Source organism: Streptosporangium album (genome assembly GCF_014203795.1).
GTDB classification, from domain to species: Bacteria; Actinomycetota; Actinomycetes; order Streptosporangiales; family Streptosporangiaceae; genus Streptosporangium; species Streptosporangium album.
In genome coordinates, this window is sequence record NZ_JACHJU010000003.1 from 111,197 (window position 1) to 572,569 (window position 461,373).

At 69.5% G+C, this 461,373-nt stretch carries 410 protein-coding genes, 3 rRNA genes, 7 pseudogenes and 1 riboswitch (3 of these 421 cut by a window edge); of the genes and pseudogenes, 152 read left to right on the plus strand and 268 right to left on the minus strand.

The genetic code is table 11. The features are described 5' to 3' along the window. The 4 genes and pseudogenes from FHR32_RS46830 to FHR32_RS30425 all read left to right on the plus strand — a co-directional run. On the plus strand, positions 1–294 hold the final stretch of the coding sequence (locus FHR32_RS46830) for a reverse transcriptase domain-containing protein (RefSeq protein ID WP_184753220.1). Its footprint begins 600 nt before the window's first position; only the last 294 of its 894 coding nucleotides appear in the window; its start codon lies beyond the left edge, outside the window; it ends in the stop codon at positions 292–294. A 564-nt stretch (positions 295–858) separates the two neighbouring features. Continuing rightward, the gene (ltrA, locus tag FHR32_RS30415; RefSeq protein WP_184753221.1) at positions 859–2,142 is read left to right on the plus strand and encodes a group II intron reverse transcriptase/maturase; all 1,284 of its coding nucleotides are present in this window, start codon (positions 859–861) and stop codon (positions 2,140–2,142) included. A gap of 38 nt (positions 2,143–2,180) precedes the next feature. Beyond that, positions 2,181–2,777 carry a group II intron maturase-specific domain-containing protein gene (locus FHR32_RS44910; RefSeq protein WP_184753222.1) on the plus strand — a complete coding sequence of 199 codons (597 nt, stop codon included), beginning with the start codon at positions 2,181–2,183 and terminating at the stop codon, positions 2,775–2,777. 93 nt (positions 2,778–2,870) lie between these two features. Continuing rightward, a pseudogene (locus FHR32_RS30425) lies at positions 2,871–4,096 on the plus strand (IS110 family RNA-guided transposase). 21 nt (positions 4,097–4,117) lie between these two features. Here the strand turns inward: FHR32_RS30425 and FHR32_RS30430 are convergent. Then, positions 4,118–5,110 (minus strand): LysR family transcriptional regulator, encoded by a 993-nt coding sequence (locus FHR32_RS30430; protein WP_184757992.1) that lies wholly within the window; start codon positions 5,108–5,110, stop codon positions 4,118–4,120. 100 nt (positions 5,111–5,210) lie between these two features. On the opposite strand from FHR32_RS30430, the gene dnaE (FHR32_RS30435) reads away from it, so the two are divergent. Then, a complete protein-coding gene (dnaE, locus tag FHR32_RS30435) occupies positions 5,211–8,756 on the plus strand; it encodes a DNA polymerase III subunit alpha (RefSeq protein WP_184758614.1) in 3,546 nt (1,181 codons plus the stop codon). Between the two features lie 561 nt (positions 8,757–9,317). Here the strand turns inward: dnaE (FHR32_RS30435) and FHR32_RS30440 are convergent. The 5 genes from FHR32_RS30440 to FHR32_RS30460 form a co-directional block, all read right to left on the minus strand. Next, a complete protein-coding gene (locus FHR32_RS30440) occupies positions 9,318–9,560 on the minus strand; it encodes a hypothetical protein (protein ID WP_184757993.1) in 243 nt (80 codons plus the stop codon). Continuing rightward, the gene (locus FHR32_RS30445; protein WP_184757994.1) at positions 9,557–9,796 is read right to left on the minus strand and encodes a hypothetical protein; all 240 of its coding nucleotides are present in this window, start codon (positions 9,794–9,796) and stop codon (positions 9,557–9,559) included. The genes FHR32_RS30440 and FHR32_RS30445 overlap by 4 nt, the downstream gene beginning before the upstream one ends. Positions 9,797–9,964: 168 nt before the next feature. After that, entirely contained in the window at positions 9,965–10,306 is a 342-nt protein-coding gene (locus tag FHR32_RS30450; RefSeq protein WP_184757995.1) for a hypothetical protein, read from the minus strand. 144 nt (positions 10,307–10,450) lie between these two features. Then, the gene (locus FHR32_RS30455; protein ID WP_184757996.1) at positions 10,451–10,597 is read right to left on the minus strand and encodes a hypothetical protein; all 147 of its coding nucleotides are present in this window, start codon (positions 10,595–10,597) and stop codon (positions 10,451–10,453) included. A 24-nt stretch (positions 10,598–10,621) separates the two neighbouring features. Next, positions 10,622–11,437, minus strand: coding sequence for an HARBI1 family protein (locus FHR32_RS30460; protein WP_184757841.1), 816 nt, complete (start codon positions 11,435–11,437; stop codon positions 10,622–10,624). Positions 11,438–11,636: 199 nt separating this feature from the next. On the opposite strand from FHR32_RS30460, the gene FHR32_RS30465 reads away from it, so the two are divergent. Genes FHR32_RS30465 through FHR32_RS30485 form a run of 5 tightly spaced genes read left to right on the plus strand, consistent with a single transcriptional unit; the run spans position 11,637 to position 14,421 of the window. Then, positions 11,637–12,287, plus strand: a complete 651-nt coding sequence (locus tag FHR32_RS30465) for a class I SAM-dependent methyltransferase (RefSeq protein WP_184757997.1) — start codon at positions 11,637–11,639, stop codon at positions 12,285–12,287. After that, entirely contained in the window at positions 12,284–13,021 is a 738-nt protein-coding gene (locus FHR32_RS30470) for an aKG-HExxH-type peptide beta-hydroxylase (protein WP_184757998.1), read from the plus strand. Before FHR32_RS30465 ends, FHR32_RS30470 begins: the two co-directional genes overlap by 4 nt. Then, positions 13,018–13,656, plus strand: a complete 639-nt coding sequence (locus tag FHR32_RS30475; RefSeq protein WP_184757999.1) for a TIGR02466 family protein — start codon at positions 13,018–13,020, stop codon at positions 13,654–13,656. The genes FHR32_RS30470 and FHR32_RS30475 overlap by 4 nt, the downstream gene beginning before the upstream one ends. After that, a complete protein-coding gene (locus tag FHR32_RS30480) occupies positions 13,653–14,198 on the plus strand; it encodes a hypothetical protein (protein ID WP_184758000.1) in 546 nt (181 codons plus the stop codon). Before FHR32_RS30475 ends, FHR32_RS30480 begins: the two co-directional genes overlap by 4 nt. Positions 14,199–14,229: 31 nt before the next feature. Continuing rightward, positions 14,230–14,421 carry a hypothetical protein gene (locus FHR32_RS30485; RefSeq protein ID WP_184758001.1) on the plus strand — a complete coding sequence of 64 codons (192 nt, stop codon included), beginning with the start codon at positions 14,230–14,232 and terminating at the stop codon, positions 14,419–14,421. A gap of 64 nt (positions 14,422–14,485) precedes the next feature. Here the strand turns inward: FHR32_RS30485 and FHR32_RS30490 are convergent, their stop codons facing one another. The 6 genes from FHR32_RS30490 to FHR32_RS46835 form a co-directional block, all read right to left on the minus strand. Then, positions 14,486–14,836 carry a DUF6300 family protein gene (locus tag FHR32_RS30490; protein ID WP_221466463.1) on the minus strand — a complete coding sequence of 117 codons (351 nt, stop codon included), beginning with the start codon at positions 14,834–14,836 and terminating at the stop codon, positions 14,486–14,488. After that, positions 14,833–18,381 (minus strand): DNA polymerase III subunit alpha, encoded by a 3,549-nt coding sequence (gene dnaE / locus FHR32_RS30495; protein WP_184758003.1) that lies wholly within the window; start codon positions 18,379–18,381, stop codon positions 14,833–14,835. The genes FHR32_RS30490 and dnaE (FHR32_RS30495) overlap by 4 nt, the downstream gene beginning before the upstream one ends. Positions 18,382–18,848: 467 nt before the next feature. Beyond that, positions 18,849–20,084 (minus strand): IS701 family transposase, encoded by a 1,236-nt coding sequence (locus tag FHR32_RS30500; protein ID WP_184758004.1) that lies wholly within the window; start codon positions 20,082–20,084, stop codon positions 18,849–18,851. 137 nt (positions 20,085–20,221) lie between these two features. Beyond that, positions 20,222–20,920 carry a hypothetical protein gene (locus FHR32_RS43210; protein ID WP_221466464.1) on the minus strand — a complete coding sequence of 233 codons (699 nt, stop codon included), beginning with the start codon at positions 20,918–20,920 and terminating at the stop codon, positions 20,222–20,224. Continuing rightward, positions 20,874–21,395 carry a transposase gene (locus FHR32_RS43215; protein ID WP_221466465.1) on the minus strand — a complete coding sequence of 174 codons (522 nt, stop codon included), beginning with the start codon at positions 21,393–21,395 and terminating at the stop codon, positions 20,874–20,876. Before FHR32_RS43215 ends, FHR32_RS43210 begins: the two co-directional genes overlap by 47 nt. Next, positions 21,364–21,630, minus strand: coding sequence for a hypothetical protein (locus FHR32_RS46835; protein ID WP_221465275.1), 267 nt, complete (start codon positions 21,628–21,630; stop codon positions 21,364–21,366). Before FHR32_RS46835 ends, FHR32_RS43215 begins: the two co-directional genes overlap by 32 nt. Here FHR32_RS46835 and FHR32_RS43225 point away from each other — a divergent pair. The 5 genes from FHR32_RS43225 to FHR32_RS30535 all read left to right on the plus strand — a co-directional run bounded on the left by FHR32_RS43225 (position 21,564) and on the right by FHR32_RS30535 (position 25,173). Then, positions 21,564–22,604: a GNAT family N-acetyltransferase gene (locus tag FHR32_RS43225; RefSeq protein WP_312882772.1), complete on the plus strand. Its 1,041-nt coding sequence runs from the start codon at positions 21,564–21,566 to the stop codon at positions 22,602–22,604. The genes FHR32_RS46835 and FHR32_RS43225 overlap by 67 nt on opposite strands. 304 nt (positions 22,605–22,908) lie before the next feature. Beyond that, a complete protein-coding gene (locus FHR32_RS30520) occupies positions 22,909–23,214 on the plus strand; it encodes an arsenate reductase/protein-tyrosine-phosphatase family protein (protein ID WP_184758005.1) in 306 nt (101 codons plus the stop codon). 59 nt (positions 23,215–23,273) lie between these two features. After that, positions 23,274–23,645, plus strand: coding sequence for an ArsR/SmtB family transcription factor (locus tag FHR32_RS30525; RefSeq protein ID WP_246467979.1), 372 nt, complete (start codon positions 23,274–23,276; stop codon positions 23,643–23,645). A gap of 30 nt (positions 23,646–23,675) precedes the next feature. Further along, a complete protein-coding gene (arsB, locus tag FHR32_RS30530; RefSeq protein ID WP_221466467.1) occupies positions 23,676–24,776 on the plus strand; it encodes an ACR3 family arsenite efflux transporter in 1,101 nt (366 codons plus the stop codon). Then, positions 24,769–25,173: an arsenate reductase ArsC gene (locus FHR32_RS30535; RefSeq protein WP_184758006.1), complete on the plus strand. Its 405-nt coding sequence runs from the start codon at positions 24,769–24,771 to the stop codon at positions 25,171–25,173. Before arsB ends, FHR32_RS30535 begins: the two co-directional genes overlap by 8 nt. Positions 25,174–25,232: 59 nt before the next feature. Here FHR32_RS30535 and FHR32_RS30540 read toward each other — a convergent pair whose 3' ends face one another. From FHR32_RS30540 to FHR32_RS30565, 6 genes are all read right to left on the minus strand, one after another. Then, positions 25,233–26,027 carry a zinc-binding metallopeptidase family protein gene (locus FHR32_RS30540; RefSeq protein ID WP_246467989.1) on the minus strand — a complete coding sequence of 265 codons (795 nt, stop codon included), beginning with the start codon at positions 26,025–26,027 and terminating at the stop codon, positions 25,233–25,235. Beyond that, a complete protein-coding gene (locus FHR32_RS44915) occupies positions 26,024–26,281 on the minus strand; it encodes a hypothetical protein (RefSeq protein ID WP_184758008.1) in 258 nt (85 codons plus the stop codon). The genes FHR32_RS30540 and FHR32_RS44915 overlap by 4 nt, the downstream gene beginning before the upstream one ends. 448 nt (positions 26,282–26,729) lie before the next feature. Further along, entirely contained in the window at positions 26,730–27,920 is a 1,191-nt protein-coding gene (locus FHR32_RS30550) for a cytochrome P450 (RefSeq protein ID WP_184758009.1), read from the minus strand. Between the two features lie 154 nt (positions 27,921–28,074). Then, complete coding sequence (locus tag FHR32_RS30555; protein WP_184758010.1) at positions 28,075–29,283, minus strand: Dyp-type peroxidase; 1,209 nt, start codon at positions 29,281–29,283, stop codon at positions 28,075–28,077. Beyond that, on the minus strand, positions 29,283–29,822 hold the full coding sequence (locus tag FHR32_RS30560; protein WP_312882773.1) for a copper chaperone PCu(A)C domain-containing protein: 540 nt from the start codon (positions 29,820–29,822) through the stop codon (positions 29,283–29,285). Before FHR32_RS30560 ends, FHR32_RS30555 begins: the two co-directional genes overlap by 1 nt. 187 nt (positions 29,823–30,009) lie before the next feature. Beyond that, on the minus strand, positions 30,010–30,495 hold the full coding sequence (locus tag FHR32_RS30565) for an MFS transporter (protein ID WP_184758011.1): 486 nt from the start codon (positions 30,493–30,495) through the stop codon (positions 30,010–30,012). Positions 30,496–30,670: 175 nt separating this feature from the next. Between FHR32_RS30565 and FHR32_RS44920 the strand changes: the two are divergent. Beyond that, positions 30,671–31,033: pseudogene (locus FHR32_RS44920) on the plus strand (MFS transporter); the annotation flags it as partial. Here the strand turns inward: FHR32_RS44920 and FHR32_RS30570 are convergent. The 5 genes from FHR32_RS30570 to FHR32_RS30590 form a co-directional block, all read right to left on the minus strand. Next, the gene (locus FHR32_RS30570) at positions 30,928–31,344 is read right to left on the minus strand and encodes an epoxide hydrolase N-terminal domain-containing protein (RefSeq protein WP_184758012.1); all 417 of its coding nucleotides are present in this window, start codon (positions 31,342–31,344) and stop codon (positions 30,928–30,930) included. The pseudogene FHR32_RS44920 and the gene FHR32_RS30570 overlap by 106 nt on opposite strands. Positions 31,345–31,385: 41 nt before the next feature. Continuing rightward, positions 31,386–31,832, minus strand: a complete 447-nt coding sequence (locus tag FHR32_RS30575; RefSeq protein ID WP_184758013.1) for a MarR family winged helix-turn-helix transcriptional regulator — start codon at positions 31,830–31,832, stop codon at positions 31,386–31,388. 121 nt (positions 31,833–31,953) lie between these two features. Next, positions 31,954–32,748 carry an ABC transporter permease gene (locus FHR32_RS30580; protein WP_184758014.1) on the minus strand — a complete coding sequence of 265 codons (795 nt, stop codon included), beginning with the start codon at positions 32,746–32,748 and terminating at the stop codon, positions 31,954–31,956. Further along, a complete protein-coding gene (locus FHR32_RS30585) occupies positions 32,745–33,632 on the minus strand; it encodes an ABC transporter ATP-binding protein (RefSeq protein ID WP_184758015.1) in 888 nt (295 codons plus the stop codon). Before FHR32_RS30585 ends, FHR32_RS30580 begins: the two co-directional genes overlap by 4 nt. Next, the gene (locus FHR32_RS30590; protein ID WP_184758016.1) at positions 33,632–33,985 is read right to left on the minus strand and encodes a hypothetical protein; all 354 of its coding nucleotides are present in this window, start codon (positions 33,983–33,985) and stop codon (positions 33,632–33,634) included. The genes FHR32_RS30585 and FHR32_RS30590 overlap by 1 nt, the downstream gene beginning before the upstream one ends. A 49-nt stretch (positions 33,986–34,034) precedes the next feature. Here FHR32_RS30590 and FHR32_RS30595 point away from each other — a divergent pair, with 49 nt between their 5' ends. Further along, the gene (locus tag FHR32_RS30595) at positions 34,035–34,430 is read left to right on the plus strand and encodes a GntR family transcriptional regulator (protein WP_221466468.1); all 396 of its coding nucleotides are present in this window, start codon (positions 34,035–34,037) and stop codon (positions 34,428–34,430) included. Then, positions 34,427–35,569 (plus strand): DUF1648 domain-containing protein, encoded by a 1,143-nt coding sequence (locus FHR32_RS30600; RefSeq protein ID WP_184758017.1) that lies wholly within the window; start codon positions 34,427–34,429, stop codon positions 35,567–35,569. Before FHR32_RS30595 ends, FHR32_RS30600 begins: the two co-directional genes overlap by 4 nt. A 361-nt stretch (positions 35,570–35,930) precedes the next feature. Here FHR32_RS30600 and FHR32_RS30605 read toward each other — a convergent pair whose 3' ends face one another. Together FHR32_RS30605 and murQ are read right to left on the minus strand one after the other, a co-directional pair. Continuing rightward, positions 35,931–37,133: a serine hydrolase domain-containing protein gene (locus FHR32_RS30605; protein ID WP_184758018.1), complete on the minus strand. Its 1,203-nt coding sequence runs from the start codon at positions 37,131–37,133 to the stop codon at positions 35,931–35,933. Beyond that, positions 37,126–38,043, minus strand: coding sequence for an N-acetylmuramic acid 6-phosphate etherase (murQ, locus tag FHR32_RS30610; protein WP_184758019.1), 918 nt, complete (start codon positions 38,041–38,043; stop codon positions 37,126–37,128). Before murQ ends, FHR32_RS30605 begins: the two co-directional genes overlap by 8 nt. A gap of 76 nt (positions 38,044–38,119) precedes the next feature. Here murQ and FHR32_RS30615 point away from each other — a divergent pair, with 76 nt between their 5' ends. Then, on the plus strand, positions 38,120–39,256 hold the full coding sequence (locus tag FHR32_RS30615; protein ID WP_246467991.1) for an exo-beta-N-acetylmuramidase NamZ family protein: 1,137 nt from the start codon (positions 38,120–38,122) through the stop codon (positions 39,254–39,256). A 10-nt stretch (positions 39,257–39,266) separates the two neighbouring features. Here the strand turns inward: FHR32_RS30615 and FHR32_RS30620 are convergent, their stop codons facing one another. From FHR32_RS30620 to FHR32_RS30645, 6 genes are read right to left on the minus strand one after another with little or no spacing between them, the layout of a single operon-like run. Beyond that, on the minus strand, positions 39,267–40,214 hold the full coding sequence (locus tag FHR32_RS30620; RefSeq protein WP_312882774.1) for a GNAT family N-acetyltransferase: 948 nt from the start codon (positions 40,212–40,214) through the stop codon (positions 39,267–39,269). A 5-nt stretch (positions 40,215–40,219) separates the two neighbouring features. Then, entirely contained in the window at positions 40,220–41,230 is a 1,011-nt protein-coding gene (locus FHR32_RS30625) for an ABC transporter ATP-binding protein (protein WP_184758022.1), read from the minus strand. Then, positions 41,227–42,384 (minus strand): ABC transporter ATP-binding protein, encoded by a 1,158-nt coding sequence (locus FHR32_RS30630; RefSeq protein ID WP_184758023.1) that lies wholly within the window; start codon positions 42,382–42,384, stop codon positions 41,227–41,229. The genes FHR32_RS30625 and FHR32_RS30630 overlap by 4 nt, the downstream gene beginning before the upstream one ends. 3 nt (positions 42,385–42,387) lie before the next feature. Beyond that, positions 42,388–43,290, minus strand: coding sequence for an ABC transporter permease (locus FHR32_RS30635; RefSeq protein ID WP_184758024.1), 903 nt, complete (start codon positions 43,288–43,290; stop codon positions 42,388–42,390). Further along, positions 43,287–44,294: an ABC transporter permease gene (locus FHR32_RS30640; protein WP_184758025.1), complete on the minus strand. Its 1,008-nt coding sequence runs from the start codon at positions 44,292–44,294 to the stop codon at positions 43,287–43,289. Before FHR32_RS30640 ends, FHR32_RS30635 begins: the two co-directional genes overlap by 4 nt. Before the next feature lie 6 nt (positions 44,295–44,300). Further along, complete coding sequence (locus FHR32_RS30645; RefSeq protein WP_184758026.1) at positions 44,301–46,118, minus strand: ABC transporter substrate-binding protein; 1,818 nt, start codon at positions 46,116–46,118, stop codon at positions 44,301–44,303. Positions 46,119–46,684: 566 nt separating this feature from the next. On the opposite strand from FHR32_RS30645, the gene FHR32_RS44925 reads away from it, so the two are divergent. Further along, complete coding sequence (locus tag FHR32_RS44925) at positions 46,685–47,695, plus strand: hypothetical protein (protein WP_246467993.1); 1,011 nt, start codon at positions 46,685–46,687, stop codon at positions 47,693–47,695. Between the two features lie 245 nt (positions 47,696–47,940). Here FHR32_RS44925 and FHR32_RS30660 read toward each other — a convergent pair whose 3' ends face one another. Beyond that, on the minus strand, positions 47,941–48,573 hold the full coding sequence (locus tag FHR32_RS30660) for a TetR/AcrR family transcriptional regulator (RefSeq protein ID WP_184758027.1): 633 nt from the start codon (positions 48,571–48,573) through the stop codon (positions 47,941–47,943). A gap of 60 nt (positions 48,574–48,633) precedes the next feature. On the opposite strand from FHR32_RS30660, the gene FHR32_RS30665 reads away from it, so the two are divergent. The 5 genes from FHR32_RS30665 to FHR32_RS30685 are packed head-to-tail and all read left to right on the plus strand — an operon-like array spanning position 48,634 to position 51,789. Further along, a complete protein-coding gene (locus FHR32_RS30665) occupies positions 48,634–48,924 on the plus strand; it encodes an antibiotic biosynthesis monooxygenase (protein WP_184758028.1) in 291 nt (96 codons plus the stop codon). A gap of 57 nt (positions 48,925–48,981) precedes the next feature. Then, positions 48,982–49,896, plus strand: a complete 915-nt coding sequence (locus FHR32_RS30670; RefSeq protein ID WP_184758029.1) for an ABC transporter ATP-binding protein — start codon at positions 48,982–48,984, stop codon at positions 49,894–49,896. Then, positions 49,889–50,653, plus strand: a complete 765-nt coding sequence (locus FHR32_RS30675) for an ABC transporter permease (protein WP_184758030.1) — start codon at positions 49,889–49,891, stop codon at positions 50,651–50,653. Before FHR32_RS30670 ends, FHR32_RS30675 begins: the two co-directional genes overlap by 8 nt. Then, positions 50,650–51,450, plus strand: coding sequence for an ABC transporter permease (locus tag FHR32_RS30680; RefSeq protein ID WP_246467995.1), 801 nt, complete (start codon positions 50,650–50,652; stop codon positions 51,448–51,450). The genes FHR32_RS30675 and FHR32_RS30680 overlap by 4 nt, the downstream gene beginning before the upstream one ends. 15 nt (positions 51,451–51,465) lie before the next feature. After that, positions 51,466–51,789 (plus strand): TrmO family methyltransferase domain-containing protein, encoded by a 324-nt coding sequence (locus FHR32_RS30685; protein ID WP_184758031.1) that lies wholly within the window; start codon positions 51,466–51,468, stop codon positions 51,787–51,789. Here the strand turns inward: FHR32_RS30685 and clpX are convergent. After that, positions 51,722–53,020, minus strand: a complete 1,299-nt coding sequence (clpX, locus tag FHR32_RS30690; RefSeq protein WP_184758032.1) for an ATP-dependent Clp protease ATP-binding subunit ClpX — start codon at positions 53,018–53,020, stop codon at positions 51,722–51,724. The genes FHR32_RS30685 and clpX overlap by 68 nt on opposite strands. Positions 53,021–53,084: 64 nt before the next feature. Then, the gene (locus tag FHR32_RS30695; RefSeq protein WP_184758033.1) at positions 53,085–54,296 is read right to left on the minus strand and encodes a cytochrome P450 family protein; all 1,212 of its coding nucleotides are present in this window, start codon (positions 54,294–54,296) and stop codon (positions 53,085–53,087) included. Between the two features lie 104 nt (positions 54,297–54,400). Here FHR32_RS30695 and FHR32_RS30700 point away from each other — a divergent pair, with 104 nt between their 5' ends. Together FHR32_RS30700 and FHR32_RS30710 are read left to right on the plus strand one after the other, a co-directional pair. Continuing rightward, on the plus strand, positions 54,401–55,525 hold the full coding sequence (locus FHR32_RS30700) for a TetR/AcrR family transcriptional regulator (protein WP_184758034.1): 1,125 nt from the start codon (positions 54,401–54,403) through the stop codon (positions 55,523–55,525). Positions 55,526–55,893: 368 nt separating this feature from the next. Further along, complete coding sequence (locus FHR32_RS30710) at positions 55,894–56,370, plus strand: low molecular weight protein-tyrosine-phosphatase (protein ID WP_184758035.1); 477 nt, start codon at positions 55,894–55,896, stop codon at positions 56,368–56,370. Positions 56,371–56,433: 63 nt separating this feature from the next. Here the strand turns inward: FHR32_RS30710 and FHR32_RS46840 are convergent, their stop codons facing one another. Next, positions 56,434–57,078, minus strand: a complete 645-nt coding sequence (locus FHR32_RS46840; RefSeq protein ID WP_312882776.1) for a type I glutamate--ammonia ligase — start codon at positions 57,076–57,078, stop codon at positions 56,434–56,436. Positions 57,079–57,605: 527 nt separating this feature from the next. Between FHR32_RS46840 and FHR32_RS30720 the strand changes: the two genes are divergently transcribed. The 6 genes from FHR32_RS30720 to FHR32_RS30745 all read left to right on the plus strand — a co-directional run bounded on the left by FHR32_RS30720 (position 57,606) and on the right by FHR32_RS30745 (position 64,994). Next, the gene (locus FHR32_RS30720; RefSeq protein WP_221466470.1) at positions 57,606–59,237 is read left to right on the plus strand and encodes a PHP domain-containing protein; all 1,632 of its coding nucleotides are present in this window, start codon (positions 57,606–57,608) and stop codon (positions 59,235–59,237) included. Beyond that, entirely contained in the window at positions 59,234–59,782 is a 549-nt protein-coding gene (locus tag FHR32_RS30725; protein ID WP_184758037.1) for a hypothetical protein, read from the plus strand. Before FHR32_RS30720 ends, FHR32_RS30725 begins: the two co-directional genes overlap by 4 nt. 153 nt (positions 59,783–59,935) lie before the next feature. Further along, the gene (locus FHR32_RS30730) at positions 59,936–61,933 is read left to right on the plus strand and encodes a hypothetical protein (RefSeq protein WP_184758038.1); all 1,998 of its coding nucleotides are present in this window, start codon (positions 59,936–59,938) and stop codon (positions 61,931–61,933) included. 154 nt (positions 61,934–62,087) lie between these two features. Beyond that, the gene (locus tag FHR32_RS30735; RefSeq protein ID WP_184758039.1) at positions 62,088–62,447 is read left to right on the plus strand and encodes a hypothetical protein; all 360 of its coding nucleotides are present in this window, start codon (positions 62,088–62,090) and stop codon (positions 62,445–62,447) included. Further along, positions 62,387–62,761: a hypothetical protein gene (locus FHR32_RS30740; protein WP_184758040.1), complete on the plus strand. Its 375-nt coding sequence runs from the start codon at positions 62,387–62,389 to the stop codon at positions 62,759–62,761. Before FHR32_RS30735 ends, FHR32_RS30740 begins: the two co-directional genes overlap by 61 nt. A gap of 223 nt (positions 62,762–62,984) precedes the next feature. Beyond that, complete coding sequence (locus FHR32_RS30745) at positions 62,985–64,994, plus strand: family 10 glycosylhydrolase (RefSeq protein WP_184758041.1); 2,010 nt, start codon at positions 62,985–62,987, stop codon at positions 64,992–64,994. A 212-nt stretch (positions 64,995–65,206) separates the two neighbouring features. Here FHR32_RS30745 and FHR32_RS30750 read toward each other — a convergent pair whose 3' ends face one another. From FHR32_RS30750 to FHR32_RS30785, 8 genes are all read right to left on the minus strand, one after another. Beyond that, a complete protein-coding gene (locus FHR32_RS30750) occupies positions 65,207–66,757 on the minus strand; it encodes a serine/threonine-protein kinase (RefSeq protein ID WP_184758042.1) in 1,551 nt (516 codons plus the stop codon). Between the two features lie 38 nt (positions 66,758–66,795). Further along, positions 66,796–68,736: an HsdM family class I SAM-dependent methyltransferase gene (locus tag FHR32_RS30755; RefSeq protein ID WP_246468003.1), complete on the minus strand. Its 1,941-nt coding sequence runs from the start codon at positions 68,734–68,736 to the stop codon at positions 66,796–66,798. Then, positions 68,733–69,440, minus strand: a complete 708-nt coding sequence (locus FHR32_RS30760) for a M48 family metallopeptidase (protein WP_221466471.1) — start codon at positions 69,438–69,440, stop codon at positions 68,733–68,735. Before FHR32_RS30760 ends, FHR32_RS30755 begins: the two co-directional genes overlap by 4 nt. A gap of 19 nt (positions 69,441–69,459) precedes the next feature. After that, entirely contained in the window at positions 69,460–72,711 is a 3,252-nt protein-coding gene (locus tag FHR32_RS30765; RefSeq protein WP_184758044.1) for a type I restriction endonuclease subunit R, read from the minus strand. A 97-nt stretch (positions 72,712–72,808) separates the two neighbouring features. Then, positions 72,809–74,062 (minus strand): restriction endonuclease subunit S, encoded by a 1,254-nt coding sequence (locus tag FHR32_RS30770; RefSeq protein ID WP_184758045.1) that lies wholly within the window; start codon positions 74,060–74,062, stop codon positions 72,809–72,811. After that, complete coding sequence (locus tag FHR32_RS30775; RefSeq protein ID WP_184758046.1) at positions 74,055–76,496, minus strand: type I restriction-modification system subunit M; 2,442 nt, start codon at positions 76,494–76,496, stop codon at positions 74,055–74,057. The genes FHR32_RS30770 and FHR32_RS30775 overlap by 8 nt, the downstream gene beginning before the upstream one ends. 235 nt (positions 76,497–76,731) lie before the next feature. Further along, positions 76,732–78,045, minus strand: a complete 1,314-nt coding sequence (locus tag FHR32_RS30780; RefSeq protein WP_184758047.1) for an NsdA family TPR-like regulatory protein — start codon at positions 78,043–78,045, stop codon at positions 76,732–76,734. A gap of 198 nt (positions 78,046–78,243) precedes the next feature. Continuing rightward, positions 78,244–78,528 (minus strand): DUF1540 domain-containing protein, encoded by a 285-nt coding sequence (locus FHR32_RS30785; RefSeq protein WP_184758048.1) that lies wholly within the window; start codon positions 78,526–78,528, stop codon positions 78,244–78,246. A 401-nt stretch (positions 78,529–78,929) separates the two neighbouring features. Here FHR32_RS30785 and FHR32_RS30790 point away from each other — a divergent pair, with 401 nt between their 5' ends. Both FHR32_RS30790 and FHR32_RS30795 read left to right on the plus strand, forming a co-directional pair. Beyond that, entirely contained in the window at positions 78,930–79,439 is a 510-nt protein-coding gene (locus FHR32_RS30790) for an ATP-binding protein (RefSeq protein ID WP_184758049.1), read from the plus strand. A gap of 250 nt (positions 79,440–79,689) precedes the next feature. Beyond that, a complete protein-coding gene (locus FHR32_RS30795) occupies positions 79,690–80,844 on the plus strand; it encodes a helix-turn-helix domain-containing protein (protein WP_184758050.1) in 1,155 nt (384 codons plus the stop codon). On the opposite strand, the gene FHR32_RS30800 is transcribed toward FHR32_RS30795, so the two are convergent. From FHR32_RS30800 to FHR32_RS30815, 4 genes are all read right to left on the minus strand, one after another. Next, positions 80,737–81,138: a transcriptional regulator gene (locus tag FHR32_RS30800; RefSeq protein WP_184758051.1), complete on the minus strand. Its 402-nt coding sequence runs from the start codon at positions 81,136–81,138 to the stop codon at positions 80,737–80,739. The genes FHR32_RS30795 and FHR32_RS30800 overlap by 108 nt on opposite strands. Beyond that, positions 81,135–81,383, minus strand: coding sequence for a hypothetical protein (locus tag FHR32_RS30805; RefSeq protein ID WP_184758052.1), 249 nt, complete (start codon positions 81,381–81,383; stop codon positions 81,135–81,137). The genes FHR32_RS30800 and FHR32_RS30805 overlap by 4 nt, the downstream gene beginning before the upstream one ends. Positions 81,384–81,518: 135 nt before the next feature. Beyond that, a complete protein-coding gene (locus tag FHR32_RS30810; protein WP_184758053.1) occupies positions 81,519–83,573 on the minus strand; it encodes an MBL fold metallo-hydrolase in 2,055 nt (684 codons plus the stop codon). Beyond that, a complete protein-coding gene (locus tag FHR32_RS30815) occupies positions 83,570–89,569 on the minus strand; it encodes a hypothetical protein (RefSeq protein WP_184758054.1) in 6,000 nt (1,999 codons plus the stop codon). Before FHR32_RS30815 ends, FHR32_RS30810 begins: the two co-directional genes overlap by 4 nt. Positions 89,570–90,114: 545 nt before the next feature. On the opposite strand from FHR32_RS30815, the gene FHR32_RS30820 reads away from it, so the two are divergent. Next, positions 90,115–90,462, plus strand: a complete 348-nt coding sequence (locus tag FHR32_RS30820) for an avidin-fold protein (RefSeq protein ID WP_184758055.1) — start codon at positions 90,115–90,117, stop codon at positions 90,460–90,462. A gap of 111 nt (positions 90,463–90,573) precedes the next feature. On the opposite strand, the gene FHR32_RS30825 is transcribed toward FHR32_RS30820, so the two are convergent. Continuing rightward, positions 90,574–91,266, minus strand: coding sequence for an Lrp/AsnC family transcriptional regulator (locus FHR32_RS30825; protein WP_184758056.1), 693 nt, complete (start codon positions 91,264–91,266; stop codon positions 90,574–90,576). A gap of 119 nt (positions 91,267–91,385) precedes the next feature. Here FHR32_RS30825 and FHR32_RS30830 point away from each other — a divergent pair, with 119 nt between their 5' ends. Genes FHR32_RS30830 through FHR32_RS30855 form a run of 6 tightly spaced genes read left to right on the plus strand, consistent with a single transcriptional unit; the run spans position 91,386 to position 97,603 of the window. Continuing rightward, on the plus strand, positions 91,386–92,990 hold the full coding sequence (locus FHR32_RS30830; RefSeq protein ID WP_184758057.1) for an ABC transporter substrate-binding protein: 1,605 nt from the start codon (positions 91,386–91,388) through the stop codon (positions 92,988–92,990). Between the two features lie 9 nt (positions 92,991–92,999). Further along, positions 93,000–94,118, plus strand: a complete 1,119-nt coding sequence (locus FHR32_RS30835) for an ABC transporter permease (RefSeq protein ID WP_312882777.1) — start codon at positions 93,000–93,002, stop codon at positions 94,116–94,118. Beyond that, positions 94,115–94,954, plus strand: coding sequence for an ABC transporter permease (locus tag FHR32_RS30840; protein ID WP_184758058.1), 840 nt, complete (start codon positions 94,115–94,117; stop codon positions 94,952–94,954). Before FHR32_RS30835 ends, FHR32_RS30840 begins: the two co-directional genes overlap by 4 nt. Beyond that, positions 94,951–95,721 carry an ABC transporter ATP-binding protein gene (locus FHR32_RS30845; protein WP_184758059.1) on the plus strand — a complete coding sequence of 257 codons (771 nt, stop codon included), beginning with the start codon at positions 94,951–94,953 and terminating at the stop codon, positions 95,719–95,721. The genes FHR32_RS30840 and FHR32_RS30845 overlap by 4 nt, the downstream gene beginning before the upstream one ends. Further along, complete coding sequence (locus tag FHR32_RS30850) at positions 95,718–96,632, plus strand: ABC transporter ATP-binding protein (RefSeq protein WP_184758060.1); 915 nt, start codon at positions 95,718–95,720, stop codon at positions 96,630–96,632. Before FHR32_RS30845 ends, FHR32_RS30850 begins: the two co-directional genes overlap by 4 nt. Beyond that, entirely contained in the window at positions 96,629–97,603 is a 975-nt protein-coding gene (locus tag FHR32_RS30855) for a M24 family metallopeptidase (protein ID WP_184758061.1), read from the plus strand. Before FHR32_RS30850 ends, FHR32_RS30855 begins: the two co-directional genes overlap by 4 nt. A 258-nt stretch (positions 97,604–97,861) precedes the next feature. Here the strand turns inward: FHR32_RS30855 and FHR32_RS30860 are convergent, their stop codons facing one another. Beyond that, the gene (locus tag FHR32_RS30860; protein WP_184758062.1) at positions 97,862–100,840 is read right to left on the minus strand and encodes an AfsR/SARP family transcriptional regulator; all 2,979 of its coding nucleotides are present in this window, start codon (positions 100,838–100,840) and stop codon (positions 97,862–97,864) included. A 209-nt stretch (positions 100,841–101,049) separates the two neighbouring features. Here FHR32_RS30860 and FHR32_RS30865 point away from each other — a divergent pair, with 209 nt between their 5' ends. Continuing rightward, positions 101,050–102,045: a M23 family metallopeptidase gene (locus FHR32_RS30865; RefSeq protein ID WP_221466472.1), complete on the plus strand. Its 996-nt coding sequence runs from the start codon at positions 101,050–101,052 to the stop codon at positions 102,043–102,045. A gap of 71 nt (positions 102,046–102,116) precedes the next feature. Further along, positions 102,117–103,556, plus strand: coding sequence for an N-acetylmuramoyl-L-alanine amidase (locus FHR32_RS30870; protein ID WP_184758063.1), 1,440 nt, complete (start codon positions 102,117–102,119; stop codon positions 103,554–103,556). 173 nt (positions 103,557–103,729) lie between these two features. Here the strand turns inward: FHR32_RS30870 and FHR32_RS30875 are convergent, their stop codons facing one another. Beyond that, positions 103,730–104,404 carry a ThuA domain-containing protein gene (locus FHR32_RS30875; RefSeq protein WP_184758064.1) on the minus strand — a complete coding sequence of 225 codons (675 nt, stop codon included), beginning with the start codon at positions 104,402–104,404 and terminating at the stop codon, positions 103,730–103,732. Between the two features lie 618 nt (positions 104,405–105,022). Here FHR32_RS30875 and fusA point away from each other — a divergent pair. Then, the gene (gene fusA, locus FHR32_RS30880) at positions 105,023–107,134 is read left to right on the plus strand and encodes an elongation factor G (RefSeq protein WP_184758065.1); all 2,112 of its coding nucleotides are present in this window, start codon (positions 105,023–105,025) and stop codon (positions 107,132–107,134) included. A gap of 47 nt (positions 107,135–107,181) precedes the next feature. Here the strand turns inward: fusA and FHR32_RS44940 are convergent, their stop codons facing one another. Then, complete coding sequence (locus FHR32_RS44940) at positions 107,182–107,571, minus strand: hypothetical protein (protein ID WP_246468007.1); 390 nt, start codon at positions 107,569–107,571, stop codon at positions 107,182–107,184. Then, the gene (locus FHR32_RS30885; protein WP_312882778.1) at positions 107,568–110,582 is read right to left on the minus strand and encodes a phosphodiester glycosidase family protein; all 3,015 of its coding nucleotides are present in this window, start codon (positions 110,580–110,582) and stop codon (positions 107,568–107,570) included. The genes FHR32_RS44940 and FHR32_RS30885 overlap by 4 nt, the downstream gene beginning before the upstream one ends. Before the next feature lie 496 nt (positions 110,583–111,078). Here FHR32_RS30885 and FHR32_RS30890 point away from each other — a divergent pair, with 496 nt between their 5' ends. The 9 genes from FHR32_RS30890 (at position 111,079) to FHR32_RS46195 (ending at position 123,106) form a co-directional block, all read left to right on the plus strand. Then, positions 111,079–113,490, plus strand: coding sequence for a M4 family metallopeptidase (locus tag FHR32_RS30890; protein ID WP_312882779.1), 2,412 nt, complete (start codon positions 111,079–111,081; stop codon positions 113,488–113,490). Between the two features lie 368 nt (positions 113,491–113,858). After that, positions 113,859–114,872, plus strand: coding sequence for a zinc-dependent alcohol dehydrogenase (locus FHR32_RS30895; protein ID WP_312882780.1), 1,014 nt, complete (start codon positions 113,859–113,861; stop codon positions 114,870–114,872). A 441-nt stretch (positions 114,873–115,313) separates the two neighbouring features. After that, complete coding sequence (locus tag FHR32_RS30900; protein ID WP_312882781.1) at positions 115,314–117,359, plus strand: glycosyl hydrolase family 28-related protein; 2,046 nt, start codon at positions 115,314–115,316, stop codon at positions 117,357–117,359. A 61-nt stretch (positions 117,360–117,420) separates the two neighbouring features. Next, a complete protein-coding gene (locus FHR32_RS30905; protein ID WP_312882782.1) occupies positions 117,421–118,548 on the plus strand; it encodes a sporulation protein in 1,128 nt (375 codons plus the stop codon). Positions 118,549–118,811: 263 nt separating this feature from the next. After that, positions 118,812–119,900, plus strand: a complete 1,089-nt coding sequence (locus tag FHR32_RS30910) for a transposase (protein ID WP_281391106.1) — start codon at positions 118,812–118,814, stop codon at positions 119,898–119,900. Positions 119,901–119,921: 21 nt separating this feature from the next. Then, positions 119,922–120,392, plus strand: coding sequence for a hypothetical protein (locus FHR32_RS30915; RefSeq protein ID WP_184754836.1), 471 nt, complete (start codon positions 119,922–119,924; stop codon positions 120,390–120,392). After that, a complete protein-coding gene (locus tag FHR32_RS30920; protein WP_281390987.1) occupies positions 120,389–121,429 on the plus strand; it encodes an IS3 family transposase in 1,041 nt (346 codons plus the stop codon). The genes FHR32_RS30915 and FHR32_RS30920 overlap by 4 nt, the downstream gene beginning before the upstream one ends. A 36-nt stretch (positions 121,430–121,465) precedes the next feature. Continuing rightward, positions 121,466–121,873 (plus strand): hypothetical protein, encoded by a 408-nt coding sequence (locus tag FHR32_RS30925; protein WP_184758069.1) that lies wholly within the window; start codon positions 121,466–121,468, stop codon positions 121,871–121,873. Positions 121,874–121,981: 108 nt separating this feature from the next. Beyond that, positions 121,982–123,106 carry a S1 family peptidase gene (locus FHR32_RS46195; protein ID WP_184758070.1) on the plus strand — a complete coding sequence of 375 codons (1,125 nt, stop codon included), beginning with the start codon at positions 121,982–121,984 and terminating at the stop codon, positions 123,104–123,106. 315 nt (positions 123,107–123,421) lie between these two features. On the opposite strand, the gene FHR32_RS30935 is transcribed toward FHR32_RS46195, so the two are convergent. Further along, positions 123,422–123,919: a GNAT family N-acetyltransferase gene (locus tag FHR32_RS30935; protein WP_184758071.1), complete on the minus strand. Its 498-nt coding sequence runs from the start codon at positions 123,917–123,919 to the stop codon at positions 123,422–123,424. Positions 123,920–124,141: 222 nt separating this feature from the next. Between FHR32_RS30935 and FHR32_RS30940 the strand changes: the two genes are divergently transcribed. After that, entirely contained in the window at positions 124,142–125,569 is a 1,428-nt protein-coding gene (locus tag FHR32_RS30940) for an MFS transporter (protein ID WP_184758072.1), read from the plus strand. A gap of 204 nt (positions 125,570–125,773) precedes the next feature. Continuing rightward, positions 125,774–126,655: an NmrA family NAD(P)-binding protein gene (locus FHR32_RS30945; protein ID WP_184758073.1), complete on the plus strand. Its 882-nt coding sequence runs from the start codon at positions 125,774–125,776 to the stop codon at positions 126,653–126,655. Here FHR32_RS30945 and FHR32_RS30950 read toward each other — a convergent pair. From FHR32_RS30950 to FHR32_RS30980, 7 genes are all read right to left on the minus strand, one after another. Further along, positions 126,640–126,987 carry a hypothetical protein gene (locus FHR32_RS30950; RefSeq protein WP_221466473.1) on the minus strand — a complete coding sequence of 116 codons (348 nt, stop codon included), beginning with the start codon at positions 126,985–126,987 and terminating at the stop codon, positions 126,640–126,642. The two genes, FHR32_RS30945 and FHR32_RS30950, sit on opposite strands and share 16 nt — an antisense overlap. Before the next feature lie 418 nt (positions 126,988–127,405). After that, a complete protein-coding gene (locus FHR32_RS30955; protein ID WP_184758074.1) occupies positions 127,406–127,546 on the minus strand; it encodes a putative ATP-grasp target RiPP in 141 nt (46 codons plus the stop codon). 199 nt (positions 127,547–127,745) lie between these two features. Further along, positions 127,746–128,489 (minus strand): SDR family oxidoreductase, encoded by a 744-nt coding sequence (locus FHR32_RS30960; protein ID WP_184758075.1) that lies wholly within the window; start codon positions 128,487–128,489, stop codon positions 127,746–127,748. Between the two features lie 206 nt (positions 128,490–128,695). Beyond that, positions 128,696–129,244, minus strand: a complete 549-nt coding sequence (locus FHR32_RS30965) for an FxsA family protein (protein WP_246468009.1) — start codon at positions 129,242–129,244, stop codon at positions 128,696–128,698. Positions 129,245–129,313: 69 nt separating this feature from the next. After that, a complete protein-coding gene (locus FHR32_RS30970; protein WP_184758076.1) occupies positions 129,314–130,057 on the minus strand; it encodes a polyprenol monophosphomannose synthase in 744 nt (247 codons plus the stop codon). After that, positions 130,057–131,700: an apolipoprotein N-acyltransferase gene (lnt, locus tag FHR32_RS30975; protein WP_184758077.1), complete on the minus strand. Its 1,644-nt coding sequence runs from the start codon at positions 131,698–131,700 to the stop codon at positions 130,057–130,059. Before lnt ends, FHR32_RS30970 begins: the two co-directional genes overlap by 1 nt. A gap of 584 nt (positions 131,701–132,284) precedes the next feature. Beyond that, positions 132,285–134,585, minus strand: coding sequence for a HelD family protein (locus FHR32_RS30980; RefSeq protein ID WP_184758627.1), 2,301 nt, complete (start codon positions 134,583–134,585; stop codon positions 132,285–132,287). Between the two features lie 225 nt (positions 134,586–134,810). On the opposite strand from FHR32_RS30980, the gene FHR32_RS30985 reads away from it, so the two are divergent. The 6 genes from FHR32_RS30985 to FHR32_RS31010 are packed head-to-tail and all read left to right on the plus strand — an operon-like array spanning position 134,811 to position 141,478. Beyond that, entirely contained in the window at positions 134,811–136,007 is a 1,197-nt protein-coding gene (locus FHR32_RS30985; protein ID WP_184758078.1) for an ROK family transcriptional regulator, read from the plus strand. A 59-nt stretch (positions 136,008–136,066) separates the two neighbouring features. Further along, positions 136,067–137,410 carry an ABC transporter substrate-binding protein gene (locus FHR32_RS30990; protein ID WP_184758079.1) on the plus strand — a complete coding sequence of 448 codons (1,344 nt, stop codon included), beginning with the start codon at positions 136,067–136,069 and terminating at the stop codon, positions 137,408–137,410. A 6-nt stretch (positions 137,411–137,416) separates the two neighbouring features. Beyond that, positions 137,417–138,367, plus strand: coding sequence for a carbohydrate ABC transporter permease (locus FHR32_RS30995; RefSeq protein WP_184758080.1), 951 nt, complete (start codon positions 137,417–137,419; stop codon positions 138,365–138,367). After that, a complete protein-coding gene (locus tag FHR32_RS31000) occupies positions 138,364–139,257 on the plus strand; it encodes a carbohydrate ABC transporter permease (protein ID WP_184758081.1) in 894 nt (297 codons plus the stop codon). The genes FHR32_RS30995 and FHR32_RS31000 overlap by 4 nt, the downstream gene beginning before the upstream one ends. Then, complete coding sequence (locus FHR32_RS46845) at positions 139,254–140,513, plus strand: 6-phospho-beta-glucosidase (RefSeq protein WP_184758082.1); 1,260 nt, start codon at positions 139,254–139,256, stop codon at positions 140,511–140,513. The genes FHR32_RS31000 and FHR32_RS46845 overlap by 4 nt, the downstream gene beginning before the upstream one ends. Continuing rightward, positions 140,510–141,478 (plus strand): N-acetylglucosamine kinase, encoded by a 969-nt coding sequence (locus tag FHR32_RS31010; protein ID WP_184758083.1) that lies wholly within the window; start codon positions 140,510–140,512, stop codon positions 141,476–141,478. The genes FHR32_RS46845 and FHR32_RS31010 overlap by 4 nt, the downstream gene beginning before the upstream one ends. A 118-nt stretch (positions 141,479–141,596) precedes the next feature. Here FHR32_RS31010 and FHR32_RS31015 read toward each other — a convergent pair whose 3' ends face one another. Then, the gene (locus FHR32_RS31015) at positions 141,597–142,073 is read right to left on the minus strand and encodes an Lrp/AsnC family transcriptional regulator (RefSeq protein ID WP_184758084.1); all 477 of its coding nucleotides are present in this window, start codon (positions 142,071–142,073) and stop codon (positions 141,597–141,599) included. 428 nt (positions 142,074–142,501) lie between these two features. On the opposite strand from FHR32_RS31015, the gene FHR32_RS31020 reads away from it, so the two are divergent. From FHR32_RS31020 to FHR32_RS31030, 3 genes and pseudogenes are all read left to right on the plus strand, one after another. Next, positions 142,502–143,914, plus strand: coding sequence for a dihydrolipoyl dehydrogenase family protein (locus tag FHR32_RS31020; RefSeq protein ID WP_312882783.1), 1,413 nt, complete (start codon positions 142,502–142,504; stop codon positions 143,912–143,914). Positions 143,915–144,085: 171 nt separating this feature from the next. Continuing rightward, the gene (locus tag FHR32_RS31025; protein ID WP_184758085.1) at positions 144,086–145,036 is read left to right on the plus strand and encodes an ADP-ribosylglycohydrolase family protein; all 951 of its coding nucleotides are present in this window, start codon (positions 144,086–144,088) and stop codon (positions 145,034–145,036) included. Positions 145,037–145,088: 52 nt separating this feature from the next. After that, positions 145,089–145,328: pseudogene (locus tag FHR32_RS31030) on the plus strand (DUF4291 family protein); the annotation flags it as partial. Positions 145,329–145,386: 58 nt separating this feature from the next. Here FHR32_RS31030 and FHR32_RS31035 read toward each other — a convergent pair. After that, positions 145,387–145,797, minus strand: coding sequence for a RidA family protein (locus FHR32_RS31035; RefSeq protein WP_184758086.1), 411 nt, complete (start codon positions 145,795–145,797; stop codon positions 145,387–145,389). Positions 145,798–145,952: 155 nt separating this feature from the next. Between FHR32_RS31035 and FHR32_RS31040 the strand changes: the two genes are divergently transcribed. Further along, positions 145,953–146,177, plus strand: a complete 225-nt coding sequence (locus FHR32_RS31040; protein ID WP_345003422.1) for a GNAT family N-acetyltransferase — start codon at positions 145,953–145,955, stop codon at positions 146,175–146,177. A gap of 121 nt (positions 146,178–146,298) precedes the next feature. Here the strand turns inward: FHR32_RS31040 and FHR32_RS31045 are convergent, their stop codons facing one another. Both FHR32_RS31045 and FHR32_RS31050 read right to left on the minus strand, forming a co-directional pair. Further along, positions 146,299–147,444: an acyl-CoA dehydrogenase family protein gene (locus FHR32_RS31045; protein WP_281391107.1), complete on the minus strand. Its 1,146-nt coding sequence runs from the start codon at positions 147,442–147,444 to the stop codon at positions 146,299–146,301. A 78-nt stretch (positions 147,445–147,522) separates the two neighbouring features. Then, on the minus strand, positions 147,523–148,632 hold the full coding sequence (locus FHR32_RS31050) for a M24 family metallopeptidase (protein WP_184758630.1): 1,110 nt from the start codon (positions 148,630–148,632) through the stop codon (positions 147,523–147,525). Between the two features lie 231 nt (positions 148,633–148,863). On the opposite strand from FHR32_RS31050, the gene FHR32_RS31055 reads away from it, so the two are divergent. From FHR32_RS31055 to FHR32_RS31065, 3 genes are all read left to right on the plus strand, one after another. Next, positions 148,864–150,084, plus strand: coding sequence for a PP2C family protein-serine/threonine phosphatase (locus FHR32_RS31055; RefSeq protein ID WP_312882784.1), 1,221 nt, complete (start codon positions 148,864–148,866; stop codon positions 150,082–150,084). Positions 150,085–150,099: 15 nt separating this feature from the next. Beyond that, positions 150,100–151,020, plus strand: a complete 921-nt coding sequence (locus FHR32_RS31060) for a 5'-3' exonuclease (protein WP_221466474.1) — start codon at positions 150,100–150,102, stop codon at positions 151,018–151,020. Between the two features lie 107 nt (positions 151,021–151,127). Beyond that, positions 151,128–152,555 carry an RNB domain-containing ribonuclease gene (locus FHR32_RS31065; protein WP_312882785.1) on the plus strand — a complete coding sequence of 476 codons (1,428 nt, stop codon included), beginning with the start codon at positions 151,128–151,130 and terminating at the stop codon, positions 152,553–152,555. A 125-nt stretch (positions 152,556–152,680) separates the two neighbouring features. On the opposite strand, the gene FHR32_RS31070 is transcribed toward FHR32_RS31065, so the two are convergent. The 8 genes from FHR32_RS31070 to FHR32_RS44955 all read right to left on the minus strand — a co-directional run bounded on the left by FHR32_RS31070 (position 152,681) and on the right by FHR32_RS44955 (position 160,291). Further along, positions 152,681–152,848 carry a hypothetical protein gene (locus FHR32_RS31070; RefSeq protein ID WP_184758089.1) on the minus strand — a complete coding sequence of 56 codons (168 nt, stop codon included), beginning with the start codon at positions 152,846–152,848 and terminating at the stop codon, positions 152,681–152,683. A 178-nt stretch (positions 152,849–153,026) separates the two neighbouring features. Beyond that, positions 153,027–155,756: a DEAD/DEAH box helicase gene (locus FHR32_RS31075; protein ID WP_184758090.1), complete on the minus strand. Its 2,730-nt coding sequence runs from the start codon at positions 155,754–155,756 to the stop codon at positions 153,027–153,029. An 82-nt stretch (positions 155,757–155,838) separates the two neighbouring features. After that, a complete protein-coding gene (locus tag FHR32_RS31080) occupies positions 155,839–156,714 on the minus strand; it encodes a diacylglycerol kinase (protein WP_184758091.1) in 876 nt (291 codons plus the stop codon). Between the two features lie 17 nt (positions 156,715–156,731). Then, positions 156,732–157,550 carry a twin-arginine translocase subunit TatC gene (tatC, locus tag FHR32_RS31085; RefSeq protein ID WP_246468025.1) on the minus strand — a complete coding sequence of 273 codons (819 nt, stop codon included), beginning with the start codon at positions 157,548–157,550 and terminating at the stop codon, positions 156,732–156,734. Between the two features lie 126 nt (positions 157,551–157,676). Next, on the minus strand, positions 157,677–157,994 hold the full coding sequence (gene tatA, locus FHR32_RS31090) for a Sec-independent protein translocase subunit TatA (protein WP_184758093.1): 318 nt from the start codon (positions 157,992–157,994) through the stop codon (positions 157,677–157,679). Between the two features lie 66 nt (positions 157,995–158,060). Further along, positions 158,061–158,249, minus strand: coding sequence for a hypothetical protein (locus FHR32_RS31095; RefSeq protein ID WP_184758094.1), 189 nt, complete (start codon positions 158,247–158,249; stop codon positions 158,061–158,063). A 50-nt stretch (positions 158,250–158,299) separates the two neighbouring features. Then, positions 158,300–159,256: a helix-turn-helix transcriptional regulator gene (locus tag FHR32_RS44950; protein WP_246468027.1), complete on the minus strand. Its 957-nt coding sequence runs from the start codon at positions 159,254–159,256 to the stop codon at positions 158,300–158,302. Positions 159,257–159,331: 75 nt separating this feature from the next. Beyond that, positions 159,332–160,291 (minus strand): helix-turn-helix transcriptional regulator, encoded by a 960-nt coding sequence (locus FHR32_RS44955; protein ID WP_246468036.1) that lies wholly within the window; start codon positions 160,289–160,291, stop codon positions 159,332–159,334. Between the two features lie 57 nt (positions 160,292–160,348). Here FHR32_RS44955 and FHR32_RS31105 point away from each other — a divergent pair, with 57 nt between their 5' ends. Next, positions 160,349–161,455 carry a DUF3866 family protein gene (locus tag FHR32_RS31105; RefSeq protein WP_184758095.1) on the plus strand — a complete coding sequence of 369 codons (1,107 nt, stop codon included), beginning with the start codon at positions 160,349–160,351 and terminating at the stop codon, positions 161,453–161,455. Here the strand turns inward: FHR32_RS31105 and FHR32_RS31110 are convergent. From FHR32_RS31110 to prcB, 7 genes are all read right to left on the minus strand, one after another. Continuing rightward, on the minus strand, positions 161,401–161,883 hold the full coding sequence (locus tag FHR32_RS31110; protein ID WP_221466476.1) for a DUF3291 domain-containing protein: 483 nt from the start codon (positions 161,881–161,883) through the stop codon (positions 161,401–161,403). The genes FHR32_RS31105 and FHR32_RS31110 overlap by 55 nt on opposite strands. A 63-nt stretch (positions 161,884–161,946) precedes the next feature. Further along, positions 161,947–162,585 carry a helix-turn-helix transcriptional regulator gene (locus tag FHR32_RS31115; protein WP_184758096.1) on the minus strand — a complete coding sequence of 213 codons (639 nt, stop codon included), beginning with the start codon at positions 162,583–162,585 and terminating at the stop codon, positions 161,947–161,949. Between the two features lie 35 nt (positions 162,586–162,620). Next, positions 162,621–163,580: an FKBP-type peptidyl-prolyl cis-trans isomerase gene (locus FHR32_RS31120; protein WP_184758097.1), complete on the minus strand. Its 960-nt coding sequence runs from the start codon at positions 163,578–163,580 to the stop codon at positions 162,621–162,623. A 95-nt stretch (positions 163,581–163,675) separates the two neighbouring features. Next, positions 163,676–165,034 carry a Pup--protein ligase gene (gene pafA, locus FHR32_RS31125; protein ID WP_184758098.1) on the minus strand — a complete coding sequence of 453 codons (1,359 nt, stop codon included), beginning with the start codon at positions 165,032–165,034 and terminating at the stop codon, positions 163,676–163,678. 288 nt (positions 165,035–165,322) lie between these two features. Beyond that, a complete protein-coding gene (locus FHR32_RS31130; protein ID WP_184758099.1) occupies positions 165,323–165,832 on the minus strand; it encodes a hypothetical protein in 510 nt (169 codons plus the stop codon). Between the two features lie 113 nt (positions 165,833–165,945). After that, the gene (prcA, locus tag FHR32_RS31135) at positions 165,946–166,716 is read right to left on the minus strand and encodes a proteasome subunit alpha (RefSeq protein ID WP_184758634.1); all 771 of its coding nucleotides are present in this window, start codon (positions 166,714–166,716) and stop codon (positions 165,946–165,948) included. Between the two features lie 25 nt (positions 166,717–166,741). Continuing rightward, positions 166,742–167,590, minus strand: a complete 849-nt coding sequence (gene prcB / locus FHR32_RS31140) for a proteasome subunit beta (protein WP_376773416.1) — start codon at positions 167,588–167,590, stop codon at positions 166,742–166,744. A 185-nt stretch (positions 167,591–167,775) separates the two neighbouring features. On the opposite strand from prcB, the gene FHR32_RS31145 reads away from it, so the two are divergent. The 7 genes from FHR32_RS31145 to FHR32_RS46210 all read left to right on the plus strand — a co-directional run bounded on the left by FHR32_RS31145 (position 167,776) and on the right by FHR32_RS46210 (position 177,117). Next, a complete protein-coding gene (locus FHR32_RS31145; protein ID WP_312882786.1) occupies positions 167,776–169,158 on the plus strand; it encodes an extracellular solute-binding protein in 1,383 nt (460 codons plus the stop codon). Between the two features lie 252 nt (positions 169,159–169,410). Further along, positions 169,411–170,295, plus strand: coding sequence for a carbohydrate ABC transporter permease (locus FHR32_RS31150; RefSeq protein ID WP_184758101.1), 885 nt, complete (start codon positions 169,411–169,413; stop codon positions 170,293–170,295). Beyond that, a complete protein-coding gene (locus FHR32_RS31155) occupies positions 170,292–171,116 on the plus strand; it encodes a carbohydrate ABC transporter permease (RefSeq protein WP_184758102.1) in 825 nt (274 codons plus the stop codon). Before FHR32_RS31150 ends, FHR32_RS31155 begins: the two co-directional genes overlap by 4 nt. A gap of 5 nt (positions 171,117–171,121) precedes the next feature. After that, positions 171,122–172,168 carry an ABC transporter ATP-binding protein gene (locus FHR32_RS31160; RefSeq protein ID WP_312882827.1) on the plus strand — a complete coding sequence of 349 codons (1,047 nt, stop codon included), beginning with the start codon at positions 171,122–171,124 and terminating at the stop codon, positions 172,166–172,168. Continuing rightward, on the plus strand, positions 172,165–173,370 hold the full coding sequence (locus FHR32_RS31165) for a CehA/McbA family metallohydrolase (protein WP_184758104.1): 1,206 nt from the start codon (positions 172,165–172,167) through the stop codon (positions 173,368–173,370). Before FHR32_RS31160 ends, FHR32_RS31165 begins: the two co-directional genes overlap by 4 nt. Continuing rightward, positions 173,361–174,431, plus strand: coding sequence for a Gfo/Idh/MocA family protein (locus FHR32_RS31170; RefSeq protein WP_312882787.1), 1,071 nt, complete (start codon positions 173,361–173,363; stop codon positions 174,429–174,431). The genes FHR32_RS31165 and FHR32_RS31170 overlap by 10 nt, the downstream gene beginning before the upstream one ends. Continuing rightward, positions 174,421–177,117, plus strand: coding sequence for a glycoside hydrolase family 38 N-terminal domain-containing protein (locus FHR32_RS46210; RefSeq protein ID WP_184758105.1), 2,697 nt, complete (start codon positions 174,421–174,423; stop codon positions 177,115–177,117). Before FHR32_RS31170 ends, FHR32_RS46210 begins: the two co-directional genes overlap by 11 nt. A gap of 97 nt (positions 177,118–177,214) precedes the next feature. On the opposite strand, the gene FHR32_RS31180 is transcribed toward FHR32_RS46210, so the two are convergent. Both FHR32_RS31180 and FHR32_RS31185 read right to left on the minus strand, forming a co-directional pair. Further along, positions 177,215–177,424 (minus strand): ubiquitin-like protein Pup, encoded by a 210-nt coding sequence (locus tag FHR32_RS31180; RefSeq protein ID WP_184758106.1) that lies wholly within the window; start codon positions 177,422–177,424, stop codon positions 177,215–177,217. Positions 177,425–177,655: 231 nt separating this feature from the next. Next, complete coding sequence (locus tag FHR32_RS31185; protein ID WP_184758107.1) at positions 177,656–177,817, minus strand: hypothetical protein; 162 nt, start codon at positions 177,815–177,817, stop codon at positions 177,656–177,658. A 113-nt stretch (positions 177,818–177,930) separates the two neighbouring features. On the opposite strand from FHR32_RS31185, the gene FHR32_RS31190 reads away from it, so the two are divergent. Then, positions 177,931–178,725 (plus strand): serine/threonine-protein kinase, encoded by a 795-nt coding sequence (locus FHR32_RS31190; protein WP_184758108.1) that lies wholly within the window; start codon positions 177,931–177,933, stop codon positions 178,723–178,725. 14 nt (positions 178,726–178,739) lie between these two features. Here FHR32_RS31190 and FHR32_RS31195 read toward each other — a convergent pair whose 3' ends face one another. From FHR32_RS31195 to FHR32_RS31255, 13 genes are all read right to left on the minus strand, one after another. After that, positions 178,740–179,195: a group II truncated hemoglobin gene (locus FHR32_RS31195; RefSeq protein WP_184758109.1), complete on the minus strand. Its 456-nt coding sequence runs from the start codon at positions 179,193–179,195 to the stop codon at positions 178,740–178,742. A 96-nt stretch (positions 179,196–179,291) separates the two neighbouring features. Next, complete coding sequence (locus FHR32_RS31200; RefSeq protein ID WP_184758110.1) at positions 179,292–180,671, minus strand: cobyrinic acid a,c-diamide synthase CobB; 1,380 nt, start codon at positions 180,669–180,671, stop codon at positions 179,292–179,294. After that, complete coding sequence (gene cobO, locus FHR32_RS31205) at positions 180,665–181,267, minus strand: cob(I)yrinic acid a,c-diamide adenosyltransferase (RefSeq protein WP_184758111.1); 603 nt, start codon at positions 181,265–181,267, stop codon at positions 180,665–180,667. The genes FHR32_RS31200 and cobO overlap by 7 nt, the downstream gene beginning before the upstream one ends. A 20-nt stretch (positions 181,268–181,287) precedes the next feature. Beyond that, on the minus strand, positions 181,288–183,393 hold the full coding sequence (locus FHR32_RS31210; protein ID WP_425584200.1) for a magnesium chelatase subunit D family protein: 2,106 nt from the start codon (positions 183,391–183,393) through the stop codon (positions 181,288–181,290). Further along, a complete protein-coding gene (locus FHR32_RS31215; RefSeq protein ID WP_184758113.1) occupies positions 183,377–183,973 on the minus strand; it encodes a histidine phosphatase family protein in 597 nt (198 codons plus the stop codon). The genes FHR32_RS31210 and FHR32_RS31215 overlap by 17 nt, the downstream gene beginning before the upstream one ends. After that, on the minus strand, positions 183,970–184,716 hold the full coding sequence (locus tag FHR32_RS31220; protein WP_184758114.1) for a CbtA family protein: 747 nt from the start codon (positions 184,714–184,716) through the stop codon (positions 183,970–183,972). Before FHR32_RS31220 ends, FHR32_RS31215 begins: the two co-directional genes overlap by 4 nt. A 10-nt stretch (positions 184,717–184,726) precedes the next feature. Continuing rightward, positions 184,727–184,921 carry a CbtB domain-containing protein gene (locus FHR32_RS31225; RefSeq protein ID WP_184758115.1) on the minus strand — a complete coding sequence of 65 codons (195 nt, stop codon included), beginning with the start codon at positions 184,919–184,921 and terminating at the stop codon, positions 184,727–184,729. 42 nt (positions 184,922–184,963) lie between these two features. After that, a riboswitch (adenosylcobalamin (AdoCbl) riboswitch) is annotated at positions 184,964–185,057 on the minus strand. A gap of 140 nt (positions 185,058–185,197) precedes the next feature. Next, on the minus strand, positions 185,198–186,712 hold the full coding sequence (gene dop, locus FHR32_RS31230) for a depupylase/deamidase Dop (RefSeq protein ID WP_184758116.1): 1,515 nt from the start codon (positions 186,710–186,712) through the stop codon (positions 185,198–185,200). 85 nt (positions 186,713–186,797) lie between these two features. Further along, positions 186,798–187,940, minus strand: a complete 1,143-nt coding sequence (locus tag FHR32_RS31235) for an acyltransferase family protein (RefSeq protein WP_184758117.1) — start codon at positions 187,938–187,940, stop codon at positions 186,798–186,800. 161 nt (positions 187,941–188,101) lie between these two features. Beyond that, positions 188,102–189,865: a proteasome ATPase gene (arc, locus tag FHR32_RS31240; RefSeq protein WP_184758118.1), complete on the minus strand. Its 1,764-nt coding sequence runs from the start codon at positions 189,863–189,865 to the stop codon at positions 188,102–188,104. Positions 189,866–190,070: 205 nt separating this feature from the next. Continuing rightward, positions 190,071–190,940, minus strand: coding sequence for a tRNA (adenine-N1)-methyltransferase (locus FHR32_RS31245; RefSeq protein ID WP_184758119.1), 870 nt, complete (start codon positions 190,938–190,940; stop codon positions 190,071–190,073). 273 nt (positions 190,941–191,213) lie between these two features. Then, on the minus strand, positions 191,214–192,437 hold the full coding sequence (locus FHR32_RS31250) for an aminotransferase class III-fold pyridoxal phosphate-dependent enzyme (protein WP_184758120.1): 1,224 nt from the start codon (positions 192,435–192,437) through the stop codon (positions 191,214–191,216). Between the two features lie 64 nt (positions 192,438–192,501). Continuing rightward, the gene (locus tag FHR32_RS31255) at positions 192,502–193,416 is read right to left on the minus strand and encodes a carbohydrate kinase family protein (protein ID WP_184758121.1); all 915 of its coding nucleotides are present in this window, start codon (positions 193,414–193,416) and stop codon (positions 192,502–192,504) included. Between the two features lie 82 nt (positions 193,417–193,498). On the opposite strand from FHR32_RS31255, the gene FHR32_RS31260 reads away from it, so the two are divergent. After that, positions 193,499–194,098, plus strand: coding sequence for a TetR/AcrR family transcriptional regulator (locus FHR32_RS31260; protein WP_184758122.1), 600 nt, complete (start codon positions 193,499–193,501; stop codon positions 194,096–194,098). Here FHR32_RS31260 and FHR32_RS31265 read toward each other — a convergent pair. Next, complete coding sequence (locus tag FHR32_RS31265) at positions 194,080–194,868, minus strand: serine/threonine-protein kinase (protein WP_184758123.1); 789 nt, start codon at positions 194,866–194,868, stop codon at positions 194,080–194,082. The two genes, FHR32_RS31260 and FHR32_RS31265, sit on opposite strands and share 19 nt — an antisense overlap. A 112-nt stretch (positions 194,869–194,980) precedes the next feature. Between FHR32_RS31265 and FHR32_RS31270 the strand changes: the two genes are divergently transcribed. Next, on the plus strand, positions 194,981–196,996 hold the full coding sequence (locus FHR32_RS31270; RefSeq protein ID WP_184758124.1) for a cation:proton antiporter domain-containing protein: 2,016 nt from the start codon (positions 194,981–194,983) through the stop codon (positions 196,994–196,996). Positions 196,997–197,098: 102 nt separating this feature from the next. Here FHR32_RS31270 and FHR32_RS31275 read toward each other — a convergent pair whose 3' ends face one another. From FHR32_RS31275 to FHR32_RS31290, 4 genes are all read right to left on the minus strand, one after another. After that, complete coding sequence (locus FHR32_RS31275) at positions 197,099–198,496, minus strand: FHA domain-containing protein (protein ID WP_184758125.1); 1,398 nt, start codon at positions 198,494–198,496, stop codon at positions 197,099–197,101. Between the two features lie 22 nt (positions 198,497–198,518). Continuing rightward, entirely contained in the window at positions 198,519–198,956 is a 438-nt protein-coding gene (locus FHR32_RS31280; RefSeq protein WP_184758126.1) for a hypothetical protein, read from the minus strand. Between the two features lie 13 nt (positions 198,957–198,969). Further along, complete coding sequence (locus tag FHR32_RS31285) at positions 198,970–200,505, minus strand: hypothetical protein (RefSeq protein WP_184758127.1); 1,536 nt, start codon at positions 200,503–200,505, stop codon at positions 198,970–198,972. A 162-nt stretch (positions 200,506–200,667) separates the two neighbouring features. Further along, positions 200,668–201,759 carry a site-2 protease family protein gene (locus FHR32_RS31290; RefSeq protein ID WP_184758637.1) on the minus strand — a complete coding sequence of 364 codons (1,092 nt, stop codon included), beginning with the start codon at positions 201,757–201,759 and terminating at the stop codon, positions 200,668–200,670. Between the two features lie 168 nt (positions 201,760–201,927). On the opposite strand from FHR32_RS31290, the gene FHR32_RS31295 reads away from it, so the two are divergent. The 3 genes from FHR32_RS31295 to FHR32_RS31305 all read left to right on the plus strand — a co-directional run bounded on the left by FHR32_RS31295 (position 201,928) and on the right by FHR32_RS31305 (position 204,767). Continuing rightward, on the plus strand, positions 201,928–202,797 hold the full coding sequence (locus FHR32_RS31295) for a RecB family exonuclease (RefSeq protein ID WP_184758128.1): 870 nt from the start codon (positions 201,928–201,930) through the stop codon (positions 202,795–202,797). A 93-nt stretch (positions 202,798–202,890) separates the two neighbouring features. Then, positions 202,891–204,087, plus strand: coding sequence for a sensor histidine kinase (locus FHR32_RS31300; RefSeq protein WP_184758129.1), 1,197 nt, complete (start codon positions 202,891–202,893; stop codon positions 204,085–204,087). After that, the gene (locus FHR32_RS31305; protein ID WP_184758130.1) at positions 204,084–204,767 is read left to right on the plus strand and encodes a response regulator; all 684 of its coding nucleotides are present in this window, start codon (positions 204,084–204,086) and stop codon (positions 204,765–204,767) included. Before FHR32_RS31300 ends, FHR32_RS31305 begins: the two co-directional genes overlap by 4 nt. 129 nt (positions 204,768–204,896) lie before the next feature. Here FHR32_RS31305 and FHR32_RS31310 read toward each other — a convergent pair whose 3' ends face one another. After that, positions 204,897–205,751, minus strand: coding sequence for a LysR family transcriptional regulator (locus FHR32_RS31310; protein WP_184758131.1), 855 nt, complete (start codon positions 205,749–205,751; stop codon positions 204,897–204,899). Positions 205,752–206,009: 258 nt separating this feature from the next. Between FHR32_RS31310 and FHR32_RS31315 the strand changes: the two genes are divergently transcribed. Further along, positions 206,010–206,210: a hypothetical protein gene (locus tag FHR32_RS31315; RefSeq protein WP_184758132.1), complete on the plus strand. Its 201-nt coding sequence runs from the start codon at positions 206,010–206,012 to the stop codon at positions 206,208–206,210. 202 nt (positions 206,211–206,412) lie between these two features. Then, positions 206,413–207,219 carry a GNAT family N-acetyltransferase gene (locus tag FHR32_RS31320; protein WP_184758133.1) on the plus strand — a complete coding sequence of 269 codons (807 nt, stop codon included), beginning with the start codon at positions 206,413–206,415 and terminating at the stop codon, positions 207,217–207,219. On the opposite strand, the gene FHR32_RS31325 is transcribed toward FHR32_RS31320, so the two are convergent. The 13 genes from FHR32_RS31325 to metH form a co-directional block, all read right to left on the minus strand. After that, positions 207,200–208,267, minus strand: a complete 1,068-nt coding sequence (locus FHR32_RS31325) for an ABC transporter ATP-binding protein (RefSeq protein ID WP_184758134.1) — start codon at positions 208,265–208,267, stop codon at positions 207,200–207,202. The genes FHR32_RS31320 and FHR32_RS31325 overlap by 20 nt on opposite strands. Continuing rightward, positions 208,264–209,244 (minus strand): ABC transporter ATP-binding protein, encoded by a 981-nt coding sequence (locus FHR32_RS31330; RefSeq protein ID WP_184758135.1) that lies wholly within the window; start codon positions 209,242–209,244, stop codon positions 208,264–208,266. The genes FHR32_RS31325 and FHR32_RS31330 overlap by 4 nt, the downstream gene beginning before the upstream one ends. A gap of 3 nt (positions 209,245–209,247) precedes the next feature. Further along, a complete protein-coding gene (locus tag FHR32_RS31335) occupies positions 209,248–210,147 on the minus strand; it encodes an ABC transporter permease (protein ID WP_184758136.1) in 900 nt (299 codons plus the stop codon). 31 nt (positions 210,148–210,178) lie between these two features. Then, positions 210,179–211,183 (minus strand): ABC transporter permease, encoded by a 1,005-nt coding sequence (locus tag FHR32_RS31340; RefSeq protein WP_184758137.1) that lies wholly within the window; start codon positions 211,181–211,183, stop codon positions 210,179–210,181. Between the two features lie 3 nt (positions 211,184–211,186). Further along, on the minus strand, positions 211,187–212,866 hold the full coding sequence (locus FHR32_RS31345; RefSeq protein ID WP_184758138.1) for an ABC transporter substrate-binding protein: 1,680 nt from the start codon (positions 212,864–212,866) through the stop codon (positions 211,187–211,189). Between the two features lie 215 nt (positions 212,867–213,081). Beyond that, on the minus strand, positions 213,082–214,137 hold the full coding sequence (locus FHR32_RS31350; protein WP_312882788.1) for an ABC transporter ATP-binding protein: 1,056 nt from the start codon (positions 214,135–214,137) through the stop codon (positions 213,082–213,084). Continuing rightward, on the minus strand, positions 214,134–215,174 hold the full coding sequence (locus FHR32_RS31355; protein WP_184758140.1) for an ABC transporter ATP-binding protein: 1,041 nt from the start codon (positions 215,172–215,174) through the stop codon (positions 214,134–214,136). The genes FHR32_RS31350 and FHR32_RS31355 overlap by 4 nt, the downstream gene beginning before the upstream one ends. Then, positions 215,171–216,184, minus strand: a complete 1,014-nt coding sequence (locus FHR32_RS31360; protein ID WP_184758141.1) for an ABC transporter permease — start codon at positions 216,182–216,184, stop codon at positions 215,171–215,173. The genes FHR32_RS31355 and FHR32_RS31360 overlap by 4 nt, the downstream gene beginning before the upstream one ends. A 78-nt stretch (positions 216,185–216,262) precedes the next feature. Next, positions 216,263–218,041: an ABC transporter substrate-binding protein gene (locus tag FHR32_RS31365; RefSeq protein ID WP_184758142.1), complete on the minus strand. Its 1,779-nt coding sequence runs from the start codon at positions 218,039–218,041 to the stop codon at positions 216,263–216,265. A gap of 57 nt (positions 218,042–218,098) precedes the next feature. Continuing rightward, positions 218,099–219,109 carry an ABC transporter permease gene (locus tag FHR32_RS31370; RefSeq protein WP_184758143.1) on the minus strand — a complete coding sequence of 337 codons (1,011 nt, stop codon included), beginning with the start codon at positions 219,107–219,109 and terminating at the stop codon, positions 218,099–218,101. Between the two features lie 266 nt (positions 219,110–219,375). After that, positions 219,376–219,915 carry a cellulose synthase gene (locus FHR32_RS31375; protein WP_184758144.1) on the minus strand — a complete coding sequence of 180 codons (540 nt, stop codon included), beginning with the start codon at positions 219,913–219,915 and terminating at the stop codon, positions 219,376–219,378. A gap of 146 nt (positions 219,916–220,061) precedes the next feature. Then, complete coding sequence (locus tag FHR32_RS31380; RefSeq protein ID WP_184758145.1) at positions 220,062–220,712, minus strand: HAD family hydrolase; 651 nt, start codon at positions 220,710–220,712, stop codon at positions 220,062–220,064. 20 nt (positions 220,713–220,732) lie between these two features. Further along, positions 220,733–224,197, minus strand: coding sequence for a methionine synthase (metH, locus tag FHR32_RS31385; protein WP_184758146.1), 3,465 nt, complete (start codon positions 224,195–224,197; stop codon positions 220,733–220,735). 209 nt (positions 224,198–224,406) lie between these two features. Here metH and FHR32_RS31390 point away from each other — a divergent pair, with 209 nt between their 5' ends. Both FHR32_RS31390 and FHR32_RS31395 read left to right on the plus strand, forming a co-directional pair. After that, the gene (locus FHR32_RS31390) at positions 224,407–225,261 is read left to right on the plus strand and encodes a PAC2 family protein (protein ID WP_184758147.1); all 855 of its coding nucleotides are present in this window, start codon (positions 224,407–224,409) and stop codon (positions 225,259–225,261) included. A gap of 179 nt (positions 225,262–225,440) precedes the next feature. After that, complete coding sequence (locus FHR32_RS31395) at positions 225,441–226,061, plus strand: hypothetical protein (RefSeq protein ID WP_184758148.1); 621 nt, start codon at positions 225,441–225,443, stop codon at positions 226,059–226,061. Positions 226,062–226,142: 81 nt separating this feature from the next. Here the strand turns inward: FHR32_RS31395 and FHR32_RS31400 are convergent, their stop codons facing one another. The 5 genes and pseudogenes from FHR32_RS31400 to FHR32_RS31415 all read right to left on the minus strand — a co-directional run bounded on the left by FHR32_RS31400 (position 226,143) and on the right by FHR32_RS31415 (position 229,409). After that, positions 226,143–227,312: a uroporphyrinogen-III synthase gene (locus FHR32_RS31400; protein WP_184758149.1), complete on the minus strand. Its 1,170-nt coding sequence runs from the start codon at positions 227,310–227,312 to the stop codon at positions 226,143–226,145. A 46-nt stretch (positions 227,313–227,358) separates the two neighbouring features. Then, positions 227,359–227,775, minus strand: coding sequence for a nitrite reductase small subunit NirD (nirD, locus tag FHR32_RS31405; protein WP_376773417.1), 417 nt, complete (start codon positions 227,773–227,775; stop codon positions 227,359–227,361). Then, positions 227,772–228,533 (minus strand): annotated as a pseudogene (locus FHR32_RS31410) (nitrite reductase (NAD(P)H)); the annotation flags it as partial. The gene nirD and the pseudogene FHR32_RS31410, both read right to left, overlap by 4 nt. Positions 228,534–228,614: 81 nt before the next feature. Further along, a pseudogene (locus FHR32_RS47390) lies at positions 228,615–228,779 on the minus strand (hypothetical protein); the annotation flags it as partial. A 435-nt stretch (positions 228,780–229,214) separates the two neighbouring features. Next, the gene (locus FHR32_RS31415) at positions 229,215–229,409 is read right to left on the minus strand and encodes a hypothetical protein (RefSeq protein ID WP_184758151.1); all 195 of its coding nucleotides are present in this window, start codon (positions 229,407–229,409) and stop codon (positions 229,215–229,217) included. Positions 229,410–229,645: 236 nt separating this feature from the next. Between FHR32_RS31415 and FHR32_RS31420 the strand changes: the two genes are divergently transcribed. Both FHR32_RS31420 and FHR32_RS31425 read left to right on the plus strand, forming a co-directional pair. Next, positions 229,646–230,155, plus strand: a complete 510-nt coding sequence (locus FHR32_RS31420) for a peptide deformylase (protein ID WP_184758152.1) — start codon at positions 229,646–229,648, stop codon at positions 230,153–230,155. Positions 230,156–230,512: 357 nt separating this feature from the next. Then, positions 230,513–230,716 carry a cold-shock protein gene (locus FHR32_RS31425; RefSeq protein ID WP_012892399.1) on the plus strand — a complete coding sequence of 68 codons (204 nt, stop codon included), beginning with the start codon at positions 230,513–230,515 and terminating at the stop codon, positions 230,714–230,716. A 458-nt stretch (positions 230,717–231,174) separates the two neighbouring features. On the opposite strand, the gene mshC is transcribed toward FHR32_RS31425, so the two are convergent. The 5 genes from mshC to FHR32_RS31450 form a co-directional block, all read right to left on the minus strand. Beyond that, positions 231,175–232,401: a cysteine--1-D-myo-inosityl 2-amino-2-deoxy-alpha-D-glucopyranoside ligase gene (gene mshC / locus FHR32_RS31430; protein WP_184758154.1), complete on the minus strand. Its 1,227-nt coding sequence runs from the start codon at positions 232,399–232,401 to the stop codon at positions 231,175–231,177. Between the two features lie 90 nt (positions 232,402–232,491). Further along, a complete protein-coding gene (locus FHR32_RS31435; RefSeq protein ID WP_184758155.1) occupies positions 232,492–233,208 on the minus strand; it encodes an NRDE family protein in 717 nt (238 codons plus the stop codon). Between the two features lie 33 nt (positions 233,209–233,241). Continuing rightward, positions 233,242–234,003 carry an Rv2133c family protein gene (locus FHR32_RS31440; protein ID WP_184758156.1) on the minus strand — a complete coding sequence of 254 codons (762 nt, stop codon included), beginning with the start codon at positions 234,001–234,003 and terminating at the stop codon, positions 233,242–233,244. Next, complete coding sequence (locus FHR32_RS31445; RefSeq protein WP_184758157.1) at positions 234,000–234,575, minus strand: Rv2134c family protein; 576 nt, start codon at positions 234,573–234,575, stop codon at positions 234,000–234,002. The genes FHR32_RS31440 and FHR32_RS31445 overlap by 4 nt, the downstream gene beginning before the upstream one ends. Before the next feature lie 9 nt (positions 234,576–234,584). Continuing rightward, positions 234,585–235,283: a histidine phosphatase family protein gene (locus tag FHR32_RS31450; protein WP_184758158.1), complete on the minus strand. Its 699-nt coding sequence runs from the start codon at positions 235,281–235,283 to the stop codon at positions 234,585–234,587. A gap of 65 nt (positions 235,284–235,348) precedes the next feature. Between FHR32_RS31450 and FHR32_RS31455 the strand changes: the two genes are divergently transcribed. After that, positions 235,349–236,293 (plus strand): aldo/keto reductase, encoded by a 945-nt coding sequence (locus FHR32_RS31455; protein ID WP_184758159.1) that lies wholly within the window; start codon positions 235,349–235,351, stop codon positions 236,291–236,293. Between the two features lie 185 nt (positions 236,294–236,478). Next, positions 236,479–237,354 (plus strand): hypothetical protein, encoded by an 876-nt coding sequence (locus FHR32_RS31460; protein WP_184758160.1) that lies wholly within the window; start codon positions 236,479–236,481, stop codon positions 237,352–237,354. Between the two features lie 33 nt (positions 237,355–237,387). On the opposite strand, the gene fabI is transcribed toward FHR32_RS31460, so the two are convergent. Beyond that, on the minus strand, positions 237,388–238,152 hold the full coding sequence (gene fabI, locus FHR32_RS31465; RefSeq protein ID WP_184758161.1) for an enoyl-ACP reductase FabI: 765 nt from the start codon (positions 238,150–238,152) through the stop codon (positions 237,388–237,390). A 1-nt stretch (position 238,153) separates the two neighbouring features. After that, positions 238,154–238,858, minus strand: a complete 705-nt coding sequence (locus FHR32_RS31470) for a beta-ketoacyl-ACP reductase (protein WP_184758162.1) — start codon at positions 238,856–238,858, stop codon at positions 238,154–238,156. Positions 238,859–238,935: 77 nt separating this feature from the next. On the opposite strand from FHR32_RS31470, the gene FHR32_RS31475 reads away from it, so the two are divergent. Both FHR32_RS31475 and FHR32_RS31480 read left to right on the plus strand, forming a co-directional pair. Next, positions 238,936–240,435: a TldD/PmbA family protein gene (locus FHR32_RS31475; protein ID WP_184758163.1), complete on the plus strand. Its 1,500-nt coding sequence runs from the start codon at positions 238,936–238,938 to the stop codon at positions 240,433–240,435. A gap of 53 nt (positions 240,436–240,488) precedes the next feature. After that, complete coding sequence (locus tag FHR32_RS31480; RefSeq protein ID WP_184758164.1) at positions 240,489–241,856, plus strand: metallopeptidase TldD-related protein; 1,368 nt, start codon at positions 240,489–240,491, stop codon at positions 241,854–241,856. Here FHR32_RS31480 and FHR32_RS31485 read toward each other — a convergent pair. After that, on the minus strand, positions 241,853–242,899 hold the full coding sequence (locus FHR32_RS31485) for a carcinine hydrolase/isopenicillin-N N-acyltransferase family protein (RefSeq protein ID WP_184758165.1): 1,047 nt from the start codon (positions 242,897–242,899) through the stop codon (positions 241,853–241,855). The two genes, FHR32_RS31480 and FHR32_RS31485, sit on opposite strands and share 4 nt — an antisense overlap. Before the next feature lie 38 nt (positions 242,900–242,937). Beyond that, positions 242,938–243,150: a dodecin gene (locus tag FHR32_RS31490; RefSeq protein WP_184758166.1), complete on the minus strand. Its 213-nt coding sequence runs from the start codon at positions 243,148–243,150 to the stop codon at positions 242,938–242,940. A 94-nt stretch (positions 243,151–243,244) separates the two neighbouring features. Between FHR32_RS31490 and FHR32_RS31495 the strand changes: the two genes are divergently transcribed. Continuing rightward, positions 243,245–243,556, plus strand: a complete 312-nt coding sequence (locus FHR32_RS31495; RefSeq protein WP_184758167.1) for a DUF3099 domain-containing protein — start codon at positions 243,245–243,247, stop codon at positions 243,554–243,556. A gap of 167 nt (positions 243,557–243,723) precedes the next feature. Here the strand turns inward: FHR32_RS31495 and FHR32_RS31500 are convergent, their stop codons facing one another. The 6 genes from FHR32_RS31500 to FHR32_RS31525 all read right to left on the minus strand — a co-directional run bounded on the left by FHR32_RS31500 (position 243,724) and on the right by FHR32_RS31525 (position 248,167). Beyond that, positions 243,724–243,975 carry a DUF6457 domain-containing protein gene (locus tag FHR32_RS31500; protein ID WP_312882828.1) on the minus strand — a complete coding sequence of 84 codons (252 nt, stop codon included), beginning with the start codon at positions 243,973–243,975 and terminating at the stop codon, positions 243,724–243,726. 52 nt (positions 243,976–244,027) lie between these two features. Then, on the minus strand, positions 244,028–244,630 hold the full coding sequence (mobA, locus tag FHR32_RS31505; protein WP_184758169.1) for a molybdenum cofactor guanylyltransferase: 603 nt from the start codon (positions 244,628–244,630) through the stop codon (positions 244,028–244,030). Beyond that, complete coding sequence (moaA, locus tag FHR32_RS31510) at positions 244,627–245,616, minus strand: GTP 3',8-cyclase MoaA (RefSeq protein WP_184758170.1); 990 nt, start codon at positions 245,614–245,616, stop codon at positions 244,627–244,629. The genes mobA and moaA overlap by 4 nt, the downstream gene beginning before the upstream one ends. A gap of 132 nt (positions 245,617–245,748) precedes the next feature. Beyond that, the gene (locus tag FHR32_RS31515; protein ID WP_184758171.1) at positions 245,749–246,936 is read right to left on the minus strand and encodes an RtcB family protein; all 1,188 of its coding nucleotides are present in this window, start codon (positions 246,934–246,936) and stop codon (positions 245,749–245,751) included. Positions 246,937–247,198: 262 nt separating this feature from the next. Beyond that, on the minus strand, positions 247,199–247,393 hold the full coding sequence (locus FHR32_RS31520) for a hypothetical protein (protein WP_184758172.1): 195 nt from the start codon (positions 247,391–247,393) through the stop codon (positions 247,199–247,201). A 12-nt stretch (positions 247,394–247,405) separates the two neighbouring features. Then, positions 247,406–248,167, minus strand: a complete 762-nt coding sequence (locus tag FHR32_RS31525) for an AfsR/SARP family transcriptional regulator (protein ID WP_184758173.1) — start codon at positions 248,165–248,167, stop codon at positions 247,406–247,408. Positions 248,168–248,293: 126 nt separating this feature from the next. Here FHR32_RS31525 and FHR32_RS31530 point away from each other — a divergent pair, with 126 nt between their 5' ends. Next, complete coding sequence (locus FHR32_RS31530) at positions 248,294–249,157, plus strand: AfsR/SARP family transcriptional regulator (protein WP_184758174.1); 864 nt, start codon at positions 248,294–248,296, stop codon at positions 249,155–249,157. On the opposite strand, the gene FHR32_RS31535 is transcribed toward FHR32_RS31530, so the two are convergent. From FHR32_RS31535 to FHR32_RS31540, 3 genes are all read right to left on the minus strand, one after another. Beyond that, positions 249,135–250,298, minus strand: coding sequence for a hypothetical protein (locus FHR32_RS31535; protein ID WP_184758175.1), 1,164 nt, complete (start codon positions 250,296–250,298; stop codon positions 249,135–249,137). The two genes, FHR32_RS31530 and FHR32_RS31535, sit on opposite strands and share 23 nt — an antisense overlap. 71 nt (positions 250,299–250,369) lie before the next feature. After that, positions 250,370–250,495 (minus strand): hypothetical protein, encoded by a 126-nt coding sequence (locus FHR32_RS46220; protein WP_281391108.1) that lies wholly within the window; start codon positions 250,493–250,495, stop codon positions 250,370–250,372. Positions 250,496–250,685: 190 nt separating this feature from the next. Next, the gene (locus FHR32_RS31540; protein ID WP_312882790.1) at positions 250,686–251,573 is read right to left on the minus strand and encodes a UbiA family prenyltransferase; all 888 of its coding nucleotides are present in this window, start codon (positions 251,571–251,573) and stop codon (positions 250,686–250,688) included. A 117-nt stretch (positions 251,574–251,690) separates the two neighbouring features. Here FHR32_RS31540 and FHR32_RS31545 point away from each other — a divergent pair, with 117 nt between their 5' ends. Genes FHR32_RS31545 through FHR32_RS31555 form a run of 3 tightly spaced genes read left to right on the plus strand, consistent with a single transcriptional unit; the run spans position 251,691 to position 254,310 of the window. After that, entirely contained in the window at positions 251,691–252,749 is a 1,059-nt protein-coding gene (locus FHR32_RS31545) for a type III polyketide synthase (RefSeq protein WP_184758176.1), read from the plus strand. Between the two features lie 8 nt (positions 252,750–252,757). Continuing rightward, complete coding sequence (locus FHR32_RS31550) at positions 252,758–253,300, plus strand: isoprenylcysteine carboxyl methyltransferase family protein (protein WP_184758177.1); 543 nt, start codon at positions 252,758–252,760, stop codon at positions 253,298–253,300. After that, complete coding sequence (locus tag FHR32_RS31555) at positions 253,297–254,310, plus strand: NAD(P)/FAD-dependent oxidoreductase (protein ID WP_184758178.1); 1,014 nt, start codon at positions 253,297–253,299, stop codon at positions 254,308–254,310. Before FHR32_RS31550 ends, FHR32_RS31555 begins: the two co-directional genes overlap by 4 nt. Positions 254,311–254,382: 72 nt before the next feature. On the opposite strand, the gene FHR32_RS31560 is transcribed toward FHR32_RS31555, so the two are convergent. Further along, on the minus strand, positions 254,383–255,234 hold the full coding sequence (locus FHR32_RS31560) for a hypothetical protein (protein ID WP_184758179.1): 852 nt from the start codon (positions 255,232–255,234) through the stop codon (positions 254,383–254,385). Between the two features lie 113 nt (positions 255,235–255,347). Next, complete coding sequence (locus tag FHR32_RS31565) at positions 255,348–257,183, minus strand: AMP-dependent synthetase/ligase (RefSeq protein WP_184758180.1); 1,836 nt, start codon at positions 257,181–257,183, stop codon at positions 255,348–255,350. Between the two features lie 177 nt (positions 257,184–257,360). Between FHR32_RS31565 and FHR32_RS31570 the strand changes: the two genes are divergently transcribed. Both FHR32_RS31570 and FHR32_RS31575 read left to right on the plus strand, forming a co-directional pair. Further along, positions 257,361–258,869, plus strand: coding sequence for a peptide MFS transporter (locus FHR32_RS31570; RefSeq protein WP_184758181.1), 1,509 nt, complete (start codon positions 257,361–257,363; stop codon positions 258,867–258,869). Positions 258,870–258,907: 38 nt separating this feature from the next. Next, entirely contained in the window at positions 258,908–259,519 is a 612-nt protein-coding gene (locus FHR32_RS31575) for a trimeric intracellular cation channel family protein (protein ID WP_184758182.1), read from the plus strand. Positions 259,520–259,526: 7 nt separating this feature from the next. On the opposite strand, the gene yczR is transcribed toward FHR32_RS31575, so the two are convergent. The 5 genes from yczR to FHR32_RS31600 form a co-directional block, all read right to left on the minus strand. After that, positions 259,527–260,960: a MocR-like transcription factor YczR gene (gene yczR / locus FHR32_RS31580; protein ID WP_184758183.1), complete on the minus strand. Its 1,434-nt coding sequence runs from the start codon at positions 260,958–260,960 to the stop codon at positions 259,527–259,529. A 75-nt stretch (positions 260,961–261,035) separates the two neighbouring features. Beyond that, positions 261,036–261,821: an ABC transporter permease gene (locus FHR32_RS31585; RefSeq protein WP_184758688.1), complete on the minus strand. Its 786-nt coding sequence runs from the start codon at positions 261,819–261,821 to the stop codon at positions 261,036–261,038. Then, on the minus strand, positions 261,818–262,582 hold the full coding sequence (locus tag FHR32_RS31590; protein WP_184758184.1) for an ABC transporter permease: 765 nt from the start codon (positions 262,580–262,582) through the stop codon (positions 261,818–261,820). The genes FHR32_RS31585 and FHR32_RS31590 overlap by 4 nt, the downstream gene beginning before the upstream one ends. Further along, positions 262,582–263,349, minus strand: a complete 768-nt coding sequence (locus tag FHR32_RS31595; RefSeq protein ID WP_184758185.1) for an ABC transporter ATP-binding protein — start codon at positions 263,347–263,349, stop codon at positions 262,582–262,584. The genes FHR32_RS31590 and FHR32_RS31595 overlap by 1 nt, the downstream gene beginning before the upstream one ends. Beyond that, on the minus strand, positions 263,346–264,401 hold the full coding sequence (locus FHR32_RS31600) for an ABC transporter substrate-binding protein (protein ID WP_184758186.1): 1,056 nt from the start codon (positions 264,399–264,401) through the stop codon (positions 263,346–263,348). Before FHR32_RS31600 ends, FHR32_RS31595 begins: the two co-directional genes overlap by 4 nt. A 318-nt stretch (positions 264,402–264,719) precedes the next feature. On the opposite strand from FHR32_RS31600, the gene FHR32_RS31605 reads away from it, so the two are divergent. Next, positions 264,720–265,898, plus strand: coding sequence for a metal-dependent hydrolase family protein (locus FHR32_RS31605; RefSeq protein WP_184758187.1), 1,179 nt, complete (start codon positions 264,720–264,722; stop codon positions 265,896–265,898). Here FHR32_RS31605 and FHR32_RS31610 read toward each other — a convergent pair. Continuing rightward, on the minus strand, positions 265,863–267,014 hold the full coding sequence (locus FHR32_RS31610; RefSeq protein WP_184758188.1) for a PucR family transcriptional regulator: 1,152 nt from the start codon (positions 267,012–267,014) through the stop codon (positions 265,863–265,865). The genes FHR32_RS31605 and FHR32_RS31610 overlap by 36 nt on opposite strands. Before the next feature lie 109 nt (positions 267,015–267,123). Between FHR32_RS31610 and FHR32_RS31615 the strand changes: the two genes are divergently transcribed. The 3 genes from FHR32_RS31615 (at position 267,124) to FHR32_RS31625 (ending at position 270,583) form a co-directional block, all read left to right on the plus strand. Further along, entirely contained in the window at positions 267,124–268,047 is a 924-nt protein-coding gene (locus tag FHR32_RS31615) for an adenosine deaminase (protein WP_184758189.1), read from the plus strand. Positions 268,048–268,184: 137 nt separating this feature from the next. After that, complete coding sequence (gene yczE, locus FHR32_RS31620) at positions 268,185–268,790, plus strand: membrane protein YczE (RefSeq protein WP_184758190.1); 606 nt, start codon at positions 268,185–268,187, stop codon at positions 268,788–268,790. Positions 268,791–268,822: 32 nt separating this feature from the next. Continuing rightward, positions 268,823–270,583: a glycoside hydrolase family 15 protein gene (locus tag FHR32_RS31625; RefSeq protein WP_184758191.1), complete on the plus strand. Its 1,761-nt coding sequence runs from the start codon at positions 268,823–268,825 to the stop codon at positions 270,581–270,583. 157 nt (positions 270,584–270,740) lie between these two features. Here the strand turns inward: FHR32_RS31625 and FHR32_RS31630 are convergent, their stop codons facing one another. Continuing rightward, on the minus strand, positions 270,741–271,697 hold the full coding sequence (locus FHR32_RS31630; protein WP_184758192.1) for a hypothetical protein: 957 nt from the start codon (positions 271,695–271,697) through the stop codon (positions 270,741–270,743). Between the two features lie 39 nt (positions 271,698–271,736). Further along, positions 271,737–272,684, minus strand: a complete 948-nt coding sequence (locus FHR32_RS31635) for a S66 peptidase family protein (RefSeq protein WP_312882791.1) — start codon at positions 272,682–272,684, stop codon at positions 271,737–271,739. A gap of 30 nt (positions 272,685–272,714) precedes the next feature. On the opposite strand from FHR32_RS31635, the gene FHR32_RS31640 reads away from it, so the two are divergent. Then, positions 272,715–273,596: a sulfotransferase gene (locus tag FHR32_RS31640; RefSeq protein ID WP_184758193.1), complete on the plus strand. Its 882-nt coding sequence runs from the start codon at positions 272,715–272,717 to the stop codon at positions 273,594–273,596. A 9-nt stretch (positions 273,597–273,605) separates the two neighbouring features. Here the strand turns inward: FHR32_RS31640 and FHR32_RS31645 are convergent, their stop codons facing one another. The 5 genes from FHR32_RS31645 to FHR32_RS31665 all read right to left on the minus strand — a co-directional run bounded on the left by FHR32_RS31645 (position 273,606) and on the right by FHR32_RS31665 (position 279,227). Continuing rightward, complete coding sequence (locus FHR32_RS31645; protein ID WP_184758194.1) at positions 273,606–275,477, minus strand: ABC transporter ATP-binding protein; 1,872 nt, start codon at positions 275,475–275,477, stop codon at positions 273,606–273,608. A 51-nt stretch (positions 275,478–275,528) separates the two neighbouring features. Beyond that, positions 275,529–276,338, minus strand: a complete 810-nt coding sequence (locus FHR32_RS31650; RefSeq protein WP_184758195.1) for an enoyl-CoA hydratase/isomerase family protein — start codon at positions 276,336–276,338, stop codon at positions 275,529–275,531. Between the two features lie 129 nt (positions 276,339–276,467). Further along, a complete protein-coding gene (locus FHR32_RS31655) occupies positions 276,468–276,683 on the minus strand; it encodes a helix-turn-helix domain-containing protein (RefSeq protein ID WP_012892441.1) in 216 nt (71 codons plus the stop codon). A 114-nt stretch (positions 276,684–276,797) separates the two neighbouring features. Then, positions 276,798–278,396, minus strand: coding sequence for an ABC-F family ATP-binding cassette domain-containing protein (locus FHR32_RS31660; protein WP_184758196.1), 1,599 nt, complete (start codon positions 278,394–278,396; stop codon positions 276,798–276,800). A 174-nt stretch (positions 278,397–278,570) separates the two neighbouring features. Then, entirely contained in the window at positions 278,571–279,227 is a 657-nt protein-coding gene (locus FHR32_RS31665) for an acVLRF1 family peptidyl-tRNA hydrolase (protein ID WP_184758197.1), read from the minus strand. A 119-nt stretch (positions 279,228–279,346) separates the two neighbouring features. Between FHR32_RS31665 and FHR32_RS31670 the strand changes: the two genes are divergently transcribed. Then, complete coding sequence (locus FHR32_RS31670; RefSeq protein WP_312882792.1) at positions 279,347–280,441, plus strand: EAL domain-containing protein; 1,095 nt, start codon at positions 279,347–279,349, stop codon at positions 280,439–280,441. Positions 280,442–280,593: 152 nt separating this feature from the next. After that, a complete protein-coding gene (locus tag FHR32_RS31675; protein ID WP_184758198.1) occupies positions 280,594–281,436 on the plus strand; it encodes a siderophore-interacting protein in 843 nt (280 codons plus the stop codon). 7 nt (positions 281,437–281,443) lie between these two features. On the opposite strand, the gene FHR32_RS31680 is transcribed toward FHR32_RS31675, so the two are convergent. Then, a complete protein-coding gene (locus FHR32_RS31680; RefSeq protein WP_184758199.1) occupies positions 281,444–281,590 on the minus strand; it encodes a hypothetical protein in 147 nt (48 codons plus the stop codon). Positions 281,591–281,874: 284 nt separating this feature from the next. Between FHR32_RS31680 and FHR32_RS31685 the strand changes: the two genes are divergently transcribed. Further along, positions 281,875–282,234: an ArsR/SmtB family transcription factor gene (locus FHR32_RS31685; RefSeq protein ID WP_184758200.1), complete on the plus strand. Its 360-nt coding sequence runs from the start codon at positions 281,875–281,877 to the stop codon at positions 282,232–282,234. 44 nt (positions 282,235–282,278) lie between these two features. Here the strand turns inward: FHR32_RS31685 and FHR32_RS31690 are convergent, their stop codons facing one another. From FHR32_RS31690 to FHR32_RS31700, 3 genes are all read right to left on the minus strand, one after another. Continuing rightward, positions 282,279–282,467, minus strand: coding sequence for a hypothetical protein (locus FHR32_RS31690; protein ID WP_184758201.1), 189 nt, complete (start codon positions 282,465–282,467; stop codon positions 282,279–282,281). Between the two features lie 62 nt (positions 282,468–282,529). Continuing rightward, entirely contained in the window at positions 282,530–282,865 is a 336-nt protein-coding gene (locus FHR32_RS31695; protein ID WP_184758202.1) for an ArsR/SmtB family transcription factor, read from the minus strand. Between the two features lies 1 nt (position 282,866). Continuing rightward, positions 282,867–283,070 carry a hypothetical protein gene (locus FHR32_RS31700; RefSeq protein WP_184758203.1) on the minus strand — a complete coding sequence of 68 codons (204 nt, stop codon included), beginning with the start codon at positions 283,068–283,070 and terminating at the stop codon, positions 282,867–282,869. Positions 283,071–283,503: 433 nt separating this feature from the next. Between FHR32_RS31700 and FHR32_RS31705 the strand changes: the two genes are divergently transcribed. After that, on the plus strand, positions 283,504–283,671 hold the full coding sequence (locus FHR32_RS31705) for a DUF3073 family protein (RefSeq protein ID WP_184758204.1): 168 nt from the start codon (positions 283,504–283,506) through the stop codon (positions 283,669–283,671). Between the two features lie 60 nt (positions 283,672–283,731). Here the strand turns inward: FHR32_RS31705 and hisG are convergent, their stop codons facing one another. From hisG to FHR32_RS31765, 12 genes are all read right to left on the minus strand, one after another. Next, the gene (hisG, locus tag FHR32_RS31710; RefSeq protein WP_184758205.1) at positions 283,732–284,577 is read right to left on the minus strand and encodes an ATP phosphoribosyltransferase; all 846 of its coding nucleotides are present in this window, start codon (positions 284,575–284,577) and stop codon (positions 283,732–283,734) included. A 60-nt stretch (positions 284,578–284,637) separates the two neighbouring features. Continuing rightward, entirely contained in the window at positions 284,638–284,901 is a 264-nt protein-coding gene (locus FHR32_RS31715; protein WP_184758206.1) for a phosphoribosyl-ATP diphosphatase, read from the minus strand. A 327-nt stretch (positions 284,902–285,228) separates the two neighbouring features. Beyond that, on the minus strand, positions 285,229–286,920 hold the full coding sequence (locus FHR32_RS31720; protein WP_184758642.1) for a DEAD/DEAH box helicase: 1,692 nt from the start codon (positions 286,918–286,920) through the stop codon (positions 285,229–285,231). A gap of 365 nt (positions 286,921–287,285) precedes the next feature. Further along, a complete protein-coding gene (locus FHR32_RS31725) occupies positions 287,286–287,651 on the minus strand; it encodes a metal-sulfur cluster assembly factor (RefSeq protein WP_012892450.1) in 366 nt (121 codons plus the stop codon). Further along, a complete protein-coding gene (gene sufU, locus FHR32_RS31730) occupies positions 287,648–288,085 on the minus strand; it encodes a Fe-S cluster assembly sulfur transfer protein SufU (RefSeq protein ID WP_184758207.1) in 438 nt (145 codons plus the stop codon). Before sufU ends, FHR32_RS31725 begins: the two co-directional genes overlap by 4 nt. Before the next feature lie 19 nt (positions 288,086–288,104). Next, positions 288,105–289,364: a cysteine desulfurase gene (locus tag FHR32_RS31735; RefSeq protein WP_184758208.1), complete on the minus strand. Its 1,260-nt coding sequence runs from the start codon at positions 289,362–289,364 to the stop codon at positions 288,105–288,107. Next, positions 289,364–290,137, minus strand: a complete 774-nt coding sequence (gene sufC, locus FHR32_RS31740) for a Fe-S cluster assembly ATPase SufC (RefSeq protein WP_184758209.1) — start codon at positions 290,135–290,137, stop codon at positions 289,364–289,366. Before sufC ends, FHR32_RS31735 begins: the two co-directional genes overlap by 1 nt. Positions 290,138–290,139: 2 nt before the next feature. Beyond that, entirely contained in the window at positions 290,140–290,457 is a 318-nt protein-coding gene (locus FHR32_RS31745; protein ID WP_184758210.1) for a Rieske (2Fe-2S) protein, read from the minus strand. Next, a complete protein-coding gene (gene sufD / locus FHR32_RS31750) occupies positions 290,454–291,572 on the minus strand; it encodes a Fe-S cluster assembly protein SufD (RefSeq protein ID WP_184758211.1) in 1,119 nt (372 codons plus the stop codon). The genes FHR32_RS31745 and sufD overlap by 4 nt, the downstream gene beginning before the upstream one ends. Beyond that, the gene (sufB, locus tag FHR32_RS31755) at positions 291,572–292,984 is read right to left on the minus strand and encodes a Fe-S cluster assembly protein SufB (RefSeq protein WP_184758212.1); all 1,413 of its coding nucleotides are present in this window, start codon (positions 292,982–292,984) and stop codon (positions 291,572–291,574) included. The genes sufD and sufB overlap by 1 nt, the downstream gene beginning before the upstream one ends. Continuing rightward, positions 292,981–293,775 (minus strand): helix-turn-helix transcriptional regulator, encoded by a 795-nt coding sequence (locus tag FHR32_RS31760; RefSeq protein WP_184758643.1) that lies wholly within the window; start codon positions 293,773–293,775, stop codon positions 292,981–292,983. Before FHR32_RS31760 ends, sufB begins: the two co-directional genes overlap by 4 nt. 105 nt (positions 293,776–293,880) lie before the next feature. Next, on the minus strand, positions 293,881–295,116 hold the full coding sequence (locus FHR32_RS31765) for a multidrug effflux MFS transporter (RefSeq protein ID WP_184758213.1): 1,236 nt from the start codon (positions 295,114–295,116) through the stop codon (positions 293,881–293,883). Positions 295,117–295,617: 501 nt separating this feature from the next. On the opposite strand from FHR32_RS31765, the gene FHR32_RS31770 reads away from it, so the two are divergent. The 4 genes from FHR32_RS31770 (at position 295,618) to FHR32_RS31785 (ending at position 299,880) form a co-directional block, all read left to right on the plus strand. Then, complete coding sequence (locus tag FHR32_RS31770; RefSeq protein ID WP_184758214.1) at positions 295,618–296,526, plus strand: ABC transporter ATP-binding protein; 909 nt, start codon at positions 295,618–295,620, stop codon at positions 296,524–296,526. Positions 296,527–296,569: 43 nt separating this feature from the next. Next, the gene (locus FHR32_RS31775) at positions 296,570–297,337 is read left to right on the plus strand and encodes an ABC transporter permease (protein ID WP_184758215.1); all 768 of its coding nucleotides are present in this window, start codon (positions 296,570–296,572) and stop codon (positions 297,335–297,337) included. A 200-nt stretch (positions 297,338–297,537) separates the two neighbouring features. After that, positions 297,538–298,911, plus strand: a complete 1,374-nt coding sequence (locus tag FHR32_RS31780) for a glycosyltransferase family 39 protein (protein WP_184758216.1) — start codon at positions 297,538–297,540, stop codon at positions 298,909–298,911. Between the two features lie 42 nt (positions 298,912–298,953). Continuing rightward, positions 298,954–299,880 (plus strand): EamA family transporter, encoded by a 927-nt coding sequence (locus FHR32_RS31785; RefSeq protein ID WP_184758217.1) that lies wholly within the window; start codon positions 298,954–298,956, stop codon positions 299,878–299,880. A 39-nt stretch (positions 299,881–299,919) separates the two neighbouring features. Here FHR32_RS31785 and FHR32_RS31790 read toward each other — a convergent pair whose 3' ends face one another. The 14 genes from FHR32_RS31790 to FHR32_RS31855 all read right to left on the minus strand — a co-directional run bounded on the left by FHR32_RS31790 (position 299,920) and on the right by FHR32_RS31855 (position 313,538). Continuing rightward, a complete protein-coding gene (locus tag FHR32_RS31790) occupies positions 299,920–300,600 on the minus strand; it encodes a GntR family transcriptional regulator (protein ID WP_184758218.1) in 681 nt (226 codons plus the stop codon). 11 nt (positions 300,601–300,611) lie between these two features. Beyond that, positions 300,612–301,538 (minus strand): ornithine cyclodeaminase family protein, encoded by a 927-nt coding sequence (locus FHR32_RS31795; protein WP_184758219.1) that lies wholly within the window; start codon positions 301,536–301,538, stop codon positions 300,612–300,614. Then, positions 301,535–302,605, minus strand: coding sequence for a proline racemase family protein (locus FHR32_RS31800; RefSeq protein WP_246468043.1), 1,071 nt, complete (start codon positions 302,603–302,605; stop codon positions 301,535–301,537). Before FHR32_RS31800 ends, FHR32_RS31795 begins: the two co-directional genes overlap by 4 nt. Positions 302,606–302,622: 17 nt before the next feature. Further along, on the minus strand, positions 302,623–303,330 hold the full coding sequence (locus FHR32_RS31805; RefSeq protein WP_184758220.1) for an ATP-binding cassette domain-containing protein: 708 nt from the start codon (positions 303,328–303,330) through the stop codon (positions 302,623–302,625). Next, positions 303,323–304,090 (minus strand): ABC transporter ATP-binding protein, encoded by a 768-nt coding sequence (locus FHR32_RS31810; protein WP_184758221.1) that lies wholly within the window; start codon positions 304,088–304,090, stop codon positions 303,323–303,325. The genes FHR32_RS31805 and FHR32_RS31810 overlap by 8 nt, the downstream gene beginning before the upstream one ends. Next, positions 304,087–305,052 carry a branched-chain amino acid ABC transporter permease gene (locus tag FHR32_RS31815; protein ID WP_184758222.1) on the minus strand — a complete coding sequence of 322 codons (966 nt, stop codon included), beginning with the start codon at positions 305,050–305,052 and terminating at the stop codon, positions 304,087–304,089. The genes FHR32_RS31810 and FHR32_RS31815 overlap by 4 nt, the downstream gene beginning before the upstream one ends. Next, on the minus strand, positions 305,049–305,942 hold the full coding sequence (locus tag FHR32_RS31820; RefSeq protein ID WP_184758223.1) for a branched-chain amino acid ABC transporter permease: 894 nt from the start codon (positions 305,940–305,942) through the stop codon (positions 305,049–305,051). The genes FHR32_RS31815 and FHR32_RS31820 overlap by 4 nt, the downstream gene beginning before the upstream one ends. Further along, entirely contained in the window at positions 305,939–307,108 is a 1,170-nt protein-coding gene (locus FHR32_RS31825; protein WP_184758224.1) for a branched-chain amino acid ABC transporter substrate-binding protein, read from the minus strand. The genes FHR32_RS31820 and FHR32_RS31825 overlap by 4 nt, the downstream gene beginning before the upstream one ends. A gap of 170 nt (positions 307,109–307,278) precedes the next feature. Then, complete coding sequence (locus FHR32_RS31830; RefSeq protein ID WP_312882829.1) at positions 307,279–308,664, minus strand: aldehyde dehydrogenase family protein; 1,386 nt, start codon at positions 308,662–308,664, stop codon at positions 307,279–307,281. Between the two features lie 5 nt (positions 308,665–308,669). Further along, positions 308,670–309,671: a proline racemase family protein gene (locus FHR32_RS31835; protein ID WP_184758226.1), complete on the minus strand. Its 1,002-nt coding sequence runs from the start codon at positions 309,669–309,671 to the stop codon at positions 308,670–308,672. Positions 309,672–309,767: 96 nt separating this feature from the next. Continuing rightward, positions 309,768–310,661, minus strand: coding sequence for a dihydrodipicolinate synthase family protein (locus tag FHR32_RS31840; RefSeq protein ID WP_184758227.1), 894 nt, complete (start codon positions 310,659–310,661; stop codon positions 309,768–309,770). A 5-nt stretch (positions 310,662–310,666) separates the two neighbouring features. Further along, complete coding sequence (locus tag FHR32_RS46850; protein WP_184758228.1) at positions 310,667–312,040, minus strand: FAD/NAD(P)-dependent oxidoreductase; 1,374 nt, start codon at positions 312,038–312,040, stop codon at positions 310,667–310,669. Continuing rightward, a complete protein-coding gene (locus FHR32_RS31850) occupies positions 312,037–312,399 on the minus strand; it encodes a (2Fe-2S)-binding protein (protein ID WP_184758229.1) in 363 nt (120 codons plus the stop codon). Before FHR32_RS31850 ends, FHR32_RS46850 begins: the two co-directional genes overlap by 4 nt. Continuing rightward, positions 312,396–313,538, minus strand: coding sequence for an NAD(P)/FAD-dependent oxidoreductase (locus FHR32_RS31855; RefSeq protein WP_184758230.1), 1,143 nt, complete (start codon positions 313,536–313,538; stop codon positions 312,396–312,398). Before FHR32_RS31855 ends, FHR32_RS31850 begins: the two co-directional genes overlap by 4 nt. A gap of 206 nt (positions 313,539–313,744) precedes the next feature. Between FHR32_RS31855 and FHR32_RS31860 the strand changes: the two genes are divergently transcribed. Continuing rightward, positions 313,745–314,734: a COX15/CtaA family protein gene (locus FHR32_RS31860; RefSeq protein ID WP_184758231.1), complete on the plus strand. Its 990-nt coding sequence runs from the start codon at positions 313,745–313,747 to the stop codon at positions 314,732–314,734. A gap of 135 nt (positions 314,735–314,869) precedes the next feature. Here FHR32_RS31860 and FHR32_RS31865 read toward each other — a convergent pair whose 3' ends face one another. The 3 genes from FHR32_RS31865 to FHR32_RS31875 form a co-directional block, all read right to left on the minus strand. Further along, entirely contained in the window at positions 314,870–315,073 is a 204-nt protein-coding gene (locus FHR32_RS31865; protein ID WP_184758232.1) for a hypothetical protein, read from the minus strand. A gap of 6 nt (positions 315,074–315,079) precedes the next feature. After that, positions 315,080–316,231, minus strand: a complete 1,152-nt coding sequence (locus FHR32_RS31870; protein WP_184758233.1) for a PrsW family intramembrane metalloprotease — start codon at positions 316,229–316,231, stop codon at positions 315,080–315,082. A gap of 143 nt (positions 316,232–316,374) precedes the next feature. Further along, on the minus strand, positions 316,375–317,328 hold the full coding sequence (locus FHR32_RS31875; RefSeq protein WP_184758234.1) for a heme o synthase: 954 nt from the start codon (positions 317,326–317,328) through the stop codon (positions 316,375–316,377). Between the two features lie 381 nt (positions 317,329–317,709). On the opposite strand from FHR32_RS31875, the gene tkt reads away from it, so the two are divergent. The 6 genes from tkt to pgl all read left to right on the plus strand — a co-directional run bounded on the left by tkt (position 317,710) and on the right by pgl (position 325,880). After that, positions 317,710–319,743 carry a transketolase gene (gene tkt / locus FHR32_RS31880; protein WP_246468131.1) on the plus strand — a complete coding sequence of 678 codons (2,034 nt, stop codon included), beginning with the start codon at positions 317,710–317,712 and terminating at the stop codon, positions 319,741–319,743. A gap of 2 nt (positions 319,744–319,745) precedes the next feature. Continuing rightward, positions 319,746–320,849 (plus strand): transaldolase, encoded by a 1,104-nt coding sequence (gene tal / locus FHR32_RS31885; protein WP_184758236.1) that lies wholly within the window; start codon positions 319,746–319,748, stop codon positions 320,847–320,849. A gap of 5 nt (positions 320,850–320,854) precedes the next feature. Beyond that, a complete protein-coding gene (locus FHR32_RS31890) occupies positions 320,855–322,483 on the plus strand; it encodes a phosphoglucose isomerase-related protein (RefSeq protein ID WP_184758237.1) in 1,629 nt (542 codons plus the stop codon). Next, positions 322,484–324,127, plus strand: a complete 1,644-nt coding sequence (gene zwf / locus FHR32_RS31895) for a glucose-6-phosphate dehydrogenase (RefSeq protein WP_246468045.1) — start codon at positions 322,484–322,486, stop codon at positions 324,125–324,127. Continuing rightward, complete coding sequence (locus FHR32_RS31900) at positions 324,128–325,039, plus strand: glucose-6-phosphate dehydrogenase assembly protein OpcA (RefSeq protein ID WP_184758238.1); 912 nt, start codon at positions 324,128–324,130, stop codon at positions 325,037–325,039. 67 nt (positions 325,040–325,106) lie between these two features. After that, a complete protein-coding gene (pgl, locus tag FHR32_RS31905) occupies positions 325,107–325,880 on the plus strand; it encodes a 6-phosphogluconolactonase (protein WP_184758239.1) in 774 nt (257 codons plus the stop codon). Between the two features lie 51 nt (positions 325,881–325,931). Here the strand turns inward: pgl and add are convergent, their stop codons facing one another. Beyond that, positions 325,932–326,960 carry an adenosine deaminase gene (gene add, locus FHR32_RS31910; protein ID WP_184758240.1) on the minus strand — a complete coding sequence of 343 codons (1,029 nt, stop codon included), beginning with the start codon at positions 326,958–326,960 and terminating at the stop codon, positions 325,932–325,934. 254 nt (positions 326,961–327,214) lie between these two features. Between add and FHR32_RS31915 the strand changes: the two are divergent. Next, positions 327,215–327,670 (plus strand): annotated as a pseudogene (locus tag FHR32_RS31915) (Clp protease N-terminal domain-containing protein); the annotation flags it as partial. A gap of 220 nt (positions 327,671–327,890) precedes the next feature. On the opposite strand, the gene FHR32_RS31920 reads toward FHR32_RS31915, so the two are convergent. Continuing rightward, the gene (locus FHR32_RS31920) at positions 327,891–328,898 is read right to left on the minus strand and encodes a GNAT family N-acetyltransferase (protein WP_312882797.1); all 1,008 of its coding nucleotides are present in this window, start codon (positions 328,896–328,898) and stop codon (positions 327,891–327,893) included. Between the two features lie 193 nt (positions 328,899–329,091). On the opposite strand from FHR32_RS31920, the gene FHR32_RS31925 reads away from it, so the two are divergent. From FHR32_RS31925 to FHR32_RS47725, 3 genes are all read left to right on the plus strand, one after another. After that, the gene (locus FHR32_RS31925) at positions 329,092–330,492 is read left to right on the plus strand and encodes an NAD(P)/FAD-dependent oxidoreductase (protein ID WP_184758243.1); all 1,401 of its coding nucleotides are present in this window, start codon (positions 329,092–329,094) and stop codon (positions 330,490–330,492) included. Between the two features lie 45 nt (positions 330,493–330,537). Beyond that, positions 330,538–332,151, plus strand: coding sequence for an amidohydrolase (locus tag FHR32_RS31930; protein WP_184758244.1), 1,614 nt, complete (start codon positions 330,538–330,540; stop codon positions 332,149–332,151). A 194-nt stretch (positions 332,152–332,345) separates the two neighbouring features. Beyond that, positions 332,346–333,421 (plus strand): IS630 family transposase gene (locus tag FHR32_RS47725; protein ID WP_425584274.1). Its coding sequence is split into 2 segments (ribosomal slippage): positions 332,346–332,889 and positions 332,889–333,421, totalling 1,077 coding nucleotides; the frame shifts between segments, so codons are not numbered across the junction. A 376-nt stretch (positions 333,422–333,797) separates the two neighbouring features. Here FHR32_RS47725 and FHR32_RS31945 read toward each other — a convergent pair. From FHR32_RS31945 to FHR32_RS31985, 9 genes are all read right to left on the minus strand, one after another. Then, the gene (locus FHR32_RS31945) at positions 333,798–335,924 is read right to left on the minus strand and encodes an AIPR family protein (protein ID WP_184758245.1); all 2,127 of its coding nucleotides are present in this window, start codon (positions 335,922–335,924) and stop codon (positions 333,798–333,800) included. 108 nt (positions 335,925–336,032) lie between these two features. Continuing rightward, positions 336,033–341,426 (minus strand): methylation-associated defense system ATP-binding protein MAD8, encoded by a 5,394-nt coding sequence (gene mads8, locus FHR32_RS31950; RefSeq protein WP_184758246.1) that lies wholly within the window; start codon positions 341,424–341,426, stop codon positions 336,033–336,035. Between the two features lie 10 nt (positions 341,427–341,436). Then, positions 341,437–343,029, minus strand: coding sequence for a methylation-associated defense system protein MAD7 (gene mads7, locus FHR32_RS31955; RefSeq protein ID WP_184758247.1), 1,593 nt, complete (start codon positions 343,027–343,029; stop codon positions 341,437–341,439). Beyond that, a complete protein-coding gene (gene mads6, locus FHR32_RS31960; RefSeq protein WP_184758248.1) occupies positions 343,026–347,090 on the minus strand; it encodes a methylation-associated defense system protein kinase MAD6 in 4,065 nt (1,354 codons plus the stop codon). The genes mads7 and mads6 overlap by 4 nt, the downstream gene beginning before the upstream one ends. A 3-nt stretch (positions 347,091–347,093) precedes the next feature. Further along, positions 347,094–348,506, minus strand: coding sequence for a methylation-associated defense system restriction endonuclease subunit S MAD5 (gene mads5, locus FHR32_RS31965; RefSeq protein WP_184758249.1), 1,413 nt, complete (start codon positions 348,504–348,506; stop codon positions 347,094–347,096). After that, the gene (gene mads4, locus FHR32_RS31970; protein ID WP_184758250.1) at positions 348,503–349,126 is read right to left on the minus strand and encodes a methylation-associated defense system protein MAD4; all 624 of its coding nucleotides are present in this window, start codon (positions 349,124–349,126) and stop codon (positions 348,503–348,505) included. The genes mads5 and mads4 overlap by 4 nt, the downstream gene beginning before the upstream one ends. Next, positions 349,123–350,415, minus strand: a complete 1,293-nt coding sequence (mads3, locus tag FHR32_RS31975) for a methylation-associated defense system AAA family ATPase MAD3 (RefSeq protein WP_184758251.1) — start codon at positions 350,413–350,415, stop codon at positions 349,123–349,125. The genes mads4 and mads3 overlap by 4 nt, the downstream gene beginning before the upstream one ends. After that, complete coding sequence (gene mads2, locus FHR32_RS31980) at positions 350,412–352,499, minus strand: methylation-associated defense system DNA methyltransferase MAD2 (RefSeq protein ID WP_184758252.1); 2,088 nt, start codon at positions 352,497–352,499, stop codon at positions 350,412–350,414. Before mads2 ends, mads3 begins: the two co-directional genes overlap by 4 nt. 228 nt (positions 352,500–352,727) lie before the next feature. After that, the gene (locus FHR32_RS31985; protein WP_184758253.1) at positions 352,728–354,104 is read right to left on the minus strand and encodes a helix-turn-helix domain-containing protein; all 1,377 of its coding nucleotides are present in this window, start codon (positions 354,102–354,104) and stop codon (positions 352,728–352,730) included. A 249-nt stretch (positions 354,105–354,353) separates the two neighbouring features. Here FHR32_RS31985 and FHR32_RS31990 point away from each other — a divergent pair, with 249 nt between their 5' ends. The 5 genes from FHR32_RS31990 to FHR32_RS44980 all read left to right on the plus strand — a co-directional run bounded on the left by FHR32_RS31990 (position 354,354) and on the right by FHR32_RS44980 (position 357,575). Next, positions 354,354–354,968, plus strand: coding sequence for an ATP-binding protein (locus FHR32_RS31990; RefSeq protein WP_184758254.1), 615 nt, complete (start codon positions 354,354–354,356; stop codon positions 354,966–354,968). A 59-nt stretch (positions 354,969–355,027) separates the two neighbouring features. After that, positions 355,028–355,396 carry a DUF488 domain-containing protein gene (locus FHR32_RS31995; protein WP_184758255.1) on the plus strand — a complete coding sequence of 123 codons (369 nt, stop codon included), beginning with the start codon at positions 355,028–355,030 and terminating at the stop codon, positions 355,394–355,396. Beyond that, on the plus strand, positions 355,393–356,211 hold the full coding sequence (locus FHR32_RS32000) for an MBL fold metallo-hydrolase (protein WP_184758256.1): 819 nt from the start codon (positions 355,393–355,395) through the stop codon (positions 356,209–356,211). Before FHR32_RS31995 ends, FHR32_RS32000 begins: the two co-directional genes overlap by 4 nt. Positions 356,212–356,604: 393 nt before the next feature. After that, complete coding sequence (locus tag FHR32_RS32005; protein ID WP_221466478.1) at positions 356,605–356,886, plus strand: serine hydrolase family protein; 282 nt, start codon at positions 356,605–356,607, stop codon at positions 356,884–356,886. 71 nt (positions 356,887–356,957) lie between these two features. After that, positions 356,958–357,575, plus strand: coding sequence for an MDR/zinc-dependent alcohol dehydrogenase-like family protein (locus FHR32_RS44980; RefSeq protein ID WP_246468047.1), 618 nt, complete (start codon positions 356,958–356,960; stop codon positions 357,573–357,575). Between the two features lie 118 nt (positions 357,576–357,693). Here the strand turns inward: FHR32_RS44980 and FHR32_RS32015 are convergent, their stop codons facing one another. The 5 genes from FHR32_RS32015 to FHR32_RS46855 all read right to left on the minus strand — a co-directional run bounded on the left by FHR32_RS32015 (position 357,694) and on the right by FHR32_RS46855 (position 366,490). Beyond that, on the minus strand, positions 357,694–361,668 hold the full coding sequence (locus tag FHR32_RS32015; protein ID WP_312882798.1) for a S8 family peptidase: 3,975 nt from the start codon (positions 361,666–361,668) through the stop codon (positions 357,694–357,696). Positions 361,669–361,890: 222 nt separating this feature from the next. Continuing rightward, positions 361,891–364,776, minus strand: a complete 2,886-nt coding sequence (locus FHR32_RS32020) for a helix-turn-helix transcriptional regulator (RefSeq protein ID WP_184758258.1) — start codon at positions 364,774–364,776, stop codon at positions 361,891–361,893. A gap of 137 nt (positions 364,777–364,913) precedes the next feature. Then, on the minus strand, positions 364,914–365,525 hold the full coding sequence (locus FHR32_RS44985; protein ID WP_246468049.1) for an MBL fold metallo-hydrolase: 612 nt from the start codon (positions 365,523–365,525) through the stop codon (positions 364,914–364,916). Next, positions 365,522–365,734 carry a hypothetical protein gene (locus tag FHR32_RS32030; protein WP_184758259.1) on the minus strand — a complete coding sequence of 71 codons (213 nt, stop codon included), beginning with the start codon at positions 365,732–365,734 and terminating at the stop codon, positions 365,522–365,524. The genes FHR32_RS44985 and FHR32_RS32030 overlap by 4 nt, the downstream gene beginning before the upstream one ends. A gap of 96 nt (positions 365,735–365,830) precedes the next feature. After that, positions 365,831–366,490 carry a universal stress protein gene (locus FHR32_RS46855; RefSeq protein ID WP_312882799.1) on the minus strand — a complete coding sequence of 220 codons (660 nt, stop codon included), beginning with the start codon at positions 366,488–366,490 and terminating at the stop codon, positions 365,831–365,833. Between the two features lie 37 nt (positions 366,491–366,527). Between FHR32_RS46855 and FHR32_RS32040 the strand changes: the two are divergent. Together FHR32_RS32040 and FHR32_RS32045 are read left to right on the plus strand one after the other, a co-directional pair. Next, positions 366,528–367,493: pseudogene (locus FHR32_RS32040) on the plus strand (ISL3 family transposase); the annotation flags it as partial. A gap of 230 nt (positions 367,494–367,723) precedes the next feature. Continuing rightward, complete coding sequence (locus FHR32_RS32045) at positions 367,724–367,969, plus strand: hypothetical protein (protein WP_184758260.1); 246 nt, start codon at positions 367,724–367,726, stop codon at positions 367,967–367,969. 163 nt (positions 367,970–368,132) lie between these two features. Here the strand turns inward: FHR32_RS32045 and FHR32_RS32050 are convergent, their stop codons facing one another. After that, on the minus strand, positions 368,133–369,407 hold the full coding sequence (locus FHR32_RS32050; protein WP_312882800.1) for a serine hydrolase domain-containing protein: 1,275 nt from the start codon (positions 369,405–369,407) through the stop codon (positions 368,133–368,135). A gap of 42 nt (positions 369,408–369,449) precedes the next feature. Beyond that, positions 369,450–369,740: a hypothetical protein gene (locus FHR32_RS32055; protein WP_184758262.1), complete on the minus strand. Its 291-nt coding sequence runs from the start codon at positions 369,738–369,740 to the stop codon at positions 369,450–369,452. An 87-nt stretch (positions 369,741–369,827) separates the two neighbouring features. On the opposite strand from FHR32_RS32055, the gene FHR32_RS32060 reads away from it, so the two are divergent. Genes FHR32_RS32060 through FHR32_RS32070 form a run of 3 tightly spaced genes read left to right on the plus strand, consistent with a single transcriptional unit; the run spans position 369,828 to position 372,117 of the window. Further along, positions 369,828–371,315 (plus strand): MFS transporter, encoded by a 1,488-nt coding sequence (locus FHR32_RS32060; protein ID WP_184758263.1) that lies wholly within the window; start codon positions 369,828–369,830, stop codon positions 371,313–371,315. Continuing rightward, entirely contained in the window at positions 371,312–371,908 is a 597-nt protein-coding gene (locus FHR32_RS32065; RefSeq protein WP_221466479.1) for a TetR/AcrR family transcriptional regulator, read from the plus strand. Before FHR32_RS32060 ends, FHR32_RS32065 begins: the two co-directional genes overlap by 4 nt. 26 nt (positions 371,909–371,934) lie before the next feature. Then, positions 371,935–372,117 carry a hypothetical protein gene (locus tag FHR32_RS32070; protein ID WP_184758264.1) on the plus strand — a complete coding sequence of 61 codons (183 nt, stop codon included), beginning with the start codon at positions 371,935–371,937 and terminating at the stop codon, positions 372,115–372,117. A 112-nt stretch (positions 372,118–372,229) separates the two neighbouring features. On the opposite strand, the gene murG is transcribed toward FHR32_RS32070, so the two are convergent. After that, a complete protein-coding gene (murG, locus tag FHR32_RS32075; RefSeq protein ID WP_184758265.1) occupies positions 372,230–373,399 on the minus strand; it encodes an undecaprenyldiphospho-muramoylpentapeptide beta-N-acetylglucosaminyltransferase in 1,170 nt (389 codons plus the stop codon). 550 nt (positions 373,400–373,949) lie between these two features. Here murG and FHR32_RS44990 point away from each other — a divergent pair. Together FHR32_RS44990 and FHR32_RS44995 are read left to right on the plus strand one after the other, a co-directional pair. After that, positions 373,950–374,702: a histidine kinase gene (locus FHR32_RS44990; protein WP_312882801.1), complete on the plus strand. Its 753-nt coding sequence runs from the start codon at positions 373,950–373,952 to the stop codon at positions 374,700–374,702. Positions 374,703–374,731: 29 nt separating this feature from the next. Further along, positions 374,732–374,890, plus strand: coding sequence for a response regulator transcription factor (locus FHR32_RS44995; RefSeq protein WP_312882830.1), 159 nt, complete (start codon positions 374,732–374,734; stop codon positions 374,888–374,890). A gap of 214 nt (positions 374,891–375,104) precedes the next feature. Here FHR32_RS44995 and FHR32_RS32085 read toward each other — a convergent pair whose 3' ends face one another. The 12 genes from FHR32_RS32085 to uvrA form a co-directional block, all read right to left on the minus strand. Beyond that, a complete protein-coding gene (locus FHR32_RS32085) occupies positions 375,105–375,452 on the minus strand; it encodes an RNA polymerase-binding protein RbpA (RefSeq protein ID WP_012892502.1) in 348 nt (115 codons plus the stop codon). Positions 375,453–375,547: 95 nt separating this feature from the next. Beyond that, positions 375,548–375,778 carry a preprotein translocase subunit SecG gene (secG, locus tag FHR32_RS32090; protein ID WP_184758266.1) on the minus strand — a complete coding sequence of 77 codons (231 nt, stop codon included), beginning with the start codon at positions 375,776–375,778 and terminating at the stop codon, positions 375,548–375,550. A 133-nt stretch (positions 375,779–375,911) separates the two neighbouring features. After that, positions 375,912–376,673 (minus strand): triose-phosphate isomerase, encoded by a 762-nt coding sequence (gene tpiA / locus FHR32_RS32095; RefSeq protein ID WP_221466575.1) that lies wholly within the window; start codon positions 376,671–376,673, stop codon positions 375,912–375,914. A 130-nt stretch (positions 376,674–376,803) separates the two neighbouring features. Next, positions 376,804–377,991, minus strand: coding sequence for a phosphoglycerate kinase (locus FHR32_RS32100; RefSeq protein WP_184758268.1), 1,188 nt, complete (start codon positions 377,989–377,991; stop codon positions 376,804–376,806). Then, positions 377,991–378,995, minus strand: a complete 1,005-nt coding sequence (gene gap, locus FHR32_RS32105; RefSeq protein WP_184758651.1) for a type I glyceraldehyde-3-phosphate dehydrogenase — start codon at positions 378,993–378,995, stop codon at positions 377,991–377,993. The genes FHR32_RS32100 and gap overlap by 1 nt, the downstream gene beginning before the upstream one ends. Before the next feature lie 366 nt (positions 378,996–379,361). Next, positions 379,362–380,342 carry a DNA-binding protein WhiA gene (gene whiA / locus FHR32_RS32110; protein ID WP_184758269.1) on the minus strand — a complete coding sequence of 327 codons (981 nt, stop codon included), beginning with the start codon at positions 380,340–380,342 and terminating at the stop codon, positions 379,362–379,364. A 93-nt stretch (positions 380,343–380,435) separates the two neighbouring features. After that, a complete protein-coding gene (locus FHR32_RS32115) occupies positions 380,436–381,371 on the minus strand; it encodes a gluconeogenesis factor YvcK family protein (protein WP_184758270.1) in 936 nt (311 codons plus the stop codon). Beyond that, positions 381,368–382,240 carry an RNase adapter RapZ gene (gene rapZ, locus FHR32_RS32120; protein WP_184758271.1) on the minus strand — a complete coding sequence of 291 codons (873 nt, stop codon included), beginning with the start codon at positions 382,238–382,240 and terminating at the stop codon, positions 381,368–381,370. Before rapZ ends, FHR32_RS32115 begins: the two co-directional genes overlap by 4 nt. Then, a complete protein-coding gene (uvrC, locus tag FHR32_RS32125) occupies positions 382,240–384,243 on the minus strand; it encodes an excinuclease ABC subunit UvrC (RefSeq protein ID WP_184758272.1) in 2,004 nt (667 codons plus the stop codon). The genes rapZ and uvrC overlap by 1 nt, the downstream gene beginning before the upstream one ends. A gap of 190 nt (positions 384,244–384,433) precedes the next feature. Further along, positions 384,434–384,910: a Rieske (2Fe-2S) protein gene (locus tag FHR32_RS32130; protein WP_184758273.1), complete on the minus strand. Its 477-nt coding sequence runs from the start codon at positions 384,908–384,910 to the stop codon at positions 384,434–384,436. A 139-nt stretch (positions 384,911–385,049) separates the two neighbouring features. After that, the gene (locus FHR32_RS32135) at positions 385,050–385,451 is read right to left on the minus strand and encodes a Rieske (2Fe-2S) protein (protein WP_246468062.1); all 402 of its coding nucleotides are present in this window, start codon (positions 385,449–385,451) and stop codon (positions 385,050–385,052) included. A gap of 109 nt (positions 385,452–385,560) precedes the next feature. Further along, the gene (gene uvrA / locus FHR32_RS32140) at positions 385,561–388,401 is read right to left on the minus strand and encodes an excinuclease ABC subunit UvrA (RefSeq protein WP_184758275.1); all 2,841 of its coding nucleotides are present in this window, start codon (positions 388,399–388,401) and stop codon (positions 385,561–385,563) included. Between the two features lie 280 nt (positions 388,402–388,681). Between uvrA and FHR32_RS32145 the strand changes: the two genes are divergently transcribed. Both FHR32_RS32145 and FHR32_RS32150 read left to right on the plus strand, forming a co-directional pair. Further along, on the plus strand, positions 388,682–389,494 hold the full coding sequence (locus FHR32_RS32145) for a maleylpyruvate isomerase family mycothiol-dependent enzyme (protein ID WP_184758276.1): 813 nt from the start codon (positions 388,682–388,684) through the stop codon (positions 389,492–389,494). Then, the gene (locus FHR32_RS32150; protein WP_184758277.1) at positions 389,491–390,132 is read left to right on the plus strand and encodes an MBL fold metallo-hydrolase; all 642 of its coding nucleotides are present in this window, start codon (positions 389,491–389,493) and stop codon (positions 390,130–390,132) included. Before FHR32_RS32145 ends, FHR32_RS32150 begins: the two co-directional genes overlap by 4 nt. A gap of 120 nt (positions 390,133–390,252) precedes the next feature. On the opposite strand, the gene pssA is transcribed toward FHR32_RS32150, so the two are convergent. The 12 genes from pssA to FHR32_RS32210 all read right to left on the minus strand — a co-directional run bounded on the left by pssA (position 390,253) and on the right by FHR32_RS32210 (position 402,716). Beyond that, a complete protein-coding gene (gene pssA, locus FHR32_RS32155; RefSeq protein ID WP_184758278.1) occupies positions 390,253–391,083 on the minus strand; it encodes a CDP-diacylglycerol--serine O-phosphatidyltransferase in 831 nt (276 codons plus the stop codon). After that, a complete protein-coding gene (locus FHR32_RS32160) occupies positions 391,070–391,717 on the minus strand; it encodes a phosphatidylserine decarboxylase (RefSeq protein WP_184758279.1) in 648 nt (215 codons plus the stop codon). The genes pssA and FHR32_RS32160 overlap by 14 nt, the downstream gene beginning before the upstream one ends. Positions 391,718–391,846: 129 nt before the next feature. Continuing rightward, on the minus strand, positions 391,847–392,845 hold the full coding sequence (locus tag FHR32_RS32165; RefSeq protein WP_184758652.1) for a TerC family protein: 999 nt from the start codon (positions 392,843–392,845) through the stop codon (positions 391,847–391,849). Between the two features lie 231 nt (positions 392,846–393,076). Further along, the gene (locus tag FHR32_RS32170; RefSeq protein ID WP_184758280.1) at positions 393,077–394,189 is read right to left on the minus strand and encodes a glycosyltransferase; all 1,113 of its coding nucleotides are present in this window, start codon (positions 394,187–394,189) and stop codon (positions 393,077–393,079) included. Between the two features lie 2 nt (positions 394,190–394,191). Then, positions 394,192–395,835 carry a murein biosynthesis integral membrane protein MurJ gene (murJ, locus tag FHR32_RS32175; RefSeq protein WP_184758281.1) on the minus strand — a complete coding sequence of 548 codons (1,644 nt, stop codon included), beginning with the start codon at positions 395,833–395,835 and terminating at the stop codon, positions 394,192–394,194. Next, positions 395,835–396,698 carry a hypothetical protein gene (locus FHR32_RS32180; protein ID WP_184758282.1) on the minus strand — a complete coding sequence of 288 codons (864 nt, stop codon included), beginning with the start codon at positions 396,696–396,698 and terminating at the stop codon, positions 395,835–395,837. The genes murJ and FHR32_RS32180 overlap by 1 nt, the downstream gene beginning before the upstream one ends. Before the next feature lie 4 nt (positions 396,699–396,702). Continuing rightward, positions 396,703–397,668, minus strand: a complete 966-nt coding sequence (locus FHR32_RS32185; RefSeq protein WP_184758283.1) for a copper transporter — start codon at positions 397,666–397,668, stop codon at positions 396,703–396,705. Beyond that, positions 397,665–398,876, minus strand: a complete 1,212-nt coding sequence (gene steA / locus FHR32_RS32190; protein ID WP_184758284.1) for a putative cytokinetic ring protein SteA — start codon at positions 398,874–398,876, stop codon at positions 397,665–397,667. Before steA ends, FHR32_RS32185 begins: the two co-directional genes overlap by 4 nt. Positions 398,877–398,994: 118 nt before the next feature. Continuing rightward, entirely contained in the window at positions 398,995–400,707 is a 1,713-nt protein-coding gene (recN, locus tag FHR32_RS32195; protein ID WP_184758285.1) for a DNA repair protein RecN, read from the minus strand. A 90-nt stretch (positions 400,708–400,797) separates the two neighbouring features. Next, on the minus strand, positions 400,798–401,703 hold the full coding sequence (locus tag FHR32_RS32200) for an NAD kinase (protein ID WP_184758286.1): 906 nt from the start codon (positions 401,701–401,703) through the stop codon (positions 400,798–400,800). A 24-nt stretch (positions 401,704–401,727) separates the two neighbouring features. Next, a complete protein-coding gene (locus FHR32_RS32205) occupies positions 401,728–402,546 on the minus strand; it encodes a TlyA family RNA methyltransferase (RefSeq protein ID WP_184758287.1) in 819 nt (272 codons plus the stop codon). Beyond that, entirely contained in the window at positions 402,543–402,716 is a 174-nt protein-coding gene (locus FHR32_RS32210) for a hypothetical protein (RefSeq protein ID WP_184758288.1), read from the minus strand. Before FHR32_RS32210 ends, FHR32_RS32205 begins: the two co-directional genes overlap by 4 nt. Positions 402,717–403,104: 388 nt before the next feature. Here FHR32_RS32210 and FHR32_RS32215 point away from each other — a divergent pair, with 388 nt between their 5' ends. After that, positions 403,105–403,452, plus strand: a complete 348-nt coding sequence (locus FHR32_RS32215; protein WP_184758289.1) for an SCP2 sterol-binding domain-containing protein — start codon at positions 403,105–403,107, stop codon at positions 403,450–403,452. Between the two features lie 134 nt (positions 403,453–403,586). Here the strand turns inward: FHR32_RS32215 and FHR32_RS32220 are convergent, their stop codons facing one another. Beyond that, positions 403,587–404,603 carry an HAD-IIA family hydrolase gene (locus tag FHR32_RS32220; protein ID WP_184758290.1) on the minus strand — a complete coding sequence of 339 codons (1,017 nt, stop codon included), beginning with the start codon at positions 404,601–404,603 and terminating at the stop codon, positions 403,587–403,589. 25 nt (positions 404,604–404,628) lie between these two features. Then, on the minus strand, positions 404,629–404,970 hold the full coding sequence (locus FHR32_RS32225) for a tetratricopeptide repeat protein (RefSeq protein WP_246468068.1): 342 nt from the start codon (positions 404,968–404,970) through the stop codon (positions 404,629–404,631). A 209-nt stretch (positions 404,971–405,179) separates the two neighbouring features. On the opposite strand from FHR32_RS32225, the gene FHR32_RS32230 reads away from it, so the two are divergent. Next, entirely contained in the window at positions 405,180–406,493 is a 1,314-nt protein-coding gene (locus tag FHR32_RS32230; RefSeq protein WP_246468069.1) for a DUF1015 family protein, read from the plus strand. 83 nt (positions 406,494–406,576) lie between these two features. Here the strand turns inward: FHR32_RS32230 and FHR32_RS47395 are convergent, their stop codons facing one another. Beyond that, on the minus strand, positions 406,577–407,095 hold the full coding sequence (locus tag FHR32_RS47395) for a single-stranded DNA-binding protein (protein ID WP_184758293.1): 519 nt from the start codon (positions 407,093–407,095) through the stop codon (positions 406,577–406,579). A gap of 110 nt (positions 407,096–407,205) precedes the next feature. On the opposite strand from FHR32_RS47395, the gene FHR32_RS32240 reads away from it, so the two are divergent. After that, the gene (locus tag FHR32_RS32240) at positions 407,206–408,132 is read left to right on the plus strand and encodes an MBL fold metallo-hydrolase (protein WP_184758294.1); all 927 of its coding nucleotides are present in this window, start codon (positions 407,206–407,208) and stop codon (positions 408,130–408,132) included. Positions 408,133–408,181: 49 nt separating this feature from the next. On the opposite strand, the gene FHR32_RS32245 is transcribed toward FHR32_RS32240, so the two are convergent. From FHR32_RS32245 to argC, 15 genes are all read right to left on the minus strand, one after another. Beyond that, a complete protein-coding gene (locus FHR32_RS32245) occupies positions 408,182–408,955 on the minus strand; it encodes a hypothetical protein (RefSeq protein ID WP_246468070.1) in 774 nt (257 codons plus the stop codon). A 188-nt stretch (positions 408,956–409,143) separates the two neighbouring features. Then, on the minus strand, positions 409,144–410,796 hold the full coding sequence (locus FHR32_RS32250) for a hypothetical protein (protein WP_184758689.1): 1,653 nt from the start codon (positions 410,794–410,796) through the stop codon (positions 409,144–409,146). Between the two features lie 377 nt (positions 410,797–411,173). Beyond that, positions 411,174–411,290 (minus strand): 5S ribosomal RNA (gene rrf, locus FHR32_RS32255). Positions 411,291–411,427: 137 nt separating this feature from the next. Then, positions 411,428–414,557: ribosomal RNA gene (locus FHR32_RS32260) — 23S ribosomal RNA — on the minus strand. A 378-nt stretch (positions 414,558–414,935) separates the two neighbouring features. Then, positions 414,936–416,457 (minus strand): 16S ribosomal RNA (locus FHR32_RS32265). Together the 16S, 23S and 5S rRNA genes form the textbook arrangement of a ribosomal RNA operon. A 659-nt stretch (positions 416,458–417,116) precedes the next feature. Further along, positions 417,117–418,385 (minus strand): tyrosine--tRNA ligase, encoded by a 1,269-nt coding sequence (gene tyrS, locus FHR32_RS32270; protein ID WP_184758295.1) that lies wholly within the window; start codon positions 418,383–418,385, stop codon positions 417,117–417,119. A 131-nt stretch (positions 418,386–418,516) separates the two neighbouring features. Then, a complete protein-coding gene (locus FHR32_RS32275; protein ID WP_184758296.1) occupies positions 418,517–419,167 on the minus strand; it encodes a DNA-3-methyladenine glycosylase in 651 nt (216 codons plus the stop codon). Then, entirely contained in the window at positions 419,167–420,585 is a 1,419-nt protein-coding gene (argH, locus tag FHR32_RS32280) for an argininosuccinate lyase (RefSeq protein WP_312882803.1), read from the minus strand. The genes FHR32_RS32275 and argH overlap by 1 nt, the downstream gene beginning before the upstream one ends. A gap of 41 nt (positions 420,586–420,626) precedes the next feature. Next, the gene (locus tag FHR32_RS32285; protein WP_184758297.1) at positions 420,627–421,826 is read right to left on the minus strand and encodes an argininosuccinate synthase; all 1,200 of its coding nucleotides are present in this window, start codon (positions 421,824–421,826) and stop codon (positions 420,627–420,629) included. Between the two features lie 68 nt (positions 421,827–421,894). Continuing rightward, on the minus strand, positions 421,895–422,398 hold the full coding sequence (locus FHR32_RS32290) for an arginine repressor (protein ID WP_184758298.1): 504 nt from the start codon (positions 422,396–422,398) through the stop codon (positions 421,895–421,897). Then, complete coding sequence (gene argF, locus FHR32_RS32295; protein WP_184758299.1) at positions 422,395–423,408, minus strand: ornithine carbamoyltransferase; 1,014 nt, start codon at positions 423,406–423,408, stop codon at positions 422,395–422,397. Before argF ends, FHR32_RS32290 begins: the two co-directional genes overlap by 4 nt. Further along, complete coding sequence (locus tag FHR32_RS32300) at positions 423,401–424,603, minus strand: acetylornithine transaminase (protein ID WP_184758300.1); 1,203 nt, start codon at positions 424,601–424,603, stop codon at positions 423,401–423,403. The genes argF and FHR32_RS32300 overlap by 8 nt, the downstream gene beginning before the upstream one ends. Beyond that, positions 424,603–425,583, minus strand: a complete 981-nt coding sequence (argB, locus tag FHR32_RS32305; protein ID WP_184758301.1) for an acetylglutamate kinase — start codon at positions 425,581–425,583, stop codon at positions 424,603–424,605. Before argB ends, FHR32_RS32300 begins: the two co-directional genes overlap by 1 nt. Continuing rightward, positions 425,580–426,734 (minus strand): bifunctional glutamate N-acetyltransferase/amino-acid acetyltransferase ArgJ, encoded by a 1,155-nt coding sequence (gene argJ / locus FHR32_RS32310; protein WP_184758302.1) that lies wholly within the window; start codon positions 426,732–426,734, stop codon positions 425,580–425,582. The genes argB and argJ overlap by 4 nt, the downstream gene beginning before the upstream one ends. Next, positions 426,731–427,753, minus strand: coding sequence for an N-acetyl-gamma-glutamyl-phosphate reductase (argC, locus tag FHR32_RS32315; RefSeq protein ID WP_184758303.1), 1,023 nt, complete (start codon positions 427,751–427,753; stop codon positions 426,731–426,733). Before argC ends, argJ begins: the two co-directional genes overlap by 4 nt. 266 nt (positions 427,754–428,019) lie before the next feature. Between argC and FHR32_RS32320 the strand changes: the two genes are divergently transcribed. Further along, complete coding sequence (locus tag FHR32_RS32320; RefSeq protein WP_184758304.1) at positions 428,020–429,681, plus strand: class I adenylate-forming enzyme family protein; 1,662 nt, start codon at positions 428,020–428,022, stop codon at positions 429,679–429,681. Between the two features lie 120 nt (positions 429,682–429,801). Further along, positions 429,802–431,055, plus strand: coding sequence for an MFS transporter (locus FHR32_RS32325; protein WP_184758305.1), 1,254 nt, complete (start codon positions 429,802–429,804; stop codon positions 431,053–431,055). A gap of 260 nt (positions 431,056–431,315) precedes the next feature. Here the strand turns inward: FHR32_RS32325 and pheT are convergent, their stop codons facing one another. The 7 genes from pheT to infC form a co-directional block, all read right to left on the minus strand. After that, the gene (gene pheT, locus FHR32_RS32330; protein WP_184758306.1) at positions 431,316–433,832 is read right to left on the minus strand and encodes a phenylalanine--tRNA ligase subunit beta; all 2,517 of its coding nucleotides are present in this window, start codon (positions 433,830–433,832) and stop codon (positions 431,316–431,318) included. Next, positions 433,832–434,881 carry a phenylalanine--tRNA ligase subunit alpha gene (pheS, locus tag FHR32_RS32335; RefSeq protein WP_184758655.1) on the minus strand — a complete coding sequence of 350 codons (1,050 nt, stop codon included), beginning with the start codon at positions 434,879–434,881 and terminating at the stop codon, positions 433,832–433,834. Before pheS ends, pheT begins: the two co-directional genes overlap by 1 nt. Before the next feature lie 121 nt (positions 434,882–435,002). Further along, a complete protein-coding gene (locus FHR32_RS32340; RefSeq protein WP_184758307.1) occupies positions 435,003–436,085 on the minus strand; it encodes a sensor histidine kinase in 1,083 nt (360 codons plus the stop codon). 51 nt (positions 436,086–436,136) lie between these two features. Then, entirely contained in the window at positions 436,137–436,967 is an 831-nt protein-coding gene (locus FHR32_RS32345; protein WP_184758308.1) for a TrmH family RNA methyltransferase, read from the minus strand. A gap of 73 nt (positions 436,968–437,040) precedes the next feature. Then, positions 437,041–437,424 (minus strand): 50S ribosomal protein L20, encoded by a 384-nt coding sequence (rplT, locus tag FHR32_RS32350; protein ID WP_012892552.1) that lies wholly within the window; start codon positions 437,422–437,424, stop codon positions 437,041–437,043. Between the two features lie 23 nt (positions 437,425–437,447). Beyond that, entirely contained in the window at positions 437,448–437,642 is a 195-nt protein-coding gene (gene rpmI, locus FHR32_RS32355; protein WP_012892553.1) for a 50S ribosomal protein L35, read from the minus strand. 131 nt (positions 437,643–437,773) lie between these two features. Beyond that, positions 437,774–438,442, minus strand: a complete 669-nt coding sequence (infC, locus tag FHR32_RS32360; RefSeq protein ID WP_184758309.1) for a translation initiation factor IF-3 — start codon at positions 438,440–438,442, stop codon at positions 437,774–437,776. Between the two features lie 339 nt (positions 438,443–438,781). Here infC and FHR32_RS32365 point away from each other — a divergent pair, with 339 nt between their 5' ends. Beyond that, positions 438,782–439,150 (plus strand): PadR family transcriptional regulator, encoded by a 369-nt coding sequence (locus FHR32_RS32365; RefSeq protein WP_246468071.1) that lies wholly within the window; start codon positions 438,782–438,784, stop codon positions 439,148–439,150. After that, positions 439,147–440,115 (plus strand): hypothetical protein, encoded by a 969-nt coding sequence (locus FHR32_RS32370; protein WP_184758310.1) that lies wholly within the window; start codon positions 439,147–439,149, stop codon positions 440,113–440,115. Before FHR32_RS32365 ends, FHR32_RS32370 begins: the two co-directional genes overlap by 4 nt. Here FHR32_RS32370 and FHR32_RS32375 read toward each other — a convergent pair. The 7 genes from FHR32_RS32375 to FHR32_RS32405 all read right to left on the minus strand — a co-directional run bounded on the left by FHR32_RS32375 (position 440,090) and on the right by FHR32_RS32405 (position 447,133). Further along, the gene (locus FHR32_RS32375; protein WP_184758657.1) at positions 440,090–440,914 is read right to left on the minus strand and encodes a shikimate dehydrogenase; all 825 of its coding nucleotides are present in this window, start codon (positions 440,912–440,914) and stop codon (positions 440,090–440,092) included. The genes FHR32_RS32370 and FHR32_RS32375 overlap by 26 nt on opposite strands. Further along, on the minus strand, positions 440,914–442,080 hold the full coding sequence (gene mltG / locus FHR32_RS32380; RefSeq protein ID WP_184758311.1) for an endolytic transglycosylase MltG: 1,167 nt from the start codon (positions 442,078–442,080) through the stop codon (positions 440,914–440,916). The genes FHR32_RS32375 and mltG (FHR32_RS32380) overlap by 1 nt, the downstream gene beginning before the upstream one ends. Positions 442,081–442,243: 163 nt before the next feature. Beyond that, the gene (gene mltG, locus FHR32_RS32385) at positions 442,244–443,281 is read right to left on the minus strand and encodes an endolytic transglycosylase MltG (RefSeq protein ID WP_312882804.1); all 1,038 of its coding nucleotides are present in this window, start codon (positions 443,279–443,281) and stop codon (positions 442,244–442,246) included. Next, complete coding sequence (ruvX, locus tag FHR32_RS32390) at positions 443,278–443,775, minus strand: Holliday junction resolvase RuvX (RefSeq protein ID WP_184758659.1); 498 nt, start codon at positions 443,773–443,775, stop codon at positions 443,278–443,280. The genes mltG (FHR32_RS32385) and ruvX overlap by 4 nt, the downstream gene beginning before the upstream one ends. Before the next feature lie 46 nt (positions 443,776–443,821). After that, positions 443,822–446,494, minus strand: coding sequence for an alanine--tRNA ligase (gene alaS, locus FHR32_RS32395; protein ID WP_184758660.1), 2,673 nt, complete (start codon positions 446,492–446,494; stop codon positions 443,822–443,824). 1 nt (position 446,495) lies between these two features. Beyond that, the gene (locus tag FHR32_RS32400; protein WP_184758312.1) at positions 446,496–446,750 is read right to left on the minus strand and encodes a hypothetical protein; all 255 of its coding nucleotides are present in this window, start codon (positions 446,748–446,750) and stop codon (positions 446,496–446,498) included. Then, entirely contained in the window at positions 446,747–447,133 is a 387-nt protein-coding gene (locus FHR32_RS32405) for a DUF948 domain-containing protein (protein WP_184758313.1), read from the minus strand. The genes FHR32_RS32400 and FHR32_RS32405 overlap by 4 nt, the downstream gene beginning before the upstream one ends. A 79-nt stretch (positions 447,134–447,212) precedes the next feature. Here FHR32_RS32405 and FHR32_RS32410 point away from each other — a divergent pair, with 79 nt between their 5' ends. Next, a complete protein-coding gene (locus tag FHR32_RS32410) occupies positions 447,213–447,728 on the plus strand; it encodes a hypothetical protein (RefSeq protein WP_246468072.1) in 516 nt (171 codons plus the stop codon). Here FHR32_RS32410 and FHR32_RS32415 read toward each other — a convergent pair whose 3' ends face one another. From FHR32_RS32415 to FHR32_RS32425, 3 genes are read right to left on the minus strand one after another with little or no spacing between them, the layout of a single operon-like run. Continuing rightward, positions 447,729–449,039: a replication-associated recombination protein A gene (locus tag FHR32_RS32415; protein ID WP_184758314.1), complete on the minus strand. Its 1,311-nt coding sequence runs from the start codon at positions 449,037–449,039 to the stop codon at positions 447,729–447,731. A gap of 15 nt (positions 449,040–449,054) precedes the next feature. Further along, the gene (locus FHR32_RS32420; RefSeq protein WP_184758315.1) at positions 449,055–449,357 is read right to left on the minus strand and encodes a hypothetical protein; all 303 of its coding nucleotides are present in this window, start codon (positions 449,355–449,357) and stop codon (positions 449,055–449,057) included. Between the two features lie 27 nt (positions 449,358–449,384). Next, positions 449,385–449,846 (minus strand): hypothetical protein, encoded by a 462-nt coding sequence (locus FHR32_RS32425; RefSeq protein WP_184758316.1) that lies wholly within the window; start codon positions 449,844–449,846, stop codon positions 449,385–449,387. Between the two features lie 218 nt (positions 449,847–450,064). Between FHR32_RS32425 and FHR32_RS32430 the strand changes: the two genes are divergently transcribed. Further along, entirely contained in the window at positions 450,065–450,952 is an 888-nt protein-coding gene (locus FHR32_RS32430; protein WP_184758317.1) for a peptidylprolyl isomerase, read from the plus strand. 186 nt (positions 450,953–451,138) lie between these two features. Then, on the plus strand, positions 451,139–452,347 hold the full coding sequence (locus tag FHR32_RS32435) for a cytochrome P450 family protein (RefSeq protein WP_184758318.1): 1,209 nt from the start codon (positions 451,139–451,141) through the stop codon (positions 452,345–452,347). A gap of 99 nt (positions 452,348–452,446) precedes the next feature. Here the strand turns inward: FHR32_RS32435 and aspS are convergent, their stop codons facing one another. From aspS to FHR32_RS32450, 3 genes are read right to left on the minus strand one after another with little or no spacing between them, the layout of a single operon-like run. After that, the gene (aspS, locus tag FHR32_RS32440) at positions 452,447–454,183 is read right to left on the minus strand and encodes an aspartate--tRNA ligase (protein WP_184758319.1); all 1,737 of its coding nucleotides are present in this window, start codon (positions 454,181–454,183) and stop codon (positions 452,447–452,449) included. Continuing rightward, complete coding sequence (gene hisS, locus FHR32_RS32445; protein ID WP_184758320.1) at positions 454,180–455,445, minus strand: histidine--tRNA ligase; 1,266 nt, start codon at positions 455,443–455,445, stop codon at positions 454,180–454,182. Before hisS ends, aspS begins: the two co-directional genes overlap by 4 nt. Before the next feature lie 3 nt (positions 455,446–455,448). Next, positions 455,449–456,144: an MBL fold metallo-hydrolase gene (locus FHR32_RS32450; RefSeq protein ID WP_184758321.1), complete on the minus strand. Its 696-nt coding sequence runs from the start codon at positions 456,142–456,144 to the stop codon at positions 455,449–455,451. Between the two features lie 148 nt (positions 456,145–456,292). On the opposite strand from FHR32_RS32450, the gene FHR32_RS32455 reads away from it, so the two are divergent. The 4 genes from FHR32_RS32455 to FHR32_RS32470 all read left to right on the plus strand — a co-directional run bounded on the left by FHR32_RS32455 (position 456,293) and on the right by FHR32_RS32470 (position 459,700). Next, complete coding sequence (locus FHR32_RS32455) at positions 456,293–457,156, plus strand: peptidylprolyl isomerase (RefSeq protein ID WP_184758322.1); 864 nt, start codon at positions 456,293–456,295, stop codon at positions 457,154–457,156. Between the two features lie 38 nt (positions 457,157–457,194). Then, positions 457,195–458,445 (plus strand): DUF349 domain-containing protein, encoded by a 1,251-nt coding sequence (locus FHR32_RS32460; RefSeq protein WP_184758323.1) that lies wholly within the window; start codon positions 457,195–457,197, stop codon positions 458,443–458,445. Between the two features lie 500 nt (positions 458,446–458,945). Beyond that, a complete protein-coding gene (locus FHR32_RS32465) occupies positions 458,946–459,392 on the plus strand; it encodes a hypothetical protein (protein WP_184758324.1) in 447 nt (148 codons plus the stop codon). Next, positions 459,389–459,700, plus strand: a complete 312-nt coding sequence (locus FHR32_RS32470; protein WP_184758325.1) for a transcriptional regulator — start codon at positions 459,389–459,391, stop codon at positions 459,698–459,700. Before FHR32_RS32465 ends, FHR32_RS32470 begins: the two co-directional genes overlap by 4 nt. A gap of 451 nt (positions 459,701–460,151) precedes the next feature. Here the strand turns inward: FHR32_RS32470 and FHR32_RS32475 are convergent, their stop codons facing one another. Further along, a complete protein-coding gene (locus FHR32_RS32475) occupies positions 460,152–460,523 on the minus strand; it encodes a zinc finger domain-containing protein (RefSeq protein ID WP_221466480.1) in 372 nt (123 codons plus the stop codon). A 212-nt stretch (positions 460,524–460,735) separates the two neighbouring features. After that, positions 460,736–461,373 carry the 3' portion of a response regulator transcription factor gene (locus FHR32_RS32480; protein ID WP_184758326.1) on the minus strand. 10 nt of this gene lie beyond the right edge of the window, so the window shows 638 of its 648 coding nt (coding positions 11–648); its start codon lies off the right edge, out of view; its stop codon occupies positions 460,736–460,738. Further along, positions 461,368–461,373, minus strand: the 3' end of a protein-coding gene (locus FHR32_RS32485) for a sensor histidine kinase (RefSeq protein WP_184758327.1). It continues 1,245 nt past the right edge of the window; 6 of the gene's 1,251 nt are visible here — the last part of the coding sequence; its start codon lies off the right edge, out of view; the stop codon is at positions 461,368–461,370. The genes FHR32_RS32480 and FHR32_RS32485 overlap by 16 nt, the downstream gene beginning before the upstream one ends.

Sequence of the window (461,373 nt, forward strand, 5' to 3'; positions counted from 1 at the left end):
GGGGACAAGCGCGTGCTCGCGCTGGTAAAGGCGTTTCTGAAGGCGGGCATCCTCACCGAGGTCGGCACGTCCAAGGAGACCGTCACCGGCACCCCGCAAGGAGGGATCTTGTCTCCGCTGCTGGCCAACGTGGCTCTCTCGGTTTTGGACGAGCACTTCGTCCAGGCACCGGGCGGAGCGCGTTCGACCACGAAACAGCGCTGGACCCGCCGCCAGAAGGGGCTGCCCAACTACCGGTTGATCCGGTACGCGGACGACTGTGCGCCACGAACGCTGATGGAGGTTGTGATGTAGAAGATCGCGAGCTTCGGATGCGGTGCTGTGCTGGTGATGGAGGTAGGTCCTCCGGGATCGCTCACGCAGGGGGAGGTCCCAAACCACCGCGAGTTGCTGCGGCTCAATGGCCGTGGTGGTGAGCGTCGCGGAAAAGGCGCACGAGATGCGTCAGGTGTGAGCCGAGAAGGCGAACGAGAGTGAACCACTGATGAAACGTCGAAAGCGTAGCGGCGTCATCGAAACCGGGGTCCAGTTGTTGCCCCGGGATGAGCCTGGCGGGTGCCTGCTTGCTGGCCAGGTGGTGACCGGCGTCAAGGTGGCGCGAGTTCGGCTTGGGCGCCAGTACGGAACGTGGGAACCTGCCGTCTCAGCGGTGTCGGGCGCGTGTTGGAGCGTCCGGCCGAAGGGAGTACCCCAAGCAGCGGACACTGCAAGGGGCCGAGTACCGGGGCGAGGCGGAGGGACGGACCGGCTCGTAGTAGTGCAGAAGCGCCGTAATGGGCGTGGAGCGAAGGGGCCGGGTCGCCCGGAGTCGCTTGGTGGTCAACCGGCTGGTCATCCGATCGGGCCGGGAGGAGCCAGGTGAGCGAACTCAGGCAGCAGGACAAGCCGTTTCAGATCGACAAGTGGAAGGTCTGGGAAGCGTTTCAGAGAGTCAAGGCCAACAAGGGGGCGGCGGGGGTCGATGAGGAGTCGATCGCGCAGTTCGAGGCCGATCGGGACCGGAATCTGTATCGGATCTGGAACCGGTTGTCCTCAGGCTCGTACTTCCCGCCGCCGGTGAAAGCGGTGGAGATCCCCAAGCCGCAAGGGCGAGGGGTGCGGGTGCTGGGCGTGCCGACCGTGGCCGACCGGGTGGCCCAGACGGTGGTGCGGATGTATCTGGAGCCGAAGGTCGAACCGATCTTCCATCCGGATTCCTACGGCTATCGGCCGGGCAAGTCGGCGCTGGATGCGGTTGGGGCGTGCCGGGTGCGGTGCTGGCGGAAGGATTGGGTGATCGACATGGACATCCGGGCCTTCTTCGACACCGTGCCGCATGACCTGGTGCTCAAGGCCGTCGCCAAGCACCTTTCACCGGATCAGCGGTGGATCCTGTTGTATGTCCAGCGGTGGTTGACCGCTCCGATGCAACGGCAGGATGGCACCCTGGTCGCCCGAGATCGCGGGACCCCGCAGGGGTCGGCGATTTCACCTTTGCTGGCTAACCTGTTCATGCATTACGCGTTCGACGCCTGGCTGGCCCGGGAATTTCCGGCGCTTGGGTTCGAGCGTTACTGCGATGACGCGGTGGTGCACTGCGGCAGCCGCCGGCAGGCCGAATACGTGCGAGACGCGATTGCAATGCGTCTGGCGCAGGTCGGCCTGGAGTTGCATCCGGACAAGACATGCATCATCTACTGCAAGGACGCCGACCGGACGGGCTCGCACGAGCACACCCGGTTCACGTTCTTGGGCTATGAGTTCCGGCCCCGGCTGGCCAAGAACAAGCACGGCAAGCACTTCGTGTCGTTCTTGCCCGCGGTCAGCACGCAGGCGATGAAGGCGATGGGAGCGGTGATCCGCTCCTGGCATCTGTCCCGGCGCAGTGACAAGTCTCTGGACGACCTTGCCCGCATGTTCAACAGCATCGTGCAGGGGTGGATCAACTATTACGGGCGCTTCTACCGGTCCCGGTTGCTCTCCTTCCTCCGGCATCTCAACAAGCTCCTGGTGGGCTGGGCGTGCCGGAAATACAAACGGCTCAAACGCCGGGAACGGCGCGCGATGGCCTGGCTGGCCGAGATCGCCCGGCGATCTCCCCGCCTGTTCGCGCACTGGCGTCTCGGCGCTCGTCCTGACGGCTGGGCGATGGGAGCCGGATAAGCCGAGAGGTTTAAGTCCGGTTCTGCGAGAGGCCGGGGGTGCGATTCCCCCGGCCTACTCTCCTCGTCATTCTGGTCTCGGGCACTCGGGAACACACCGAGGCACTGCTCCCCGAAGTAGCGGAAGTCCTCGCCACCGTTGGGCTGCGGCTCTCGGAGGAGAAGACCCTGATCACTCACATCGACGAGGGCCTCGACTTCCTCGGCTGGCGCATCCAGCGCCACCACAAGCGAGGCACCGACCAGCAGTTCGTCTATAACTACCCGGCCAAGAAGGCACTTCGGTCCATCAAGGCCAAGACCAAGGCGATCTGCCGGATGAACGTCAGCCTGCCGCTGGCAGTCCTGCTGCATAAGCTCAACAACGTGCTGCGGGGCTGGACCGCCTACTTCCGGCCAGGGGTCTCCGCCCGCGCCTTCCAATACCTCCGCATGATCGTCTGGCGACAGGTGTTCGGATGGCTGCGACGCAAACACCTCAACGCGGGCTGGAAGGAACTGCGCCGCCGCTTCTGCGACGGCGGATGGTGGCCACGCGATGGAGAAGTCGTCCTGTTCAACCCCGGCTCGGTGGCCACCACGCGCTACCTCCCCCGAGGGACAAAGATCCCATCGCCCTGGCCCAGCACACGCTGAGGACACCAACAGTCCAAAGGGACTTGTGGAGAGCCGGATGCGGGGCCAACTCGCACGTCCGGTTCGGGAGGGCGGCATGGAGAAACGGACCGGGTGAAACCCCGGCACCGCGCTCCATGCCGACCCCACCACGACGTGGAGGTGCAGGACGAGCACGGCCGGATGCTGCGGGCAGTCCGGTTGCCCGAGGGCATGGATGGGATGACTCGTTTTCACGAGCTGGTGGCCGCGTTCCTGCCCGAAGCCGCCGATCCGGCCCAGGTGTTGGTGTGTATCGAGACTGATCAGGGCCCGTGGGTGAGGGCTCTGGTCGCGGCCGGCTACCAGGTCTACGGGGTCAACCCCAAGCAGGCCGCCCGACATCGCGAGCTGGTATCGCTGTCAGGCGCCAAGAGCGACAAGGCCGACGCGCACACTCTGGCCGACATGGTCCGGACCCGCCGTCACCACCTTCGCCAGGTCGCCGCCGACTCCGATCTCGCCGAGGCGATCCGGGTCGTGTCACGAGCCCACCAGACTCTGATCTGGGAACGAACCCGCCACATGCTGCGGCTTCGTCACGCGCTACGCGACTTCTTTCCCGCCGCATTGGAGGCATACAGAGACCTGACCCTCATCGGTGCCGACACTCTGGAACTGCTCGCCAAGGCCCCCGATCCGGTCAGCGCAGCCAAACTGACGGTCGCCCAGGTTTCGGCGCCGCTCAAGCGTGCTCGTCGTAAAGGCGTTGACGCTAAGGCCGCCGCTATCCGCGATGCGCTGCGGACCCAACACCTGGGGCAGAGCGCGGTCGTGAACACCGCCTACGCGGCCACCATCCGCGCCCTGGTGGCGATCCTTCAGACCCTCAACAGCCAGATCAAAATTATGGAGGGCCAGGTCGGGGCTCATTTTGGCCAGCACCCGGACACTGAGATCTACCTATCCCAGCCAGGGATCGGTACCGTCCTCGGCGCCCGGGTGCTGGCAGAATTCGGCGACGCTGCCGGGCGCTACGCCAGCGCCAAGGCCCGGAAGAACTACGCGGCGACCTCGCCGATCACCCGCCAGTCCGGAAAGTCCAAGACAGTCCAGGCCAGATTCGTCCACAACGACCGACTGGTGACGCGCTGCACATGCAAGCCGGGGCAGCGGTCCTGCACGATCCCGGTGCCCGCGCCTACTACGACGAACTCCGAGCACGCGAGATCGGACACAACGCCGCACTCCGCCAACTCGGCAACCGCCTCGTCGGTATCATCCACGGATGCCTCAAGACCGGTACTCCCTACAACCCAGAAACCGCCTGGTCCCACCGCTACCAACACCTCGCAGCTTGACCCGCTTAGCTCCTGGGGTGTCTAACGCCACTGGCCGATTGGTTGCTGCTCAAGGCCCGGATCCGCGGTGAAGGCGGCGCGGTCGGGCTCCGGGAGCCACTGGTGTTGAGGGTTGAACGGCCGGTAGTTGCTCGCTACGTAGTGGGTGAGCAGGCCCAACGCTGGGTGTTGGTTCTGGTGGTGGCGAAGCAACGACCATGGATACATCGGTGTGGGGTCGACGAGCGGGACCTGGACGGTGCCCGGATGCCAGGGCACCCGCGTCCTCTCGCCTACGAAACCCACTCGCTCACCGGAGCCGATCTCCTGCACGAAGTGCTCGTAGCCGAAGTTGGGTCCTGAGGCGTCGATCTGGATGTCGAACGCGGCGCCGAGGAAACGGTAGTACTCGGCCCATTCACTGCCTGCGGCGTTGCCCGGCATCCACACGGTGGATCCGGACAGTCGTCCCATCTCCACTTGCTGCCGGCCAGCGAGCGGGTGGTGGCGGCCGAGCAGCAGGTGCACCGGTTCCAGGTAGGCCGGTACGCATCGAAGCTCCTCCTCCAGCGTGCCGCTGACGCGGCCGAAGGCCACGTCGATGGATCCTCGGGCGAGTGCGGCGCGAGCGGATCTGAATCCGTCTGAGGTGATGATGTCGATGTCCACATCCTCGATGGCCTGGTGGAACGCGCGGATCAGATCGATGGATGCCAGCCTGGTGTCCAGTACGTCGACCCGGAGTGCGCAGCGCCGGCCGCGCAGCACCTCGAGCGCCTGGTCGGCGATGCCGACCAGAGCGCGCGCGTGAGGGAGGAACGCTCTGCCGTCTTCGGTGAGGTCGGCCCCGTTGCGTGAGCGGAAGAACAGCCTCAGGCCGAGGTCGGACTCCAGCTTTGCGACCCGTTTGGAGATGGCCTGCTGGCTGATCCCCAGCCGGGCTGCGGCCTCGCTGAAGTATCGGTCCTCAGTGATAGCGACGAAGGCGCGGACCGTGCCGAGATCCAGATCCGCTGCGGCCTTCTTAACAACCAATGGTTGTGGTGAATCGGTGTGTCGATTGTTGGACAACCATGCCTACTCTCGGGTCGAATGCTCGGGTCGCACTTGACTCTACAATCAGGAGGTGTGGTTCCTGGTGGGATCCTTCGCGCACCTGCACGTGCACACCGAGTACAGCATGCTCGACGGCGCCGCCAAGGTCGGACTGCTGATGGATGAGGTGTCCCGGCAGGGAATGCCGGCCGTGGCGATGAGCGATCACGGCAACGTGCACGGGGCGTACGAGTTCTACCGGACGGCACGCAAGGCGGGTATCAAGCCGATCATCGGGATCGAGAGCTATGTCGCCCCCGCCTCCCGGCACCACCGGCAGCCGGTGTACTACAGCGACAACCTGGCGCTGCGCCGTTCCAACGACGACACCGGAGAGGGCGGAGACGTCTCCGGGCGCGGCCTGTACACGCACATGACGATGTGGGCGGCCGACGCCCAGGGCCTGCGGAACCTGTTCCGGCTCCAGTCCCGGGCATGGCTGGAAGGACATGTCCAGAAATATCCACGCATGGACGATGAACTGTTCGCCGAGCACGGCCAGGGCATCATCGCCACGACCGGCTGCCCGTCCGGAGAGGTGCAGACCAGGCTACGGCTCGGCCAGTACGACCAGGCCATCGAGGCCGCCGCCCGATATCGCGACATCTTCGGTAAGGACAACTACTTCCTGGAGTTGATGGATCACGGCCTCGCGATCGAACGCCGGGTCCGCGACGAGCTCATGAAGCTCGGCAAGGAACTCGGTCTGCCACCCCTGGCCACCAATGACTCCCACTACGTCACCGAGAGCCAGGCCCAGGCGCACGACGCGCTGCTGTGCGTCGGTACCGGCAAGCGGCTGGCCGACGCCGACCGCTTCCGGTTCAGCGGCAGCGGCTACTACATCAAGTCCGCGGCGGAGATGCGCGCGCTGTGGGACGCCGAGGTGCCGGGCGCCTGCGACAACACGCTGCTGATCGCCGAGCGGGTCGGCGACTACGGCGAGGTGTTCGCCCACCGGGACCTGACGCCGCGCTTCCCCGTCCCCGAGGGCGAGAGCGAGTCCAGTTGGCTGCGCAAGGAGACCCTCGACGGCGCGTGCCGCCGCTACGGCGGCCACCCGCCGCAGGGGGTGCTGGACCGCATCGACTACGAGTTGTCAGTCATCGACGCCATGGGCTTTCCCGGCTACTTCCTGGTGGTCGCCGACATCTGCCGCTACGCCCGGCAGAACGGCATCGGCCTGGGCCCCGGCCGCGGCTCGGCCACCGGCTCGATCGTCGCCTACTGCACGGGTATCACCCAGCTCGACCCGATCGAGCACAAGCTCATCTTCGAACGCTTCCTCAATCCCGAGCGCGTCACCATGCCGGACGTCGATCTCGACTTCGACGACCGGCGGCGCGACGAGATGATCGACTACGTCACCCGTACATACGGCGAGGACCGGGTCTGCCAGATCGTCACGTTCGGCACCATCAAGGCCAAGGCCGCTATCAAAGACTCCTGCCGCGTGCTGGGCCTGCCATACGCCCTGGGCGACCGCATCACCAAGGCATTCCCGGCGGCGGTCGGCGGCAAGGAGATCCCGCTGGCCGCTATCCACGACACCCGGCACCCTCGCCATGGCGAGGCGGCCGAGCTGCGCACCATGTATGAGCAGGACCCCGACGTGAAACGGGTGGTCGACACCGCGGCCGGTATCGAGGGGCTCACCCGGGGCACCGGCATCCACGCCGCCGGCGTGATCCTCTCCAGCGAGCCCCTGATCGACGTGATCCCGCTGGTCAGGCCCAAGGCCGGCGGCCCGGTCGTGACCGGTTTCCCGTTCACCCAGGCCGAGGACATGGGCCTGCTGAAGATGGACTTCCTCGGCCTGCGCAACCTCACCGTCATCGGGGACGCGATCGCGAACGTCCGCGTCAACAAGGACGTCGACATCGACATCCTCGACGTCCCGTTCGACGACGCCAGGACGTACGAACTGCTGGCGCGCGGCGACACGCTCGGGGTCTTCCAGCTGGACGGCGGCGGCATGCGGACCTTGCTGAAACTGATGCGGCCCACGGAGTTCACCGACATCGCCGCCGTGTCCGCGCTGTATCGGCCCGGCCCGATGGAGATGAACGCCCACACCAACTACGCGCTGCGCAAGACCGGCAAACAGCGGGTCGAGCCGATCCACCCCGAGTTGGAGGAGGCGCTGGAGCCCATCCTGGGCGACACCTACCACCTGGTCGTTTTCCAGGAGCAGGTCATGGCCATCGCCCAGCAACTGGCCGGGTACTCCCTCGGCGCCGCCGACATGCTGCGCCGGGCCATGGGCAAGAAGAAGAAAGAGGTCCTGGACGCCGAATGGGACAGATTCTCCGCGGGAATGCGCGGCCGCGGCTTCTCCGATGAGGCGATCAAAGCGGTCTGGGACGTCCTGGTGCCCTTCAGCGGCTACGGCTTCAACAAGTCGCACACCGCCGGGTACGGCCTGGTCTCGTACTGGACCGCCTACCTCAAGGCCAACCACCCCTGCGAGTACCTGGCCGCGCTGCTCACCTCCGTAGGCGACGACAAGGACAGGATGGCCGTCTACCTGTCCGACTGTCGGCGGCTGGGCATCAAGGTGCTGCCCCCCGACGTCAACGCCAGCCAGCTGGACTTCGCCGCGATCGGCTCCGACATCCGCTTCGGCCTGGGCGCCGTACGCAACGTCGGGGCCAACGTCGTGGACGCGATCGTCACCACGCGGGACGCCAAAGGCCGCTACACCGATTTCAATGACTTCCTCACCAAGGTCCCGTCCGTCGTCTGCAACAAGCGCGTCATCGAGTCACTGGCCAAGGCCGGCGCGTTCGACAGCCTCGGGCATCACCGCGCGTCCCTGGTCGCCGTCCACGAGCAGGCCGTCGACGCGGTCATCGACGTCAAGCGCAATGAGGCCCACGGTCAGGACTCGCTGTTCGGCGAGCCGGATCAGACCGGCGCCTTCTCGGTCGCGATCTCGGAGGGGGAGTGGGACAAGGCCACCCTGCTCGCCTTCGAACGCGAGATGCTCGGCCTGTACGTCTCCAGCCACCCGCTCGACGGCGCCGAACGCGTCCTGAACGCCAACCGCGACACCACAATCGCCGACCTGCTGGCCTCCGGGCGCCAGGACGGTGCAACCCGGGTGAGTGGCATCATCTCCGGTCTGCAACGCAAGGTCACCAAGCAGGGCAGCCCGTGGGCGATCGTCACCCTCGAAGACCACGACGCCGCGGTGGAGTGCCTGATCTTCCCTAAGACCTACATCCTGTACGGCGAAGCGCTGGCCGAGGACCGCGTGATCTGCGTGCGTGGACGGATCAACATACGCGATGAGACGACCAGCATCTACGGCGAGGAGATCACCCTCCTCAACGTCTCCGAGGCGAACACCGAGTCGCCCGTGGTGATCTCGATCCAGGAAATCCAGTTGAACCTGCGACTCGTCCAGGAGCTGAAACACATCCTGACCACCCATCCGGGCCAGGCGCCCGTACACGTGCGCTTGCACCGCCGCGGCGACAAGAGCGTGCTGTTGAACCTCGAACCCTTCCGTGTCACTGCGGAGCCGGCGTTCTACGGCGACATCAAGGCACTGCTGGGAGCCAACTCGATCGGCGGAGCATGAGCCGCGACTGGGCGTGCCCTCGGTATGGGGTCCCGGTAGTAATCGCCGAAGATCTAACGGATATCGCTGACCAGCATCGACGTGGAGCGCCCAGGCAAGGTCAGCGGCATCCTCGGACTGGTCCACGCGCCCACCAACCGGCGCACCAGTTCTGCGACGTTCTTACCTCAGAGCAGGTCAGGGGCATATCCGTTGGATTTTCCGCGAGTACCACCGGGACCCCGTGCCGCAGCGGCGTCGTCAACCGCAGGAGCCGCTGCAACGGCACTCCGCCGGTGGCCCAGCGCTCCAAGTCGGCCTCCTCCTCCCGAGCGTGGCCCCAGTCGCCAACTAGCGACGGGGTCCTGTTATCGGAAGTACCGAGCTGAGGTTTCGCCTCTCAACCGTGCATGTTCTCGGAAATCCGATGACCTGCGCAGATCGGCTCACCTTGGGGCTGGGGCCACGCTCGGGAGGAGGACGCCGATACGCACCGTCGCTCGCGGGAGTTTGGAACCGCGACGGCACGGGAGGGTGGCCACTGTGCCGTGCCGTCGCGGGCTTATGACGCCGTAACGCTGCTTATGGGGTGGTGAAAATATGGGTGGCACGTAGCCGGTGAGCCAGCTCGATTTGCGCGCTCAGTGCCGATGCGAGCGCTTCGGGGGATAGCCGGGTGATGACGTACTCCATGTTGGCGTCGTTCTCCCTCTCCGAGAGCGACGCCCGCCGGATGGCCGTCCAAGTACCCGGGACCTCATCGTGGTTGATGCGGTAGCCGGGGAAGGTCTGCTCCAGGGCAGCGAGTTGCTTCTGCGCGGTCATGCGGCCCCCTGGCGGTGCTGTGTGGCCCACAGCTCCATGTCTGTTTGCGCCATCTTGTTCCACAGTTCGACGCCGCTGCGGCCGTCCACGATACGGCAGCGCACAGGGTCGCTGCATTCCCACGCTTCGAGCCGTCGCCGGCAACGGTTCCAACGGACCATCCAGGTGGGCGCGTACGTCTGGACCTGCGCAGCGACCAGCGCCGCGGTGGTGTCTGCTGCGTCGCGGTGGGGCATGTCGGCGGCTCCTTTCCTACCGGTGGGTGTGGCCCCGGAACGACTCAGCGCGCCTCCAGGCGATCGAGCTGGGGCGTTCCGGGGCCACTGGGAGCGGCAAGCCCTGTGGTGACCCCGCGGGCTGGGTATGGGGCGGGGCCACCTGGGGGCGTTCAGGGCTTGCCGAGGTCATCGGGGTGTCGCGTCGCGCTTCCGGAGGGCGTCATCGAGGAAGGCATCAGCAAGGAGAGGTCCGCCAAGGATCGTGGTGTGCACGGGTTGGTCTCGTAGCTGGCGGTAATGCTCGGCGAGCCGGGCCGCGGCGTTGTCCGGCTCGCGTGCCCATGTCCACAGTGGTTTCCCGCGTCGGCGTTCCGTACCGGGGATGATCCACCTGATGCGTCGCTCGTTGGTGCGGACGAGCAGGCCGAGCCAGACGGAGACCAGGGCCTCGCCATCTGCTGAGCGGTAGGGCTGTATGTCGGCGGGGACGCCGTGATGAGACAGCGCTGCGGTGAGGCGCAGAGCCATCCATTCAGCTGAGCTCTGGGCCTGCGCTCCTGTCGTTACTTGGAGTGAGAGGACCACAGAGCGACCGTAAAGTGTCTGCAACAGCACGTCACTGGCACTTTCTACGAGCCATTTCCGAAAGTGCCAGTGACGGTTATGTGTGCGTCAGTACGGCAGCCGGATAGCGTCCGCCAAGTCGCGCACCTCGGGGGTGAGGGAACGGCGTCGCTCGATGACCGCCGTGAGAATGTCACGGGCGTACCGCTGCGTCAGAATCCATTCGGGGGCGCGCTGGCGCACGTCCTGCAGCACCTGGATGCCTTCACTGAGTCATTGTCAGCAACCGGCGTTCACGCTGGGTGACAGCTGCTTGTGAGCTTGCTCCCGGTGGAAGAGGACGAGCGCCGCGGCGACGATACCGCCGATCTTCCAAGGGCACTTGCTGACGTTCCGCAGTGCCTTGAACCGCATCTTGAGCTGGGCGTTCGCTCGTTCGGCGAGGGCTCGGAGCGCACCGTGGACCTTGTTGTACTGGATCTGATCGTCGGTGAGTGTGCCACCCCGAGACCTCTTGTACGGCAGGCGAAACCCCATACCCGCATCGACGTAGCCGAGGTCGGCCAACGTGATCAGCCCGTCCTCGGCGGCCTTGGCCAGCGGGTCGAGGAGGCCGTGCAGGCGGGCACAGGTGAGATCGTGTTCACGGCCGGGCCGTACCTCAGAAGTCCACAGCGGGTCGCCGCCGGGGCTGGACAGGACCTGAATGTTGCCGCCGTGCTGCTTGTGTTTTCCACTCCACCACAGGTCGGCGCCGTTCGGGCCCAGGGCGCGGCAGCGGTCGGTTTCGATCAGCGTGCCATCCAGATGCAGGTGGGTGTAGCCGGCGGCCTTCGCCGCCGTGAGCGCCTCCTGTAGCGTCGGCGCCTGGGCCTTCAATACGGTGACCCCTTCTTCGACGTACCGATCACAGGTCGCGTGCGAGATGGCGTTATCGGCGGCCGGCCGGGCGATCCGAGCGCCGTCCACCAGCCAGCGGATGATCAGAACGGCCTGCTTGAACTCGCCCAGCGCCCGAGTGCCCGCGCGGGTGCGGCGCCGTACCCGCTCGGCGCGCAACAGCCCGGCCAGAAACAGCACAACCTCGCGCGGCATGTCCAACTCGGCTGTGTAGGTGATACTGGAGGTCACGTGAAGCCCTTGTGTGCGGTGCGGTGGATCCTTCGACAAGACCCACCCCTACCAGGGGCTTCACGCTTTTCTCTACTTGATCACTCCCACGCCCGCCGTGATCGGCTACACACGGTCATCGACCGTTGCTGACAGCGTCTCAGTGTTCTACCGCGTCCCCCGGATGGGTGTTGAGCGCCTGGCTGATGATGGCGGCCCGTTCGGGTTCGACATCACCACCGCGCTGGCCGTCGATGACCTGATCACTCTGTATGGCTGTGACGCGGTCGTTGAGACCGGCTGTCACCTCGGCGACACCACGCACTACCTGGCCCGCCGCTACCCCAGCCTGCCGGTCTACTCCTGCGACCTCGACCCTGCGTACGCGGCCTTCACTCGACACCGCGTTGCCGGGCACCGCAACGCGCGTGTCGAGCATGTGGATTCGCCCGCGCTGGTGGCGGCCGCCGCGGGTATCCATGAGCGGCCGTTGTTCTTCCTGGACGCCCATTGGGGCCCGGACTGGCCGCTGGCACGCGAGCTCGCCGCCGTCGCCGCTGGCGTTGTGGTCATTCACGACTTCGACATCGGTCACCCGCGGTTCGCCTTCGATGTCTACGGCGACCTGGTGTGCGGGCCGGCCATGTTGGCCGCGATGTCCCGGCCGCCGGAGGTGTACTTCACCCCGGACCCGGCGGCGGACTGGCCGTTGCCGTGCCTGCAGACGCGGCGTCGCGCCGGCGTCGGCATCCTCACGGTCGGTCTCGACACCGCGCCGCTGCAGAAGCATCCCCACCTGACCACCCGATACCTGGAGAGGGCAGTGACGCCATGAGTACGGCACTCGCGGACCCGATGACGGAGCTGGGCGGCATGCCGTTCCTGGATGACTCCTTCGCTCCCGGGCGGCTCCTGGCGCTCGTCCTGGCGTTGCGCCACCACGAAGCAGCCCAGCGCGGCTTGAGCGCTGACAGCGCGGCCGGGCCGCGGGCGTGGCTGAACCCCGGACGGGCGATCCTGCTGAACCCGGACCGGCCGCCCGTGCAGGAGACAGAGCTGACGGCCGCCCAGCAGGAAGACGTCGTCGCGGTCCTGGACGCGCTGCCCCGCGCGGTTCCTGCGTGGGCGCCGCTGCTGCAGTTGCCCGTCCGGTACCTGCTACACCCGCCGACCGGCGCCTATTCGGCGTCGATCCGGGCGTGGCCGCAGCACATCTTCCTCGCTGAGCGGGCTTTCACCGCGCCCGACCAGATCCGCTCACAGGTGCTGCATGAGATGTGCCATCAATGGATGAACCTCATCCAGGAGGCATGGCCGCTGCAGACCCGCGAGGACCGCGACCTGACGATGCCGTCCGGGACGACCGGCCGGTCCCTGGCCGAGGTCCTGGGCGGCGTGCACGTCGCCATGGCGTTGATCCGCCTCTACCGGGCCCGGGGCGGCGAGCGGGACCGCATCGAGGATCTGAGCCGCTACCGCTCCGGCTGCCTACAGATCATCGAGGAACGCAGCGCAGACCTGACCGACGCGGGGCGCAGCCTCGCCGCACGTTTGAAGGAGGATGCGTGACGACGGCAACCCACCCCCGGCCGACCGTCAGCCCCATCTGGCCTGTCCCCATCTACCAGGCGGACTTCCCCGAAGCCGCCGCCTACAACGTGGCCTTGGCCGAGCTGATTCTCCTCCAGCAGGCCGCCCAGGAGCAGCCGGTGATCCTGCCGGGCGGGCTGGACGCCCGCAAGTCCAGCGAGGACATCCTGACGTGGGAGCACCCGGCGGTCACGTGGCTGCGGGGCCACATCATGGGCGCGGTCACTGCGATGGCCACCGACATGCTCGGCGACGCCGCGCAGCACATCACGGCCAGGCCTATCGCTGAAGGGTGGGCTGTGACCTACGCCGAAGGTGCGAGCCTGCTGCCGCACACCCACCACTCGACGTCGATCGCCGGCGTCTACTACATCGATCCCGGCACCACCGACAGCGGACAGGATCCCGGGTTCCTGCAACTGCTCGACCCGCGTCCTGGAGCGGTCGCCCGTGACTCCTCCTCGGGCGTCATCCGTATCCAGCCCGTCGCGGGCCGGATGGTCGCCTTCCCCGGTTGGCTGAACCACCAGGTCCGGGCGACCGCTTCCAAAGAGCGGCTGCGGATCTGCGTCGCGTTCAACGTCAGCTTCACCGCGCCGGGAGGAATGGCATGACCGAGACGGTGAGCAGGCACTGGCCGACCAATCTGGTGCTCGACGAGGTCGACCTGCGCGGGATCGTGCACGACGACCTTCCCGCCCTGCTGAGCGGCGCCGCTGCGGGCGGCGACACGTTCGAGGTCATCGAGGCCAAGCGGGTGCTGGCCGACGAAGCCGCTCTCCAGGCGCACCTGGCGGCGTCGATGGAGGCGCTGGCTGACGCGGACGGCCGCCCCCGGCCGGGCGGGCTCCGCCTGGAGGTCCAGATATGGCGGGGAGGCTACGACCTGCCCGCGACTGCCTCGCCTGCGGATTACGTGGCCTGGTGTGTCCTGGCCGCCACCTCATCCATCCATCAGCAGTCCGGAGCGGTCGCCGTGGCCGACCCGCGGGCCGGCTGCGCGCTCGTACCGATGCCCGGCCTCCCGTGGGGCCGTGCGGCGATGATCGCCGCACGGCCCGGCGCGCACCTGGCCGTCCCTGGCTGGCTGACCCATTTCGTCATCCCTGTAGAGATGGCCCAGGCCGTGATCGTCGCGGTCGCCATCTCCACTTGAAATATCCATCCCCGATGAAAGGAACACCGTCATGTCCCAGTTGATCGGGCCGCTGAGCCTGCGCATGGACACCGCCCCTGGAACCGGCCTCGGCCTCGATGAGAGCGCCGTCGACCGCTACATGGAGCTGGCCGGCAAGGGCCTCATCGTCCCGCCCGGATGCAACTCTCCGGCGGTTCAGGACGACTTCGCCCTGGACCCGTCCCGGAGCGTCGAGCTGTAACCGGTAGGCAGTGATCCGGCCTCGGCGCCTCTTCCCCACGGGAGGTGCCGGGGCCGGCGTCATGTCACAGTTCGCCGCGCCGCCAGGCGGTGATCTCTTCCTCCAAGGTGGCCTCGTCCAGCGTCGCCACCCGGACGTTCTTGGCCCATTCGGTCAGTAGTGCCAAAAACGCCGCGTCGTTGTCGGCGTCGACGCTGCCGTGCACGTGAAACCACGTGATCAGGGGGGCCGCGTGCGGGGCGTCGGCGTCACAGTCGGCGCACAACACGACCGTGACCCAGCCGCGTACGTCGGCGCCGCTGGCGTTGGTCCATCCGTGGGAGACCAGCGCCGACAAGATGCCGTCTTTCCCGCAGCGGGGGCACGGGGGTGGCTCTGGGACGGAGTGGAGCTCAACGAGGTCAACACCGGTCACAGGCTGATCGATTCTGGGCCGATGAGGGCTTTCACGTCGGCGGAGAAGGATGATTCGGCGCTGACGGAGAAGTCGGGCAATGCCACGATCACGGTTTTCCCGGTGCGCCTGCGCAGGTTGATCCGCACCGGCACCTTGCCCTGGTGGGTTTTGAGGACGTTGCGGAGTTCCTCGACCAGCATCGACGTGACGCGTTCCTCCCGCAGGGTGATCGTGACGGGATGCCCGGAGTCACTGGTGACACCGGAGACGTCGATCGGCGTCAGGTCGTTGGCGAAGATAGAGATGGCGCCGTCGCGGCTGCTGACCATTCCGCTGACCGACACGACGGCGTCTTCGCGCAGCTCCGGCGCGTACAGCTCGTAGTTCTTAGGAAAGAACAGGCACTCGACGGCACTGTCCATGTCCTCGACGACGATGATGGCCCAGACTTTCCCGGCCTTGTTGACCCTCTTGTCGACCTTGGTGATAAGCCCGCACACCTTGGCATCGGTGCGGTCTTGGCCGTTTTCGAGAAGGTCGACGATCGTGGTGCTCCGGTTGCGTGCCAGGAGCCGTTCGGTGCCGGCCAGCGGATGGTCGGACACGTACAGGCCGAGCATTTCCCGCTCGAAGGCGAGCCGAGTCTTTTTGTCCCATTCCCCTTCGGGGATCGAGATGGCGAAGGTCTCGTCAAGGCCACTTTCGTCGTCGCCGAACAGCGAGTCCTGGCCGTGGGCTTCTGAGCGTTTGATCGGGATGATGCTGTCGACGGCCTGCTCGTGGATCAGCATCAGCGCTTTGCGCTGGTGGCCGAGCGAGTCGAACGATCCTGCCTTGATCAGCGACTCGATGAGCCGCTTGTTGCAGACCTGCAGGGGGACCTTCGTCAGGAAGTCATTGAAGTCGGTGAACGGCGCGTTTTCCTTGCGGGCAGCGATGACGGCCTCCACCCGGTCCGCACCGACGTTACGGACCGCGCCGAGACCGAACCGGATCGCGTCGTCGCCGACGGGGGCGAAGTGCAGGGAGGATTCGTTGACGTCGGGCGGCAGCACCTGAATGCCCATCTTGCGGCACTCGGCGAGGTAGACGGCGGCCTTGTCCTTGTCGTCGCCTACGGAGGTGAGAAGCGCCGACATGTAGTCCGCCGGGTAGTTCGTCTTCAGGTAGGCGGTCCAGTACGCCACCAGGCCGTATCCGGCGGTGTGGGACTTGTTGAACGCATAACCGGAGAACGGCAGCATCACGTCCCACAAGGCTTTGATGGCCTCGTCGGAGTAGCCGTTGTCCTTCATGCCCTTCTCGAAGAACTCGTACTGCTTGTCCAGCTCCGACTTCTTCTTCTTGCCCATCGCCCGGCGCAGCAGGTCAGCGCCGCCGAGGCTGTAGCCGGCCAGTTCCCGGCCGATGGCCATGACCTGCTCCTGGTAGACCAGCAGGTGGAAGGTGTCGCCGAGGATCGGGTCGAGAGCGTCTTTGAGCTCCGGGTGGATCGGGGTGATCTCTTGGCGGTTGTTCTTGCGGTCGGCGTAGTTGATGTGGGCGTTGGCGGCCATGGGGCCGGGCCGATACAGCGCCAGCACCGCGGCGATGTCCTCGAATCGGGTGGGCGCCATCAGCCGCAGCAGGGAACGCATGGGGCCGCCGTCGAGCTGGAACACGCCCAGGGTGTCGCCGCGGGCCATCAGCTCATAGGTCTTGGCGTCGTCCAGGGGGATGTTCTCGGTGGAGATCTCCACCCCGCGGTGTTCCCGGATGATCTGGATGGCGTGATCGATGATGCCCAGGTTCCGCAGACCCAGGAAGTCCATCTTGATCAGGCCCATGTCCTCGCATTGAGGATAGGAGAACCCGGTGATGATGACGCCGTCTTTGTCGCGGCGGTGCAGCGGGATCAGGTCCAGCAGGGGAGCAGAAGACAGGATGACCGCGGCGGCGTGGACGCCCGTGCCGCGGATCAGTCCTTCGATGCCCATGCCGGTGTCGATGACTTTTTTGACATCCGGGTCGGTGTCATACATCGACCGGATCTCGGTGGCTTCGGAGTAGCGGGGGTGGTTTTCGTCGAAGAGACCTTCAAGGGGGACGCCCTTGCCCATCACGTCCGGCGGCATGGCCTTGGTGATTCGCTCACCCATCTGGAAGGGGTAGCCGAGGATGCGGGAGGAGTCCTTGACGGCGGCCTTGGCCTTGATCGTGCCGAACGTGTTGACCTGCGCGGTGTAGGCCTCGCCGTATTTGTCGGTGACGTAGCGGACCATCTGGTCGCGCCGGCGGTCGTCGAAGTCGAGGTCAACGTCGGGCGGGCTGATGCGCTCGGGGTTGAGGAACCGCTCGAACAGCAGGCCGTGCTCAAGGGGGTCCAGCTCGGTGATGCGGGTCAGGTAGGCGACGATGGAGCCCGTCGCGGAGCCACGCCCGGGGCCCACGGGGATGCCGTTGTCGCGGGCGTAGCGGCAGATGTCGGCGACCACGAGGAAGTAGGAGTCGAATCCCAGGGGGGAGATGACGCCGAGCTCGATCTCCAGCCGGTCGAGGACTTCCTGACTGGGGTTGTCGCCGTAGCGCTCTCGGAGGCCACGCTCACATTCCTTACGCAGCCACGATGCCTGCGTTTCGCCTTCGGGCACGTCGAACTGCGGCATCCGGTCGACGTAGGTGAAGACCTCGCTGTAGTCGCCCACCATCTCAGCGACCAGCAGCGTGTTGTCACAGGCTTCGGGCAGGTCGCGGAACAGTTCCCGCATCTCCGCCGCGGACTTGACGTAGTAGCCGGAGCCGTTGAACCGGAACCGGTTCGGGTCATCCTTGTTCTTGCCGACGCCGATGCACAGCAGGTTGTCGTGCGCGTCGGCATGCTCCTCGCGCACGTAGTGCGAGTCGTTGGTGGCCAGCAGCGGGATGCCCAGGTCTTTGGCGACTTGGAGAAGCCCGTCTCGGACCTGGCGCTCAATGTCGATGCCGTGGTCCATCAGCTCCAGGAAGTAGTTCTCCTTGCCGAAGATCTCCTGATAGGCCGCTGCGGCCTTGACGGCTTCGTCGTACTGGCCGAGCCGAAGCCGCGTCTGGACTTCCCCGGATGGGCATCCGGTGGTCGCGATGATCCCCTGGGCGTGCTCGGCGATGAGCTCCTGGTCCATGCGGGGCTTGCTGTAGTAGCCCTCGATCGATGCCCGGGAGGAGAGCCTGAACAGGTTACGCAGCCCCTGAGCGTCTTTGGCCCACATGGTCATGTGGGTGAACCGGCCACCGCCGGAGACGTCCTTGCTGCCTTCACCGTCGTCGCTGACAGCGCGCTGCCCGCCCGGCCCCCAGAAGATCGGTTTCTTCACGAACCGGGATGCGGGGGCAACGTACGCCTCAATCCCGATGATCGGCTTCACGGGGAACTTGGTGGCTACCTGCTGGAACTCGTAGGCGCCGAACATGTTGCCGTGGTCGCTCATCGCGACGGCGGGCATGCCGAGCCGTTCTGCTTCAGCGAACAGGCCCTCAACCTTCGCCGCACCATCGAGCATCGAATACTCAGTGTGCACGTGCAGATGCGCGAACGATTCGGTCACCTGTTCCCCTTTTCTACAGCCCGGCCGCCGGTTTCCGGCCCCCGAGCTTACGCCCTCCGGCCCGGCGTCTCATCAGCCTCACAGATGGGCAGGAGTCGCACAACGGCCCTTGGCACATTCACCAGAGTAAGCTTGCGAGAGAGGCGTTGTAACCTTCTGACCTGCATCTATGTTGCATCGCCCCTGCTGGGGCAGGGGGTTTGGCCGAGCGGGAACGGCCTTGGTTCGCACTGCGTCCTGAGGGCTTAAGACTGTGGGATGCATCTCTGGCAGGGCCTGCAGCGTGGGCATCCGTAGCGATCCCGACACGGCAGATGATCCCGAAGCAGCAGTCCCGGCTGAGCTAGTAGGGCTTGGTTAGGTGGGGACGGGCTGGGCATGTCTGGGTAACGCGCGGCGGCAGGTGGGGCAGATACCGGCCCAGCAGGCCAGAAGCAGCTGCAACTCGGCGATGACCCGGTAGGTGCTCAAGCCGCAGCCGGCGCTTTTGGGTTGAGCCTTTCAAGGGTGCAGAACGCGTGAGCGACCGAGACCAGGGTGACGTGATGATGCCAACCGCTCCACGTGCGACCCTCGAAGTGGTCCAGGCCCAGGCCGGTCTTCAGCTCACGGTAGTCGTGCTCGATGCGCCAGCGGATCTTCGCCAGACCCACCAGACGCCGCAATGGAACATCGGCCTCCAGCGTGGACAACCAGTACTTGACCGGCTCCGGCTCACCGGGCGGCCATTCGGCCAGCAGCCAGCACACCGGCAACTCCCCGCCCGCGTAAGCGCGGCGGATCCGCACGCCCGCCGGCCGTACCCGCAGCGCGGCAAAGCGCGAGCGCAACGGACCCTTGGACCCCATCCGCCACCGCACTGTGTGCAGCGCGCGCCGCCCGCCCTCCAGCACCAACTGCCGGGCGCTGATGCGCCGCTGCCGGTAGCGGGGCACCGGCCGCCGCCCGGTCCCCGCATACGGCGCGACGCTGCGGCAGGCCTCGGCCTCCAGCAGCGCGGTATCGGAACGCACCCCCACCACGTAGGGAATATCGCGCTCGGTCAGGCCCAGGCGAAAGGCCCCGTCTTGACCGTAGCCCTCATCGGCGACCACCAACGGCGGATCCAGCCCCCAACTCTCCAGCTCGTCGATCATGTCCAGAGCCAGCTGCCACTTGGGCACATGACCGACGTCGGCGGGGATTCGGCAGCGCTGCCGGCGTGCCGCCACCGCGGCCGGATCCTCCGTGCGCGGCGAGGCCGGATCCCACTGCTCGGGCACGAACAGCCGCCAGTTCACCGGGCAGGAGGCGGCGTCGGTGACCAGATGCACGCTCGGCGCGACCTGGCAGTTCGCGGTTTTGCCCAGCGCCCCGCAATACTGCGCGGCCACGCCCGGCGACTCCTGGCCGTCCTTGACAAAGGACACATCATCGACCACCCAGGCGGCCGGGTTGATCGCCGCGTCCATCCGCCAGGCCAGCTCGGCCAAAACCAGCTGATGCGCCCAGGGGGCATCGGTGCAGAACTGCTGCAGCCCTTGGCGGTCCACGCCCAGCCGGGCCGCCATCGGCTCCATCGATTTCCGCGCTCCGTCGGTCAGCAGGCCGCGCACATACCGCTCGCCCCACCGCCGCTGATCAGTACGGGCGAAACCGGAGAACATCTCAGCGGCAAACGTCTCCAGCCGCGCCCGCACGGCCTCGAGTTCTTGAGGGGTCATCTTCCCTCACCCCCAAACAGGTGACATACCGTCCCCTACCCGAGGTAACCAAGCCCTACTAGTCGGTGGTTTGTTAAGGCGGGGCGTAGAGGTTGAGGGATCGCCCCGCGGTGACGGCTGTGACCAGGGCCTGTAGTTCAGCGGGCGGGGGCCTGCTCGACCAGTTGCGCCACCAGCGTTGCAGCAGTGCGCAGGGGGTCAGCCAACCGCGGACGTGGCGGGCGGCGCGAGGCCAGCACAGTGGCACGGGTGGCACTGTGGCGGTGGGCCCCCCTCTCTCCGCCGTCGGTGTCGGCCGGGGCGGGCGGGAGGTGTGGTGGCGGGACCGGATCGGCGGGCCGGGCATGCCGGCAGAAGGTGAACGCGCAGGCCACCAGGGCCCAGTGGCGGCGGATCGCGGCATCGGAGCGGACCTGGAAATCGGCCCACCCGAGTTCGTCCTTGACCTGCTTGTAGCCCTGTTCGATCCACGTCCGCAGGCCGTAGAGGCGCACGATCTCGGCCAGGCCGGCGGCCGGATGCGGGCTCCAGGCCGCACGGACGCTCCCAGGGCGGGGCAGGTTGGTGGCCAGATACCAGGTCGCCTTGGCCGGCAGCGTCGCCGGGTCGGCGGTCGCGACGATCAGCCGGACCGCCTGGTGCGGGCCGTAGCCGCCCAAGACCGCGTCCGCGGCCCACCACACGGTGCTACGGCCATCGCGAAACCGCCGCACGACCTTGGTCCAGGCGCCCGGCGCTTGGGGACCTCCCCAGGCAAGCTCACGGGCGGCGTCGATCGGCGTGTGCGCCTCATCCACCGGAGCCCAGGAGCCCTGGTGCGGCTTGAGCGCGAGCACGAACGGCCAATCCAGCGGCCCACAGTTCAGCGGTGAAGGCCGCATTGTCGCCGTAGGCGCAGTCGGCCACCAGCGCCCGAAACGGCACGGCGGCGGCCTGAGCCCGACCTGCCAGAGCGGCCGCGAGCTGCGGCTTGGTGCGAAATGCCGGATCGCTGCGGCCGCGAGGCAGCCGAGCGGCGGGGGTGTAGGGCACCGCGTGCAGCGGGTGGTAGACCCGCTCGTCGGCCCAGAGTGTGGTCACTGCCACGATCCCGTTCTCGATCTTCCCGACCGAGCCCAGATACTGGTGGGCGGTGTGCGCGGTGGCGGTGCCGTCCTTGCGGTCCCCGGTGTCATCGACCACCGGCACCCCGCCCGCATGCGGCGCGGTCACCGGATCGGCCCGCAGCAGCTCAAGGCGCCGGGCGTTGACTTTCTCGTGATCCCACGGCGACTCCGACTCAGAAGAACTGCAGCCGCTGCACCGCCGCATTCTGGGCCCCGACCACCGGCTCCGCACCGGCCAGGGCCGTCAGCGTCTTGTTCCGGTCCCGCGGCAACAACAGCCCGGCCAGATATTCGCGGAACCCCCGGCGCTGCGCGAGCGAGCACCACAGATCATCGAACCGGGCCGCGTACTCCTCCAACGGACCCGGCGCCGGTGGACACGGACGCCGCGCGGTCACCACCACGACCACCCCCGAACAGCACCAACTACCCCTATCCACCGGCTTACCGCGACATCGACCCCACGTCAACAAACCACCGACTAGATGCCAGCGCCGACATGGTGGAGCTGGCCCGACGCAACGCAGAGGAGGCGGGCGCGGCCAACGTCGAGTTCCTGCACGGCACGATCGAGGCCATCCCGCTGCCCGGCCACGCGGTCGACGTGGTTATCTCCAACTGTGTGATCAACCTGTCCAGCGACAAGGCGACCGCACTCGCCGAGGCCTTCCGGGTGCTGCGGCCCGGCGGACGCCTCGGAGTCAGTGACGTCGTCACCGACGGCGCCATCGACCCGCAGCGCCGCGCCGCCGCCGAGCAGCGGGTGGGCTGCGTCGCAGGCTCTCTCACCGTCGACGAGTACCGCGACCTGCTGTGGAAGACCGGGTTCGTCGGCACCGCGATCACGCTGACCGCTGACCACGGTGACGGCGTGCACTCGGCCATTGTCCAGGCGGTCAAGCCCGCGATCTCAACCGGCCTGGTCATCAGGCCGATGCGCGAGAGCGACGCCGGGCAGGTGCTGGCCATCTACCAGGCGGGTCTCGACACCGGCCAGGCCAGCTTCGAGACGCTCGCGCCCAGCTGGGAGGGCTTCACCGCGGGCAAGCTGGCCCACCCACGCTACGTGGCCGCCGACACCGAGAGCGGGGAGGTCGTCGGCTGGATCGCCGCCTCGCCGGTCTCGGCCCGCCCGGTCTACGCCGGGGTGGTCGAGCACAGCGTGTATGTGCATCCTGGTTGCCAGGCGCACGGCATCGGCCGTGCCCTGCTCGCCGCGTTCATCGCCGCTTGCGAGGACGCGGGTGTGTGGACGATCCAGTCCGGGATCTTCCCGGAGAACGCCGCCAGCTTGTCTCTGCATCAGGCGCTCGGCTTCCGCCTGGTCGGCACCCGCGAGCGCATCGGCTGTCACCACGGTTTCTGGCGGGATGTGCTGATGCTGGAGCAGCGAAGTACAGCCGTCGGACGATGAACCCGGCCCGGTCAGGTCAAGGCTGACGTGCGGGAACATTCGGCGGCCGGTGGTGGTTGTGTCCTTCGTGGCCGGTGTGCCCAGTGTCCCCGGGCCTCATCTATCGCCTTCGCGGACTACCGTTCGGCTGGAGCCGCGTTGCGCCTTTCGCCGAGAGGCGACCTGCACACCGGTACGCACACGTTGAACCGAAGGCCCCGCCGACACGGGCGGGGCCTTCGGCGTGTCCGGTGATTTCTCCCACCCGGACCGGCCGCACGCGGCAGCGTGCAGGGCCGATGCTCCCCCGCCTGAGCCTGGGCGGATGTGCACAAAAGGCGACGGGCGGCCCATCGTGCTGTTCTTGTGCACCCACAACGCCGGCCGCTCCCAGATGGCCCTGGGATGGTTCCAGCACCTGGCCGGCGAGCACGCGACCGCCTGGTCCGGAGGCGCCGAGTTCACCGCCGAGATCAACCCCTCCGCCGTGGCCTCCATGGCCGAGGCCGGCATCGACATCTCCGCCGAGTTCCCCAAGCCGTGGACCGAGGAGGTGCGCCCGATCCGCGACGAGATCGAGCGGCGGGTGCGCGCCCTGCTGGCCGACCTCGACGTGTCTGCGGCCCCATGAGAGATCCCGCGTACCGAGCATGAATAGATATATGTCAATATAGATGAGAGTCGACTTCGATGGACTTCTATATGAGGAGGGGAGACCCGGTGGAGCCCCTGGAGCTTCTGGAGTGCAGCCCGCCGCTGACACGCGAGCCGCTGAACGCCGAACAGGCCGTCGCCGTGGCGCGGGTGTTCAAGGCTCTGGGCGACCCGGTGCGGCTGCGGATCCTGTCGATCGTGGCCAGCCACGCCGGCGGCGAGGTCTGCGTGTGCGACATCACCGGCGCCTTCGAGGTGTCCCAGCCGACGATCAGCCACCACCTCAAGGTCCTCAAGGAGGTCGGACTGCTGGTCTCCGAGCGACGTGCCTCCTGGGTCTACTACCGCCTGGCCCCGGAGGCGTTGTCGGAGCTGTCGGCCCTGCTGAACATCCCGGCCACGGTCTGACCCGCACTGAAGGAAGATCAAGGAAGATCCATGTCCTCAAGTACCCGTGCTCCCGCTGCCGCGGCAGAGGCGGGCGTGATCGGTAAGCTCTCCACGCTCGATCGGTTCCTGCCGGTCTGGATCGGCGTCGCCATGGCGGCCGGGCTGCTGCTGGGCCGCCTGGTGCCCGGCCTGGGCGCCGCTCTGGACGCGGTCCGTGTCGGCGACGTCTCGCTGCCGATCGCCCTGGGCCTGCTGCTGATGATGTATCCGGTGCTGGCCAAGGTCCGCTACGACCGGCTGGACACCGTCACCGGCGACCGGCGGCTACTGATCTCCTCGCTGGTGCTCAACTGGGTCATCGGCCCCGCGCTGATGTTCGCACTGGCCTGGCTGCTCCTGCCCGACCTGCCCGAATACCGCACCGGCCTCATCATCGTGGGTCTGGCCCGCTGCATCGCCATGGTGCTCATCTGGAACGATCTGGCCTGCGGCAGCCGCGAGGCCGCCGCGGTCCTGGTCGCCGTCAACTCGATCTTCCAGGTGATCGCCTTCGGCGCGCTGGGCTGGTTCTACCTGCAGGTCCTGCCCGGCTGGCTCGGCCTGTCGCAGGCGGCACTGGAGGTCTCGGCCTGGGACATCGCCCAGTACGTGCTGATCTTCCTCGGCATCCCCCTGCTGGCCGGTTACCTGTCGCGCAAGCTGGGCGAGCGATCCAAGGGGCGCGACTGGTACGAGAGCCGTTTCCTGCCCAAGATCGGCCCCGTGGCCTTGTACGGCCTGCTGTTCACCATCGTCATCCTGTTCGCCCTCCAAGGCGAGGTCATCACCTCCCAGCCCGGCGATGTCGCCCGGATCGCCTTGCCGCTGCTGGCCTACTTCTTCCTGATGTGGGGCGGCTCCTTCCTGGCCGGGCGCGCGATCGGCCTGCCGTACGACAAAACCACGACGCTGGCCTTCACCGCGGCCGGCAACAACTTCGAGCTCGCCATCGCAGTCGCCGTCGGCGTGTTCGGTGTCACCTCCGGTCAGGCGTTGGCCGGAGTGGTCGGCCCGCTCATCGAGGTACCCGTCCTGGTCGCCCTGGTCTACGTCAGCCTGTGGGGCCGGCGCCTGTTCACCACCACACCCAAGGGGTCGGTTCATGCCTGACAAGCCCAGCGTCCTGTTCGTCTGCGTGCATAACGCCGGACGCTCCCAGATGGCCGCCGGCTGGCTCACCCAGCTGGCCGGCGACCGGATCGAGGTCCGTTCGGCGGGTTCTGCCCCCGCCGAGACGATCAACCCGGTCGCCATCGAGGCCATGGCAGAGGTCGGCATCGACATCACCGCCGCCCAGCCCAAGATCCTCACCGCCAAGGCCGTTCAGGCCTCCGACGTGGTCATCACCATGGGCTGCGGGGATGCCTGCCCGATCTTCCCGGGCAAGCGGTATGAGGACTGGAAGCTGGACGATCCGGCCGGGCAAGGCATCGAGGCCGTACGGCCGATCCGCGATGAGATCCGCGACCGGATCGAGAAGCTGATCGCCGAACTCGACGCCCGATAACCCGGCCCCAACGCACGCCTACCTGGTCAAGACGGTGCGGGTCCGGACGGCGCCGATGCTCATGAGCGTTGCGCGTGCGCGTCCGCCAGCAGCCAGACAGTGGCGATGAGCAGACGCGCCGCGGCCACCAGGGTCTCCGGCTCGACGCGGTCGGGGGTTTCAGCAGGGGTCTGATAGCCGGGCATACCCATACCGACGCCGATCGCGGCCAAGCCGTGCGCGGCGTAGCGACGGTTGTCCGAGGCCATCGCGCCGGCCCGCAACGGCACCCCGGCACGGCGCCCGGCCTGATCCAAGGCGGCCAGCAGAGCGTGGGCCGGGTCATCGCCCACCCCGTCGAAGTGCGCGCTCAGCAGCGCCCGCGGCCCGCCCGTCGCCCCCTCTTCCAGCCTGTCCAGCTCGATCGGCAGGTGGCCGGCGGGGGCCAGCACCCAGCGGTCACCCAGATCCGCCGCACTCAGGCCTGCCAGCGGCGCCGAACGCGGGTCGGGCAGCTCAGCCGAGGCCAGGTGCTCGACGAACTCCCGCCGAGGCTCCAAACTCCGGGTTATCTCGCCGGCGCTCCACTGCGGCACCGGCGTGTGATACAGCTCACGCACGCTGGAGACACCGAACGGGTCGAGCTGCACGCCGGCGCCCAGCTCTCGCAGCTGCTCAGCGAGCCATGCGGCGGCGGCCTGGCCGCCAGGGGTGCCCACCCGCCGTCCCGTGTAGCCGTCGGCGGCCAGCTCCGCAACACAGGTGAGCATCCGCTGCGCGCTCACCTGTTGCAGGGCGGCCGCCAGGCCGGGGACCTCGATCGCCTCCGGCGGCACGAGCGGCCGAGCGGGTGGGGCGGGCGGGCGGGAGTTCATCCGCAGCACCCGGCGGAGGCGTCGGTACCAGCAGCGCTCGAAGCGGCCGCCGGAGCCGGCGCCTGCCCGCAGCACCCGTCCTCGGCCGCCTGGGTCGCCTTGGCTTCGCTCCCGCAGCACGACACTGCGGTGCCGGCGGAGGTGGCGGCGTCGGGTGCGGTGGAGGCGGGGCTCCCGCAGCATCCTCCGGCCACGGGCGGGGTGAAGGCGTCCTCCAGGTTTCCGATGAATCCACCGGTGATGTCGCTTGCCATCGTGTGCTTCTTTCGGGCCCTCCACTCAGGTCCGTGCGATGAGCCCCAAAGTAGCGAGAAAGACCAGGTCAAAGCCTCCCGGTGGAACCCGTGATCGGGATGCGAAGCCATAGCGCTCCGCAGTCGTCTGGGATACCGGTCTTCTTGCGAGGCCGATGAACAGCCACAATGCGGTCCGGGCCCTCCCTCGGATGATGGGAGCTGATCACTCACAGCTACTTTGCCCCTGGTGACGCCGACCCGAGTGGAGGGCCTAGAAGTGCAGACGCAGTACCAGCGGGCGGACCGCCGCCCAGCCGGACCGTCTGGACGAGGTGGGCGCATCGGGGGTGACCTGGGCGGGCTGGGCCTCAAGGTCGGATGTCATCGGAACGTTTCTCCGTTTCACAGGGATGTGCAAGCCGACAGGCACACATCACCAGGACAGGGATCAACCGAGAGCCGAAAGTCACGGCTGGGCCCGATCCCAGGCGACGGGCAGGGAGTCGACCCCGTAGACGATCGAGATCTTCCGGAAGGCGATCTCCTCGGCCGGTACGGCCAGGCGCAGGGTGGGGAAGCGGCGCAGCAGCGCCGGGAAGGCGATGCGCATCTCCATCTGGGCCAGCGGCGCGCCGATGCACCGGTGGATGCCGTACCCGAAGGCGAGATGGGAGGCCACCTCGCGGCCGGGGACGACGCTGTCGATATCCGGGCCGAGCGCGGGGTCGCGGTTGGCTCCGGTCAGCGAGCACAGCACCATCTCGCCCTTGGCGATCGGCTGTCCGGCCAGGACGAGGTCCTCGCGGGCGAAGCGGGGGAAGGCGACCTGTACGACCGTGAGGTAACGCAGCAGTTCCTCCACCACCTGGTCGACGTGGTCGTCGGTGTCGCGGACCAGGGCGAGCTGCTGGGGGTTCTGCAGGAGCCACAGGGTGCCCAGGGCGAGCATGCTCGTGCTGGTGTCGTGCCCTCCGGTGAGCATGCCGTCGGCGAGGCTGGCCAGCTCGCGGTCGCCGATCGTGTCTCCGTGCTCGCGCAGCAGCATGCCCAGCAGACCGTCACCTGGGTCTTTCCGTTCGCGGGTGACCAGCTCCGTCAGGTAGGTCATCGAGTCGTTGACCGCCTGGAGCGAGGCCTCGGGACCGGCGGAGAGGTCGAACCGGTCGGTGCTCAGGCGCAGGAAGTCGGCGCGGTCGGCGTAGGGCACACCCAGCAGCTCACAGATCACCAGAGAGGGGATGGGCAGCGCGAAGGACTGCACCAGATCGGCCGAAGAGCCTGATCTCTCCATCGCGTCGAGATGCTCGGCCACGATGGCCTCGATACGGGGTTCCAGCCTGCGCAGCCGCCGCATGGTGAACTCCGGGGTGAGCAGCTTGCGCAGCCTGGTGTGCTCGGGCGGGTCGCGGAAGCCGAGGCCGCCGGGGTCCTCCTGAGTGGACCCGGCGGCCGTCACGTTGCCGAAGTCGTTGCTGAACCTGTCGGCGTCGCCGAGCACGGAGCGCACGTCGTCGTAGCGGGTGAGCAGCCACATCGTGGATCCACCGGGCATGTGCAGTGGGCAGACAGGCTGCTCGGCGCGGATGCGGCCGAGCTCGGCCACCGGGTCCATCCCCTCGCGCATGAACTGCATGAGGGGAAATTCTGTTTCTGACATCGATTAGATCCTCATCGTCTTACAGTCGGGCATCGTGGCGCTGGAGAGGGCCTCGGGCCGGCAAGGAGCCGGACATCCGCGTCCGACGCTCTGGTTCCAGCGAAGGGTTGACGGAAGCCGGGTGCGATATCGCGGTGAAAGGGCTTGGACGCTGTCAGGCGAGGAGGGTCTCTCCGATCCAGCCGTCGGGCGAGCATCCCGGAGGGATGGCGAACACGGCCGAGCCGATGGGGGTCGTCCACTCGTTGAGCAGGTCGGCCTCGGCCAGTCTCTTCTGGATGGGGACGAACTGCCGGTTGACGTCGGCCTGGTAGGAGGCGAACAGCAGCCCGGAGTCGGCGTGCCCTTCGGGGGCGAGGCCCTCGTCGTAGTTGTAGACCCGGCGCAGGATCCGCATGCCCGGGTCGGTGACGTGGGCCCGGCGGATGTGGGCGTATTCGGAGATGACGGGGAATCCGACCGCGTTGAGCCTGTCGAAGTCCGGCTCGTCGTGCTCGGCCTGCCCGGTCAGGGGGGCGCCGGTGTCCAGGCGGCGGCCGATGGTGAACTCCTTGGCCACCCGGTCGGCGGCGTCCCAGGTCTCCAGCTTCAGGCGGATGCGCCGCAGCACCAGCGTGGTGCCGCCACGCAGCCACGGCGGGCCGTCGTCGATCCAGACGGCCCGGTCGAAGTCCGCCGACCCCGGCTGGGGGTTGACGGTCCCGTCGAGCTGGCCCATGAGGTTGCGCTGGGTGGTGGCGGGGGACTGGGTGTGCGGGCTGCGCCGGAACCCGCGCTGGGTCCAGCGGATCCTGGCGAAGGAGCGGGCGTCCTTGACGGTCATGCGCAGGGCGTGGGCGAGGGCGACGGGGTCGTCGGCGCAGATCTGCAGCAGCAGGTCCGCACCGGTCCACCGCTTCTCCAGCTTGTCGATCACGAAGCCGGGCAGGGGCGCTATCGATTCGGGCCGCCGATCCTCCACACCGGCCGCGGCGAACAGGCCGGGGCCGAAGCCGAAGGTGACGGTCAGCCGGGCCGGGAGCGCAGCCAGCTCCGGCTCGGTGTCGGCCAGCGCGGGCCGGCCCTGGGTCAGGCGACGGGCGTCGTCGGTGAGCAGGCCCATCATCCGGACGACGGCCTCACGGCCGGTGCCCGGCAGCAGGTCCAGGCCGACGAAGACCGCGTGGGCCTGCGGGGCCGTGGCGATCCCGGCCTGATGGACGCCGTGGAAGGGTTCCACCGCCGAGCCGCCGGCGACGGGCGGAGCCGCTTTGGACGTGGTCGTGGATATGGCCTGCTGAGGGGCATATGCCACGAGGGCGCCGGCCGCCGCGGCGGCGCCCCCCGTGAGCAAGCCCCGCCGTGTCAGTCGAGGTTGCCGCATCAGCCGTGGTCCTTGCCCATGTCCATGCCGGGCTGGTAGTCCTCCTTGCCGCCGGCGAAGTCCTTGCCGACCGCGGTGAACTCCAGGGTCTCCCCATCCTTGAGGGTGAGGGTGAAGGGGATCTGCGCGCCGGGCTTCACCTCTTCGGTGACGCCCATCAGCATGAGGTGGTCACCACCGGGCTGGAGCTGGTGCGTGCCGCGCGCGGGAATCACGAACCCGCCCTCCTTGGGCCGCATGACCATCTTGCCCTTGGAGTCGACCACCTCGTGCAACTCGACCTCCGGTGACAGCGGTGAGGCACCGGAGACGACGGTCACGTCGCCGTCGGTGTTGTTGACCAGGGTGCCGAAGGCGGCGCTCATCCCCTTCTTGGTGGTCTTCACCCACGGGTCGGTGATCGCCAGGGGCGGGGCCGCGACGGGTGTCGTGGAGCTCGCGGCGGCGACCGGTGCCGCGGTGCTCTGAGAGCCGCACCCGCTGAGCGCCATCACGGTGGCGATCAGGATTCCGGCAGGGGCGATACGGCGAGGAGACACGTTGATGCCTTTCTTCTGGCTGTGCCGGCGGGCCGCGGCTTAATGCCGCCTCGATGTGGCCATGCCGGACAGACAGCCGGGATTGTCACGCTGATTCGGTCCGCCGAGCCGCCGGATGGCGGCATCGGCGCAGGCCCGCGCATGCGGGCTCGGGAACGAAGTAATGCCTCCGAGTGACCTTGGGCGGTCAGCTGGAGGTGGCGGTGACAAGCCGGGGAGGACCACGCCTGCTCACGGCGTGGCGCAGCACGGCAGAGCGGAGAACTTCCGGCTCGATCGTGCTTGGCATGAAAAACGAGGTGTATGCCGGAGTCGCGTGCACGATGAGCACACGGCACAGTCGTGCGTCGAGCCGCCGCAGCAGCGTCCACAGTGCCGCCTCGCCACGCGCCAGCCACAGTGAGGTCAGTCCCACGGCCCAGCCGTGCATGACCAGCATGCCCAGACCTGGCACCAGCCCGGAGTGAACGTGCCCGATGGCCTCGGCAGGGGACGCGGCGTGCGCGAGAGAGAACAGCACGTGCAGTCCGGCCTGCAAGCTTGCCAGCAGTGCCAAGATCGCCATCAGTGTGCGTTCGCGCCCCGACATGGCGAAAGCCGCGACGAACGCGAGCGCCAGAGCACCGGCCGTGCTCGGTGCGGAGACTGAACCTCCGGCGAAAACGTGTGCCATCACGCTCAAGCCCAAGCAGACCACGGCGAAAACGGTGGCGCGGGCGAGACGGAAGGGCAAAGTCGCGGACATCGTGCGGCAATCATCCCATGCCGCCGCAACGGTCGTGATCCGAGGGGTGGGGAGACGGTGAATCGATCAGTCACACGTCACGGCCCTGAGGTAATTGGTCAAGATCGATGCCGTCATCGCGACCGGATATTCCGCGACCGGCGTGGCTCTGTCTCTGGTCAGCCGCGACCGCTACGGCACCGAGGTGGTGCTGGCCGCGGCGACCAGCGCCTACATCGTAGGTGCGCTGATCGGTGCTTTGGTCATGACGCGCTGGCGTCCTCACGCCCAGGGCTGGGCCGCCCTCGCTGGACTGGCCTGCTACGGCTGCGCGCCTCTCAGCTTGGCGTTCCCGGTTCACCCGTCCGTGGTGGTGGCCGCCTATGTCGTCGCCGGCCTGGGGATCGAACTGTTCAACGTGCCCTGGTTCACCGCCACGCAACGCGAGGTCGAACCCGCTCTGCTGGCCCGTGTCTCCTCGCTCGACGTGTGCCAGAGGTCGGCGACCTTCCAGAAGTTCATGTCGGGGTGGTCCGGCAGCGGGGTGGAGAAGCCGAAGCCGGGCAGGGAGGGGACGATGGCGTTGATCGCAGCCTCGGCCTGGCGCCAGTCGTATTGGTTGAGCCAGTAGTCGGCGAGTTCCTGGAGGTAGCTGCGGCTGACGCCGTAGTACCAGTCGTGGTTGCCCGCGTCGTCGGGCCACCTCGTGAGCCGCAGCCGCGCCTTGAGGTCGTCCAGCACGGCGTCGGGGACGTGAATGGGCACGGGTTCCAGCTGGAAGTGCTCTGTGGCTGCCATGGGGGTTCCTTCCGAGGGAGGAGAAACGGCTGCGCCGCGGATCAGCGCTCGACGTCCATGAGCGCAGCCATCCGTGCCAGCGCGGGCAGGGCTGCGCCGATGGCGTGTCGTTCCTCGGGGGTCAGGGCTTCGGCCAGCTGCGAGAACTGGCGGACGCGGTCGCGCTGTCGGGTCTGGACGATCTGCGCACCGGCTGGGGTCACCTGGACGAGCACCGCGCGGCGGTCTTCAAGGTCCGGGCGGCGTTCCACCAGTCCGTCGCGTTCCAGCCGGCTGATGAGCTGGGTGATGGCGGGCTGGGTGATCTGCTCGGTCACTTTCAGCGCGGTCAACCGCATGGGACCTCTGTGGGCCAGCGTGTGCAGGACCGACAGCGTGGTGAAGCTGTGCTTCTCGGTTGCGGGGAGCCGGATGGACCTCCGGGTGAACTCCCCCAGCACGGTGGCTAAATCGCTGGGGTCGAGATCCTGCCGGCTCTGTGGTGCCATGACTCCAATATATCACCAATTTATTTAAATTACTTATGTAATCTACGCCTGCCGGACACCAGGGGACGGTCACGATGGTCTCGCCGGGGATGGGCGACGCCGGTGTCTCACCTGGTGCGGCTCACGCGATGTCCCGCCGCAGTGGAGCCGCGACGGCGATCGCGGACGCGATCAGGGCGTAGCCGAGGAGTACGGCGCCGCCGATCGGCGCGGGGAGGAGGGTGGTGGCCGATGCGCCGGTCTGGTCGGCGACGGCGTCGGCCAGATAGGTGAACCCGGTCAGCGCGGCAGTGGCGCCGCCAGGCAGGAAGGGGTAGATCGCTCTGACCCCGGGGATGAACATCAGCGCGGTCTCGATCATGTAGAAGTAGGCGCCGACGGCCACGAGCGCGGCGATCTGGTTGCGCAGGAGGGCGCCCACCGCCATGCCCAGCAGGGTGTAGACGGCCATGGTCAGCGCGATGCGGCCCAGCAAGGCCAGAACGGTGCTCGCGGGCAGGCCGAGGGTGACACCCTTGAGGGCCGCCACCGAGAAGAGGGCGCCTGCCGCGACCGCCGCGGCGAGCAGGCCGTAGGCGAGCCCGCCGCCGCCGTAGGTAACCAGCTTGGCGACCAGCGAGGTCCAGCGTCTGGGAGCGAACAGCGCCGTGGTGGTGGCGGTCCGGTGCCGGTATTCCGAGGCCACGCCGGCGGTGCCGAGTACGGCGGGGACGAACGTGGTGAATCCGAGCAGGCCCAGCAGCATCCGGGTGCCCTGCGCGGTATCCAGTCCCGGGAGCGGAGGGGTGAAGTTCTCCGGGCCCACAAGCGCGAGCAGACCGGTGAAGACTCCGCTGCCGAGCGCGGCCAGCAGACCCCAGAGCCACAGCCTGGTGGTGGTCAGGCGCGTCCACTCCGCCGAGATGAGCGCCGTCATCGTCGTCCTCCGGTCAGGTGCAGGAACGCCTGCTCGAGAGTCGGGCGTTCGATGGTGATCTCGTGCAGCGGGATGTCGCGGGCCGCCGCCGCGGCGGCCACCTCGGCCGTGGTCATGTCGTGGATGCGCAGGACACCCGGTTGCAGGATCTCCGCGGAAACCGTGAGGCAGGCCTTGAGCTGGTCCGCCCGCGGCGAACGGACCAGCACGGCGGCCTTGCCGTACAGCTCGGTGACCTTCGCGGTGGCGACCAGGTGGCCGTCGCGGATCACCACGACACGGTCGGCCATCTGCTCGATCTCGCCGAGCACATGGCTGGAGACCAGGACGGTGCGCCCTTCGACGGCCAGCTCGCGCAGGAATCGCCGCAGCCAGGCGATGCCCTCGGGGTCGAGGCCGTTGCTCGGCTCGTCCAGCAGCAGAACCCGCGGGTCGCCGAGCAGCGCGGTGGCCAGGTTGAGACGCTGCCGCATTCCGGTGGACAGGGTGCGTGTCTTCCGCCCCGCGAACGCGGACACCCCGGTCAGGTCGGCGACCTGCGTGACACGCGCCCTGCCGTGCCGGCCCATGCGGGCATAGACCCGCAGGTGGTCCAGGGCGGTGTGGTCGGGGTGGAAGCCCGAGCCGTCCAGTACGGCGCCGACGGTCGCGGTCGGATTGGGCAGGTCGGCGTAGCGCTTGCCGCCGATGGTGGCGGTGCCGGAGGTGGGCGCGACCAGCCCCAGCACCATCCGCATGGTGGTGGTCTTGCCGGCGCCGTTCGGGCCGAGGAAACCGGTCACCGTGCCGGGGGCGACGTCGAAGCTGAGGTCGGTGACGGCGGCCACCGGCCCGAAGGTCTTGGTCAGGCCGCGCACCGCGATGCCCCATGCGCCTTCGCTCATCACAGCGCCGCCGCCAGGTTGCGCTGGATCTCCCGGGCGTCCTGGACGCTGATGATCAGCTCGTCGTAGCCCGACGCCCTGCCCTTCAGCACGATCCGCAGGCCCGTGACGTCGCGGCGGGCGGCGACCAGCTGCCGGACGCCGCCCAGGGACCTCCACGTACCGACCTTGATGAAGCCGCTGACGAGCAGGCCGAAGTGCGTTCCCTTGACCGCCGCGAGCGGCCGGTCCAGGCAGTGCACCTCGCCGATGGCCGCCAGCGGCACGCTCACCGCACCGGTCCTGGTGAACAGCCGTGCCCACGAGTCGAAGAGCACGGTCACCATCCCGTCGTGAATCCTTACTCGGATCATGATCGCCTTTCTGTTTCATCTGTTCTATTAGTTGTATATCAGATAGCATATGAGTGTGCACCTGACCCTTGATCTCGACAGCGAGGTCCCGATCTACCAGCAGATCCGGGACAGGATCGTGGAGGCGATCGCCCGCGGACAGGCGCGGGAAGGCGATCCGCTGCCCTCGACCCGGCAGCTGGCCGGGGACTTCGGCATCAATTTCCACACCGTGAACAAGGCCTATGACCTGCTACGACAGCAGGGAGTCATCCGGATCAACCGCAAGAGCGGCGCCGTCGTGCGGCGAGATGCCACCACGGGTCCGCCCGAGGCCGGGTTCACCGACGACTGGGAGGAGCGAATGCGTGTGCTGCTGGCCGAAGCCACAGTCCACGGCCTGGACCGGGAGACCGTGACCCGGCGATGCGAGGCGATGCTGGCCGAATTCAGGGAGACACCATGACACTGCTCATCGCGGCCGATCTGGCCTCCATCGCGCTGGTCACCTGCCTCATGCTGGCGCTGCCGGTGCTGGCCAGGCCGACCATGCCGTTCGGCGTCCGCGTGACCACCGATCGGGCGGGCGACCCTGCCGTCGTCGCCCAGCGGCGCGTCTTCGCCCGCCTGACCGTCATGATGGCCGCCGTCGCCGCGACGCTCTCTGTCCCCGTCCTGCTCGCCGCCGGCCATCCAGCCGTGATCGGCACCGCTGTGACCGCCCTGGCCGCCGCCGACCTGCTGCTGTACCACCGCGCCCACCGCAAGGTCCGCGCCGCCAAGGACGTAGGGGGATGGACGGCCGAGCGGCGTCAGGGAGTCACCGTGGACACCACGTTCCGCACCGACCCGATCCGCGTGCCCTGGGCATGGAGCCTGGCCGCCCTGGCGGTCCCGCTGGTCACCGCGGGCATCGGCTGGTCACGCTACGGCGAACTGCCCGCCACGCTGCCGCTGTTCCTCGGGTACGGCATCGCCCCCGCACAACGCGAGCCCGCGACCTTGTTCAACGCCTTCGAACCGGTGGTGTATCAGACCGCGATCACCTTGTTGGTCCTCGCCCTGGTCGTGATCCTGTTGCGCGCCCGGCCCGACCTCGACGCGGCCAGGCCCAAAGGGTCGGCCCGCCGCTACCGCGTCTACCTGCGCGGCATCGCCGCGTTGTCGCTGCTGTCGGCCGCCTGCCTGAATCTGGGCCTGCTCGTCTCGGCACTGCAACTGTGGGCGATCATCACGCCTACGAGCCTGTGGCAGGCCGCCGCCTACCTGCCGCTCGCCGTACTGCTCGGCGCATGGCTGGTCTGGGAGGCGAAGGTGGGCGCGGCCGGGCACCGGCTGCCCGCCCTGCCCGGGGAAGAGAAGGAAGATTCCGGACTCGCCCAACGCGACGATGACCGGCACTGGTTCCTCGCGGGCACCGTCTATGTCAACCGCCGCGACCCCGCCCTCCTCCTCCATGCCCGGATCGGCTCCTCATGGACGCTCAACCTCGGGCATCCGATCGCCTGGCTCCTCATCGCCGTACTGGTGGTCGCCCTTGCCTCGCTCGGCCTGTCCGCTCTCTTCGGCGTCATCGACCTGCCTCAGAAGCAGAGCCTCTTCTAACGCGTCCGCCGGCCGATCTGACGAGGGTCGACGCATGTTCCGGCCGCGAGTTACAGACCGATGATCTGTACGCGGCCCTCGCACAACCTGGCCATGTCGTCGGCGTCCGAGGTCATTACGGTCTCGAAACGCTCGGTCACGCGACGCCCGTATGCCTGGTGGAACCGGTGGCACCAAAGATCTTGGCCCGAGCCCCGGACAGCTCCTCCTCGGTGAAGGCCCCGTGATCCTCCTGGTGGCGGACATGAGTCAAACATACGGCGGTATGCGCCATCTGGCGGTTGACTGACCTCATCAGGTGACCCGGGCGACGGCGAAGAGGCGCCCGTCGTCCGTCCGGCAACCATTGGATCGAGACGTCTCAGCACAGCCTCAGCGCCTCGGCGGCGACAGCGTGGCGCAGGTCGCGGATGCCCGCCCTCCCCCGGAGCGGATGGACGTTGTTGGTCAGCAGGACGACCGTCAGGGCCCGCCCGGGATCGACGACGAGCGAGGTGCCGGTGAACCCGGAGTGGCCGTAGGCGGAGGTCAGCGGGCCCACGATGGCGGGGTCTCCGATCCTCACCCCCAAGCCCTGCCGGAAGTCCGCGCCCGCGACGCCCTGGTCGCGGGTCATCTCCGCCACCGTCTCCGGACGCAGGACGGGGGCGCCTCCGGCGCGGAGCGTCTCGGCGAAACGCACCACCTCGTCGGCCGTGGAGAAGATCCCGGCGTGCCCGGCGACCCCGCCCAGGCCGTGGGCGGTCTCGTCGTGGACCTCGCCTCGCACGCATCCGGAGCCCGCGCGTTCGGGCTTGTACTCGGTGGCGGCGATCCTGGGCCGGAGCGACGGCGCGGGCCGGTATCCGGTGTCGCCCAGGCCGAGCGGCCCGGTGACCCGCAGGCGGAGCAGCTCGTCCAGGGGGGCTCCCCCGGCGATCTCCGCCACCCGGCCGGCGGTGATCATGCCGACGTCGGAGTAGAGGTGGCGCTCGCCGAGCGGGTGCAGCGGCGGTGTCGAGAGGATCCGCTCCAGGCGGGCGGCGAGCACCTCGGGCCCGTCCCCGGGGATCTCCTCGTGGGCGCGGCGGCCGGGAGGCAGGCCCGCCGCGTGGGTGAGCAGGTGCCGCAGGGTGACCCCGGTGGGCGCGCCGGGCAGCCAGACCGCGATGGGGGCGTCCAGGGCGAGGAGGCCCTCCTCGACGAGCGACAGGATGACGGCCGTCGTGTAGAGCTTGGTGAGCGAGGCGAGGTCGAAGATCGAGTCGCGGCGGACCGCCGGCCGGTCGGCCAGGAGCGTCTCGGAGTCATCCGCGTACCGTACGAGCTCCCCGTGCGCCGCGGCGGCGACCGTGCCGCCGTCCACGGCGATCACGGCGACCGCCGCCGAGCACACCCGCGGCACGGCGTCCGCCAGGAGGGCGGCGAGCCCCGCGGAGCCACCGGGCGTGCCGTACCCGCCCGCGCCGGACACGCCGGCCGGAGCGCCGGACGTGTCGTGCCCGCCCGCGCCGCCGGACACGCCGGCCCTGTCCGCCAGGCCCGGCCCGTCCTGTCCGGCGGGCCCTCCGCCGGTGTCAGGCACCCTGAGCCTCTTCCGAGGCGAGCGCCGACTCCAGGCGGTCGCCGTGCTCCCGGAGCAGGATCCGGGCGTCGTCCGGGTCGAGGCCGCGTTCGATCATCAGCACCGCGACCTTCACATGCCACCCGGCCGCCTCCAGCGCGGGGCGGGCGACGGAGAGGTCCACGCCGGTGATGTCGCCGACCATCCGGGTGGCCCGGTCGGCGAGCTTGGAGTTCGCCGCCGACACCTCGATCATCGTGTTGCCGTAGGTCCGGCCCAGCCTGACCATCGCGATCGTGGAGATCATGTTCAGGACCAGCTTCTGCGCGGTCCCGGCCTTGAGCCTGGTCGAGCCGGTCACCACCTCCGGACCGACGATCACCTCAAGCGGGTGGAGTGCCGCGGCGGAGAGCGGGGCTCCGGCGTTGCACGACAGCGCCACGGTGAGGGCGTCGCGGTGCGTCGCCTCCTTGAGTGCGCCGAGCACGAACGGCGCCCGGCCGCTGGCGGAGACGCCGACCACCGAGTCGAGCGCGCCCACCTGCCGGTCGGCGATCGCCCGGGCTCCGGCGGCGTCGTCGTCCTCCGCGCCCTCGACCGAGCGGGTCAGCGCGGGCACGCCGCCCGCGATGATGCCCTGCACCAGCTCCGGATCGGTGCCGAAGGTCGGCGGGCACTCGGAGGCGTCCAGTACGGCCAGCCGGCCCGAGGTGCCCGCGCCCACGTAGAACAGGCGTCCTCCGGATCGCATCCGGGTGACGATCGCGTCGACCGCGGCCGAGATCGCCGGTATGGCCGTGGCCACCGCCGTGGGCACCGTGGCGTCGGCCGCGTTCATCAGCCGGGCCACCTGCTCGGTCGAGAGCCGGTCGATCTGGCCGTAGCGCGGATCGCTCTGCTCGGTGGACAACTCCGCCAGTGGATCAATCATGACGCCCCATGTCGCTAATTTTCACCAGAGTCTTCTATTCTGCAAATTATCTTCCAAGAATGGAGCCATGTCACTCATGCGCACCGGAATAGAACGACTTGTCGGCGACCCCGCCCTTCTCCGAGGGGAGCGGATCGGCCTCGTCACCAACCCCACCGGCCTCCTCGCCGACCTCACCCCGGGCGCGTCCGCCCTGCTGTCGGCGGGCGTGCCGCTGACCGCGCTGTTCAGTCCCGAGCACGGAGTGCGTGGCGCGGCCCAGGACGGGTACGGCGAGCAGGCCGACACCGACCCCGCCACCGGCCTGCCGGTCTTCGACACCTACAACAGGGACGGCGCCGCCCTGGACGAGCTGGTGAAGTCGTCCAAGGTCGACACCCTCGTCTTCGACATCGCCGACATCGGCACGCGGTTCTACACCTACGTCTGGACGATGTACGACCTCATGGCGTCGGCCGCCAGGCTCGGGGTGCGCTTCGCCGTACTGGACCGGCCCAACCCCCTCGGCGGGACCGTCGCGGAGGGCCCGGTGCTCGACGTGGCGTACGCCAGCTTCGTGGGACGCGCCGCCATCCCGGTACGGCACGGGCTCACCGCGGGTGAGCTGGCGCTGCACGTCAACCGGTCCCTCGGCGCCGACCTGCAGGTGATCACCGCCGAGGGCTGGCGGCGCGACATGCCGTTCGCGGCCACCGGCCTGCCCTGGGTGATGCCCTCGGTGAACATGCCGACCCCGGAGACCGCGCTGGTGTATCCGGGCACCGGCCTGTTCGAGGGCACCAACCTGTCGGAGGGGCGCGGCACGACCCGCCCCTTCGAACTGGTCGGCGCCCCCTACCTCGACGGGCGGTTCGCCGCCGGGCTGAACGCCCTGGACCTGCCCGGCGTGCGGTTCCGCGACACGTGGTTCGCGCCGGCCTTCCGCAAGCACGCGGGCGTGACCGTCCGGGGCGTGCAGCTCCACGTGCACGACCCGGAGGCGTTCCGGCCGGTGCTGACCGGGGTGTCGATGCTGCACCTGGCGCGCTCGCTCCACCCGGAGGAGTTCGACTGGTACCGCAACGAGGACACCGGGGGTCACACCGTGGACCTGCTGTGGGGCTCGGACACGCTGCGCCGCACCCTGGACGCGGGAGACGACCCCCGCGAGCTGTGCCCGCCCCCGTGCCACCCGGAGGCCTGGACGGGCGGTGAGCCGCTGCTCTACCGCTGACATCCCGCTGTCACCGCAGGCCGCGGCGGTAGAGCCAGAAGACCCGCTCGGCGCGCGCACCGACCGCCCGGGAGTAGAAGCGGAGCGGTCCCACCCAGCCGATCTGCGCGCTCGCCTGGCCGGCGGCCCTCTGCTCGGCCAGGCAGCGGCGGAGCAGCACCCGGCCGACACCCAGTCCGCGCGCGGCCGGGGCGGTGCCCATCGGGCCGAACCAGGACGGCCTGGCACCCCACGCGGCGAAGCCGAGGATCTCCCCGCCCCGGGCGGCATAGTGGCAGCCGCCGGCCTGCTCGGCCTCCCACGCCCAGTTGTCGTTCCAGTGCTCCCGGATGAAGGCGAGCAGCGCGGGGCGGTCGTGCGGGCCGGCCGCGTGGACGCCGACGCCCGCCTCCGCCAGCCGCGCGACGTCGGCGTCGGTGGACAGGTCCACCTCGGGGGCGAGGTCGGCGGTCATGTTCCACGCCACGTCGTAGCGCTCGTAGCCGAGGCTCTCGGCCAGGGCCGCCGCCGGGGTGTAGCGCACGTCGATGCCCGGCCAGGCGTAACAGGGCGGATTGCCGGCCAGACGCGCCTCAGCCGCCCCTTCGGCCCGCAACCAGTCCTCGGCCGCGGCGACCAGCGCGCGACCGCGCCCGCCATCCTGCGCGCGGGGGTGTACGGCGAGCAGGTCGATGTGCCCGACGGACGGGTCGCGCCCCGATATCGAGGCGAACACGCAACCGGTGAGGTCGCCGGTGACCAGAACGGTCGAGCGGCGTCCTTGCGGCGGCGCGGAGAGCCTGGCCACCATGGCCGGCGCGTCCGGTGCGTCCAGGGTGAGGGCGGCCGCGGCGATCCCGGCGAGCGCCGCCGTGTCGGCCGCGGCGGCCTGGCGGATCTCCACCGGGGCCGCTCCGCCGTTCTCCCTCCCCTCTGCGTTCCGGGCGCCCCGCTCGGCGGATCCGTTGCTCTGTCCCACAGGTCTCATCCTCGACTGATCGGCATGGCGACGACGTTGCGGCGCTCGGGATGGAAGCAGGCGTGCTCCTGGGGGGTGTCGGCCGCGTGGCCGAGCACCGGCACCTCCGACTCACAGCGCTCCGTGCGGAACGGGCAGCGCCGCGCGAACAGGCAGCCCGCGTCGTGGTGGCTCTCGTCCAGTGCCTCGGTCGGCACCACCGGCTGCTCGCCCGGACGCTCCAGGCCGTGCAGCACCGGAATGGCCGACAGCAGCGACTGCGTGTAGGGATGGACGGGGTTGGCGATGATCGTCTCCACATGGCCCCGCTCGACGACCTGCCCCCGGTAGATGACGTAGAGCTCGCCGTCGTCGCCGATGTAACGCGCGGTCGCCACGTCGTGGGTGATGAACAGCACGCTCACCCCGAGCCGCTCGCGCAGGTCCTTCAGCAGCGCCAGGATGCCCAGCCGGAGCGACACGTCGATCATGGAGACGGCCTCGTCGGCGACGAGCATGTCGGGGTCCACGGTGAGCGCGCGGGCGATGACGACGCGCTGGCGCATCCCGCCGGAGAGCTGGTGGGGGTAGCGCGGCAGCACGTAGTCCGGGTCGAGCCCGACCAGCGCCAGCAGCTCGTGGGCCCGCTCGTCCACCCAGGACCGCGGGCGGCCGGTCTGCTGTGCCCGCAGGGTCAGCGGCGCGTCCAGCGTCTGGTGGATCGTGCGCGTCGGGTTGAGCGCCGAGTAGGGGTCCTGATGGATGAGCTGGATCCGGCGGAAGTACGGCTGCCGCCGGCGGGGCTTGAGCGACGACATGGGAGTGCCGTCGATGGTGATCTCACCGGAGTCATGGGTCTCCAGCCCGGCGATGATCCGGCCGAGTGTGGTCTTGCCGCAGCCGGACTCGCCGATGAACGAGGCGGCCCCGCCCTTCTCGATGGCGAAGTCGACGCCGCGCAGCGCCTTCACCTCCCGGCCGGCGAGCACGCCGCCCCGCTGCCTGAAGGTCTTCGTGATGTCCTTACCCGTGATCACGGCTGCTCCCCCCGTATGTCCTGTACCCCGGCCGGTCCCCGCGCTCCCACGGTCTCCTGCGCTTCCTCGGCCGTCTCCGGCGCACTGGCGGGGCTCTCCCCTCCCCCGGTACCGGGCTCCGGCGCCTCCGCCGCGGGAGCGTGCCCGTCCCGGTCCGCGGCCTCGACCGCGTGACAGGCCACGATCGACGTCCCGCGGACGACGACCGGCGGTTCCACCGTCTCGCAGACGTCCATGCGCAGGACGCAGCGGTCCCTGAACACGCACCCCTGGGCCGGGATCGTGCCCAGTGTCGGCGGCCGGCCGGGCAGGGCGCTGGCCTCGTCGATGTCACCCACCAGGCGCGGGATGGCCCGGATCAGGCCCTGGGTGTAGGGGTGGCGGGGCGCGCCCAGCACGTCCATGGTGGCGCCCTGCTCGACGATCTGCCCGCCGTACATGACGGCCAGCCGGTCGGCGACCTCGGCCACCACCCCGAGGTCGTGGGTGATGATCATTGTGGTGAGCCCGCGTTCGGCGTGGACCTCTCGGACGATCCGCAGGATGTTCGCCTGTGTGATCATGTCGAGCGCGGTCGTGGGCTCGTCCAGCACCACCAGGTGGGCGTTGAGCACCAGGGCCAGCATGATGCCGACCCGCTGGCGCATCCCGCCCGACAGCTCGTGCTGGTGGGAGTCGAGGACGCGCGCGCCGTCCAGGCCCATCCGGCCGAGCAGCTCTCTGGCGTCCTTGACGAGCCCGCGCAGGTCGTCCACCCCGTGCGAGCGGCCCAGGTCGAGCAGTTGCTTGCCGACCGTCTTCAGCGGGTTGAGCGAGTTCTGCGCGGCCTGGAAGACGTAACCGATGTGCCGTCCCCTCGCCTTGCGCAGGTCCTCGCCCCGCAGCTTCACGACGTCGCCGAGACCGTCGATCTCCACGCTGCCGGCGCTGATCCTGCCGGGCGGCTGGACGGCGTTGAGCAGGGACAGCGCCAGCGTGGACTTGCCGGAGCCGGACTCGCCGACCACGCCGGTGATGGTCCCGGGCGGCAGCTCCAGGTCGATCCCGCGGATCGCGGGCAGCTCTCCGGCCTGCGTCCGGTAGACGACGGTCAGGCCGCTGACGCGCACCCCCGGCGTCTTCTTACCGGGGTTCTTCTCAGGGGTCGCAGACACCCGTCACTCCTCACGCAGGCGGGGGTTGAAGATCTCGTCCATCGCGTCGACGGCGAGCACGATGCCCAGGGTGAGCAGCAGGATCGCCAGCAGCGGCGCCATCAGGTACGGCAGCGCGGCGGGCGACGACATCGCTCCTCCTCCGAACACCGCGAGGTTGAGCATCACGCCCCAGTTGTTGGCCTCGAACGGCAGAACGCCCAGGAAGAACAGGCCCACCTGCGCGTAGACCGCGCCGGTGACGGCGATGAGCATGTTCATCGCGATGAAGGGGGCCATGCTGGGCAGCAGTTCCCTGCCGATGATGTGGGTGGTGGACAGTCCCAGCCCCCGGGCCGCCTCGATGAAGCCGCGCTCGCGCAGCGACAGGGTCTGCGAGCGTACGGCCCGCGCCACGCCGCCCCAGCCCAGCAGGCCGAGCACCAGGCCCATCTCGATCGCGCTGCCGAACTTCCAGATGGTCGACAGCACCAGCAGCAGCGGCAGGCCGGGGATGGTGAGCTTCATGTCGGTGATCCGCATGAGCACCGTGTCCCAGCGCCCGCGCCGGAACCCGGCGAACAGCCCGATCCCGGTGCCGAGCACGACCGTGATGACCGCGGTGATCACCGCACTCAGCAGTACGTAGCTCGAACCGGTGACGACCAGCGCCAGCACGTCGGTGCCCTCGAAGTCGGTGCCGAACAGATGCTCCCAGCTCGGCGCCGCGTAGAGGTTGGCGGTGTCGCGGGGCAGCGGGTCGGGGTAGAACAGGGGGCCGAAGATGCCCATGAACGCGAACCCCAGCACGATGACCATGCCGGCCATCCGGCTGGGCTTGCGCTTCAGCACCCGCCAGACGCCGTGCCAGAAGTTGCGCCGCAGGGTGGCGCGGCCGTTGCCCACGGCGATCGTCGGCGCTGTCATGCGACTCCCTCCCCGCTCCGCACCCGCGGGTCGATCACGGTGTAGAACAGGTCGGCCGCGATGTTCGCGACGATGATCGCCGCCGTGATCAGCAGGAACGCGCCGCCCATCAGGGCGTAGTCACGGTTGGTGATGCTGTCGATGAGCATCAGCCCCAGGCCGGGGTAGTTGAAGATCCGCTCGATGAAGATCGCGCCACCGAACAGCATGCCCAGCGAGAGCGCCAGGATCGTGAACAGCGGCAGGATCGCGTTGCGCGCCACGTAGCGGAAGATGAAGCCGCGTTTGAGCCCGCGCAGCTCGGCGGCGAGGATGAAGTCGTCGCCGAGGACGGTGACCACGCTCGACTTCATCGCCAGGATCCAGCCTCCGTAACCGGCGAGCGCGTAGGTGAGGACCGGCAGCGTGGCGTGCTCGACGAGCGAGCCGATGTATCCGGCGTTGAAGCCCGGCTCGAACATGATGTCCGCCGTACCTCCCTGGGGCAGGATCGGCCACAGGGTGGTGAAGACGGCGCCCAGCAGCAGCGCGAGCACGTACTGGGGGACGCCGTGCAGGAGCGATCCGGAGATCGCGAGGATGTCGCCGAGCTTTCCCGAGCGCTTGATGGCGGCGTAGACCCCCATCACGATGCCGATCAGGAAGCTCAGCAGCGTGCCCGCGAGCACCGGCAGGATGGTCCACTTGGCGGCCGAGAACAGCACGGTCGACACGCCCACGCCCGGCACGGTCAGCGACTGGCCCAGGTCGAGGCGGGCCAGGCCGGACATGTAGTCGACGTACTGCTGCCACAGGCTGCCGGTCGGTGCGAAGCCGAACAGGACCTCGACGGCCCGCTGCGCCGCCTCGGGCGACATGCCCTGCTCGACCATTTTCTCGTATCTGGCCGCCATGGGGTCACCGGGGACGCTTCTGATCACGAAGAAGCTGACCGTGGTGACAATCAAGATCATGACAAGCCCGCGGGCCAGGTGACCCGCGAGCCGTCGCGCGAACGCCGTCATGTACTACTACTTCTTCTTGACCATGCCGAGCTGGATCCACACGCCGGCGGGCTGGCGGAGCAGGTCGCTGTCGTTCTCGGGGAAGCCGGTGAAGTGGTTGGTGTTGACGAACTGGGTGTTGACGTAGTCCCAGAGCTGGACGACCGGCAGGTCCTGGTTGGCCGCCTTGGCGAGCTGGCCGACGATGGTCTTCTGCTCGTCCTCGGAGGCGGAGTTCAGCTTGGCGGTGAGCTCGCCCGGGTTGACCTTGGCGCCGTCGACCTCGATGGTCTCCGGGCCGCCCATCCAGTTGCCGTTCTTGCCGGGCGCGGAGTGCTTGACCTTGCCGCCCAGGATCGCCCAGCCGTTGGAGGCGCCGTAGAGGCGCTGGTAGATGTTGTACGGCGCGGGGCCGAGCGCGACCAGCCAGAACCCGACGTCGTACTTGCCCTCCGCGATCTCCTTCAGGTAGAGCGGGTAGTCGGCGACGGTCAGGACCTCGGCGTCGACCCCGGCGGCGGTGAGCTGGCTGGTGACGGCCTTGGCACCGGAGACCCAGTCGGAGAACGGGGTGGGGACGTTGATGGTGAACTTCCACGGTGTGCCGTCGGGCAGCGTCCACTTGCCGCCCTCCTTCTTCAGGCCGGCCTTCTTGAACTCCTCCTCGGCCTTGGCCGGGTCGAGCTTGTACGGCTCCAGCTCGCCGAGTTCGGCGCCGAGCCACTCGGCGGCGGGCTTCTGGTGGATGCCGGTGGTGGTGACGGCCGGGGTGCCGCCCTCAGGCGAGGCGATCGTGGTGACCTCCTCGCGGTTGATCAGGTAGGCCAGCCCCCGCCGTACGTGCACGTTGTCGTAGGGCTTCTTCGCCTGGTTGAACGCCAGGCCCAGCGAGACCGGTGAGAAGCCCTTGACGACGGCGTTGCCCGGCGTGCTGCTGATCCGCTTCATCACGTCGGCGGGCACCGCGGTGAACGGCGCGCTGTCGAGCTTGCCGGCGATGAGGTAGTTCCAGATCTGCTCGTTGCCGGTGGAGTTGAGCATCTTGACCTGGTCGGGCCCGACGTTCGCGGCGTTGTAGAAGTTCTTGTTCTTGACCAGCAGCGCCTCGCCGGGGTTCATCCGCTCCAGCGCGAACGGGCCCGCGGAGACGTCCTTGGGCGGCGCGAAGGCGAGGACCTTCTCCGACAGCGCGGTGATCTCGGCGCGGGCGTTCTCGGCGTCGGCCCCCTCGCCGCGGGCGGCCTTCAGCTTGTCCCAGAAGTCGGCCGGCAGCACGCTGCTCCAGACGTGCTGGGGGACGATGAAGCTGTCCATCACGCCGCGCACGAACGTGACGCTGGGGTTCTTCATGTCCTGGCTGATCTTGACGGTCTTGTCGTCGACCACCTCGACCTCGGAGGCGGCGCCGGCCGCGCCCGGGTCGATCGCGAAGGCGGTGCTGCCCTGCGTGTAGGCCAGGGCGATGGAGAACTTCACGTCCTCGGCGGTGACCGGCTTGCCGTCGGACCACTTGTTGTTCGGCTGCAGGTGCAGCGTGATCGAGGAGTTGTCCGGCGCGATCTCCCAGCTCGCCGCGATGCCCGGGTAGAACTGGTTGGGGTCGGTCAGGTGGTTCTTGGACCAGGCGATCCGCATGGCGTTGTAGCCCCAGAAGGCGTTGCCCTTGGGGCTCCATGGGTTGATCGGGCCGTTGACGTCCAGGCTCGGCTTGATGGCGTCGATCGTGGTGTAGAGACCACCACCACCGTCGCCACCGCCCGCGGCGGACTTGTCTCCGGTGTTGCCGCTGCATGCCGTGACGGTGGCAAGGCCGAGCAACGCCACTACAGCTGCTAGTCGCTTCATGAACCGCTCCGTTGGGGGTCTTTCGAGGCCGGGAAGCCGGGATTGACCGGACCCTATGGGCGGCGTACAAGCTGCGTCAATAATCTCCATACGTTGTGAGAATCCTGTAACTTTCCTTCATTGTTCACCCGCCGGACATCGGCGCCACCCCTGGACGGGATGGGCATCCAGGCAGGGCAGATGATCTTTGCCGAACGGACGAACAACCCACTCCTCTTAAGCGAATCCGACGAATTCCTGCTCCCCTGACCTGTCATACCGTCACGGTAAACATGCATCGGAGGGCTGGCACGCGTCTGTTGATCTTCACCACCGAGCGGTCGTCGGGGACGCCCACGACGACCTGCCGACGGCGGTCGCCACCCGCCCGCCACTGGCGACCGGGGCCCTGGTCGAGCGGGGCCTCCCGGAGGGCGACATCGTCAAAATCCTCGGCGGGAACATGCGACGCCTGTCCCAGGCGGAGCCGGGACGACCACGGTGAACCTCGACGCCATGCTGGAAGGCCTGGAAGAGCTCGTCACCCGCGCGTCCTTCTCCGCCGGCCCGGTCCAGGCGGTGCCGCGGTGACCGGAGTCGTGCCGCGCGAGCTCCACCTCATCAGGGAGTTCGAGGACGCCCTCCGGCTCTTCGGCGGCATCTGGCATTCCAGCCCGGGCGGCGCGCCGATCACCGTCGAGTTGATGCGGGCGCTGTCGCACACGGGCAACTACGTGGCCGGCGCCTACGACAGCGACCGCCTGGTCGGCGCGTCGATCGGCTTCCTGGCGACCCCTGCCGGGCAGACCCTGCACTCCCACGTCACCGGCGCCGTGGCCGGGAGGGGGATCGGCTTCGCGCTCAAGCTGCACCAGCGCGCCTGGGCCCCTGACCGGGGTCTGGAGCGGATCACCTGGACCTACGACCCGCTGGTGCGGCGCAACGCCCACTTCAACCTGGTCAAGCTCGGCGCCCTGCCGGAGGAGTACCTGCCGTCCTTCTACGGCGCCATGGACGACGCGATCAACACCGGCGACGAGTCCGATCGGATGCTGGCCGTCTGGCGGCTGTCCGAGCCGCAGGTGGTGGCCGCCGAGGCGCTGCGCCGCTTCCTCATTCCCGCGCTGCCCGCCCACACCGACGCCCACGGCGCGGGCCGGGCGATGGAACCGTTCAAGGGCCACCGGATGGCCAAGGCCGCCCTGGAGACCGACGTCCGGGAACGGGGAGGCCCGGCCACGACATGCGACGCGGCCGGGCTCTCCTTCCTCCTCCCGGTCGGAGCGGGAGGAGGAAGGAGAGCCCGGCCGACCGTCCGGCGACCAGGAGGGCTCGCCGGCGTGGAAGTCTCCCGAGGTGATCTGCGTGGTCTGCCCCGTCACCACCTCCACCACGGACAGGTGCGTGGTCAGACCTCGCAGCAGGCCCGTGCCGTCGGCCTTGTACTCCAGGCGGTCGGCCACGACCGGGGCGTGCGGGTCGAGATCGCCGTGCGGCGCGCCGTACGCGATCCTGGCGCCGTCGGGAGACCAGACCGCCGCGTCCGCGCCCAGCGGCGCGGCGGTGAGGACGTGAGGCTCGCCGCCGTCCATCGGTAGCAGGTGGATCTGCGGCTTTCCGTCCACAGGGCGCAGGAAGGCCAGCGAACACCCGTCGGGCGACCAGCGCGGGGAGGAGTCGTGCGGGCCGCCCGTCAGGCGCCGCGGCTCGGCGCCGGGGGCGACGAGCCAGATCTCGGATCGGTTGGTGCTGTCCTGCACGGCCGGCTAGTGGGGCTTGAGCACCTACCAGGTCATCGCCGAGTTGCAGCTGCTCCTGCGCCTACCGCGGTCCGCCGGCAGGCCTAGCCGGAGCAGAGCTGGGCGCGCAGGGTCTGGCCGACCCACTGCTCCCAGCGCTCGGACGACCATCCGCGCTCGCGCACGAACAGCAGGTAAAGCTCGGGGCTGAGCAGGCCGTACAGCAGGTCGGCCGCCTCCTCCACCGACACCTCCGCCCGTGCGCCCGGCTTGCCGACAAGCGCCTTGGCCGCCCCCTGCTGGACGAGATACCGGGGATCGACGTCGTGCGGCCACAGCGCTGCGACCTCGGGATCACTCGCGGACGCCCCCTCCAATACCCTGCCGATCGACGCGACCCGCCCCAGAACCGATGTCGTGCCCGCGACGTAAGCACGCAGCATGTCCTGGGCCGTGTCGGCGGCCAGCGCGTCCACGTACCACGGCCGGTCCATGGTGGCCACCGGCTCGTCGTCGCCCGCGATCGTCACGTCGACCAGTTCCTTCAGCAAGGTCCGCTTGTTGCCGAAGACGAAGTAGATCGTCTGCACCGCGACCCCGGCCCTGTCGGCGACGTCCTGCAGGTTCGTCGCGCCGTATCCGTCCTGCACGAACAGCTCGAGCGCCGCCTCCAGGATGCGCCGGCGCGTCTCCTGCGCCTTCTGTGCCCGCTTGCTCGTCCGTTTGACATCACTCATGGCTAGAGTCTATCTCTAGATTTAGTCGCTAGAAGTGAACTCTAGAGAACAGGTCCAGTCATGTCGCTCATCAGCATCACCCGCTTCCAGGCCGATCCCGCCGACGCAGAGCAGGTTCGGGCCCGGCACGCTGCTCTGGTCACCGCGATCAGGGCCGCGCTACCCGGCCTCACCGAGGCACGCCTCGGCCGGCTCAACGACGAGACGTGGGTCGGCGTCTGGCGCTGGGATTCGGCTGCCAGCCTGCAGGCGGCCCGTCAGGCCGTGCCCGGCACCGTCGCGGCCACCGAGGCGTTCGCGCTGGTTCGCGACGTCACCGCGGAGGACATCGAGGTCCTGGCCGAGCTCTGACCGCCTGTCCCGGCCCCGGGCTTCCGGGGCCGGGTTCCCCCTCACCAAGGAGATGCCATGATCGAGATTGACGCGTTGACCAAGGTGTACGGCTCGGCGCAGGTCCGGGCGGTCGACGAGGTGTCCCTGCACATCCCCGCCGGATCCGTCTTCGGCTTCCTCGGACCCAACGGCGCCGGCAAGACCACCACCATCAAGATGATGGCCGGGCTGCTGGCCCCCACCTCGGGCCAGGTCCGGCTGGGAGGCTTCGACGTGGCCCGGCAGCGTTCGGCGGCGATGGCGCAGTTCGGCGCCGTGCTGGAAGGCTCGCGCAACGTCTACTGGAGCCTGTCGGCCTGGCAGAACCTGATGTACTTCGGGAGGCTCAAAGGCCTGCGCAAGGCCCAGGCCGGGGAGCGCGCAGGCGAACTGCTGACCGGGCTGGGGTTGTGGGATCGGCGCCACGACAAGGTCGGCGGCTTCTCGCGCGGCATGCAGCAGAAGGTCGCCATCGCCGCCGCGCTGATCGCCGACCCGCCGATCGTGCTGCTGGACGAGCCGACGCTCGGCCTGGACGTCGAGGCGACCCGCACGGTCAAGGACTGGATCGCCGAGCTGGCCCGCGAGCTTGGCACCACCATTCTGCTCACCACCCACCAGCTGGACGTGGTCCAGGAGCTGTGTGACCGAGTGGCCGTCATGCGCCAGGGACGGCTCGTGGCCGACCTGCCCACGCGCGAGCTGCTGGCGGGCTTCCGCGAACGGGACAGGTACGAGATCCGCGTCGAAGGAGCCGCGCCACCCGGGTTCGACGGGGTCACCCGCGACGGCGTCACCACGATCAGCGTGCGGGTGAGCGATCCGCGCGAGGTGTACGACGTGGTCGAGCGCCTGCGCGTCCAAGAGGTCGTCCTGGAGTCGCTGACCCAGGTCCAGCCCGACCTCGAGGACGTGTTCCTCGCTCTGGTCAGGGAGCCGTCCCATGCTTAACGTCCTGGGCGCGGAGATCGGCAAGGGCCTGCGCGTTCAGCTGTCCCACCCGATCGGCCACATCATCACGCTGCTGATCAGCACCACCATGTACCTCGGCCTGCAGTTCGTCCTGGGCCAGGGACAACTGCGCCAGGATCTGCTGCCGCAGACCCTGGTCGCGATCGGCGGCTACTGGTTCCTGCAGTACGCCGCCCTGGTGATGGTGGCCGACCTCATCGAGGAGAAACGCGCCGGCACCTTCGCCCAGGCCCAGATGACTCCTGCGCCGCCCTGGCTGCCGATGCTCGGCCGGCTGATCACCGCCTCGGTGTTCGGCCTGGCCGTGGCCGCGGTCGCCGCCCTCGTCCCGATGCTGGTGACCGGGATCACGATCCCGGTGCGCTGGGCGGCGATCCTGCCCGTCTTGCTGCTGGGAGTCAACGTGCTGGCCTTCACCTTCCTGCTGGCCGCCCTCGCCCTGGTCTCCCCGATGATCGGCGCCCTGCAGTCGTTGTTCACCGCGCTGGTGCTGCTGCTCAACGGCTCGTTCCTGCCGCTGGTCTTCTATCCGGACTGGCTTGCCGTACCGGCCAGGCTCCTACCCACCACGCTGGGCGTCGAGGCGATCACCCAGACGCTGTTCGAAGGCCGGACCCTGGCCGAGGTCTGGAGCGGCGGCACCCTGCCCTGGCTGATCGCCCACACTCTCGTGCTCACCGCCGTCAGCGGCCTGCTGTTCGTCCGTAACCACCGCCGAGCCCTGCAGGAGTCATGATGACGTTCGCTCGCGGATTTGCCGCAGAGGTCCGTAAGGGTCTGCTCAACCTCCTCGCCGGATGGCGCGAAGTCCTCATCCAGATGATCACATTCCCGCTGTTCTACCTGCTCATCGTGCTGTTCATGGGGCGTGGGCAGCTGCGCACGGACCTCCTGCTGCCGGTGCTGCTCGGCATGGTGGCGCTGACCTTCATCCACGAGCAGGTCAACCGGGTGTTCTGGAGCTATCTGGGCGACATCCAGTCCGGTGTGCTGGAACAGACCTACCTGACCCCGCTGCCCTCGGCCGCGCTCATCCTCGGCCGCCAGGTCGCCGCCGTGATCGCGGCCCTGCCCACCGCGCTGGCCGTCCTGGCCACCGGCGCCGGCGCCGCCACCCTCCAGGGCGAACGCATGCCCTTCGACGCGCAGGTGATCGTGCCACTGGCCGCCATCGCGGTGGGCACCTGCGGGCTGGCTCTGATCCTGTGCGGGCTGACCCTGGTGTTCAAGCGCATCGAGATCATCACTCAGCTGTCGGTGGCCGTCTACGCGATCGTCGGCGGCACCCTGGTCCCCCTGGCCGCCATGCCCGACCCGATCGCCTTCCTCAGCCGGCTGGTAGTTCCCATCGCCCCCGGCATCGAGGCCATGCGCGACATCCTGCTCGGCGGCCACTCCCTGTCCACCCTCCCGACCGGCTGGGGTCTTGGATGGCTGCTCGCCCAACCGCTGCTCATCACGGCCGCCGGGGTGCTCGTGTTCAACCGGCTCGAGCGCCTCGCCAAACGCCGCGGCACGCTCGGCCGTTACTAGAAAGCGGAGATCACTATGACATTGGACACCGTGCCCCTGCGACCAGTCGGTCAGGTGGTGGGCGGTCGCAGCGAGACGGTCGAGGACGACTGGCACGACGTTCGAGCCGAGATCCGGCTGGACGGCGAGTCCTTAGACGGTCTGAACCTGCACGTCGCCGACCTGGACGCGCTGTCCGGCTCACCAATCCTGGATATCAAGCCCTACCTGGTCGAGTTCGCCCCCCGTCATCCGGTCACCCAGCCGGCCTGGGCGCCCGGAGAGGTCCGCCTCAGGCGGACCTCTCCGGGCGCTCCCACCTGCGGTCGGGCTGTTCGCGCGGCACCAAGGTCGGGTTGACGTTGTCGAGCACGGTGGCGCGGCCGACCACGACGCGGGCCACGTCGTCCCGGCTCGGCACCTCGTACATCACGTTGAGCAGGACCTCTTCCAGGATCGCGCGGGCCGCTCGGGCGCCGGTGCGGCGGAGCAGTGCCTGCTCGGCGATGGCGCCGATGGCGTCCTCACCGAACTCCAGCTCGACGCCGTCGATCGCGAAGAGCTTCTGGTACTGCTTGATCAGCGCGTTGCGCGGTTCGGTGAGGATCCGGGTCAACGCCGTCCGGTCCAGCGGCTGGAAGGTCGACACCACCGGGAGCCGGCCGACAATCTCGGGGATGAGCCCGAACTTCAGCAGGTCTTCGGGCATGACTCCGGCGAGGTCGTCATCCTTCTCCCGTTCCCCCTCGGCGCGGATCGCGGCGCCGAACCCGGCGCCGCTGCGGCCGGCCCGCTGCTCGATGATCCACTCCAGGCCGGCGAACGCACCACCGGCGATGAACAGCACGTTGCCCGTGTCGATCTGGATGAAATCCTGGTGCGGGTGCTTGCGGCCGCCCTGCGGCGGCACGCTCGCTATCGTGCCCTCCAGGATCTTCAGCAGCGCCTGCTGGACGCCCTCGCCGGAGACGTCGCGAGTGATCGACGGGTTCTCGCCCTTCCGGGCGATCTTGTCGATCTCGTCGATGTAGATGATGCCGGTCTCGGCCTTCTTGACGTCGTAGTCGGCGGCCTGGAGCAGCTTGAGCAGAATGTTCTCGACGTCCTCCCCGACGTAGCCGGCCTCGGTGAGCGCGGTGGCGTCGGCGATCGCGAACGGGACGTCGAGCATCCGGGCGAGCGTCTGGACGAGGTGGGTCTTGCCGCAGCCGGTGGGGCCGATCAGCAGGACGTTGGACTTGCCGAGCTCGACCGGCCCTTCTTCCGCGGTGTGCCGTCCGTTCCCACCGGCTCTCGGCCGGATGCGTTTGTAGTGGTTGTAGACCGCCACCGCGAGTGTCTTCTTGGCGGTCTCCTGTCCGATGACGTACTGCTCGAGGAACTCGTAGATCTCCCGTGGTTTCGGCGGCTCCTGCGGCCCGCCCTCGGAGGACTCGCCCAGCTCCTCCTCGATGAGCTCGTTACAGAGCTCGACGCACTCATCACAGATGTAGACACCCGCCGGACCTGCGATGAGCTTGCGGACCTGCTGCTGGCTTTTCCCGCAGAACGTGCACCTCAGCAGGTCACCGCGGTTACCGATGCGTGCCACTTGGAAACGTCTCCTCAACGGTTGTGCGGGCCGGAACACGGGAGGACCGGGTCAGGCCCGGGGGTCAGAGGGTCACGGGCAGTGACGCCAGGCGCCAGGTGCCCGGGTCGGGGACACGCCCCGCTGCCTGGCCGGCCAGCGCCAGGTCGGGGAAACGGCGCAGCAGTGCGATGAGCGCGATCTCGACCTGCACCCGGGCCAGCGCGGCTCCGAGACAGAAATGCGGCCCGTGGGCGTATCCCAGATGTCCCGACGGTCCCGCCGCGCGGCTGACGTCGAGCCGGTCGGGGTCGGCGAACGCGCGTGGGTCGCGGTTGGCGGAGACGATGGCGGCGGTGACGGGTTCACCCGCGCGGATCAGCACACCGCCTATCTCGACGTCTTCCCGCGGGTGGCGGGGAATGGTCAGCAGCTGCGGTCCGCACCAGCGCGTCAGCTCCTCGACGGCACGGGGCATGAGACCCGTGTCCTCACGCAGTGCGGCGAGCTGGCCGGGATGGCGGAGCAGGGTGTCGACGGCGTTGGCGATGAGGTTCGTCGGCGTCTGTCCGGCGAGGACCAGGTTCCAGACCAGGGTGACCATCTCGGTGCCGCTCAGCCGACCCTGGTCGTCGGCCTGGGTGTGGATGAGGTCCGAGATCAGGTCGTTGCCGGGCTCGGCCCTTCGGACCGCGACCGCCCTCTTGGCACCCTCCATGATGCCGGGTATGGCGTCGGCGAGCGCCGGGCCCCAGCCGGCCGCCACCGCGGCGCCGTACTCCCGCCAGCGTGGGCGGTCGGACTCGGGAATGCCGACCAGTTCGCAGATCACCTCGATCGGCAGCGGTCGCGCGAAGTGCGCCAGCAGATCCACCGAGCCGCCCTCGGCATGGTCGGCCAGGTCGTCGAGCAGGTTCTCGACGATCGGCTCGATCCGCGGCCGGAAATCGACGGCGCGGCGCGCGGTGAACGCGGGCGACACCAGCCTGCGCAGCCGCGTGTGCTCCGGGCCTTCCATCTCCTGCATCGTCCGCATGTAGACCAGGCAGTGCTCGGGGATGCCGGTGGGTCGCATGAAGCTGTCGGCGCTGAGCTCGAACCGCGGGTCGTTCAGCATCGCCCTGGCGTCCTCGTATCGCGTCAGAACCCACATCGGGCGCATGCCGGGGGCCTGCAGCCGCGCCAGCGGCGAGCGCTCCCTGACCCGTCCGTACGCGGCGGCGGGGTCGCGGAGCACCTCGATGTCGGTCAGGTCGATCTCGGGAACGCCGCTGACATCCGGTCTGACGTCGGTCATGAATGCTCCAGATTTCAGATGTTCAGATCAGATGGTCTCATCATATGCACGGTTCCGAGTATCTTTGATCGGGAAGAACGGGCAACGCCGGAACGAGGAGGACGATGGGCCGGCTCACCAGGGCGGAGATGCAGGAGCGCAACCGGGCCAAGGTGCTGGCCGCGGCCAGGGACGAGTTCACCGAGCGGGGCTTCCGCGATGCCAAGATCGACAGCATCGCCGAGCGCGCCGAGCTCACCCGCGGCGCGGTCTACTCCAACTTCCCCGGCAAACGGGCTCTCTACTTCGCCGTCCTGGCCGACCTCGCCGAGCGCGCCCCCGAGCCGCCACACCCGGAGCCGGGCCGCACCGTCCGCGAGGCGCTCAGCGCGTTCGCCCGCTCCTGGGTCGCCCGGCTCCCTCTCGCCACCGACGAGACGCACGACTCGGCCCGGCTCGGCATGGACCTGATGTCCGAGGTCCTCGCCGAGGAACGGACCCGGCGGCCGTTCACGCAGCTGATGAAGCTCGACGCGCTCCTGCTCGGACTGGCCCTGGAGCGGTTACGTCCGCCCAGGACGCCCGCCGGCCGCATGGTGGGCGTGGCCGAGGCCGCGCTCACGACCCTGCACGGCGCGAGCCAGATGGCCGCCGCCGCGCCCGGCTTCATCGAGCCCTTCAACGTCGTCAGCATCTGCGAGCAGCTCGCGGACCTCGATCTGGGCGACGTGTGGCAGCCCCCGCACATCCCCTACATTCCACAGGCGCGACCCGCCGACGAGCCATGGTCCCCGCCGCCCGCTGTGGACGTCATCCGCGGCGGACCCGCGCGGCTCGCGGGAGACGGCGTGGTGGCGATCCTCGGGCTGCACCGGCTTGAGGCCGCCGAGGAGGCGGTACGGGCCGCACCGCCCGAGGCCGCGGTCACCGCCGTCCTGGTCACCGGTTACTCCGACGAGCTGGCACCGCTGGCACGGCTGGCCATCGCCGAGCTCTACGTCTGCCTACGCCAGGCTTTCCCGCCGTCGGCATGGCCGCGCCTGCAGGTGGTGTACGACGAGTCCGGCGCCCTCGCCGCGGCGGCCGGTGTGCCCGCCGTCAGCGACGGCACCGAGGCCGCCGTCCGCATCGAGGCGGGCCGGATCGTCGCCCGAGCCGACGGCCGCGGCGCGTGCCACGCGGCTGCGTCGGCCGGTGAGACCGTACCGGCCGATCAGGCCCGGACGCCGCCGGTGAGACCTCACAGGTAGCCGGCGGGCCGCCTCGCCCCCGAGCTGCACGATGCGCTGGACGAGCCGGTCGGCGTGCTCCTGCTCCTCCCCGGCGTGCTCCAGGAACTCCGCGGCCACCGGCTCGGCGTAGATCCCGCTGGCGGTGTAGTAGTTGCCGCTTGTAGCGGAGCACGCAGACCAGCTCGGTGGCCAGCGCCTCGTTGCACACCTGGATCACCCGCTGCAGATCGGCGCCGTACGCGGAGGTGATCGGCCCCTTGTCGATCTCCTGGCGGGCACGGGCACGGATTTCCCTGCCTTCGCCGCGCAGCTGGAGGCGTGCCGCGGCGGGAGCCGAGCGGGTCCGCCGTTTTTGCGGATGATCCGGCAGACGGCATGCTTCCGACATGAGCTACCGCGTATGCGTTGTCTGCATGGGAAACATCTGCCGCTCCCCGATAGCCGAAGTCGTGCTGAGGAAGGCACTCGCCGACCACGGGCTGGACGGAGTCGTCACGGTCGACAGCGCGGGCACCGGCGGCTGGCACCAGGGCCACCCGATGGACGAGCGAGCCGCGGCGACGCTGGCCGAGAACGGCTACGACGGCTCCTCGCACCGGGCCCGGCAGTTCCTGGCCAGCTGGTTCGGACAGGTGGACCTGGTGCTGGCGATGGACGAGGAGAACCTGCGGGCCCTGCGCCGTCTGGCGCCGCCCGGATCGGACGTGCGGCTGTTCCGCTCGTTCGATCCGGACGCACCCGCCGGCGCCGAGGTGCCCGACCCCTACTACGGCGACCTCCAGGGATTCGCCGACGTTCTGGAGATGGTCAGGACCGCATCCGACGGACTGGCCAAGCACCTGTCGGAGAAGCTGTCTCGCTGAGGCCCGCCGACGTAGCCGTCCGGGGCCGGTGGTGGGTGTCACCGCCGCCGTGTGCGCCGGCCATCACAGGCGTTCGAAACCGTGGGTCCGTTCCCAGTCGGTGACGGCCGTCTCGAATGCCGCCGAGCCGTCCGTGCCGCGCAGCGACAGGTGGATGTGGCAGGAGTTGCCCTCACCCTCGTCGAACCTGGGCATGAAGGTGAGCGCGACACCTTCCTGCGCGGCGATCTGCTTGGCGCCGTTCTTGAAGAAGACGTGATTGCCGCAGGTGGTCATCGCCTCGTCGTAGCGGAAGACGATTTCGTACTGGCCGGCGTGGCACTCCCCGCGGGCGGTCTCCATGGCGAGCCCGGCGAAGGCGGTCAGCCCGCGCTCGGCCAGCCTGTCGAGCTGGGCTCGCAGCACCCGGCGCGGGGCCACGTCGACCGGTCCGCCTCCCGGCCACACGGCGTCGGCGAGAACGAGCGCGGTGCCGGGATCCCAGGGGAGGGTGCGCAACGTGGCAGGGTCGGGACGCAGAACGAAGTCACCGAAGCCGCTGTTCCACGCGTCGATGGCGTATCCGGGCCCGGTGCCCATCTCCACGTCGGAGGCGAGCAGGTAGACGCAGGCGCCGAAGCCCTGCCGGGCCGCTTCCTCCAGGAAGTACGGCACCGAGAGCCGGCTGCCCTGCAGGCGGCCCTGGATGTCCGGAACGCCGGCGATCACTTCCTCGACGCGGCCTGCCCCGGCCTCGGCCCGCAGCCGTTCGTATGTCGACGGCGTGCAGGAGCCGCTCGACCTCGGTGGGAGTGGTGTGCGGGTTGAGAAGGGTGAGCTTGAGCCGGACCCTTCCGGTGCCCTCGCCCGGCAGCTCGCCGCACCGGACGCGGCCCCGCAGGGCGTCGGCCAGTGCCTCCGGGTCCATCCTCAGCTCGTGGTCGACGGGGACGGGCACGACCGCGTCCTCACCGAGGCCCAGCAGGGCCGCTGCCCGCTGCACGGAGAAGGGTGGCCCGCCGGGCGGGATTCCAGATCGCAGGGAGATCCACGCTGGATGGCCGGTCGCCATTCACCCGAGGTTCACCTGGTCCCGCCAGGGTGCCCACGTAGCCGAGGCGAAACCGCCCGGCGGGACGGAAGGGCACGACATGGGTCACGGGCACGGCCATGGGCACGGGCACGGGCATTCTCACGAGCATCACCACGACGCGGCTCACGCGGGCGACCAGGGCGAGATGGCCCCGGTAGTGGACATGTCGGTACCCGATGGGGAACTGTCGCCGGGACAGCTGTCGCGGCGTCAGATGTTCCGGCGAGCCGGGCTGCTCGGCGCGGGCCTGAGCGCCGCCGGCGTCCTCGGCACGCCCGGTCTGGCCGCCGCGGAGAGTGCGACAACGCGGAACCAGGGCGGCCGCGAGCCGCGTGACGGGTACCTCTGGCTGGCCGGTGACCACCACATCCACACCCAGCACAGCTCGGACGGCATCTACCGGGTGATCGACCACGTGCGGCACGCCAACGCCTACGGCCTGGACTGGATGGTCATCACCGACCACGGCGGCGCCACCCACGCCAAGATCGGCGTGGACAAGGTCAACCCCGACATCGTCGCCGCCCGCGCCCTGGTCAAGGACACCCTCGTCTTCCAGGGCCTGGAGTGGAACATCCCGGCCGCCGAGCACGGCACCGTCTTCGTCGCCCCGGGACGGAACGAGGTGAGCACCCTCAAGGAGTTCGAGAACTCCTTCGACGGGTCGGTCAAGAACGCCGGCTCCAGCACTCCGCAGAACGAGGCCCTGGCCATCGCCGGCCTGAACTTCCTCGCCGACGCCGTCCGGCGCCGCCGCGTCGACGACGCGCTCTTCCTGGCCAACCACCCGGCGCGCAAGGGCCTCGACTCCCCGCACGAGATCCGGGGATGGCGCGACGCCCAGCCCTCCATCGCGGTCGGCATGGAAGGCGCCCCCGGGCACCAGGCGGCCGGCATCCCCAAGCCCCACGGACCCGGCAGCGGGCGCGGCTTCTACGACAGCACCCCCGGCGCCGACTCCTGGCCCGGCTACCCGGCCGAGAGCTACAAGACCTTCGGCGGCTTCGACTGGATGACCGCCACCGTGGGCGGCCTGTGGGACAGTCTCCTGACCGAGGGCAAGAACTGGTGGATCACCGCCAACTCCGACTCCCACTCGGTCTACGCCGACACCAGTGACCGCGGCCCGAACAGCAACTTCGACGCCAACGGCAGGTACGACGACCCGATCTACAAGGGCATCCAGAACCTGACCGCCGGCGACTTCTGGCCCGGCTACTACAGCCGCACGCATGTGGGGGCGCAGGGATACTCCTACGGCGCGGTGATGGACGCCATCCGGCAGGGCCGGGTCTGGGTCGACCACGGCGGCCTGATCAGCGGCCTGGTCGTGCGCGCCCGGACCGCCGGCAAGGGACAGCGCGGCGTCACCCTCGGCGACACCCTGCACGTACGGCAGGGCGACAAGGTCGAACTCGCCATCGAGATCACGCTGGCCAACCAGCCGAACTGGGCGCAGTTCGTCCCCACGCTGGCCCGGGTGGACGTCATCCAGGGAGATGTGACCGGTCCGGCCTCCGACAAGGATGTCTTCACCACGCCCACCACCAAGGTCGTGCAGTCCTTCGAGGTCGGCAAGAACAGCGGCACCGTCACCTTCACCTACATGCTCGGCGCCGTCGACCGTCCGGTCTACCTACGGCTGCGAGGCACCGACGGCAACCGCAGCGCACCCGGCCTGCTCGGCGCCTCCGTCGACCCGCACGGCCCGCAGATCGACGTCTTCGGCGACGCCGACCCGTGGAAGGACCTGTGGTTCTACAGCAACCCGATCTGGGTTCTGCCGCGCCGATGACGATCCTCGGTCTCGACGCGGGATCCCGCACCCTCGGTGAGGCCGAGCACCTTCTCCACCTGGTGGTGAAGGCGCTCGGCCTGCCGGGGGGCACGGTCGGCTGTACACATTTCGTGCGGACCGGACTGCCGCATGTCGCCTGCTCACTCGCCGTCGCCGGACCGGTCGAGCCGGCCGGGCTGCCCGAGGGGGTGTCGGCCGCGATCGGCGAGAGCCGTATCGGTCCGGAGGCGGAGGGCGCCGCGCTCGCGGCGGCCGAGCACGCCGCCGGGGCGAGCGGGCGGATCATCACCTACCCCGGCCAGGAGGCGCTGACCGGCACCCTCAGCGTGGGCGAGATGCTGGAGCGGTCCGCGATCGAGCGTGTGGTGGTGCTGGCCCAGCCGCAGGAGCCCGCGCACGACACGCTCATCGTGACCAACGACCATGTCAGGCCGGTCTGGCGTGACGGGCTGATAACCCTGCTGAGCATGCCTGCGGCGGGTGGACGCCTGATGCCGGCCGAAGTGCCGAACCCGACGCCCTGCTGCGCGGATCACAGCTGAACGCAGCGGTCGGCAGCCCTGTCTGCCCTCACCTCGGCCGTGTCGTCCCCGCGCCGGAGCCGGCGTGCGTGCACGGGCGTCTCTCCCCGCCACTTTCGGTACGGCTCCGGGCATTCGGCGGGCCGTACCGCACATGGCTGGATAACGTGCCTCATGCCCCCGAACATGAACCGCGTCTACCAGGCGGTCCTGCGTGACACGTCCGCGCCGATCTCTCTCCGGCTCCGCCGTACCTTCGGAGACTGGCTCGTCGCCAAAGGGCTTCCGGCGCCGGAGGTGGGCAAGCCGTCGCAGGAGTTCGAGACGGACGGTGCCAGGGTCCGCATGGATCGCAGGGCCGACTGCGGCAGATATGTCCTGGAGGAGACCCACGAGAGTGGGTTGATCCGCACACAGGTCACCTATGCGGAGTCGGTGCCCGGGATGACGGGCTGGGTGGTCGTCAGGGTCGAGGAGACCGGGGAGACGGACGCCTGGCAGGCCCCGGGCTTCGTCCAGGCATATCTGCGCACCGCACGGATCACCGACGGAGCGGTGCACCTGACGGACTCGGCGGACGCGGTCGACGAGGACGACGTCCACCGGCTGGTTCATCTGCTCTCTCATCGCGGCCGCCGGGTCCCCGTGGTCGTCGTTTCGGTGGTCCCCCACGATCCGCAGGGTGCCAGGGCGAGGGCCGGGCACCTGGCCGACGCGGTCGCCGGGGTCGGCGTGGTCGTACGCTTCGCCGATCTACGCGCCCAGGACCGCTTCAACGAGGCGATGGGCTCCCGGCTCGGCGTGTTCGGCGGGGGCGTCCGCACCTACGTGGCGTCCTTCGAGCCGGCCACCGAGAGCTACCCCGACCGGCACCGTCCGATGGGCGGGCCGACGATCCGCAAGCAGGGAGATCGGGCTCTCGCGCTGGTGGCGGGCGGCGCCGTCGGCGAGACCTGCCGGCGGCCCCTGCCCGAGGACGTCCAGCGCACCTATCGGATCGTCTCCAGAATCCTGGCGGGCAAGGCCCAGACCGGTGACATCGCCGGAGCGGTGGCGCCGAGGCCGGTACCGGCCGACTCCGGCCCGGGAGAGAGGCTGCGCCGCTGGATGCTGGCGATGAACGGGCGTTCCGTGCCCCCGCCCGCACCTGCCTCCGAACCGGCCGCGGACCCCGGGGGGAGTGCCCCCGACGGGGATGTTCACATCGCGACCGCCGTGGAAACGGAACCCGCCCTGGTCACGCAGTCCCCACAGCCCGGGGTGCCCTCCTTCGACGTGGCGGACCTCGCCCGGACGGTTGCCGAGGTCGTGGCCAGGGAACTGCGGGGGGAGTTGGAGGCGGCGCTCGACCTCGCGGCGGCGTCTGCGGGGAACGGTTCGGAGAACGGGGAGATGCTGCGCCGGATGCGCACCCTCGGCGCGCATGTCGAGGGGCTGCGCGACCTGGTCGCCGTACGGCAGGGCGGCGATCCGCTACTGGCCGAGGCCGAAGACGAGAGTGACCGGCTGGCAGGCGAGATCGACCGGCTCCGCACCGAGCACGCACTCCTCCAGGAGGAGTACGCCGAAGCCGTCGCGGGTGCGCGCAAGCTCGAAGAGCGGGTCCGCTGGCTGGAGACCAGGCTCGCCGAAGCCGGCCAGCCCGCCTTCGGGCTGTCCTCCGGCGAGCCCCCCTTCGAACCGACGAGCCTCATGGACGCCCTGAACCTGGCCAGGGAGACCCTCGTCCACGTGGAGATCGGCGACACGGACGCGGAGGCGACGAAGCTCGACCTCGCCTACCCCACGCTCGCGCGGGCCTGGGCGTCCAAGTCCTGGGACGCCCTGCGCGCACTCGACGCGTTCGCGCAGGCCAGGTCGGCGGGCGAGTTCGCCGGAGGGTTCTTCGACTGGTGCAGGAGCTCAGCCAGGCTCACCATCCCCGCGGGAATGGTCGCCATGAGCGAGTCCCGGACGGTGACCACGAACGGCAAGTACAGCGCGCGGCGGACGTTCGCGGTCCCCGAGGAGGTGCATCCTTCCGGGAAGGTGCTGATGGAGGCGCATATCAAGATCCGCAAGGGCGGGTATCCGGCGCCCCGGATCCACTTCCACGACGACTCCGGCGGCAGCACCGGCAAGATCTGGGTCGGCCACGTCGGGGACCATCTCCCCAACACCCATACCAACTGACCCGCCGTCCGAAGTCCCGCCGGCACCGAGAAGGTCGATCGATCACGCCTGTGCTCCCTCGCACGCGCCCCGCGGAGGACTCGCCGCCGGGCGGAACAGATCGGCCCCGTCCGGCCCCAGGCGACGGACCCGTCAGCTTGACGACACCGTGCCCATGCCCACGTTCATGATGAAAGGCCAGGAGGAGGTGGACCTGCCCGGCACGCTCACCTACTACCGGACGCCGGGACTGGTCTGGGACAGCGCGCTCCAGGTCGGCACGGCCCTGCTGGTCGACAGCGGTAGAGCCATGAAGCGCGGGCACGTCAGCGAGGTGTGGAACGCCGCGGTGACCGGACCCTCGTTCACCACCTCCCGGGGCAGCCGCACCGGTGACGAGCTGGCCTTCTCCGCCGGCGCGTTCTTCGCCGACGGCGTCGCCGGCAGGTGCCGTACTCCACGCTGTCCACGGCCGTGGACGCCGTCTGGACGTTCCGGTCGGCGAGTACGGCCAAGGAGCAGCCGCTGCCGCTGATGGCGGTGCGCTACGCCCCGGCCGGGCTCGACGATCTCAACCGCGCCACACCGGGCTCGCTGGCCCGGCTGCCCATCTGGATCGAGCGGAACCCCGGAGCCCCCAAGGCAGCGGTGGAGTCCGTCCGGCTGGAGACGTCCTCCGACGACGGCACGAGCTGGCACCGCGTTCCGGCTGTCCGCACCGCCTCGGGATGGACCGCCGTGGTGGCGAACCCGCGCACGCCGGGATTCGTCTCGCTGCGGGTGACGGCCACCGACACCTCCGGCGCCGGCCTCACCCAGACGATCACCCGCGCCTACGCCGTCGGGTGAGCACGTAGCCTGTCCGGCTTAACCCGGACAGGCTCCACGGTCCCGGACCATCCGGAGGTGCCCCCGGGCATCGCCCGACGCCGGGGGCAGAGATGTGAAAAGACCGTGGTTGATATCGCGCGGAAAACGTCTCCTCTCTTGGCCAAGAGAGGAGACAACGCACCGAATACGGCCATTTGAAGACTATTGCTCTTTTTGCGGAAAGATCTGAAACTTTACTGCTGTGACGACGTATCGAGCGGGCCGGAAGTGGCGGCCTGCCACCATCGGTCGTATTGCCGCAGCGGTTCTCCTCCTCGTCCTCGCGGGCGCCGTCGTGCCCACGCCGGCGGCGGGGGCGAGGGCGGTAGAGGGTCTCGCCGCCTGCTCCACCGACCCGGCGACCCCCAAGCGCCGGCTCCGCGCCATGTGGGTCGCCAGTGTGGCCAACATCGACTGGCCGAGCAAGACCGGTTTGAGTGTGTCGGCGCAGCAGGCCGAGTTCCGCTCCTGGCTGGACCTCGCGGCGCAGAAGAACATGAACGCCGTCGTCGTGCAGATCAGGCCGACGGCCGACTCGTTCTGGCCGTCGCCCTACGAGCCGTGGTCACAGTGGCTGACCGGTACCCAGGGGGTGAACCCCGGATACGACCCGCTGGCGTTCATGGTCAGCGAGGCGCACGCCCGCAACCTCGAGTTCCACGCGTGGTTCAACCCGTACCGGATCGCCAACCACGACGACCCCACCCGGCTGGCGGCCACCCATCCTGCCCGGCAGAACCCCGGCTGGCGATTCGCCTACGGCGGCAAGCTCTACTACAACCCCGGAATCCCTGCGGTCCGCGACTTCATCGAAGACGCCGTCATGGACGCGGTCACCCGTTACGACCTCGACGGCGTGCACCTTGACGACTATTTCTACCCGTATCCGGTCAGCGGCCAGACGATTCCGGACGCGTCCACCTACGCCCAGCACGGCGCCGGTTTCGGCAGCATTCACGACTGGCGCCGCAACAACGTCAACCTGCTGGTGAAAGAGCTGGACCAGCTGATTCACACGGCGAAATCATGGGTCAGCTTCGGCGTCAGCCCGTTCGGCATCTGGCGCAACTCCACCACCGACCCGCTCGGCTCGCGGACCTCCGGCATGCAGTCCTATGACGCCATCTACGCCGACACCCGGCTCTGGGCGAAACAGGGCTGGGTCGACTACATCGCGCCACAGATCTACTGGCACATCGGGTATTCCGTCGCCGACTACGAGGTGCTCACCGCCTGGTGGTCCGCCGTGGTCAAGGACACCGACGTCCAGTTGCTCATCGGACAGGCCGCCTATCGGGCCGGGGCGTCCGGCGAGGACCCGGCCTGGCAGCGACCCGGCGAGCTCACCGACCACCTCTACAGCAACCGGCAGCACCCGGAGATAACCGGCGACATCTTCTTCAGCGCCAAGGACGTCAGGGCCAACCGGATCAGCGGCGTCTCCCGGCTGGTGGCCGACCACTACTCCCGGCCCGCCCTGATACCCGTCCACGGCACCTCGGCCGCGCCCTCCAGTCCGTCGATCACCTCGGCGACCCGTGTCTCCAACGGGGTCTCGCTGTCGTGGCAACATGGCGGCTCGGACAGCCCGACCTCGTACGCGATCTACCGGGTCGACGGCACCCCGGCCATGGACCCGTGTTCCTTCGCCGACGCCCGCAACCTGCTCGAAACCACCCGGGGAACGTCCTTCACCGACACCACCGCCGCGGCCACGGGCACCTACACCTACTACGTGACGGCCCTGGAGCGGCTACAGCGCGAAAGCGCGCCGAGCACCGGCCAGGTGGTCACGGGCACCGGCCCGTTCAGCGTCGTCGTCGACAACGGCGACGCCGGTTTCACCGCCGGATCCGCCTGGGGCACGTCGAGCTTCTCGTCGCAGCGTAACGGCGCCGACTACCGGTTCGCCGACCCCGTCGCGGCAAGCGACCTGGCGTGGTTCAGAGCCGACATCCCCAGCGCCGGCAGCTACCGCGTCGAGGTCTGGTACCCGGCGAACTCCGGCTACAACAGCTCGACGCCGTTCGTCGTGGCGACCGGCGGCGGCAACCAGATCGTCAACGTCGACCAGCGGATCAACGGCGGCCAGTGGCGCGGCCTCGGCACGTTCGCCCTCCCCGCCGGCAGCCGCAACGTCGTCGGGGTGAGTCGCTGGACCTCCACCGGCGGCTACGTCATCGCCGACGCCGTACGCATCACGAAGCTCTAGAAGGATGCCCGGACGGATCCAGGTCTCACCTCAGCCCCGCAGGCCCTGCCGGATCGTGTAGGTGCGGCGCTGAACGGTCCCGGTCATCTCGTCGCCTTCCCTCATGGGCCCGGGTGCGGACTGGACATGGCAGCCCATCAAGTAACGATCTTGCCACACCGCTGATTCAGCCAAGATCACGCCGCCGGGGAACCAGAGGCCGCCCTGCCTGCTCAGGGAGCCAGGCGAGTCAGGCTGTCGCGGACTCTGACCGTCGCCGGGTGCTCCGGGCCGTACAGGCGGCTGAGGTCGTCGAGCAGCTCGGTGAGCGTACGGCCGGCGGCTTCGACGTCACCCGCGCTCTTCTCCAGCTCGCCGATCTGCCGCCGCAGCTCCAGAGTCCGTGGGTCGTCCACCGGATAGGCGTGCAACTCGTCGGCGAGCAGGCCGCTCATCAGGCGGAGCGCCAGGCCGCTGTCTCCCAGATGCGCATGGCAGACGGCCTCCTGCATACGGCACTGGAAGACCCGTTCGTCGTCGGCCTGATACCGCTTCGCCATGTCCACGGCGAGCTGGTGAAAGGCAGAGGCGGCGCGACGGTGGTCGCCGGCCTCGAAGAGCACGTTGGCGAGCTGCCCGCGGAGGTTGAGCACCTCGGGATCCTCCGCGCCGAGGACCCGGCCCGCGGGCACGGCGACGGCGGCCAGCACCTCGACGGCCTGACTGTAGCGGGAGTCCCGCGCGAGTGACATCGCCTCGCGACGTGCCCGCTCGATGTCACCCCTGCTGAAGTCGGGGTCGCCTGAGACACGAGAGATCACCGGGGCCGCGGGCACGGTCCCGGCATCGGCGACACCGGTGAGGACGCGGCTGACCGCGTGGGCGTACATGCGCAACGGGCTGGGCCCGCGCACGGTGAACCCCGGTAGCTGTCCCACACCCGTCACGTAAGGGAGCAACCGGTCGTGGACCGTGGCGGCGTCCAGCGGCCTGTCCTCGACGCGCTTGGCCAGCAACGACAGGATGATCTCATCCAGCTCGGGCGGCACGTCGGACCGGAGCCGTCGCACGGGAGGGGGCGCGGTGTGGACCTGCTGCTCGTACACGCTGAACTCGGTGGGACCGGTGAACAGTCTGCGGCCGGTGAGTAGTTCGTGCAGGACGCATCCGAGGGCGTACAGGTCGCTCTGCGGCGCGAGTGTCCCGGCGCGGACCTGCTCCGGCGGCATGTAGGACGCGGTGCCCAGGATCTGACCGGTCCGGCTGAACCGGGACAGCTCGGGGTCGTGGAGCATGGCCAGGCCGAAGTCGAGCACCTTGAGCGTGCCGTCCGGGCATAGCGTGATGTTGGAGGGCTTCAGATCCCGGTGGAGGATCGACCGTCTGTGGGCGGCGCTCAGCACCGCCGCGACCTGGGCCCCGATCGCGGCGACCCAGCCGATGGGGAGAGGACCCTGCTCGTCGATGAGGTAGTCGAGCGTGGCGCCCTCGACGAACTGCATCACCATGAACAGCCGCTGCCCGCGCCGGGGATCGTCGAACGTCCCCGCGTCGTGGATCGCGGGCGCTCCCGGATGATCCAGCTGTGCCATGATCATCGCTTCGTGCAGGAATCTCCGCTCCAGCTCAGGGTCGGGGATACCGTCGGGAAACCGGATGAACTTCACGGCGACCCGCCGGTCCAGACGCTTGTCGTAACCTCCCCAGACCTCTCCCATCCCTCCCTTGCCGAGATGCACCTCGTCCAGTTCGTACCGGTCAAGGATGACGGTGCGCTCAGCCACCACGCCTCCGGGCGTCACAGGGGATCAACGGAAAGAACCTAGCCGGGTTGAAGGATGCCATCGAGGAGACCGTCGAGGCCGAGCCGTACCAGGCCCTCGCTGATCCTTCTGACCTCGTGGACGGTGTCCTCAAAGGCGAGAAGCCTCCGGAACACGTCGCCGTACGCGCGCTGTTCGTCGATGGACAGGCGCGGAAGCTGAGCCCTCCGGGGGTCCATCCTGGCCAAGGACCCCAGGCGCGTGCTCGCCTCCCCCGTGACCCTGAGACAACCGGCGAGGAAGTGGGGGTCGAGTCGCTCGGGATCCACCCGGAACAGCAGAAGCTGGGGACCGAGTACGGCGCCGGCCTCCCCCATCACCCGGACGGCCGTGTCACCGCGAGGAATGAGCGGGGCGACGACGTCTCCGGCCTCGATGACGACCAGCTCCGGTCCGTCCTCGGCGCGACCGCTGGGAGCGCGGTTGAGCAGCAGGTCCTTGGCAGTCAGGACGGGGAGGGCGCCCTCTTCGATGGTCATCTTGAGCGGCCCCTGGTGGACGGTCACCACTCCGGCTCTGGCCAGTTCCCCAACGCTGGTCATCGGCAGGTCCCGCCGCTGCGCCAACGGGGTCAACGCGGGGATGTCCAGCCCGGCGAGAGCCGTCATCGCACGCTTCCGGACCCCGGTGAACGCCGACGGCTCCGACTGGCTCACGATGCTCACCCGCTGCGAAGGGGTGAGAGCGATCTCTTCGTCGAGCAGGTCGATGATCCGCATGGTCCGGCCGACGTCGGGCAGCTCCGCACCCTCGGTGTAGGCCCGCCACGCGGTTTCGGCGATCGCGAGATCCTCACCCGCGTTGACCATCAGCACGTCGGAGGGGGGCTGCTCATCAGGGGCGGGACGACGGAGCACCCACAGGTCGGGCGCACCGCTGGACGCGGGCGCGGCACCCGCGGAGAGCGTCACGATAGCCCGTAACGCCCCGGCGCGGAGCAGGTTGCCGCGGACCCGCCGTCCGGCCCGGCGGCTGGCCGCGACGCCCGGCATCATGATGACGACGAGCCCACCGGGCCGGACGTGGGCGAGACAGTGCTGGAGCCAGGCCAGCTCGGACTCACCGCGTGGCGGCAGCCCGTACTCCCAGCGTGGATCGCTGGTCAGCTCCTCGTATCCCCAGCTCCGGTCGTTGAACGGCGGGTTGCACACGACCGCGTCCACCCGCTCCCCGGGGAAGGCGTCGGCTCTCATCGAGTCGCCCGTCCGGATGACGGCCTCGATACCGTGCAACAGCAGCCGGACCGCGGTCAGCCGGGCCGCCGTTCCGTTGACATCCTGGCCGAAGGCCCGGACGGCGCCCGACGCCAGCAGCAGCGTGCCGATGCCGCATGACGGGTCCATGACGGTCGCGCCGGCCGTTCCGGCGAGCCTGACCATCAGCTCGGCCACCTTCTGCGGGGTGACGAGCAGCCGCCGCGAGTGCACGTCGACGTAGCGGTCGCAGATCTCGTCGAAGGTCTCAGCAGGCCCCTGCTCCGCTCCGACGTCCGCGATCGCGCGGATCAGCGCGGGGCCGATCTCCAGCTCACGTGGTAGCCCGCCGGGCAGATCCGTCACCACCCGGGAGACGGCGGCCGGTAGCTGCCTGAGCAGGTCGTCGTCGCCGAGACGGGACAGCTTCTTCCAGCCTGAGGCGTCCCGCTGGAGGTAGAGGAGGAACGCACCCGTGTAGCCGACGACCTCACCGAGACGGAGGTCGTCGCCCACGGCCCGGAGCCACTGCCAGAGCCGCTCCAGTGGCGACACCTCGACGTATCTGTCGTGGCGGCGCAGCCACTGCTCGACCTGGACCAGGGAGAACGCCGGGCTGCTGGCCGTACCGCCCACCGGGGACGGGAAGTCGTCGAAACGCTTACGCCAGTTGCTCACCGCGGCGCGGCCCACGTCCGCGAGCCGGGCGATGTCGGCGGCGTTGACCGTGACGTCGTCGCGCATCATCGTCCTTCCGCCGGAAGCCACAGGTCCGGGCCGAGACGGCGCAGACGCTCGCGGCAGTCCTCGTAGTCGGGCATCGCCCGCTCGACCAGCCGCCAGAACTCCGCGCTGTGATCGTGACGCAGCAGATGAGCCAGCTCATGGACCAGGACGTAGTCGATCAGTGTGGGCGGCAGCTGCATCGTCGCCCAGTGAATGTTGACCGCTCCCGAGGGGGAGCACGACCCCCAGCGATACCCCAGCTGCAGGACCCGCAGGTCGGCCACGTCGACTCCGAGGCGCAGGGCCCACGGCTTGATCCGCCGTCTCAGCCACGCCTCGCCGACCCTGCTGTACCACCGGACCAGCTCACGGGCCCCACCGCCCCGGCCGAGCTCCAGACGCCCGCGGACGAGCCGGACCTCGGCCGGCGGATCGACGATCCGCAGCCGGTAGGACCTGCCGAGGTAGCAGAAGCCCTCACCGGAGACATACTGCCGGTCCGACCGAAACTCCCCCAGCTCGCGCCGTTCGGCGAGCTTGCCGTACAGCCAGGACCGCTTCGCCTCGACCATCTTGACCAGCTCGTCGCGGGATACCTGAGGTGGAACGATCGCGCTGATCGAGGCGTCCCGTTCGACGGTGAGCCGCACGCTCCTGCGGCGTGGGCTCACCGACACGTTGACGTCGAGATCACCGACATTTAGGACACCCGGAAAATCACTCACGGTCACCAGCATGCCAGGCTCAGTCCCTGGGGATGTACTGCCGGTTGCTCTTGATCACGTCGAAGAGCAAGCTCGCGAGCTTGGGGAGCTGGTCGAACGCACCGACCCGCTCATCGTCCAGGACGCGGAAGATGTGCCGGCGGAAGTCCTCCTGGTCCACCTGCTTGCCCGTGCTCCAGAAGTCGGTGCGGTGGATGGTCGCGGCCGCGATCCGGTGCAGGGTCCTGGCGACGTCCGCGAGATGCTTGTTCTGCGCGTCGTCGGCGGAGGTGGCGGTCTCGGCGAGGATCGTCCCGTACAGCGCGCTCTCCACCTTGCTGAGCCCGAACGGGTTCTTCGGCTGCTCGTCCGTCATCTGGGTCATCAGCTCCTGCAGCGCAAGGACCTGCTCTTCCCAGTCGGTGACGAGCTGCCCCAGGATCTCCTCCAGACGCCGGCTCAGCAGCTGGTAGCGGGTCGGATCCTCGGCGCGGTGGACGGTGATGTGGTGCCGGATGGCGTGCTCCATCTCCGACGCCCTGGCACGGGGACCGGGCAGCGCCTCCACCTTCTCCGCGAAGTCGGGGGCGGTGAGCGCGATCGGCGGGAGCTTCTGCTCGATGCCGAGCGACGTGACGTGCTCGTCGATCAGCGCGCGGATCTTCGCGCCGTACGCGGCCGGGTCGAACTCGCCGCCGTCCTCGCGGTAACGGCGCGTCGCCGTGATCTTGATCACCGTGAACCGCTTGGCGTCCGCGAGGTACGGCTTGGCCGCCGGGTCCGGCAGGACGGCGTTGACGGTCTTGAGGAATCGGGCGAGCGCGACGTTGAACCTGCCCCGCAGTTCGGCGTCCTCCAGCCGCTGTACACAGCCCTCGATGTCCTCGGGGCCGCCGAACATCATGCGCAGCCGGTCCCGCTGCGGATCCAGCTTGTCGATCTCCGACCGGGGGTCCTTCATCGCGTTCTCGACGTCCTCGGTGTCGTCGGCGTCGAAGTCGTCGCGGGCGTAGATCCGCAGCGCCTCAAGGAGGTTCTTGGCCACGCCCCGGTAGTCGACCACATAGCCGAAGTCCTTGCCGTCGGAGGTCCGGTTGACCCGGGCGACGGCCTGCAGCAGCTCAGCCTCCCGCAGGTTGCGGTCCAGGTACATGACCTGCTCGATCGGCGCGTCGAACCCGGTCAGCAGCATCGACTTCACGATGACGAACCCGATGGGAGACTCGTCGTAGGACCGGGTGAAGCCTTCGATCCGCGCGGCCTGCTTCTCCGGGTCGGTCCACTCGGTGTAGCGGCTCTCGTCGTGGGCGTCGCCGACGGAGATGACCGGAACGAACTCCATCCGCTTGAGCAGGTCGAGCCGGGCGGCGGCGTTCACCAGGTAGGCCTGACGCGGCTTGAGCTCGTCGGACGGGGTCTGGAGGATCTTCTCCGGCAGCCGTTCGATCTCCTGGACCAGCTCGTCCCTGGCGGCGATGAGCGCCTCCCGGTAGCGGACGGTCGCCTCCCGGTCGGCGGCGACGACCTGCGCTTTGAAGCCCTCGGGCAGGATCTTGCCGACGTAGTGCCGCAGCATGTGCTTGGCCTTCGCCGCGATGAGCTGCTCGGCCACCGACACCTGGCCCTTGGTGGCGTAGCGCCGCTGGAGCTGCTCCCGCTCCTCTTCCGTCAGTTCGTCCAGGTCCTCCTCGAAGATCTCGTCGAGGTCCCGGCCGGCGCGGACCGCGCCCTTGACCGTGTGCCCCTCGTAGAGGATCGGCACGATCACGCCGTCCTCCTCGGCCTCCTTGAGCCGGTATTTGTCGATGAAGGCGCCGAACAGCTCCACGCTGGTCTTCCGCAGGCCCTTCCTCGTCATGATGGGCGTGCCGGTGAAACCGATCCTGGCCGCGTTGGGCAACGCCTCCCGCAGGTTGGCGCCGAGCGCCGCGGTGTGCGACCGGTGCGCCTCGTCGATCAGCACGACGATCGACTCGTCGGCGTTCACCTCGCCCAGCGGGGTTCCCGCCGCCAGCCCCGCACCGCCCCGGCCGCCACCGTCCTGGTTCTTCTGGATCATCACGAAGACCACGCCGGGCCCGTGCTTGCCGAGGATCGTCCTGGCCCTGGCCGCGCTCCTGGCGACGTCGACCTGCTCGCCGCTGAGGTTCATGGTCTCGCTGAGCTGTCCCTGGAGCTGGGTGCGGTCGGTGACCACGACCACCTTGACGTTCTTCAGGTCGCCGGTGGAGCGGAGCTTGCGGACCAGGAACGTCATGGTGAGGCTCTTGCCGGAGCCCTGGGTGTGCCAGATGATCCCGCCGCGCCGGTCGTGCACGCCGTCCCTAGCCCGGGTCCTGCCGGTCCGCAGCCGCCTGACCGCCCGGTCCACCGCCCGGAACTGCTGGTATCGCGGGGCAGCCTTGATCATCTTTCCCTGGTCGGTGGGCATGAACGTCACGTAGTTGTGCACGATGTCGAGCAGCCTGCCGGGGTTGAGCACGGCCGCCGTCAGGATCTCCTGCCTGCTGAGCTGGGCGGGGGTCTTGCCGCGCTCCTCGGCGAGCTGCTCTTTCGTCAGCGGGTACGGATCACGCCAGGGCACGTAGTGCTCCAGCCTGGCGGTGATCGTGCCCAGCTTGGCCTCCTCGCCGCTGGTCACCACCGTGAGCTGCACGGTGTGGAAGAGCCGCTGGTTGCCGGTGCGGTCGCCCACGCTGCCGTCGCCCCGGCGCTGCTCGGCGTAGTCGAGGATCTGGTCGACGGCCTTGCCCAGGCTGCTGGTCCGGGGCTCCTTGCACTCCACGACGACGAGCGGGATGCCGTTCACGAACAGCACCAGGTCGGGGATGATCGGCCTGCCCTGTGTGCCGGGGATGTCCAGCCGGAACTGGTTGACGACCGTGAACTCGTTGTTCTGCGGTGTCTTCCAGTCGATGAAGTGGACCGGCCGCCCCTTGCCGCCCTCCCAGTCCTGCACGCCGTCCACGACCGTGCCGTTGATCAGCAGCTCGGTGGCCTTCTGGTTGGCTTCGAGGAGGCTGCTGGAGGGGATGCGGGTGAGCGCGTTGACCGCGCTGTCGATCCGGGCCGGGTCCAGCCACCGCTTACCGTCGGGGTCGAGGTTGATCCGGTCGAGGGCGTCCCGCAGCCGGTCTTCGAGGATTACCTCGTCGAAGTCGTTACGCCCGGAGGCGTAGGAGTTCGTCGGAATGACCGCGCCGTGCTCAGCGCCTTCCAGGTGCTTCCAGCCCATCGCGGTGAGCTGCCTGATGAGGGGCAGCTCCACCAGGTCGTATTCCAGGTCGGACATGAGACTCCCGCTCCCGTTGTCATCTCATCGTTGTGAAATCGCCCCCCGACGAATTACTTTCCGGTCAGGGCAGGCCATCGGCCTGCCCCTGCCGGTCTTACAGGCCTTCCAGTACGGCTTCCGCCTCCGGGACCCGGACGCGTCCCGTCAACAAGTCCTCCATGAGTCCCTGCTTGAGGAGTTCCAGATGCTTCGCTCGCTCGCGTTCTGCCGTCATTCGCTCAGATAGTGAGTGCAACGAACGCACCATTCGACGCTCCTCGTCCTCTGGAGGCACGGGGAAGCTCATCCGCGCGAAGCGGTCCGCACCCAAGTGAGCGATACTCGTGGTCTGCTTGGCGATTTTTGTGAACTCACCTGTTCTAAGCCAGTATCGGAACACCGCCTGGGCATATTCCGGCGATACAAGATTAGATCGAAATCGTACGAGTGTGTTCTGAAAGCATATCCCTGCAGGGCCGTTGAAGATCGCACTTCGACCCACGAGTTCAAGGCTCTGGCCCTCATTCAAGAGGATGTCGCCACGCCGGAGTCCGTAGATCTCTTGTTCCCTCGGAGTGAAGTTCATCTCCAGGACATCGCTATAGTCGATGTATCCATTGAACACGTTCGCTACGCGAAGATACGGCCTCATGTGACGACCCGACTCATGCTGCGGAGAACGCTGTCGCCCCAGTTTGACTTCGCCGACGTTCGCCACTGGAGTCCACCTCCACGCCATTCCTGACGAAGCGGCACGCATACCTCTTGAAAGAGCATCGTGCAGCATCCCTCGCTCAACACTGGAAAGTTTGTCGATCAGAGCCCAAGCGTTTGAAAGATGGGCATCAAGGATGTCGAGGATCTCTGCGATCCGCCGCTGCTCTGCTAATGACGGCATCGGAACCGAAGTGCAGTCCAGTTCCTTACGCGAAAGCTCTACCTGATTAGTGGATCCGGTATAGCAATGAGACTCCAAGTACTTTTGACCCCATTGGGAACGTAGCAAGGAATTTATCCAGCGAGGATCCGTGCTCGACGGTTCGACGCGAAGGACGGTGACATGTCCGTCCACCATGAAATCGCCCGAATCGTTGAATATGCAGCTACGGCCGATGGTTCCGGTACCGGTGGAGTTCAGAAGCACATCGCCTAACTGCGCCCGTAGTACTCTGATAGCACGTTTATCATGCAGGCGAGCAGAGCTGGCGTCGAAACCTGAATTCTGCACACACCGTTGACCGATAGCCCTGATCGGGCTGTGCTCGACGTAGGCCGGAGCCGTACCCCGCGAAATAGTGATACAGATCTCCTGAAGCGCCTGCTCATCCCACCCAGCAAAATTGGGGACCTTCATCGAGTGCTTACTCATAGCCGAGCTCCTTCAGGTAGCGCTCCAGTCGGTTGGTGGCGGCATCGCGTTCGGATTCAAGCTCACGGAGGGTTACCGCGTACTTGGCCGCCCACGTTCGGAAGGCACCTTCCAGCGCTCGACGGGCAATAGCTGTACGGGAGGTGAGACGGATGGTGAGGGCAGTGTGGAAGACGTTGAGGACGAGGTCGCGGCGGGTGTCGTCAGTGAGAGCGTTGGCGGCCTCGAAGAGGCGGCGGATGAAGGCGGCCTCAAGGTCTCCGGCCGTGCGGCGGGCGGCGGTCACGTCAGCCTTTAGCTGCTTCAGCTCGGCCGCACTGAGCTGGGTCTCCGGCTCGTCCGCTTCCTCGTCCTCCTCGCTGGGCTTCGCGGTCGCCGTCTTGTATTGAGCGTTCAGCTCCGTGTAATGGGCCTCGGCCTCTTCCAGCTCGGTCAGATACTCGGGAATGAGCGCCGGAACCACTCGGTGGTCACGGGCCTTGCGCTTCTCGGTGGCGATCTTCTGCTTGTCCCAGTACTCCGCCTCCTCCTCGTCGAGCGCGAAGGCACTCTCGATGGTGGTGAGCCAGCCCTCGACGACGCCCTCGAAGCCGTTCAGCGCCAGAGCCTTGATGTCGTACTGCGTCTCTCCCCACCACGCGGCCACGGTCCCCGCCAGCTCGAACCGGTCCAGCAGCCCGAGTGGCTTGAACTCCGCAACGAACGAGTCCAGCAGTTCGGCCCGGATCTCCATTACTTTGCGGCTCTCGGGCAGCTCCACCAACCGCTTGCTGTATCGCCCCCACCAGTCGGAGAATGCCTCGCGGAGCCGTACCTCAGCGGGCTTGGCCAGCAGCGGAAGACGCTCCGCCGTACGCTCCCAGCCCTCGGGCAGGAAGTCGTAGTAGTCGGCGTCCCGCTCGGCGAACAGGGTGGCCGGGTCGATGTCGAAGGCGGCGAACAGGTGGGCCTTGTCACGGACCTCGGCTTTGGGGACGCCGCCGTGCAGGTGGGCGCGGACGTCCTGAGGCTCGGGCGGCGGGGTGTTGTCGACGTAGCGGCGGATGTTGAGGTTGAAGTCGTTCTCCGCCAGTTCCTCGACGTCCACCACGCGGGCGAAGCCGGGGATGTCCCGATACTCCTCGAAGGCGGCAACCACCTTCTCCGCGTGCTGCGGGTCCAGGTGGTTCTGGGCACGGCCGGAGGCGTACTCGCGGTCGGCGTTGATGAACAGCACCTTGCCACGCTGCTCCTCGGGCCGCTGGGCCGTGCCGCGCAGGACCAGGACGCAGGCGGGGATGCCGGTGCCGTAGAACAGGTTTGAGGCCAGGCCGATGACCGCCTCCAACCGGTCGGCCTCGATGATCCCCTTACGGATCTCCTTCTCCTTGCCGCCCCGGAAGAGCACGCCGTGCGGCAGGACGGTCGCGCCGACACCGTCGGGCATGAGCACGGCCAGCACGTGCTGGGCGAACATCAGGTCCGCCTTCTTGCCGGTCTCCGGGGCGAAGCCGTACGTGAACCGCTCGGGGTGCTCCAGGCCGTCGCGCGTGTAGTTCAGCGAGAACGGCGGGTTGGTGAGCACCCGGTGGAAGCGGGTCAGCTCGCCGCCCTGGGTGTGCTGCGGGTTGGCGAGGGTGTCGTCGTTGCGCAGGTCGGCGTTGAGCACGCCGTGCAGGATCATGTTCATCTTGGAGATGGCCCAGGTGCCGCCGTTGTACTCCTGGCCGCAGAGGGTCAGGTCGCGGAAGTCCTGGCCGTGCTCCTCGACGTATTCCTTGGCGTGAATGAGCATGCCGCCCGAGCCGGCGCACGGGTCGTAGACGCGCATGTTCGGGCCGGGCTTGACCAGGCGGACCATCATGCGGACGACGCCACGCGGGGTGTAGAACTCGCCGCCCTTCTTGCCCGCCGAGTCGGCGAACTCGCCGATCAGATACTCATAGGCGGCCCCGAGCAGGTCGGGGAACTCGAAGTCGGCGTTGCGCAGCCGGTAGCGGCCGAAGTGGTCGATGAGCTGCTGGAGCCGCTTGTCCGGGATCGTGGACTGGCCGACCTTCCTGGTGAAGTCGATGTGCTCCAGCACACCTTCGAGCGCCCTGGAATTGGCCAGCTCCAGCTCGCTGAGCGCCTTGTTCAGCAGGCTGCCGACGCCCTTTCCTCGGGAGGCGTCCCTGATGTGCGGCCACCGGGCCTCTTCGGGGACGAAGAAGCTGCTGCTCTCGTAGAACATCGGATTGTCGGCCGCCTGCTCGGCCTCTTCCCGGCTCCGGCCGCCGCTTTCCAGTTTGGTGATCAACTCGCTCCGGATCACCTCGAACTGGTCGGAGCAGCGCTTCAGGAAGAGCATCCCGAAGATGTATTCCTTGAATTCCGAGGCATCCATCTTGCCCCGCAGAATGTCCGCCGCTCCGAACAGATGCCGCTCCAACTGCGGCAACGTCAGCTTCGCCACGTGGCGCCCTTCTCCTCGACCGCCTGAGCACAGTTGTCCCGTCGGGTACGGGACCAGCCGAGTGCCCAAATCAGCAGAAGTGGAGCATACATCGAATATCTCGTGAATGCCATTCACAAGATATTTAATGCCACGCTGCTATTCATAATCCTGTTTATGTGTCGATGTGCCGATTTGATATCAATGTCTGGTGAGAGCTGCACGCCTGCTTCGACCGGCTCCGGCCCACGCGCGGTCAGGCAATCAGCTCGCTGGTCAGGTGATCGCGGAACTCACGGACCACCACGGTGTCGCCGTACGGCTCAAGCTGACCGGAGAACCGCTGGAGAAGGTCGACGGAACGGGCCGAGGTCAACGCCTTGGTCACCGGTATGGCAGCTCGCGCGGTGTCGAGCGCTTGCTCCAGCTCGCCCATTTCCAGGTATGCCTCAGCGGCGTGCACCTGGTTGAACTGGACGGACCGAGGAAGGCGTTCGTTGAACTCGGTCACAGCCACTTCCGCACAATCCGCCGCTCGCTGGTGCTCCCCGAGCAGGCGCCAGCAGACGCCCACCTCGGCGTTCAATTCCGCCGCCTCGAACCTGCTAGTCCACTCCGGATCACGGTCAGTGGTTCCCTTGGCGTAGGCGCGTTCAGCCGCGGTGAGCAGGCGTTCGACCTGCTTAGCACTGTGCCCATCCCGAATCTCCGCAGGCTTGGCCTGCAGAGCTGTCGCCCAAGCCTCCTTGATCAGGATCAACGACATGACGCGCGGGGGTGCCTCAGCTCGGCGGGCGGTGTCAGCCGCGGCTCGCGCAAGCCATACCGCCCAGGTGCCCTGCTCCAGATGGATCGCCTGCCGGGTCAGCGCCGCCAGCGCCCAGACTCCGGTCAGCGGGTCGTCGCCCGTCTTGGCCAGCCTGAGCGCCTGGCCGAAGTGCTGCTGTGCCTGACCGTGGCGGTTCAGGTCGAAGGCCGTCCAGCCCGCCATCCAAGTCATCCCGGCGGCGGCCGTCATCAGCTCGGAGCCCACCCGGTCGTCGTAGTGGCCCCGCAGCAACGGCGCCACGGTCCCGTTCAGGTATTCCACGACCACCGGACGGACCAGCCCGGCCCCGAACCGCTGGTCCATCTGACCGAACGCCTTCCGTGCCTCGTTGATCCGCGCGACGTCGGCGAGCCCCACCACGCGCCCGGCTCCCCGCCGGGCGGCCGACGCGGCCGGGGTGCCGTAGTTCCAGGAGACCAGCCACTCACCCAGCGCCGAGGGCACGAACGGCAACGAGGCCAGCAGGTGACGCCGGGACGGGTCCATCTCCAACCTCCACAGAAGTGCGGCCGACTTCACGGTAGCCGCCGGCGAGCTGTCTCCTAAGTCCGTGGTCGGCCACGATGATGTCTCCCCGTGGCTCCAGCCCTCTATCCACCGTTCGACCTCCACCGCCGACGCCCCGAAGATGGCGGCGATCCGAGGCCGGCAGGAGGCCCGAACCCCCTGTTCCCCGCGCTCCCAGCGGGCCCAGGTCGTCGGTGTCACCCCGAGCGCCTCCGCCGCCGACTCCTGGCTCATGCCCCGCCGAACCGCGCCCTGACCAGCTCGGGACGCCCCCCACGGCTCCGTGGCCCACCCATGGCCGCCCCCCTTTGGTAGTCACTTGACTACCCATTGTGCTTTTGGAGAGCCGCCGCACACCACCCCATGGAAGGAAACGACCGGAAAACGACCATCCGGAGTGGCACTCCACCCCGGATACCGGCACACCCGTCGCTAGGCGGGCGCGTATGTGAGGCAGTCGACGTCGCTCTGCGTGTAGCCGACGACGATGCCCGGCGCCTGGCATTCGAACTGCACGTTGTGATGGCAGTTGGCCATCCTGCAGGCGCCGACGTGGCCGCTGGCGGTCGGGTCACCGCCCTTCGTCTCGACCTTGAAGAAGGTCTCGCACTCCGCGTGAGAGCTGTTGCCGATCGTGATGGCCAGCGCGTGGCAGGTGTGTTCTGTGTTGTACGCGCACGCATCGACTCGACACTCGTTGATTACGGGCATGTCCATGGCTGAAGTCTCCTCATGCTCGGGCCGGTCCCAGACGCGACGCTCCGTTCCCGGGGCCTGCCGACCAATGGTCTGTTCGGTATCACCGCAGGGCAGTGTCGACGCGTCCGGTTGGCACTGGGGCTGTCGAGCCCGCCTCGCACATCGAGTCCGCCTCGCACATCGAGTCCGCCTCGCACATCGTGTCCTCATCGCGATCTTCGATGCTCGCGGTCAGACATGACGCAGCCGTGTGCCCGCGTGCGGCACACGGTCTCCCCGTCTCATACCGCGCCTGGATCACCCGCACGCTCATGCCGGGCTCAAAGCTTCTCCAAGAGCGGCCGTGGCGAAGCGGAACGCCCAGATCGACATCACCCGCCAGGAAGTCCACGCCCCGGTTGGGAAAAGTGAAGAGGAGCTTGGCGACCCCGCCATGGGCGCCGGCGCGCCACCCGGGTTCGGCCTCACGCCGCGCCCGCGCCGTCGTCCGGGAGACGCTCCAGCGGGCCGGGGTGGGCGACGACGACATCGCCGACGCGGAGGTGATCGTGGCGGAACTGGCCGCCAACGCGGAGAAACACGCCCGCCCGCCGTACGAACTGCGGATCTTCCGCCTGGACGGCGTCCCCGCCTGGTGCGAGGTCGCGGACGGAGACCCCGACCTCTACGAGATCGGCATCATCCTCAACCTACTCCGCTCGGTGAAGGAGATCAGCCTGCCCCTACTCGCCGAGAACGGCCGCGGCCTGCTCCTGACCCACCGGCTCTCCAACGGGCACTGCCGTGTCCACCCCGCCACGATCCTCACCTCGGGCACAGCCGGCACCCCTGGCAAGGCCGTCGCCTTCGCGCTGCCCACCCGCTCGGGGACCCGCCTGACCTTCCCCTGTCTCCCGGCGGATCACTCGCCCACCCCCGAGAAGCCGTGATGCCTGAGCCGGTCGACCCGCTCGGCTATGACAACGAACCGGACATTACGCATTCAGGGCACCCGAGCCACCGTTCCGGGTGTAGAAAGTGCCTCACAGCGCGAAAGCAGTTGTGACCAGACCGCAGGAGCCCATAAGGGTGCGACCGGAAACCCGGTCACCTGCACAGATGAAGACGGCCCTGAGCCGGTGCAGTCAACACCGACCCAAGGCCTTGATCAATCAGCCTGCTACCACAGGAGAAGGATCCATGCCCAAGGCTATCGGTGCGCCCGCGCCCATTTCAAACACCCCCTCTGACCAGGTGCTCAGTACCCGCCGTCGACCCCGTCCCCCGGTTTCGGAGCGCGGACGGAGCGTCCGGCGCGCGACATCCCCTACCAGCCGGTTCAGCAAGATCGCCCACCGGTGGTCTCGCGACGAACGGCTGTCGTGGAAGGCTCGCGGGCTCCTGGCCTGGCTGAACTCCCACGCGCCCGGGTTCCGGATCTCGGAGAAGCGCATCGTCTGCGCCGCCCCCGACGGCCGCGACGCGACCCGCACCGCCATCAGGGAGCTGGAGTCCCACGGCTACCTCGTGCGCGAACGCGAACGAGGTAGCGACGGCAGGCTCGGCGGCGTCGACTACATCCTGTGCGAGCCCTGGGCACCCCCGCCCGCCCCCGAAGCGACCGCCCCCACCCAGGCACCCCTCCCGCCCTCACCTACGACGGAAAACCCGCCGCTGGCCGCGACCAGCACGAACACCGTAAACCCGCAGGTCACCACCTACGACGGGAAAACCAACGTTGGGAAACCCACCCCCATAAGAAGAACAGACAAACAAGAAGACCAGCACCCCGAGAAGACCAGAAAAGCCCTTCCCCTTCTCGCCGCAGGCGAGCGTGCGGACCGTAACGCGCGAGACGCCGCCACGACGCCTGCGGCGAAGCCCGAAGAACTCACCCGGATGGCCGCCACCGTCCTCGGCCTGCTACCCGGCCACTACCGCGACACCCCGTCCTGGCTGCGCTCCCGGCTACTGAAAAGGATCTCCGAGGCCCTGGTCCACCACACCCCGGCGGCCATCGCCGACTACTGCGCCAAGTTCACCGCCGACCCGGCGTTCGGGCACTACGAGCACCTGCGCCGTTTCGACGACACGCTCCGGAAGCTGGCCGCCGACATCGCCGACGGCACCGCCTGCCCCGGCTGCGGGCGCGACCCCCGCCATCCGTTCTGCGACGCCCGCATCAAAGCGGCCTGCGATGAGCATGTGCATGACAGCCGGACATACGACGTGCAGACCGGATCGGATCTAACCGGCGAGGAGCTTACTGACCGCCTGATGGGAGACCCCGAGCAATGCACCGATGTCCCGATGGGGAAGCCCCTGCTCATGAAGCCGGCGTGCGGCCTCGCGTGAATGACTGACCGCGTCGTCACGCAAGCGGTCCGCCTCCCGGCGGATCTCCCTGGTCCGCGCGACCTCCGCGGCGAGTTCCTCTCCCAGGACGGGAACCACCGTGATCTGCCAGGCAGTCGCAGGCCGATCGTCGACGTCGGCGTCGAAGCGGACGGCCAGCAGATCGCGCACCGTCTCCTCGGCCTGATCAAGCCGCCGCGCCTGCGTATGCGCCGGACGACGCAACCCCGGCCCCTCGATCTCCAACGCCCACCAGCCGCCGGACCGCTGGGCCGTGACCCGGAACTCGTTCACTCGCCCTCCTCCTCGTCATCCTGGCTCATGTCCTGTTGCGCTTCGGCGAGCAGTGCGCCCCACTCCTTGAGAATGCCCCTGGCCGTCAACTCGTTGACTTCAGCGTGGCGCGGCACGATGACCGCGTCTCCCCGGACATACCACTTGTCATGGCCACCGCCATGCACATCGGGCGTCTTCGAGAACTCGAAGCCGTATTGCTTGGCCAGGCGCGCCATCCGGCCAAGCAGCTCGTTCCGTTTCATTCAGCATAGTCAATGCGGTTGCCAGCATCAAGGCAACCAGCTTGCCTATACATCCAGATGGATCCTATTTGCGGCTATCTCACCCACGCATACGGCAAAGCGGGCGGTGGCGGCCACAGCACGAGGTGTCCGGTGTCAGATCGCTCTCCAGACCCCCGTGGCCATCGTGGTGTGCCGCCGCAGCCGGAGGACTTCGCGGAACTCGTTCTGGCGCCGGGCCACGCCGTGAACCAGCATCACTTCGCGTGCCGACACCTCGTCGGCGATCTCCAGCAGTCCCCGCTTGTCGGCGTGCGCGGACAGCCTCATCAGATCCACCCGCGCCTTGATCGGGATCTTCTTCTCCTCGCCCATGTCGTTGACACTCAGATGAGGCGCGCTGCTGTCCTTGGCGGAGGCCAGCAGCCGCCTGCCCGGCGACTCCTCGTCCTGGTAGCCGGAGAGGAACAGGGCGCTTTTCGGGTCCGGGAGGATCCTGGCCGCCCACCGTACGGCGGGGCCGCCAGAAAGCATTCCGGAGGTGCTGATCACCACTCCGCGGGCGAACGCGTCCAGGTCTCCGGGCCTTGCGCGGCTCACGTTGTCGCCGAAGATCGACAGTCGCCGGGGACCGTTGGCGGTCACGGTCTCGAACGACCTGCTGATGTCCGCGGCCATGCCGTCGACGAGGACCGGCACATGCGGAAGATGACCTCTCATGATGAGGGCCAGTTCCTGCGCACGACCGAGGGCGAACGCTGGAATGAGCACCCGGCCACCCTCGGCGTACACCCCCTCCACTGCTCTGACGAGCTCCCCCACCATGCCGTCGCGAGTGCGGTGGTCCTCCGCGCAGCAGGTGGACTCCATGACGAGCAGGTCGGCATATCGAGCCGAGTCCGGAATGGTGTAGCCGTCGACGCTTTCCTGCCGGAACCCGGAGATGTCTCCGGTGACGACGACACGGGAGTCTCCGGCCCGCACCACGACTCCGGCGGCCCCCAGGATGTGACCGGCCGGGAACAGCTCCACCGTCAGGTCGCCGACCCGGCGGGGAACGCCGAAGGCCAGCTCCTCGCAGCGCTGCGTCGCCCTGGTGATCGCCTCGCGGGGGTAGAGCGGCTCCGCGTCCGTCCCCCAGGCGCTCGCCAGCCGCTGCCGCTGACCCATGATCTTTACCGAGTCGAACCACATGGCCGGCATGAGCTGTGTGGTCTCCGGCGTGGCGATGATTCGAAGGTCCGGCAATCGGTCGGCCAACGCCGGAACATACCCACAGTGATCGTTGTGGGCATGCGTCACCACAACGGCGTGCAGGGGGCCGTCCAGCGCGCGCTCGATCTCCGGAGGCGGTTCGGACGGGTCTCCCGGGATGAGCCCCGCGTCAACGAGAATGCGGGTGCCTCCCGCCTCGATCAGCAGACACGAACCGCCGATCTTCGTGCCGCCGCCCAGCGGTATGACCTTCAGGTCACGCTCCTGGGAGACGGCGACCGTGGCTGTGAGCGGTGGCCTGGGCGGCTCGATCAGCGCCTGGAGCGCGGTGACGAGCGCCTCCGCACTGATCCCGGCGGCCTGCGCCGCTGTTTCCAGCGGGGAGGGCCGGGGGTCTACCGGCACCTTCGGCTGCCGGTGCGGATCGCGGCTCCCCGCATCGCCCTCGGGCTCCGGCGGTTCCTCTTGCAGCAGCGCAAGAAGTGCCGACGTCATGGACTTGAGGTCGCGGAGCCGTCGCCGCATCGCCGAGAGCTCGGTGTCGAGCCGGTCGGCCCGCTCCACCGCCTCACGTGCCGTCTCACGGTGCTTCTCCGCATCGGCCAGGGCGTTGTCGTGCCGTCCGGTGGCCGTCCGCAGTTTCTCCTGTAACTGCCTGTTCTTGTCGTGCAGACGGCGAAGCCTGCGATCCGCCACCGCGTCGGAGGACCTTCGCGCGGCCGATTCCGCGATCCTGGCCACGGCGGCCCGCACTGCCGGATCGGAGTGCAGGAAGAGGTCGGCGAAATCCCGCTCGGCCTGCTGCGAGCGAGGAATTCGCAGCCGCTCCCGGCTGAGCCGCCGCAGTTCAGCCGATTCGGCCAGCATGACGAGCAGCCCGGTCCTGTGATCAGCGGCGAATCTTTCGGCACCGTCCCTGTAGCCGGCCATCGCGGGGCGGGTGAGGATGATCTCCGCTGCCGCGCGCAGCAGCGGAGACAGCGGGTCGGCTGTCATCCGCGAGCCTCCAGCCACTCGCTCGCCGCGGCCAGGACCGGCTCACAGGCGAAGGTGCCGTCAGCCCTCGGCTCCAGCGCGCCGAGCAACCGGAGGACTTCGATCAGGGCGACCCAGGATGGGTATCCGTTGGCGCGGAGACGGTCTCGGTGCAGCGGATCGGTGGCCTCGCCGCCGGCCATCTCCTCCAGGTATTCGGCGAGCTCATCCGGTCTCGCCGGGCCCACATCGATCACCTGCTTCCAGGCCTGCCGGAGCGTGGCGTCCTTGAGCACGCCCGTCGATCTGACGAACTCCTCGGCATTGGCCCGGACCCAGTCGCGGCAGCGCTCAAGCGCCTGGTCGCGGTCGGCGGGACGGCCCGCGACGACCTTGCTGATCAGGAACGGCCATCCGCCGGTGTGCTTCAGCAGTGCTTCCTGACTGGCCGGATCGCGATAGCCGAGATCGGCGTCATTCATCCACTGGCGTACGTCCGGCTCTTCGTAGCGCCGGAGCTCCATGACCCAGGCGAGACGCGAGAGTTCACCCGCGTCCGTGCTCGCGGCCAGCCAGAGAGGGATCAGCTCGGGCGGTGCCACCAGTGCCACCGCAAGCGTTCCGGGGCCTCCGGAGGAAACGGTGCTTGCCGCGGTCTTGAGAACCCCAACCGCTTGCTCGAATGAGCGCCCCGTAAGCTCCACGACTACGACACCGTGCCCGGCACTGTCTCTGGTCCGCTGGACGGCACCTTCAAAGGTGCATCCCTTCCCCACCCGCCATACCTGGGCGACGTGCTGTCGTCCTGCCTCGTCCTCCAGCGCCGCCCCAAGGCGATCAATGTGGAGCGCCCGTGAGCCCGTGATCAGGTGAACGCTGTCACGGGGGCTCAGCAAGCGAGTCACCTGGCTTCCGGTGAGCGGGGAACGATCGGGGCCGTTCAGGTAAAGAGCCCGGTAGGAGTGTGCGTCGAAGGAATCGGGCCGCTCGAATTCCTCGGCCTTGGTGAGAACGGTGTAGACCTCGTCCGCTCCTCCCAGGAGGGTGAGAACGTGCGGCGTGCGAAGACGATATCCGCCGACGTCGGAGGAGAGCACGCCGAGATTGACGCATTCCTCCAGCAGACCGCGGAAGCCGTCGCCGGAGCACTTCTCGAAACCGGCGGGCCACCAGGTGAGGCACTCCTCCCGCAGCTTCTGCACGCTGATGGTCGCGTCCATGCCGTTCGACAGCGCGTGGAACGCGACCGTGTAAGCGATCACCTTGTAGCGCTTGTCCAGGTCCAGGGTCCACTCGAACCGGTCTCGGAACCCGACCGCGAGTGCCTTGTCCCGCCAGACCGTGTCCACGTCCTCGCGCGTGATCTCGTACGGCAGGCCGCCGCCGTGGATCGGCATCCGGCGCAGCCTCCGCAGCAGGGCTTCGGCGAAGAGTTGGATGTGCGCGGGGGCGTTGTTCGCCTCGGCGATGACACGTGCCGCCAAAGTGGCCGGAAAGCGGAAACCCAAGGCCATGAGCGGACGCGTAAGCAGGTCGAAGGCGTCCTGCGGGTCCAATGGGCCGATCGGAATCGGTGTCCCCAGGTGCGGCAGGGGCTGGTTGGAGAGACTCTGGAACCTGGCGGTCTGGTGAAGGCCGGCGAAAACCACTTTGACTCGCCGGTCCGTGTCCTGCATGAGGTCGCGGAGAGCCTCCACGTTCGTGAACTTGGCGTTGGCTGCGTCCTGGTTGAGGAAGGCGTCCGCCTCATCGAGCAGGATCAACACCTGCCGGGTCGGGTCCTGCTCCGCCCAGTGTCTGACCCCCCGGCAGACGTCCGCGCGGTCCTTCAGCACAGCCCCCGACTGGGGAAGCACCCCGGCTTCGGCGAGCCTGCCCGCCAGGCGCGGCCACAGCGCGCTCTCCGGAATGATCTTTCCTATCTCCTGGATGGTCTCCAGGATCACAACGCGGTCGGGGTCGCTTCTGCGGAGGCTCCGTTCGGCCTCGCGCAGCAACGCCGACTTGCCGAGCTGGCGCCCGCCGTACACGATCGACGAACCTGAACTGCTGGTCACGCTCTCCAACTGGGCGTCGCGGCCGTAGAACATCTCCATCGGCACGTCCCCGGTGGGGGCGTAGGGGTTCGCTGCGCTGAACGGCGCGAGGATGTTGACCGTGGCAGTCCAGCTCGCCTCGGGCAGAGCGGCGAGATAGCTGACTGCGGCGTCGTCCACCACGGCGACGACCGGCCGGGGACGCCTGCGCGCGGCCGTGGTCAGCTGCTCACGCTGGCTCGGAGACAGCACTCCGAAGTAGAACACCAGGACGGTCCGCTCCTGAGGCTCGTCCTTGAGCCACTCGATCAACTGCTGGGGCCCAGGTCTGCGCCAGACGAACAGCAGCCGCAGGCTGCCTCCCGACGGGCTCATCTTCGACCCGAACTCCGGGAGCAACGCGTCGCCGAAGCGGACGTCGTTCAGGGTCACCCACAGCCGGTTCTGTGCCTCGTCACCGGGCTCCTGGCTGCCTTCCAGCCCGATCATCCGTAGTACGGCTTTGATCGCGCTTTCCAGGTTGCCCGGGGACTTGCGCCCCTGAGCCATGAACTTCCACAGTCGCAGCCCTTCTTTGGACTCCTCACGCCGACCGGGAGGCAGCGCCTGGATGTCGAGCTGGGCCTCGGAGACGGCGCGGTGGAGGTCCGGGTCAGTGACGTCACGACCGACCTGGATGGCCTCCATAAGGCTTTTGACCCATTCGTCGCTCTCCTGTTTCCGCGCCCGCCCGCCCGAGGAGAGGATGGACATGTTCTCGAACGCCTGGGGAAAGCTCGGGAAGAAGCGACCGAAGTGATCAAAGGACTCCCGGTCCGCGGGGAGCGGTTTGCCGGCCTCGGCCTGAGCCAGATATTCACGTGCGGTCGTCAGGTCGCCTCTGGCGATGTGCTCCCTGATCCGGGGGGCGACTGCTCGCACATCAGGGTGATCGTTGCTCTTCTCATCCAGCCGCGCCTCTTCGGCGGAGATCTGGGCGGCACGAATGGCCTTGGCCTCGGATTCCATTGCCGCGATGTTCTCCGTGATGATGCCGAAGTCCTCCCTGCCGGACTCGGCCAGTGCCTGAAGCCGGCCCGCGATCCTCGTCGCCTCCGTCTCGGCGATGACTCCATCCCTGCGCCAGTCGGCGAGCCGGTCCCTGACTGCCTCCACTCGCTGGTCACGGAGCGTCCGTGCTTCCGTGACCAGCGTCTCCCTCCGCTGCCGCAGTTCCGCCGCGAGGTCCGGGTCCTGGCGTGCGACCACCGTCACCACGGCGCGCGTTCCCTCGTGGTCGTTCCGCGCGGCCCTGGCGTCGAAAGCACTACGCCAGTCGAGCGTGTCCGCTGTCGCGATCCGGGCCAGCGTCTCCAGCGCCGGAGTCTCGCGAGGCCGCAGACTCTCCGGATCGAGCACCACCTCGGAAACGAAGAGGAGATCTTGGTTGAGCACGGCGGCCACTGACGGTTCCGTCTCGCTCAGCGCCATACCGTCAAGCAGGTGGAGCGTGTCCGTGATCAGATAAGCCACTCCCGGCGCGGCTGCGGCCAGCACCGGCTCCCCGGCTTTGGCAAGAATGTCGAGCTCCGCGTGGAGGTCCGCCCGATGAAGACCGATCGACTGCCGAAGTTTCGCCAGCCCCTGGGACAGCCATTCGTTCGACCCGTCCGTATGCCGGATCTGAACTCCCTGCACAGCGGTCGCCCAGGTGGCGACGTGTTCCAGGGCCTCATCGATCATTTCGATCAGCTTGGATCGCGCTCCTGCGATGATCTTCGTGTTGCGAGACCCTGACGCACGCTTTGCTTCACGGTCGATCAGCCGGTCGATCACGTTCGCAGCGCGAAGGTCGTCGAGCTTCTTGACGGTCTCTTTCAGCAGCTTGATGTCGTTGCGGGCCGCGACACTGACCAGCCCACCAACGATCCCTTCCGGTTGGATGAGCGATTTCCACACTTCGGTGGCCAGGGCAAATTTGATCTTTCGGTGCGGCCCCTCTTCGAGAAGACGCACACAGGCGACGGTCGCGCGATCCTGGTCACGCTCGGCCGCAACGGAGTCACGCATCTGGTTAGAGAGCCCCGGCACCAGATAGACGCCGGAGCGCAGTGCCTGGCTGAAAGCCTCTCCGCACGCCGTCATGGCCGGATATCCCAGGACCGTGGAGGCCAGCTCCTCCACCAGGTGGGCGGACTCGGGAGTGGGATGGACCAGTCCCGCGCGGATCGACGCCGCCCAGGCCAGAAAGCGGCCCGCGGGGTCGTCGCCGAGGTCGTCGACCACGATCTGCCGGGCCGTTTCGCTGAACGCCGCGGAGAGCCTTCCGGCGAACGCACTCATGTCGACGGCCAGCGCGGCACACCGCCGTACGGCCACCTCGGAGTCCGGACGTCCCGCCGCGGCCCGGATCCACGCCGCGAGTCCGAAACGTTGCGCGCGAAGCGCCGCCGCCTCCTCCTGTCCGAACATCCCGAGGGACGGCTCTCCGGGGACGGCGGCCAGGTCGGCATGGAGAGGAGTCTGTTCCTCCGTCGTCGAGACCTTCGGCACAACGGATGCCTTCGGCCGTACGTCACGCGGTTGGGCCGGACGCACCTCGGGTTGAGATCCGAACCTGTTCTCCAGTATTCGGTCCAGATCCGTCAGGTCCGGCGTCTCCTCTGCACTGTTCGGATCGGTGACGGCCTCTCCCGTCGGCGGCCCGGTATCGGGAGCGGAAGACGGAGGTGTCGTTCCCCCTTCGTCGTCCTCTCCCGGCCTCTCCTCCCCGCTGTCTTCTTCCGGTGCTTCCTCCTCGGTGAGGGCCTCGGCGGAGACGTCGTCGGTGACCGGCGGCTCCAGGCTGAGACGTCCGCTCACAGCGGCCCGGATCACCGGCTGCCACCGCGAGGGCAGCTCCTTTCTCGCGGATTCCTCAAGATCGTCTGCCAGGAGGATCGCATCCTCGTCAGCGGAAAGTTCAATCAAGCCGGCAAGGGCGTCGAGCCCCGCCATGGCGCCTTCCGCAGCCGCCTCACGGACTTCGGCGAGCAGTTCTTCGAGAAGTGACGGCCCTCGGACATATGCCAGTGTCCCTACCCGGTCGGCACGAGCCTGTACGGCCTCGACTTGATCAAGGGCGCGCTCCAGTTCGTCCACCGCACCCGTCGTCACCTCGACCACGCCGATGTACCGGATCTGATCCCGGACCTTGTCGAACTCCTCCAATGCCCGGGCGATTACGTCGACATCCGGATCGGAGGGGCGCAGCCCATTGGAGAGCGCTCCATGAACCCGTCCAGCCGCACCGGCCGCCGCTCCGAAAGACTCCTTGAGCTGCTCCAAGGAGTGCCGGAGGTTCTGATCGGGCGGGTCAGGCCGACGACCCTCGGACATTGTCGCCGCCTCCTCTTCGAGGGCCGTGGTGTCGTCGTGGATCGCTTGCGAGACCGTCAGGGCGACCGCGCCCAGGGAGTCGACTCCAGCAGGCGCCTCCGGCAGGCCCGGTGAGTTACCCCGGACCTGCTGCCAGAGCTCTTCCACGATGTCTCCCGCCTCGGCATCCAACCTGTGAGTTGCCCCGGCGAGCATGCCCAGGGCCACGGGAGCGAGAGGAAGATCGCGCAGCAGAAGATCCGCGAGAACGAGGTTGGTCAAACTGCCGGGCAACAGCGCCATGTTGCGCAGTGCCACCCCGAGACCGCCGGCCTCTCGCAGCACCTTCTCTGCGGTTTCCTCACTCAGCAGGAGGCCGCAGTCCTCGGCGGACAGCTCGTCGACGTTGTCGAACGCCCAGCTGACCAGAGTGCTCAAGCTGCCGATGAGCCATGATCGTTTATTGTCCGATCCCTGTAGCACGCGGACCAGATTCGCGGCGACCGACGGGGTTATCGTCTTCTGGTTGGGCAACCCCACCTGGTAAAAGATCGCCTGCCGCCCTTGCGGGGGGTAGTGCCTGACGGCGGCGAGGAAGTCGTCGGCGCTTACACCGGCCGCGGCGCTGGCAAGCACGTGATCCAACCGCTGAAAGGCATCGAACTTCGAGAGCGACCCTAACGGCGCATGACGTTCGGGTCCGCTCTCTCTGTGACGGCTCCGTTTCACGATCGAGGCCACCTCCATCTCCAGCGGAACACGCCGGAGGTCGGTTGAGAGGAGCGGAATCTTCTCATCGGAGCCGATCTCATGTGACTGAGTGATATGAATGCCTCACACCATGACATCGACCCTTGTGTACCGGAAAGATACACAGATTAGACAATAACGGCAACACCCAACTACAAGACAGTGAATGAAATTCACAGCTTGATCACACATATCCCGTGCACGGTCAATCTGCGCGGACGATGGGGAGCCCCTGAGTTCAGGCCGGAGTTACGAGGCTCAGAGGTAATGGTGTCGAGCCGCTTCGGCGAGGCTCACCGGCGCCGCCGAAGGGCGTGCGGATCTCGTCCGCTCCCTCCGGACCGGCACCCGACTGGACAGATCATCGTTCCCGAATGTCATGGTGAACAGAACGTCCAGCCTCGGTTGCGGATGCCCGGCGGAGCGGCACGATGCGAGTCGTGAACGACAACGACCTTCTCAACGACCGCAGGTTCGTCATGGTCAGCTCGACGGCGAGCTCGGTGGATCCGGACGGGCCGACCGAGTTCGCCTACCGGGAGTCCGGCGGGATCATCTGGGGCGACTACACCGGCGACACGGTGGTCCACGGACGCTTCGTCGGCACCAGGGACGGCGACCGGCTGGAGATCACCTATGTGCACCTGCTCAAGAGCGGAGAGCGCGCCGGCGGGCAGAGCGGCAGCAGTATCGAGACCCTCCCCGACGGCCGGCTGAAGCTGGTCGAGGAGTTCCAGTTCGCCGGGGACGACACGGTGCACGTGAGCGTGTGCACCGAGGTGGCCTGACCGGCGTCCTCCGCTCTGATCGCCTGCCGGGGGGCGCACGTCCCGGAGCACGCGTGGCCGTGCGCCTCCCGGCAGACGATCTTTAGTGGGAAGGCCGCCCTACCGGACGGTTCAGGCGTCCCGCTGAAGCTGGGCGCGGCCCTCGGCCGCACCCACGAAACGCATCATGCCCAGCGGCACCTCTCCCCCGGAACTCCTGGCTCCGCCGGAGCCCCCCGCAGGCCCTCCGGACCCCGGGGAATCGGCGGGGTCGTGAGCCGGGCGGCGGGCGGACCGGCCGGGACCCCGGTCGCTCGGCAGCACGTAGGGCCGCCTGAGCACCTCGTCCAGGATGAAGACGGTCTCCGTGGCCTTGACCGCGGGAATGTTCGCCAGCCGGTCGGTCACCATCGTGTGCACGGCGGCGACGTCGGTCACCCGGACCTGGATCATCGCGTCGTGCTGGCCCGTTGTGATCGCGCAGTACTCCACCTCGGGCATCGCCGCGAGCTGGGCGCGGAACTGGCGCCACATCTGCTGCCGGACGGTCACGAAGATCAACGCGGTGATGCCGAGGCCTGCGCGGACGTGGTCGATCTCCGCGGTGAACCGCTTGATCGCGCCGTCGGCACGCAGCGCCTCGAACCGCGTGTAGGCGTTCGCCCGGGAGATGCCGACCCGCTCGGCCAGAGCCGCGACAGAGATCCTGCCGTTCTCGCGCAGCACCTCAAGGATCTTCAGGTGCGTCGCGTCGAGCTCCAGGCCGATGCCGATCCGTCCAGGTTGACCGCCCTCATGAGCCGAGTTTCTTGATGTTTCGGTCACCGCCGAACCCCTTAAGTCAGATTTGTCTCAGCTTAGCCCCATGAGCTGGACTTTCTGCCGGACAATCCTCGACCATCGGCGACCAAACGTCCACATGGACCATTTTCGGAGGACACAGAATGGCGATCCGTTCACGGCGCCCCGGAGCGAAGGCAGCTCTGCTGCCGGTGCTGCTCACCGGCGCCCTCGCCCTTGCCGCCTGCTCCAGCGGCGGTTCGTCCACCTCGTCCCAGGGCGGTGGCACCGCCGCCAAGACCCTTGTGATCGACACCTCCTTCGATCTCAAGACGGCCGACCCCGGGCGCACCTACGAGCCGACCGGCCTGATCATCGGCAAGGCGGCCTACGAGACCCTGCTGACGTTCGAGGGTTCCGACGTCACCAAGCCGGTGCCGGACCTCGCCGAGTCGTTCGAGCTGTCCGGTGACGGCAAGGTGCTGACGCTCAAGCTCCGCAAGGGCGCCACGTTCGCCGACGGCTCGCCGGTCACCGCCGACGACGTCGTCTTCTCGCTGGAGCGCGTGCGCGACATGAAGGGCACGCCGTCGTTCCTGCTCGACGGGGTGGAGGTGGCCAAGTCCGGCTCGGACACGATCACGCTGACGTCGAAGAACGCCAACCCGGCGCTGCCGTACATCCTGCCCAACCCCGCGCTGGGCATCCTCAACTCCAAGGTGGCCAAGGAGCACGGCGCCACCGCCGACACCGGCGACAAGGCCGAGCAGTACCTCAACTCCGCCTCGGCGGGCTCGGGTCCGTACACGATCGAGTCGTTCAACGTCAGCAGCCAGGTCGTGCTCAAGGCCAACGCCAAGTACTGGGGCGCGGCCAAGCCGGTCTACGACAAGGTCGTGATCCGCAACGTCGAGGCCGCCACGCAGAAGCTCAACATCTCGCGTGGCGACAGCCAGGTCGCGCTGAACCTCTCCGGCGACCAGGTCGCCGGGATCACGGGCAACCTGCAGGTCAAGAAGACGCCGTCGGCCAACGTGATCTTCCTGCTGGCCAACCAGGACTCCTCGGTCAGCAAGGTCACCTCCAACCCGAAGTTCGCCGAGGCCGTACGTAAGGGCGTCGACTACGCGGGACTGCTGGAGCTGGCCGGCGAGGGCTCGGTGCAGGCGCCCGGGATCATCCCCTCGATGCTCCTGGGCGCGCTCCCGCCGGAGCAGGCGGTCAAGCGTGACGTCGAGGGCGCGAAGGCGGCGCTCAAGGAGAGCGGCGTGACCGACCCGACGGTCAAGCTGGAGTACCCCAGCGAGCTGACCGTCAACGGCCTGTCCTTCCAGCCGCTCGCCGAGCGGGTCCAGGCCAACCTCAAGGAGGTCGGAATCACGGTGGAGCTCGCTCCCGCGCCGGTCACCACGGCCCTGGACAACTACCGCAACGGCAAGGAGGAGCTGGGCCTGTGGTACTGGGGCCCCGACTACCCCGACCCCAGCGACTACCTGTCGTTCCTGCCGGGCAAGCTCGTGGGCCTGCGGGCCGGGTGGAAGGCCGGGGCCGACAAGGCGCTGGAGGCGGCCGGCGACAAGACTGCCGCCACGATCGGCGACGACGCGCGCAAGCAGGCCTACATCGATCTCCAGACGGGATTGAACGCCTCGGGCCCGTTCGTCCCGCTCATCCAGCCCAGCCAGAACATCGTGACGGCCGCGTCCGTCACCGGTCTGGAGTATCACCCGGTGTGGACCATCGACGTCGCCGGCCTCGGCGCCAAGTAGGGACCACCCGTGCCGAGTAAGAACCCGCAGGTTCCGGGCGACACCCCGCCGGTTCCGGGCGCCGACCCCGGAGCGGTCAGGAACCGGCCGGGCCGCTCCGGCGGCCGGAGTCCGCTGGTCCGCTTCCTGACCCGCAGGGTGCTCACGGCACTCCTGCTGGCCGTGGGCATCACCCTGGTGACCTTCGTCCTGACCAACCTGGTCCCCGGCGACCCCGTCTCGGCCAACCTCGGCCAGCGGGCGCTCGGCGACCCGGCGATCGTCGCGCAGTGGCGGTCCGAGCACGGCCTGGACAAGCCGCTGCCCCAGCAGTATCTTCTGCACCTCCAGGGGGTGATCCAGGGCGACCTCGGCACGAGCCAGCAGAGCCACCGCCCGGTCCTCGACGACCTGGCCGAATCCGTGCCCGCCACACTCGAACTGGCCGGCGCCGCGATCCTGATCTCCCTTGTGGCGGGCGTGGCGTTCGGCGTGGTGGCGGCGCTCCGCCGTGACCGGCTGTCGGACCACCTGCTCCGGATCCTCAGCCTGATCGGTATCTCGGTGCCGACGTTCTGGCTGGCGCTGATGGCGTTCTACGTCTTCTTCTACCGGTTGCAGGTCACTCCGGGCAGCGGTCGCATCGACCCGGGCATGAGCCCGCCCCCGCAGGTCACCGGGCTGTACACGGTCGACTCCGCGCTGGCGGGGCAGTGGGACGTGTTCTCCTCGGCGGTCGGCCACCTGATCACCCCCGCGCTGGTACTGGCCCTCTACACGATCGGCCTGCTCACCCGGTTCACCCGGTCGGCGGTGCTGGAGGTGCTGGGCCAGGACTACGTGCGCGCCGCGCGGGCGAAGGGCCTGCCCTCCCGGGTGATCCTGTTCCGCTACGTGCTGCGGTCGGCCCTGGTGCCGATCATCACGGTCGCGGGCCTGGCCTTCGGCAGCCTGCTGTCCGGCACGGTGCTCGTCGAGGCGATCTTCGCCTGGCCGGGCGTCGGGCAGTACGCCTACAAGAGCGCGACCACCCTCGACCTGCCCGCCGTGATGGGCGTCGGTCTGGTGGTCGGCGGCGTCTACCTCGTCATCAACCTGATCGTCGACGTGCTGTACGGCGTCATCGACCCCAGAGTGAGACTCCAGTGAAACTCCCCCACGCCTGGCGGCAGCCGCTGGCGATCGTCGGCGGGGTGGTCGCGCTCGCCTGGATCGTGATCGCGCTGGCCGCCCCGCTACTGGCGCCGCACGACCCGCTCGCCCAGGACCTGCCCCGGCTGGCCTCGCCCGGACCGGGTCACTGGTTCGGCACCGACCAGCTCGGCCGCGACATCCTGAGCAGGGTGATGTACGGCGCGCGGCTGTCGATCCCGCTGACGCTGCTGCTGGTGGTGCTCTCGGTGCTGATCGGCGGCCTGCTCGGCGCCTGCGCCGGATATTTCGGTAAATGGGTTGATGAGACGATCATGCGGTTCGCCGACCTCGTCTTCGCCTTCCCCACCGTCATCCTGGCCATGGTCGTCGCCGCCGCGCTCGGCGCGAGCCTCACCAACGCCGTGCTCGCCGTACTCGTCGTCGCCTGGCCCGCCTACGCCCGCGTCACCCGCGGTCTGGTGCTGGGCGTGCGCGAGCGCGAGTTCGTGGTGAGCGGGCGGCTGCTCGGCTTCTCCGCCTGGCGCTCGCTCCGGGTGGACGTGCTGCCGAACGTCACCGGGCCGATCCTGGTGCTCGCGACCCTCGACATCGGCACCGCGCTGCTGCTGCTGTCGGGCCTGTCCTTCCTCGGGCTCGGCGCGAAACCACCGTCCCCCGAGTGGGGCGCGATGGTCGCCTCGGGGGTGGAGGTCTTCGACAGCTGGTGGGTGGCGACCTTCCCCGGCCTGGCCATCCTGACCGTCGTCCTGGCCTTCAACTTCCTCGGCGACACGCTGCGCGACGCCCTCGACCCACGCACGGCCCGTGCCATCAAGGAGCGTGCGCTGTGACCCTCACCATCTCCGACCTGAAGGTCGCCATCGGCGGCAAGGAGATCCTGCGCGGCGTCGACCTCGACCTCCAGGCCGGCCGCGTGCACGGCCTGGCCGGCGAGAGCGGCTCGGGCAAGACGATGACCGGCCTGGCCGTACTCGGGCTGCTCCCGCACGGCGCCCGCGTCAGCGGCCGGATCGGCCTGGGAGAGCGCGACCTGCTCACCCTGCCGCCCAAGGAGCTCAACGCGGTGCGCGGCGGCGAGGTCGCCATGGTCTTCCAGGACCCGGCGACCAGCCTGCACCCGATGCTCTCGGTCGGCCGCCAGCTCACCGAGCACATGCGCCACCACCTCGGCCTGGACCGGAAGCAGGCGCGGGCCAGAGCCCTCGAACTGCTGGGCCAGGTCCGCATCCCCGGCCCGGAGGCGGCGATCGACCGCTACCCGCACCAGTTCTCCGGGGGGATGCGCCAGCGCATCGCGATCGCGATCGCGCTGGCCTGCTCGCCGAAGGTGCTCATCGCCGACGAGCCCACGACCGCACTGGACGTGACCGTCCAGGCCGGGGTGCTGCGGCTGCTGCGCGGCCTCTGCGACGACCTGGGTCTGGCCGTGCTGCTCGTCACCCACGACCTCGGCGTGATGTCGGCGGTCGCCGACGAGGTGAGCGTGATGCGGGAGGGCCTCGTCGTGGAGACGGGGCCGCGTGGCCAGGTGCTGCGCGAGCCGCGCCATCCCTACACCCGCACCCTGCTGGAGTCGTTGCCCGGGGAGACCGCATGACACTGCTGACCGTGGACGACCTCGTCGTCGAGCACCGCACCCCCGGCCGCCCCCTGGTGCGCGCCGTGGCCGGAGCCAGCCTGACCGTCGCGGCGGGCGAGGTCGTCGGCCTCGTCGGCGAGTCCGGGTGCGGAAAGTCGACGCTGGCCCGCGCGGTGTGCGGGCTCAACCCGGCCGCGGCCGGGACGATCACCTTCGACGGGCACCCGGTGACCCCGCTGGGCCTGCGCCGCAGGGCCCGGTCGCTGGCCGGGATCCAGATGGTCTTCCAGGATCCCTATGCCTCGCTCAACCCCCGGCGCCGGGTGGGCTCGCAGATCGCCGACGGGTTGCGTACGGCGGGCGACACCACGACCACCCCCGCCGACCTGCTGGAGCGGGTCGGGCTGCCCCGCGACTTCGCCGGCCGTCACCCGCACGAGTTCTCCGGCGGCCAGCGGCAGCGGATCGCGATCGCCAGGGCGCTCGCCGCCCGGCCGACCCTGCTGATCGGCGACGAGCCCATCTCCGCGCTCGACGCGTCCGCCCAGGCTCAGGTGGCCAGGCTGATGCGGGACCTCGCGGTCTCCTCGGGTGCCGGGCTGCTGTTCATCAGCCACGACCTGTCGGTGGTGCGGCTGATCGCCGACCGGATCGCGGTGATGTATCTCGGGAAGATCGTGGAGGTGGGCCGTACCGACGAGGTGTGGGCCGATCCCCGCCATCCGTACACCCGGGCGCTGCTGGGCGCGATCCCGGCCCCCGACGGTGCCGGGGTGCTGCCCGCGGAACTACCCGGGGACGTGCCCGATCCGGCCGACCCGCCGGCCGGCTGCCGGTTCCATCCGCGCTGCCCGGTGGCGATGGACGTCTGCCGGGAGCGCGAGCCCGCCTTCGGTCCCGTCGCGTGCTGGCTGCACGAGCCTGCATGATCGACGAGGTTCGGCGCAGGATGGCCGAGGAGGGGATCGAGGCCCTGGTGCTGCGCCCCTCCCCCGACTTCCGCTACCTGGGCGGCCGGGGAGACGGATATCTCGTGGTGACCCCCGACCGGCCGCCCACCGCGGCGAGCGGTCCGCTGGAGGCGGCGGCGCTCATCCCCGCGGCCGCCCGCCGCGTCGGGGTGGACCCCGAGATGCGGGCCGTGGAGCTGTTCTCGCTGCGGGTGGAGGCCGAACTGGTGCTCGCCTCGGCCGTGCTCGCCCCGCTCCGGCTGAGCAAGGGGCCCGCGGAGGTCGCGGCGGCGGGACGGGCGGCCTCGGCGGCGGACGCGGTCCTGCTCCTGGCCCGTGAGCTGGCGTGGTTCGGCGCCACCGAGCGCGCGATGGCCCGCCGGCTGCGGGCCATGATGGCCGAGACGGGGTGCGAGGAGGTGCTGTCGGTGCTCGTGGCGGCCGGCGAGCACAGTGCCGTCGTCCGGCACCCGCCGGGCGACCGTGTGATCAATCCGGGCGACGCGCTCCTGGTCGCGGTGTGCGGGAGGTGGGACGGCTACTGCGCCGAGGTCGCCCGTGTCTTCGCGGTGGCCGAGCCGCCCGAGGACTTCGAGGCGATGTACTCGGTCGTCCTGGCCGCGCAGCGCGCCGCCCTCGACCTGCTGCGGCCCGGTGTGGCGGCGGCCGAGGCCGGGCGGGCGGCGCGGGAGGTGATCGAGGGGAGCGGTTACGGCCACTACGCCGCGGAGCGGCCGGGACGGGGCGTCGGGCTGGGCCACGACGAGGGCCCGTGGCTCGTCCCCGGCGACACGACCGTGCTCGCTCCCGGCATGACGGTGTGCGTCGAACCGGCGATCTACCTGCCGGAACTGTTCGGCGCGCGGGTGGCCGACGTCGTGGTGTGCACCCCTGCGGGGGCGGAGCGGCTCAGCGCGAGCTCGCAGGCCCTGCACGTCATCGACCACTGAGCAACGTCACCAACGCCGTGATCCCAGCGTCCACCCCGACCACTGCGGCCGTCGGGTGACGCGTCCCGATCGGCGTGACGGGCAGGTTCGAGCTACGTGACGGGCTGATGACCTCTCGTTCACTTTGACCGAAAGCGAGCGGATTTGAAAGGGTCCGATTAAATCGGAGACACATTCCGTACGATTAGTGTCTTTTGTTGATCGGATATGGGACAGGTCGACATGTTCGAGCCCATCGGCGTCAGCGCCGGAGAGCGGTCACTCCACGGTGTTCCCGTCGAGGATGAGCCCGAGCGGTGATCCCATCGCCTCCAGACCCCGCCACCCGTCGCCGGAAAGGGCCTGAGGATCGGCGCTCCCGGCCAGGACGGCGCCTCCCCGCAGCTCGCGGCGGAGAGTGAGGGCGTGGTGGAGGTAGTTCTGCGCCAGGTGGGTGCGGCCCGCCGACCGGTGCAGCTCGCCGAGTGTCTGGACGGTGGCCGCCTCGCCGCTCCGGTCGCCGAGCCGCTGAAAGATCAGCAGAGACCGCTCCAGCTGGTCGGAGGCGTGCGACTGGTCACCCCGGACCACCTGGAGCCCGCCCAGCCCCTGCATGGCGTAGGCCCCGCAGTGGAGGTCGCCGAGGCTTTCGAAGATGTCCAGCGCGTGTCCCTGGAAACGCATCGCCTGATCGGGGTCCGCCACCAGGTCGTGCAGTCGCCCGAACTGCATGGACACGCAGCCTTCCCGGTGGGAGTCACCGAGTTCCCTGGCCAGTCGCAGCGCCTCGCCCAGCCACTTCGAGGCCTGCTGCACGTTGCCCGAGGCCAGGCAGACCCGCCCGATGGCCTGCCGCGCGTAGGCCTCACCGCTCTGGTCACCCATGGCGAGGAACATGGCCAGCGCCTGCCGGAAGTACGAGAGCGCCCTGAGATGCTCACCGCAGAACTGGTTGACCGCCCCCAGCCCGCAGATCGAGGTCGCCTCCCCCCGTACGTCTCCCAGCTCATGGAAGATCGTGAGGGATCGCCGGAACATCTCCCTCGCCTCGGCGTAGCGGTCCTGGTAAAGACCCACCTGGGCCAGTCCCCGGAGCATGGCCGCCTCACCGTGACGGTCCTCCGCCAGGCGCGCGGCGCCCAGGGCGACCCGGTGGGTGGAACGCCACTCGTCGAAGTGACAGCGCAGGTCGAAGTAGGGGACCAGCGCCGCGGCGAGCCCCCACGCCGATTCGGCGAGCCCGGCGTCGGCGGCCAGCCGCACCGCTCCCACCAGCGCGTCGTGTTCGGCGTCGAACCACGACAGCGGGTCGGCGGTCAGGCGCCCGAGGGTGTCCTCGGTCAGGTTCCAGCGGGTGGCTTTGACCGACGTCAGGCTGAAGAGCGTGGTCGGCAGCCGCGCCGTGGCGCTCTCGGCGGTGGCCATCCACGCGCCGAGCACCCGGATGAGGGCATGCCGCTCCGGGGCGCCGCCGGCCTTCTCCCTGGCGTTGCAGCGGACCAGGTCGTGCAGCCGGTAGCGTGGCTGGCCGATCGGGTCGGTCCCGACCAGCTGGAGCAGGTTCACGTCGACCAGGACATCCGTAACGTCGTCGGCCCGCTGCCGGTCCAGCGCCGCGTCGACCACCCAGCCGGGCAGGGACTGCGGGCCCAGGAGGCCGAGTGCCCGGAAGGCCCGTGCCGCGTCGTCGGGCAGCAGCCGGTAGCTCCGGTCGAGGCTGACCCGCACTTCCAGGTCTCCGGCGCGCAGTTCGCTCAGGCGATTCGACTCGTCCTTCAGCCGCTCCCGCAGCACTCCGAGCGACCAGCTGGGCCGCCCCGCCAGCCGCGCTCCGGCGATCCTGACGGCCAGCGGCAGGTAGCCACAGGCGCTCAGGATCGCAGAGGCGGCCTCTCTCTCGGCTTCCAGCCGCTCGGAGCCCACGATCCTGCCCAGGAACTCCTCGGCCTCCGCGGGCGTCAGGACATCCAGTTCGAGTTGGAGCGCCCCGGGCAGTTCGGTGATCCGCCGACGGCTCGTCACGAGCACCGCGCAGCCGCTGCCGGGCAGCAGCGGCCGCACCTGGGCGGCGTCGGCGGCGTCGTCGAGGAAGACGAGCATCGGGCGTTCGGCCAGCAGGGACCGGTACAGCGCGGAGCGCTCGTGCACCGTGCACGGCAGGTCTGCCTCACCGATTCCCAGCGCCCGCAATGCCTCGGCCAGCAGCTCGCCCGGGTCGGCCGGCGTGTGCTCGGTCCCGCCGAGATCCAGGTAGAGCTGTCCACCCGGATAACCGGCCCTTACGGCATGCGCGCAGTGCGCGGCCAGCACCGACTTGCCCACGCCCGGCGCCCCCGCCACCACCACGATCGAGGGCGGCCCGTCCGACCGGCGCTCGCCGGGTGACAGCGCCCGCGTGAGAGCGGCGACGGCCTCGGCCCTGCCGGTGAAGTCCGGCACGTCCGGGGGGAGCTGGTGAGGCGTGGAGGCGGCCGTGCCGCCGGGCGGGACGGGGGACGCGGCCGTCGCGGCGGGCGGGGGCTCCCCCGCCAGAACGGCCGCGTGCACCCGGCGCAGATCCGCGCCGGGTTCGATCCCGAGCTCGGTGACGAGCTGCCGCCTGACCGTGGTGTAGGTGTGCAGCGCCTCGGCCTGCCGGCCGCTCCAGTGCAGGGCGAGCATCAGCTGCTGCCAGAGGTCCTCGTGGAAGGGATGCTCCTTCAAGAGCCCGCGCAGCTCGCCGATCGCTTCGACATACTGACCTCGGGCCATCCTCAGGGCGATCAGCTCCTCGGCGGCGCCGAGCCGTACCTCCGCCAGCGACTGCAGCCGCCTGTCCCAGAGCGGGCTTCCCGGCAGCTCTGCCAGCGGGGTGCCGCGCCACAGGGTGAACGCCCGGCTGAGCCGGTCGAACGCCTCCTCCGTACGGCCCGCCGCCCGCGCCGTGGCGATCAGGTCTTCGAAGAGGAGCATGTCGAGCTGGTCGGGGGACAGCTCGATCACGTAGCCGGGCGGACGGGCCTGGATCCGGGCGCCGGCCGTCTCCAGCACACCACGGAGCGAACTCACGTAGGTGCGCAGGTTCGCGTGGGCGGACCGGGGCCGGTGCCGGGGCCACAGCACCTCGACGAGGAGGTCCGCGCCGACCACCCGGTTCGCGTGGAGCAACAGCGATGCCAGCAGGATTCGGGGCTTCGTGCCGGCGATGCGGAGAGGTCGTCCCGAGGTCCGGACGTCCAAGGTGCCGAGCACGCTGAATGTGGGCTGATCAACCACCATGACCGCACTTACTCCTCTTATGGAGGCGCTGCAACCATTCGTTGGGTTGTTGTCCTACGAGCCGGATAGGCCTTTATATCGATTTTGGATGATTTCTGTACGCCTAATCCAGACCCTGGACCCCAGCAAGAGCCTTTCGGAGAGATCCAACAGACAGTGCACGGTGCCGGTCAGGGCTTCGCCCACCGGACCTGCGGGAAAGGATCCGCATGAGACTCAACGGGGTACTCACAGCGGGGTTCGCCCTGCTGCTCGCCCTCGCGGGCGGCGCCGCCATGGCACCGAACGCCGGCGCCGCGGCGGGCCTGACGGGCGTCGCGGCCGGAAACCCGATGACCGACCCGACGCCGGACCCGGCCAACAACCCTGCGGACGATCCGGCCGCGGAGCCGCCGACGATCCTGGCGACGAACTTCCAGATGCCCTTCCCCTGCGGACAGTCCTGGACGGGCAACTCCAGCGGGAGCAGCGCGCACCAGTCGTGGGAGATCGACTTCAACCGGGGCAGCACGGCGGACGCCGACCTGGGAGACCCCGTCGTCGCCGCGGCGGCGGGCACCGTGGCCATCTCGGCCCACCAGGGATCGACCAACGGCTACGGCAACCTGGTCAAGATCGACCACGGCGGAGGATGGTCCACCTACTACGCGCACCTGAACTCACGCACGGTGAGCGCGGGCGCCACGGTCTCCCAGGGCCAGAAGATCGGCACGGTCGGCAACACCAGCAAGCCGGGCAACAACATCTCCCCGCATCTGCACTACGAGGTCCGCCTGGGCAGCAGCTACCCGTCCAACATCCAGAAGGCCGTCTTCAACGGGACCACGTTCGGCTACCCGGTCCAGACGGTGACCTCCAAGAACTGCGGCGGCTCCACCAACCCCTACACCCCGCAGGAGGTCTGCGGTGCCGGCTACGACGTGATCGACAGCGCGGCCCTGGGCACTTCCGGCACCGCCTACCTGCTCTACAACAACTCCAACGGCTACAACTGCGTGACCACCATCAAGAAGACCTCCCTCGGCACGGCCACCGCCACCAGCGCCTACCTGGAGGTGCAGGGCAATACCCGCATCACCGACTCCGGCAACTTCGGCTACTACGCCGGTCCGGTGCGCGCCTCCGGAGCCGGCACGTGCGTCAAGTGGGGAGGCAAGGCGGGTTCGTCCACCTACGACAGCCCCTTCGAACACTGCGGCAGCTGATCTACCGAGGGGCCGCCTCCGCTCACAGGAGGCGGCCCCTCGTCGCCCCCCCTTTTTTCTGAGGAGAACCCGTGAAGGCCCGACTCCGCCGTTCAGCCGCGCTGCTGGCCGGCTCGCTCATCCCCCTGGTGTGCCTGATGGGCCGGCCGGCGAGCGCCGCTCCCGCCGATCCCCTGGCCGACTCCTTCGCCCAAGCGGCCGCGACCTACGAGGTGCCCCGCGATCTGTTGATCACGCTCGGCTATGCCGAGACCCATCTCGACGGGCACAAGGGCGAGCCGAGCGCGAGCGGCGGCTACGGGGTGATGCACCTCGTCAGCAACCCGACCGTCCACGCCCTGGAGCAGGCCGCCAAGCTCACCGGGCAGCCGGTCTCGGCGCTGAAGGCCGACGACGCGGCCAACATCGCGGGCGGCGCCGCGGTGCTGCGCGCCTACGCCGACGAGCTCGGGCTGGACGCCACCGCCCGGAAAGACGCCGGCAAGTGGTACTCGGCCGTGGCCAGGTACGGCAACGCCTCCTCCCCCGAGGTGGCCCGGCTGTACGCCGACACCGTCTACGACCTGCTCGCCAAGGGCGTCAAGGCGGCGACCCCCAGCGGCGCCGTGACCGTCGCACCGCAGGCCATAGCGCCCGACCGAGGCGCGTACGCCAAGGCACGGGATCTGGACAACACCCTCGCCGCCGCGGCCGTGGACTACCCGGGCGCTCACTGGGCGGCCGCCAGCTCGTCCAACTACGCCGTCTCCAACCGGCCCACCAGCAACGTGATCGACCGCATCGTCATCCACGTGACCCAGGGCTCCTACGCCGGCACCATCTCCTGGTTCCAGAACCCCGCCGCCCAGGTCTCCGCGCACTACGTGGTCCGCTCCTCCGACGGCGACATCACCCAGATGGTCCGTGAGAAGGACCGGGCCTGGCACGCGGGGAACTACAACAGCCGCTCCGTCGGCATCGAGCACGAGGGCTACGTCGACAACGCCTCCTGGTTCACCGACGCGATGTACCGCGCCTCGGCCGCGCTGACCCGCAACATCGCCGACCGCTACGGCATCCCCAAGGACCGCGCCCACATCGTCGGGCACGTCGAGGTGCCGGGCGCCGACCACACCGACCCGGGGCCCAACTGGAACTGGACCACGTACATGCAGTACGTCGGCGGCAGCAGCGGTGGCGGCACCAACCCGTACACCCCGCAGGAGGTCTGCGGCGCCGGCTACGACGTGATCGACAGCGCGGCCCTGGGCACTTCCGGCACCGCCTACCTGCTCTACAACAACTCCAACGGCTACAACTGCGTGACCACCATCAAGAAGACCTCCCTCGGCACGGCCACCGCCACCAGCGCCTACCTGGAGGTGCAGGGCAATACCCGCATCACCGACTCCGGCAACTTCGCCTACTACGCCGGTCCGGTGCGCGCCTCCGGAGCCGGCACGTGCGTCAAGTGGGGAGGCAAGGCGGGTTCGTCCGTCTACGACAGCCCCTTCGAACACTGCGGCAGCTAGAGCCTCGCCCACTCCATGGCGCACGACGCCGGGGACCGGAGCGCCGGTTCCCGGCGTCGTGCGACATGGGCGAAGCTGTCCACCCGGACGGACACGACCTGGACGTTCTCCTCGGAGCAGACCGCCGACGGGACGACCTGGCGGGCCGCTGAGCGCGCCCGGACGGTCGCCTCTCACTCCCCCGCTCCCGACCCTGCGCGGCTCGCCCAGAGCAGGCCGCGCAGGGTCAGGGTGCGCACGGTGGGATGGGTCAGCTCCGCGAGGTCGTGGCCGAGCGCGGAGAAGAAGATCTTCCCCGCGCCCCACCGGCGGGTCCACACGACGGGCATGGGGACGGGTACGGCGTGCGGGCGGCCGTCGGCCGGGGCGAAGGTGGTGGTGGCGAGGGTGTCGTTGAGGGAGTCGGTGAGCATCCAGTACTGCTCGGTGCGGATGGTGAAGCCGTCCAGACCGGCGACGATCGGATGGCCCGCACGGTCCGGGTCGATGACGACGTCGTATTCGACGAAATCATCGGGATGACACAGGAACAGGCCGCCGACCATCCGGTGGTAGTCGCTATTGGCGAAGGCGGCCACCACTCCCCCGTGCCATCCCGCGAAGCCGGTGCCCGCCTCGACGGCGGAGACCAGCCCGGCGCACTGCCGTTCGGTGAGCGTGCCGCGCGTCCAGCACTGCACGACGAGGTCGGTCGCGGCCAGCAGGTCCGCGTCGGTGTAGACGTCGAGGTCGTCGGCGACGGTGACGTCGAACCCGGCCTCGGTGAGTCCGGGGATGAACAGATCCGTGGCCTCGGTGGGGACGTGCCCCTCCCAGCCTCCCCGGACGACGAGCGCGTGTCTGGTCATGCCTGCTCCCTGCCTGATCTCGTCCCCGGAACCGCTCCACCACGCGGCCGGGATCCCCTTCTTCTACCGGTATGGCCGGAGCAATCCCAGCGCCGCGACCCGATTGCCGTCAAACCGGCCTCGGCGGGTGCCGGGGGAACGTGAACACACCGTTTCCCCGGCCCTGCCAGAGCGCCGAACCGGCGACGGCCGGATACGCGAGCTCACCGGTCCGGAGCCCTGCGGTCGGACCTGGGCCGTTGCCCGCCGATAAACCGGTTCCCCCGCCCACGCTGGTTTCAGTACACTCGCCACGGATCACACGCCGCCGCGACACCGCGGCGCGCGCCTTGACGAGTGAGGGGAGCCCGGACGTGCGTTACCGCACCGCTGTGGTCGTTCCCCAGTCACGGTATGAGGTGATTCTGGTGTCTTCGTTGGTGCCCGGTGCCGGCCGCGCGGCCGGCACCACACGTCCGTGACGGACACCTGACCCCTGTCTGCCCGGTGCCGAACCGACCGGTCGGGTATGTCCCGATGCGGTGGCGCCGTATCAGGGGTCTCCGCATGGCCTGACTCCAGGCCGTTCCGTCCGGGAATCGCGCTGTCCTGTTCAGATCGTCTGAAGGGCCATGGGCCGTGCGCACCGACCTGCACCGTCATCTCACCGAACCGCTGACCGGCGTCCGCAATCTGGGCATCCTCGCCCATGTCGATGCCGGCAAGACCACCGTCACCGAACGCATCCTGTACGTCACCGGCGCCACTTACAAGCGTGGCGAGGTGCACAACGGGACGACCGTCACCGACTTCGACTCCCAGGAGCGCGATCGTGGGATCACCATCTTCGCCGCGGCGGTGAGCTGCGCCTGGGACGGCCACCGGATCAACCTGATCGACACCCCGGGCCACGTCGACTTCTCCGACGAGGTGGAGCGCTCGCTCCGGGTGCTCGACGGCGCGATCGCCGTGTTCGACGGTGTCGCGGGAGTCGAGCCGCAGAGCGAGTCGGTGTGGCGGCAGGCCGACCGGTACGGAGTGCCGCGGATCGCCTTCGTCAACAAGCTGGACCGCGCCGGCGCCGACCTCGACACGGCGGTCGAGTCGATCCGCGAGCGGTTGCGTGTGGCCCCGCTGGTGGTCCAGCTGCCGATCGGGCGCCAGGACGGGTTCACCGGGGTGGTGGATCTGCTGCGTATGCGGTCGCTGGTCTGGGCCGACGGCCGCGACACGTTCGAGGAGGGCCCGGTGCCGGACGCCCTGCGGGAAGAGGCGCACCGGCGCCGCCGGCTGCTCGAGGAGGCGGTGGCCGAGCTGCACCCGATCGCGTTGGAGGAGTTCTGCGCGGAGTCGGCGATCTCCGCGCGGACCCTTGCCGCCGCGCTGCGCGACCTGACCCGTACCGGTGAGGGCGTGGTGGTGTTGTGCGGATCGGCCTACCGCAACCGCGGGATCGAGCCGCTGCTGGACGCCGTCGTGGCCTACCTGCCCTCGCCGCTGGACGTGCCGGCGGTACGCGGCGCCCAGGACGGTGCGGTGCAGGAGCGGGTCGCCGACCCGGCGGCGCCGTTCGCCGGGCTGGTGTTCAAGGTGAATTCGACCGCCACCGGGCGGCTGACCTACCTGCGGGTGTATTCGGGAACCGTCCAGAAGGGAGACGTGGTGTTGGACGCCGGCGCGCGGCGCACCGAGCGGATCGGCCGGATCCTGCGGGTACAGGCCGATCGGCACACCGAGGTGGACCGGGCGGTGGCCGGGGACATCGTCGCGGTGGTCGGGCTGAAGACGGCCCGCACCGGGGCCACCCTGTGCGCACCCGCGGCGCCGTTGGTCCTCGAACCGCCTAATACGGCCGATCCGGTGGTCTCCGTAGCGGTCGAGGCCCGCAGGGGCACCGATACCGACCGGTTGGCGTCGGCGTTGGCACGGCTGGTCGAGGAGGATCCTTCGCTGGTGGTCCGGGCCGACCCCGAGACCGGTCAGACGGTGCTGTCGGGGATGGGCGAGCTGCATCTGGAGGTCGCGGTGGAGAAGATCCGTCGCGCCCATGGGCTGGATGTCGGCGTCGGCCGGCCGCAGGTGGCCTACCGGGAGACGGTCTCCCGCGGGGCGTCCGGGGTGTTGTACCGGCACGTCAAGCAGGACGGAGGCGCCGGCCAGTTCGCCCACGTCGTCCTGGACGTGGAGCCGCTGGAGACCGCCCCGGACACCGCCGGCGACAACGGCGGCGGCAGCGCGATGGGCTTCGTGTTCCGCTCGACCGTCGTTGGCGGGCGGGTGCCGCGGGAGTACGTCCGGGCGGTGGAGACCGGTTGCCGGGACGCCCTGGCCGAGGGCCCCCTCGGCGGCCATCCGGTGACCGGACTGCGGGTCACGCTGACCGACGGAGCCACCCATCCCAAGGACTCCTCGGAGATGGCGTTCCGGACGGCCGGCCGGTTCGCGCTGCGGGAGGCACTGCGTGCCTGCGTGACGGTGCTGCTGGAACCGGTGGTCGAGGTCACGGCCACCGTGCCCGACGACGCCGTCGGCGGGGTGCTGGGCGACCTGGCGGCACGGCGCGGCCGGGTCTCGGGCTCGACCGCGCGGGCGGGCACGGTGGTGATCACCGCGACCGTGCCGCTGGCCGAGCTGTTCGGCTACGCGACCCGGTTGCGTAGCCGGACCCAGGGCCGGGGGACCTTCACCACCCGGGCCGCAGGTTACGCCCCGGTGCCGGGCGCGGCATCCGACGGGATGCCGCCCCGGTAGAACCGCGATGGCCCCGCCCGCGTCGTGGGCGGGGCCATCTCAGGGGATCAGGCCGCCGCCCGTGCCGACAGGGCGACCGTCGCCTGCCGGGTGACGCCGTTCACGGTGACCGCGACGGTGACCTGTCCGGGACGGAGTGCCGTGAGGATCCCGGTCGCCGGGTCCAGCACCGCCACGTGCCGGGACTTGGCCCCGGCGCGGGTGCCGATGTGGAGGTTCGGCGAGCCCGACCAGTCGGCCGAGGCGGGATAGGCGACGGGCACCGTACGGCCTGCCTGCGTCAGGGTCGCGGAGACATGGCCGGGTCTGCCGACCTCCACCGAGGCGGGCGCGGTGAGGGTCAGCTCGTCGACGTGCGGGCGGACCTGCGCGCCGATCCAGGCCGGCGCGTCGACGAACCGGTTGCGCCGGACGTGCTCGGCCTCCTTCTCGGTCACCGGGTCGACCCCCCACAGGGACCAGCCGGTGAAGCCGTCGCCGGGTTCTTTCCGGAGTTGCCGTTGATGAAGTACGGCACGGCGTCGACCCGCGAGGCGTGGAAGGTCCCGACGTGGCCGCCGATGTAGGCGGCTCCCTTCCCGGTGGTGCGCTGGAAGTCCGCGAGCCAGCCCTCGACGAGTGCGGCCTCCTTGCGGTCGCCGAGCTGACTGCCCTTGCCGGGCGTCGGGTCGCGCGGCGGCACGTGGAACAGCACGGCGACCGAGCCGATCGACGGATCCTTGCCCGCCGCGTCGAGGCGGTCGCGCAACATGGCCACCTGGTCGAACCCGCCGCCCCGCAGGTTCAGCCGCGAGGTGTCGAGGGTGACGAAACGGGTGCCCTTGTGGTCGAAGCCGCCGTAGGTGGCACCGAAGACCGAGGTGAAGTTGTCGATCTTCCCACCCATGACCTCGTGGTTGCCCGGCACGTAGTGGACGGGCACCTCACCGTGGAGTTCCTCGTCCAGGATCCGCTTGGCGAGCGCGAAGTCCTCCGGGGACGCCTCGTCGACGAGGTCGCCGTTGATGACCAGGAAGTCGGGCTCGGCCGCCCTGATCTCCCGCAGGGTGCGGCGGGCGTTGGCGACGATGCCGCTGCCGGGGTCACGCGCCACGAACTGCGCGTCGGACATGACCGCGAACCGCCACGGCGCCGCCGCGACCTCGGCCCCGGTGCGGACCACCGGATCCGCCGTCTTGGGGGCGGCAGGCGTGTCCACCGAGGGCGGCACCTTGGCGACGAGCCCGTCGATCGCGATCTCACTGTTGTACTGGTGGTCGGCCGCGGTCTCCGCGACGTAGAAGCGGCGGAGCTTCAGGGGGTAGTTCACCCCCGGCGGCACCGTGAACTCGACGAACTTCCAGCCCGTCCAGGTGAGGTACGGCCCGCGGAGGATCTGCGACTGCCCCTGGGCGTCGTAGAACTCCAGGCTCGGCCACTCGCCCTTGCCGGCGGAGTTGATCCAGAGGCCGAACGCCTGGGGCTGGCCCGGCACGGTGATCTGCTGGGGCGGGCTGGCGTAGGCCGCCCGGGTGGCCGTCGACTGCGTGAAGTCGTAGGCGAGCTTCAGCCCGCCGCCGCTCTGGCCCGGGGCCGCCGACAGCGAGCCCGTGGCGCGCGCGGTGGCGAACGTCCACGACGCCGCGTCCTCGAAGTCGGCGACCGGGACGTCCTCGTATCCGACGGTCACCGGCACGGCCGTGCTGGAGGCGCCGACCTTCGCGGTCACCAGCGCCGAGCCGGTCGCCTTCTTCGCCTTCACCGTGAAGAAGCCGTGCTCGGAGGGGGTGACGTCGAGCAGGTCCCTGTCGTAGTCGAGGCGCACGTCGGAGGGTTCGACGGGGGCGGAGTTGCCGTTGCGGTCGTAGCCGACCAGACCGAACGTGCCCGTGGCGTCCGCGCCCGCCAGGCCGACCCGGTCGGTGGTCGCGCCCAGGCTCGCGAGGGGCTGCAGGACGGTGAGGGCGATCTCGCCCTTGGCGTTCCCGCGTGAGGCGGTGACGGTCGTCTGGCCGGGCCGCAGGCCGCGGAAGGTTCCGTCGCGGCCGACGATCCCGTGCGCCGCCTGGCTGGACCGCCATGACGGGTCGCCCGCCGCGGGGCCGTAGGTCTCGTCGTAGCCGGCCGCCGTGAGCTTGCGGGTGAGGCCGGGGAACACCCGGTCGGGGCGTCCGCCGGCCACCGGGCCGGTGCCCGGTGCCTTCGCCGGGTCGCTGGCCGTCTCCAGCCAGAAGCCCTTGAGCTTTCCGCTGCCGGCGGGCGCGTAGAGCGCGAGGCCGTTGGGGACGTGCCGCTCCTCGCCGTCGGAGGGGCTGTTCTCCACCTGGACGTCGGCGGAGCCGGGCTCACGGGCGAGCATCGTCGAGGAACCGCCGCCGTCGAGGTTCAGCGCGTTGTGCGCGCCGAGCTCGGCCATCATCGCTGCCAGCTCGGTGAGCGTGACGCCCCTGCTGTCGGTCTGCCGGCCGTCGACGGTCAGCAGGTACATCTTGCGGCCGTCGGCGGAGAAGCCGACGCCGGTGCGCGGGGCGGCGGTGTTGTCGGCCGAGGTCCGCGCGACGCCGTCCTTGACGAGGATCTGGTTTCCGCCGACGGCCGCCTTGACCGCGCCCCCGCCGTTGGATTTCGGCTGGTACTTCACCTCGACGCGGTCGCCGGGCTTCAGCGCGGCCAGCGCGGCCGCTCCGGCGTCCCGGCCGAGCATGATCGTCGTGTCCGCCGGGATGGGGCCGCTGCCCGCGGCGGTGCGCACCTCGGTGACGGCACCGTCCCGGAGCACGACCTCGGTGACCGCGGTCGCGCCCGCGACCGCGCGCCCGCGGTCGTAGGAGCCCCACAGCGGGGTGAACAGCCCGACGCCACCCGCCTGGATGAGCTGGTTGAACTGGGTCAGCGTGATCGGGGTGCCGCCGGCGGGTGTCGCGGTGCCGTCGAAGTACATCTGCAGCACGTGTCCGACCCCGTCGGCGGTGACCGCGACGGCGTTGTTGTGACCCGCGATCGGGGCCTGGACGAGGTCGCCGCTGCGGATGCCGATGCCCTGCGCCGCACCGGAGTTGTTGATGTCGAAGAAGTCGCCGTTGACGGCGGCGACGGCCCGGGACCGTTTCGCCGGTCCGGACAGCGGCTCGGTCTTCGACACCTCGCCGGAGTAGACGTAGTCCACGCTCGCGCCGGCCGTGAGGTCGGCGGCGATCGCGTCGGCACGCAGCCAGCCCGCGCTGTCATAGCGGTCGAAGGAGGTGAGGGTGACTCCCGGCGCGACGGGCCGGGTCTTCTTGGCCGTCTCCAGCTGCCGCGCGCCGGGGGCGACGAGCAGTGTGGAGGGGGCCAGGTAGGACGACGCCTGCGGCGCGTCCTCTACGAGGGTCTGCTGTGGCCTCGCCGGTGCGGGGGACGGCGACGGATCGGCCTGGGCGGGCGCCGCCGCGCTGAACGCGAGCAGCGGGGCGAGCAGGGCCGTGGCCACGATGTGAGATCGGTGACTTGGGGGCACCCGCGAACTCAATCGTGCAATGGTTACAAGTTTCAAGACTTCGAGGTGTCCTAAAAGAAAACTTCATCCCCCTGAGACCACGTTGCGGCAGCGATCTCCCTCCTCGAAACGATCTTCGGACGCCATGCCCGCCCGGGCGGGCATAGCCCGTTCCAGAACCGCACGGCATCGCCCTCCTCCCTTCACCCGACGGCAACAGCCGTACTGAACAGGCATTGTCCGTAAATCCCGTAATTCACAGCAAACTGTGAATTTCACACTATTGACGAATATATTGACTACCTCGCCTGTATGGCGTCAAATGCCTTTCAGTCCCACTATTACCAGCGAGTCTCTCCGCCCGGCATTTCACCATCGCAGGCGCGCGGCGTGCGTGAACGTGCTGATGAGTCTCGCGTCCAGGCAGTTCGACGGACCACGATCACCCCCCAAAGAACTCGTGGCCGTCGCTCATCAGAAGGAGTACCGCGTGAAACGCTCTGTCGCGTTTGCGCTAGTGACCACGGCGACAAGCATGCTCGTGGCACTGTCAACCGCATCGGCGGGAGCCTCCGGGCTGACCGTCCTCGCCCCGTCGATCGCACCCCCCGACTCCCCCGCGCAGTCCGCCGACCGCCTGGTCGAAGCCGAACCGGCCGTCCTCCGGGCCTCGGCCAAGGACCAGTTCCTGCGTCACAGCACCATCGCGGGCAAGGGAGGGCTCACCTACGTCTCCTACACCCGCACCTACTCCGGTCTGCCGGTCTACGGCGGCGACTTCGTCGTCGTCACCAACCCCAGTGGCGGCGTGCTGAGCACGTCGATCGCCCAGACCGACACCCTGAACGTCGCGACCACCCCGAAGATCGAGGCGCAGAGGGCCGCGGAGATCGCCAAGGCCGAGATCACCGACGCCGCCGAGGTGTCCGAGCCGAAGCTGTCGGTGATGGCCGAGGGCTCCGGACGGCTCGCCTACGAGGTCGTCGTGAGCGGCACGGACAAGGGCCACGAGAGCAAGCTCCACGTCTTCGTCGACGCGCTGACCGGCGGGATCGCCGAGAAGTCCGACGAGGTCAAGGAGGGCCAGGGGTCGAGCTACTACAACGGCCCGGTCACCGTCGGCACCACCCAGTCCGGTTCGACGTACTCCATGACCGACCCGGCCCGCTCGGGCCTGCGCTGCGGCGGTCAGGGCGGCACCGCCTACACCGGGTCCGACGACAGCTGGGGCAACGCCACGGGCACCGACCTGGAGACCGCCTGCGTCGACGCGCTCTACGCGGTGGGCAAGGAATGGGACATGCTGAGCGCGTGGCTCGGCCGCAACGGCATCAACGGCACCGGCGGCGGCTTCCCCGCCCGAGTCGGCCTCAGTGACGTCAACGCCTACTGGAACGGCAGCTACACCAACTTCGGCCACTCGCAGGACAACCAGCGTCAGGCGACCCCGATCGACGTGGTGGCCCACGAGTTCGGTCACGCCATCTTCCAGACGACGCCCGGCGGCTCGACCGGCAGCAACGAGAAGGGCGGGCTCAACGAGTCCACCGGCGACATCTTCGGAGCGCTGACCGAGTTCTACGCCAACGAGCCGGCCCAGTACGACCCGCCGGACCTCAGCGTGGGCGAGGAGGTCAACCTGGTGGGCAGCGGGCCGATCCGCTACATGCACAAGCCGTCGCAGATCTCCGGCCACCCCGACTGCTACTCCTCCTCGGTGCCGAACCTGGAGGTGCACGCGGGAGCCGGTGTCCAGAACCACTGGTTCTACCTGCTCTCCCAGGGCACGAACCCCACCAACGGCCAGCCGGTCAGCCCGACCTGCAACAGCTCCACCGTCACCGGGGTCGGCATCCAGAAGGCCGGTCAGATCTTCATGGGCGCGCTGCAGCGCAAGACCACGACCTGGACCCACCAACTCGTCCGCAAGGCGTCGCTGGAGGCCGCGATCCAGCTCTTCCCCGGCTCCTGCACCGAGTTCGAAACGACCAAGGCGGCATGGACGGCGGTCAACGTCCCCGCGGCGACGGGTGAGCCCACCTCGTGCTCGGCGGGCAACGACTTCTCCCTGACGCTCAACCCGACGTCGGCGAACGTGCAGCCCGGTCAGCAGGCGACCACGACGGTCGGCACGCAGACCACTTCGGGCAGCGCGCAGAGCGTGACGTTCTCGGCGTCCGGCCTGCCCTCGGGCGCCACCGCCTCCTTCAGCCCGGCCTCGGTGACCTCCGGCGCCTCCTCCACCCTGACGGTCTCGGTCCCTGCGGGCACGGCGTCCGCCACGTACAACGTGATCGTCACAGGTGACGGGACCAGCGTCGACAGGACGGCCACCTTCGCCCTCACCGTCGGCCCCACGAGCGACGTCGTCTTCAACGACACGTTCGAGACCAGCCTCGGCTGGACCACGAACGCGAGCGGCACCGACACCGCCACCATCGGCGCGTGGGAGCGCGGTGACCCCGCCGCGACCACCTCCGCCGGGACGGGCCTGCAGCTCGGCACCACCGTCAGCGGGACCAACGACCTGGTCACCGGCCGCCTGGCGGGCACCGCCGCGGGCGACTACGACGTCGACGGCGGCCTGACGAGCATCCGCTCGCCGGAGATCGCGCTTCCCACCGGCACGCTGACGCTGTCGCTCTCCTGGTACCTCGCCCATCTCAACAACGCCAGCAGCAGCGACTACTTCCGGGTCCGTGTGGTGTCCGGCACGACGAGCACCGTGGTGTTCCAGCAGCTCGGCGCCGCCTCCAACCGGGTCGGAGCCTGGCAGACCGCCACGGTCAACCTGTCCGGCTACGCCGGGCAGACCATCCGCCTGCTGATCGAGGCCGCCGACGCCTCGACGGCGAGCCTCATCGAGGCCGGAGTCGACGACGTGAAGATCACTAAGTCCTGACCCCCGGTCCACCCGCGGCCCCGGCTCCCACCAGGAGCCGGGGCCGCGGCGTGATCAGCCGCTCGCGCGACACCTCTGTGGCTTCCTGCCTCACCGGCCTGAGCCACCGAGATGGTCTTACCGGGTCTCCGGCTTTCGAGTCCTCAAGAACTCCGTTCCCGCCCGCACACCCGGTCCGGCGGTGACACGGGACCGGCCGGGCGCGTCGCCCCGGACCGTCCTGCGCAAACCCCTGTTCCCCCTTCCTCCGAACGCTGCTCTAGTGTTCTGAATCATCCGTCCGCAACGGTGTCGCGACATCCAGGCGGACGGGACCCGGCATGGGCACACCGGCCTGCTGTGCCCCGTGTCCCCCTGGAGGGCTGGACGTGAGAGCGTTTGTCATCACCGGCCCGCGCCGGTCCGCGGTGCGCGAGGTCGACCCGCCGGTCCCGGGCTCCGGCCAGGTCGTCGTCGACGTGGAGCGGGCGGGGGTGTGCGGCACCGACGCCGAGTTCTTCTCCGGCGAGATGGACTACCTGCGCCGGGGCCACGCCCGCTATCCGATGCGCATCGGGCACGAGTGGTGCGGGACCGTCTCCGCCGTGGGCGACGGCGTCGACCGGAGCTGGATCGGCCGGCGGACCACGGGCGACACCATGCTCGGCTGCGGCCGATGCCGTCGCTGCCTCACCGGGCTGCAGCACGTGTGCGAGGACCGCTTCGAGATCGGTATCCGGGGCGGATGGCCCGGCGCCCTGGCCGAGCAGCTACTGGTCCCGGTCACGGCGCTGCACGCGCTGCCGGACACGGTCGACGCGGTGGCCGGTGCCCTCGTCGAGCCGGGCGGCAACGCGCTGCGGGCCGTCGAGGGCGCCGCCCTCGAGCCGGGGGCCAGGGTGCTGGTGCTCGGCCCGGGCACGATCGGCCTGCTCGCGGCCCGGTTCGCGGTCGCCCTCGGCGCGGAGGTGCACGTCCTGGGGCTCTCGGAGCCGTCGCTGGAGTTCGCCCGGGCGCTCGGGGTGCACGGGGCGTGGACCGGCGAGCGGCTTCCCTCCCTCGCCTTCGACGCCGTCATCGACGCCGCCACCTCCCCCGACCTCCCCGCCCGCGCCCTCGATCTGGTGGAGCCGGGCAAGCGGGTGGTCTACATCGGCCTGGCGGCGACTCCCAGCACCGTCGACACCCGGACCATGGTGCTCAAGGACGTCACGGCCGTCGGGGTCCTGAGCGGTTCGGCCGGCCTCGCCGGCGCGATCGAGCACTACGCCTCGGGGACGGTGGACCCCCGGCCGCTCGTGGCCGCCACCGTCGGGCTGGACGGCGTGGGCGGCGTCCTGGCGGGGTCACGTCCCACCGGTTCGGGCCCGGGCCCCAAAATCCACGTGGACCCGCGTCTGTGATCGGCTCCCGCCCGGCGCGGATGTGACAGCGAGGGCCCCGCCTGCGGGCGGGCGCCCCGAACGTGTGGATCCCCGCGTCCGGCGACGGGGATCGGGCCCGCACCGCCGGCGTGGAAAGTCTCCAACGATCTTTTCTGTCGAGCCCCGCGGTCCCGTCATCCCCGTCTCGTCTGGCGGTCGACGCTCTCGTCTGCCCCGTGCCGCAGGCAGTCGCGCGTCGCGAAACATCGCAACGACTCACGAGAGTCGCTGCAAGAAATCATGTGCTACCCGTAGCCACACAGCAAGATTACGAAACTATTTCGCAGGGCTCTTGTGGAACGGGGTATGGGGGTCCTAATGTCACCTCACCCTCATGGCGTTCGCTCCGCCTCGAGCGTCTCCAGGCGTTCACCCCCCGAGAGAAACGAGCATGCGATGGCACGGAGCATCACAGGAACTGTGGCGAGGTGGTCCGGCAGGCCACCGCAGAGGGCATCGGTGGCGGTCGCGGCGGTGATCGCGGCCTCCGTCGGTCTCGGCGTCGTGCCCGGCGCCCCGGCCCTCGCCGGCACCGGCACGGGCGGAGCCCCGGCCCCCGTGGTGACGCGCGCCGCCCTCGACCCGTCGCTCGTCGCGGGCCGGGGCGCCAACGTCGCCTTCTCCGAGCAGGAGGCGGAGAACGCCACGACGAACGGCACGGCCATCGGCCCGGACCGCACCGCGTACACGCTGGCGGGAGAGGCGTCCGGCCGTAAGGCGGTCAGGCTGACGCCGGGACAGCACGTCGAGTTCACGCTGCCGAAGACGGCCAACGCGATCACCGTGCGTTACAGCATTCCGGACGCTCCCAACGGCGGCGGCATCACCGCGCCGCTGAACGTCACGGTGAACGGCGGGGGCAAGAAGGTCATGACCCTCACGTCGCAGTACGCGTGGCTGTACAACCAGTATCCGTTCACGAACGATCCGAACGCCGACCTGCTGCACCCCGACTGGTGGATCACCGAGTGCGCCTGCGTGCCCAACGCCACGACGCCCGGCCCGACGATCACGAAGCCGTTCCGCCCGACCCACTTCTACGACGAGCAGCGTCTCCTGCTGGGCAGGACGTACCGCGCGGGTGACAAGGTGCGGCTCACGGTCCCGGCCGGGAGCAACGCGGCGTGGACGGTCATCGACCTGCTCGACTCGGAGCTCGTCGGCGCGCCGCACGTCAGGCTCCTCGCGGCGAACGTGCTGGCGTTCGGCGCAGACCCGCTCGGCCGGCGCGACTCCGCCGACGCGATCGACAGGGCGATCGCCTCCGCGAAGCGCAGCCACCTCAAGGTCTACATCCCGCCGGGCGTCTACCAGGTGAACCGTCACATCGTCGTCGACGACGTGACGATCGAGGGCGCCGGCAGCTGGTACACGACCGTCAAGGGCAAGGAGGTCGCCCTCGGCGCCCCGGCCCCCGACGGCTCGGTGCACACCGGCGTCGGCTTCTACGGCAAGGACGCGTCGGCCGGCGGCAGCAGGAACGTGCACCTGTCCGGCTTCGCGATCGAGGGTGACGTCCGCGAGCGCATCGACACCGACCAGGTGAACGGCATCGGCGGGGCGCTGAGCGACTCGACCGTCGACGGCCTCTACATCCACCGCACCAAGGTGGGCATGTGGTTCGACGGGCCGATGAAGAACCTGAAGATCACGAACAACGTCATCGTCGACCAGATCGCCGACGCCCTCAACTTCCACGGCGGCGTCACGAACTCGGTCGTGTCGAACAACTTCACCCGCAACACGGGTGACGACGGCCTCGCCATGTGGTCCGAGAAGATCGCCAACGCCGGCAACACGTTCGACCACAACACCGTGCAGACGCCGACCCTCGCGAACGGCATCGCCGTCTACGGCGGCACCGACAACACCGTCTCGAACAACCTCGTCGCCGACCCGATCCGTGAGGGCAGCGGCATCCACGTCGGGTCCCGCTTCGGCGCCGAGGCATTCGCCGGGCACCTGTGGATCACCGACAACACCACGGCCCGGGCCGGCACGTACGAGCTGAACTGGAACATCGGCCTGGGAGCCATCTGGTTCTACGCGCTCGACAAGAACATCGACGCGGACGTCCAGGTGGTCGGGAACCACTTCCTCGACAGCACCTACAACGCGATCATGCTGGTCAGCGACTGGCCGGTGAAGGACCTGTACTCGATCACGAACGTCCACTTCAAGGACATCAGGGTCGACGGTACGGGCACCTCCGTGGTCAGCGCCCGCGTGAAGGGGTCCGCGTCCTTCGAGAACGTGGACGCCCGCAATGTCGGCGCGGTCGGCGTCAACAACTGCGGGTCGTTCAACTTCCCGCCCACCGGCTCGGAGTTCTCGCTGACGGACCTCGGCGGCAACGACGGGGGCGGCACCACCGGGCCCTGGCTCGCCCCGTGGGAGCTGCCGAACACCATCACCTGCGACGACCGCCCGCCGGTCGTCGCGCCGCCGGCGCCGTCCCCGTGGTGACGCTCCGCTGGACGCCCATGGCGACCGTGACGCCGCCGGGCGACACGGTCACCGATCCGGCGTGCTCGGCACCGTCGAGTACACCGGCTCCGCTCACCCCGGAGACCGTGACCGGCTGGTCGACGAGGGAGACGTGGGAGACGTGGGCGCCGCGCCCTCGCCGGGGGAACTGGGGGCAGCCTCCGGTCGTTCGCCCTTGTGGTTACGTCACCACAACTGGAGAGAGGTATCCGTGGTCTTCAAACGGCTGCTGGGAGCCTTCGGCGTCGGAGGTCCCTCGGTGGACACCGTCCTGGCCGTGTCCCGCGTGTCACCCGGCGGGTTCCTGACCGGAGAGGTCAGGGTCAGGGGCGGCGATTTCGAGGCGGAGATCGAGCACATCAGCCTGGGACTGGTCACCAGGGTCGAGACGGAGCACGACGAGGGCGAGCACAGCGGCCTCGGGGAGTTCTTCCGCACCGAGATCTCCGGCCCGTTCACACTGGGGACCGGCGAGGAGCGCACCTTCCCGTTCCAGGTGCCGGTGCCGTGGGAGACGCCGCTCACCGAGGTCCAGGGACAGCCGTTGAACGGCATGGCCATGGGCGTGCGCACCGAGCTGGCGATCGCCAAGGCGGTCGACAAGGGCGACCTCGACCCCTTCTCCGTGGCGGCCCTGCCCTCCCAGGAGGCCGTCCTGGTGGCCTTCTCCCGGCTCGGCTTCCACTTCAGGAGCGCCGACCTGGAGACGGGCCACCTGTACGGCGTGCAGCAGCGGTTGCCGTTCTACCAGGAGATCGAGTTCTACCCGCCTCCGCAGTACGCGGGCCGGATCAACGAGGTGGAGCTGACCTTCGTGGCCGACGCCGGCACGCTGGACGTCATCCTGGAGGCCGACAAGCGTGGCGGACACGGTTCGGGCCACGACTCCTTCGGGCGCTTCCAGGTGACCCACGAGCAGGCTCTCCAGATGGACTGGGCCGCCGAGATCACCGCCTGGCTGGACAGCCTGGCCACACGCCATCACGGCACGTCCTACGACGCCTCCTACGGTGGTCACCATGACGGCCACCACGGCGGCCACCACGGCGGACCCGGCATGGGTGCGGTCGTGGCGGCCGGAGCCGTGGGCGCCGTCGGCGGGTTCGTGGCCGCCGAGATGATCGACGAGATCGGCGACTTCTTCGAGGGCGACGAAGAAGAGGGGTGACGAGCAGGGCGGGCCGCTCCGCACGGAACGGAACGGCCCGCCCGTCCACTGCCCTCGCCCCACGACAACTAAGCTTGCGATTTAAGCAGGTCCGGGTGTTGGTGCAGTCTGGGGCAGATAGCGGCCGATAGTAGGACTATTGCGACATGGCGGGATGCACCGGAATGTAACCGTCGTGGTACGGCGTGTCGCGCCCAAGAGAGCGGCCACCATCTCCATCTTCGGTGTTGTCAAGACGCCGGAGACCCGAGAGGTGGCCGCAGATGCCGACTATCGCAGCAGCGCGCGAGGTGACGGAGCACATTGGGGCATCCGGTCGGTCACATCTTCGTCCCCTGATCGATTTCCGGGCCGGCCTCCACCGGCTCTTGTGGCGCCGGGCGGACGCGTTGTTCGAGCTCACCGATGCGTTGCTGTGCGCGCAGGGGCCGGTGCGCTCGCCGGTGGAGTTGTCGATGGAGCCGGAGTTCCGCCGCGGGCACGGCTCGGTCTACGCCGCTTTGGATCAGGGCCGGATCGACGCGGGCGGGCTGCGGCGCCTGCTGCTCGGGGTGTCTGCCGCGGCCCGGCCGGGCGAGCCGTTGATGTTCGCGCTGGACGTCACGCCGGACGCGCGGCCCGACGCCGAATATGCCGACGAGCGGGTGATGGTGCAGGTACGCGGCAAGGGCGGCGACAAGTTCCTGCCCGGCTGGCCCTACAGCCTGCTGGTGGGTGTGCAGTGGGGAGACTCCTCATGGGTGGACCCGATCGAGGCGCGCCGGCTGCGGCCGAGCCAGGAGCACACCGATGTCACCATCGAGCAGATCACCGGCCTGCTGGCGGACCTGGAGTCGACCGGCCGGCTCACCGGGGGCGATCCGCCGCCGCTGATCATGCTGGACGCCGGGAACTACGCCACCGACATCTCCCACGCGCTGACCGGTCGGCACGTTCAGGTCCTGGTTCGGCTGCGCGCCACCCGCGTCTTCTACGCCGACCCCGAACCCCGACGACCTGGCGAAATGGGCGCGGGTAAGCGTCACGGCCAGGAGTTCTCCTGCTCGGATGCGGCCAAGCGGTATGCCCCGGACATCGACCTGACCGCAGGATCGGCCCGGTACGGCACCGTGAGGGTACGCGCGTGGAAGGGCCTGCATCAAAAGCTCACCCGCACCGGTCGCTGGGCCGGTCACCCCGCCGATGAGCGGCTGCCCATCGTGCGCGGTACCGTCCTGCAGATCGTCGTGGACCGGCTGCCCGACGGCCGCAAGCCCACCAAAGATCTCTGGCTGTGGCATGCCGGGCCCGTCGAGGTCGACCTCCCTCTCTGTCAGACTCTTGTGAGACATGGGATGAATGAGTCTTCATGATGTGAAACAGGGCGAGACAGGATGATCGAGACAGTGACGATGACCCTCGCAGACCAGGCCGCCATGAGGGGGCAGGATGGTCTGGTGACCGACGATCGGGTGCGCCGGCCGGTGCGCCGGACCTTCACCGCCGCCTACAAGGCGCGGATCTTGGCGGCCTATGACGCCCTGCCCGAGGGCAGCCCCGAGCGTGGCGCGCTGATGCGCACCGAGAAGCTGTATCACTCCCACATCGAGCACTGGCGAAAGCAGCAGGAGAACGGCACACTGGCCGCTTCGACGGGTAAGCCGAAAAAAAGCACGGAGTCGGAGGAGCTGGCCCGGTTGCGGGCCGAGAACAGAAAGCTCAAGGCCGACGCGGCGAAACTGGAGGCCAAAAACGAGAAGCTCAGCGGCGAACTCGGGAAGACCAGGACCGCGCTTGATATCGCGGGAAAAGCATTCGCGCTGCTTCGGGACATCTCAAGCAGCGCGGACTCCGACACGAACTGACTCGGGTCATCGACGAGCATTTCCCGGAAATGGAGGAGTTGCTCGGCACGGCCAGGGCATGTGCGATCTTGGGAAGGTCGCGGGCCACGTTGCACCGGCGCCGTAATCCCACCCCGCCCCGGCTGGGTCCACGCCGCCCATTTCATCACCCGGCCCAATTGTCGGAACACGAGCGCGAGCAGGTGCTGGCCGTGCTGGACTCGCCCCGGTTCGCCGACAAGTCACCGGGCCAGGCGTGGGCGACCCTGCTGGACGAGGGCGTCTACCTGTGCTCGCAGGCCACGATGTACCGGCTGCTGCGCCAGCGCGGCCAGTCCGGTGAGCGGCGCGTCCAGGCCGTCCATCCGGCGAAGAAGAAACCCGAACTGGAAGCCGACGGGCCGAATCAGGTGTGGTCGTGGGATATCACGAAACTAAAAGGACCGGTGCGCGGCGTCTATTACCTGCTGTATGTCATCATCGATATCTTCTCGCGGAAAGTGATCTGGTGGGAGATCTGGCCGACGGAGACGGGAACCCTTGCCAGGGAGTTCATCGAGCACGCGATCGAGGCCAACGGCGGGATCGCCCCCGGCGCGATCCACGCCGACCGTGGCACCTCGATGACCTCGAACACCGTTTCCGGGCTGCTCGCGCTGCTGGGAATCGACCAGTCCCATTCACGGCCGCGTGTGTCCAACGACAATCCGTACTCAGAAGCGCAGTTCAAAACACTCAAGTACTGTCCCGCGTTTCCTGGCACGTTCGGGTCCATCGAAGATGCCAACGTCTTTTGCGACCAGTTCTTCCGGTACTACAACAATGAGCATCGCCATTCCGGCATCGGAATGCACACCCCGGCATCGGTGCACGACGGCTCCGCGGCCGAGATCCACGCCAGGCGGGCCGCCACGCTGAACGCGGCGTTCCTGGCCCACCCCGAGCGGTTCCACGGCCGGCGGCCCTGTCCGCCGCCGCTGCCCTCACGAGTGTGGATCAACAAACCACCCACGACCCAAGAGGTCGATCCTTCACCACAAACCACACAAGTAGCCTGATGTCTCAACCGGTTTGACAGATTCCGCCTGGATCTGGTGGATCTGCTGTGGAAGGCCTACCTGCGTCGCTTCGACCAAGAGCATTTCCACCGGTTCGCCAAGGTCTACCTGGGCATGGCCCGCGCCCACCTTTCCTCCGCGCAGGCCACCGACCGCTGGATGCATCTGATCATGGCCGCCTACGCCCAACTCCGGCTGGCCAGCCCGCACGTCGATGACCTGCGCCGCCCCTGGCATCCACGCCCCGAACCGGGAAGGCCGCTCAGCCCGTACCGGGTCCGCCTCGGCTTTCGCCGTCTCCGTGCGAAATTGGGGACGCCCGCCGGCTCGCCGAAACTCACCCGACCCGGACCCGGACGCCCAAAAGGATCAAGGAACCGGCCGAAGGACAAGCGTCCGCCCTACCGAAAGACCGTAACGACCGGCAACGAACACCGAGAGTGACGTTAAATCGCAAGCTAAGGACCCATAACACCGCGATAGGGGCTTTTTGCCACATCCCTTGGAGCTGTCCGGCCAATACTTTGACAGCACCCCCCACAAGGAGTGTGCATGTTCAGTCGAGGTTCCCTCCTGGCCGGCGTCGCCACCGTGGCGCTGTTCCTGACCGCCGGCACGGCCTCCGCAAACGCCGCGCCCGCCCCCCTCGCCCCCAAACCCCCGTCCCCCTCGGTCGTCGACGCCATGCAGCGCGACCTCGGCCTCACCGCCGAACAGGCCGTCACCCGACTGGCCAACGAAGAACGTGCGATGACCACGGAGTCGGCTCTGAGCGCCACGCTCGGCGCCACGTACGCCGGCGCCTGGCTCAACGGCGACGCCTCCCAGCTCATGGTCGCCACCAGCGACGCCGCCGCCGCCGGCGCCATCAAGGCCAAGGGCGCCCAGCCCGTGATCGTCAGCCGCACCCTGGAACAGCTCAACGCGGCCAAGGACAGGCTCGACCAGGCGCCGGCCGAGGCGAAGGCGGGCGCGTCCCTCTGGTACGTCGACACCCCGACCAACACCGTCGTGATCCTGGCCGCCCAGCAGGCCGCGGCCGACGCCCTCGTCGCCGCCGCCGGGGTGGACAAGGAGGCGGTCCGCGTGGTCGCCTCCGCCGAGCGGCCCCAGACCTTCATCGACATCATCGGCGGCAGGGCCTACTACATCGGTGGATCCCGCTGCAGCGTCGGCTTCTCCGTCACCAGGGGAAGCACCCCCGGATTCGTCACCGCGGGCCACTGCGGCAGGGCCGGTTACGGCACCACCAGCCCGACCGGCACCTTCCAGGGCTCCTCGTTCCCCGGCAACGACTACGCGTGGGTCGCCGCCCCCGGCAACACCCCCCGGCCCTGGGTGCGGGGTTCCGGCGGAGCCAACGTCATCGTGCGTGGGTCCACCCAGGCCGTGGTCGGCTCCTCGATCTGCCGCTCCGGCTCCACCACCGGCTGGCACTGCGGCGTCATCCAGCAGCACAACACCAGCGTGACCTACTCCCAGGGCACGGTGACCGGCCTGACCCGTACCACCGTGTGCGCCGAGCCGGGCGACTCCGGCGGGTCGTTCATCTCCGGCAGCCAGGCCCAGGGCGTGACCTCGGGCGGCTCCGGTAACTGCTCCTCCGGCGGCACGACGTACTACCAGCCGGTCAACGAGATCCTGTCCGTCTACGGACTGACCCTGACGGTCGGCTGATCTCCCTTCTCGCCACCCCGTCTTGACGGGTCACCCCCTCGTCAAGACGGGCACCCCCCAACGGCCGAGGAACCCGGCGGAAGCGCCGGGGATCAACCGTCCCGCCCCGGCTCCCGGGAGATCCACGGCGGCGGGCCCGAGACCGCCCTGCCATGGCACCGGTGAGAGCTCCTGGGGCGTCGAGCCCCTTCCGGAAGGTCCGCACGCGGGCCCTCCGGGAGGGGCTCGACGTCTGGAGCCGGACGCGCACGGGTCCCGCGGTGCCGTCGCCGCAAGCGGGGATCCCGCCACCGCGCCCGGCACGCCGTGGGCGGCTCAGGCCAGTGACTTCTCGAAACAGCGCGATCCCTCAAGCCGCTCGTAGGGAGGGAAGAGCGGGATGGCGGCGTACCCCTCCCGCTCGTACACCCGCACGGCGTCAGGCTGGCGGTCTCCGGTCTGCAGGATGATCCGCACCCCGCCGAGCGCGCGGGCCGCGTCCTCGGCCGCCGCCAGCAGCGCGCGCGCCACGCCCGTGCCCCGGTGGGTCAGGGCCACGTACATCCGCTTGAGCTCCAGGTCGGCGCCGAGCCTGCGCAGCGCGACATGGCCGACAGGCAGGTCCGGTCCGGCGTAGGCGACCCCGGTGTAGGCGACGGACTCGGGCTCGACGTGCATGCCCCGGGGCAGGTAGTCGGGCTTCTCTGCGAACCGGTCGGCGTAGCGGGCACTCATCTCCTCCTCCATCGCATCGCGCAGCGCGACGGCCGCGGCGTCGTCCCAGCCGACGGACCTGACAACGATCACATCGGTCCGATCCGCGGATGCGGTCATGCGAAATCTCCCGTCTCCCTGTTACGGCCACCCGAGAATCCTGACAGCTCCGGGTCCGGTGGCCGGTCCCGCCCCCGGGTCCGGGGCGACCTCGCCAAGTTGACACCGGGCTGTCCCGTGCTCCACATTTAACTGCGCGACGCAACATATGTGTGACACATAATATGTGTCGCGATTGCACACGTGTGTTCACGCACACTCTCCTCCTGAAGGAACACCTCCTTGCCCGCATTCGCCCATCCGGCCACGGCGGCGCAGACGTTCTCCCCGAGAAAACGCTGGGCCGTCCTCGCCGTCATCCTCAGCGCCGACGTCCTGGACCTCCTCGACTCGACGATCACCAACATCGCCGCCCCGACCATCGCCGAGGACCTCCACGGAGGCGAGGCCCTCATCCAGTGGCTGGGGGCGGGTTACGCCCTCGCCCTCGGTGTCCTCCTCGTGGCGGGCGGACGACTCGGCGACAGGTACGGTCGCCGTCGCCTGTTCCTCATCGGGATCACCGGTTTCACCCTCGCCTCGATCGCCTGCGGGCTGGCCCCGGCCCCCGGAGCGATCATCGTCGCCCGGCTCGTCCAGGGCGCGTTCGGCGCCCTGCTGATCCCCCAGGGGTTCGGCATCCTCGGCGCGGTCTTCCCCCGCGACCAGATCGGCAAGGCCTTCAGCGCCTTCGCCCCGGTCATGGGGATCTCCGCCGTCGGGGGTCCCCTCCTGGCCGGGGTCCTCATCGACGCCGACATCCTCGGGCTCGGCTGGCGCTCCATGTTCCTGATCAACATCGTGCTCGGCGGCATCGCGATCCTCGCCGCGGCGAAGCTCCTGCCAGAAGACACCGGCGATCCGGACGTCGCCGTCGACGGCATCGGCTCCGGCCTGCTGGCCGCGGCCATGCTCGGCCTGCTCTCCGGCCTCATCACCGGGTCCACGAGCGGCTGGACGCTCGTCCCGATAGCGCTCGTCGTGGGCGGCACCGTCTTCTTCGGCCTGTTCTGCCACCGTCAGCGCACGGCGGAGAGCCCGTTGATCAAACCCTCGCTGCTGGGAAACCGGGGATTCACCTCCGGTCTCATCCTGGGCGTCGTCTTCTTCGCCGCCGTGTCCGGGATTCTCTACGCCCTGTCGCTCTTCATGCAGAACGGTCTCGGCTACCCGCCGCTGAACGCGGCACTCGGCCTGGCCCCCATCGCGGTGGGCATCGTCATCGCCTCCATCGCCTCCTACCGGCTCATCGGCAGACTCGGACGCGACCTCGTCCTCATCGGCCTGGCCATCACCCTGACCGGCACCGGCTGGCTACTCGCCCTCGTCCTCACCGCCGGGACCACGGTGGGCGCGTGGGCACTCGTCCCACCGGTACTGATCATCGGTCTGGGCATGGGCACCTGCTTCGGAACCATCTACGACGTCACCATCGGCGACATCGGACCACGGGAGGCGGGCAGCGCCAGCGGCTCGCTCAGCGCGGTCCAGCAGCTGTCCAACGCCATCGGGGCGGCCGTGGTCACCACCGTCTACTTCACGGCCCTGGCCGACGGCGGCGAAGCGCGGGCCATGACCCACAGCCTCGCCGCCGTCGCCGCCGTCACCGTCGTCTGCTGCGGCCTCGTCCGGCTCCTCCCGCGCAAGGCCCTGCCCCAGGACCACCAGTAGTGCTTTGTGGATCTTCGCCGTGACGAGGGTCGGCCCGATGGATGCACCGCAAGGCGGAGGAGGAGCTCATAACGGAGTTATGGGCGACAACACCGCGGGGCGCCATCGGGGCGACCGCAGCAGGCGGAAAGATCCACAAAACACGTCCCAGTCCCTCGGCCCCTCGAGACCGTTGTAACAACCAACATGAAAAGGAAACCCGACATGACCATCCTCGTCACCGGAAGCCGCGGACTCGTCGGCAGCACGCTTGTGGCACTTCTCCGGAGCCGCGGGCTCGACGTGCGGGCGGCGTCCAAGGACCCCGGCAAGCTCAGCCTGCCCGCAGGCGTACCGGCGGTGACCTGCGACCTCACCGATCCGGGCACCTTCCCCGCGGCGCTCGAGGACGTCGCCTCGGTCTTCCTCTACGCCGAGGCGTCACAGATCGGCCCGTTCGTCGAGCAGGCCGCCGCGGCCGGGGTCCGGCACATCGTGCTGCTGTCGACCAGCGCGGTCCTCGGGCCCGCCGCCGACGACGACCCCATCGCCGCGTCGCACCTGAAGGTCGAGGAAGCCCTGGCGGCCTCGTCCGTCGAGTCGACGTTCCTGCGTCCGGGCTCCTTCGCGAGCAACGCGCTGCAGTGGTCCTGGGCCATCAGGTCCACCGGTACGGTGAACCTCCCCTATCCCGGTTCCCACACCGACCCCATCCACGAGGCGGACATCGCCGAGGCGGCACTCGCCGTACTCACCGACCCCCGGCTGGCCGGCGGGAAGTACACCCTGACCGGGCCGGAGTCCGTCACCTTCCGGGAGCAGCTCGACCACATCTCCCACGCGACAGGCCGGCCCGTGACGGTCAACGCCGTGAGCCGCGAGGAGTGGAAGGCCGAGATGGCCGGCTACATCCCCGGGGACTTCGCGGACGCGCTCCTCGACTGGTGGCGGTCCACCGACGGTTCACCGGCCGAGATCACCCGGACCGTCGAGGAGTTGACCGGCCACCCGGCCCGCGACTTCGCCGCCTGGGCCCGGGACCACGCCGGCGACTTCACGGACCAGCCGTCACAGCGGCCCCGGGCCGCCGGTCAGCCGGCGACCTGAGCCGTGCCCGGGGTCTGGGCCGACACCAGGGCGGCGTAACGGCCTCCCCGGGCGACCAGACCCTCATGGGTGCCGCGCTCCACGATCCGCCCCTCGTCGACCACCAGGATGAGGTCGGCGTCCTTCACCGTGCTCAACCGGTGGGCGATCACGATGCGCGTCTGGGTCAGCCAGCCGAGGTTGGCCTCGATCCTCGCCTCGGTGGTGCTGTCGAGATGGCTGGTGGCCTCGTCGAGCAGCAGGATCTTCGGCCGGGAGAGCAGTGCGCGGCGGCGGCGCAGGCCGCGGAGCAGCAGCACGCCGGATTCAAGCGTCGTCGCGAGGTCACTCATGATCCATCCCTGTTGTCCGTCTCCACGAGCCAGTCGGCGATCGCGTCGCTGATGGGCAACCCCGTGCGCTGCTCCACGAAGCCCCAGGCCCCGTTGGGGTTGATCTCCAGGAACACGTACTCCCCCTCCGGGGTGAGGATGAGGCCGATGGCGCCGCAGTTTCGGCAGCACCGTGTCGTCCTGCCGGTCGCTCAGTATCAGGATCATGTCCGTCCCGTCACGGAAGAAGAGGTGGCGGAGCGGGAGAACCCGCTCCGCCACGGCAGATCAGTCAGCGACCTGCTCGGCCGGTGCGCCGGGGGGGCGAGGCGGCGGACACCGCGCGCTCCGCCGCCGCCTCGCCCGGTCCGGCGTCCGCGGACCGAGGGGGTGTCACCGGGCGGGGCTGTTCACCCGCCCGGGGACACCGTTCCGATCGTCAGCTGATGTCCCACTCGCAGGCCTGGCCCTTGCTGTTGCGCCAGGACACGGTCATCCGGCCGCCGGCGACCTCGCCCAGCTCGGCCTCGGTGAGCTCGGCCCCCTCGAACGGGATGTCATCAATGTTGATCTTGGACATGCTTGTCCCCTCCATAGAACCGGCGCGACGGCCCCTCGGACCGCCGCGACCCGGTGATCATCTGAGAGGTCACTTGTGAACCACCGGTGACCGCGGCCCCTGAGTGGCGGGACGGCCCGCGGCCGTGACGCGCCGGCTCGAAGGCGCTTCTCTCACGCGAACGATCGAGCCTGGCGAGATCCGGCGCGTAAGTTCGAGGCTAGGCGATGCCTCCCGTGGCACGGATGTTCTGGCCGGTGAGCCAGCGTCCGTCGGGACCGGCGAGGAAGGCGACCACGTCCGCCACGTCCGCCGGCTGCCCGAGGCGGCCCAACGGGGTGATCCCGGCGACCGTCCGCAGGGCCTCCTCGGAGTTGGTGCCGCGCAGGAGGTCGGTGTCCGTCGCGCCCGGGGAGACCGTGTTCACGGTGATGCCGCGCGCTCCGAGCTCCAGGGCCGCGACGGCGGTCAACTGCTCGATCGCTCCCTTGCTGGCCACGTAGGGGGCGATACCGCGCGCGGGACGGACGGTGTTGAGGGTGGAGATGTTGACGATGCGCCCATTGTCGCGCATGTGCCTGGCCGCGTACCGGACGGTCAGGAAGGCGGACTTGGCGTTGACCGCCATGACACGGTCGTACAGCTCCTCGTCGGTGTCGGCGATGGAGGTCGGGGCGAAGCCCGGCGCGGCGTTGTTCACCAGGAGGTCCAGCCCTCCGAGATGCCCGCCGGCGGCGTCCATCAGCCGCTCCGCCGCCCCCGGATCGGCGAGCTCGGCCCGGATGGCCCGGGCGTTGCCGCCCGCCTCCTTGACCGCCCGCTCGACCTCGGCCGCGGCGTCGGCGTTCTGGGCGAAGCTGAAGACCACGTCCGCCCCGTCGCGGGCGAGACGTTCCACGATCGCCCGGCCGATGCCCCGGGACCCTCCGGTGACGACGGCCGCCTTTCCCTCCAGCGCTGCCACTTCGATCTCCGTTCAAAGTCGGCTCAGAGATCGAACCTACGCCAGGACGGCCACGACCCGCCACCGTGTCCGCCGGTGCCGGTCGGCTCGGCTGGCCGCTGGTCCGGCCGGCGAACGAGGCGCTGTTCCGCCTCTCGCTCCGCCGTCTGGCCGAGCTCAGCGGCCGGTGAGATGATCAGCGGCCGGCGAGCTCGGAACCGGCCGGGTCAGCGGCCGGTGAGGTCGCGGCTGGAGTCGCGACCGGCCGGCCTGCCCGGCTCGTCCCGGATGACCTCGCCGTGGATGACCGGCCCGGAGCCGGGGTGCTGGTCACGCATGGCGTCGAAGGGGGAGCCCATTCCGCCGAACGGTGAGCCGAGGCCGGGACCGGGCGTCCTCTGTGCGAGGTTCTCGATCCGGCGGGCGAGGAACCGGGCGCCGAGCCCGCGCATCAGCGGCCGGGTGAACGGCAGGAGGAACAGCAGGCCGACGACGTCGGTGAGAAAGCCCGGCACCGCCAGCAGCACCCCGCCCGCGACGGTCATGGCGCCGCCGGGAGCGCCCGGCTCGGGCATCCGGCCGGACTGCATCGCGTCCTGGAGCTTGCGCCAGGCCTTGCGCCCTTCCCTGCGGACGACCAGGGAGCCGAGAAGACTGCCCGCGGCCAGCAGGGCGATCGCAAGCCACACGCCGATGGCCTGGCCGACCTGGACGAACACCAGGATCTCCAGGACGGGGACCGCCAGGAAGGCAAGGACCAGCAGAAGGCGCATCATTTCCCCAACTCACGCGACAGCCGTACAACCATGACAACGCCCCTGGGCGCCGCCGCGTTCCGCGTTCGCTCAACGTGGACGGCGCAGGCGCTGCGGAAGGCCGGAGAAGCCCCACACGGTGACCCGCCACGCCGCCTCCCCCACGACGCCCCGGCTCATCTTGCTGGCTCCGACGGTGCGCTCCACGAAGGTGATGGGCACCTCGACGACGCGCAGGCCGTGCCGGATGGTGCGCAGGGTCAGGTCCACCTGGAAGCAGTAGCCCTGCGACTCCACGTCGTCCAGGCCGATCTTCTCCAGGGTGGAGGCGCGGTAGGCGCGGAACCCCGCGGTGGCGTCGCGGACCGGGAGGCCGAGCATCATCCGGGTGTAGAGGTTGCTGCCGCGCGAGAGGAACTCCCGCGAGCCGGGCCAGTTGACGACCTTTCCGCCGGGCACCCACCGGGAGCCGATCGCCAGGTCGGCGCCGTCGGCCAGCGCGTCCAGCAGCTTGGGCAGCTCCTCCGGCTGGTGGGAGCCGTCGGCGTCGATCTCCACCAGGACGTCGAAGCCCTCTTCCAGACCCCAGCGGAAGGCGGCGATGTAGGCGGCGCCCAGGCCCTGCTTGCCCGGCCGGTGCAGCACCTTGATGTGGTCGTCCCCGGCCGCCAGCTCGTCGGCGATCGCGCCGGTGCCGTCGGGGCTGTTGTCGTCGGCGATCAGCAGATGCGCCTCGGGCAGCGCGGCGCGCACCCGCTCGGCGATCATCGGCAGGTTCTCCCGCTCGTTGTACGTCGGGACGATGACGAGCACCCGGCCCAGCATCCGCTCCATCACGCCTCTCCCACCTGCCGGTCGCCTTCCTGGTTCACGGAGTGCACCAGGCTACGAGGCCTGCGCCGCCATCCGGCGGCCAACGCGCCCGCACTCACAAGTATCAAAGCCCATTCGGGCAGCGCGCCCACCCGTGTGGCGACCGTCTCGGTGGTCCTGACAGGAATGTTCAGCACGTTCGATGCGGGGACGAGCTCTCCGGTGCGCCAAGCTACCGTGCCGTCGGGGGTCACGTATGCGGATATACCCGTAATAGCCGACGTTACTACTGCCCGATTGTGCTCAACGGCGCGGAGCTGGGACATGGCGAGCTGCTGCGGCGGCAGGTTGGTCAGCGCGTAGGTGGCGTTGTTGGTCTGCACCACCAGCGGGGTGGCACCCGTCCGGGCGGTGTCGCGCACGACACCGTCGAAGGCCACCTCGTAGCAGTTGATGGCGCCGACGGTCACCGGGCCCATCCTCAGGTCGCCGTCGCGGGTCCCCGGCACCGACTGCTTGCCGACCCGGCCCGCCCTCTCGAACAGGGCCAGCACGAGGTCCTTGAGCGGGGTGTACTCGCCGAACGGGACGAGCTGCTGCTTGTCGTAGTAGGCGCCGGGGCCGGTGACGGGGTCCCACACCAGGCTGCGCGTCGCGCGGTTGTTCTCCCCGACCCCGACCACCGCGCCGACCAGGACGGGCACCCCGATGTCCTTCACCGCCGCGTCGATCTCCCGGTAGGCGACGTCGCTGCGGTAGGGGTCGATGTCGGTGGAGTTCTCCGGCAGCACCACCAGGTCCGGCCGGGGCGTCCGCCCCTCCCGTACGGCACGTGCCATCTCGTGGAGCATGCGGGTGTGGTTGCGCAGGACCACGGCCGGCTCATCCCCCAGGGGGTTCATTCCCCGCCCCGGCACGTTGCCCTGGATGACGCCGACGGTCACGGTCCTGCCCTCGTCGCCGTACCGGGGGACGGCGAACGCCGCGGCCGGTACGGCGAGCACTCCGGCCAGCGGCAGGGCGATCGCCCGATCCCAGCGGGGGGCGGAGGCGAACCGGAGCGCCAGCAGCGCGATCAGGCCGCCGCACAGGGCCACCGCGAAGGTCACCAGCGGCGCCCCGCCGAGAGCCGCGTAGGGAGTGAAGACCGACTCCCCCTGGCTGAAGGCCGCCCGGGCCCAGGGGAAACCGCCGAAGGGGAACATCCCCCGCGCCCACTCCATCGCCACCCACAGCGCGGCGCTCCACAACGGCCACAGGGGCAGCCGGACGGTCAGGGCGGCACCGGCGGCCCACGCCGCGTAGAAGAGGCTCTCCATCGCCACCAGGCCCAGCCAGGCGTCCATCCCGATCGGGCTGACCCAGTGCAGTGCGGGCAGCAGGAAGGCCAGCCCCATCAGCAGGCCCAGCCACAGAGCACGGCGGGGGCGTGAGCCGTACACCGAAAGGACGGCGAGCGCCAGGCCGAACGGCGCCAGGAACCACAGCCCGAGCGGGGGGAAGGCGAGAAAGAGCAGCAGGCCGCCCGCGAGCGCGGCCGCGATCCGGCCCGGGAGCGCCCAGCGCGAGGCGGTGAGGTCCGTCCGGCCGGGTGGCGAGCCGGCGGCCGGGCCGCCCGTCTCCGCCGCTCCCTGTGCCGGGGGGGCCGTCTTCTCCTGAACCACGGGCGGGCTCCTTGCGGTGTCATGCGGACGCTCGCGCCCGGTCGTTCCAGAGCCCGGTCCGCCGGCCGGTCTCTCCGGCCCTGCTCTCTCACCCGGCTTTCTAGCCCGAACGCTACCGTCCGGCGGGGCACACTCCCAACAGGGAGGGCCACAAGCCGCGGGCGCGGCAACGGGGTGACCCCGGGGCGGATAGACGCCCTTGGGGATCACCCCGACGCTTGCGACGCTCGGCACGGGAGCGGGAAGAGGGCCCGGACAACCCTTCGGACCGGTTCCGTCCCGTCGGCGGCGAGCGCGGATTGCCGTTGTCTACTGGGTGTCCGGACCCCTCCTGGGTCCAACCCCCCGCCCGGTCGGGGTGCCCCGCCCCGACGGAACGACGGCCCTGCGCCTGGCTGTACGGACGGGGTCATCCCCCGTCACGGGCGCAGGAACCGACGATGTCAGGGACGGCCGACCGGCCAGTCCCGTGCTGGACTGGGCAGCAAACTACCGACCCCAGCGCAGATGTCAACCATGTCACTAACAGCGGAAACATCAAGTTTTCGCAGCTGGGACATGATCGACGAGAGCCGTCAATGGTCTCATGTGATCGGATGTCGCTCAAGTCGAACGAGCGCATCGGGAAGTGGACCGCTGTGCACGACGCCAAGCCGCTGCGTCGCCCGGGTCATCGCCACGTAAAGATCGCTCGCTCCACGTGGGGATTCTCGCAGGATCAGCTCCGGCTCCACCACGATGACCGCGTCGAACTCCAGCCCCTTGGCCTGGGTGGCCGTCAGGACCGCCACCGGGGCGTCCAGGGCCGCGGACCCCGGCCCCGCGACCGCGCCGCCGACCGCCCGGGTCACGATCTCGCCGAACTCGCCCACCCCGGACTCCGGTACGATCACGACCAGGTGCCCGCCCTCGACGACCTCGGCCTTGACGAGATCGGCCAGAGCCTCCACCGGTGAGGCGGCCCAGGGGACGGTGCCCGTCTCCCGGACCGAGGTGGGGGCGACGAGGTCGGGACCGACCAGCTTCAGCACGTCGGAGGCCACGGCCATCAGCTCGGCGGGAGTACGGTAGTTGACGCTGAGATGCTCCTCCCGCCAGCGTCCGGCCACATACGGGTCGAGCACCCGGCCCCAGGAACGCGCCCCCGCCGAGGAACCGGTCTGCGCCAGGTCCCCGACGATCGTCATCGACCTGGTCGGCACCCGCCGCATCACCATCCGCCAGTCCATCGCCGACAGCTCCTGCGCCTCGTCCACGATGACATGCCCGAAGGCCCAGGTGCGGTCGGCCGCCGCGCGCTCGGCGGTGGTCAGGTAGACGTCGTCGCCCAGGTGCCGGGCGGCGAACTTCTCGGCGTCCATGATGTCGGACAGCCCGGTCAGCTCCAGCACCTCCTTGGCGTAGGTGAGCTGGTGCTGGCGCTCGTCCAGGGCGGCGGCGCGCCTGGCGGCCTGCTCCTCCTCGGCCACCCACGCCCCGGCCCGCAGCACCGCCGGGTCGATGTCGCCGAGGAGCTCGGCGGCCTCGTCCAGCAGCGGCACGTCGGACTCGGCCCACCAGTTCTCCCCCTGGCGGGGAGGCTCGCGCAGCAGCAGTCCGCGCTCGGCCTCGCTGAACTCGCCCGCGGCGTAGTCCAGCCGCTCCCGGGAGGTGAACAGCCCGATGAGGAGCTGCTGGGGGGTGGCGTAGGGCCACAGCCTGTTCAGCGCGGCCTTGACGGGCCGCTCCGTGCGGAGATCCTCCCGGATGTCGGCCAGCTCGTCGTCGTCGATCATGCCCTTGCCGAGCTGGCGGGCGGCCTGCCGGGCGAGCGCGTTGAGCAGGTGACGGACGAAGATGCCGCGCGCCTCGTTGTGCGGCTTCTTGGAACGGATCGCCCGGGTGCGTGCGGCTTCCAGGACGCGGCCGTCGAGCCTGAGAGTGTATCGGTCCAACCGGATGTCGACCGGCTGGCGCGGCACCCGCTGCCGTTCCCGTACGGCCCGGGCCACCACCTCGGCCATCCGCGCGTCCCCCTTGAGCCGGGCGACCTCGGGCCGTTCCCTGACCATGGCGGTGACCCCGGGGTACAGCTCGGCGACCGTGGACAGCAGCACGTCGGTCTCGCCCAGGGAGGGCAGCACCTGCTCGATGTAGCGCAGGAAGGTCAGGTTGGGCCCGAGGATCAGCACGCCCCGGCGGGCGAGCTTGTCACGGTGGGTGTAGAGCAGGTAGGCCGCCCGGTGCAGGGCCACCACGGTCTTACCCGTGCCGGGACCGCCCTGCACGACCAGCACGCCGCCCAGGTCCGAGCGGATGATGCGGTCCTGCTCGGACTGGATGGTGGCCACGATGTCGCGCATCCGCCCGGTGCGCATGGCTCCGATCGAGGCCAGCAGGGCCGCCTCGCCGTTGAGGGTGGCCACGTCGTCGTCGGTGAGGTTGTCGAGGTCGAGCAGGTCGTCGTCGACCCCGATCACCTTGCGCCCCTTGGTCTGCAGGTGGCGGCGGCGGGTGACGCCCATCGAGGCGGCGGGGGTGGCCCCGTAGAACGGCTGGGCCACCGGAGCCCGCCAGTCGATCAGCAGCCGCCGCTGCTCGTCGTCGGCGAGACCGATGCGGCCGATGTAGAGGGAGGTCTGGTCGGCGTTGTCGAGCCGCCCGAAGCACAGGCCGTTCTCGACCGCCCACAGTCGGCCCAGCCGTTCGGCGTACATCCCGGCGAAGGTGTCGCGCTCGGAGCGGTTCTGGTGGGTGCCGCCTCCCCCGCCCTGTGCCAGCACCTCGTCCAGCTGCCGCTGGGTACGTTCGCGCAACAGGTCGAGCCGCGCGTAGAGACCGGAGACGTACTCCTGTTCCTTGGCGAGCTCGAGTTGACGGGTTGCCGTCGCTCCATTATCGTTGATAGTAATGGGATACTCCGGGCCTTTGACTGATTGTTATGACAAACCATCACCCTAGCAGGTCCGTCGAGATGTTCACCCATCCTCCGGCCATCACAGGTTGATTGCGGTTCCCCCCTCCACGCTTGACGAGATTCGCCGGCGCTCCTTAGATTCATTCCAAGTTAGGAAACTTTCCTAACTTAACCGTGTGGGCGACCGTTACGAGCGCGCGAACCCGGAGGACCCGTGACCCAGCCGACGCCCGGCACCCCCAGCCTGCTGCGCGCGATCAACGATCGCGCCGCCCTGCAGGCGCTCCTGGAGCGCGGCCCGCTGACCCGCCCGGAGATCGGCGCCCTGACCGGCCTGTCCAAGCCCACCGCCTCCCAACTGCTCGCCCGGCTCCAGGAGGCGGGGCTGGTCGTCCTGAACGGCATCCGCGAGGGGCTGCCGGGCCGTACGGCCGAGGTCTACCGGCTCAACCCGGCCGCCGCACACGTCGCCGCACTGGACGTCACCCCCGCGCACATCGACGTCAGGATCGCCGACATCACCGGCACCGTGATCGGCGAGCACCGGCTGCCCACCCCCGGCGGCACGGGCGGTGACGCCGTGGAGCAGGTCCGCGCCGCGCTGCGGGGGGCGGACGCGCCCGCCGACCTGCGGCGCGCGGTCATCGGCGTGCAGGGGGCGATCGACCCCGGCACCGGCAGGCTGGGCTACGCCACCAGCGAGGACATGCCCGGCTGGCACATCCCGAGCCTGGTGGCCACACTCAGCGGGGGACTCGGCGTCCAGGTCGCCGTCGAGAACAACGTCAACCTCGTGGCGCAGGCCGAGCAGGCACACGGCGTGGCCCGCGGCCACCAGGACTACGTGCTGCTCTGGGCCGACGCGGGTCTCGGCTCGGCGCTGGTGCTGGGAGGCAGGCTGCACCGGGGCGCCACCGGCGGCGCCGGCGAGGTCGGCTACATGCCCACTCCCGGCGCGCCGACGGCCCGCGAGACGGGGCGTTACGCCAACCACGGCTACCAGGCCCTCACCGGCGGCCCCGCCGTCCTCGAGATCCTCAGGTCGTACGGCGTGCGCGGCACGACCTCCGGGCAGGCCGTACGGAACGCGGTGCGGGCCTCGCGGTCCACCGGCAGACCCGCCGACGACGCCCGTGCCGGGCTGCGCGACATCGCCGCCCGGCTGGCGATCGGCCTGGCCTCGATCACCTCGGTCGTCGACCCCGGACTCATCGTGCTGACCGGCGGAACCCTCCTGGCCGGCGGCGAGACCCTGCGCGAACTCGTCGAACACGAACTCCACGCGCTGACCATCCCCCGCCCGCCCCTGCTGCTGTCGACCGTGGAGGGCAACCCCGTCCTGGCCGGCGCGCTCGACCTCGCCCTCGCCGCCGCCCGCGACGAGGTCTTCGGCTCCACCGTCCCCTCCTGAGACCCTCCGACCCTCACCGTCCCTCTCGTGATCCCCCCACACGTAAGGAGACAGCCGTCGTGCACCGACGTCTTCCCATTCTCGCCGCGGCCGCCCTCACGGCCGCGGCACTGACCGCCTGCACCGCGGGCAAGGAGGGCGCGCCCGCGCTCGGGGCACAGCCCCGGCCCTCGGGCTCCGCCTCCGCGACCCTCCCGGCCACCACGCTTGAGCTGTGGCACGGGTTCTCGGCGCCCGCCGAGGTGAAGGCGTTCGAGGACGCCGTCGCCGGGTTCCGTCAGAAGTTCCCGCAGATCACCGTCAAGCTGGTCAAGGGCGTCCAGGACGACCAGATCACCCAGGCGGTGCGTGGCGGGAAGGCGCCCGACGTCGCGTCCTCCTTCACCACCGACAACGTGGCGCAGTGGTGCAGAAGCGGAACGTTCCAGGACCTCACGCCGGTGATCCGGCAGGACGGCATCGACCTGTCGGTGCTGCCGGAGGCGTCGCGCGCCTACACCGAGTTCGAGGGCAGGCGCTGCGTGATGCCGCTGCTCGCCGACGCCTACGGTCTCTACTACAACAAGGCCCTGATGAAGGGCAACGCACCTCCCAAGACGCTGTCGGAGCTGACCGAGCTCGCCAAGAAGCTCACGGTCCGCGACGCGGACGGGACCATCAAGGTCGCCGGCTTCATCCCGAGCTTCCAGTACTACGAGAACGTCGCCTCGCACGTCGCCCCGATGGTCGACGCCAAGTGGTACAACCCGGACGGCACCTCGGCGATCGGCTCCGACCCCGCCTGGAAACGGCTCCTACGGTGGCAGAAGGAGCTCGTCGACTGGTACGGCTACGACAAGCTCGACAGGTTCCGCAAGAGCCTGGGACAGGAATGGTCGGCCGATCACCCGTTCTACAAGGGCAAGGTCGCCATGGTGCTCGACGGCGAGTGGCGCAACGCCATGATCGCCAGTGAGGCCGGGAACCTCGACTACGGCACCGCGCCCCTCCCGGTGGCCGACGACAGGCCCGACCTGTACGGCAGCGGCTTCACCGCCGGCACCGTGATCGGCGTGCCCAAGGGGGCGAAGAACCCGCAGGCCGCCTGGGAGCTGGTGAAGTATCTGACCACCGACACCTCCGCCCTGGTCACCCTCTCCAACGCGCTGCGCAACGTGCCGACGACGAAGGCCTCGCTGGAGTCGCCGGATCTGAAGAAGGACGACAACTTCCAGACCTTCATCGACGTCTTCGCCCACCCCAAGACGAGCACGGTGCCCTCCAGCGTCAACAGCGTCTTCAACCAGGAGGCCATGCAGGAGTTCCTCGCCCGGTGGGAGATGGGCTCGATCGAGGACCTCGACACCGGGCTCGCCGAGGTGGACAAGAGGATCAACGACAAGCTGAAGCTCTCCGGGGGCTGATCCTCGATGAGCGGCGTCACCCATGCCGCGCCGCCCCGGTGGCGGCGCGGCGAGGGCCGCAAGGCCCTCCTGTGGATGTCCCCATGGCTGGTCGGGTTCGCGGTCTTCTTCGCCTACCCCCTCGCGGCGACGGTCTACTTCTCCTTCCACCGCTACGACCTGTTCACGCTGGAGTTCATCGGCCTGGACAACTACCGCTACTTCCTCCACGACGACCGGGCGTGGGTGTCCATCAAGAACACGCTGTGGCTGGTGGTCTTCATGGTCCCGGCCCAGGTGCTCTTCGGCCTGGCCGTGGCCCAGCTGCTCACCCGCCTGAAGGCGGGCTCCGGCTTCTTCCGCACGGTGTTCTACCTGCCGTCGCTGGTGCCGCTGGTCGCCGGGACCGTCTCCTTCGTCTTCCTGATGAACCCCTCGGGTCCCCTCAACCAGATCATCGAGCTCTTCGGGATCACCGCGCCCGACTGGTTCGGTGACAAGGACTGGGCCAAGCCCGGCCTGACCCTGCTGGCCATGTGGGGCATCGGCAACACAATGATGATCTTCCTTGCCGCGCTGCTGGACGTGCCCAAACACCTGTACGAGGCCGCCGCCATCGACGGAGCGGGCGGGTGGCGGCAGTTCCGGAGCATCACGCTGCCGATGATCTCCCCCGTGCTGATGTTCTCCACGGTCACCGGGGTCATCTACGCGCTGCAGTACTTCACCCAGGCGATGATCGCCTCCCGGGTCGCGGCCGGGGTCACCGATTCGCCGGGCAGCAGCTTCGTGCCGGGCTATCCCGAGCTGTCCACGCTGACGCTGCCCCAGTGGCTGTTCCACGCGGGATTCCGCGACTTCAGCATGGGCTACGCCTGCGTGCTGGCGCTGCTGCTGTTCGCGGCTTCTGTGATCTTCACCCTCGTCCTCATCCGCCGGTTCCGCACGTTCGCCGACGGCCAAGGAGGCAACCCGTGACCACCCTGGCCACCCGGCCGCCCACCACCGCCTCCCCCGCCGGCCGCGCGGCCGCACGCGGCGGACGGGCCCGCAGGACGCTGTACTGGATCGCCACCCACACCGTCGCCGTCGCCCTGTCGATGATGTTCATCGGCCCGCTGGTGTTCGTGACGCTGACCGCGCTGATGAGCGACGACCAGGCGCTCACCGGCGACCTGTGGCCGGACACCTGGAACTGGGGCAACTTCGCCGAGGTGTTCGCCAGGTCGCAGCTCCTGCACTGGCTGGGCAACACGTTCATGTACGCCGGGCTCGGCACCCTGTTCACGCTGCTGTCGTCGATCCCGGTGGCCTATGCGATGGCCCGGTTCCGCTTCCGTGGACGCAGGCTGGCCTTCTTCGCGGTCATCATGATGATGATGCTGCCGCCGCAGGTCGTCGCCGTCCCCGTCTACCTCATCTGGGCACGTTTCGAGCTCACCGGCACGCTGTGGCCACTGATCCTGCCGATGCTGCTCGGCGACGCCTTCTCGATCTTCCTGCTGCGGCAGTTCCTGGTCACGATCCCCAGGGAGTACACCGAGGCGGCCCTCGTGGACGGCTGCTCGGACCTCAGGATCCTGGTCAGGGTGATCCTGCCGATGGCACGGCCGGGGATCGCGGCAGTGGCCCTGTTCCAGTTCTTCTACTGCTGGAACGACTACTACGGCCCGCTGCTCTACGCCCAGACCACCGAGGAGAACTGGACGCTCTCCCTCGGGCTGGCGTCCTTCCGGGCACTGCACAGCGTGCAGTGGAACCTCACCATGGCGGCGACCCTCCTCGTCATGGCCCCGGTGATCATCGTGTTCTTCTTCGCCCAGAAGGCCTTCGTCGAGGGCGTCACACTGACAGGAGTCAAAGGGTGAAACTCGCCGTTGTCGGGGGCGGCTCGACCTACACGCCGGAACTGGTCGACGGGTTCGCGCGGCTCCGGGACGAGCTCCCCCTCACCGAGATCGCGCTGATCGACCCGGACGTGCGCCGGCTGGAGACGGTCGCCGGGATGACCCGCCGGATGCTGGCGCACGCCGGCCACCCCGCCAAGGTCGTCGCGACCGCCTCCGTCGAGGAGGGCGTGGCCGGAGCCGGGACGGTCCTGCTCCAGCTACGCGTCGGCGGCCAGGCGGCGCGAGAGGTGGACGAGACGCTGCCGCTGGAGTGCGGCTGCGTCGGCCAGGAGACCACCGGAGCGGGTGGCCTGGCCAAGGCCCTGCGCACGGTCCCGGTCGTGCTGGACATCGCCGAGAAGGTCCGCCGGCACGCTCCCGACGCCTGGATCGTCGACTTCACCAACCCGGTGGGCATCGTCACCAGGGCGCTGCTGCAGGCCGGCCATCGGGCCATCGGCCTGTGCAACGTGGCCATCGGCTTCCAGCGCCGGTTCGCCGCCCACCTGGGCGTCGCGCCGGAACGGATCTCCCTCGGTCATGTCGGCCTGAACCACCTGACCTGGGAGCGGGCCGTCCACCTGGACGGGGTGGACGTGCTCCCCCGGCTGCTGGAGAGCCACGGCGAGGAGATCGCCCGGGACGTCGGCCTGCCGGCCGGGCTGGTCCACCGCCTCGGCGTGGTGCCCTCCTACTACCTGCGTTACTTCTACGAGCACGACCTCGTGGTGGAGGAGCAGCGGGCCAAGCCGTCACGCGCGGCGGAGGTCGCGGCGATGGAGGCCGCCCTGCTGGAGATGTACGCCGACCCCTCGGTGAACACCAAGCCCGGACTGCTGGGCGAACGGGGCGGGGCGTTCTACTCCGAGGCCGCGGTGGCGCTGATCGCCTCGCTGCTCGGCGACCGCGGCGACACGCAGGTGGTCAACCTGCGCAACGACGGCACGCTGCCGTTCCTGCCCGGCGACGCGGTCATCGAGGTGCCGGCCGAGATCACCGCCACGGGGGCGGCCGCGCTGCCCGTGGACCCCGTCGAGCCGCTCTTCGCCGGGCTCATCGCCCATGTCACGGCGTACGAGACGCTGGCGCTGGAGGCCGCCCTGCACGGCGGCACCGAGCGGGTCGCGGACGCGCTGCTGGCCCACCCACTGGTCGGCCGGGCCTCACTGTCACAGGAACTGGCCCGGCGCCTCGTCGACGCCAACCGCCGGCACCTGCCCTGGGCGACCGCGTGAGAACCGTTCTGGCCGTGGACGGCGGCAACAGCAAGACCGACGTCGCGCTGGTCGGCGAGGACGGCTCCGTCCTCGCCTCCGGTCGCGGCGCGGCCTTCGAGCCGCAGAGCGCGGGGGTGGGCGCCGCGGTCGACGTGATCGGCGACGCCGTACGGCGGCTCGGCCCCGGCCTGGCGCCCCCGTTCGCCGACCATGTGGCCGCCTACGTGGCCGGCGCCGACCTGCCGGTCGAGGAGGAGGCCATCCGCGAGGAGATCCTCACCCGCGGGTACGGGCGGGACGTGGTGGTCGGCAACGACACCTTCGCCCTCCTGCGTGCCGGGGCCTCCACGGCCGCGGGCGTGGCCGTGGTGTGCGGGGCGGGCGTCAACGCCGTGGGGGTCTCCCCCACCGGGCAGGTGACCAGGTATCCGGCGCTCGGCAGGCTCACCGGCGACTGGGGTGGCGGGATGACCCTGGGGGAGGAGGCACTCTGGCATGCCGTACGGGCCGAGGACGGCCGGGGTCCGGCCACCGCGCTGGAGCGCGCGGTCATCGAGCATTTCGGCACGGGCACCGTCGAGGAGGTGGCGCTGGGCATCCACTTCGGCGACCGGCCCGTGTCCGGGTTGCACGGACTGGTGCCGGTGCTGATGGCGACCGCCGCCGGCGGCGACGAGGTGGCCCGCTCGCTGGTGGTCCGGATGGCCGACGAGGTCACCGTCCTCGCGGTGGTGGCGCTGCGCCGCCTGAGCCTGCTGGACACCCCGACGGAGGTGGTCCTGGGCGGGGGTGTGCTGACCGCCCGGGACCCGCTGCTGAGTGACCTGATCGAGCGGCGCTTCGCCGAGCAGGCCCCCCACGCCAAGCTGGTCGTCGCGGACGTCCCGCCCCTCGTGGGCGCCGCCCTGCTCGGCCTGGACAGCCTGGGCGCCACCGAGGAGGCCAAGGCCCGTCTGCGCGCCCACTTCCCCGCCACGGTGTGAGCCGTACGCCACCGCGAGCCGCGGGAGAGCCGGCGGGCCTCCCGGTACTCGAAGGGACCGGGACCGCCCATGTCGCTGCCCGCATCGCCCTCACGGGGCGCGGCTGCGAGAACCCGGGTCAGGCGCTCTCGTCCGGCTTGCCGGTGTCCGAGTTCGCCGGCTCGGGGGCGCGGTGTTCGTAGGGCGTGCTCAGCACGACCGTCGTCCGGGTCGAGACGTTGGCCGAGGTGCGGATCTGGTTGAGCAGCTCCTCCAGCGCGATCGGCGAGGCGACCCGCACCTTGAGGATGTAGCTCTCGTCGCCGGCCACGCTGTGGCAGGCCTCGATGGCGCTCAGGTGGGCCAGCCGGTCGGGGGCGTCGTCGGCGGCGGCCGGGTCGATCGGCTTGATGGAGACGAAGGCGGTGAGCGAGAGCCCGATCGCGTCGTAGTCCACCAGCGCCGCGTATCCCCGCAGCACGCCGCGCTTCTCCAGCCGGCGCACCCTCTGGTGGACCGCCGACACCGACAGCCCGGTCTCCCTGGCCAGATCGGTGAAGCTCATCCGGCCGTCCTTCGCCAGCAACGTCACGATCCGGCGGTCGATCTCCTCCACCCGATCAACGGTAACGGCACCGGCGGCCACCCGCGCCTTTCCAGGGTCACGGCATGGTCCCAACACCGCTCCTTCCCGGCTCCCCCGGACGGGCCACCCCGGCGGTCACCGGGCCTCAGCGGCCTCCCCCGTCTCCGCTCCCGTCTCCGCCGGAGCCTCGGAGGACGCCGGAGCCTCGTCTCCACGGCGGCCGAGAGGTCGGCGGGCCCGCCGGTGTCGACATGGTGCTCGAAGTCACCGCCGGTGACGCGGCCCGCGGAAAACCGACAGCTGACGAAAGATACCGGAACCGGACGCCCCCGCAGTAAGTGATCACTCCCTCCGGCGGCCCTCGAGTACGTGCCGTCCGGGACAAAGATGCGAAGCTGGTGCGACGGGCGCCGCCATGACGACTGCGGCGGCCGGTCCGTTCGCTCTGGGAGGTAGTCGTGTCCGACGAGTTCGACGTGATCGTGGTAGGCGCCGGTCCCGCGGGAGAGAACGCCGCGGCCCGCGCGGCCCGTGGCGGGCTGAGCGTGGTGGTGGTGGAGGCGGAGCTGGTCGGCGGGGAATGCTCCTACTGGGCCTGCATCCCCAGCAAGGCCCTGCTGCGCCCGGTGGAGCTCGCCGCAGAGGTCGGCAGGGTGCCCGGGCTGACCCTGGGGCCGATCGACGTCGACGCCGTGCTCGCCCGGCGCGACGAGGCGGTGTCCCATCTGGACGACGGCAACCAGGTGAAATGGGTCAAGGGCATTCCGGCGGAGTTCGTGCGGGGATACGGGCGGCTGCGGGGCCCCAGGCAGGTCGAGGTGACCGCCCCCAACGGCGCCACCTACCTGCTCCGTGCCCGGCACGCCGTCGTGCTGGCCACCGGCAGCCGGCCGGTGACACCGCCGATCCCCGGCCTGGCGGAGGCCGCACCGTGGACGAGCCGCGAGGCGACCAGCGTCACGGCCGTCCCGAGGCGGCTGGCCGTACTGGGTGGTGGCGTGGTGGCCTGCGAGATGGCACAGGCCCTGCACGGGCTCGGCGCCGAGGAGGTGACCATGCTGGTGCGCGGGCACTCGCTGCTGGGCCGGGTGGAGCCGTTCGCCGGAGAGCTGCTGGCCGCCTCGCTCACCGACGCCGGCATCGAGATCCGTACCGGCGTCCAGGTCACCGGGGTCGAGCGGCCCGAGCCGGGTGGCCCGGTGACCGTCCACTTCTCCGAGGGGCCGCCGCTGGAGGCCGACGAGCTGCTGGTCGCCACCGGCCGCCGGCCCGCGACCGGCGATGTCGGGCTCGACACCGTCGGCCTGCCGGAGGCCGGACCGGTGCGGGTCGACGACAGCATGCGCGCGACCGGGGTCGCCGACGGCTGGCTGTACGCCGTGGGCGACGTCAACGGCCGCAACCTGCTCACCCACATGGGCAAGTACCAGGCCCGGGTGTGCGGCGACGTCATCGCGGCGCGGGCCAAGGGCGAGCCCGACGACCTGCCGGCGATGCGCGACATCGCCGACGGGTACGGCGCGCCGCAGGTGGTCTTCACCGACCCCCAGATCTGCGCGGTCGGCCGCGCCGAGGCGCAGGCCCGCGAGGAGGGCTTCGACATCCGCGTGATCGAGTACGACCTGGGCGCGGTCTCCGGCGCCTACCTGCTCGGCGACGGCTACCGGGGCAGGGCGAAGGCCGTCGTGGACGAGCGCAGGCGCGTCCTGCTGGGCGTGACCTTCGCCGGGCCTGACGTGGCGGAGCTGCTGCACTCGGCGACGATCGCCGTCACCGCCGAGGTGCCCTTGGACCGGCTCTGGCACGCCGTCCCGTCCTTCCCCACCGTGAGCGAGATCTGGCTGCGGCTGCTGGAGGAGTACGGGCTCTGACCCGTACGGAGCAGGGCGGGGCCACCCGGCCCCGCCGGAACAGCCGGGGGTCGCCCACCGCCCCGGCGTCTCCGGCCGAGCCGGGACCACAGGGCCGGAGCCGGCGTCATCCCCTATATCGGCTGCCTCTGGCCACCCGCGGCAGGCCCTCATGGTGAAAGATGGGAGGCGATGTCATCAGATCGTCTTGCACGCGCCACCGCCTCCCTGTACGGCCTGGCCCTGGGTGACGCGCTCGGCTCGCAGTTCTTCGTCCCCGCCAACCGCCAGGCCCTCACCGATCACACGCTGCCGCCCGCGCCGTGGCAGTGGACCGACGACACCGAGATGGCCTGCTCGATCTACCGGATCCTGGCCGACCACGGAACCATCGACCAGGACGAGCTCTCAGCGAGCTTCGCCGTCCGCCACGACTTCGACCGGGGGTACGGCCCGGCCACCAACCGGATGCTGCGCATGGTCCGCGAAGGCGGCGACTGGCGGGCGCTGGCCGCGGACCTGTTCGACGGGAAGGGCTCGTGGGGCAACGGCGCCGCCATGCGGGTCGCGCCGCTGGGCGCCTGGTTCGCCGACGACCCGGCGCACGCCGTACGGCAGGCGGAACTGTCCGCGCGGGTCACCCATACCCATCCCGAAGCCGTCGCCGGAGCGGTCGCGGTGGCCGTCGCCACGGCGATCGCCGCATCACAGCTCCGGCTCAGCCCAGGCCGGTTTCTCGACCAGGTGCTGGCGCACGTGCCCGCGGGTTCCGTTCACAACGGGATCAGGGAGGCCGGGCATCTGCTCACCATCGGCGATCCGGTCCTCGCCGCCGGGATCCTCGGCAACGGGCGCAACGTCAGCGCCCACGACACCGTCCCCTTCGCGCTGTGGGCCGCCGCCCGCAATCTCGACGACTTCGAGCGCGCCTTCTGGACCACCGCCCGGGCGGGCGGTGACATCGACACCACATGTGCGATCGTCTGCGGCGTCGTCGGCGCACGCGTCGGCTCCGGCGGCCTGCCTCCCGGCTGGATGCGGGCCTGCGAGCCGATGCCCCGCTGGGCGGCCGTACCCGGCCCGGAGCACACGGCCGCCGGACCGGTGACACCGCCCGCGGACGGCTCGAACCCGGGCCGCTGAGCGGCACGCCGACCGGGGCGCGTGGGCGGAACGGCTCAGACGGAGCCCGGTCCGGATCCAGTGGGACCCCGAACGCGACCGCCATCTGAACGCCCTGCCGTACCGGTCCCTGCAGATCGGCCTGTCCGGCGAGGCCGTGGACCGCTACACGGATGAGTGGATCACTGCCGTCACCGACGTCACGGACCTGGCCGGCGCGGTCCGAGCGGGAGAGCACGGTGCCCTCCCCGCCGAGCGGCCCTACCCGCTCCCACCGGACGTGGCGGAGATCATCGGCGCCGATCCCGGGTGATCGGCCCACACCGCACCAGGACGGGCGGCCTCTCCCCCTCCGGCACGGGCGGTTGCGATCAGCCGGCGAGGGCGGCTGTGAGGTCCAGTTCCACAAGCTGATCGGTGAAGCCCAGTTGCGCGACGCCGAGCAGCGTGCTGGCCGTGGTGAAAGCCGCCGCGAGCGCCGAACCGGTCAGACGCCGCCACACGGCGGACAACACGGCGGTGTCGTCGCTGACGACATAGATCACCGACCGGACGACCTGTCCGGGCTCCGCGTCCACGGCGGCCAGCGCGACCAGGGCGTTGGCCACGACCTGGTCGACCTGGGCATCGATGTCGCCCGTACCGACCACGACCCCCGAACGGTCCAGGGGACATTGGCCGGCGAGAAAGGCCAACCGGCCCGCCTCGACGACGGTGACGTGGCTGTATCCGGGGGTGCTGTGGAGCTGTTGGGGATTGAGACGGGTGATCGGCTGTGACATGCGTCCGATCCTTCCGGAAGCGGCCGTCTCCCCGCGACCCGTTTTCCACCTCCACGACGCGGCCCCTCAACCGGATGAAGTGATCGGCCCGGACCGCCGTGTACTCGTGACGGTCCCCTGCCAAGCGGTACCGGCCCACCTCGTCGCGCTCGCACCTGCCCGGCGTCGACGCCGGGCGTCTCACCGTCGTCGCCGACGGGCAGCCGGCCGGATGGGTGAGATGGTTCCAGAACACCTGGGGGCCGGTGCACACCTCGTGGTGCTGGGCCATCGCCATCTCCGTGTTCGCCGCCCATCGGGGCAAGGGCGTCGGCACCCACGCCCAGTGGCGCGACGGAGGCCGGCACGACCAGGTGCTGTACTCGATCCTGCGGGGCTGACGGCCCGAGACCGCTCCGGCCCGGACGGCACCGGCGGGAACCCGGTCAGGCGCAACCGGTTCCGCAGACCACCTCCGGGCGGGCGCCGGCGGTCACCGGAGCCGTCGCGCGGTGCGAACGTTCAGCCCTTGGCGAGCGCGCGGCCGATCACCACGCGCTGGACCTGGTTGGTGCCCTCGACGATCTGCAGGACCTTGGCCTCCCGCATGTAACGCTCGACCGGGAAATCCTCGACATAGCCGTAGCCGCCCAGGACCTGAACGGCGTCGGTGGTGACCTTCATGCACATGTCGGTGGCGAACAGCTTGGCCATCGCGGCCTGCGTGCCGTACGGCCGGCCCGCGTCGCGCAGGCGGGCGGCGTCCAGGTAGAGGGCGCGGGCGGCGGCGACCTGGGTGGCCATGTCGGCGAGCATGAAACCGACCCCCTGGAAATCGACGATGCGCGAGCCGAACTGGCGGCGCTCCCTGGCGTAGGCACAGGCCGCGTCGAGGGCGGCCTGGGCCACGCCGACGGCGCAGGCGGCGATGCCGAGCCTGCCGCCGTCGAGGGCGGCCATGGCGATGCGGAAGCCCTCCCCCTCGGCGCCCAGCAGCGCGTCGGGGGCGAGCCGTACCGAGTCGAAGCGCACCTGGGCGGTCGGTGAGGACTTCATCCCCATCTTCCGCTCGGGTCTGCCGAACGACAGCCCCTCGGTCCCGGCGGGAACGTGGAAGCAGGAGATGCCGCGCCCGCCGTCGTCCGCGGTGCGGGCCATCAGGGTGTAGAAGTCGGCGGCGCCCCCGTGGGTGATCCAGGCCTTGACCCCGTCCACGGTGTAGCCGTCGCTGCCGGCGACGGCGCGGGTGACCAGGGCGGCGGCGTCGGACCCGGACTGGGGCTCCGACAGGCAGTAGGCGCCCAGCGACTCGCCGCCGAGCATCGAAGGCAGCAGCGCGGCGCGCTGCTCGGGGGTGCCGTAGGCGGCGACCGGGAAGCACGACAGGGTGTGCACCGACAGGCCGAGGCCGACCGCCAGCCAGCCGGCGGCGAGCTCCTCGATCATCTGGAGATAGACCTCGTACGGCTGCGCCGCACCACCGTGCTCCTCGGGGTAGGGCAGTCCGAGCAGCCCTGCCCGGCCGAGGGTGGTGAACACCTCACGGGGGAAGCGCCCGGCGGACTCGTCGGCCGACGCCCGGGGCACCACTTCCTTGGCGATCAGATCACGGACCAGCTCCAGCAGGTCGTGAGCCTCGGCGGTCGGCAGCATGCGCTCAACGGTCAACTCTGCTCACTCCAGATCATGGATGTAAACGACAATCGGGGTGACCGGGATCACCGATCACCCCGATTGTGACACTTGTTATACGATGACGAGCTCGCGAGGCCGGTGGTTGACCCGCTCGCCTCCCTCCTCGGTACAGATGAGGATGTCCTCGATGCGGGCGCCGTGGGCTCCGTGCAGGTAGATGCCCGGCTCGACGGAGAAGGCGAAGCCCGGCGCCAGCGGCTCGGCGTTGCCCGCGACGATGTAGGGCTCCTCGTGGGTCTCCAGGCCGATGCCGTGGCCGGTGCGGTGGATGAAGTGCTCCCCGTAGCCCTCGGCGGTGATCACCTCGCGGGCGGCGGCGTCGATCGCCTCGCACGGAACGCCGGGCCGCACGGCCTCGCAGGCGGCCTCCTGGGCGCGCTGGAGCACCTCGTAGTACTTCGCGAAGTCGGAAGGGGGCTCTCCCACGGAGTAGACCCGGGTGGAGTCGGAGCAGTAGCCGCTGGGCATCTGGCCGCCGATGTCGATCACGACCGGCTCGCCCGCCTGGATGACCCGGTCGGACAGCTCGTGGTGCGGGCTGGCGCCGTTGGGCCCGGAGCCGACGATGACGAAGTCGACGGTCGAGTGCCCCGCCGCGATGATCGCCTCGGCGATGTCCCTGCCGACCTCACGCTCCGTACGGCCGGCCCGCAGGAAGCCGGGCACCTGGGCGTGCACGGCGTCGATCGCGGCGCCCGCCTCACGTAGCGCGGCCACCTCGGCCGGGCTCTTGCGCATGCGCAGCCCCCGCAGGACGGTCCCGGCGAGCACCTGCTCCGCCCCGGGGATCGCATCGCGGAAGCGCAACGACTGCATCGCCCACATGCGGTCGGCCAGGCCCACCTTGGCGACCGCGCCCAGACGCGCGCCGACCGCCGCGTAGGGGTCGTCGGTCTCGTCCCAGGGCACGAACTCGATGCCGAGCCTCGACGCCGGCGAGTGTTCGGCGGCGGCCAGCTCCAGACGGGGCACCATGAGGAAGGCGTCGCCCTCGGCCGGCAACACCAGGCAGGTGAGCCGCTCCAGCGGCAACGCCTCGTAACCGGTCACATAACGGAGGTCGGGGCTCGGCGTCAGGAGCAGCGCGCCGAGGCCGGCGGCGGCGGTCGCCTCCTGGGCGGCGGCCAGACGGGCAACGGGATACAGGTCAGAAGACTCCATTGTCACGCCAACCAATCTAATCCCGGACGCGTCACCATCACACATGGCCCCGGAGGCTGAGAGAAAGTCCAGGAAAAAGTAGCCGGACCGGCCACGACATCACTACACTCTGTCAAAGGACGATCACATTTTGTCGACAGAATGTCCGTAAGACCCCACATTTTGAGAGCGAGCTACATGGTCGGCGTAGTGGGCGGCCACCAGCCCCCCCTCCACCCACGAAACGACCACGTGACCGGTTCCGCCCCGCTGACCGCGGCAGAGATGGTGCAGCGGTTGCGCGGAGAGCTGGACGAGCACATGGCCGTGGAACGACAACTCCTCACCGCGCGGCTGGCACACGCCGAGCGACTCGGCAACCTCGGCTGGGCCGAGTGGGATCTTCAGACCGGAGAGTCCACCTGGTCCGACCAGACCTATGCCATCTTCGGGCGTGATCCCGGCGAGGGCCCCATCCGCCTGCGCGACCTGGCCGGCCGCGTCGAGGCGGCCGACCGTACGGAGCTGGACCAGCTGATCCGGACCGTGGTGCACGGCGCCGCGTCCGGACAGGCCGAGTTCCGCATCCACCGCCGGGGAGAGGTCCGCAACCTACGTGCGGCCCTCGACCTCGTGACGACCGGTGGGCACAGCGCCGTGCACGGAGTGATCCAGGACATCACCGGCCGCCGCCGCGCTGAGCGGGTCATGTCCGAGTCCCGGCGTCAGCTCCTGGAGGTGCGCGAGCAGGCGGCCGAGGACCGGCACCTCAGCGGGGCGCTGCGGGACGCGATCATGCCCGATCTCGGGGGCGCCGCCGACCTGCCCAACACGCAGATCAAAGTCCGTTACGTTCCGGCGGGCAGGCAGGGCGGCCTCGGCGGCGACTGGTATGACGCCACCGTCCTACCCGACGGCCGGGTGGTGCTGACCATCGGCGACGTGGCCGGGCACAGCCTGCCCGCCATCGCCCAGATGTCACGGCTCCGGCACGCGCTCGTCGGCCTGGCGATGACGGGTGAGTCCTCCGACAAGCTGCTGACCTGGCTCAACGTCCTGGTCATGCACCGGCTGGCGGAGACCACCGCGACCGCGCTCATCGGCCACCTCGATCCCGTCACCGGCCTGTTCACCTGGAGCCAGGCCGGTCATCCCGCACCGATCCTGATCCGGGACGGGATGGCCGTCCAGCTCGATCCGCCCAGCGGGGTGCTGCTGGGCGCCACGCTCGCGGTTCCGTACGAACCGGCCAGTGTGGAGCTGCGCGCGGGGGATCTGCTGCTGCTGTTCACCGACGGGCTGGTCGAGCGGCGGTCCCGCGACATCGACGAGGGGCTCGCGCTGGCCTTGGCCGCGGCGGCGGACATCACCGGAGACGACCTGGAGACGGGACTGGACCGGCTGATCCAGGCGGTCGGCGGCCCGAACCCCGAAGACGACACCTGCGTGCTCGCGATCGGAGTGCTTGGTTAAGGAGTGCTTGGTTAAATGGTCGGCATGCCCGGGCTGATGCTTCTCGACACCCCTTCTCTCTACTTCCGCGCCTTCTACGGCGTGCCGGAGTCGATCACCGCTCCCGACGGGATGCCGGTCAACGCGATCCGCGGTCTCATCGACATGATCGCCATGTTGGTCCGGCAGCACTCCCCCGGCGAGCTGGTGGCGTGCATGGACGCCGACTGGCGCCCGGCCTTCCGCGTCACGGCGATCCCGACCTACAAGGCGCACCGGGTCGCCTCGGGCGACGTCGAGGAGATCCCCGACACGCTCGCCCCGCAGGTGCCGGTGATCGAGCGGGTGCTCGACGCGGTGGGCATCGCCCGCGTCGGCGTGCCCGGCTACGAAGCCGACGACGTGATGGGCACGCTCGCCGTCCGGTCCAAGGGGCCGGTCGACATCGTCACCGGCGATCGGGACATGTTCCAGCTGGTGGACGACGCCCAGCCCATCCGTGTCCTCTACACGGCGAGGGGGGTCAAGAACCTCGAGCTCGTCGACGAGGCCGCCGTGGCCGCCAAGTACGGTGTTCCCGGCCGTTCCTACGCCGACTTCGCCACCCTGCGCGGCGACCCCAGCGACGGCCTGCCCGGCGTTCCGGGAGTCGGTGACAAGACCGCGGCCGCGCTGATCACCCGCTTCGGTTCACTGGAGGCTCTGCTCGGAGCCGTGGACTCCGGCGGCGACCTGACCGCCGGCCAGCGCGCCAAGCTGAGCGCGGCCCGCGACTACCTCCGGGTCGCCCCCGTTGTGGTCCAGGTCGCCCGGGACGTGCCGGTCCCGGAGTTGGATCTCGCCCTTCCCACCACGGCGCACGATCCGCAGGCCCTGGCCGCCCTGGCCGGACGCTACGGTCTGGACGGCCCCCTGGGCCGCCTGGCGGACGCGCTCTCACCGACGTCCCCGAGCTGAACCGGCGTCTCCGTCCAGACCCGGCCAGGGCCGCGGCGCCGGCCGTCACCTGCCCCTGAGAGCCGCCGGTGGGGGTCGGCAGGACGGGTGGCGGTAGGTTGATTGCCGTGTCTCCCAAGAGCATCCGGGTGTCCGGAGCGTCCCACCCCCGGCTCGACGACGGTTTCGAGCGGATCCGCCGGGAGCTGAAGCTGCCCGGCGAGTTCCCCCAGACCGTGACCGACGAGGCCGAGTGGGTCGCCCAGGTTCCCGCGCTGCCCGCACTGGACCGGACCGAGCTGCCGTTGATCACCATCGACCCGCCCGGTTCCATGGACCTGGACCAGGCCATGCACCTGGAGGAGCGCCCCGGCGGTTACCGCGTCTGGTACGCCATCGCCGACGTCGCGGCGTTCGTACGGCCGGGCGGGGCGATCGACACCGAGGCCCGTAGCCGTGGTGAGACCGTCTACATGCCCGACCATCGGGTGCCGCTGCACCCGGCGATCCTGTCGGAGGGCGCCGCCAGCCTGCTGCCGGGGGTCACCAGGCCCGCCGCGCTGTGGTGCGTCGATCTGGACGCCGAGGGTCGGATCGTGGGCGCCGACGTGGCCCGGGCTCTGGTACGCAGCCGGGAGCGGCTGGACTACGACTACGTGCAGGCGGCGGTGGACACCGGCACCGCCGATGGCACGTTGCGGCTGCTGTCCGAGATCGGCCGGCTCCGGCTCGCGCTGGAACGGGCCAGGGGCGGGGTCACCCTGCCCACGCCCGAGCAGGAGGTCGTCCCCGACTCCGGCGGCTACCGGGTGGAGCTGCGCGCCTCGCTGGAGGCCGAGACCTGGAACGCGCAGATCTCGCTGCTCACCGGCATGGCCGCCGCCTCGATGATGCTGGACGCCGAGATCGGCCTGCTGCGCGTGCTCCCGCCCGCCCCCGCCGAGCAGGTCGCTCAGATGCGCCGGGTGGCCGCCGCGCTCGGCGTGCCGTGGCCGGAGGACGCCACTTACGGCGACGTCGTGTACGGGCTCGACCCGAAGGTCCCCCAGCAGGCGGCGTTCCTGGAGGAGTCCACGGCCCTGCTGCGCGGGGCCGGGTATGTGGCCTTCAACGGCGAGCCGCCCGCCCAGGCGGACCATGCGGCGGTGGCCGCGCCGTACGCACACGTGACCGCGCCGCTGCGCCGTCTCATCGACCGCTACGCCACCGAGATCTGCCTGTCGATCGCGGCGGGTGAGCCGGTCCCCGAGGAGATCCAGAAGGCCATGGGCGAACTGCCCGGCATCATGCACACGACCGGGCTGCGCGCCGGCGCCGTCGAGCGGGCGTGTGTGGACCTCGTGGAGGCGTTCGTGCTGCGCGAGCGGGTGGGCCGGACGTTCGACGCGGTGGTGATCGACGTGGACGACAGGCACGCGTGGGGACAGGTTCAGATCACCGATCCCGCGGTGGTGGCCCGCTGTGACGGCGAGGGGCTTGAACTGGGCAAGCCGGTCCAGGTGAGGTTGACACGCGCCGACCCGGCTACCCGTGAGGTCCGATTCAGCCTGGCCTGAGGGCACCGGCCACCCGGTGGCTGCCGAACCGCAGGCCGATGCGCCGGGCCGCCCGTGCGCCTGGACAGCCCAGAGGCCGCGTCCGGGGGGCTCGGACGCGGCCTCGGCCACAGGAGAGTGGCGACTTACCTCTTCAGGCTCCACCCCGTGCCGACACCCGCCAGGTGCAACGCGACCGCGACCAGTCCCAGGAGGACGAGCGTGGCGACGGTCACGACGCTGCCGACGGCCACGCCGGCGAGCTGGAAGATCAGTGCGAGGGCGAAGAGAAGTGCGGCGACGAGAGCTAACATTCCTACCTCCTCGGGCAGGGGTCCAAAAGGGTCCGCCATGGGGATGTCCATCGCGGAGACCCCGGAAACGGCCCTCAAGGTGACGTTACGCGCACAAATCGTCACAAGGTATTGACCGGGCGGCCAGTTGGTCCCGGGCCCACGGGAACCGGGCCCGGGAAGCCGGCGGGAGCCGATCTCAGGTGAGGGAGGAGTAGGCGACCACGCCGCGCCGGAGCGCCTCCATCGCCTTGCCCGCGTTCTGCTTGACCTTGCTGTTCTTGGGGGCGGCGTCGGCGATCTGACCGAGCAGGTCGAGCAACTGCTTGACCCAGCGGACGAAGTCGCCGGCCGCCAGTTCGGATCCGTTGACCCCGTCCCTCAGCACGGCGTCCAGGTTGCCGCCCTTGGCCCAGCGGAAGGCCGGCCAGGCGAAGCCGAGGTCGGGCTCCCTGATGAAGGACAGGCCGTTGTCGCTCTCGATCGACTCCAGCTCACCCCAGAGACGGACCATGTCTCCCAGAGCCCTCTGCGCGCCGCCTGCGGGGATCCTCGGCTGGCGGGCGTCGTCGGCCTGCCTGGACTCGAAGACCAGGGAGGACACGACGGCCGCCAGTTCGGCCGGGTCCAGATCCTCCCAGAGCCCGGACCGCAGGCACTCGGCGGTGAGCAGGTCGAGCTCGGTGTAGATCTGGGCCAGGCGACGGCCCTCGGCGGTGACGCTCTCGCCGTCGAGGTAGCCGAGCTGGTCGAGGACCGCGCAGACCTTGTCGAAGGTGCGGGCGATGACGTGGGAACGGCCCTCGACCCGGCGGCGCAGCCCCTCGGTCTCGCGCAGCAGCTTGTAGTAACGCTCGGCCCAGCGGGCGTGGTCCTCGCGCTCGTCACAGCCGTGGCAGGGATGCTGGCGGATCGCCTTGCGCAGGCGGTTGATCTCCTCGTCCTCGGCGGCGTGGTCGCGCGCCCTCGCGGGCTTGCCGAAGTCACGGTCGCCGATCTTGGCGTGGACGGAGGCGATCAGATTGGCCCGTTCCTTCGGCGAGCGCGCGTTGAAGTTCTTCGGGATGCGCAGATGCTCGACCGGCTCCACCGGGACCGGGAAGTCGACCGGCGACAGCTTCTTGACCTGCTTGCCGATGGTCAGCACCAGTGGCGAGGGGCCCTCGCCCCGGGAGTTGAGTCCGGGATCGAGGACGACGGCCAGACCGGCGCGGCGGCCTCCGGGGATGCGGATGATGTCACCGGGCTTGAGCGCCTCCAGCGAGCGCAGCGCCTGTGCCCTGCGGGCCGCGCCGCGCTGGCGCGACAGCTCGGCCTCACGGTCCGACAGCGCCCTGCGCATCGCGGCGTACTCCTCGAAGTCGCCCAGGTGGCAGGTCATCGCCTCGCGGTAGCCCTCCAGGGCCTCCTCGGCGCGGCGGACCTGTTTGGCGATGCCCACCACGGCCCGGTCGGCCTGGAACTGCGCGAAAGAGGACTCCAGGAGCGTCCTGGCGCGTTCCCTGCCCACCTGCCCGACCAGGTTGACCGCCATGTTGTAGGAGGGGCGGAAGCTGGAGCGCAGCGGGTAGGTGCGGGTGCTGGCCAGACCTGCGACCTGCAGCGGGTCCATGCCCGGCTGCCACTGGACCACCGCGTGGCCCTCCACGTCGATGCCACGCCGCCCGGCCCGGCCGGTGAGCTGGGTGTATTCGCCAGGGGTGAGGTCGGCGTGGGTCTCGCCGTTCCACTTGTCGAGCTTCTCGATCACCACGGAGCGTGCGGGCATGTTGATGCCCAGCGCGAGGGTCTCGGTGGCGAACACCGCCTTGACCAGGTTGCGGGTGAACAGCTCCTCGACGACCTCCTTGAAGGCCGGGAGCATGCCCGCGTGGTGGGCCGCCAGGCCGCGCTCAAGGGCGTCGCGCCATTCGAGGTAGCCGAGGACGGCCAGGTCCTCGTCCGGCAGGTGCGCGGTGCGCTCGTCGACGATCTGGCGGATCTGGTGGCGCTCGGTGTCGGTGGTGAGGCGGATGCCGGCGTGCAGGCACTGCTCGACGGCGGCGTCGCACCCGGCACGGGAGAAGATGAAGGTGATCGCCGGCAGCAGGCCGCCGGCGTCGAGACGCTCGATGGCCACGGCCCGGTCGGGCGGGGCGGACCTGCGCGGGCGGGAGTAGCCACGCCGGCCCCTGCCGTAGGACTGACGCTCCTCGTCCCTGGCGATCCGCACCAGGTGGGGGTTGACCTGTGGCCGCTGGCCGTCCTCGTCCATCAGGAACAGGTCGTAGAGGCGGTTGCCGACGAGCATGTGCTGCCAGAGCGGGACGGGGCGGTGCTCGTCGACGATGACGCTGGTGTCGCCGCGGACCTCGCCCATCCACTCGCCGAACTCCTCGGCGTTGCTGACGGTGGCCGACAGGGCGACCAGCCGCACCGACTCGGGCAGATGGATGATCACTTCTTCCCAGACCGCGCCGCGGAACCGGTCGGCCAGGTAGTGCACCTCGTCCATGACGACGAAGCCGAGCCCCGCCAGGGTGCCTGACCCGGCGTAGAGCATGTTGCGCAGCACCTCGGTCGTCATGACGACGATCGGGGCGTCGCCGTTGATGCTGTTGTCGCCGGTGAGCAGGCCGACTTTCGCCGCGCCGTACCGTCTGACCAGGTCGTTGTACTTCTGGTTGGACAGCGCCTTGATCGGGGTGGTGTAGAAGCACTTGCGGTCCTGCTCCAGGGCCAGGTGCACCGCGAACTCGCCCACCACGGTCTTGCCCGAACCGGTCGGGGCCGCCACCAGGACTCCGTCGCCCGCCTCCAGCGCCCGGCAGGCGTCGAGCTGGAAGTCGTCCAGCTCGAAGTCGTACAGACCACGGAACGAGGTCAGCGCCGGCCCGCTGTCAGCCTGGCTCTGACGGAAGGCAGCGTAACGTTCCGCTGGGGTCGTCATAGTCTCCACCCTACCGATATCGGGATTCCGGTCCGCCCGCCGCATGCTCGACGGATCCGGGCCGGGCCCCGCGCGCCGCCTCCTATGTGAGGACGCGCAGCGAGCCGGGGACGACCTCGCAGACGAACGGGGCGGGCCCGACCCGCTCACCATCGGCGTAGGCGACCACGCCCGGGGCTTCCAGCGCGATCCGGCGGGCGCGTCTGGTCACGACGGCGGGGTGGGTGACGTGGGTGCCCCGGTAGACGCGGGGGAAGGTGCGCAGGAACTCCCCCTTGGGCACGGCGCCGAGGATCGTCACGTCCAGCAGGCCGTCGTCGGGGACGGCGGCCGGGCAGATCCGCATGCCGGCGCCGTAGGAGTGGGTGTTGCCGATCGCGACCAGCATGGCCTCCTGCTCGACGATCTCGCCGTCCAGGTCGATCCGGAAGGGGATCGGCCGGAAGGACCGGAGCTCCTCGGCCAGCGCGACCAGGTATCTGGCCATGCCGGGCGGCCAGGTCATCCGGTTGGCCCGCTCGTTGACGCGGGAGTCGAAGCCGCAGGAGACCACCCCGGCGAACCACTCGTCCTTGCCGATCCTCGCGGCGTCGACCGTGCGGGGCTCGGCCCTGAGCACGATGTCGGCGGCCTCGAGGGTGTCCTTCCTCGGCAGGCCGAGCGCACCCGCGATGTCGTTGCCGGTCCCGGCGGGGATGACGCCCAGCGGGACATCCGTGCCGGCGACCGCCTGGACCGCCAGATGGACCAGACCGTCCCCGCCGAAGGCCACCAGCGCGTCGGGGCCTTCGGCGACAGCCGTGCAGGCGCGTTCCAGTGCGTCGTCCGCGGACTCCCCGACGATCACCGAAACCTCCGCGCCGCCCTGCCGGAGCCTGTGGAGCACCGGGGCGAGCAGGCCGCGTGAGCGGCCGCCGCGGGCGGCGGGATTGACGAGGACAGCGATCTCTCCGGGCACAGACCGGAACTTATCGCCTATCTACCGGGGTCGACATCCGTCGTGCCCGAATCGAGAGGAGAAGTGTCAGCCGGGAGAGGAGAGGCCTCGTCATCGGACAGGTGGGAGAAGTCCTCGTCCTTCGGCTGACGTCTCTCCCGCAGATACATGAAGCCTTCGGCGAGAGCGAACAGGATCACCATCGGCAGGGCCAGCGCGATCATCGTGAACGGATCGCCGCCCGGGGTGGCGACCGCGGCGAAGACGAACATGAGGAAGATCACCATACGACGGTACTTGGCGACCAGCGCGTGTGGCAGGACCCCGATGATGTTCAGGAAGACCATCAGCAGCGGCAACTCGAAGGAGATGCCGAACACGATGATCATGATCAGTGCGTAGCTGAGGTATTCGTCGATCGTGAGGCTGGTGAGCGTGCCGGGCGGGGCGAACCCGAGGAGGATCGACAGGCCCGTGTCCATCACGAAGTAGGCCAGGGCCGAGCCGACGAGGAACAGCGGGACGGCCAGCACCATGAACATGACCGAGTAGCGCTTCTCGTTGCGGTACAGGCCTGGGGTGACGAAGCCCCAGATCTGCCAGAGCATGATCGGCGACGACACGACCAGGCCGAACATCGCCGCGACCTTCAGATTCACGAAGAAGGAGTCGAAGACGCCGAGGATGAGCATCGTGCACTGGCCGGGCCGTAGTTGCTGGGCCTGAGGCAGCCCGCAGTACGGCTCGGAGATGAACTTCCAGATCGGATCGAAATAGATGAATCCGATGATGATGCCAACGAGCAGCCCGAGCAGCGCGATGATCAGCCGGTTACGCAGTTCACGGAGATGATCCATGAGCGGCATACGCCCCTCAGCCGAGTCGTCTGACGGTACCGACCCGTTACGGCCCGGCTTGGGCCATTTCAGCAGCGCCATTCGCGAATCCCGGTCCGAGAGGTGAGGTGATCAGGGGACTGAAGCCTACTGGGGCTTCGGGACACCTGCCTGAGCGCGCAGCCGGGCAGCCTGCTCCTCCAGGGCGCGGGCCTGCTCCTCGGCCGACAGCGTGGGCGCCGCCGGAGTGATCGGCTGCGGAGCCGGGGCTGCGGGCTGGGGCTGCGCCTGGACGGTCGTGGCCGCCTGGGCATCGGGGTCGTCGTGGAGCTTGGAGGTCTCCGCCTTGAAAATACGCAGCGACCTGCCCAGTCCGCGAGCGGCGTCCGGCAGCTTCTTCGCACCGAACAGAAGCACCAGGATCAACCCGATGATAATCAGCTCAGTGGGTCCCAGGTTGGGCATGACACATCCTTAAGCCGAGCGACATGCAATCTCTCGTCACGATCGTACGCTGCCCGGAGCACAGACTCATCCCTTCGGGTCATGTATTGTCCCGGCCCCCCTGCCGGACAGGACCCGTGCCGGCTCCAGCCGCCTGCTCGTCCGCTCGACCTCCTTACCCAGCTCGCGGGCCGCCAGCAGCACGCGGAACCCCAGCACTCCGAGGACGAGCAGCCCCATGAAAGCCAGCGCGACGGCGGCGAAGATCCAGCCCATGTCGTGAGATCTTAACCTGGCGGCCAGGTGACCGACGCCTGAGGATCAGCTCAGGGGACCGACGCGTAACGGCTCAACGCCGAGGTCGCGGCCTCCCGCACGCTCGCGGCCAGCGAGCCGGGGGAGAGCACCCGCCCGGTGTCACCCAGGCGCAGCGCCAGCCGTACCAGCCAGCCCTGGTCGCGCGCCCGCAGCGCCACCCGCAGGCGGCCCTCGCCGAGCTCCTCCACCTGCTCGCACGGGTAGTACTCGGCGACCCAGCGACCGGCCGGGGTCAGCTCCAGCTCCACCAGCTCGTCGGTCGGCGAGGGCCGGAACACCCCCGAGGTGACCTCCTCGGACACGGCGTCGGCGGGCGGGTCGGCGGCCACGTCGAGCATCTCGACGGTGAGCATCCGGTCGAGCCGGAACAGCCGCACCGCCTCGGCCCGGTAGCACCAGCCGGACAGGTAGGAGCGGCCGTCCACCACCACCAGGCGCATCGGATCGACCTCGCGCGGCGTGATCTCGTCGCGGCCCGGCACGTAGTAGCGCAGCGACAGCCGCCTGCCGCGCCGCAGCGCCTCGTTCACCGTGGGCAGCGCGTCGGGGGTGGCGTCCACCTCGACGGCGACCTGGCTGCTGACCGCCGCCGCGCCCTCCACGGAGGCCTGCTCGAACTTGGCGATGACCCGGGCCAGCGCGTCGCGCTCGCCGAACTCGGGCATCTCGGCGAGCATCCGCAGGGCCACCAGCAGCGCGCTGGCCTCGTCCACGCCCAGCCGGAGCGGGCGGGCGATGGTGTCGGCGTTGTCGATGACGATCTCGCCGCCGTCCCACGACACGTCGATCAGGTCACCGGGGGTGTGTCCGGGCAGCCCGCACATCCACACCAGCTGCAGGTCGTCGATGAGCTGTTTCTCGCTGAGCCCGAAGATCTTCGCCACCTCGGGCACCTGGGCCCCGGGGTGCGACATCAGATAGGGAACCAGCGCCAGCAGCCGGGGCAACCGGTCGGCCGTACTCATGCTCTGCTCCACTCCGCGTCCGCGACGCGCCAGTCGCTCACTGCCCACTCCCCCGCGCCCGGCACCTGTCGTCCGTCATGCCAGCGTGCCCTTCAGGCGGCGGATCACGGCGTCGCGGGCGTCCGGCGGCCCGGCCACCTCGGCGTCGGCGGCGAAGCCGACGACCCACCCGGCCAGCCGCTCGGGGTCGCTGAAATCGACGTCCAGCTCGTCCCACCCGCCGGATCCGGGCCGTACGGCCCTGGCCACCTGGCGCAGTCCCTGGCAGGTGCCCTCGCGGACCCGGATGAGCGCGGTGCGCTCGGAGACCGCCAGGTCGTCGCGGTAGCCGACCATCGACCTGATGTCGACCCCCTCGGGCACCACCACAGTCCCGGGGCGGCCCACCGGGGTGACCTGGCCGCTGATCCGGCTGAGCCGGAACGCCCGGGCCGCGTCGCGGTCGCGGTCGTGGCCCACCACGTACCACCGGCCCCGGCGGCTGACCACGCCCCACGGCTCCACCGTGCGGGTCAGCACGCTCTCACTGGCCGCCGCCCGGTAGGCGAAGCGGACCGTCCGCCGGTCGCGCACGGCCTCCCAGAGCGCGGGGAAGGCCGGGTCCTGGGTATCGACCCGCAGCTCCAGCGCCCCGCCGAGCATCCCGCCCGCCTCGTCGGTCTCCACTCCCCCGGCACGCAGCTTCAGCAACGCTCCGCTGGCCGCCTCGGCCAGACTGGCCCGCTGCCACACCTGGGCCGCCAGACCCACCACGGCCACCTCGTCGGGCTCCAGGGTGATCTCCGGCAGCTCGTAGGCCTGCGGGACGATCCGGTAACCCGGATCCTCCTCCCACGGGTCCTTGTAGACCTCGATCGGGATGCCGATCTCACGCAGCTCGTTCTTGTCGCGCTCGAACATCCGCTGGAAGGCCTCGTCGTTGGCGGCGTCGTAGCCGGGCACCGCCTGGCGGATGTGCTCGGCGCTCAGCGGCCGCCGCGTGGCGAGCAGGCAGATCACAAGGTTCAGCAACCGCTCGGTCTTCCGGCGCGACATCCGGCCTCCCTCCCTTTCCAAGTGACTCTACGTCCGGGTGACGCTACTCTTCCCCGCGTGATCAGATGGCGCAGGGGCGAGGTCGTACGGATCCGGCGCGAGTGGCCGGGGGCGGTGGAGCTCGACGTCACCACCTCGGATGGCAGCGCGCGAGCGCTGGCCTATCCCGCCCTGGTGGGACGCCCGGAGCCCGGCGACATGGTGCTGCTCAACACGACCGCGCTCGCGATGGGCCTCGGTACGGGAGGTTACGCCATGGTGGTGGCACTTCCGGACCGTTTACCGGAAGATCCGCAAGGTCCCGGACACCTGGTGAAGGCACGGTACACCCCGTTGCAGACGACCGTGCTCGGCGCCGACGAGCAGGACTCCCCCTTCCACGAGGTGCTGCGCGAGGCCGACTCCCTGGACGGCATGCCGGTGATCGTCGCCGACCTGCACTCGGCGCTCCCGGCGATCCTGTGCGGTCTGTACGGCTCGCGCCCCCCGAGCGGGCCCGGAGAGGGGAGCCGGCGGGAGCCCGGGGTCCCCCGGGTCGCCTACGTGATGCTCGACGGCGGCGCCCTGCCCGCCTGGTTCTCCATGTCGTGCGCTCAGCTGAAGGAGGCCGGCTGGCTGTGCGGGGTGGTCACGGTGGGCCAGGCCTTCGGCGGCGACGTGGAGGCCGTGACGCCGCACACGGGCCTGCTCGCGGCCCGGCACGTCCTGGACGCCGACGTGGCGATCGTCACCCAGGGGCCGGGCAACCTGGGCACCGGCACCCGCTGGGGCTTCTCCGGCGTCTCGGCGGGAGAGGCGGTCAACGCCGCCGCCGTCCTCCAGGGACGCCCGGTCGCGGCGCTGCGGGTCAGCGAGGGCGACCGGCGCGAGCGCCACATCGGCGTCTCCCACCATTCGCTGACCGCCTACGGCCGGGTGGCCCTGGCCCCGGCCCAGGTCGTCGTGCCGGAGTTGCCGGGCGACTTCGGCAGGCGGGTGGCCGAGCAGTCGGAGCCGCTGGCCGTACGGCACGAGCTGGTCGGGGTGCCGGTGGACGGGCTCCGGGAAGCGCTCCTGGGCTCCCCGGTCCGGCTGTCGACGATGGGCAGGGGCCTGGACGAGGACCTGGCCTACTTCCTGACCTCGGCCGCCGCCGGCCGCCACGCGGCCTCGCTGCTGTCGTAGAAGTCCTTGAAGGTGAAGGCCCGCGGCGTCGGGCCGTGCGCCTTGAGCAGCTCCAGGCGGTCCATGCCCTCCCCCAGCGTCGGGGTGTGCCCTTCGGGGATCCACCACATCACCGTGTACGGCTCCGCCATGCGCAGAAACCACTCCCTGCGCCGCTGCAGGACGCCCAGGTGGGCGCTGCGGTAGACGAAGTCCCACAGCGTGTCGCGCGACTCCCACACCGAGAAGTTGATCAGCATGTGGTCGCCGTAGTCGTGTTCGACCGTGTCCTGCGGGCCGTCGCCGCCCTTGAGCCGCCACACGAAGCCGGGCGCCGCGTCGGAGAGCTGGTTGACGGGGTCGAGTGCCGCGACGAAGTCGGCGAGTTCGGGGGAGTCCTTGGGCACGCGCATGTGGGCGACGTTGAGCTGGGCCAGGTGCATGGTCATCAGCAGACCATCCCGGAACCTTCTATGTCAATAATCATTGTTTTTAGAGGTTCCCGCGGAGAATCAGGGATTCTCCGCGGAGAAGGAGACACAGCACTCCCCCGGCCTGGGGTCCAGCCGGGCCGTCGTGACCCCGTCCCCCAGCCCGGCCAGAAGCCCCTGGCAGAGCGCGAGGTTCATCGAACAGACCATGAGCGGATGCTCTTCGGCGAGCAGGCGGAACGGGCAGTTGCGCAGCCGCAGGCGGCCGTCCTCCTCATAGGGCTCGTAGCCGCGCCGCCGGAGCACCTCGCCGAGGTCCTCCCCCGGCGCGGCGAGCCTGGTCCCGGCCCGCCGCGCGGCGTGTTCGGCCTGCTCGTCGGCGCCGAGCAGCTCCACCACCTCGGCCAGCACCCGCGCCGGCGTCCGGTAGTCGCGCGCCGGGACGCTGACCTGCCACTCCCCCGGCGCGCGGCGGTAGACCTTCGCCGGACGGCCGCTGCCCGGCCCGGACCTGTCCGTCAGCCGTTTAAACCCCGACTCCAGCAGTCCGGCCTCGACCAGCTTGTCCAGGTGGAACGCGGCCAGGGTCCGCTGCACCCCCACCGCCTCGGCGGCCTCGTTGCGCCCCACCTCCCGGCCCCGAGAGGCGACGTAGTCGTAGACGACCCGCCGTACCGGGTCCTGCAGGGACGCCACCGCGCCGAGGTCATCACCGCTCACAGCCGGGATTCTAGGGCGAGACGGGGGAGGGACGGTCAGTAGGCGGCGACGACGTCGACGAGGAAGACCAGGGTGTCGGTGCCCTTGATCTTGTCGCCCGAGCCCTGCTTGCCGTAACCGAGGTCCGGCGGGATGCTCAGCAGCACCCGGCTGCCGACCGGCACGCCGACCAGGCCCTGGTCCCAGCCCTTGATGACCTTGCCGGTGCCGATCTGGAACATGATCGGCTGACCCCCGCGCGACCAGCTGCTGTCGAACTCGACGTCCGAGCCCCAGATCTTCCCGGCGTACTGGACCAGGATCGACTGGCCGGACTTGACCTCCGGCCCGGTGCCCTTGATGACCGTCTTGGCGACGAGCTTCTCGGGCGCCTTCTCCTTGGTCTTGGTGGTGAGCTTGGGCGCGGCGTCGCCGCCGGGGTTCTCCACCTTGACGCCCTTGAGGCCCGGGTCGGTCGCGGTGCCCTGGGCCGCCTTGCCCTCGGGGACGCCGACCACGTCGACCACGAAGACCTGCGACTGGCCCGCGGGCACCTGGGCCCGCTGCTCGGCGGGCACCGAGTCCTTGGCGACGACGGACAGGAACCTGCCGCCCCCCTTGGTCTCGGCGAACCCCTTGCGCAGGATCTCCGGGACCTCCTGGTTGATCGTGATGAGCTGGGGGCCGCCCTCGTCGTAGGTCGAGCCGGTCAGCTTGTTCTCCTTGCCGTCCCAGGTGTAGACGGTGAAGTTGGCGACCACGTTGCCGCCCTCCTTGGGGGCGGCGCCGACGGTGCCCGGTGTGATCACCTGGTAGGAGGAGGTCTCCACGACCTTCGCGGGGAAGACCACATTGGGCTTGGCGTTCGTCGCTCCGGTCACCTTCAGCGCCGGGGCCGAGCCGCCGGGGCTGCCGGAGGCGGTGCCGGTGGCGGCACCGGTGCTCCCTCCCGAGCCACAGGCGGCGGCGAACAACAGAGGCACTGAGGCCAGTACGGCCAGACTGCGGCGGCGCATAGATATCCCTCAAGCAGACGTCAGGTTCGCGCCACACTACCCGGCTGGACATATGGATGGGTTAAGCCCCAACCGATCTTGCCGAAGCGTGACCATCACATTCCTGCGATCAGTTTGTCCACCCTCTCGTCCACGCTGCGGAAGGGGTCCTTGCACAGGACGGTGCGCTGCGCCTGGTCGTTGAGCTTCAGGTGCACCCAGTCGACGGTGAAGTCGCGGCGCTTCTCCTGCGCCTTGCGGATGAACTCCCCGCGCAGTCGCGCCCGGGTGGTCTGCGGCGGGACCGACTTGGCCTCGAAGATCTTCAGGTCGGTGGTCACCCGTTCCACCGCGCCGCGCTTCTGCAGCAGGTAGAACAGGCCACGGCGGCGGTGCACGTCGTGGTAGGCCAGGTCGAGCTGGGCGACCCTGGGACTCGACAGAGGGAGGTCGTACTTCCTCCGGTAGCGCTCGATCAGCTGGTATTTCGTCACCCAGTCGATCTCCCGGGCGACCCGGTCCAGGTCGCCGGTGTCGACGGCGTCGAGTGTCCGCTCCCACAGCTCCAGAACCCGGTGGCTGATCTCGTCACCGCCACGGCGGTCGACGAAGTCGCGGGCCTTGGAGAGGTATTCCTGCTGGATCTCCAGCGAGGACGCCTCCCTGCCGTTGGCCAGCCGCACGCGGCGCCGCCCGGTCATGTCATGGGAGACCTCCCGGATGGCCCGGATCGGGTTCTCCAGCGACAGGTCGCGCATCACCGTGCCCGCCTCGATCATGCGCAGGACCAGGTCGGTCGCACCGACCTTGAGCAGCATGGTCGTCTCGCTCATGTTGGAGTCGCCGACGATGACGTGCAGGCGGCGGAAGCGCTCGGCGTCGGCGTGCGGCTCGTCACGGGTGTTGATGATCGGGCGCGACCGCGTGGTCGCACTGGAGACGCCCTCCCAGATGTGCTCGGCCCGCTGGGAGACGCAGTAGACCGCTCCACGGGGAGTCTGCAGCACCTTGCCGGCACCACAGATGATCTGCCGGGTCACCAGGAAGGGGATGAGCACGTCGGCCAGCCGGCCGAACTCGCCGTGCCGGCCGACCAGATAGTTCTCGTGGCAGCCGTAGGAGTTTCCGGCCGAGTCGGTGTTGTTCTTGAACAGGTAGATGTCGCCGGCGATGCCCTCCTCGCGGAGCCTCTTCTCGGCATCGACGAGGAGTCCCTCCAGGATGCGTTCCCCCGCCTTGTCATGGGTGACGAGCTCCACGACGTTGTCACACTCGGGGGTGGCGTATTCGGGGTGGCTGCCCACGTCCAGATAGAGGCGGGCACCGTTGCGCAGAAAGACGTTGCTCGATCGGCCCCAGGAGACGACCCGGCGGAATAGATAACGCGCGACCTCGTCGGGCGACAGCCGCCGCTGCCCCCTGAACGTGCAGGTGACGCCGTACTCGTTCTCAAGCCCGAAGATGCGACGATCCATTGCCTCACACTATTCGCCGAACCCCTCTTGCGGGAGGGATCAATGGGGTTTTCGGTCGTACGGCTTATGCCCCCGGCGGTGAACTGCTAAGCATGAGCACGGCTCGCGCCCCGCCCCTGTCCGCCGCGCGGGCCCGCGGGGAGACCGCCGGCACCGGAGCGGACCGACCGGCGCCCGGTCAGAAGATCTTGACGGCCTTGACGGTCCGGCCGTCCGCCGGTGCGCGGAGAGAAGGAGGGAGCGCCGCGCCGGCCGGGCACGGCGCTCCCTCCGGGGACGGCGCGAGGATCAGGGGGTGTAGATCTCCTGGAGCTTGACGATCTCACCGCGGTAGACGGTGATCAGCGAGGCACGCCGGTACTTCTTCACCCTGGTCAGCAGCGTGTCGCGGGAGCACCGTTTGGCGCCCAGCCCCTGCTTGTTCACGGTGAGGCCCATCATCTCGGCCGAGCAGCCCAGGGCGCTCAGGAAGACGACGTTCTTGGCGACGGGCGAGGCGTACGCGGTGGCGGCACCCTCCCGCGGGCCCGTGAAATGGCCCTCGGTGTATCTGCCCTTCACCCATTTGATCGGTTCGTACTCCACCTGGCCGGTGGACACGTGGGTGATCCAGCCGCGCAGGACGCCGTCCTTGCGGGAGCTGATGTGCTTGGTGAAGTCGTGGCCCGGGTCGGCCTGGAACGTCGTTCCGAAGGTCTTCGGCACGGGGAAGTCGGGGATCGCCACGGCTTCGGCCGGGACCGCGCCGGCCAGGGCGACGGAGAGCACGGCGGCGGCGGCCAGCAAGGAGCGCTTCATTCCCGATACGACGACGGCGGCGAGACTCCGGTTGGCCGGAAACCATGTGATACACGTCACAATACGGAGCGCCGTGCCCCCGGGCAGGGGCACGGCGCTCCGCCGCCACGTGATCAGGTGTCCGAGCCGGTGTCGACGTCTCCCTCGGGCGCGGTGGGCGGAACGTCCGCTTCGGGCGTGGGGGCCGGGGCGGGCGCCTCGGTGCTCTCGGCCAGCAGGCGTTCCAGCCTCGGGCCGCTGAGCCGCAGGAACTTGCGGTGCGACCGGTTGCGGTCGAGCACGGCGACCTCGAGCTGGCCGGCCGGAGGACGCTCGCCGCCCGGCTCGGTCAGCGCGAACAGCGCCGCCTCGAGCGCCTCGACCAGCGGAAGGCCCTCGCGGTAGCGCTCCTTGAGCCGGGCCGCGACCGCCTCGGCCTGGCCGCCCATCGCCACCAGACCCGTCTCGTCGAACACCGACCCGTCGAAGGTGAGGCGGTAGATGTGGTCCTCGTCGGAGGAGTCGCCGACCTCGGCCACCACGATCTCCACCTCGAACGGCTTCATCGACTCGGTGAAGATCTGACCGAGGTTCTGGGCGTAGAGGTTGGCCAGGCCACGCGCGGTGACGTCGTCCCGGGCGTAGTTGTAGCCGTTGATGTCGGCGTAGCGGATGCCGCCGAGTCTCAGCGCCTCGAACTCGTTGTAACGGCCGACCGCGGCGAAGCCGATCCTGTCGTAGATCTCGCTGATCTTGTGCAGCGCCCGGGAGGGGTTGGGGGCGACGAACAGGATGCCGTGCTCGTACTGCAGAACGACGACGCTGCGGCCCCGCGCGATCCCCTTGCGCGCATAGTCGGCCTTGTCCCGCATCTGCTGCTCGGGCGAGACATATCCAAAAGGCATGGACACCTGGGGTGGTCCTCTCGTGTTAGCGCAGCGGGGCGACAGGGCCGTCGGGGGAGCTCATCCGCTCGTCGAGGACGGTCTGGACGTGAGCGCCCACCTCCTCGTCGGACAGACGGTGGAAGCCGTCGGCGGTGATCTGCACTACGACAGGCCAGATCTTACGGGTGACGTCGGGGCCGCCGGTCGCCGAGTCGTCGTCGGCGGCGTCGTAGAGCGCGTGGATGAGCGCCAGCACGACCTCCTCCGGCGAGGCGTTCTCCCGGTAGAGCTTCTTCAGCGCGCCGCGCGCGAAGATCGAGCCGGAGCCGATCGAGTGATACTGCTGCTGCTCGTAGGGACCGCCTCCGACGTCGTATCCGAAGATGCGCCCGCCGTCGGTCTCGGGGTCGTAGGCGGCGAACAACGGCACCACGACCAGCCCCTGCATGGCCATGCCGAGGTTGCCGCGGATCATGGTGGCGAGCCGGTTGGCCTTACCCGCCACCGAGAGCGTGCGGCCCTCCATCTTCTCGTAGTGCTCAAGCTCCACCTGGTAGAGGCGGGCCATCTCGATGCCGGTGCTCGCCGCCCCGGCGATGCCCATGCACGAGTATTCGTCGGTGCGGAACACCTTCTCCATGTCTCGCTGGGAGATGATGTTGCCCGAGGTCGCCCGGCGGTCACCGGCCATCACCACGCCGCCGGCGCAGGTCGCCGCGACGATCGTGGTGGCGTGGGGAATCCGGTCGCCGACCGGGGCCGCCAGGGTCTCGTTCCGGCCGGGCAACAGATCCGGCGCGTATGACCCGACGAACTCGGTGAACGAGGAGATGCCGCTGTTCGTGAAGATGTGATTCACCATGCCGGCGGGCAGGTCCCTGTGCGATCCCACGCGACTCCCTCCAAAGGTGCGGTCCTTTAAGGCCCGACCTTACTCATCTTGCCGTGTTGCTTGCACTTCCCTGGATCAGCTCAGCGCGAACCACCTCCGAGCGGATCATTGAATCTTTACGACCGGGTAAGCACGTGTAATTGTCGAGTTGTCGTGACATGCCTCCACCACCAGAAGAGGTCACTGTGAGACTCTTCAACCGCCCTGTCCTGATTGCGACACTGACCACCGCCGTCCTCGCGTTGCCCGGCTGCGGTGCCGGCGCCCCCGCCGGAGACGACGGCACCACTTTGATCATCACCGCCAACGCCATCTCCGGCGGCAAGAACTCGGTCAGCGCCGAATGGATCAAACAGTGGGTCATCCCCCGGTTCGAGGCCGCGCAGAAGGCCGCGGGACGTGATGTCCACGTGCTGTTCCAGCCCAACGGCGTGGGCGACGAGCAGTACAAGACGAAGATGGCCCTGGACCTGAAGTCGAAGACCGGGGCCGATGTGCTCGACCTCGACGGGATCTGGGTGGGCGAGTTCGCCCAGGCCGGATACGTCAAGCCGCTCACCGAGGTGGGCGGGGCGGCCGTGGAGTCGTGGGAGGGGTGGAAACAGATCCCCCAGGCCGTGCAGGGCCTGGGCATCTTCGACGGTAAGAAGTACGGGCTGCCGCAGGGGACCGACGGCCGGGTTCTGTACTACAACAAGGAGCTGTTCAAGAAGGCCGGTCTGCCTGAGCCGTGGCAGCCGAAGAGCTGGCAGGAGATCCTCGACGCGGGTGCGGCGCTGAAGAAACTGCCCGGCGTGACGCCGATCCAGATCAACGCGGGCACCGCCATGGGCGAGGCGACCGCGATGCAGGGCGCGCTGCCCCTGTTGGCCGGCACCGGCACGGAGATCTACGCGAACGGCAAGTGGACGGGTTCCTCTCAGGGGGTCAGGGATGTCCTGGAGTTCTACCGGCAGATCTACGCGGGCGGCCTGGGTGACCCGAAACTCCAGCAGGAGGCCAAGGGCCGCGACAAGTCCTTCGCCGAGTTCGCCGACGGCAGGATCGGCATCCTGGCGGAGGGCGACTACTTCTGGCGGGCGGTGATCGACCCCAAGGCGGGTGTGGCCCCGATGGCCGACCGTGACCAGGTGGTGGGCTACGCCAAGATCCCCGCCATGCGGCCCGGCACCGGAATCCGCGGCCAGGACTTCGTCAGCATGTCCGGCGGAGGCGTGAGCGTGCTGAACCCCTTCTCCAAGCACCCCCAGCAGGCGTGGGAACTGCTGTCGTTCATGTTCTCCGCCGAGGCGGTCAAGGCCCAACTCGCCGGAGCCGCCCGCGTCACCTCCCGTTCCGACGTCAACACCGAGGTCCTCGCCGACGACCCGATGCTGAGCTTCGTCTCCGAGGAGATCCTGCCGATCACCGCCTACCGCCCCGGCCTGGCCGTCTACCCCCAGGTGTCGGCCGCCCTGCAGGAGGCGACGGCGGACGTCGTCTCCGGCAAGACCTCCGAGGAGGCCGCCACGGCCTACCGGGCCAAAGTGGAGGGACTGGTCGGTGGACCCGGCAACGTCGCCAACTGACCCCGCCCTCCGCAGCGTCGCAATGAGCCCGCGAGGGTGCGCCGGTGAACCGGACCGAGGAACGAAGGAGCGAAGCGGATGAGTGACGAGGGAAGTCACCGGTCACCAGCACCCGAGCCGCGACGCACAGCGTCGCAATGAGCCCGCGAGGGTGCGCCGGTGAACTGGACCGAGGAACGAAGGAGCGAAGCGGATGAGTGACGAGGGAAGTCACCGGTCACCAGCACCCGAGCCGCGACGCACAGCGTCGCAATGAGCATGGACGCGGCAGGGCTGGGACGGGGTCGGGCGGTCGCGTTCGCGCTGCCCGCCCTCGTGCTCATCGGGGTGTTCCTGATCTTCCCGGCGATCTGGACGATCTATCTCGGGCTCACCGACTACCGGCTGACCGGGCTGACCGCGGCGGACCCGCGGCTGGTGGGGGCCGGCAACTACATGACCGCCCTCGGCGACGGACGGTTCCGCAACTCGCTCTGGCTGACCGTGCAGTTCGTGCTCGGGTCGGCGATCATCGGGCAGGCCGGGCTGGGGTTCGCCCTCGCCTGGACCATGCGCGACCGGCGCGGGCCCGTGCGGCGGGTCGTCGAGGCCCTGGTGCTGCTGTCGTGGATCCTGCCCGGCTCGGTGGTGGCCTTCCTGTGGATCGCCCTGCTGGACCGCGACGGCGGCACGCTCAACGCCCTGCTCGGCACCCCCGGCGCGGCCTGGCTGCTCGACCACCCGATGCTGTCGATCATCGTGTTCAACACCTGGCGGGGCACCGCTTTTTCGATGATGCTCTACTCGGCGGCCCTGGAGAACGTGCCGCCGTCCCACCTGGAGACCGCCCGCCTGGCGGGGGCGTCCCCCCTGCAGCAGCTACGTGACGTGGTGCTGCCCCGGATCAAGGGGCACGTCCTGACCAACGTGCTGCTGACCAGCCTGTGGACGTTCAACGACTTCACCCCGTTCCTGCTCACCGCCGGCGGCCCCGAGGGGCGCTCGGAGGTCCTGCCCGTCTACATCTACAACGTGGCCCTGCGCGGCGGGCAGCTCGGCTTCGGCGCGGCCATCTCCTTCCTCGTCCTCCTGATCAACCTCGTCTTCGCCCTGGCCTACCTGCGCCTGCTCCGCGACCGCCGGGAGGTCCCCGGATGAACCTCGTCCGGCACGTGCTCGGCCGGATCGCCTCGGCCGTCTTCCTGGCGGTGGTCGTCGCGTTCTTCGCGCTGCCGATGCTCTGGCTGGCCTCGGCGCCGTTCGACGCGCACCCCTCCGTCACGGCGTCCCTGCCGGAGTTCACGCTGAACAACTTCCGGGCCATCCTCGACAACCCCTACGCGCTCGGCTCCATCGGCAACTCGGTCATCCAGGCGGGCGGCGCGGCGGCGCTCGTGGTCGTGCTGGCCGCGCTGGCCGCCTACGCCCTCTCCCGGGTCAGGGTGCCCGGGCGGGACGCCCTGCTGTACGTCCTGCTGCTGATGTCGTCGGTGGTCACCGGGACCGCCGCGATGGTGCCGATCTTCGAGCTGGCCTCGCGGCTGGACCTGATCGACACCCACCTCGGGGTCGTCCTCACCGTCTCCGGCGGCCTGCTCCCCGCGGCGATCTTCATCCTGAAGGACTTCATGGACGCCACCCCCACCTCCTACGAGGAGTCCGCACGGGTCTTCGGCGCCTCGCCGCTGCAGATCCTGCGGCACATCGTCATCCCGATGGTGCGGCCCGGACTGGCCACGATCGCGGTGTGGGCCGTGGCCAACGTGTGGGGCGGCTTCCTGCTCCAGTACATCCTGCTACGCGACCCGGACAAATCTCCGGGATCGGTCGTCCTCTACACCCTCTACACCGAGGGCGGCCAGCCCAACCTGTCCCTGATCTCGACGTTCTCGCTGCTCTATTCGCTGCCGGTGGTACTGATGTACCTGTTCGTCAGCAGCAAGTACGGCTTCCGCTTCCATGGAGGGATCAAGCGTTGATCTCCGTGCACGGCCTGACCAAGGTGTTCCCCGGGGGAGTCCGGGCGCTCGACTCCCTCGATCTCGACATCGGAGAGGGCGAGTTCTTCGCGCTGCTGGGCCCGTCGGGCTGCGGCAAGACCACGCTGCTGCGGAGCATCGCCGGTCTGGAGACGCCCACCTCCGGAAGGATCGGCATCGGCCAGACCGACGTGACCGCGCTGCCGCCCGGCCGCCGCGACGTCGCCATGGTCTTCCAGGACTACGCCCTCTTCCCTCACATGGACGTCACCGCCAACATCGCCTACCCCCTGAGGATCAAGAAGACACCCCGCGCCCGGCGCGAGGCCCGCGCCGCCGAGGTCGCCGCCAGGCTCAGTCTGAGCGAGCTGCTCGGCAGGCGCCCCGGGCAGCTGTCCGGCGGCCAGCAACAGCGGGTCGCGCTCGCCCGGGCCATCGCCTGCCACCCTCGGGTGTTCCTGTTCGACGAACCCCTGTCCAACCTCGACGCCCGCCTCCGGCTGGAGGCCCGCACCTTCCTCAAGCGCCTGCAGGACGAGCTCGGCGTCACCACCGTGTTCGTCACCCACGACCAGGGCGAGGCCCTCGCGCTGGCCCACCGGATCGCCGTCATGGACGCCGGGCGGATCACCCAGGTCGGCACACCGGCCGAGATCTTCCACCGGCCCGCCACCCCCTTCGTCGCCTCCTTCATCGGCTCCACCCCGATGAACCTGCTGCCCGGCGAGGTCAGCGGCGACACGCTCCGCGTGGCGGGGGCCGTACTGCCCGCCCCTGAGGGCCTGCCGGACGGCGGACCGATCGTGTACGGCCTGCGCCCCGAATACACCGACCTGTCGCCCACCGCCAGGACCGACGGATTCGCCGGCAGGGTCGCCGTGCTGGAGAACCTCGGCACCGCCAGCCTCGTCACCCTGGAAGGTGACGGTCACCTCGTCCAGGCCGTCGCCCCCGAAGGCGACGAGCCCGCCGTCGGCGCGACCGTCTGGGCCGTCCCCCGGCGGGGGCGAGCCCTCGTGTATCACGACGACCGGCTGGCCGGCCAGATATGAGGGCGCTGCGCGTCACCGGCCGGTGGACGATGGAGGACCGGCTCGCCGCTCCCGTCCACGACGTCCCCTTCGAACTGCCCGCCGGCGCCCGGGGCTTCACCGTGCGGCTCTCCTACGACCGCTCCGCGGGGGTGCTGGACCTCGGCTGCTCCGGGCCGCTGGGTTTCCGCGGCTGGTCGGGAGGGGCCCGCTCCGAGTACACGATCACCCCCGTCTGGGCCACCCCGGGCTACCTGTCCGGCGAGCCCGAACCCGGCGTGTGGCGGGTGCTCCTCGGCCTCCACCGCGTCCCGCCGGGCGGGCTGCCGTACGAGCTGAGCGTCATCCCGCACCTGTCCCCGCCCGTCACGCCCCCCGCCAGGCCCGGTCTGCGGCCCCCTCCCCCGCCCCGCGAACCGGCCGCCGTCAGACGCGCCCTGCCCTCTCTCGACGGGCTGCGCTGGCTGGCCGGAGACCTGCACGCCCATACCGTCCACTCCGACGGCTCGCTCAGCGTCTCCGAGCTCGCCTGCCTGGCGGCCGACCGAGGTCTGGACTTCCTCGCCGTCACCGACCACAACACCGTCAGCCACCATGCCGAGCTGCCCGCCGCCGCGACCTTCGCCGCCATCACCCTGGTCCCCGGCCAGGAGGTCACCACCGACCTCGGTCACGCCAACGCCTTCGGCGACATCGGCTGGATCGACTTCCGCCAGAGCCCCGACCAGTGGGCCCGCACCGTAGAGGACAGGGGCGGGGTGCTGTCGATCAACCATCCCGTCGCAGGGGACTGCGCCTGGCGCCACCCCATGACCGGGCGGCCGCCCGCCGTCGAGGTGTGGCACTGGAGCTGGTGGGACCGGACCTGGGGCGCGCCGCTGGCCTGGACGCAGACCTGGTCCGCCGGGGCGACGATGGTCGGCGGCAGCGACTACCACCGGCCCGAGGAGGGCCATCCGCCCGGCGACCCCACCACCTGGGTGCTCGCCGCAGACCCCCTGGAGGGGCTGCGCGCCGGTGCCACCGCCGTCTCCGCCACCCCCGACGGGCCGCTGCTGCTCCGCCACGGCGACGACTTCCTCATCGTCGGCGGCGACGGGCTGGTGCTGTGGGGACCGGACACGAGGCGGGCCGTCATCGGCGACAGGGTCACCGTCCCGGCCCGGCCCGGGCCCCATCGGCTGGAAACGTACCGCAACGAGGTGATGGCACTGTGCACGTGAAGATCGCGATCGCGGGGCTGGGGGTCGCCGCGCAGGTCATGTACCTGCCGCTGCTGGCCAGACGCCGGGACCTGTTCGAGGTGAGCGCCGTGTGCGACCTCGACCCCGCGCAGGCCGAGACCGTCGGGAGGCAGAGCGGGGCGCGCTGGTTCGCCGACCCCGTGGCGATGCTCGACCACGGGGGCTTCGACGCGCTCATCGTGCTCACCGCCGGATCCCACGGGGCCCTCGTCGCCGCCGCGCTGGAGCGCGGCCACGCCGTCCTGTGCGAGAAACCCCTCGCCTACAGCCAGGCCGAGGTGCGCGCGATGAAGAACGAGACGCGGCTGATGGTGGGCTACATGAAGCAGTACGACCCGGCCGTACGGCGGGCCGTCGCGCTCCTGGGCGGACGTGCCGTCCGGCACCTGGACGTCACCGTGCTCCACCCCACCGGTGAGGCACAGCTCGCCTTCGCCCGCGTCCGGCCCTCACGGCCGTCCCCCGCCGCGCTCGAACCGTGGATCAGAGCCGACGAGGACGCCCTGGACACCGCCCTGGGCACCGCGACGTCACCCCAGGTCAGGTCGCTCTACTCCGGGGTCGTGCTCGGCAGCCTCTGCCATGACCTGGCGCTGCTGCGCGCCTTCAGCGGCCCGCCCGCCACCGTCGAGCACACCGCCGTGTGGGACGGGCCCTCCCTGGAGGTCAGCGGAGCCCTCAAGGAGGGCCGGTACGGCCTGCGCTGGCACTACCTGCCCGGTCATCCCGCCTACCGGGAGACCGTCGCCGTGCACCACGAGGACGGCACGCTGGAGCTGGTCTTCCCCTCCCCCTACCTGCTGAACGCCCCCACGGTCCTGACCTCCTCCTCCCTGGACGGGACCACGGAGGTCAGGGCCGTCCACCGGGACGTGCCGGAGGCCTTCGAGCGCCAGCTGGAGGCCTTCCACGCCTTTGTCACCGAGGGCACTCCCCCGCTCACCGGCCTCGCCGGCGGCCTGGCGGACATCGTGACAGCCCAGCAGATCATCAGATCGGTCGCCGGACCGTCCATCGGAGGCGAGGCGCATGACGCCTGACATCGTGATCGTCCCGCACACCCACTGGGACCGTGAGTGGTACCTGCCCTTCCAGCGGTTCCGGCTCGGCCTGGTCCGCATGCTCGACGAGGTCCTCGACACGATGGCCGCCGACCCCGGTTACCGGTTCACCATGGACGGCCAGCTCGCCGCCCTGGAGGACTACCTGGAGATCCGCCCCGAACGGCTCGGCGAGGTCAAGGGGCTCGTCGCCGAGGGCCGCTTCGCCGCCGGGCCGTGGCTCATCCTGGCCGACGAGTTCCTCTGCGCCGGGGAGACGCTGATCCGCAACCTGGAGTACGGCATGCGCGGCGCCGCCGGGCTCGGGGGCGTCATGCGGGTCGGCTACCTGCCCGACCAGTTCGGCCACTGCGCCCAGATGCCGCAGATCCTGCGCCAGGCCGGCCTCGAACACGCCTGCGTGTGGCGCGGTGTGCCCGCCTCCGTCGACCGCGACGCCTTCGCCTGGGTCGGCGCCGACGGCACCGCGATCCGCACCCAGTATCTCCCCGGCGGGTACGGCAACGCCGTCGCCCTGTTCAGCGGCCCCGCCGAGGCGCTCCCCGACAGGCTCGCCGCCTTCACCGAGACCATGCGCCCCTGGCACCCCACCGGCCCCCTGCTGGCCATGTACGGCGCCGACCACAGCGCCCCCGCCGCCGACATCACCGCCGCCGGACTGCGCGTCGCCACCCTCCACGACTACGTCACCGCCGCCGATCCCGCCGCCGCGGGCCTGCCCGCCGTCCACGGGGAGCTGCGCTCCCACGCCCGCGCGAACATCCTGCCCGGCGTCATCTCCGCCCGCATGCCCGCCAAGCAGGTCATGGCCCGTGCCGAACGGGTCGTCACCCGCTACGCCGAACCTCTGTCGGCGCTCTGGATGCCCGGCAGCACGGCCGCCGCGAAACTGCTCGACATGGCCTGGCGCCGTCTCATCGCCTGCAGCGGTCACGACTCCATCACCGGTTGCGGCGCCGATGAGACCGCCCAGCAGGTCGCCGCCCGCATCGCCGAGGCCGAGCAGATCGGTCAGGCCGTCGTCGACATGGTCAGCGCCTCGCTCGCCGGGCGGGCCGCCCGCGACACCCTGGTGGTCGTCAACCCCTCGCCCTTCCCCCGCACCGCCCTGGTCCTGGCCGACCTGCCCGAGAGCCGGGCCGCCCTGTTCGCACCGGACGGCGGACAGGTGCCCTCACAGCGGCTGGAGCTGGCCCCCACCCTTCTCGACGAGACCGTCATGGACGACCTGACCCGGCTCCTCGGCCGGATCCACGAACGCGAGCTCTTCGGCCAGGAGATCCTCTCCTGGTCCGCCGCGGAGGACGTCTTCACCATCGTCGTCGGCCGTCACGCCACCACCGGCTACGACTACGCCGACCTCCGCTCGGCGGTCCTGGGGCACGCGGCCGCCCGCCCCGGCCCCTGGCGGGTGCGCACCTGCGCCGAACCCGTCGTCACCGTCGCCGCCCACGTCACCGTCGCGCCGCTCGGCCGCACCGTCCTGACCTCCGCACCCCCGTCCGCCAAGGCGCCGCACTCCCCCGGCTGGGCACGCCCCGACGCCGGCACGCTCGACAACGGCCTGCTCCGCGTCGCCGTCGCCGCCGACGGCACCCTGTCACTCTTCTCGGCCGGCGCCGAGGCCCACGGCGTGGGCCGCATCGTCGACGGAGGCGACGCGGGCGACACCTACAACCACGCCCCGCCCCGCGACGACGCCCTTGTCGACGCCCCCGTCCGGGTCGAGGTCGAGCACGTCTGCACCGGGCCGCTGGTGTCGGTGCTGGAGATCCGCCGCGAGTACGCCTGGCCGGCCGGGTCGACCCCGGACGCGCGCTCGGAAGCCGTCGAGCACGTCGCCGTCACCACCAGGGCCGAACTCCGGGCCGGCGAGCCCTACCTGCGGCTGGAGACGTCCTTCGACAACCGCTGCCGCGATCATCGGGTCCGCTGGCACGCGCCCCTGCCCCTCCCCGTGGCGGAGTCCTTCTCCGAGGGGCAGCTGGCGGTGGTGCGGCGCGGTCTGACCGGCGAGGGCGGCGGCGGCGAGCGTCCCCTGCCCACCTTCCCCGCCGAGGGCTTCGTCACCGCGGGCGGCCTGGCGGTCCTGCTGGACCAGGTGACCGAGTACGAGCTGACCGGTGGCGACCTGGCACTGACCCTGATCCGCTCGGTGGGGCTGCTGTCCAGCAACCGCAACGCCTACCGCGACGAGCCCGCCGGTCCCCAGCTGCCCACTCCCGCCGCCCAGTGCCCCGGGCCGGTCACGGTGCGCTTCGCCGTACTGCCCCACAGCGGCGCCTGGCACGAGGCGGGGCTGCCGCGCCTGGCCGAGGAGTATCGGCACGCGCTGCTGGCCGTACCGGGGGCGGGCCGCGCCCCTGTCCTTCCCGGCGGCGAGGGCTCCGGCGTGTCCTCCGAGGAGGCCGGCACGTCTTTTGCGGTCGAGGGTGCGGGCGTGGTGCTCGCCGCGCTGCGCGAACGGGACGGCGAGCTGGAGATCAGGCTCGTGGCCGAGCACCCGGTGGCCACCGAGGCCGTGATCCGCGGCCCGTTCGGCGCCGCCCGCCGCGCCGACCTGCTCGGCACGGCGGGCGAACGGCTGGAGGTCGCCGGCGGAGCCGTACGGCTACCGCTGCGCCCCTTCGAGATCGCGACCGTTCACCTGACGAGAGCGGGCTGATCGCGAGAAGGCCGTCCTGCCCGCGGAGCAGCCGGGGCGGGGTTTCGGACGCGCGCCCGGATCCCCCTCACCCCTGTCCCGGAATCCGGGCACGTCCCTACTGTCCGCCCTTTTGTATGTAGGACCTCACGAACTCCTCAGCGTTCTCCTCAAGGACTTCGTCGATCTCGTCGAGAATCGAGTCGACGTCGTCCGAGAGCTTCTCGTTGCGCTCCTGGACGTCGGAGGAATCGACCGTGGTGGTCTCCTCCGTCTCCCTGTCGGTCCGGCCGGTCTGCTTCTGCCCGCCGGTGTCCTTACTCGCCATCTGTGGCACCTCCGCCTGGGGGACGCTTGTGATTCATATCTTCCCCGAACCGGCGGCCGTTGCGCGCGGATCGTCACGCGATCTTTGCGAGACTCCGGCGAGGCCGCTTCGAGACCCTGCCCTGCAAGAGAACCCCCTTCTACCTTCTTGAGGCAAATTCTTCCCACTTGACCGGATAGTACTGCTATCGAATAATTGGCTAGTACCACTATCCAACAAGGGGATCCCATGTCACCGTCGTCGCTGAGCACCGCCGGGGTGCTCCTGATCACCGTGCCCGCCGTCGCCTTCGGCGGGATGTCCCTGCTGGTCGGACACCCGGCCGAACAGGCTGATCTGGCTGGTCGGCGCCGGTGGCGTGTCCCTGGGCGCCGGGACGCCGCTGCTGGGCATCGGCCTCGTCTGACCGCCCCTGTCACAGGGGTCACATATTTACACGTTTCAAATGACACGCCCAGGACCGTTCCAGTTGGCCCGCGGAGGCGCAGAACTGCGATCATTGTCGGGTGAGCACCATCGTCGCCAGCCGGTACAAACTCGTCTCCCCCGTCGGCCGCGGAGCCACGGGCGTCGTCTGGCGCGCCTACGACCTGTTGCTGGAGCGGGAGGTGGCGCTCAAGGAGATCGCCCTCCCACCCGGTCCCCAGGCGGCCGAACGGCGGCGACGGGTGGTCCGCGAGGCGCGGATGGCGGCGCGGCTGAGCCACCGGGGCATCGTCACGGTGCACAACCTGACCGAGGAGGCCGAGCGGCTCTGGATCGTCATGGAGTTCCTGGAGGCGCTGACCCTGCACGACACGCTGGTGCAGGCGGGACCGCTCCCCGCCGAGTTGGTGGCCGGGATGGGAGGCCGGCTCCTGGACGCGCTGCGGCACGCTCACGACGGCGGGGTGATCCACCGTGACATCAAGCCCGCCAACATCATGCTGACCGGCGACCGTGTGGTGCTGGCCGACTTCGGCTTCGCCGCGCCCGAAGGCACGGCGAGCACCTCGACGCGGGGCACGCCGGCGTTCCTCGCGCCGGAGGCCCTGCACGGCCGGGGCGGCACCCGCGAGGCGGACATGTGGTCGTTCGGGGCGACGCTCTACATGGCGGTGGAGGGCAGGACCCCGTTCCGCACCGTGCACTCGATGGCCGCCCTGGTGGAGGCTCTGAGAGAGCCGGCGCGCGCGCCCCGGCGGGCGGGCGCCCTGGAGCCGGTGCTGCGCGGGCTGCTGCGCAAGGACCCGAGGGCGCGGCTGAGCGCCGAGCAGACCTCGGCCATGCTGGTCAAGGCCCGCTGCTCCAGCGCGGCCTGAGCGGCCCGGCCGCACTACGAGCTGGACTGATCGGGCTCCTCCCACGTCCACAGCGGGACGTCGCGCAGCGGGTGGAGCTCCTCGTCGGTGGCCGCGCGGGAGTTCTGCTGGGCCACCCGCGAGCCGAACTCCAGGTGCTCTCGCACCGCCTGGCGGAACGGCTCGTCGTCGGGCAACCCCGCCTCGTCGAAGGACTCCATGTACAGCTCCACGAAACGCTCGCGCTGCTCGTCGGAGATGTCGAGACGGCGGTGCACCTGGATGAGGTGGTCGAAGCCCACTTCACGGGTGAAGCGGTCGGGCCCGCCGAAGGACTCGGCCGTGAACCAGGTCAGGTGGTCGACGTGGGTGGCGCGACGCTGGGGAAACAGCTGCTTGAGCAGAGGATCGTTGAGAACCTTCGCGTAGAAGATCTCTTCGAGCCTGTGCAACGCCCCGTCGCCGCCTGCGTGCGAGTACAGACTGGTCATGCATCCACATTCATGGCCACTCGCGAGAATGTCCAGTGTGTTCACCACCGAGGAACCCACCGGCCGGTAGCGGGCCGAGACGGACGTTGAGCGCGCCTATCCGGGAATCCCGCCCTCGCCCGCCCAGCGGCAGGCCTCCACGAACCGGGCGGCCAGGTGGGGGCTGCCGGCCCAGTGCAGGTGCAGGTAGGAGGCGACCACCCGGCCGTCGGCGAATCCGTCGGCACCGCCCCGCCAGCGGAACAGGGGCCGTTCCGGCGGGGGGCCGACGGCGGTGCGGTGGAACTCGTGGCCGCGGTAGCGCTCGCCGTTCACGGTCAGGGCCGAGTCCCGGACGGCCACCGCGTCCCGGTAGCCGAGGGTGAGTTTGCCGGTCATCTCGGCCTGGATGTCCAGAACCCCGCACATGGGCCTGCCGTCCAGCTCCCTGGCGAGGTAGAGCAGGCCCGCGCACTCGGCCGAGATCGGCCCGTCGAAGGCGGCGACCTCCTTGCGCAACGGCTCGTTGGCCGACAGTTCGGCCGCGTGGACCTCGGGGAAGCCGCCACCGATGACGACCCCCCTGCTCCCCTCGGGCAGGGCCTCGTCGGTGAGGGGGTCGAAGGTGACGACCTCCGCCCCGGCGGCCGTCAGGAGTTCGGTCTGCTCGGTGTATCCGAAGGTGAAGGCCGGACCACCCGCGACCGCGATCCTCGGCGCACCCGGCGCGGACCGCCCGGCCGCCCGGCCGGGTACGGCCTCCGTGCCCCGCAGGGCCTGGCCGGGGGACCACGGGCGGGTGCGCAGGGGCGGGGCCGTGCGGGCGAGCCGTAGGAGCCCCTCCAGGTCGCAGGAGCCGGCGATCAGGGTGGCGGCGGCGTCCATGTCGCGGGTGGCCTGGGCCCGGCGCTCGGCGGCCGGGACGAGACCGAGATGGCGGGAGGGGGTGGCGACGGCGTCGCTGCGGCGGATCGCGCCCAGCACCGGGACGCCGCTCTCGGCGAGGGCCGCGCGGCAGATGTCCTCGTGCCGGGCGGACCCGACCCGGTTGAGGATCACGCCGCCGAGCCTGAGCCGGGTGTCGTAGGAGGCGAACCCGTGCACGAGCGCGGCCACCGACCGGCTCTGCCCCGCCGCGTCCACGACCAGGACCACGGGGGCGTCGAGCAGCCTGGCGACGTGCGCGGTGGAGGCGAACTCACCCGTGCCCGCTCCGTCGTACAGGCCCATCACCCCCTCGACCACCGCGAGGTCGGCCCCGGCCGCGCCGTGCAGGAACAGCGGGGCGACGAGTTCCTCGCCCACCAGCCACGGATCGAGGTTGCGTCCGGGACGCCCGGTGGCCAGGGAGTGGTAGCCGGGGTCGATGTAGTCGGGCCCCACCTTGTGCGGGGAGACCGCCGTCCCCCGCCGGGTGAGCGCGGCCATCAGCCCGGTCGCCACGGTCGTCTTCCCCGCTCCCGAGGCGGGGGCCGCGATCACGAGACGGGCTACCATTCGATGCCCTTCTGGCCTTTCTGCCCGGCGTCCATGGGGTGCTTGACCTTGCCCATCTCGGTCACCAGGTCGGCGGCGTCCAGGAGGCGGGGGTCGGCGTCACGGCCGGTGATGACGACGTGCTGGCCGCCGGGCCTCGCGGCCAGCGTGGCGACCACGTCGTCGACGTCGATCCAGCCCCACTTCATGGGATAGGTGAACTCGTCGAGCACGTACAGGCGGAACGTCTCGGCCGCGAGGTCGCGTCTGATCTGCTCCCAGCCCTCACGGGCGTCGGCGGCGTGGTCCGCCTCGGTGCCGGGACGCTGGATCCAGGACCAGCCCTCCCCCATCTTGTGCCAGGACACCGCCCCTCCCTCACCGGAGTCGCCCAGCACCCGCAGGGCGCGTTCCTCGCCGATGCGCCACCTGGCGGACTTGACGAACTGGAACACCCCGATCGGCCAGCCCTGGTTCCAGGCGCGCAGCGCCAGGCCGAAGGCCGCGGTGGACTTGCCCTTGCCCGGGCCGGTGTGCACGATCAGCAGCGGCCGGTTGCGGCGCTGCCGGGTGGTCAGGCCGTCCTCGGGGACGCTGACCGGTCTGCCCTGAGGCATCGTCGTTCACCCTTTCGCTGTCATGCGGCGTCCCGCCGCTCACGGATCATCCCGGCGAGGTCGGTCAGGTCGTCGAGGCACACGGCCGCGGCACCCATCCGCCGGGCCAGGGACCTGGCCAGGCCGAGGCGGACAGGGCCGCTCTCGCAGTCCACCACCACGCTCGTCACCCCGGCCAGCAGCTCCGCGGCCCGGTGGGACTCCTCCATGGTTCCGGAGGTGGCCCGCCCGTCGGTGACCAGGACCAGGAGCGGGCGCCTGGCCGGGTCGCGCAGGCGTTCCACCCGCAGCACCTCGACGGCCCGGAGCAGCCCGGCGGCGAGGGGGGTGCGCCCGCCGGTGGGCAGCTCGCGCAGCCGGGCCGCCCCCGCCTCGACGGAGGAGGTGGGGGGCAGGACGAGGTCGGCGCGGGTGCCGCGGAAAGTGACCAGTCCGACCTTGTCACGGCGCTGGTAGGCGTCGATCAGCAGGCCCAGCACCGCTGTCTTGACGGCGCGCATGCGCCGCCGGGCGGCCATGGATCCGCTGGCGTCCACGACGAACAGCACCAGGTTGCCCTCGCGGCCCTCGCGGACCGCCTCCCGGAGGTCCGCGCGCCGCAGCAGCAGGCCCCGGCCGCTCCGCCCCCGCCCGACCTGGTACGGCGCGGCGGCGGTGATGGTCGCCTTCAGATGCAGGGGGCCGGGACGGCCCTCGGGGGTGCGGGATCCGGTGGTCCGGCCGAGAGGGGTCCTGGCTCTTGAGCGGCGTCCGGGAGCCCCCGTGCCGATCCCCGGGACGGTGAACGGCCGGGCCGGTCGCGCCGGACCGGCGTCCAAGGGCTCCTCTCGCCGGCCCGCCCCGGTCTCCGGCCGGGGCTCGGCGGACGGCCCCGCGGCGGAGGGATCGGCATCGGCCGTGCCGGAGCCGTGGCCGTGGCCGGTCCGCGTGAGGTCCGGGGCCGCGTCGCCGGGGTGCGCGGAGTGCCGGTCGCTCTCCGCGGAGTGGTCCCCGTCAGGGCCGTCCCGGTGGGAGCCCTCGCCCCCCGGCCTCCCACCGCCCGTGTCGCCGTCAGGGCGGTCAGGTCCTCCGGGGTCCGAGCCGTCGGGGTCGTCGTCGGGCTCGTCGGGGAACCCGTTGAGGAGGTCCTCCAGCTTGGCCTGGTCCAGGCCGGGAGCGTCGAAGGGGTCCCGGCGGCGGCGGTGCGGGAGGGCCAGCCTGGCGGCCTCGCGGACGTCGTCGGCGGTGACGACGGTACGGCCCCGCCAGGCGGCGTGGGCGATCGCCGCGTTCGCGGTGACCAGGTCGGCACGGAGCCCGTCCACCTCGAACGCCGCGCAGACCGTGGCGATCTGCCGGAGCGCGGAGTCCGGCAGGACCACATCCGCCACCCGTGCCCGCGCCTGCGCGACCCGCGCCGCGAGGGCCTCCTCCTCGCCGGACCACTGGGCGGCGAAGGCGGCCGGACCCGCGTCGAAGGCCAGGCGCCGCCGTACCACCTCCGCCCGCTGGGACGGCTCCCGCGACGCACGGACCTCCACGGTCAGCCCGAACCGGTCGAGGAGCTGCGGCCGGAGCTCTCCCTCCTCCGGGTTCATGGTGCCCACCAGCAGGAAGCGGGCGGCGTGCCGTACCGACACCCCTTCGCGCTCGACGTAGCAGGTGCCGAGCGCGGCGGCGTCGAGCAGCAGGTCGACCAGGTGGTCGTGGAGCAGGTTGACCTCGTCCACGTACAGGACACCCCGGTGGGCGGCTGCCAGGAGGCCGGGCTCGAAGGCCTTGACGCCCTCGGTGAGTGCGCGTTCGATGTCGAGCGAGCCGGCCAGGCGGTCCTCGGAGGCGCCGACCGGCAGTTCGACCAGGCGCGCGGGCCGGGCGGTCCCGGCTCCGGCCCCGTGCGGCCCGTCGGGGCATCCGGGGTCCGGCGCGAGGGGGGCGCAGGAGAAGCGGCAGCCGTTCACCACCTCTACGGCGGGCAGGAGCGCCGCCAGCGCACGGACGATCGTGGACTTGGCCGTGCCCTTCTCACCCCGGATCAGCACTCCGCCGACGCCGGAGGAGACGGCGTTGAGGATGAGCGCGAGTTTCAGGTCCTCCGAGCCCACGATCGCGGTGAAGGGATAACGCGGGTCACGCACCTTCGGGATCTCCTTGGATGTCGTCGTGCGGGGTGTGACTCAGCCGCCAGCGCCCGCCTCGGCCGGTGAGCGTGACGCGGGCCAGCGGCGCGACGTCGACGCGCCAGAAGGCGAGGGCGGGCGCGCCGAGGGTGTGAACGATCGCGGCGCGGATGACCGGGGGGTGGGTGATGGCGACGGTCCGGCCGGGCGGCCGGCCCGAGAGCCAGCCGGCCACCCGGCCGAGCAGACCGGTGATCGGCTCTCCCCCGTGGGGTGCGGCGGCGGGGTCGGTGAGCCAGGCGGTGAGGGCGGCGGGTTCGGCGGCCTCGACCTCGGCCGGCGTTCTCCCGCTCCACCGCCCGTAGTCGCAGTCGGCCAGCAGCGGATCGGGGTCGGCCCGCAGCCCGAGTGCCGCGGCCGTCTGCGCGCAGCGCGATTCCGGGGCGCAGACGGCTCTGCCCCGGCCGAACCGCCCGGCCAGGCGGCCTGCCTGGCGCAGGCCGCGTCCGTCGAGCGGTTCGTCGCCCGGGAACGCGGCCCGCACCGTCGCCGAGGTCGAGGCGTGGCAGATCAGCGTCAGGCGTGTGACCCCCGAAGGGGTGCTCACACCGGGCTGCGCCTGCGCGCGGCGAAGGCGAACAGCGTGCCGACACCGGCCCAGAAGACCGCCTGGGTGCCGATGGAGGCGATACGGAAGTCCCACAGGAGGCCGGCGGGGAAGCCCTGAGGCACCTCGTCGACCTCCGGCAGGAGGATCCAGGCCGCCGCCACCGGCGCCAGCACCGTGGCGCCCGTGGCCAGCCAGCGCAGCCACGGTTCGCTCCGGTCGGCGTAGCGATGGGTGGCCGCGCCCGCCGCGACGGAGAGGATCCCGATGGCCACGGCGGCCAGGTAGAGCACGGTGCGCTGGTTGATCGTCTCGGGATCGCCGACGGCAGGCGGATTGGCTGGATATTTCAGGAAAGGAATGAGGACGACGGCGGCGAACGCGGCAGCCGCGAGGGTGATCGCGAGCACCGGTTCCGAGCGGGGCCCGGCCCTGCCGCGCACGGCCGCGTAGACGAGGGCGAACAGGCCGCCGACGGCCAGGCCGTACAGGGCCAGGGCCAGGAAGAGCCCGAACCGCTGGCCGTCCCTGCTGACCAGCGCCTCGCCCTCGTCGTGGGAGTGTCCTTCGGGCCCGGCCGTCCCGTGGGAATGGGAGTCGCCGGCCGGGGAGGCGGCCGAGGCCGCCTCCTCCAGCGTGATGGCCTGGTCGATGCGCGGCTCCCCCACGATGGAGGCGAAGACGGCCGCGAGCAGGCCCGCGAGCAGCCCGACGAGCAGGCCTCGCATGATGAGTTTGGTCATCGCGCGCGGCTCAGTGGCACGGAACGCCGAGGAGATGGCGTCCGTCGTGCATGAGTTCGTGCAGGTAGTTCCCGGCCTGCGAGATCGCGCCCTGGTCGAAGGCGACCAGGTAGGCGATGAGCAGCAGCACCGGTACGGCGAGCAGCCAGCGGGTGAGCGAGGCCCATGGAACGGGCTGGATGTGCGGAGCCGAGATCTGAGTCACGGCCACCTCCTCCGGGATTGACGCGTCCCTTTTCGTAGGTCGGTGGCGGCCGAGTGACCTGGCTCCCGGCCCCGAGGGGCCGGTTACAGTGGCGCGACCGCACCGGAATTTCACCGGATTTCCCTCGCGCCGCCACAAAACACCCGGAACGTATCCCGGTTCCCTGCCGCCCGTCAATCCCGGCACCGCCGGGCCGCGCGGATGACGCGCCTCCCCGGGCAGCACGGCTCGCGGGGCGGCGGCCAGATCGGCCACCGCCCCGCGAAAGGACGGTCGCTACTCGCCGGTGAGGGCGTTCACCAGCTCGGCGGCCGTGCGGCAACGGTCGAACAGCTCGCCCACGTGGGCCTTGGTGCCGCGCAGCGGCTCCAAGGTCGGGACACGCTGCAGGGACTCGCGGCCGGGGATGTCGAAGATGACCGAGTCCCAGGAGGCGGCGGCGACCGACTCGCCGAACTGGCTCAGGCAACGGCCCCGGAAGTAGGCCCGCGTGTCGCTGGGCGGGGCCTCTACGGCCCGCTGGACCTCTTCCTCGGTGACCAGGCGCTGCATGCGGCCCCGGGCGACCAGCCGGTTGTACAGGCCCCGGTCGGGACGGATGTCGGAGTATTGGAGGTCGACGAGTTGCAGGCGCGGATGGGACCAGGGGAGGCCGTCGCGGGTGCGGTAGCCCTCCAGCAGCTCCAGCTTGGCGACCCAGTCCAGCTCCCTGGAGAGCTGCATCGGGTCCTCGGCCAGGCGGGTCAGGACCGACTCCCAGCGGTCCAGGACGTCCTTGGTGAGCTCGTCCACGCCGTTGCCGCTACGCTCCTCGGCGTACTTGCGCGCCAGCTCCAGATACTCCATCTGGAGCTGGACGGCCGTGAGCTTACGGCCGTCGCGCATCGCGATCTCGTATTTGAGCGTCGGGTCGTGGGAGACCGCGCGCAGCGCCTGGACAGGGTTCTCCACGGCGAGGTCACGGGTGAAGTAGCCGTCCTCGATCATGGCCAGGACAAGCGCGGTGGAGCCCAGCTTCAGGTAGGTCGAGATCTCCGACATGTTGGCGTCGCCGATGATGACGTGCAGCCGGCGGTATTTCTCCGGGTCGGCGTGGGGCTCGTCCCGGGTGTTGATGATCGGCCGCTTGAGCGTGGTCTCCAGGCCCACCTCGACCTCGAAGAAGTCGGCCCGCTGGCTGATCTGGAACCCCTCGCCGCGCGAGTCCTGGCCGATGCCGACCTTGCCGGCGCCGGTGACGACCTGCCGGGAGACGAAGAACGGTGTCAGGTGCCTGACGATGTCGGCGAACGGCGTGGCCCGTCGCATCAGGTAGTTCTCGTGGCAGCCGTAGGAGGCGCCCTTGTTGTCGGTGTTGTTCTTGTAGAGCTGGATCGGAGCGTTGGCGGGGATGGCGGACGCGCGGACCGCGGCGTCGTGCATCACCCGCTCCCCCGCCTTGTCCCAGAGCACCGCGGCCCGCGGATTGGTGCACTCGGGAGCGGAGTACTCCGGGTGGGCGTGGTCGACGTAGAGCCGAGCGCCGTTGGTGAGGATCACATTGGCCAGGCCCAGATCCTCGTCCGTGAGCTGGCTCTGGTCGGCCACCTCCCTGGACAGGTCGAAACCCCGGGCGTCGCGCAGTGGGTTCTCCTCCTCGAAGTCCCACCGTGCTCGCCGCGCCCTGGCCGCCGAGGCTGCCAGGTAGGCGTTGACGACCTGGGATGAGGTCACCATCGCGTTGGCTCCCGGCTGTCCGGGCACGGAGATGCCGTACTCGGTCTCGATGCCCATCACCCGCCGTACCGTCATGCGCATCCTCTGTTCATCCGGGAGTGCCTCTTCGCCGTATATATCCCCGACCCTAGACCCTTCACTATGCCCGGTGGCCAGACAGTTATGGCACCGAGGCCTTTTCACCCGCCGCGAAGGGCATCAGGGGCGGCGGGGGAGGCGGTGTGGCCGACCTGCGGCGCCTCGCCTTGACGAACTCCTGAACGGGCCGTTCGGCGATCCGATACACCAGGTAGGAGAAAGCCATCGCGGCCAGCAGGGTGACCAGGGCGGTCAGCCAGGGCGGCAGCGCGTCCCGCAGGGCGGGGACGATCAGGACCGCGGCCGTGGTGTGGAACAGGTAGAGCGGGTAGGTCAGCGCGCCCAGGACGACCAGGCCGCGCCAGCGCAGCCACCTCAGCCAGCCGAGCGCCACCATCGCCATGAGCACGTAGAAGCAGATCACCGTGGCGGCGACGGCCCACCCGGGCACGGGCATCGCGGCGTAGCCGACCAGTTCCACCCGCCCGGTGACCCGGTTGAGCGCCGCGTTGACCGCCAGACCCGCGCTGATCCCGGCCACGCACCACAGGATCAGCTTGGGCCCGTACTTGGTCATCAGGAAGAAGGCCATGCCTCCGACGAAGTACGCCGCGTACTTGGGCATCACCACGAGGTCGACCCACTTGTTCTCGCTGCCCGCGAAGAACCCCGCCGCCAGCAGCCAGACACCCATGAAGACCAGGCAGCGGTTGAACGTCACCCCGACGAGCACCAGGACCGAGATCAGCAGGTAGAAACGGAGCTCCGCCCAGAGCGACCAGTAGACGCCGTTGGCGTCGTAGACGCCGAAGGCCCGCTGGAGCATCGTGAGGTTGACCCCGTACTCCCCGAGGCTGAGCTTGGGGTCCAGGGCGGTGGCGGCGGTCAGGCCGTAGACCGCGGCGGTGACGCCGATGCTGACCCAGTAGGCGGGGAAGAGCCGCACCAGCCGGGAGAGGGCGAACGCGCCCAGTCCCCGGCCCCAGATGCTCATCAGGATGACGAAACCGCTGATCATGAAGAACAGCTCGACGCCCAGGATGCCGAGGCCCGACAGCGTGGAGATCGCGGGGAACAGCTTGGACGGGCGGTCCCCCCACACCGAGGCGAAGGCGATGAAGTAGTGGAAGGAGAGCACTGCCAGGGCGGCGACGAAACGGAGGAGGTCGAGTTCACCGAGACGGCCGCTGCCCCGAGCCGCTCCGCCGGACCCCGCGCCGGTCACCTGATGACCGGGCCGAAATGTTCATGCACGCCACTTGGACGGCTTTTCGATCAGTTGGGTTCCATGTGACACGGGTTCACTTCGGTGACGGATGGGACCGCCACGACGGACGCCGACGGCGCGGTCCCCGGTGTGGGACCGCGCCGTCGGCGTCCGTGCTGCTAGAGGTACTGGCCGGTGTTGGCCACCGTGTCGATGGAGCGGCCGGCCTCGGTGCCCTGCTTGCCCGTCACGAGCGTGCGGATGTAGACGATCCGCTCGCCCTTCTTGCCGGAGATGCGGGCCCAGTCGTCGGGGTTGGTGGTGTTGGGCAGGTCCTCGTTCTCGGAGAACTCGTCCACGCAGGCCGCCAGCAGATGCTGGATCCGCAGGCCCTTCTGCCCGGACTCGAGGAACTGCTTGATCGCCATCTTCTTGCTGCGGTCGACGATGTTCTGGATCATGGCGCCGGAGTTGAAGTCCTTGAAGTACAGGACCTCCTTGTCGCCGTTGGCGTAGGTCACCTCGAGGAAGCGGTTCTCCTCGCTCTCGGTGTACATCCGCTCGACCACCCGCTGGATCATGCCCGAGATGGTGCCCCCGCGACTGCCACTGTGCTCCGCGAGGTCCTCGGGATGGAGGGGGAGGTCTTCGATGAGGTACTTCGAGAAGATGTCCCTGGCCGCCTCGGCGTCCGGCCGCTCGATCTTGATCTTGACGTCCAGGCGGCCGGGCCGCAGGATCGCCGGGTCGATCATGTCTTCGCGGTTGGAGGCGCCGATCACGATCACGTTCTCCAGGCCCTCGACACCGTCGATCTCCGACAGGAGCTGGGGAACGATGGTGTTCTCGACGTCGGAGGAGACGCCCGAGCCTCGGGTCCGGAAGATCGAGTCCATCTCGTCGAAGAACACGATCACCGGGGTGCCCTCGGAGGCCTTCTCCCGGGCGCGCTGGAAGACCAGGCGGATGTGCCGCTCGGTCTCACCGACGTACTTGTTGAGAAGCTCGGGACCCTTGATGTTGAGGAAGAAGCTCTTACCGGACTGGCCGGTCTTCTCCGCGACCTGCTTGGCCAGGGAGTTGGCGACGGCCTTGGCGATGAGCGTCTTGCCGCAGCCGGGCGGGCCGTACAGCAGCACGCCCTTCGGGGGACGCAGCTTGTGCTCGCGGAAGAGGTCGGCGTGCAGGTAGGGAAGCTCGATCGCGTCCCTGATCTGCTCGATCTGCCGCATGAGCCCGCCGATCTCCTCGTAGGAGATGTCGGGCACCTCCTCCAGGACGAGCTCTTCGACCTCGGACTTGGGAATGCGCTCGTAGACGTAGCCCGAGCGCGGCTCCAGCAGCAGCGAGTCGCCGGCCCGGATCGGCTGGTCGAGCAGCGACTCCGCCAGCTTCACCACCCGCTCCTCGTCGGCGTGCGAGATCACCAGCGCGCGCTGGCCGTCCTCAAGGAGCTCCTTGAGCATCACGATCTCGCCGAGCTCCTCGAACCCGAGGGCCTCGACCACGTTGAGCGCCTCGTTGAGCATGACCTCCTGGCCACGCCTCAGCGAGTCGGCCTCCACCGCTGGACTGACATTCACCCGAAGTTTGCGGCCCCCGGTGAAGACCTCCACCGTGCCGTCTTCTCTGCTTTCAAGGAAAACGCCGAAGCCGGATGGCGGCTGCGCCAGCCGGTCGACCTCCTCCTTCAGGGCAACAATCTGGTCCCTGGCCTCCTTGAGGGTGGCTACCAGACGTTCGTTCTGGCCGGTGACGGCCGCGAGGTTCGCCTGTACTTCATGAAGACGCTCTTCGAGGACCCTGGCCTGCCGGGGAGACTCCGTCAACTTCCGACGTAGCGCGGTGATCTCCTCCTGCAGGAAGGAGACCTGTGTTGTGAGGTCAGCGACCTCCCGTTCGCGCTGCGCGGCTCGAGCCTCAGCATCGTCGCGAGCTGCCACGGCGTCACCTCCTTCCCAGTCGAGACCGACTACTTGAAACCCTACCCATCTGGGGGCTGTCCCTTACCTGGCCGAGCAGTGTTCGTATGGCTACATTAAGTCGGCACTGATTAATCCCTTATGGTGCGTTTAGTCCTGCGAGCAGGAGAACACGTCCATCTGTTCCCCTGTCACTAGTAAACGTATCGTTGTGGCCGAATCGTCATCATTTGGTGGAAGAACTGAGCTCTTCACCTTGTGCCCCCTTTGCCGGACGCCTGCGACGAGGTGGTGGCGTCACACCGTCCGCCATGCGGCGGGCGGTGACGAGGAAGCCGGTGTGCCCGACCATCCGGTGATCGGGCCGTACGGCCAGCCCCTCGACATGCCAGTCACGGACCAGGGTCTCCCACGCATGAGGCTCGGTGAAACTCCCGTGTTCGCGGAGAGTTTCCACGGTGCGGGACAACTGTGTCGTTGTCGCCACATAGCAACAGATGACGCCGCCTGGAGTGAGAGCCTTGGACGCGGCGTCGACGCACTCCCACGGGGCGAGCATGTCCAGGATGATCCGGTCGACGTCGCTCTCGTCGAGCGCCTCCACGAAGTCACCCACGACCAGACGCCACTGATCCATCGGGCCGCCGTAAAACTTCTCCACGTTCTTCGTGGCGACCTCGGCGAAGTCCTCACGCCGCTCGTAGGACGTGAGGCTGCCCTCGGCTCCCACGGCGCGCAGCAGGAAGCAGGTGAGCGCGCCGGAGCCGACTCCCGCCTCGATGACACGCGCGCCGGGGAAGATGTCGGCCATGGCGACGATCTGCGCCGAGTCCTTGGGATAGATGACCGCCGCGCCGCGCGGCATGGACAGCGTGTAGTCCTGGAGCAGGTGCCTGAACGCGAGATACTGGGTGCCGCCGGACGAGCGCACCACCGAGCCCTCGGGCTGGCCGATCAGCTCGCTGTGCGGGATTCCCCCCTTGTGCGTGTGAAAGACTCCGTCTTCCTTCAGCGTCACCGTGTGACGCTTGTTCTTGGGGTCGGTGAGCTGAACCTGATCCCCGGCCTGAAACGGCCCATGCCTGCGAAAACCCATGCGCGCAAGGTTATCTGCGTACGGCCGCCGCCGATTCCGGTCCGGGCGCACACGACGCGGCGGCCGCCGTGAAACCGGGCCCGGCCCGGACACGTGGTGCTGCGCCTCCTCAGCGACGACAACGGCGAGGTGGGCCACCTGATCGCGCCGTGGGCGCGGGGGTGTGATGCGCTCGGCCGAGGCACGGCGCGACGGCACCCGCGGCGACCTGGTGTCCTTCGCCGGGCACATCCAGCTCGGCTCCCCGTCCCCCGCCGGGCCGGGAACGGCGTCTCAGTCGGCGCCGAACTCCGTTCTGAGCCTGGCGAAGGCGGCGTCGGTGCCCCGCAGGGCACGGTCGATGTCGGCGTCGGTGTGGGCCGCCGACAGGAACCAGTTGTGCCAGGGGTGGAGGTAGACGCCCTCGCGCAGGCAGGCCGAGGCCCAGAACACGCCCTTGTCCAGGGTGGCGTCGCCCTCGAAGGAGAGCCACGGGATCTGCACCGGGCCGGTCTGGTTGACCACGAAGCCGTGGGAGGCGGCCTGCGCGGCGAGGCCCTCACGCAGGCGGGTGCCCGCCCGCTCGATCAGCGCGACGCCGCCGATGTCGCGCAGGGTCTCGATGGTGGCCTTGGCCGCGGCCATCGGGGCGGCGTTGAACCAGAACGAGCCGGTGGAGTAGATCGTCTGCGCCGGGCCCCGCAGGGAGTCCACGCCGGTGACGGCGGCGATGGGGTGGCCGTTGGCCATGGCCTTGCTGAAGGCGTACAGGTCGGGGCGGACGCCCAGGGTCTCCCAGGACCCGCCGAGGTCGAGCCGCCAGCCGCCTCGCACGTCGTCGATGACCAGGGCCGCGCCGATCCGGTCGGCCAGGGCCCGCAGACCCCGGGCGAACTCCACGGCGGCGGGCTCCTGGTCCTCGAAGGAGTCGTGCTTGAACGGCGTCACGATGATCGCGGCGACATCGCCCTCGGCCCTGGCCGCCGCCTCCTCGGCGCCGGCCAGGTCGTTGTAGGGGTATTCGATCAGGTCGGCGCGTTCGTTGGGCGTGGTGCCCGACAGGCTGGGCGTGCACCAGGGGTCGGCCCCGTGATAGGACCCGTGGGCCATGAGCACCTTGGTCCGGCCGGTCGCGGCACGGGCGATCATCAGCGCCTGGGTGGTCGCGTCGGTGCCGTTCTTGGAGAACATCACCCAGTCGGCCTGCGGGATGGTCTCCACCATCAACTCGGCGAGTTCCACGTAGACCGGGCCCGGACCGTTGAGGCAGTCGCCCTCGGCGAGCTGGGCGGTGACGGCGGCCTCCACGGCGGGGTGGCGGTGGCCGAGGACGACGGGGCCCCAGGAGCACATGAGGTCGATGTACTCGCGGCCGTCGGCGTCGCGCTGGCGGCAGCCCTCGCCGCCGACGAAGAACTGCGGGTAGCCGGGGCCGTGCAGGGCCGCGTCGAGGTGGCCGTACATGCCTCCGGGGACGACCTTGGCGGCCCGTTCCCGGAGGTTGGCGTCGATGGACATGTGTCGCTCCTGGGATGTCTTTCACGGTTGGAATGGGTCGGACGGCGCGGGGACCACCCGTCGGTCACTCGCTCGCCCGTAGCTCCCGCGCTCCGGCGAGACCGGCGTCCGAGCCGAGGCCGCCGGCCACCCGGGCGGCCAGCGCGGTGCCGAGCCTGGCCGCGTCGACGACCTCGCGGCCGTCGACCAGACCGGCGATGAAGCCGGCGCAGTAGGCGTCGCCGCAGCCGGTGGTGTCCACCACGGGGACGTCGAGGGCGGGGACGCGGGTGAGACCGGACGCGGTGGCGACCAGACTGCCCTCGGCGCCCAGCGTGACCAGCACGCCCCTGGGGCCCTCGCCCAGCAGCGCGAGCGCGGCCCGCTCCACACCGGCCTCGCCGCTCATCATGAGCGCCTGCTCCTCATTGGGCAGGAGATAGTCCACATACGGCAGAAAACTCCGCGTCCCCGGCATCAGATCAGGCATATTGGACAGCAGGTCCATCGTGACGATCGTGCCCGCCTCCCGCGCCTCGGCCAGGAGCGCCAGGAAGCCGGGGTCGTGCAGGCCCCAGGTCACGTCCATGCCGCCCAGGTGGACGACCCGCGCACCGATGACGCGCTCACGGTCCAGGTCGGCAGGGGACAGGGTGAGGTTGACGCCGGGCACGTGGAACGACGGGCGCCCTCCGTCAGGCCGGATGGGCAGGATCGAGGCGGCGGTCTGTCCGCCCGCCTTGCGGACGATCCCCGTGACGTCCACCCCGTGCCGCTTCATGATCATGATCAGGAAGTCGCCGAGTTCGTCGTCGCCGACCGCCCCCACCGAGGCGACCTGGACGCCGATCCCGGCCAGGCCGACGGCGGTCCCGGCGGCCGCGCCCGCCGCGGTGAGGCGGATCTGCTCCAGCAGGTGGGTGTCCTGCCCGTCCGGGATCGCCTCCACGGGCCGGGCGAGCACGTCCACGATGTGCACTCCGAGGGTGACGACGGTCATAGTGAGTCCTCCTCATGTCTCCAGCGGATAATAGACGGGCGTCCGAATACCATGTCAATGAGGAGTCAGAGGAGGGATCCGGTTGCCGAAGATCGTCGATCATGGAGAGCGCCGGGAGGAGGTCGTCGAGGCCACCCGCCGCATCATCCTGCGCGAAGGCATCGAGGCCGCCACGACCAGGGCCATCGCCAGGGAGGCGGGTTACTCCAACGGCGTGCTCACCCACTACTTCGCCGACAAGGACGACATCATGCTGTCGGCGCTGCGCTCCTCGCACCAGCGCATCGTGGAGCGGTTGCGGAGCAGGCTGGCCGGCCGCGGCGGGCTGTCCGCGCTGCGCGAACTCCTGCTCGACAACCTGCCGCTGGACGACGAACGCATCCGGGAGAGCGGGCTGGAGGTCGGTTTCTGGAGCCGGAGCCTGACCAGCCCGGCGCTGCTGGAGGCCCAGCGCGCCGAGGCCGAGGAGCTGCGCTACCTGGTGCGCAGCCTGGTCGGCGCGGCGGCCGACGCCGGGGAGATCGTCACCGAGGAGGATCTCGGTGACGTCGCCGAGCGGCTGCTCGCCCTGGTGGACGGGCTGAGCGTGCGCCGCCTGCTCTATCCCGACCGGCTCGGCGCAGAACGTCTGGAGAGGCTTCTCGGTGCCGAACTGGATCGGCTTCAGCCCACCAGCGCGTAGATGCGGTCGGCCAGTCCCCTCGCGGTGGGCCGCTTGGCCACGTCGCCGATGCAGGCGTGGACGAGCTCCGAAAGTTCGGGTTCCAGGTCGGCGTGGACCGACGGCGACGTGCTGTAGACCTTGCGCAGGGTCAGCAGCGGATCGTGGACGGGCAGCTCGCCGTACAGACCCGTACGTGCCACCGCCCAGTGCAGCGTCGCGCCGAGGGACCACACGTCTCCGGCGGGGGTGGGCGTCTCTCCCTGCAGCAGCGCCGGGTCGGTGAACTCCACCGACCCGATGCCGCCCATCCCCGTCACCGTCGCCCCCGGCGTCAGCACCTGCGACAGGCCCAGGTCGGAGAGTTTGCCCCCCAGATCGGTGAGCAGCACGTTACCGGGGCGGATGTCGCGGTGCACGATGCCCTCCTCGTGCAGCGCCTGCGTGGCGTGGGCCACGCAGGCGATCGAACGCAGCGCCTTCTCCCGCGACGGCGGCTCCGCGGGCCGGCCCAGCGAGCCGCCGGGCAGATACTCCATCGAGTAATAGAAGATCCCACCCTGCTGGCCCGCGTCATACAAGGTCACCAGGTACGGCGAGCGCACCGCGGCGAACGCCTTCAATTCCCGCGTGGCACGCCGGAACGCGTCATTTCCGGTGCCTCCGACCACTTTCACCGCGACGAATTCCGCCTCGACCGGCAACCGCTCCGGTCTCCTCGCCAGATAGAACTCACCGTGATTACCCGCTCCGAGCGAACGGACGAACTCGTAGTCGGCGATACCTTCCACCAGCGTCTCCCCTCCATTCCTCCCGCGACACTCGCGGCGGCATCCCGCACACGGTAACGTCGCCCTGGTCATTCTCGGGGCTTTTCATTACTTACGGGAAGCGTGCGCGCGAGTGCTCCACGTAGATCTGCTCCTGCTTGACCTGGTGATCGTTCTCACCGCCGCACGGCTGCTCGGCGCGGTGGCCAGACGGCTCGGCCAGCCACCCGTCATCGGTGAGATCGTGGCGGGCATCCTGCTCGGCCCCACCCTGCTCGGCCCACTGCTCGGCGACGAGCTGTTCGGCGCGGAGATGCGTCCTCCCCTGCAGGCGCTGGCCAACGTCGGACTGGTGCTGTTCATGTTCGTCGTCGGCCTGGAGCTGGACCAGAAACTGGTCAGGGGCAAGGGCCGCGTCGCGATGACCGTGGCACTCGGCTCGACCGTGGTGCCGTTCATCCTGGGCTGCGTGCTCGCGCTGGGCATCGCCGGCGACCATGTGGGCGGCGACAGGACGCTGCCGTTCGTGCTGTTCATGGGCGCGGCGATGGCCGCCACCGCGTTCCCGGTGCTGGCGCGGATCCTCACCGACCGGGGGATGCAGCGCATCTCGCTCGGCGGCCTGTCGCTGGCCGCCGCCGCGGTGATCGACGTGCTCGCCTGGACCGTGCTGGCCGTGGTGGTGGGCATCGCCGGGGCGGGAGACGCCGAGGGGCAGTGGAAGGTGCTCCTCGCCGTGCCGTACGCGCTGGTGATGTTCCTGGTGGTCCGGCCGCTGCTGGCCCGGCTGGTGCCCGCCCACGAGAAGGCGGGACGGCTGACGCCGGGCCTGCTGTCGCTGGTGCTCATCGGCCTCATCGGCTCGGCCTGGGCCACCGAGTGGATGCACGTGCACTTCATCTTCGGGGCGTTCGTGTTCGGCGCGGTGATGCCGCGCGAAGGCGCCGAGCGGCTCAACCACGAGATCCTGGAACGGCTGGAGCAGCTCGCCGTGCTGTTGCTGCTGCCCATGTTCTTCGTGGTCGCGGGGCTCAACGTCGACCTGCGCGCGCTCGACCTGTCCAGCCTCGGCACGCTGGCCGTGATCCTGGCGGTGGCGGTCGGCGGCAAGCTGTTCGGCTCCTACGCGGCGGCGCGGGCGGGGCGGCTGCCCAACCGGCAGTCCTGGGCGATGGCCATCCTGCTCAACACCCGGGGACTGACCGAGATCGTCATCCTCACCGTCGGCCTGCAGAAGGGCGTGCTCGACAACGAGCTGTACTCGCTGATGGTGGTGATGGCCCTGGTCACCACCGCGATGACCGGCCCGCTGCTGCGCAGGGTCTACCCCGACCGCCGCGTGGCCCGCGACATCGCCGAGGCCGAACGCGCCGCCCTCGGCGTGACCGCCGCCCACCGGGTGCTGACCGTCGTCCCGGGCTCCCCCACCGAGCATGCCGCGCTGGTGGACCTGACCGCCACCCTGGCCCTGGCCACGTCCCCCTCCGAGGTCGTCCTCGCCCACCTGCGGCCCTACCCGCGGGGCAGGCTGGAGGTCGGCAGCGGCCTGTCCTCCGAGCTCGCCGAGCTGGCGGAGACCCTCCACGAGCTGGAGTCCCTCGCCGCCGCGGCCCGCGCCCGCGGAACGGAGACCCGGGTGGTGAGCCGCTTCAGCGCCGACGTGGCGGCCGAACTACCCGAGCTGGTCACCGGGGCGCAGCCGGATCTGGTGGTGCTGCCTGCCGGTGTCCCCGGCTACGCCGAGATCCGTGCCGCCGCGACCTGCCGCGTGGTGACGGTGTCGTCTCCGGATCTCTCGGACTCCCCCGATCACGCGGAACCGGCCGGACCCGGGGCGGGGCCGGTCGCGGTGCGCCACGGCACCGGCGGCGACGCCACCGCTCACGTGGCACTCACCCTGGCGCTCCTGGGGGACCGCCCGCTGGTCGTCGCCGGCGGCAACCGTGCCTCCGCCCTGGCCCAGCGGCTGGCCCGGCTCGGGGTGGCGGCCACCTCCGGCGTGGTCCCGCCGGGCGCGCTGGTCGTGGCCCCCGACACCGGTGCCGCCTCCGCCGACGGGCACCTGCTGGTCCGCGCCGAGCAGGATCCCGACCCGGTGGACTGGGCGGCGGCCGTCTCGGCACTGCGCCCTCCGGTCCCCCGGCCCTGACCCCGGAAACGATCTCCGTACGCCCGGGAAGGCGTCACCGGGCCTCGGAGAGAGCGCCGGGCGCCACGGTGCGATCCGTGCCGCCCGGGGAGAGCGGACCTTCTAGCGGTTGCGGTGCGACTCGTAGCGCATGGTCCGGGAGACACCGATCCGCACGGTCGTACCGGGCAGGATCGCGACCGCCTCGTTCGGCGGGATGTCGTAGAAGTTGGGGTCGCCCGGCGGCTGGATCTGGGTGCCGTTGACCGACCCCAGGTCGACCAGGTTGACGTCCCAGCCGTCCAGTGCCACCCGCAGGTGACGACGGGACACCGAACCGTCGGGACTGGTGACCTTGGCGGGACGCACCGAGCCGTCGGCGACCTCCGGGGCCCGCTCGGGGTCACGGCCGACCAGGTAGTCGGTGTCGAGGCGGAGCGTCATGCCGTCGTCCAGGAGCAGCACGCCCAGCGGCGGACGCGGCCCCTTGTAGGGGACGAGTGTGCGCTGCACCAGCGCGATGCCGCAGACCGCGCAGTACGGCACGCGCGGGTCGTTGAAATGGTCGTTCTTGCAATCCACCCCGTAGACCAGGGGGCGCGACTCCGGCTCCGGTTCCGGTCCGGACGGCGGCGACTCGGGCGCGGCCTGCGCCCCGCCCGGGGTCAGCAGCTCGTACTCGAACGGCTGGTCACGGGCGTCGACGGGGTCGCCGCCGATACCGCTCGACCTGGCCGTCTCCATGTCCGCGTGCGAGGCGGCGGGCCGGGACACCGGCTCCCGCGGCGCGACCGGCATGGGGTCGGACTGCCATGCCTGCGGCGCGGGAATCTGCGGCTCCGACGGGTGGTGCTCGGGTGAGCCCATCGGGTAGGGCGCCGGCGGCACGTTCTCCGCCGGGGGCGCCGGCCGGTCGGCAGGGGCGGGAACCGGCGGAGGGGACGCCTCCGCCTGAGGGGCGGCGACCTGCGCGGGAGAGACCGACGGCTGGACGGCCGGCGGAGCGGCCTCCACACGGGACGCGGGCCGAGGAGCGACCGGTGGCCCTCCGGACTCGGTCAGGTCGCACCAGACGCCACCGCCGACGACCACACCACTGTCCAGCCGGGCGAGCGGATGCGCCGCGCCGGCCTCGGGCAGGCGCAGCTCCACCCCGGTCACCGGGCCGGGCACGAGCCGATCGGACCAGGTGAGCGCGTCACGCCCGGCCAGCTGGACCTCGCCCTGAGAACCGGTGACCGACGCGAAGGCCGGGCCGCTGACCAGCACGGCCACCCCTCCCGCGACGGGACCGGCGACGGCGCACGCCACGGATTCGCCCATCATGGCGGCCAGCACCTGGGCCACGCGGCGGGCCAGCGCACGGCCGTCCCCGCCGGAGGCCGCGGTCTCCCTCAGCGCCCGCAGCAGGTCCTCCACGACAGCCTCGGCCGCGTCGCACACCAGCAGCAGGCCACCGACGTGAGCGACCAGCCCGTCACCCGGGAGCGGACGCACCACTCCGAAGCCCTCGTCGGTCATGAGACCTCCCCGCTCCGCTCGGTCACAGAACTCTCCCTCCCCGAAAACGCCATCGGATGAACGGCACGCGCATCGGACCGTTCGCCACCAGCCACACGCAGAGCCAGACGACGGTGAAATGCGTCCAGAATGCGGCCGACGGAACCGGGTCAATGAAATCAATTGCACCGGACCGTAGCAAAAAGTACAGCAGAAGGCCTTCGGGTACGACCGTCAGCAAACCGAACAGGGTCGGCCAGTCCTTCTCCCACCGGAACTGCATGAGGAAGTGGTAGACCAGCTCCCAGCCGACTCCCAGCACGGCCACCGCCGCCAGGACCAGGAAGCCGGTGACGTAACGGTCGCCGAGCGCCCCGGAGGAGCCCGGCAGCACCGGCACGATCAGCAACGTGATGATCGCGCCCACGGTGGCGAGCAGGAAGAGGCGCGTCTGGATGCGCCCCGCCAGAGTCGGAACCACGGGAGAACGCTCCTTACACCGGTGAGTTGAAAGCCCATTTGAACCACTGCGAGGTCGACCGCAACGGCCCCATCCTGCGGACGAACCCCCGTCGCGCCAGGTCGTCGGCGATCTCCTGAGCCGCGATCTGCAGCCCCAGGAAGGTGTCGACGCCGGGGAAGTAACCTCCGAGCGTCGCGGAGCCGGAGGCGTAGAGGGCGCCGTCGCCGCTCGCCGTCCCCTTCACCTCGAAGTGGCGCTCCACCTCCAGCCTGCCGACCGGGTTGCGGTACGCCCCGCCGTACCGGAGCAGGTCGTCGTAGATCCGGTGCTCGGCGATGTCGGCCTCCAGGCCGGTGCAGTCGATGATGTAGTCGGCCACCGGCTCACGGACGGTGCCGTCGCCGCTGCGCACGTAACTGATCAGCCGCCCGTCGGGGGCGCGCTCCACCCGGTCCACGGTGCCCTGCACCGGGTGGTAGTAGCCGCCGCTGCGGCCCGCCCGCATCTGCTCCTGCCAGCGCCGGCGGTAGGGGGTGTTGGTGCCGCCCATCTCCTTGTACTTCGCCGCGCGCTCGGCGCCCTCCAGCTTGCGCATCTGCGCCTTGAGCTGGCCGCCCCACACCGACTTGGGGTAGTTGAAGCCCTGGTAGGCCCATCCGTCGCCGCCCTTCCGGCGCGCCCAGACGTGCGGGCCGTGGGAGCCGGCGACGAAGGTCCGGAAGATGTGCACGATCTGGGTCCGCAGCCCGAGCCTCTCCCGGTCGTCGAACAGGCGCTGCAACACGCGGGAGGCCACGATGCCTCCGCCCCGGATGACCACCGTGCCGGGGCGGGTCTTGAGGAACTCGTAGACCTGCTCGTGCGGCTCGTAGGCGTTGACCACGTGCTGGTAGTCGGCGTGCTTGGTGCGGAACTCCTGCAGGTCGGGGAGGAACTTCAGCCCCGGGTAGCCGATCGCGATGTGCACGAAGCGCGAGCGGAAGACGATCCGCTTGGTCGGCGCCGTGCCCTCCGGCGGGGTGACCACGGTGAAGTAGCCGCCGCCCGCCCGGCGCCGCACCATCCGGACCTGCCCCTTGACCAGCATGTTCCAGTAGTCGATGCGCCTGGCCTCGCGTTCGAGGCTTTCGAAGACCGTGCCGGCGCGCGGCGTCCAGTAGTCGTTCAGAATCGGCTCGGTCAGCAGCTGCCACAGGTAGGCCGGGGTCTTGTCCTTCCAGGTCTCCTGCAGGGCGTAGGAGGGGAATCCCCAGATGTTGTCGGGCCGCGAGGAGGAGTCGGAACGGATCCGCTCGGATCGGGGGATCTGCGAGCACCTGGTCAGGAACTCGTAGGTCTGCCATGGGGTGTCGATATTGGACAGCACCCGCATCTGGGAGGTGGGCACACCGTAGATCCGCAGGTAGTCCAGCGTCACGAAGGATCCCATGCCTCCGCCGACGGTCAGGAAGGGAACGTCGTATACGGGGATTCCGGCAGCGGCGACCAGTCGATCGTCCCATTCGGGCGTGCCGAGTAACTCAGGGGTGAGATCACCGGCCGAGGTCGGCGTGTTGGGGGGTGCCAATTGTGCGTCCCTTAAGCTCCATGGCCAACCGGTTCAGTTGACCAGAACACTAGCTGTGGCGCGCACCGAAAACGAGTAGGACAAAAGGGGTGATCTTCCCTCGGGCCGCCCCATCGTCTTGGCACGCATTCACTGAGACGCCCGAAGCCCTCCGGTGGTTCGCTACACCCCGCTGAACACCCGGTTCACATCCGACGTCGCCAGCACCCCGAAGATCTCGCCGCCGCGCTCCACGAGAAGGTATTCCCCGGCCGGTGCCTCGCGCATGGCGTCGATCAGGGACTCCCCCGACAGATCGGCGGCCAGCACCAGCGACGGCTCGAGGGTGCGGGCCAGCGAACCGGTCGTCACCCAGGGGCGGCGGCTCTCCGGGGTGGCCTCGACCGCGACCTCGTTGACGATCCCCGTCGGGTGACCCTCGTGGTCGACCACCACCATCGCCCCCGCCTGGGCCTCCGCGGCCCGGCGCAGGGCCTCGGCCAGCGGCAGGTCTCCGGTCACCGCGATGGCCCGCCTGGCCAGGGCGCGGGCGTTCACCTGGGGAATGCGGGCGCGCACCCGGGCGCCGCGCAGCGACTGGGTGGCGCCGAGCCAGATGAAGGAGGCCAGCAGCACCGGCCAGATGAGCGCGTCCCAGCGTGGCGTCTGCCCGCTCATCAACGCCAGCCCGACGGGCACCGTGACCAGGAGGATGGCCAGCACGCGGCCTCCCCAGGCCGCCGCGACCGTGCCCGAGGTCGGGTTGCGGGTGATCTTCCAGACGCCGGCGCGCAGCATGCGGCCGCCGTCGAGCGGCAGCCCCGGCAGGACGTTGAAGACCCCGACGATCAGGTTGGCGAACCAGAGCTGGAAGATCAGGACGCCGACGACGGAGTACGGATCTATGAACTGTGCGGCGGCGAAACCGGCGGCCGCGAGCCCCAGGGAGAGCAGCGGCCCCACGAAGGCCACCATGAACTCCCGGCCGGGCGTCTCCGGCTCCCGCTCGATCTCCGAGACCCCGCCCAGCAGGTAGAGCGTGATGCGGCGGACCGGCAGGCCGTACATCTTGGCCACCACCGAGTGCGCCAGCTCGTGCAGCAGCACCGACACGTAGAGCAGCACGGCGAAGACGAAGGAGACGAGATACGTCAGCGGGACGCTCAGATCGGGCAGCCAGTCGGCCACCTGCCCCTGGTAGCTGATCGTGATGAACGCCGCCACGATGAGCCAGGTGGGCGAGACGTACACCGGGATGCCGAACGGCCGTCCCATCCGCAGTCCCGGATTGTCCTGGCGCGGGCTCTCACTGCTCACCGCTGACTCACCACTCCTCGTCCACTTCACCTTCAGGCCTTGATGCTACGCGCCATCGCGCCACCCGCAGACGTCTCGGACCCACCTCGGGCACAAACTGTCGTCACTGTGACCTACAGTGCGGACATGTCACTGACCGAGCCCACGATCATCGGAGCGCTGTCGCCGTCCCGCGCCGGTGACTTCATGACGTGCCCGCTGCTCTATCGGTTCCGGGTGATCGACCGGCTGCCCGAGCCGCCGTCGCCCGCCGCGGTGCGCGGCACGATGGTCCACTCGGTGCTGGAACGCCTCTACGACCTCCCCGCTCCCGCGCGGACCGTCGCCGCCGCCCTGGATCTGCTGGAGCCGGAGTGGCGCAGGCTGCTGGCCGAGGATCCCGCCTACGGCGGCATGTTCGCCGACGATCGGGAGCAGGCCCAGTGGCTGGACCAGGCCCGCTCCATGCTGGAGCGCTACTTCACCCTTGAGGACCCCACCTGCCTGGAGCCCGCCGACCGGGAGCTGTATGTGGAGGCGGTGCTCGACAGCGGCCTGATGCTGCGCGGTTACATCGACCGGCTGGACGTCGCGCCCACCGGCGAGGTCCGCGTGGTCGACTACAAGACCGGCAGCGCGCCGGGGCCGGCCTTCGAGGCCAAGGCACTGTTTCAGATGAAGTTCTACGCGCTGACACTGTGGCGGCTGCACGGCTCGGTGCCCCGCCTGCTCCAGCTGATGTATCTGGGGGGCGGCGGCGAGGTGCTGCGCTATGCCCCCGACGAGGCGGACCTGCGCGCCACCGAGCGCAAGGTCCAGGCGCTGTGGACGGCCATCGCGCGGGCCATGGAGACCGGTGAGTGGCCTCCCAGACCCAGCCGCCTGTGCGACTGGTGCTCCTACAAGGAGCTGTGCCCGCAGTTCGGCGGCACTCCCCCGCCGCTGCCCGAGCGGCAACCGGGCGACACCGTGCGCAGCACCCGCCGGACCTCCAGGGCGGCCACCGACGAGCTCTGAACGGCACGGGAGCTCGCGGGTCATCCGCGGGGATGAGGGGGATATCCCCCTCCAGCAGGGTGGCTGCCGGAGCCGGACGCCTAAATTGATTGTGTGCGCAACACCCCCGGCAGCCTGCGGGCCTGGCTCCACGGACATCCCCTGATCCCCGACGTCGCCCTGGCGGTGGCGGTGGCCGCCGCGGCGGTGTCCTGGGCCCACGCCGGCCTCTTCCCCGGCGCTGCGGGCGACCTGATGGAGCCCGACGCGCTGGGCCTCGCCCTGGTCGTGGCCGGCTGCCTGTCGCCGGCGCTGCGCCGCCACATGCCCTTCACGATGCTCTTCCTGGTCAGCCTCATCGAGGTGACGCTGGCGTCGCTGAACCAGAGCGGCTCCCTGCTCTGGGTCGCCGCCCTGACGCTGGTCTACACGGTCGCCGCCCAGCGCGGCCTGGCGCTCAGCCTGTGCGCGCTGCTGGTGAGCCTGACCTGTCGTGCCCTGCTGGCGGTGGCGTCCGACGGGCTCGGCGACCGGACGGGCCAGCTGTTCATCGCCGTCCTGACCACGACCCTGTGGATCGCCGGCCGGAGCATCCGGCTGCGCCGCGCCTACCTCGCCGAGCTGCGCGACCGGGCCGAGCGGACGGAGCGGGCCCGGGAGTCCGACACCCGGGCGGCGAGAGCCGAGGAGCGCTCCCGCATCGCCCGGGAGCTGCACGACGTGGTCGCCCATCACGTGAGCGTGATGACCGTCCAGGCCTCGGCGGCACGCCGGGTGCTGGCCACCAACCCCGACGGCGCCCGGGAGGCGCTCTCGGCGATCGAGGAGATGGGCCGGACCGCGATGGCCGAGATGCGCAACATCGTGGGCGTGCTCAGGACCGACACGGCGCCGGCCGAGCGCAACCCTCAGCCGGGAGTGCAGGAGATCCCCGCGCTGGTCGACCAGATGCGGGAGGCGGGTCTGCGGACGCAGCTGTGGATGGACGGCGCGGAAGGCCCGCTGCCGCCCGGCGTCGACCTGGCCGCCTACCGGCTGGTTCAGGAGGCCCTGACCAACAGCCTGCGGCACGCGGGTCCGCAGGCCAGCGCCTGGGTCACCGTACGGCAGGGGCCGGGCGAGCTGGCCGTTCAGGTCGAGGACGACGGCCACGGCCCCGAGATCCCCCGCCCCGCCGGCGACCGGACCGGGCACGGGCTGGTCGGCATCCGCGAACGTGTCGCCCTCTATGGTGGAGTTCTGAGAATCGGCCCGCGTCCGGAGGGTGGATTCGAGGTCAATGCCCGGTTTCCCCTCAAGGACGTGCCATGACGATCAGAGTGCTACTGGTGGACGACCAGCCACTGCTGCGCACCGGTTTCCGCCTCATCCTGGAGGCCGAACCCGACATCACCGTGGTCGGCCAGGCCGGAGACGGCAAGGCCGCTCAGGAACAGTCGCGTGCGCTGATGCCCGACGTGGTGCTGATGGACGTCCGGATGCCGGGCGTGGACGGCATAGAGGCGACCCGCCGGATCGTGCGTGAGGCGTCCGGTGGGGCCCATGTGCCCAAAGTGCTGGTGCTGACGACCTTCGACCTGGACGAATACATCGTGGAGGCGCTGCGCGCCGGGGCCAGCGGCTTCCTGCTCAAGGACGTCCCACCGGACGAGCTGGTGCAGGCCATCCGGGTAATCGCGGCGGGGGACGCCATCGTCGCCCCGAGCGTCACCCGGCGGCTGCTGGACAGGTTCGGAGCGCACCTGCCCTCGGCCCATCAGCAGTCCGCCCCGGCCCGGCTGGACCGGCTCACCGAACGCGAGCTGGAGGTGCTGCGGCTGATCGCCCGCGGCATGTCGAACGCGGAGATCGCCGCAGAGTTGGTGGTGAGCGAGACGACGGTCAAGACCCACGTCGGCAACGTGCTCACCAAGCTCGGCCTGCGCGACCGCGTCCAGGCCGTGGTCCTGGCCTACGAGACCGGCCTGATCACCCCGGGCGCCATCTCCTAGCGATCCTTGGCCGCCGGCCTCCGGCGCTCCAACGGTGACCGGGCGTTCGGATGAAGCCGTCACGCGGCACGCTGGAATGCGCCGACCGCCCGCGGCGCGGCGGTGCTCGCAGGAAAGGCAGGGAACGGGTCAGAGCCCGGCGAGGATGCGGGCGAGCACCGGCCGGGTGTCGGCGCGCCGCCAGGCGACGGCGGTGGTGCAGCGGCGGTCGCCGTCGAGCAGGACGAACACCACCCCGGCGCGGGCGTAGTGCTCGTCGGTGCCCTGCGAGAGCAGGGCGATGCCCCGGCCGGCCGCGACCAGCTCCAGGGTCTCCTCGATCGCCCCGGAGCCGACCTCGCCCGCCACGTCGGTCACGCCGATGGAGCCCGGGTGGCGGAAAGCCCGCCAGAGCGGATCGGGGCTGCGGGGCACCACCCAGACACGGCCGGCCAGGTCGTCGGGGCACGCCACGGCCAATCCCGCGAGCGGATCGCCGACCGGCACGGCGACAGCCCTCCGGTCGCTGCCCAGGACGAGCACGTCCAGCGCGTCACCGGTGGTCAGGGGCGGCCACACCACGGCCAGGTCACTGGTCCCGGCCAGCAGGCCGCAGGCCGGATCGTCGAAGTCGAAGCGGCGCAGCCGTACCTCCCTGCCGGAGGCTCGGCGCACTCCTTCGAGCAGCAGGGAGGTGCGCGCGCCCGCCGCCTCGCCCATGAAACCGACCGTCAGCTCGGAGGTCTCCCCGGCCAGCAGCGCCTCAAGCTCGTCGGCGGCGGCCGTCACCGTCACCGCGTGGGTCAGCACCCGGCCGCCCAGCTCGGTCAGGCGCACGCCGTCGCGGTCGCGGATCAGCAACGGCTGTCCGGCGGTGGCCTCCAGGCGTTTCACGGCGACGCTCACGGTCGGCTGACTGATCCCGAGCGAGGCGGCCGCGCCCCGGAACGATCCGGCGCGCGCGACGGCCACGAACGCCCGGACCCCGGGCAACGTAACGTCCACCCGTTGATGATAGCCATCGGCTATCGAGATAGCCGCAAACTATTGCGCTGTCCCGGAGCCGCCGGCGGAGGATGGCACCCTTGACATCCTCCCCTCCCCGAAGGGAGGGGATTCCCACGGTCACCCGTGAGACTTCCTGCTTCACCGCCGGTCGCCCGCCCAGAAGGATCTCCGTTGAGGTCTTACACCAGCTCCACAGGCGTTTCACCTCTCCGCCAGCCCAGCGGCGAGGGTAGTGCCGATCACGCAAACAGCGGCTTGGTTATCGCCGCCGCCGAACACGTTACCGAATCGCACGCCGCCGCGCTGCTGGTCCCCCTGCTCCGCACCCGTCGCGACGTGGCCGTCGCAGCCGGGGCGGCCGTCCTGGCGCTGGTCTCATCATGGTTGGTGCCACCGGGTCTGCCGGTCCTCCTCGCCGCCCTGGCCGCGGTCCCGGCCGCGCTGAGGTCGTCGTGAACACCGCGCTGTCCGAGCCTGCCCGCGCGGACGCCGCGCCGCCCGCGGCGGCCGCGGCGGCCGCCCGGCACTCCACCTGGCCGTCGCCGCCCTCGTGGCGGGAGTAGCCGCCCGACGCCTCGGGTTCCTGCCCGCCATGCTCCTCGGCACCGCCGCCGGAGCCCTTGTCACCATTGGAGACCTTTAAGTGATCATTCGTGAGTTGACCACCGACGACCTCGGCGCCTGCCTGCGGCTCGCGGAGGACCGCCAGTGGGGACGTGAGGAGCGCAAGTGGCTGTTCCTGCTCCAGGGAGGGGAGGGCTACGGGATCCTGGGCCCCGAGGGGGAACTGGTGGCAAGCGCCGTCCTGACCCGGTACGGCACCCGTACCGCCGCGATCAGCATGGTGCTGGTGGCCTCCCGGCACGGGCGTCAGGGATTGGGCGGCCGTCTGATCCGCCATGTGCTGGACCAGACCCGCGGCGCGACCGTCTTCCTGAACGCGACCGGGGCGGGCCGCCCTCTCTATGAGAGGCTCGGCTTCCGCGTGACGAGCCCGGTCGCCATGCATCTGGGGACCTTCACCGGCGAGGCGGCCGGCGCGTCCCGCGTCGCCGTACCGGAAGATCTGAAGGCGATCACCGACCTCGACGCGGAGGTCGTCGGGGCCGACCGGTCCGCTCTCCTGGCAAGGCTGTCCGGCTTCGCCGAGCAGATCCGGGTGATCGAGGACGGGCGACGGGTCACGGGGTACGCCGGAATGTGGCGCAACGTGACCAACACGGTTGTCGGGCCGGTGATCGCCGCAGACCCGCAGGACGCCCGGAGACTGATCGCCGACCTCGCCTCCCAGGTCGGCGGCCCGGTCCGGATCGAGGTCGAGGAGTGCCGCCGGGAGCTGGCGGAGTGGCTGACCGGACACGGCATGGTCGCGGGGATGCGGACCTCCGACATGGTGGCCGGCGGCCGGGTGCTGCCCGGCGACCGGACCCGGTACTTCGCCCCGGTCATGTCGGCCCTGGGGTGACGGGGGCGCCGACCTCGGTGGCGGCGGGGTCGTGGGCGCCCGCGGCGGCCCGGATCCGGCCCGCCGCGATCTCCTCCACCCAGTGACAGGCGACCCTGCGGCCGGGGCGCGCCTCCCGGAGCCCGGGCGGCTCGTCGGCGCAGCGCGTCGGCTGCCGGAACGGGCAGCGGGTGTGGAATCGGCAGCCGGGCGGGACATCCATCGGAGACGGCAGATCGCCGGTGAGCAGGATCCGCCTCCTGCGCTCCTCGACATCGGGGTCCGGGATCGGAATCGCCGACATCAGCGCGATCGTGTAGGGATGGAGCGGCTCGGCGTACAGTTCGCTGGAGGGGGACTCCTCCACCAGCGCCCCGAGATACATCACACCGATGACGTCGCTGACATGGCGCACCACCGCCAGGTCGTGGGCGACCACGACGTAGGTGAGGCCCAGCTGCTCCTGAAGGTCCTCCAGCAGGTTGACGATCTGCGCCTGGATCGAGACGTCCAGCGCGGAGACGGGCTCGTCGGCGATGATCAACCGAGGGTTGAGGGCGATCGCCCGGGCGATGCCGATCCGCTGACGCTGGCCACCGGAGAACTCGTGGGGATAGCGGCTCGCGGACCCGGCGGGCAGTCCCACGATGTCGAGCAGCTCCCGCACCCGCCGGAGGCGGTCCCCGGTGAAGCCGTGGGTCCGGAGCGGTTCGGTGAGCACCGACTCCACGCTCTGCCGGGGGTCCAGGCTGGCGAGCGGGTCCTGGAAGACCATCTGCATGTGCCGCCGGAGCAGGCGGAGCCGTTCCGGGTCCTGTGCCCCGACGTCGACGCCGTCGAACAGGACGGTCCCGGCCGTGGGCTCGACCAGCCTCAGCACGGCCTTGCCGAGCGTGCTCTTGCCGCAGCCCGACTCCCCCACCAGCCCGTAGGTCATGCCCTGCGGCACGTCGAGGTCGACACCGTCGACGGCCCTGACCTGGCCGACGACCCGCTCCAGCAGCACGCCCTTCTTGACCGGGAAGTGCACCTTCAGCCCGCGGATCGACAGCAGCGGCTCGGAGCTCAACGGTTGCCCCCCTCGGTCTCGATCGGATTGAAGCAGCGCAGGCCGTGAGCGTCGCCACGCAGTTCCGGCGCCGCCCGGGCGCACTCGTCGACGCGATTACGGCAGCGTGGCGCGAACGCGCAGCCCCGGGACCACGGGACGGTGTCGCGCGGGGAGCCCTGGATGGGTTCCAGCCGCTCGCCACGGGGCCGGTCGAGCCGTGGCACGGAGGCGAGCAGGCCCGCGGTGTAGGGGTGACGGGGGTTGGCGAAGAGCTCGTGCCGGGGCGCCCGCTCGACGATCCGGCCGGAGTACATCACGTGGACGGTGTCGCACATCCCGGCGACCACCCCCAGGTCGTGCGTGATCAGGATCAGGGCGGTCCCGGTGTCGGCGACCAGGGCCTTGAGCAGTTCGAGGATCTGCGCCTGGATGGTGACGTCCAGCGCGGTGGTGGGTTCGTCGGCGATGAGGAGCCGGGGGCGGCAGGCCAGTGCCGTCGCGATCAGCACACGCTGGCGCATGCCGCCCGAGAGCTGGTGGGGATACTCCTTCAGCCGCCTGGCCGGGTCGGGGATGCCCACCCGGCGCAGCAGCTCGGCCGCCTCGGCCCGCGCCTCTCCCGAGGCCAGGCCGCGGTGCCGTACGAGCACCTCGGTCACCTGGACTCCGATGGGGACGACCGGGTTGAGCGAGCTCATCGGGTCCTGGAAGACGACGGCCATGTCCCGGCCGCGCAACGCGCGCAGCTTGTCGGCGGGCAGGGCGAGCAGCTCGGTCCCGTCGAAGGCGACGCTCCCCTCCACCAGCACGCCGCGTCTGGGCAGCAGTCCCATGACGGCGAGCGAGGTGACGGACTTACCGCAGCCCGACTCCCCCACCAGGCCGAGGGTCTCGCCCGGGGCCACCGAGAAACTGACGCCGTCCACGGCGCGCACGTCCTCGTGGCCTCGCCGGCGGAAGACCACGTTGAGCTCTTCGATTCTGAGCAGACTCACGCTTCACCGCCGGTATTTGGGGTCGAGAGACTCGCGCAGCGACTCCCCCAGCAGGGTGAAGCCGAGCGCGGCGAAGACGATGGCCAACCCGGGGAAGACCGCGAGCAGCGGCGCACTGGACAGATAGCGCTGGGTGTCGGCCAGCATCCGGCCCCATTCGGGGATGCTGGGGTCGTTGCTGGACAGGCCCAGGAAGGCCAGGCCGGCCGCGTCCACGATGGCGGTGGCGAGGGTGAGCGTGCCCTGCACGATGACGGGGGTCAACGAGTTGGGCAGGATGTGGCCGAGCACGATCCGCCACCGTCGAACGCCGACCGCCCTGGCCGCCAGCACGTAGTCGGACTGGCGCTGGGCCAGCATCTGGCCGCGCAGCAACCGGGCGAAGATCGGCACGTTCACCACCGCGATGGCGATCATCACGGAGTCCAGCCCCGCTCCCAGCATGGCGGCGATGCCGATGGCGAACAGCAGGCCGGGGATCGACAGCACCATGTCGACGAAACGCATCACGATGGTGTCGACCAGGCCGCCGAAGGCCCCGGCGAGCAGTCCGAGCAGCAGCCCGCCCGCCATGCCGAGCAGCAGCGAGACCACGCCGATGACCAGGGACCAGCGAGCGCCCCACAGAACGCGGGTGAGCTCGTCACGGCCCAGGTCGTCGAGGCCGAACCAGTGCTCGGCGGACGGGCCGGGGATGGAGGTGGGGGTGACCTGGCCGACCGGCTTGTCCGGGGGGAAGGGGGCCAGCCACGGAGCGAGCAGGGCCACCGCGACGAACAGGATCACCAGGACGGCACCCGTGATCGCGATCGGGTTGCGCCGCAGCCGGCGCCAGGCGTCCCTGCCGAGACTGCCACCGGCCTCGTCCGGGATGACGGCCGCTTCGGCCTGGGAGAGGCTCATGTGGTCCACCCCGTCACGACGTCGTGTCCGTTCACGCGACCCTCACCCTCGGGTCGATGAGCCCGTAGGCGATGTCGACCAGCAGGTTCACCAGGACGAAGACCACGGCGGTGAACAGGATGAAGCCCTGCAGTACCGCGTAGTCCCTGGCCATGATCGAGTCGGCGATGAACTTGCCGAAACCCGGGAACGCGAAGACGGTCTCGGTCAGCACGGCGCCGCCGAGCAGCAGTCCGACCTGGAGACCGATGATCGTGATGACCGGGAGCATGGCGTTGCGCAGCACGTGACGCCCCCGGACCGTGGCCGGTCGCAGCCCCTTGGCCTCGGCGGTGCGCACGTAGTCCTCGTGGAGCACGTCCAGCACCGAGGCGCGGGTGATGCGCACCACGATCGCCAGCGGGATGGTCCCGAGGGTGACACCGGGCAGGACCAGGTGCGCCAGCGCGTCCCAGAACGCTCCGGGGTATCCGGTGACCAGGCCGTCCAGCACGTAGAACCCGGTGGGGTGCACGGTGTCGATCAGCGGGTCCTGGCGGCCGTCGGTGGGCAGGATCCCGAATTTCTCGGCGAAGACGAACTTCAGCATGTAGCCCAGGAAGAAGACCGGGACCGTGATGCCGAAGAGCGATCCGGCGACCGAGACATGGTCGAGCCAGGTACCGTGACAGCGGGCCGCGAAGTAGCCGAGGGGGATGCCCACCCCCACCGCGAAGATCATCGCGGTGAGGGCGAGCTCCACCGTGGCCGGGAAGGTCCGGAGCAGCTCCTCCAGGACCGGATGCTGGGTCCGGCTGGACACGCCGAGGTCTCCGTGCAGGAGGTTGCCCACCCAGGTGACGTACTGCTCGTACCAGGAGCGGTCCAGGCCGTAGAGCCTCCTGACCCGCTCGACGGCCTGCGGCGTGGCCCGCTCACCGAGGAGGGCCTCGGCGGGCCCTCCCGGCAGTGCCCTGACCCACAGGAACAGCAGGATCGACAGTCCCACCAGGATCGGGACGAGCAGGAGCAGCCGTCTGACGACGAACCTCAGCATCCGTCAGGACAGCGAGATCGTGGCGAAGACGTCGTTGAGCACCGGGCTCGGCACCCAGCCTCGGACGTTCTTGGCGGCCGCGGAGAACGAGGGGCTCTGCGCGTACGGCACGCCCGGCACGAAGTCGGCGATCAGCGCGTTCGCCTGTTTGTACAGCTCCTCGCGCTTGGCCTGGTCAGGCTCCCGCTCCGCGTCGTTCAGCACCTTGAAGATCGGCTCGTTCCTGAACGACCACTGGTTGGAGAAGGACTGGAACAGGGTGCCGAGGAAGTTGTCGGGGTCGCCGAAGTCACCGTTCCAGCCGAGCATGTAGAGCGGGCAGTCACCGGCCTGGGAGATGTTCAGGTAGTCGGGGCTCCAGGGTGAGGTCTTGGGGGTGACCTTGAAGCCCGCGGCCTCCAGGTCGGCCTTCATCAGCTGGAAGTTCCCGGCCGGATCGACCATGTAGGCGCGGCTGACCCCGCTCGGGTAGCAGAACTCCAGCGTCGGGTCCGTCTCGCCGGAGGCGGCGATGAGCTGCTTGGCCTTGTCCACGTTGTAGTCGTACTTGGCGAAGTCCTCGGTGTAGCTCCAGAGACTGTCCGGCATGAACGCGTTGGCGACCTTGGCGCCCGTGGCGTACTTGGTCTTCACCACGTTCTCGCGGTTGATCGCGTGGGCGATCGCCTGGCGGATCTTCTGGTTCTGCATGATCTTGGTCTTCTGGCTGAAACCGAGGTAGCCCATGTTGAACGGCGCCCGTTCGATGACCTGGGTCCCGGCGCTCTTGAGCGACTCCAGGTCGGCCGGGTCGGCATAGTCGAAGGCATGGACCGAGCCCGCGCGCAGCGCCTGCGCCCGGTCGGCGGCCTTCTCGATGGGCCGGAAGATGATCTTGCTCAGCTTGGCCTTCTCACCCCAGTAGTCGTCGTTGCGGACCAGCTCCAGCTTGTCGCCGCGGGTCCAGGAAGAGAACTTGAACGGCCCGGTGCCCGTCGGGTGCTCGGTGCCGAAGGTCCCGGTGAACTGGGGTGACTCGGGAGTCCCGCTCACCTCGTCCGCCTTGTAGCCCTTCAGCGCCTTGGGGCTGGCGATGCCGAACGACGACAGTGTCAGCGCCGACAGCACGGCGGCGGACGGTTCGGTGAGCTTGAGCTCCACGGTGCTGTCGTCCTTGGCCGTGCACCCGCCGTACAGGCTCTTGCCGAGGCTGTCGGACTCGTTCTTGGCGAAGCCCCGGAACACGGTCACCCAGTAGTAGGAGACCGAGTCGGACTGTGCCAGCCCCGTGAAGTTGTACCAGCGCTCGAAGTTGGCGCACACGGCGGCGGCGTTGAACGCCTCACCGTCATGGAATCTCACCCCTTGGCGCAGCTTGAAGGTGTAGGTCTTGGCGTCCTTGCTGACCTCCCAGCTCTCGGCCAGTCCCGGCGCGACCTCGGTGCCCCCGACTTCGGTGGCCACCAGCGTCTCGAATATCTGGTTGGTCACCCGGGAGGACTCGCCGTCACTGTGGTAGGCCGGATCGAGGATGCTGGGGTCCGCCGAGGAGGCGAAGATGAAAGTCGAGTCCTTCGGCGCGCCGGCCGCGGTGGCCCCCGGCGCCGCCCCGCCTCCGCCACCGCACGCCGCCACCGAGATGATCAGGGCCGCGCCCAGGATCACCGCCGCCGTGCTGCGCAAGGGCATACCGTCTCGTCGCATGCTGCACCTCATAGCCGTCTCGCGGCCAGGTCATGGCCATCGTGCGGAATTCCGGTGATCGCAGGATCCATGCGACGGGCATGGCTGACCAGCCCCTGCGGAAGGCTGTGGCACAAATGTGACAGTCGGCAGTAAAGCCTGGCAATGGAACGTTTCAGAAACGAGAACGCCTGTGCTGTACGGCATGCCGCACAGCACAGGCGTCCGTCAGGCGCTCAGGCCGAGACGGTCCCCGCGGCCGCGGACTCCCCGGCGGCGGGGGCGTTCTCCGGGAAGTGGCAGGCGACCTGGTGGCCGGTCGCGAGTTCGACCAGCGGCGGCTCCACCGTCTTGCAGACCGCCTGGGCCTTCCAGCAGCGGGTGTGGAACCGGCAGGCGGGCGGCGGGTTGAGCGGGCTCGGCACGTCACCCTGGAGCCGGATGCGCTCGCGGTCCTTGCGCCGGGCCGGGTCGGGGACCGGGACCGCCGACATCAGGGCCGTGGTGTACGGGTGCATGGGCGACTCGTACAGGGCCTTGCGGTCGGCCAGCTCGACGATCTTGCCGAGGTACATCACCGCCACCCGGTCGCTGATGTGCCGGATGACCGACAGGTCGTGCGCGACGATGACGTAGGTCAGGTTGAGCTCGTTCTGCAGGTCCTCCAGGAGGTTGACCACCTGGGCCTGGATGGAGACGTCCAGAGCGGAGACCGGCTCGTCGGCGATGATGAGCTTGGGCTTGAGCGCGAGCGTGCGGGCGATGCCGATGCGCTGGCGCTGGCCGCCGGAGAACTCGTGCGGGTAGCGGTTGTAGTGCTCGGGGTTGAGCCCGACCAGCTCCAGGATCTCCTGGACCGCCTTCTTGGTGCCCTGCTCGGTCTGGACGCCCTGGATGCGGTACGGCGCGCCGACGATGGCGCCCACCGTGTGCCGGGGGTTGAGCGACGAGTAGGGGTCCTGGAAGATCATCTGTATGTCACGGCGGAGCGGCCGGATCTTGGCCTGCGACATGTGGGTGATGTCGTGGCCCTCGAAGACGATCTTCCCTGCGGTGGGCTCCAGCAGGCGGGTGATCAGGCGGCCGGTGGTGCTCTTGCCGCAGCCGGACTCGCCCACCAGGCCGAGCGTCTCGCCCTCGCGGACGGAGAAGCTGACGCCGTCGACCGCCTTGACCGCGCCGACCTGACGCTTGAGCAGGCCCTTGGTCACCGGAAAGTGCTTCTGCAGGCCCTGGACGGACAGCAGCGCCTCGGGATCGGTCACAGCCGCGCCCTTGTCATCAACCGTCACGTGCTCTCCATCATCGGTTTGATCTCGTTTTCCCAGATGGCCCGTCGCTCCGCACGCGGCAGATGGCATCGGACCAGATGCCCACCCTCGATCTCCAGGAGCTCGGGCACCTCGGTGGTGGCCTTGCCTCCGGTTCGGTCCTCGAAGGTGCACCGGGGGTGGAAGGCACAGCCGGACGGCACGTTGATCAGAGAGGGCGGAGTGCCCTTGATCGGCAGCAGCCGCTCGGTGGGCTCACGGTCCAGGCGGGGCATCGATCCCAGCAAACCCCAGGTGTAGGGGTGCTCGGGCCGGTAGAAGATGTCCTCGGCGGAGCCGTACTCGATGCACTTGCCGCCGTACATCACCAGGATGTCGTCCGACAGCTCCGCGACGACGCCCAGGTCGTGGGTGATGATGATCAACGCGGAGTTGAACTCGCGCTGCAGGTCCAGCATCAGGTCCAGGATCTGCGCCTGGACCGTCACGTCGAGGGCGGTGGTCGGCTCGTCGGCGATCAGCAGCTCGGGGTCGCACGACAGCGCCATGGCGATCATGGCGCGCTGGCGCATGCCGCCGGAGAACTCGTGCGGGTAGCTGTCGACGCGCTTGTCGGGCTGCGGGATGCCCACCCGGCCGAGCAGGTCGATCGCGTGCTTGCGGGCGACCGCCTTGCTGACGTCGTGGTGAATCCGGTAGGCCTCGACGATCTGGGCGCCGACCGTGTAGAAGGGGTGCATCGCCGACAGCGGATCCTGGAAGATCATCGCCATCTTCTTGCCGCGCAGCGTCCGCACGTGGTCGGTGCTCGCGCTGACGAGCTCCTCGCCGTCCAGCCAGATCTCGCCGGAGATCTTGGCCCGGCCGCCCTTGTGCAGACCGAGGATGCCGAGGCTGGTGACACTCTTACCGGAACCCGACTCGCCCACGATGCCCAGGGTCTTGCCCCGGTCGAGCTTGAAGGACAGGCCGTCGACGGACTTGACCAGGCCGTCCTCGGTCGGGAAGTGGATGCGCAGGTCGCGCAGTTCCAGGAAGGAGTCGGGCGCAGTCGTCATGACAGCCTCACCCTCGGGTCGACCACCGCGTACAGGACGTCCACGATGAGGTTGGCCAGGACGATGAAGAAGGCGGCGAACAGGGTCACGCCCAGCACCACCGGAAGGTCGTTGCCCCGGATCGCGTCGATGACCAGCTTGCCGATGCCGGGGATGGAGAAGGTGCTCTCGGTGAGCACCGCACCGCCCAGCAGCAGCCCGAGGTCGAGGCCGAAGATGGTGAGGATCGGGGTCAGCGTGGCGCGCAGGGCATGCTTGGTGACGACCGTGCGCTCCTTGAGACCCTTGGCGCGTGCCGTGCGGATGTAGTCCTCACCCATGGTCTCCAGCATGCCCGCCCGGGTGAGCCGGGCGTAGAGGGCGGCGTAGAGGAACGCCAGGGTGATCCAGGGCAGCACGAGTGACTGGAACCACATGAGCGGATTCTCGGTGATCCCGATGTAGCTGCCACCGCCGGGGAAGATCCCGAGGGTGTAGGCGAACACCGACAGCGAGACCAGGCCGGTGAAGTAGACCGGCAACGACACTCCGGCGAGCGCCACGGTCATGGCGGCACGGTCGAGCGCGCTGCCGCGTCTCAGCGCGGAGACGACGCCGATGCTGACCCCGACGACGAGCCAGGTGATCGCCGCGCCCGCGGCGAGCGACAGCGTCGCGGGGAGCCGGTCGAGCAGCGTCGGCCAGACCGGCTGGTTGTTGTTGAAGGAGAACCCAAAGCACGGCGCCGGACACTTGGCGGGCTTGGGGCCCAGTGAGTAATCCTGGCCGACGACGATGCCCTGGGCGAACCGGCCGTACTGCACGATGAGCGGGTCGTCCAGGTGGAGCCTCTTGACAGCGCCCTGGATCGCCTCGGGCGTGGCATCCCGTCCGACGTAGCGCGACGCCATGCCCTCAGGGGTCTGTCCCAGGGCGCGCGGGATGAGAAAGAAGATCGCGAAGGTGGCCACGCTGACGATGACGAGCATCAGCACGGCGGCGATCACGCGGCGGACGATGAAAGCGACCACGATCGTTCGGCCGGGGTGCCCGGGAGGATCGCTCCCGGGCACCGTCAGGCCTTCACCTGCCTTTGGCTTAGAGAAGGACTACTGCTTGACACCGAGCCACGTGTAGTCGTACATGCCGTAGGCCGGGTGCACGTACACGTTGGTCAGGTTGGCGGGGCGGAAGATGAGGGTCTTCTCGTAGACGAACGGCAGGAACGCCGCCGACTCCATGACCTTCTTGTCCACTTCGGACCAGATCTCGTTGCGAGCGGCGGTGTCGGTGGTCTGGATGCCCTTGTCGAGCAGCTCGTTGACCGACTTGTCGTTGAGCTCCATCATGTTGTAGTTGCCGGAGGCCTTGATGAAGCGGCCGTCGACGATCTGCGACAGGAAGCCGAACCCGGACGGCCAGTCGGAGCCCCAACCGGCGATCATGATGCCCAGGCCGTTCTTGTGCACGAAGTCCGGCTTGCCGGCGTACTGCGCGCTCCAGTCACCCGAGGGGTACTTCTTGATGGTGGCCTTGATGCCGACCCGGTCGAGCGAGGCCTGCAGGGCCTCGGCGACCTGGACTTCCTTGGTCCGGTCACCGCGGACCGCGATGTTGGTCTCGAAGCCGTTGGGCTGACCGCAGGCCGTCAGGGCCTCCTTGGCCTTGGCCAGGTCGCCCTTGTGGTCGGCACCGTTGGGGTACAGGTCGAACGGCTTGTAGCCGACCGTGGTCGGGGTCATCGCGGTGGTGCCGATATCGCCGCCGAGCGGGCCACCCCACGGCGCCTGGGTGGCGACCTTGTCGGTGGCATACTGGACGGCCTTACGGCAGTCGATGTTGTCGAACGGCTTGATCGCCGTCGAGATCATCGCGTAGCGGTTGAACGGCGTGAACGGGTTGTCCGTCGAGTCCTTCAGCTTGGGGTCGCCGACGATCTTGGCGCGGGCCGCGGTCTGGACGCCGGTGCCGGCGAGGTCGACCTGGATCTGCCCGGCGATCAGGCGCTGGTCGATGTCCTCGGCGTTCTGCTTGAACTGCACCTCGATGCGGTCCGGCATCTGCTTGCGGGTGGTGTCGGTGGCCGGGTCCCAGTTCTCGTTCTTCACGAGGTTGAACTGCTTGCCGACCTCGTGGCTCTCGATCTTGTAGGGACCGGTCGAGGCGACGGTCTTCTCGTAGTCGAGACCGGTGTCCTTGGCCTGCGGCACCGGCGCGGACTGCGGGTTGGCGACCAGGAAGTCGAACTCCGCGAACGGGTCCTTGAGCTTGAAGACGACGGTGTAGTCGTCCGGGGTCTCGACACCCTTGAAGTCGTCGAGGTTCTTGTCCTTGTACGGACCCTTGTAGTCGCCGGCGTCGAGGTACTGCGCGAAGTACTTCGGGCCGTCGGTGAGCTCGGAGGTGAAGTTGCTGCGGGCGATGGCGTACTTGACGTCCGCGGCCTTGACCTCGGTGCCGTCGTCGTACTTGATGCCCTTCTTCAGCTTGTAGGTCCAGGTCTTGCCGTCGGCGCTGGCCTCACCGGGCCCCTCGGCCAGGTCCGGGACGAGCTTCAGGCCGTTCTCGCCGGGCGAGGGGTTGTAGGTCATCAGCGGGCGGGCGTACAGACGCGAGAAGTTCCAGTTCCACGCGTAGTAGGTGTTGCCCGGGTCCATCGAGTCCGGCTCGTCCGACAGGGCGAACTTGAGCGTGCCGCCCTTGGCGTCGGAGGCGTTGACGACCTTGGTGTAGCCGTCGTTGTGCTTGGCGGTGGAGGCCGCGGCACCGGCGCCGTTGTTCCCGGAGCCCGTGTTGCCGCCTCCACCGGCCGTGCCGCCACAGGCGGCGAGACCCATGGTCAGCGCGGTACCCAGCGCGGCGAGCGCCAGAGCGTTGGTCTTCCTCATCGTGGTTGTACACCCCTTGTCATGAGTGACGGTGATATTGAGGACCGGAAGCGGTCGCTACCGGGCTCGGGGGTCGAGGGCGTCCCGGAGCCCGTCGCCCAGCAGGTTGAAGGCCATCACGGTGATGAAGATCGCGAGGCCCGGGACGATCATGAAGTGCGGGGCTATCTGGTAGTAGTCGACCGCTCGGGTGAGCATGCCGCCCCAGGACGCCTGGGGCTCGTTCACACCCACGCCGAGGAACGACAGCGCGGCCTCGAAGAGGATGTTGGTGGGGATGAGCAGCGTCGAGTAGACGAGGATCGGCGCCACGAGGTTGGGGAGCATCTCACGGAAGATGATGTAGGCGTTCCCCGCGCCCAGCGACCGTGCCGCGTCCACGAACTCCCGCTCGCGCAGCGACAGGGTCTGACCGCGCACGATGCGCGCGATGTAGGGCCAGCTGAAGAAGCCGATGATGAACACGATCACCGCGATCCGCAGGCCGTTGCCCGAGAGGCCGAGCGCGCGGTCGGGCAGTGCGCCCACGATGGCGATCGCGAACAGCAGCAGCGGGAAGGCCAGGAAGATGTCCATCAGGCGGCTGATGACCGTGTCGATCCAGCCGCCGAAGTAGCCCGCGACGACGCCCAGCAGCGAGCCGAGCACAACCGAGACCAGTGTGGCGAGGAAGGCCACCAGCAGCGAGATCTGCGCGCCGGACAGGATCCGGGCGAAGATGTCACGGCCGTTGACCGGCTCGAGGCCGAACGGGTGCTCCAGGCTGATGCCGCCCCAGGCCCCTACCGGAGCACTGGTCATCGGATCGACGAGGTCGTTGTTGGGAAGGTTCGGCGGGTCGCCGAACAGCGCGATCAGGCCGCCGAAAGGGCGCTCGGCGAAGATCGCGACCAGCGTCAGGAAGACCACGACGAAAGCGCCGATGATCGCGATCTTGTCGCGCTTGAGGCGCATCCAGGCGATCTGGCCGAGCGAACGGCCTTCGATGGCCTTTCCGCCCGCCCCTTGAAGCACGGCCTCCGGCTGGGCCTCCATGGCCTCCCCGGAGACATCGAGCGGTGCGGTCATACAGTGGCCCCCTGGATCCCAGACGACGTTGTCCGATGGACGGCGTCCCCCGGGTCGGGGTCGCGCGTCCTGTGTCTACGGGTCCGTTTCACGGTCCCGTGACGCAGAATCTATGGGCTGATCTGGGCTGACTAGTCCCCTGGAGCGCTATGTGGCCCAACTGTGATTCACGTGAAATTCATTTGTTCTGATCTTGAGGCGAATGTCCGGAACCCGTGCCGCTTCTGTCTCGGATTTGTGACATTGCACTGACAGGTAACTCAGCGTCATCCGATCCCACGACGCTTGAGAATGTCCTCGATGTCGGAGAAATCGTCGTCCGCGGCAGGCTTCGCAGCGGGCTTCGCGGCAGGCTTCGCAGCGGGCTTCGCGGCGGGCTGCGCCGCGGGCGCCGCCTTGCGCTGCGGCAACGGCTGGGTGACGCCCCCTCCGGAGGTCACCGGCCCGCCCGGTGCCGCGGGCGTCCGCACCGCGGGGGTTTCGGGCGCCGCGGACCGTGCCGTACGGCGGCCGCGCAGCCTGCCGGTGACCAGGAACAGCACCAGGGAGAGCCCGGTCACCGCCACTCCGGCCCACACCATGGGGTTGAACACCACCCCGGCGAAGAACCCGGCGATCGCCGTGCCGATCCGCCACAGAGTGGGCAGCGCACCGGTCAGGTAGGCCGCCAGCGGCAGCAGCGACCAGGCCACGCCGCGTAATCCGGCCACCGCTCCTCTGCGGCGCATCGCCAGGAAACTGAGCACCAGCCCCACACCGGTCACCCCGGCGCAGAGCGGCAACCACGCGATCTGTTCGAACGACATAGCGGACCGCCCCTCGTATCGGCTTACCCGATCCATCCTGGCACGCCGAACCCGGGGAGCTCCTCCTCCCTGGGGAGGGATCATCCCCTAAGGGGGCGGAGGGCCCGTCTCAGGGGGGCGAGGCCCCCCTCTCAGGGAGACCCCGGTCAGGAGTCGCGGGCCGCCAGCGCCCGCAGGACGTCGACGTCGATCTCCCTCAGGGACTCGACGACCAGGCGGCCGGGCGCGGCGGGAATCGGCAGCACACTCGGCACCGCCACCACCCGGCAGCCCGCCGCTGTGGCCGAGGTCACCCCGTTCGGGGAGTCCTCCAGCGCGACGCAGCGCGCCGCGGCCACGCCCAGCAGGCGGGCGGCCGTGAGGTAGGGCTCCGGGTGGGGCTTGGTCCTCATCACGTCGTCGCCGGTCACCACGTGGTCGAAGTTGTCGACGCCGATCCCCTTCAGGCACGCCTGGGCGATCGGCCGCACCGAGGAGGTGACCAGGGCGGTGCGCAGGCCCGCCCGCCGTACCGACGCCAGCAGCTCGGCGGCGCCGGGCATCATCTCCACGCCGTCGGCGAGCCTGCTCGTCATGCCCTCCAGCATCCAGGCCGCCACGTCGTCGGGATGGGCGCCGGCCCCCGAGATCTTGAGCATGTGGGTGACGGCGGCCGTCATGGAGCCGCCCACCAGATATTCCTGGTCGGCGGTCCCCCAGCGGCCGCCGAGCCGTTCCATCACCTCGCACTCGACCTGGAACCAGATCTTCTCGCTGTCCACGAGAAGGCCGTCCATATCGAAGAGAACCGCGTCCATTCCCCGAAAACCCCTTACGGTCACACGTTGAAGTAGCTGGCCTCGGGATGGTGCACGACCAACGCGGAGGTGGACTGCTCGGGGTGGAGCTGGAACTCCTCCGACAGCTTCACCCCGATCCGGGAGGGGTCGATCAGCTCCATCAGCTGGACCTGATCCTCCAGGTTGGGACAGGCGGGGTAGCCGAAGGAGTAACGGCAGCCGGTGACGTTGACCTTCAGCATGTCCTCCAGCGACTCGTCACCGCCGATCCCGAGCTCGCTGCGGACCCGCGCGTGCCAGTACTCCGCGAGCGCCTCGGTCAGCTGCACCGAGAGGCCGTGCAGCTCCAGGTAGTCGCGGTAGGCGTCCTTGGCGAACAGCTCGGCGGCGGCCTCGGAGACCCGGTTGCCCATCGTGGCGACCTGGAAGGCGACCACGTCGACCTCTCCGGAGTCCTTGGAGCGGAAGAAGTCGGACAGGCACAGGTGCCGGTCGCGGCGCTGGCGGGGGAAGGTGAACCGGGTCCGCTCGTTGCCCGCGTCGTCCAGGATGATCAGCGAGTCGCCGTCGCTGACGCACGGGAAGTAGCCGTAGGAGACGGCCGCCTCCAGCAGGCCCTCGGTCTGCATCCGCTCCAGCCACATCCGCAGGCGCGGCCGGCCCTCGGTCTCGACGAGCTCCTCGTAGGAGGGTCCGCTGCCGCCGCGCGCGGCCTTGAGGCCCCACTGGCCCATGAACGTCGCCCGCTCGTCCAGGAACGCGGCGTAGTCGGCCAGCGGGATGCCCTTGACGATCCGCTCGCCGAGGAAGGGCGCCGTGGGGACGGGGTTGTCGGCGGCCACGTCGGACCGGGCGGGGAGCTCCGCCTCCGGGGTCCGCACCAGCGTCGCGCCGCTCCGGACCCGCCGCTCACGCAGCGGCGGCAGGCTCGCGCCGCTCTCGCCCCGCTTGACCGCCATGAAGGCGTCCATCAGGCGCAGGCCCTCGAACGCGTCCCGGGCGTAGCGGACGTCGCCCTGGAACAGCTCGGCGAGGTCCTGTTCCACGTAGGCGCGGGTCAGGGCGGCCCCGCCGAGCAGGACGGGGAACTTCTGGGAGATCCCCCGGGAGTTCATCTCCTCGAGGTTCTCCCTCATGATGACCGTGGACTTCACCAGCAGCCCGGACATGCCGATGACGTCGGCGTTCTTCTCCTCGGCCGCTTCCAGGATCGTCGACACCGGCTGCTTGATGCCGAGGTTGACGACCTCGTAGCCGTTGTTGGACAGGATGATGTCGACCAGGTTCTTGCCGATGTCGTGCACGTCGCCCTTGACGGTCGCCAGCACGATGCGGCCCTTGTTCTCTCCCTCGACCCGCTCCATGTGCGGTTCCAGGTAGGCCACGGAGGTCTTCATGACCTCGGCCGACTGAAGCACGAACGGCAGCTGCATCTGGCCCGAGCCGAACAGCTCACCGACGGTCTTCATGCCGTCCAGGAGCACCTCGTTGACGATCTCCAGAGCCGGGCGCTGCGCCAGCGCCTCGTCGAGGTCGGCCTCCAGGCCCTTGCGCTCGCCGTCGACGATGCGGCGCTTGAGCCGCTCCCACAGCGGCAGGCCGAGCAGCTCCGCGGCCCGGTCGGCCTTGACCGAGGCGGCGTCCACGCCCTCGAAAAGCTCCATGAACCGCTGCAGCGGGTCGTACCCCTCCCTGCGGCGGTCGTAGACCATGTCCAGGGCCACTTGGCGCTGCTCGTCGGGGATGCGCGCCATCGGCAGGATCTTGGAGGCGTGCACGATGGCCGAGTCGAGGCCGGCGTTGACGCATTCGTTGAGGAAGACGCTGTTGAGGACGATGCGCGCGGCCGGGTTGAGCCCGAAGGAGATGTTGGACAGGCCGAGCACGGTCTGCACGCCCGGGTAGCGCCGCTTGAGCTCGGCGATGGCCTCGATGGTCTCGACGCCGTCGCGGCGGGTCTCCTCCTGGCCGGTGGCGATCGGGAAGGTGAGGGTGTCGATGAGGATGTCCTCGACCTTCATCCCCCAGTTGGCCGTCAGGTCCTCGATGATGCGGGTCGCGATCCGGAGCTTCCAGTCGGCGGTGCGGGCCTGGCCCTCCTCGTCGATGGTCAGCGCCATGACGGCCGCGCCGTGGGACCGGACCAGCTTCATGATCTTGGTGAAACGCGAGTCGGGGCCGTCGCCGTCCTCGTAGTTGACCGAGTTGATGATCGCCCTGCCGCCGATCATCTCCAGGCCGGCCTCCAGCACGGCGGGCTCCGTGGAGTCGAGCACGATCGGCAGCGTGGAGGCGGTGGCGAAGCGGAACGCCAGCTCCTTCATGTCCTTGACGCCGTCGCGACCCACGTAGTCGACGCACAGGTCGAGCATGTGCGCGCCGTCGCGGGACTGGGCCCGGGCGATCTCGACGCACTCCTCCCAGTTCTCGGCGAGCATCGCCTCGCGGAAGGCCTTGGAGCCGTTGGCGTTGGTCCGCTCGCCGATCGCCAGGTAGGAGGTGTCCTGACGGAACGGGACGTGCTGATACAGGGAGGCCGCACCGGCTTCGGGACGAGGGCGGCGGGGGTGGAGCTCGTTGCCGCGCACCCGCTCCACCACTTTGCGCAGGTGCTCGGGAGTGGTGCCGCAGCAGCCGCCGACCAGGGACAGGCCGAAGGAGCGGGTGAAGTTCTCGTGGGCGTCGGCGAGCTCGTCCGGGGTGAGCGGGTAGTGGGCGCCGTCGGAGGTCAGCTGCGGCAGGCCCGCATTGGGCATGCACGACAGCCGCACCCGGGCGTGGCGCGCCAGGTAGCGCAGGTGCTCGCTCATCTCGGTGGGGCCGGTGGCGCAGTTGAGGCCGATGACGTCGACGCCGAGCGGCTCGATGGCGGTGAGCGCGGCGCCGATCTCCGAGCCGAGCAGCATCGCGCCGTTGGTCTCCACGGTCACCTGGGCGATCACCGGCACGTCGCGCCCGGAGTCGGCGATGGCCCGCCTGGCCCCGATGACGGCGGCCTTGACTTGGAGCAGGTCCTGGCAGGTCTCGATGATCAGAGCGTCGGCGCCCCCGGCGACGAGCCCGGCCGCGTTGTCGTAGTAGGCGTCGCGCAGCACGGCGTACGGCCTGTGCCCGAGGGTGGGGAGCTTGGTGCCGGGGCCGATCGAGCCGAGCACGTAACGGGGGTGGTCAGGGGTGGACCAGTGGTCGGCCGCCTCGCGGGCGACCCGGGCACCGGCCTCCGACAGCTCGTAGGTCCGTGCCGAGATGTCGTACTCGCCGAGGGCGGCGAGGTTGGCGCCGAAGGTGTTGGTCTCGACGCAGTCGACGCCGACCTCGAAATAGGCGTCGTGCACGGCCCGCACGATGTCGGGGCGGGTGGCGTTGAGCACCTCGTTGCAGCCTTCGTGACCTTCGAAGTCGTCCAGGGTGACGTCGTGTGCCTGCAGCATCGTCCCCATGGCCCCGTCGGCGACCATGACGCGCTCGGCCAGGACATCACGGAAAGACGGTCTGCTAGTCATGAGGGGAAGCTTACTGGGAACCCTCGGAGGAGCATTGTTCTCGACCTTAACTGGACTTGTGGTCCAATTAAGCGATCGAGCGGCCGGGTCCCGCCGCAGACGGGCCGTGGTGTGCTCATCGTCCACAACGCTCCGGGAAGGTGACGTAAAGGCCCCCTCACCGCATAGGCTTAGCCGGATAGTACGGCGAGGCCAGAAGGAGGCGGCGCGTGATCGAACTCGAAGGTCTACCCGAGCTCGTCGACCCGGTGCTGATCGCCGCGTTCGAAGGGTGGAACGACGCGGGCGAGGCCTCGAGCGGAGTGATCGCGCATCTCGAGGGCGAGTGGAAGGCGACCCCGCTGGTCTCCATCGACCCGGAGGAGTATTACGACTTCCAGGTCACCCGCCCCATCGTCGAGATGGGCGAGGGGCTGACCCGCTCCATCACCTGGCCGACCACCAAACTGTCGGTGGCCAGGCCGCCGGGCGTGGACCGCGACGTGGTGCTGCTGCGCGGCATCGAGCCCAACATGCGGTGGCGCGCCTTCTGCGAGGAGATCATCGTGGTCTGCCGCGAGCTGGGAGTGGAGCTGGCGGTGCTGCTCGGCGCCCTCCTCAACGACTCCCCCCACACCCGTCCGGTGCCGATCGTGGGTTCGGCGACCGACGAGGGCCTGGCCCGGGCGATCAATCTGGAGCTGAGCCGCTACGAGGGGGCCACCGGCATCGTCGGCGTCCTCCAGCACGCGCTGGGCACCGCCGGGATCAACGCCGTCTCGCTGTGGGCGTCGGTGCCGCACTACGTCGCCCAGCCGCCCAATCCCAAGGCCACCCTGGCCCTGCTCAGCCGGATGGAGGACCTCCTCGACATCCCGATGCCGCTCGGCACCCTGGCCGAGGAGTCACGGGCCTGGGAGCACGGCGTGGACGAGCTGGCATCGCAGGACAGCGAGGTGGCCGAATACGTCAAGGAGCTGGAGGAGCGCAAGGACGCCGCCGAGCTGCCCGAGGCGAGCGGAGACGCCATCGCCGCGGAGTTCGAGCGCTACCTGCGCCGCCGCGACCGCGACGGCGACGGCTGAGAGACACCCGGCACCCGGTCTGCCCTTTTCGCACCGCTTCGGGATGACGACGGGTGCCCGCCCGGTTCCACGGAGTCCCACCGGGCATGGGCGATGTCCCACAACGATTCCACAGCCAGGAAAAACACAGCTCGGTAAACATCGGTTAAACCACCGGCGCCATGCCGCACATTGGCCATGTGACTGCGCATGTTAGGGCGACGACGTCGGCTCCACAGCTCGACCCGTACCAGAGAGCCCAGGAGACGCGACGACGCGTCCTCGAGCTGGCCGTGCACATGAAACGTGAGGACGGCGAGGGAGTCCTGTCGCACACGCACCGCCGGGGCGCCCCTCCCGGGCACGCGGTCGACATGTTCTTCGCCCTGCTCCAGGATCGGCTCCCGGTCTGGCTCCGCATCCTCGACGAGCTGATGCATCTGGTCGGCAGGGGACGGGTCAGCGACAATCTGCTGCCCGTCGCGCGAGCCGGCATCGACTACTACCACGAGGTCCAGTCGGCGGCGCTGCCCGCCTTCACCTCTCCCTCGGTCACCGTCCGTTTCCGCGAGGCGATGCGCGACACCGAGCTGGGGCCGATGGCGGAGATCATCCCGCTGACCGAGTATCTGGCGGCCGAGCAGCGGGCGGGCCGGATCTCGGCCGAGGTGGACCCCCTGGCCAGCGCCCGGCTGCTGCTGGCCGGCTGCTTCCGCCACGCCTACGACGAGACGTTCGTCGGCGCCGGCTTCCTGCCGTCACGGGACGACAGCGCCAAGGAGATCATCCGAGAGCTGCGGCTGGACTCCCCGAGGGCCTGATCGGAGCGCTCCGGTGCGGCCGGACCGTGTCCGCACCGGAGCGGCCGTGCCGTGGCCCGTGCGCCGGGCCGGAACGTCCCCTCACCTGATCTCGTGGCGGTCGCAGGCCAGGCGGTAGCCGCGTTTGACGACCGTCTCGACGATGCCCGAGGGGCCCAGGGCACGGCGCAGGCGGGTGATGGCCATCTCGACGGCGTGCTCCGCCGAGTCACGGGACGGGCCACCGGGAAGCACGGTCCGCAGCTCGGAGCGGGCCACCACATGGCCTGGCTTGCCGGCCAGGCGCTTGAGCACCGCCATCGGCGCGGGCGGCAGCGGCTTGAGCTCGCCGTCCACGGCCACGGCATGGCCGCGGATCTCCAGCCTGTGACCACCCGCGACCAGTCGGGTGACGCTGTGCTCGGGCAGATGCCGGGCGAGCGTGCGGGCCAGCGCGCCGAGGCGGGCACGTTCGGGCTGTACGGCCGGCACCCCGCGCGCCAGCAGCGGCCCCGCCGTGACCGGACCCACGCAGGCCGCGACGACCGGTCCGGCGAAGGCCGCGACCAGCGCGTCCTCCAGGCCCTCGGCACGGGCCGCGCCCAGCATGGCCAGCACCGCCGGGGCGCTGGTGAAGGCCACCGCGTCCACCCCGCCGGAGATCGCCTGGCTGATCAGGCGGCGTAGCGGCGAGGTGTCGCGGTAGGGCAGCCACCGATAGACCGGCACCTCGATGACCTCGGCTCCCGCCCCGCGCAGCGCGGCCACGAACCCGGTCAGCGGTTCCCCGTGCAACTGCACGGCGATGCGGCGGCCGCGCAGGTCCTGGGCGAGGAGATACTGCTTCACCTCCTCGCACGACTCGGTGGACGGCGTCCAGTGGTCGTTCAGTCCGGCGGCCCGGACCGCGCCGCGCGCCTTGGGCCCGCGGGTCAGCAGCCGTGCGGAGGTCAGGTGCTCCGCCAGGTCGCCCGACAGCCCCCAGCCCTCGGCCGCGGCGATCCAGCCGCGGAAACCGACCCCGGTGGTGACCACCACGTCGTCGATCGGGGCCGCCAGGCTGGCCCTGGTCGCGGCCAGCAGATCGGCGTCCTCGGCCAGCGGCACCAGCCGGATCGCCGGGGCGCGCACCACTCTGGCGCCTCGCCGTTCCAGCAGCGCGCAGAACTCCTCACGCCGCCGGGTCGCGGTCACCCCGATCGTGAACCCGGCCAGCGCGTCAGGGGCGGTCTCGGGGGACTCCGCGGGACTGTCCAGCAGGGCGATGCTCATCTGTCGTTCACCACTCCTCGTTCACCGTGTCGGGATCTGTGCGCGGTCACCTCGCGCTCACCTCCACCGTGCCGTCGGTGACACGGATCGGATAGGTCGGCACGGCTACCCTCGGGTCGTCCATGCACCTGCCGGTGACCAGTGAGAACACCTGTTTGTGCATGGGCGAGGCGACGCTTGGCTCGCCCGCCCTGGTGCCCACGATCCCCCGGGAGAGGATCTGGGCGCCGCTGAACGGGTCCTGGTTGCCGATGGCGAACAGCTCGCCGTCGAAGGTCCGGAACAGCGCGATCTGGTGAGGGCCGACGAGCGCGCAGGCACCGCGTTCGGGCAGCAGGTCGGTGTAGGCGCAGACCGGGGTCCAGCCGGTCGTCGTCGCGTACTCGCGAAGGACGGTCATCGTGGGGAGTCTCCCTTCCATGAGGGTGTCGTCGATGTCTTCGGCCGTGGGCGTCGGCTTCACGAGCGGACCACCTCCAGCGGGATGAGGACGGGCTTGATCTGGTCGCGTTCGGCGGTGAAGGAGATCGACGGGTCCGGAGTGCCCGGGGCGTTGACGGAGGAGACGAAGCGCCGCAGCTTGTCCGGATCCTCGATGGCCGTCCGCCACTCGTCGGCGTAGGTGGAGACGTGCCGTTCCATCTGGGCTTCCAGCTCGGCGCAGATCCCGAGCGAGTCCTCCAGGATCACCTGCCTGACGTAGTCCAGGCCCTGGGCCTCCAGCCAGACCGAGGTCCGCTGCAGGCGGTCCGCGGTGCGGACGTAGAACATCAGGAACCGGTCGATGACGCGGATCAGCTCCTCGGTGCTCAGGTCACCGGCGAACAGGTCGGCGTGCCGCGGGGTGAATCCGCCGTTGCCGCCGACGTAGAGGTTCCAGCCCTGCTCGGTGGCGATGACGCCGAAGTCCTTGCTCCGGGCCTCGGCGCACTCGCGCGCGCAGCCGGAGACGGCCGACTTCAGCTTGTGCGGCGAGCGGAGCCCCCGGTAACGCAGTTCCAGGGAGATGGCCAGGCCGACGGCATCCTGCACGCCGTACCGGCACCAGGTGGAGCCCGCGCAGGACTTCACCGTGCGCAGCGCCTTGCCGTAGGCGTGGCCCGACTCGAACCCGGCGTCCACCAGCCGCCTCCAGATCAGCGGGAGCTGCTCCACCCGCGCCCCGAACAGGTCGATCCGCTGACCTCCGGTGATCTTGGTGTAGAGGCCGAAGTCGAGCGCCTCGTCCCAGCCGACCGCCTCCCCGTGCAGGAGCGGGGTGGTGAGCCGGCCCTCGCCGGTCAGCAGTTCACCCGCGGTCCAGCCCTTCTGGCAGAGTCCGCCCGCGTTGGCCGGGACGTCCTTCCTCGGGGTGATCGTCACCGTCTCGTCCACGGCGACGTTCATGCCGCACTGCAGCGCGCAGTAGGGGCAGTGCGTCGCCGTCCCCGCCTTCACAGGCGCCCGGGTGGGAAGTGAGATCGGCATGGGTCCGATGGTGCTTTCAGGCGGTTTCACTGCTGGGTCCCCCCTGTTACCGATGTGCTACAAGCCGCTAACCACGTTCACATTGACGATGGGCCGGGTGTGAGCCGTTCACACCCGGGCAGCCGCGAGGCTCCGCACCGGACCCACGGTCCACAGGTAGCAGGCCCAGGTCAGAAGCGCGCACATCACGTAGAAACCGGCGAAGGCGGCCAGCGCGGGCACCCGCGCCCCCGGTCGCGGCGATGGAGCTGCCGAATCCCCGGTTGATGAAGAAGCCGCCGAACGCGCCGATCGCGGAGATGATCCCGATGGCGGCGGAGGAGTCGCGCCGCGGCGGCGAGGGCGGTGTCGTAGGCCGGCGGTCGCCGCGATCAGCAGGAACACCCAGTAGGGGATGCGCAGCGCCGAGCCGACCAGGTTGGGCAGCGAGACGATTCAGAAGAGCTGGTCGGTGGAGAACTCGTAGGCGCCGAGTTGCACGGCCACGATGCTCCACACCGTCCAGAGCGTGAAGCCGAGGTGCTCGGCGAAGATGGAGAAGACCAGGTTCCGCCGGGCGATCTTCCGTCCTCCCGCCTCCCAGAAGTCCGGGTCGTCGGGCCGCCACTCGCTGATCCAGCGCTCCGCCATCGCTCCTCCTGGTTTCCGAAAAGGGGGGTCATCGCGAAAAACATAGAGGCGGAGGATTACGCACATTAACGCTCCGTGATGGTGCACGGGTTACGTGTAACTAACGCCCGAAATGTGCAATGCACAGGCCGCACATATGTAACGGCCCGGAAATATGGCGATTCCGCCGGTCACGGTTGAGGCAAGGGGGCGAGGGGAATCGTGTGCGTGTCAGTCCGTCGCCTCGGGGAGTGTGTGTGGCCGTCCAGTCGATCCGACCGTTCACAGATCCAGCGCTACGGACCGTAGCCGAGCCCGTGACCACCTTCGACCGCGGCCTGCGCGACCTGGTCAGGTCCCTTCAGGCCACCATGCGCGCCGGCGCCCACCGTGCGGGCCTGGCCGCCCCCCAGATCGGGGTCCCGCTCCGGGTCGTCGCCTACGAGTTGGACGGCAGGTCCGGCCATCTGGTCAACCCACGCCTGGAACCGTCCGAGCGGAAGATCGTCGCCGACGAGGCCTGCCTGTCCGCCCCGGGGCTCTGGTGGCCGCTGGAACGCTCCTACATGGTCACCGCACGAGGCCGTGACATGTTCGGCAAGCCCGTCACCGTCCGCGCCCTGGGCACGTTCGCGCGGCTCCTGCAGCACGAGGTCGACCATCTCGACGGCCTTCTGTTCATCGACCGTCTCTCCGAGGACGAGCGCGAACGCTTCCTCCAGAGGCTTTCCCCTGAGTCATCCGCCGCGATGCCGAGCGCGCCCTGACGGATGCGGAGGCCCGTCGGACCATGAAACCGCCTCCCGCGAGGTGCGCGCTCCCGGCCTCGCGCCGGGCCTTCCGGCGGATGACCGGACTCCCTCCGGAGGGGGATCGGCCGTGGCGCCCGGGGCCGCCGACCCACCGTGGAGATGTTTGCCCGTCACGTCCGCCGCCTGTATACTTTAATGGTTGCAGTCGTAGTTCTCGCTGGTGCTTGTCATCTCAAGCACTCACAGGAAGACCCCGACAGCGGGCGTTACAGTTTCTCCGGATGGTTTCCGCGGATGCATGGTAGGGTCCGCAACGCAGCCCCGAGCCGTCGACCTGACGGTTTGGTGAGGCTCCCAATGAGGAGAAGTAGTTTGTCTGAGGGCACTGTTAAGTGGTTCAACGCCGAAAAGGGCTTCGGATTCATCGCGCCGGATGACGGCACCGCCGATGTCTTCGTGCACTACTCGGCTATCAACTCCGGTGGTTACCGCACCCTGGAGGAGAACCAGCGTGTCAGTTTCACCACCACGCAGGGCCAGAAGGGCCCGCAGGCCGACCAGGTTCAGGTCATCTGATCTGAGCTAAAAGGCTTCGGTCTGAGCCCGCACCGCTTCGGCGGCGCGGGCTCAGATTTTTTACGCCCTCGTGGCGGGTCCAGGATCTTCGCGCTCCGACGGGCGGATCACCACCGGCTCGGCACGGGCAACCTCCGTGACATGACAGCCGGCCGGAGCGACTCACCCGGCAGCCGTGGGTCATGTTTTCACGGGCGGGCCGTCCTCGTCCGCATCCAGTAGCGGTAGGCGTAGAACGAACCGGGCGCCTCGTGGCGAGCCTTCGATCCGCAAGGTCGCGTGATGGGCATGGGCGATGTCGCGGGCGGCGGCTCATCCCCGCCGGCACGGCGCTGACGCGTACGCCGAAACGATCCTCACACGGGCCGCGGGAAACGATCGACCCTCAGGGATGATCAACCAGGTGGGGAGCCAGACGTCCCGGCTCCCCACCTGGGGTCCCGCCCGGAGGACGGCCCTCAGAGTTCGATGCCCAGGAGCGCGTCCACCATCTCCCTGACGAGCGCGGGCGCCCCGGGGTCGGTCCCGCCCTCCCCGCCCAGCGCCCGTCCGGCCCAGGCGTCGACGACTGCGAGCGCTCCGGGAGCGTCCAGGTCGTCGGTCATGCGGGCGCGGAGGTCCGCGAGCACGCCCTCCGCCTCGGGGCCGGCCGGCAGGCCCACGGCCGAACGCCAGCGTGCCAGCCGTACCTCGGCGGAGGCCAGCTGGTCATCGGTCCACTCCCAGTCGGCACGGTAGTGGTGGGCCAGCAGAGCCAGCCGGATCGCCATGGGGTCGGCCTCCTGGCGGAGCCGGGAGACGAAGACCAGGTTGCCCTTGGACTTGGACATCTTCTCGCCGTCGAGGGCGACCATGCCCGCGTGCACGTAGGCCTTGGCGAAGGGCCACTCGCCACAGGCGACGTGTCCTTCGTGGGCGCCGCACTCGTGGTGCGGGAAGACGAGGTCGGAGCCACCCCCCAGGACGTCGAACCCGCTGCCCAGATTGGCCAGCGCGATAGCGGTGCACTCGATGTGCCAGCCGGGCCTTCCCTGGCCGAACGGCGATGGCCAGGACGGCTCGCCGGGACGCTCGGCGCGCCAGAGCAGCCAGTCGAGCGGGTGCTTCTTTCCGGACCGCCCGGGGTCACCGCCGCGCTGGGCGGACAGGTCGAGCAGCCGCTCTTCGGAGTATCCGGAGACCGCGCCGAACTTGGGCGCCGCGGCGACGTCGAAGTAGACGTCGCCGTCGAGGTCGTAGGTGGCGCCCTTGTCGCGCAGGAGCTCGATCAGCTCGACGACCTGGCCGATCACCTCGGTCACACCGACGTACTCACGCGGCGGGAGGATTCTCAGTGCCTCCATGTCCGTCCGGAACAGTTCGATCTCACGCTCGGCCAGCTCCTGCCAGTCCTGCCCGGTCTGCCAGGCACGCTCCAGGAGAGGGTCGTCCACATCGGTGGCGTTCTGAGTGAAGTGGACCGCGTGGCCGGCGTCCCGCCAGGCGCGGTTGACCAGGTCGAAGGCGAGGTAGGTGTTGGCATGGCCCATGTGGGTGGCGTCGTAGGGCGTGATGCCGCAGACATACATCCGCGCCGTAGAGCCCGGCTGGGTGGGGCCGACCTCTCCTGCGGCAGTGTCGAACAGCCGTAGCGGAGCACCAACACCGGGAAGCCGAGGGACCTTCGGCGCAGACCACGATCTCATGTATTGAGCCTATCCAGCAGACAGACCGCCCCGATCTGCTCGGGGCGGTGGACAAAAGGACACTCATCTCAACCGCCGAAACTCAGTTCATCATTCCGGCAGAACGCGGTGGAAGGCCGCGGGGTTGCGTGGATCATCGGTGAAGTCGTAGCGGACACCGCTCGTGCCCAGGCCCAGCAGGGTGACCGACAGGGAACCGAAGACCCGTCCGTCGGGCAGCTCGTGACGGACGATCAGAGAGCGGGGATCCCCCACGGGCAGGCCGGCTCCGGTGGCGAGCTCCCGCCAGCTCTCCCACGGAGCGTCGATGGCCACGGGGCGGCCGGCCTCGGCGAAGCGAGGGCGGAAGAACGCGACGCGCTCGTTGTCCTCACCCCGCTCCCAGCCGCTGTTGACGATCATGTGGGTCCCCGGGGGGATCTCCTCCTCGGCGAGCGCGTCCCCGTCCCAGTGCCACAGGCGGGCTCCCGCAGGGTCCGCCAGGATCAGGTGGAAGGGGTCGTAGCGGGCCAGCTCCAGGTCGGGCAGGCGTCCCTGAGCCGCCACCCGGAGCGGCAGGTCGCCCCGGGACCGGCGAGTCTCCTGCGGGGCGGGCACGCCATGGCCGTTGACCAGAGCACCCACCCGCCGGGCTACGGGGTCGACGGCCAGCCAGGTGCCGCCCGCCTGGAGATCACGTCCACCGATCAGCCCCGGCCAGTGTTCAGCCGGGGGGACCCGTGGCCGGTCGGTGAACTCATCGCGCACTCCGACGAGGATCAGGGGGATCTCCGCATCCGGATCGATGCTGACGACAACCGTGCACATGCCCGGCAGGGTATGCCCTCACCGGGAACGGCCTCAGATCGGGGGCCAGGGAACGGCCGGCCAGTCCTGCGAGGGGAGAGGGTGCAGGCCGGTGTCGAGAAGCCTCCGGACCCGGAGCCAGGTGGCCTCGACCTCGGCGAGGGTGAGGAGCTCGCGGAGCCGGCGGCCCAGGCGCCCTTCCTCCAGCTCGCGCTCCAGGCGGGCGAGGACGTTCGTGGCCTCCCGGGACAGCGGCTTGCCACGCCACTGCCAGAGCACGGTGCGGAGCTTGTCCTCGGCGGAGAAGGAGACGCCGTGGTCCACCCCGTGGATATGGCCGTCGACCATGGGAAGCAGGTGGCCGCCCTTACGGTCGGCGTTGTTGACGACGGCGTCGAACACGGCCATCCGCCGCAGGGCGGGCTGACGGCTGCGGATCAGCACCATCAGGTCGACCTCCGGGTCGGTGTCGATCCAGAGCTGGCACATGCCGGGCCCGAAGGGGCCGTCGCGGTAGACGGTCGGCGGGACGATCCGCCAGCCGGACGCCGCAGAGACCTCGAAGGCGGCCACCTCACGGGCCGCCAGAGTGCCGTCGGGGAAGTCCCAGAGCGGGCGTTCCCCGCGGACCGGCTTGTAGACGCAGGCCGCTGTGAGCCCGCCAAGCCGGACCGAACAGTAGAGCGTCATGTTGGTCGCCTCGACCAGCCGGCCGGCGACCTCCAGCCGGCCATCGCGGAGCAGGCGCAGAGCGGTCTCGTCGTCCAGCCCCCCTGCGGGCGCCGCGCTCAGCGTGGGCTCGCTTTCGGCACTCATTCGCCTCCTTCACCCAGTGAAGCGCTACTACCCCGGTAACCATTGAGACGCACGCAAATATGCCCCTCCGCGTCGAGCGGCTGACCACACAGCGGGCAGGGCGGACGCCCTGCCGCGACGAGGGCCGTGGCGCGCTTGGTGAAGGCCCTGGCCGCCCCGGCGCTGATGTGCACACGCAGCACGGCGGGCTCGATGAGCGGAGACGGCTCGAACTCCTCGTCCTCGGCGACGACCTCCTGGGCCTCGATCACCACCTGCGCGGCATCATCGTCCCAGGCCAGCGTCATCGTGCCGACCTTGAAGTCCTCGCTGATCGGCACGTCGAGCGGACCGTTGTCGGTCAGACCGGCCGGGGCGGCCGCCGGCACCTGGGGGGCCCCGCCGCTACGCCTCAGCACCTCGTCGAGGAGATCGTCCAAGCGGTCGGCCAACGCGGCGACCTGGAATTTCTCCAGCCCCACGGTGGTCAAACGGCCCTGTCCCCGGGCCTGCAGGAAAAAGGCTCGTGAGCCCGGCTGCCCCACGGCACCGGCCACAAACCTCTCGGGTGGGTCATAGTCGAAGACCGGCATAGCCCGACCTTACGTGGTCCCGGCTCCGCCGCCGACTGCGGCATCGCTCCCGGTGAAGTTTTCTCCCCCGTCTTTATGTTCCGAATCCTCCGGAGGCCGGAGACCTGCCACACCTCCCCCGAGGTCGTTGAGCCTGAGCACGAAGGGACGCAGGGGGGTGTAGCGGATCGCGGTGAGCGACGCGGGATCCACGGTTATCCGCTGGAACTGGTCCAGGTGGAGACCCATCGCATCCGCCACGATGGCCTTGATCACGTCTCCATGGCTGCAGACGAGATAGACCGCGTCCGGCCCCAGGCGCTCGTTCCACTCTCTGACCGCGGTCACCGCCCGGTGCTGGACGGCGGAGAGCGACTCCCCTCCGGGGAAGGTCACCGCGCTCGGATGGGTCTGCACGACCTGCCAGAGTGGATCCTTCGACAGCTCGCCGAGCGGGCGGCCCGTCCAGTCGCCGTAGTGGCATTCCCCGAACCTCTCCTCGGTCAGCACCTCGGCGGGGCGCCCGCCGGCGACCGCCTGGGCGGTCTCCTGACAGCGCTCCAGCGGGCTGGAGACGATCGCGTCCAGCTCCAGCGGCGCCAGCCGTACGGCCAGCGCGTCCGCCTGCGCCTGACCGGCCTCGCTGAGATGGACGTCGGGGGTCCAGCCGGCCAGCACCGGACCGGTGAGATGCGTAAGGCCGTGTCTGGCCAGCAACAAGGTCGTCACGTGCCCAAGTCTTGCAGGCCTCACTCCACTACTTTTAACGGCCCGACCGGTAATCTGGCCGGATCATGGAGCAGCGCTATGTGGGCCGCAGCGGCTTGTCGGTATCCCGCCTTGGACTGGGGACGATGACATGGGGGCGTGACACCGGAGCCGAGGAGGCCGCGGCGCAGCTCCGCACGTTCGCCGAAGCCGGTGGCACCCTCATCGACACCGCGGACGTCTACACGGGCGGCGAGGCCGAGAGGCTGCTCGGCCGGCTGATCCGCGACGCGGTACCACGCTCGGAGCTGGTGCTGTCCACCAAGTCGGTGCTCACCCCCACCGGCCGCCGGCCGCGCGACGCCTCCAGGAAGCACCTGATCGCCGCCATCGACGCCTCGCTGACCCGTCTCGGGGTCGACGAGGTGGAGTTGTGGCAACTCCATGCCTTCGACCCGGATGTGCCCCTGGAGGAGACCCTGGCCGCGGTGGACGCCATCGTGTCCTCGGGACGGGCGGCCTACGCCGGGGTGTGCGACTACACCGGCTGGCAGCTGGCGGTCGCCGCCGCCGGCCAGCGTGCGGTCCCCGGCCGGGTGCCGATCGTCGCGGCCCAGGTCGAATACTCCCTGCTGGCCAGGGAGGCCGAACGCGAGCTGATCCCGGCAGCCGAGCACGTCGGCGCCGGGGTGCTCGCCTGGTCGCCGCTCGGCCGGGGCGTCCTCACCGGCAAGTACCGCACCGGCATTCCCGCCGACTCCCGGGCGGCCACCCCCCACTTCGCCGACTTCGTCACGCCCTATCTGGACGAGAGGTGCCGCCGGGTCGTGGAGTCGGTGACGACCGCAGCCGAGGGGCTCGGCGTCTCGCCGCTGTCGGTCGCCCTGTCCTGGGTCCGTGACCAGCCGGGAGTGACGTCCGCCATCGTCGGCGCCCGCACCCAGGCCCAGCTGGCCGGCGTGCTCCTGGCAGAGGACCTCACCCTGCCCGTGGAGATCAGGGAGGCGCTCGACGACGTCTCGGCCGACTGAGATCGGGAAGGCCGGACGAGAGATGGAGACAGAACGAGAATCCGTCTCACTTATCACTACTCGATACCGAATCGCAACTTCGCCTGGAAAGTCCGAGCCTCCCCGTAACACTGTCGATGGAGTTGACGGGCGGGGGCGCCCGGGTCTCGGTAAGACTCCGTCGTTGATCGGCGAGGGGGGGACAGGTGCGGACCGCGATCTTTGCCGGTGTGCTGATGCTGACGTTGGGCGGCGGAATCACCGTGGTCACGGCCACTTCCGCGGCCGCCGTCACGCAGGCCGACTGTGACGGCGGCGGGCTGCTCGGCGGGATAACCAGCGGGCTCTGCAGGGCCGTGGGCACCGTCGGCGACGTCGTGAACGGGCTCACCGGCACCGGTGCGTCCCCCGGCCCCGACGGCGGCGGCCCCGGCACCGCCCAGGAGACCACCGCCGACGACGCTCGGCCCTCCTCCGCCCCGGACACCAAGGCCGCGACGGACGGAGCCGGGAACGACGGGCTACTGCCCAAGACCCTCGACGACGTCTGCCTCCCGCTGGTGGCCTCTCCCGAATGCATGGGCCCGTCGGCGATCTCCGCCCCGGAGAGGACGGAGAACGCGCAGGAGACGGAGAAAGCAGAGGAACCGGCCACGCGATCGCGTCCCCGTCCCTCGCGGACCGCCGAGCCGGAGCCGGAGCCGGACAGAGACAAGGCCGCGCCGTTGCCGACCGAGCCACTGCGCCCGCCGGAGCCCCGGACGCGCACCGCCGACATGGACGACCCGGTGGTCCCTCAGCCGTCTCCCGTGATCGACGCCGAGGCGCCCCGGGTCGATCTGCTGTGGCCGGGAACGGCCATGCAGGAGTTCCAGAGACGCATGCAGGAACTCCTGAAGGGAACGCCGCCGGGCGAGCGGGCCGTCACCCCCACCCGGTCATCGGACACGCTGGGCACCGTGCTCACCACCATCCTGCTGATCGCGGCGATCCTCGCCGTCCGCGTGTTGTACACCAGGCGGACCGGCGAGGAGTCGATACCGCTGGAACCTTTCAAGGCGGGGCGGCACCGGACGGCCTAGCCATACTCCGCCGGGCGCCGAGCCCCGCCGAGGCTAGGCGCCGATCGCGTGCATGCCACCGTCGACGTGCACGATCTCGCCCGTCGTGGCCGGGAACCAGTCAGACATCAGCGCCAGGCAGGCCTTGGCCGCGGGCACGGTGTCACCCAGGTCCCAGCCGAGGGGCGCCTTCTCCGGCCAGCTGTCCTCGAACTCCTTGAAGCCGGGGATGCTCTTGGCCGCCATGGTGCGCAGCGGCCCGGCCGCCACCAGGTTGACGCGGATCGCGTGCTTGGCGAGATCACGGGCCAGGTAGCGGGAGCACGACTCCAGGCCCGCCTTGGCCACGCCCATCCAGTCGTACACGGGCCAGGCCTTGCTGGCGTCGAAATCGAGCCCGACGACCGCGCCGCCCTCCTTCATCAGGGGCAGGCAGGCGACCGCCAGCGACTTGAACGAGTAGGTCGAGATGTGCAGGGCGGTCGCCACGTCCTCCCACGGGGTGTTCAGGAAGTTGCCGCCGAGGCAGCTCTGGGGGGCGAAGCCGATGGAGTGGACCACGCCGTCGAGGCCGTCCAGGTGCTCGCCGACGCGATCGGCCAGCGAGTCGAGGTGCTCGATGTTCTGCACGTCCAGCTCGATCACCGGCGGCGGCTCGGGGAGCCGCTTGGCGATGCGCTCGACCAGGCTGAGGCGGCCGAAACCGGTCAGCACGACCTGCGCGCCCTCTTCCTGGGCCAGCTTGGCGACGGAGAAGGCGATGGAGGCGTCGGTGAGGACGCCGGTGACCAGAATGCGCTTGCCTTCGAGGATTCCCATGTCAGTGCCCCATTCCCAGGCCGCCATCGACGGGGATGACGGCCCCGGTGATGTAGGCGGCGTCCTCGCTGGCCAGGAACCTGACCACGCGTGCGATCTCGTCGGCGCTCGCGTAGCGGCCCAGCGGGATGTTCTTGCGGATCTGCTCCTGATGGGTCTCATCCAGCGCGGCCGTCATGTCGGTCTCCACGAACCCCGGGGAGACCACGTTGACCGTGATGCCGCGCGAGCCGAGCTCCCGTGCCACGGACCGGGCGAAGCCGATCAGCCCGGCCTTGGAGGCGGCGTAGTTGCTCTGCCCCGCCGAGCCGAGCATGGCCACCACCGAGGAGACCAGCACGATCCGGCCCCGCTTGAGCCGCAGCATGCCGCGTGTGGCGCGCTTGGCCACCCGGTAGGCGCCGGTCAGGTTGGCGTCGATGACGTCGGTGAAGGTCTCCTCCTTCATCATCGGCAGCAGCGTGTCCCTGGTGATGCCAGCGTTGGCGACGAGCACCTCGACCGGGCCGTGCTCGGCCTCGACCTTCTCGAACGCCGCATCGACATCGGCCATGCTGGTCACATCGCATCGCACGCCGAACAGCCCCTCTGGGGGCTCCCCGGAGCGGTAGGTCACGGCGACCGCGTCACCGGCCTGGGCGAGCTGGCGGGCGATCGCGAGGCCGATGCCGCGATTGCCGCCGGTTACGAGAACAGATCGAGCCATGGACCTGACGCTATCGGCTACTCGGGGGTAAACCAGTTGTCCGTGAGGGACAAGATCACAGGGTTAGGATCGTCGACATGCGCCAGATCGATCCCGATTTCCTCGCTCTGCCCATGAGGCGGCTGGCGGACGCGGCCCTGCAGCGCGCCCGCGACCTCGGCGCCGAGCACGCCGACTTCCGGCTTGAACGCGTCCGCGCGGAGACCCTGCGCCTGTCCGACGCGTCGCTCGAAGGCTCCATCGACGCCGACGATCTCGGCTACGCCGTACGGGTCGTCAAGAACGGCACGTGGGGTTTCGCGTCCGGAATCGACCTCACCCCCGAGGCGGCCGTGAAGGTCGCCGAGCAGGCCGTGGAGGTGGCCGTCATCTCCGCGGCCGTCAACCGCGAGCCCATCGAGCTGGCTCCCGAACCGGTCCACTCCGACGTCACCTGGGTCTCGGCCTACGACGTCGATCCGTTCGAGGTGCCGATGCGCGACAAGGTCACCCTGCTCGCCGGCTGGTCCGACGGCCTGTTGAGAGATCCGCGCGTGGACCACGTGCAGGCCTCGCTGCAGCAGGTCAAGGAGCAGAAGTTCTATGCCGACACCGCAGGCACCTCCACCACCCAGCAACGGGTGCGCCTGTACCCCGAGCTGGAGGTGATGAAGACGGCGGACGGGCGTTTCGAGACGATGCGCACCCTGGCCCCCCCGGTCGGCCGGGGGTACGAATACCTCACCGGCACCGCCTGGGACTTCCCCGGCGAGCTCGCCCGGCTTCCCGAGCTCCTGGAGGAGAAGCTCAGGGCGCCGTCCGTCGAGGCGGGACAGTACGACCTTGTCGTCGACCCGTCCAACCTGTGGCTGACGATCCACGAGTCCATCGGGCACGCCACCGAGCTGGACCGTGCCCTCGGCTACGAGGCCGCCTACGCCGGCACCAGCTTCGCCACCTTCGACCAGCTCGACAAGCTCGTGTACGGCTCGCAGGTCATGAACGTGGTCGGCGACCGCACGACGGAGCACGGCCTGTCCACGATCGGCTACGACGACGAGGGGGTGGCGACCAGACGGTTCGACATCGTCTCCGGCGGAGTCCTGACCGGTTACCAGCTTGACCGGCGGATGGCGCGTCTGAAGGGCCTCGGCGCCTCCAACGGCTGCGCCTTCGCCGACTCACCCGGCAACATGCCGATCCAGCGCATGGCCAACGTCTCGCTGCTGCCGGCCCCCGACGGTCCCTCCACCGAGGGGCTGATCTCCGGGGTGGAGCGCGGCATCTACGTCGTGGGCGACAAGAGCTGGTCCATCGACATGCAGAGGTACAACTTCCAGTTCACCGGCCAGCGGTTCTACCGGATCGAGAACGGCCGGCTCGCCGGCCAGGTCCGCGACGTCGCCTACCAGGCCACGACCACCGACTTCTGGCGGTCCATGGCTGCCGTCGGCGGACCGCAGACCTACGTGCTGGGCGGCGCGTTCAACTGCGGCAAGGGCCAGCCCGGGCAGGTCGCCCCGGTCAGCCACGGCTGCCCGTCGGCGCTCTTCCGCAACGTGCGCATCCTCAACACGCTGCAGGAGAGTGGGAAGTGAACGGACACGGCACAGCGACGGACGCCTCGGCCGGCCGTCGCGAAGGGAGCGGGATGAGCCCTCAGGAGATGATCGAAAAGGCCCTGGACCTCTCCACGGCCGACGACGTCGTCGTGATCGTGGACGAGCGCTCCAGCGCGAACCTGCGCTTCGCGGGCAACACGCTCACCACCAACGGCGTGGGCCGCTCCGCGCAGCTCACGGTGATCTCGGTCGTGGGACGGGGGGTGGGCGTGGTGTCGCGGGCGGCGGTCCGCCCCGAGCAGCTCGCCGACATCGTCGCGGCGGCCGACCACGCCGCTGAGGACGCGCCCCCGTCCGAGGACGCCCGGCCTCTGGTCGAGGGGACCCGCTCCGCCGACTGGGACCTGCCCGCCGAGCCCACGTCCATCGGGGTGTTCGGCGCCTTCGCCCCCGCCCTGGGTGACGCCTTCGCCAGGGCCGAGGCGGGCGGGCGCAAGCTGTACGGCTTCGCCGAGCACATCGTCACCACCACCTTCGTGGGCACCTCGGCCGGGGCCCGGCTCCGGCACGCCCAGCCCACCGGCCGACTGGAGCTCAACGCCAAGTCTCCGGACATGAAGCGCTCGGCGTGGACGGGCGTGGCGACCCGCGACTTCGCGGACGTGGACGTGGCGGCACTGGACGCCTCGCTCGCCCAGCGGCTGGAGTGGGCGAAGAACCGGATCGACCTGCCCGCGGGCCGGTACGAGACGCTCCTGCCGCCGACGGCCGTGGCCGACCTGATGATCTACCTGTACTGGACCGCCGGCGCCCGGGACGCCTTGGAGGGCCGTACGGTCTTCTCCAAGCCCGGAGGCGGGACCCGCGTCGGAGAGACCCTCTCCCCGCTGCCGATCCGCCTGTACAGCGATCCGGCCGCACCGGGCGTCGCGTGCGCGCCGGCCGTGGTGGCGCACACCTCCGGCCGGCAGAGCTCGGTGTTCGACAACGCCCTGCCGCTGGCGCCCACCGACTGGATCGCCGACGGCACCCTGGCGAGCCTGATCCAGACCCGGCACTCGGCCGAGCTGACCGGGCTGCCGGTGACCCCGGCGATCGACAACCTGATCATGGAGGGGGCCGGGGACGGCCGGTCGCTGGAGGAGATGATCTCCTCCACCGAGCGCGGTCTGCTGCTCACCTGCCTGTGGTACATCCGCGAGGTCGACCCGCAGAGCCTGTTGCTCACCGGGCTGACCCGTGACGGCGTCTATCTGGTGGAGAACGGGAAGGTCGTCGGCGAGGTGAACAACTTCCGCTTCAACGAGAGTCCCGTGGACCTGCTCGGCCGTCTCACCGAGGTCGGCGCCGCGGAGCAGACCCTGCCGCGTGAGTGGAACGACTACTTCACCCGCACGGTGATGCCCGCACTCCGGGTGCCCGACTTCAACATGTCGACGGTCAGCCAGGCCAATTAGAGCTGGGAGAGCGGGATGGTGTGCACCCGCTCCCAGCGTTTGGCCGTCACCACGTGGGCGGTCGCGTCGGTGAGGTCGTAGACGACCGACCAGCGGGTGTGTCCCTGGGCCACCCGCTGGAGCAGGTCCATCCCGTCTTGCCGGCTCTTCGCCGAAGGTAGTCCCGCGGCGAGTCTGCCGTACCTGGTGTCGGCCATCCGCTGCTCGCCGGAGGTGCCGGTCATGGTGAAGTTGGTCAGGACCCGGTCCTCGATGACGTTGAGCTTGCCGCCGGCGAACTCCACGACGGCGGACTTCCCGCCGGCGTCGGCGAGCAGGTAGTGGACCTGCGGGCCGGAGCTGAAGTCGACGTTGTAGCGGCGCATGATCGCCACCGCTCCGTCCACGGTCTCGGCCTTGTCCAGCATCATCCGGATGATCCGCACGCTGCTGACCGTCGGGCGTCCGCTCATCTTGGGGGGCAACTCGCCGTAGGGCACCGCGGCCATCCCGACCGCCAGCCCTTTCTCGTTCACCCCGTCGAAAGGGGTGAGCACGGCGTGGGCCAGCCTGCGGCGGATCCCGGGGTCGGACAGGTCGGGAGTGCCGGTGCCGGCACCGGTGCCGCGGAGCATGTAGGCCAGGTCGACCATGGACACCGAGGCGTAGCCGTCGGGGGGGTCGGCGTGCACGACCATCGCCGGGTTGGGGTCCCAGTCGAAGTTCCGGCCGAACATCGGCCGGTCCCCCCGCAGGTGGAACAGCGAGCAGGCCCAGCCGTCAGCGCGTCCGGCGAGGTCCTCCTCACCGACGGAGGCCTCCCTGTCGTAGGTCCCGTGGAAGGTCATCTCGTACAGCGGCAGGTCGTCCACCTGGCGCAGGCTCCGGACCGTCCGCTGGATGTCGGCGGCGGTCTGGTCGAGCGCGACGCCGCGATTGACAGAGGGGGCGGACGGGGAGGCGGACGGGGCGGTCACCTGTCCTTCCGGCGGGGTTGAGCATCCGGTGAGCAGCAGCAGTCCGGCGGCCAGCGCGGCTCCCCTGACCCGGTGTCGATCTCTCATGCCCAAAGTCTGTGTCTCCGGAGGCCCCGGCGTACAGGTCAGGTGTCTTCCAAACGGAATCCGACTTTCATGCCGACCTGGAAGTGGCCCACCTCTCCGTCGACGATGTGCCCTCTGACCTCGGTCACCTCGAACCAGTCGAGGTGGCGTAGGGTCTGGGAGGCACGGCGGACGCCGTTGCGAATGGCCGCCTCGAGGCTCTCCTCCGAGGTGCCGACGATCTCGGTCACCCGGTATGTGCGATCCGTCATGCGTCATCCCTACCCGGAGCGCATGATCACACGCCCTCCGCGCCGGTCCGAGGGCGGAGTTGGACCCGCCCCTCCCGGCGACTAGGTTGGAATTGTGAAGGTATGGCACAAGCGCCAGGTAGTTCACCGGGTCACCGATGCCCAGCCGTCGCTGAGCGAGGACATCGGGAAGCGAGAGAAAAGCTACTTCATCAAAATGGGGATCCGGCTGGCCTGCCTGATTCTGGCTTTCGCGGTGCCCGCCCCATTGCCCGTCCGGCTGCTGCTCTTCGCCGGGGCGATCTTTTTACCATACGTTGCGGTGATCGGGGCGAACGCCCCTCCTCGAGGGAAGTCGATCGCCCCTGACGTGACGGAATCCGACCAGAGCGAGATCCCACTCCATCGACGCGAGATCGGGTCGTGACTAAGTCTTGACGCATCCCAGGGGGAGGAGGTGTACGCTTTAGCCAAGTGCCCTGGTCCCCCGTCGGGGCACTGGTGCCGGCGTTCCGGGCCCCCGTCGGAACGCCGATGAAGCGGCGCCGGGTGGTTTGCCCCCGTAACCACCCGGCGTCGCCCTTTTCCGGACCTTTACCTGTCGCCTGTCGTCTCGGCGGCGGTCCTCTCCCACTCCCGGGCCAGCGCGGTCAGCCGTTCCACCGCATCCTGCGGCGCCGAACCCGCCCCCTGGGCCAGCCCCAGCAGATACGCCGTCAGCGGCGCCGCCGGCCGTGTCACTCCGTGGGCGACCTCCTTGGTCAGGTCCAACAGCGCGTCACGGTCGACCTTCGCCGGATCGACGCCCAGCTCCCGGCAGACCAGCGCGGTCCATTCCGCCAGCACGTTCAACGAACACCTCCATCGTGGGGTCTCCCCCGGGCTCATCCGCGGGCCGTCACTCCCCGATCCTGCCCCCGGGCATGTCCACCCGGGTTCTCACCGGGGGTTCACACCTGCGTTCCCGGGCCCGGTGCAGATCCTCCGCCGTGTCGCAATCGAACCACGGTTGCCCGGCGAGATGGAGCGTGACGGGGGCCAGCGGGGCGAGCAGCCCGTGCAGCGACCGCCCCTCGTAGCGGGCGAGTGCCCCGGTGAGCTCCGCCGTACGCCAGACTCCGGCCAGCCACTGCTCCCGTCCGCCGTCGTCGACGAGCACCGCCCCGGTCTCCGCCGCGTCCAGCAGCGCCGACACGTGCCCGGCGGTCAGGAACGGCAGATCGGCCGCGAGCAGTGCCACCCACGGCGCGGTCACCTCGGCCAGTCCGGCCCGCAACGCCGGAACCGGGCCACCACCCGGTGGGTCCTCCCGCACGAAGACGGCCTTCGGCAGTCCGGGACGGCGCGCCCCGACGACGATCAGTCTCCCGGCGTCCGGTACGGCGGCCGCCACCGACTCGATCAGCGGGCGGCCGGCGACGCGCAGGCCCGGCTTGTCACGCCCGCCGAGCCGCCGGGCCAGGCCGCCCGCCAGGATGCACGCGTCGTGGCGGGCGGTCATCCGCCGATGGCGGACATCGGGCGGGACGGCTGCAGGAAGGCGGGGTCGTCGATGCCATGGCCGGCCTTCTTGCCGCGGACCGCGGCCAGCCAGCGCTCGGCGAGCTCGTCGTCGTCGGCCCCCGAGCGCATGGCGGCTCGCAGGTCGGACTCGTCGGTGGCGAACAGGCAGTTGCGGATCTGGCCGTCGGCGGTCAGCCGTACGCGGTCACAGGCACCGCAGAACGGCCGGGTGACCGAGCCGATCACCCCGACCCGGGCGGGCCCGCCCGCGACGAGGAACAGCTCGGCCGGAGCGCTGCCTCGCTCCAGCGGATTGTCGTCGGTCAACTCGAAGGCGTCCCGCAGCCGGGCGAGGATCTCGTCGGCTGTGATCATGTTCTCCCGGCGCCAGCCGTGCTGGGCGTCCAGCGGCATCTGCTCGATGAAGCGGAGTTCGTAGCCCCGCTCAAGGCAGTAGTCGAGCAGGGCTACGGCCTCGTGGTCGTTGACGTCGCGCATCAGCACCGCGTTGACCTTGACCGGACGCAGCCCGGCGGCGTCGGCCGCGGCGAGACCGTCGAGCACGTCGGCCAGCCGGTCGCGATGGGCGAGCTTCTTGAACGTCTCCCGGTCGAGGGTGTCGAGGGAGACGTTGACCCGGTGCAGGCCGGCCTCGGCGAGCGGGGCGGCCAGCCGGGCCAGTCCGATACCGTTGGTGGTGAGCGAGACGTGGGGCAGGGGGCGGAGAGCCGCGGTGCGGGCCACGACCTCCACCAACTCCCGGCGGAGCAGGGGCTCGCCGCCGGTGTAGCGGACCTCGGTGATGCCCAGGCGCTCCACCCCGATGGTGACCAGCCGGACGATCTCGTCGGCGGTCAGCAGCTCGGGCTTGGGCAGCCATTCAAGGCCCTCGGGTGGCATGCAGTAGGAACATCGCAGGTTGCAGCGGTCGGTGAGGGACACCCGCAGATCAGTCGCCACCCGGCCGAACGAGTCCTGCAACATGGGGCGTCACCTCCTCGTCTCATCCTTGACCGGACAGGAGGCCAGCCTAAGGCCGACCCCCTCCTCCGCCCAAAGTCAGGCCGTATCCGCCAACAACATCATCAAGCGATTGATTCCTTGATGATCCGCCGTTCAGCCCTTGATGCAGATGAGCTGCCGGAGGCGGGCGACCACCTCCACCAGGTCGGTCTGCGCCGCCATGACCGACTCGATGTCCTTGTAGGCGCCGGGAATCTCATCGATCACCCCGGTGTCCTTACGGCACTCGACGCCGTCGGTCTGCGCCTTGAAGTCCGTCAGGGTGAAGGTCTTCTTGGCCTTGGTCCGGCTCATCCGGCGACCGGCACCGTGTGAGGCGGAGTTGAACGCATCGGCGTTACCCCGGCCCTTCACGATGTAGGTGCCGGTCGCCATGGAGCCGGGGATGATGCCGAACTCGCCGGATCCCGCGCGGATCGCGCCCTTGCGGGTGACGAGCACATCCACGTCGTCGTACCGCTCCTCGGCCACGTAGTTGTGGTGGCAGGAGATCGGCTGCTCGAAGGTGATGCCCGAGAGGTGGCGCCGGAGCACGTCGCAGGCCAGGGCCATCATGACGGCCCGGTTGCGCCGCGCGTAGTCCTGCGCCCAGAACAGGTCACGCCGGTAGGCGTCCATCTGCGGCGTGCCCCCGACGAACACCGCGAGATTACGGTCGGGAAGATCCTGGTTGTGCGGCAGCCCCTGGGCCTGCCCGATGTGGAACTCCGCCAGCTCCTTGCCGATGTTGCGCGACCCGGAGTGCAGCACGACCCAGACCACGCCCTCGTCGTCGGCGCAGAGCTCCAGGAAGTGGTTGCCGCCGCCCAGGGTGCCCATCTGCACCTCGGCGCGCTCCCTCTTGGGGTGCACGGCCGGGGCCAGGGCGTCGAAGTCCTTCCAGAAGCCCGCCCAGTCGGCGGTCTTCAACCCGTGCAGCCGGGTCGGGTCGACCGGCCTCTTGTGGTGCCCGAACCCGACCGGGACCGCCTGCTCCAGCTTCGAACGCAGGTAGGCCAGGTTGTCGGGCAGGTTGCCGACCTTGAACGAGCTCTTCACCGCGCTCATCCCGCACCCGATGTCCACCCCCACGGCCGCCGGCGAGACCGCGTCCCGCATCGCGATGACCGATCCCACCGTCGCCCCCATCCCGTGGTGCACGTCCGGCATCACCGCGACCCCCTGCACCCACGGCAGGTTGGCCACGTTGCGCAGCTGCTGCATCACGTTGGGCTCGACCTCGGCCGGGTCGGCCCACATGCGGATTGGCGCACGGCCACCCATCACCTCGTTGTACGTCATCCCCACATCGCCTCCCTCCAGCCGATCGATCACCAACGACGACAATGACGCCAGAGAACCACCATCCCCCGCAACCGAATTAAAAATCTACGGCTCCGTTCACCGGGAAACCGGTCGTCGATCGACAGCGGCGTCACCGCGGACAGGCGCATCACCGGGATGTGCCGCGCCATGGAACCGGAGGAACCCACGGCCGGAGCCTGTTTCGTGCGTCACGAAAGCCAGGCCGAGGTCGCGATATGGGCGGAGCCCACACGGTGGATCAGCGCAGGGCGCCGCAGAAGACGTCAAGAGTGATCTCGATGACCTCCGCGGCGCTTGCGACCGCCGCCGCGTGAACGACCGGATCACTCAGCCCCGGGACGGCGGCGCCGCCGCTCCCCTGTACGGTACGCGCCACGCCCGTGCGGACCTGCTCCGGGTAACCCGCCGGATTCTGCTCGTCCGACGACCTCAAGGGTCGACGACCTCAAAGGTCAAGGCCGGGGTCGGCCGTGAGGATCCGCTGGTGGAGTCGCCGTACGGCCATGCCCGGCTCCAGCCCCTGCTCGGCGATCAGCAGCGCCCGCAGCCTGCCGTACACGGTGAGGGCCTCGCACTGTCTGCCCGACCGGTACAGGGCGAGCATGAGCAGCGCCTGCGAGAACTCGCGCAGCGGATGCGCGGCGGTGAACTCGCGTAGCGCGGGAATCACCTCCGCATGCCGCCCGAGCTCGACATCGGCCTCCAGGGCGGCCTCGCAGGCCATCAGCCGCGCCTCTTCCAGCCGGTCGGCGTACGCGCTGATCATCGGGCTGGCGGGCACGTCGGCGAGCGCGGGTCCGCGCCACAGGGCAAGTGCCGCCCCCAGCCGCCGGTGCGCCCGTGCGGGGTCGCGGGCCAGCAGCGCGCCGCGGCCGTCGGCGAGCAGTCTCTCGAACCGGGCCGCGTCGGTCTCCTGCGGAGCGCCGCGCAACTCGTAGCAGCCCCCGCGCGTGAGCAGGTCGCCGCCGATCACGCGGCGCAGCCGCCAGACATATCCCTGGAGCGTCTTGCGGGCGAACTTGGGCTCGACGCCCTGCCAGAGCTCCTCTATGATCCGCTCCACCGAGACGGGCCGCCCCGCGTTGATCGCCAGGATGGCCAGGACGGCGCGGTGCTTGGGCGCGGGGACGAGGATCTCCCCGTCGCCCCGCAAGACCTGGAGCGGGCCGAGCAGGCCGAATCGGGCCCCGTGAAACATCGCGAGCATGCCGGATCACCTTCCGAACAGGACCGGTCGGGTCTGTGTTTTCGGACGAGACCAATCTCGATCTAGACTGCCAAGATCGGCTTGCGCGGGGCTTGCGCGTCGGATGGGCGGTCCGAAAGGGGCAGGTTGGACTTCGGAATCCTGGGGAATCTGGAGATCTGGCACTACGACGCACGGGTGCCACTGACCGCGCCCAAGCAGCGGGCCCTGCTGGCGATCCTGCTCGTCCAAGCCGGCCAGGTCGTCTCGACCGCGCGCCTGGTCGACGAGCTGTGGGGGACATCGCCGCCGAGCAGCGTGGAGAGCACCCTCTACTCCCTGGTCTCCCGCCTGCGTGGCCGGTTGACGCACGGGCCTCAGCTGGTCCGGGAGCCCGGCGGCTACCGGCTGTGCCTGGAGGGCATGACGCTGGACGCGCACATCGTCGCGCTGCGCAGCGTCGGCACCGTCTTCTGGCTGCTCGGCCGGTACGGCGAGGCCCTCACCGAACTGGGTGAGGCGCTGCGCGTCAACGAGAGCACAGGCGACGACCACGCCGCCGGCGGGACGCTGAACCTGCTCGGCATCGTGTCACGCCACCTGGGCCACCTGGAGGAGGCGGTCTCCCACTACGAGCGTGCGCTGGCCGTCCACCGGCGCACGGGCGACTCCCAGGGCGAGGCCAACGCGCTCAACAACCTGGGTGTCGCCCGCGAGGAGCAGGAACGCTACGCCGAGGCCCTGGACCTCTACCAGGAGGCGCTGGCGCTACGCCGCGAGGCGGGCCTGTACCACCGCCTCGGGCGTCACGAGGAGGCGTTCGCCCACTTCGCCCGGGCGCTGCGCATCCGCACCGGCCTGGGCGACCGCCGAGGCCTCGCCGAGACCCACCGGGATCTCGGCGAGGCACACGCCGACCTGGGCGACGCCGTCAATGCCCGGCCTCACCTGCACTCCGCGGAGGAGATCTTCAGCGAGCTCGGCGTCGTCACGCGCCCGCGGGAACGATGAGCCCGGCCGACAGCAGGTCCGCCACGCCTGAGCCCAGCCGGTCGGCGTCGCCCGATCCCGCCACCTGCCGGTATCCCTCGCGCAACGACGGCAGGTCGCGGCCGTCACACAGGGCGTAGATCAGCCATGCGTGGTCGTTCAGCCACCGGAACCTCGGCGGATCCGGGGAGAGCGCCACCAGCTGCCCCTGCGCCGGGGTCGGGCATACCCGCACCGGTTGTGCCTGGCGGTATCCGCGCGCGTCCAGCTCCACCTCTTTCACGGACCTCACGGCGGCGGCCACGGCCGGAGCCCGTTCGGACAGAATTCCGGGGGCGATGGGCGCCACCGCGCCGAGCAGCCAGTCGACGAACCGCCTGCCCCGGGGGGTGAGCATCTCGCCGTACACCTGGGCGGCCTGTCGCCCGAGATAGTGACGCGCTCCAGGCCGGTGGTGAACCCACCCCCGGCGGCCGCCTGACTGCCGGGGGTGGGCACGTCCACGAACTCGGTCGCCGGCGGCTCGCCGTACCGTGCGCGAAGGCCCGGGCTCGTCGTCGCGGACGAATCCGGCCAGGGAGATGTGCGGCAGCACGCCGGCGCCCGTGTGGGGCAGCAGCTCGGCGAGGAGCGCGGCACCCTGGCCCAGCCCGGCCAGCATGCCGGCGTCGGGGGTCACCCGGCTGCCGGAGCCGTTCTCCGAGAGCGTCCCGGCCAGCAGCGTCTCCAGGCGCCGGGCCAGCACGCGCTCGGGTTCGGAGCCCGGTTCGAGATCGGTCCACACCCACGAGACGCCACGGTCGGGCCAGGGGCGTACCCGGGGGCGGGCCAGGCGCTCGCAGGGCCCGAGCCCGTCGAATGAGTCCGCGATGCCCCGCTCCAGGTACCAGACCAGCCCGTGTGACCTGTCGGCCCCGTTCTCCAGGGCGGTCATATCGTCTTCGAAGGCGTTGCGCAGCACGGGGTCGTACATCAGCGGGCGGAGTTCGGCGTCGGCCGCCCCGCACAATCGCTCCAGCCGGTCGGCGGCGCGGGGGTGGCACCCGGCCAGCACCCGCAGGCCCAGCCGATAGCGGGCGAGGTTTCTCACCTCGATCGCCTCGGCCGAGCCGAACTGCGGGTCCGAGCCGAGCATCAGATCGATGGTCGATACGGGAGTCAAAGACTGTCACCTCGATTTCACCGGCGGGGGCCGGCGGCGGGACATCCCGCCGCCGGCCCTCTCGTTCTCCGTTACCTGGCGCTGGGAGCCGCGTACGGCGGGTGCCACGCGCGCTCGTGCGGAGCGTCGGTGGTCACGCTGGGCAGGGTGTTCATCGCCGGCGGCAGCTGCGGGAGTTCCACGGTCTGAGTCGGCATGATGCTTCCTCCATTCGCCTGGGGTTGCTGAGCAATGTCGAATATAGGAAGTCGCGGTGTCGGCCCGGTGTGGCGGCGATCTCCTGCCCGGGCCACTCGGCGACGGTTCTCACCGGGCCGGATCCGGGCCGCTCCGGACGACGTGGCGCGAGGGCGGCTCCCCGAAAGATCACAGAGAGCGCGGCCGGGATCAGAGTGCGGTGATCTCGGTGCCCCGGATGAGCAGGAGCACCACGGCGACCGCCGCCACGGCGACCGCGGCCACGAAGGGAACCCTCGGCGACCGTCTTCCCAGCAGCAGCCCGGCTCCGGCCAGCGCGCAGGCTCCGGCCAGCGCGAGCCAGCCCCCCATGCCGGCCGGCCCCGGCGGCCCGAAGACGAGCAGGCCCGTCGCCAGGAGCAGCGGCAGGGGGATCAGCGCGCGGACGCGGGCGGTGCCGAGCCGTTGCGGCCAGCCGCGGACCCCGGTGGCGAGGTCTGCCGAGATGTCGGGGAGCACATTGGCCAGGTGCGCGCCGCAGCCGAGCAGTGCCGCCGCCAGGACCGCCCACCACGCGGGCCACGGATGGCCCGGCAGCCCGAGTGTCACGAACGGCGGCAGCACGCCGAACCCCACGACGTAAGGCAGCCACGACAGCGCCGTGGCCTTCAGTCCCAGGTCGTAGCCCCAGGCCGCGGCGACGCCCACGAGGTGGACGGTCCCGGCCGCAGGACCGGAGGCGAAGGAGAGGGGCACGCAGAGCACCAGGGCGGCGGCCGCGGCGGACCACACCACCCGGACGCTCACCGTGCCGTCGGCGACCGGTTTGCCGGTGCGGCCCGCTTCGATGTCCCGGCCGGCGTCCACCGCGTCGTTGCACCAGCCGATGGACAGTTGCCCGGTCAGTACGGCGGCGGCCACCAGGACGCATCCCGCCACCTCACGCCCGCTCGCCACGGCCAGCGCGGTCACCATGACGGTGACCGCCGCGGTGGGCCCGGGATGGCAGGCCCGCGCCAGCCCCAGGACGGTGGAGAGCCCGAACGGCCGCCCCCCGGCCTGGCCCCGCTCCCGGGGTGCGTGCCCGCTCGTCGTCACGGATCGATCGTAGACGGCATGGACGGCGCATCACCGTCCATGCCTGTGAGGCATGCTGCACGCGCAGGTGGGCAAAAGGCAGGTATCCGCTGTCCTTTGCCGGAGGGTAATCATCACATGACGCGAATCGCCGCCGTACGCGGCGCGCTTCCGCCTAACCGCCACTCCCAGGCCGAGATCACCGATGCGTTCGCACGCGTGTGCCTACCCGAGGACGCCAGCCGCCGCCTACTGGACCGGCTGCACGTCAGCGCGCGGGTCGAACACCGCCATCTGGCCCTGCCCCTGGACCAGTACGCCAAGCTCGACGGTTTCGGGATGGCCAACGACGTCTTCATCGGCTCGGCGGTCGAGCTGGGGGCCGAGGCGGTCGGCGGCGCGCTGGAGGCGGCCGGGTTCGCACCGCAGGACGTGGACATGATCCTCTTCACCTCGGTGACCGGTATCGCCGCCCCCTCGGTGGACGCCAGACTGGTCGGCCGCCTCGGACTGCGCCCCGACGTCAAACGGATCCCGGTGTTCGGGCTCGGCTGCGTGGCGGGAGCCGCCGGGATAGCCCGCCTGCACGACTACCTGCGCGGCTGGCCGGACCATGTGGCCGTGCTGCTCTCGGTCGAGCTGTGTTCCCTGACCCTGCAGCGCGGTGACGCCTCCCCGGCCAACCTGGTCGCCGGCGCCCTGTTCGGCGACGGGGCGACGGCCGTGGTGGCCTGCGGCGACGGACGGCGGCCCGAGACGGCGGGCCCGTCCGTGCTGGCCACCCGCAGCCACCTGTATCCCGACTCCGAGGACGTGATGGGCTGGGACGTCCGTGACACCGGCTTCCAGGTGGTGCTCGACGCGAGCGTCCCCGACGTGGTCCGCACCTATCTGGCCGACGACGTGCACGGCTTCCTCGCCGAGCACGGCCTGACGGCGCGGGACGTGACGGCCTGGGTGTGCCACCCCGGCGGCCCGAAGGTCCTGGAGGCCGTGGCCGAGACGCTCCGACTGCCGGACGGCGCACTGGACCTCACCTGGCGCTCGCTGGCCGAGGCAGGCAACATGTCCTCCTCCTCCGTGCTGCACGTCCTGCGGGACACCCTCGCCCTGCGGCCACCACCGCCGGGCACGCCGGGCCTGCTCATGGCGATGGGGCCCGGCTTCTGCTCCGAGCTCGTCCTGCTGCGCTGGTAGGGGCCACGATGTCCTGGTACGTGCTACTTGTCCTGTTGGTGGGCGTGGAACGCCTCGCCGAGCTGGTCGTCGCGCGCCGCAACGCGCAGTGGAGTCTGGCCCGTGGCGGAGTGGTGTCCGGGCGCGGCCACTACCCGTGGATGGTGGCCCTGCACACCGGCCTGCTGGCCGGGTGCCTGCTGGAGGCGGGCCTGGCCGGCCGTCCCTTCGTCCCGGCGCTCGGCTGGCCGATGCTCGCCCTGGTGGTCGCCGCGCAGGGGCTGCGCTGGTGGTGCATCACCGCGCTGGGCCACCGGTGGAACACCCAGGTGATCGTGGTGCCCGGCCTGCCTCCGGTGACGCGTGGCCCCTACCGGCTGCGCTGGCTGCGCCACCCCAACTACGTCGCGGTGGCCCTGGAGGGTGCGGCGCTGCCGCTGGTGCACGGTGCCTGGATCACCGCGCTGACCTTCACCGTGCTCAACGCCGCGCTGATGGTGGTGCGGATCCGGTGCGAGGAGGCGGCCCTCTCCTCGCTCGCCCCGGCGCCCCCCGGGCGGGTGACGACGTGATCGACGTCCTGGTCGCCGGCGGAGGACCCGCGGGCCTGGCCACCGCCATCCACGCGGCCCTGGCCGGGATGGAGGCGGTCGTCGTCGAACCCCGGTCCACGCCGGTGGACAAGGCGTGCGGCGAGGGGCTGATGCCCAGCGGGGCCGCCGCGCTGCGGTCGCTGGGCGTGCGGGTGGAAGGCCGGACGCTGCGGGGCATCCGCTACCTGGACGGGCGTCGCCAGGCGCAGGCCGCGTTCCGCGACGGCCCCGGGCTGGGCGTGCGGCGCACCGCGCTGCACGCCGCCCTGTACCGGCGGGCGGCCGAGCTGGGAGTGGAGATCGTCGCGGGCAAGGTGGACGGGGTGCGTCAGGAATCTGACGGGGTCCGGGCGGCGGGGCTGCGAGCCCGCTGGCTGGTGGCGGCGGACGGCCTGCACTCCCCGCTACGCGCCCTGCTGGGGCTGGAGCTTCCCGACAGCCGCCCACGCCGGTACGGCCTGCGGCGGCACTACCGGGTCGCGCCCTGGACGGATTTCGTCGAGGTCCACTGGGCCGCGGACGGCGAGGCGTATGTGACCCCGGTGGGCGAGGACCTCGTCGGTGTCGCCGTGCTGAGTTCCCGGCGGCGCGGCTACCTGGAGCACCTGGCGGATTTCCCCGCCCTTGTGGCGCGGCTGGAGGGACCGGCCGCGACCCCGGTGCGCGGCGCCGGGCCGCTGCGCCAGCGGGTGCGCGCCCGGGTCGCCGGCCGGGTGCTGCTGGTCGGCGACGCGGCCGGCTACACCGACGCCCTCACCGGCGAGGGGGTCTCGCTGGCGCTGCTGTCGGCGCAGACCCTGGTGCGCTGCCTGCGCGCCGGTGCGCCGCAGTCGTACGAGAGCGCCTGGCTGAGGCTGTCACGGCGCCACCGGCTGCTCACCGGGGCGCTGCTGGAGACACGCCGGCACCGGACGTCCGCACGACTGATCGTCCCGGCGGCCCGCCGGATGCCCTCCCTGTTCGGCGCGGCGGTGCACGCGCTGGCCTGACGGCGGTGCGCGCCCCACAGCCGCGCGGAGACCGGTCGAGGGACGCCCGGTCCCGAGACCGGTCCGGGTGGGCTACTGCCGGGCCGCCTTGTGGACGCGACTCCGGCCGGTGGCGTAGCGCTCTGTCTCCATGAACCGGGCTCGCCACTCGTCGTCGCGGTGCCCCGTCACGGTCCGCAGGAAGTGCCCCTGGTCGTCGGTCGTGGCCTCGGCCGATTTCGTCCATCTCTCCTGCCCCTCCTCCCGGTGCAGGATCTCGACGGTCTGGCCGGAGAACGGGGCGTAGTCCAGGTATCCCTGCGGATCGACCCGGTTCAGCACACCCCTGACCTCCACTCCCGTCCCCTTCCGGAGCGCCTGGACCGAACTGAACTTGGTGTCGCGCCTCAGTTGGAAGCCGGCATACCGGGTGACCGTGCCACCGTCCACCCCCCTGGCGGTCGCGGCGACGGCCCAGGGCCCGGCCGGATACCAGCGGCTCAGCTTCTTGTCCGGCTCGAACCGCCAGACCTCCCACTCCCCCGAGGCGGGCCAGGCGGGCCCCACCGGCCGGGCCGCCCGCGGCGGGACGATGGAGGCCACGAAGGGCGACACGGAGATCGGACCGGTCTGCGGCGCCGGGCCGGGCCTGGAGACCGGGCCGAGCTGGGCCTCGGGGCGGGCGCCCTCCAGGGGACCGGGCGGCGCGCCCGGATCGACCTGGACCGTCATCCCCGCGGAACCCGCGACCCCGCGGGCGACCACCTCGATCACCAGGTGCACCGAGCCGGTCGGACCGACGACGGGGGCACCGGGGTTCAGGGTTATGGAACGGATCACCAGATCGGAGGAGGGCGGCCAGACCTGCTCCGTACCGGCGGGCGCCCCCGCCGGTACGGCGGTGGCCCCCGCCATGAGAACGGGAAGAACGATTCTCAAGGTCATGGACAGGACGCTAGGAACCGGCCGGTAATGATCCAGGAGGCGACACACGTCTGATTGGGCAAAGCGCCGCCCGCAGGCGCCGGCCCCCGGCGGGCCGGGCGCCTGCCGCGGAGTCAGCTCCCGTACATCTCGTCGATGACCCCGGCGTACTTGGCGTGGATGACACGGCGCTTGAGCTTCAGGCTCGGCGTGAGCTCCTCGGTCTCGGCGGTCCACTCCACCGGCAGCAGACGCCAGCGCTTGACCTGCTGGACGCGGGCGAGTTTCTCGTTGGCGGCGGTGATCGCGACCTCGACGGTCTTGAGGACGTCGGGGTGCTCGGCGAGCTCGGCCAGGGTGGTGAACTCGATGCCCCGTCCCTGGGCCCAGCCGGGGGCGACCTCGCCGTCGAGGGTGAGGACCGCCACCGGGTACGGCCTGCCGTCGCCGTAGGCGAGGGCCTGCCCGATGAGGGGGTGCTCCTTGAGGTGGTTCTCGATGTTGGCCGGGGAGATGTTCTCACCGCCGGAGGTGATGATGAGCTCCTTCTTGCGGTCGACGATGCTGACGAAGCCGTCGTCGTCGATGGAGCCCACGTCGCCGGTGTGCAGCCAGCCGTCCTCGTCCAGCAGGTCGGCGGTCGCCTCGGGCCGGTTCAGGTAACCGCGGGCGTTGGCCGGGCTACGGGTGACGATCTCCCCGTCCTCGGCGATGCGGACCTCGACGCCCGGTCCGGCCTGGCCGACCGTGCCGAGCTTGTAGCGGTCGGGGGCGTTGGCGGTGAAGGCGCCCGTCGTCTCGGTCATGCCGTACACGTCGAGCACACGCATGCCCAGACCGGCGAAGAAGCGCTGGACCTCCAGCGGCATCGGCGCGGCGGCGCTGGCCAGCCAGGTCGCGTTGTCGAAGCCGATCATCGACCGGATGACCGACAGCAGCGCGCTGTCGGCCTGCTCGTAGGCGGCCCGCACCTCCGCGGCGGGCGTCCGCCCGTACTGGGTGGCCTCGACGTAGGCGAGGCCGGCGGTCATGGCGTTGCGCACGTTCTCCTGCTGCTCGGCGGACTGGGTGGACAGCAGCGCCTGCAGACGGGCCGCCATCTTCTCCCAGACACGTGGGACGCCGAAGAACAGAACCGGTCTGACCTGGCCGAGAGTGGCGCCGAGCTGGGCGAGGTCGGTGCAGAAGTAGGTGTGGGAGAACTTGAACAGCGGCAGGTAGAGGCTGAGGACCCGCTCGGCGATGTGGGCGTAGGTGAGGTAGGAGATCTGCGTGCCCCCCTCGGGCAGCGCGACCATCCGGCTGGTGGACACGACCTCGAAGAACACGTTGGTGTGGGTCAGCGGCACCCCCTTGGGGTTGCCGGTGGTCCCCGAGGTGTACAGGACGGTCAGGGGGTCGTCGGCGGTCACCGCCTGCCAGCGGGCGTCGATCGACGCGGGGTCGGAGGCCAGCCGCTCGCGCCCCAGGGCCAGGAAGTCCTCCCAGCTCAGGAAACGCTCACCGGACGGAGCGCCCTCCAGCATGACGATCCTGCGGATCTCGGGCAGCCCGTCCAGCACCGGTTCCCACCTGGCCAGCTCGGCCGGGCCGCCCAGCACCACGATCCTCGCGCCGACGTCACCGGCGACGAAGGCCACCTGGTCGGGGGCGAAGGTGGAGTAGACCGAGCACGACACGCCGCCCGCGTGCACCGCTCCCAGGTCGGCCAGGACGTGCTCGCTGCGGTTGACCATCATCAGCGCCACCGCCTCGCCCGGCTCCAGCCCGAGGGCGACGAAACCGGCGGCGATCTCCAGGACCCGCTGCCGGGCCTCGGCGTAGGTGAGGGTGACCCAGCCTCCGTCGACCGGATCGGAATAGGCGGGGGCGTCGGGATTCTGCTCCGCCGCCTCCTTCACCCGCGCGCAGACGGTACGGCCCTCGATCTCCCGCTCGATCGCCGCACGCTCTTCAAGGACACCGGCCATGACGCGCCTCCTGAAAGTGCTCACTTGCATGAGTGGCATGCATCGCACCACACGGCTTCCCTCCGAACAAGACCTCGCGAGTGAGAAGAAGGACCACGATGCGGGACCGCCCCCACCGCCCCGGCGAGAGATGTACGTAGAGTTATGAGTCGATCACAGGGCGACGGCGGGGGGCACATGACATCGGGGACAGGCGCTCGGGAGAAAACCTTCTTCGGGCATCCAAGCGGCCTCGCCACGCTGTTCGGCACCGAGATGTGGGAACGCTTCAGCTGGTACGGCCTCCGCGCCATCCTGGCCACCTTCATGGCGGCCTCCCCCGCCATGGGCGGCCTGGGCCTGACGCAGCAGACCGCCACGGCGGTCGTCGGCATCTACGGCGCCCTGATCTATCTGGTCGCCCTGCCCGGCGGCTGGGTCGCCGACCGCATCCTCGGCGCCCGCAGAGCGGTGCTGTGGGGCGGCTTCATCATCATGTGCGGCCACATCAGCATGGCCATCCCGGTCAGCACGGGCGCCTTCGTCGCCCTGGGACTGCTTCTCATCATCACCGGGAGCGGGCTGCTGAAGCCCAACATCTCCGCGATGGTCGGCAAGCTCTACCCCGAGGACGACGACGCGCGCAGGGACGCGGGCTTCTCCATCTTCTACCTCGGCATCAACATCGGCGCCTTCGTCGCCCCCCTGATCGTCGGCTGGCTGGCCGCGGGCGGCCGCTGGCACCTGGGCTTCAGCGCGGCGGCGGTCGGAATGGCCCTGGGACTGACCCAGTACGTGCTGGGCCGGCGCCACCTCAGGGGCGTGGGCGATGAGCCCGGCCACCGGCTGTCTCCTCGCGAGCGCCGGCACTTCGCCCTCGCCCTCGCCGTCGCCGTCGTCGTCGTCGGCGCCGTCCTTGCCGTCTGGGTGGCCTCCGGCACCTTCGATCTCGACACCTTCGCGCTCGCGGTGACGGTGATCATCCTCATCGTCCCGGTGGCCTACTTCGGCTACATCCTGTTCGGCAGCCACAACCTGACCCCGGGTGAGCGCTCGGGGATGAAGGCCTACATCTGGCTGTTCGTCGCCGCCGCCATCTTCTGGATGCTCTACGACCTGGCCCCGACCGTGCTGCTGTTCTTCGCCCAGGACAGAACCGACCTGACGCTGTTCGGCATCCGGATCACCGCCGCGACGACGCAGGCGTTCAACCCGCTGTTCATCGCGCTGCTGGTGCCGGTCTTCGCGGCGCTCTGGGTCAAGCTGGGCAACCGGGTGACCGCCCCTCACAAGTTCGTCTTCGCGCTGTTCATGAACGGGCTGAGCTTCGTGGTCATGGCCCTGGCCGCCCAGCTGGCCGCGCACGGCAGGATCTCCGTGTGGTGGCTGGTGCTGGTCTACCTCGTCCAGGTCTTCGGCGAGCTGGCGATGAGCCCCGTCGGGCTGTCGATCACCAGCAAGCTCGCCCCGCAGGCGTTCAAGGGGCAGATGCTCGGGGTGTGGTTCATCGCCATCTCCGTGGGCGACGCCGTGGGCGGGCAGACCGCCCGGCTGAAGAACTACATGTCGGAACCCATGTATTTCCTCACGCTCGCGGGGATCGCGATCGCGGCCGCCGTGGTCCTTTTCATGTTCGTCGGCAGGCTCGACGCCATGATCGGCGAGCATCACGAGGAGGCGGCGTCGGCCGGACCCGCCGCATCGTGACGGGAAGCACATAGAGCCGGTCATGGGATGATTTATCAGTGAATCAGCTGCTGGACCTCGTTGGGATCTTCGTCTTCGCACTCTCGGGCGCCCTCGTCGGCGTCCGCAGGCGGCTGGACGTGGTGGGCATGGCCGTACTGGCGGAGATGACGGCCCTGGGCGGCGGCATCGTGCGCGACCTGATCCTCAACGTACGGCCCGCCGCCTTCTCCAGCACCGGCTACGTGCTCGTGCCGATCGCCGCCACGGCGATCGTGTTCTTCTGGCATCCGCACGTACAGCGGGTGATGCCCGCGGTGGACGTGCTCGACGCGGCGGGTCTGGGCCTGTTCTGCGCGGTCGGCACCGAGAAGGCGATGAACTTCGGCCTCAGCCCCCTGCACGGCGCCCTGCTCGGGGTCACCACGGCGGTCGGCGGCGGCATCCTGCGTGACATCCTGGCCGGGCAGATCCCGAACCTGCTGTACGACCGCCAGCTCTACGCGGTGCCCGCCATGCTCGGCTCGGCGGTCATGGCCGTGCTCTACACCCTGGACCTGCACGGCTGGCCGGCCACGCTGGCCGCCGCCGTGCTCGCCTTCGGGCTGCGCATCGCGGCCATGCGGCTGCGGCTGCGCGCCCCGCTGGCGCGCGGCGTCACCTCGGAGTAGGCGCCCCTCACAGCGCCGGGGTGAGCGGCCGGGCGGGAGGGGCGCCGCGGGCGCCCCTGACCCTGGCCTGGGCGATGCGGTCCACCGCCTCGATGAGGACCTGCGGCGGCTGGGTGAAGGGCAGGCGCAACCGCCCCTCCAGCGTGCCGTCCACGCCGAACCAGGGGCCGGGCGCGAGCCGCACACCGTGGCAGCCCGCCGCGTCGGCCAGCGAGGTGGCCGACGGGCCCGCCAGCCGCACCCAGAGCGAGCCTCCCCCCTTGGGCACGGTGAAGCCCCAGTCGGGCATCCGTGCCCTCACCGCCGCCACCAGCGCGCCCCTGGAGGCGCGGAGCGTGTGGCGGCGCTCGGCCCTGGCCTCCTCGATGTCCTCGAACAGCCTCGTCACGACCAGTTGCTCGAAGAGGGGGCTGGCGATGTCCACACCCGCGCGGAGCACGGCCAGCCGGCGGACCATGGCGGCGGTGGTGCGGATCCAGCCGATGCGCAGCCCGCCCCACCACAGCTTGGAGGCCGACCCGATGCTGATCACCCGTCCGTCGGTGTCGAACGCGGCCAGCGGCGCGGTCTGCGGCACCTCGTCGATCGTCAGCTCGGTCCAGGTCTCGTCCACGATCAGCGTGGTGCCGTACTGCCTGGCCGCGCCGACCAGGGCCGCCCGGCCGGCGTCGTCCATCAGATGCCCGGTCGGATTCTGGAAGTCGGGGATCACGTAGGCGAGACGGGCCGCCGACTGGCGCATCGCGCAGGTGAGCAGGTCCAGGTCCCAGCCGTCGTCGGGGACGCCGACCGGGACGATCCGGGCGCCACGCGTCCTCGCCACCTCCAGCGCGTGCGGGTAGGTGGGCGACTCCAGCAGCATCGCGTCACCGGCGGAGAGCAGCATCGTGGTCAGCAGGTGCAGCGCGTGCTGGGCGCCCGCGGTCACCAGGATCTGCTCGGGGCGGGTGGCCAGCCCCCGGGCGGTGTAGCGGGCCGCGACCGCCTGGCGCAACGGCGCGATCCCGACGGGGTCGTAGCCGATGCCGAACGCGTGGCGCCGGTAGTGCTCGGTGGCGAAGGCGATCGCCGGGGGGAGCATCGGGGTCGCGAGCGGGGCGGCGGCGTGCAGCGGCAGCAGCCCGTCGTCGCCCGCGGCGAGCCACGGGTTCTCCGTACCCAGCGAGCCCGGATCGGGCAGCGCGGTCCAGCTGCCCGCGCCCTGCCTGCTCTCCAGGTAGCCCTGCTCGCGGAGGCGGTCGTAGGCGGCGGTCACGGTGGTACGGCTGACGCCCAGGGCCTCGGCCAGGTGGCGCTCGGCCGGGACGCGTATCCGCGCGGGCAGCCGCCCGTCGAGGATCAGCGACCGCACGGCCTGGGCCAGGGCGCTGTAGTACGGCCTGGTGCCGGGGTCGATCGCCACCAGCCGGGCAAGCTGGGGTCCGCTCAGATACCGGTCCATCGGCAGACGGGGGTGCGGCTCCCGAGGGCCCGGCACCCCGTTCCCCCTCCCATTGCGTGCGCTCGTATGGTGAATCTACTCCCGGGTGTCGGCGAAGCGGGTGAGGACCAGCGCTTCGACGACCCCCACGACCGCGTACGCGAGGATCGACACGGTGGTGACGGCCACGATGTCGGCCCAGACCTCGTCGTAGCGGAAGCCGCCGATCGCGCGGAGGATCTCGGCTCCGACCCCCTCGCCGGTGGCCAGCCACTCGGCGATGAGCGCGCCGATGATCGAGGAGGGCACGGAGATCCGGGCGGAGGCGAACACCGCGGGCATCGCCGTCGGCACGGCGACCTTGCGCAGGACGGTCAGGCGCCCGCCGCCGTAGGCCATGATCAGGTCGGTCGCCTGCGGAGAGGCCGACCGCAGCCCGAAGGCGATGTTGACCAGGGCGGGGAAGAAGACCACGATCCCGCCGATGACGGCGACACCGAGAAGCTCCCGCCCGAACACGAGAGTGATCAACGGCGTCATCACCACGAGCGGCACCGAGCGCAGCAGCATCGCCACCGGCATGAAGGTCTGCTCGACGGCGCTGAAGAGCACGAACATCATGGCGACGGCCATCGCCGCGATCATGCCGGTGGTGAACCCGACGGCCGCGTCCCTGACCGTGACGCCGAGGGTGGCGAGGACCGCCTCACGATGGGCTCCCGAGTCGGCCGCGGTGAACAGGTAGGCCCAGACCTGAGGGGGGCGCTTGCCGACCAGCGGGCTGATGGCGAACGCCTCCAGGAACAGCCACCACCCGGCCACGACGATGAGCACGGAGGGCAGCAGCGGGCCGACGACCCGCAGAACGGTACGGCCGATCACAGGGAGGTCCTCGTTTCCGCGCCGCCGCGCGACCAGGGGGTGACCAGCCGGGCGACGAGCGTGACGACCCCGTAGCCGAGGCCCGCGATCAGGCCCGCCACGAGCGCCAGTCCCCATGTGCGGGGGACCTGGAACTGCTGCTGGGAGATCATCAGGGAGACGCCGAGCCCCTGGTCGTTGCTGCCGAGGTACTCTCCGATGATCGCGCCGAGCAGTGCGGAGGGAGCCGAGATCTTCAGCCCGGCGAACGTGCTCGGCAGGGCCGCGATGACCTGGACGTGGCGGAGCTTGGCCAGGCGGCCCCCGCCGTACACGGTGATGAGGTCGAGGCTGGTCCGCTCGGCCGAGCGCAGGCCGAGCAGGGCGCCGATGAGCGTGGTGAAGAAGACCGAGATGGCGGCCAGGAACACCACCGTGGCCGGGCCGCCGAAGACGACCAGGATGATCGGGCCGACGGCCAGCAGCGGGATGCAGTAGCTGATCACGGCGAGCTGGGTGGCCACGGCCTCCAGCCGCGGGACGAGCAGCACGATCAGGGCGACGGCGATCGCCAGTCCGTTGCCCCAGGCGAAGCCCTGCAGGGCCGCGGTCACGGTGGCCGACACGTTGGGCCCGTAGAAGGCCCAGCCGTCCTTCTGCATCGCGGCCAGCACCGCCCACGGGGTCGGCACCGCGCCGTCGCCCGCGAAGACGGTCACCGCCAGCACCCACCACAGGCCGATCAGGACGACGACGCCGAGGAGGCCGTACACCCGCCTCATCAGCCACCCTGCCCGTGACCGAAGAGCAGGTCGCTGAGGTGGTCGTGGAGCGCGTGGAACTCCGGGGTACGCATCATCTCGGGGGTGCGCGGGCGCGGCAGGTCGATCTCCACCAGTTCGACGACGCGGCCCGGCCGCGGGCTCATGACCGCGACGACGTCGGAGAGGAAGATCGCCTCGCCTATGCCGTGGGTGACCATCAGCGTCGTCGCGGGCTTCTCGGTCCAGATCCGCAGCAGTTCCAGGTTGAGCCGCTGGCGGGTCATGTCGTCCAGGGCCCCGAACGGCTCGTCGAGCAGGAGCACGCTGGGCCTGACCACCAGGGCGCGGGCGATGGACACGCGCTGGCGCATGCCTCCGGACAGTTCCGCCGGCCTGGCCTTCTCGAAGCCCTCCAGGCCCACCAACCTGATCAGGTCCTCGATCACTCCGGGCTCGGGCTTGAGACCGGCGACCTCCAGGGGCAGCCGGATGTTGGCCGCGACGCTCCGCCAGGCCAGCAGCGCCGAGTCCTGGAAGGCGATGCCCAGGTGGTGGCTTCTCCGCAGTTCCCCGGGGGGCTCGCCGTTCACCAGGATCTCGCCCGCCGTGGGCTGTTCGAGCCCGGCCAGGATGCGCAGCACCGTCGACTTGCCGCAGCCCGAGGGTCCGAGCAGGGACAGGAAGGACCCCTGGGGGGTCTGCAGGTCCACGTTCTCGATCGCGGTCACCGTGCGCCGGCCGGTGCTGAACCGCTTGCTGAGCCCGCTGATGCTGATGCCGCTCATGAGAGCTTCAGGCTCGGGTCGGCCTTGTGGACCTCGTCGATGATCGACAGGTCGAACAGGTTCTCCGCCTTGATGGTCAGCCCTGCCTTGGCCAGGGAGGCGATGTTCTGCTCGATCAGTTCGGAGCTCATGCTGAACAGGCCGTTGGCCTTGGCGTCGGGGGTGACGACGAGCTCGTTCTGCATCTTGGCCTCCTCGGTCTGCTCGGCGACGTCGAGGTTGAGGTCCTTGCCGTAGGTCTTGGCGGCCAGCTCCGCGGACTTCGCGGGGTCGGCGATGGCGTCCTTCCAGCCCTTGATCTCAGCGGCCAGGAACGCCTTGAGCTTGTCGCGCTCGCTGTCGATGGTCTGCTGCGCCACCGTGAAGGTCTCGGCGACCAGCGGCAGTCCGTGGTCGGCGAACAGGAAATGCGCCGCGTCGACGCCCTGCATCTTCAGCCGCACCGGACCACTGGTGACAAAGCCGACATAGCCATCAAGCTGGCCGGAGGTCAGCATCGAGGGGTCGGACTGGAAAGGGACGCGCGTCACGCTCGCCGGGTCGATGTCGTTCGCCTTGAGCAGCGCGTTCCAGACCAGCTCGTTGGAGTCCTGCACCCCGATCTTCTTGCCGACCAGCGCCTTGGGGTCCTCGATGGGGTTCTTGCCCAGGGAGACGACGGCGAAGGGGTTCTTCTGGAAGGTCGCGCCGACGATCTTCAGCTGTGCGCCCTGGAGGACCGCGGGCGCGGTGATGGTCGGCGTCGACAGACCGATCCAGCAGCGGCCGGTGGCCAGGCCCGACTCGACGGAGGTGCCGGATCCCCCGCCGGACAGCAGTTCCACCTGACCGAACCCGGCGGCCTTGTAGTAGCCCTTGCTGTCGGCGAAGTACTCTCCGGCGAACTCGATGTTCTTCTTCCAGGAGAGCTGGAGCTTGACCGAGCCGAACTTCCCCTCGCCGCCTCCCCCGGCTCCGGCGGATGTGCCGTTGTCACCGCAGGCGGTCAGACCGAGCGCCAACCCGGCCAGGCCTGTCGTCCGCAGGAAAGCGCGACGGTCGAGGGTAGCCATAATTCTCCTTGGGCCGGATGAACATGCAGGTCAGGAAGGTATACGCCGATTATTACCATCTTGTGACGAAATTTCGGACATTCATGGGTGCGCGGGAGGACGCCCACCGGCAGGGGAACCGCGCACGATCGCGCAGCCATGCCGCGATCGCGGCGGTGCGCGGAGAAACCCCTGCTCCCGGCGCCCGCAGCCGCATCCGGCGACCGGCCGCGGGAGGGGACCGGCGCTCCGCGCCCCCTGTAGGTCCCTACGAGAGCGGCCGGCCAGGTCCGTAGGTCTCTCTAACCGCCGGATGGATCGGGTAGCGTCGTCGGCGAAATGAGACTTGACGGAATTCCCCTTTGGGACGGTACCGAATCTCGCGGACCGGTCGACATCAGCTGGGAGCCCGACCAGATCGGGGAGGTACGGCCCGCCGCACAACGCCACGGTGAGCTGTGCGTCATACCCGGCCTGGTCGACACGCACGTGCACCTGATCGGATACGCGGGCGAGAACCAGCCGGACTTCATGACCTGGCCGCTGGTCACCACCCGAGACGAGCAGGTGCTGCACGGCGCGGCCCACGCCCAGCGCGCCATGCGTCACGGCGTGACGACACTGCGCGACCTGGCCGGGGACGAGGCGCAGATCGCGCTGCGCCGGGCCTTCGACGCCGGGGTGCTGCCGGGGCCGCGCATCCAGGTCCACGGCGTGGTGGGAATGACCGCCGGGCACAACGACCTGTTCGTGCCGCCCGCCTTCCCGCTGCGCAAGCCCACCGCGGACGGACCCGACGAGTGCCGCAAGCTGGTCCGCACCTGGGCCCGCGCCGGCATGGACGGCATCAAGATCACTACCAGCGGCGGCGTCCTGTCCATCGGCGACAAGAACGGCTGGCGCAACTACACGCCCGAGGAGATCCGGGCCGTCGTCGACGAGGCGCACGCGCTCGGCATGCTGGTCGCCTCGCACGCCCACTCCGAGGACGGCATCCGCATCGCCGTGGAGGAGGGCGTCGACTCGATCGAGCACGGCACCCTGCTGAGCGCGGAGCTGGCGGAGAAGCTCGCGGCCCGCCGTACGCCCGTCGCCCCGACCCTGCTGATCAACGAGGCGATCGCCGAGGGCCGCGTCCCGGTGACCGGGGAGGCCATGGCCAAGGCCGCGGAGCTGGTGGCCAGGCGCAACGTGCTTCTCTCCGAGGCGGCGGCCAAGGGAGTGCGGTTCGTGCTGGGCACCGACGCCAACGGGCACCATGTCCAGTTCGGCGACCAGCTGGCCGAGGTGGTTCACATGACCAGGATCCTGGGCATGGACGCCGAGGCGGCGCTGCGGGCCGCCACCTCCGACGCCGCCGACGCGATCGGCATGCCGGTGGGACGGATCGCTCCCGGCCTCGGGGCCGACCTCATCGTGCTGCGCGGCCGCCCCTGGGAGCGCATCGAGGACCTGGCCACCGAGAACATCGTCGCCGTGGTGTCACGAGGCCACCTCGTCGCGGGGACTCTTCCCTGACCTGAGGGCGAGATAGAGGTCGGTGCGGTCCCGCATCGAGGTCATCCGCCGCCCGGTCAGCTCCTCGATCCGCTGCAGGCGGTAGCGGAGCGTGTTGACGTGCACGTACAGCTCGTCCGCCGCGCGCTGCCACGATCCGCACGTCTCCAGGAAGGCGTCGAGGGTCTTCACGAGCTCCGAGCCGTGCCGCGCGTCGTACTCCTCGACCGGACCGAGCAGGTGTTCTCTGAACGACCTCCGCACGCCCACGGGGAGCGAGGTCAGCAGCTGCTCGAAGGTGTCGATGTCGGCGGCCGACATGATGGACACCGGTCCCGCACCGGTACCGGCCGACTCCATCCCCCGCTGGGCGCTTTCGAGGGCCTCGCCGAGCTGGGACACGCTCGACGCCGGTTCGCTGACCCCCGCCGCGATCCCGATCCCCGGGTGGCCCGCCGCCAGAGCGCGGAGCTCCTCGGCCAGGCTCTTGCGCGAGGTCTTCCCGTTGACCAGGACGACCGCCTCGCCCGGCGAACCACCGACGATCAGGTGCCGGTCCTTCCTGGTCAGCGCCTGATGCAGTACGGCGGGCAGGTCGTGGTCGCCCGACCCGCCGGTCAGGCCCACCACCATGACGGTCGTCGGCAGAGCGGGATCGGCGCCGAGGAGCCGCAGATGCGCCGAGACCTCGCCGGGTGCGATCTGCTGGGCGCCCAGCAGGTCGATCAGCGTCTGCGCCCTGACCCGCTCGGCCCTGCGCTGCTCGGCGGCGAACGCCTCCGCTGCCACGGCCTCGGTGATCGCGCCGAAGGACTGGTCCAGAGCCGCCAGGATCAGTGGCACCCTGCGGCGTTCGCACGCCTCGACGAGTGCCTCGGGCAACTCGCCGAGCACGATCAGTCCCACGACCAGTCCCGCCACGTCGCTGGCCCACAGCGCGTCGGCGAAGACCTCGCAGTCGGACGGCTCGCCGTACCAGACTCCGCTGGTCAGGACGAGGTCTCCGGAACGCAGGTAACGCTGCGGATCGGGCAGGTCCGTCGGGTAGGCCCGCCGTACCTCCCGCTCCAGCGCGTCCTGACCGCTCACGGGCCTCAGCCGCAGATCATCGCGCGCGAGCAGGTCCGCCAGCCTCATGAGCCCCCTCATTCTTTGCCAGACATTTCATGTTATGCCAGGTCAAACAGCAATATTTCAGAGGTTCGCACGATACTCCCGCAGCCACCTGTCGGGTTTACTCGATCACATGCGGTCCAAAGCTGAACTCCACGTGCATATCGAGGGCACCCTCGAACCCGAACTCGTCGTCGAACTGGCCAGACGCAACCGGATCGAGCTGCCGACCTTCGACGTGGAGGCCATCCGGGCACGGTATGACTTCGCGGACCTGCAGTCCTTCCTCGACATCTACTACGAGAACACGGCCGTGCTCCGGACCGAGCAGGACTTCTACGATCTCGCCGCCGCCTACCTGGGACGGGCCCGCGCACAGGGCGTACGCCATGCCGAGATCTTCTTCGACCCGCAGGCCCATCTCAGCCGGGGGGTCTCCCTTGAGGTGGTGTTCGGCGGCCTGACCGCGGCCATGAAGGACAGCGACGTCTCCGCCGCCCTGATCCTGTGCTTCCTGCGGGACCGCGGCGCCGAGGAGGCCGAACAGGTGCTGCGGGCCGCGCTGCCCTACCGGGACCACTTCATCGGGGTCGGCCTGGACTCGGCCGAGGTGGGTCACCCGCCGTCGCTGTTCCGTCACGTGTTCGACATCGCCGCCGCGGAGGGGCTGCGCCGGGTCGCGCACGCGGGCGAGGAGGGCGGACCCGACTACGTGTGGGAGGCCCTGGACATCCTGCGGGTCGAGCGCATCGACCACGGCATCCGGGCGATGGAGGATCCCCGGCTCGTGGCCCGGCTCCGTGACGAGCGCATCCCCCTGACCGTGTGCCCGCTGTCCAACGTGCGGCTCCGCGCGGTCCCCTCCCTTCGTGACCACATCCTGCCCGCCATGCTCGACGAAGGCCTGGTCGTGACCGTGAACTCCGACGACCCCGCCTACTTCGGCGGCTATGTCGAGGACAACTACCGGGCGCTCCGCGAGGAGCTGGGCATGACCGACGCGCAATTGGACCAGATCGCGCGCAACTCCTTCGACGCGTCCTTCGTCCGCGTCTGAGCCGTTGCCCGGAATCCGCGCCGGGAGACGGCCCGGCACCGAGCCCTCCGCCCGGGACGACGCTCCTCCGACATAAGGCCACTTTTCGTGATTGGACCTTTTGAAGGGGAACGGTGGCCTGAAGGATTAAGGCCATTATGAGTGAGATTTCTCTCCCTGCCCTGGGCTCCCTGCCCAACCGGATCACACGCCTGTACGCGGGCCTCGCGCTCTACGGGATCGGCATCGGCCTGCAGATCGAGTCACACCTGGGCGGCAGCCCCTGGGACGTGTTCCACCAGGGCCTGTCCATCCACATGGGCCTGTCGATCGGCACCTGGATCATCCTGGTGGGAGCCCTGGTCATGCTGCTGTGGATCCCACTGCGGCAGAGACCGGGGATCGGCACCATCAGCAACGTCGTCTTCCTCGGCCTGTTCGCCGATGCCGCCATGTGGCTGGCCCCGACCCCGGACCCGCTGGCCGCGCGCTGGGCCTACCTGCTGCTCGGCGTCGTCGCCACCGGCGCGGCGACCGGCCTCTACATCGGCGCGGGCCTGGGCCCCGGCCCGCGCGACGGGCTGATGACCGGCCTGAACCGCCTCGGCCTGTCCATCCGCGTGGCCCGCACGGTCATCGAGGTCACGGTGCTGGCCGCCGGCTGGCTGCTCGGCGGAACCGTGGGCGTCGGCACCGTGGTGTTCGCCCTCGCGATCGGGCCCCTCACCCAGTTCTTCATGCCCCGGATGCGCCCCAAGGGCTGATCGACGGTCGGCAAAGGCATTAGCGTCAAGACATGCGGATCGAAGATTACGCCCTTGTCGGAGATATGCAGTCAGCCGCCCTGATCGGGCGGAACGGCGCCATCGACTGGCTCTGCCTCCCCCGGTTCGACTCCCCGGCGTGTTTCGCTGCGCTGCTCGGCGACAAGCACAACGGCCAGTGGTCGCTGGGGCCCGCGGACGCCGGATGGCCCACCGCCACCCGGCGGCGCTACAAGGGCGAGTCCCTGGTGCTGGAGAGCGAATGGGACACCCCGGGCGGCACCGTCCGCGTGACCGACTTCATGCCCGCCCGGCAGGCGAATCCCGACCTGGTCAGGATCGTGGAGGGAGTGTCGGGAACGGTGGAGATGGCCACCGAGATCCGCATCCGCTTCGACTACGGCCGGATCGTGCCCTGGGTGCGCCGCACCGACGGCCTGCTGCAGGCCGTCGGCGGCCCCGACTCGGTGTGGCTGCACTCCCCCGTCCCCCTGCAGGGCGGCGACTACGCGCACAAGGCGAGGTTCCGGGTCTCCGAGGGAGACCGTCTGGCCTACGTGTTCACCTGGCATCCCTCGCACGAGTCCAGGCCGGTCGAGATCGACCCGATCCACCAGCTGGCCGAGACCGAGGCGCTGTGGGCCGAGTGGGCACAGCAGTGCACCTACCAGGGGCCGTGGCGCGAGGCGGTGATCCGCTCCCTCATCACGCTCAAGGCGCTCACCTACGAGCCCACCGGCGGCATCGTCGCCGCCCCCACCACCTCGCTGCCCGAGGACCTCGGCGGGGTCCGCAACTGGGACTACCGCTTCTGCTGGCTGCGCGACGCCACCATGACGCTGGAGGCCCTCATCGGCGGCGGATACCTGGACGAGGCCCGCGCCTGGAGGGAGTGGCTGCTGCGGGCGATCGCGGGCCGCGCCCAGGACCTGCAGATCATGTACAGCGTGTCCGGGGAACGACGGCTCACCGAGCTGGAGCTCGACTGGCTGCCCGGCTACGAGGAATCCCGGCCCGTGCGGATCGGCAACGGCGCGGTCAACCAGCTCCAGCTGGACGTCTACGGGGAGGTGATGAACGCCCTGTACCTGTCCCGCGTGTCGGGCATGGAGCCGGACGACCGCGCCTGGACCATCCAGCACGAGCTCATCAAGTACGTGGAGACCCACTGGGACGGACCCGACGAGGGCCTGTGGGAGGTGCGCGGTCCCCGCCGCCACTTCACCCACTCCAAGGTGATGTGCTGGGTCGCCCTGGACCGGGCGATCAAGCAGATGGAGGGCTTCGACCGGACCGGGCCGCTGGAACGCTGGAAGGGACTGCGCGACCGCATCCACGCCGAGGTCTGCGACAAGGGTTTCGACGAGGTGCGCCAGACCTTCACCCAGTCCTACGGCTCGCACGAGCTGGACGCCGCCCTGCTGCTGATCCCCATGGTCGGATTCCTGCCGCCGGAGGACCCGCGCGTCATCGGCACGGTGGAGGCGATCCAGCGCGAGCTGATGATCGACGGCTTCGTACTGCGCTATCCGGTGGCCGCCGACAACGACGTGGACGGCCTGCCCGGCGGCGAGGGCGCGTTCCTGGCCTGCAGCTTCTGGCTGGCCGAGGCACTGGCGATGATCGGCCGCAAGGACGAGGCCGTCGAGCTGTTCGAGCGCCTGCTGACCCTGCGCAACGACGTCGGCCTGCTCGCCGAGGAGTATGACCCCCGCTACGGGCGCCTGGTGGGCAACTTCCCGCAGGCCTTCAGCCACGTGCCGCTGATCCACACGGCCCGCGCGCTGAGCTGACGGGCCTCCTCGTACCTCCAGCCGGCGGCTGCGCGGATCCGGCTCCCCCGAAGGCCGGTCCGGGACGGACCTCAAACGGCGTGTTCCTCTTCCCCGCCACCCTGCCGCCGGCAAGCAGCCCGCCGTCGCCTGACAGGCCATGCCCCGCAGGCGGCTCTCAGCCCTGGCCGGTCCCGCCCTCGGGGCGGACGGCCAGGGCGGCCAGGACGCGAGCGAACTCCGGCGGCGGGGCCACCACCAGCCGGGTCTGCCCGCCCTGGCTGGCCAGGTCGGCCCGGACCAGGGTGAGCCGGCCGCCGTGCCACCAGTAGACCTGCGGGCTGAGCGCGCCGGCACCCCGGTCGAACTCCCGCTGGGCGAACAGCCGCATCCGCTCGATCGCGCGGACCACGCCGATGCCCTCGACCGGATGGACGACCAGGGTGAAGGGGTCGGGCAGCGTGACGAGCACACCGTCGGCCGGGACGGGCAGGTAGTCCTCCAGGCGGCGCAGATGGGCGGCGGCACTCGCGGTGGAGCCGCTCAGCCGCCGGATCGCCACGCCGCCCAGATCGGTCTCGACCACCGACAGCGGCTCGTCGCCGCAGGCGTTGTCCGCGGCCAGGTCCAGCGCCTGGGCGGCGGTGACCGGCCAGCAGCCGACCTCCTCCGGGCGGACCGGCCGGCCGACGGGGCCGTCACCGACGGTGAGCACCTCGACCAGGTCGGTGCTGAGGTGGCGGCCGACCACCCGGGCCGAACCCACCTCGTCGTCGAGCTGGATCCGGGTCCGCAGCAGCGAGCGGACCTGTGCCAGGTCGCAGGCGTCGAACGGCTCGTCCACAGTGGCCAGGGCATGGGCCAGGTGCTCGGAGACGAGTATCGGCCAGTCCTCCCGCGAGCGGCGGCGCGCCTGGGCCTGCAGCCCGGCCAGCCGCACCACGATCCGGTGGGGGCCCGACAGCGTCAGCGTGCCACCGTCGGGAGCGAAGGAACAGGTGTAACCGAGGGTGTCGGCGACCAGCGAGAGCAGGGAGTCGAGATCTACTTCCTCGATCGGCCGCGGCGGCCTCTCGGCTCTCCGGTCACGACGCCGGTTGGTCTGTCGGTCACGATGCCGCCGGAACAGCCTCACGCACGCGCCCCTTCTGCCGGCTTCCTCCTAGGTCCGCACCTAGACTGCCTCCATAGGGTCAGTGATTGAACCGGTCAGAGAACACGATTCTGCATCAATAGCACCAAGTGCCCCTAATAGCACACTGAACTGTGGAGACCCGTGCCCCACCGGAAGCCCGGCGATCACCGGCACCCCAAGCGGTGCCAGCCGCTCCTCCAGCGTCGGATAGGGATCCCCGCAGTCCTCCCAGGAGCCCAGGGCGATCCCCGCGACGCCGTCCAGCGCCCCCGACCGGAGCAACTGGGTGAGCATCCGGTCGATCCGGTAGGGCTCCTCGGTGACGTCCTCCAGCAGGACGATCCGCCCACGTGCCCGCAGCGCGTACGGCGTGCCGCACAGCGCGGCCAGCAGGCTGAGGTTGCCGCCCACCACCGGGGCGACCGCCCTGCCCGCAGTGATCACCCGATCACCGGTGATCGGTGACGGCTCACCGAACAGGGCCTCGGTGAAATGCCGGAAAGAGCGCGGCTCGGGCCCCTCGGGGTCGCCGATCGTGGCGCAGGCGAGCATGGGCCCGAACCAGGAGGCGACACCCAGCTCGACGGAGAACGCCTGGTGCAGCGCGGTGACGTCACTGGAGCCGACCAGCGCCTTGGGCCCGGCGGCCCGCAGCGCGTCCCAGTCGAGCAGATCCAGGATCCGGGTGGCACCGTAACCGCCCCGGGCGCAGATCACCGCGGCCACGGCCGGATCGCACCAGGCCTCCTGCAGATCGGCGGCCCTGCCGGCGTCGGACCCGGCCAGGTAACGGTCACGGTCGAGCACATGGGCCCCGGTGACGACCTTCAGGCCCAGGCCTTCGAGGACACGGACGCCGCGCGCCAGCCGTACCGGATCGCAGGGCCCGGACGGAGCGACCACGGCCACCACGTCGCCGGGCCGCAACGGGCGCGGGACGATCATGCCTTCTGACCGGGCGGGGATGGAGGTGACCGGTTCGTTCACTCCCCAAACGGTGCCACACTGGGCTCACATATGCGACCTCCGCCTCACATCCTCGTGGTCAACGGGATCAAGGTCCGCCAGCCGGTGTTCGTGCTCGCCGCCCCTCACTCCGGCGCGGATCTGCTTGCCCGTGCCCTGAAGCGCTCTCCCGGCTTCCATCTCACCATGGGACGCCCGGCGGTGGCCCACGTCGTATACGCCTTCGCCAGGCGCCCGTCCATCGCAGGCCGGGGCATGGGTGCCACCCGCGTGCTCCGCGACGCCCTGGCAGAGGCCTGGCAGATCATTCCGGGCGCGTGCCGCGACTGCCCGGCCCCCTGCCGCGAGGCGGGAGGCGTGACCGGAGACGGCCCGTGCGCCGCGCCGGGCACGGTGGCCCGGTTCGGCGACGCCAGCCCCGATCTGCTCTACAGCGCCTCCGTGCTGCTCCAGGCCTTCCCCGACGCCCGGTTCGTCCAGCTCATCAGGGACGGGCGCGACGTGGCCGCCGACATGCTGGCCGACCCGGCCGCCCTGGCCTGGTTCAAACCGGTCATGCTGAACGACGAGACGGAGTTCCCCAACCCCTTCTTCGGCGTCAACTCGGCCGAGCACAGCGACCGCTGGAAGGCCATGCCCACGGCCGGCAAGTGCGCGCTGCGCTGGCGCAGCGCGGTCCGGCTCTCAGCCACCCTGCACAAGGAGCTCTCCCGCGAGCAGCTGCTGACCCTGCGCTACGAGGACCTGATCACCTCTCCCGCCCAGGCTCTGGACGGACTCTCGGCCTTCCTGGAGACCCGGGTCCCCAAGGTCGCCCTGTACGGCAGGAACGTGCCCAAAGTGGGCGCCTGGCGCACCCGGCTCCGGGGCCAGGACGCCGAACTGGTGGAGAAGGTCGCCCGCGAGGAGCTCACCCGTCTGGGCTACCGGTGACCGGCTGGATCACGACTGCGTGCTGAACTGGGTGCGGTAGAGCTCGGCGTAGACCGCCCCCCTGGCCAGCAGCTCCTCATGGCGGCCACGCTCCACGATCCGGCCGTCCTGCACCACCAGGATCTGGTCCGCCTCACGGATGGTCGACAACCGGTGCGCGATGACCAGCGAGGTCCGCCCGGTCAGCGCGCTCTTCAGCGCCTGCTGGACCGCCGCCTCGGACTCGGAGTCCAGGTGCGCGGTGGCCTCGTCGAGCACGACCACCCGGGGGGCCTTGAGCAGCAACCTGGCCAGGGCCAGACGCTGTTTCTCCCCGCCCGACAGCCGGTACCCCCGGTCGCCCACCACCGTCTCCAGGCCCTCGGGCAGCTCCTCGACCAGATGGGCGATCTGCGCGGCACGCAGCGCGTCCCACATCTCCTCCTCGGTGGCCTCCGGCCGGGCATAAGCGAGGTTGGCACCGATGGTGTCGTGGAACAGATGGGCGTCCTGCATGACCACGCCCACGGTGTCGCGCAGGGAGTCGAAGGTGGCCTCGCGCACGTCCAGGCCGTTGATCCGGACCGCGCCCTCGTTGACGTCGTAGAGCCGGGAGACCAGGCTCGTGATGGTCGTCTTGCCCGCACCGGAGTGACCGACCAGCGCGATCATCTCACCCGGACGGGCGGTGAAGGTGACGCCGCGCAGCACCTCCTGACCAGGCCCGGTGTCGGGCCGGGCCACCGCCTCCAACGAGGCCAGCGACACCTCCGAGGAACCGGGGTAGCGGAACCGGACGTCGTCGAACTCGACCGAGGCCGCCCCGTCCGGAACGGCCCGGGCGTCCGGCCTCTCGGCCACCATCGGCGACAGGTCGAGGACCTCGAAGACCCGGTCGAAGCTGACCAGCGCGGTCATCACGTCGACATGCACGTTGGACAGGCTGGTCAGCGGACCGTACAGCCGCATCAGGAGGGCGGCGAGGGCGACCAGGGTGCCGAGCTCGAAGACGCCGCCGACGGCCAGCAGGCCACCCGCGCCGTACACCAGGGCGGTGGCCAGCGCCGCGACCAGGCCGAGGGCGACCCGGAACACCGTCCCGTACATCCCGACGGTGACGCCGACGTCGCGCACCTGCCCGGCCCTGCCGCCGAAGGCCACGGCCTCCTCGTCGGGCCTGCCGTACAGCTTGGCCACCATGGCGCCGGCGACGTTGAACCGCTCGGTCATCATGGAGCTCATCTCCGCGTCGAGCTCCATCTGCCGGCGGGTGAGCCCGGACATCTTCCTGCCGACCCACTTGGCGGGGAAGATGAAGATCGGCAGCAGCACCAGGGCGACAAGGGTGATCTGCCAGGACAGCACCAGCATGGCGCCGAGCACCAGAACCAGCATGACCACGTTGGACACGACCGACGACAACGTGCTGGTCAGCGCCCGCTGCGCGCCGATCACATCGGTGTTCAGCCGGGAGACCAGGGCGCCGGTCTGGGTCCGCATGAAGAACGCCACCGGCATCCGCTGCACGTGGTCGAAGACCTCGGTGCGCAGGTTGTAGATCAGGCCCTCACCGACCCGCGCCGAGAACCAGCGCTGGCCCAGGGTCAGCGCCGCGTCGGCCACCGCCAGGACCGCGATGACCACCGCGAGGGTGACCACCAGCCCGGGCCTCTTCGGGGTGATCCCATTGTCGATGATCGCCTTCATCAGCAGCGGATTGGCGATCACGATGCCCGAACCGACCACGACGAGCGTCAGGAAGGCCGCGATGTGCCGCGAGAACGGCCGTGCGTATCGAGCGATGCGCCGGACCGTGCCGGGCGCCAGACGCTCCTTCGTCACCGAGCTGTCACGCCTCAGCGAGCGCATCGCCTGCGGGCCGAACCCACCACCCATTGCCATACGGCCTCCTTTCCCGGTGGCAGCGCCGGAAAAGGCACCTTCATTCCCCCGTCAGCTTCCGGCGAACAGCGATTTGACCCGCACGACCTGCTCACGCCGTTCGGCGGCGCACTGCTCCTCCAGGGTGCGCCCGGAGGCGCCCTGGAGCAGCCGCTTGGTCGCCGTCGCGGCGTCCCTGTTGGTGGCCAGCAGCGCCGCGGCCAGGTCGGCCACGGCTCCCGCCAGATCCTGCGGGGCGACGACCAGCTCCGCCAGGCCGACCCTGGCCGCCTCCTCCGCCCCCACGGTGCGGGCCGTGAGGCAGATCTCGACCGCACGGGACAGGCCCACGAGGTCGACGAGCGGTTTGGTGCCGGTCAGGTCGGGGACCAGACCCAGCGCGGGTTCCTTCATGCACAGCTTGGCGTCGTCGGCCAGAACCCGCACGTCGCAGGCGAGCGCAAGCTGGAACCCGGCACCGATCGCGTGTCCCTGCACGGCTGCGACCGAGACGATCTCGGGGCGTCGCAGCCACAGGAACCCCTGCTGGGCCTGCGCTATCCGTTGCTCGAAGGTCGAGTCGTCGAGTGTCGCCGAAGACGCGAACGAGCCCTGACCGGGAACCCCCTCGGGGGTGAACATCCGCAGGTCGATGCCTGCCGAGAAAGACGGCCCCTCACCTCTGATCACGACGACCCTTACCTGCTGCGGCAGGGTGTCACCGATCTGAGCCAGCGCCGACCAGGTCGCGAACGTCTGCGCGTTCCTTCTGCCTGGCCGGTCCAGCGTGATCGTCGCGATCTCGCCGTCCACCTCGAAGCGCAGACCGACCTCCTCGAGGGAGATCTTCCCCGCCTTCCCCCCGAACGCCACTTCCGCCATCGCCCACTCCCACGTGTCGCCCTACGTCTCGCCCGAGCCTATCGACTCTCCAGAATGAGGTTCTACAGGCTCGGGCGACACGTCTCGGCGCTGGGACGAGCGGCTGCGGACGCGCGTTCCGAGGCGGGGTCAGCGCTTCGACTTACCTCGGGTTGCGCCACCGCGCCCGCGCAGAGTCACACCGGACTCGCTCAGGATGCGGTGGATGAAGCCGTACGACCGGCCGGTCGAAGCCGCCAGCGCCCGGATGCTCTCACCCGCGCTGTAGCGTTTCTTCAGATCGGCGGCCAGTTTGTCGCGATCGGCCCCGGTCACCCGGGTGCCTTTCTTAAGAGTCTCGGCCACGAGTACCTCCTGTAGTGCCAGACTTCCGCAGCGTTACTCACGCCATGATCAGTCATTTCAGCGAGATCGGCTACCTACTCCATGGGAAAAGATCCGTACCCGCTCAAATTAAGATCAGGCAAGTGCCACAAGATCGGAAAATTCATCGCTCCACGCGTCTTCAACTCCGTCAGGCAGCAAGATCACCCTATCTGGTTGTAGAGCCTCGACAGCACCCTCATCGTGCGTGACGAGCACAATCGCCCCAGAATAGGACCTTAGCGCCGAAAGTACTTGCTCTCTACTCGCCGGATCAAGGTTGTTGGTGGGCTCGTCAAGGAGCAGGACGTTGGCCGCCGACAGCACCAGGGTGGCCAGGGCCAGCCGGGTCTTCTCCCCTCCGGAGAGCACTCCGGCCGGCTTGTCCACATCGTCCCCGGTGAACAGGAACGAGCCCAGAACCTTGCGGAGCTCGACGTCGGCGAGCGTTCCCCCCGCCGAGCGCATGTTCTCCAGAACCGTCCGGCCCGGGTCGATCGTCTCGTGCTCCTGGGCGTAGTAACCCAGCTTGAGCCCGTGGCCCGGCTTGACGGCACCGGTGTCGGGCTGCTCGATGCCCCCCAGGATGCGCAGCAGCGTGGTCTTGCCCGCACCGTTCAGGCCCAGGATGACGACCCTGGTCCCCTTGTCCACGGCCGCGTCCACATCGGTGAAGACCTCCAGCGAACCGTAGGACTTCGACAGGGCCTCCGCGGTGATCGGGGTGCGCCCACAGGGCGCGGGCTCCGGGAAGCGCAGCTTGGCCACCTTGTCACTGCGCCGCTCGACCTCCAGACCGGAGAGCAGACGCTCGGCACGACGCTGCATGTCCTGCGCCGCCTTGGCTTTGGTGGCCTTGGCCCGCATCTTGTCGGCCTGCGACATCAGCACCGAGGCCTGCTTCTCGGCGTTGGCACGCTCGCGCTTTCTACGCTTCTCGTCGGTCTCCCGCTGGGCCAGATAGGTCTTCCAGCCCACGTTGTAGGTGTCGATCGCGGCACGGTTGGCGTCCAGGTGCAGGACCCGGTTTACCGTCGCTTCAAGAAGACCGACGTCGTGGCTAATAATGATCAAGCCGCCCTGATGCGAGCGTAAAAAATCACGAAGCCACCCGATTGAGTCTGCATCGAGGTGGTTTGTCGGCTCGTCAAGAAGGAGAGTCTCCGCTCCGCTGAAAAGAATGCGTGCCAGCTCGACCCGTCTGCGCTGCCCTCCCGACAGAGTCTCCAGCGGCTGGCCCAGCACCCGGTCGGGCAACCCGAGGCTGGAGGCGATCGAAGCCGCCTCCGACTCGGCCGAATACCCGCCCAGCACATGCAGCCGATCCTCCAGCCGCCCGTAGGCGCGCACCGCGCGATCCCGCGTGCGTTCGTCCGCCGACGCCATGCCGACCTCGGCCTCACGCAGCTCCCTGAGCACCTCATCCAGCCCCCGCGCGGACAGGATGCGGTCACGGGCGAGCACCTGCAGGTCACCGGTGCGGGGGTCCTGCGGAAGGTAGCCCACGGCCCCACTGGTGGTGACGGTGCCACTGGCGGGCATGCCCTCACCCGCGAGCACCCTGGTCAGGGTGGTCTTACCGGCGCCGTTACGGCCGACGAGCCCGATCTTGTCGCCGGGATTCACCCGGAACGACGCACCCTCGATGAGCAGCCGGGCCCCGGCCCGCAGTTCGATGTCAGAAGCTACGATCATTTTTGGAGAACACTCCCAGACTGGAAATAAACAGGCTCACCTCGCTGTGGCCGAACCCACCGCGTCCTGTCTCCTGCGGCTCTCGGCTCGGCTGTCTCGCCTCATCAGGGCAGCGTCAATCGGAAGTGCGCATACCGATCAGTGTACGGCGCGCGCACAGCCGCTTTCCCCTGATTAACCGGGGTCGATCACCCTGATGTGGACCGCGCGGAACTGGGCGGGCGTGCCGGAGAGCACGGCCAGCCGGGGATCGGGCACCGCCAGGAAAGGCCCGGCCTCCAGCGCGAAGACCGCAGCGAGCCTGCGATCAGACCTCAGGGCGTCCACCGCCCGCCGGTCGCCCCCCAAGACCACCGCCTCCAACTCGGCCACGCACGGGCCGAGGACCCGCAGCGCCACCTCGGCCGCCGCCTCATGCGCCTGACCGGCCTGGTTCTCCCTACGCCGGGCGAACCGCTGCTGGGACCAGCCCCCCGCCGCACTCCGGCCGTGGACCAGCCGCGACCCCACCTTCGAGGAGACCAGCACGTCACCCTGGAAGATCCCGGCCGCATGGCCGCCAAGCCGTACCAGCAGCACGCCGACCCTGCGCTCCCTGCGCGCATGGGTGATGAGACGGGCCAGCGGCCCGCCCCCCGAAGAGGTCAGCGGCGGAAACGGCACCCGGAGTTCGGCTACGGCGCCATCGGCGCCCTGAAGCCGCACGACCTCGTCGGCGGCCGTCACATCCGGCGGACCATGCCGCTCGGCGAAGCCGTCCACCCAGCGGCCGAGGCGCTCCGGCCCCACCAGGACCCAGCGCCCCCCTCCCTTGGCAGGTCGTGAGCTCATGGCACGGGACACTACCGGCTGCTCCCCCTCCCCCGGCCGGCGCCAACGGACAGCGAAATATCGGCGAACATCACCGAACGTCGCCCATCTGATCACCGAGCGTGCCCCATCATCTGTACGTGGCGAGCCGAACGCACCTCTCCCCGGCCTCCGCGGCCGGCGCCGTGAACATCACACCGATCGTCGACCTCGACACGGGGGGCGTCATCGCCCTCCAAGCCGTCGGGGAGCACCACGGCACCATCGCCTCCCTCACCGAAACCCTCCTCCGCGCCGCCGGAAGCGAACTCCTGCTCCCGCTGGTGATCGGCCTGCCGACAGAGACGGTGATCGGCGGCCCGGCCGCGCTGGCGCCGCTCCACGAAGCGCTACGGATGTCGGGACGGCGACCCCGGGAAGTGATCCTCGTACTCCGCGGCGGCTTCTCCGGCACCGAACGGCGACCGCTGATCACCGGCCTGGACGGACTCCGCGCCATCGGCTACCTGATCGCGGTCGGCGATCTCGGAACGGGCCACATCCCGATGGACCTGCTCACCGACGCGGCCCCCTACCTGGCGGTGCTCTCCCCCGACCTCATGGCGCGGATCACCCAGGACCCGCGCCGCGCGGCGCTCGCGGAGGCACTGGCCAGGCTCGCCCGCGACGTGGGCGCCCACGTCCTGGCCCCGGGTGTGACGCAGGAGGCGCAGCTGACCGCCGTACGGAGCTGGGGAGTACGGCTGGCGCAGGGGCCGCTGCTGACCCCGGGGCCCTCCGGCCGGATCAGAGTGCCGCTCCCCTCCGTCGAGGAGGAGCCGGCCCGGATCCTTCACGGGCCTCGTGTCCAGGAGTTCCTCCTGCCCGCGGCGACCCTCCCCTACGAGGCCACCGCCGAGGAGGCCGCCGGCGCCTTCGGCGGCGAGCCCTCCATCACCAGCGTGATCCTGGTGGACGAGTACCAGCGCCCGAAGGCGAGCCTGGATCGCAGCCGCTTCCTGCTGTCCATCGCCGGCCGCTTCGGGCACGCCCTGCACGGCAAGAAGCCCGCCGCACGCCTGGCGGAGCCCGCCCGCACGGTCCCCAAGACCACTTCTGCGATCGCCGCCATGCAGGTCGCCGGGCGTGACGCCGACCGCGTATACGACGACCTGGTGGTCGTGGACGAGTTCGGCCGCTGCATGGGCATCGTCCGGATGTCCGACCTGATCCGCCAGATGGCCGTCGAGCGGTAGCGGTCGCCGGGGCCTCCGACCCCGACTCCTTTACATTGTAGATTTTTAAGGGGATGCCCGGTTCACCGGACGGCATCAGCCCTGCCGTACATTTCAAATGGCCATATGCTACGACTTAGGTTTACCTAATCCGAGATGGTCGGGAGTGGTGTATGGCAGAGGGCAAGCCTGCGCGTAAGACGACCCGCGGTGAGGTGAGGCGGGTGGAGCAGCTCACCCCGCACATGATCCGGGTGGTCCTCGGGGGCGACGGGCTCGCCGGTTTCGGAGCGGGCGAGTTCACCGACCACTATGTGAAGCTGCTGTTCCCCCCGCCCGGGGTGAGCTATCCGGTGCCGTTCGACCTGGAGGCGATCAAGCGTGATCTGCCCCACGACCAGTGGCCCACCACCCGCACCTACACCGTCCGCGCGTGGGACCCGGAGGCGGGCGAGCTGACGCTCGACTTCGTCTACCACGGCGACAACGGCCTCGCCGGACCCTGGGCGGCGCGGGTACGGCCCGGCGACGAGATCCACTTCTTCGGCCCCGGCGGTGCCTACACACCTGACCCGCAGGCCGGCTGGCACCTGCTCGTGGGTGACGAGAGCGCGCTGCCGGCCATCGCCGCCTCCCTGGAGCGCCTGCCGGCCGGCGTCCGGGCCCACGTGTTCCTGGAGGTGGCCGGCCCGCAGGAGGAGCAGCCGCTCGACTCCCCCGGCGACGCCGAAATCGTCTGGCTGCACCGGGGCGAGGCGCCGGTCGGCGAGGTGCTGGTCGCGGCCGTGCGCGAACTCGACTTCCCCGAGGGCCCCCTGCACGCCTTCGTCCACGGAGAGGCCGGCTTCGTCAAGGAGCTCCGCCGCCACCTGCGGACCGAACGCGGCATCCCCCTGTCGCAGCTGTCCATCTCCGGCTACTGGCGCCTGGGCCGTGACGACGAGGCGTGGCGCTCCTCCAAGAAGGAGTGGAACCGGCAGATCGAGGAGGAGGAGGCCGCGGCGCTGCCGGGGTGAGATCGGATCAGAGCCAGCCCTGAACCTGGGCGCGCTGGACGGCCTCGATGCGGTTGCGGGCGATCACGATGACCCGATCGGAGTTCTCGTCGGCCTCCTCGAGGTAATGGGTGGCGAACAGCACGGTCCGTCCCGCGGCCGCGTAGGCGCGCATGCCCTCCAGAACCGCAGCCGCGACTCCACGTCCATGGCGGCGGTGGGCTCGTCCAGCACCAGCAGCTTGGGCGCGCCGGCGATAAAGTTAGAAGTGCTCCCGTTTGATGGTCGGTGCCTATCGTCCGGGCTTGGTGGTGACATTTGTCAGACGCGCCGGGCGCGCGGAACCGGTCAGGGGACGGCGACCGGCTTCTTCGATCATCATGATTGCTAAGATTGGCAATTGCGTAAGCCGCTGGAATCGGGACGGACGCCGATGGTGACGACAGGGAGGGTGTCGCGGTGAGCAGGCCGCTCTACCAGTTGAAGGCCGAGTTCTTCAAGACTCTGGGGCACCCTTCGCGTATCCGGGTGCTGGAGCTGCTCAGCGAGCGCGACCACTCGGTCGCGGAGATGCTGCCCGAGGTGGGCATCGAGCCCGCGCACCTGTCACAGCAGCTGGCGGTGCTGCGCCGCGCCAACCTCGTGGTCTCGCGCAAGGAGGGCTCCGGCGTCTACTACTCGCTCACCAGCCCCGACGTGGCCGAGCTTCTCAGGATGACGCGATCGATCCTCACCGGCATGCTCTCGGGGCAGGCCGAACTCCTGGAGGATCTGCGGGCCTCGGCCCGCGGGGACGGTGCGGACACGCCGGCCAGGTGAGGTGGGCGCGGGGTCGTCGCGAGGCAGCGCTCGCACCGGATCCGCTAGCCGAGATCCAGCGCCATGACGATGCCGAGGCCGACGATGTGGATCAGCACCACGAGGGTGATGAGAAAGACGAACACGAACTTCGCGGGTCCGTGTTCGAAGTGTTTGCCGTCTTGGAGCACGGGTCTCTGCGCCTGGCGGTCCGCGATCCGCTCTTCGAGAGTCTTTCTCTTCTGGTGAGCCATGGTGGTTCCTGAGGTGGGTTGGGTGACTTGATGAAGGGGATGAGCGGCCGCACCGGGCGTCCTCACCCGTGGGCCTCGGCCCGCAACTCGGCCAGCAACTCTCCCTGACCGGCCAGCAGCTCGGCCAGGATCCATCGGGCGGTGACCATCAGTTCCGCCACATCAGGAGTGGACAAGTTATATATGACGGTGGTCCCCTCGCGCGTGGCGGCCACGATCCCCGCGCGGCGTAGCACGGCCAGCTGCTGGGAGAGGCTGGAGGCTTCGATGTCGATCGCGCTCAGGAGATCCCGTACCGGCAGGGGGCCGTCCTGCAGCAGCTCCAGCACCCGGATGCGGACCGGATGCCCAAGCGTGCGGAAGAACTCGGCCTTGGCCTGGTACAGCGGGACCGGCATGTCACGCCGCTCCGCCGGTGGGGGCGTCGACCGTGTCGGACGCGTGTCGCACGTCGACGCCGTGCTGCTCGGCGATGCGCAGCAGGTTCTCCAGGCGCCCGGACAGCACCTCGACCGAATGCTCGTCGAAAGCCTGGCGCATGAGCCGCAGCTCGGCGTCGACCTCGTCGACGCGCGCCCTGAGCTCCGCCGCGAACTCGCTCATCGAATACCTCCAACGTGGGACCGCTGGGCCCTGGCTATGGGAAGTGGATGCGGCGCGGTACCGCGCAGCGCCGGTGAGTCCGGCGCGGAGGAGCGGCCGCACGTCCCCGGCTCCGGCCGCGGGGAGGAGGAGGTCAAGCCCCGTCTCCCGTGGAGACGGATCAACTTTTCAGCACCTGGATGGCGAACACAATTACTTATGATGTGGCAAATTGCATAATTGTTCAAATCGTAAGCATCGTAGGTAGAATGCCAACGGCAGTCCGGCTCCGGATGTCGCCCGCGGCCCTGGCCGGACCAGACCGGGGGTGGGCAGGGCGTCTCCATGCACGGCTGCCGCCCGGCAGGACATGGCATATCGTGTAAAGCCTTGCCAATGCGATGAGGCACAGTGACCAGAGGCCGGAGACGGCCTGCGTGAGGGAGTACAGCCAATGGGGCGGGGTCGAGCCAAGGCTAAGCAGACGAAGGTGGCCCGTGAGCTGAAGTACGGCAGCCACGACATCGACCTGGCGCGGTTGCGCGAGGAGCTCAGCGCCGGTGACCGTCTCGCGCGAAACGACGAGGCCGACACCCCCGCTGAGGAGTCGGCCGACCGGTAGGGACCGGGCCGCCCCGGCCAGGCCGGGGCGGCGACGGGACCACTCAGGCGACGGGGCCGCTCAGAGACGGCAGGCGAAGATGGCGGTGACCAGAATGGCCTTCGCCCCCATCTCCCAGAGCTGGTCCATCACCTGCTGGTGCCCCTTGCGCGGCACCATGGCGCGGACCGCGACCCAGCCCTCCCGGTGCAGCGGGGAGACCGTGGGTCCCTCCATGCCCGGGGTGAGGGCGATGGCCTCCTCGATCCGCTCGGCCCGGATGTCGTAGTCCATCATCACGTAGTCACGTGCCACCAGCACGCCCTGCAGGCGGCGGACGAGCTGTTGCAGCCCCTGGGTCTCCACACCGCCGGCCCCCTTGATCAGCACGGCTTCGGAGCGGGTGATCGGCTCGCCGAACACCTCCAGCCCGATGTTGCGCAGTGTGGTGCCGGTCTCCACGACATCGGCCACGGCGTCGGCCACGCCCAGCCGGACGGCGGTCTCGACCGCGCCGTCCAGCTTGATCACCCGGGCCTCGACCCCCTGCTCGGTGAGGTAGGCCTCCAGCAGGCCGGCGTAGGAGGTGGCGATGCGCTTGCCCTTGAGGTCGGTGACCGAGGAGAACGCACCCGGGTCGGCGGCGAAGCGGAAGGTGGACCTGCCGAAGCCGAGGGGCAGGATCTCCTCGACCCGCGCGCCGGAGTCGTGGAGCATGTCGCGGCCGGTGATCCCGGCGTCGAGTGTGCCCTCGCCGACGTAGACGGCGATGTCCTTCGGGCGCAGGAAGAACAGCTCACAGGAGTTTTCGGGGTCGACGACCACGAGCTCCTTGCTGTCCGTGCGCGCGCGGTATCCGGCTTCCTTGAGCATCGTCTGGGCGGCCTCGGTGAGGGCGCCCTTGTTGGGAACGGCGAGACGGAGCATGACGCGGAGATTCCTTACGTGGATGGTGGTTTCTACGAGGCTGGAGCCGGGCGCACCGGCTCACAGATGCTTGTAGACCTCGTCCAGCCCGATCCCTTTGGAGATCATGAGAACCTGCACGTGGTAGAGGAGCTGGGAGATCTCCTCGGCGGCCCGCTCGTTCGACTCGTGCTCGGCCGCCATCCAGCTCTCGGCGGCCTCCTCCACGACCTTCTTGCCGATGGCATGGACCCCGGCGTCCAGCGCGGCCACGGTCCCCGAACCCTCGGGCCGGGTGCGCGCCTTGTCGGACAGCTCGGCGTACAGCTCTTCGAAGGTCTTCATGATCTCTCTCGACGTCGTCGGATGTGCCCTCCCAGCCTAACGGCCCCGCAGGTCCGCAGATGTACGCGTCCACCGCCTGGACACCGGAGTGCTTCTCCGGCGAGGACCGGGCCGTCGTGCGGGGCCGTATCCTCAGCTCGCACTCCCGGCCGGACCCTGCGGAAAGGCCGGGCTCGGCCTCCACCAGGGCCCAGAGGGCCTCTGAGGCCCGTCGGCGGCCGCGACAGGCGCGCCGTCCTCCCTGGTGGCACGCCCAAGGGGCCGGTACGGCGACTGCCGTACCGGCCCCTTGGGGTCACAGTCCGTCGGGCGGTCTACAGCCCGATGTCAGCGGCTGGGGCGACCCGCGGCGTGGTCGCCGCGACCGCCGCGGAAGCCACCGCCGCGCGAACCACCGCGGCTGTCGGGACGGCCTTCGGCGCGGAACGGCTCGCCACTGCGGAACGACTCGCGCCGCTCACCGCCGCGGTAGCCACCACCGGTGGGACGGTCGCCGCGGAACGGCTCGCGGTCGCCCGCGGGGCGGTCCCCGCGGTAGCCGGCGCCGCCGGAGCGCTCACCGCGGTAGCCGGCGCCGCCGGAACGGTCGGAGCGGTACTGGCCGCGCACGTCGCTCACGCTGCCGTTGTTGCCACCGCGGTTGTCGTCACCGTAGGACCGCTCGCGGGGCTGGCCCTCGCCGCCGCCGTGGCCGGGACGGTCACGGAACCGGCGCGGGCCGCGGCTGCCGCCGCCGCTGCCGAAGCCACGACGCTCACGCTGCTTGGCGGCCGGCGCCGAGGGCTCCCAGACCGGGATCGGCTCGCCGCTGGGCTGGCGCGCCCCGGCGATCTCCGCGAGGCGCGGGTGCGCCGGAGTGGCCTTGAGACGGAAGGGCTTGATGCCCGCCCGGCGGGTCATCGCGTCGGTGGAGCGGCGCTCGTTGGGGAGCACCAGCGTCATGACGGTGCCCTTCTCCCCGGCCCGGGCGGTACGGCCACCGCGGTGCAGGTAGCTCTTGTGGTCCTGCGGCGGGTCGACGTGCAGCACGAGGCTGATGTTGTCGACGTGGATGCCGCGGGCCGCGACGTCGGTGCAGACCAGAACGTTGATCGCACCTTCCTTGAACTCGGCCAGGATGCGGGTGCGCTGGTTCTGGCGCTTGCCGCCGTGCAGACCGCCGGCCTTGATGCCGACCTGGGCGAGCTGCTTGCACAGGCGGTCGACTCCGTGCTGGGTGCGCACGAAGATGATGGTGCGGCCCTCACGGTTGGCGACCTCGGCGGTCACCTGGAACTTGTCGTCGCGGTGCACCTCGACCACGTGGTGCTCCATGGTGTCGACCGAGGAGGCGGCCGGGGCCATGGAGTGGGTCACCGGGTTGGTGAGGAAGCGGCGGACGAGCTTGTCGACGTCGCCGTCGAGGGTGGCGGAGAACAGCAGGCGCTGGCTGTCGGCCGGAGTCTGCTGCAGGATCGCGCTGACGACCGGGAAGAAGCCGAGGTCGCACATGTGGTCGGCCTCGTCCAGGATGGTCACCTGGACCTCGTCCAGCGTGCACTCGCCCTGCTGGATCAGGTCGGTCAACCGGCCGGGGGTGGCCACGACGACCTCGACGCCACGGCGCAGCGCCTCGATCTGGCGGCCCATGGACATGCCGCCGACGACGGTCTTCATCCGCAGGGACAGGCCGCGGCCGAGCGGCTCGAGCGCGTCGGTCACCTGCATGGCCAGCTCGCGGGTCGGCACGAGGACGACGGCGAGGGGACGGCCGGGGCGGGCCTTGCTTCCGGCGATGCGGGCCATCATGGGCAGGCCGAAGGCCAGCGTCTTGCCGGAGCCGGTCTGCCCGCGGCCGAGGACGTCATGGCCGGCGAGGATGTCGGGAATCGTGGCCCGCTGGATGGGGAAGGGGCTGTCGATGCCCTGGCGGGAAAGCCCGGTCACCAGCGGCTTCGGCAGGCCGAGGAGGATGAACTCGGACGGCCCGGCGGGAACCTCGGGAAGAGCGGTGATTTCGGGCAGGGCAGCGTCAAGCATGGTCACGAAGATTCGTGCCTTTCGATAGAAGAACGGGGCACGTCACTTCTGCGAAAGGACGAGCCTGGAGCGCGTGGCGTGAGGCCACGCTGAATCGACGCCCACTTCGGGGCGGTAGTGCGGTGCAAGTCGAGGCGCACCGCACGGGGCGGGTCTAGCTTACCCGCACGCAGTCAAACCACGATCAAGCATACCCGGCGTTCGCAGTGCCAGGTCGGTCCGGGGCGTCCGGCATTACGTGGACGCTTGCCCGTTGTCGGAGCCAACGCTCCGAGCCGGGCTTTTCTTCCCGGCATCGGGCATCCTCTCACACAATTCGGTACGGCCCGCACCCCGGTAGGCGCGAACCGTACCAAAGAGGGAGGTTAGACGTTGAAGCCAAGCATGCGCAGCTGCTCACGCCCGTCATCGGTGATCTTGTCCGGACCCCACGGCGGGAGCCAGACCCAGTTGATCTTCACATCGGAGACCATGCCGTCCAGAGCGGAGTGCGCCTGGTCCTCGATGACGTCGGTCAGCGGGCAGGCCGCGCTGGTCAGCGTCATGTCGATGGTCGCGATCGGAGGGGTGCCCGCCTCCGCGGCGTCGAGGTTGACCCCGTAGATCAGACCGAGGTCGACGACGTTGATCCCGAGCTCGGGGTCCACGACGTCCTTGAGGGCCTCCATGACCTCGTCAAGGGTCGTCTCCCCGTCATACGCCGCCGTCGGCGTCTCAACAGGCTTGCTCATGTAGAACTCCTCACAACCGCGTCCTTGTAAGCCATCCAGGCCAGCAGCGCGCACTTCACCCGGGCCGGGAACTTGGAGACCCCGGCGAAGGCCACCGCGTCCCCGAGCACGTCCTCATCCGCCTCGACCTGCCCCCTGCTCTGCATGAGCCGGGTGAACTCCTCCACCACGGCGAGGGTCTCGTCCACGGTCGAGCCGGCGGTCAGTTCGTACAGCACCGAGGCGGCGGCCTGGCTGATGGAGCAGCCCTGGCCGTCGTAGGAGACGTCTTCGACCTTGCCGCCGTCCCCCAGCTTCACGCGCATGGTGATCTCATCGCCGCACGTCGGGTTCACGTGGTGGACCTCGGCGTCGTACGGGTCGCGCAGACCCCGTCCCTGAGGGTGCTTGTAGTGCTCCAGGATCAGCTCCTGGTACATGGACTCGGCGATCATCTCAACTGCTCCGGCATGGCTAGGCGAACACCTTCTGCACGTGGTGGAGGCCGCGGACCAGGGCGTCGATCTCGGCCGGTGTGGTGTAAAGGTAGAAGGACGCCCGCGTGGTGGCGGGGATCCCGAACCTCAGGTGCAGCGGGCGGGCGCAGTGATGGCCCACGCGCACTGCCACACCGAAGTTGTCATCCAGGATCTGCCCAACATCGTGCGGGTGAATCCCCTCGAGGGTGAACGACACCGTGCCGCCACGCTCATCGAGATCCGCGGGACCGATCACCCTGAGACCGGGGATCTCTCCCAGCGCGCTCAGCGCGTGCCCGGTGAGCTCGCGCTCGTGGCGGGCGATCTCGTCCATGCCGATCGCGGACAGGTAGTCCACCGCGGCGCCCAGACCGATGGCCTCGACGATCGGCGGGGTCCCCGCCTCGAACTTGTGCGGCGCGGGGGCATAGGTCGAGCGGTCCATCCAGACCGCCTCGATCATCTCTCCGCCGCCCATGAACGGGGGCATGGCCTCAAGCAGCTCCGCACGGCCCCACAGCACGCCGATCCCGGAGGGGCCGACGACCTTGTGCCCGGTGAAGGCCAGGAAGTCCACGTCGAGCGCGGCGACGTCCACCCGCTGGTGGGGCACCGACTGCGAGGCGTCCAGCATCATCAGTGCCCCGACCTGACGGGCTCTGGCGAGCACCTGCGCGACCGGGTTGACCGTGCCGAGCACGTTGGACTGGTGCACGATCGAAACGATCTTCGTCCGCTCGGTGACCAGCTCTTCGAGGTTCGACAGGTCCAGCCGGCCCTCGTCGGTGACCGAGAACCACTTCAGCGTGGCACCGGTCCGCTGCGCGAGCAGCTGCCACGGCACGATGTTGGAGTGGTGCTCCATCTCGGAGATGACGATCTCGTCACCGGGGCCCATGCGGAACCTGGGATCGTCGTTGGTGGGGTTGCCGAAGGCGTACGCCACCAGGTTGAGTCCCTCGGAGGCGTTCTTGGTGAAGACGATCTCGTCGCGGCTCGGCGCGCCGACGAAGGCCGCGATCTTGTCGCGGGCGGTCTCGTACGCCTCGGTGGACTCGGCTCCCAGCGCGTGCATGGCTCGGCCGACGTTGCTGTAGTGCATGGCCATGTGCTCGCGCATGGCCTCGACCACCTGGGTGGGCTTCTGCGCGGAGTTGGCCGAATCGAGGTAGACCAGTGGCCGTCCGCCGGACAGCTCGCGGGAGAGGACCGGGAAGTCCTTCCTGATCCTCTCCACGTCAAAGCCCGTGTTCATCAGGCCGATGCCTTCGTGTAGGCCTCGTAACCCTCGGCTTCGAGCTTGTCGGCGAGCTCGGGGCCGCCCTGCTCCACGATCCGACCGGCCGCGAAGACGTGGACGAAGTCCGGCTTCACGTAGCGCAGGATGCGGGTGTAGTGGGTGATGAGCAGGACGCCGGTGTCGCCGGAGGAGCGGAAGCGGTTGACGCCCTCGGAGACCACACGCAGCGCGTCGACGTCCAGGCCGGAGTCGGTCTCGTCGAGAACGGCGATCTTCGGCTTGAGCAGTTCGAGCTGGAGAATCTCGTGGCGCTTCTTCTCACCGCCGGAGAAGCCCTCGTTCAGGTTGCGCTGCGCGAAGGCGGCGTCGATGGACAGGGCGTCCATGCCGGACTTCAGGTCCTTGGCGAACTCACGGAGCTTGGGAGCCTCGCCGCGCACGGAGGTGACCGCCGAGCGCAGGAAGTTGGAGACGCTGACGCCGGGGACCTCGACGGGGTACTGCATGGCGAGGAACAGGCCGGCGCGGGCACGCTCGTCGACCGACAGCTCCAGCAGGTCGACGCCGTCCAGCAGGACCTGGCCGCCGGTGACGGTGTACTTCGGGTGACCGGCGATCGCGTAGGCGAGCGTGGACTTGCCCGAACCGTTGGGGCCCATGATGGCGTGGGTCTCGCCGGCCCGGACGGTCAGGTTGACGCCGCGCAGGATCTCCTTGTCCCCGACGGCGACGTGCAGGTCACGGATCTCCAGGGTGGACCCCGAGCGGACTCGGCTCGAATCAGACACTGTTATGACTCCTTCGAGAGCGAGACGAGGACGTCATCGCCGTCGATCTTGACGTGGTAAACGGGAACGGGCTTGGTGGCGGGCGGGCCGGTGGGCTTGCCGGAGCGCAGGTCGAAGCACGAGCCGTGCAGCCAGCACTCCAGCGTCTCGTCGTAGACCTCGCCCTCGCTGAGTTTCACCTCGGCGTGGGAGCAGACGTCGTGCAGGGCGAAGACCTCGGCGCCCCGGCGGACCAGAGCGACCGGAATCTCCCCCACTTCCAGGCCGATCACGCCGCCATCGGGGATGTCGGTGAGCTTGCAGACCTTCTCGAATGTCACTTTTCGAGCTCCGCCTCAACCTTGGCGAGCACCCGCTCACGCAGCTCGGGAAGCTCGATCTTCTCCAGCAACTGCGCGAAGAAGCCCCGGATGACCAGGCGGCGCGCGTCGTCGAACGGGATGCCGCGGGCCTGGAGGTAGAAGATGTGCTCGTCGTCCAGGCGGCCCGAGGCACTGGCGTGACCCGCCCCCGCGACCTCGCCGGTGAGGATCTCCAGGTTCGGCACCGAGTCGGCGCGGGCGCCGTCGGTGAGCAGGAGGTTGCGGTTGAGCTCGTAGGTGTCGGTGCCCTCGGCCTCGACCCGGATGATGACGTCGCCGATCCAGACGGCGTGGGCGTCCTGCCCCTGCAGCGCGCCCTTGTAGGCGACGTTGCTCTTGCAGTTCGGCTGGGAGTGGTCCACCAGCAGGCGGTGCTCCAGGTGCTGCCCGGCGTCCACGAAGTAGAGGCCGGTCAGTTCGGCGTCGCCGCCGGGGCCGCCGTAGGAGACCGACGGCGAGAGCCGTACCAGGTCGCCGCCGAGCGTGGCCACGAAGCTGCGGAAGGTCGCGTCCTTGCCGAGCAGGGCGTGGTGGTGGGAGACGTGCACGGCGTCGTCGGCCCAGTCCTGCAGGCTGACGACCTTGAGCGTGGCGCCCTCTCCCACGACGAACTCGACGTTGTCGGCGTAGGTCGCGCTGCCCTGGTGGTCCAGGACGAGGACGGCCTCGGCCATCGGCTCCAGCGTGACCAGGATGTGGCCGTAGGCGGCCCCCTCGCCGGAGCCGGTGAGGGTGATCACGGTCGGCTTGGAGGCGACGGCCTCACGGGGCACCGTGACGACGGTGGCCTTCTCGAAGGCGGAGTAGGCCTGGGCGCTGACCCGGTCGGCGGGCACGTAGGACCTGCCGAGCCGCTGGTCGTCGCGGCCCACGGTCTCCACGGTGACCTCGGGGGCCGCGTCGACGTGGACCAGCACACCGCCGGCCGCGACGGCGCCGTCGTGCAGGCCCTTCAGACGCGACAGGGGGGTGAACCGCCACTCCTCCTCGCGCCCGTTCGGGACCGGGAAGTCCTCCACGTTGTAGGAGGACTTCTCGTGGAGGGTCGACAGGGGCTTGGTTTCGAGACCCATCAGCCGACGGCTCCTTCCATCTGCAGTTCGATCAGGCGGTTCAGCTCCAGGGCGTACTCCATCGGGAGTTCGCGGGCGATCGGCTCGACGAAGCCGCGCACGATCATCGCCATCGCCTCGTCCTCGTTCAGACCGCGGCTCATCAGGTAGAAGAGCTGGTCGTCGGAGACCTTGGAGACGGTGGCCTCGTGTCCCATGGAGACGTCGTCCTCGCGCACGTCCACGTAGGGGTAGGTGTCGGACCGGCTGATCTGGTCGACCAGCAGGGCGTCGCACTTGACGGTGCTGGCGCTGCCGTACGCGCCCTCCTCGATCTGGACCAGACCGCGGTAGGAGGTGCGGCCGCCGCCGCGGGCGACGGACTTGGAGATCACGGTGGAGCTGGTGTTCGGCGCGAGGTGGACCATCTTCGCGCCGGCGTCCTGGTGCTGGCCCTCACCCGCGAAGGCGACGCTCAGCGTCTCGCCCTTGGCGTGCTCGCCCATGAGGTAGACGGCCGGGTACTTCATCGTGACCTTGGAGCCGATGTTGCCGTCGACCCACTCCATGGTCGCGCCCTCGTAGGCCACGGCGCGCTTGGTGACCAGGTTGTAGACGTTGTTCGACCAGTTCTGGATGGTCGTGTAGCGGCAGCGGGCGCCCTTCTTCACGATGATCTCCACGACCGCGCTGTGCAGCGAGTCGGAGGAGTAGATCGGCGCGGTGCAGCCCTCGACGTAGTGGACGTAGGAGTTCTCGTCCACGATGATCAGGGTCCGCTCGAACTGGCCCATGTTCTCGGTGTTGATCCGGAAGTAGGCCTGGAGCGGGATCTCCACGTTGACGTTCGGCGGCACGTAGATGAAGCTGCCGCCGCTCCAGGTCGCCGTGTTCAGCGCGGCGAACTTGTTGTCGCCGACCGGGATCACGGTCCCGAAGTACTCCTTGAAGATCTCCTCGTGCTCCTTGAGCGCGGTGTCGGTGTCGACGAAGATGACGCCCTTCTCCTCAAGGTCCTCACGGATCTTGTGGTAGACCACCTCGGACTCGTACTGGGCGGCGACGCCGGCGACCAGGCGCTGCTTCTCCGCCTCGGGGATGCCGAGCTTGTCGTAGGTGCTCTTGATGTCGTCGGGCAGGTCCTCCCACGAGGCGGCCTGCTTCTCGGTCGAGCGCACGAAGTACTTGATGTTGTCGAAGTCGATCCCGCTGAGGTCGGAGCCCCAGTTCGGCATGGGCTTCTTGCCGAACAGGCGCAGGCCCTTCAGGCGAAGGTCCAGCATCCACTCCGGCTCGTTCTTGAGCGCGGAGATGTTACGGACGACCTCCTCGGACAGGCCGCGACGGGCCGCCGATCCGGCAGCGTCCGAGTCGGCCCAGCCGAACTTGTAATTCCCGAGGCCTTCCAACTCCGGGCGGTCGGTGACAGTCACCTTCCGGTCTCCTTGCTCGATGCGTCATCGATCGTTTGTTGCCTTATGGATGGTCGCGCCTGCTCCGGTACCCGCTCGCTCGCCTCTCGCTCTCGCGCGTCCGGCTCGACCGCTCTGCGCGGGCTCACGTGGGTGGTGCACACTCCGTCGCCGTGGGCGATGGTCGCGAGCCGCTGCACCGGTGTGCCGAGAATCTGCGCGAACGCCTCCGTCTCGGCCTCGCAGAGCTGCGGGAACTCCGCAGCCACATGCGCCACCGGACAGTGGTGCTGGCACAGCTGCTCGCCGCCGAGGTTGGCCTTGCTCGCCGAGGCCGCGTACCCGTCGGCCGACAGGGCCTCGGCGAGGACGCGGACCCGCTGGTCGGCGGGGACCTTGCTCATCTCCGGCTGCAACCGGTCGACGAGGCCGGACACCTGCGACCGGGCGAACTCTGCCACCGCGGCCTCGCCCACGCGCTCGGCGAGGAACCGCAGCGCGTTTCCCGCGAGTCCGTCGTAGGCGTGCTCGAAGGCGCTGCGCCCGGCGTCGGTTATGGCGAACAGCTTCGCCGGCCGCCCTCTCCCCCGCTGGCCACGGGGCCGGGCCGTACGAGGCTCGATCATTCCCTCGGCCAGCAGCGCGTCCAGATGGCGGCGGACGGCGGCCGGAGTGAGGCCGAGCCGTTCGCCGAGGGCGGCGGCGGTGACGGGTCCGTGCTCCATGATGAGCCGGGCGACACGCGCACGCGTGCTGTGCTCGGCGGACACGCCGGAGAGCCGCACGACGGCGGTCTCCTCGGTGCCTGTCATCTGGGTCACGTATTTCACAACATCAGTGTGGCGTAATTCCTTCCCGGCTGACAAACCCACGACAGGGCTCGCCGGGATGCAATTTGTCACGCAGGTGAGCCTTACCTAATTCGGGGAGACACCGTCCGGGGTTCTCCGCAGGCCGACGAAGGCGGCGAAAGAGGCGAGGGTGAGCCCGGCCAGGACGGCGGCCATGGGGAGCGCCGAGCCCTCACCACCGAGCCCGACCAGCGGGGCCGCGATCGCGCCGATGGCGAACTGCAGCACACCGGTCAGCGCCGAGGCGCTCCCCGCCACCTGCTGGGGCTGGCCGGCCAGGGCGAGCGCGCCGGTGCCCGGCAGGACGAAACCGGCCCCGCACATCATCACGAACAACGCGGCGATCAGCACGGCGAGGGGCAGGCCGAGGAGCGCGGTGGACAGCAGCAGGCCCGCTCCGACCACGGAGATGGACAGGCCGATGAGGATCAGCCGTGCGGGAGCCACCCTGCGCCCGGCGAGACGGCCGCCGATCTGCGCGGTGAGGGTCAGGCCCAGCGCGTTCAGTGCGAACACCAGGGAGAAGGTCTGCGGAGAGGCTCCGTACACCTGCTGGAGCACGAACGGCGAGCCGGAGATGTAGGCGAACATGCCGCCGAAGCCGAGGCCGCCGGCGAGCGCGCTGGCCATGAAGGACCGGTTGCGCAGCAGGTGCCAGAAGGTGACGAGGGTGTGTCGCAGTCCCCCGCTCTCGCGCCGGTCGGGGGGAAGGGTCTCGCCCACCCCGAACAGGGCCGCGGCCAGCAGGAGGAGCCCGGCGACGCTCAGTGAGACGAACACGCCGCGCCAGGAGGTGTGGTTGAGAAGCTGCGCGCCCGCGATCGGGGCCAGGATCGGCGCGAGACCGCTGACGAGCATGAGGGTGGCGAAGATACGGGCGATGGCCGCTCCCTCGTACAGGTCGCGGACGACCGCGCGGACGATCACCAGCGCGGCGCCGCCCGCGATCCCCTGGAGCAGGCGGAAGCCGATCAGCCCGTAGACCGAGGGCGAGAAGGCGCACAGCAGCGAGGCCGCGGCGTAGGCGGCGATGCCGATCAGCAACGGCGTCCGCCGGCCGCGCACGTCGCTGAGCGGACCGGCGATCACCTGCCCGATGGAGACGCCGATGAGACAGGCGGTCAGGGTGAGCTGCACCTGGGCCTGGGCCGCACCCATCTCTCCGGCGATGGCGGGCAGCGCGGGCAGGTACATGTCGATCGAGAGCGGGCCGATCGCGGACAGCGCGCCCAAGATGAGCAGCAACAGCCCTCTGCGCCGCGTGACCGGCGCGGCTTCCGGTCCGGCGACTGCCGCGGTCATATCAAGATCCCCTTTACCCTCACAGGCCACAACGGGCCCGTCGGGGCCAGGGATCTCAACCCATGATCAGGTCAACCGAATTCCCGAATCCTGAAATTTTCACAAAAAAATGTTTAAGTCAGGTTTCGGCGGTTTCTCCGGGCACACCACGGCGGAGCCGCCGGTCCCGTGAACCGGTGAAAGTCCCGAGCCTGCCGGATGGCGACTCGCTAACACTCATTAGGGCGACGGCGGTGCCCGGCGGAAGGGCGGCGCCGGCCTCCGGCGGATCGCCTGGGCCCGGGGCGGGACGCCGGATCGGCCTCCGCTCCGTTCCGACACGCCGGACCTCCTCATGTCGTGATCCGCGACGCGCTCGGCGCGGTCTGGACGGCATGGGCCGCCCGGTGGCGGCCGAGGCGCCCTCGGCGGGACCCGCCCGGATCCTCCCCCGGGCACGGAGGGCTCCAAGCGGCAGGTCCACCAACGTGACCGGCCGGTACAGTCCCTAAACTCGTGGCCATGGAATCCCCAGCCGTCGAGATCGTCGACCTGGTCAAGAGATACGGCCGGACGACGGCGATCGACGGCCTCACGCTCAGTGCCGCCCGTGGCGCGGTCACCGCGCTCCTCGGGCCCAACGGCGCGGGCAAGACCTCGACCATCGAGATCTGCGAGGGATTCCGCCGGGCCGACGGCGGCACCGTGAACGTGCTCGGGCTCGCCCCCTCCCGCCCGGAGCTGCGGGCGAGGGTCGGGGTGATGCTCCAGGCGGGGGGCGTGCCCCCGGCGATGCGCTGCGGGGAGTGGCTGCGGCTGATGGCCCGCTTCCACGTCAACGCGCTGGACCCGGCGGCGCTGATGGAGCGGCTCGGGCTGAGCGAGCACGCCCGCACGCCCTACCGCAGGCTCTCCGGCGGCCAGCAGCAGCGCGTGTCACTGGCCGCGGCCGTCATCGGCCGTCCCGAGCTGGTCTTCCTCGACGAGCCGACCGCGGGCCTGGACCCCCAGGCCCGGCACGCGTGCTGGGAGCTGGTGGACGACCTGCGCTCCTGCGGGGTCTCGGTGGTGCTCACCACCCATCACATGGACGAGGCGGAGAAGCTCTCCGACCGGGTCGTGATCATCGACCACGGCACGGTGGTGGCCGAGGGCACACCGTCCTCACTCACCGGAGCCGAACGGCAGCTGCGCTTCCGCGCCCGGCCCGGACTCACCCTGGACGAGCTGCTCACCGCCCTGCCCACCGGCAGCGCGGCCAAGGAATCACCTTCGGGGCACTACATCATCGAAGGACAGGTGGGTCCCGAACTGCTGGCCACCGTGACCGCCTGGTGTGCCGCCGAGGGCGTCACCGCCGACGACCTCAGCATCGAGCGCCGCACCCTGGAAGACGTCTTCCTGGAACTGACCGGCCGGGAGCTCCGATGACCCTTCACCGAGTACGGCTCGCGCCCGACCGCAGGAGAGCACTTTGACGACCCTGGACCTCACCCCCGCCCCGGGGGCCGCGCCACTGCACCGGATGGTGCTGGCGCAGACGGGTGCGGAGATCCGGGCGATGCTCCGCAACGGCGAGCAGCTCCTGCTCACGATGATCATTCCGGTCCTGCTGCTCGTCGGGTTCTCGGCCGCGCCGCTGGTGGACGTCGGCGGCGGCTCCCGGGTGGACTTCATCACCCCCGGCGTGCTCGCGCTGGCCGTGATGTCCACGGCCTTCACCGGACAGGCCATCGCGACCGGTTTCGAACGTCGCTACGGCGTGCTGAAGCGGCTGGGCGCGACTCCGCTGTCGCGGACCGGGCTGATGCTGGCCAAGACGCTCGCGGTGATCGCCGTGGAGATCATCCAGGTGGTCGTCATCAGCGGGGTGGCGACCGCCCTGGGCTGGCGGCCGGCGGGCTCCCCCCTGGCCGCGCTCCCCCTGATCCTGCTGGGCACCGCCGCGTTCAGCGGCCTCGGCCTGCTGATGGCTGGGACCCTGCGCGCCGAAGCCACCCTGGCGGGGGCCAACCTGGTCTTTCTCGTCCTGCTCGGCTGCGGCGGTGTGATCTTCCCGCTGTCGAAGTTCCCCGGCTCGGTGCAGCCGGTGCTCGAACTGCTGCCGATCTCCGCCCTGGCCGGCGGGCTCCGTTCGGTCCTGACCGGGGGCGGCGGCCTGCCGGTGGCCCAGGCCGCGACCCTGGCGGTCTGGGCCGCGGTCTCCCTCTTCCTCACCTCTCGGACGTTCCGCTGGGAGTGACCGGAATTCTTTGGCATTCTCTGAGGAGTCGTTACCCGCGCCTTCCGCCAGAAATGATCAAGAACCCTTAGCATCCTCGGGTGATCATCACCGGAGTGCGCTCCTCGCGCGCCCCAGCGACACGACAAACGCGGCAAATCTGGCTAAACCTTGCCATGGGGCTTACCGCCACGATTGTCACCGTCGCCGGCTCATCAACGGTGTCTCAGTCTTCGGACGAGATGGCCACCCTCAGCGCGGCCCGCCGGAGCGCGACCGGGCTGTGGGAGCTGGCGCAGCACGTCGACGGGCACTTCCTGCCCTACTACGCCTTCATGCACCTGTGGCTGGAGTTCGGACAGGCCCAGTGGTGGCTCCGGCTGCCTTCGGCGATCGCCACGGGGGTGGCGGTCGCGCTCATCACCGACCTGGGACGGCGTCTGCGCTCCCTGCCCGCCGGGGTGACGGCCGCCGCCGTCTACGTTCTCCTGCCGTCGGTCTCCTATCAGGGGCAGAACGTCCGCTCCTACGCCTTCGCGGCCGCCGCCGCGGTGCTGGCCACCTGGGCGCTGCACCGTGCGACCGAGGAACCTGAGCGGCGCGGCGGCTGGTGGAGGTACGCCGCGGCCGTCGCGCTGCTCGGATGCACGCAGGTGTTCGCCCTGCTCGTGCTGACCGCCCACCTGCTCGCCGTCGCACTGCACGGCAGGGGCGTCCTGGCCAGGATGCTGGCCGCCGTGGCCGTCGGATGTGTCCCGGGAGCCGTCGGGGCCGTGGTCGGTTTCAAGGAACGGCACGCCATCAGCTGGATCGAGATGCCCGACCCCGCGGTCTTCCTGGCCCTGCCCAGAACGGTGGGGGGCACCGCGCCGGCGGGCCATGTCCTGCTGGCACTGGCACTGGCCGCTCCGCTGCTGATGCGACGGCACCGCCCCGACCGGCTCTGGGTCACGCTCCTGACCGGCTGGGCCCTCCTGCCGCCCATCCTGCTGTTCGGCCTGTCCCATCTGGCCGCTCCCGTCTACGTCGACCGCTACCTGTTCGCGACGGTGCCGGCGTACGCGCTGCTGGCCGGTCTGGCCCTCGCTGCGACGCCCCTCCCCATCGCCGCCCTCGCCCTGGTGACCGCCCTGGCCGCAGGGCTGCCCGGGCAGCTGGACCTGCGCAGGGAGGACGGGCACAACGAGAACTTCCCCCGCGCGATCCGGATCATCTCCGGAGAGGCCCTCCCCGGTGACGCGATCGTGTACGCCGGATCGTGGCTGCGGACGGGAATGCTCTACTACGGGGGGCGGGACCTGGCCGACGACGTGCTGCTCATGAGTGCCGCCCCTCGGCCGGACTCCTTCGACTACCCCGAACGCGCCGACGTCGCCGCCGCCCTCGACGGATACGAGCGGGTCTGGGTGCTCTGGCGCGGAGGCGCCAGGAAGCCCGCCACGGGAAGCGACAGGATCGACGCGCTGCTGCGGGCGGGATTCACCCGGAGCCGGGCATGGCATGTGGGGCGGGCGCCCGGCATGACCGTGATGCTCCAGACCCGGCGGGCCGATCTCGCATCGCGGACGGCGCATCGGCGGCGGCGACCGGCTTAGTAAGGTGTGAAAGACCTTATAGCCCCTGGCTCAAGGAGCCTCATGACCGCCGAATCCCTGCGCGGGTCCGCCGAGCCGTACAAGCCGGGCCTGCCCAGGCCGGGTGCGCTGCTGCGGGCGGCCTCCGACGCGATCCCACCGTCCGGGCTGGTGCTGCTGGCCATCCTGTCGGTGCAGGTGGGCGCGGGTTTCGCCAAGGACCTGTTCTCCCAGCTGCCGCCGAGCGCGGTGGTGTTCCTGCGGATCGCGACGGGCGCGCTCGTCATGGGCGTGGTGGCCCGGCCTCGGCTGAAGGGGCTGACCCGCCTGGACGTCGGGCTGGGGGTGGCGTTCGGCGTGACGCTGGGCGTGATGAACCTGTCGTTCTACGAGGCGCTGGCCCGGCTGCCCATGGGCATCGCGGTGGCGATCGAGTTCCTCGGCCCGCTCGGGGTGGCGGTGGCCGCCTCACGCCGCCGCCTGGACCTGCTCTGGGTGGGGCTGGCCGCCTCCGGCGTGGTGCTACTGGCCCCGTGGGGGACGACGGTGTCGCGGATCAGCTGGGCCGGCATCGGATTCGCGCTGGTCGCCGCGGTCTGCTGGGCGGGCTACATCCTGCTGTCGGCCGCCGTGGGCCAGCGCTTCCCCGGCACGACCGGCCTGTCCTTCGCGATGATCGCGTCGTTCCTGCTGATCGCCCCCGTGGGGATCGGCACGGGCGGCGCCGAGCTGCTCCGGCCCGAGATCCTGCTGATCGGGCTCGGGGTGGGTCTGCTGTCGTCGGTCATCCCCTACTCCATCGAGCTGGAGGCCCTGCGCAGGATGCCCAAGCAGGTCTTCGGCATCCTGATGAGCCTGGAGCCCGCGGTGGCCGCGGTGGTCGGCCTGCTCGTGCTGGGCGAGGTGCTCCAGGTGCGTGAATGGGCGGCCATCGGCTGCGTGGTCGTCGCCAGCGTGGGCGCGACCCGCAGCGCGCGCCGGTCACGGTAGGACCACGACGCCCGGCGCCACGCGCGCGGGGCGCCGGCCCTACTCCGGCTCGCTGGCCCAGATGCCCCGGACGTGCTGGATGTGGTGGCGCATCAGCTGCTCGGAGCCGTCCGTGTCGCCGGCGGAGAGCAGGTCGAGCAGGTCGAGGTGCTCGCGGGCGGAGTCGACGAGGCCGCCGGACGCGTAGAGGGCCGACAGGCCGTACAGGCGCGCCCGCTTGCGCAGGTCGCGCACCACGTCCACCAGATGCGTGTTGCCCGCCAGCGTGAGCAGCTCCACGTGGAAGCGGATGTCGGCGTCCACGTAGGCGAGCAGGTCGCCCCGCTCGGCCGCGTCGACGATCTGCCGGGCCACCGGCCGGAGCAGCTCGAAGCTCTCGGCGCGGGCCTCGTCGGCCAGCCGGGCCACCGTGGGCACCTCGATGAGCCGGCGGATCTCGGTGAGCTCGTCCAGGTCGCGGTCGGACAGCTCGGTGACCCGGAAGCCCTTGTTGCGCACCGCCTCGACGAGTCCCTCCTTCGCCAGGTCGAGCATCGCCTCACGCACCGGCGTCGCCGAGACGCCGAACTGGGCGGCCAGCACCGGCGCCGAGTAGACCACCCCCGGCCGCATCTCCCCGGTGATCAGGGCGGCCCGCAGCGCGTGGGCCACCTGCTCCCGCAGGCTCTGCCGCTCGCCCACGACCGGCAGGTCGAGCCGGTCGTCCGCCGAAGGAGCCATTCCCGCGCCTCTCATCTCGCTCGTATCCACGCCTCGTAGGCGGCGGCCGCCACCACCAGGTCCTCCCACGCCATGCCCACGCTCTTGAACACCCGGGGCCCCGGCCTCCGGGGCACCGTGCCGGCGACCAGCTCCCCAAGGTTTCCGGCGAGATGACCAATGGTGATCGTACCGTTCCGCAGAGGGATGATCAGATCTCCCGCCTCGGCGAGAGCGGCACCGCGGGCTTCGACGACCACCGTGGCCCTCGCGACGAGATCGTCGTCGATCTCCCGGGCGTCGGGCTCGTGGGAGCCGACCGCGATCACGGTCGCGTCATCCCGGGTGAGCCTACCGTCGAACAGGGGAGTTCTGGCGGTCGTGCAGCAGGCGATCAGGTCGGCCTGGCCGGGATCGGCCACCGTGGCAACCTGGAGTCCCTCGGCGGCGCACCGGGCGGCGAAGGCCCGCGCCTTCGCCGGGTCCCTGGCGATCACGTTCACCCGGCTGACCGGGCGGACCGCGCGGAAGGCCTCCACGTGTCCCCACGCCTGCGGCCCCGTGCCGAACACCGCCATCGTCGAGGCACCCGGCTCGGCCAGATGCCGTACGGCCAGCGCGGAGACCGCGGGAGTGCGCAGCGAGGTGAGCGCGACGCCGTCCATCATGGCCAGCGGGGCCAGGGTCTCCCCGTCCATGAGCAGGTAGGCGCCCTGAATGCGCGGCAGGCCGAGTGAGGGGTTGGCCGGAGCGACCCCGGCTATCTTGATTCCCGCGTGACGGCCCCACGCGGCGGGCATCAGCAGCAGCTGACCGGCCGGAACCTCCACGATGGGCCGGCTCGGGGTGTCCTCGGGGTCGAGCCCGCCGCGCAGCGCGTCCTGGAGCACCTGTACGGCCCGCGCCATCGGCACCAGCTCGCGCAGGGTCTCCCCGTCCAGGTAGGGCAGCGCGCTCACCGGAGCGTGAACCCGGTGCCGACGGGGTCACGCGGATCCAGGGTGAACCGGTGGTCACCGGTGCGGTAGGCCATGCCCTCCACCTCGGGGACGATGCCCCTCTCGGTGATCCCGGCCACCCGGGCCCGGAAGGAGGTGCCCACGATGCCGTCGTGGGTCAGCACGCCGGTGAAGCCGTCGGCGTGCAGCAGCGCCAGCCGGGCGGCCGTGCCCGAGCCGCACGGCGAGCGGTCCACCTCGCCGTCGGCGAAGACCGTGACGTTGCGCTGGCGCCCGGGCCCCAGGTCGTCGTAGAAGATGACGCCGTAGATCCCGGAGAGCCGGTCGTCCTCAGGATGACGGGAGGCGGGGTGGCCGCCCAGGGCCGCCTTCACGGCCCGGCCGAGGGCGATCAGCTCGGTGAGGTGCTCGGGCACCACGCTCAGCCCGAACGCCGCGGCCGGGACCGAGGCGTAGATGGCGCCGCCGTAGGAGATGTCGGCCCTGACCCCGGCGAGCCGTCCGGGACCGATGACCGCGGAGGACGGATCCGTCCCGGCGGGCACGCCCGGTCCGGTGCCCGCCTGGGCCGTACCCGCCGAGGAGAGCGGGCCCAGCTCGACCTCCCGCGCGAGCACGTAGGACGGCACGTTCCGGAACGTGACGGCCTCGACCAGGCCCGCCGAGCAGCGGACCCGGGCCGTCACCCTGCCGGACGGGACGTCGACGACGACATCGGTCTCCCCGTCCGGATCGGCCTCGACCAGACCGCTGTCCACGGCGTAGACGCCGAGGGCGATGGTGCCGTGGCCGCAGGCGGTGGAGTAGCCGTCCTTGTGCCAGAACAGCACGCCGAGGTCGGCCCCCGCGTCGTCCGGCGGGACGAGGAAGCAGCCGTACATGTCGGCGTGCCCGCGCGGCTCGTGGCAGAGCAGCCGCCGCACGCCGTCGATCTCCGGGGCCCTCGCCGACTCGCGACGCTCAAGCACCGTCGCGCCGGGAATGCCGGGCACCCCGGCGGTGACGATCCGGAACGGCTCGCCGCCGGTGTGGTAGTCGATCGCGTGAATCATCTCTTCCCGTCCCATCAGATCTTCCCGTCCCATCAGACTCCGCCGAGGTAGGCCTCGACCACCCGGGCGTCCTCGCGCAACTCGGCGGCGGGACCGTCCAGCACGCACTCGCCGTTCTCGATCACGTAGCCGCGGTGGGCGATCCTGAGCGCGGCGGTGGCGTTCTGCTCGACGAGCAGCACCGAGGTGCCCTGGGCGTTGATGTCGGCGATCAGCTCCATCACCGAGGCGACCACCAGCGGGGCCAGGCCCATGGAGGGCTCGTCGAGCAGCAGCAGCCGGGGCCCGGTGACCAGTGCCCGGCCGATGGCGAGCATCTGCTGTTCACCGCCGGACAGGGTGCCGCCCTGCTGTGCGCGGCGCTCGGCCAGACGGGGCAGCAGCTCGTAGACGCGCTCGATCCGCTTGCGGATCTCGGCCTGGTCGCGGACCAGATAGCCGCCGAGCTGCAGGTTCTCGTGCACGGTGAGGGTGCTGAAGACCCTGCGGCCTTCGGGGACGTGCACCAGGCCGCGTGCGGTGATCTTATGGGGCTTGTCCCTGGTGACGTCGTGTCCGTCGAAGACGACCTTTCCCGCGGTGGGCCGTACCAGCCCCGAGGCCGCCGACAGCGTGGTGGTCTTGCCCGCGCCGTTGTTGCCCAGCAGGGCGACGATCTCCCCCTGCCCGACGGTGAGGGACAGGCCGCGCAGGGCGTGCACGCCGCCGTAGTGGACGTCCAGCCCATGGATCTCAAGCATGGGCGTCACTCCCGAGGTAGGCCTCGATGACGGCCGGGTCGCGCCGGACGTTCTCGGGGCGGCCGTCGGCGATTTCCTTGCCGAAGTTGAGCACGACCACGCGTTCGGAGACCTCCATGACCAGGCCCATGTCGTGTTCGATGAGCACGATGGCCACGCCCAGCGCCTGGATGCGCCGGATCAGGTCGAGCATCTCGGCCTTCTCGCCGTGGTTGAGCCCGGCTGCGGGCTCGTCCAGCAGCAGCAGGTCGGGGCGGCGGGCCAGGGCTCTGGCGATCTCCGCCAGGCGCTGCTCGCCGTAGGGCAGGCTACGGGCCTCGCCGTAGCGGTCACCGCGCAGGCCGACGAAGTCCAGCCAGTGGTGGGCCTGCTCGGTGCACTCGCGTTCGGAGCGGCGGTAGCGGGGGGTGTGGAGCAGGGCGTCGAACACGCTCTGCCGCAGCCACAGGTGGGATCCGGCACGCACGTTGTCCAGAACGGACAGCTCGCCGAACAGGCGCAGGTTCTGGAAGGTGCGCGCGACGCCGAGGCTCGCGACGGCCGACGGCCGGAGGCCGGGCAGGTCCTTGCCCCGCAGGGTGATGCGGCCGGAGGTGGGGCGGTAGAAGCCGGTGACGCAGTTGAAGGCCGACGTCTTGCCCGCACCGTTGGGCCCGATGACCGAGACGATCTCCGCCTCTCCCACCGAGAACGTGAGCCCGTCGATGGCCAGCAGTCCGCCGAAGGACAGGCGCAGATCCTCCACACTCAGCAGGCTCACGAGACCTCCTTGGAACGGGCGGGCCAGAGCCCCTGCGGGCGCAGGAGCATGACGGCGATGAGAAGGACGCCGAACAGGAAGAACCGGTAGTCGGCGAGGTCGCGGAGGAACTCCGGCAGGAGACTGATCACCACGGCGCCGATGACGACGCCGGGGGTCGAGCCCATGCCTCCGAGGACGACGGCCATCAGGACCAGCGCGGACGAAAGGAAGGTGAAGCTGGTCGGGGAGATGGCCGACAGCTGTGCGGCGAACAGCACTCCGGCCAGGCCGCCCCAGACGGCTCCGGCGACGTAGGCGGCGAGCTTGACCCGGTAGGTGTGCACGCCCATGGCCTCGGCGGCGTCCTCGTCCTCGCGGACGAAACGCCAGGCCCGGCCGATGCGGGAGCGGCCCAGACGGGCCGCGCCGAGGACCGCCAGGGAGACGACCACCACGGTCAGGTAGTAGAAGATCACCGGGCTGTCGGCCAGGTGCGGGATGCCGTAGATGCCCGACGGGCCGCCGGTGATGTCCAGGTTGTTGGCGGTGATGCGGATGATCTCGCCGAAGCCGAGGGTCACGATGGCGAGGTAGTCGCTGCGCAGTCGCAGCGTGGGCGCGCCGATGACGATCCCGGCGATGACCGTGACCACGATGACGGCGGGCACGGTCACCAGCAGAGGCAGGTCGAACCGGGTGGCCAGCACCCCGCTGGTGTAGGCGCCGACCGCGAAGAAGGCGACGTAGCCGAGGTCGAGGAGCCCGCAGTAGCCGACCACGATGTTCAGCCCGGCGGCGAGCATCACGAAGATGGCCGCGCTGGTCATGACCGACAGCGCGTACGGGGTGGCGTTGACGAACGGCGCCAGCAGGGCGATCAGCAGCCCGGCGATCCCCGCCCACCTGTTCTGCAGCATCTTCGACGCCCGGGTCGGAGGCTTGTCCGTGCCGACCCGGCGGGTCTTGGCCGGGGCGCTCATACGCGCTCCGTCACTCGCTCGCCGAGCAGGCCGGTGGGCCGCACGGTCAGGAACAGGATCAGCACCCCGAAGGCGAACACGTCTCGCCACTCACCGCCCAGCCAGTACGTGCCGAACGACTCCAGCAGCCCGAGCAGCAGCCCGCCGAGCATCGTGCCGGGGATGTTGCCGATCCCGCCGATGACGGCCGCGGTGAAGGCCTTGAGCCCGATCAGGAAGCCCATCAGGAAGTCGATCTTCCCGTAGTAGGCCCCCGCCATCACCCCGGCGGCCCCGGCCAGGGCCGAGCCGAGGAAGAAGGTCCGGGAGATCACCGCGTTGACGTCGATGCCCATCAGCGAGCTGGTGCGCGGGTCGAGCGCGATGGCCCGCATCGCCCGGCCCTCGCGGGTCCGGGTGATCAACAGGTTGAGCCCGAACATGAGGACCACGGCCACCCCGACCAGCACGAGCTGCTGGAGGGTCAGCCGGGCGCCCAGCACCTCCACCGAGGTGCCGCCCAGGCGGACCGGATAGACCCTCGGGTCGGCGCCGGCGGCGGCGCGCATGCCGTACTCCAGGGCGAAGGACGCGCCCACCGCGGTGATCAGCAGGGACAGCCGGGGGGCGCGGCGGAGCGGCCGGTAGGCGATCCGCTCCAGCGCCACCCCGGCCAGGCCGGTGAGGACCATGGTGGCCAGGAGCACCACCAGCAGCAGGGGCAGCGCCATCGAGGACGACACGCCGCCGACCGCGCCGAGGACGGCGAAGCCGACGAACGCGCCGAGCATGTAGAGGTCGCCGTGGGCGAAGTTGAGCAGTTTGATGATCCCGTAGACCATGCTGTAGCCCAGCGCGACCAGAGCGTAGAACGAGCCGACGAACAGCCCGTTCCAGACGAGCTGTGTCATTTCAGGGAGTCCTGCAGGGCGAACTTGTCTCCCTTGACGACGAGGACCTGGAAGCCGCCGCTCATCAGGGTGTGCTCGGGGGTGAACTTCAGCGGCCCGGAGAACATCGGGAACCCGTCCACCGCCTCAAGCGCGGCGATGACCTTGGCGCCGTCGGTGCCGCCCGCCTTGGTGACCGCCTCGGCGGCCAGCCGTACCGCGTCGTAGGCCTGGTTGGAGTAGGGGCCGGGGTCGGCGTTGTACTTCTTCTTGTAGGCCGAGATCCACCCCTCGGCGCCTTCCAGCGTGTCGGGGGTCTGGGTCATCGTGGCGTAGATCCCCTCGGCGGCCTCGGCGCCGGCGATCTCGATCAGCTTCGGCGAGACCGAGCCGTCGCCGACCATGAAGGAGCCCTTGTATCCGGCCTGGCGGAGCTGGCGGGCGATCAGGCCGCCCTCCTGGAAGTAGCCGGTCCAGTAGACGGAGTCGGGCTTCTTCGCCAGCACGTTGGTGATGTTGGCGCTGTAGTCGCTCTCCTTGGGTGTGACCGTCTCGACGAGCACGGCCTCGGCCCCGCCGGGCGCGTCGAGCAGCGCCTTGGTGCGGAGCGCGATGTCCTTGGAGTAGCTGGTGTTGTCGTGCATCAGCACGACGCTCTTGGCGCCCTGCTTGGCGATCCACTTCTCGGCCGCCGCGGCCTGCTGGGAACCGGTGCCGTTGATCAGGAAGACGTGCTTGAGCTTCTGGTCGACCAGCTCCTGGGAGTTGGCCGCCGGGATGATCATGGGGATGTCGGCCTTGCCGAAGATGGGCAGGGTGGGCAGCGTCGCGCCGGAGCAGTATCCTCCGACCGAGATGTCCACCCCCTCGGTGACCAGCTTGTTGGCCGCCGCCGCCGCCGACTGGGCGTCACAGGCGTCGTCGGCGGTCTTCAGCTCCAGCTTGCGGCCGAGGACTCCGCCCTTGGCGTTGATCTCGTCGAGTGCGAGCTGGGCCGCGTTGCTCATATAGGGACCGATGGCGGCCTCGCTGCCCGACTGGGGGATCAGCATGCCGAGGACGATCGGGGCGTCCGTCTTGGCGGCTTTATCGTCACCGTCGCCACCGAGCAGTCCCTGACCACATCCAGTGACCAGGAGGCCGAGAGCGGCCAGCGACGCGAAGGACTTCAGGGGGATGGCACGCATCTGCGGCTCCTCGCATTAGTGATGTGTGACATTGCATTAGGTCCACGATGGTCACGTCAAGAGCTGAAACAAGACCGTTAACCTTCACACCCCGTTTCTCCGCATCCGGTGCGGACACGTCAAGGGGTGCCCCCCGGCCGGGGGGCACCCCTTGACGTGTCGCAGACCTCTCAGCCCGCCGGGCCGATGGTGACCGTGCGGATCGAGGTGTAGAAGTCCTGAGCCGCCTTGCCCTGCTCCCTGCCGCCGTAGCTGGAGTCCTTCTCCCCGCCGAACGGCAGGTAGAAGTCCACACCGGTCGTCGGGGCGTTCACCCTGACCAGGCCGGTGTCCAGCCGCGCGCTGAGGTCCAGGGCTCTGTCCAGGTCACTGGTGTAGACGGCCGAGGCCAGGCCCTGGCGGACGCCGTTGGCCAGCGCCACCGCGTCGTCCACCGAGGTGGCGTCCTGGATCACGCAGATCGGCCCGAAGACCTCCTCGCAGGCGAGCGGATGGTCGGCGGGCAGACCGTCCACGACCGTCGGCTCCACGTACCAGCCGGCGCGCCCGCCGTCTCCCGCCACGCCGCCGGGGATCCGGCCCCCGGTCAGAACCCGGCCGCCCGCCCCGGCCGCGCTCGCGGCCGCGTCCACGACCCGGTCCCTGGCCGCCTCGTCGATCAGCGGGCCGACCGCGGTGCCGGGGTCGGACGGGTCACCGAGACCGAGCCTGGCCACGGCCGCGAGCACGGCCTCGCGGACCTCGTCGCCGTTGCCGACCGTGATGATCCGCTTGGTGGCCGTGCACTTCTGCCCGGCGAAGCCCATCGCCGCCGCCGCGATCTGGGCGGCGGCGGCCTCCAGGTTGGCGTCGGGCAGCACGATGGCGGCGTTCTGCCCGCCCATCTCGGTCTGCACCGGCACGCCACGCCGTACCGCGGCCTCGCGCACCAGGGCGCCCACGGAGGCCGACCCGGTGAAGGAGACCACGTCGGCGGCCTTCACCAGCGCGGCCCCCTCCTCGGCGTCGCCGGCCACGACCTGGAGCTCGTTGAGGTTCACCAGCTCGGCCAGGCGCAGCGCGCACGCCAGCGCCTGCGGGGCGGGCTTGAGCACGACCGTGTTGCCGAAGGCCAGCGCGGGCGCGGCCTTCCAGAGCGGGATGGCCAGCGGGAAGTTCCAGGGCGTGATCAGCCCGGCGACGCCGCGCGGCCGCCGCCGGGTGAAGGACAACCCCGGGCCCGACGGCTCGTGGACCGCGCCGGCCGGGTCGAACACCTGCTGGGCGTAGTAGCGCAGGATCGACACCGAGCGCGCGACCTCCCCGCGCGCCTCGGTGACCGGTTTGCCGACCTCCCGGACCACCAGGGCGGCCAGCTCGTCGGCCGCGCCCTCCACCGCGTCGGCGGCTCGGGCCAGGGCCGCGGCCCTGGCGGCGGCGTTCCTCGACGACCAGTCATGCTGTACGGCCTGAGCCAGCCTCACGGCGGTCTGGACGCCGGCCTCCCCCGCTGCGGGGAAGGAGGCGACGAGGTCGGCGGGGGCGTGCGGGGAACGGCTCTCGATCAGGTTGATCACGTGGCTCAAAGGAGGAAACCTTCGGGGAAGGGGTCACGGGGGTCCAGGAAGTATTGGGCGGTGCCGGTGACCCATGCCCGTCCGGTGATGGTCGGAACCACCGCGGGCAGACCGGCGACCGTCGTCTCCTCGACGAGCCTGCCGACGAACCGGGTGCCGATGAACGACTCGTTCACGAAATCGGTGTCGAGGGAGAGCTCGCCTCGGGCATGAAGCTGGGCCATCCGGGCGCTGGTGCCGGTGCCGCAGGGCGACCGGTCGAACCAGCCCGGGTGGATGGCCATGGCGTGCCGCGAATGCCGGGCGTCCGAGCCCGGAGCGGTGAACTGCACGTGGTGGCAGCCGCGGATGCCCGCGTCCAGCGGGTGGACGGGCTCGTCATGCTCGTTGATCGCGTTCATGACGGCCAGTCCCGCGTCGAGGATCTGCTGCTTGTGCGAGCGCTCGAACGGCAGGCCGACCGTCTCGATCGGCAGGATGGCGTAGTAGTTGCCGCCGTAGGCCAGGTCGTAGGCGACCTCGCCGATGCCGGGCACCTTGACCGTGCGGTCCAGGCCGGCGTTGAAGGAGGGCACGTTGGTGATGGTCACCGCGGTGGCGGCGCCGTCCTCCACCCGTACCTCGGCGACGACCAGCCCGGCCGGGGTGTCCAGCCGGATGGTGGTGACCGGCTCGACGACCTCGACCATCCCGGTCTCCACCAGGACGGTGGCGACCCCGATGGTGCCGTGGCCGCACATCGGCAGGCAGCCGGAGACCTCGATGTAGAGCACGCCGTAGTCGGCGTCGGGCCGGGTGGGCGGCTGCAGGATGGCTCCGCTCATCGCCGAGTGCCCGCGCGGCTCGTACATGAGCAGGGTCCGGATGTGGTCCATCTCGGCCAGGAAGTGCTCACGGCGCTCGGCCATGGTCGAGCCGGGGATGACTCCCACTCCCCCGGTGATCACTCGGGTGGGCATGCCCTCGGTGTGGGAGTCCACCGCATGGAAGACCCGTTTCGTCCTCATTGATTCTCCTTGCAGGGGGTGAGCGGCCTTTCGGGCCCGTGGCCGGCCGCACTCAATGGTGCGCCCGGCCACGGAGTGGAGACGACCGGCCTCCGGTTACCGCAGGCCCTCGGCCAGGACCTTCTCGGTGGCGGCGCGGACGAGGGCCTCCTCCTCGGGGACCAGCGGCAGCCGCGGCGGGCGGCACGGGCCGCCCTTGCGCCCGGCCAGGTCCATGGAGTGCTTGATGGCCTGCACGAACACGGTCTTGGAGTCCCAGCGCAGCAGCGGGTGCAGCGCGCGGTAGAGCGGGATCGCGGTGGCCAGGTCCCCGGCCAGGGCCGCCCTGTACAGGGCCACGCTGGACTCGGGCAGCGCGTTGGGATAGCCCGCCACCCAGCCGACCGCGCCGGCCAGGGCCAGCTCCAGCAGCACGTCGTCGGAGCCGACCAGCAGGTCCAGCTCCGGGGCCAGCTCGGCGATCTCATAGGCCCGGCGGACGTCGCCGGTGAACTCCTTGACCGCCACGATCAGGCCCTCGGCGTGGAGCCGGGCCAGCAGCGCCGGGGTGAGGTCGACCTTGGTGTCGAGGGGGTTGTTGTAGGCCACCACCGGCACGCCGGCCTTGGCCACCTCGCGGTAGTGCTCCACCACGATCCGCTCGTCGGCCCGGTAGGCGTTCGGCGGGAGCAGCATGACCGCCCCGCAGCCGGCGTCGCGCGCCTGCTCGGCCCAGCGGCGGGCCTCGGCCGCTCCGTAGGCGGCGATCCCCGGCATGACCCGGTCACCGCCGAGGGCCGCGACCGCGGTCTCCACGACCTTGGCCCGCTCCTCGGCCGTCAGCGTCTGGTACTCCCCCAGCGAGCCGTTCGGCACCACGCCGTCGCAGCCGCCCGCGACCAGCCACCGGCAGTGCTCGGCGTAGGCGTCGAAGTCGACCGAGAGGTCCTCGCCGAGGGGCAGCGCGGTGGCCACCATCACGCCGCGCCAGGGTTTCACACGGGTCGTCATCACAATCATCCTTCCAATGGGGGTCGGGTCGACGCGGCGAGGTCGCCGAGCCGGATGGGCTGGGCGATCGGACGCCGGGGTGCCGCGGGGTCCTCACCGGCGAGGCATGCCACGGCGTAGCCGCACATGCGGCCCTGACACCAGCCCATACCGGGGCGGGCCAGCAGTTTGACGGAGCGCGCGTCGGTGGCGCCCAGGTCCTGGGCCTCACGCACGGCTGACAGGGGCACCTCCTCGCAGCGGCAGATCAGCGTGTCGTCGCGGAGCCACCCCTGCCAGCCGGGCCGTACCGGATAGGACGCGAGCAGCGCCCGCGCGAAGGCGGTCAGCCGGTCCCTGCGGCGGGACAGGCGTGGCAGGGACGGGACCCCGCGGCCGAGGTCCGCCGCGACGCTCCGGCCCGCGATGCGCCCCTCGACCTCGGCGAGCACGGCTCCGCCGACGCCGGTGGACTCCCCCGCCGCGTAGACGCCGGGCACGCTGGTGCGCAGTCCGGCGTCCACGGCGACGACGGGGCTGCCGTCGGCGTCGGCGCGGGTCGCGCAGCCGAGCTGAACCGGCAGTTCGAGCTGGGGGACGAAACCGTAGCCGTAGGCGAGGGTGTCGCACTCGACGGTCCTTGTGGAGATCGGCCGCCAGCCGGAGTCCAGCTTCGCCACCGTGACGTGGGTCAGCGTGTCCTCACCGTGCGCCTCGATCACCGCGTGGCGGCCGCGATAGGGCACCCGGTGCCGGGCCAGGCTCACGCCGTACCCGAGGGCCTCGCCGGCCTTGCCCGCGGCGAGCAGCGGGTGCGCGGCGAGCGCGAACCGGCCGTTGGCCTCGTAGACGCCGCGCACGTCCGCGCCCGCCTCGGCCAGCCCGGCGGCGACCGGGAGCAGGAAGGGCCCGGTCCCGGCGACCACGACCCTCCGGCCGGCGACGACGAGATTGCCCTTGAGCAGGGCCTGTGCCCCGCCCGCGGTCAGCACGCCGGGCAGGTCCCAGCCGGGGAACGGCAGCGGCCGGTCGTGGGCACCGGTGGCGATCAGCAGCCTGCGCGCGGTGACCGTGCGGGGCCGCTCCTCGCGGTCGCCTTCCAGGCAGCGTACGGTCACCGCCCCGTCGGCGCGCTCGACCGCCCAGACCTTGTGGTCGAGGAGCACCTCGGCGCGGGCGCGGAGCGTCTCCCACTGCCGCATGAACCTGTCCAGGCCGTGGTGGAGCGCTCCGGGCGCCTGGGCGTTGAAGCCCGGGGGCAGATGCCGGAAATACTGGCCGCCGGGTCTGGCCGAGCCGTCGACCAGCACGACGTCCAGCCCGGCGAGGGACGCGGTGAGCGCGCCGGCCACTCCGGCGGGACCCGCGCCGATGACGGCGAGGTCGTAGACGGGCTTCACCGGCCGCTCACCGTGCCCTCGCCGCCCTGGCCGTCCCCGCCGGTCGTGTCGCGGGCGCCGCCGCCCGGCTCGCCCGCCGCGCGGGTGCTCACCCGGTCTCCCGGGCGGGCCTCGGTCAGGCAGGCCCGCAGGGACGGACTGCCGTTGACCGTGACCAGGCAGTCGAAGCAGACGCCGATGCCGCAGAACAGGCCGCGCGGACGGCCACCGATCCTGGTGGTACGCCACGATCGGATGCCCGCGCCGTGCAGGGCGGCGCCGATGGTCTGGCCGGGGATCACCGGGACGGGGATCCCGTCCACTCTGATCTCGAACTCCGGCTCGGGCCGTGCCCGCACGAGGCCGTATGGCTGGTTCAACGGGACGCCTCCTCGAAACGGTCCGGGCGGAAGGGGGTGAGGTCCAGGTCGGGCCGGATGCCGGCCAGTGTCTGGGCGATCAGGTGACCGGTGGCCGGTGCCAGTCCGATGCCCGCGCCCTCGTGACCGCAGGCGTGATGGAGGCCGGGTGCCCGGGGGTCCTCGCCGATCACCGGGAGGTGGTCGGGGCAGTAGGGCCGGAAGCCGCAGTAGGCCCGTATCACCCTGCGTCCGGCCAGCACGGGGAAGAGCTCGACGGCCTGACGGGCAAGGCGTTCCAGCACCGGGACGGAGACCGTGCGGTCGAAGCCGACACGCTCGCGGCTGGCGCCGATGAGCACCGGGCCCGACGGGGTCCCCTCCACGACGGCGGACGTCTCCAGGCCCTCGGAGTCGCTGGCCACATTGGTGACGTAGGCGGCGGTGTAGACCTTGTGCCTGATCAGCGGCTCTTCCAGAGGCTCGGTGACCAGGATGAAGCCCCGCCTGGGCAGCACCGGGACGCGCACGCCGGCCATCGCGGCGACCTCGCCGCCCCAGGTCCCCGCGGCGTTGACGACGGCCCCGGCGAGGATGTCGCCCTGGTCGGTCGTGACACCGGTGATCCGGTCGCCGTCGCGGAGGAAGCCGGTGACCGTGACGCCGGTTCGCAGCGCCAGGGCGCCGCGGCCGAACCGGTCGGCTCCCCGCCGGATCAGCCTGGCCGCCGCCAGCATGGGCTGGACCTGGGCGTCCTGCGGGTAGAACACGCCTCCGGCGAAGCCCTTCGCGAGGTGGGGCTCGTAGTCGCCGAGCTCGCCGGGCGCGACCAGCACGTGTTCGACCCCCTGCTTGGCCGCGAGGCCGGTGAGCGCGTCGAGCACCTCACCGGTCTCGGCGACCACCAGTCCGCCCTTGGCCTCGAACTCGAATCCGTCGATCTCGGCGAGCTCGCGCCAGAGACCGTTGGAGAGCAACGCCAGCTCGAGTTCGGGCCCGGGTTCCTTGTCGGAGACCAGGACGTTGCCCTCGCCCGCGCCGGTCGTGCCGCCCGCCACGGGCCCGCGGTCGACGACGACCACGTCCAGCCCGGCGCGTGCCGCGTAGTACGCGCACGCGGCCCCGACGACCCCGGCACCGATCACCACGACATCCGGCATGACTCACCTCACTCCCGCATTCCAGCCATCAGTACTATGTCACATATTGAAAGGTGGATCAATGGCATTTCACCCCTGTTCCGCCAGTTCAGGCAACCCGTACCCGGCGATATGCAGCGCAAGCAGCGCAGGATCGGCAGCCCGCTCCGGTCCGAGCCCATGGGTCCGCGGCGGGACCGTCACCCCCGCCGCCTAACATGTGAGCCGTGAAGCACCTCTTTGACCAGGCCCGTCGGCGCGCCGTGAACCTGTCGCAGACCGTGTGGTCTCCCACGGCCACCACCCTGCGGCGGTGGGCGCTGGCGGCGGTGATCGCCAATGTGGGCATCACCGTGACCGGTGTGGCGGTCCGGGTCACCCAGTCGGGACTGGGCTGCCCCACCTGGCCCAAATGCACCCCGGACAGCCTCCTCCCGACCGCCCACCAGGAGATCTCCCCGATCAACATGGCCATCGAGTTCGGCAACCGGTTGCTGGGCTTCGTGGTCCTGGCCGTCGGCCTGGCCTGCCTGGTCGCCGCGATGAGGCTCCTGCCCCGCCGCCGCGCCCTGGTCCGCCTGGCCTGGCTGCAGCCGATCGGTGTGGCCGCGCAGGGGCTCTGGGGCGGGCTGGTGGTGCGCAGCGCGCTCAATCCGGTCACCGTGAGCGTGCACTTCCTGATCTCCATCGGCCTGATCGCCGCCTGCCTCGCGCTCTACGCCCGCTCGCAGGAGGGCGACGCGGCGCCGGAACGGCTGGTCCACCGTGACATCCGCACGCTCGGTCACGCGCTCATCGCCGCGGTGGCCGTCCTGCTCGTCGCGGGCGTGGTGGTGACCGGCACCGGACCACACTCCGGAGACGAGATCGCCTCCCGGTTCGCCTTCGACATCGAGACCGTGGTCAGGATCCACGCCGACATCGTCTTCGTCGTGGTCGGGCTCACCTTCGCGCTGCTGTTCGCACTGCACGTGACCGACGCTCCCGGCCATGCGCGGCGGGCGGCACTGACCTTGCTGGTCGTGGAGCTGGCGCAGGGGGTCATCGGATACGTCCAGTACTTCCTGGCCGTGCCCGCGGTGCTGGTCGGCATGCACGTGCTCGGCTCGACCCTGGTGTGGATCTGCACGCTGCGGGTGGTGTTCGCGATGCGGACGCGAGGGCCCCTGGACGCTCCGGCGGCCCGCCAGGACAGACTCGACTCCGTGACGGCCTGACCTGCTCTCCGGGGCAGAGCCGAGACTCCCCGCGGCCCGCGCGGAACGCGTGCGGGAAGAGAACGCGTAGCCCGGACGGCCGCGCAGCCGTGACAATGGCCGTATGCCGCTGTCGCGTAAGGCTCTCCGGCGTTCCTACCAGGGAGCCGTGCTGCTGAGCGTCCTGGCGATCGCCCCGCTGACCTGGGCCTGGCTGGCCAGCATCGGGCACCGGGCGGTCGCCGACTCCTCCCCCGGCTGGATGAGCGAGATTCCCGAGGCGCCGGTCGCGCTGTGCCGCACGGCGGGCCTCGCCGCCTTCGGGGTGGGCGACGACTCGGCCAAGCAGTGGGTCTCCACCTACTCCTACGCCGCCGGCGGGGCTCCCTGGAAGGCGGCCGCCGGGAAGTGCGCGCGGGCGTCCGCCATGCACGTGAGCAGGGCGTGCTGCTCCTCGTCGAACGTGCGCTCACCGATCATCTGGCGTCTGGCCCGCTCGTGGAGCAGACCCAGCTCGGTGGCCGCGAGCTGGTAGTCGTTCATCGCCCGCAGCCCGCCCCTGCCACCGTTCTTCCTGGCCCACTGCCTGGCCTGGCGGCGGCCCGGCAGCGAGGAGAGCATGGTGACGTCGTACGGGGTCACCAGCCCGGTCGCCTGGTAGGCCGGCAGGAAGGTCTGGATGAGGCCGACGATGCGCCTGCGGTCACGGAAGACGATCCCGATCAGGACGAACAGCACGATCATCAGCAGCAGGTAGGCGACGGCGAGGCCACCGATTCCGGCGTAGGAGGCGAAGCCGTTCCAAATACCGTGCAGCAGCATCGCGCCGATCCAGCCCGCCGCGATCACGAGGATCCGCATCGGGCCCCGCCGCTGCGCGGCGTAGGCCACCGCGACACCGATCATCGAGGTGAAGAGCGGGTGCGCGAACGGTGAGAGGAACCCTCTCAGCACGACGGTGACCGCGAGGCCCCGCGCGCCCATGTCGTCGAGAGCCGCCACGTAGTAGCTGACGTTCTCGCTCATCGCGAAGCCGAGGCCGACCATGCTGGCGTAGATGATGCCGTCGGTGGGGCCGTCGAGCTCGGCCCGCTTGAACCTGAGCAGGCCCAGCAGGACCAGCCCTTTCATCGTCTCCTCGACCACCGGGGCGCCGAAGGTGGCGGCGATGTTGCGCGCGGTGTCGTAGCCGAGCCGGACGGTGTTCTCGATGTAGATCAGGTTGAAGGAGTTGACGAGGCCCGCGACCAGCACCGCCACGCCCGCCCCCCAGGCGAACGCGAAGATCAGGTTGCTCCGCGGTTCGGGCTCCATCCGGTCCAGCGCGAGCACGGCGGCCAGCAGGACCGGGACCGGGGCCAGGGCCAGGGCCAGGGCGATGAAGAAGTAGACCGGGTCGCCGTTCAGCACGTCGAAGGAGAACGACGCGAGCGCGCATATACCGGTCAGGACAAGACCGGAGATCAGCGCGACGGACGGGCGGTCCTTGAACACCCATCGAGGATCACGGCTTGCCATGTGGCAACCGTAACCGATCAAACACGACGTGTCCCCTCCTGTCCTCCCGCTCCGGCGGCCGCCCGGGGATCCGTGCGCGACGTCCGGTCCGCGGACCGGACGTCGCCGCCGCGGACCTGGGGCGAGGCCCCCGCCGGAGCGTCTCAGACGAGCATGGAGTCGACGGCGACGGCCAGGAAGAGGAGCGCCAGGTAGGCGTTGGACCAGTGGAAGAAGCGCATCGGACGCAGGTCCACACCGCTTTTGCCCGCGTTGACGCGGCCGAGGAGGCGGTAGACCTCCACCAGGCAGGCGGCGCCGAGGACGACGGCCACGACGGGGTAGAGCAGGGTCGTCTGGGCGATCGGCCACAGCAGCAGCGAGCAGACCACCGTCGCCCAGGTGTAGGCGATGCTCTCCAACACCACGCGGCGCTCGGTGGCGACCACCGGGAGCATGGGGACCTTCGCCGCAGCGTAGTCCTCCTTGTAGCGCATGGCAAGGGTCCAGGTGTGCGGCGGGGTCCAGAAGAACACCACTCCGAAGAGCACCACCGGCGCCCAGTCGAGGCTGCCGGTTATGCCGGCCCAGCCGATCAGCACCGGCATGCACCCCGCGAGACCACCCCACACCACGTTCTGCGAGGTCCGCCGCTTCAGGATCATCGAGTAGACGAGGACGTAGAACAGGTTCGCGGCCAGCGACAGGCCGGCGGCGAGCCAATTCACCGTCAATCCGAGGCCAAGAGTGGACAGCACGCCGAGGACGATGCCGAAGATCAGCGCGTTGGTCGGCGGAACCTGGTCTCGAGCCAGCGGCCGGCGCCGGGTGCGGCGCATCGCGGCGTCGATGTCGCGGTCGATGTAGCAGTTCAGCGCGTTCGCGCTGCCCGCCGACAGGGTGCCGAACAGCAGGGTGGAGACGGCGATCCACAACGGTGGCAGGCCACGGGCCGCGAGGAACATCACCGGCAGCGTTGTGATCAGCAGCAGTTCGATGATCCGCGGCTTGGTGAGGGCGACGTAGGCCTTCACGACGTCGCCGAACGTACGCGACGCGGCGGTGTCTGCCGCGGCCGTCGTGGACGGGGCCGTCGGTTGCTTGTCGGTCAGCACCATTAAGGCGCTTCCAGCACGTGCGGGGTCAACGCGTAACCTCTGATTAGAGCGAATCCGTGAATGCGGGCACCAGCCAGCCTTGAAGACTCAACTCTAGTTGTTGGGGTGGCCGGTTCCGGCACGGGGTGCGGGGGACGCGACGAGATGCCTCACGGTTGTCTTGTCCACGCTGCTCAGCACTCCTGTGGACTCGCCCCGATCGGCCTGCGCGACGTTGGCGAGGCCGAACCGTTAGGGTCCGGTGTGGGCGGGAAATACCAGACCGGCGCCACCATCACACGACTAGATCCGGAGATCGAGCACTTGAGCAGCGAACTCGTGCCAGCCCTTGAATGGAGCGACCTGGACCGCCAGGCGGTCGACGTCGTCAGGGCCCTGGCAATGGACGCCGTAGAGAAGGCGGGGTCGGGTCACCCCGGCACCGCGATGAGCCTCGCGCCCGCCGCGTACCTGCTGTTCCAGCAGACGATGCGGCACGACCCGTCGGACCCCTCGTGGGTGGGCCGGGACCGGTTCGTCCTTTCTGCCGGGCACACCAGCCTGACCCTCTACATCCAGCTCTACCTGTCGGGTTACGGCCTGTCCCTGGACGACCTCAAGTCCCTGCGGCAGTGGGGGAGCCTGACCCCGGGTCACCCGGAGCACGGCCACACCATCGGCGTCGAGACCACCACCGGCCCGCTCGGCCAGGGGCTCGGCAACGCCGTCGGCATGGCCATGGCGGCCCGCCGCGAGCGCGGGCTGTTCGATCCGGACGCGGCCCCGGGCTCCAGCCCGTTCGACCACATGATCTGGTGCATCGCCTCCGAGGGGGACATCGAGGAGGGTGTCAGCCACGAGGTCAGCGCGATCGCCGGCCATCAGAAGCTGGGCAACCTGGTCGTCATCTTCGACAGCAACCACATCTCCATCGAGGACGACACCCAGATCGCGCTGAGCGAGGACATCGCCAAGCGCTACGAGGCGTACGGCTGGCACGTCCAGACCGTCGACTGGACCGACGACGGCAAATACACCGAGGACGTCGAGGCGCTGCACCAGGCCCTGGAGGCCGCACGCGCCGAGACCGGCAGGCCGTCCTTCATCCGCCTGCGGACCATCATCGGCTGGCCCGCGCCGAACAAGCAGAACACCGGCAAGGCCCACGGCTCGGCCCTGGGCGCCGACGAGATCGCCGCCACCAAGAAGATCCTGAAGCAGGACCCGGCCAAGAGCTTCGACGTCCCGGCCGAGGTCCTGGAGCACGCCCGCGAGGTCGTGACGCGCGGCCGGACGAGTCGCGCCGAGTGGGACAAGGCCTACCAGAGCTGGCGTTCGGCCAACCCCGAGCGCGCGGCCGAGTTCGACCGGATCAGCGCCCGGCAGCTGCCGGCGGGCTGGACCGAGGCGCTGCCGTCCTTCGAGCCGGGCGCCTCCATCGCCACCCGCAAGGCCTCCGGCGAGGTGCTGAACAGCCTCGCGCCCGTGCTGCCCGAGCTGTGGGGCGGCTCCGCCGACCTGGCCGAGTCCAACAACACCACGATGAAGGGCGAGCCGTCCTTCATCCCCGACGAGTACCAGACCAAGGAGTTCCCCGGGAACCGCTACGGCCGGACGCTGCACTTCGGCATCCGCGAGCACGGCATGGGGTCGATCCTCAACGGCATCGCCCTGCACAACGGAACCCGGCCCTACGGCGGCACGTTCCTGGTCTTCAGCGACTACATGCGCCCGGCTGTACGGCTCGCGGCGCTGATGCAGCTGCCGGTCACCTACGTGTGGACGCACGACTCCATCGGCCTGGGCGAGGACGGACCGACCCACCAGCCGGTCGAGCACCTGTGGGCGCTGCGCGCCATCCCGGGCCTGGACGTCGTCCGCCCGGCCGACGCCAACGAGACGGCGGCGGCGTGGCGGACCGTGCTGGAGCACGGTGACCGGCCGGCCGCGCTGGCGCTGACCCGGCAGAACCTGCCGGTCTACGCGGGCACTGCGGACGCGGAGAAGGTCGCCCGCGGCGCCTACGTCCTGGAGGACGCCTCAGGCGGCCAGCCCGCGGTGATCCTGATCGGCACCGGCTCGGAGGTCGAGTTGGCCGTGGAGGCCCGCAAGCTGCTGGAGGCCGAGGGCATCCAGGCCCGGGTCGTGTCGATGCCGTGCGTCGAGTGGTTCCAGGCCCAGGACGCCGCCTACCGGCAGACGGTGCTGCCCCCGGCCGTCCGTGCGCGCGTCGCCGTGGAGGCGGGAATCGCGCTGGGCTGGCGGCAGTTCGTTGGAGATGAAGGGGAAGTGGTCAGCCTGGAGCACTTCGGTGCCTCGGCTCCCTACAAGACCCTCTACGAGCAGTTCGGCCTCACCGCCGAACGCGTGGCCGCCGCCGCCAAGGCGAGCCTCGCGCGGACCGGGGCCGACAAGGGCGAGACGACGGGAAACTGATCATGAATGAGATTCTGAAGAGCCTTTCCGATCACGGCGTTTCCATCTGGCTGGACGACATCAGCCGTGAGCGTCTGCGCATCGGCAACCTGGAGGCGCTGATCCGCGACAAGCACGTGGTCGGCGTCACCTCCAACCCGACGATCTTCGCCTCCGCGCTGAGCAAGGGCGATGCCTACGACACCCAGCTCCACGACCTGGCCGTGCGCGGCGTGGACGTCGAGGAGGCGGTACGCGCCATCACCACCTACGACATCCGCTGGGCCGCCGACGTGCTCAGGCCGGTCTACGACGCCACCGACGGCGTGGACGGCCGGGTCTCCATCGAGGTGGACCCGCGCCTGGCCAGGGAGACCGAGAAGACGATCGCCGAGGCGCGCGCGCTGTGGTGGATGGTCGACCGGCCCAACCTGTTCATCAAGATCCCCGCGACGGTCGAGGGACTGTCCGCGATCACCCAGGCGATCTCCGAGGGGATCAGCGTCAACGTCACGCTGATCTTCTCCCTGGAGCGCTACCGCGCCGTGATGGACGCCTGGCTGACGGGCCTGGAGCGCGCGCGGGACAAGGGCCTGAACCTGTCCGGCATCGAGTCGGTGGCCTCCTTCTTCGTCAGCCGCGTGGACAGCGAGATCGACAAGCGCCTGGAGAAGATCGGAACGCCCGAGGCCAAGGCGCTCAAGGGCAAGGCGGCGATCGCCAACGCCCGCCTCGCCTTCGCCGCCTTCGAGGACATGGTCAACTCGCCACGCTGGCAGGCCCTTGCCGAGGCCGGAGCACGCCCGCAGCGCCCGCTGTGGGCCTCCACCGGCACCAAGGACCCGAGCTACCCCGACACCCTCTACGTCGACGAGCTCGTCACGGCGGGCACGGTCAACACGATGCCCGAGAAGACCCTCGACGCCGCCGCCGACCACGGCCGGATCACCGGCGACACCGTCCGTCCCTTCTACGAGGACGCCTGGAACACCATGTCCGCCCTCAAGGAAGCCGGCATCGACTACGACGACGTGGTGAGAGTGCTGGAGGAGGAGGGCGTGGAGAAGTTCGAGACATCCTGGAAAGAGCTTCTGGCCACGGTGTCCGCCGAACTGCGGAAGGCATGAACCAGATGACCGTGTCCGTGACGTTCAACGAGGAGAAGGTGGCCGAGCAGGCCGCGGAGACGGCCGCGCGGCTCGTCTCCGAAGGGGTCCCCGAGGCTCTGGCCAAGGGCGACCCCACCCTGTGGGGCCCGGAGGCCCAGGCCGAGGCGACGGTCCGCCTCGGCTGGCTCAACCTCCCGCGGACCAGCGGGGAACTGCTCCCCGAGATCGGCAAGCTCGTCGAGCGCGCCCGCGCCCAGGGCCTGGACCACGTGGTCCTGGCGGGCATGGGCGGCTCCTCGCTCGCCCCTGAGGTCATCACCGCCACCGCCGACGTGCCGTTGACCGTGCTCGACACCACCGACCCGGGCCAGGTGCGCCGGGCGCTGGAAGACCGGCTGGACCGCACGATCCTGGTGGTCGCCAGCAAGAGCGGCGGCACGGTGGAGACCGACAGCCACCGGCGGATCTACGAGAAGGCCTTCCGCGACGCGGGGATCGACCCGGCCGAGCGGATCGTCGTGGTCACCGACCCGGGCTCGCCGCTGGAGCAGACCGCCCTCGAGTCGGGCTACCCGGTGATCCTGGCCGACCCCAACGTGGGCGGCCGCTACAGCGCCCTGTCGGCCTTCGGCCTGGTGCCCAGCGCGCTGGCCGGGGCCGACGTCGAGAAGCTGCTCGACGACGCGGCCGCCGTGCAGCCGCTGCTCGCGCAGACGGAGGGCAACCCCGGTCTGGACCTCGGCGCCGCCCTCGGCGCCGCCGCGGTCTCGGGCCGTGACAAGCTCGTGCTCGAAGACAGCCTCTCGGAGATCAACGGCCTGCCCGACTGGATCGAGCAGCTGGTCGCCGAGTCCACCGGCAAGCAGGGCAAGGGCATCCTGCCGATCGTCGGCGCCGAGCCGGGCGAGGCCCCGGACGAGCTGATCGTCGGGATCGACTCCGACGGTGCCCTGGCCGTCGGCGGCCCGCTGGGCGCGCAGTTCCTCGTCTGGGAGTACGCCACCGCCATCGTCGGCCGCATCCTCGGCATCGACCCGTTCGACCAGCCGAACGTGGCCGAGTCCAAGAAGAACACCGCCAAGCTGCTGGCCCGGCCCGAGCTGCCGGTCGGCGCGCCGATCCTGGTCGACGGCCCGGTGGAGGTCTACGGCGAGCTGCCCGGCTCCGAGGTCCCCAAGGACCTGTCCGATGTCTTCACCCGGCTGCTGGAGGCCATCCCCTCCCGCGGCTACCTCGCGATCATGGCCTACCTCGACCGGGAGGCGGCGTTCGACGCCCCCTACGCCGAGGGCGCCTCGTTCGAGGAGATGACCGACGCGTGGAGCGCGGCCGACCCGGCCACGCTGCGCGCGCAGCTCACGCTGCGGACCGAGCGGCCGATCACCTTCGGGTGGGGTCCGAGGTTCCTGCACTCCACCGGCCAGTACCACAAGGGCGGCCCGCAGAACGGGGTGTTCCTGCAGATCACCGGCGCCGTGGACGAGGACGTCGAGGTGCCGGGCAAGCCGTACACCCTGGGCCGTCTCCAGCTCGCGCAGGCCCTGGGCGACCAGGGCGCGCTGGCCAGGCGTGGGCGTCCCACCGTACGGCTGCACCTGACCGATCGGGCGGCCGGTGTCGCACGCCTGCTCGCGGTAGCGCGGGAGGTCTGAATGAGCAAGGAACACTCCTCGGGACACACCGAGGCGGGGCGGTCCGAGGACCTGCCCACCGCTTCGCCCGCCGGCGAGTCGGCGGGCATCGCCACGGCGACCGCCGCGACCACCGAGGATCTCGTGAAGGCCAACCCGCTGCGCGATCCGGGCGACAAGCGTCTGCCCCGGGTGGCGGGACCGTGCGTGCTGGTGCTGTTCGGCGTGACCGGTGACCTGGCGCGCAAGAAGCTGCTGCCGGCGATCTACGACCTGGCGAACCGGGGGCTGCTGCCCCCGGGCTTCTCCCTGGTCGGCTTCGCCCGCCGCGACTGGCAGGACCAGGACTTCGCACGGCTGACCCACGACGCCGTCAAGGAGCACGCGCGCACGCCCTTCCGCGAAGAGGTCTGGAAGCAGCTGTCGGAGGGCATCTTCTTCTGCCCGGGCGAGTTCACCGACGACGGAGCGTTCGACGCGCTGGCCATGATGCTCAAGGAGATCGACCAGACCCGGGGCACCGGCGGCAACTACGGCTTCTACCTCTCGGTGCCGCCCAAGTTCTTCCCGGTCGTGGTCCAGCAGCTCAAGCGGACCGAGCTGGCACACGGCCCCGAGGGATCCTGGCGCCGCGTGGTGATCGAGAAGCCCTTCGGGCACGACCTGAAGAGCGCCCAGGAGCTCAACACGATCACCAGCGCGGTCTTCCCGGAGAGTTCGGTGTTCCGCATCGACCACTACCTGGGCAAGGAAACGGTCCAGAACATCCTGGCGCTGCGGTTCGCCAACAACCTGTTCGAGCCGATCTGGAACCGCAGCTACGTCGACCACGTCCAGATCACGATGGCCGAGGACATCGGCATCGGCGGCCGGGCGGGCTACTACGACGGCATCGGCGCGGCCCGCGACGTGATCCAGAACCACCTGCTGCAACTGCTGGCGCTGGTGGCGATGGAGGACCCGACGTCCTTCGGGGCCGACCCGCTGCGGCGGGAGAAGGAGAAGGTCCTCAAGGCGGTGCGGCTGCCGCAGAATCTGAGGGAGGCGACCGCGCGAGGCCGCTACGGTCCGGGCTGGCAGGGCGGTGAGCCGGTCATCGGCTACACCCAGGAGGAGGGCATCCCGCCGGACTCCATCACCGAGACCTATGCCGCCGTCAAGCTGGAGATCGCCAACCGGCGCTGGGCCGGGGTGCCGTTCTACCTGCGCACCGGCAAGCGGCTGAGCCGCCGGGTGACGGAGGTGGCCGTGGTGTTCCAGCGGGCGCCGCACCTGCCGTTCAGCAAGGACGACACCGAGATCCTGGGGCAGAACGCCCTGGTCATCCGGGTCCAGCCGGACGAGGGCATCACGGTGCGATTCGGCTCCAAGGTGCCCGGCACCGCCATGGAGGTCAGGGACGTCTCGATGGACTTCGCCTACGGCGAGTCGTTCATGGAGTCCTCCCCCGAGGCCTACGAACGGCTGCTGCTGGACGTGCTGATCGGCGACCCGCCGCTCTTCCCGCACCAGCGCGAGGTCGAGCTGTCGTGGAAGATCCTCGACCCGATCGAGGACTTCTGGGCCTCACAGGGACCGCCGCAGGAGTATCCGGCGGGCACGTGGGGTCCCACATCGGCCGACGAGATGATGGCCCGCGACGGACGCGCTTGGAGGAGGCTGTAGATGACGAGCTTCATGCTCAGCGGCACGACCGCGTCGAAGATCTCCTCCCAGCTGACCCAGCTCCGCCACCAGATGGGCACCCCCGCGGTCGGCATGGTGCTGACCCTGGTGGTGGTCTGCGACGAGAGCAACCAGTACGACGCGGTCCAGGCCGCGACCGAGGCGGCCAGGGAGCACCCCTCCCGGATACTGGTCGTCATCGCCCGCGACCCGGAGGAGCCGAACCGGCTCGACGCCGAGATGCGGCTCGGCGAGTCCACGCCGGGCGAGGTGATACTGCTCCGCCTGTACGGCGAGCTCACCAAGCACGCCGACTCGGTGGTCAGCCCGCTGCTGCTCACCGACACCCCGGTGGTGGCCTGGTGGCCGGGTGACTGCCCGGACGTGCCGGCCGAGGACCCGATCGGGGTGCTCGCCCAGCGCCGGATCGTCGACGCGCGGTCGGCGGCCGACTCGGTGCAGGCGATCACCGGCCGGGCGCGCGGCTATGTGCCCGGCGACACCGATCTGGCCTGGACCCGGCTGACGACGTGGCGGAGCCTGCTGGCCGCCGCGTTCGACCAGCCGGTGGGCAAGGTCAAGAGGGGCACCGTGGAGGCCGTCCCCGGCCATGCCAGCGCCCTGCTGCTGGCCGCCTGGCTCAGCGAGCGCCTCGGCGCCCCGGTGAAGGTCAACGAGTCCGCCGGCCCCGGCCTGACGGCGGTCAAGCTGGTGACGACCGACGGCGACATCGCCATCAGCCGCGTCGACGGCCGCCTGGCCACGCTGTCCCGCCCGGGGCAGCCGGACCGGCACGTCGCCCTGATCCGCCGCCCGAAGGCGGAGCTTCTCGCCGAGGAACTCCGCCGCCTGGACCCCGACGAGATCTACGAGGCCGCGATCCGGAGGCTCGCCCGGACCCACAAGTCCTGACCGGTGAGCGCCCCGCGGCCGACCGCGGGGCGCTTGCGTCATCGAAGCCCGTCGAGAGAGAAGTTCCGTGAGCGTTCCCACTGTGATCATCCATCGCGATGCCGACGTGCTCGCCAAGGCGGCCGCCGCCCGGGTGATCACCCGTACCGTCGACGCGCAGTCGGGCAAGGGCTCGGCCTCGCTGGTGCTGACCGGCGGCACCATCGGCATCGCCACGCTGGCCGAGATCGCCGCCAGCCCGGCCCGTGACGCCGTCGACTGGCGAAACCTGGACATCTGGTGGGGTGACGAGCGCTTCCTGCCCTCCGGCCATCCCGAGCGCAACGAGACCGGTGCGCGCGAGGCCCTCCTCGACCACGTCGACCTCGACCCCGCCCGCGTCCATGTGATGCGCGGTCCCGATTCGGGCATGACCGCCGAGGAGTCCGCCGAGGCCTACGCCGAGGAGCTCCGCAGGGCCGCCCGTCCCGAGGATCACGGCCCGGCGCCGTCGTTCGACATCATGATGCTCGGCATGGGCCCGGACGGCCATGTGGCGTCGCTGTTCCCGGGGATGCCGGCGCTGTACGAGACGCGCCCGGTGGTGGCGGTGCACGGCGCTCCGAAGCCTCCGCCCACCCGTATCTCGCTCACGCTCCCGGTCATCCAGGGGGCACGTGAGGTGTGGGTGATCGCGGCCGGCGCGGAGAAGGCGGGGGCCGTACGGCTGGCGCTGTCGGACTCGGGGACGATGCAGGTCCCCGCGGCGGGTGCGCGTGGCCGTCAGCGGACGCTGTTCCTGCTGGACAGGGCGTCCGCCTCCAAGATTCCGGCGTCTCTGGGCCGCCCCTCCTCGCCCTGATTCCCGAACCGCCGGGCCTTCCTGAGCCGCCGGGCTTGCCGGTCCGGCCGCTCAGGGCGTCCGCGACGTCTCGCTCAACGCCTCGATCTCGGCGAGGATCGCCCGCCTGCCCTCGGGGTCCAGGCTGGAGGCGTTGACGGCGTTGCGGGCCAGCGCCGCCAGCGCCTGCCGGTCCAGCCCGAAGACCTCGGCGGCGACGCGATACTCGTCGCTGAGCGTGGTGGCGAACATGGGCGGGTCGTCGCTGTTCAGCGTGACGTACAGCCCCTCCTCCAGCAGGCGCGGCAGGGGGTGCTCCTTGATGTGGGCGACCTGTCCGGTGCAGACGTTGGAGGTGGGGCAGACCTCCAGGGGGGTCTGGGTGTCACGGAGGTGGGCCACCAGGCGGGGGTCGTCCAGGCAGGCGATGCCGTGGCCGATCCGTTCGGCGCCCAGGCCGTCGAGTGCCTCCCAGATGGTCTCCGGCCCGGTCATCTCACCCGCGTGCGGGAGACTGCGCAGTCCGGCGGCGGTGGCGGCGCGGAAGGCGTCCCTGAAGGCGTCCCGATACAGCGGGCGTGCCTGCTCCATCCCACCCAAGCCGAAACCCACCAATTCCTTGGGAGGTTCCTGGAGGGCGTGGTCCAGGGTCGCCCGAGCCGCCTCGGCCCCGTACTCGCCGGGGATGTCGAAGATGTAACCGACGCCGACACCGTGCTCGCCGAGTGAGTCGCGGGCGGCCGCGTCGAGCGCCTCGGTGACCGCGCGCATGGGCATGCCCACGATGTGGTGCGCGTACGGCGTGACCGTCAGCTCGACATAGCGCACGTTCTGCGCCGCCAGGTCCGCAGCCAGCCCGGTCACCAGCATCGCCACGTCCTCGGGGTCGCGGACCAGGGCGTTGACCGCCCCGTAGACCTCGGCGAAGTGCGGGAAGTCGCGGAAGGCGTAGAACGCGCGCAGTTCCTCCTCGGCGGCGGGCACCCGGCTGCCGGGATGGCGCCGGGAGAGTTCCAGCACGGTGGGGACGGAGGCGGAGCCGATCAGGTGGACATGGAGCTCGACCTTGGGGAGCGCGTCGATGAAGGCGTGGATCGTCATGACGGCGACCCTAGGCACGCCGTACCCGGGCGCGATAGATAGTGAGCCTGAATCTCACTTGAAAATGTAAGTTTTAATGATCAACGGGGCTCGGAGGTGCCCCGACCAGGCGGATCGGCGTAGGGCACGACGGCCGGCGCCCCTCACCTTTGGGAAAAGGATTCCGTGCCGAGTAGCGATATGTCCTCCCCCTTACCGGGAAACCTGGCGCATAGTGAGTGCAGGCAACTCGGCATCCCTCACGGAGGCCACTCGTGTTCGAGCGCTTCACAGACCGTGCCCGCCGTGTCGTGGTCCTCGCCCAGGAGGAGGCCCGGCGGCTCGGCCACGACTACATCGGCACCGAGCACATCCTGCTCGGCCTTCTCGGAGAGGAGGACGGCGTCGCCAGCCGGGCCCTGCAGGCCTCCGGCATCGGCCGCGCGCAAGTACGCGACGACGTCGAAAAGATCATCGGCCAGGGCGGCGACACCCCGCCCGGCCACATCCCGTTCACCCCGCGGGCCAAGAAGGTGCTGGAGCTGTCCCTGCGGGAGGCTCTCAACCTGCACCACAACTACATCGGCACCGAGCACATCCTGCTCGGCCTGATCCGGGAGGGTCAGGGCGTCGCGGCCCAGGTGCTCGCCAAACAGGGCGCACGCCTGGACGTCGTACGGGCCCAGGTGATCACGCTCATCGGACGGCGTGGGCCCGATCGCCCGCTGACCCTGGAGGAGGGCTTCTACGGCACCGGGCCGTCGTTCGGCGCGAAGCTGGAGCGGATCCAGGAGAGCCTGGATCGGATCGAGCGCCGGCTGGACGCCATGGGCGCGCCTCCGGACCCGGGCTCACCCGACGACGAGGGCGTGGATCGCCCGCGCGAGGGGTGAGACCTCCCCGGTCCGGGGCCCCTGAGCGATCCCGGACCGGAGAGGCGAGGTGATGGGTTCAGCTCGGGGACACCGCCGCCATCACGCCCACGGCCAGCCTGGCTTCCACCATGCCGGGGTCCTCGGTGTGGCTCAGGGTCGCGCCCAGCGAGACCAGGAGCCTGCGCATGCGCGTGTTGTCCGCGAGCAGAGTGGCCCTGACCTCGGCGAAGCCCAGATCGCGAGCCTCGGCGACGATCATCCTGGCCAGCGTCGCGCCCAGTCCCCTGCCCTGCCAGCGGTCCTCGACCAGGAAGGCCATCTCGGCGATGCCGGGGTCGGGGGTGAACATCAGGTTGGCCAGCGCGACCACCTGGCCGTCGTACCCGGCGACCAGCGAGTGACCGTGGGTGCGGTCGCAGAGCCGGTCGAAGACACGGGGCGGCAGCATGGGCATCGAGGTGAAGTAGCGGAACCGGCGCGACTCCGGCGAGCAGCGGTCGTGCAGGTCGCGGACCGCCTCACGGTAGAGCTGCGTGAGCGGGCGGACCTGGGTCTCGGTGCCGTCCGACAGCTTGACGACCCGCTCGCTGCCCATCGGCTGGTGGGGCGGGGGCTGCGCCAGCCGTACGAAGGAGGCGGCCCGGGCGGCCTCGGTCAGGGTGAAGGGCAGCTCGGCCCGGCGTACCCGGATGGCGCGGCGCGGGGCCACGGGCACGGTCAGCAGCGTCGGGTCCGGAAGGTCACTCATGTCCGAACCGTAGACCCAGCGGGAGTCGTCGGCGCGCAGCAGTTCCCCCAGCAGTTCGGGGAGCCGCCAGGGCGTCGTGCGCAGCCGGGACGCCAGCAGGAGCGCGCGGGTGGGCTCGTCGGTGAGCTGGTGGGCCGTGGCGGCGACGACCTGGACCTGGCGGCCGCCGGCCGCCTCCAGCGCCTCGCGCACGACCTCGGGACCCGCGGGGATCTCCGTCACGAACTCGTCCACGGTGCCGTCGACGTCGGACTGGACGCTCAGTCCCAGAATGTTGCCGCCCTTGTCGGCGAGCGCGGCGGCCAGCGAGGCCAGTCGTCCCGGCCGCTCGTCCACTGTCGTACGAATCCTCAGAAACCCCATCGAAATGCTCCCTCCGTTGGGCACAGCCTGGCGGATTCCTGTTACAGGACTGCTACACAGGAGTGAGCCCGCCGTTACGTCTGGGACGATCACTCATGACGCGGTTGTGCAACGGTTTCCGTTGACAGGTGCGTCTTAATTGACGGATATAGCAGGATATGAGGTCATGAGTACGCGTATTCCCCTGGCTGAGGACTTTGTCAACGGGGATGTCTCCTTCTGGTACCGCTCCCTCGGTATCCCCACCGCCGGCGAACCCCTCGGCGGCGACCGTGACGCCGACGTGGCCATCGTCGGCGCCGGATACACCGGTCTGTGGACCGCCTACTACCTGAAGAAGGCCAGCCCCGCCCTGCGGGTCGTGGTGCTGGAGAAGGAGTTCGCCGGGTACGGCGCGTCCGGGCGCAACGGCGGCTGGCTGGTGGGCGAGCTCGCGGGCACCCCCGAACGCTACGCCCGGACGCACGGCACGGAGGCCGCCAAGCGGCTTCAGCGCGTGATGTTCGAGGCGATCGACGAGGTCATCGCGGTCGCCGAGGACGAGAACATCGACGCCGACATCGTCAAGGGCGGCGTCACCACGGTCGCCACCAACGCCGCCCAGGACCGGCGGCTGCGCGAACTGCTCGCCCACGAGCGCCACTGGGGCTGGACCGAGGACGACGTCCGGCTGCTGGACGCGGCCGAGCGGGAGAGCCGCCTGAGGGTGGAGGGCACGGTCAGCGCGATCTGGAGCCCGCACTGCGCACGGATCCAGCCCGCCAAGCTGGTCCGCGGCCTGGCCCGGACCGTGCGCGAACTCGGGGTGGAGATCTTCGAGCGCACCCCGGTCACCGAGATCGCCCCGCACGAGGCCCGCACGCCGTACGGCACGGTCCGCGCCGGCTACGTCATCCGCGCCACCGAGGGCTTCACCGCCGAGCTGAAGCAGTACCACCGCACCTGGCTGCCGATGAACAGCTCGATGATCGTCACCGAGCCGCTGGGCGACCTGTGGGACGCGATCGGCTGGGAGGGCAACGAACTGCTCGGCGACATGGCGCACTACTACATGTACGCCCAGCGCACCGCCGACGGCCGGATCGCCTTCGGCGGACGAGGCAAGCCCTACCTGTACGGCTCCCGCGTGGACGAGCGGGGACATACCCACGAGTGGACCATCGAGGCGCTCTGGGAACTGCTGACCGGCATGTTCCCCGCGGTGCGGGACTCCGCGGTGGCGCACGCCTGGTCCGGGGTGCTCGGCGTGCCGCGTGACTGGTGCGCCACCGTGCACGTCGACCAGGCCACCGGCATCGGCTGGGCCGGCGGCTACACAGGCCACGGGGTGACCACCACCAACCTGGCGGGGCGTACGGTGCGGGACCTGATCCTGGGAGAGGACACCGAGCTGACCGCACTGCCCTGGGTGGACCGTAAGGTGCGCGGCTGGGAGGTGGAACCGCTGCGGTGGATCGGTGTCCACGCCATGTACGACCTGTACCGCCGGGCAGACGCGAGGGAGAACGCCGGGCTCGGCCGCACCTCTGTCCTGGCCCGCGTCGCCGACTCCATCACCGGACGTTGAGGAGAGCGCCATGACCTGCCCGTACGACACCTCCGTGGTGGCCGAGTGAGCGACATCCTGTTCCGCGGCGGCCGCGCCTTCCTGTCCGCCGACGCCTTCGCCGAGGCGGTACTGGTCCGCGACGGCCGGATCGCCGCCGTGGGCACCGAGTCCGACGTCGCACGGCGGGCCGCCCCGGGCCACGAGACCGTCGACCTCGGCGGCGGCCTGCTCACCCCCGGCTTCACCGACTCCCACGTCCATCCGGTCCAGGCGGGGCTGGAGCGGGCCAAGTGCGACCTGGCCGAGGTCTACGGCCTGCCGGAGTATCTGGAGCGGATCGGCGCCTACGCACGGGCCAACCCCGGCCACGAGTGGATCGACGGCGGTGGCTGGGACATGGCAGCCTTCCCCGGCGGCCTCCCCCACCGCTCCCAGCTCGACTTCCTCGACCGCCCGGTCTACCTGATCCAGCGCGACCACCACGCCGCCTGGGTCAACACCCGGGCGCTGGAGCGCGCCGGGATCACCCGCGACACCCCCGACCCCGCCGACGGCCGGATCGAACGCGACGCCGACGGCACGCCGAGCGGCGTGCTGCACGAGGGCGCGATGGACCTGGTCGGCCTGCTCACCCCGCGCCCCACGGCCCGGGACCTGACCGACGCGCTGCTGGAGGCCCAGGCCCACCTGTTCTCCCAGGGCATCACCGGCTGGCAGGACGCCATCGTCGGCTCCTACGCCGGCTCCGACGACCAGCTGCCCACCTACGTCGCCGCGGCGGCCTCGGGAAAGCTGATGGCCCGGGTGGTGGGCGCGCTGTGGTGGGACCGCACACGCGGCGCCGAGCAGATCCCCGAGCTCGTGGAGCGCCGCGCCTCGGCGGAGGGGCTGGAGCGGTTCCGCGCCACCTCGGTGAAGATCATGCAGGACGGCATCACCGAGAACTTCACCGCCGCGGTGATCGAGCCCTACTGCCGCTGCGGCGGCACCGGCCTGTCGTACGTGGAACCCGCGCTGCTGAACGGCCATGTCGCCGAGCTGGACCGGCACGGCTTCCAGGTGCACTTCCACGCGATCGGCGAGCGGGCCGTCCGCGAGGCGCTGGACAGCTTCACCGGGACCGACCCGGCCAACCGCCACCACATCGCGCACCTGCAGATCATCGAACCGTCCGACGTGCCGCGCTTCGCCGCGCTCGGGGTGACGGCCAACCTGCAGCCGCTCTGGGCCACCCACCACGCCCAGATGGACGAGCTGACGATCCCCTTCCTGGGCGACGAGCGGTCATCCTGGCAGTACCCCTTCGCCGACCTGCAACGGGCGGGCGCCCGCTTCTGCGCGGGCAGCGACTGGCCGGTGTCCAACGCCGACCCGGTCCAGGGCATGCACGTGGCGGTCAACCGCACCGAGCCGGGCGGCTCGGTCCACGCGGACTACCCGACGGCGCAGACCCCGTTCCTGCCCGGCCAGAGCCTGGACCTGGCCACGGCCCTGACCGCCTACACCGCCGGCTCGGCGTGGATCAACCACGACGACGACGCGGGCACGATCATCCCGGGCAACCGTGCAGACCTGGTCGTCCTGGACCGCGACCCGTTCACCGAGCCCCAGGCCGACATCTGGCGGACCGAGGTGGCGATGACGTTCGTCGGCGGGGAGCAGGTCTACCAGCGCTAACTCATCACTCTTGCTCGAAACCACGTGTCGAAACGGTCACCGTGACGGCTACGTGATCAGGAAAACCATGGAGTTCGGCGGAATCGGCGCCATCGCGATGCCCATACGAACGCCTTTACTGATCAAGAAGTGCGGGCGTGACACAGGTCTGACCACTTATCAGGCACTGTTTTCCCAGGTGACATCCTTGAAGGATGAGGTATTCAGACAGAAGCGGGGGACTGTCTGCGGCCGAGCGGGCCCGGCGTGAGGCGCTGAGGTTCCGGGCGGCGGACATGTTCGCCGGAGGGATCAAACCGCCGTGGGCGGCCCAACTGCTGGGAATCACCCGTAAGTCGGCCTATGAGTGGTACGCCGTCTGGTTGAAGGGCGGCAAAGCCGCGCTGGTCTCCAAGGGCGCCGCCGGAGCCGGCTGCAAGCTGACCGCTGACCAGGTGGAGCGGCTGAAGGCCGAACTGGATCGGGGCGCCGCCGCGCACGGCTGGGACGATCAGCGCTGGACGGCCGCCCGGGTCGCCACCGTGATCGCCGAAAGGTTCCACATCCACTACACCGCACGCGGGGTGGCCTACCTGCTCCAGCGGCTGGGCTGGTCCTTCCAGGTCCCCGTGCATCACGCCACCAAGCGCGATGAGGAGCAGATCCAGCACTGGAAGAGGTGGACGTGGCCCGCTTTAAAAGAACGCGGGCGGCCTGGAGTTCCTGGCTCTGCTTCGCCGATGAGTCCGGCCAGAGCCTGAGGCCGCCCAAAGGGCGTACCTGGGCCCGCCGGGGCCACACCCCGGTCCTGACGGTGTCCTACGGCGGACAAGGACGGGTCTCGATCGCCGGGCTGGTCTGCGTCAAGCCCGGGATGCGTACCCGGCTGATCTATCGCACCCTCACCTATCACCGGCGCAAGGGCGAGCCCAAGGGGTTTGGCGTCGAGCAGTTCAAGGCCCTGCTGCACGCCGCGCACGCCCAGCTCGGCGGCCCGATCTCGCTGGTGTGGGACAGTCTGCCCGAACACCTCTGCGCCCGGATGCGCGACTGGATCACCGAGCAGGAGGACTGGCTGGTGGTCTACCGGTTCCCGGCGTATGCGCCTGAGCTGAACCCTGCGGAGGGCCTCTGGGCCAACCTGCGCGGCACGCTGCTCAACTTCGCCGTTCGCGGCATCGACCAACTGACTGTCCTGATCAGGCACGGGCTGAAACGGATGCAGTACCAGCCCGGCCTGCTGGACGGGTTCATCGCCGAGACCGGCCTCGTCCTCTTCGACCCACCGTAGTAACGCCCAGCTTTCATGCTCAGTATGGCTGTTGGAGGCAGGTTGTGCGCACCAACGGCACCGCAATCGCCCGCCGTTTCGCCGAACACCACCGGTTTTTCGCCTTGAACGACTTCGCCCGGAATCAACCCCCAGAGCCGCTGAAGTGGTGGCTGCGGAATAGGGAGTCATACCGCAGTCACGTCGTCCTTGGCTGGTTCTGCAGATCCCGAGTCCTGTACGCGCCGTCAGCACTTCGACAGGATTTCGCTTTCCTGCGCGATCAGCGACTACCCACAGCAAGCGAGCGCGACCACACCGCCCCCGAAAGCCCGGACTCTATCGGTCCATTGCAAGGACCTTACGTGGCCACCTGCGGCATCTGTGAGAAAAGTACTCATTCACCACTGATGAGCTTGTCTGCGATCTCGTTGAGAGTGCCATGATCCGGAACCATCCAGCGCATCGGCCCGCGAACGCCTGACGGGGGATTGGGAAACCCGGCCTCGCGCATCATGTGCATCACCAAACGACTGGCAGCGTATCGCTGCCCGTCCGCCTCCCAGACGAGAGCCTCCCAACCGTGATTACTCCACATGGCTCTTCCGCGCCTCGGATCCTGAGCAATCCATGGGAGCAGGACACTTTTCTCCCGCTGAGTCACGGCCTTGAATATGAGCTGGGCGCCGTCGGAGAGCAAGCCCGCGTTTTGGATCACCTTCACGGCATCGGCTTTCCTTGCACCATCGGGTTTAGCGGGCCTACTACTCGAAGTGGAACGCGGTGCGGCGACGCGTACCAGCGGCAGCTGGACAGGCGAGCCCGTAAAACTCTCCAAAGTACATTCAACCAGCTCTCGACATTTTACGTGATTTTTGAAAAGTGAGCCGAGAAAGACCCCACTGTTTGACTTCTGCACTTGGACGGCGAGCAGAAGGCACACTGTCCTTGTCAGCTCAGGAACCGACGCGAAAGCCTCTCGCCGTTCCGCCTCCGGGTCATTGAGATCACGATCGTCCAACTGCGAGAGAACCATGTGCGCAATCAGGCGGTTGCCGTGTACGGCAACCGCGCCGTCCCGACCATCGAGCTCGGACCGCAGATCGGCCAGCTTTCTCTCCACTGCACGCAGAACGAGAACGCTATTCCAAAGATAAACGACGTTGAGATCGTTTGGAAACAAGGTCTGGTAGGTGGCGTCGTCACTGGCAGTCCATAGGAGACTCACCTGCCTTTTGGCGTCAACAGCGAAAGCCGGGTCGGCATTGGCACAAGCGAGCGCAACAGCCGCCTCCTCGACGTCACAGCCATCATCACCTGTTACATTGTCACTGCCACGCCGCACGCCATAGACTTTGTCAAATTGCAGACGAAACTGAGCGCGGATTCGCTCTTGGCGAGGGTCGAGTGCAATGAAGTCACGGGCGTCGACACCATTCTGAGTATTAGTGGCCCGCGTCACACGCGCGGCGAATCCTTCGGGACAACCGTCCAACGAGATGATTCTAATCCAGATCTTGGCTTCACTCAGGAGATCCGGATCCTTTCGGAGGATCGAGCGAACACTCGCCGCCGTCTGCGCTCCGTTGACAACGGTTGCACCGACGATCTGAAACTTTCCGTATTCACGTGTCTGACTGTCTCTCGCCGCACGGTGAACCTCTTCCGCAAGAACCGTTATGCCGTTATTGAAATACCAGAAGTGCTCTGGCTCATTCCATAAAGTGGCGAAGAGCGCGTCGTTGACAGGTGTCTGCCCCAGAGCATCTCTCAGATTCCCATCGAACAGCCGCTCTCCATGATCCTCATACCACCCCGCGACCTGCACAGCAGTGGCCACGCCATAGAATGCCTCGTAGGGCGTATGAATACTGCCCCATCCGGTGAGATGAACGTCGAGATCGACACCACGGCCGGAGGTGCCGTTAACGACAAAGTCGTGAATTGCCTTAAGCCCGAGGACATTCACATCGACCAGCTCGCCGGCGTCATTTACCTCGTCACAGAGGTTATCCAGCGGACGCCGCACCACTTCTGCCAGCTGATCGCTTCCAGTGGTGACGATCGCGAGAGTGATCTTCACGCGAGGATTGTTGAGGGCAGCCTCTATACGTGGCTGAAGTGCACGGAGCCGCTGGTTGAAACGGTCATACCTTCCAGCAAATAGGTCCCGCGCTCCACTGGTCAGCTTGAGCGCCTCCGCTTGATCGACGTTTTTTCTACCCTCCGCATGCCACTTCGCTTGGACCAAGAAAATTCGATCGTGGTTGTCATCGATCGCGACGGCATCAATCCCATTGTCGTCGAAGCCGTCGATTACGCAGGCCGCCGCCGTAGCCGCATCGAACCCCGTGAGCGCCTGAACCCCAAGGGCCGCAAGGCCTCGTGAGAGAGACGCGGGGTTGCCGTCTACAGGGACACGCAGGTCGGAAAGATCCAGATGCGGGATTAGTGTCCGACGAATATGTGCGGCAAGTTGATTGATGTGCAGGATGCTCAAAGGAGGGCCTTCGTTCGGGTTCATTTGTTCTTACGGCAAACGCCCTGCCAAAGTTCAGGTTTCACCCGGATCGAACACAGCTACGGGGAGTAACGATAAATCTCCTGATACCGGGTGGAGAGGGCCGTCCAACTAGTCGACCGCCGTCTTGGTCCCTCCGCCATGACGTGTCACCCGAGGACGCAGTCGCACCTTGACCGCGTTTCGAGTAAACGCGACGTCCGTCGCCTTATTGGACCAGACATACGCCTCTCCCGGCGACAAATTGGCCATTCTAGAGGAAGTGAGTTCGGCCAGCGACGCGTTCGCCTTCTGAAGATGCTTGAGCCATGCCGGCGATGTGAACTTGTGCAGGATCACATGGTTAGAGAGTGCGATCAACGAGGTCGGAACGGAGAGCGGATCCTGGCTGGCGACCAGGACGCTCATTCCCTTGTGCCTCATCTCACGGACGCTCTCGACGAGGCCCGCCACGAGGTCGGGGCTCTCGATGTATTTGTGGGCTTCGTCGAACACGACCAGCTTGTTGAATCGTCTGCCCTCGCTCTGCGCCTCAGCGAACAACTGCATGAGGACCACGAAAAGGCCTAGCGCCTCATCCTTCTCGATGAACTCGTCTCGCAGGTCGACGATGATCATTCGCCCCGGCCGAACGAGTTGCTTCACCCGTGCGTTCTCATCGATGTACTCGGCAGCCAGGTTGAGGCGCTCCTGGGCGAGTTGCTTTAGGTTGTCCGAAAGTGAGGAATGCTCGACACCGTCGCGAATGACTTCAAGCCGCAGGTCCCTGCGGTTCGCCTTCATGATCCTCTGAAGCTGCCGGATGTACGTGGACTGGTTGCCGATCGCCCCCATGAGGAAACGCCAGTGCTCGGCGCGTAGTTCACTGGAGCCGAATTTCAGCGGGAGAACGTGAATGTTCGGATATTCGGAGCGTCGCTGCTCCAGTTGATCTTCGGGCACCAGCATCACCACATCAGTCAGCGCCGCCGGCTCGACCCCGTAGCGCCGACGCAGCGTCTCGATCTGAGCGGCGTCGTCGTTCGGCCTGACCATGCTGGTGAACTCCGGCGCGTAGTCCAATGTCGGACTGTAATGGAAGACGATCGTGGCCAGCGGGCTCGGCAGCTCGTTGACGGGAGGCGCGGACAGCGAGGCGGCCTCGATGATCGTGCCGAGCGTGTAGCTCTTGCCTCCGCCCTGTACCCCGAACAGGCTGATCGTGTGCGTCTCATTGAGGTCGAGTGCGATGCGTCGACCCGCGACCTCACCCAGAACTCCGTACTGCGGTGACGGTTCGGTCGATCCCAGGTAAACGTCGGGGGTCGGGCTCGAGCCCACCTGAGAGGGTTTGGCCGGTTCAGCCTCCGCAACTGCCTGCACAGGCTCGTACAGCTCCCTTTTCTCGGAGATCTCAAGGCGAGGGGCAGGAAGCTCTGCCGGAGGTGCGAACGCCTCCTCTTCCGCCTTCCCCCGCCCCGCTTCGGGCTCATCATCGGCGTCTTCGAAGATCTCGTCTTCTTCAGGCACCTCATGTGCGCGGACCGGCGCCCGGAAGACGGCGTCCGCGAGCCGCGGGAGGGTGAGGTCGGACCGCTCCAGGGATTCCGAGGTGAGGCTCGCGGCGGTCTGTCCGGCGGCCAGGACCGCGTCGGTGGGGATGGCCTCAATGAGTTCCTCGGCGAGGTCGCGTCCGATCCGGTGAAACTCAATGCCTCCCTCGGACTCGCTCGACGTGCCCTTGCCCCCGAGGTCGAAGACGAGCCCCGTGCGGGTGAACTCCAGCCGGTAACCGCGGTCGAGCTGTGCCAGCAGCCATCGGGCCTCGTCGGCGGCGTCCGCGCGCATGGTCTGGTACCGGACGGCCCTACCAAGGTAGAAGCGGAGCAGGGCGGCCAGATCGGCGTTGCGCACCACTCGATCCGGGCGGTCGGGCTGGGTGCGGTGCGGGTCGAAGTGCTCGGCCAGGACTTTCGCGCTCTGGCTCAGCTGAACCGCCATGTGGTTCTTGAGATCTTCGTAGGCGGACAGATTGCCCAGCGAGCTGTAGCACTTGACCTCGACCAGGCGGCAGGTGATGGTGCGCCGCCGCGCATCCAGGCTGAACAACGCCAGATCGGTGCGCTGGAGCCCGACCGCCTCGCCGACCTCGTCCGCGCGTTTACGCGCCTCACGGTACAACTCCAGATGTGCGTCCAGCGGAACGAGGATCTGATCGGCGAGGACACCCTGATAGTCAAGGTAGAGCCGGGCCAGTGCCAGGCCGAGAACCTCCGTGCGCTGCGTGGAAACCGCGGAGGCGAGTTTGAAGGCCAGGCGTCCGGAGAGCAGGCGCAACTGGTCGAAGAAGGTGGCGGTGTGCCGGGAGGCGATCTGGAAGCCGTGCTGCGCGATCATCGGAGAGAGCAGGGATCGCAGCTCGTCCACGGATCGGGAGCTGATGACGATGTGGTGGCCCAGGCCTTCGGCGCCGTCGGCGTCGAAGTCGATGACGTAGTCGGGACGTCGCTCGCTTCCCGTGCTGTCGAAATACTCCACTCCCAGCGTCCTGTCAGCGGTGATCACCCAATCGCTGGACCGGTGGGCCTGGTGCAGGAGGGTGCCGTCCTCCACGTCGAGGCTCAGAGTGATCCTCGGCGCGAGGCGCGTTCCCACCTGCCCGGTGGTCACGGCTGAAGCGGCGGCGGAGACGGTCGCGGGCAGCGATGAGAGGAGATCGGAGAGTTCTTCCGCTCCCCTGATCGGTTGGGCTCGGCCGTGGCGGGGCTGTTTGTGCCAGGCGACGAAATCCTCGTCCTCGACGTAGGTGACGACCATGTCCTGCTGGAGCCCGTGAACCTGCGCGGGCCCGTGGCTCTCGGCGGGAGCGGCGTCGAAGCGCTCGCCGCTGAACGCGTCGAAGAGAAGGGTGACGTGGGCGGAATGCTCTCCACTCGCGGAACGGAACTCGTCCATGGGGCGTACGGCCACCGACAGCTTGGGGGTGATCCCTGAAACCGTGCGTGTGTGGAACGGTTCCGCGTCCGCGGCCGAACTCCACTCGCCCCGTAACAGCTGCGCCAGGGCGTCTCCGTTGCCGGCGGCCTCGGGATCTCCGGCGAAGAGCCGGATGTCGTAGCTGATCTCCTTCAAGCCTTTCCGCCGCTGAAGTTCGATGAGCATGTCCGCGACCTGCTCGGCCCGTCCCGCGTTGACGACACTGATCACCAAGGTGGCGACGTAGGGGTGCAGACGCAGGTATCGCTCGACCCGGTCAGCGAGCCGCTTGCCGGAGATCGACCTGTCACTCGTCCAGCGTTCCGGCAGGCGAAGCGCCGCCATGAGCGCCGCCGATACGCCCTGCGGATCATCGGTGTCGGTGGGCAGGCAGACGCCCCAGTAAGGGTTGAGATCGCTGCCTGCGACGGCAAGCCGGCCACCCGATCGGGGGACGACGAGGGGAAAGCCGAGCGGGGCCATCCCGGCCAAGGACCGCCCCGCGGCGGCGATCACCGCGGCTTCGTTCTCAGCGGCGTCGGCAAGCCACCGGTGCCCGAGCTCGGCCCAGGTGACGAGCCAGAGCAGGCGGAGCGGATGCGTCGGCGCGACAAGGGTCAGCTCGCTCGTCGTTCCGCGAAGATCGGTGTGGTTCACGGTGACACAGTCGACCTGCAGCATCGCCGTGAGCTCACGTAGAAGGCCCGCGGTCTGGGTCTCGTCGGCCCGCTCGGCGCGGTGGAGGTGCCGGCTCAGCAGCTCACCGTACGCTTCGGCGTAGGTCTGGGTGAGAACGCGGAGGCCGACCAGGTCACAGCCCTCGACGACCATCGCGTCCGCGCCGCGGATCGCTTCGAAGATCGCACGGCGCGCCCGGCTGAACGCTTCGAACGTGTCGGCTCCGCTGCTTGACCACACAGACTCCTCACGGGTGACCGGCCCCGGCTGGTCGGCGTGGATGGGGAGGCGCAGCCGCCCGATGCGATCGGGATCGGCGAGGATCTGCCGTTCCAGCTCGCAGAGCGTGGGCGCGAGCGGGATCTCGATCTGCGCGTGAGCGCCGAACGCGGCCTGGACGACGTGACGCCCCGGTCCCTGTGCGCTCTTCCAGGTGACCGCCCGGCACGTCACGTCCCGCCAGTCCCTGCCTTCTTCCAGAGCCTTGAATTCCAGCCGTCGCAGAGCGTGGGTGACGCCGATCTCCTTGGTGACGCGCTGCTGCGGCGGGTTCTCATCGATGTCGTCGTCGGTGACGACGAGGAACCGGTCGCTTTCGTTGAGGTCGTGCACGCCGTCGTGGGAAGGCGCCACCGGGAGGGGGATGCTCTCGTCATCGTGCGGGAGAACCCGGATGTAGTGCCAGCCCTGCTCCAGGTCGGCACCGCGTAGCTTCTTCAGGATCGCCTTGTAGGCGGTTTTCGCGGTCTTGCCGACCCGCACCGAGGCGGCGACACCGGTCGGACCGGCCTTTTCCGATATCAGCTGAACGGTGAACCTGGTCAGGCCTGCGATACGGCGAGGGTCGGGGGTGACCTCGAACGTGACGGGAAGCTGTGCCGGTCCTTGCTTCCCAGCGAGGAGGAACAGCTGTCCGGTGAAATTCGCCAGGACGGGGTGGTTCACGTGCTCAGGCCTGTCACCCGCGCGAGGAAGGTCGAGATCACCGAGAGTGATCCGGAGCGTCTCCACGGGGCGTTCCTCGCGCAGCTGCCAGTGCTGGAAGGCGAGCTTCCAGTTCGCGCGATCGACCACGATCCGGCGAGTCCAGGCTCTCGGATTCTCCAGGCCCGTCTGGACCACGAATTCGGCGAGACGCGAGCGGAACGGGGGGTCGGTCAAGTTCAGCTCGATGACGCGTTGCCGCTCCGGCCGTTCCGCACGAGACAGGATCCGCATCTGCTGAAGATTGCGGGCCGCACGGGTGCGGATCTGCCCGGGGTCGGTGAAGAGATCGAAGTCGGGCACCAGACCCAGTTCGAAGACGGCCGCCCCGGCCGCGAGCGGGTCGAACTCGTTGAGCTGAACCGTGAGCAGGTAGCGGGCCCGAGCCAGTGAGTCGCCGTACGGCCACTGCTCCTCGATTAGGAGGTCGAAGAGGTCATCCGCACCGCGGCGCAGCTTCTCGGGAAGCTCCGCGAGCAGCCGCCCGGCCAGGCTGGAGTAGACATCACCCAGCACAAGGTCCTCGAAGGTGGCCACGTCGAAGGAGTCCTCGGCGCTGGCCCGGATACCGGGGGGAACGAAGACCAGCAGAGGCGGTCGCTGCCGGTCGCCGACCGGATTGCGCAGCTCGATCAGCTTGGTGCTGCTGATCGCCACATCCGGGGAGACGTCGGGCGGGGCGCCGAGGACGTGGACCTGGGCGTCGTTGTTCACGGCGGTGCGCACCCTGCGGCAGAGCCGCTCGGCGAGGGCCGCGCCGATGTCGGTGACGCGGGCGCAGTGCCCCGGCCGGCGGTCCTCCAGCAGGGCGGACAGCCGGGGGGTGAGCACCCGTTCCAGTGCCTCGTCGAGGTCCTGGTCGAGTAGTTCGCGTAGTCCTGCGCTCATCGGGGTCCTGTCAGGCTGGTACGACGTAACGTGGTGTGATGGTCTGGGTGAGATAGGCATCCGACATGTCGGAGTAGAACCCGATCTCGCGGAGGCGCGCCGTGAAGGCCCGCACGTTCTCGCGGAGCGCGGCCTGATCGGTGATGCCCGTCTGACCGAAGCCGTCACCCAAGGGAAGACGATCGATGTGGAGCCCGTAGCGGTCCCGCAGGATCGCCAGGAAGTGGTCCACCCGCAGCGGGGCGGTGTGGAACCCCTGTGAGCCGCCGGGCCGGAGCAGCGCGATCTGCAGGAGCACCTCCAGCAGGCGGCTGTCCAGGACGAAGCGTCGCCCTCCCCGGCGCGGCTGAGCGATCATCGCCCCAGGGCGGTTCTTGAGCAGGAGCGAGTCAAGACACTCGGTGATGTACTGGCGGTGAAAACGGACCCGGTAGGCCGTGATGACGTCGATGTACGTGGTGAACGGGTCGAGCCCCAACTCCTGGATCCGGGCGATCGCGGAGTCGGGCTCCTCCTCCGATGTCCGGGAGCTCTCCAGCACCCGGTCCATCCTGACCTCGCCGAACCGGGAGCGCTCGGCGGAGTGGGCGGGACCGAGCAACGTCACCAGGTCCTCGACCTTGAAGAACCCGTTCGGAGGTTTGCCCAGCCTGTTGAGCTTGACCAGGTTCCACGCGAAGTCGTCGAGCTTCTTCAGACAGAAGGTGGCGCGCACGAACTCGGGGATACGCCCGTACCACACCGACGCGCCGCGCTCGGCGAGCTGGGCGGCAGGTGTGCCGGGGATCCCGGCGACATCGAGGAAGAACCCGCCGTTAGGGCTCGACTGCTCCCCCTTCACCCGCGCCGGAAGCAGTTTCATGATCTGCAGATGGTAGAGCGCGAGGTGGAAAGCGAAGAGGATCTTCAGGTAGTCGACCAGCACGGACCGGGGGATCAGATGTTTATGGAAGAGCAACCGGACGACGTCTTCCACCAGCAGGTCGGACGCGCCGGGATACAGCGGCGGGTGGGACGGGTGGGATTTACGGTCCTTGCCTCCGGCCGGCCGGTCGGTGATGTCCTTCCTGACGGCCTCGGACAGGTTGATGAGCGCCTGGGTCTCCACGTCGATCTCCGCTCCGAGCTTGGGCGTCTCGGTGTTCGCGTCGACCCCGGCGAAGAAGAACTCTTTCAGATACCGGAGGGCCTCGATCCCCTTGCCATCGGAAGCGTGCTGGATCATCGCGTAGAGCTGCTCGTCGACACCCGCCGGCCGGGACCGGCGGGAGTTGCGGAACCGGTAGGTGAACCCGTGCAGGGGCCGCAGGCCCGCGACCATCTGGTTGGACTTGCCGCGGTTGACGAGGTCCAGCAGGTGGGTCTCCATCCACCGGCGGGTGATGTCCCGCTCGAACCCGTCGAACAGCCGGGGATGCTCGTGCACGGTGTCGACGAAGTCGTCGACGGAGAGATCCGCGGACCGCGCCAGGACGCTCGGCGCCCCTCCCCACCACAGACGCGGGAGGAACGCGGTCAGCACCCTGTCCATCTCCACCTGCTTGTAGTCGACATGGGTCACGCCGGGATGGCGGAACTCCCTGTCGCCTCTGTGAAGGGTCACCGTTCACTCCCCTCGGGGAGAGGCCGCATGAGGAGCTGACCGCTGGAAGCACGCCGGATCCGGTACAGGTCTCTTCCCCCCGTGGTGAGCAGCACCTCCTGGTACGGCGCCGCGGACAGTTCGTTCTTGAAGATCGTCAAGCCGAGGTAGAGTCCTTGCCGCTCAGCTACTCCGGGGAGATAGCCGTCTCGCAGCCTGGACAGCAGCTCGTAGAGGTCAAGCCTGATGCTCAGCCGCGCCCGGTGCTCCGCCTCCCCGTGGTAGCTCAGGATCAGCCCGTCCGCCTGCTCTTCAAGGTAAGGGGAGGGCGCATTCTCCGTGATCGTCAGCGACAGCGTCTCCGCGGGGAAAAGGCGATAGCTACGGATGCTCCCGCCCGGAACCTGCCGGATCTGCAACGCCAGTACGTCTCCCAGCCGACCGGGATCGGGGAGCCCCTCCCCCCGATTGATCGCTTTGACGATCTCCGGCAGGTGCCCGGCGACCCGCGCCGGGTGGCTCAGCAGCCCCAGGAACCGCTCGGCCGACCGGTACGGCAGCAGCCTCTGCGAGCGCCTGTCGTCGACACACTCGAAGTAGAACCGCCGACGCGCGGAGGCGACATACCGCAGATGCGCAGCCACCTGCTCGGCCGACGGCGCGGCGCTGCGGGGAAGCCGCTTGAAGAGCTCGCCCAGCAGTTGGACGTCGTAGTCCTCACGCTGGTCGACGGTCATCACCGCCTGGCCCGCGTCGGGACCGACATAGTCGATCTGGCGGTCCAGCGCAGGATCGGGCACGGCGGCGACGTCCACCTCCCGCAGGAAGGCGAGCAGCCTGTCCCTGGTCCCCGCAGTGCCCGCCCAGCTGTTGAAGTAGAAGCTGTCCAGGATCGCCTCTGCGTTGTCGCCCCGGTAGAGCTCCCGGATCTGCTCACAGCTCCGGCCGGAGGTGAGCGTGAACGCCAGCCCCGACCGGAGATCTCGCAGGGTCGTGTGCAGGTGGCCGCGGAGGTGTGCCAGCGTGTAGAGGTCTCTCAACCGTTTGGTCACCTTGGGCCCGGCGCTGGAGTGGGCGAAGGTTCGCGCGTTGTGCGGGGCGTAGCAGACCTTCACCAGCTCGCACGAATCGCAGGCCTCCCAGAGCCGTTCGCGGGTCATGCTGCGGAGCACCCGATCGAAGATCGACTCTTCGTCCCCGGCGACCACGCTGCGCCGGTTGAGGTTGACCACGACCACGCCGTCGTTCACCTGCTCGCCGCGGAGGCCGGCGCGGACCGTCTCGGCCAGCCGGCCGAACCGCTCCTCGTGCGCGGTGAGGAAGTCGATCAGGCGGCCCTCGTTGATCGCGATGAGGCGCGTCTCCCCCGAGTCGGCGAAGGGCGCGGTCCCGGCAAAGGGTGTGAAGAAGTCGAGCAGGACGTCGTCGTTGGCCTTGTCGCCCTCGTCCTGGCTGCCGTCGTGGTTGGTGCGCAGCCAACGCCCGCCGGGCAGCCTGACGTCGGCGCCGTTATCCCTCGGCTCACCGGCCTGGGCTCCGTGTTTCTTCGCGTAGGCGACCAGGTGTTCCAGGAACGCGGTCTTACCGTCTCCCGCGTTACCCGTGATCACCACGAGGGTGTATCGGCCGTCGCGAACATCCGGGATCAGGCGGTCGTCGAGCGCCGTCGGCACGTACAGGTCGAACGGGTCGTGCCCGCGGGTGCCCGCGTTGCTGCTGGTGCTCTGGCTGTAAAGAGTTTGCAGATGCGCCACGAACGGGTTCTGATCCCCTGCCGAGCGTCTGGGAAGCGGCTGCGGCTCCGGTGCGGGCCGTGGCTTGTGCACGTCCTCGCCGATCGCCTTCAGCGCGGCGAGGACGTCCGCGGCGCTCGCATAACGGTCACCCCGGAGCGGGGAGATCGCCTTCGTCAACGTCGAGACCAGGGCGCTGGACAGATCACCGAGCTCGGGGAACGTGGAGGGGTCGATCGGCTGCTCGCCGAACCCGCGGCGAGGATGCGCGAACGGCCATTCGCCGGTGACCAGTTCGTACAGGGTCAGCCCGAGGCCGTACACATCGCGATCGGCGAGATCAGCCACCGTGAACGGCCCCACGCCCGTGTCCGGGGGCGCGTACTTTCCCGTACCTCCGGCCCTGGACAGGCTGGAATCGGCGGTGACCGAGACGTTGAAGTCAATGATCTTACAGCCGCTGTCGGTCCGCAGCAGGTTCCTCGGCTTGATGTCGCAGTGGTAGATCCCGTTGCCGTGCAGGTAGACGAGCCCCTCGGCGACGTCGATGCCCAGCTTGACGGCGTCCGCCGGACCGAGCGGCCTCCCCTTGACCAGTTCGTAGACGTCCTGTCCGTCGACGTACTCGAAGACGAGGTAGGGGATGTCGGTGCCGCCCAGGTAGTCGGCGTGCTCCACCTTGACCACGTTGGGATGCGACAGTCCCCGGAGCACCTGATACTCCTGCTTGAGCCGCTCGGTCAGCGACTCGCGGTCTTTGAGCACGAGCTTGACGACCCGGTCCGTGGAGGCCAGGTTGTCGTAGACCTGGTAGACCACGCCGAAGGTGCCCGAGCCCAGCTTCCGCCGCACGGTATGCGTGCGGGTGAGCTGGTATCCCTCGGGGAGGTTCTTGTGGTCCGGTCCCTCAGCTCCCGTCGCGCCCCGTCCGGAGCCTCCTCCGCTCCCGCCGCGATGGCCCTCTCCCCCCACCGCCCGCCGCAGCAGGTCGAGCGCCTCGGCGGCGGACGGGCGCGCCGACGGCGCCGGAGCGCAGAGTCGTAGCAGCAGGTCGGCCACTTCCTCGGCCACTCCGGAGGAGATCATCACATGCCGGGGAAGGACGCTGCCCTTCTCGAACTGATCCGCCGTCGTGGCGAACGGCAGCTCTCCGGTGAGGAGCTGGAAGGCGATCACTCCGGCCGCGTAGACGTCCGAGGCGCGGCTCATCGACTGGGCCCGCGACTGGCACTCGGGCGCCACGTAGGCGGGGTCGAGCGCGTCGACGAGCCGCTGGACGACGGTGTGGGTGCGTGGGTCCTCCGGCCGGGCGTAGTCGAACCCGGTCAGCAGGGCCCGCCCTCCCCCGGTCACCAGCACGGTGGCCGGGGACAGCGCCCGGTGGATCACCCTGAACCGGTGGGCGTGCGCCAGCCCGCGCAACAGGTCGCGGATCACCCGGAGCCTGGCGTCGACGCTGAGCGGCTGCCGGGAGTCATGCAGACGCAGGTGGAGCGCCTGCCCGTGCACGTCATCCATGACCAGCACGAACTGGCTCTCGTCCTCACCCGCGAAGAAGTCACGCTGTCCGACGATGTGATCGTTCGGGGGCATCTTCGCCAGCACCTCGTAGGCGTTGGCGATCGCCACCCGTTCGGCGGCCCGCACCTCCTCCGGCTGGAACGGGTCGGCTCGGTAGACACGAAGCAGCACCGTCTCTGAGGAGACCACGGTGGCGTTGACGGCGCGATACTCGGTCACCTCGTCGGTGCCGCCGAGCCTCTCCCGCACGATCCAGTTGCCGAACCGCTGCGGCCCCGTCGGCCTGCGCACGGTCCCCTCAAGCGCCTCGACGATGTCCCGGTGGTACGGCTTCGCGTCCCGCGTGAAGCCGGTCCGCACGCGGGAGACGTCGTCGAGCGTCCGGACCAGCTGGGAGAGAGTCGTGACGTCGTTGGCGTCCGCGTCCGGCCGGTCGCTGGGGTCGACCAGGCGGGCGTCGTCCGCAGTGAGGACCACGAGCGCGTCCACGTAGATCCGGCCGAGCGCGGGCCTGGCCCGTTCCAGCCGCCCCTTGAGCGCGCGGGCGTGGCCCCGCAGCTTGGCCACCGGCGAGCCGTACGGCGCCCGCCGCGACGGATACCACTTGTGACCCGCCACCTCGATCCGCCCACGTGTGCCCTTGACGTCGATCAAGCACACCGAGTGGCCGGTCACCACGACGAGATCGACCTCGTAGCTACCGCCGTGAACCGGGATCTCGATGTTGTGCAGCACGAGCCAGTCATCGGGAGCGTGATCGCGCAGGTGCGCGATGGCCATCCGCTCCGCGTCGTTGACCGGGGGGCCGCCACCGACGATCTGAGCCATGAACTACCGCGCCGCCTCTCTCACCGCCTCGTCGAGCAGAGCAAGAGCTTGATCTTCCTTCATATCGGCCTCATCCCGCCACCGATATGCCTGTTTTACCGTCTCCGCGATTCGCTGCCGATCCGCCGGGGCGCACTCTGGCACGGGAATCTGTCGCCGAAGTCCCTCATGGATGTCCTGCTGCTTTCCGCCGGTGCTCATCGAGCGAAAGACGCGGAACATGGCCTCGGACCGGAGGAAAGCAAATAAATAGGCCCCCGGATAGCCCGAATCCCCTGTGACAATTCTCAGAAAATGCTCCGAGAAAACGAACTCTTTTTGCCATTTGCCGGTGACGAAAGCCGGGCGACAGAATACTTCGCTATCCCCAAGAGTCCCTTGCGATGCAACGAGAACCGTTTCATCTACAGCGCGTACCATCTCAGCTTCGACAGACTTCAACGCAATCCAACGGCCTTCCGGACGCTGCCAGAATGCTTGCCGCTGTCCGATCAGCCGAAATCCGTGCTTCGAGTCACTGTCAACACGAGTAAAACGATTCCCTCGACCGAGCTGTCCGGTGGCACAAATTTCCCCGAGAGTGCGGTGGGGGACGGAGTGGAGAGCGTCGAGAATGCGCTGCGCTCGCGGCGAGAAGTTCAGCGCGCGAAGCGATGTGGACGTGAGGCCGGAGACGGAGAAGTCCACGTCACGGGGCTGGTCGTGCCAGTTGAAGTCGATGAGCTCGGAGAGGCCGGCACTCTTGAAGAGGTCGTGGGTGGCGTCGGTGATTCCGGTCTGGAACTGCGCCCGGAGCACCATCGCCTCCCGGATCAGGGAGTCGATTCGCTGCTCGACGTCGGCGTCGACCCTAGGGACGGGGAGATCAACAATATGCGATGGTTCGATGTGCTTGACGCTCGTTCCATAAATCCCACCCTTGATCATCGGTATACCGAGGGGGCTGGCAAGGAAGGTATAGAGATATCCGGCGGGGATCTTGTCCAGATCGGGAACAACCCGGAGCACATCCTGACTGCACGCGTATCCGTCCATGTCGAGGCGCGCATAGGTGACCCGCCCCGCCGTCATTCCCGAGCAGGTGATAAGCGTCCATCCGGGTTCGAGCGCGAGATTAGCATTGGCTCGGAAACACTTCTTAGTGATCATCGCAAGCGTGGACAGATCGGCCTGGAAGATATCCGCGCTGGAGAGGAAGGGGACGCCGTGCTCCGGATCGGTGGTCCAATGTCTCTTGAATCTCCCGGCGTTGAAGATTCCCGAGGTGACCTCTCCGAGAGGCTCGGTCCGTGGCACTCGCTTCAGGAACATGTGCGCCGCGTAGGAGTCCGAGATGTAAGGTCCTGGGTCGAGGCGAAAGCTCTGGTCAGCGAGCCAGCTGGCGCGGACGGGGTTGTCGAGGTCGGCAAGCTTCACGAGTTCTCCGGGAACCAGGCGCGCAGGTGCTCACACAGGTGGTTGAAGGCGAGGTCTTGGCAGTGCCGGACCGAGATCTTCTCGGCGAGGCGGCGGAAGGCGGCTTTGGACCCGTCGGCCCCGTGGCGACGCTGCAGGTATTTGAGAGCCGCCTTCGGGTCCGGCGGCTTGAGACGGTCGTACGGCCAGTGGCCGCTGTTCGCGAGGATCTCCCGGAAGTCGGTGCCGCACTTGAGTGCCTCGGCGACGTTCGGGTTGTCCTGCCAGACCCAGGCTTCCAGCTCCGGGTCGATCACTACGACGGCGTAATGTTCCCACACACCATCCAGGCATTTCTCGATGTGGTCGTGGATGGCCTGCGGGCCGGGGCTGCCACTCCAGTCGGCGTCCAGCATCACGACCGCGCGCCGATGGAGTGATTCGAAGGGCCGTAAGAGCTCCCGTGCCGTGCCGTACACCCCGGGGTCCTTGGTGGGGGCGACGAAGAGGTCCTCGCGGGGGTCGAAGCCGAACGGCCCGCAGCGGACGCTCCGGTGGACCTGTGCGCGTCCGAGGAACCCCCGGAGCATCTGCTCCATCCCGGCGTCGGCGACCAGGAAGACGACATCCCGCCTGCTCATGACAGCACCCCCGCCGCGAACAAGGTGCCGATGTCGAGCGAACCCTGCCAGTCGCGGAGCCGGGGATGCCGGTCGCCGGAGATCACTTCTACTCCACCGTCACCGTCGAGCCGGGCGGCCAGCACGTCGGCGAGATCGGTGTGCGCGAGCACGATCGGCGAGTGGGTGGAGACCCAGACCTGTGAGTCGTAGAGCGAGCTGAGCGACTCCACGACCGTTTCGATGGCGCGGGGATGGATGCCGTTCTCCGGCTCTTCGGTGACCAGGAGTGTGGGGAGCACTTTGTCGTCCAGATAGGGGAGAAGTGTCAGCACGAGGATGCGCAGGGTTCCCTCGGACAGGCCCGAGGAGGTGACGCGGTAGCCACCGGCGTACTCGACCGCGAAGTAGGCGTGGTGATCCTCCTCGCGTTCGATCACCGTGATGTCGGCGATCTGCGGGAGCGCGGTGCGGACGTGGTCGACCCACGAGGCGAACCGGTCCGGATCCCTCTCGTGAAGGTCGAAGGCCAGCCACGGCGTGTTCACCCCGGAGGGCAGCAGGCGCGGGGCGTCGCCCGGGGGGGCCGGTCGGCGCAGCAGATCCCAGTCGGGGTTGAAGAAGACGACGCCCTCTCGCAGAAGCTGGGCGAACCAGAGCGCCGCCGGGAACAGCGTGGGGTCGGCGGGGACGGTGCCCAGGGCGAGCTGCCCCGGCGGGACCCGGAGCGGCGGCAGGTCGCTCTCCTGCGTCGTCGTCTCGTGCACAAAGCGGGTCGGGGACCGTCCCTCCCGCAGGATGACCGGCTGCCACTCCGCGTGCCGCAGGGTGGTGCCGCTCACCGTGCGCCCCTGCCCGAACTCGCCGGGCCTGGGCCGCGTGCCCTGGTCGGAGTAGAGGAAGAGGTATTCGTCGGCGATGGTGAGCTCGCGAGGGCCGATGTTCAGGCGCAGCTCGTAGCGCAGGTGGGTCGGAACGCGCTGGGTGAGCTCGGCGAAGGTCGTGTCGGCCAGCACCTCCACAACATCGCGTGGAAGACGCGCCTCGATCGCGAACGCGATCGCGTCACCCTCGCCCTTGTGCAGGAGCTCGACCAGGCTGCTCGCCCTGGCCGGCACGAAGGGACGCCGCCGTTCCAGAAAGGCGGCGACCGCCCGCTGCCCACCGAGCAGGTCACCGAGCAGGACGGGGATGTCGAGCAGCGTCGTCTTCCCCGCGCCGTTGGCTCCGGCCAGCACGTGGTAGCGGCCGAGGCCGATGCCGAGTTTGGGGAAGCAGCGGTAGCCGTACGCCTCTATCCGGGTGATCATCTGGCCACTCCCGGCTCCGGGTGCCTCTCGCGGAACCGCTTGTACGCCTTGGCGATCTCGGGGAGGTCGTTGTCGATCGCCTTCCGCTTCCGGACGAGGGTGCGCACCACGTTTTCCCCATTGATGCGGATGCGCTCCACCTCCTTCTGATCTTCGAGGATGATCTCGCCGTCCGGCTTCCGCTTGTAGACCGGGTTGTTGCGGCGGTCGACGCCGACCTTCTCCGCGATGGCCATGAAGACCGGATAGTCCTGCTGTGCGCCCATCGTGGCGGCCATCCTCTCCTGCTCGGTCTTCTTCTTCAGGAAGAGCAGCGTGGTGAGGATGTTGACGTTGGCATCCGCGACGAACGTCTCGACGGGCAGCTCCACGCTGGCGAGCACCCAGCAGTTCTCCAGGATCCAGCGGCGGATGGCCTCGTCGGTGGGGCCGGGGTTGGAGAGGATGCCGTTGGGCAGGACGATGCCGATCCGCCCGCCCTCTCTCACCCACTGGACCGCTCGCTGGATGAAGAGCTGCTCGGGAGCCATCGCCGGGATGTCCCTGTCGCTCGCCACCACGAGGCCGGTCTCCCGGTCGCGTGACCACGACTGCGCGACCCCGTCCCGGTAGTGGCTCAGGACATCCTTGTCCTCGATCTTGATGTCGGTCCCGAAGGGAGGGTTCGCCAGCAGCACGTCGATGCTGCCGAGCGGGATTCGATCCTTCGCCTCCCCGAGGCCGGGGAGATAGCCGTCGGGGAAGGCGAGCGAGTCCATGTTGTAGATGTTGCCCGCGCCCCCGGTGAGGGTCATGATGCTCATGCTCGTGGCGCGGACCAGGAACGGGTCGAAGTCGGCGCCGAACAGACACTTCTCCGCGTAGGCGGCGAGCCGGTCCTGGTGGTCGGCCAACTGCTCCTCGGTGTCGGGAAGGCCGAGCGTCTTCTCCTTCGCACGCCACTTGTTCAGCAGGTGCCACAGGGTCTCGCGGAGGAAGCCGCCGGTCCCGCAGGCCGGGTCCAGAACCCTTTCGTCTTCCTTGGGGTCGAGCATCTCCACCATGAGCGTGGCCGCGCTCCTCGGCGTGAAGTATTGTCCCCGGTCACCCCGCAGGTTGGTGCCGACGAGCTCCTGGTAGGCGATGCCCTTGACGTCCATGTCCGTGCCGGTCAGGTCATAGGGTGCGAGCTCGCCGACGATGAAGGCGAGGGCCCTGGGCGACAGCGTGATCTCGTCACGGGCGCCGAAGAGCGGGTATTCCTTCTTCACCTCGTGGAACAGCGCGAGGACTCTGGCCTCGATGGCCTTACGGCCGTCTTCGTTGAAGGGCTCGCCGGGAAGCGCGTAGAACTCGGGGGCCCGGCGGTGCTTACGGCTCATGCGCTCGTCGTGCATCTTGGTGAAGAGCAGGTAGAGGAACTGCCAGAAGGCGGCGTCCTTGGGCAAGCCCTCGTTGCCGTGGATGTAGTTGTGGCACCGGCGGAACGCCGTCTTGAGCATCCCGGCCTCGCCGCGCCGGAGCCGCGCGACCGAGGCGACGGTCCCGCTGCCCACGCTCTCGTCGGCGACCGGCCAGTCGGCCCGGGGCTCGAACCTGGCGCCGAACCGGGTCGACTCCTTGTAGAGGAAGAAGAAGTCGAGGCCGTTGGTCCACATGCCGTATTGGGCGAGCGGCGTGGCCTCGGTGCCCAGCAGGGTCTCCAGCTCCGCCAGATCCTCCTGCGCCTGGCTGAACATGCGGATCTTCGTGACCGTTCTGCCGGGCTTGGGCTCGGGCTTGCACACCACGACGCGGCGCAGATTGGCCAGGGTCTTCGGAGCGCCGTGCGCGAAGACGGCGATGTCGGCCTTCTTGGTGACCCTGCGCTTGCCGTCGGCCTGGATCGGGATCGGGAAGTCCCGCGCCATGTCATCGACGGAGATGCCGTACTCGTGGAAGAGCACGCGGGCGATCCGCTGCCGAACGGGCTCGCTGCCCCTCAGCTTGATCGGCTTGCCGGTGATGAAGTCGATGGTCTCATCCTCGGCGAGCGAATCCGGCTCGCCCTCCTGGGATGACGTGGCCTCCTCGGGCTCGCCGATGTCCAGGCCGACCTGCTCCATATGTGATGCCCCTCGCTCCTGTGTGTGTCCCACGACCCGTGCCACCGGCACGCCCGCGACCTCGAATCCTATGACTCAGCAGGACTTTCGAAGCCAGTGACGCGAGACTTCGCCTAAGGATCGAGACCATAACCACACACACCGACATTTCCCCTGATCCAGACATCTGCTGTTTGGAGAGAACATCGGATCACGACGAGACCCACACCCATACCGGACAGCGTCGGGTCAGGAGGCGAACTCGCTGTCCAAGTAGGCACGGAACTCCCTGACCTGGACGGTCGTGCCGTACGGCTCAAGCCGGGCGGAGAACTTCCGGATGCGCTCGACCGAGCGAGCGGAGGTCAGCGACCTGGCCATCGGGACGGCGGCCCGCGCCGAGTCGACGGCCTGCTCTACCTCGCCCATGCCGAGGTAGGCCTCGGCGACACTCACCTGGTTGATCTGAGCCGCCCGGGGACGCTTCGTCGTGAGCTCTCGTACCGCGAGCTCCGCGCAGTCGGCCGCCCGCCGGTAGTCGCCGAGCAGCTTCCAGCATCTGCTCATCCTGGCGGTCAGCTCGGGCTCGTCGTTCCAGGCGACCCAGGCGGGATCACGGTCGGTGGCACCTTGGGCATAGGCCCGCTCGGCCTCGGTGAGCAGCCGCTCGACCTGCTTGGCACTATGCACGTCACCGGTCTCAGCCGGTCTCGCCTGCATGGCCGTCGCCCGCGCTTCCCCGATCAGCAACATCGCCATGACACGGGGAGGCGCCTCCGCTCGGCGGGCCGTGTCGACGGCGGCCCGAGCCAGCCAGACCGCTTGTGCGCCCTGCTCCAGGTGGACCGCCTGGTGCGTCATGGTCGCCAGCACCCAGGCGCCCGTCAGCGAGTCGTCACCGATCTTCGCCAGCTTGAGCGCCTGGCCGAAATAGTGCTGGGCCTGGCCGTGGTAGTTCAGGTCGAAGGCGGTCCAGCCGGCCATCTGGGTCATCGCCGCAGCCGCCGTCATCAGCTCGGCCCCGACCTTGTCGTCGTAACGGCCCCGCAGCAACGGTGCGACGGCGGTGTTCAGATAGTCGACCACGGCCGGACGCACCAGCCCCGCCCCGAACTGACGGTCCATCTGCCCGAACGCCTGCCGCGCCTCGACGACGCGCCGGACGTCGGAGAGCCCGACGACCGGCCCGGACCCCTGACGCGCCGCCGACGTGACCGGAGCGCCGTAGCTCCACGCCGACAACCATCCACCCAGCGCCGCGGGCACGAACGGCAGCGCGGCCAGCACATGACGCCGCTCCGGATCCACGTCACACCTCCACAGTCGCCCGGCCGCTTCGACGGTAGCCGCGGGCGACAGGTCGCTGAAGTCCGGAACCAGCCAGGCTTCCGTATCGACCGGCGCCCCTCCCTCCACCCACCGCTCGACCTCGGCCGGGTCCACCCCGAACACCTCGGCCATCCGCGCCCGGTAGACCGGACGGATCTCCTGCCGTCCCCGCTCCCACCGGCTCCAGGTGGTCGGTGACACCCACAGCGTCTCCGCTATCGCGTCCTGGCTCATCCCCATCCGCTTACGAGCCCGCACCAGCTCCGGCCGCCCCTCGGCGTGACCTGCCCCGCTCACGACCACCTCCGCTACACAACGTCACTATCGACAACCGATTGTCGACGAATGCGCTTCGCGACTCCACCCGTCGGCGGAAACGACCGGGAAACGACCACCCGGCACGATGATCCCTACGGCGGGCGACGACGGCCGCCCCGCCCGGCGGCCCGCACGATGAGCGGTGACGCCCGCCCGAGGACCTTTCCCGCCGCCCGCTCGATGGCTTCTCCTACTGCACATCGTCACCGACAGCAACGGAGCAAACGCATGCGGCCACCCCCCTATGGTCCCGCCGACCCGTTCGGCACCCGTGCCGAGTGCCTGGCTGGCCCCACCCAGAGGACGAGCGCCGGAACCGGCATCTCCGCGACAGCCCAGGGCGACATTCACATGCTGGTCAGGCTCCTGCGGCCCGGTTCTGTCTTCCGCCGCGCTCGCGCCGTCGTACGCGAGGTGCTCCAGGCCGAGGGTGTGCCCGGCAACGACATCGCCGACGCCGAGACCGTCGTGGCCGAGCTCGCCGCCAACTGCGAGAGGCACGCCCGCCCGCCGTACGAGCTCCGTGTCTTCAGCGTGGGCGGCATCCCCACCTGGTGCGAGCTCGTCGACGGCGACCCCGACCTGGGCTGGATCCCCGTCATCCTCAACCGGCCACACGCCCAGACCGCCCTGGACCTGTTCGCCGAGAACGGCCGAGGCCTGTTGCTGGTCCGCGAGCTGTCCCAGGGCCACTGCCGCGCCTACCCCACGACGACCTTCACCACCGACGGCCCCGCCAAGGCCGTCGCCTTCGCCCTGCCCACCCGCTCGGGCACCCGCCTGATCTGCCCGCCCCTGCTGCGCCTCGGCCGCCGCTCGGCCCGCCTCCAGATGGAACCGTGAGAGCGGCGACCGGCGCCTTCCGCCCGCTTCGGACCGTGGAACCCGGGTATGCACGGAAGATGGGAAATATCGTCATCAGACGGGTGTACGACGCGGAGCCCATCAATGGGGCGGCGTTCCTTGTTGACGGGATGTGGCCGCGCGGCGTCCGCAAGCAGGATCTCAAGCTTGACGGGTGGGCACGTGACCTCGCCCCGTCGCCGGAGCTACGACGCTGGTTCGGACACCGTCCGGAGTGTTTCGAGGAGTTCAGCCTGCGTTATCGGCGGGAACTGGACCGCAGCCCGGACGCCGTACGCCCGCTGTTGGACGCCACGCAGAGGGGGCCGGTCACTCTCCTGTACGCGGCGCGGGACACCGAGCACAACAACGCCGTGGTGCTGCGGGACTACATCCGGGCCCGCCTCGCAACAGCCGCCCGGTCATGAGCGGTCTGCCCATCTGCGTCACCTGCGGGGTCCAGTACGCCGGCCCGCGGGAGAACTGCCCGATCTGCGACGACGAGCGGCAGTACGTCGGCTGGGGGGGCCAGCGGTGGACCTCCCTCGCCGAACTGCGCCTGAGCGGACACAGGCCGATGATCGCCGAGGAGGGCACCGGAGTGATCGGGGTCGGCAGCGACCCCGCCACCGCCATCGGGCAGCGCGCCCTGCTGGTCCGCACCCCCGCCGGCAACGTGCTCTGGGACATGGTCACCCACCTCGACGACAACACGATCAAGGAGATCACCGAGCTCGGCGGGATCGACGCCATCGCGATCAGCCATCCGCACTTCTACGGCTCGATGGTCGAGTGGGCGCACGCCTTCGACGCGCCCGTCTACATCCACGCGGCCGACCGCGAGTGGGTGGCCCGCCCCGACGAGTCCGTCGTCTTCTGGGAGGGCGACACCCTGGAGATCCGCGAGGGGCTGACGCTGGTCAACGCGGGCGTGCACTTCGACGGCGGCCAGGTGATGCACTGGCGCGACGGCGAGGACGGCCGGGGCGCCCTGTTCTCCGGCGACATCCTCCAGGTGGTGCAGGACCGCCGCTGGGTCAGCTTCATGTACAGCTACCCCAACCTCATCCCCGAGCGTCCCCGGACGGTCCGCCGCGCCCTGTCGCTGCTGGAGCCCTACCCCTTCGACCGCGTCTACGGCGGCTGGTGGAAGCGCGTCGTGCACACCGACGGCGCCGAGGCCGTCCGCCGCTCCGCCGACCGCTACCTGGCCTTCGCCCTGGACGACACCCCGCCCCGGTGACACCGGCGGACTTCCCCGGCCCCCGCGACCTGTCGGCGAGGACGACGGAGCCGGGTGAGCCGGCCTCGAGGTGGGCGCTGCGGCCGGATCGGCCGCCTCTCGCCCCCTCGCGGCCCGGGCCACCATCGGGTACGGCCGGCTCGTGTTTGCCTTGACACCGGCGACAAGGTCTAGGGCTTTGTTAGGTCCTGTGATGGGGTTCGGGGGTTGGGGCGGGTTGGCCGCATATCGAGCAGGCGCCGGTCCAGGTGGCCAGGAGGGCCTGGAGTTCGCGGAGGACCGCGTAGAGGGTCAGGCCGGCGCAGGGACTTTTGGGTCGAGCCTGAGCAGGGTGCAGAAGGCCTGGGCGAGTGAGGCGAGGGTGACGGGCATCGCATTCTCGCACCCGGCACCTTGGCCGCGGCGACCGCGGAACAGGCCAGTGGTACCGACCGCATCCTGCGGGTACCCGTCCGGATCGGCACCGGTTTCGGCCTGCCGACACCCGACGCCTTCTGGTACAGCCCGACCGCCTTCGGGTTTCCCGGCTACGGCGGATCGCTTGGCTTCGCCGACCCGGCAACCGGCCTCGCCTTCGGCTATGTCATGAACCACATTCAAGAAGGCGTGCCGGACCGGAGAGCCGCCACCCTCCTCGACGCGGTCCACAGCGCGATCAAGGCCCAGACCCGATAAGACCCCGTCCACAATGGCTTCGGCATGTTGGCAATGGACAGGCACGGAGGGCGGCCACCCTCCCGGCGTGGTTGAAGACACGGAGTGCCGCCCGGCCTGGCCGGTGCTCGCTTGTCACGGCTGCTGCGCACATCTTGCCGGGCACCGTGCTCGCGGTGGGGGCGGGGGTGCATGGGATCGAGCCCGGGCCGCGCGTCATGGTCATGGGGACGGCCCTGCACGCGGAGATCGCAGCGGTGCCCGCGGACCGGGTGACCGTCCTGCCCGGCAGCATCGGCCTGACCGAGGCCGCCGCGCTGCCGACGGCCTGGCTCACCGCCGGGTTCGGCGCGCACGAGACGGTCGACACGGCCGCCCACCCCGGACAGGCGCAGGTGCCCGAGGTCATGCGGCTGACCGGCGGGCGCGGCGCCGACGTGGTGCTGGACGCCGTGGGCGGGCAGGTGTTCGCGCACAGCCTCAAGGAGGCGGCCTACGGAGGCCAGGGCTGCCCCGCCCGCCGCTGCGGCTACGACGGGCCCAGCATCACCCACCCCGGCAAGCGGGCCGTCATCCCACACCTGGACGAGCTGCCGCCGGACGCCGCGACGCTGGAGGCGGTCAACACCCTCGTCTTCGACGGCGACCGCGCCATCGGCCACAACACCGGCTGGACGAGGATCAGCGGATCGGTGACGTGGCGCACCTGACCGGGGTGAGCAGACCGGCCGGCGCCTCCCGCAGGATGCGCCGGCCGGCGGCACGCGCGGCGCGACTTCGGGCGCCCGGAACCGGGGCGGCGGATGGCAGCCGCCCCGGTCCGGCCCGTCAGCGCAGGCCGAAGGCCCGCGTCACGGTGTGCTTGAGCCGGTTGCCCGCCTCGTCCCACGCCTCGGCCTTCAGGCTGACCGCGCCCTTGGTCGCGGCGAGCGCCGGGTACTTCGTGGTGGCGCTGTAGGTGCCGTCGTGCTTCCGCTTCACCTCGACGGGCCGCCAGGTGGCGCCGTCGTCGGTGCTCGCCCACAGCTTGAGCCCGGCGATCTTCGGCATCGTGCCCCCTGACGGGGAGTGGTAGGGCTCGACTGTGAAGGTGTGGGACTTGCCGGCCGCCACGGTGTTGTCCATTCTCAGCTCACGGCCCAGGTCGTAGCCGACGAACACCGCCTGCGTGGGCCCGCACTCCTTGGCGTAGCCCTGGATCATCTGGCCGATGCAGATGAACCCGGGCTGCGGCGTGCCCTTGACGGGCCGGGAGGCGAAGGTCCATTCGGCCTCCTCCCCCTTCTTCTTCGCGGTGAGCCGGTAGGTGCCGGGCCCCTCGGGGATGGTGAAGGCGGGTGCGTTCTTCAGCGCCGGGTTGAGCGGAGCCCGCGGGAGCTCCACGTCGTCCCGGTAGAACTTCACCTCATAGGCCGGGTTGAGCAGGCCTGGGTTCCAGAACCGGTCGCTGAAGTCCCTGTCCTCCAGCAGCCCGTTCGTGACGCCGATCTCGGCCCACAGCACGTCGCCCTCCACGCAGATGGAGCAGCGCAGGGTCGTGCCCTGCTGGGTTCCCGGCGCCGCCTTCGGGTCGGGGATCGACAGCGCCTTCGCCGTGGCCGACGCGGCGCCGAGCGTGCTGGGCGTGGCGAACCACTGCTGACTGGTGCGCCCGGGTCGGTCGAACGCCTCGGCCCGGTACCGGGTCTCGTACGTGGGCGCCTCATCGAGGCTCTGCGCGGTCATGCCGTGCAAGTGCGTGAGCTCGGGGTCGAGCGGTCCCACCCACTCCGGCCGGCTGCGAGGCCCGGTGAAGGCCACCGCGCCCCACGCGGACACCGACGTCGCCTCCATGAACAGGTCGTCCTGCTTCCAGATGTAGCGGAAGTCCTGGAAGGTGGCCGGCTGGGAGGAGTGCACGTCCAGGTCCACCTGGGCCAGGTCCCTCGTGCCGAGGTCGTAGTGCATCGAGGCGGGGACCCGGCCCTCCACGTACGGCTTGAGCACGTAGGTGTAGGGGGTCTCGGGAGTCCCGGTCACCCTGACGGTGACCGGCCCGGCGCCGAGGCGTTCGCGCAGGTCCATGCCCTCCTTGTTGGACAGGGAGATGTTGCTGACGCCGACGGGCTTGAATTCGCCGGTGAGCGGTTTCTGCGTGATGCCCAGCGGGATCGTGCAGTTCGTGCCCTTCGCGGGGAAGACGGCGATACCGGCGACGCCGGCGTCCCTGATCGGGCCGACCCGCTCGACCTGGAGGCCGCAGACCGGGCCGAGCGCCCCTTCGGCGAGGTCGGCCTCCATCAGCACCAGCTTGCCGCGCAGGTCCTTGCCCGCGAGGTCCTCGGGCCGGCCCAGGCCGACGTCGGCGACCTGCAGGTCCTTCGTTCCGGTGAACGGCACGAAGCCGGGGTGGAAGCTCTGCTGGCCGAGGCGCTCGTGCTGCGGCGTGGCCGGGTGCAGCGTGGTCGACGTGCGCCCGGTCACGCTCATGGCCACCTCGGCCTGCCCCAGCGTCCACGCGGTCGCGAACCTGAACGAGCCCTTGGTGACCTTGTCGGTCGGCAGAACCCACATCTTGTCCCACGGCCCGGCCGGCGTGGACCCGGCCCATGTCTCGCCGTTGGAGGTGGTCCGCTGGAAGTAGCCGTAGGGGCGGCTGTTCAGCGGCTCGGCCGGCTTGGGGGTGTCGAAGCGCACCTGCGAGGCTTTCCTGACGTCGAGCGTGATCTCCGTGTCGCCCGTGACGGCGACCTGCGGGTTCATCAGCCAGGCGGTGTTGTTCCTGTCGTCGCCGTCGGACCAGGAGGCGAGCTGGGTCACGCTCACGGTCCCCTCGGGGACGCGGACGGTGACGGTGCCCTCGCCCACGAGCGCCTGGTCGCCGAGGAGGCCCAGGCTCCCGTCCACGTCGATGGCGTACTGGGTGCTCGGGTTGAGCGGCTTGCCGTCCCTGCCGATCGTGTGCACGGTGAGCGTGTGCGTGGGAGCCTCGCGGACGGCGCCCACGGGCGTGGTCACCCGCACGTCGCCGGCCTGCGCGACGACCGCCCCGGTGTAGCGGCCGAACTCCAGGTCGGCGGGGTCCAGCGTGACGGTGGTCGTGGCCGTGCCGGACGCGGGGACGGTCAGCGAGGACTCCGTCGTCAGCGAGCCCTCGATCGCCGGCCCGCGCACGTCGCGCAGCGCGCCGGTCAGCGTGAGCGTGACCGGTTCCGAGCCCAGGTTGACGTAGCTGATCTTCCGTTCGAGCTTCGCGCCCGGATCGGTCACCGAGGCGAAGTCGGCGGCCGGGGTAGTGGCGAAGACCGTCTGCCGGTGCGCGCGGGTCAGGTCGACCCGGCCGGCGCCCTGCTCGTAGGCGGCGAGCGCGTCGTCCTTGGCCGTCGACATCAGGGCCGTCTTGATCAGCGGCCCCTTCCAGTCGGGGTGTTGCTGGGCCATGATCGCCGCTGCCCCGGCCACGTGCGGGGTGGCCATCGAGGTGCCGTTCGCCTTGGTGTAGTACTCGTCGACCGGGGTGCCCATCGAGGTGCCGGCCGCGCGGCCGGCCGTGATGTCGACGCCGGGGGCGGCGATGTCGGGCTTCAGCGCCATGTCGCCGAAGCGCGGGCCCCGGCTGGAGAAGGCGGCCAGCTGGTCGCTCTTGTCGACGGCGGCCACGGTGAGGGCCGCATCAGCCGCGCCGGGGGCGGTGACCGATATCACCCTGCCGGCGTTGCCCGCGGCGATGACGAACAGCGCACCGCTGGCTTCGCTCAGCTCGTTGACGGCCTGGCTCGTCGGGTCGGTGCCGTCGGTGGGGCCACCGCCGAGGCTCATGCTGATCACCTTGGCGCCGCCGGCGGCCGCCCACTCCATGCCGTCGATGACCCAGGAGTCCTGGCCCTGGCCGCCGTTGCTGAGCACCTTGCCGATCAGGAGGTCCGCGCCGGGCGCGACGCCCTTGTTCTTGCCGCCCGAGGCGGCTCCGCTGCCCGCGATCGTGGTGGCCACGTGGGTGCCGTGTCCCATGAGGTCCTGCACGGCCTCGTCAGGCACGAACGACCGGGAGTCGGCGATCTTCCCCTTCAGGTCGGGGTGTCCGGCGTCGACACCGGTGTCCAGCACCGCGACCTTGACCCCGGCGCCGTCGTGGCCACCCGCCCAGGCCTCGGGCGCGCCGATCATCGGGACGCTCTCCGCGAGGTCCATTTTGATCTTGCCGTCGAGCCAGATCTTGGCGATCCCGCCGCTGAGCTTGGCCGTGCCGGGGGTGAAGGAGCCGCGTACGGCCTGCCAGAACGTGTCGGACTCGCCCTTGGTCACCTCGACCGCGGCCCCGTGGATGCTCTCCAGGGTGTGGGTGGGCACGCTGGCCGGTAGGGCGTCGGCCGTGCTCTTGAGCGCAGCGGCGGTGGGCGTGCCCTCGTACTGCACGATGGTCGGGACCTTCGCGGTCACGTCGTCGGTGTAGCCGTTCTCGGCCAGGTACTTCACGTTGAACAGCCGGCGGTCGAGCTTGCCCGCGTCGATGGCAGGCATCGCGTCGCTCGGCAGGACGTAGAGGCCGTCGGGGCCGCTCAGCGTGGCGAGCGTGGGCAGGTCGCCGCCCGGCCGCGGGACGGGCTCGGTGTCGACGGCGTACCTGCCGTCACCCGTGTCGGTGAGCCTGACCTTGTCTCCGGTGATCAGGGTGACGGCGTGGACGCCGGCGCCCAGGCCGGACAGCGGGACGGACGGCGGGACGGCGGCCGCGGCCGGTTCCGGCTCGGCCTGGGCGGCCGGCGGGGGAAGCGCGGAGAGGAGCGCGAGCGCGGTCGCGGCGGCGTACAGGGACTTCTTCACGGGCACAGGGGGGACTGCCTTTCCGCAGAGGTGATGCTCATACCGGCTCGAAACCATCAGGAGGCGCGAGTTCGAACTTCACATCCGGCTCGGATCCGGTCTCTGGATCGGGGGCGGGGTCGGAATCGGGATCGGGATCGGGATCGGGATCGGGCATGAAGCAAGCCTGGTGGCCGACCGGTGGGGGGAGTTATGGGGAAACCCTGGGGAAAACTCCCCAATTCATCGGTAGAAGAGGGCCAGCTCCGTGCGCGACCGGGCTCCGATCTTGCGCATCGCCGCGCTGAGATGCTTGTCCACCGTCTTCGGCGACAGGAACATCTCCTTGGCGATCTCCTGGTTGGTCAGTCCCGTGGCGGCCAGCCTGGCAACCTGCTCCTGGCGCGAGGACAACGCGGAGCCTCCCGCCTCGCGCGGCTGGGCGAGCTGCGGGAGGCGTACCCCCCAGGTCCGGCCGAGCAGGTTGGCCCGGTCGAGATCCCACCGGGCGCCGAGCTCCGCGTACACCGTGGTCACCACCTGAAGGATCGGCCCGGCGGCCGGGTCACCGGCCCTGAGGAGACAGGCCGCCGCCCGCTCATCCGCCTGCGCCGCGTCGTAGGCCGCCGGGAGCGCGCGGAAGCCCTCCGCGGCCGCGGTAAGCGACCGGGCGGCCTCGGCCCACCGCTGGTCCGCAGCCTGCAGCAGCCCGCGGGCCTGTCCCAGCGCGGGAACGGCCAGCGGCGCGTCCAGCCCGCGCAGGCGCGCCTCGTAGCGGTCCACCAACTCGGCGGCGTCATCCCCCCGTCCGGCCGCGAGCAGCGTCTCCACGAGCGCCGGTACCGCGCGCACGCCCGCGGGCCACATCTCCTTGCTCTCCCACGCGTGCACCGCGGCGGCGGTCTCCGCGATCGCCGCGTCGTGCTCGCCGCGTGCGACGGCCAGCCGGAGCAGCATCGAGACGGGCACGGGCAGCAGGTCGAAGTCACCCCTGGCGAACGCGCGCCCGACGACGTCACGCAGGACGTCCAGCGCGAGATCCAGGCGTCCCGGCGCGGGCGCCAGGCACGCCGCGACCGTGTCCACGATGAGGCTCTCGTGCGGCCGGGCGTCACCCTGCCGGCGCAGGGCGTCCACCATCGGGCGGAGTCCGCCCCACGAGCCGCGGCAGTAGTCGACGACGGTCAGCCTCGCCCTGGCCCGCTGCTCGCTGACCCCCTGCAGGTCGGGGTCGGCGGTGTCCAGCGCCGTCTCCAGCAGGCTCCGGGCGAGGTCGTGGTGACCGGCGTAGCCGGCGTCCTCGGCGATGGAACAGTAGGCGTTGACCTCCTGATGATCGCGGGCGCGGGCGCCTGTCTCCGCACGGACCCGCTCGGTCAGGTCCACCCAGCGCGCATCGCCCATCACGACGAACACCATCGCCAGCTTGCCCAGGATCAGCAGCCGCATGGCGCGATCTTCGACGGCGGGCAGCAGGGCGAGCGCATGGTCCAGCCGGCCGCGCTCCTCCTCGGGCGAGACGCCCGGAACGACCGGCAGTCCCAGCAGCACCAGCGCCCACGCGGCCAGGTCGGGACGGTCGCCCAAGTCCTCGATCGCCCCGGCCAGCACGCTGTTCCTGCGTGTGGGATCGTCCCGCGTCACCTCGGAGTGCATGCCCGACAGGAAACGCAGCTCGCCGCGGAGCGCGGCCGGCAGCTCGGAGCGGAGCGCCTCGGTGATCAGCTCGCGCACCTGCGGGAAGGGCAGCACCTGCAGGGCCGCCCAGCCCAGGCGCACGGTGAACTGCGCCCGCCGTACCGGATCCAGCTCCGCGTTGCGCAGCAGGTCCTCAAGCAGCCGGGCGGCCTCGGCCTCGTCGCCGAGGGCGGCCGCCTGCTCGGCCGCCCTGGCGGCCGCGTCCGCCCACTCGGGCGTCCGGCCCGACTGTCGCAGGTGGTGCGCCATCTGCCCGAGCGGCACCTGCCGCAGTCCCTGTACGGCCGCCGCCGCGGCGGCGTGCATCGCCCGCCTGCGCCCCACCGGGATCGCCTCGTAGACGGCCTGCGCCGCCAACACGTGCCGGAACCCCACCGTCCCTTCCCGCTCGGCCAGCAGCCCGGAGTCGAGTGCGCCGTCCATCGCCTCGGGCTCGGGCCGGCCGGCCGCGTGCGCCAGCACCGAGACGGGCACCGCGAGCTGGAGCACCGCGGCGGTCTCCACCACGGCCCGCGCCTCGGCGGGCAGCCTGGACACCCGTTCCTGCACCAGGGCGCGCACGCCCACGGGCACGTCCAGCGCGTCGAGGGCCCGGCGGGCCCAGCCGCCCTCCCATTTGATCAGCGCGCCGCGCGTGCGCAGCAGCGCGAGCAGTTCCTGTACGGCCAGCGGCAGCCCCGAGGCACGCGCGCGCAGGTGCTCCGCGAACTCCTCCGTCACCTCGTCCACGCCCAGGATCGCCGCGGCAAGCACGCGGGTCTGCGCCGTGTCGAGCGGAGCGAGCGCCAGGTGCTCGTGCCTGACCGAGTCGGGCGGGCGCGCCGTCATCGCGCGGACGGCTGCGGCCGCCTCGTCACCCCGGTAGGTCAGCACCACCGACAGCTCCCCCTGCGGCGTGCCCAGCAGGTAGCCCAAGAACTCCACGGTCTGCTCGTCCGCCCAGTGCAGGTCCTCCACCACCAGGACGGCGGGGCCCAGCGCGGCCAGCACCTCGACCAGGCCGCGGAACAGCCGGTGCCGCTCGGCCGCCCGGTTCTCCAGCGGCGGGGGCGGTTCCGGGAGCACCGCTTCGAGCTCGGGCAGGAGCCCGCGCAGCGCTCCCGCCACCGGTGACAGGGCGGCGCCGGTCAGGTCGGCGGCGCGGCCGCGCATCGCCTCCACGATCGGGCCCAGCGGGAACGGCTCCCTGATCTGCCCGCAGCCGCCGCTGAGGAGGCGGCGATCCGCTAGCTCGGGCCGGGCGGCCAGCTCGGCCAGCAGCCGTGACTTGCCGATGCCCGCCTCGCCCTCGACCACGGACACCGAGGGGGTCGCGGCCACCGCGGCGACGAGCCTCTCCAGCTCTCGATCTCGGCCGACCAGGACGGGCGACACCGTTCTGCCGGGTGCCCCGGACTCGTTCACCGGCACCAGCTGCGCATCTTTCACCATGCCTTGATCGTCGCACCGGCCATGCGATCATGACATTCAATCCCAGAGCATCATAAAAGTCACGAGTATCGGCCGGACGAGAAGTGCTCTTTTCGGCTTCCCGCCGTCGATGAGCATCAGGCTGCTGAGGTGTCGTATCAGATCGTCCGTGCCAATGTCGCTCGCCGCCGGGACGGGATCCGGGTGGAGTCGGGGCGGGATCCGCCGCAGGCGTTCGTCCCCCAGCCGCATCTGCCGGGAGTCGAAGCTGAGGTCGACTTCGGGGACGTGGCAGTCCGGGTCGCGGGCGAGCAGGTGAAGTGCTTCCTGCTCTCGTGCCGGATGTCGTATGCGGGCAAGGCGGTCCATCGAGTGCTCGCCACCGCAGGCCAGATGTCGAACCGGCTGCCGGCGGTGAACTCGTGCAGGACGTAGGCGTCGGTCAGCATCCCCGGGCGGTCCAGCGCGAGTATCGCATCCAGCGCGCCGGGCAGCGAGTACACCGGCAACGGCGCCGGCGGGTCATCACGAAATGCACGCGCCCGCAAGAGCGGGTTCAGGTCGGCGCAGTGATCGGGATGTTCGTGGCTGATGAACACCGCGTCGACCTGATCGGCGGTGACCCGTTCCAGCAGCCGCGGCATCGTCGCATACCCAAGGCCGACGAGCAGCCTGAACCCATGGTGCTCCACGAGGTAACCACTGCAGGTTTGGCCCGCGTCCGGCCACGCACCGCATCTGCCAAGGATCGTCAGCAGCATCCATTTCATGGCCGCACCTGCGTCCAGAGCTCGGACGACCATGCGCCAGGCCGACTCGGGCTTGGTCGCGAACCAGACGTGGACGGCGTGCAGGTCGGCGTCACGTAGGTCGGCTCGGCGAACGCGAACTCGATCACGACGGCACCGCCCGGCGAACCGCCGGCCCCGACGACCACCTCGCTGCGCCGTTGTGCGCCCACGACTCCAACGACGATCATGCGGTTTTCTTCCTCCGTCGAACAGCGACGATGGACGTGAGCGGGCAGTTGACGACTCACGAGGCGACTCGCCGGGCTCGCGCGTGAGCCCGGCGTTCAGGACCGGATCACCGCCACCGGGCAGTGGGCATGGTGCAGCACGCCGCGGCTGACGGAGCCCAGCACCACCGAACCGACCGCGCCCCTGCCCCGCGAACCCACCACAACCAGATCGGCCCTGGTGGACGCGTCGGTGAGAGCTTGGACGGGGTGAGCGCTCTGAACGTCCTCCACCACTTCCACCTCGGGGAACTTCTCCGGCCAGGCGGCGAGCCTGTCTCTCACCATGTGCTGGTGGAACCGGTGGACCTTCTCCACCTCGTAGGGGAACTCCGGCACGAGACCGGGCCCCGGCGGCCGCCAGGCGTGGACGGCGCGCAGCACGCAGCCACGCAGCCTGGCCTGCTCGAAGGCATAGGCCAGCACGGTCTCGCCTTCGGCGGAATCGTCGACGCCCACGACGATCTCACCGTACGGCTTGTCGGCGTCCGCTCTGACGACCACGACGGCGCCAGGCGCGTGACCGGCCACATGAAGGACCTTCGAGCCCAGCAGGGCTCCGGCGAAGCCCCCCAGGCCGCGACTGCCGATCACGAGTTCGGTGGCCTCGCCGGTCTGGTCACGCAGAGTCCTGGCCGGTGACCCTTCGATCAGCTCGGTCGTCACGCGGGCCTCCGGCCGGGATTCGGTGGCCGCTCTGACCGCCTCGGCGAGCACCTGCTCGCCGGCGCGGATCGCGAGGTCGGCCCAGTCGGGCGGCGGTGCCGACGCCCTTGAGGCGTGGCTGCGTACCCACCCCGGAGTGGAGATCGTCTGCCGGGACGGTTCGGGTGCCTACGGCGAGGCGATACGAAGGGCGTTGCCCGACGCGGTGCAGGTCAGCGACAGGTGGCATGTGTGGAAGAACCTCTGCGACAAGACCCTCGCCGAGGTCCGCTCCCACAGCTCCTGCTGGGCCACGGTCAACCCGGCTCGGCCTGCCGGTGTCCGGGAGCAGACCACCCGCGAACGCTGGCAGCAGATCCACGACTTGCTGGACAAGGGCGTCGGCCTGCTGGAATGCGCACGCCGTCTCAATCTGTCTTTGAACACCGTCAAGCGCTACGCCCGCACCCGTGAGCCCGAGGCGCTGCGCCGCGCTCCGCGCTACCGGCCCACCCTCGTTGATCCTTATCGCGATCACCTGCGGGAGCGGCGCGCCGCCGAGCCGGCCGTCCCGGTCCTCCAGCTGTTCCGCGAGATCAAGGAACTCGGTTACACGGGCAGCCTCAACCTGCTCTACCGCTACATCACCCAGGGCCGAGCCGAGGGGGACCGGCCCGTCATCACCCCACGCCGTCTCGCTCGGCTCCTGCTCACCCGCCCCGACAAGCTGCGGGAAGGCGACACCCGGCTACTGCGGGAACTCACGGCTGCTTGCCCCGAACTGGCCGAGCTCGTCCGCCTGGTCCGTGCCTTCGCCGAACTCCTCACCCCGACTGAGGGCAACGACGCCAAGCTCACCACCTGGATCACCGTCGCCCGGGCCGCTGACCTACCCCACCTGCACGGCTTCGCCAATGGCCTCGAGCTCGACCGCGACGCGGTGAACGCCGGCCTCACCCTGCCGCATCACAACGGCCGAACCGAAGGCGTCAACACGCGAACGAAGAGAATCATGCGTCAGATGCACGGCAGGGCCGGGTTTGACCTACTCCGCCACCGCATTCTTCTGCAGTAACGGTCACGCAGCGCCACCACCGAATACGGGACAGAGCCGAATACCATGGGACAGAACCCACGCCCGGACACACACCGGGCACCGTCTCGTCGATCTTCCCGGTGCGGCGGAAAGGGCGGCGGCACACCGCGATGTTGTGGGGTGGGACCAACCCGCCCGCCGCGACCGCGGACAAGCGGGCCCATCTCTCCTCTGTGCTCGCCTTCGCCTCCCGGATGAGGCGGGCAGGTGTGGACGTTGAGCTGAACAACCACGGGCTCTGCGACCACGGCCTGGAGCGCATGGAGGAGCTGCGCAGCGGGTCTGCGGGACCCAGGAACCCGTTCATCGTCGGACATTCCGGGGCACAGCGCTTCATGAAGGTCATGGAGACCATGCTGCGCGGCCGTATCGCCTCGGACCAGAAGGCGAACACCGCCACTCCTCCAGCGGCCAAGGCCGCCTCACCCGTGCAATCGACCCGTACCTGCTGCTGACCGCCGGTCGGGAGACGGCATGAACCAACCGCGTCCAAGATCACAGACTTACAGCGTCGGTCCTACGGCAATGACCAGCGCCGATATGCGGTGGGGCACGCCGGCTCCGGCTCCGGCACTGGGTGCCGGGAACGCGCGGCGGTGTCCGGTCCCTGCGGAGCGGTCAGAAGTATCGGGAGGTGAGGTCGGTCGTCGGCCAGGAGGTCACCGCGCCCGCCGCCTGTCCGAGCAGCGGGTCGATCGAGTCGAAGTCGGGTGAGCCCTCCTCCTCCCGGCGGTTGAACACGGCGCAGTAGGAGACGCCGTTGCTCAGCCGGGCCAGGAAGCTGAACGTGCCGGGCATCGACCCGTTGTGCCAGGTGTTGATGCCGCTGCCCGAGGTCCGGACCCACCAGCCGCCGCCGTACCATGATCCGTTGCCGTTGACTCCGATCTCGGGCTTGGCGAACAGCTTGGCGATCGAGGTGGCGTTCAGGATCGGGCCGGCGGCGTCGAAGACCATGGCGAACTTCACCAGGTCGACCGCCGAGGCCGTCCAGCCACCGTTGGCGTCCTGGTTGGGCATGCTGAAACCGCCGTAGGGGTACGGCACGACGGTGCCCGAGTCGTCCACCACGGATTTGTTGGTGTACTTGGAGGTGTAGTTCACCTCGCTCGCGGGCGACTCCGCCCGGAGGCTGCGGCCCAGCCGCATCCTGGTGATGCCGGCGGGAGCGAGGAGCTTCTGCTTGATGTAGGACTCGTAGGTCGTGCCGGAGACCTTCTCGATGATCCGGCCGAGCAGCATGTAGCCGTAGTTGCTGTAGACCATCTTGGAGCCGGGGTCGAAGTCGAGCGGCCGGTCCGTGGTGTAGCGCATGATGTTGGCATGGCTGATCGGCAAAGGCACGTCGAGCACCGTGGAGATCGTGTGGTCCAGCCAGAGCGGGTCCTTCGAGGCGTCCCTGTCCCATCCGCCCAGATGCTGCATCAGCCTCAGCACGGTGACCTTCGCGAGCCGGGGATCGGCCTGCGTCGAGAGCCCGAGCAGCGTGGTGACCGGGGTGGACAGGCTGAGCTTGCCGTCCTGGACCAGCCTCATGATCGCGGCCGACGTGATGTGCTTGCTGAGGCTGGCGACGCGGAGCAGCGAGGTCGGCTGCACGAGCCTGTAGACCGGCTGGTTCTGCGCGTCTCGGATCGAGTATCCCCCGTAGCCGCGCGCCAGCAGGATCTTGCCCTTGCGTGCCACCGCGAGCTGGGCACAGTCGATCTGGCGCTCCGTGACGTACTTCTTCATCATGCTGTCGAAACCGGCCAGCGAGGCCGGGACGACCCCGGTGGTCGCCGGTGTCGTGGCCGCCCGCGCCAGTCCCGGATCCAGCGCCAGGGCGGGAACGGCTCCGGCCCCCGCCTGCAGGAAACGACGCCGTGTAAGGCTGGTCCCACCGATCGTCACTGCTGACTCCCCCATCACGTATGTATCGGAAAGGTCCGTATATTACGGATGTTCCGCCTCCGCCGCAGCAGACAGTCCACATATGAGACGGCACCGGGGAGGACGCAGGACCTGGCGCGTCGTGGCCGAGGTCGAGGCCCGTCCGGACAGGCCGTCGAACCGGTGATCTGAGGAGCCCGCTGTCGAGTACCGTCCGCGGGGTGGCTTCCACGCCTCCGCCTCGACCGGGGCGGCCGCGTTCACCCAGGCCACAGGCCTGTCGCGGACCGCGGCGCCACCGACCGCCCAGTCCGGCAGGTCCTTGAACGGATCCGGCGGGGTGTCCTCGTCCATGACCGGTCGCCACCGGAGTATGAGGTGAATAACAATTCACCTAATATAGTGAATTGTTATTCACCTCATTTCCCTGGAGTCTCCTCCATGCCGAGCCCCTCGGGCGCTCCCGCCACCCCAGTGCCGGCCCCACCCGGGTCACGGCTGAAGAAACGCCTGACCGTGCCGGTGCTCGCGTTCGGCGGGATCCTCATGGCACTCATGCAGACGGTCGTGGTGCCACTGCTGCCACATCTCCCGCAGCTGACGGGAGCCTCGGCCGTCAGCGTGTCCTGGATGGTCACGGCCACGCTTCTGGCCGGAGCCGTGCTCACGCCGGTTCTGGGCAGGGCGGGCGACATGTACGGCAAGCGGCGGGTGCTGCTGCTCGCACTGGGGCTGATGACGGCCGGTTCCCTGGTGTGCTCGGTGACGTCCGACATCCGGCTGCTCATCGCGGCCAGGGCCCTGCAGGGCGCCGCCGCCGCCGTGGTCCCCCTGTCGATCAGCATCCTCCGCGACGAGCTGCCTCCGGCCAGGACCGGGTCGGCGGTGGCGCTGATGAGCTCGACGGTCGGCATCGGCGCCGCACTGGGGCTGCCACTGGCCGCGCTGATCGTGGAGCACGCGAACTGGCACGTCATGTTCTGGGTCACCACCGGACTGGGTGCTCTCGGACTGACGCTCGCATGGTGGGCGGTACGGGAGTCCCCCGTACGGGCGCCCGGCCGGTTCGACACCGTCGGCGCGCTCGGGCTGGCCACCTGGATGATCTGCCTGCTGGTGGCGGTCTCCCAGGGCGGCCAGTGGGGCTGGAGCAGTCCGGCCGTTCTGGGACTGTTCGGGGCCGCCGTGATCGTGGCGCTCGTCTGGTGCACGCAGCAGCTACGCACGGGAAACCCGCTGGTGGACCTCCGGCTGGCCGCCAGGCCGCGTGTGGCACTCCCCCATCTGGCCGCCCTACTCACCGGCTTCGCCTTCTACGCGAACTCCCTGGTCACCGCCCAGCTCGTACAGGCGCCCGCGACGACCGGTTACGGGCTGGGCCTGTCCGTCTTCGAGACCGGCCTGTGCCTGCTGCCCGCCGGCGTCATCATGCTGTTTCTCTCCCCCGTGTCCGCCCGCATCTCGGCCGCCCGCGGCGCGAAGATCACCCTGGCCGCGGGCGCGGCCGTCATCGCCGCGGGCTACGTGGTCCGCATCGCCGACAGCACCCACCTGGGAATGATCATCATCGGCGCCTCGGTGATCTCGGCGGGCACCGCGCTGGCGTACTCCGCGCTGCCCACGCTGATCCTGCGCGCCGTACCGGCGGCCCAGACGGCATCCGCGAACGGGGTGAACGTCCTGATGCGCACCATGGGGCAGGCCTCCTGCAGCGCGGCCGTCGCCGCCGTGCTGACCCACCACAGCGCGCTCTACGGGGGCATCGAGCTGCCCACACTGCACGGCTACCTGCTCGCGTTCGGCATGGCTGGTACGGTCGCCCTGCTGGCCTGCGCCATGGCGCTCGTCATCCCCCGGCACCGTGACACCCCGGCGGAGGCCGGGCCGCGAGTGGAGCACACGGCGGACGTCGCGCTGGAGGGAGCGTGATCCACCTGAGCACAGCCGATCCCGGCACCGGACGCCGGGACGCCGACGCCACCAAGGAGATGATCCTGCGTGCCGCCCGGACCATGCTCGCCCGGCGTTCCTACACCGACATCACGCTCAAGGCCGTCGCCGAGCAGGCCGGGGTCAGCGCGCCGCTGGTCGTGAAGTACTTCGGCACCAAGGAGCAGCTCTTCGCCCGCCTGCTGACCTTCGAGGCGGATGCCGAGGCACTGCTGGACGCACCCCTGGACGAGCTGGGACGGCACATGGTCGTCCACGCGCTCACCCGCCAGTCCGAACAGCGCGGCGACCCCGTGCTGCGCATCGTCTTCGCACCGCTCCACAGTGGCCATGGCGACACCCTGCGCGCCAACTTCCAGAGCCAGGTCGTCTCCCGTCTGGCGCGGCGCCTGTCCGGGGCGGACGCCGCGGTCCGCGCCGAGCTCGCCGTGGGCATGCTGCTGGGGCTCGGCGTGATGTACGGCATCGCCAGGGGCGATGCCGTACGCGCGGCCACCATCGCCGATCTCGCCGACCGCTACTCCCCCGCGATCCAGGAACTGATCACCGGCGGAGACGTGGGAGGCCGGTAAGCGCGCTGCGGGCTACGCTCGCACGGATGACTCCGAACGAGCGTTGGCTGACCGCTGTGTGGCTCGTCCTCGACTGGGGATGGGAGCTCTTCGACAAGGCGACCGCCTTCCGCGACCCGACCTCGATCACCGAGGCGGACGAGCGGGCGGCGATCGAGGCGGGCCGTACCCGCCCGGTGGGGATCCGCTACGCCGGCACCGGACGGTAGGGCCCGCGCGGCGCTCGGGAGACCGGCTCGCTCTCTCGCGGCGCGCCGGAGACCGCGCGGACGCATGCCGTACGGCGAGAGCACGCCGGCCGCCCGGAAGGCGACGGACCGATCACCCGTGACCGGTGATGTCGGCCTCCTGGAGGATCAGCCGGGCGAGAGCGTCGGCGGCATCGAGCCGGCCGAGTGACCTGGCGGCCTTGGCCATGGTGACGCGGGCGGACGGGTCGGCGAGCAGGGCGTCGAGCTCGGCGAGGAGCCGACCGGCCTGAGGACCGGTTTCGAGGAGCGCCCGGGCCGCTCCCGCCTCGGCCAGGTAACGGGCGTTCTGACGCTGCTCGTCTCCCGCGGACGGCACCAGGGGAATGAGGACGGACGGTTTGCCCACGGCGGTCAGCTCGGCGATGGTGCCCGCGCCACTGCGGGAGACCACGACATCGGCGGCGGCGTACACATGGGCCAGTTCGTCACCGACATAGGGCACCGGCTGGTAGCGCGCCGCGAGCTCCTCCGGCAGCCCCGCGGCGGCCTGCGTGAGCTGGCCGATCCACCCGGGACCGCACTGGTGGAGCACCTGGGCCCGGGTGAGCAGCGAGGGCAGGATCTCCTCGACCATGGTGTTGATCTGACGGCTTCCCTGGGCTCCGCCGGTCACATAGACAAGAGGGATCTCGGGCGTGAGACGGAAATGCCACCGACCGGATGGGGCGTTGCCGTTCAGGAGCTGGGGCCGGACAGGATTACCGGTGACCACGGCCCGCTCCCGCGCCGAGGCGGGCAGGTGCTCGATCGACGACGGGTGGGTCAGCGCGATCCGGGTGGCGAACCGCGACAGAATGCGGTTGGCCAGGCCCAGCGCGGTGATCTGCTCGTGCATCACCAGAGGGCGGCCGAGCATCCGGGAGGCGACCCCCAGGGGCACGCACACGTACCCTCCCGTGGACAGCACCACATCGGGGCGGTAACGGGCGGCGACACCGAACGCCTGCATGATCCCGACCGGGATCCGGAACATGTCTGCGAGGTTGGTGAGCAGCTCGCGCGGGCTGGGTGAGCGGCGCAGCTTGCCCGCCTTGATCACCCGGAACGGGATGCCGTGCTCGGCGGCGATGCGGGCCTCCAGGCCGGTGGCCGTACCCACCCAGAGCACGTCAAGGTCGAGCCCGCGGGCGGCGGCCTGCTCACGGACGGCCGCGATGGTGGTCAGCGCGGGGTAGGTGTGACCGCCGGTCCCCCCTCCCGTGACGAGCATTCGCAGGGGGCGGTGGTTTCCGGCGTTCATATGGGTGAGTGTCCTTCCAACATTTCGGTCATCCGTGCGTTCCGGCCGCGCCGAAGCGCTCAACGGCCCCGCGCACGCTACCCGGAGTGCAGATGAAGATCCAATTTATGGCCGGCGCGGCTGCCGCCGGATGGCCGTTTCGGGCGTGGAGCGACCCTCCGAGGGAGCAGCGGATGACCGCCGATCTCCACCGGCCGCCCCACGTCCGCGAACTCCATCCACGGGTGGAGAGAAGAATCTCCACCGCCGAGCCGATCCGCCCTGACATGCGTTTTTCTACCGTATAGCGTATGGACATCGTGACAGCCGCAGCCACGGCCGCATCCGCCCGCCCCGGCCCATCAGCGCCTCCGCGGCCCCCTCTCCCCCCACGGCTCCGTCTGTGACCGCCGCCCGCCCTTCGCCCCCTCCCGGCGACGCCGTAGGGCGGGCGGTCCGGGGCGGGAGACTCCCCGCTCTCTCGGTATCTTGCTGGTATGACCATGATTCGCGGGAAGGCTGTGACCATCCCGGTCGCCATGCGGATCGTGGCGATCTCTTCGCCGTCGGGGTGGCGGCCGGCAGGTATACGCTCTCCTATTCGCTCCCGGTCGGGCTGCTCTCCCTGGCGGGCCTGCTGCTGATGGGCCTGGCCGACCGTCGGTGGGACCAGGAGCTCAGCCTCGGATTCAGCGTCTGCGTGGTCCTCCTGATCGCCTACGCGGTCCGGCAGCGCAGGGCGACCAGGAAGGCCGAGGAGAGGGGGGCCGTGCTCGCCGAGCGGGCGCGGATCGCCAGGGAGATCCACGACATCCTGGCGCACTCCCTGTCCGCGCAGATCGTGCATCTGGAGGGCGCGCGCCTGCTGCTCCGCGCCGACCGGGCCGACCGGGCCGAGGAGGCGCTGGACCGGGTCGAACGGGCCAGGGACCTCGCCAAGACCGGCCTGGAGGAGGCTCGCAGAGCCGTGTCGGCGCTGCGCGAGGACAGCCCGCCCCTGCCCGTGGCGCTCCAGCTGCTGGCCGAGGAGTTCCGCGCCACGACCGGCCAGACCTGTGTGCTCACCGTGGCCGGCTCCGATCGTCGTCTCACCCCCGAGGCCGAGCTCGCGGTGATCCGTACCACCCAGGAGGCCCTCACCAACGTCGGCCGTCATGCTCCCGGAGCGGCGGCGGCCGTACGGCTGAGCTTCGAGGAGGGCGACGGCGAGGCGGCTCTGCGGCTGGCCGAGGCCGAGCGGCCGGACGTGGTGCTGATGGACCTGAGGATGCCCAGGATGGACGGTGTGAGGCCCGGCCGAAGGACGATCCGCCCGACGGCCTGACCCGGCGGGAGGCCGAGGTCCTCCGTCTCATCGCCCAGGGCCGTTCCAACGCCGAGATCTCCACCGCCCTGTTCATCAGCGAGGCGACGGTCAAGACCCACATCGACAACCTCTTCGCCAAGATCGGAGCCCGTGATCGCGCCCAGGCCGTCACCTACGCCTACCGCCGTGGAATCGCGGACATCTGAGATCACCTGCTGCGGCGCCGGCCAGGGATCTCCGCCCGTACGGGCACCGGATGCCCGGAATCGGACGTCGAGCGTGTCAGGAAAAGGCTGGACACGCTCGGCTACAGCCCCCGGCAGATGGAATCTCGCCGCTTATCCGGGCGGCGATCCCTGAAGCCCGGCATGCCGAAGGCCCCCACAGGTCTGGCCTGTGGGGGCCTTCGGCATGCCGGGCTTAGTAGATCGGGCGCGAGGAGGAGCGCAGCCGCTCCAGAGCCTCAGCCAGGATCTGGGCACCGTCCTTGTCGCTGCGACGCTCCTTCACGTATGCGAGGTGCGTCTTGTATGGCTCGTTACGCGGCGGCGCGGGGGGATTGGCCTCGTCCTGACCTGCCGGGAGACCACACCGGGGGCAGTCCCAGAACTCCGGCACGGCCGCGTCGCTGGCGAAACTGGGACGCGTCTCATGCATGTTCGCGCACCAGAACGGCACCCTTACCCGGGGAGCCGCCTCGCCACGCTCCGCCTCCCCCATCGGGCCGGCGCCGACACGACTGCCACGGATCGCGTTGCCACTACCCACGGATGAACTCCTCGCTCGATGGCCCCGCCGCTCGGTTGGATGCGGGGGGCTGAACCACTGTCACGCTTCGCAAAAGCCAGGTCAGGGCTTAAGGGTCAGGGCTTGAGAAGCAGGCCCAGCGCGATGATGCACACGAACCAGACCACACCGGTGATGACGGTGAGCCGGTCGAGGTTGCGCTCCACGACCGAGGAGCCTCCGAACGACGACGAGAAACCGCCACCGAACAGATCTGACAGACCACCGCCCTTGCCCTTGTGAAGCAACACAAGCAGGACCATCAGCATGCTCGCCAGAATGAGGGCGATGGAGATTCCGATTGTCACCGTTGACCTGTTCCCTGTTTACGCGCGGCCCGCGTCCGGGCGCGACCCTGTATGACGCCTGTGGCGTGACGATTCAAACTTGCTCTAAGAGGGTACGACGTACTGTCAAGTCGTACCCTCCGAACGGCCCTACTCAGCCGGACATTTCGCCAAAGCGACAGATCTTGACGAACTCACCCGGATCGATACTGGCACCGCCAACCAGGGCACCGTCCACATCGGGTTGAGCCATGATGCCGGCGATGTTGTCAGACTTGACCGAGCCACCGTAAAGGATACGGACAGCGGCGGCCACCTCGCCGTCATACAGCTCGGCGAGTCGAGAACGCAGCGCCGAGCAGACCTCCTGCGCGTCGGCCGGTGTGGCCACCTCGCCGGTGCCGATGGCCCAGATCGGCTCATAGGCCAGCACGATGGACCTGGCCTGGTCGGCGGTGACCTTACGGAGCGCCCCGTCGAGCTGCGAGACGCTGTGGGCCACCTGACCGCCCGCCTGGCGGACCGCCAGTCCCTCGCCCACGCACAGGATCGGCGTGAGCGAATGCCGGTAGGCCGCCTGCACCTTGGCGTTGACCAGGTCGTCGTCCTCGTGGTGGTACTGCCGGCGCTCGGAGTGGCCGACCAGGACGAAGGTGCAGCCGAGCTTGGCGAGCATCGCTCCGGAGATGTCCCCGGTGTAGGCGCCGCCGTCGTGCGGCGACAGGTCCTGCCCGCCGTACACGAATCGCAGCTTGTCGCCGTCCACCAGGGTCTGCACGCTGCGTATGTCGGTGAACGGCGGCAGAAGCGCCACCTCGACCCTGTCGAAGTCCTTGTCGTTCAGTGCGAACGACAGCTTCTGGGTGTGGGCGATGGCCTCAAGGTGGTTGAGGTTCATCTTCCAGTTGCCGGCCATGAGCGGTTTGCGCGCTGTGCTCACCTGTCGCTCCTCGCTCCTCGCCCACTCTGCGGATCACCTGTTACCGCCACGCCGTCGTGCCGCGGGCACGCCCGGACGACACGATGCTCACTGCGTCGGTCCACTCCTATGCCTCCAGCGCGACGAGTCCGGGCAGGGTCTTGCCTTCCAGGTATTCGAGGCTGGCACCGCCACCGGTGGAGATGTGCGAGAACCCGTCCTCGGGAAGGCCGAGCTTGCGCACGGCCGCGGCCGAGTCACCGCCGCCGACGACCGTGAAGGCCTCCGACCGGATCAACGCCTCGGCGACGGCCCGGGTTCCCCCGGAGAACGCCTCGAACTCGAAGACGCCCATCGGGCCGTTCCAGAACACCGTCTCGGCGTCGGCCAGCTTGCCCGCGAACAGCTCGCGGGTGCGCGGGCCGATGTCGAGCCCCTGCCGGTCGGCCGGGATCGCGGTGGCGTCGACCACCTCGTACTCGGCGTCCTCGGCGAACTCCGTGGCCGCCAGCACGTCGACCGGCAGGACGAGCTCCACACCGCGCTTGGTCGCCTCGTTGAGGAACTCGCGCACCTGGTCGAGCTGGTCGGCCTGGAGCAGCGACTGGCCCACCTCATAGCCCTGGGCGGCCAGGAAGGTGTAGGCCATGCCGCCGCCGATGAGCAGCCTGTCGACCTTGGTGAGCAGGTTGCCGATGACGCCGAGCTTGTCGGAGACCTTGGCGCCGCCGAGCACCACGACGTACGGCCTGGCGAGGTCGTCCGTCAGCTTCTCGAGCACCTTCACCTCGGCCACGACGAGCCTGCCGGCCGCGTGCGGCAGCAGCAGCGGCATGTCGTAAACGCTGGCGTGCCTGCGGTGCACGGCGCCGAAGCCGTCACCGACGTAGATCTCGGCGAGCGCGGCCAGCCGCTCGGCGAAGGCCCCGCGCCGGGCGTCGTCCTTGGACTCCTCGCCCGGCTCGAACCGCAGGTTCTCCAGCAGGGCCACCTGGCCGTCCTGGAGTGCCTCCACGACGCCCTGGGCCGACTCCCCGACCACGTCAGCCGCGAAGGGGACTTCGGCGCCCAGCAGCTCGCTCAGCCGCTTCGCCACGGGGGCCAGCGAATACTTCGGGTTGGGCTCGCCCTTCGGGCGGCCGAGGTGCGCACAGACGATCACGCGCGCGCCTCTGCCGGCGAGCTCCTTGATCGTGGGGACCGAGGCCCGGATGCGGCCGTCGTCGGTGATGACGTCCCCATCGAGGGGGACGTTGAGGTCGGCGCGGACAAGGACGCGCCGACCCTTCACGTCGAACTCAGACAGATCCTTCATCAGAGGCCGACGCCGACCAGCTCGATGAGGTCACCGAGGCGGTTGGAGTAGCCCCACTCGTTGTCGTACCAGCCGACGACCTTGACCTGGTTGCCGATCACCTTGGTCAGGCCGGAGTCGAAGATGCAGGAGGACGGGTCGGTGACGATGTCGGTGGAGACGATCGGGTCCTCGGTGTAGGTCAGGTAACCCTTGAACGGCCCCTCGGCGGCGGCCTTGAACGCGGCGTTGACCTCTTCGACCGTGGTCTCACGGCTGACCTCGACGGTCAGGTCGGTGGCCGAGCCGGTGGGGATCGGCACGCGCAGCGCGAAACCGTCGAGCCTGCCCTTGAGCTCGGGCAGCACCAGGCCGATGGCCTTGGCCGCGCCGGTGGAGGTCGGCACGATGTTCAGCGCGGCGGCGCGGGCGCGGCGCAGGTCGCTGTGCGGGCCGTCCTGCAGGTTCTGGTCCTGCGTGTAGGCGTGGATGGTGGTCATCAGGCCCTTCTCGATGCCGAAGGTGTCGTTGAGGACCTTCGCCAGCGGGGCCAGGCAGTTGGTGGTGCACGAGGCGTTGGAGATGATCGTGTGGTTGGCCGGGTCGTACGTGTCGTCGTTGACGCCCATCACGATGGTGACGTCCTCGTTCTTGGCCGGAGCCGAGATGATGACCTTCTTGGCGCCGTTGTCGGCGTGCACCCGGGCCTTGTTGGCGTCGGTGAAGAAGCCGGTCGACTCCACCACGACGTCCACTCCCAGGTCGCCCCAGGGCAGCTTGGCGGGGTCGCGCTCGGCGAAGGCCTTGATCGACTTGCCGTCGACGACGATCTCGTCGGCGGTGCTCTTCACCTCGTACGGCAGACGGCCGAGGATGCTGTCGTACTTGAGCAGGTGGGCGAGCGTGGCGTTGTCGGTCAGGTCGTTGACCGCCACGATCTCGATGTCCTTGCCGCTGGCAGCGACCGCACGCCAGAAGTTGCGGCCGATGCGGCCGAATCCGTTGACGCCTACGCGGATGGTCACGGTGCCGATCTCCTCGTACGTCGGTGCGCCGGTCCACCGGACCGGCGACTTGGCGGGCTGAAACCTCAACCACGAACCCTATCGGACCCAAATTGGTGTAGACCACTGGTGGGGTGGGGTGAGTTTTCACTACACCCAGGAGCGCGTATTGCACTATTCAAGTCGAGTGCCCGACACGTCACTTCAGACACCTTCAGCACCCGCAGGACCTGCGGTGACACGGAGAAATTCATGGCACACGACCGCGCTGTCTCCGCTCTGTCTCCGCGCGTGGAGTGGACCGCCCCGTCCGCGCCCGGAGCCGGTCACGCGAGAAGCCGGGCCCTCCGCGCGGGCTCCCGGCTCCTCGTCCGTCGGTGAGCGGATCTACGGTGCCAGCATGTCCACCGTGAGGTTCGCCTCGGTGTTGGGGATGCCGATGTCCTGGGCGCGCTTGTCGGCCATGGCGAGCAGGCGGCGGATACGTCCGGCGATGGCGTCCTTGGTCAGCGGCGGGTCCGCGAGCTGGCCCAGCTCCTCCAGGGAGGCCTGCTTGTGCTCGACGCGGAGACGGCCGGCGATCACCAGATGCTCGGGGGCGTCCTCGCCGAGGATCTCAAGGGCGCGCTGGACCCGGGCCCCCGCGGCGACCGCGGCCCGGGCCGAGCGGCGCAGGTTGGCGTCGTCGAAGTTGGCCAGCCGGTTGGCCGTCGCCCGCACCTCGCGGCGCATCCGCCGCTCCTCCCAGGCCAGCACGCTGTCATGGGCGCCCAACCGGGTCAGGAGCGCGCTGATCGCGTCGCCGTCACGGACCACGACCCGGTCGACGCCGCGGACCTCACGGGCCTTGGCGTGGATCTTCAGTCGCCGGGCGGACCCCACCAGCGCGAGCGCCGCCTCCGGCCCGGGGCAGGTGACCTCCAGCGACATGGACCGGCCCGGCTCGGTGAGCGAGCCGTGCGCCAGGAAAGCCCCGCGCCAGGCCGCCTCGGCGTCACAGGTCGCCCCCGCGACGACCTGGCGCGGCAGGCCACGGACCGGACGGCCGTGGTTGTCTATCAACCCGGTCTGACGGGCCAGGGCCTCGCCGTCACGGTAGACGCGCACCACGTAGCGTGACCCCTTGCGCAGTCCCGCGGGGGCCAGGACGAGCACCTCCGCCTTGTGGCCGAACACCTCGCCGATGTCCTTGATGAGCCGCCTGGCCGTGACATTGGTGTCCAGCTCCGCCTCGATCACGATCCGCCCGCCCACCAGGTGCAGTCCGCTCGCGAACCGCAGAAGCGTCGACACCTCGGCCTTACGGCAGCAAGGCTTCAGGACCGGCAGCCTGCTCAGCTCGTCCTTGACCACACCTGTCATCGCCATGTGCGTTCGTCCTCCCCCATACAGACCTCATGCGGCCCGAGATAAACCAGGCTCACAGAAGTTTCTCGCACTCCTGAGCACCGCTGACCAGGATCAACGCTTCTCACGGAAAATCTCGTCCAGGACGGAGGCAAGACGTTGCGCATCATGCCGCGGCGAGCCGTCCTCGTCCGCCACGGCGGCCAGAACGAGCCGCCCGCCGAACTCCGTCGCCGCCTTCTCCAGCTCCTCCCGGTCCTCGATCACCCCGACGTCGGCGAGCACGACGTCGATCTCCAGGGAGGGCGCGTGCCGACGCAGCACCTCCAGATGCTCCTGGGGGGAGAAGCCGTCGGTCTCCCCCGGCTGCGGCGCCAGGTTCAGCGCCACCAGGCGGCGCGCCTCGGTGGTGTGCAGGGCATCGGCCAGCTGAGGCACCATGAGATGGGGCAACACGCTGGTGAACCATGAGCCGGGACCGAAGACCACCCAGTCGGCGTCCAGGACCGCCTGCACCGCCTCGGGGCAGGCGGGCGGATCCTCGGGGACCAGTGAGATCGCCTGGACCCGGCCGGGAGTGAGCGCGCAGGCCACCTGGCCGCGCACGGTGCTCACCCGGCCGTCCAGCTCGACCTCCGCGGCGATGTCGAGCGGCACCGAGGACATCGGCAGCACCCGTCCGTGCGCGCCGAGCAGCCGACCGACCCAGTCGAGCCCGGCGACCGTGTCACCGAGCTTCTCCCATAACGCCACGATCAGCAGATTGCCGACCGCGTGCCCGTGCAGGTCGCCCTCGCTGCGGAAACGGTGCTGGACGACCTCGCTCCAGGTCCGCCCCCACTCGTCGTCGCCGCACAGTGCGGCCAGCGCCATCCGCAGGTCTCCCGGTGGCAGTACGCCGAGCTCGCGGCGGAGCCGCCCGCTCGATCCCCCGTCGTCGGCCACGGTGACCACCGCCGTCAGCTCGGAGGTGACCCTACGCAGCGCCGACAGCGACGCGTACAGCCCATGGCCTCCCCCCAGCGCGACGACCTTGAGATCTTCGATCACTCCCGGCCCACATCCCGATGGCTTACCTGCACCTCCATACCGCCCCGGTCTCGCAACCGGCCGCCGATCTGCTCGGCCATGGCGACACTGCGGTGCTTGCCTCCGGTGCAGCCGACGGCGAGCGTGGCATACCCCTTGCCCTCACGGGTGTAACCGGTTGCGATGATGCCGACCACCTCCTCGTAGGCGTCCAGGAGCTCCTTCGCGCCCGCCTGGTTGAGAACGTACTCCCGCACGGGGGCGTCGAGGCCGTTCATCGGGCGGAGCTCCGGGACCCAGTGGGGGTTGGGCAGGAACCGGCAGTCGACGACCAGATCGGCGTCGACGGGCAGGCCGTACTTGTAGCCGAAGGAGACCACATTGACCCGCAGGCCCGGCCGGTCCTCTCCGCCGAAGAAGGCGACGATCTTGCCGCGGAGCTCGTGGACATTGAGGTTGGAGGTGTCGATGACGAGGTCGGCGTTTGCCCGGACCTCACGCAGGATGCCGCGCTCGCGGGCGATCCCGTCGACCAGCCTGCCCTCTCCCTGGAGTGGGTGCGGCCGGCGGACGTTCTCGAACCTGCGGACCAGCTCCTCGTCACTGGCCTCAAGGAACACCACCCGTACGGCGACACCGCGGCCGTCGAGCTCCTCGATCGCGGCGTTCAGGTCGGTGGTGAAAGCCAGGCTGCGCACGTCGACCACCGCGGCCACCTTGTCGGCGGCCAGTTTGACCCGCCCCGCCTCCTCGGCCATGGCGAACAGCAGGCCCGGCGGCAGGTTGTCGATGACGAACCAGCCCAGATCCTCCAGTGCCTTGGCCGCGGTGCTCCGTCCCGCCCCCGACATACCGGTGACGATGACGAACGCGGTCTCTCTTCCTTTCATCAGCTCTCCCCCTTCAACGCCGACACGATCGTCTCAGCCGTAGCGGGGCCGATCCCGGGAACCTCGCAGATCTGGGCCGCGGTTGCCTCCCGTAGCCGTTTCACTGATCCGAAATGCTTGATCAGGGCCTGCCTGCGGGCCGGGCCGAGCCCGGGAACCTCGTCCAGGGCGCTTTCCTTGACGCTCTTCGACCGCTTCGAACGATGGTAGGTGATGGCGAATCGATGAGCCTCGTCACGGACACGCTGCAGGAGGTAAAGAGCCTCGCTCGACCGAGGAAGGATTACCGGCAGGTCCTCTCCCGGGAGCCAGACCTCCTCCAGTCTCTTGGCCAGGCCGCAGACCGCCACGTCGTCCACGCCCAGCTCGTCCAGGGCACGCTGGGCGGCCGCCGCCTGGGCGGGGCCGCCGTCCACGACGACCAGGTTGGGGGGGTAGGCGAACTTGCGCGGCCGGCCGGTATCCGGGTCGAAGCCCGCTCCGGCATGGCCTTCCGCATCGGCTTCCGTGCCCGTTTCCCTACCCGTTTCCGTGCCCGCTTCCGTGCCCGCTTCCGTGCCCGCTTCCATGGCGGATTCTGTGTCGAGCTCCCCGGTGGCCGAGCGCTCCTCCAGGTAACGCTTGAACCGGCGCGAGATCACCTCGTATATCGAGGCCACGTCACCTTCGGTGGAGCGGACGGAGAACCTGCGGTATTCGCTCTTACGGGCCAGGCCGTCCTCGAACACCACCATGGAGGCCACCACGTCGGTGCCCTGGATGTGAGAGACGTCGTAACACTCGACGCGCAGCGGCACCTGGTCCAGGTCCAGCGCGTCGGCGATCTCCTGCAACGCCTTGCTCCGCGTGGTCAGGTCGCTGGCCCGCTTGAGCTTGTGCTGCTTCAGCGCCTCCATGGCGTTGCGCCAGACGGTCTCCATCAGCGTCTTTTTGTCTCCACGCTGCGGGACACGGATCTCCACCCGGGCCCTGCGGTGCTCGCTGAGCAGCTCGGTGACCGCCTCCGCGTCGGGCGGGAGGACGGGCACCAGCACCTCCCTGGGCAGGGCCTCGGGGGTCGCGTCGCCGTACATCTGCAGCAGGAACTGCTCGACCAGCTCGCCGGGCCCGGCCTCCTCGACCTTGTCGACCACCCATCCGCGCTGGCCCCTGATGCGCCCGCCACGGACGTAGAACACCTGGACCGCCGCCTCCAGCGGATCCTCCGCCAGCGCGACCACATCGCAGTCGGTGCCCTCTCCCAGCACCACGGCCTGCTTCTCCATCGCCCGCAGCAGCGCCTGGATGTCGTCGCGCAGCCGGGCGGCCCTCTCGTATTCCTGGTCGGCGGCGGCCTGGCGCATCTCACGCTCCAGCCGCTTCATGAACCTTCCGGTGTTACCCGCCATGAAGTCGCAGAAGTCGTCGGCCAGCTCCCGGTGCTCGGCGGCGGTGACCTTGCCGACGCAGGGCGCCGAGCACTTGTCGATGTAACCCAGCAGGCAGGGCCGGCCGATCTGCCCCGCGCGCCTGAACACCCCCGCCGAGCAACTCCTGATCGGGAAAACCCGCAGCAGGAGGTCGACCGTCTCTCTGATGGCCCAGGCGTGGGAGTAGGGGCCGAAGTAACGGGTCCCCTTACGCCTGGCGCCCCGCATCACCTGGACTCGGGGGAACTCCTCCCCCATGGTGACCGCGAGGTAGGGATAGGACTTGTCGTCGCGGTATTTGACGTTGAACCGCGGGTCGTACTGCTTGATCCAGGAGTATTCGAGCTGGAGCGCCTCGACCTCGGTGCCGACGACCGTCCAGTCGACGTCGACGGCGGTCGTGAGCATGGTCTGGGTGCGCGGGTGGAGGCCGGCGAAGTCGGCGAAGTAGGAATTGAGACGCTGGCGCAGGTTCTTGGCCTTGCCCACGTAGATGACCCGGTCATCGGCGTCTCTGAACCGGTAGACGCCGGGTGAATCGGGGATCGACCCCGGACTCGGCCGGAAACTCGCCGGACCAACAACAGATCTCACCACACTGAAAGCCTATCGGCCTTCACCGACAGGAATACTTCGCCGGAAGCCCCTATCCAACCCGGCATCTCCATGCGGGGTGGTTCCCGCGCCCGCCCCCGTGGCGTCGGCACGGGAACCGCCCCGCGAGACATGGTCCGCACCGTCGGCGCCGGGTCCGCCTGCCCCGTGCCGACCCCGCGGGCGGTGCTCAGGCCAGGGTGATGGAGTCTCCCTCGACCTTGATCGCCTTCTCGGCCAGAGGCTTGTCAGCCGGACCGTTGGCGACGGAGCCATCTTCGATCTTGAACTTGCTACCGTGGCACGGGCAGTTGATCGTGCCCTCCGAGACGGAGGCGACATCACACCCTCGATGCGTACAGACAGAGCTGAAGGCCTTGAACTCTCCGGCCTTCGGCTGGGTCACCACCACTTTGGCATCCTTGAAGACCTTGCCGCCTCCCTCGGGGATGTCCCCGGCCTTGGCCAGCGCCTTCGCCCCGGAGCCCGCTCCCGAGTCCGACCCCGTGCTCGAACTCGCCGCGGGACCGGACGAGGGTGCCCCGGCCCCCGTCTCCGCGGCCCCGTCGGCAGCCGGCTCGCCGGAACCGGCACACGCGGTCAACACCGCCACCATCCCGGCACCTCCCGCGCCCAACATCACCGCACGACGCGTCGTATCAGTCATGGTCGTCCTCCAGAGTCCTCAGCTTCATCTTCAGTTACGGCTGCACCCCGCTGCCGGTTCAGCATGCCGTACCCCTTGTCGGAGGGCTGTGAAGAATTACGCCTTCGATGCGCTTATGTCCATGTCAGCGACGGCCGGATCAGGTCATCACGATGCCGTCGCCGTCGACCTTCAGCGCGAACTCGACCAGCGGAGCCTCGGCCGGGCCCTTGAGGCACTTGCCGGAGTCGGCGGCGAACTCGCTGCCGTGGCAGGGGCAGCGGATGACCCCGTCCGCGACCCGGCCGACCGAGCAGCCCCTGTGCGGGCAGCTCGCGGTGAACGCCTTGAACACCCCTGCCGAGGGCTGAGTGATCACGATCTTCCATTTGGCGATGACCTTGCCGCCGCCTACCGGCACATCTGCCGTCTGGGCGATGACCTTGCCCTTGATGCCCGGCGGCACGACACCGGGACCGGGTTCGCCGCCGGCGCAGCCGGTGAGCGCCGCCCCGCACGCCACGGCCGCCGTGGCGCCGATCACGTGCCTGCGTGTGGGCATCGTGGAACCTTCACTACTGCTCATCGCGGCCCTTCTCGCAATGTCCCCCGCCAAAACCGGACTACCGCGTCAAGGGTATTGACGCGGTAGCCCGGCTCCCCATCCGGCCTCAGGTGCCGAGGATTTTGCGCAGGAACCGTCCGGTGTGGCTGTCGTCGACCAGAGCCACCTCTTCGGGCGTGCCGGTGGCCAGCACGCTGCCACCTCGGGAGCCTCCCTCGGGTCCCATGTCGATCAGCCAGTCGGCGGTCTTGATCACGTCCAGGTTGTGTTCGATGACGATGACCGTGTTGCCGCCGTCGACGAGCTTGCCGAGCACGCCCAGCAGCCGCCGGATGTCCTCGAAGTGCAGGCCCGTGGTCGGCTCGTCCAGCACGTAGATCGTCCGGCCGGTGGAACGGCGCTGCAGCTCGGAGGCGAGCTTGACGCGCTGCGCCTCACCACCGGACAGCGTCGTGGCCGGCTGCCCCAGCCGGACATAGCCCAGGCCGACGTCGTTCAGCGTCTGGAGGTAGCGCTTGATGGACGGGATCGCGTCGAAGAAGCCGAGTGCCTCCTCGATCGGCATGTCGAGCACCTCGGAGATCGTCTTGCCCTTGTAATGGACCTCCAGGGTCTCCCGGTTGTATCGAGCCCCGTGGCAGATCTCACACGGCACGTAGACGTCCGGCAGGAAGTTCATCTCGATCTTGATGGTGCCGTCACCCGAGCATGCCTCGCACCGGCCGCCCTTGACGTTGAAGCTGAACCGGCCCTTCTGATAGCCGCGGACCTTGGCCTCGGTGGTCTGCGCGAACAGGTCGCGGACCTTGTCGAAGACGCCGGTGTAGGTCGCCGGGTTGGACCGTGGGGTGCGTCCGATCGGCGACTGGTCGACGTGCACGACCTTGTCGACGAGATCCATCCCGTTGACCCGCGAGTGACGGCCGGGGACGGTGCGCGCGCCGTTGAGCTCCTTGGCCAGGGCGTTGTAGAGGATGTCGTTGACCAGTGTGGACTTGCCGGATCCCGAGACGCCGGTGACCGCGGTGAACACCCCGAGGGGGAACTCCACGTCCACGCCCTTGAGGTTGTGCTCGCGGGCGCCCTTCACCGTGATCTGCCGCTTCTTGTCGCGTTTGCGGCGATGGGCGGGGATGACGATGCTCTTGCGTCCGGACAGGTAGGCGCCGGTCATCGAGTCCTCGGAGGCCAGCAGGTCCGCCACCGTGCCGGAGACGACGACCTGGCCACCGTGCTCACCCGCGCCGGGGCCGATGTCCACCACCCAGTCGGCCGCGGCGATGGTGTCCTCGTCGTGCTCGACCACGATGAGCGTGTTGCCCATGTCCCGTAGCCGGATCAGGGTCTCCAGCAGCCGCTGGTTGTCACGCTGGTGCAGGCCGATGGACGGCTCGTCGAGCACGTAGAGCACGCCGACCAGACCCGAGCCGATCTGGGTGGCCAACCGGATGCGCTGGGCCTCGCCTCCGGCGAGGGTGCCCGACGCACGGTCCATGGTCAGGTAGTCGAGGCCCACGTCGAGCAGGAAACCCATCCGGGCGTTGATCTCCTTGACCACCCGCTCGGCGATCTGCATGTCCCGGTCGGACAGCTCCAGCTTGGCCAGGAACGCCGCGCAGTCACCGATCGACATCGCCGAGACGTCGGCGATCGACCGGCCGTCCACCGTCACGGCCAGGGAGACCGGCTTGAGCCTGGCTCCCTTACAGGCCGGGCAGGGGATCTCCCGCATGTAGCCTTCGTACTTCTCCCGCATGCCGTCGCTCTCGGACTCGGCATGGCGGCGCTGCACCCAGGGGATGGCCCCTTCGAACGTGGTGTAGTAGGAACGCTCACGGCCGTAGCGGTTGCTGTAGCGGACGTGGACCTGCTCGCCGTAACCGTGCAGCAGGGCGTTCTGCGCCTTCTTCGGAAGCCTCTCCCACGGGGTGGTGATCTTGAAACCCATCGTGAGACCGAGAGCCTCGACGAGGCGGACGAAGTAATCGCTGGTGTGCCCGCCGGCCCATGGGGAGATCGCGCCGTCGTCCAGCGCCTTCTCCGGGTCGGGCACGATCAGGTCGGGGTCGACCTCCATCCGCACCCCGAGGCCGGTGCACTCGGTACAGGCCCCGAAGGGCGAGTTGAAGGAGAACGAGCGAGGCTCCAGCTCCTCGAACGACAGGTCGTCGTAGGGGCAGTAGAGGTGCTCGGAGTAGAAGCGCTCACGGTTCGGGTCGTTCTCGGGGAGGTCGACGAACTCCAACGTGATCGTGCCACCCGAAAGCTGCAGAGCGGTCTCCACGGAACCGGTGAGACGACTGCGCGCGCTCTCCTTGACCGTCAGCCGGTCGACGATCACCTCGATGTCATGCTTCTCCTGCTTCTTCAGCGTCGGCGGCTCGTCCAGCCGGACCACCGTGCCGTCGACACGGGCCCGGGCGAAGCCCTTGGCCTGAAGCTGGCTGAAAAGCTCGGCGTATTCCCCCTTGCGGCCGCGGACCACCGGGGCGAGCACCTGGAATCGGGTGCCCTCCGGCAGCTCCATCACCCGGTCGACGATCTGCTCCGGGCTCTGCCGGGCGATCGTACGGCCGCACTGCGGGCAGTGTGGCTTGCCGATGCGCGCCCAGAGCAGGCGGAGGTAGTCGTAGACCTCGGTGATCGTGCCGACCGTCGAACGCGGGTTACGGCTCGTCGACTTCTGGTCGATCGACACCGCGGGCGACAGCCCCTCGATGAAGTCGACGTCGGGCTTGTCCATCTGCCCGAGGAACTGGCGGGCGTAGGCCGACAGCGACTCGACATAGCGCCGCTGGCCCTCGGCGAAGATGGTGTCGAAGGCCAGGCTGGACTTACCCGAGCCGGACAGTCCGGTGAAGACGATCAGAGAGTCTCGCGGCAGGTCCAGCGAGACGTCCTTGAGGTTGTGTTCGCGTGCGCCACGCACGATGAGGCGGTCAGCCACTGCAGTCCCGACGTCGTTGTAGAAGGTTAAGAGCGGTCGCGGGAAGACTAGCGACGGGGTCCGACAATTTTCGGAGCAACGTCCGGAGGGCTCTGGGTTTCCCCGCCGTCTCCAGACTACGGGCTTCCCGCGAGTCATCGAGGTCGCTTGATGACTCGGCCACATCTTCCAACCACGGGGACACGATCGTTTATGCCCTGGCCCGGAACCCCGCCCAGATGGTGGAGTGGTGAGACGAGATCCTCCTCATCCGAAGGGGCCTCACGTCCAAGGAGTCCTGATGAACGTCCTGGAAACGCTCCGGGCCGAGCTGACCATCTCCACCGCCCGTCTGCTCGCCACCGCCGCCGGACTGTCCGACGACGGCGTCGCGGCGCCCTCCCGGTTGCCTGGCTGGACCCGGGGGCACGTGCTCGCCCACCTCGCACGCAACGCCGATAGTCACGTCAACCTCATGACATGGGCCAGAACCGGCGTCGTGACCCCCCAGTACCCCGATCCGGCGGCACGCGACGCCGGGATCGAGGCGGGAGCCGCACGGCCCGCGAAGGAGCAACTGGCCGACCTGGAGGAGAGCGCGGCGGGCCTGGCCAAGGCGATCGACATGGTGCCCGCCAAGGGGTGGACCACGATGATCAGCGGCATGCGCCCGCCCGGCCACCCTGCCTGGTACGTGCTGGTCCGCCGGCTACGCGAGATCGAGATGCACCACGTTGACCTGGGGGCGGGCTACGGGTGCGCCGACTGGCCGGAGACGTTCGTCCGCAGGGAGTTACACGACGCGATGGTGTCCTGGCCGTACGAGCTCGGCACGGTCAGCGAGATCGTGGTCGAGGAGGTCAAGGAGGGCGACAATCACCATCAGGTCTGGCGGGATCTCGGATCGGGACCGGTGGTGCAGGGCGATGCCTGGACCCTGCTGGGCTGGCTGACCGGCCGCTCGCCGGGGACGGGGCTTAGGGTGATGCCGGAGGGGTCACGTGGCAACCGGCCCGCCGGAGCCGGCGCCGGGCCGCTACCGGCGCCGCCACCGTGGCTGATCATGCCGGCGCCCCCTCACCTGCCCGCTGCCCCTCCTGAGGAGTACCCATGACGTACACCGGTGACGTGCAGGTCGGTGGTCCCGCCGACGTGCGTGAGCTGCCCGCCCTGACGATCTCCAAGCTGGCGGTCGGCCCGTTCGACAACAACGCCTACCTGGTGCGGTGCAACGAGACCGGCGACGGCGTGCTGATCGACGCCGCCGCCGACGCCGACCGGCTGCTGGAGCTGATCGGCGACCAGCCGATCAGCAAGATCGTCACCACCCATCAGCACGGCGACCACTGGCAGGCCCTGGAGCAGGTCGCCGCCGCGACGGGCGCGGCGGTGGTCGCACACCCCCTCGACGCGAGCGCGCTGCCGGTGCCGGTGGACCTGGAGGTCGAACACGGCGACGGGGTCACCGTCGGCGTGGTGACGCTGGAGGTGATCCACCTGCGCGGGCACACGCCGGGCTCGATCGCCCTGCACCACCCCGGTCACCTGTTCACCGGCGACTCCCTGTTCCCCGGCGGCGTCGGCAACACCAACAAGGACCCGGAGCGCTTCAACCAGCTGTTCACGGACGTGTCGGAGCGCGTCTTCGACCGGCTGCCCGACGAGACCTGGGTGTACCCGGGTCACGGCAGGGACACCACGCTCGGCGCCGAGCGGCCCTCCCTGCCGGAGTGGCGGGAACGCGGCTGGTAGACACCACCCGCACGGCTGACGCACGAGGCGTCAGCCGTGCGGACCGGCCCGCGGACATCCCTCACGCGGACCATACGGACATCGGCCCGCGGACCGGTCGGCGGCGGAGGCCGTGATCGGTCAGGTGAGGCTCTCGGACTCCCTGCGCTCCTTGCGCTTCTCCCTCTTGAACATCAGGACGCGCAGGGGGATGGCGGCCACGATGGTCACCTGCATGATGGCGCCGACCTTGATCAGTGTGTCGCCACCGGCCAGTCCCGCGGCCCAGATGGTCAGGCAGGCAACGTTGATCATCATCCAGGCGAGCACGGCCGCGGCCAGGTTGCCCTTGGGCTTGGGGTATTCGATCCGGCTCACCATGAGGTAGGCCACGCCGAAAATGGGCAGCAGGGTCACGACCGACGGCGGGAACAGCAGCACGATCGAGACCACCGTCATGGCGCCCATGGGGATGGGCAGACCCATGAAGTCACCGCTCGTGGTCTTCACGCAGGCGAAGCGCGCCAACCGGATCACCCCGGCCAGCAGCACCGATGCGGCGGCGACCATCACCAACGGGAACGGCACCTTATGGGTGAAACCACCCCAGATGACCACCATGAAGGCGGGGGCGAAGCCGAAGCTGATCACATCGGCCAGGTTGTCCAGCTCGGCCCCCATGGCCGAGGCACGGAATTTACGGGCCACCAGACCGTCGAACAGGTCGCAGGTGGCACCGATCAAGAGCAGCACCACCGCGGTGCCGAAGAACTGAGGAACGGCCGCGAACTTCACGCCCGCCTGGAGCTGGTTGATCGCCGACCAGGCCAGCACGCAGACGGCGAGGAAGCCGCACAGGGCGTTGCCGAGGGAGAGAGAGTCCGCAGCCGAGAGCCGGAACGCCTTGCCGACAGGCCCTCGGGGCTCGTCGTCCGTCTCATCCAGCGGCCAGCTCGCGTCAGCCGTGGTCAAGTCCGGTCACCCCCGCGACGGTCCGCTGCCCGACCGACACGGCAGGGGTGATTCCCTCGGGGAGATAGAGGTCCACCCGCGAGCCGAACCGGATGAGCCCGATCCTCTCGGCTCTGGCCACCTTCGCCCCTGCCGTCACGTAGGGCATGATGCGACGCGCGACCGCACCGGCGATCTGGACCAGCTCGATGTCGCCGAGCGCGGTGTCCAGATGCCACACGACCCGCTCGTTCTTGTCGCTGTCCTTGTTGAAGGCGGGCACGAACCCTCCGGCCACGTGCTCCACCGAGGTGACCGTGGCGGCCAGCGGAGCACGGTTGACGTGCACGTCGAGAGGGCTCATGAAGATGGCCACCCTCGTGCGGCCGTCCGGCCAGGGATCGATGCTCTGCACCACGCCGTCGGCGGGCGACAGGATCCGTGCGGGACCTGGCGTGCGCTCGGGGTCGCGGAAGAACCAGAGCATGCCACCGGCGAGCGCGGTCAAGGGAGCCGCCGCCAACGCCCAGCGCCGGTCACGGCGGCTGAGCAGTGAGGTCACTGCGGCGGCGGCCACGGTCGGGAGCAACCACGGGGAGACGCCACGTGCCAGCCGTACCCGGCCTGGCTGGTGGCTTGCAGAATCGTGGGACACGGGGAACCTTTTGTCATGTCTTGCGGCATTAGACCGGTATGTCTACCTGCCTTGAGGCAGGATGCTACCCATCTTCTCTGCCCTTGTATGGCGCAACCAGACAAGCAAAGCCCCTCACACGCCGATCCGCTAGCCCTGCGTGCCACTCGCGGAGGTGGTGATTTCCTTGCTTTCGCGTCCGTCGCGACGGATCTTGATCAGGCTGGCCACGGTGGTGATCACCATGGTGACGCCGATGACCGACAACGACAGCCAGATGGGCACCTCCGGCGCCCAGGAGACGCCACTGGAGTGCAGCGCCTCGAGAATCAGCTTAACCCCGATAAAACCGAGGATGAACGCGAGACCGTAGCTCAGATAGACCAGTCGCTGCAGCAGACCACCCAGCAGGAAGTAGAGCTGACGTAGCCCCATCAGGGCGAACGCGTTGGCGCTGAAGACGATGAAGGCGTCGGTCGTGAGGCCGAAGATCGCGGGAATGGAGTCGAGCGCGAACAGCAGGTCCGTGGTGCCGATGGCGACCATCACGATCAGCAGAGGTGTGACCATGCGCTTGCCGTCGACCTTGACGATGACCTTGGATTCCACGTAGTCGTCGGTGTGCGGCAGCACCCGCCGCGCCCAGCGCAGTACCGCGTTCTCCTTGTACTCGTCCTCGTCCTCGTCGTGGCCGTGCTGGCGGACCAGCTGCACCGCCGTGTAGATCAGGAACAGGCCGAAGACGTAGAACAACCACCCGAAGCTCGCCAGCGCGGCGGCGCCGACGGCGATGAAGGCACCGCGCATGACCAGGGCCATCAGGATGCCGACCAGCAGCACCTTGTGCTGGTGCACCTTGGGCACCGCGAAGCGGGTCATGATGATGTAGAAGACGAAGAGGTTGTCGACGCTCAGGCTGTACTCGGTGATGTAGCCGGCGAAGAACTGACCCGCCGGGGTCGGCCCACCGAAGATCCACAGCACGACGCCGAAGACGACCGCGAGCGTGACGTAGAAGGCGACCCAGAAACCGGCCTGCTTCAGAGAGAACTCTCGGGGCTCACCCCGGTCGACGATCCAGAGATCCAGGGCAAGAACCAGAAGGAGACCACCGATAACGGCAATCCATGCCCAAAAAGGAACAATCACGATGAATAACCCTCCGGCGGCGCGCACGACTGACTGCCGGAGGTCTCTCCCGCCCGCAGAGATCTGGACGCGGACCAACAGCCCCGGGGGCCTCGTGGAGCGAGGCAACACCGTGATGACGAGACTGTCGCGAAGGGATACTCCCCCCCTAACCAAGCCAGTATAGGTGTGACGCTTGGAAGCGCCTAATCCAACGATCAGGCAAGGCGTGGGGATTCGTTTCCCTACCGGCTACCTCCGGGAGAGCCCGTCGTACACCGCCAGCACGGCATCCAGCGCCTGTTCCGGACCGGGCAGTCCGGCGCCCCTCCTGGCAGCCGCCTCGGCCAGGATTCCGGCGAGCTCGTCGTCGGCGAGCAGTCTCTCCGCCGCCTCGCGCATCGCGGCGACATCCCCGTAAGGCACCAGGAGCCCGCCCTCACCCACCATCGACGGGACGCCGCCCACCGCGGTGGCGATCACCGGTGTCCCGGCCCGCAGGGCCTCCTGCACGTTGAGCGGCTGCCCCTCCCATCGGCTGGGCACCAACAGGGCTCGCGCGATACCGAGCAGGTCCACGACGTCGCCGCGGTCACCCAGGAGGCATACCGGCAGGTTCTCCCTGTCGATACGGCCCTGCAGCTCCGCGTGTAACGGCCCCTCGCCGGCGATCAGGAACACCGCCCGAGGCGCGGGGCCGACTGGCGTACGGCCCGCGCCGAGAGTGGCGGCGACGTCGAGCAGGACCTCCAGGCCCTTCTGCTGGGCGAGTCTGGCGACCGTCAGGAAGACGGGCCGATCCCCGATGCCGAGTTCGGCGCGGATCTCTTCCCGCCCGCGCCCCGAGGGGGCCAGCGCGGGCGCGGGCACCACGGCCGGCCCCACATGCCTGGCGCCCAGCTCCGCCATCCGCTCTCCCAGATCGGGAGAGACCACCAGGATCCGATCGGCGCGGCGGGCGACGATCCGTTCGAGAACCCTGTAGACCGCGCCGATCGCACCTGCCGCGGTGGAGGCGTTGTGGAGGGTCACCACCAGGCCTGTCCGGGTTCCGGTCAGGGCGAGCGCGGTCAGCGCACCGGCCCGCAGCCCATGAGCGTGTACGGCGTGCGCTCCCCGCAGCGCCCGCAGGGCCCGCACCGCGCGCAGGTCGCTGCGCGGACGGGGCCGGTCCGAGATCGGCACCGGCACGAACCGCGCCCCGAGCAGGCCGAACCCAAAGGCCTCGTCGGTGTCCGGCGGCCCGGCCACGACCACCTGGTGCCCCCTCCGCACCAGCCCTCCGGCCAGCATCGCCACGTGTCGCCCGACCCCGCCCGTGCTGGTACCCAGCACGAACGCCAGCCGCGAACCCGAGTCAGCCATCGTCAGAGGTCCCTTTCCGCCGTGCCGGACACCCGGCTGAACCGCCTCAGCAGCATCCGGGCATCCGGTCTGTCGATCACCGCGGCGACAGCCGCGAACACCGCCGAGGCGGCCACCGCGGCCACCACCCCGACCACCACGTACATCCAGCGTGACACGTCGCCGAAAGCCGTGACGACGGCGAGACCGGCGCCGTAAGCGGCGATCCCACCGAGCACGGTGGCGAGCAGCGCCCGCCATATTCCGTCGAGCGCCGCCGTACCGACAGCCCCGAGCACCGCGAGCACCAGCAGCCCTCCGCCCACGGTCATGCCGACGGTGCTGCCCAGCGCGAGCTGTCCCACGACGTCGGGCCTGGCGTGGGCGGCACGGGCCAGCAGGATCTGGGCGGCCAGCGCGACGGCCCATCCCGCCACCGACGCGACCGCCGCCGGCCTGCCTCTGCCGTGGGCGTACAGAACCCGCGCGAGATGGAGCATCAGTGCATATCCCGTCAGACCCGGCGCGAACAGCGCGACGGCTCTGGCCATCTCCCCGGGATCCCCACCCGGTGTGCCCTCCAGGAACACCTGGGACACCGGCACGGCGACCGCCGCCATCACCCCGGCCGCCAGGCCCGTCACCAGCAGGATCGCCCGTGTGGTGGAGGAGGCGAGGCCGTCGAAACCGGCCCGGTCACCGTCGGTGGCCCGGGCGGACAGCACCGGGAACGAACTGGTGGCGATCGGCACCACGAGCACCGCGAAGGGGAGCTGGTACAGCGCCCAGGAATAGGTGTAGACACCCGTCGCTCCCGCCCCACCCAGCTCGTTGGCGAGGCGGACCACGACGGTCAGCGCGACCTGCTGGGCGATGAGCACCGCGATGCCCGCGGTGGCGAGCCGCCTCGCGCGGGCCGCGACGCCCGGAGGGAAGGACAGCGAGGGCCGCAGCCGCAACCGCAGCCGGGCCACCGGGCCGGCCACGGTGACCACCATCGCGGCGGCCGCGATCGTCGCGCCGAGGGAGAGAGCCAGCTGCCCCGCCGTCGTGAGACGTGACAGGTCGTGGGCGGCTCCGTTGCCGACCGGTCCGAACACCAGATAGGAGGCGACGATCAGCAGACTGGAGACCAGCGGTGCCAGGGCCGGTCCCATGAACCGCCGGTGGGCCTGGAGCACGCCGTACAGGACCACTGCGAGGCCAAAGAAGATCATGCGCGGGGCGAAGACGACGAGCATGCTCGTCCCGGCCTCGATGACCTGGGAGACATCGCAGTCCCGTACGTTTCCGACCAGCAGCGTGACGATCGGCCCGGCGAACGCGGCGATGAGCAGGGTCAGCGGCACCAGGGCCAGCATCACCCAGGTCAACAGAGCCGACGTGGTCTGGCCGACCTCCGCCCTGGCCTCAGGATCGACGTCGGCCCGTGACGCCGCGGAGGCCAGCACCGGCACCACCATCCCCGCCAGCGCGCCGCCGGCCACCAGCTCGAAGACGATGTTGGGCACATAGTTGGCAGTGTTGTAGGCGGTGCTCAAGCAGAGATTGCCGACCGTCTGCGACTGGACGAGATAACGGCCGAACCCGACTAACCGGGCTGCCACGGTCACGATGCCGATGAGGAGCGCCGCCCCGGCGATCCCCCGGCCGATCTTTCTGGTCATCAGTGGATGGGCGCCTGCTCCACGGGGCGACGGCCGAGCATGTCGATGCGGTTGAGCACGGGGTGACCGGCGATGACCTTGGTAAAACTGATCTTTTCCGAGGCCGCGGTCAGCGCGACCACGGTGCCGAGCACGACCAGGCGTCCGGGGCGGCCGAGAGCGACGGAGGCGGCCAGGCCGAGCAGAGCGCCCAGCGCGTTCGCTCCCGCATCGCCCAGCATCGCCCGCTCACCGAGGTCTTCGTGCAGGAGCGCGACCGCCGCGCCGATGGGCAGCGCGGCCAGCGTGGCCGAGACCGGAGCATTCCGATAGAGACCCGCGGCGAGCAGGGGCGCACCGGTGAGCAGGCCGACCTTGATGGCGCGGCCGGGGCGCAGGTCGAAGAGGTTGGCCAGGTTGGCGCCCCCCGCGACCAGCGCGCCGTTGACCACGGTGTCGACGGGACCGCGGGAGGTCAGCGCTGCGGCGGCCAGGCCCGTCACTCCGATGCCCATGAACTTCATGGTGCCGCTGGTGACCTCACCTTTGGCCAGAGCCCTGAGGTGACCCTTGAAGCCCTTGGAGGACGTCGCACCGTACAGGTCGTCATAGGCGCCGAGACCACCGCTGCCGGCCACGGTCAGCAGGACGGCCGCGCGGATCCTGGCGGGCAGCCCTGGGATCGCGGCGGCGGCCACCCCCGCGCCCACGGCGAAGGCCGGCCCCTCAAGCAGGGTGATGGGCTCGCCCCGGTGGTTGGTCCGGTTCCAGGTCTCCGCGTCGCCGACCGGTGGTCTTCGGGTGAAGGCGACGTAGGCGGCACGGGCGGCCGCCGCGCCGAGAAAGGCTCCGGCCAGGGCTCCGAGAAAAGCACGACGGGCCATTGGGTCATCCTCCGGAGGTGGCCGAGGGGGTGGGGGACGCGCTGGGCTCGATGCCCGAGACACCGGAGCCGATGCCGTACTGCCCCGTGACCCCGGACAATTGCTCCCGTAGAGCGTAGACCACCACGATCCGGCCCGCGGGCATATCGACGTTGTCGACGCTGGAGACCTTCTCCGCGACGGCGGTGTCCTCACGCAGCGCGGCAATCGCCCCGCCCGCCGTGGTGGCGGGCAGAGCACCGGCCAGCACAGCACCTCGGCTGGCCTCGTCCAGGCCCAGGGCCATCGAGACGATCGCGCTCGCCTGCGGAGCGGCGCTCTCCCCGGTGTACGGCTCCGCGGGGGCGATCAGCACGGCCAGGTCCGCACGCTTGGCGGGCTGGTCGGTGACGCTGAGCAGGCCGTCTCGCTGGAAGGCTTCGAGGATCCCGGTCGCCGTGGGGTTCACCTTGCCCACCTGCGCGGGGTCACTGGTCACGATCGCGTCGGCGAGCAACGTGGCCGCCCTGTCATAGGTCGTGCCCTCCACAGGCACGTTCAGGTCCACGGGCTTCACCTCGGTGACCAGTTTGTCGATGGAGGCCATCCGGCCGGGTTCGACGTAGCGGTCGGTGAGGGTGACCCTGCCGGTCACGGTCGCCCCCGACGCGGCGATCACTTCCTGCACCGCCTCGCGCATGCCCGACGTGGCACCGGGGGCCTCCACGATCACGACGCTCTCGGTCGCGAGCGCGTCCTGGACCAGCCGGGGGGTCGCGGCGGTGACGAAGGCGTCATTACCCGTCTGACGGGTCTGAAGGGCCTCGATCTCGTCACGGAGCGCGGTGTTCCCCTTGCTCAACCCGTCGGCGAGGCTCTGGGCCGTCTTGATGGCGGGGTCTTCCAGGAAGCTGGTGCCCAGCACGATGCCGACCGACAACGCGAGGAAGATCGCGACAATGGAGACGAGGTGATAACGGAAATCGATCACGAGAAGAGTCCGACCAACCAGAAGATGAAGCCGTTCCAGCCGTCACGGACGCTGTCCACCCAGATCTTGCCCACCGGGGAGAAGAAGATCGCGACTCCCATGGTGATCAGCGTGGTCGCCACGAGCAGGAGCAGCGAAGGAGTGGAGATCCGGCTGCGGTAGAGCCGGCTGACGCCCTTGGCGTCGACGAGCTTGCTGCCCACCCGGAGACGGGTGAGGAAGGTGCTGGCCATGCCGGAACGGCCCTTGTCGAGAAACTCCACCAAGGTCGCGTGAGTGCCGACGGCGACGATCAGGTCGGCGCCCTTGTCGTCGGCGAGCAGCATCGCGATGTCCTCGCTGGTGCCGATCGCCGGAAAGGTCACGGCGTCGTGGCCGAGCTGCTGGACCCGCTCCAGACCGGGGGCCCGGCCGTCTCTGTAGGCGTGCACGACCAGCTCGGCTCCGGAGGTGAGCGCCTTGGTGGAGACCGAATCGAAGTCGCCCACGATGATGTCGGGCTGGTAACCGGCCTCCATGAGGGCGTCGGCGCCACCGTCGACCCCGATCATGATCGGACGGTATTCGCGAATGTAGGGGCGGAGGACGGCGATGTCCTCCTTGTAGTGGTAACCGCGCACGACGATGAGGACGTGGCGCCCCTCCATGACGGTCCGGATGTCGGGCACCCCGATCCCGTCGATGAGCAGATCACGCTCACGCCGGACATATTCCATGGTGTTGGCCGCGAAGGCCTCGATCTGGATGGTCAGCCCGGCCCTCGCCTCGGCCATCGCGGCCTCGATGGACTCGGCCGTCTGGATGTCGCCCTTGCCGACCAGCTCGTCGTCGAGGTAGACCGCCCCTTCGTGCACCCGGACCAGCTCGCCGTCCTTGACCCGATCGAACAGCTCGGGGGTGGCGTTGTCGATGAACGGCACCCCGGCCTCGACGACGATCTGCGGCCCCAGGTTGGGGTAGCGGCCGCTGATGCCCGCAGCAATGTTGATCACGCTCGCCGCGCCGCACGCGACAAGCGCCTCCGCGCTCACCCGGTCAACGTCAACGTGATCGATAATCGCGATTTCCCCGGGCCTCAGGCGTTTGGTCAGTCCCTTGGTCCGCCGATCGATTCTCGCCACTGCCGTCACCCCGGGAAGGTCCGTGACCTTCCTTCGGCGGAGGTAACCGTTGAGCTTGCTCCGAAGCTCGTCAATCGGCACCTTCATTACGACCATCCTGCCAGAGCAAACGACTGGGAAAGCCAACCCTCCGACAGGATGCCGGATTCGTCATGGAAGATTCCCGCGGGTTCCTGCTCCCCCGAGAGAGGGGAAACAGTCCTCTTCAGGCCTTGTCAGCAGCGGCGATCGCGAGCAGTTCCTCCGCGTGCGCACGGCCCAGCTCCGAGTCCTCCAGCCCCGCGAGCATACGGGAAAGCTCCCGAGCCCTGCTGTCCCTGTCGAGGGCGACCACGCCGCTGCGCACCACGCTGCCGTCGCCGGCCTTCTCCACCACCAGATGCTGGTCGGCGAAGGCCGCCACCTGGGGGAGATGAGTGACGACTATCACCTGCGCGGTGCGGGCCAGCTGCGCCAGCCGACGGCCGATCTCCACCGCGGCTTTGCCGCCCACGCCCGCGTCGACCTCGTCGAACACGAACGTCGGCACCGGGTCGGCACCGGCGAACACGACCTCGATGGCGAGCATCACCCGGCTCAGCTCACCTCCGGACGCGCCCTTGTTCAGCGGCAGCGGAGGAGAGGCGGGGTGCGGGGACATCCGCAGCTCGACCTCGTCGACACCGTGCGGGCCGAAGTCACCGGTATCCGTCAGGCCGACCACCACCCGGGCGTGTGGCATGGCCAGCGCGGTGAGCTCCTCGGTGACGGCCCCCCCGAACCGTTCGGCGGCGGTCGTCCGGATCCGGGTCAGCTCTGCGGCCAGCTCGGTGAGCCGCCCGGTGAGCTCCTCATACTCGCGGGTGAGGTCACCGATCCGCTCGTCGTCTCCTTCGAGCTCGGCGACGCGCAGCGCGGCCTGGGCCGCCCAGGCCAGCACCACGCCGGTGTCCTGGCCGTACTTGCGCACGAGGCCTGCCAGCACGGACTGGCGCTCCTGCACCACCGAGAGACGGACCGGGTCGGCCTCCACCGACTCAGCGTAGGAGGCCAGCTCGGTGGCGACATCGGAGATGAGGTAACCCGCCTCGGCGAGCCTGTCGGCGATTCCGGCCAGCACCGGGTCGAACTCCCGGACAGCCTCGACGGCCGTGCGGGCCTGGCCGACCAAGGTGACGGCATCCTGCATGGCCTGCTCGCTGGACATGGGGTCACCGAGCAGGGCCCGGTGCGCCACCTCCGCCGCGTTCCTGAGGGAGTCGGCGTGGGAGAGCCGTTCCATCTCCTCGCGGAGCTCGACGTCCTCGCCCGGCTTGGGGTCGGCCCTCTCGACCTCTTCGAGCCCGAATTTGAGTAGATCGGCCTCCCGGGCGCGCTCCTGGGCTCTGGCGGTGAGTTCGGCCAGCTGGTCGGCGACCTGCTTGTGCCGTTTATAGACATTTTCGTACGCCCGCAGCGGCTTGACCAGGTCCTCACCCGCATAGCGGTCGAGAGCAGCACGCTGGCGGCCGGGCTGGAGCAGCCGCTGCTGGTCCATCTGGCCGTGGACGGCCACCAGGTCCTCGGCAAGGTAGGTGAGCGTGCCCACGGGGACGGCACGACCCCCCAGCCAGGCGCGGCTGCGGCCCTCGGCGGAGACCGTACGCGAGATGATCAGCTCCCCGTCCTCGACCACACCACCCACGTCCTGCACCTGCTGGGCAACCCTGCCCGCCGGGTCGACCACGAGCGTGCCCTCGACGGTGGCCTTGTCCGAGCCGGGCCGGACGCGAGCGGGGTCCGCCCGGCCGCCGAACAGCAGCCCCAGGCCGGTCACCACCATGGTCTTGCCCGCACCGGTTTCGCCCGTGAGCACGGTGAATCCCGGCGACAGCACCAGGACGGCCTCGTCGATCACACCGAGCCCTTGGATGCGGACCTCCTCGACCCTGGGTCGCACTGGCCCCTCCCGTCACATCGAATTCACCGAACATCAGTGCGGTGCGCGGGCACGATCCTACGCGCTTGGGCCGGGAATCGCCCGGACGCGCTACGGCCTCGTACGGCCCCGCCACCCCTGCACAGGAAGATCGAATTTGGCGACCAGCCTGTCGGTGAACGGCGCCCCGGTGTCCTCCAGACCATGGAGCCGCGCCAGCCGTACCGGCACCTCACCCCGCCGGAACTCAACCCGCGCTCCGGCGGGCAGGTCGAACCTGCGGCGGCCATCGCACCACAGCACCGCCCCGGCCGTGTCCGGCTGGACCTCCAGAGCCAGTGTGGAGCGGGGGGAGATCACCAGCGGCCGGGAGAACAGCGCGTGGGCACTGATCGGAACCAGCAGCAGCGCCTCCACCTCCGGCCAGACCACCGGCCCGCCAGCCGAGAACGCATAAGCGGTGGAACCGGTCGGCGTGGCACAGATGACCCCGTCACACCCCCAGCGCGACAGCGGCCGCCCGTCGATCTCGGCGACCGCCTCGAGCATCCGGTCGTTCTTCTCCACGGTGGCCTCGTTGAGCGCCCAGGTGTCGGCCAGCAGCCGCCCGTTGAGGCGGGCGGTGACATCGATGGTCATCCGCTCCTCCACGTCGTAGCGCTCCTGGAGCACGCAGTCCACCGTGACCGTCAGATCCTCGGCCTCGGCCTCGGCCAGGAAACCGACGTGCCCGAGGTTGACGCCGAGCAGCGGCACACCGGCGGGGCGGGCGAGTTCGGCGGCCCGCAGAAGGCTGCCGTCACCACCGAGCACGATCATCATCTCGGCATCCTGGACGGCTGTGGCGCTCGCGGGCACCACATCGGCGCCCGCGCACGCGATGGCATCCGCCTCGGCGTTGAGGATACGCACGGTCAGCCCGGCGTCCAGCAGCCGGCCGATCACCACCCGAGCGGCCTCCACGGCCGCGCCTCGCCCGGTATGGGCGGTGACCAGCACGGTGCGCTTCGTAGTCATGTTCACTCTTTCAGGGGATAACTACTACCGAGGACCCTCTGCCACCGCGCGTTCGATCTCGACGCCGAGGTCCGCGACCGGCGGCGCACCGTCCCCCTTGCCCAGCCAGATGACGTACTCCACGTTGCCCGACGGGCCTGGCAGCGGGCTCGCGGTGACGCCACGCACGGTCAGACCGAGCGTCTGCGCGGTTTCAGCCACATCCTGCACGGCCTGCGCTCGCAGTGCGGGATCACGGACGACCCCTCCCGCCCCGACCCGTTCCTTGCCGACCTCGAACTGCGGCTTGACAAGCATCGCGAAGTCAGCCTGCTCGGCGGCGCATCGGGTCAGGGCGGGCAGCACCAGGCGCAGCGAGATGAAGGAGAGATCGCCGACGACCAGGGTGGGGGCCTCCCCGACCATTTCAGGGGTCAGGTCCCTGACATTGACCCGCTCCATGACCGTGACCCGATCGTCGGTCCGCAACGACCAGGCGAGCTGGCCGTATCCGACGTCGACGGCGAGCACGTGCGCCGCGTCGTTACGGAGCAGCACGTCGGTGAAGCCCCCCGTAGAGGCTCCGGCGTCCAGACAGCGCCGCCCCGCGACGGTCAGTCCCCGTGGCCCGAAGGCCTCCAGGGCGCCGAGGAGCTTGTGCGCCCCCCGCGAGACGTAGTCGGGGCCTTCGGCGGCCTCGGTGACCACAATGGCGGAGGCGGTGTCCACCTGTGTCGCCGGCTTGGCCGCCAACTGTCCGCCTATGCTGACCCGGCCCGCCTCGATGAGCTGGGCGGCCTGTTCTCGGGAACGGGCCAGTTTCCGGCGCACGAGCTCGCTGTCGAGACGCGTCCGTCGGCTCATCGCTGCTGGTCCGGGGTATTTTCCACCGAGGCGAGCGACTGTTCGAGCCCGGTGAACACCTCCTCGAACACACCCACGTGCGCCGAGACGGGCAACGCGCCGAGCTGGGCGAGCCCACCCAGTGCGGTGTCGACCCGCTCCTCGCCGATCTCCTCCGGCAGGTCCGTCATGCGCCCCCTCCGGAGTGCTCTCGGCCGTCATGGTGGTCACACGGGCACGTGGCGCGCGGCCGACTCCGTCCGTGGACGTCCCTGACCGTATCGGAAGCTGTGGCACTCGTCGCCCCGGTATCGTTGCCCAGCTCCGCGGCCGGGCGGCTTCCTCGCCGCCGACCAGGTCGAACGCGCCGGGCAGGCGCCTCGAACGCCATGGCAGAACCGCTCCCCTGCGATGTGTACCCTCGCGTGCCGGATCGCACGTCGTGTTCATGTGAACGCTACCGGAATGCGAGACGGCGATCCCGCCCGCAGACCTGGGAGCATGTCAACGTCGGTAGGTTCGTAGGATTCGGACTGGCCCGAACGGAAGGCCGGTCCGAACGGAAGGGAGTGCCGCACGATGGCAACCGTCGACGAGTGCAGGGTGGCGCTACGCAAACTCGCCGAGCAGTTCGACGAGATCGACCAGGAGAGCCGCAGCAGGCATGTGGTCGAACGCAGTATCAGTTGCCACATCCGCGATCTCGGCGTCACTTTCTACGGCCGCCTCCATCACGGTGGCCTCGGCCCATTCGATGATTCGCCACCCGCTGACGGCAGGTCCGCCGAGGTGAAGCTGACCATCGGCAGTGACGACCTGGTCTCCCTGGTCAACGGGGAGCTCGACATGGGGCGCGCCGTGTTCGGCGGTCGTGTCAAGATCGATGCCAGCTTCGGCGACCTTCTCCGTCTCCGCAAGCTCCTCTGAAGATCCCACCCGGAGGCCGAGCCGGGGACGCGCCGACGTTTCCCCCGAAACGGGCGGGGCGTGGCCGTTCCCTGACCCGGCGGATCTTCTCGGCGAGGGAGGCAAGGAGCCCGTTCTCCCGACGCCCCTTGACGTCACCGGAGTGACGTACGGCCGGTACACACGGAGCCGAGCACGGTCTTCACCGCGTCCTCGTCCGCCTGTCCCTCTCCGGCGGCCTCCCATGTCGCGGCAGAGGCCGCCCGGAGCCCGTTAAGCGGGTCTCCCTGCCCTTCGAGGTGGAGACGGCCCTCCTCCCAGGAGGCCGTCCATCCGTCACAGATCCATCCGCCCTCACTCCGGCGTACTGACGGATAAGGCCTGTGCAGGGCCGACAGGTCGGCTGCGACGTAGGTGGGCCGGTGCCGGGGGCCGGCGGTCAGCAGGTCAAGGGGGCTCGCCACGCCGGTCAGCACCAGCAGGCTGTCCACCCCCGCGTTGGTGGCCCCCTCGATGTCGGTGTCGAGGCGGTCGCCGACCACCAGAGGTCGGGTCGATCCGGTCCGCAGCATCGACTCTCGATGCAACGGCGGCTCGGGTTTTCCCGCGACGATCGGCTCCACCCCGGTCGCCGTGGTGATCACCCGCGTCATCGCGCCGTTCCCCGGCAGTTCGCCCCGGCCGGTCGGCATGGTCGAGTCGGCGTTGGCCGCGACGAACAGTGCGCCCTGCCGCACAGCCAGCGCACCCTCCGAAAGCAGGCCATAGGACAGCCCGGGGGCGATGCCCTGCACCACCGCGACCGGACTGTCCATGGCGGTGCTGACCGGCCGCAGTCCGTGCGCACGCAGGGCGCTACGCAGTCCCATCCCTCCGACCACCAGGACCGCCGCGCCCGGCTCGAACCGTTCGGCCACCAGCCGCGCGGCGGCCTGGGCCGAGGTGACCACGTCCTCAGGGCCCGCCGGGGCTCCGATCTCTCTCAGGTGGTCGGCTATCGCCCCCGGAGTACGCGAGGCGTTGTTGGTGACGTAGGCGAGCCGCACACCGTGTTCCGCCGCCTCGCGCAGCGACTCGGGAGCACCCGGTACGGCATCGCGCCCGAGGTACACCACCCCGTCAAGATCGAGGAGGAGAGTGTCATAGAGGTCAATCAGCGTCTTTACGTCCACACGCTCATTTCATCATCCATGCGGGTCACATCCCACGGGCGCGTAACGTGGCACGGACGCTTTTCAGCGCCGACACGTAGTGCCGCTGATCGGGACGCATGGCCACCGCGATGGCCAGAGGCTCCTGGGCTCCTTCCATGTCACCGGTACGCCACAGGGCGAGACCGAGACCGAAATAGGCATAGTCCTCGGTTGGATTGGCGTCGACGATCCAACGGAAACTGTGAACGGCGTCGGCGTACTGCCGGGAGTTGAACTGAGCACGGGCGAGCGCCTCCCGGATGCTCCGCGACTCCGGCTCGGCGTCGGCGGCACGCTCCAGCAGCGCTACGGCCGCAGCCGGGCTGCCCTCGGTCAGCAGCTTCATCCCGCGTTGAAACCAGTCATAGACGTCCCCGGCCGGAGCGCCCGTCTCTGGGCGGGGGGAATCAGACGGACCGCTACGTCCTTGGACCATACGTGAGGCCTCCTTCATCGACAGACGACGGATCTGACCGATTTCCTGACGGTCCGGCCACCGCCACGCCATCGGAGCGGTCCCTGGACGTTTCAGGCCTTTATGGCAGCATGCCCTCTATGGCGAATCCTGAACTGCCGGTGCCTGACGGGCTGGTACTGCGCCCGTTCCGTGCCCTGCGGTTCACGGTTGACGACCTGGCCAAGGTGACCTCTCCGCCCTACGACCTGATCGCCGAAGCCGACGTGCGAGAGTTGCTCGACTCACATCCAAACAACGTGGTGCGCCTCATCCTTCCCGGCACCGACCGCCACCGGTACGGGGAGGCGCGGGAGACGCTTCGGACCTGGCTTTCCACCGGTGTCCTGGTCGCCGACGAGACCCCCGCCGTATACGTCTACGAGCAGACCGGCCCGGGAGTCCTGCAGCGCGGGCTCATCGGCGACGTGGGCCTGGTCGCTCTGGAGCGGCAGATCATTTTGCCGCACGAAGACGTCATGCCTGGACCGGTCGCCGACCGGCTGGCACTCATGCGCACCACCGAGGCCAACCTGGAACCAATCTTCCTGCTCTACGAGGGCGATGGTGGTATGGCCACCCTCCTTGTGAACCAGATCGCCGACTCCCGAGCGCCACTGGTCGAAGCGGAGACCCGCGACGGAGTAAGGCACCGGCTGTGGGCCATAACCAACCCCCACGAGCTCGCCTCTCTCGACGCCGATCTCCGGACCAGGAAGGCCCTCATCGCCGACGGCCATCACCGCTACGCCACCTACCTCGCCCTCCAGCACGAGCACCACACCCTCAGGCGAGGGCAGCTCGCTTCGGCGGACGACGCGCCCACGCCTGAGCGCCCTATGAGACCGGGCCCCTGGGACTTCGGCCTGGCACTCCTGGTGGACTCCAACGCCTATCCACCGGATCTGAAGGCCATCCACCGAGTCATTCCCGGGCTGCCGCTGGAGGAGGCGGTGACCCGGGCCAAGAGAGCCTGGCACGTGCATGAACACGTCGGCCTCGCCGAGGGGATGGCCGCGCTGAAGGGCTTCACCGGGCCGGCCTACCTGCTGTCCGCCGGAGGCCCGGCATACCTCCTCACCAACCCCGACCCGGATCAGGTGGAGCAGGCCATGCCCACCGGTCGGTCCGCTCGGTGGCGCGCGCTGAACACCTCCGTCCTCGCAGAGTTCCTGCTGCCGAAAATCTGGGGAATGAACGACAACGAGCAGTCGGTGCGCATCGTGCACCACGACCCAGAGAAGGCGGTACGGCTCGCACACGAGTCCGGGGGGACAGCGGTGCTGCTGAACCCACTGACCGTCGACGACGTGCTCGCGGTCGCGGCTCAGAGAGAGCGGGTGCCGCGTAAGTCCACCTCTTTCGGCCCCAAACCCCGCACCGGCCTGGTCCTGCGCACCTTCACCTTCGACTGACCCGCCATCGACCGACCTTCTCCCGGCCCGGTTGGGTGATCATGGGCTGAGTGGTTGCGGGCCGAGCAATCACTCAGGAGCAGTCATCCAAGAGACGGCGCCTCCACATGTCGTGAGACAGAGACCCGCGTGTTTTCCCCAGCGGCATGAAGCGGCTCAGAATCGGCGGGCCCAGATGCCGCCCCCTTCCCCGCCGCGCCGGCCTGGGCCCGCACAAGCGAGCGCACCGGCCTGGGAGAGGTGGGATCTGAAGCCCGGGCCCTCTCGTCGCCGGTCAGAAGCGGGGCGGCCCGGCGCTCCACACGCCTCACTGAACGGACCTCGACCTCGTAACCAGAGGATTTGGCCCCATCATTCCCCCACCATCGGCGACGCAAAGAACCCATGACCTCGACCATGTCGTCAGGTAGCCAGTCGGCCACGGCCCTGGTGACCTCGGGCTCGAACGACACGCAGGGAATGGTGTCCACGCGGGTCCCTCGACCGCGTTGCTGCCGCCGTACGATCATTCTCCAGCTGCCGAGCGTGCTCCCGCTCTGCAGCGACCTGATTCGCGCCGTCTCAGGCAGACGGCCTACCAGGGTGACCTCGTTGCGATCCATCGAATCCTCCTCCGATCTCTGCCGGTCGAGAACGACTCTTTACGATGTGAGCTACGCCGGAATGGCCGAACGCTGTTCTGAGGAAGCCGGTTCCAGTTCTGAGGTGGCCTGTGGACAACATCACCGCCCTCGGCGGAGACGTCTATGAGATCGACACAAGGATGGCCGGATACTCCGGCATCACAGCGGGATATCTGATACTTGGAGACCGTCCATGCCTGGTGGAGACGGGCACTTCCACCTCTGCTCCGGTGGTGCGCGATGCCCTGACCACCCTGGGAGTCGGTCCGAACGACCTCGCCACGGTCGTCGTCACGCATATCCACCTGGACCATGCGGGCGGAGTCGGCGACATCGCCGGGTTCTATCCGCAGGCGGAGATCGTGGTCCACGAGAAGGGAGCGCGGCATCTCGCCGATCCGTCCCGGCTTATGGCCAGCGCACGGATGGTCTGGGGTGACAAGCTGGACACCTTGTTCGGTGAGCTGTCGCCCACGGAATCCTCCCGGATCCGCGCGCTCGGCGACACGGGGACCGTCGATCTCGGCAACGGGCGCACGCTGGACAGCCACTACTCCCCCGGCCACGCCAAGCACCATGTAGGGCTGATCGACTCGGGCACCGGCGACCTCTACGTCGGCGACGCGGCCGGGGTCTACCTCCCTCAGACAGGCGACCTGCGGCCCGCCACACCGCCACCGGACTTCGATCTGCAGACCGCGCTGGATTCGATCGGCCTGTTCGAGGCTCTCGGTCCGCAGCGGCTGCTCTTCAGTCATTACGGGCCAGTGACAGACGTCGAGGAGACCCTGGGACGTTCGGCGGAGGAGTTACGTATCTGGGTCGAGTTGACTCGACAGGCACGCTCGGAGGGCATGGATTTGGATCATGCGGTGGCCATGGTCAAAGAACGCACACAGGAACGCTACGCGGCTCTGAAGGCCGATGACGTGACCGCTGAGCAGTTCGAACTACTCAGCGGCGCTCCGTCCAACGTCGCGGGAATCCTGCACTGGCTGGAGCGGGTCCAGCCATAGGAGACCTCCGTCTTGGGTGAACGGGTCAGTTCACCCAAGACGGAAGAAGCTATTTCTTCTCGGCCTTGCCCTCGTCGGCGTCATCATCATCGTCATCGGCGGGATCGTCGAGGATGTCACCGAAGTCGGGTTCAATGAAGGCCGGGCCGACACCGGCTTCGACCTTGTCCTCGACGGCTGGAGCCTCGTCCCGGTGATTGTCGTCGATGACGGGTTCATCGACGAGATCGTCCTCTGCCTCGATCTCAGCGTCGAGGGCGGCGGCATCGTCAATCTTGACGTCCGCCTCTTCGTCGACGTCCTCATCTTGGAGATCGATGTCGGCGACCAGAAGATCGCCGATTTCCTCGATGTCAAACTGGTCGGCGGCGTCCTCGTCGTCGTCCTCGTCGTCCTCGTCGTCCTCGTCGTCCTCGTCGTCCTCGAGGTCTTCGATGACAGTGCCGGTCAGCTCCGCGTAGCGCTCAGCCGCGTCGGTCTCTCCGTCCTCGTCGAAGTCCACAGCGCGACCGAACCACTCGGCGGCCGGCTCCTCATGACCCGCATCGGCCAAGGCATCGGCGTAGGCGAAAGCCAGACGTGCCGACCAGGGCTGCGGACGGGTGTCGCGCAGTTCCGGTAGACGCTGCAGGGTGATGACCGCGGCGTCCTTCTGACCAAGGTCCCGGCGAGCGCCGGACTCCACGATGGCGAGCTCGATCTTGCCGATCCGGTCGAGACGCTCGGCCTCCTTGGAACGGACGAGGTCCAGGGCACGCTCCGGGCGGCCAAGGCCGCGCTCGCAGTCCGCCATGATCGGCAGGAACGCGTCGGAACCCGTCATACGGCGAGCTGCCCGCAGATCGCTCAGTGCCTCGGCGAAGTGCCCGGCGCGGTAGGCGGCGATGCCAACGGCCTCACGGATGACACCGATCCTGGCGGCGAAGCGACGGGCGACCTTGGTGTGTTCATAGGCCTGCTCAGCGTCGTCCTCACCGAGAGCGCGCTCAGCTGCCACGAGGTGGCGAGAGATTAGATCAGCGAGATCGAGCGGGAGGGAACGCAGCTCTTCGCGGACGTCCTTGTCGAGCTCTTCCGCGGTGATGTCCGGAGCGAGAGGAGGCAGATCCTCGCGTTCACGGCTCGGGGCCTCATCGCGGCCGGCGGGCTGATCGTCCCGACTGTATCGGGTACGGGAACCGTCGCCTTCACCACGGAATCCACCATCGCGGTCACCGTAGGAACGACGCTCACCACCACCCGGACGGTCGTCACGGTTGAACGGCGGACGCCCACCACGGTCATCGCGGTTGAACGGACGGCGCTCTCCCTGATCACGCGAACCGTACTGGCTGCGCGCCTGGTCACGATCACCGTAGGAACGACGCTCACCACCATCACGCGGCCCCGAGGGACGCTGACCGCCACCGGAACGGTCGTCACGGTTGAACGGCGGACGCCCACCACGGTCATCGCGGTTGAACGGACGGCGCTCTCCCTGATCACGCGAACCGTACTGGCTGCGCGCCTGGTCACGATCACCGTAGGAACGACGCTCACCACCATCACGCGGCCCCGAGGGACGCTGACCGCCACCGGAACGGTCATCGCGGTTGAACGGCGGACGCCCACCACGGTCATCGCGGTTGAACGGACGGCGCTCTCCCTGATCACGCGAACCGTACTGGCTGCGCGCCTGGTCACGATCACCGTAGGAACGACGCTCACCACCATCACGCGGCCCCGAGGGACGCTGACCGCCACCGGAACGGTCATCGCGGTTGAACGGCGGACGCCCACCACGGTCATCGCGGTTGAACGGACGGCGCTCTCCCTGATCACGCGAACCGTACTGGCTGCGCGCCTGGTCACGATCACCGTAGGAACGACGCTCACCACCATCACGCGGCCCCGAGGGACGCTGACCGCCACCGGAACGGTCATCGCGGTTGAACGGCGGACGCCCACCACCATCGCGGTCACCGTAGGAACGACGCTCACCACCACCCGGACGGTCGTCACGGTTGAACGGCGGACGCCCACCACGGTCATCGCGGTTGAACGGACGGCGCTCTCCCTGATCACGCGAACCGTACTGGCTGCGCGCCTGGTCACGATCACCGTAGGAACGACGCTCACCACCATCACGCGGCCCCGAGGGACGCTGACCGCCACCGGAACGGTCATCGCGGTTGAACGGCGGACGCCCACCACCATCGCGGTCACCGTAGGAACGACGCTCACCACCACCCGGACGGTCGTCACGGTTGAACGGCGGACGCCCACCACGGTCATCGCGGTTGAACGGACGGCGCTCTCCCTGATCACGCGAACCGTACTGGCTGCGCGCCTGGTCACGATCACCGTAGGAACGACGCTCACCACCATCACGCGGCCCCGAGGGACGCTGACCGCCACCGGAACGGTCATCGCGGTTGAACGGCGGACGCCCACCACCATCGCGGTCACCGTAGGAACGACGCTCACCACCACGGTTGTCGCGGTAGCCACCAGCTGGGCGATCGCCACGATCGCGGGAACCGTACGAACCACCTGAGCGCTCTTCACGGCGCTCGCCATATCGGGGACCGTCGCCCGGACGCCCCCTGCCGCCACCAGCGCGGTAGCCCCCCTGCCCGCCAGATCCGCGGTTCTCGCCTTCGTCGCGCCGGCCCGCGCCGTCACGCCCATTATCACTGTTCACTTCTGGTCCATTCGTTTGCTCACTCGGCGAGCGCGTCCCGTCTTTTAGACGGATGGGACGATTCGCTGTGCGGGCGGTCTCCGGCCGCGGGGTGCGCCCCGTTCGCTATCGCTGCCCCGCCCTATCGTGGTCTGGCGCGACGAAGGCCACCCGCGTGGGGATGGCCCGGCCTCTCCAGCCTAGCAAGCCCCTCAAAGTCCATACGCCTTCTGCTTCACACCCAGGGTGATCACCTCATCGATAGCCCCGATTCGATCAAGATCGGAGCTATCCCGATAATCCCAAAAAGGTACTCCTGAGGGCATGCGGCCGGGAAACAGAAAAGGCCACCCCGAAGGATGGCCTTTCCCAAAAGATTGTCCGGCGGCGACCTACTCTCCCACACCGTCCCCGGTGCAGTACCATCGGCGCTGAAGAGCTTAACTTCCGGGTTCGGAATGTAACCGGGTGTTTCCCCTTCGCCATAACCGCCGTAACACTATGAAACTATCAAACACACAACGGTGCCTGCTGTTTCAGAATTGCATAGTGGACGCGGGCAACAACCCTGGCTTCGCGCTGCTCCGGACCCGGCGAAGGGACAGAGCGCTGCAGAAACCAAGCTTATGCTTTGTGGTCAAGTCCTCGGCCTATTAGTACCGGTCAGCTCCACACGTTACCATGCTTCCACCTCCGGCCTATCAACCCAATCGTCTATTGGGAGCCTTACCCACTCTCATGGTGGGAGACCTCATCTCAAGGCGAGCTTCCCGCTTAGATGCTTTCAGCGGTTATCCCTTCCGAACGTAGCCAACCAGCCGTGCTCCTGGCGGAACAACTGGCACACCAGAGGTTCGTCCGTCCCGGTCCTCTCGTACTAGGGACAGCTCCTTTCAAGTCTCCTGCGCGCGCAGCGGATAGGGACCGAACTGTCTCGCGACGTTCTAAACCCAGCTCGCGTACCGCTTTAATGGGCGAACAGCCCAACCCTTGGGACCTACTCCAGCCCCAGGATGCGACGAGCCGACATCGAGGTGCCAAACCATCCCGTCGATATGGACTCTTGGGGAAGATCAGCCTGTTATCCCCGGGGTACCTTTTAGCCGTTGAGCGACGGCGCTTCCACAAGCCACCGCCGGATCACTAGTCCCAGCTTTCGCTCCTGCTCGACCCGTCGGTCTCACAGTCAAGCTCCCTTGTGCACTTACACTCGACACCTGATTGCCAACCAGGCTGAGGGAACCTTTGGGCGCCTCCGTTACTCTTTAGGAGGCAACCGCCCCAGTTAAACTACCCACCAGACACTGTCCCTGATCCGGATCACGGACCGAAGTTAGACGTTCAAAACGACCAGAGTGGTATTTCACCAATGACTCCACCACCACTAGCGTAGCGGCTTCACCGTCTCCCACCTATCCTACACAAGACGTTCCAAACGCCAATGTCAAGCTATAGTGAAGGTCCCGGGGTCTTTCCGTCCTGCTGCGCGTAACGAGCATCTTTACTCGTAGTGCAATTTCGCCGGGTCTGCGGTTGAGACAGCGGGGAAGTCGTTACGCCATTCGTGCAGGTCGGAACTTACCCGACAAGGAATTTCGCTACCTTAGGATGGTTATAGTTACCACCGCCGTTTACTGGCGCTTAAGTTCTCAGCTTCGCCACCCCGAAAGACAGCTAACCGGTCCCCTTAACGTTCCAGCACCGGGCAGGCGTCAGTCCGTATACATCGTCTTACGACTTCGCACGGACCTGTGTTTTTAGTAAACAGTCGCTTCCCCCTGGCCTCTGCGACCCCCACCAGCTCCGAGTGCAAGACTCATCACCAGCGAAGGCCCCCCTTCTCCCGAAGTTACGGGGGCAATTTGCCGAGTTCCTTAACCACAGTTCACCCGATCGCCTTGGTATTCTCTACCTGACCACCTGAGTCGGTTTCGGGTACGGGCCGCCACGACACTCACTAGAGGCTTTTCTCGGCAGCATAGGATCACCCACTTCGCCACAATCGGCTCGGCATCACATCTCAGGATACACAAGAGGCGGATTTACCTACCTCTCTCCCTACATGCTTACCCCAGGACTACCATCGCCTGGGCTGGGCTACCTTCCTGCGTCACCCCATCGCTTACCTACTACCAGATCAGGCCAGGCGTTCAGCCTCACCCACACCCCGAAGGGCGTCAGGGACTTAAGGACCCTTAGTATCACTGGATTCAGTATTGGCGCATCGCAGCGGGTACGGGAATATCAACCCGTTGTCCATCGACTACGCCTGTCGGCCTCGCCTTAGGTCCCGACTTACCCTGGGCGGATTAGCCTGGCCCAGGAACCCTTGGTCATCCGGCGCAGAAGTTTCTCACTTCTGATTCGCTACTCATGCCTGCATTCTCACTCGCACAGCCTCCACAACTAGATCACTCTGCTGCTTCGCCGGCTGCACGACGCTCCCCTACCCATCCACACACCTAGACAGACAAGCTGCCAAGCTAACATGTGAATGCCACGACTTCGGCGGTGTACTTGAGCCCCGCTACATTGTCGGCGCGGAATCACTTGACCAGTGAGCTATTACGCACTCTTTCAAGGATGGCTGCTTCTAAGCCAACCTCCTGGTTGTCACTGCGACTCCACATCCTTTCCCACTTAGCACACGCTTAGGGGCCTTAGTCGGTGGTCTGGGCTGTTTCCCTCTCGACTACGGAGCTTATCCCCCGCAGTCTCACTGCTGCGCTCTCACTTACCGGCATTCGGAGTTTGGCTGACGTCAGTAACCTTGTCGGGCCCATTAGCCATCCAGTGCTCTACCTCCGGCAAGAAACACGCAACGCTGCACCTAAATGCATTTCGGGGAGAACCAGCTATCACGGAGTTTGATTGGCCTTTCACCCCTAAACACAGGTCATCCCCCAGGTTTTCAACCCTGGTGGGTTCGGTCCTCCACGCGGTCTTACCCGCGCTTCAACCTGCCCATGCCTAGATCACTCCGCTTCGGGTCTACAGCATGCGACTCAAACGCCCTATTCAGACTCGCTTTCGCTACGGCTACCCCACACGGGTTAACCTCGCCACACACCATAACTCGCAGGCTCATTCTTCAAAAGGCACGCAGTCACATCACAGACGTCCGAAAACGTCTACGCTCCTACGGCTTGTAGGCACACGGTTTCAGGTACTATTTCACGACCCCTCACCGGGGCGCTTTTCACCTTTCCCTCACGGTACTTGTTCACTATCGGTCATCAGGGAGTATTTAGGCTTACCAGGTGGTCCTGGCAGATTCACACAGGATTTCTCGGGCCCCGTGCTACTTGGGATCCCCTCAAACAGTCGACAAGATTTCGCCTACCCGGCTCTCACGGTCTACGGCGCAACTTCCCAGAAGCTTCGACTATCCCATCGATTTCTCACTGTCTGGAGAAACGGCAGCTCCCCCCAGAGGGTCCCACAACCCCGCACACGCAACGCCTGCCGGCTATCACACGCATACGGTTTAGCCTGATCCGCTTTCGCTCACCACTACTCACGGAATCACTAAATTGTTTTCTCTTCCTACGGGTACTGAGATGTTTCACTTCCCCGCGTTACCACCAACCGCCCTATACATTCAGACGGAGGCAACACCACATGACTGGTGCTAGGTTTCCCCATTCGGACATCCCCGGATCAAAGTCAGGTTGGCGACTCCCCGGGGCTTAACGCAGCCTCCCACGTCCTTCATCGGCTCCTGATGCCAAGGCATCCACCGTGTGCCCTAAAAAACTTGGCCACAAAGATGCTCGCGTCCACTATGCAAATCTCAAACAACAGACAGCAACCAAACCCACCCCACCACCAACACCCATCACCCGATGAGCTGGTCTGGCAGGAGGCCGGCCCCGCACGAGGTCAAACAGACAGCAAACCCGCCACAGCGGGCCCGCCTCAATGTCCGTTTCCTCAGGACCCAACAGTGTGTTCAACCAGCCCGAACCCCCGACACCCCGTTCCCACTCCCTCCACGAAGAGGGCGGTACTAGCGGCCCGGCGACCCGGTCCGGCTGACTAGCCAGTGCTCCACTAATGAGCGCGCCGAGCGTGGAACGTTCGCCCACGGACACGGCATGAACCACAGACCACCACGTGGCCTGCAGCCGATGCTCCTTAGAAAGGAGGTGATCCAGCCGCACCTTCCGGTACGGCTACCTTGTTACGACTTCGTCCCAATCGCCAGCCCCACCTTCGACCGCTCCCCCCAGCAAGCTGGTTGGGCCACGGGCTTCGGGTGTTGCCGACTTTCGTGACGTGACGGGCGGTGTGTACAAGGCCCGGGAACGTATTCACCGCAGCGTTGCTGATCTGCGATTACTAGCGACTCCGACTTCATGGGGTCGAGTTGCAGACCCCAATCCGAACTGAGACCGGCTTTTTGGGATTCGCTCCACCTCACGGTATCGCAACCCTCTGTACCGGCCATTGTAGCATGTTTGCAGCCCAAGACATAAGGGGCATGATGACTTGACGTCATCCCCACCTTCCTCCGAGTTGACCCCGGCAGTCTCCAATGAGTCCCCACCACCCCGAAGAGCGTGCTGGCAACATTGAACAAGGGTTGCGCTCGTTGCGGGACTTAACCCAACATCTCACGACACGAGCTGACGACAGCCATGCACCACCTGTCACCCGATCCGAAGAGGCACCCATCTCTGAGTGTTTCCGGGCGATGTCAAGCCTTGGTAAGGTTCTTCGCGTTGCGTCGAATTAAGCAACATGCTCCGCCGCTTGTGCGGGCCCCCGTCAATTCCTTTGAGTTTTAGCCTTGCGGCCGTACTCCCCAGGCGGGGCGCTTAATGCGTTAGCTACGGCGCGGAAACCGTGGAAGGTCCCCACACCTAGCGCCCAACGTTTACAGCGTGGACTACCAGGGTATCTAATCCTGTTCGCTCCCCACGCTTTCGCTCCTCAGCGTCAGGTAAGGCCCAGAGAACCGCCTTCGCCACCGGTGTTCCTCCTGATATCTGCGCATTTCACCGCTACACCAGGAATTCCGTTCTCCCCTACCTACCTCTAGCCAGCCCGTATCGAATGCAGACCTGGAGTTAAGCCCCAAGCTTTCACACCCGACGTGACAAGCCACCTACGAGCTCTTTACGCCCAATAATTCCGGACAACGCTTGCGCCCTACGTATTACCGCGGCTGCTGGCACGTAGTTAGCCGGCGCTTCTTCTGCAGGTACACGTCAACTTCGTCCCTGCTGAAAGAGGTTTACAACCCGAAGGCCGTCATCCCCCACGCGGCGTCGCTGCGTCAGGCTTTCGCCCATTGCGCAATATTCCCCACTGCTGCCTCCCGTAGGAGTCTGGGCCGTGTCTCAGTCCCAGTGTGGCCGGTCGCCCTCTCAGGCCGGCTACCCGTCGTCGCCTTGGTAGGCCGTTACCCCACCAACAAGCTGATAGGCCGCGAGTCCATCCCCAACCGAAAAAACTTTCCACCACCATCCCATGCGAGAAGTGGTCGTATCCGGTATTAGACCCAGTTTCCCGGGCTTATCCCAGAGTCAGGGGCAGGTTACTCACGTGTTACTCACCCGTTCGCCGCTCGAGTACCCCGAAGGGCCTTTCCGCTCGACTTGCATGTGTTAAGCACGCCGCCAGCGTTCGTCCTGAGCCAGGATCAAACTCTCCAAACAATGTTTGAGAAGTTTCTCCCGGCTGAAAGCACCCGCATCAACATGCGGATGTATCAACCAAAGGAATCCGTCCTCCCACCACAGGCGGGTCGGACGGGGTTGTGCTTCATGCACTGGCTTTTAACACACTGTTGAGTTCTCAAGAAACGGACGCGTTCTCCGTCACCGTTACCTTGCGGTCTCGGCTCCGGGGCGTTCCGTTCGTTATTTCAATCTTAGCCCGTCCGTTGCGCTTGTGTCAAACAGCTTGTTTTGAGCTACTTGTCACAAGACGGTCAAGTCTTGCTAAGATTTTCCATACCCCCCCTCGGGGGCAACCCTCTAAACTTACCTAAACATTTCGGCAGCGTCAAATCGACCAGAATTTGGTGATCTTCACGGGAGCCGGAAGCTGAGATCCGTTCAGTGGGGTTCGGCCCCGGGACTCGTCCGCCGATCCGGCGTCCGTCTCGCTCCTGAGGCATTGAGAATGCTAGGCGGCCTTCAGGACCTCGTCAAATCAGCCGTATCCGAAGGGATCGCAGGTCAGCGACGAGCTTGCAGGGAGCCTGATCTCTTCGCTACCCGAACGTTATCGAACCAACAACGGACGCCCCGGCCAGAGGCCGGGGCGTCCGTTGTACAGACCGGGATCAACCGCACACCATGTGCGTGAAAGATCAAGAAGCGATGACCTCGACACCGCCGATGGAGCGCTTGCCGCGGCGCAGCACCAGGAAACGGCCGTGCAACAGGTCGTCGGCCGAGGGCACATAGGCCTCATCCGTGATCTTCACGTTGTTGAGGTACGCACCGCCCTCCTTGACCGCGCGGCGGGCGGCGGACTTCGACTCCACCAGTCCACTCTCGGCAAGCAGTTCGACGAACGAGGCCCCCAGTGCGGGGACCTCGGCACGCGGCACCTCGGCAAGTGCCTCCCCCAGCGTCCGGGCGGGCAGGTCGTCCAGCGAGCCCTGACCGAACAGGGCCGCCGAGGCCGCGACCACTGCGGCGCACTCCTCGGTGCCGTGCAGCAGTGTGGTGAACTCCGTCGCGAGCGCGCGCTGGGCCTCCCGCGCGGCGGGCCGCTCGGCGGCCGCCTTCTCCAGCTCCTCGATCTCCTCACGGGACTTGAAGCTGTAGATCTTGAGGAACTTCACGACGTCACGGTCGTCCGCGTTGAGCCAGAACTGGTAGAACGCGTACGGCGAGGTCATCTCCGGGTTGAGCCATACCGCACCGCCGGCCGTCTTGCCGAATTTCGTCCCGTCGGTCTTGGTGATCAACGGCACGGTCAGCGCGTGCACGTGCTTACCGGTCACCCTGCGGATCAGATCGGTTCCGGCGGTGATGTTGCCCCACTGGTCGCTGCCGCCGATCTGCAATGTGCAGTCGTGCCGCCTGTTCAGCTCCAGGTAATCGTTGGCCTGCAGGATCTGGTAGCTGAACTCGGTGTAGCTGAGCCCGTCGCCGCCGAGGCGGGCTGAGACCGACTCCCGGGCGAGCATGCGATTGATCGGGAAGTGCTTGCCGACGTCACGCAGGAAGTCGATCGCGGACATGCCCTCGGTCCAGTCGAGGTTGCTGACCAGGATCCCCCCGGTCTCTTCGGAGAAGTCGAGGAACTTCTCCAGCTGGACGCGGATCCGCGCGACCCATTCGGCGACGACCTCGGAGGAGTTGAGCGAGCGCTCGGTGCTCCGGCCGCTGGGATCACCGATCAGGCCGGTCGCACCGCCCACCAGGCCGACGACCCGGTGACCTGCCCGCTGCAGACGGGTGAGGGTCAGCAGGGGGACCAGGTTGCCGACGTGAAGCGAGGGCGCGGTCGGGTCGAACCCGCAATAGACCGTGATCGGACCCTCGGCCATCGCCGCACGCAGGGCGTCGATGTCGGTGGACTGCGCGATCAGGCCGCGCCAGGCGAGGTCATCCAGAATGTCGGTCACGATCCTTGCTTTCCAATGCTCGAAGGGACAATTGTCGCTCCCGTACAGCCTGCCCGATCACAGCACCACCGCGCCACTCATAACCCTTTTCACGCCCGGACGACCAGCGCGAACGGGCGGGCAGCAGGAATTCATCGGCGGCGCGGGACGTGTGGCCGGTACGGCGAGACGGTGGGGTCGGCGGCGATCCAGAAACGCCAGGGGGTCTCCTGCCCCGACGAGACTCCGGTGCGCGGCCCCGACATGATCGCCCCAGGCTTGGGAGGATCGCCTTCCAGCACGCCGACCGGACCGGGAGGGCAGACGTCGAGCCCGTCGTGTTCCCGGGTGAAGCCGAGTGCCACGGCCAGGCGTGCGGGCCCGCGTGCGAGGTCGCGTGCGGTGACGGTGCGGCCGGCACCCGCCGTCCGGCGGGCCAGGGCGACCTCGGCTCCGGCGACCACCTCGCCGGCTCGCAACAGCACGCCCGATCCCACCCCTTCGGGGAGACAGACGAGGTTGGCGCAGAAGTGCATGCCGTACGTGAAGTAGACGTACAGATGCCCCGGCGGCCCGAACATCACCGCGTTACGCGGGGTGCGGCCCCGGTATGTGTGGGAGGCGGGGTCCTCTCCGGGCATGCCGTACGCCTCGACTTCGGTGAGGCGGACCGACACCGGACCGTGGGAGATCACCCGTCCCAGGAGGTCGGGAGCGACCTCGGGGCCGGGCCGGTCGAAGAACTCCCGTGTCAGAGGCGCGGACCCGGCGGGCAGGTGCCCGCCGAGTCCGTCTGCCCACATCAGTTCCCGCTCGCCCAGGTGGCCTGGGCGTCGACGGTCTCGCGCAGCTCGGCGAGCTGGTCACGGACCCGGTCGGGGGCCGTGCCGCCATGTGCCTTACGGGCCGCCAGTGCGCCCGGCACCGAGAGCACCTCGCGCGAATCAGGGGTGAAGTGCGGCGAGACCTTGGCGAGCTCATCGTCGGTGAGCTCGCCGAAGTCCTTGTCGTTGACCTGGCACCAGACCACCAGGTGGCCGACCGCCTCGTGCGCCTCGCGGAACGGGACACCCCTGCGGACCAGCAGTTCGGCCAGGTCGGTGGCCAGCGCGAACCCGTCGGGGGCCGAGGCCTCCAGCTTGGCGGTGTTGACGCGCATGGTGGCGACCAGTCCGGCCACGGCGGGAAGGACCAGCAGCAGGGTGTCGACGGAGTCGAACACCGGCTCCTTGTCCTCCTGCAGGTCGCGGTTGTAGGTCAGCGGAAGGCCCTTGAGGGTCGTCAGCAACGACACGAGGTTGCCGATGAGACGGCCGCTCTTACCCCGTGCGAGCTCTGCGACGTCCGGGTTCTTCTTCTGCGGCATGATCGACGAGCCGGTGGAGTAGGCGTCGTCCATCTCGATCCAGCGGAACTCCTGTGAGGCCCACAGGACGATCTCCTCGCCCAGCCGCGACAGGTGCATGCCGATCATGGCCGCGTCGAAGAGGAACTCCGCGGCGAAGTCACGGTCGGCGACCGCGTCCATCGAGTTGGGCGCGGCGGAGTCGAAGCCGAGCTCCCTGGCCACGGCCTGCGGGTCCAGTGGCAGCGACGATCCGGCGAGCGCGCCGGATCCGAGCGGGGAGACGGCCGCCCGCCTGTCCCAGTCACGCAGCCGCTCGACGTCGCGGGCGAAGGCGTGCACGTGGGCCAGGAGCTGGTGGCCGAAGGAGACGGGCTGGGCGTGCTGCAGGTGGGTCATTCCGGGAGCGGCCGTCTCGGCGTGCTCCTCGGCCTGGCTCATCAGCGCGGTCTCCAGCTCGACGAGCCGGGAGACGATGTGCCTGACGTGGTCGCGGAGGTAGAGGCGGAGGTCGGTGGCCACCTGGTCGTTGCGGCTACGGCCCGCGCGGAGCTTGCCGCCGAGCGTGCCCAGGCGCTCCAGCAGGCCGCGTTCCAGCGCGGTATGGACATCCTCGTCGGCCACGGTCGGCCGGAACTCACCCGCCTTGCAGGCCCGATCGAGGTCGTCCAGGGCTGCGATCATGCGCCCCAGCTCCTCCTCGGTGAGCAGCCCGGCGCGGTGCAGCACGCGGGCGTGCGCGCGCGAGGCGAGCAGATCGTACGGCACGAGCCGCCAGTCGAAGTGCACGCTCACCGAGAGCCTGGTCAGCGCGTCGGCCGGCCCTCCCTCGAACCGGCCGCCCCACAGCCGCATCGGCTTACCACCATCAGTCACCGTTGTTCTCCCTCCCAGTTCAATCCGCGACCATAGCCCAATCAGGCCAGTCGGGCGTCCCGGGCGGCCGCGATCTTCGAAGGCAGGCTCCACAGCTCGACGAAGCCCTTGGCGAGTGACTGGTCGAAGGTGTCGCCGGTGTCGTAGGTGGCGAGGTTGAAGTCGTACAGCGAGGCTTCGGAGCGGCGGCCGGTTACCGTGGCCCTGCCGCCGTGCAGGGTCATCCGGATCTCGCCGGTGACGTGCTGCTGGGCCTCGGCGATGAAGACGTCCAGGGCCTTCTTCAGCGGGGAGAACCAGAGGCCGTCGTAGACGAGCTCGCCCCAGCGCTGGTCCACCGACCGCTTGAACCGGGCGAGATCCCGCTCGACGGTGACGTTCTCCAGCTCCATGTGGGCGGTGATCAGCGCGATGGCGCCGGGCGCCTCGTAGACCTCGCGGGACTTGATGCCGACGAGCCGGTCCTCCACCATGTCGAGGCGGCCCACGCCCTGGGCGCCGGCGCGCTGGTTCAGCTCGGAGATGATCTGGAACGGGGTCAGGTGCCGCCCGTCCAGTGCCACCGGGACACCCTTGACGAAACTGACGATGACCTCGTCGGCCTCGCGCGGCTGGGACGGGTCGGCGGTGTAGGAGTAGACCTCTTCGGTGGGGCCGTTCCAGACGTCCTCGAGGAAGCCGGTCTCGACGGCCCGCCCCCAGATGTTCTGGTCGATCGAGAAGGGGTTCTTCTTGGTGGTCTCGATCGGGAGACCCTTCTCCTCGGCGTAGGCGATCGCCTTGTCCCGGGTCCATGCGTAGTCGCGGGCCGGGGCGATGACCTTGACCTCGGGGAAGAGCGCGGCCAGGCCGGCCTCGAACCGGACCTGGTCGTTGCCCTTACCGGTGCAGCCGTGCGAGACGTGCGTGCCGCCGAACTCCTTGGCCGCGGCCGCCAGGTGCTTGACGATCAGCGGCCGCGACAGCGCTGAAACCAGCGGGTAACGGTCCATGTAGAGGGCGTTGGCCTGCAGGGCGGGCACGCAGAAGTCGGCGGCGAACTCCTCGCGGGCGTCCACGACGACGGACTCGACGGCGCCGCAGTCGATGGCCCGCTTGCGGATGATCTCCATGTCCTCGCCGCCCTGGCCGACGTCGACGGCCACGGCGATGACTTCGGCGCCGGTCTTCTCGGCGAGGAAGGGAATGGCAACGGAGGTGTCGAGGCCGCCGGAGAAGGCGAGTACGACTCGGTCAGTCATGATCAGTTTCTCCAAAGTCTTTTTTCATCACAGGTGTGGAAGGAGCTGGTATGGCCCGCCGGAGCGGGCTAGATACGTCGGTCCGCGTGCCGGAGCAGGGCCTCCGCGACCATCTCTCCGCCCATCGGGTCCCGGCTGATGACGAGGATCGTGTCGTCTCCGGCCACCGTGCCGAGGATGGACTTCCAGTCGGCGTGGTCGATGGCGGAGGCGAGGAACTGGGCGGCACCCGGCGGCGTGCGGACGATCACCAGGTTGGCGGACGCCTCGGCGGAGACGAGCAGCTCCTCGGCGAGCCTGCCGAGCCGGGCGGCCGGCGTCTCGCCGCCGCCGAGCCGGGTCAGCGGGATTCGGCCACCGCCCTCGCCCGGGAGGGCGTAGACCAGCGAGCCGTCCTCCGCGCGCAGCTTGAGCGCGCCGAGTTCGTCCAGGTCCCTGGAGAGGGTGGCCTGGGTGACCTCCACCCCGCTCTCCAGCAGGAGCTTGGCGAGTTCGGGCTGGGAGCGGACCGGCTGCCGCTGCAGGAGGTCGGCGATCCGCGCCTGGCGGGCGACCTTGGTCATGGGAATCATCGGGTGGCCTCTTCTGCGGGCCTCATGACAAGCGTGCCACGCGCGTCGGCGCCCGCTGCGCGCCGGGGCGCCGAGATCAGCCAGTGCAGCAGGGCCTTCTGAGCGTGCAGCCGGTTCTCTGCCTGGTCCCACACCAGGCTCTGCGGCCCGTCGAGGACGTCGGCGGATATCTCCAGGCCGCGGTAGGCGGGCAGGCAGTGCAGCACGATCGAGCCGGGGGCCGCCCGGCTCATCAGGTCGGCGTCGACCTGGAAGGGGCTCAGGTCGGCGACCCGCTGCTCCTTGCCGTCCTGGCCCATCGAGACCCAGGTGTCGGTGGCGATCACGTCCGCGCCGGCGGCGGCCGTGCCCGCGTCGGGCAGCACGGCGACCGATCCGCCGGTCTGCGCGGCGATCTCACCGGCCCGCCGCAGGATCTCCGGATCGGGCTGGTATCCGGCCGGGGTGCCGATCCGCACGTGCATGCCGGCGACGGCTCCGCCGAGCAGGTAGGAGTGGGCCATGTTGTTGGCGCCGTCTCCGAGATAGGCCAGGGTGAGGCCTGCGGTCCTGCCGAAGTGCTCCCTGACGGTCTGCAGGTCGGCAAGGATCTGGCAGGGGTGGAACGCGTCGGTGAGCGCGTTCACCACCGGCACGGAGGACGCGGAGGCCATGGCCTCGATCCTCTCCTGTCCCGAGGTCCGCCACACGATGGCGCCGACCTGGCGCTCCAGGACTCGGGCGGTGTCCTCGATGGACTCGCCGCGGCCCATCTGCGACGATCCGGCGTCGATGACCAGGGGCAGGCCGCCAAGCTCGCCGACTCCGGCGGAGAAGGAGACCCGGGTCCTGGTGGACGGCTTGTCGAAGATCAGGGCGACGGTCCGCGGGCCGTCGAAGGGCCGGTAGCCGTAGCGGTCCTTCTTCATGGCCTCCGCCAGCTCGAGCACCTCGGCCTGCTCGGCCGGCGACAGGTCGTCGTCCCGGAGGAAGTGCCTGCTCTGCGGGGAGTCCACGCTGTTCTCAGTCATTGGCGGCCTCGTCGAGGATGGTGGGGAGCGCGGACACGAAGGTGGTGAGCTGTTCGGAGGTGGTCACCAGCGGGGGGGCCAGTCGTACCGCGTCGGGCTGGAGGGCGTTGACCAGGAAACCGGCCTTCTGCGCCGCCGCCTGGACCCGCGCGGAACGGTCTCCGGTCAGCACGACGGCCAGCCACAGACCCCGGCCGCGGACACCGGCCAGCAGGGGGTGGTCGATCGCGGCGATGCCCTCGGCGAACCGCGCGCCGGCGCTCCGGACGTGTTCCAGCAGGCCGTCCTTGTCGATCGTGTCGAGTACGGCGAGCGCGGCTGCGGCGGAGACGGGATTGCCACCGAAGGTGGAGCCGTGGTCGCCCTTGGCGAAGATCGTGCCCGCCGCGCCGAAGCCGACGCAGGCGCCGATCGGCATGCCGCCGCCGAGCCCCTTGGCGAGGGTCAGCACGTCGGGCACGACCCCCTCGTGCTGGTGGGCGAACCAGTGGCCGGTACGGCCGATGGCGGACTGGATCTCGTCGGCGACCAGCAGTGCGCCGGTGGCGTCGCAGATCTCCCTGGCCGCCGTGAAGTATCCCCCGGGTGGGGGAACGACCCCTGCCTCGCCCTGGGTGGGCTCCAGGAAGAGCGCGGCGCAGTCGTCGGTGACTGCGTTCTTCAGCGCGTCGGCGTCGCCGTACGGGACGAATCTGACGTCTACCGGGAAGGGGCCGAACTGGTCGCGGATCGACGGCTTTCCGGTCAGCGAGAGCGCTCCGAGGGTCCGCCCGTGGAAGGCGTTCTCGGCGGCCACGACATAGCCGCGACCGTTGGTCTTGCCGTATTTGATGGCGAGTTTGAGAGCGGCTTCGTTGGCCTCGGTGCCCGAGTTGGTGAGGAACACCCTGGCCGGGGCGCCGAGCAGGCCGAGCAGCCGTTCGGCGAGCAGCACCTCCGGCTCGTGCAGGAACAGGTTGCTGGTGTGCGCGAGCGTGGCGACCTGCCGGGAGACGGCCTCCACCAGTGCCGGGTGGGCGTGGCCGAGGGAGCTGACGGCGATGCCGCCGATCAGGTCGAGATATTCCCGGCCGTCGACGTCCCAGACCTTCGAACCCTCGCCGCGCGCCAGCGCCACCGGGGGCACGCCGTAGGTGGGCATGAAGGCGGCCTCGAAGCGCTCGCTGAGGGCTTCTGAGGCGGGTCGCTCGGACATCACTTGTCGCTCCCGTTCAGCTGGATGGTGGCGGTCAGCCGCCGGTTGACCAGGTACGGTACGGCCGGCACGCTCGCGGCGTCCGGCAGCACCATGGTTCCGATGCCCTCGTCGGTGAAGATCTCCAGCAGCACCGAGTGGGGCACCCTGCCGTCGAGCACGTGCGCCTGGGGCACGCCGCCCTGGACGGCGGTCAGGCAGGCCTCCATCTTGGGCACCATGCCGCTGGACAGGCCGGGCAGGAGTGCGTCGAGCTCCGTGGCGGACAGCTGCCTGATGACCTGGGCGCCGTCGTCTCCGGCACCGGGGCGCCAGTCACGGTAGAGACCCTCGACATCGGTGAGGACGATCAGCTTGGACGCCTGGAGCGCCACGGCCAGGGCGGCGGCGGCGGTGTCGGCGTTGACGTTGTAGACGGTGCCGTCGTCACTGCGCGCGATCGAGGAGATCACCGGGATCCGCCCGTCGTCCAGGAGCGCCTGCACTGCCCCGGCCTCGACGTTGACGATGTCGCCGACCTGGCCGATGTCGACCTGGGCGCCGTCGACGACGGCGTGCTTGCGGACCGCGGTGAACAGGTGGGCGTCCTCGCCCGACATGCCGATCGCGAACGGCCCGTGCCGGTTGATCAGGCCGACCACGTCCCGGTTGACCTGGCCGACCAGGACCATCCTGACGACCTGCATGGCCTCGGGGGTGGTGACGCGGAGTCCGGCGGTGAAGGTGGACTCGATGCCGAGTCTGTCGAGCTGGGCGTTGATCTGCGGGCCGCCTCCGTGCACGATCACCGGTTTGAGCCCGGCGTAGCGCAGGAAGACGACGTCGGCGGCGAACTTCTCCCGCAGATGCTCCTCGGTCATCGCGTTGCCGCCGTATTTGATGACGACGGTCGCGCCGTTGAACCGGGCGAGCCAGGGCAGCGCCTCGATCAGCGTGTGCGCCTTGGCCAGCGCCTCGTCGGTCTCCGTGTCGGGCCTCATGAGGAGTACGCCGAGTTCTCGTGGACGTAGGCCGCGGTGAGGTCCGTGGTGTGGATCGTCGCCGAGTGCGGGCCGGCCGACAGGTCGATGGTGATCGTCACGTCGCGGGGGCGCAGGTCCACCTTGGAGCGGTCGTCCCCGGCTGCGCCGCCCCTGCAGATCCAGATGCCGTTGATGGCCACGTTGAGCCGGTCGGCCTCGAAGACGGCGTCGGTGGTGCCGACGGCCGACAGCACCCGGCCCCAGTTGGGGTCCTCTCCGTGGATGGCGCACTTGAGGAGATTCGACCGGGAAACGGTACGGCCGACCAGGACCGCGTCCTCCTCCGACGCGGCGCCGACCACCTCGATGGCGATCGCCTTGGTGGCGCCCTCGGCGTCCACCAGAAGCTGGCGGGCGAGATCGGCGCAGACGACGCGGACCACCTGCTCGAACTCGTCGAGGTCGGGGGTGAGGCCGGACGCACCGCTGGCCAGCAGCAGGACGGTGTCGTTGGTGGACATGCAGCCGTCGGCGTCGAGCCGGTCGAAGGTGACGGCGGTCGCCCTGCGGAGCACCGTGTCGAGCTGCTCGGCGGACAGGTCGGCGTCGGTGGTGATCACGCAGAGCATGGTGGCCAGGCCGGGGGCGAGCATGCCCGCGCCCTTGGCCATGCCGCCGACCATGTAGCCTCCCTCGCCCCGCCTGAAGGAGATCTTGGAGACGGTGTCGGTGGTGCGGATGGCGTCGGCGGCGGCCAGGCCGCCGTCCCTGCTGATCTGGGAGACGGCGAGGTCCACCCCGCTCAGCAGGGCCTCCATCGGCAGCCGTTCGCCGATCAGGCCGGTGGAGCAGACGGCGATCTCGCCCGCCGAGTCGTTCAGTGCCTCGGCGACCTTCTCCGCGGTGGCGTGGGTGTCCTGGAACCCGAGCGGACCGGTGCAGGCGTTGGCGCCGCCGGAGTTGAGGACGACCGCGTGGACCCGGCCTCCGGCCAGCACCTGCTCCGACCAGAGCACCGGCGCGGCTCTGACGCGATTGACCGTGAAGACGCCCGCCGCGGCGCGCGAAGGGCCGTCGTTGACGACGAGTGCCAGGTCGCGGGTGTCACCGGACTTGATTCCGGCGGCGACTCCCGCTGCCCGGAAGCCGAGGGGTGCGGTCACGCTCATGGGGCAACTCCATTGAGAGGAAGGCCGAGCTCTTCTGGCAGGCCGAGTGCGAGGTTGGCGCTCTGGATCGCGCCTCCCGCGGTGCCTTTGGTCAGGTTGTCGATGGCGATGACGGCGACGACGCGTCCGGCGCGCTCGTCGAGGGTGACCTGGAGGGCGGCGGTGTTGGCGCCCAGGGTCATCGAGGTCGCGGGCCAGACCCCCTCCGGCAGCAGCCGCAGGAACGGCTCGTCCTTGGTCGCGGTCTCGTAGGCCTCGCGCAGGACCTGCGCGGTGGTGCCGGGTCTGACCGGCGCCGTGCAGGTGGCGAGGATGCCGCGGCTCATCGGGGCCAGCATGGGGGTGAAGGAGACCTTCACCGGCTCACCCGCCAGCGGGGAGAGGTTCTGCTCCATCTCGGGGATGTGCCGGTGGACGCCGCCGACGCCGTAGGCGCTGACCGAGCCCATCACCTCACTGCCCAGCAGGTTCGGTTTGAGCGACTTGCCCGCCCCGCTGGTCCCGGTGGCGGCGACCACGACCACGTCGGGCCCGGCGAGGCCGGCGGCGAAGGCGGGGAACAGGGCCAGGGTGACGGCCGTCGGATAGCACCCGGGGACGGCGATCCTCCTGGTCGCGCGGAGCCTGTCGCGCTGACCGGGCAGCTCGGGCAGCCCGTACGGCCAGGTGCCCGCGTGGGTGCCGCCGTAGAAGCGGTCCCAGGCCACGGGGTCGGTGAGCCGGAAGTCGGCGCCGCAGTCGACGACGAGAGTGTCCTCGCCGAGCTCCGCGGCGACGACCGCGGACCGGCCGTGCGGGAGGGCGAGGAAGACGATGTCGTGACCGGCGAGGGTGTCGGCCGTGGTGTCCCCCAGGATCCGGTCCGCCAGCGGGGCCAGGTGGGGCTGGTGTGCGCCAAGAGGGGAACCGGCGCTGGAACCCGCGGTCAGCGCGCCGATCTCGATCTCGGGGTGGGACAGCAGCAGGCGTAGCAGCTCGCCCCCGGCATAGCCACTGGCACCCGCGATCGCCGCTCTCATCCGTCCCCCCGCTGCATAATCATGCGCTCTTACTCATCATCTTACTAGAGAGATTATGCAGCGTTTGGGATGGTCATGCAAGTATGTTTCGGAGACGTTCCACACACCCCTCGGCGAGCGAACGGAACAAAAGTCCATAAATAGCACTATTTCTCCATGAATGATCATGCAGGGAGAGATGTCGCTGATGTTTCGGCACTGTTGCCCGTACCTACCGGTCGGTATCGTGGCGTTTCCGGTTCCTTCGCCCCCGGGAGTACGAACGCATGACCGTCACCCACGACCAGGTCCAGGCCCAGTTGACCGCTCCGGGACAGCTTTTCGAGTTGGAGGAGGTCGCCGGTCACGGCGGCACCGTCAGGACCTGGAAGCACGCGCCCGTCCACTTCCGCGCGCTGCTGGAGATGAGCAGGTTCCACGGCGACAAGGTCTTCCTCACCTACGAAGACCAGCACATCAGCTACGAGGAGCACTTCCGCAGGGCCGCCACGCTGGCACGGCGTCTGGTGGAGGAGTACGGGGTGGTCAAGGGCGACCGGGTGGCCATCGCCATGCGCAACTATCCCGAGTGGGTGATCGCCTTCTCCGCCACACTTGCGGCAGGGGCGATAGCCGTGCCGCTCAACGCCTGGTGGACCGCGCAGGAACTGGAGTTCGGGCTGTCGGATTCCGGAGCCAAGGTGCTGATCGCCGACGGCGAGCGCGCCGCCAGGCCCACCGGCCTGGCGCGGTCGCTGATCGTGACCCGCGGCGAGGTGCCCGAGGGTGCGCGCTCGTTCGACGACGTGCTGGGCCGGATCGAGGCCGACGTGACGCTGCCACCGGTGGAACTCCTGCCCGAGGACCCCGCCACGATCTTCTACACCTCGGGCACGACCGGCCGCCCCAAGGGAGCGCTCGGCAGCCATCGCAACCTCGGCCAGTCCCCCATGACCGTGGCCTACGGGCTGCTGCGCAGCGTGGTCCGGGCGGGCAAGGACCCGGCGGAGTCGGCCGGACAGCGCCGCGTCACCCTGCTGACCGTGCCGCTCTTCCACGTCACCGGCTGCTTCGCGGTCATGACCACCACCATGTTCACCGGCGGCGGCCTGGTGCTGATGTACAAATGGGACGCGGGCCGCGCACTGGAGCTGATCGAGCGTGAGAAGGTCACCACGTTCAGCGGCGTGCCCACGAACGTGTGGCAGTTGCTGTCCCATCCCGATCTGGGAAAGTTCGACATCTCCAGCCTCAACTCCCTCGGGTACGGCGGTGCCCCGGCCCCGCCGAAGCTGCTGGAACGCATCACCGAGCAGCTGCCCACCCGTGCCCCCTCCAACGGGTACGGCATGACCGAGACCACCGCGCTCGCCATCAACAACGCCGGCGCGGACTACCTGGCCAAGCCCGACAGCATCGGCCTGCCGATGCCCGTGGTCGAGGTCAAGATCGCCGACCCGCTCGGCGGCGAGCTGCCTGTCGGCGAGGTCGGCGAGCTCTGCCTGCGCGGCCCGAACGTCATCCTCGGCTACTGGAACCGCCCCGAGGCCACCGCCGAGACCTTCGTCGGCGGCTGGCTGCACACCGGCGACCTGGCACGGGTGGACGATGAGGGGTTCGTGTTCATCGTCGACCGGGCCAAGGACATGGTCATCCGCGGCGGCGAGAACGTCTACTGCGCCGAGGTCGAGGCCGCGCTGTTCGAACATCCCGCGGTGGAGGACGTCGCGGTGATCGGCATCCCGCACGACGAGCTGGGCGAGGAGGTCGGCGCGGTGGTGCGGCTGACCTCCCCGGCAAGCACCGAGGAACTGCGGGCCTTCCTGCGCGAGCGGATCGCGGCCTTCAAGGTCCCGGTCCGGTTCTGGGTCCGCGAGACCGAACTCCCCCGCAACCCCGGTGGCAAGATCCTCAAGACCCATCTCCGCAAGGAGGTCCTGAGCTCCTGACACCGCCCGGCGGTGACCCGCGCGAAAACGATTTGCTCGGACGCGGGTCACCGCCGAAACTCGATGTCCGTGCCCGAAACCTCTGATCGATCGCTCAGAACACTGCTCCGGCGCCTCAGGATGGACCTGGGCCCCCTGCGTGACTCCCGTGACTTCCGGCTGCTCTTCGGCTCGGGAGTGATCACGATGTTCGGCACCTTTCTCACCCTGGTCGCGGTGCCCCTGCAGATGAAGGAGCTCACCGACTCCTACATGGCGGTCGGCCTGGTCAGCGTGGCCGAGTTCGTGCCGATGGTGGTGTGCGGCCTGTGGGGCGGGGCGATCGCGGACGCGCTGGACCGACGGAAGATCATCATCTCCACCGAGGCCGGACTCTGCGTCACGGTGCTGGCGCTGATGGTCAACGCGACGCTGCCCACCCCGCAGATCTGGGTGCTGTATGTGGTGGGCGCACTCTCGGCGGGTCTCGGCAGTCTGCAACGGCCCAGCCTGGAGTCGCTGATGCCCCGCGTGGTCAGGCACGACCAGCTCACCGCGGCCGCCGCGCTGACCAGTTTCCGCTGGAACCTCGGCGCCATCGTCGCCCCCGGCCTCAGCGGCCTGATCGTCATCTGGTCCGGTTTCGCCACCGCCTACGGCATCAACGTGGCGACCTTCCTGATCTCCCTGATCCTGCTCTGGCTGGTGAAGGCTCCCCCGCAGGCCGAGGACGCTCCCCCGGCGTCGATCAGGGCGCTGGTAGAGGGCGTCCGCTATGCCGTGAGCCGCCCGGACCTGATGGGCACCTACCTGGTGGACATCACCGCGATGGTCTTCGCCTTCTCCACCGCGCTGTACCCGTTCCTCGCGGACGAGCTCGGCGTCCCCGCGGCACAGGGCCTCTTCTTCTCCGCCTCGGCTGTCGGCTCGCTGGTCGCCTCCGTCACCTCCGGCTGGACCAACCACGTCCACCGGCACGGGCTGGGCGTCATCGCCGCGGCGGTCGTGTGGGGTGCCGCGGTGGCGCTGGCGGCCGTCATGCCGACCGTCTGGGGCATCTTCGCCTGCCTGGCCCTGGCCGGCGCGGCCGACATGATCAGTGGCGTCTTCCGGTCCACCATCTGGAACCAGACCATCCCGGACGAGTTCCGTGGCCGTCTGGCGGGCATCGAGCTGCTCTCCTACACCAGCGGCCCGATGCTCGGAAACGCCAGGGCGAGCCTGATGGGCCAGCTCGGCGGGACCCGCTTCTCCCTGGGCGCGGGAGGTCTGCTGTGCGTCGGCGCGGTCATGGCGATGGCCGGGCTACTGCCCAGGTTCCGGAACTACGACGCCCGCACCGACGAACACGCGATCAGGGAGCGCGCCCGCCGCGAGGCCCTCGCCGAGAACTGACGCCGCGGCAGCGGGCGACTCCCCTCATCGACCGGCGCCTGCATGATCACCGGGGTCCGCCATGACGGGCTCACGCTGCCGGCACTTTCCGGCGTCGACATCGATCTGACGGAGATCGACGGACTCCGAGGCCGGAGAAGCCGGTTCACCAGCGCTCGCGCCAGCCGTCATGCTCGGCGAACACCAGTAGGTGCCTCATCGTCCCTCCCGAGCTGAAAGGCCCCGGCGGCATGCGGCCGTCGGGGCCTTCCCTATGTGGATCAGGCGCCGCGGAGCTGTGCCCCGGCGCGCTCGCCGGCGAGTGCCACGGCGGCGTCGCGCGCCGCGGTGATCTCCTCGGCGGTCAGCGTCCGGTCCGGCGCGCGGAACCGCAGGGTGTAGGCCAGGGACTTGCCGCCCTCGCCGACCTGGGCACCGGTGTAGACATCGAACAGCCGGACCGACTCCAGCAGGTCACCGGCTCCCTCGCGCAGCGCGCTCTCCACCTCGGCCACCGGGATGGCGGCGTCGACGATGAGCGCGACGTCCTGCGTGGCGACCGGATAGGCGGAGATCGCGGGAGCCTGCACGGGGCCGGTCATCAGCGGCTCCAGCCTCGTCAGCTCCACCTCCATCGCGCTGGTGCGCGGCGGCAGGCCGTACGCCTCGATGACGCGCGGGTGCAGCTCACCGGCGTGACCGATGAGCACATCCCCGGCGTACAGCGCGGCGCAGCGGCCCGGATGCCAGGGCTCGTGCCGATCGGCGCGGACGTCGAGGGTGACCCCTGCCTGGCGGGCCACGGTGCGGGCCGCCTCGACGGCGTCCGCCCAACCGGCCGCGCGGCCCCTGCCCCACCAGCCGGACCGCTCGAACTCCCCGGCGAGCACGGCTCCCACGCGCAGCGGCTGGGCGGGCAGCGCGGCCTCGATCGAGGCGAGCTCCTCCGCGCTCGGCCTGCGGTCCACGCCGAGCACCGGCGCGGTCGCGGGAGCACCCTCGGAAGGCCGGTAGACCAGGCCCGTCTCGAACAGCGCCACGTCGCCGAACCCCCGGCCCACATTGCGGACCAGGGTCTTCAGCAGCCCCGGCAGCAGCGTGGTCCGCATCAGCGGCTCGTCCTCGCTGAGAGGGTTGGCCAACCGTACGGCCCGGCGGCGCGCGTCGCCGGCGGGCAGCTGGAGGTTGTCGAAGTCGCGCTCCCCGTTGAACGGATAGGCCAGAACCTCGACGTAGCCGGAGGCGGCCAGCGCCCGGCCCACCCGGCGGCGGAGCCGCTGGCTCTCGTTGAGCCCCGCCCCCGCCGGGGCGGCAGGCAGGACCGAGGGCAGGTTCTCGTAGCCTTCGAGCCGGATGACCTCCTCGGCGAGGTCGTTGGGGTCGGTCAGGTCGGGCCGCCACGAGGGCGGAGTGACCGTCAGCATGTCATCGCCGGTGACCGCGAGCTTGGCGGCGATCTCGTCAGCGGGGGCGACCGCGCCCGTGACGACCGTGCAGCCGACCTGCTCCAGGCGGTGGATCACGGTCTGACGGTCGTAGCCGGTCCCGGCGACCCTGGCGGGGTGGCCGCTCGGAATGGAGATGCGGACCGGCTCGACCTCGGCTTCGGCGTGGGTCACGCCCGGCTGGATCGTGCCGCCGCCGAGCTCGGCCAGCAGCTGGGCCGCCCGCCAGGACGCGTAGATCGGGAGCTCGCGGTCCACGCCCCGCTCGAAGCGCTTGGACGCCTCGCTGACCAGGTTGTGGCGGCGGGACATCCGCGCGACGCCGCTGGTGGAGAAGTGCGCCGCCTCGATCACGATGTCGGTGGAGGCATCGGAGATCTCGGTGTGCAGACCGCCCATGGTGCCGGCCATCGAGATCGCGCCCGACCCGTCGGTGATCAGGATGTCTTCCGGGTTGAGCGTGCGGACGACGTGGTCCAGCGTCTCCAGCGTCTCGCCCGGTTCGGCCCGGCGCACGACGATCTCGCCGGTCAGCTTCGCCGCGTCGAAGGCGTGCAGGGGCTGGCCCAGCTCCAGCATCACGTAGTTGGTGACGTCGACGGCGAGCGAGACCGGGCGCACGCCGGCACGCGTGAGCCGGGTCCGCATCCACAGCGGGCTGCGCGCCGACAGGTCGAAGCCCTGGATCTCACGCAGCACGAAGCGGTCACAGGCGGCCGGATCGGCGATGGAGGCGGGGTAGGACGGGCCGGCCCCGACGGGCGGGGAGACGTCGGCCGGATCGAGGAACGCCGAGTCGAAGGCGGTGGCGGCCTCGCGGGCCACGCCGCGGATCGACAATGCGTACCCGATGTCCGGGGTGATCTCCAGCTCGATCACGTCATCGCGCAGACCGAGCAGCTCGACCACGTCGGCCCCGATCGGCGTGCCCTCGGACAACACCATGATGCCCTCGTGCAGATCGCTCAGGCCGAGCTCGCGCTCCGAGCAGATCATGCCCTCGGACATCCGCCCGTAGGTCTTGCGGGCGCCGACCTCGAACCCTCCGGGCAGCACACCTCCGGGCAGCACGACCGGCACCCGGTCGCCGACGGCGAAGTTGGTGGCGCCGCAGACGATCTCACGTGGCGCGGCCTCCCCCACTTCGACCTGGCAGTGCCGGATGGGCTTCTTGAAGCCCTGCAGCTCCTCGATGACGAGCACCTCGCCGACGACCACGTTCTTGACGTCGTGCCCGTAGGAGGTGATGGCCTCAAGCTTGAGCCCGGCGGCGGTGAGCCTGTCGGCGATCTCGTGGGCGGTGACGGCGGGGAGGTCGACGTACTCCCGCAGCCATGAAAGCGGGACCTTCATCAGATCTCCATTCCGAACGGGAGCGTGAAGCGGACGTCTCCCTCGACCATGTCGCGCATGTCCTCGACGTTGTGGCGGAACATCAGCGTGCGCTCGATGCCCATGCCGAAGGCGAAACCGCTGTAGCGGCCGGGATCGACGCCACAGGCGATGAGCACCCGGGGGTTGACCATGCCGCAGCCCCCCCACTCGATCCAGCCCTCCGACTTACAGGTGCGGCACGGCGGGTTGCCAGCCACCGCGGAGGCGCCGCGGCAGACGAAGCACTTCAGGTCCATCTCGGCGGACGGCTCGGTGAACGGGAAGTAGTTGGGCCGGAACCTGGTGGTGATTCCCTCGCCGAACATGACCTGGGCGAAACGGTCCAGGGTGCCCTTGAGATGGGCCATGGTCAGGCCCTCGTCAATGGCGAGCCCCTCGACCTGGTGGAAGACCGGGGTGTGGGTGGCGTCAAGCTCGTCGGTGCGGAACACCTTGCCGGGTGAGATCACGTAGACCGGGAGCCTGCGGCTGAGCAGTGCCCGGATCTGCACCGGTGAGGTCTGCGTGCGCAGCACCTTGCCGGACTCGACGGACTCCACGAAGAAGGTGTCGTGTTCCGAGCGAGCCGGATGATCGGGCGAGATGTTCAGTGCGTCGAAGTTGAACCACTCGCCTTCCAGCTCGGGTCCCTCCGCCACCTCGTACCCCATCGCGACGAACGCGTCGGCGACACGCTCCTGCATGGTGGTCAGGGGGTGCCGGGCGCCACGTGGGGCGCGGTCGGCGGGCAGCGTGACGTCGACGGTCTCCTCTACGAGAACCCGCTCGTCCCGCTCGGTCTCCAACTGGGCCTGGCGCTCGGCGAGAGCGTCGGCGACGGCCTTGCGGGCACCGCCGATCCGCTTGCCCGCCTCGGCGCGGGCCGCCGGAGGCAGCGCGCCGATCTCGCGGTTGGCCAGGGCGATCGGCGAGCGGTCACCGGCGTGGGCGAGCCGTACCTGTTTGAGTTCGTCGAGGTCGCGCGCCGCCTTGACGGCGTCGAGCGCGTCAGCCTGCATGCGCGCCATCTCATCGGCGTGCAGCGGGGTCACCTCAACCGGGTCGTAGTTAGACACAAGAGAGCTCCGAATCCAGGGCTTAAGCGGCAATGAGTCTAGTCGGGGAAGCCCACCGGGCCTGCATCCGCGCTCAGGCGAAATCAGGGGTGCCGGTAGGCACCATAAATCGGAACTCCGCCCCGCCCTCGGGCCCCCGCTGCACGGAGATGGTGCCACCGTGGGCCTCGATCAGGCCCTTGACGATGAACAGGCCGAGCCCGGTGCCGCCGCGGCGGCGGGCGTTGCCCCGCCAGAACTGCCGGAACACGCGCGTGGCCAGCTCGGGCGGGATGCCCTCTCCCTGGTCACGGACGGACACGGTCACTCCCCACTCATTCGGCTCGATGGCTATTGTCACCGTACCGCGCCCGTGACGCACCGCGTTTTCCATCAGGTTGGCCAGCACCTGGTCGATCTTGTCCTGGTCGAGCCAGGTCTCGGGGAGCTCGCCGCGCACCTCCAGTCGGAAGCGGTCCTCCGGCTCTCCCGCCGCGACGCGTCCAGCGATGATTTTGCGGGCTCTGGCCGGAATGTCGACCACCTGACGGTGGATCTCCAGCCGTCCCGACTCGATGCGGGACACGTCGAGCAGCTCGGTGATCAGCCGGGTCACCCGGTCGGCGTCGGCGTTGACCGTCTCCAGCATGACGAGCTTCTGGTTGTCGGTGAAACGGGTCCATTTGGCCAGCAGGGTGGCGGTGAACCCCTTGACGCTGGTCAGCGGGGAGCGGAGCTCGTGGGCGACGGTGGAGACCAGGTCGGCGCGGCTGCGCTCCAGCCGGGCGCGGGCGCCGGCGTCACGCAGCGTGATCACCACCCGGACGATCTTCCCGCCCCGCTCGGGCCTGCGCACCAGGCGGGCGGCCACGAGCATCTCCTGGCCTCCGGGGGTGCGCAGCGGAAGCTCGGGCTGGCGGCTGCGGGTGGAGAGCCCGCCATAGGTGTCGAACCACTTCCACCAGTCGCGGCCGTCGTGGTCGTGGAAGGAGAACGCGTCACGCAGGTGCCGTCCGGCCGCCTGGTCGTAGGTGACCCCGGTAAGGCGGGTCGCGGCCCGGTTCACCGTCAGCACATGGCCGTCGCGATCGGTCACCACAAGGCCGTCAGGAAGATCGTCAACGTCGATCACACAGGCGGAATCAGCGCTCCGCTCGTCGGTGTGTTCGCCGTGCACGACCCCGCCTCCTCGACGCTACAACGCCGACAATAGCGGGTTTCCCGGGTTCTACGGCAGCCTCGGAGCAGGGGTGGGGGAACCGGCCCGCTGAGATCGGGCAGATGCGTACAGACACACCGCGGCGGCGGTCGCGAGGTTCAGACTCTCCGCCTGACCGTAGATCGGGACCCGGACCACTCCGTCGGTCAGCCGCAGGATCTCCTCCGGCAGTCCCCACGCCTCGTTGCCGAAGACCCAGGCGGTCGGACCGGACAGGTCCACGTCGTCCAGCGTCTGCTCGCCCGCGCCGTCGGCGGCGAGCACCCGCAGCCCGGCGTCCTTGAGCTTCTGTACGGCCTGTGCCACCGGGAGTCCCGTGGTGACCGGGAGATGGAACAGGCTGCCCGCACTGGCCCGGACGCACTTGCCGTTGTAGGGGTCCACCGAGGCGTCGGTGAAGACGACGGCGTCGGCGCCGGCCGCGTCGGCGGTGCGCAGCACGGTCCCGGCGTTGCCGGGGTCACGGACGTGGGCGAGCACGGCCACCAGCCTGGCGCCGGCGGCCAGGGCGCTGTCCAGGGGCACATGGACGAACCGGCACACGGCGAGCAGCCCCTGCGGGGTGACGGTCTGGGCGAGTTCGGCCATGACCTCGCCGCTGGCGCGGTGGAAGGGCACTCCCGCGGCGACGGCGGCGCTGACGATGTCGGCGTGCCGCAGCGCGGCCTCGGCCGTGGCGAACAGCTCCACCACCACGTCGTCCAGTGCCAGCGCCTCGCGGACCGCCTGCGGCCCCTCGGCGAGGAAGGACCGGTCACGGTCCCTGAAGGCCCGCTTGGTCAGCCGCCGGACGGCCTTGACCCTCGGGGACTTGATGTTGGTCAGCTCGGATCCCGCCATGCCTTTTCCCCCAAGAATGCGAATGCGGCCCACAGCGTGATCGCTGTGGGCCGCACACTCGTCAGTGCCGGATTCAGCCGGCGACCGGCGCGTTCACGTCGGCCGGGAGCGCCTTCTTGGCGGCCTCGACCAGCGTCGCGAACGTGGCGGCGTCATTGACCGCGAGGTCGGCGAGGATCTTACGGTCGACCTCGATGGAGGCGAGCCGCAGACCCTGGATGAGCCGGTTGTACGTGATGCCGTTCTGGCGAGCAGCGGCGTTGATGCGCTGGATCCAGAGACGGCGGAAGGTGCCCTTGCGGTCCTTACGGTCGCGGTAGGCGTAGGTCATCGAGTGGAGCATCTGCTCCTTGGCCTTGCGGTACAGCCTGGACCGCTGCCCCCGGTAGCCCTTCGCCCGCTCAAGAACGACCTTGCGCTTCTTCTTGGCGTTGATCGCCCGCTTCACGCGTGCCATGTGTATCTATCTCCCCGGGACCGTTACTTAGCGAGCAGCTTCTTGATCTTCTTGGCGTCGGCATCGGAGAGCACGACCTCGGACTTGAGACGACGCGTCAAGGTGGACGACTTCCACTCGTTGTAATGCGCGCGGTTGGCGCGGCGGCGCTTGATCTTGCCCGTGCCGGTCAGCCGGAATCGCTTCTTCGCACCGCTGTGCGTCTTCATCTTCGGCATCTCAGCCGTCTCTCCCTCGATCGTGCCGATGTCCCGGGCCGGTAACCCAAGTCAAGGGCATGCCTGACTGCGAGACCGGACCCGGTCTCGGCTTAAACCTCGCGACTGCCTGACGCCTCAGGCTATGCGACTCACTCCTGCGGAGCGGCCACCTCGTCAACGACGGGAGCCTGACCCTCCGCAGGGTCGTCGTCACGCCGCGCCTTGGCCGCCGCCTTCTCGGCCTTGGCCTCAGCCTTCTTCTTGTGCGGGCCGATCACCATGATCATGTTTCGGCCGTCCTGCTTCGGCTGGGACTCCACGAAGCCAAGCTCCGTGACGTCCTCGGCCAGGCGCTGCAGGAGCCGGAAACCCAGCTCGGGCCGGGACTGCTCCCGACCACGGAACATGATCGTGACTTTGACCTTGTCCCCGGCCTTGAGGAACCGCACCACGTGACCCTTCTTGGTCTCGTAGTCGTGCGGGTCGATCTTCGGCCGGAGCTTGATCTCCTTGATGATCGTGTACGCCTGGTTTCGCCGCGCCTCACGTGCCTTCATCGCGGACTCGTACTTGAACTTGCCGTAGTCCATGAGCTTGCACACGGGCGGGCGAGCCGTAGCCGCGACCTCAACGAGGTCGAGGTCGGACTCCTGAGCCAGCTTCAGAGCATCACCAATGGAGACGATGCCAACCTGTTCGCCGTTCGGGCCGACGAGGCGGACCTCGGGCACGCGAATACGGTCGTTGATGCGGGGCTCGGCGCTGATGGGGCCTCCTAGGTTGCGATCCGCCGCCGTCTTTGCGGGCGGCTGCCACATGCTCGATCGTGCCGGGAGGTCGCAGAACGCAGGCCGTTTCCGGGCCTGGATACACGAAATGCCCCGCACGTCGCGCATGCGGGGCCACACGAACTCATCAGCTTCAATGCCGCGAGCTCCCCGGAGTTACCCGGTGTGATCCTTGACCTGCCGACCTCGCGGTCAGCCAGGTGGGAGGTGAACCTCCGCTTGCGCGTCCAGCAGGCACGCCGGACCGATCGAGTAGTTACATTACCACAACCGCGCACGTCCACAGAATCATCCCCGCGGCATCCCCCTCGATGCCACATTTTCCTTACCTCTCGACTCATATATCGATGGTCGGTATATAAAGGCGATATGAGCGAGCGATCAATGCAGGAGCCCACGTTCCTGATCCTCACCGCCCTGGCAGCCAGGCCCCAGCACGGCTACGGAGTGATCACCGATGTCCGGGAGATATCCGGCGGCCGGGTGCGCCTGCGGGCGGGCACCCTCTACGCCGCCCTCGACCGCCTCCAGTCCGAAGGACTCATCGCGAGTGACCGCGAGGAGGTGGTGGACGGCCGCGTCCGGCGCTACTACCGGCTGACCGGCGACGGGGCCACCCGCCTGGCCGCCGAGGCCGAACGGCTGCGCCGGCACGCCGAGGCGGCCTCCACCCGCCTGCGCGCCCGGCCCGCCGGTGGCATGCTGTTCGGCCGCGATCTGGCCGGAGGCGCGGCATGAGCCCCCTGGAGGCGCGCTACCGGAGACTCCTGGCCTGTTACCCCGCCGAGCATCGGGCGCGCCACGGGGAGGAGATGATCGGGGTGATGCTCGCGGGAGCGGAGCCCGGTCGTCGGCATCCGGACCCACGTGAGGTGTTCGACGTGGTCAGGGGCGGCGTGCAGATCCGTCTCCAGTGGTTCCTCGGCCCCGAGGCGGCCGCGCACTGGCGCGACGCGCTGAACGTCGCCGCGATCATCGCGCCGCTCTACCTGCTCATCGTCCAGGCCGGCGGCTCGGTCGTGATGCTCTGGCCGACCGACCCGAACTTCGTCGTGTACAACCTGCTGAGTTTCGCCTCGCTCCTGCCGTACGCCGTGATCGTGGGGCTGGCGTTGCGCGGCCTGCGCTGGACGGCGGCGGCTCTCGCATGGATCTGGGCGGTCTGGGGCACCGTCCTCGTTGCCGTGTCGACCGCGAACATGATCGAGCAGGCGGGCGGGCCGGGCGCTCACCCCCTCGGCACCGTGCCCAGCCTCATCGATTACGCCCTCGGCGCGTTGCCCGCGCTGGTCGTGGCCCTGCTGCTGACCGTCGCGCCGCGGCCCGCCGAGGGCGCGGCACTCATCGGTCACCAGGGGCTGCTCCGCTGGGCCCTCATCAGCACGGTGGCGCTGATGGCGGCGACCGCCCTCTGGTACGGCTGGTCGGACGACGACTACGCCAACACCCTGCTCGCTCCGGCCCTGATCGCGATGGCCTGCGGGGCCGGCAGCCGCACCCCGGTCGGCCGCCGGGTGATCCTGCTCCTGTTCCCGGTGCTGCTCCTGATGTACGGCGACAACCTGATCCATCGGGCCCTCGACGGCAGGTGGGTCTCCTCCCTGGTGGAGGTCCTGGTCGTCGGCGTTCTGTTCACCGTCGCCCGGCAGGGCTTCAAGCCCTACGGCACCGGGACGGTCAGCTCTCCGGAGCGGCTCGTCTGACGATCTCGGCCTTGCCCGCCGCGCGCATCGCCTCCACCGGCACGTCGGTCCGGCCGGTCATCATCTCGACCTGCCGGACCGCCTGGTGCAGGAGCATGGGGAAACCCCCGATGACGATTCCGCCCCGCTCCGCCACGGCCGAGGCCAGACGGGTGGGCCACGGCGCGTAGACGACGTCGAAGAGCGCGGGCACTCCGGCCACCAGGCCGGCGAGACCGTCTGCGGCCCCGGCGGGCAGGGTCGAGACGACCAGGTCCACGTCCAGGACGAGGCTGAGCTTGTCGAAGGTCTGCACCGTCAGGGCCGTACCGAGCCGTTCCGCCACCTCTGCGGTCTCCCCTGCCCTGGCCGGGTCGCGGACCACCAGGGTCGCCTCGTCCAGGCCCAGCTCGCGCAGGGCGGCCAGTGCGGAGGCCGCCGTCGCCCCTCCGCCGAGGATCGTCGCGGCCCGGGGCGGGGCCACGCCCGCCTCGGCGAGTGCCGCGACGATGCCGTGGATGTCGGTGTTCTCGCCGTGGCGGGCACCGCCGGAGAAGACCACGGTGTTGGCCCCGCCCACCTGCAGCGCGAGCTCGGAGACCGTGTCGAGCAGCGGGAGTACGGCCCGCTTGAGCGGCATGGTGAGCGACAGTCCCGCCCACCCGGGGCCGAGCCCGCCGATGAGGCCGGGCAGCCCGGCCTCATCGCACTCGATCGCCTCATAGCGCCAGTCGTGCAGGCCCATGCCCTCGTAGGCGGCGCGGTGCAGGGAAGGCGAGAGCGAGTGGACGATGGGCGACCCGAGCACCGCCGCCCTCATCACCCGCCCGCCTGGTTCTTCTCGAACTCCGCCTTGAGCCTGAAGAACTCGGCCTCGGAGGAGGTGAACTTGGTGATGCCGCGCTTGGGGTCGGTCGTGACGAACCAGATCCAGTCGCCCTTGGTCGGGTTCAGCGCCGCCTGGATGGCGTGGTCACCGGGGTTGGAGATCGGACCCGGAGGCAGACCGAGCCGCTCATAGGTGTTGTAGAGCGAGGTGCTCTTGAGATCCGCGTTGGACGCCGCGATGCCGTACTTGTTCAGCCCGTACATCACCGTGCTGTCCATCGCCAGCTCGCGCTCGGGATTGCCGTTGAGGCGGTTGTAGATGACGCGGGCCACCTTGCCCATGTCCTCGACGCTGCCCGACTCGGCCTGGACGATGCTGGCGATCGTCATGATCTCGTGCGCGGTGTGGCCGAGTGCCTTCGCCTCCTTCTCCAGCCCGTCCTTTCCTGCGGTCTCCTGGAAGCGCGCGACCATCGCCGCGAGGATGTCGGCGGGCGTCATCTTCGGCGAGATCTCGTAGGTGGCCGGGAAGGCGTAGCCCTCCAACCTGCCCTTGGCGTAGGAGGGCAGGTCCAGCGCCTCGGCGTCCTTGGCGGCCCGCTGGAACTCCTTGAGCGGTTTGCCGGTCTGCTTGGCGAGCTGCGCCAGGGTGTCGGACAGGCGCAGGCCCTCCTTGAGGGTCACCTTCGCCAGGAGCCGCTTGGCCGGGTCGAGCAGGGTGACGGCGGTGGCAGCGGACATCTGCTTGCGCATGGTGTATTCGCCGGGCTGCAGGGAGCCGCTCTTGTTGGCGTCGGCGACGGCGTTGACGAACGCCTTCGCGCTCTTGACCACGCCCTGCTCCTGCAGGGTCTGCGCCACGTCCGAGGCGTTCTGCCCATCCTTGATCTCCACGACGACCTCGCCGGTGCCCGCTCCGGTGTAGTCCTCGACGGTCATCGCGTCGCGCAGCCAGGTGTAGCCGTAGAAACCACCGGCGCCGATGCCGCCCACCAGGACGATCACGGCGAGCATCGGGGCGAGGAAGCCTCCCCGGTTACGGCGGCGCCGGCGGCGGCGGCCGCGCCTGCTGCCGGAGCCAGAGGACGTGCGTGACCTGCGCCGTGACCGACCGTCGTCATCGGCGCCGACCAGGAAGTCCATATCGAGATCGCTCATAGCTTCGCCGGCCAATCTCCCGTTAGGGACGGCCTGGCGTCAAGGGGGTATGCCAAACCGAGGGGGGGCACCGGGCCGGACGTCCCGGTCGACCGGGCACCTTCTCCCGACCTTGCGGTGCGGGTCGCCGCGTGCGGCGGAACCGGGGGCGTTCCGCCGTACATCACCGCGTCCCGAGGTATTTGTTCAGCTCTTCCCTGTATCTCACGAACTCACTCTCTTTGTCAGTGAATTTCGTGATTCTATGCTCCGGATCGGTTGTGACAAACCAGAGCCAATCACCTTGATCTGGATGGAGCGCCGCCTGCAGCGCCTTCTCCCCTGGATTCGCGATGGGGCCGGGCGGCAGACCAGGTCTCAGATAGGTGTTGTAGGGTGACTTCACCTTGATGTCCTTCTCCGTCACCTTGAGGCTCCTGCGCTTCTGCGCGTAGAGCACCGTGGCGTCGAGCTGGAGCGGCACTCGCGCCTTGATCCGGTTGTAGATCACTCTAGCGATCTTCGGATAGTCGGAGTCCCGGCCGCCCTCGGCCTGGAGGATGCTCGCCACCGTGACGACCTCCAGAGGCGTCAGGTGCACCTTCGCCGCCGCCGCCTCAAGGTCGAGCTCATGGGCTGCGTGTCTGTACCGTTCCACCATGGCCGCGAGCACCTTCCCCGGCGTCATGTCCGGCTCGACCTCGTAGGTGGCGGGAAAGAGGAAACCCTCTGCGCTCTCGGCGTATGCGGGCAGGTCGAGCTCCTGACGGTCTGCCGCTGCCTTCGCGAAATCGGCCCGCCGCATGCCGGTGCCCGCGGTGAGCCTGTCGAGCAGCTCGGGCAGGCGCAGCCCTTCCGCGACGGTCACCCGGCGCACCACCCGCGACTCCGGCGCGACCAGCAGTTTGAGGGCGGCGGCGGCCGACATGCCCTTGCGTAGCTTGAAATAGCCGGGCCGCAGGCTCTTCCCCTTCGCCTGCTCCTCGGTCACCCGGACGAACGACCTGGCGCTCGCCACCACACCGGCGTCGGCGAGAACCGAGGCGATCTCACGCGCGCTCGCACCTTCGTCGATCTTGACGGTGACCGTGCCCGAACCGGCCCCTTCGAAGTCTGCAGGCATCAGGTACGGCTTGACCAGGACGTATCCGCCGACGCCGAGCGTCGTGGCGACAACGGCCGCGCCACCCGCCAGCAGCCATAACGGCCGCAGACGGCTCACCGAGCGGTCCCACCACTCGATTCTCCCCCGGGCTGCTCGCCCGGTGGTCCGAGGGGTCTGCCCGGTGGTATGCCGGTGGCGCGCTCGGCGTCCAGGGCGGCCTGGAGCAGCACGATGGCCGCCGCCTGGTCCACCACTCCGCGCTGGTTCTTGGCTTTCACCCCGCTGGCCCGCAGGCCCTGCTGGGCGGTGACCGTGGTCAGCCGCTCGTCGAACAGCCGCACCGGGATGGGTGACAGCCGCAGCGAGATCCGGGTCGCGAAGGCGCGGGCGGCCTCGGCCGCCTGCCCCTCGCGACCGGACAGCGAGGTCGGCAGTCCGACCACGATCTCGACGACCTCGTACTCGTCCGCGATCTCCGCGAGCCGGTCCAGATCGCCCTTGCCTCGCCGTACGGTCTCCACCGGCGTGGCCAGCAGCCCGGAAGGGTCACTGCGGGCCACGCCGATACGGACCGAGCCGACGTCGACGCCCAGCCGAATGCCGTTTCTCATCATCATCCCCGCCTCCGAGCCGTGTCCGACTCGCAGGCGTCCATCGTCAGACGAGCGTCTGCGTGATCGCCTGCTCGACGGCATCGAGCGCATCGCCAATCGCCTCAGGACGTACTCCACCGCCTTGGGCGACGTCATCCTTACCGCCGCCGCCGCCGCCGAGCGCCTTGGCGGCGACGCCGACGAGCCGGCCCGCCTTCAGACCCCGTCCGCGTCCCGCCTCGTTGACCACGGCGACGACGACGGGCCGGTCGCTGGGCACACCGGCGACGACGACGACCGCAGCCCGGTCTCCCGGGAGCCGGCCGCGCACCTCGAGGGCGAGCTTACGCAGGTCGTCGGGGGAGGTTCCATCAGGCGCGCGGTGCGTCACGACGGAGACTCCGTGCAGGTCACGGGCGCCCGCCGCCATTTCGCCCGCCGATGCGAGCACCTGGGCGGAGCGGAGCCCGTCCAGCTCCTTCTCCGCGGTGCGCAGCCGGGTGACGATGCCCTCGATCCGCTCGGGCAGCTCCTCGCGGCGGGCCTTGAGCTGTTCCGACAGCTGGGCGACGAGCAGGCTCTCACGGGCCAGGAAGCGGAAGGCGTCCAGGCCGACCAGGGCCTCCACCCGGCGCACGCCCGCACCGATCGAGGACTCGCCCAGCACCTTGACCAGACCGAGCTGGCCGGAGCTGGAGACGTGGGTGCCGCCGCAGAGCTCACGGGAGTAGTCGCCGACCTCGACGATACGGACGGTCTCGCCGTACTTCTCGCCGAACAGGGCCAGCGCGCCCATCGCCCGGGCCTCGGCCTGGGAGGTGTGGAAGGCGTTGACCGTGAGGTCGTTGATCAGGATCGCGTTGACCTCGTCCTCGACGTCACGGAGCATGCTGGGCGCGACGGCGCCGGCGGCGGTGAAGTCGAAGCGGAAACGGCCGGGTGAGTTCTCCGAGCCGGCCTGCGCCGCCGTCTCGCCCAGCGCGTTGCGGAAGCCGCGGTGCACCAGGTGGGTCGCGGTGTGGCTGCGGGAGATCGCGCGGCGCCGCTCGACATCGATCTCGGCCTGGGCCGTCTGGCCCACCCGGATCTCACCGGCACGGACCTTGCCGCGGTGCACGACGACGCCGGCGACCGGGGACTGCACGTCCACGATCTCCACCTCGGCCCCGTCCGTGCGGATGACGCCCTGGTCGGCGAGCTGACCGCCGCCCTCGGCGTAGAACGGCGTACGGCCCAGCACGACCTCGACCTCGGTGCCGGCGCCCGCGGCCGGGGCCGGGACTCCGCCGACGAGGAGGCCGATGACCTCGGCCTCGGCGGTCACCTGGTCGTAGCCGAGGAACTCGACCCTGCCGGTCTTCTCGAGGATCTGGCCGAACACCGAGATGTCGGCGTTGCCGGTCTTCTTGGCGGCGGCGTCGGCCTTGGCCCGGTCGCGCTGCTCCTTCATCAACCGGCGGAAGCCCTCCTCGTCGACCTTGAGCCCCTGCTCGGAGGCCATCTCCAGGGTGAGGTCGATCGGGAAGCCGTAGGTGTCGTGCAGCTGGAAGGCCTGGTCCCCGGCGAGCGTGCCCCGCCCCTTGCGCTTGGTCTCCTCCACGGCCACGTCGAAGATCGCGGTTCCGGTGCGGAGGGTGCCCAGGAAGGAGGCCTCCTCGGCGTCGATGACGCCGTGGATCTGCGGGGCGTCGGCCTTGAGCTCGGGGTACTGCTCGCCCATCACATCGACGGTCACCGCGGTGAGCTCGTGCATGTAGCGCTCCTCGCCCGCGCCCAGCAGGCGCAGGTTGCGGATGGCGCGGCGCAGGATGCGGCGCAGCACGTAACCCCGGCCCTCGTTGGAGGGCAGCACCCCGTCGGCGACGAGCATCACGCCGGTCCGGACGTGGTCGGCGATGACCCGCAGCGAGACGTCGGCGCGCTCGTCGCGGCCGTAGCGCGTCTTGGTGAGCTCGGCGGCCCGGTCGAGGATCTTGTAGGTGGTGTCGATCTCGTAGATGTTGTCGACACCCTGCAGGATCGCCGCCATGCGCTCCAGGCCCATGCCGGTGTCGACGCTCTTGGCGGGCAGCTCGCCCACGACGTCGAAGTCCACCTTGCTGCGGACCGCGCCGAGCTGGAACTGCATGAAGACGTTGTTCCACACCTCGAGGTAGCGGTTCTCGTCGGCGACGGGACCGCCGTCCTTGCCGTACTCGGGGCCGCGGTCGTAGTAGATCTCCGTGCACGGCCCGCCGGGACCCGGCACGCCCATGTGCCAGTAGTTGTCCTCGAGGCCGCGCCGCTGGATGTGCTCCGCGGGGACGCCGACCTTGTCGTGCCAGATGTCGTAGGCCTCGTCGTCGTCCTGGTAGACGGTGACCCAGAGCCGGTCCTCGGGGAAGCCGAAGCCACCCTCGGACTCGGGCTTGGTCAGCAGCTCCCAGGCGAGCGGGATCGCCTGCTCCTTGAAGTAGTCGCCGAAGGAGAAGTTGCCGAGCATCTGGAAGAACGTGGCGTGCCTGGTGGTCTTGCCGACCTCTTCGATGTCGGGGGTGCGCACGCACTTCTGGACACTGGTGGCCCGGTGGTAGGGCGGCTTCTGCTGGCCCAGGAAGTAGGGTTTGAACGGCACCATGCCCGCGGGGACCAGAAGCAGCGTGGGGTCCTCGGCGATCAGGCTGGCCGACGGCACGGCGGTGTGCCCACGCTCCTCGAAGAAGCGCAGGAAGCGGCGGGCGATCTCTGCCGACTCCATGTCAGCGGCCATCCTTTACGTCGTAGTGATACGTGTTCTCAACAGTGTCGAGCCCGAATCTGGATCGCAACTCGGTTTCCCGCTTGGCCGCACCCTCCAGGGTGTCGCCGGCGAACTCCCTCATCTGCTCCAGGACGCCGGTGGCGTTGCGCACGGCGCGGCGGGCCAGGTGGTTCGGATGCAGTGCTTGCAGCTTACGCATCGCCCAGACCGCGCCGAACGCGCCCAGGGACATGTAGAACAGTCGCCGGATCATCGCCGCCGCCTCTCCAGCATCCGGAGGTTGGATCTGCCACGGACGCGCAGGGCCTGCCGGATGCCGTGGCTCAGCGCCGCAAGCTTGATCAGCGGCCCCGTGACCAGGGTCTGGGTGACGCCGCTGACCTTGGCGACGTGCCCGCTGACCTGCTTGACGTCCATGGCGATGGCCTCGACGGCGACGAGTTGACGATTGGCCTCACCGACGGTGGCCGTGACGTCCTCCAGCAGCGGCACGACGCGCTCGCTCAGCTCCGAGACCATCTTGGTCGTCTCGGTGAGCAGCCGTGCCAGCCTGACCAGGACCACGGCCAGAAAGCAGACCAGGATCGCCCATGCCATGGCCACGATCAGTCCGGCGACCTCTCCCGCGCTAAGCATGCGCCGATCTCCCTACTCAACCTGGCTGGAACGGCAAGACCCTATCGCGTCTTGCGCTGCTCTCCCGGCACGCCGTCTCATGACGGGCCCGTCCCCGTGCGTCCGGGGCCGCTCCGGAAGGCTCCGCGGTGCCGTCGTCACCGGACCGGCGCCGCGCACGCGGGCCGGTCACCCGGGCCGGGCGGCGGTGGCGCAGGCACGCACGCTGGAGGAACTGGTGGAGGCCGCCACCGCGATCTACCGAGCCGACCTCGAGGGCGGCCACATCACGCTCTTCTCCGAGCTCGTCGGCGCGAGCATCGCCAGGCCGGAACTCCGCGAGGAGATCGTCAAGCGCTCCGAGCCGTGGATCGACTTCGTCGAGCAGACCCTGGACCGGGTCATCGGCGGCTCACCCCTGGCCAGGCTCATGCCGCCCCGCGACCTCGCCTACGCCGCGATCACCTTCTACCTCGGCGTCAACCTGTTCACCCACCTCGACGCCGACCGCTCCCGCACCGAGGCCCTGTTCAACCTGGCCGGCCGGGTCGCCCCGCGCGCCCGACTCCTGACCATGCGGTTCCCGCGCCGCCGCCCGCCGCCCGCCTCCGGGTGACTACCGGCCGCGGAGGAAGTCCCGGATCCTCGACCAGCGGTCGGCGAAGCCCGCCTCGGCACCGTGACGGGTGGGCTGGTAGTAGCGGCGGTCCCGCAGCTCCTGGGGGGCGTAGTCCTGGCGGACCAGGCCGTGCTCGAAGTCGTGCGGGTATTTGTAGCCCTTGCCGTGGCCGAGCTTCTTGGCCCCGGCGTAGTGGGCGTCGCGCAGGTGGTCGGGGACGTGGCCGATGGCGCCGCGCCGTACGTCTTCCGAGGCGGCACCGATGGCGTTGATCACCGCATTGGACTTGGGGGCCAGGGCGCAGTGGATGACCGCCTGGGCCAGGTTGAGCCGGCCCTCGGGCAGGCCGATGAACTCCACCGCCTGGGCCGCGGCCACCGCGACCTGCAGGCAGGTCGGGTCGGCCATGCCGACGTCCTCGGAGGCGAAGATGACGATCCGGCGCGCGATGAACCGGGGGTCCTCCCCCGCCTCGATCATCCGGGCGAGGTAGTGGAGGGCGGCGTCGGCGTCGGAGCCGCGCATGCTCTTGATGAAGCCGCTGATCACGTCGTAGTGCTGGTCGCCCTGGCGGTCGTAGCGGACGGCGGCCTTGTCCACCGCGCGCTCGACCACCTCGACGGTGATCTCGTCGTCTGCGATGAGCGCGGCGGCCTCCAGGTAGGTGAGCGACCTGCGGGCGTCTCCCCCGGCCAGGCGGACCAGGTGCTCGGCGGCCTCGGGTGCCAGCCGTGCCTTCCCGTCCAGGCCGCGCGGGTCGGCGACGGCGCGCTCCAGCACCACCCGGATGTCGTCCTCCGACAGCGACTCCAGGGTCAGCAGCAGCGAGCGCGACAGCAGCGGGGAGATGACGGAGAAGAACGGGTTCTCGGTGGTGGCGCCGATGAAGGTGACCCAGCGGTTCTCCACCGCGGGCAGCAGGGCGTCCTGCTGGGCCTTGTTGAAGCGGTGCACCTCGTCGACGAACAGCACCGTCTGTCGGCCGGACATGCCCAGCTCGCGCCGGGCCTGCTCGATGGCGGCGCGGACCTCCTTGACACCCGCGGACACGGCCGAGACCTCGACGAAGCGGCGCTTGGTGACGCCCGCGACCACATAGGCCAGGGTCGTCTTACCGGTGCCGGGCGGCCCCCACAGGAACAGCGACATCGGAGCCTCGGCCTCGACGAGCCTGCGCAGCGGCGTGCCCGGTCCCAGCAGGTGACGCTGGCCGATCACCTCGTCCAGGCCGCGCGGGCGCATCCGCACCGCCAGGGGCTCATGGCCGCGATGAGCCTCCTCCGCCGCCGAATCGAACAGGCTGTCCACGCTCCGACAGTACCGTCAGGACACGTACTTCAGATCCACGGTGTCACGGTGCTCTCCCCAGGCGAGGTCGAAGGTCCAGCATCCGGGGGCGGGCACGTCCACGATGGAGGGGTAGATCTCACCGGGCGAGGAGTCGGCGGGGAACCGGTGACGGACCACGGGGCCGGAAGCCCCCTTGGGGTGCCCGGTCATGACGAGGTCCTTGCCCTCCCGGGGCAGGCGGACGTACCAGAGGATCTTGTTCGACGCGTCGGCGGGCTTCCCGGCGTGCAACGGCCGGACGAACAGGTAGCCCACCACGTCGCCGCCGGTGCCCATTCCCCTCCCCCGCGCTCTCCGGTCCGCTCAGTTTCCCCAGACCGCGACGGCGCCGGTGTGCCCGGCGCGCAGCACGTAGTAGCCCGTCACGACGGCCACGACCACGGTGAGCGCCGAGACGGCCATGCGCACCGGGCTGCCGAACCGGTCACCGCGTGAGACATAGACGAGTATCAGCGAGACCACACCCAGGGCGAGGGCGGCCAGCAACAGCGGCGTGGCGAACTCCTCATGCTCGGCGATGCGTGCGCCGAGCTGGCCGTCGGCCGAGGCGAACTGGTTCTCCTTCAGCGCCTCGCCACTCTCGCGCGCCGCGAAGACGGCGACCGGGACGATCACCGCCAGCACCGCCACCGCCCAGTGGAGTACGGCACGCGTACGTGGCGCCAGCGCGTGGACAACGGCCAGCACCACCAGCAGAGGGGTCAGGACGACGGCGGCGTGGATGATCAAGGGATGGGCAGGCAGGCCCAGGATCTCATCGAACATGTGGGGGCTCCGGTCGTGCGTGGCGCGTCATCGCCAGATCTTGTCATCAGCAAGTACGGAATCTCCCCACGGATGGTTCAGAAATACAGCGAAGTGCCCTGCGATTTTCACTTCTGCACCATTTGACGGATTCTGCCACTTACATCCAGCACACGCTGAGGCCGGTACGCTTTCCGCCAGTTGACAGTCAAGTAACAGTAATCCTGGAGGACATAGCGGTGAGCGGCGAGGACCGCCAGAGTCAGCTGGCGCAGGAGCACAAGGAGCGCCAAGCCCAGCGTGCTGAGCAGGCGACAAAGACGAAGCGGAACACCTTCATCGGCGCCGGCGCCGCGGTGGTCGTCGTCGCCGGCGGCGTGATCGCCGCCGCAACCCTGCTCGGAGGGAACAGCGAGGGCACGCCCGCGGCCCAGAGCTCGCCGGCCCCCTCGGAGACCACCGCGCAGTCGATGCCGTCGATCGCCCCCACCGCTCCGGCCGACGCGTCCGCAGTGAGCTGCTCCTACCGCAAGGACACCAGCGGCAGCCCGGCCAAGAAGGTGGGCATGCCGCCGAGCAAGCCCAACCTGAAGCTGAAGACCATGACGATCGCCACCAGCCAGGGCGACATCGTCATCGACCTGGCGACGGCCCAGGCCCCCTGCTCGGTGAACTCCCTGGCCTTCCTGGCCAAGAAGAACTTCTACGACAAGACCAAGTGCCACCGCCTGGCCACCCCGGAGAACTCGGGTCTGGCCATGCTCCAGTGCGGCGACCCGCTGGCCAAGGCGGACGGCAAGAACCCCACCGACGGGCAGGGCAGCTCCGGCTACGTCTTCAACGACGAGAACCTCGGCGGCATCCCCTTCACCAAGGGCACGGTCGCACTGGCGCAGCCGCCGGAGGCGGCCAACCAGAACGGCAGCCAGTTCTGGATCTCGCTCGGCGACGAGACCGCGCAGCTGGGGCCGGACTACACGCCCTTCGGCGTCGTCTCCAAGGGCATGGACGTCCTCGACAAGGTCTACAAGGGCGGCTGGATCACCAACCCCGACGACATCACCGGCGACGGCGGCTCCAGCGCCCCCAAGATCCCGGTGGTCATCAAGGACGTGACGCTCTCCTGACGCGACGCCCTGGCCGTCGCCCGACGGCCGGGGCATCGGCCTCTCCCCCCCGTCTCGGCCGGCGTCGCGGAACGGAGTGATACCGGTCACACCGGCGACATCTCGCGGCCCGTGGCCGCGCGGTCGCCGGAGCAGCGGAGCCAGACTGAAGCGGACAGCACGTGATCCGTCTCACTGGGGGCATCGATGCCGGAGAAGCTACCTGCCGAGTTCCTGTTCGATCCCGGGTTCGGCAGGGATCCCTACGTCACCTACGCCAAGCTCCGTGACCAGGGGCCCGTCCACCCGATCGACCTGCCGCCCGGGACCGACGCGTTCCTGGTGATCGGTTACGAGTACGGCCGGCCGGCGCTCAACGACCCGCGGCTGAGCAAGGACATGCGCCACGCGCCGAGCGTGTTCCGCGACCTGGTCACCAAGGACAACCCGGTGCTGGCGTACAACATGCTCACCAGCGATCCGCCGGACCACACCCGGCTGCGCCGCCTGGTCGCCAAGGCCTTCACCCCGCGACGGACCGAGAGCCTGCGTCCCAGGGTTCAGGAGATCACCGACGAGCTCGTCGACGCGATGGCCGCCAGGGGCCACGGCGACCTGCTCGACGACTTCGCCTTCCCGCTGCCGATCACCGTGATCTGCGAGCTGCTGGGCGTCCCCGCCGAGGACCGTGACGCCTTCCGCGCGTGGTCGGCGGCGGTGGTCAGCCCGGCACTCGACGAGGAGGGGATGCGGCGGCGCGCCGAGGTGAACGCCGCCCTCCGCGGCTACTTCACCCGGGTCATCGCCGAGCGCCGGGCCGTACCGCAGGACGACATGATCAGCGCACTGGTCGCCGCCAGCGCGGACGAGGAGCTCCTGAGCGAGCAGGAGCTGCTGGCCACGCTCACACTGCTGCTCGTCGCCGGGCACGAGACCACGGTCAACCTGATCGGCAACGGCATGCTGGCCCTGCTGACCAATCCCGGCCAGCTCCGGCTGTTGAAGGACCGGCCGGAGCTGCTGCCGTCGGCGATCGAGGAGTTCCTCCGCTACGACGGCCCGGTGCAGCGGGCCACCCTGCGCTTCGCCACCGAGGACCTGCAGATCGCGGGTGTCCCCATCCCCAGGAACAGCGTGGTCCACGTGGCCCTCGGCGCGATGGACCGCGACCCCGAGGAGTTCGACACCCCCGACACCCTTGACATCACCCGCGCCGACAACCACCACGTGGCGTTCGGCCACGGCATCCACTTCTGCCTGGGCGCGCCGCTGGCCCGGCTGGAGGGCCAGATCGCCTTCGAGACGCTCCTGCGCCGCCTGCCGGACATCGACCTCGCCTGCACACCCGGCGAGCTCTCCTGGCGCCAGAACGGCTCGTTCATCCGCGGGCTGCAGGCGCTGCCGGTCCGCTTCTGACCCCGGTACGGCGCCGGCCCGCCCACCGTACGGCGAAGGCCCCCGGGAACGGCTCTCACGTCCTTCCGGGGGCCTTCGGCGTGGCGTCGGCGGCGGGGACTACGCCTCGGCCTTCGGCTTGGCGTCGACGCCTGCCTCCTTACGCTGTTCAAGCGTGATGGGGGTGGGCGCGCCGGTCAGCGGGTCGAAGCCGGAGGCCGTCTTCGGGAAGGCGATGACGTCACGGATCGAGTCGCCGCCCGCGAGGAGCATGCAGATCCGGTCCCAGCCGTAGGCGATGCCCCCGTGCGGGGGCGGGCCGTACTTGAACGCCTCCAGCAGGAAGCCGAACTTGTTCTCCGCATCCTCCTTGGAGATGCCGAGCACGTCGAAGACGCGCTGCTGCATCTCGGCCCGGTGGATACGGATGGAACCGCCGCCGATCTCCATGCCGTTGCAGACCATGTCGTAGGCGTAGGCCAGGGCCTCGCCGGGATGGTCCTGGAAGTTGTCGGCCCACTCGGGCTTGGGCCCGGTGAACGGGTGATGGACCGCGGTCCAGCCGCCCTCGCCGTCCTCCTCGAACATGGGGGCGTCGACGATCCACAGGAAGTTCCACTGCGACTCGTCGATCAGGCCGCAGCGACGGCCGATCTCCAGGCGGGCCGCGCCGAGCAGGTCGCGGGAGGCCGACGCCGTACCGGCCGCGAAGAAGATCGCGTCACCGGGCTCGGCGCCCGTCTTGGCGGCCAGGCCCGAGGCCTCGGACTCGGAGAGGTTCTTGGCCACCGGGCCGCCGAGCGTGCCGTCCTCGCCGACGAGCACGTAGGCCAGGCCCCTGGCGCCGCGCGACTTGGCCCAGTCCTGCCAGCCGTCCAGCTCCTTGCGGGTCTGGGAGGCGCCGCCGGGCATGACCACGGCGCCCACGTAAGGCGCCTGGAAGACCCGGAAGGTGGTGTCGGCGAAGTAGTCGGTCATCTCGACGAGCTCCTGGCCGAAGCGCAGGTCGGGCTTGTCGGAGCCGTAGCGGGACATGGCGTCGGCGTAGGTCATCCGGGGCAGCGGCGTCGGCAGCTCATAGCCGACCGTCTCCTTCCAGATGCGGCCGATCAGGGCCTCGCCCAGGGCGATGACGTCATCCTGGTCCACGAAGGACATCTCAACGTCGATCTGGGTGAACTCCGGCTGCCGGTCGGCGCGCAGGTCCTCGTCGCGGAAGCAGCGGGCAAGCTGGTAGTAGCGCTCCAGGCCGGCCACCATGAGGAGCTGCTTGAACAGCTGCGGCGACTGCGGCAGCGCGTACCAGCTGCCGGGCTGCAGCCGGACCGGGACCAGGAAGTCGCGGGCGCCCTCGGGGGTGGAACGGGTCAGCGTCGGGGTCTCGATGTAGTTGAACCCGTGCTCGTCCATCACCTGATGGGCCAGGTAGGTGGCCTTGGACCGGATCCGCATGGCGCGGGCGACCTGCTGGCGGCGGATGTCCAGGTAGCGATACTTGAGCCGGGCCTCCTCCGAGACCCCCGTGCTGCCCTCGATCGGGAAGGGCAGCGGCGCCGACTCGCTGAGCACCTCGACCTCGGAGGCGACGACCTCGATGGCGCCGGTCGGCAGCTCGGGGTTCTCGTTGCCCTCAGGACGGACCCGCACCTGCCCGACGACCTTGACGCAGTATTCGGCGCGCAGGCCGTGCGCGTCGTCCTCCTCGCGGAAGACCACCTGGGAGGAGCCGGAGGCGTCACGCAGGTCGATGAAGACCACACCGCCGTGGTCTCGGCGGCGCGCCACCCAGCCGGCCAGCGTCACCTGCTGCCCGGCGTGCTCCTTGCGGAGTGATCCCGCTTCGTGCGTGCGGATCATTTCTTCAGTCTCTCCTTCAACGTCGTGACGATCTCAGCGAGCGGTACGGCGGCCTGGTCGCCGCTGACCAGGTCCTTGACCTGCGCGGACCCGGCGGCGATATCTCGCTCGCCGAGGATCACGGCATAGCTCGCCCCCGACCGGTCGGCGCCCTTCATGGCACCCTTGACGCCCTTGCCGCCGAACGACATGTCGGCGTCGAGGCCGGCCCGGCGCAGCTCGGTGATGAGCAGGAACATCCGGCGGCGCGCCTCCTCACCCAGCGGCACACCGTACACCTGGACGTGCGACCCGGTCGCCTCGACTCCCAGCAGTCCCTCGGCCTCCATGGCCAGGACCGTCCGGTCGACGCCGAGTGCCCAGCCGACGCTGGGCAGGGCCGGACCGCCGATCACCTCGCTCAACCCGTCGTAGCGGCCGCCGCCGCCGACCGCCGACTGCGAACCCAGCCCGTCGTGGACGAACTCGAACGTGGTGCGCGTGTAGTAGTCGAGACCGCGGACCAGCCGGGGGTCGTCGGTGTAGGCCACGCCGGAGGCCGTCAGCAGCGCGCGGACCTCCTCGTGGTAGGCCTTGCACGCCTCGCACAGGTGGTCGACGACCAGGGGGGCTCCGGCGAGCTGAGCCTGCACCTCGGGCCGCTTGTCGTCGAGCACGCGCAACGGATTGATCTCGATCCGGGCCCGGGTGGCCTCGTCGAGGTCGAGTCCACGCAGGAAGTCCTGCAGCGCGGCGCGGTAGGCGGGACGGCACTCCTTGTCACCCAGAGTGTTGAGCAGCAGCCGGACCCCGGTGAGGCCCAGACCTGCGTAGCCGTCGGCCGCCAGCACGATCAGCTCGGCGTCCAGCGCGGGGTCCTCCGCCCCCAGGGCCTCGGCGCCGACCTGCCAGAAGTGGCGGTAGCGGCCCTTCTGGGCGCGCTCGTAGCGGAACTGGCTGCCCGAGTACCACAGCTTCACGGGGAGCTGGCCGTTGTGCAGGCCGTGCTGGAGGACGGCGCGCACGACCGGCGCGGTGCCCTCGGGGCGCAGCGTGAGGGAGCGCCCGCCCTTGTCGGTGAAGGTGTACATCTCCTTGGAGACGATGTCGGTCGACTCGCCGACCCCTCGGACGAACAGCGCGGTGTCCTCGAAGACCGGTGTCTCGATGTAGCCGTAACCGGCGCGGCGGGCCGGGGCGGCCAGCGCCTCACGCACGGCGAGCGCCTGTTCCGAACGTGGCGGAAGCCAGTCAAAGGTGCCCTTGGGCGCCTGCAAAGTCATTTTTCAAAGTCCTCTGGTGGGACCGGCGTACGGGGCCGCCTCCGTGAGATACGGGTTGGTGGCGCGCTCGTGGCCGATCGTGGTCTGTGGTCCGTGACCGGGCAGCACCACCGTGTCCTCCGGCAGCGGCAGGCACTTCGTCGCCAGGCTGCGCAGGATGGTCGGGTAGTCGCCACCCGGGAGATCGGTGCGGCCGATGGAGCCGGCGAACAGCAGGTCGCCCGAGAACAGCACGTCCGGGATCTCCTCGGTGCTGGGCAGCCTGAACGTCACCGACCCCCTGGTATGGCCGGGAGTGTGATCGACGGTGAGCTCCATGCCCGCCAGCTTCAGCACCTGGCCGTCGGCGAGCTCGCGCACGTCGTCCGGCTCGGTGAAGGTCAGCCCGCCGAACAGCTGCTGGGTGGCCGCCGTCGACAGTCCCTGGCCCGGGTCGGAGAGCAGCTCACGGTCCTCCGGGTGGATCCACGCGGGAACGTCACGCGCGCCGCAGACCGGGGCGACCGACCACATGTGGTCGATGTGCCCATGCGTGACCAGCACCGCGACCGGCTTCAGCCGGTGCTCGCGCAGCACGTCGTCCAGGTCGCCGACCGCGTTCTGCCCGGGGTCGACGATGACGCACTCCTCGCCCGCGGCGGGAGCGACGACGTAGCAGTTGGTCTGGAACGACCCTGCGGGGAAGCCGGCGATGAGCATCTGCCTCAGCTGATCTCGTCAAGAATACGGATGGGAATGTAACCGAAGGGTACCGGTGCGGGTCGGCGGGCTGCGAACCATTACCCTTTGGCCGATACGATTCGCCCACCTCAGTAAGTAATACTCCGGCACTCGGGAGGGCGAAGCGGTGAGCGGCAAAGACCGCCAGAAGCAGCTGGCGCGCGAGCACTACGAGCGGCAGACCCAGCGGCGCATCGATCGTGAGGCCAAGGCCAAGCGCAATGCGATCATCGGCACCAGCGTGGCCACCGTGGTGGTGATAGGCGGCGTGATCGCCGCGACGACGCTGTTCGGAGGCAACGACTCGTCTGCCACGGCCACTCCGGCGGCGTCGTCGAGCCCTGCGGCGAGCCCGGCGGAGACGAGCACCGCCGCCAAACCGACGGCCTTCGACCCCGCCAGCGGCACCTGTGGCTACGCCCCCGACACGGGCGGCGCTCCCGCCAAGAACGTGGGCACTCCTCCGGCCAAGGTGGACACCACGCCCAAGACGATGACCCTGAAGACGAACCAGGGCGACATCGTGATCGCGGTGTCGGCCAAGAAGACGCCGTGCACGGTCAACTCCTTCGCCTTCCTGGCGGAGAAGGGATACTTCGACGGCTCCAAGTGCCACCGGCTCGGCTCCGACCAGTTCCCGGTGCTGCAGTGCGGCGACCCGCTGGCCAAGGCCGACGGCAAGAACCAGACCGACGGGCAGGGCGGCCCCGGATACCGTTTCGTCAACGAGAACCTCGAGGGCGCGAAGTACACCCGGGGCGTCGTGGCCATGGCCAACAGCGGCCCCGACACCAACGGCAGCCAGTTCTTCATCGTGTACGGCAACGCCCCTCTACAGCCGGACTACACACCGTTCGGTACGGTCACCAAGGGGATGGAGATCATCGACAAGGTGAACAAGGGCGGTGTCATCACCCCCGGATCGGACGGAACGGGAGCCCCGAAGGAAACCGTCGAAATCAAAAACGTGACAATGTCCAGCAAGAGCTGACGTAATACAACCATGGGGCGGTTAGCCTCGAAAGGCTGATGAAAGTGCGGGAGGACACGGTGAGCACCGACCCGTGGGGCCGGGTAGACGACGACGGCACCGTCTACGTACGTACGGCTGAGGGAGAACGGGCCGTCGGGTCCTGGCAGGCCGGCGAGCCGGAGGAGGCACTTGCCTACTTCCATCGCAAGTTCGACGAACTGGCCGGGCAGGTGACGCTGCTCGAACAGCGGGTGCGTGGCACCGATCTGCCGCCCGCCCAAGCCGAGGCGACCATCGTCAAGCTCCGCGAGGCGATCACCGACGCGCACGCGGTCGGCGATCTCGACGCGCTGCTGAACAGGTTGAGCGCCCTCACGGAACTGGTCGCCCAGCGCCGCGAGGAGGTCAAGGCGGCCCGTGACGTGGCCCGTCTGGAGGCCAAGGGTGTCAAGGAGCGGATCGTCGCCGAGGCCGAGCGCATCGCCGAAGACACCACCCACTGGAAGACCGGCGGCGAGCGGCTGCGCCAGCTCGTCGAGGAGTGGAAGGCGGCCGAGCGCATCGACCGCGTCACCGAGGCGGCCCTCTGGAAGCGGCTGTCCGCGGCCCGTACGGCCTTCGCGAAGCGCCGCAAGGCCTATTTCGCCGGGTTGGACGAGCAGCGCGAGGGCGTGCGCTCCAGCAAGGAGCGTATCGTCGCCGAGGCCGAGGCGCTGGCGTCCTCGACCGACTGGGGCGCGACGGCCTCGGCCTACCGCGAGCTGATGCAGCAGTGGAAGGTGGCGGGCCGGGCCTCCAGAGAGGTCGAAGACGAGCTCTGGGGCCGTTTCAAGGGTGCCCAGGACCAGTTCTTCCAGGCCCGCTCGGCGGTCTTCGCCGAGCGTGACGCCTCGCTCGCGGCCAATGCCGAGATCAAGGAGCAGCTCCTGACGGAGGCGGAGAAGATCGTCCCGGTCTCCGACCCCCGCTCGGCCAGGGCCGCCCTGCGCGGAATCCTGGAGCGGTGGGAGGTGGCCGGCCAGGTCCCGCGTGAGCAGCGCGACCGCCTTGAGGGCGGGCTGCGAAAGATCGACGACGCGGTCCGCAAGGCCGAGGAGGCGGAGTGGAAGCGCTCCAACCCCGAGGCCCGCGCCCGCGCCCAGAACACGGTCGATCAGCTCCACAGGTCGATCGAACAGCTGGAGACCCGTCTGGCCAAGGCCCAGGCGGCCGGCAGGGACAAGGACGTCAAGGACGCCGAGGAGTCCCTGGCCGCCCGCCGCTCCTGGCTGGAGGAGGCTGAGCGCACGCTCGCCGAGTTCTCCTGACGCGCCGGTAGGTTCCTCAAGGGCGTGCCCCCGATGTGGGGGGGCACGCCCTTGTGCTTCTCCCGCCCGTAGGGCACCGTCGCCCTCCCGATCCGGAGGTGTTCTCCCCCGGACGTGACCCCAGCCGCGAAGGAGCGCTGGGGTGGATCGCGGTTGCGGTCCCGTTCCCCGGTGAGTTCGGTGACCGCGGTGGGCACCGTGATCGGGGTCCGGGCTACGAGTCACGTCTCCTCGTGCACGCCGTGCGCATCCCGTTGACACGGGGGCGCGGACAAGCAGACGGAATCCCCCCTCCGCAGCGGGGTGTTCTCCCAGGGCGCCATCGACGTCACCGCAGATAATCACTCACTGTCTGCGATAACGATCCGAGATCATCTACGGCTTCCGCCAACCGCCAAGATCCGGTCCGATCCTCCCCCGAGGCCAGTACGGACCACTTTATTTCCGTGATGGAAAGTCTAGTGTTGACAACTTGGAAAGCCTGGGCGACTGTTTCTGGTATGGAAACAAACGAGAGCTTCGAGCACCCCTCCCCGGCCGAGGCCGCCGCCGCGCTGGAGGCGGCCCAGCAGGCCCGTGCCGTCGGGTACGCCCCGATCCCAGCCTGGTTCTTCCCCGTTCTCGGCCTGCTGGTAGCCGGCGTCATGCTGCTCCAGATCGACATCTTTGCCCCCGAGCTGGCGCCGTTGGCCCTGGCAGGGGTAATAGCGGGCTACGTGGTGACCGAGCGCGTCTACAACAAGCAGGTCAGCCGGTCCGGGGTCGCGCCGCGGCACCTCACACTCGGCCAGCAGCTGGTTCTCGTGACGCCACTGGCCGCGCTCTGGATCGCCGGTGAGCTCCTCGACGCCAGGTGGGGCTTCTGGGTGGTCGCGGCAGCGGTGGGCGGATGCTGGACGGCCGGATACGGCCTCTTCCACAACCGGCGGGCACAGACCTCGGTATGAAGGCCACCGACAAGGCCGAGGACGGTTTCGAAACCACGATCCACGCGCCGAACCGGCTGCGGATATGCGCGCTGCTGGAACTCGCGGAGCAGGTGGAGTTCGGCCGGGTGCGGGAGCGGCTGGGGGTCAGCGACTCGGTGCTGAGCAAGCATGTCGGCGTACTGATGGACGCCGGATACGTGCAGCAGACCAAGGCTGTACGCGACACCCGGCAGCGCGTCTGGCTCTCGCTCACCAAGTCCGGCCGCGCGGCGTACCGCGCGCATGTCGCGGCCCTGCGCGCCATCGTCGGAGAACCGCAGGAGTGATGACCCACACGGCGGCGCTTTGGCGAGCCGCCGGTGCCCGGCCGGACTCCCCCAGGACCCGGCCGGGCATCGGCAGGCGAAGCCGCGCCCGCTTTCCCCGATCCGGGCGCTCTGGCCGCTCATATCGTACGGTGACCGCGCGGGTACGAATGGTGTTTCCCGGTGGGCGGCCGCAGAGGGATCCGGCAGTTTTCGGAGGGGTTCGTCGGACCCGGCCACTACTGCATGATCATGCATGGGGGCTGCACATTCACCCCCATTAGCGTTATCCGACCAAAATTTCCGCGACTCCACCAGTCAAATGACCCAAGAAAGGCCAGCACCCCTCATCCGCGACCGTCCTGCGCATGCTCCGCGAACACGACGAGCAGACCACCGCAGCGACGGAGCCGATCAGCACGTGATCAGACGAACCCACCAGCGACGGCACCCACAAACACCATGATCATTCTCAGCACCAACCGCTGTTCCTGGATTCCTCAGCCCCGGAGGAACAGCGGGCGTAGCCGATGCGGATATCGGCCGCGGATCGGTCGGGGTCGACGGGGGCGGGCGGCGGGGTGCCGGGTCGCCAAGGCTGGCCGGGCCTGCGGTCGGCGGGGGTCTGGATGCGCAGCCGCTTGGCCGGCCGGGACACCTTGGCGAAGCGGCCGGTGTGGTAGGTGCCGGCGCCGGACCGTGACCGGCAGGGCGATCCGAGTTCGACGTCGCATCGCGGACAGGAGTGACGTTCGACTTCATCAGCGTCACGGGTAACGTCGTCGGCGGTACCGGAATCGGCGGCGGATACGGCGCTTTCGCGGGGCTGGGCGACGTCGACCATGCCCCGAATCCTCTCACGGACATTTCTCAGAACCACATGGTTCAAGAACCTGAGTGAGAACGAGCCATGAGAGGGATTCGAGGCCTTCGGCCGTCCCATGGGGCGTGTTGGCGATCTTCTCTCGTAATCGCTCGTTTATGAGAATCGCGACATGCTTAAGACGTGGCGTCTTTGGCCTGGGATGTGTCCCGTCTCCGGGCTCGAGAAGTACATCAGGGCTTGTTCAGGTAGGTGAGGACGGCGAGGACGCGGCGGTTATTGCTGTCGTCATCGGTGATGCCGAGTTTGCCGAACAGGGAGGTGGTGTACTTGCTGATGGCGCTTTCACTGAGGAAGAGCCGCTGGCCGATGGCCTGATTGGACAATCCCTCGGCCATGAGGCTGAGCACCGAGTGTTCGCGTTCGGTGAGCTGTCCGAGTCGTCGGGTCGAGGACCCGCTGGACAGCAGCTTGGCGATGACGGCTGGGTCCATGGCGGTCCCGCCATCGGCGACGCGTTCCAGAGCATCGATGAACTGATCGGCGTCGAACACGCTCTCTTTGAGGAAATAGCCGATGCCGCCGGCGCCGTCGGCCAGGAGTTCGCGGGCGTACAGCTGTTCGACGTACTGGGAAAGGATCAAGATCGGCAGTCCGGGCAGTTCGCTGCGCGCGGCGAGAGCTGCACGCAGGCCCTCATCGGACTGGGTCGGTGGCATGCGGACGTCGACGATGGAAACATCCGGCCGCCACGTCAGCAGCGCGTCGAGTGCCTCGGGTCCGGTGGTCGCCGTCGCCACCACCTGGTGTCCGTACGCCTCGACGAGACGGACCATCCCGTCGCGCAGGAGGTAGAGGTCTTCGGCTACAA

What these genes read in the sequence shown, in the direction of transcription:
- FHR32_RS30440 (WP_184757993.1), bottom strand. Translation starts at nt 9,560, where the DNA reads ATGACCGCGCAGAAGCAACTCGCTGCCCTGGAGCAGACCTTCCCCGGC.
- FHR32_RS30445 (WP_184757994.1), bottom strand. Translation starts at nt 9,796, where the DNA reads ATGCCCCACCGCGACGCAGCAGACACCACCGCGGCGCTGGTCGCTGCG.
- FHR32_RS30450 (WP_184757995.1), bottom strand. Translation starts at nt 10,306, where the DNA reads ATGGCTCTGCGCCTCACCGCAGCGCTGTCTCATCACGGCGTCCCCGCC.
- FHR32_RS30460 (WP_184757841.1), bottom strand. Translation starts at nt 11,437, where the DNA reads ATGCCGCGCGAGGTTGTGCTGTTTCTGGCCGGGCTGTTGCGCGCCGAG.
- FHR32_RS30465 (WP_184757997.1), top strand. Translation starts at nt 11,637, where the DNA reads ATGGGTGTTGAGCGCCTGGCTGATGATGGCGGCCCGTTCGGGTTCGAC.
- FHR32_RS30470 (WP_184757998.1), top strand. Translation starts at nt 12,284, where the DNA reads ATGAGTACGGCACTCGCGGACCCGATGACGGAGCTGGGCGGCATGCCG.
- FHR32_RS30480 (WP_184758000.1), top strand. Translation starts at nt 13,653, where the DNA reads ATGACCGAGACGGTGAGCAGGCACTGGCCGACCAATCTGGTGCTCGAC.
- FHR32_RS30485 (WP_184758001.1), top strand. Translation starts at nt 14,230, where the DNA reads ATGTCCCAGTTGATCGGGCCGCTGAGCCTGCGCATGGACACCGCCCCT.
- FHR32_RS30500 (WP_184758004.1), bottom strand. Translation starts at nt 20,084, where the DNA reads ATGACCCCTCAAGAACTCGAGGCCGTGCGGGCGCGGCTGGAGACGTTT.
- FHR32_RS43215 (WP_221466465.1), bottom strand. Translation starts at nt 21,395, where the DNA reads ATGCGGCGGTGCAGCGGCTGCAGTTCTTCTGAGTCGGAGTCGCCGTGG.
- FHR32_RS30520 (WP_184758005.1), top strand. Translation starts at nt 22,909, where the DNA reads ATGTGCACAAAAGGCGACGGGCGGCCCATCGTGCTGTTCTTGTGCACC.
- FHR32_RS30525 (WP_246467979.1), top strand. Translation starts at nt 23,274, where the DNA reads ATGGACTTCTATATGAGGAGGGGAGACCCGGTGGAGCCCCTGGAGCTT.
- arsB (WP_221466467.1), top strand. Translation starts at nt 23,676, where the DNA reads ATGTCCTCAAGTACCCGTGCTCCCGCTGCCGCGGCAGAGGCGGGCGTG.
- FHR32_RS30535 (WP_184758006.1), top strand. Translation starts at nt 24,769, where the DNA reads ATGCCTGACAAGCCCAGCGTCCTGTTCGTCTGCGTGCATAACGCCGGA.
- FHR32_RS30540 (WP_246467989.1), bottom strand. Translation starts at nt 26,027, where the DNA reads ATGAACTCCCGCCCGCCCGCCCCACCCGCTCGGCCGCTCGTGCCGCCG.
- FHR32_RS44915 (WP_184758008.1), bottom strand. Translation starts at nt 26,281, where the DNA reads ATGGCAAGCGACATCACCGGTGGATTCATCGGAAACCTGGAGGACGCC.
- FHR32_RS30550 (WP_184758009.1), bottom strand. Translation starts at nt 27,920, where the DNA reads ATGTCAGAAACAGAATTTCCCCTCATGCAGTTCATGCGCGAGGGGATG.
- FHR32_RS30555 (WP_184758010.1), bottom strand. Translation starts at nt 29,283, where the DNA reads ATGCGGCAACCTCGACTGACACGGCGGGGCTTGCTCACGGGGGGCGCC.
- FHR32_RS30565 (WP_184758011.1), bottom strand. Translation starts at nt 30,495, where the DNA reads ATGGCACACGTTTTCGCCGGAGGTTCAGTCTCCGCACCGAGCACGGCC.
- FHR32_RS30570 (WP_184758012.1), bottom strand. Translation starts at nt 31,344, where the DNA reads ATGGCAGCCACAGAGCACTTCCAGCTGGAACCCGTGCCCATTCACGTC.
- FHR32_RS30575 (WP_184758013.1), bottom strand. Translation starts at nt 31,832, where the DNA reads ATGGCACCACAGAGCCGGCAGGATCTCGACCCCAGCGATTTAGCCACC.
- FHR32_RS30580 (WP_184758014.1), bottom strand. Translation starts at nt 32,748, where the DNA reads ATGACGGCGCTCATCTCGGCGGAGTGGACGCGCCTGACCACCACCAGG.
- FHR32_RS30585 (WP_184758015.1), bottom strand. Translation starts at nt 33,632, where the DNA reads ATGAGCGAAGGCGCATGGGGCATCGCGGTGCGCGGCCTGACCAAGACC.
- FHR32_RS30590 (WP_184758016.1), bottom strand. Translation starts at nt 33,985, where the DNA reads ATGATCCGAGTAAGGATTCACGACGGGATGGTGACCGTGCTCTTCGAC.
- FHR32_RS30595 (WP_221466468.1), top strand. Translation starts at nt 34,035, where the DNA reads ATGAGTGTGCACCTGACCCTTGATCTCGACAGCGAGGTCCCGATCTAC.
- FHR32_RS30600 (WP_184758017.1), top strand. Translation starts at nt 34,427, where the DNA reads ATGACACTGCTCATCGCGGCCGATCTGGCCTCCATCGCGCTGGTCACC.
- murQ (WP_184758019.1), bottom strand. Translation starts at nt 38,043, where the DNA reads ATGATTGATCCACTGGCGGAGTTGTCCACCGAGCAGAGCGATCCGCGC.
- FHR32_RS30615 (WP_246467991.1), top strand. Translation starts at nt 38,120, where the DNA reads ATGCGCACCGGAATAGAACGACTTGTCGGCGACCCCGCCCTTCTCCGA.
- FHR32_RS30635 (WP_184758024.1), bottom strand. Translation starts at nt 43,290, where the DNA reads ATGACAGCGCCGACGATCGCCGTGGGCAACGGCCGCGCCACCCTGCGG.
- FHR32_RS30640 (WP_184758025.1), bottom strand. Translation starts at nt 44,294, where the DNA reads ATGACGGCGTTCGCGCGACGGCTCGCGGGTCACCTGGCCCGCGGGCTT.
- FHR32_RS30645 (WP_184758026.1), bottom strand. Translation starts at nt 46,118, where the DNA reads ATGAAGCGACTAGCAGCTGTAGTGGCGTTGCTCGGCCTTGCCACCGTC.
- FHR32_RS30660 (WP_184758027.1), bottom strand. Translation starts at nt 48,573, where the DNA reads ATGAGTGATGTCAAACGGACGAGCAAGCGGGCACAGAAGGCGCAGGAG.
- FHR32_RS30665 (WP_184758028.1), top strand. Translation starts at nt 48,634, where the DNA reads ATGTCGCTCATCAGCATCACCCGCTTCCAGGCCGATCCCGCCGACGCA.
- FHR32_RS30670 (WP_184758029.1), top strand. Translation starts at nt 48,982, where the DNA reads ATGATCGAGATTGACGCGTTGACCAAGGTGTACGGCTCGGCGCAGGTC.
- FHR32_RS30675 (WP_184758030.1), top strand. Translation starts at nt 49,889, where the DNA reads ATGCTTAACGTCCTGGGCGCGGAGATCGGCAAGGGCCTGCGCGTTCAG.
- FHR32_RS30680 (WP_246467995.1), top strand. Translation starts at nt 50,650, where the DNA reads ATGATGACGTTCGCTCGCGGATTTGCCGCAGAGGTCCGTAAGGGTCTG.
- FHR32_RS30685 (WP_184758031.1), top strand. Translation starts at nt 51,466, where the DNA reads ATGACATTGGACACCGTGCCCCTGCGACCAGTCGGTCAGGTGGTGGGC.
- FHR32_RS30695 (WP_184758033.1), bottom strand. Translation starts at nt 54,296, where the DNA reads ATGACCGACGTCAGACCGGATGTCAGCGGCGTTCCCGAGATCGACCTG.
- FHR32_RS30700 (WP_184758034.1), top strand. Translation starts at nt 54,401, where the DNA reads ATGGGCCGGCTCACCAGGGCGGAGATGCAGGAGCGCAACCGGGCCAAG.
- FHR32_RS30710 (WP_184758035.1), top strand. Translation starts at nt 55,894, where the DNA reads ATGAGCTACCGCGTATGCGTTGTCTGCATGGGAAACATCTGCCGCTCC.
- FHR32_RS30720 (WP_221466470.1), top strand. Translation starts at nt 57,606, where the DNA reads ATGTCGGTACCCGATGGGGAACTGTCGCCGGGACAGCTGTCGCGGCGT.
- FHR32_RS30725 (WP_184758037.1), top strand. Translation starts at nt 59,234, where the DNA reads ATGACGATCCTCGGTCTCGACGCGGGATCCCGCACCCTCGGTGAGGCC.
- FHR32_RS30730 (WP_184758038.1), top strand. Translation starts at nt 59,936, where the DNA reads ATGCCCCCGAACATGAACCGCGTCTACCAGGCGGTCCTGCGTGACACG.
- FHR32_RS30735 (WP_184758039.1), top strand. Translation starts at nt 62,088, where the DNA reads ATGCCCACGTTCATGATGAAAGGCCAGGAGGAGGTGGACCTGCCCGGC.
- FHR32_RS30755 (WP_246468003.1), bottom strand. Translation starts at nt 68,736, where the DNA reads ATGATGCGCGACGACGTCACGGTCAACGCCGCCGACATCGCCCGGCTC.
- FHR32_RS30765 (WP_184758044.1), bottom strand. Translation starts at nt 72,711, where the DNA reads ATGTCCGACCTGGAATACGACCTGGTGGAGCTGCCCCTCATCAGGCAG.
- FHR32_RS30770 (WP_184758045.1), bottom strand. Translation starts at nt 74,062, where the DNA reads ATGAGTAAGCACTCGATGAAGGTCCCCAATTTTGCTGGGTGGGATGAG.
- FHR32_RS30780 (WP_184758047.1), bottom strand. Translation starts at nt 78,045, where the DNA reads ATGAGCCAGGAGTCGGCGGCGGAGGCGCTCGGGGTGACACCGACGACC.
- FHR32_RS30785 (WP_184758048.1), bottom strand. Translation starts at nt 78,528, where the DNA reads ATGGACATGCCCGTAATCAACGAGTGTCGAGTCGATGCGTGCGCGTAC.
- FHR32_RS30795 (WP_184758050.1), top strand. Translation starts at nt 79,690, where the DNA reads ATGCCCAAGGCTATCGGTGCGCCCGCGCCCATTTCAAACACCCCCTCT.
- FHR32_RS30805 (WP_184758052.1), bottom strand. Translation starts at nt 81,383, where the DNA reads ATGAAACGGAACGAGCTGCTTGGCCGGATGGCGCGCCTGGCCAAGCAA.
- FHR32_RS30810 (WP_184758053.1), bottom strand. Translation starts at nt 83,573, where the DNA reads ATGACAGCCGACCCGCTGTCTCCGCTGCTGCGCGCGGCAGCGGAGATC.
- FHR32_RS30830 (WP_184758057.1), top strand. Translation starts at nt 91,386, where the DNA reads ATGGCGATCCGTTCACGGCGCCCCGGAGCGAAGGCAGCTCTGCTGCCG.
- FHR32_RS30850 (WP_184758060.1), top strand. Translation starts at nt 95,718, where the DNA reads ATGACACTGCTGACCGTGGACGACCTCGTCGTCGAGCACCGCACCCCC.
- FHR32_RS30855 (WP_184758061.1), top strand. Translation starts at nt 96,629, where the DNA reads ATGATCGACGAGGTTCGGCGCAGGATGGCCGAGGAGGGGATCGAGGCC.
- FHR32_RS30860 (WP_184758062.1), bottom strand. Translation starts at nt 100,840, where the DNA reads ATGGTGGTTGATCAGCCCACATTCAGCGTGCTCGGCACCTTGGACGTC.
- FHR32_RS30865 (WP_221466472.1), top strand. Translation starts at nt 101,050, where the DNA reads ATGAGACTCAACGGGGTACTCACAGCGGGGTTCGCCCTGCTGCTCGCC.
- FHR32_RS30875 (WP_184758064.1), bottom strand. Translation starts at nt 104,404, where the DNA reads ATGACCAGACACGCGCTCGTCGTCCGGGGAGGCTGGGAGGGGCACGTC.
- FHR32_RS30910 (WP_281391106.1), top strand. Translation starts at nt 118,812, where the DNA reads ATGCCGACTATCGCAGCAGCGCGCGAGGTGACGGAGCACATTGGGGCA.
- FHR32_RS30915 (WP_184754836.1), top strand. Translation starts at nt 119,922, where the DNA reads ATGATCGAGACAGTGACGATGACCCTCGCAGACCAGGCCGCCATGAGG.
- FHR32_RS46195 (WP_184758070.1), top strand. Translation starts at nt 121,982, where the DNA reads ATGTTCAGTCGAGGTTCCCTCCTGGCCGGCGTCGCCACCGTGGCGCTG.
- FHR32_RS30935 (WP_184758071.1), bottom strand. Translation starts at nt 123,919, where the DNA reads ATGACCGCATCCGCGGATCGGACCGATGTGATCGTTGTCAGGTCCGTC.
- FHR32_RS30945 (WP_184758073.1), top strand. Translation starts at nt 125,774, where the DNA reads ATGACCATCCTCGTCACCGGAAGCCGCGGACTCGTCGGCAGCACGCTT.
- FHR32_RS30950 (WP_221466473.1), bottom strand. Translation starts at nt 126,987, where the DNA reads ATGAGTGACCTCGCGACGACGCTTGAATCCGGCGTGCTGCTGCTCCGC.
- FHR32_RS30955 (WP_184758074.1), bottom strand. Translation starts at nt 127,546, where the DNA reads ATGTCCAAGATCAACATTGATGACATCCCGTTCGAGGGGGCCGAGCTC.
- FHR32_RS30965 (WP_246468009.1), bottom strand. Translation starts at nt 129,244, where the DNA reads ATGATGCGCCTTCTGCTGGTCCTTGCCTTCCTGGCGGTCCCCGTCCTG.
- FHR32_RS30970 (WP_184758076.1), bottom strand. Translation starts at nt 130,057, where the DNA reads ATGGAGCGGATGCTGGGCCGGGTGCTCGTCATCGTCCCGACGTACAAC.
- FHR32_RS30995 (WP_184758080.1), top strand. Translation starts at nt 137,417, where the DNA reads ATGAGCGGCGTCACCCATGCCGCGCCGCCCCGGTGGCGGCGCGGCGAG.
- FHR32_RS31025 (WP_184758085.1), top strand. Translation starts at nt 144,086, where the DNA reads ATGTCATCAGATCGTCTTGCACGCGCCACCGCCTCCCTGTACGGCCTG.
- FHR32_RS31035 (WP_184758086.1), bottom strand. Translation starts at nt 145,797, where the DNA reads ATGTCACAGCCGATCACCCGTCTCAATCCCCAACAGCTCCACAGCACC.
- FHR32_RS31050 (WP_184758630.1), bottom strand. Translation starts at nt 148,632, where the DNA reads ATGGAGTCTTCTGACCTGTATCCCGTTGCCCGTCTGGCCGCCGCCCAG.
- FHR32_RS31060 (WP_221466474.1), top strand. Translation starts at nt 150,100, where the DNA reads ATGGTCGGCATGCCCGGGCTGATGCTTCTCGACACCCCTTCTCTCTAC.
- FHR32_RS31070 (WP_184758089.1), bottom strand. Translation starts at nt 152,848, where the DNA reads ATGTTAGCTCTCGTCGCCGCACTTCTCTTCGCCCTCGCACTGATCTTC.
- FHR32_RS31075 (WP_184758090.1), bottom strand. Translation starts at nt 155,756, where the DNA reads ATGACGACCCCAGCGGAACGTTACGCTGCCTTCCGTCAGAGCCAGGCT.
- tatC (WP_246468025.1), bottom strand. Translation starts at nt 157,550, where the DNA reads ATGGATCATCTCCGTGAACTGCGTAACCGGCTGATCATCGCGCTGCTC.
- tatA (WP_184758093.1), bottom strand. Translation starts at nt 157,994, where the DNA reads ATGCCCAACCTGGGACCCACTGAGCTGATTATCATCGGGTTGATCCTG.
- FHR32_RS31095 (WP_184758094.1), bottom strand. Translation starts at nt 158,249, where the DNA reads ATGGGCTGGATCTTCGCCGCCGTCGCGCTGGCTTTCATGGGGCTGCTC.
- FHR32_RS44950 (WP_246468027.1), bottom strand. Translation starts at nt 159,256, where the DNA reads ATGAGTACGGCCGACCGGTTGCCCCGGCTGCTGGCGCTGGTTCCCTAT.
- FHR32_RS44955 (WP_246468036.1), bottom strand. Translation starts at nt 160,291, where the DNA reads ATGTCGCGCCGGAAGACCGAGCGGTTGCTGAACCTTGTGATCTGCCTG.
- FHR32_RS31110 (WP_221466476.1), bottom strand. Translation starts at nt 161,883, where the DNA reads ATGACCATGCACCTGGCCCAGCTCAACGTCGCCCACATGCGCGTGCCC.
- FHR32_RS31120 (WP_184758097.1), bottom strand. Translation starts at nt 163,580, where the DNA reads ATGCGCCGCCGCAGTCTGGCCGTACTGGCCTCAGTGCCTCTGTTGTTC.
- pafA (WP_184758098.1), bottom strand. Translation starts at nt 165,034, where the DNA reads ATGGATCGTCGCATCTTCGGGCTTGAGAACGAGTACGGCGTCACCTGC.
- FHR32_RS31130 (WP_184758099.1), bottom strand. Translation starts at nt 165,832, where the DNA reads ATGAAGCGCTCCTTGCTGGCCGCCGCCGCCGTGCTCTCCGTCGCCCTG.
- prcA (WP_184758634.1), bottom strand. Translation starts at nt 166,716, where the DNA reads ATGCCTTTTGGATATGTCTCGCCCGAGCAGCAGATGCGGGACAAGGCC.
- FHR32_RS31150 (WP_184758101.1), top strand. Translation starts at nt 169,411, where the DNA reads ATGAGCATGGACGCGGCAGGGCTGGGACGGGGTCGGGCGGTCGCGTTC.
- FHR32_RS31155 (WP_184758102.1), top strand. Translation starts at nt 170,292, where the DNA reads ATGAACCTCGTCCGGCACGTGCTCGGCCGGATCGCCTCGGCCGTCTTC.
- FHR32_RS31165 (WP_184758104.1), top strand. Translation starts at nt 172,165, where the DNA reads ATGAGGGCGCTGCGCGTCACCGGCCGGTGGACGATGGAGGACCGGCTC.
- FHR32_RS46210 (WP_184758105.1), top strand. Translation starts at nt 174,421, where the DNA reads ATGACGCCTGACATCGTGATCGTCCCGCACACCCACTGGGACCGTGAG.
- FHR32_RS31180 (WP_184758106.1), bottom strand. Translation starts at nt 177,424, where the DNA reads ATGGCGAGTAAGGACACCGGCGGGCAGAAGCAGACCGGCCGGACCGAC.
- FHR32_RS31185 (WP_184758107.1), bottom strand. Translation starts at nt 177,817, where the DNA reads ATGCCCAGCAGCGGCGTCCCGGCGCCCAGGGACACGCCACCGGCGCCG.
- FHR32_RS31195 (WP_184758109.1), bottom strand. Translation starts at nt 179,195, where the DNA reads ATGACCAGTCTGTACTCGCACGCAGGCGGCGACGGGGCGTTGCACAGG.
- FHR32_RS31200 (WP_184758110.1), bottom strand. Translation starts at nt 180,671, where the DNA reads ATGGTAGCCCGTCTCGTGATCGCGGCCCCCGCCTCGGGAGCGGGGAAG.
- cobO (WP_184758111.1), bottom strand. Translation starts at nt 181,267, where the DNA reads ATGCCTCAGGGCAGACCGGTCAGCGTCCCCGAGGACGGCCTGACCACC.
- FHR32_RS31220 (WP_184758114.1), bottom strand. Translation starts at nt 184,716, where the DNA reads ATGACCAAACTCATCATGCGAGGCCTGCTCGTCGGGCTGCTCGCGGGC.
- dop (WP_184758116.1), bottom strand. Translation starts at nt 186,712, where the DNA reads ATGACGGTACGGCGGGTGATGGGCATCGAGACCGAGTACGGCATCTCC.
- FHR32_RS31245 (WP_184758119.1), bottom strand. Translation starts at nt 190,940, where the DNA reads ATGGGTTTTCGCAGGCATGGGCCGTTTCAGGCCGGGGATCAGGTTCAG.
- FHR32_RS31250 (WP_184758120.1), bottom strand. Translation starts at nt 192,437, where the DNA reads ATGTCCATCGACGCCAACCTCCGGGAACGGGCCGCCAAGGTCGTCCCC.
- FHR32_RS31255 (WP_184758121.1), bottom strand. Translation starts at nt 193,416, where the DNA reads ATGACCGTCGTCACCCTCGGAGTGCACATCGTGGACGTGCTCGCCCGG.
- FHR32_RS31275 (WP_184758125.1), bottom strand. Translation starts at nt 198,496, where the DNA reads ATGACCGACGAGGGCTTCGGAGTGGTGCGTCCGCTCCCGGGTGACGGG.
- FHR32_RS31290 (WP_184758637.1), bottom strand. Translation starts at nt 201,759, where the DNA reads ATGGGACGGCCGTTCGGCATCCCGGTGTACGTCTCGCCCACCTGGCTC.
- FHR32_RS31295 (WP_184758128.1), top strand. Translation starts at nt 201,928, where the DNA reads ATGTCACTGACCGAGCCCACGATCATCGGAGCGCTGTCGCCGTCCCGC.
- FHR32_RS31305 (WP_184758130.1), top strand. Translation starts at nt 204,084, where the DNA reads ATGACGATCAGAGTGCTACTGGTGGACGACCAGCCACTGCTGCGCACC.
- FHR32_RS31335 (WP_184758136.1), bottom strand. Translation starts at nt 210,147, where the DNA reads ATGAGCCTCTCCCAGGCCGAAGCGGCCGTCATCCCGGACGAGGCCGGT.
- FHR32_RS31340 (WP_184758137.1), bottom strand. Translation starts at nt 211,183, where the DNA reads ATGCTGAGGTTCGTCGTCAGACGGCTGCTCCTGCTCGTCCCGATCCTG.
- FHR32_RS31345 (WP_184758138.1), bottom strand. Translation starts at nt 212,866, where the DNA reads ATGCGACGAGACGGTATGCCCTTGCGCAGCACGGCGGCGGTGATCCTG.
- FHR32_RS31355 (WP_184758140.1), bottom strand. Translation starts at nt 215,174, where the DNA reads ATGACGACTGCGCCCGACTCCTTCCTGGAACTGCGCGACCTGCGCATC.
- FHR32_RS31365 (WP_184758142.1), bottom strand. Translation starts at nt 218,041, where the DNA reads ATGAGGAAGACCAACGCTCTGGCGCTCGCCGCGCTGGGTACCGCGCTG.
- FHR32_RS31370 (WP_184758143.1), bottom strand. Translation starts at nt 219,109, where the DNA reads ATGACCGCACCGCTCGATGTCTCCGGGGAGGCCATGGAGGCCCAGCCG.
- FHR32_RS31375 (WP_184758144.1), bottom strand. Translation starts at nt 219,915, where the DNA reads ATGTCGTTCGAACAGATCGCGTGGTTGCCGCTCTGCGCCGGGGTGACC.
- FHR32_RS31380 (WP_184758145.1), bottom strand. Translation starts at nt 220,712, where the DNA reads ATGGACGCGGTTCTCTTCGATATGGACGGCCTTCTCGTGGACAGCGAG.
- metH (WP_184758146.1), bottom strand. Translation starts at nt 224,197, where the DNA reads ATGACTAGCAGACCGTCTTTCCGTGATGTCCTGGCCGAGCGCGTCATG.
- FHR32_RS31400 (WP_184758149.1), bottom strand. Translation starts at nt 227,312, where the DNA reads ATGAGCATCGCCCTGCTGGACAGTCCCGCGGAGTCCCCCGAGACCGCC.
- FHR32_RS31415 (WP_184758151.1), bottom strand. Translation starts at nt 229,409, where the DNA reads ATGGCGGAGCGCTGGATCAGCGAGTGGCGGCCCGACGACCCGGACTTC.
- mshC (WP_184758154.1), bottom strand. Translation starts at nt 232,401, where the DNA reads ATGAGATCGTGGTCTGCGCCGAAGGTCCCTCGGCTTCCCGGTGTTGGT.
- FHR32_RS31435 (WP_184758155.1), bottom strand. Translation starts at nt 233,208, where the DNA reads ATGTGCACGGTTGTCGTCAGCATCGATCCGGATGCGGAGATCCCCCTG.
- FHR32_RS31440 (WP_184758156.1), bottom strand. Translation starts at nt 234,003, where the DNA reads ATGAGTGCCGAAAGCGAGCCCACGCTGAGCGCGGCGCCCGCAGGGGGG.
- FHR32_RS31445 (WP_184758157.1), bottom strand. Translation starts at nt 234,575, where the DNA reads ATGCCGGTCTTCGACTATGACCCACCCGAGAGGTTTGTGGCCGGTGCC.
- FHR32_RS31455 (WP_184758159.1), top strand. Translation starts at nt 235,349, where the DNA reads ATGGAGCAGCGCTATGTGGGCCGCAGCGGCTTGTCGGTATCCCGCCTT.
- fabI (WP_184758161.1), bottom strand. Translation starts at nt 238,152, where the DNA reads ATGGGAATCCTCGAAGGCAAGCGCATTCTGGTCACCGGCGTCCTCACC.
- FHR32_RS31470 (WP_184758162.1), bottom strand. Translation starts at nt 238,858, where the DNA reads ATGGCTCGATCTGTTCTCGTAACCGGCGGCAATCGCGGCATCGGCCTC.
- FHR32_RS31475 (WP_184758163.1), top strand. Translation starts at nt 238,936, where the DNA reads ATGCGCCAGATCGATCCCGATTTCCTCGCTCTGCCCATGAGGCGGCTG.
- FHR32_RS31480 (WP_184758164.1), top strand. Translation starts at nt 240,489, where the DNA reads ATGAGCCCTCAGGAGATGATCGAAAAGGCCCTGGACCTCTCCACGGCC.
- FHR32_RS31485 (WP_184758165.1), bottom strand. Translation starts at nt 242,899, where the DNA reads ATGAGAGATCGACACCGGGTCAGGGGAGCCGCGCTGGCCGCCGGACTG.
- FHR32_RS31490 (WP_184758166.1), bottom strand. Translation starts at nt 243,150, where the DNA reads ATGACGGATCGCACATACCGGGTGACCGAGATCGTCGGCACCTCGGAG.
- mobA (WP_184758169.1), bottom strand. Translation starts at nt 244,630, where the DNA reads ATGACCGCCCGCCACGACGCGTGCATCCTGGCGGGCGGCCTGGCCCGG.
- moaA (WP_184758170.1), bottom strand. Translation starts at nt 245,616, where the DNA reads ATGTTGCAGGACTCGTTCGGCCGGGTGGCGACTGATCTGCGGGTGTCC.
- FHR32_RS31515 (WP_184758171.1), bottom strand. Translation starts at nt 246,936, where the DNA reads ATGACGTACAACGAGGTGATGGGTGGCCGTGCGCCAATCCGCATGTGG.
- FHR32_RS31525 (WP_184758173.1), bottom strand. Translation starts at nt 248,167, where the DNA reads ATGCTCGCGATGTTTCACGGGGCCCGATTCGGCCTGCTCGGCCCGCTC.
- FHR32_RS46220 (WP_281391108.1), bottom strand. Translation starts at nt 250,495, where the DNA reads ATGCCGACTCAGACCGTGGAACTCCCGCAGCTGCCGCCGGCGATGAAC.
- FHR32_RS31545 (WP_184758176.1), top strand. Translation starts at nt 251,691, where the DNA reads ATGACGCGAATCGCCGCCGTACGCGGCGCGCTTCCGCCTAACCGCCAC.
- FHR32_RS31550 (WP_184758177.1), top strand. Translation starts at nt 252,758, where the DNA reads ATGTCCTGGTACGTGCTACTTGTCCTGTTGGTGGGCGTGGAACGCCTC.
- FHR32_RS31560 (WP_184758179.1), bottom strand. Translation starts at nt 255,234, where the DNA reads ATGACCTTGAGAATCGTTCTTCCCGTTCTCATGGCGGGGGCCACCGCC.
- FHR32_RS31565 (WP_184758180.1), bottom strand. Translation starts at nt 257,183, where the DNA reads ATGGCCGGTGTCCTTGAAGAGCGTGCGGCGATCGAGCGGGAGATCGAG.
- FHR32_RS31570 (WP_184758181.1), top strand. Translation starts at nt 257,361, where the DNA reads ATGACATCGGGGACAGGCGCTCGGGAGAAAACCTTCTTCGGGCATCCA.
- yczR (WP_184758183.1), bottom strand. Translation starts at nt 260,960, where the DNA reads ATGGACCGGTATCTGAGCGGACCCCAGCTTGCCCGGCTGGTGGCGATC.
- FHR32_RS31590 (WP_184758184.1), bottom strand. Translation starts at nt 262,582, where the DNA reads ATGAGGCGGGTGTACGGCCTCCTCGGCGTCGTCGTCCTGATCGGCCTG.
- FHR32_RS31595 (WP_184758185.1), bottom strand. Translation starts at nt 263,349, where the DNA reads ATGAGCGGCATCAGCATCAGCGGGCTCAGCAAGCGGTTCAGCACCGGC.
- FHR32_RS31600 (WP_184758186.1), bottom strand. Translation starts at nt 264,401, where the DNA reads ATGGCTACCCTCGACCGTCGCGCTTTCCTGCGGACGACAGGCCTGGCC.
- FHR32_RS31605 (WP_184758187.1), top strand. Translation starts at nt 264,720, where the DNA reads ATGAGACTTGACGGAATTCCCCTTTGGGACGGTACCGAATCTCGCGGA.
- FHR32_RS31610 (WP_184758188.1), bottom strand. Translation starts at nt 267,014, where the DNA reads ATGAGGCTGGCGGACCTGCTCGCGCGCGATGATCTGCGGCTGAGGCCC.
- FHR32_RS31615 (WP_184758189.1), top strand. Translation starts at nt 267,124, where the DNA reads ATGCGGTCCAAAGCTGAACTCCACGTGCATATCGAGGGCACCCTCGAA.
- yczE (WP_184758190.1), top strand. Translation starts at nt 268,185, where the DNA reads ATGAGTGAGATTTCTCTCCCTGCCCTGGGCTCCCTGCCCAACCGGATC.
- FHR32_RS31625 (WP_184758191.1), top strand. Translation starts at nt 268,823, where the DNA reads ATGCGGATCGAAGATTACGCCCTTGTCGGAGATATGCAGTCAGCCGCC.
- FHR32_RS31640 (WP_184758193.1), top strand. Translation starts at nt 272,715, where the DNA reads ATGCGACCTCCGCCTCACATCCTCGTGGTCAACGGGATCAAGGTCCGC.
- FHR32_RS31645 (WP_184758194.1), bottom strand. Translation starts at nt 275,477, where the DNA reads ATGGCAATGGGTGGTGGGTTCGGCCCGCAGGCGATGCGCTCGCTGAGG.
- FHR32_RS31650 (WP_184758195.1), bottom strand. Translation starts at nt 276,338, where the DNA reads ATGGCGGAAGTGGCGTTCGGGGGGAAGGCGGGGAAGATCTCCCTCGAG.
- FHR32_RS31660 (WP_184758196.1), bottom strand. Translation starts at nt 278,396, where the DNA reads ATGATCGTAGCTTCTGACATCGAACTGCGGGCCGGGGCCCGGCTGCTC.
- FHR32_RS31665 (WP_184758197.1), bottom strand. Translation starts at nt 279,227, where the DNA reads ATGAGCTCACGACCTGCCAAGGGAGGGGGGCGCTGGGTCCTGGTGGGG.
- FHR32_RS31675 (WP_184758198.1), top strand. Translation starts at nt 280,594, where the DNA reads ATGGCAGAGGGCAAGCCTGCGCGTAAGACGACCCGCGGTGAGGTGAGG.
- FHR32_RS31680 (WP_184758199.1), bottom strand. Translation starts at nt 281,590, where the DNA reads ATGCGCGCCTACGCGGCCGCGGGACGGACCGTGCTGTTCGCCACCCAT.
- FHR32_RS31690 (WP_184758201.1), bottom strand. Translation starts at nt 282,467, where the DNA reads ATGGCTCACCAGAAGAGAAAGACTCTCGAAGAGCGGATCGCGGACCGC.
- FHR32_RS31695 (WP_184758202.1), bottom strand. Translation starts at nt 282,865, where the DNA reads ATGCCGGTCCCGCTGTACCAGGCCAAGGCCGAGTTCTTCCGCACGCTT.
- FHR32_RS31700 (WP_184758203.1), bottom strand. Translation starts at nt 283,070, where the DNA reads ATGAGCGAGTTCGCGGCGGAGCTCAGGGCGCGCGTCGACGAGGTCGAC.
- FHR32_RS31705 (WP_184758204.1), top strand. Translation starts at nt 283,504, where the DNA reads ATGGGGCGGGGTCGAGCCAAGGCTAAGCAGACGAAGGTGGCCCGTGAG.
- hisG (WP_184758205.1), bottom strand. Translation starts at nt 284,577, where the DNA reads ATGCTCCGTCTCGCCGTTCCCAACAAGGGCGCCCTCACCGAGGCCGCC.
- FHR32_RS31715 (WP_184758206.1), bottom strand. Translation starts at nt 284,901, where the DNA reads ATGAAGACCTTCGAAGAGCTGTACGCCGAGCTGTCCGACAAGGCGCGC.
- FHR32_RS31720 (WP_184758642.1), bottom strand. Translation starts at nt 286,920, where the DNA reads ATGCTTGACGCTGCCCTGCCCGAAATCACCGCTCTTCCCGAGGTTCCC.
- FHR32_RS31725 (WP_012892450.1), bottom strand. Translation starts at nt 287,651, where the DNA reads ATGAGCAAGCCTGTTGAGACGCCGACGGCGGCGTATGACGGGGAGACG.
- sufU (WP_184758207.1), bottom strand. Translation starts at nt 288,085, where the DNA reads ATGATCGCCGAGTCCATGTACCAGGAGCTGATCCTGGAGCACTACAAG.
- FHR32_RS31735 (WP_184758208.1), bottom strand. Translation starts at nt 289,364, where the DNA reads ATGAACACGGGCTTTGACGTGGAGAGGATCAGGAAGGACTTCCCGGTC.
- sufD (WP_184758211.1), bottom strand. Translation starts at nt 291,572, where the DNA reads ATGGGTCTCGAAACCAAGCCCCTGTCGACCCTCCACGAGAAGTCCTCC.
- FHR32_RS31760 (WP_184758643.1), bottom strand. Translation starts at nt 293,775, where the DNA reads ATGACAGGCACCGAGGAGACCGCCGTCGTGCGGCTCTCCGGCGTGTCC.
- FHR32_RS31765 (WP_184758213.1), bottom strand. Translation starts at nt 295,116, where the DNA reads ATGACCGCGGCAGTCGCCGGACCGGAAGCCGCGCCGGTCACGCGGCGC.
- FHR32_RS31770 (WP_184758214.1), top strand. Translation starts at nt 295,618, where the DNA reads ATGGAATCCCCAGCCGTCGAGATCGTCGACCTGGTCAAGAGATACGGC.
- FHR32_RS31785 (WP_184758217.1), top strand. Translation starts at nt 298,954, where the DNA reads ATGACCGCCGAATCCCTGCGCGGGTCCGCCGAGCCGTACAAGCCGGGC.
- FHR32_RS31790 (WP_184758218.1), bottom strand. Translation starts at nt 300,600, where the DNA reads ATGGCTCCTTCGGCGGACGACCGGCTCGACCTGCCGGTCGTGGGCGAG.
- FHR32_RS31800 (WP_246468043.1), bottom strand. Translation starts at nt 302,605, where the DNA reads ATGGGACGGGAAGAGATGATTCACGCGATCGACTACCACACCGGCGGC.
- FHR32_RS31805 (WP_184758220.1), bottom strand. Translation starts at nt 303,330, where the DNA reads ATGCTTGAGATCCATGGGCTGGACGTCCACTACGGCGGCGTGCACGCC.
- FHR32_RS31815 (WP_184758222.1), bottom strand. Translation starts at nt 305,052, where the DNA reads ATGAGCGCCCCGGCCAAGACCCGCCGGGTCGGCACGGACAAGCCTCCG.
- FHR32_RS31820 (WP_184758223.1), bottom strand. Translation starts at nt 305,942, where the DNA reads ATGACACAGCTCGTCTGGAACGGGCTGTTCGTCGGCTCGTTCTACGCT.
- FHR32_RS31825 (WP_184758224.1), bottom strand. Translation starts at nt 307,108, where the DNA reads ATGCGTGCCATCCCCCTGAAGTCCTTCGCGTCGCTGGCCGCTCTCGGC.
- FHR32_RS31835 (WP_184758226.1), bottom strand. Translation starts at nt 309,671, where the DNA reads ATGAGGACGAAACGGGTCTTCCATGCGGTGGACTCCCACACCGAGGGC.
- FHR32_RS31840 (WP_184758227.1), bottom strand. Translation starts at nt 310,661, where the DNA reads ATGACGACCCGTGTGAAACCCTGGCGCGGCGTGATGGTGGCCACCGCG.
- FHR32_RS31855 (WP_184758230.1), bottom strand. Translation starts at nt 313,538, where the DNA reads ATGCCGGATGTCGTGGTGATCGGTGCCGGGGTCGTCGGGGCCGCGTGC.
- FHR32_RS31870 (WP_184758233.1), bottom strand. Translation starts at nt 316,231, where the DNA reads ATGGCAAGCCGTGATCCTCGATGGGTGTTCAAGGACCGCCCGTCCGTC.
- FHR32_RS31875 (WP_184758234.1), bottom strand. Translation starts at nt 317,328, where the DNA reads ATGGTGCTGACCGACAAGCAACCGACGGCCCCGTCCACGACGGCCGCG.
- tkt (WP_246468131.1), top strand. Translation starts at nt 317,710, where the DNA reads ATGGACGCCGTAGAGAAGGCGGGGTCGGGTCACCCCGGCACCGCGATG.
- tal (WP_184758236.1), top strand. Translation starts at nt 319,746, where the DNA reads ATGAATGAGATTCTGAAGAGCCTTTCCGATCACGGCGTTTCCATCTGG.
- FHR32_RS31890 (WP_184758237.1), top strand. Translation starts at nt 320,855, where the DNA reads ATGACCGTGTCCGTGACGTTCAACGAGGAGAAGGTGGCCGAGCAGGCC.
- zwf (WP_246468045.1), top strand. Translation starts at nt 322,484, where the DNA reads ATGAGCAAGGAACACTCCTCGGGACACACCGAGGCGGGGCGGTCCGAG.
- FHR32_RS31900 (WP_184758238.1), top strand. Translation starts at nt 324,128, where the DNA reads ATGACGAGCTTCATGCTCAGCGGCACGACCGCGTCGAAGATCTCCTCC.
- add (WP_184758240.1), bottom strand. Translation starts at nt 326,960, where the DNA reads ATGACGATCCACGCCTTCATCGACGCGCTCCCCAAGGTCGAGCTCCAT.
- FHR32_RS31925 (WP_184758243.1), top strand. Translation starts at nt 329,092, where the DNA reads ATGAGTACGCGTATTCCCCTGGCTGAGGACTTTGTCAACGGGGATGTC.
- FHR32_RS31945 (WP_184758245.1), bottom strand. Translation starts at nt 335,924, where the DNA reads ATGAACCCGAACGAAGGCCCTCCTTTGAGCATCCTGCACATCAATCAA.
- mads8 (WP_184758246.1), bottom strand. Translation starts at nt 341,426, where the DNA reads ATGAGCGCAGGACTACGCGAACTACTCGACCAGGACCTCGACGAGGCA.
- mads6 (WP_184758248.1), bottom strand. Translation starts at nt 347,090, where the DNA reads ATGGCTCAGATCGTCGGTGGCGGCCCCCCGGTCAACGACGCGGAGCGG.
- mads4 (WP_184758250.1), bottom strand. Translation starts at nt 349,126, where the DNA reads ATGAGCAGGCGGGATGTCGTCTTCCTGGTCGCCGACGCCGGGATGGAG.
- mads3 (WP_184758251.1), bottom strand. Translation starts at nt 350,415, where the DNA reads ATGATCACCCGGATAGAGGCGTACGGCTACCGCTGCTTCCCCAAACTC.
- mads2 (WP_184758252.1), bottom strand. Translation starts at nt 352,499, where the DNA reads ATGGAGCAGGTCGGCCTGGACATCGGCGAGCCCGAGGAGGCCACGTCA.
- FHR32_RS31990 (WP_184758254.1), top strand. Translation starts at nt 354,354, where the DNA reads ATGCGGCCACCCCCCTATGGTCCCGCCGACCCGTTCGGCACCCGTGCC.
- FHR32_RS31995 (WP_184758255.1), top strand. Translation starts at nt 355,028, where the DNA reads ATGGGAAATATCGTCATCAGACGGGTGTACGACGCGGAGCCCATCAAT.
- FHR32_RS32000 (WP_184758256.1), top strand. Translation starts at nt 355,393, where the DNA reads ATGAGCGGTCTGCCCATCTGCGTCACCTGCGGGGTCCAGTACGCCGGC.
- FHR32_RS32020 (WP_184758258.1), bottom strand. Translation starts at nt 364,776, where the DNA reads ATGGTGAAAGATGCGCAGCTGGTGCCGGTGAACGAGTCCGGGGCACCC.
- FHR32_RS44985 (WP_246468049.1), bottom strand. Translation starts at nt 365,525, where the DNA reads ATGAAATGGATGCTGCTGACGATCCTTGGCAGATGCGGTGCGTGGCCG.
- FHR32_RS32030 (WP_184758259.1), bottom strand. Translation starts at nt 365,734, where the DNA reads ATGATCGTCGTTGGAGTCGTGGGCGCACAACGGCGCAGCGAGGTGGTC.
- FHR32_RS32055 (WP_184758262.1), bottom strand. Translation starts at nt 369,740, where the DNA reads ATGGACGAGGACACCCCGCCGGATCCGTTCAAGGACCTGCCGGACTGG.
- FHR32_RS32060 (WP_184758263.1), top strand. Translation starts at nt 369,828, where the DNA reads ATGCCGAGCCCCTCGGGCGCTCCCGCCACCCCAGTGCCGGCCCCACCC.
- FHR32_RS32070 (WP_184758264.1), top strand. Translation starts at nt 371,935, where the DNA reads ATGACTCCGAACGAGCGTTGGCTGACCGCTGTGTGGCTCGTCCTCGAC.
- murG (WP_184758265.1), bottom strand. Translation starts at nt 373,399, where the DNA reads ATGAACGCCGGAAACCACCGCCCCCTGCGAATGCTCGTCACGGGAGGG.
- tpiA (WP_221466575.1), bottom strand. Translation starts at nt 376,673, where the DNA reads ATGGCCGGCAACTGGAAGATGAACCTCAACCACCTTGAGGCCATCGCC.
- FHR32_RS32100 (WP_184758268.1), bottom strand. Translation starts at nt 377,991, where the DNA reads ATGAAGGATCTGTCTGAGTTCGACGTGAAGGGTCGGCGCGTCCTTGTC.
- whiA (WP_184758269.1), bottom strand. Translation starts at nt 380,342, where the DNA reads ATGGCGATGACAGGTGTGGTCAAGGACGAGCTGAGCAGGCTGCCGGTC.
- rapZ (WP_184758271.1), bottom strand. Translation starts at nt 382,240, where the DNA reads ATGAAAGGAAGAGAGACCGCGTTCGTCATCGTCACCGGTATGTCGGGG.
- FHR32_RS32130 (WP_184758273.1), bottom strand. Translation starts at nt 384,910, where the DNA reads ATGACTGATACGACGCGTCGTGCGGTGATGTTGGGCGCGGGAGGTGCC.
- FHR32_RS32135 (WP_246468062.1), bottom strand. Translation starts at nt 385,451, where the DNA reads ATGCCCACACGCAGGCACGTGATCGGCGCCACGGCGGCCGTGGCGTGC.
- FHR32_RS32145 (WP_184758276.1), top strand. Translation starts at nt 388,682, where the DNA reads ATGAACGTCCTGGAAACGCTCCGGGCCGAGCTGACCATCTCCACCGCC.
- FHR32_RS32150 (WP_184758277.1), top strand. Translation starts at nt 389,491, where the DNA reads ATGACGTACACCGGTGACGTGCAGGTCGGTGGTCCCGCCGACGTGCGT.
- FHR32_RS32170 (WP_184758280.1), bottom strand. Translation starts at nt 394,189, where the DNA reads ATGGCTGACTCGGGTTCGCGGCTGGCGTTCGTGCTGGGTACCAGCACG.
- murJ (WP_184758281.1), bottom strand. Translation starts at nt 395,835, where the DNA reads ATGACCAGAAAGATCGGCCGGGGGATCGCCGGGGCGGCGCTCCTCATC.
- FHR32_RS32180 (WP_184758282.1), bottom strand. Translation starts at nt 396,698, where the DNA reads ATGGCCCGTCGTGCTTTTCTCGGAGCCCTGGCCGGAGCCTTTCTCGGC.
- steA (WP_184758284.1), bottom strand. Translation starts at nt 398,876, where the DNA reads ATGAAGGTGCCGATTGACGAGCTTCGGAGCAAGCTCAACGGTTACCTC.
- FHR32_RS32200 (WP_184758286.1), bottom strand. Translation starts at nt 401,703, where the DNA reads ATGACTACGAAGCGCACCGTGCTGGTCACCGCCCATACCGGGCGAGGC.
- FHR32_RS32205 (WP_184758287.1), bottom strand. Translation starts at nt 402,546, where the DNA reads ATGAGCCGACGGACGCGTCTCGACAGCGAGCTCGTGCGCCGGAAACTG.
- FHR32_RS32210 (WP_184758288.1), bottom strand. Translation starts at nt 402,716, where the DNA reads ATGACGGACCTGCCGGAGGAGATCGGCGAGGAGCGGGTCGACACCGCA.
- FHR32_RS32215 (WP_184758289.1), top strand. Translation starts at nt 403,105, where the DNA reads ATGGCAACCGTCGACGAGTGCAGGGTGGCGCTACGCAAACTCGCCGAG.
- FHR32_RS32225 (WP_246468068.1), bottom strand. Translation starts at nt 404,970, where the DNA reads ATGAAGCTGCTGACCGAGGGCAGCCCGGCTGCGGCCGTAGCGCTGCTG.
- FHR32_RS32230 (WP_246468069.1), top strand. Translation starts at nt 405,180, where the DNA reads ATGGCGAATCCTGAACTGCCGGTGCCTGACGGGCTGGTACTGCGCCCG.
- FHR32_RS47395 (WP_184758293.1), bottom strand. Translation starts at nt 407,095, where the DNA reads ATGGATCGCAACGAGGTCACCCTGGTAGGCCGTCTGCCTGAGACGGCG.
- FHR32_RS32245 (WP_246468070.1), bottom strand. Translation starts at nt 408,955, where the DNA reads ATGACGGGTTCCGACGCGTTCCTGCCGATCATGGCGGACTGCGAGCGC.
- FHR32_RS32275 (WP_184758296.1), bottom strand. Translation starts at nt 419,167, where the DNA reads ATGTGGGCAGACGGACTCGGCGGGCACCTGCCCGCCGGGTCCGCGCCT.
- FHR32_RS32285 (WP_184758297.1), bottom strand. Translation starts at nt 421,826, where the DNA reads ATGACTGACCGAGTCGTACTCGCCTTCTCCGGCGGCCTCGACACCTCC.
- FHR32_RS32290 (WP_184758298.1), bottom strand. Translation starts at nt 422,398, where the DNA reads ATGATTCCCATGACCAAGGTCGCCCGCCAGGCGCGGATCGCCGACCTC.
- argF (WP_184758299.1), bottom strand. Translation starts at nt 423,408, where the DNA reads ATGACTGAGAACAGCGTGGACTCCCCGCAGAGCAGGCACTTCCTCCGG.
- FHR32_RS32300 (WP_184758300.1), bottom strand. Translation starts at nt 424,603, where the DNA reads ATGTCCGAGCGACCCGCCTCAGAAGCCCTCAGCGAGCGCTTCGAGGCC.
- argB (WP_184758301.1), bottom strand. Translation starts at nt 425,583, where the DNA reads ATGAGGCCCGACACGGAGACCGACGAGGCGCTGGCCAAGGCGCACACG.
- argJ (WP_184758302.1), bottom strand. Translation starts at nt 426,734, where the DNA reads ATGAGCGTGACCGCACCCCTCGGCTTCCGGGCAGCGGGAGTCGCCGCC.
- argC (WP_184758303.1), bottom strand. Translation starts at nt 427,753, where the DNA reads ATGAGAGCGGCGATCGCGGGTGCCAGTGGCTATGCCGGGGGCGAGCTG.
- FHR32_RS32320 (WP_184758304.1), top strand. Translation starts at nt 428,020, where the DNA reads ATGACCGTCACCCACGACCAGGTCCAGGCCCAGTTGACCGCTCCGGGA.
- FHR32_RS32325 (WP_184758305.1), top strand. Translation starts at nt 429,802, where the DNA reads ATGGACCTGGGCCCCCTGCGTGACTCCCGTGACTTCCGGCTGCTCTTC.
- pheT (WP_184758306.1), bottom strand. Translation starts at nt 433,832, where the DNA reads ATGAAGGTCCCGCTTTCATGGCTGCGGGAGTACGTCGACCTCCCCGCC.
- pheS (WP_184758655.1), bottom strand. Translation starts at nt 434,881, where the DNA reads ATGGCGCGCATGCAGGCTGACGCGCTCGACGCCGTCAAGGCGGCGCGC.
- FHR32_RS32345 (WP_184758308.1), bottom strand. Translation starts at nt 436,967, where the DNA reads ATGGCGGGATCCGAGCTGACCAACATCAAGTCCCCGAGGGTCAAGGCC.
- rplT (WP_012892552.1), bottom strand. Translation starts at nt 437,424, where the DNA reads ATGGCACGCGTGAAGCGGGCGATCAACGCCAAGAAGAAGCGCAAGGTC.
- rpmI (WP_012892553.1), bottom strand. Translation starts at nt 437,642, where the DNA reads ATGCCGAAGATGAAGACGCACAGCGGTGCGAAGAAGCGATTCCGGCTG.
- infC (WP_184758309.1), bottom strand. Translation starts at nt 438,442, where the DNA reads ATGTGGCAGCCGCCCGCAAAGACGGCGGCGGATCGCAACCTAGGAGGC.
- FHR32_RS32365 (WP_246468071.1), top strand. Translation starts at nt 438,782, where the DNA reads ATGAGCGAGCGATCAATGCAGGAGCCCACGTTCCTGATCCTCACCGCC.
- FHR32_RS32370 (WP_184758310.1), top strand. Translation starts at nt 439,147, where the DNA reads ATGAGCCCCCTGGAGGCGCGCTACCGGAGACTCCTGGCCTGTTACCCC.
- FHR32_RS32375 (WP_184758657.1), bottom strand. Translation starts at nt 440,914, where the DNA reads ATGAGGGCGGCGGTGCTCGGGTCGCCCATCGTCCACTCGCTCTCGCCT.
- mltG (WP_184758311.1), bottom strand. Translation starts at nt 442,080, where the DNA reads ATGAGCGATCTCGATATGGACTTCCTGGTCGGCGCCGATGACGACGGT.
- ruvX (WP_184758659.1), bottom strand. Translation starts at nt 443,775, where the DNA reads ATGAGAAACGGCATTCGGCTGGGCGTCGACGTCGGCTCGGTCCGTATC.
- alaS (WP_184758660.1), bottom strand. Translation starts at nt 446,494, where the DNA reads ATGGAGTCGGCAGAGATCGCCCGCCGCTTCCTGCGCTTCTTCGAGGAG.
- FHR32_RS32400 (WP_184758312.1), bottom strand. Translation starts at nt 446,750, where the DNA reads ATGATCCGGCGACTGTTCTACATGTCCCTGGGCGCGTTCGGCGCGGTC.
- FHR32_RS32405 (WP_184758313.1), bottom strand. Translation starts at nt 447,133, where the DNA reads ATGCTTAGCGCGGGAGAGGTCGCCGGACTGATCGTGGCCATGGCATGG.
- FHR32_RS32410 (WP_246468072.1), top strand. Translation starts at nt 447,213, where the DNA reads ATGACGGGCCCGTCCCCGTGCGTCCGGGGCCGCTCCGGAAGGCTCCGC.
- FHR32_RS32420 (WP_184758315.1), bottom strand. Translation starts at nt 449,357, where the DNA reads ATGGGCACCGGCGGCGACGTGGTGGGCTACCTGTTCGTCCGGCCGTTG.
- FHR32_RS32425 (WP_184758316.1), bottom strand. Translation starts at nt 449,846, where the DNA reads ATGTTCGATGAGATCCTGGGCCTGCCTGCCCATCCCTTGATCATCCAC.
- FHR32_RS32435 (WP_184758318.1), top strand. Translation starts at nt 451,139, where the DNA reads ATGCCGGAGAAGCTACCTGCCGAGTTCCTGTTCGATCCCGGGTTCGGC.
- aspS (WP_184758319.1), bottom strand. Translation starts at nt 454,183, where the DNA reads ATGATCCGCACGCACGAAGCGGGATCACTCCGCAAGGAGCACGCCGGG.
- hisS (WP_184758320.1), bottom strand. Translation starts at nt 455,445, where the DNA reads ATGACTTTGCAGGCGCCCAAGGGCACCTTTGACTGGCTTCCGCCACGT.
- FHR32_RS32450 (WP_184758321.1), bottom strand. Translation starts at nt 456,144, where the DNA reads ATGCTCATCGCCGGCTTCCCCGCAGGGTCGTTCCAGACCAACTGCTAC.
- FHR32_RS32460 (WP_184758323.1), top strand. Translation starts at nt 457,195, where the DNA reads ATGAAAGTGCGGGAGGACACGGTGAGCACCGACCCGTGGGGCCGGGTA.
- FHR32_RS32465 (WP_184758324.1), top strand. Translation starts at nt 458,946, where the DNA reads ATGGAAACAAACGAGAGCTTCGAGCACCCCTCCCCGGCCGAGGCCGCC.
- FHR32_RS32470 (WP_184758325.1), top strand. Translation starts at nt 459,389, where the DNA reads ATGAAGGCCACCGACAAGGCCGAGGACGGTTTCGAAACCACGATCCAC.
- FHR32_RS32475 (WP_221466480.1), bottom strand. Translation starts at nt 460,523, where the DNA reads ATGGTCGACGTCGCCCAGCCCCGCGAAAGCGCCGTATCCGCCGCCGAT.